The organism is Achromobacter sp. GW823-FHT04E03 (assembly GCF_058796095.1).
In genome coordinates this window covers 729,195-1,180,612 of sequence record NZ_JBXAIJ010000002.1, presented here as the reverse complement: position 1 = coordinate 1,180,612, position 451,418 = coordinate 729,195, and the positions used below count along the sequence as shown (strand labels likewise).

The following is a 451,418-nucleotide window of genomic DNA, read 5'->3' as shown; positions in this document are numbered from 1 at the left end:
ACCTGGTAGACCTCGACCGGCCCGAGATCGAAGCCGCCGTAACCCGCGGCGAGGTCGAGCTGGGCGTGGCGCTGCTGTCCAACGTGGAACGGCGCGAGCGCTTCGGCCACCAGGTGCTGGTGCGCTCGCGGCGGCAGCTATGGACCGCGTCCGGCCATCCGCTGGCGCAGGCATCGGCGCCGTCGCTGGCCGACATTGCCGGCTATCCCTACATCCTGTTGGAAATGGACGAAGGCGAACGCTCCGCGCTGGCCTACTGGCGCGCCCACGGCCTGCAGCCCGACATCGCCTTCCGCACGCGCTCGATGGAGGCGCTGCGCGGGCTGGTCGCGCATGGCTTTGGCGTCACCATGCTGTCGGACATGGTTTACCGGCCGTGGTCGCTGGAGGGCCGCAAGATCGAGGCCGTACCCATTACCGATGCCGTCCCGCCCATGGAGGCCGGGCTGCTGTGGCATCCGCAAGCGCGGCTGGCCAAGCCCGCCGAAGCCTTCCGCCAGTTCATGATCTACGCCTGCGGCGTCTAGCGCCGCAGCACGCCCGGCCCGTTACACCAGGATCGCGCCCTTGCGGCGTGTGAACTGGGCCAGGGAACGCAGGGCCAGCGCATGCATGGCCGCCACAGACGGCAGCAGCGTTTCTTCCTTGCGGGTCAGCACGCCGACGATGCGCTCGACCGTGGGTTCGGCCAGCGGCACGAAGGCCAGTCCGGTCGCGGCCGCCGGCCGCGCCAGCACCGGCAGCACCGTCACGCCCAGCCCGCTGACCACGCTGGCCAGGAGCGACGCGCGGTTCGACACCACCATGAACGGGTCCTCGATGGCGCTGCCCAGTTGCCGGTTCTTCAGCGTGTCGAAGGTGGCATTGCCTATCAGGCGCTCGCCCGCCAACGCCGACCAGGGCACGGGGCCGCGCCGCCGCGCCAGCGGATGGCTCTTGCGGCACACCAGGCCGAACGCGTCGCGCGCCACCGGCGCGAATGCCACCTCCGCGGTGCGCGGCACCTGCCCCGCCACCCCTACCTGCACCTCACCGCTCAGCACCAGCCGGTGCACATCCTGCGAGGACTCGTCGACGGCGCGGATGCGGATCGCGGGGTGGCTGCGCGCATAGCGCTCCAGCAAACGCGGCAGCCACTCGTCGGCCAGCGACGGCATCACCGCCAGCGATACCGGTCCCTGGCTGCCCAAGCCGAACTGACGCGCCGCGTCCAGCACCCGGTCGTGGGTGGACAGCAGTTCGCGGAACAGCGGAGCCACGGCGATACCCAGGGGCGTGAGCTGCGCGCGCTTGCCGGGTTCGAACAGCGGCGCGCCCAGCTGCTGCTCAAGATCCTGCATGGCCGCCGACACGGCCGCCTGCGAACGGAATGTGCCTTCGGCCGCCAGACGGAAACTGCCGTGGTCGGCCGCCAACAGAAACTGGCGCAGATGCTGGATCTTCAAGGGCGCGGACATGGTTTCGGGGTTGCGGAAAATTCGGATTTTCCGAAATTAACTTGAGTTAATTTGGATTGTCAAAACTCCGCCTTGCCTTCAACAATGGCCGCGTCTTTCATTCCTACAGGTACTGGAGCAGCGGTTATGTCTTTGCAAGTGCGCAAGGTAGTCAGCTATGTGGAAAAAACCCTGATCGAAGGCGGTCGCGCCGCCGAGCGCCCGCTGGTGATGGTCATCGCCGCGGCCGTGATCCGCAATCCCTGGGCCGGCCAGCCGTTCCAGGAAGACCTGCGACCCAAGATCCTGGAGGCCGCGCCGCCGCTGGGCGAGCTGCTGGTCGCGGAAATCCTGCGTCAGGCCGGCTCGGCCGACCAGGTTGAAGCCTATGGCAAGGCCGCGGTCGTGGGCACGGCCGGCGAAGTCGAACACGCCTCGGCGCTGATCCACACCCTGCGCTTCGGCAACGCCTATCGCGGCGCGGTTGGCGGCACCAGCTACCTGAGCTTTACCAATATGCGCGGCGGCCCCGGCTGCGTGATCACCGTGCCGCTGATGCACAAGCTCGACGAAGGCCTGCGCTCGCACTATCTGACCGTGCAGACAACCATCAACGACGCGCCCGCCCCCGACGAAATCGTGATCGCCCTGGGCGCGGCGACCTCGGGCCGTCCGCATCATCGGATCGGCAACCGCTATTCCGACCTGCAGGAACTGGAACGCGAGGCGCAGGCCAAATGAGCGCGCATTTTCGCCGTTCGGGCCGCGGCGTACCGCTAGTGCTGCTGCATGGCGTCGGCCTGGACCACACCTTGTGGGACGATCTGGCGCCGCTGCTGGAGCCGCATTTCGAGGTGCTGCGCTACGACATGCTGGGCCATGGCCGCGCCCCCGCCGTCGCCGATGGAGTGACGGTGCAGGACTACATCGCGCAGCTGGACGCGGAACTGGATCGCGCCGGCTGGCAAAGCGCCAATCTGCTGGGCTATTCCATGGGCGGCCTGATCGCGGGCGCCTATGCCGCCGCACGCCCGCAACGCGTCACGCGCCTGGCCTTGCTGAGCACGGTGTTCCGCCGCAGCGCGGACGAAACGCGCGCCGTGCTGGCGCGGCTGGAAGCAGCTGCCACGCAGGATCCCGCAGCCGCGGCCCAGGTCTCGCTGCAGCGCTGGTTCACGCCCGCGTTCCAGGCCCGGCGTCCCGAGCGCGTGGCCAGCATCGGCCAGCGCCTGCTGGACAACGACCGCGCCAGCTTCCTGGCCGCTTACCGCGTGTTCGCGCAGGGCGACCCGATCCTGGCGCAGGCCGCGCCAGACATCGCCTGTCCCGCGCTGGCGCTGACCGGCGAACTGGACGTCGGCTCGACCCCGCGCATGACACGGGAACTGGCCGAAGCGCTGCCCCATGCGCAGGCGCAGGTGGTGCCAGGCCAGCGACACATGCTGCCGGTGGAGGAACCGGCCATCGTGGCGGCGGCGCTGCATGGATTTTTTCTGCCGGCTGCCGGCGCGCCAAGCGCGGCCTAGCCCGCGTAGAGTGGATACGGAGACAAACAATATGAATCGCAGAACCATCCTGAAGAACATGGCGGCCCTGGCGCTCACGCCGCTGGGCGCCGCGCTCGGCGGCGCCGCCAGCGCGCGCGAAGCCCCTTTGCGCGTCATCGTGCCCTTCCCGCCCGGCGGCGGCACCGACGTGCTGGGCCGAGTGATCGCCGCCACGCTGGAAGGCGCGCTGGACCGCCCGGTGGTGGTTGAGAACAAACCCGGCGCCAGCGGCATGCTGGGCGCCGACTACACCGCCAACGGCGCCAAGGATGGCAGCGTGCTGCTGTTTGCCGGCCTGGTGCCGTCGGTGCGCTACTACGCCAAGCCGCCCGAGGACGTGCTCAAGCAACTGGCGCCGGTCTGCCCGATTGCGCGTTCGCCCTACATGGTGGCGGTCAATGCGGACCTGCCTGCCAAGACCCTGGGCGAACTCGTCGCCCAGGCCAAGCGCGAGCCCAAGGGGCTGACCTTCGGCTCCCCCGGCAACGCCACGCCGCAACACCTGGCCACCGAATTGCTGCAGGCCGCCTGCGGCATCGACATGCTGCACGTGCCCTACCGCGGCACGGGTCCGATGATGACGGACCTGCTGGGCGGACAGATCCAGGTGGTGGTCGCCACCGTCGCAGCGGTGGAACCGTATCTGCAAGGCGGACGCCTGCGCGTGCTGGCCGTGACCAGCCCGGAACGCCTGCCCAAGTACCCCGACATTCCCACGGTGGCGGAAGGCGGTTACCCCGGCTTCTCGGCGCAGATCCAGTTCGGCACCTATTGCGCGGCGGGCACTCCGGAAGCCACCATCGCGGCGCTGAACCAGGGCATCAACCGCGCGCTGCAGACCGAGACGGTGCGCGCCAAGCTGGGCGAACAGGGCTTCCAGCCCACCGGCGGCACGCCCGCGCAGCTGCAACAGGCGTTGCTGGCGGAAATCCGCGACGTGGCGGGGCTGGTGCAGGCCGGCAAGGTCAAGGTCGACCTGTAGCGTCCCCCATACGTCCCGATGCTGGATAACCAGCATTTACAGGCGTGTCGTCCTCTGTGCATGCTGGCCGTTGATCCGGCGCAGATCGGGCGCAACATGGAGACGACATGCCTAGTCAGGAATCCCTGCACTCCGCCCATATCCGCGAGATCGAACAAGTCGGCCAGGGCCGCCCCACCCAGCGCGACGCGCACGTGGTCAGCAGCTGGCTGCGCTGCCTGGACCAGTACCGGCTGGATCCCGCCCAGGCCTGCGAGGCCTATATCGTGCCGGATGGCCGGCTGCGCGAACACCGCCAGCAGTCCGAAGCGCTGATTTCCATTGCAAGGTCCGGCCTGGACCATCTGTTCCGCCAGGTCGCCGGCCAGAACTACGTGCTGCTGCTGGCCGATCGCCAGGGCGTCACCGTGGAATTCCTGGGCGACGCGCAGCAGACCGCCAGCCTGCGCAAGGCCGGACTGTATCTGGGGTCGGAATGGTCGGAGCGCCGCGCCGGCACCTGCGCCGTGGGCGCCTGCCTGGAAAGCGGCGAAGCCCTTACCATCCACCAGAGCGACCACTTCGACAACACCCATACGCCGCTGTCCTGCACCGCCGCGCCGATCTACAACGCCGACGGCGAACTCGCGGCCGTGCTGGACATCTCGCTGCTGAGCTCGCCCATCCTGAAAGCCAGCCAGAACCTGGCGCTGCACCTGGTCACCAGCACCACGCGGCGCATCGAGATGGCCAACCTGATGGCGCGCACCAGCAACGAATGGGTGCTGCGCTTCGCGCGCTCGCCGGAATTCCTGGACGTGGACCCGGAGGCCGCGATCTCGCTGGACGGCTCCGGCCGCATCCTGGGCATGACGCATACCGGCGCCAAGCTGCTGGCGCGCGCCGCCGGCCTAGACTGGCGCAATCCCGCCGGCCTGATCGGCCAGCCCGTCACCCGTTTCTTCGACGTGCAGCTCGATGACCTGCCGCGCTACACCCGCGCCCATGCGCCGCAGCAACGCCTGATCGCGGCCCGCGACGGCAACGCGCTGTTCGCGCACGCCATCGAACCCAACCGGCACGCGCGCGGAACCTCGGTCGCCGTGCGCGGCGCGCCGTCCGCGCTGCGCGGTCTGGATGGCGGCGATGCTCGCATGGCGGCCATGCTGACGCGCGCAGCCAAACTGGCCCGGCAGGGGCTGCCCCTCCTGCTGCAAGGCGAAACCGGAGTCGGCAAGGAATACCTGGCCCGCGCCATCCACGACAGCAGCCAGCGCGCCGGGCGCTTCGTCGCCGTGAATTGCGCGGCGATTCCCGAATCGCTGATCGAAAGCGAGCTGTTCGGCTACCTGCCCGGTGCCTACACCGGCGCGGCGGCCAAGGGCCGCAAGGGCCTGATCGAGGAATCCGACGGCGGCACCCTGTTCCTGGACGAGATCGGCGACATGCCGCTGGCGCTGCAAAGCCGCCTCTTGCGCGTGCTGGCCGAATCCGAGGTCACACCCATCGGCGCCAACGCCCCGCGCGCCGTGCGCCTGTGCCTGGTGTCGGCCTCGCACCGCGACCTGGCCGCCCTGGTGCGCGAGGGGCGCTTCCGCGAAGACCTCTATTACCGCATCAATGCCGCCACGCTGACCGTGCCGCCGCTGCGTGAACGTGCGGACCTGGAATGGCTCATCGCCCGCCTGCTGGCGCGCCACCAGGACGAGTCCGGCGCCCCCGTGCTGGCGCCCGCCGCGCTGATGGCGTTGAAGGCGCATGCCTGGCCCGGCAATATCCGTGAACTCGCCAACGCCATCGCGGTCGCCGCCGCGCTGTGCGAGAACGGCGTGATCGAACCCGCCGACCTGCCCGACGCACTGGCGCCCGCGGCGGCCGCCGCCAGCCCCGCAGAGGCGGCCTTGCGCGCCATGCTGGCCAGTTGCGGCGGCAACGTCTCCGAAGCGGCGCGGCGCCTGGGCGTGGACCGCTCCACCGTGCATCGCCAGATGCGGCGCCACGGCGTCTCCTCGCGCTCCTGAGGCCCACGGCCGGGCGCCACCCCAGGCGCCACACCCTTGCGCCACAGGTGTGGCGCGGCGCCACGGCATCCAGTCCAGCTCTCCTGCGCGCCAGGGCTGGCATGCCGATTGCTTGATCGTTATCGACGCCCACCGGCCGGCACAGGCCGGGGCCGCCAGCGGACCATGTCCCGGTCCGCCACGACAACGATCGCCCGCCACGGGCAAGGAGACTAGACATGCAGACCGATCAAGCCGGCGCCGCCCTGGACGCCGTGCTCACGCGCCTGAACACGGCGCTGGGCAACAAGGACATCGACGGCGTCGCGGCCCTGTTCCAGGATGACTGCTACTGGCGCGACCTGGTGCTGTTCACCTGGAACATCCGCACGCTCGAAGGCCATGGCCAGATCCGCGACATGCTGCAACACCAGCTGTCGCAGGTGGAGCCGGTGCGCTTCAGCCTGGATCCGAAGGAAACCGTGTCGCAGGAGGCCGGCCTGCTGCAAGGCTGGATCGAGATCGAGACCAACCGCGCGCGCGGCTACGGCCACATCCGCGTCCAGGACGGCAAGATCTGGACGCTGCTGACCACCATGTCCGAACTCAAGGGGCACGAGGAACCCAGCGGCCTGCGCCGTCCCAAGGGCGCCGAACACGGCAGCAGCCGCACGCGCCAGACCTGGCTGGAAAAACGCGAGCAGGAAGCCGCCGAGCTGGGCTACCAGACCCAGCCCTACGTGCTCATCATCGGCGGCGGCCAAGGCGGCATCGCGCTGGGCGCACGCCTGCGCCAACTGGACGTGCCGACCATCATCATCGAAAAGAACGAACGCGCCGGCGACAGCTGGAGAAAGCGCTACAAGTCCCTGTGCCTGCACGACCCGGTCTGGTACGACCATCTGCCCTACATCCCCTTTCCCGAGAACTGGCCCGTCTTCGCGCCCAAGGACAAGATCGGCGACTGGCTGGAGATGTACACCAAGATCATGGAGCTCAACTACTGGACCTCCAGCGTCTGCCAGTCGGCCCGTTACGACGAGCAGAAACAGGAATGGGAGGTCACGGTGTTGCGCGAGGGCAAGCCCGTGGTGCTGCGGCCCAAACAGCTGGTGCTGGCCACCGGCATGTCCGGCAAGCCCAATGTCCCCACCTTCGCCGGCCAGGATGAATTCCAGGGCGAACAGCAGCATTCTTCGCAACACCCCGGCCCGGACGCCTACCGCGGCAAGAACGTGGTCGTCATCGGCGCCAACAACTCCGCGCACGACATCTGCGCGGCGCTGTGGGAAGGCGGGGCCAACGTCACCATGGTGCAGCGCTCGTCCACCCACATCGTGCGTTCCGACACGCTGATGGACATCGGCCTGGGCGGCCTGTATTCGGAGCAGGCGCTGGCCAATGGCATGACCACCCGCAAGGCCGACCTGACTTTCGCGTCCCTGCCCTACAAGATCATGGCGCAGTTCCAGATCCCGCTCTACGACCAGATGCGCGAACGCGACGCCGGGTTCTACGCCAAGCTCGAAGAGGCCGGCTTCATGCTGGACTGGGGTGATGACGGTTCGGGCCTGTTCATGAAGTACCTGCGGCGCGGCTCCGGCTACTACATCGACGTCGGCGCCTGCGATCTGATCATCGACGGCAGCGTCAAGCTGCAGTCACGCACCGACGTCAGCCACCTGACACGCGACGCCGTGGTGCTGAAGTCCGGCGTCAGCCTGCCGGCTGACCTGGTGGTCTATGCCACCGGCTACGGCTCGATGAACGGCTGGGCCGCCGACCTGATCAACCGCGAGGTCGCGGACAAGGTCGGCAAGTGCTGGGGCCTGGGCTCGGACACCACCAAGGACCCCGGCCCCTGGGAGGGCGAGCAGCGCAACATGTGGAAGCCCACGCAGCAGGAAGCGCTCTGGTTCCATGGCGGCAACCTGCACCAGTCGCGGCACTACTCGCAGTACCTGTCCTTGCAGCTGAAGGCGCGGCAGGTGGGCGTGCCGGTGCAGGTCTATGGCTTGCAGGAAGTGCACCACAAGCGCTAGGCGCCCGCCCTGCGTCCCATTGGGGCGGGCTTGCGCCCGCCCCGCCGCCGAGGTAAATTGTTGACAATCTTGCGTCACACGGCGCTTTTTTCCGAATTTTTCTTCCCATAGCGGAAAGATTGTCAACACAATGAGCAAGGTGCTGACCCTGCCCGGCGCCGCCCCCGGCGACAACGAGACGCTTGCGGAACACATATTCCGCAAGATCCAGTCCGCCATCGTCAAGGGTGAAATCGCCCCCGGCAGCAAGATTTCCGAGCCCGAGCTGGCCCGCATCCATGGCGTCAGCCGCGGCCCGCTGCGCGAGGCCCTGCACCGCCTGGAAGGCCAGAAGCTGCTGGTGCGCGTGCCCCACGCCGGCGCCCGCGTGGTGTCGCTGTCGCAGCAGGAACTGTCCGAACTCTACGAAATCCGCGAATCGCTGGAAGGTATGGCCTGCCGCCTGGCCGCCGAACGCATGCCGCCCTCGGAAATCGCCGAGCTGCGCGCCGTGCTGGAAGCGCACGAACGCGACGAAGCCTTCCAGGCCGGGCTGGGCTATTACCAGCAGGAAGGCGACTACGATTTCCACTACCGCATCGTCAAGGGCAGCGGCAACCAGATGCTGTTCCGCATGCTGTGCGACGAGCTCTACCAGCTGGCGCGCATGTACCGCATCCAGTATTCGACCACCCCCAACCGCCCCCGGCAGGCCTACGCCGAACACCACCGCATTCTGGATGCCATCGCCGACGGCGATGGCGAGTTGGCTGAAATCCTGATGCGCCGCCACATCCGCGCATCCCGTATCAACATCGAACAGCAGATCGCGCAGGGCAACCTGCAGCGCACCGAGGCATGAACCAAAACTACCGCAAGCCCCTGCCCGGCACCCGCCTGGACTACTTCGACACCCGCGCCGCCGTCGAGGCGATCTCGCCCGGGGCCTACGACCGCCTGCCCTACACCTCGCGCGTGCTGGCGGAAAACCTGGTGCGCCGTTGCGATCCGGCCATGCTGACCGACGCGTTGAAGCAGCTGATCGAGCGCCGCCGCGATCTGGACTTCCCGTGGTTCCCGGCGCGCGTGGTCTGTCACGACATTCTCGGCCAGACCGCGCTGGTCGACCTGGCCGGCCTGCGCGACGCCATTGCCGACAAGGGCGGCGACCCCGCCAAGGTCAATCCGGTGGTGCCGGTGCAGCTGATCGTCGACCACTCGCTGGCCGTGGAATACGGCGGCGACGACCCCGACGCCTTCGCCAAGAACCGCGCCGTGGAAGACCGCCGCAACGAAGACCGCTTCCATTTCATCGACTGGACCAAGCAGGCCTTCCGCAACATCGAAGTCGTGCCGCCGGGCAATGGCATCATGCACCAGATCAACCTGGAACGCATGTCGCCCGTCATCTACACGCAGGACGGCGTGGCATTCCCCGACACGCTGGTCGGCACCGACAGCCACACGCCGCACGTGGACGCGCTGGGCGTGATCGCCATCGGCGTGGGCGGCCTGGAAGCCGAGAACGTCATGCTGGGCCGCGCCTCGTGGATGCGCCTGCCCGACATCATCGGCGTGGAACTCACCGGCCGCGCGCAGCCCGGCATCACCGCCACCGACATCGTGCTGACCCTGACCGAATTCCTGCGCAAGGAGAAGGTCGTGGGCGCCTACCTGGAGTTCTACGGCGCAGGCGCCGCCAGCCTCACGCTGGGCGACCGCGCCACCATCTCGAACATGGCGCCCGAGTACGGCGCCACCGCCGCGATGTTCTCGATTGACCAGCAGACCATCGACTACCTGCGCCTGACCGGCCGCGAGGACGAGCAGATCGCCTTGGTCGAGAACTACGCCAAGACCACGGGCCTGTGGTCCGACAGCCTGAAGCAGGCCGAATACGAGCGCGTGCTGCGCTTCGACCTGTCCAGCGTGGTGCGCACCCTGGCCGGTCCGTCCAATCCGCACCGCCGCCTGCCGGTCAGCGACCTGGCCGAGCGCGGCATCTCCGGCGTGGTGGAAAACAATCCCGGCCAGATGCCCGACGGCGCCGTGATCATCGCCGCCATCACCAGCTGCACCAACACCAGCAATCCGCGCAACGTCATCGCCGCCGGCCTGTTGGCGCGCAACGCCAACCGCGCGGGCCTGACCCGCAAGCCCTGGGTCAAGAGCTCGCTGGCGCCGGGATCCAAGGCCGTCTCGCTGTACCTGGACGAAGCCGGCCTGACGCCGGAACTGGAACAGCTGGGCTTCGGCGTCGTGGCCTTCGCCTGTACCACTTGCAACGGCATGTCGGGCGCGCTGGACCCGGTCATCCAGCAGGAAATCATCGATCGCGACCTCTACGCCACCGCCGTGCTGTCCGGTAACCGCAACTTCGACGGCCGCATCCATCCCTATGCCAAGCAGGCCTTCCTGGCCTCGCCGCCGCTGGTCGTGGCCTATGCCATTGCCGGCACCATCCGCTTCGACATCGAGCGCGACGTGCTCGGCACGGACGCCGCCGGCCGCGAGATCCGTCTCAAGGACATCTGGCCCAGCGACGAAGAGATCGACGCCGTGGTGAAGTCGGCGGTCAAGCCCGAGCAGTTCCGCAAGGTCTACGCCCCCATGTTCGGCATCCAGGACGACCGCAAGGCCGCCGTCAGCCCGTTGTACGACTGGCGTGCGCAGAGCACCTACATCCGCCGCCCGCCATACTGGGAAGGCGCGCTGGCAGGCGAGCGCACGCTGCGCGGCATGCTGCCGCTGGCCGTGCTGGGCGACAACATCACCACCGACCACCTGTCGCCGTCCAACGCCATCCTGATGGACAGCGCCGCGGGCGAATACCTGCACAAGATGGGCCTGCCCGAAGAGGACTTCAACTCCTACGCCACCCACCGCGGCGACCACCTCACCGCGCAACGCGCCACCTTTGCCAACCCCAAGCTCTTCAACGAAATGGTGAAGAACGCGGACGGTACGGTGAAGCAAGGCTCGCTGGCCCGCGTGGAACCTGAAGGCAAGGTCATGCGCATGTGGGAAGCCATCGAAACCTACATGGACCGCAAGCAGCCGCTGATCATCGTGGCCGGCGCCGACTACGGCCAGGGCTCGTCGCGCGACTGGGCCGCCAAGGGCGTGCGCCTGGCTGGCGTGGAAGCCATCGTCGCCGAAGGCTTCGAACGCATCCACCGCACCAACCTCATCGGCATGGGCGTACTGCCCCTGGAATTCAAGGCGGGCGTGAACCGCAAGACGCTGGCCCTGGACGGCACCGAAAGCTATGACGTCATCGGCGAGCGCAAGCCGCGCGCCGACCTGACGCTGGTGATCCACCGCCGCAACGGCGAAACCGTCGAAGTCCCCGTGACCTGCCGCCTGGACACGGCCGAAGAGGTCTCGATCTACGAAGCCGGCGGCGTGCTGCAGCGCTTTGCCCAGGACTTCCTGGAAGCTTCCGGCGCCGACAAGAAAGCCGGCTGATCCGCCATAGGCGGGACGGGCGCCGCGGCGCCCGCCCCAACACCCATCATCAGGACTGCCCCATGACCCATGCTCCCCAGACCAAGATAGCCGCCACCTACATGCGCGGCGGCACCAGCAAAGGCGTGTTCTTCAAGCTCGACGACCTGCCCGAGTCCGCGCGCGTGCCCGGCGCCGCGCGCGACGCGCTGCTCATGCGCGTGATCGGCAGCCCCGATCCCTACGGCAAGCAGATCGACGGCATGGGCGCGGCCACCTCCAGCACCAGCAAGACCGTCATCATCGGCAAAAGCACGCGCCCCGACCATGACGTGGACTACCTGTTCGGCCAGGTCTCCATCGACCAGCCCTTCGTGGACTGGAGCGGCAATTGCGGCAACCTGTCCGCCGCCGTCGGCCCGTTCGCCATCACCAACGGCCTGGTCGACCCCGCCCGCGTGCCGCAGGACGGCGTCGCCGTCGTGCGCATCTGGCAGGCCAACATCCAGAAAACCATCATCGCGCACGTCCCCATGACGGGCGGCGCGGTGCAGGAAACCGGCGACTTCGAACTGGACGGCGTAACCTTCCCGGCGGCTGAACTGCGCCTGGAATTCATGGACCCGGCCGAGGAAGGCGACGGCGGTTCCATGTTCCCCACCGGCAAGCTGGTGGACGACCTGGAAGTGCCTGGCATCGGCACCTTCAAGGCCACCATGATCAACTCCGGCATCCCCACGATCTTCCTGGACGCCGAAGCCTTGGGCTACCGCGGCACCGAACTGCAGGACGACATCAACGGCGACGCCGCCGCGCTGGCGCGCTTCGAGACCATCCGCGCCCACGGCGCGCTGCGCATGGGCCTGATCAAGACGCTGGAAGAGGCCGCCAGCCGCCAGCACACGCCCAAGGTCGCCTTCGTGGCGGCGCCCAAGGAATACGTGTCCTCCAGCGGCAAGAAGATCGGCGCGGGCGACATCGACGTGCTGGTGCGCGCGCTCTCCATGGGCAAGCTGCACCACGCCATGATGGGCACCGCGTCCGTCGCCATTGCCACCGCGGCGGCGGTGCCGGGCACGCTGGTCAACCTGGCCGCGGGCGGCGGCGAACGCGACAACGTCTGCTTCGGCCATCCGTCCGGCACCTTGCGCGTCGGCGCCGAAGCCCAGCTCGTGGACGGCGAATGGAAGGTCACCAAGGCCATCATGAGCCGCAGCGCCCGCGTGCTGATGGAAGGCCGCGTCCACGTGCCGCGCGAGGGGTTCTGATCCGGCTTGCCGTTTCCAGCATGAAGAACGGGGCTTGCAAGCCCCGTTTTTTTTTACGCAGCGCCAGCGCCTCAGCCCTTCGCTCCCGCCGCCTCCAGCAGGCGCACGACTTCGGTCTGTCCGCGCTCACGCGCATGACGCAGTGGCGTCACGCCCTTGCCGTCCGCCAGGTTGACGTCGGCGCCGGCTTCGATCAGCAGCTTGACGATCGCCTGGTGACGCGCGCCGCCATCGCCCAGGATCACGGCTTCCAGCAGGCCGGTCCAACCCAGGTTGTTCACATGATCCGCGTCCACGCCGGCGCGCAGCAGCATGTCCACCACTTCGACGTGGCCGCGCTCGCATGCGGGAATGAGGGCAGTGCCGCCATAGCGGTTGGTGCTTTTCAGGTCAGCGCCGTGCGCCAGCGTCAGCGCCAGGATCTCGCGATAGCCGCGGGCGCCGGCCAGCAGGTAGGCGCTGTCGCGGATCGAGTTCTGCGCATTGACGTTGGCGCCGGCCTCGATCAGGACGCGTGCCGCTTCGACATGATTGCCCTGCGTCGCGCGCAGCAGCGGCGTATTGCCGTCCGCGTCGCGCGTATCCACGGCAGCGCCCTGCCCCAGCAGCTGCTTGACGCGGGCCGCGTCGCCATTGCCCGCGGCGGCCAACAGCGCGGTGTCCGGGCCCGCGGCCGCGGCCACGCCCCCCATGCCCAACAGGAATGCCGCCAGCCAAAGACGGCCCGCACGAAAGATAGACATTGGTATTTCCTCCAGATCAACAGCTTGAGGCAAGCCGAATCGACTCGCGGCCTCGTGAGATTCCAAGTATGGCGGCCGGCCCAAGTATTATGAAATTAATTGGCTTGATAGATTCGAGTGGACATCCCAATGCTAGATCCCGTCCTGCTGCGCAGTTTTCTTACCGTCGTGGACACGGGCAACTTCACCCGCGCCAGCGAACACCTGCACCTGACGCAATCCACCGTCAGCCAGCACGTCATCCGGCTGGAAGAGAACCTGGGCTGCCGCCTGCTGGACCGCACGCAGCGCCATGTCCTGCCCACCGAGGAGGGCGAGCGCCTGCTGGGCTATGCGCGCAGCATCCTGCGGCTGGCTGAGGAGGCGCGCGAAAACGTGGCCGCCGCCCAGGCCAGCGCCGTGGTGCGCGTGGGCGCGCCCGAGGATTTCATGGGCGCCACGCTGATGCCTACCCTGGCCGCCGTGGAAGCGGCCTATCCGCGCCTGCGCGTGGAAGTCGAAGGCGGCCTCAGTCATCAGCTGCTGCAGCGCTACCGCGATGGCGAACTGGACCTGCTGCTGGTCAAGCAATGGGAAGTGGACGCCGATTGCGATGCGCACTGGCCCGAACCCCTGTGCTGGATCACCGCCCGCGATGCGCCGCCGCCCGCGCCCGACACCGCCGTGCCGCTGGTGGCCTTTCCGTCCGGCGCGCTGTACCGCCAGGAAATGACCGCCATGCTGGAAACCAGCGGCAAGCCCTGGCATGTGCGCTTTTCCAGCCCCAGCCTGCCCAGCCTGAGCGCTGCCGTCGCCGCGGGACTGGGGATCAGCCTGCTGCCTGCCGCCTGCGCCAGCGCCGAACACCGGCTGCTCACGCCCGAAGAAGGATTTCCGGCGCCGCGCGGCCTGCACTTGTCGCTGTATGCGCGCTCGCGGCTCAGCGATGCGGGTCACGCGCTGCGGCGCGCATTGCAGGACTTCTGCACGCAACGCGCCGCGCAGGTCACGCCGCCGGCGTGACGCCAGCGTATGTCCGAGCCGCCTCGCCCACGGGTTCGCCCTTGCGGAACAAAGCGCGCTGGCTCGGCACCGCGGCAACCGCGGCGGCGCCGTTGGGCACGGGCAGCACCACGAAGGTCGCCTCATTGCCCACCTGCAGGCCGTACCCGCCCAGGCCCAGCACCGCCGCGCCCGCATGCGACGCCATGTGCAAGGCCGTCAACAAATCGTCGTCCGTGTAGAAGCCCGAGCGGTAGCCGATCAGCATCGCACGCTGCAGCATGTCGCCATTGCCATAGGGCCACCAGCAATCCTGGATGTTGTCATTGCCCGTGAATACGCGCACGCCCGCCGCGCGCAGCGCCAATACCGGCGGAAAGGCCCGGTCGCCTGGCGCGTTCGTCATGATCGCCACGCCGGCGTCGGCCAGCTTGCGCGCCACGTCCTGCAGCGCCCCCTGGCCGACGTCGCCCAGTGCATAGGCGTGGCTGATGGCGACTCGACCCGCCAGGCCCAGCGCCTGCGCGCGCGCGGCAATGCGCGCAATCTGCGCAACGCCCTGCTCGCCCGGCTCATGCAGGTGGATATCGATCTTGGCGCCCAGCCGCTCAGCGATGCCGAACACGCAATCCAGCTGGCCTTCGGCATCGCCGTCCAGCGTGGAGGGATCGATGCCGCCCACTACCCCGGCGCCTTCGCGCACGGCCGCTTCCAGCCATTGCGGCGTGTCCGGACAGGACATCACGCCGGCCTGCGGGAACGCCACCAGTTCGATATCGACAATGCCGCGCCATTTCTCGCGCGCCGCCATGACGGCATGCAGATTCGCCAAGCCGGTCGTGGCGTCTACGTCCACGTGGCAGCGCATCGCCACCGTGCCGAACGCCGCGGCCTGCGCGATAAGGGCATCGGCGCGCCCCTCGATGGGCGGCGCGGCCGCAAGCTCTTCTTTCTCGATGGCCAGCCGTTCGCGCAGGCTGTCCGCGGGCCGGTGCGGCCGCCAGCGGTCGCCGACGAAACTCTTGTCCAGATGGATATGGCCGTCGACAAAGCCCGGCAGCACCAGGTGTCCGCGCAGGTCGGTCACCTGCGCCGCGCCCAGGACGGGCGGCTCGGCGCCCAGCGCCAGGATGCGGCCATCGCGCACGTGCATGTATAGGGGATTGCCGTCTGCTCCCACGGCATTGAGGTATACGCGGTCTGTCATGTGTCGTCTCGGTCTTGCGCGGCCATGTCATACGCATGGCCCGGGCTTGCGTACACCTTATCGGATGGCGCGCACGGCGGCCAATTAAGTGTCGCGATACTCGCCAATGCGATTCGCGATACCCGCGCATGCACGCCTGGCGGACGCAAGCTGGACTCGAGCGGGGTATGTCCCTATACTTGGCGCCTGTTGTAAGTTCATTACGCATGCAGCCAGACGATGCACATCGCTGGAAGCATCCATCACACGGCCGCGCACAGCGGCCCGGCGTGTAACGCCGAAACACCCAAACCCAGCCGTCAAGGCTGCGGAACAAAACTCCTGCTTACCAGGCAGGACCATCGCTCGCCGCATCGGGCAACGTAAATAGCAACCAGCGTTCTGCGCAATGCGGCAGCAAGACACCTATACGGTGTGCCTTATTGCTGTCCGTCCGCGGGCGTGTCCAGTCACGTCCGCGCCGGGCAGGCATGCGATCGCGCCTACGGCCGCTCGCCTGGTGTTTCGGCTGCGTCAAAGGGGTTTGCCGCCCATCGCATCCCGCGGAAACGGCCTTCATGCAGCCATGACTGTCCGTCATGAATACGCTGTCAAGGAGAAAGGACGAAGACGATGCAAGAGACAGAATTCTTTCAGCTATCCGCCACCACCGCCATCCTGCTGCTGGTCGGGTTCTATGGCGCGACGTTCCTCATGTCGCTGCTTATCGGCCAGAAGAACGAAAACGTCGATGGCTACATGGTGTCGAACAACGCGGTCGGCTTCGGCCTGTCCACCGCCAGCATGATCGCAACCTGGATCTGGGCCGCATCGTTCTACGCCAGCGCCACCTCGGGCTACAAGTACGGCCTGTCGGGCCCCTTGCACTACGGCTTCTGGGGCGCGCTGATGATTCTCTTCATCTATCCCTTCGGCAAGCGCTTCCGCAAGCTGGCGCCCAAGGCGCATACGCTGGCCGAAGTCATACACGCGCGCCACGGCACCTCCAGCCAGATGATCATGGCGGTGTCGAACATCGTGGGCAGCTGCATCAGCCTGATGGTGAACTTCACGGCGGCGGGCGCGCTGGTCTCGATCCTGAGCCCGCTCACCTTCATCCAGGGCGTGCTCATCGCCGGCCTGGGCGTGCTGTCGTACACGCTGTGGTCGGGATTCCGCACTTCCGTAATGACGGATTTTGCGCAGCTGGCCGCCATGATCATCGCCGCGGTCGTCATCATCCCGCTCATCTTCTTCAACGCGGGCGGACCCGACGTCCTGTCGGAAAACATGTGGCGCCTGAGCGCCGACCAGGCGGACTTCTATTCCACCCGCGCCATCCTGGAACAGGGCGCGCCCTATTTCGTGGCCGTGCTGGCCTACGCCATCGGCAACCAGACCATCGCCCAGCGCCTGTTCGCGGTGCGCGAAGACCTGATCAAGCCCACGTTCCTGACGGCCACGGCGGGATATGGCGCCGTCGTGATCGGACTGGGCATGCTGGGGCTGCTGGCGCTTTTCGTCGGCCTGGAGCCCGCCAACGGCGACATGAACAACATCATCCCGCAGATGGCCTCGACCTACCTGCCGCCCTTCGGCATTGCGCTGTTCTTCCTGCTGGTGGTGGGCTCGCTGTCTTCGACCGCCGACTCCGACCTGGCCGCGCTGTCTGCCATCGTCATGACTGATGTTTACGCCAAGAACCTGGCCGGCGGCCGCCCCGATCCGCGCCGCATGCTGTGGTGGGGCCGTATCACCATGATCGTCGCCACGATGATAGGCGTGATATTCGCCAGCCTGCGCCTGGATATCCTGGTCATGCTGGTGTTCGTCGGCGCGCTGTGGGGCGCCATCGTTTTCCCCGTCATCGCCAGCTTCTACTGGGACCGCGTCGACAACCGCGCCTTCGTCAGCGCCGTGCTCAGCGCGGTTATCCTGTTCACCGTCGTGCGCTTTGAATTGCTGCCCATCACCGGCGCGGTCGCCGTGTTCTTCGAGATCTGCTCGGCCATCGGCGGCGGCGTGGTGCTGGGCCTCATGACGTTCGGCTTCTTCGGCCGCACCGCGGCGCTCGCCGTGGGCGCCCTGGGCATGCTGGTCATGCTGCCCGTGTTCGTGGGCACCTTGCGCGAGTACATCGTCCTGATGGGCTCGCTGACCGCCTACGGCGTAAGCGCCACGGTCTGCGCCGGTCTCAGCCTGCGCAACCAGCAGCGCTTCGATTTCAGCCTGTTGGCGGACCGCGTGACTTCCTTCCAGGAAGCGCAGGACGCCCTTTCCGCGCCCGCCGTGCAACGCCCCGAAATCCAGCCGGCCCAAGGCTGAGCATCCATTCAGCAACAAGGAGACTGATATGTGGTTGACGTTCTACTTCCTGGTGTGGCCCGCCATTTCCGCCCTCATCCTGGCGCTGCTGTGCGTGACGCTGTGGCGGGACATCCGCGCTGCCAGGCGCAGCGGCCAAGCGATGGTCTGAGGCCGTACGCTTGGGGCCGTTGCGTTCACGCCAGCCGCAACGGACGCTGGGCCTGCGACTGCGCTTCAAGGTAGACCGCGTGCGTGTCCGCCACGAAGCGGGACAGGGCGAAGTCCCGCACTGCCTTTTCCCGCGCCGCGCGCCCCATGGGACCCAGTAGCTGCGGTTGCGCCAGGATCTCGCGCAGCACGCCTGCCACGGCCTCGGGCGTGCGCGCCGGGACCACCCAGCCGTCCAGCCCGGGATACACATTCTCGGCCAGCCCGCCGGCATTGCTGACGATGACCGGCACACCCATGGCCATCATCTCGCGGCACGCGAACGAGATGGTCTCCATCTCCGAGGACAGCACAAAGCCCACGTCCAGCGCGGCCACGAAGGACCGCACGTCGTCCAGCAGGCCCGAGAAGATCACCTGGTCTTCCATGCCCAGTTCACGCACCCGCCGGCGCTGAGGTTCGCCGGGAGGCTCGCCAGCGATCATGATGACGATACGCGCCCGCAGCTCGACAGGCAGCAAGGACAGGGCCTCGACCATGTCCGGCCAGCGCTTGTAGTCCGCGGTGCCTGCATTGCTGCCGACCACCAGCCGGCCCGCGTGCGCAGCCGGCAGCCAACGGCGGCGGGCTTCAGCCCTCGCCTGCGGCGCGGGGGGCATGAACCGCTCCACGTCCACGCCATTGCGCACGGTGCGCAGGCCGCAGCGCCCGAATGCGCTGCCCGCCAGCTTGCGGCGCGTGTGCTCGCACACACAGATGACGCGGTCCGTCGCCAGCCGGGCGCGCAGCGTCGCGCCCAGGCTGCTGGCGATCCGGTCGTTGTGCTGCGTATACACCACCGCAGGGCTGTCCGCCCCCAGCCCCAAGCCTGCCAGCATGCACACACGATGGTCGGCAGAACCGTTGACGTGCGCGATGTCGAAGCGTTCCTGCACCAGCAGTCGCCGCAGGCGCCGTGCATTGGGCAGCGCGGCCAGCAGGCCGCCGCGGAAATCCAGCGCTTCGACCCGCACGCCCGGCATCGCCAGGGCCGTCTTGAACAGCCGGCTGTCTGGCGGCGCCGCCACGACGATATCGTGCGCGCCGCGCAGCGCGCCGGCCAGCGACAGCACATACGTGGTATGCCCGCCGCCATCGCCGCGATGGAAATTGGTGTACAGGATCTTCATCGAGCAACGCCGGTTCAGGCCCTGGACGGACCGGTCCCCGCGGCCGCCATCCGCGCATATCCCCGTGCACGTTTCGGCGCGCAAGGTGCATAATGCGCCGCAACGGCAATTTCATCGTTGGCCGTTTCAAAGCTCTTCGAGACAGATTTTCGAGCACTCACGGATCGCTCCTTGTGTTTCAGCGCCGCCAAGCGGGAACTTGGCAGACACGCTGAACTCTACGCAGTCGGCAATTACAGAAGCCGGACCGACTCATTACATTTGTGCAAGGAATGCGAGGCGCCCCATGCGTATCCTCTTGATCGAAGATGAAAGAAAGCTCGCGGACTACGTCCGCAAAGGATTGACCGAGCACAACTACGTGGTCGACATCGCCCGCGACGGTATCGACGGACGGCACGCCGCCATCGAGGGCGACTACGACGTGGTGGTGCTGGACGTGATGCTGCCCGGCGTCGACGGTTTCGGCGTGCTGGCGGACCTGCGCAAGCACAAGGAAACGCCGGTCCTGATGCTGACCGCCCGCGACAAGGTGGAAGACCGCGTGCGCGGCCTGGAAGGCGGCGCGGACGATTACCTCGTCAAGCCTTTCGCCTTTTCCGAGCTGCTGGCGCGGATCCAGGCCCTGCTGCGCCGCGGCCGCGGGCAGGAGTCGACGCTGCTCAAGCTTGCCGACCTGGAGATGGACCTGGCGCGGCGCAAGGCGCAACGCGGCGGCATGCGCCTGGACCTGACCGCCAAGGAATTCACGCTGCTGACGCTGATGCTGCGCCGCCACGGCCAGGTGCTGTCCCGGACGGTGCTGGCCGAGCAAGTCTGGGACATGAACTTCGACAGCGACACCAACGTCATCGAAGTCGCCGTGCGGCGCCTGCGGGCCAAAATAGACGACCCGTTCGAAACCAAGCTGCTGCATACCGTGCGCGGCATGGGCTACGTGCTGGAGCTGCGCGAAAAATGAAGCTGCCGCACATCGCGTCGATGGAAATCCGCCTCACGCTGCTGCTCGGCATCATTGCGCTGGTGGTGTCCAGCATCGCCGGCTACACCTTGTTCTGGGCCTTGAAGCGCGAGGTGCAGCGCCAGGAGATCACCGAGGTGGCCGGCAAGCTGGAGCTCATCAACCACCTCATCGGCATGCAGACCACGCTGGCGCAGATGCAGGATCTGCGTGGCGCCCTGGACAACATCATGGTCGGTCACGGCAATCTCAAGACCTGGATCACGCTCGCCGACGGCAGCGTGTTCTACGGCGAGGCGCCGCCCGTGGACGTGCGGCCGCTGTCCGGCCGCGAAATCAGGCTGCACTCGCAGGACGGCTGGAACATGCGCGGGCTGCGCGTGCCGCTGGAAGGCACGCTGCTGCCGGGGGCCGAGCTCACCGTGGCCGTTAACCTGCGCCCTGGCACGCAGTTCCTGTATGCCTTCGCCACCGCGCTGGTCCTGATCTGCGCCACCTGGGTCGGCGCCACGCTGGTGCTGTCGGCATGGGCGGTGCGGCGCTCACTGTCGCCCATCCGCCGCCTGTCCCAGCAGGCCGCCCGGATCCAGCCGGACAATCTTGCCGTGCGCCTGCCGGAACAGGGCATAGACCGCGAGCTGCGCGAATTCACCCATACCTTCAACGGCATGCTGGGCCGGGTGCAAACGGCCTACCAGCAGATGGAAGGCTTCAACGCCGACGTGGCGCACGAACTGCGCACGCCCCTGGCCACGCTGATCAGCGGCGCCGAGGTCATCCTGTCGTCCCCCCGTTCCGAGCAGGAGCTGCGAGAGGTGCTGGAATCCAACCTGGAGGAGCTGGAAGGGCTGAAGGCGCTGGTCAACGACATGCTGTTCCTGGCCCGCGCCGACGGCGGCGAACCAGCGGGGGACCTGCAGGAAGTGGACGTGCGCCGCGAGGTCGCCCGCGTGGCCGAGTACTACGAAGCCGCGCTGGACGAAGCCGGCGTGTCCATGACCGCGCACGGCGCCGCCATCCTGATGGCCAACCCGCGGCTGTTGCGGCGCGCCATCGCCAACCTGCTCAGCAACGCCATCCGGGCCACGCCACGGGGACGCGGCATCGACCTCTATTGCATCACCCGGCAAGAGGAGATCGAGATCAGGGTCAGGAACCCCGGCGCGCCGATCGCAGCCGAGGCGCTGCCGCGCATCTTCGACCGCTTCTATCGCGGCGACGATGCCCGCAGCCGGCGCGCCGACGGGCACGGCCTGGGCCTGGCCATCGTCCGCGCCATTGCCCGCATGCACGGCGGCAACGCGTTCGCGCGCTGCGGCGGTCAGGGCACCGAGGTCGGCTTCACGCTGTCCCGGACGCCGAACATTACAGGAAAGTAATCCTCCCGACAGGTTGCGGTGTGGAGCGCGTCACTAAAGTGGCGCCTCCTACCCCCAATTCGAGTCTAGAGGATACGCATGAAGAAACTGGTGAAACTCGCACAAGGCGCCGTGGCCGCGGGCGTCTTTTTGCTTTCCTTCGGCGCCATGGCTGCCCCCGGCCACGGCGCGGGCCACGGCGGCGGCCATGACGCCGCCGCCCCCATCGGCAAGCCCGGCAACCCCGCCAAGGTCTCGCGCACTATCGTGGTCGACATGACGGATGCAATGCGCTTCACGCCGGACAAGATCGACGTCAAGGCGGGCGAGACCATCCGTTTCAAGGTCACCAACTCCGGCAAGATCCGCCACGAAATGGTGCTGGGCACCACGGCAGACCTGAACAGCCACTACCAGATGATGCTCAAGGACCCGGGCATGCGCCACGAGGAGCCGAACTCCGTGTCCCTGGAAGCGGGCAAGGCCGGCGACATCGTCTGGACCTTCGACAAGGCGGGAACCGTCGCCTTCGCCTGCCTGGAGCCCGGACACTATCCCGCCGGCATGAAGGGCGCGGTTTCCGTCAAGTAATCCACTGCCGGGATGCCGGTCCGGCTACCGGGGAGATAGAGCATGAGTAGAGCAGTTTCGAATCCGCGCCGCCGGTTTGTGCAGGGCCTGGCCACGGGCGGCGCGCTGGCCGGCATGGGTCTGTGGAGTCCGTCATCATGGGCGCAGTCCGGCGCCGCCCGGCAGAGCGTGCTGTCGGGCACCGAGTTCAACCTGGAGATCGGCGAGAGCCCCGCCAATTTCACTGGCGCTCCCCGCATCGCAACCACGGTCAACGGCATGCTGCCCGCGCCCACGCTGCGCTGGCGCGAAGGCGACCGCGTCACGCTGCGCGTGACCAACCGCCTGCGCGAAGACACCTCGATCCACTGGCACGGCATCATCCTGCCCACCGGCATGGACGGCGTGCCCGGCCTGAGCTTTCCCGGCATCGCGCCCGGCGAAACCTTCACGTACCAGTTCGACGTGGGGCAGAGCGGCACGTACTGGTATCACAGCCATTCCGGCTTCCAGGAACAAACGGGACTGTACGGCGCCATCGTCATCGATCCCAAGCGCCCGGACCCGGTGCGCGCGGACCGCGACTATGTGGTGCTGTTGTCCGACTGGACCGACGAGGATCCCATGAGCGTGTTCCGCAAGCTCAAGGTGATGCCCGACTACTACAACTACATCCAGCCCACCGTCGGCAGCCTGATCGACGACGCCGAAAAATCCGGCTGGAAGAGTGCGCTGAACGAGCGGCTCATGTGGCAGAAGATGCGCATGAACCAGACCGACCTGGCCGACGTCTCGGGCGCAACCTATACCTTCCTTACCAATGGCAAATCGCCGGCCGGCAACTGGACCGGCCTGTTCCGTCCGGGCGAACGGATCCGCCTGCGCTTCATCAACGGGTCGGCCATGACCTACTTCGACGTGCGCATCCCCGGACTGAAGATGACGGTGGTGGCCGCCGACGGCCTGGCCGTGCGGCCCGTGGAGGTGGAAGAGTTCCGCATCGCTGTGGCCGAGACCTATGACGTCATCGTCGAACCGCAGGACGAGCGCGCCTACACGATCTTTTCGCAGGCCATGGACCGCTCCGGCTATGCGCGCGGCACGCTGGCCCCGCGCGAGGGCATGCAGGCCGAGATCCCGGCGCTAGACCCGGTGCAGGTGCTGACCATGATGGACATGGGCATGGCGCACGACATGCCCGGCATGGACATGGGCGGCTCGCAAGCGGGGGGAATGGACCACGGCGCTCAGGGTGCGATGAACCATGGTGCTCAGGGCGGCATGAATCACGGCTCCATGCCCGGCATGGACCACGCCGGCATGGCAGGAATGGCAGGCATGAACCATGGCGCGGGCGGCAACGAAGGCGGCATGGTCGAGGTCAAGCATCCCTACCCCGCCGAGTACAGTCCCGCCAACTCCATGGTGCCTGACATCGTTTCGACCCGGCTGGACGATCCAGGCGTGGGCCTGCGCAACAACGGCCGCCGCGTGCTGACCTATGCGGACCTGCACTCCATGGTCGAACCCGCGGACAACCGCCCGCCGACTCGCGAGATCGAACTGCACCTGACCGGCAACATGGACCGCTACATGTGGTCGTTCAACGGGCTGAAGTTCACCGAGGCCAAGCCCATCGTGCTCAAGTATGGCGAGCGCGTGCGCTTCGTGCTGGTCAACGACACCATGATGACGCACCCCATCCACCTGCATGGCTTGTGGAGCGACCTCGAATCCGCCGACGGCAATTTCCAGGTGCGCAAGCACACGATCAGCCTGAACCCGGCGCAGCGCCTCACTTACCGCGTTAGCGCGGACGCGCGCGGCAACTGGGCCTATCACTGCCACTTGCTGTTCCACATGGAGGCCGGCATGTTCCGCGCGGTCGTCGTGGAATAGGGGGAATAATGAGAACAACGACATCCAGAATGCACTGGTCCGGGCTCGTCGCGGGCGCCGCCCTTCTTACGGCCGCATCCGGACTGGCCCAGGCGCAGGCGCCGGCCGGAACGATGGACGGCATGGACCATGGCTCGATGCAAGGCATGGACCACAGCTCGATGCCTGGCATGAACCATGGATCGACGCAGGGTCAGAATCCGACCTCGACGAAGAGCATGGCCCCCGGTTCAATGAAAGGCATGGACCACGGCTCGATGCAAGGCATGGATCACAGTTCGATGCCGGGCATGGATCACGGCGCCATGCCCGGCATGGACGAATCCCCGCCCAAAGGCCCGCCGGTGGGATCCCTGCCCTCCAGCGACGGCAGCACGGAGCAGCGCTACGCCGCCTACCGCATCCATCCGCACATGATGGACAACGTCGTCACCAGCCACCTGCTGTTCGACAAGCTCGGCGTCGCCTACGACCGCAACGAACAGACCAGCCTGCAATGGGACGGCCAGTTCTGGATCGGCCGCGATCTGAACAAGCTGTGGATCAAAAGCGAAGGCGATCGCCTGAACGGCAGCACGGACGCCAAGATCGAGGCCTTCTGGAGCCACACGATCTCGCCGTTCTGGGACCTGCAACTCGGTGCGCGGCGCGATTTCGGCACGGGACCGAAGCGCAACTGGGCGGCGTTCGGCGTGCAGGGCGTGGCGCCCTACGGCATCGAAACCGAAATCACCGGCTACGTCGGCGGATCCGGCAGAACCGCGCTGGCGCTGAAGGCGGAATACGACCTGCTGCTCACGCAGCGCCTGATCCTGACGCCTGAAATCGAAGCCAGCCTGAACGGCAAGAATGACGAGGAACGCGGCGTGGGTTCCGGGCTGTCGGACGCATCGTTCTCCTTGCGGCTGCGCTACGAGGTCACGCGCGAATTCGCCCCGTATGTCGGGGTGTCGTTCGGACGCAAGTTCGGCAAGACCGCCAGCTACGCCAGCGAAGCCGGAGAAAGCCGTTCCGAACGCGCGATCCTGGCCGGCGTGCGCATCTGGTTCTAAGTATCGCCGGCGCTGCAACTCGCGGCGTCGGCCAGAACTTTTTCAACTGCTACGGCCGCATCCGCGCGATCTGTGCTGAAACACGGCCGTTTCCGTCCGAACATTACAGGAATGTAAACCGCCAGCAATGTGACGGTCAGACGCGCCTCCCTATAGTGGCCCCTTTGTCCACACAGCGGCGGAGCGGCAATGCTTGAAGCGATGGATCTTGGTTGCATGCGCGCGGAGCGCCCGCTGTTCAAGCAACTGGCCTTGCAGGTGGCGCCCGGCGAATGCCTCTTCGTCCACGGACGCAACGGCAGCGGCAAGACCAGCCTGCTGCGCATTCTGGCGGGCTTGGCGCAGCCCGCTCGCGGCAAGGTGCTGTGGCAGGGACTCGGCATTTCGCAACTTGGCAGCAACTATCGCAGCCAGTTCTTCTATTTGGGGCATGCCGACGGCCTCAATGGTGAACTCAGCGCTATCCAGAATCTGCGGGCGCTACAGGCCGCAAGCGGACACGCGGAGCGTCCCGCGGCGATTGCCTCCGCGCTGCACGAGGCAGGACTCGACGACAAGCAGCATCTTCCTATCCGCGCCCTGTCGGCTGGCCAGAGGCGGCGGGCGGCCCTCGCCCGCCTGCTTGCCGAATTCCGCCCCCTCTGGATTCTCGACGAACCCGTGACCGCCCTGGACGCCACCGCTCACGCGTGGCTGGCGCGCGCCATGGATCGCCATCTGCGCGATGGCGGCGCGATCGTGGCGACGAGCCATCAGGCGATCGCGCTGGACCATGCGCACAAGCAGATCCGGCTTGGCTCCTAGCGCATGAGTTCCATGCCGAAATTGCTCGCAGCCATTGCGCTGCGCGACCTGCGCATCGCCCAACGGCGCGCCAGCGACACGCTGACGCCGCTGGCCTTCTTCCTGGTGGCTGCCAGCCTGTTTCCCCTGGCGGTCGGCCCCGAACGGGAAACGCTGCGCGTCATTGCGCCAGGCGTGCTCTGGGTGACGGCCTTGCTGTCCTGCCTGATGTCGCTGGGCCGCCTGTTCGAGGCAGACCATCGCGACGGTTCACTGGAGCAGTTGATACTGTCCGCCGCGCCCTTGCCGGTGATCGTGCTGGGCAAGGTAGCGGCCCACTGGCTGCTGTCCGGTTTGCCGCTGACCTTGCTTGCGCCCGTGCTGGGCCTGCAATTCGGCCTGGATGCCGCCGCCCTTCTGATCCTGACGCTGGGCCTGGCCATCGGCACGCCCGCGCTTGGCCTGATCGGCGCCATAGGCGCGGCGCTCACCCTGACCGCGCGCGGCGGCGGCGCGCTGCTGGCCCTGCTGGTGCTGCCCCTCTTCATTCCCATTCTGGTATTCGGCGCGGGCGCTGTGCAGGCAGCGCAAAGCGGCCTGGGCGCGAATGCGCACCTGTCGCTGTTGGGCGCCGTGCTGGCCTTGTCCCTGTTCCTCGCGCCGCTGGGCGCGGCCGCCGCCCTACGCATCTCGCTTGAATGAGGAACCCATGATCCGCTGGTTTCACTATGCCTCGCCCAAGGCCTTCTATCCCCTGGCCGGAAAAGCAATCCCCTGGTTCGCCACGGCCGCGGTCCTGCTGGCCGCGGCCGGCCTCTATATCGGCTTTATCGCCGCGCCCGCCGATTTTCAGCAGGGCCAGGGCTACCGCATCATCTTCGTCCATGTCCCGGTCTCCTGGATGTCGATGTTCGTTTATCTGGTGATGGCGTTCTGGGCGTTGGTCCACCTGGTTTTCAACAGCAGGCTGTCAGCCATGATGATCGCCGCGCTGGCACCCACCGGCGCGTTGTTCACGTTTCTTTCGCTGTGGACCGGCGCGCTATGGGGCAAGCCCATGTGGGGCGCCTGGTGGGTCTGGGATGCGCGGCTGACCTCGGAATTGATCCTGCTGTTCCTGTACGCGGGCTATATCGCGTTGAGGGCCGCCATCGACGATCCGCAGCGCGCCGACCGCGCCGGATCGGTGCTGGTGCTGGCCGGCGTGGTCAACATTCCCATCATCTATTTCTCGGTGCAATGGTGGAGCACCTTGCACCAGGGCGCTTCGGTCTCGCTGACCGCCGCACCAAGCATGGCCGGCATCATGCTCGCCGGCATGCTGCTGATGTCCCTGGCCGCGTGGATGTACAGCATCGCAACGGCGCTGGCGCGCCTGCGCTGCATCGTGCTCGAGCGCGAGCGGCACGCGGCCTGGATCCGCGAACAATGGAGTAGCGAATGATGCACTGGTCCAGTCTGGGCGAGTTCCTCGCCATGGGCGGTTATGCGCTTTACGTGTGGGGATCGCTGCTGATGACGGCGTTCCTGCTGGGCAGCGAACAGCTGCTGCTGGCGCGCCGCCGCCGCGCAATCCTGGCGGGGCCGCCCCCCGTTCAATGGCGGGAGGGCGGCGATGAGTAAGCGGACACGTCGCTTGTGGCTCGTCCTGGGCGGGCTGGCCTCGGTGGGCGTGGCCAGCGCGCTGGTGCTCAACGCCTTCCAGAGCAATCTGGTGTTCTTCTACACGCCCACCCAGGTCAGCAATAACGAAGCGCCGGCTGGACGCGCCTTCCGCGTGGGCGGCATGGTCGAAGGCGGCAGCGTGCAGCGCACGCCGGGCTCGCTCACCGTCCGTTTCGTCGTGACCGATACGGCCCACACCGTCCGCGTGGCCTATGAAGGCATCCTGCCGGACCTGTTCAGCGAAGGAAAGGGCGTCGTGGCGCAGGGCCGGCTGGACGGCGATGGCCTGTTCCGCGCCGACGAGGTGCTGGCCAAGCATGACGAGAACTACATGCCCCCCGAGGCGCAGCACGCGATCGATCAGGCCGTATCGCAGGCCGCACCGAAGACCGCCCCCCAGGAGGCCCGCTCCCGATGATTCCGGAACTCGCTCATTTCGCCCTGATCCTGACGCTGTTCGTGGCGCTGGTGCAAGGTGCGCTCGCGCTGCGCGGCGCGGCCCTGGACCGCGCGGACTGGATCGCCATTGCGCGGCCCGCCGCGCAGATCCAGTTCCTGCTGGTTTCGTTCAGCCTTGGGGCGCTGATCTGGTCTTTCGCGGCCAAGGACTATTCGGTGGCCTATGTGGCCTACAACTCGAACTCCCAATTGCCCTTGTTCTACCGCATCGCGGCGACCTGGGGCGGGCATGAAGGCTCGCTGCTGCTATGGATGTTCATGCAGACGGGCTGGGCCGGCGCGGTCAGCCTGTTTTCGCGGCAGTTGCCCGACGCCATGGTCGCGCGCGTGCTCGGCGTGCTGGGCCTGATCAGCGCGGGCTTCCTGCTGTTCGTGCTGCTGACGTCGAATCCGTTCGAACGCCTGGTCCCGGCCCCGGCTGACGGATTGGACCTGAACACGCTGCTGCAGGACATCGGCCTGATCTTCCACCCGCCGCTGCTGTACATGGGCTATGTCGGGTTCTCGGTGGCGTTTGCGTTCGCCATCGCCGCGCTGCTGTCGGGCAATCTGGACGCGGTCTGGGCCCGCTGGTCGCGCCCATGGACCACTGCGGCCTGGCTGTTCCTGACGCTGGGCATCGCGGTCGGCAGCTGGTGGGCCTACTACGAGCTGGGTTGGGGCGGCTGGTGGTTCTGGGACCCGGTGGAAAACGCCTCCTTCATCCCCTGGCTGGCCGGCACGGCGCTGATCCACTCGCTGGCCGTGACCGAAAAGCGCGGCAGCTTCAAGAGCTGGACCGTGCTGCTGGCGATCGGCACGTTTGCACTGGCCTTGCTGGGCGCGTTCCTGGTGCGTTCGGGCGTGCTGACCTCGGTGCATGCGTTCGCGACGGACCCGGCGCGCGGCGTATTCATCCTGGCGCTGTTCACCGCCACGGTCGGCAGCTCCCTGTTCCTGTATGCCCTGCGCGCGCCCCGGATCGGCCACGGCGGCCAGTTCACGTTCGTATCGCGCGAATCGCTATTGCTGGTCAACAACGTGCTGCTGGCGGTTGCCGCCGCGAGCGTGTTGCTGGGCACGCTATATCCGCTGCTCATCGACGCGCTGGGCCTGGGCAAGCTGTCGGTCGGACCACCCTACTTCAACGCGGTCTTCGTGCCGCTGATGGTGCCCGCGCTGCTGCTCATGGCGGTGGGGCCCATGGCCAACTGGAAATCGGCCGATGCTGGCAGCCTGCTCAAACGCCTGTCGATTCCCGCGGCGCTGGCCGTGCTGGCGGGCGTGGGCGTTCCCCTGCTCTTCGAGCGTTGGTCCGGGGGCACGGCGCTGGGGCTGGGACTGGCCGCGTGGTTGGCGACCGCCATCGCCGTGGACGTCGTCAAGCGCATCCGCGCGACCCGCGACCGCTGGTGGCGCCAGCCACGCAGCTGGCTGGGCATGCATCTGGCTCACCTGGGCGTGGCGGTGTTCGTCACGGGGGTTACGCTGGTGGGCAGCTACGAGACCGAACAGGATCTGCTGATGCAGCCCGGGCAAAGCGCGCCAGTGGCTTCGTATCGCGTCGAATTCAAGGGCGTGGCGCGCGTGCGCGGCCCGAACTACGAATCCGATATGGGAACCTTCGCGCTCTACCGCGGCGAAAAGCGCCTGCGCGACCTGCATCCAGAAAAGCGCACTTATGCGTCCTCGGCGCTGCCGATGACGGAGGCGGCCATCGCCGCCAACGGCCTGCGCCATGTCTACGTCGCCCTGGGCGAACCCATGGAGCAAGGCGCCTGGAGCGTGCGCCTGTACTACAAGCCGTTCGTCGACTGGATCTGGGGCGGCTGCATCCTCATGGCCCTGGGCGGGCTGCTGGCGATCAGCGATCCACGCTACCGCCTGAAGCGCCGCGAGAAAAAACAGCCGCAACGCGCAGTACCGCAGGCGCCGGCGGAGGCCCGGCCATGAGCCGCTACATCTGGCCCCTGGCGGGCTTCGTGGTGCTGGTGTTCTTTCTAGGAATAGGCCTGACCCTCAACCCGTCCGAAGTGCCGTCGCCGCTGATCGACAAGCCCGCGCCCGCGTTTGCCCTGCCCGAACTGCATGAGCCCCAGAAGACCTTCACGCCTGAGAGCATGAAAGGCCGGGTATGGGTGCTGAACGTCTGGGCGTCGTGGTGCTATGCCTGCCTAACGGAACACCCCTATATCCAGGAGTTGTCGTCGCAGCACGGCGTGCCTGTCATAGGCTTGAACTACAAGGACATACGGGACGAAGCCATCGCCTGGCTGGCGCGCAACGGCGATTCCTACGAGGCGTCCGTGTCCGACACCGACGGCAAGGTCGGCATCGACTACGGCGTCTACGGCGTGCCGGAGACCTTCGTCATCGACCAGGCCGGGACCATCCGCTACAAGCACATCGGCCCGGTGACGCGCGAATCCCTGCGCGACACCCTGCTTCCGCTGATCCGGGGGCTGCAATGAAGATACTCCTGCGCGTATTCGCGCTATCGCTGGCGTTGGGCTACGGCGCGGGCGCCCAAGGCTCGACTGACGACCGCCGCGTCACCGAGATCGCCTCGGAATTGCGCTGCCTGGTCTGCCAGAACGAATCCATTGCCGCCTCGCGCGCCGACCTCGCCGTCGATCTGCGCCGCGAGATCCGTCAGCAGCTGGACGCCGGCAAGTCCGAGGCCGACATCCTGGCCTATATGGAGGCCAGGTACGGCGACTTCATCCTCTACCGGCCGCGCCTGAAAGCCTCCACGCTGCTGCTCTGGTTCGGCCCGGCTGCGCTGCTGGCCGCCGGGCTGGCCGCGCTGGCCCTGACCTTGCGCCGTCGCAGGCTGCGCCAGCGCCCCCCCGCGCTGACGCCTGCCGAGCGCCGGGCTGCCGACGCCCTGCTGGGCGTCGACGCTGAAAAAGGATCTGGAACATGACTCAGCTCTTCTATCTGTCGGCCGCGTTGATGGCCGCCGTCGTCACCCTATGGCTGATCGCCGCCCTGCGGCGTGCGCCCGCCGCCAGCGCCGCCAACAAGCGCCGGGCGGCGAACGTGGCGGTGCTGCGCGACCAGCTGCGCGAGCTGGAGCGGGACCGCGCCAACGGCATCCTCTCGCAAGACGCCTTCGCCGAAGCGCGCACCGAGCTACAGCGGCTGGCGCTGGAAGAAGCCGGCGAAACGCAAGACCGTGCCACGGCGACGAACCCCGGCCGGCTGCTGCCTGCGAGCCTGGCCCTCGCGCTGCCTCTGGCCGCCATAATTGCCTATGTGGCGCTGGGCAACCCCGCCGCCATCGCCCCGCCTCAGGCGCCTGTCGCACAACCCAAGGTCACCGCCGCCGACATCCGGGCCATGGTGGCCAAACTTGAGACCCGCCTGGCGAGCAATCCCGACGACTATCAGGGGTGGCTGATGCTGGCCCGTTCCCACCGCTACTTCGGCCGGCACGCCGACGCGGTCCAGTCCTTTGCCCGGGCCGCGCCGGTGGTGGACAGCAACCCGGCAGCCCTGGCCGAGTACGCCGAATCGCTGGTGCTCAGCGCCAACCGGGGTTTCGGCGGACAGCCTGACCAGCTGTTGCGGCGCGCGTTGGACCTCAACCCCGAGGAGCCGCTGGCCCTGATGCTGGCGGGCGCAAGCCGCTTTGACCAGCGCGATTTCCCGGCGGCCATCGATTTCTGGCAACGCCTGCTGGCCAGGCTGCCTGCCGGCAGCGACATGGCGCGCACCGTCAATGAGGGCATCACGCTGGCCCGCCAGCGCCAGCGCGAAGGCGCTGCGCCATGATCGCGGCGGCCCGTCATGCTTGACCTGTCCCTCATCGGCTTGGCCACCGCTTTCATCGCGGGGACCGCATCGTTTCTGTCGCCTTGCGTGCTGCCGCTGGTGCCAGGCTATCTGTCTTACATCGCGGGCGGATCCGGCGCGTCCGCGGATGATGGCCGTGCGCTGCGCTGGCGCATGCTGGGGCTGGCGGCCTGCTTCGTCGCCGGCTTCTCTACTGTCTTTGTCATCTTCGGGGCCAGCGTCACGGCGCTGAGCCGCCTGCTGCTGTCCTACCGCTACGAACTGAACCTGGCCGCAGGCGCCATCATCGCGCTGGCGGGCTTGATGTTGCTGGGCGTCCTGCGCCTGCCCGCCTGGGCGCAGCGCTACTACCGGTTCGATCCGGCGGGCCAGGGCAGCCCCGGCAGCGCCGCGATCCTGGGCGCCGCGTTCGGATTCGGCTGGACGCCTTGCATCGGCCCGATCCTGGCCGGCATCCTGGCGCTGGGCGCGGCCTCGGCCAGTGTGGGCCAGGGCGTGGCCCTGCTGGGCGTCTACGCACTGGGACTGGGCGTCCCCTTTTTAGCGGCAGCCTGGTTCATGAGCCCCTTCCTGCGCCGCATGCAGGGCCTGCAACGCGCCGGCCGGATCCTGCGGATCCTGACCGGGCTGATCCTGATCGTGATGGGCTGGGCCATCGCCACCGGCCAATTGGCCCGTTTCGCCATCTGGATGCTGCTGACCTTCCCCGCCTTGGGCAGACTGGGCTGAGCCAGGTCAAAACTCGTCCGATCAAACGCTTGACCTTGACATCATTGGAATCTTTATAGTGACACCCATCAGCAGGAAATTCCAAGTTTTCAAGGAGCGGATATGAGTGCCATCCCAGCAGACAGCGTCGCGGTCAGCCTGCCTATCGAAGGCATGACCTGCGCCTCGTGCGTGGGCCGGGTCGAAAAGGCCTTGAAGGCCGTGCCGGGCGTCAACCAGGCCAGCGTCAACCTGGCGACCGAACGCGCCGACATCACGTTTGCAGGGGCGCCGGACGTCGCCGCCGCCGTGCAGGCGGTGCAGAAGGCGGGTTACGCCGTCGCCGAAACCACGATCGAACTGTCGGTCACCGGCATGACCTGCGCCTCCTGCGTGGGCCGCGTCGAAAAAGCCCTGAAGGCGGTGCCCGGCGTCAGCAGCGCCAGCGTCAACCTCGCTACCGAGCGCGCCAGCATCACCGCGGCCGGCGGCGTGCCCGCCAGCGCCCTGATCCAGGCGGTGGCCAAGGCCGGCTACGAAGCCAAGCCCCTGGCCGCCGAAGCCAGCGACACCGACGCCGTGGCCGAACGCCAGGCCGCCGAGCTGAAGTCACTGAAGCGCGCGCTGACCGTCGCCACGATCTTCGCGCTGCCGGTGTTCATCCTGGAAATGGGCGCGCACATCGTGCCGGCGTTCCACCACGTCATCGCCGAAACCATCGGCACGCAGAACAGCTGGTACCTGCAATTCGTGCTGGCCAGCATCGTGCTGTTCGGCCCCGGCCTGCGCTTCTTCAAGAAAGGTATCCCCGCGCTGCTGCGCGGCGCGCCCGACATGAACTCGCTGGTGGCGGTGGGCACGTCCGCCGCCTATGCCTATTCGGTGGTCGCCACCTTCGCGGCCGGACTGCTGCCCGCCGGCACCGTCAACGTCTATTACGAGGCCGCCGCGGTCATCGTGGCGCTGATCCTGCTGGGCCGCTACATGGAGGCACGCGCCAAGGGCAACACGTCCGAGGCCATCAAGCGCCTGCTCGGCCTGCAGGCCAAGACCGCGCGCGTCGTGCGCAACGGCGCGACGCTGGAACTCGCCATCGAGGAAGTGGTGGCGGGCGACCTGATCGAAGTCCGCCCCGGCGAACGCATCCCGGTGGATGGCGAGGTGGTGGAAGGCAACAGCTTCATCGACGAGTCCATGATCAGCGGCGAGCCCGTGCCCGTCGAAAAGCAGCCCGGCTCCGAAGTGGTCGGCGGCACCGTCAACCAGAACGGCGCGCTGACGTTCCGCGCCACCAAGGTCGGCGGCGACACGCTGCTGGCGCAGATCATCCGCATGGTCGAACAGGCGCAAGGCTCCAAGCTGCCGATCCAGGCCCTGGTGGACCGCATCACCATGTGGTTCGTGCCTGCCGTCATGGCGGCGGCCGTCGTGACCTTCATCATCTGGCTGACGTTCGGCCCCGAACCCGCCCTGACCTTCGCGCTGGTCAATGCCGTGGCCGTGCTGATCATCGCCTGCCCCTGCGCCATGGGCCTGGCCACGCCGACCTCCATCATGGTGGGCACGGGCCGCGCCGCGCAGATGGGCGTGCTGTTCCGCAAGGGCGAAGCGCTGCAATCGCTGAAGGACGCGCAGGTCGTGGCCGTGGACAAGACCGGCACGCTGACCAAGGGCCGTCCCGAGCTGACCGACCTGATCGTTGCACAGGGCTTCGAACGCGCTGCGGTGCTGGGCAAGGTTGCCACCGTCGAGGCCAAGTCGGAACACCCGATCGCCCAAGCCATCGTGGATGCGGCGCGCGCCGAGAACATTGCGCTGGGCACGATTTCGCAATTCGAATCGATCACCGGCTTTGGCGTCAGCGCCCGGGTCGACGGCGACCTGGTCGAGATCGGCGCCGACCGCTTCATGCGCGAACTGGGCCTGAGCGTCGAGTCCTTCGGTTCGGACGCCGCGCGCCTGGGCGACGAAGGCAAGACGCCGCTGTACGCCGCCATCAATGGCCAGCTGGCCGCCATGATCGCCGTGGCTGACCCCATCAAGGAAACCACGGCCGCCGCGATCCGCGCCCTGCATGACCTGGGTCTGAAGGTCGCGATGATCACCGGCGACAACCGCCGCACCGGCGAGGCCATCGCCCGCCAGCTCGGCATCGACGAAGTCGTCGCCGAAGTGCTGCCCGACGGCAAGGTCGCGGCGGTGCAGCGCCTGAAGCAGCAGTACGGTCCCATCGCCTACGTGGGCGACGGCATCAACGATGCGCCGGCCCTGGCCGAAGCGGACGTGGGCCTGGCCATCGGCACCGGCACGGACATCGCCATCGAAGCCGCCGACGTGGTGCTGATGTCGGGAGACCTGGGCGGCGTGCCCAACGCCATCGCGCTGTCCAAGGCCACCATCCGCAACATCAAGCAGAACCTGTTCTGGGCGTTTGCCTACAACGTGGCGCTGATCCCGGTAGCGGCAGGCTTGCTGTATCCGGTCAACGGCAGCCTGCTGTCTCCGGTGTTCGCGGCGGGCGCGATGGCCTTGTCCAGCGTGTTCGTGCTGAGCAACGCGTTGCGGCTGCGCCGCTTCGCCGCGCCCTTCCCGGCCCGCGGCTGAGCGGGGCTTCCCAGCAGCCGCCGGGAAGCGCTCTTCCCGCAGGTTCTACTGCTTCGGCGCGCTGGCCACCAGCGCGCCGAATTTCTTGTCCAGCTCCGCCAGCGCATCGTTGATGTGGGCGCGGCGCGCCTTGATCCAGGCGTCCTGCTCAGCCAGCTGCGCGCGCGCTTCCTTCAGCATGCGCTCCATTTCCGCCGGCTGCGGACCGCCCGAAGTGGCGCGGTTCTTGACGATGGCCACGGGATCCAGCGTGGAGCGGAACTCCGCCTCGCTCATCGGCAGTTCGTTGCCGTACTTCGAGTCCTTCATGGCGTCCGCATAGATACGGCGCGCCTGCTCATACGGGAAGTCCAGCGGCTTGATGTTGTTGGCCTTGGCGTAGCTGACGACCTCGGACGCAAAGTGGTGGCCGTCGCGGAACGGCAGCTTGTACTTGCGCATCAGCACGTCGGCCAGTTCCTGCGAGGCCGTCCAGTCGCTGTTCAGTTCTTCCAGCGCGCGGTCGGGGCTGAGGACCATGGCCTTCAACACCCGGTCCCAGCGCTTGAGCGCCGAAATCCCGGCATCCACCATGGCGGAATTCTGCTTCACGTCCTTCGGATCGCTCATGCCTGGCGTGATGTTGTGCGTCTGCACCACCGGCCCCATGGCCAGCGTCACGGCCGTGGAGGCATCGCTGCGGGTATCGTTGAGCAGGCCGGGATTGCGCTTCTGCGGCATGGCGCTGGACACGTAGGTGTTGCCGCCCCCCTCTTCCAGCAGGATCCAGGGACGCGGCTGGGCGTACTGGGTCATTACGTCCTCGACGAAATTGCCGGTGCGCAGCGCAATGCTGGTGACGATGGAGGCGACTTCCACCGGCTGATCCATGGACGAGATCTGCGAGGCGTCATAGGCGTTGTCCACCAGTGCGGCGAAGCCCAGGTACTGCGCCATGCGCTTGCGGTCCAGCGGCCAGCTGGTGCCGTTGAGCACCGTCGTGCCCATCGGCGAACGGTCGATGCGCACGTAGGCCTCACGGATGCGCTGGGCGTCGCGGGCCAGGCCGGCGGCCTGCCCCAGCAGATAGTGTCCATAGCTGTTAGGCTGCGCCGCCACGCCATTGGTGTAGTTCGGCACGATGGTAGCTGCATGCTTGCCCGCCAGTTCCACCAGCGTGGTGGAGGTGGCGTTCAGCTGGGCCGCCAGGTCCAGCAGCTTGTCGCGCAGGATGGCGCTGCGGTAGGTCGCGTGCATGTCCTGGCTGGAGCGCCCCGCGTGCAGCAGCGTCACATCCTCGCCCGCCGCCTTGATCAGCAGCGGCTCGAAGGTGATGACGCTGGCCGGGCGCTTGGCGCCCGGCTGGTTGCCGTCGTTGATCACCTTGGCCACGCCGGCCGCCAGTCGCGGCGCCATGGACTTGTCCAGCAGCCCCTCGTCCGTGTTGATGACGGCAGTGGCCTTGTTGATCTCGCCCAGCCAGAAGAACGGATCGCGCGGCACGGAGGCCGCGGGCTGGGCTTGCTGGGCCGATGCCTGCGCGCCGAGCGTCAAGGCAAGCGCGGCGCTCAGGGCGGGAAGTAGATGTCTCATGGCTGTCTCGTTAGGATGGCGAGCGGCCAGTGTATCGACGGGCCTGACGGGGGGAAATGGCGGATTTCACCGAGCCAGGCGGGATTTCCTGACGATTTCCTTTAACATACCGCGCAAAAACCACGACATTCGCCCATGCCCCGTCCGAATCTGACCAACGCCGAAACCCTGTGCCAGATCGCCAAGCTGGGCAGCTTCCGCGCTGCGGCCGAACGGCTGCACACTTCCCAACCCGCCGTCTCGGCGCGCATGAAAGAGCTGGAGCAGTCGCTGGGCTTTCCGCTGTTCGAAAAGCGCGGCCGCCGGCTGGAACTGACGGTGCCCGCACGCCGCTTCGTCGAACGCGTGGAACCGCTGCTGCTGGCGGTGGAAGACGCCTTCACCGACGCGGAGGCCGTCAACAACGCGGCCGGCACGGTGCGCATCGGCATGGGCGAGATTTCCATGACCTGGTTTTCACGCGTGGTGCCCGAGCTGCGCCGCGCCCTGCCGCGCGTTTCCTACGAGATAGAGCTGGACCTGGCGATCAAGCTGCAGGAGCACCTGACGTCCGGCGCGCTGGACATTGCCATCATGGCCAATCATCTGCGCGACGACCAGTTCATCTGCGAATCGCTGGGCACGACCCGCATGTCGTGGATGGTCTCGTCCCGGCTGCTTAGCGACGCGGAAGGCAAGCCCCGCAGCATGCAATCGCTACTGCAAACCGAGCCGCTGTGGTGCGTATCGCGTCCGTCGGGCTTCTTTGGCCCGGCGCAGGACGAGTTGCGCGACATGGGCGCCAACCTGGACAACATCTGCAGCTGCAATCGCCTGAACAGCCTGATCGAAGTCGTCGAGGCGGGCGGCGGCATCGCGCAGTTGCCGGAAATGATGGTGGCCGAACAAGTTCGCGCCGGCACCCTGGTGCTGGTGGACCCGGCGCTGACGCCGCTGACGCTGGAGTTCACCATCGCCATCCACCGCAACCAGGGCCAGTCCGTCGTCCATCAGGTCGCCGAAGCCCTTGCCCGGCTGGGCAAGGCGGCTACCGGCCACGCCTGAGAACTCGCGGCCGCGTTCAGGCGTCGAGCAGCGCGCGCTTCTGCACCTTGCCGCTGGCGTTGCGCGGCAGCTCAGCCATGAACTGCACGTGCTCGGGCACCTTGAAGTACGCCAGCCGCCCGGCGCAATAGGTCTTGATGGCATCCGCATCCGCCTGGTGCCCTGCGTGCAGCACGACGAAAGCCTTGACCGACTGGTCGCGCACCGGATCGGGTATGCCCACCACGGCCACGTCGCGCACGGCCGGATGCCCCATCAGGGCCTCTTCCACTTCCGCGGCCGAGATATTCTCGCCGGCCCGCTTGATCACCTCCTTCTTGCGGCCGAAGAAAAAGAAGTTGCCCTTGGCGTCCTGGTAGCCGAGATCCCCCGTGTGCAGCCAGCCGCCCTCGAACACGGCCTGCGTCGCAGCCGGGTCGCGGTAGTAGCCCAGGGTCAGCGTGCGCCCAGGACGTCCGCGCACCACGATCTCGCCCACTGCGCCTACGGCGACCGGCCGGTTGTCGTCGTCGACCACGAACACTTCGCGGTCGGGCGTGGCGCGCCCGATGGACGGATAGGCGGACGGCGATGCATGCGGCTGCAAGGTGATGTAGAGCATGGTCTCCGACTGCCCATAGCCATTGCGCAGCGGGATGCGGAAACGCTCGATGAACGCCGCGATCTCGGCTTCCGAAATATTGATGGCATAGCCCGCGTACCGCACCTGATGCGCCGTATCGAAAGGCGTGGGCGGCTGGTTCAACAAGGTTCGGCACAGCATGCCGGACAGGCTGCAGATCGTGATGCGGTGTTCGATGAGCTGGCGCAGGTAGCGCGTGGCGCTATAGCGTTCCCCGATCACCGCGGTGGCGCCCGCGGTCAGGCAGGACAGCACGGTTTCCTGGCAGTTGGCGTGGAACAGCGGCTTGTTGTTGAACACGCGGTCAGCGCGGCCAATGCCGCTGTTGGCTGCGCCCGCCTGGCCACACCAGAGCAGATTGGCGTGGGTGAGCATCACGCCCTTGGGCCGCGCCGACGTGCCCGAGGTGTACAGGATCTGGGCAAGGTCGTCGCTGCACAGCTCGGGAGCCCGGTAATCCGCGGATTCCGCAGCCAGCGCACCGCTCAATCCTTCCTGCCCCAGGCTGCCGCGCGCCACCGGCACGATATCCGGCGCCTGGTCCATCCCGGCGCACACTTCGCGAACCAGCGCTTCATGCGCAGGCTCGACCAGCGCCAGCGCGGGCTGGCAATGCTCAAGCTGATAGGCCACTTCCGGCGCAGTGAGATGGATGTTGCCCGCCACGATGACGGCGCCCGCCAGCATCAGGCCCATCCACAGCGGCACGTACTCCGCCGTGTTGCCCATGAATACGAATACGCGGTCGCCCGGCTTCACGCCGCGCGCCTGCAAGCCCGCGGCAAATGCGCGGGCCGCTTCGCGTAATTGGATGAAACTCAACTGGCTGATGTCGCCGTTGTGGTACTCATGCACGATCGCCAGCTTATGCCCGTGGCACAGCGCCTGTTCATCGAGCAAATCCGTGATCCCGCGGTTTCCTGCAGCGTCCATCCAGCCTCCGGCTATTCTGATTTTTCAAGGGCGCGCCGGCTCCTTGCCGCCGCGCCCATGGGTAGGAAAATCAGTATAGGTAGCGGAATTTCGCCGCACTAGCTAAACGTTTTTATGCATATCCATCAAGGTTTTTCATGCCTGCCGGCATGGCCGAATGATTGATGGAATTTATGCGTTTCCATCAAAACGTTTGCTTAGTCGACAGCGGCTGGAAAACCTATACTCCGTTTGAAAGAGGCCACGCAGCAGAGGCGCCGGCCAGACCAAGAAGAATGCAAAACCGGAGGAGCTGCCGTGCAAGAGGCACCGATCAAGGACCAGGTTTCGGCCGAGGAATGGGCAGTGCGTGTGGATCTCGCCGCGGCCTACAACCTGGCTGTCGAAATGCGCATGACCGACCACATCTATACGCATATCTCGGCCCGGGTTCCCGGCGCCCAGCCGCACTTCCTGATCAATGCCTACGGCCTGATGTTCAACGAGATCACCGCCTCCAACCTGGTCAAGGTGGACATCGACGGCGGCATCCTGCTGGACCAGACCGGCCTGGGCATCAACCCCGCCGGCTTCGTCATCCATAGCGCCATCCATCGCGTCCGCCACGACGCGGCCTGCGTCATGCATACGCATACCGCGGCCGGCATCGCGGTGTCCGCGCAAGAGGCTGGCCTGCTCATGATTTCGCAGCATGCCATGCGCTTTCACAACCGCATCGGCTATCACGACTACGAAGGCGTCGCGCTCGACATGGACGAGCAGCAGCGCCTGATCGCCGATCTCGGCTCCCACAGCGCGATGATCCTGCGCAATCACGGCCTGCTGGTCTGCGGCGCCAGCGTGCCAGACGCCTTCGACGCCATGTTCTATCTGGAGCGCGCCTGCCAGGCGCAGGTCGCGGCGCTGGCCGGCGGCCTGCCGCTGGTTGTGCCCGGAGCCGAAGTTGCCGAGAAGGTCGGCCGCCAGTTCGACCGTCTGGACCGCCCGTCCCGCCACAAGCACTGGCCCCCCCTGCTCCGGCTGCTGCAACGCATCCGGCCCGAATACCAGGAATAGCGGCAACCGCGCCGCCATCCCGGCGGCCCTTTTTTCGCAGAGTAGAAATGAAAGATGCTCATCAATGCCGCGTCGCGGTATATGGTGCGGGCGCGATCGGCTGTCTGCTCGCCGCGCGCCTGGCCCAGGCAGGCTGCGAGGTGACCATGATCGCCCGCGGAAAGACGCTGGCCGCCTTGCGCCAGCACGGCGTCGGCTTGACGGTCGACGGCGTCACGCGCCACTACCCGGTGCGCGCCACCGACGAACCGCGCCAGGTGCGCGACGCGGACTACCTGATTCTTGCGGTCAAGCAACAGGCGCTGGACGATATCTCCGCGCACCTGGCGCCGATGCTCGCGCCGCAGGGCGCCGTGGTGCCGGCCGTAAACGGCATCCCCTGGTGGTATCTGCCCACGCTGGGCAGTCCCCTGGGCGACACGCCGCTGCAATCGGTGGATGGCCGCGGCGCCCTCAGGCGAGCGCTGCCTTTGGAGCGGGTGCTGGGCGCCGTGGTGTACATCGCGGCAAACGCCACCGCGCCTGGCATCGCGGCCCAGAACGCCCGCAACAATCTCATCCTCGGCGAACCGGACGGCTCCATGTCTGCGCGGGCCAATCGGCTCGCCGGGCTGTTGCAAGCTTCAGGCCTGCAATGCGAGGTCAGCGGCGACATCCTCCAAGCCGTCTGGATCAAGGCGATGGGCAACGCCACCTTCAACCCCTTGAGCGTGCTGGCCCGCGCCACCATGGAAGCCATGGTCCAGGATCCATATCTCGGAAAACTGGCGCGCGCCATGCTCGGCGAGTACCTGGCTCTGGGCCAGGCGCTCGGGCTCGAGCTGCCGGTCACCGTGGAACAACGCATGCAGGCAGCCGCCAGCGCCGGCGCCGCCCAGACCTCGATGCTGCAGGACGCGCTGCAAGGCAAGCCGCTGGAAACCGACGCCCTGGTCGGCGCCATGATCGAGATCGCAGCAAAGTTGAACCTGGACATGCCCCACGCCAACACGGTCTGGGGCTTGATCCGGCACCGGAGCCTCAGCGCAGGCTCCATCTGAACGCCACACCTAGAAAACCACAGGAGACAAACTCATGAAATGGCTATCGCATTGCCTGGCCGCAACCCTGATCTGCACGGGCGCAGCCGCCCACGCCCAGGACTATCCCAACAAGCCCATCAACATCGTGGTGCCCTTCACGCCCGGCGGCGTCACGGACGTGATGACCCGACAGGTCGCGGCCAAGCTGCAGGCAGATCTGGGCCAGCCGGTGGTGGTGGTCAACAAGCCCGGCGCCGGCACCATGATCGCCTCGGCCTACGTGGCCAAGGCGCCGCCCGACGGCTACACGCTGTTGATGGCGGCATCGTCCCTGGGCATCGCTCCCAGCCTGTACAAGAACACCGCGAACTACGACCCGGTCAAGGACTTCCAGCCCGTTTCGCTCATCGCCAGCGTGCCGCACGTCCTGGTGACGGGCAAGCAGGTGCAGGCGTCCAGCGTCAAGGAACTGATCGCCGCGCTCAAGAAGGACGGCAAATCGGCGACCTTCGCCTCTTCCGGCAACGGCACGTCCAACCATCTGGAGGGCGAGCTGTTCGCCGCGCTGACCGGACTGAAGATGACCCACATCCCCTACAAGGGCAGCGTTCCAGCGTTGACCTCCCTGGCTGGCGGCGAAGTCGACATGCTGTTCGTGGACATCGCGGCCGCCCAGCCTTTCCTCGATAGCGGCAAGGTGCGGCCGCTCGCCGTCACCACCAAGACGCGGTCCTCGGTGCTGCCCGACCTGCCCACGGTCGAGGAGTCCGGCCTGCCCGGCTACGACGCCATGCCCTGGCTGGGCATAGTGGCCCCGGCCGGCACGCCGTCCGCGGTCGTCGAAAGGCTGCAGGCATCCCTGCAGAAGATGAAGACGGCGCCCGACGTGCAGGAGCAGTTCAAGAAAATGGGCCTGGACGCCCTGTTCACCAAGCCGGGCGATTTCGGCGCCTTCATCGTCAGCGACAGCGCCAAATGGGCCGAGCTGATCAAGAAGTCCGGCGCAACCGCCGAGTAGGCCGCAACCCGATCCCCCACGCCACTCCTGGAAGGACCCTTACATGCATCGCGATACCCCGGCTCCGGCAACACCGTTCGGCAACGACCTGTGGGAGGCCACGCTCAAGCGCGCGCTGGCCAGCGCCAACATCCCCACTTTGCTCATGGTGCTGGTGCACCTGACGGGCGACACGCAATGGCTGTCCGAGCGCTACCAGTGCTCGCGCATTCGCGGCCTGGAAGACAACGACCCTGGCGGGTTGCCGGACGCCGTGCAGGAAGAGATCCGCGAGGCCGCGTACTCGGCCATCCTGCTGACCCGCCGCGGCCAGCAGCCCAAGCTGCCGGCGCCTGCGCATGAACAGCTGGTCGCCATGCTGCGCACCAGCATCGGGGAAGATGTTCCCGACTCGTACGGCCCCATGATCGCCGCCTGGCTGGGCCTGGACCCGGACTTCGCGCTGGAGCAACACGATGCGTTCCAGGTGCCGCAAGGCTATCGGGTGCTGGTCATCGGCGCCGGCGTGGCAGGCCTGTGCGCCGCGATCCGCCTGCAAGGCGCGGGCATTCCGTATGTGGTGATCGAGAAGAACGCCGAAGTCGGCGGCACCTGGTACGAGAACCGCTACCCTGGCGCGGGCGTGGACACCCCCAACCACATCTACTCGTATTCGTTCGCCAAGCACGACTGGTCGCGCTACTTCGCCTTGCAAGGCGAGATCCAGGGCTATTTCGAAAGCGTCGCCGACCAGCATGGCGTGCGCCCCAACATCCGCTTCAACACGCGCGTGGAGTCCGCCCGCTACGACGAAGACGCGCTGTGCTGGAACATACGCACGGTCGGGCAGGACGGCCAGGTCCAGGACTATGTGGCGGACATCCTCATTAGCGCGGTGGGCCTGCTGAACGTGCCCAAGCTGCCCCCCATACCCGGCCTGGAGAGTTTCAAGGGCCCCTGCTTCCATACGGCCAACTGGCCGGAAGGCCTGGACCTGCGCGGCAAGAACGTGGGCATCATCGGCAACGGCGCCAGCTCCATGCAGGTCGTTCCCGCAATCGCCGACCAGGTCCGCTCCCTGACCGTGTTCCAGCGCTCCAAGCAATGGGCCGCGCCCTTCGAGAAATTCCAGAAACCGGTGCCGGAGGACGTCCGCTTCCTGCTGCGCGAGGTGCCGTACTACCAGGAGTGGTATCGCCAACGGCTAGCCTGGATCTTCAACGACCGCGTCCACGCCACGCTGCAGATCGATCCGCAATGGCCGCACCCCGAGCGCGCCATCAATCAGATCAACGACAGGCACCGCGAACACTTCACCAGCTACATCAAGGCGGAACTCGGCGACCGCCAGGACCTGCTGCCGGACGTTCTGCCCGACTACCCTCCCTTCGGCAAACGCATGCTGATGGACAACGGCTGGTTCCGAACCATGGCCCGGGACCACGTCGAACTGGTCACGGGCGGCATCGCCCGGGTCACGGAAAACGCGGTGGTGAGCGACAACGGCCGGGCGCACGAACTGGACGTGCTGGTGGTCGCCACCGGTTTCGACGCGATCAACCTGTTGTCCTCGTTCAAGCTCTATGGCCGCGGCGGGCGCTCGATCCGCGAAGCCTGGGACGAAAAAGGGGCCGAGGCCTTCATGGGCGTCGCGGCGCCGGGCTTCCCCAACCTGTTCATCCTGGCCGGCCCCAACACCGCCCTGGGCCACGGCGGCAGCGTCGTCGCCCTGCTGGAGACCCAGGTGCGCTATGTCATGGGCCTATTGCAGCAAGGTCTGGACAAGGCCGGCGGACGCTTCGAGATCGAAGTCCGCAGGGACAGGCACGACGCCTACAACGCCCGTGTCCAGGCCGCCCATGACCGCATGATCTGGACCCACAAGGGCATGAGCAACTGGTACCGCAACGCGCATGGCAAGGTAGTGGCGCCCACTCCCTTCCGCAACGACGACTACTGGCACATGCTGCGCAAGACGGACATGGACGACTACCACTACCGTCCGGCGTCCGGCGAGGGCGAAACCGAGCCGTCCGCCGCCACTCGCGTCGAGACAGCCTGAATGGCGCATCCGCAGAAGAAGCGCTGCCTGGTACTGGGCTGCGGCGGCGTGACCGGGCTGGCCTGGGAGATCGGCGTCCTGGCGGGCCTGGCGCGCCAGGGCGTCGACCTCACCGCGGCGGACCTGTTCATCGGTTGCTCCGCAGGCTCCGTCGCCGGCGCGCAGCTGGCGCTGGGCGTCCCGCCCATGCAGCTGCTGGCGACGCAACTGGGAGGGACGGGCGCCGAACAATATCGTCCGTACTCGCAACAAGCCGCCGACGAAAAGAACCGCGAGCTGTTCGCCAAAGTGGGCGCGGACCTGCAACAGGCGCGCCGGCGCATCGGCGCCTACGCGCAGCGTTCCGCTACGCCCACACTGGCCGAACGCCGCGCCATCATCGCCGCGCGCCTGGGTGCAAGCGACTGGCCCACCCGTCCATTGCTTGTGATCGCGGTCGACACGACCACCGGCGAAGGGCGCAGTTTCAGCGCCGCCGACCAGGTCGATTTCGTCGATGCCATCGCCGCCAGCTGCGCCGTGCCGGGCGCCTGGCCGGCCGTGCCCATCGGCGGCGCGACCTACATGGACGGCGGCATCCGCTCCATGACCAATGCCGATATGGCGGCCGGCTATCAGCAGGTCGTAGTGCTGGCGCCGCTGGGTTATCGGGAAGGGAATCCGGTCAGCGGCCATCTGCGGCGCGAACTGCAGGCCCTGCGCGAGGCCGGCAGCCAGGTCCATGCCGTGCTGCCGGACGCGACCAGCGAGCAGGCCATCGGCGACAACGTGCTGGACCCGGCGCGCCGCGCCGACGCCGCCGAGGCCGGGCTGCGCCAGGCATCGGCGCTTGCGCAAACCCTGCGGCAAGCGTGGCGCTGAGCCTGTCCCGCACTCCGCCCAGCGCTGTTCCCCTCAGGAAAGCGGTCTGCCCACTTTCATGAATGTGGCAGGTATCGACATACCGCCAGCACCCTAGACTCCCCGTTCAAGCCCGGCCGCCGCGCGGCCTGGCCCCACCACGAACGCGGAGTTGATCATGAACGCATCACCGGCTGGCCTCAGACCCGCCGACTTCTTTTCCCCCACCGTCGCCGCCCTGATCTCGGTGCTGGTGAACTACGGCGGCACCTTCGTGCTGGTGTTCCAGGCCGCGGAGCTGGCCAGGCTGACTCCTGCCCAGACCGCGTCCTGGGTATGGGCGGTTTCCATCGGCGTCGGCATCACCGGCACACTGTTGAGCTGGCGCTACAAGGCGCCCGTCATTACGGCCTGGTCCACACCCGGCGTGGCGTTTCTGGCGACCGTGATGCCCTTCACGCCCTACGGCGAGGTCATCGGCGCGTACGTCCTGTCGGCGCTGGGCTTCGTCGTGCTCGGCCTGTCCGGCGCGTTCGAGAAGCTGGTGCGCATGATTCCGGGCGGCATTGCCGCCGGCCTGCTGGCCGGCATCCTGCTGCAATTCGGCGTCAATGCCTTCGGCGGGGCCAGCGCCGATCCACTGCTGGTAATCGTGCTGGTCATCTCCTATGCGCTGCTCAAGCGCTATACCTCGCGCTTTGCGGTGGTCGGCATTCTGGTCATCGGCCTTGCGCTGCTCATCGCACAAGGCCGCATCGACTTCTCGGCAGTCCACCTCAGCCTCGCAGCGCCGGTCTTCGAAATGCCGCAGTTCTCGCTGCAGGCCTTGCTGGGCGTCGCCCTGCCGCTCTTCATCATCACGCTGACGGGGCAATACATGCCCGGCATGCTGGTGCTGCGCAACGACGGCTATCAGACCAGCGCGAACCCGATCCTCACCGTGACGGGCCTGGGTTCGCTCCTCATGGCGCCCTTCGGCGCGCACGCCTTCAACGTGGCGGCGATCACCGCCGCGATCTGCACCGGCCGGGATGCGCATCCGGATCCCGCCAAACGCTACCTCGCGGGCCTGGCCTGCGGCGTGTTCTACATCCTGGTGGGCACCTTCGGCGTCACGCTGGCGACCTTGTTCATGGTGCTGCCCAAGGCATTCATCACCACGCTGGCCGGCCTTGCCTTGCTGGGCGCGATCGGCGGCAGCCTGGCCAATGCGATGGCCGACGCCCGCACCCGGGAGACCGCGCTCATCACCTTTCTGGCCACCGCCGCCAACGTCACCCTGCTGGGCGTGGGCGGCGCGTTCTGGGGGCTGGTCGCCGGCCTGACCGCGCACCTGCTCATCCATGGCGGCCAGCGGGCGCTGGCCGCCAATTCCTGACCTCTTCATCTCCATACGTCCATCGAAACAGGAACCACCGTGACGAACCCCAACCTTCCCGACAGCCTCGCACTGCCTTGCGTCAGCGCCCTGCCCTTGGCGCAGGCCGACCCCGGCATCTGGGGCGCCATCGACGCCGAACGGCGCCGGCAGAGGCACTCGATAGAACTCATCGCTTCCGAAAACTTCGTCAGCCGCGCGGTGCTGGAAGTCCAGGGCTCCGTGCTGACGAACAAGTACGCAGAGGGCTACCCTGGCCGCCGCTACTATGGCGGCTGCGTCAACGTGGACGTGACCGAGGAGATCGCCATCGAGCGCGCCACGCGTCTGTTCGGCGCCCGCTACGCCAACGTACAGCCCCACTCGGGCAGCCAGGCCAACCAGGCGGTCTACCTGGCGCTGCTGGCCCCCGGCGACAAGATCCTGGGCCTGGACCTGAGGGCGGGCGGACACCTGACCCATGGCTCCAAGGTCAACATGTCGGGACGCTGGCTGCAGGCGCTGAGCTACAGCGTCGATCCGGCTACGCATCGGGTGGACATGGACGAGGTCGAGCGCATCGCGCGGCAGGAAAGACCCAAGCTCATCATCGCCGGCGGCTCGGCCTACTCGCGCACGTTGGACTTCGCGCGTTTTCGCGCCATTGCCGATGAGACGGGCGCGATCTTCATGGCGGACATGGCGCATTTCGCCGGCCTGGCCGCGGCCGGCGCGTATCCCTCGCCGGTGCCGCATGCGCACGTCACGACCACCACCACCCACAAGACCTTGCGCGGCCCGCGCGGGGGCATGATCCTGACCGATGACGCCGAACTCGCCCGCAAGATCGATTCGGCCGTATTCCCGGGCCTGCAGGGCGGTCCGCTGATGCACATCATCGCCGCCAAGGCCGTGGCCCTGGGCGAAGCGCTGCAGCCCGCCTTCCGCACCTACGCCCACGCCGTGGTCGAGAATGCGCGCGTCCTGTGCCGCCGGCTGGCCGAAGGCGGCCTGTCCATCGTGTCGGGCGGCACCGACTGCCATCTGGGCGTGGTCGATCTGCGACCCTGGGGACTGGCCGGTAATACGGCGGAGCAAGCGCTGGAACAGGTTGGCATCACCTTGAACAAGAACGCCGTCCCCAACGACCCCGCCAAGCCGGCCGTTACCTCCGGCATACGCGTGGGCAGCGCCGCCTGCACGTCGCGCGGCATGGGACCCGCCGAATTCCAGGAAATCGGCGACATGATCCTGGCCTTGCTGGGCGGCGTGCGCGCCGGGGCCGTCGACGCCCGCACGGAAAGCGCCATCCGCGAAGGCGTGGCCGGGCTGGCCAGGCGCTTTCCGCTGCCGTACTGAAGCGCCCTAGCGCTTCAACGCATTCGACAGCCGCAGCACCGCGGCGTCGATCTCGTAGGCCGTCAACGACGCATAGCCCAGCAGCCAGCCCTGCTGCTTGTGATCGCCCGCATAGAGCCGGCTCAGTCCAGGTAGCCGAAGGCCCGCGGCCTCGGCTTGGCGGATGGTCTGCTCCTCGGACCATCCGCGCTCCAGCAGGCATGGGATCTGCAACCCGCCGGGAGGCCTGTAGGCCTGCACGACGCCGTCCAACTGCTTGCCCAGCGACTCCAGCAACACCTGCCGCCGTCCCGCGTACAGCTTGCGCATGGATCGCACGTGCGAGTTGTAATGGCCGTCGTCCATGAAGCGCGCCAGCGTCAGCTGCAGGATCTGCGGCGTATGCCCGTCCATGATGCTGCGCGCACGGGCAAAGGCATCGACCAGGCCGGGCGGCAGCGCCATATATCCCATCCTGAGACCCGGATACAGCGTCTTGCTGAACGTACCCAGGTAGAGTGTGCGCTGGTGCATGTCCAGCCCCTGCACGCAGGCCGTAGGCAGGCCGTCGTAGTGGAATTCGCTGTCGTAGTCGTCCTCGATGATCCATTTGCCGTGCTCCGCCGCCCAGCCGATCAGATCCAGCCTGCGCTCAAGCGATAGCGTCACGCCGGTGGGGTATTGGTGCGACGGCGTCACGTACACGCAGTTGGCGCCGCTGCGGTCCGCGCGCAGCAGGTCCGTGCGTATGCCCTGCGCGTCGACGTCGATGGGCACGATCCGCGTTTCCGCGGATTCGAAGGCCTTGCGGGCGCCGAAGTAGCCGGGGTTTTCCATCAGAATAGGCTTGCCGGCGTCCGTCAGCAATTGCGCGCACAGAAACAAGGCCTGGCGGGTGCTGCTCAACACCAGCACCTGCTCGGGCAAGACCTTGGCCCCGCGCTCCAGGTTCAGGTAGGCGGCGATGGCGCGGCGCAAGGGCTCGGCGCCCTGCGGGTCGCCATGCAGCAGCACATGGCTGCGGTAGTCCTTCAAGACCTGGCGCTGCAGCCGTTCCCAGACGTCGGTGGGAAAGCTGCGGGTTTCCGGCAGGCCCGTGGCGAACGCCTTGATGACCTGCTGGTCCGCGACCCCGCCGCTGTCCAGGATCATGCGCCCGCGCCGGCTCAGGCCTGCCCCCGGCGGTAGTGCGCCCAGCTTGTTGTCCAGCTTCGCGCGCCTACGCGCGGCGCCGCGCAGTTCGGTGCTCACGGTCTGCGACACGTAGCTGCCCGAGCCCTCGCGCCGCACGATGTAGCCGTCGCGGTGCAAATGCACATAGGCATTCTCCACTGTATCGCGCGCCACCCCCAGCGACTTGGCCAGCCCGCGGGTGGCGGGCAGCCTGAGGCCAGGCCCCAGCGCACCGTCGAGGATCAGGGCGCGCAGCGCCCGCTGAATTCTCTGATGCAGCTCCAGGCGCTGGAGCTCCGCATCGTTCATGCGCATCCTCAGCGTATCCAGCTCGAAGGTCTTAGGCATGTGGTCTGCTCACAAGAAGAAAACTGGCCTGTCCGGGCCGGCCATTCTATCCGTAGACTCACCCGATCGCCACGGCAACCGCGGGCGTAACCATGCAGGAGCCCGCGCCAGGCGGGGCAGAATCGGAAAATATGGCAAGGTCATACAACTTCAGCGCTGGTCCGGCCGCGCTGCCGCTGGAAGTGCTGCAGGAGGCGCACGAAGAGTTCTTCGATTTCGCGGGCACCGGCATGTCGGTAATGGAAATCAGCCATCGCTCGCGCGTGTTCATCGATATCGCACGCCAGGCGGAATCGGACCTGCGGGCCATCCTGCAGATCCCCGACCGCTACAAGGTGCTGTTCCTGCAAGGTGGTGCTTCGTTGCAGTTCTCGCAGGTGCCGATGAACCTGCTGCGCGGCAAGGCGTCGGCGGATTACCTTCACACGGGGCTCTGGTCCGGCAAGGCCATCGATGCGGCCCGGCGCTACTGCAAGGTCCGCGTCGCGGCCAGCAGCGAGGCATCGGGCTTCGACCGCATCCCTGCGCCCGGCGAATGGCAGCTCGACGCCGATGCGGCCTATCTGCACTACACGGAGAACGAGACGGTGCATGGCGTGCAGTTCCCCGCCGCGCCGGACGCGCCCGTCCCGCTGGTGTGCGATGCCTGCTCCAGCCTGCTGTCCAAGCCCATCGACGTGTCCCGGCACGGTCTGATCTACGCCGCCGCGCAGAAAAACATGGGGCCCGCCGGCGTCACGGTCGTGGTGTTGGACGAAGCCCTGCTGGACGGCGCGCTGCCCATCACGCCCGACGTGCTGAACTATGCGCACGCGGCGCGGGCGGACTCGATGCTCAACACGCCCGCCACCTTCTCCTGGTATCTGACCGGACTGACGCTGCGTTGGATCCGCCGGACCGGCGGCGTGGAACGCATCCATCAGGCCAATCAGGCCAAGGCCGGGCTGCTGTACCGCGCCATCGACGCCAGCGACGGCTTCTACTTCAACAAGGTCCGGCCGGAATTCCGGTCCATCAACAACGTGCCGTTCTTCCTGGCCGATTCCGCCCTGGAGCCCCTGTTTCTGCGCCAGGCCGAGAGCGCCGGGCTCATGGGGTTGAAAGGACACGCGCACACCGGCGGCATCCGAGCCAGTCTGTACAACGCGGTGGAGCTGCCCGCTGCGGCCGCGCTGGCCGATTTCATGACAGACTTCCAGCGCACGCGGGGCTGAAGCCGGCGCGGCGGCCCTAAGAAAGCACAGGGAGACCAGCATGGATTTCAGGCAGCTCAGGCAGTTCGTGGTTCTGGCCACGGAATTGAACTATCGCAAGGCGGCCGCCCGGCTGCACATGACCCAGCCTCCGCTCAGCGTCGCAATCAAACGGCTCGAAACCGAGATTGGTGCAGACCTCTTCGAACGGGACCGCCTGGGCGTGCGCCTCACGGTCGCCGGCGGCGCCTTTCTGCGCGAAGCGAAGCGCCTGCTGGAAGGCGCCGATGCCGCGCTGCAGACTGCACGCGATGCGGCCGAAGGACGTATGGGCGCGCTGCGGGTATGCGCGGTGCCCAGCGCCGCGTTGAACCTGCTGCCGCGCATCCTGCCCGAGTTTACGCAGCGCTTTCCGCACATACGTGTGCGACTGACCAGCGGCAGCACCGTCGGCATCCTGGCAGGATTGCAGCGCGGCGAGCTGGACGCGGCATTCCTGGTGCCGCCCGCGTCCGGGGTGCCGGGCATCGCAATCACGGGCTTGCAGCGCGAACGGCTGGCGCTGGCCGTGCCTGCGGGCCATCGGGTGGCAGGCATGAAAAGCGCCAGGCTCTCGGACCTGTCGGATGAAACGCTGGTGACCCTGGCGCACTCCGACAGCCCCGGGTTCGCGGGAGAGATCGTCGCGGCCTGCCAGCGCGCGGGGTTTCATCCCCGGGTTCTGCAGGAATCGTCCCACGCCCTCATCAGCCTGCCGCTCATCGCCGCGGGCCTGGGGGTCGCCATCGTGCCGGCGGCGCTGCGCCGGATCGCCATCGACAACGTGGCATATGTGGACCTCATGGACGTGGAGGGCGCGCCCCTGACCTACGCCATGGCGTTGGCAGCGCCCGCCCAGTCCATGAATCCGGCAGTCCGCTGGTTCATCGACACGGCGCGCGAGGTGCTGGGCGCGCAAGCCGCCTGACGCCCCTGGGGCTTACGGCGCCGGACGCGAAAGAATGCCCGCCCATTTTTTCTGTTCGGCCACGACCCGCTGCTCGAACGCCGCTTGCGATCCATCCACGGGTTCGCTGCCACGCGCGTAGATCTTGTCCTGCACCGATGGGCTTTTTGCCACCGCGGCAATGGCCATGTTCAGGCGCTCAACCACATCGGCCGGCGTGCCTTTGGGAACGGCAATACCCGACAGCGACCCGCCTTCCACGTCCTTGCCCAGCACTTCCTTGACCGTGGGAATGTCAGGCAGATTGGCCAGGCGTCGCGACGACGTCACCGCGTAAGGACGAATCTGCTTGGCCTCGACGAAACCCACCGCGGTGACGGCGGAAACGGCCGTCAAATCCGTGTTGCGGCTCATCACGGCCGTCATGGACTCCGATCCGCTCTTGTAAGGCACGTGCAGCATCTTCACGCCGGTCGCCTGTTGCAGCAGCTCCAGAACTTGATAGTTGTCGGAGCCCTCGCCGGCCGTGGAGAACGCGATATTGTCAGCCTTGGCCGACGCGGCCTTGATGATTTCCGGCAACGATGCATATGGACTGTCCGCACCCACCGCCAGCACCGTCGGCGTATTGGCCAGCATCGCGACGTAGGTGAAGTCCTTGTTCGGATCATAGGGCAGCTTCTTGTAGATCAGCGGATTGACCGCGACCATGCCGTTGGTGATCACCAGCAGCGTATAGCCGTCGGCCGGCGACTTCGCCGCCGCGCCCGCCGCGATCGAGCCGCCCGCGCCGCCGCGGTTCTCCACCACCACCGGCTGGCCCAGCTCGCGCGTGAGGCCCTCGGCGAACACCCGCGCCGTGGTGTCGGTCACGCCGCCGGCGCCGAACGGCACGATCAGGCGTATGGGCTGGTCGGGATACGACCCCGCCCATGCCGCCGCAGCGGGAAGCACTACACCCAACAAAGCCGCCATGCAGCGGCGCAATCCCTTGTTCATCGCGCGATCTCCATTTTTTTGAGGATTTCAAGAAGCCGTTGTTCCAGGTCCGGGGCCAACGGCGCGAGAGGCGCGCGCAGATGGCCGCTGTCCAGGCCGCGCAAGCGCAAGCCCGCGGCCACGGTCCGCGGCAAGCCATGGTCCATGAGAAAGTTCAAGAGATCGATCTGGCGGCCGAACCATTCGTCCGCGCCGCGCGCGTCGCCGGCCATGGCGCAGCGATACAGGTTCAGGGCAAACGACGCGCTGACGTTGGCCGACGCCGTGCACCAACCCGCCGCCCCTTCCGCAAACCCGGTCCGCGCCATGCAATTCAGGCCGATGTACACCGCGGTCCGATCCGGGCAGGCCGCGCGCAGCCGCGCGATCTTCGTCGGGTCCGGACTGCTTTCCTTGATCATGGTGACGTTGGGCAGCTCGGCCAGCCGGGCCAGGAACTCGACGGGCAGGTCCATGCCCGTCGTGAACGGGTTGTTGTAGACCATCACCGGTGTGGAGACCGACTGGCAGACCTCGCGGTAGTAGGCGTGGATTTCGTCCTGGGTCAACTTCCAGTAGGTGCTAGGCAATAGCTGCAAGGCTGCGGCGCCCGCGCGTTCGGCGTAGCGCGCGTGATGCACCGTGCTGGCGGTACTCAGGCTGGACACGCCCGCGAGCACGGGCAGCCGCCCGCTTGCCGCGCGGATGACGGTGTCGATGACGGCCTCGCGCTCGCCGTCGTCCAGGTAAGGCAGGCAGCCGACGCTGCCCAGCGGCGCCAGCGCATGCACGCCCTCGCCGATCAGCCGCTCGACGTGCGCTTCCAAGAGCGCATGGTCCACCCGCCCGCGTTCATCGCAAGGCGTCAGCAGATAGCCGATGATTCCCTTCAAGTGCATCGCTCGTTCTCCATGTTGGCTTGCAGTCTAGGGACGCCGCCCAGGCCGGTCCAATACCTATTTCCAGGGCGCCTGATACCTCCCGCCCACCCTGCAGTACAGGCAAATCTTGTATCCAGTAATTCCCGCACAAGGCCGATAGACTTTCCCGGTCTATCACCAAGGAGCAAGCCATGAGCAGCAATGACGTTCTCGACCAGGCGCAGACCCATCACATGCCCGAGTACCGCAGGCCGGAGGACATGGAATGGGAAATGGGCCGGTTCAAGAACAAGACGAAGTTCCTTTTCCATACGCGGGCGGAACGCCTCACCGAGCCCAACGCAGGATTTCTCCGCTATGAACCCGGCGCGGGCTTCCGCCTGCACAAGCACGACTTCGCCCAGGTCTGGTACGTGATCGAAGGGGAATTCAACATGGGCGGAAAGATGTACGGCCCCGGCACCGTGGTGTTCCATCCGGACCCGCACATCGAGGAAGCGCTCAGCACCGAAACGGGCGGCACCTTGTTCTTCGTCCAGTACCAAGGCCCAACGACCGGCGGCCGGCCGGTTTACGAAGGCCGCATGAACATCAAGGGCGAGCCGCCCGCGATCACCGAGCAGGACCTCGAACACTGATTCCCCGCGGTTCCCCGGGCGGCAGCCATGATCGGCGGCCGTCCATGGCCGGCATGGACCGGCCGGCATACCAAGAAATAGAAAATTCCAAGGAGACAACCCTCGTGCACGCCCCTCTTCTGCGCGCCTGCCTCGTGTGCTTGACGCTGGCGCTTGGCGGCCTGGCCCAAGCCGCCACCGACTGGCCCGAACGCCCCATCACGCTGGTCGTGCCGTTCGGCGCCGGCGGCATCACCGACCTCACCGCCCGCACCGTGGCCAAACAGCTTCAAGCCGAGCTCGGCAAGCCGGTGGTCGTAGAGAACAAGCCGGGCGCCGGCGGCAATATCGCCGCCGACATCGTGGCCCGTGACGGCTACACGTTGATGGTGATCACCAACGGCATGGTCGCGGTCAATCCGCTCATCCACAAGCAGCTGAACTACGACGCGCTCAAGGATTTCGCCTACGTCTCCATGATCGCCAACACGCCGCTGGCCCTGGTCGTGCCGCAAGACTCGCCGATCCAGGACCTGCCGGCGCTGGTGACGCGGGCCCGCAGCAAGCCGGATGCCGTCTCCTTCGCCAGCTCCGGACAAGGCACCTCGATACACCAGGTATTCGCCCTGATGCAGCGACAGACCGGCGCCACGCTCATGCATGTGCCCTACAAGAGCGGCGCGGAAGCCGCCACCGCCCTGCTTTCGGGCGTGGTGGACGTGACGGCGGTAGAGACCGTGGTGGTCGGACCATTCATACAGTCCGGACGGATGCGGGCGCTGGGCGTAACCTCGGCACAGCGGGTGTCAAATTTGGCTGACGTTCCCGCGGCCCGCGAAGCCCTGGGCGGCGATTTCGATGTGGGCTCGATATCCGGACTCGTAGCGCCTGCCGCCACGCCCCGGAGCATCCTCGACAAGCTGGAACATGCGATGCAGGCGGTGGCGCAGAGCGAGGGCATGGCGCAGCTCCATGCGCAAGGCAGCCAGCCCATGCCCGCGGGGTCGCAGGTCTTTCTGGAGCGCATGCGCCAGGAACAGCAGAAGTGGCGACTGGTATTCTCCGCGGAGCCCGGAAAATAGCCCGCGGAGGATCGCCGCAGCCGTCAAGAACAGGGGAGTCAGGCCATGGATCGCATTTATCCCGCCGCGGAAGAGCTGGTGCAGCATCTGGTGGAGTCGATCTCCGCGAAGATCTTCAATGGCGCATATGCGCCCGGACAGAAGCTGCGGCAGGAGACCCTGGCCGAAGAATACGACGTCAGCCGCACGCCGGTGCGCGAAGCGTTCCGGCAGCTGGAGACCAAGGGCCTGATCGTGCAGCAGCCGCGCTACGGCGCCACGGTGGTGGCGCCGACCCTCAAGGACATAGGCGCGAACTACTGGCTGCGCGGCGAGCTGGAAGGCATGGCGGCGGAACTGGCGGCACGCTGGATCTCCGACGCCGATCTGCAACAGCTGCAAACCGTCCATGCCGAATGCGCCGAGGCCGTCGCCGCACTGTACACCGAGGTCAACGCTGGCGGCGCAGCCGCGCCGCGCCAGGCTGCCGCGCCCATGCGGCATTGGGTCGTCAAAAATCAGGAGTTCCACGCCCTGATCTTCCGCGCCGCCGGCAATCCGTCGTTGGAGCGCATCATCAAGGACCTGCACACGGACTACACCAAGAACATCCTCAACTTGACCGTGCTGGGCATGTACGAGGCCCGCATGAAGAAGAACATCGAACATCATGCGGCCATCGTCGAGGCGCTGACGGCGCGCGACACCGCGGCGTCGCGCGCCGCCATGCGCGCGCATATCCATGAGTCCGGGGAGTTCGTGGTGGACTGGCTGCAAAAGCGTCCCGAAGGCCGCAAGCCGCCACGGTAGTCCGTTGCTGGCTCAGATCCGATCCAGCCATTGCTCCATCGCTTGGCGCGCGCAGCGCTCAAGCTGTGGACCGTAGCGCCGCGCGTCCTCGCGGATCACTGCGGGATCAATCTGGCGCAGGCTCAGTTCGCAGGCATGGCCGATGAGCCAACGTTCGATCTGTGCGGAATCCGCCTCCAGATGGAACTGCAGGCCCAGTATCCTGGGTCCCAGCGCAAACGCCTGGTTCGGGAAGCCCGGCGTTTCGGCCAGGCGCGCCGCGCCTTCGGGGATCGCGAACTGGTCCCCATGCCAATGCAGCACCGGCACCGACCCGACCGCGCTCAGCACGGAATCCTGCCCTTGTTGCGTAAGGGTCAACGGCGCATAGCCGATCTCGGCGCGGCCGGTGGACACCACGTCCGCGCCCAACGCTGCCGCCATGAGTTGCGCGCCCAGACATATGCCCAGGGTCGGTTTGTCCTGGCGCAGGCGTTGCGCGATGGCGCGCAGCTCCGGCTCCAGGAAGGGATAGCGGCCGGTTTCATAGACGCCGATGGGGCCGCCCAGGATCACGACGAGGTCGGCGTTGGCCACGGTGGCGGCGTCGATGGCGTCGACGCCGGCCTCCAGGTATCGCACGCTGTAGCCGCGATCGGCCAAGACCGGCGCCAATATGCCCAGGTCTTCAAAGGGAACGTGGCGGATCGCCAAAGCGCTGAGGCTCATTCCAGGAACTCCTATTGCGGGCTCGGATGGCGGTCCAGCCCGCCCAGCAAGCCTTCGGGGGTTGAGACGAACAGGTTTTCCGATGCCAGCAACCGTATGCCTTGCGGCGTGCTTTCCAGCAGGCGCCGTTCGCCCTCGGCGACCTGCAGGCTGAGCTGATAGCCGTCCTTGGCCGGCAGGCGCGCCGCGATGTCGCGGCTGTCGTCCAGCGCGGACGCCGCAGTGGATTCGAAATGACCGATCAGGCGGCCGTCGCGCTTGATGATGAGTCGGTACACCGGCATGCGCGCTACTCCTGAGAGCCGGACGCGCGCGATTCCGCGCCGTTGTCGGTCGGCCAGTAGTAGGAATCCGGCGTGTTGCGCGCGCCGAAGATGGCTTGACCGACGCGGACCACGGTGGCCCCTTCCTCGATGGCGATCTCGTAGTCGCCCGACATGCCCATGGACAAATCATCCAGGCCGATGCCCGCGGGCGCGTCCTGGCGCAATTGGTCGCGCAGCGTGCGCAACAGCACGAAGCACTCGCGCACGCGCGCGGCTTCGGCCGAAAACAGCGCCAGGGTCATCAGACCGCGCACCCGCAGTCCCGAAAACGCGGGCAATTCGCGCAGAAAGGCCGCCGTCTCGTCCGGCTGCAGCCCATACTTGCTGGCTTCGCCCGAGGTGTTGACCTGCACGAAAACGTCCAGCTGGCGCCCTTCCGCTTGCAGCCGGCGGTCCAGCGCCTCAGCGACCCGCAGGCTGTCGAGCGCCTGGAACTCGGCCGCATAGCGGGCCACGAGCTTGGCCTTGTTGGTCTGCAGGTGGCCGATGACCGACCATCGCAGATCGGTCAGGTCGGCCATGGCTTCCCATTTCCTCGAAACTTCCTGCAGCTTGTTCTCGCCCAGGTAGCGGCAGCCAGCCTCGTAGGCCAGCCGGATGCGCGCTTCCTCCACCGTCTTGCTCACGGGCAGCAGGCGCACCGTGGCCGGATCGCGCCCGGCGCGGCGCGCGGCATCGGCGATGCGTCCGTTGACCGTGGCCAGGTTGTGGCGGAAGTCTTCGACCGACTGCGCCTGCGGCCAGCGGCCATGCTGGTCATGCTGTGTCTGGGTGCCCTTGTCTTGCCCTGGGTCTTGCTCGCTCATGCCTGAACCTCGCGGAGGAACAACGGCGGGCGCTTTCCATTACGCTTATGCCGTCTGAAGTTTTGTCATAGGTCAATATTATCACGCCGGCGCGCAGGCGGCCGATGCTACGCGTTGGCCGCCAGCCACTCGCGCGGCGAAACACCCATCCGCTGCCGGAACGCTTTGGACAAGGACGAGGCGCTGGCAAATCCCAGCTCCGCCGCCACCAGCTTGACCGCGCGGCCGGACCGCATCATGGACGCCGCCAGGCTCAAGCGCCAATCGGTCAGGTAGGCCGCGGGCGTGGCGCCGGTAGCATCCTTGAAGGCCGCTGCAAAGGCGCTGCGCGACATGCCCGCCATCGCCGCCATCCGCGCAAGCGACCAGTCTTCATAGGGCGAACGGTGCAGCGCCACCAACGCCCTGGCCAGACGCGGATCGGACAGGCCCATCACCAGACCGCTGGTCACACCCACTTCCTCCGGATGGTCGAGTATCCACCTGAGCAGCTGGATCAAGACCACCTCGAACAGGCGGTCGGCCAACAGGCGTGAACCGCAGCGCACCTGATCCGCCTCGGCGAACAGCAGGTCCAGCGCCGGCCGCAAGCCTTCGACCGCGTCCAGCGGGATCCGCACCACGGACGGCAGCGACTGGACGATGGGATTGCGTTCGCCGCCATCGAAATCCAACGCCGCGCAGGTGAAATCCGAGCCGTCCCGCGGCGGGTTCACGAATTCGTGATGCACGGCGCGCGGGTAGAACAGCAGGGTCGGCTCGGCCAGGCGCAGGCGCGGCGTGGCGGTCTCGCCCGGGCGATGCCGCACTTCCATTTCGCCCCGGCGCAACACGTGCAGGAAGCCGCGCCCAGGCACGGCTTCGAAAGCCTGGGTGCCGCATAGCGCCCCCGTGTGGAACAGCGTGGCGCGCACCCGGAAACGGTCCAGCAGCGCCGACAGCCGGTCAACCTGAATGGGAAGAGGATTGCTCATATATTGGACGAAATGACAATTTTCATGGATTAAACAACACCTTACGTCCAGACATTCTACGTACGATTCCTCCAGCCCGTTCGATATCGGCGGCCTTTTTTTCATTTCCAGGAGTTACCGACATGTCCCGAGTTCCTCTTATCGATGCCAGCAGCGCCAGCGCGGACCGCAAGGCGCTGCTCACGCAGATCCACGGCGCCTTTGGCGCAACACCGAACATGTTCAAGGCCGTGGCCAATTCGCCGGCTGCGCTGCAGAGCATGTGGGGCGCCTTCGGCGCGCTGGGCGGCGGGGTCATTCCCGCCAAGCTGGGCGAACAGATCGCGGTGGCGGTGGCCGACCGCAACGCTTGCGAGTACTGCCTTGCGGCCCACACGGCCCTGGGCCGCAAGGCAGGCGCCAGCGCCGAAGAAATGGCGGCCGCGCAAGGCGGCGACGCCGCTGATCCCAAGACAGCTGCGGCGCTGCGCTTTGCGCTCAAGCTGGTGGAAGCGCGCGGGCAAGTGAGCGAAGCCGACGTGCAGGCCGTACGCGCGGCTGGCTACAGCGACCAGGAGATCGTCGAGATCCTGGCGCACGTCGCGCTCAACCTGTTCACCAACTACGTCAACGTGGCGTTTGCCGTGCCGGTGGATTTCCCGGCCGTGAAGCTGCGCCGCGCCGCATAGCACGACCACAGCGGCCGGCGGGGCGTCATCGCCCCGCCGGCCGCATCAGAGGAGCATTCAGATGTCCCGATCAGACACCCTGGCCGACGCACTGCCCCCGCCCTTGCTGGCGGACGAATGGCTGAATGCGGACGGTCCCATCGAACTCGCCGCCCTGCGCGGCAAGGTCGTGCTGCTGCATGCGTTCCAGATGCTATGCCCCGGGTGCCTGTCGCATGGGTTGCCGCAGGCCGAACGCGTGCACAGACTGTTCCGCGGCCAGGAGGTCGCGGTCATCGGCCTGCACACCGTGTTCGAACACCACGACGCCATGGGGCCCGCCGCGCTGCGGGCCTTCAATCACGAGTACCGGTGGAGTTTTCCCATCGGCATAGACCGGCCAGCGGCGACGGGCGCCATCCCGATGACCATGCAAGCCTACGGTTTGCGCGGCACGCCCAGCCTGGTCTTGTTGGACCGCCAGGGACGCGTGCGCCTGCAGCACTTTGGCAGCATCGACGACCTGGCCCTGGGCGCAACCATTGGGAGGCTGCTGGCGGAGAACGATGTTCCTGCGGCACACGCGGCCGCATCCGATGATCCCGCCCGCGACGAGTGCGACGCGCTAAGCTGCCCCGCGCCGCGTCCGCGCTAGACGCCGCGGGCCCTCCCGTGCCGCTATGGCTGAACCAGGGCGCGCAGCGCGCGCACCAGGCAGGCCGCCTGCTCCTCGGTGCCCACGGAAATGCGCAGGTATTGCTCCACGCGTGGCCGCGCGAAATGGCGCACCAGTATTTTCGCGTCTCGCAGGCCGGCGGCGAGCAAGCGCGCGTCGAAGCGCGGATGACGGACAAACAGGAAGTTCGCCTGTGACGGTAAGACATCAAAGCCCATCAGGCGCAAATGCGCGCAGAGCAAGGTACGGGTGCCGATGATGGCCTGCCGCGTCTCGTCGAAATAGGCGCGGTCCTGAAAGGCCGCTGCAGCGCCTGCCTGGGCCAGTCGCCCGAGCGGATAGGAGTTGAAGCTGTTCTTCACCCGCTCCAGCGTGGCGATCAACGACGTCTGCCCGATTGCAAACCCCACGCGCAGGCCGGCCAACGCCCTGGACTTCGATAGCGTCTGGACCACCAGCAGGTTCGGATACTGCTCGACCAACGCAATGGCGGAGCGCCCGCCGAAGTCCACGTAGGCCTCGTCCACCAGCACCAGCCGGCGAGGCTGGATCTCCAGCAGCCGCTGCACGCGGTCCAGCGGCAGGCACTCTCCCGTGGGCGCGTTCGGGTTGGCGATCACGATGCCGGCTATGCCCGCATCCGCGGCGCCCAGCGCCGCGAATCCGTCCAGGTCCAGCCTCAAGCGCTCGTCCACGGAGATCTGCGCGCAGCGTATGCCGAACAGGCGGCAATACACCTCATAAAAGCCGTAGGTCACATCCGCCATCAGCAAGGGTTGGACGCCGTGCTGGAAGAACGCGCAGAACGCCAGCGCCAGCACTTCGTCGGAGCCGTTGCCAGCAAAGACCTGCGCTACCGGCACCCCGTGATACTGCGCGATGACCTCGCGCAAATGCCCGGCCTGCGGGTCCGGATAACGCTCCAGACCGTCAGCAGCCGCAGCGGCGATGGCTGCTATCGCGGCGGGGGACGGCGGATAGGGATTCTCGTTGGTGTTGAGCTTGATCCATCCATTGCCGGGAGCCTGCTCTCCAGGCACATAGGGCGACAAGGTTTCAACGCGCGGGCTATGTAGGGAAACCATGTTGTTGCGGCTGCGGCCTCTCGGTAATCGATCTACGGCATTCTTATCGTAAATTTTGTCCTATGCCATACTACACTATGATTCAGGACAATAACCGCCATCGAGCGAACGCGAGTGTCATGTCTACCTCTCTTTCCCTGTTTATCCACCGCATTACGCCCAGGCGCTGGTTGACACGTTGCGCCGGCTGGCTGGCCGCATGCCGCCAGCCATGGGTGGCCCAGCCGCTGATACGCGGCTATGCCAAGTGGTACGGCATCGATCTCGCCGAAGCCCTGCACGCCGACCCCAGGGCCTATGACAGTTTCAATGCCTTCTTTACGCGCGCCCTGCGCCCGGGCGCCCGCAAGCTGGCCGATGCGGACTGGACCAGTCCTGCCGACGGCATCGTCAGCCAGTCCGGCCGCATCAGCCTGGGGCAGATGATCCAGGCCAAGCAGCGTCGGTACAGCGGGGCCTCACTGCTGGCCGATGCGGACCTGGCGCACGCATTGGAAGGCGGCTGGTTCACCACGATCTATCTCAGTCCGCGCGATTACCATCGGGTGCACATGCCCTGCGAGGGACGCCTGCTGGGCATGCGCCATGTGCCGGGGACTCTGTATTCCGTCCGACCGGAGATCGTGCAGCACATGGATGGCCTGCTGGCGCGCAATGAGCGGCTGGTCTGCTGGTTCGAGCATCCTCTCCATGGCGTCTACGCCATGGTGCTGGTAGGCGCCGCCATCGTTGGCAGCATAGCCACGGCCTGGCATGGCCAGGTGGCGCCGCGGGGCCGGCGTATCCAGCAATGGGACTACGGCGGCCAGGCCCCCTTGCGCTTGCCGCAAGGCGCCGAAATGGGACATTTCCAGTTGGGGTCGACCGTGGTGTTGCTGATGCCGGGCAACGCCTGGCGATTCCATCCCGGCTGGAAGACAGGGCGCGCCGTCAGATTGGGACAAGCCATGGCCGACCGGCGTTGACGCCGGCCGTGGCTAGACCATGCTTTCCCGGATATCCCGCGCCAGCTTGCGGCACTGCCCGGGTTCGATCGCAGAGACGGTGATGCGCAGGCCCCTGACCGGCTCCTGGACCCCGAAGGCATCTCCATGGCGCACCAACCAGCCGCGATGGGCCAGGGCCAGCGCGACCGCCTGGTCGTCGGTATCCAGCGGCACCCACAGGTTCAGGCCGTCGCCGTCCGCGGCGTATGGCACGCCTTGCTCGGACAAGGCGCCTTCCAAGGCCTTGCGCCGCTGGGCGTAGTCCTTGCGGGCCTGGGCCATCTGCTTGGCCACCTCGGGCCGGCCCAGCGTGACCTCGACCATGTCCTGCAACAGATGGCTGACCCAGCTGGTGCCGGAAGCCAGCCGCAAACGAAGCTGGCGCGACGTCGCGGTATCGCTGGCCACCATGGCCAGGCGCACGTCGGGACCCAGCGTCTTGGAGAAAGACCGCACCAGCGCCCACCGCTGCGTGCCCGAAGGCAGCACCGAGTGGTATTCCTTGGCCGACAGCAAAGCGTAGTGGTCGTCCACGATGACCATGGCATGGGGATACTTGGCCAGCACCCGCGCCAACGCCTTCGCCCGTTTTTCGCTCAGGCTGCAGCCCGTGGGGTTGTGGGCGCGCGGCGTCAGGATCACGGCCTGCGCGCCCTTGGCCAGCGCCGCTTCCAGGGCTGCCGCCTGCATGCCTTCGGTGTCGACCGGTACGCCCAGCGCCTGCAGGCCGGCGATGCGCAGCATGTTGATGCTGCTCAGGAAGCAGGGATTCTCGACCGCCACCTTATCCCCAGCCACCAGGTGCGAGCTGAGCAGCCGTTCGATGGCGTCCACAGCCCCGTGGGTGAGGTTGATCTCGAAAGGCGCCGGGCAGTCCCGCGCGAACCAGGCGCGGGCATAGCTTTCCAGCCCCGCGTTGACCGTGGGTTCGCCGTAGAGCCGCGGCTGATAGGGCCGGATCGCGAGGGCCGCGCTCAGGTCCGGCAGCCAGGCCGGATTGGGATTACCGCTGGCCAGATCGGCCAATGGCGAGTCCGATAGCGCGCCTTCCTGTTCGCCCGGTCCGGACTGGTCGCGGATGATGGTGCCCAGGCGACCCTGGGTCAGCGCGATGCCGGCCGTCACCAAGCGCTTATAGGCGGCGGCGACCGTATTGCGGTTGATATCCAGTTCGACCGCCAGATCGCGCACCGGCGGCAACGCCTGGCCCGGCGGCAACTGGCCCGACTGAGCCAGCCCGCGCACGCAATCGAAGATCTCAGCGGCGGTCTTTCCTTGTATTTTCATAGCGTCCTAAGACAATTCCGTTCCTGGCATGGGCAGCGGCCGCGCCGACTCCCGGCGTAAGTTTGACATGGATTTCCAGTCCGCATAAAGCGGGCTTACCGCACGCAATCCACGTAGTAGCGCAGGTTTCCGTCCGCGTCGCGCAGCTCCACGAAGCCATGGATGTCCGTGCCGAACCCGGGACACTCGCGGTTCAGCTCGCGCGAGAACTTCAGGTAATCGACGATGGTCCGGTTGAACGCCTCGCCCGGGACCAGCAACGGTATGCCCGGGGGGTAGGGCGTGATCAGGCTGGTGGTGATGCGGCCTTCCAGATGGTCGATCTCCACCCTCTCGGTGCGGCGTTGGGCGATGCAGGCATAGGCATCGCAGGGCTTCATCGCGGGGGTGACGTCAGTCAGGTACATGTCCGTGGTCAGCCGGGCGATGTCATGCCTGGCATAGGTCGCATGGACATGCTGGCACAGGTCGCGCAAGCCCATGTTTTCGTAGCGAGGATGCTTGCGGCAGAACTCCGGCAGGATCCGCCACATGGGCTGGTTGCGTTCGTAGTCGTCCTTGAACTGCTGCAACGCGGTCAAGAGCGAACTCCAGCGGCCCTTGGTGATCCCTATCGTGAACATGATGAAGAAGCTGTACAGCCCGGTCTTCTCCACGATCACGCCATGCTCCGCCAGGAACTTGGTGACGATGGAGGCCGGAATGCCGCTGTCCGCGAAGTTGCCGTCCAGATCCAGCCCTGGCGTCACGATGGTGGACTTGATCGGATCCAGCATGTTGAAACCGTCCGCCAGCGCCCCGAATCCGTGCCAGGACGACTCGCCGTCGCCGCCGCGGATGATCCAGTCCTCGGGCGAGCCTATGCCCTCTGGCGCCAGCGTCTCCGGTCCCCAGACCTTGAACCACCAGTCGCCATCGGCGAAATGCGTGCCGACCTCCTTCATCGCGCGCCGGAAGTCCAGGGCCTCGGCGATGCTCTCCTCCACCAGCACCGTGCCGCCGGGCGGCTCCATCATGGCCGCGGCCACGTCGCAGCTGGCGATGATGGCGTACTGGGGACTGGTACTGGTGTGCATCAGATAGGCTTCGTTGAAGAGATGCCGGTCCAGCCGCCGCGTCATGGAGTCCTGCGCCAGCACGTGGCTGGCCTGGCTGATTCCGGCCAGCAGCTTGTGCGTCGATTGCGTGGAGAAAACCAGCGATTCCCTGGGCCGCGCGCGCTGCTTGCCCATGCAGTGGTAGGCGCCATAGAACGGGTGGAACACCGCGTGCGGCATCCAGGCCTCGTCAAAGTGCAAGGCGTCCACGTAGCCATCCAGCGCTGCCTTGATCTCCTCGGTCTGGTAGATGATGCCGTCGTAGGTCGACTGCGTCAGCGCCATCACCCGCGGGCGGACCGCGTCGGCGTCCAGGTGCTTGAGCAGCGGATGGGCGCGGATCTTCTCCCGGATGGTCTGGATATCGAACTCGCTGCGCGGAATCGGGCCGATGATGCCGAAATGGTTGCGTGTCGGGCGTAGAAAGACGGGTATCGCTCCCGTCATGACGATGCTGTGCAGGATGGACTTGTGGCAGTTGCGGTCCACCAGCACCACATCGCCCGGCGCCACCATGTGGTGCCACACGATCTTGTTGCTGGTGCTGGTGCCGTTCGTCACGAAATAGCAGTGGTCCGCATTGAAAATGCGCGCGGCGTTGCGCTCGCTCGCGCCGATGGCGCCGTTGTGATCCAGCAGTTGCCCCAGCTCCTCCACAGCGTTGCAGACGTCCGCGCGCAACATGTTCTCGCCGAAGAACTGATGGAACATCTGACCCACGGGACTCTTCAGGAACGCCACGCCGCCCGAATGGCCCGGGCAGTGCCAGGAATAGGATCCGTCCTCGGCGTAGTCCAGCAACGCCTTCAGGAACGGTGGCTTGACGCCCTCCAGATAGGCCCGGGCCTCGCGGATCAAGTGTCGCGCCACGAATTCGGGCGTGTCCTCGTACATATGGATAACACCCTGGAGTTCGCGCAGGATGTCGTTCGGAATGTGCCGCGCGGTCTTGGTTTCGCCGTTCACATAGATCGGCACGTCGGCATTGCGCCGCCGAACTTCACTGATGAATTCCCGCAATGCCAGCAGCGCGGGCGCGACGCCCTCGCCGTGCGCGAGTTCCTCGTCGTCGATGGACAGGATAAAGGCGCTGGCGCGGCTTTGCTGCTGCGCGAACAGGCTGAGATCGCCGTAGCTGGTCGTTCCCAGCACATCGAAGCCTTCGGCCTTGATGGCCTCGGCCAATACCCGGATGCTCAGGCCGGACGTGTTTTCCGAGCGGAAGTCCTCGTCGATGATGACGATGGGAAACTGGAACTGCATTGCTGTCCTCTGTCTATGGGTTGCCGCTTGCGTTTTAGTTTGTACTCGAACATAATTATATCTGTCCTAGGACAAAATAAACGGCGCGGTGGCAGAGTGGCTATGCAGCAGGATTGCAAATCCGCGAAGGTTGGTTCGATTCCAGCCCGCGCCTCCAGTTTTCCTGGCCGCGGGCGCGGTGCGCTAGGTTGCGTGGTCGCGCAGATGTTCGCGCAACGCGTCAGCGAATGAAAGCGCGATGACCGACGACGGCCAATGCTCTGGCCATACCAGGCTGAGATCAAACGAGGCGCCCGGCTCCAGCGGCCGCAGCTGATCCAGCCCGCCCGGGATGCGCGCGGCGGTCAGCCGGTCTACCAGCGCGATGCCCACGCCACGCATCACCAGTTCCATCGCCACCGAGGTCCAGAACACCTGCACGCGACGCCGCGCGTAGACCTTCTGCTGCTCCAGCAGCGCTTCCAGCCAGAAGCGGGTGTGGTCCAGGTTGTCGTAGATGATGAGGTCGCGGCCGGCCAGTTGTTCCACACGGATGGTGTCGAACTTTTCCAGCGGGTCGCCGGGAGGAATGGCGCAATATAGCTGCAGGCTCACCAGTGGCTCGGCCACCACGCCCGGGTGCTGCCCCCCGTAGAAGCACACCCCCATATCCACCTGGCGCGCTGCCACCCATTCGACGATGCGCGCCGAACTGCGCGTCTGCAAAGCCACGGAGATATTGGGCCGGTCCGCCATGAAACTGGCCAGCACGTCCGGCATGACGGTCAAGGACAGCAAGGGCAAGGACGCCACGGTCAGGTGGCCTTGCTTTTCGCTGCCCAGGTCCTTGATGAAGCTATCCAGTTGCGAAAGGCCGGAGAACAGCCGGTCGACCTGGCCATAAAGCGCCCTGCCTTCGGGCGTGGGCAGCAGACGCCCTCCCTTGCGCACGAATAGCGCCACGCCCACGCGGCGCTCCAGCTGGGCGATGTACTTGCTGGCGGCAGGCTGTGAAATCAGCAGCACCTGCGCCGCCCGGGATACCGAGCCTTCGCGCATCACCGCCCTGAAGATTTCTATCTCTCGCACGTTCATGCGCCGACTATAACTATTTAGCTATAGAGATGGCAATTATTGGTATTAGGCAGTTATGCAGATTGTTCCTAGGATGAACGCTCGACTTTCACCCAGGACCCATCGTGTCGGAAAACTACGCAACCATGGAATTGCCGTTCGGCCCGGAAACCTATGCCGCGAACCTCTCGCTGCTGGCACAGGACATCCAGGCTCAGGGCCTGTCAGCCGCCATCCTGTTCGACCCCGAGAATATCTACTGGCTGACCGGCTACCGTTCCATTGGCTACTTCACCTTCCAGTGCCTGGTGGTCTCGCCCGACGGCGGCATCGCCATGGTCTCGCGCCAGGTCAACCACGCCGTGGCGACCGGCAACCGCAACATCGCACGCTTTGTCGCCATCGATGACATCAGCGACCCGGTCGATGTATTGGCGAGCTACCTGAAGGACATCCTGCCCAGCGGCCTCATTGGCCTGGAAACGGCTTCTGGCTACCTCAGCGTGGCCGCCTACAAGCAGCTGCAAGCCCGCCTGGGCCCACGGCTGGCCGACTGGCAAGGCCCGATGGAAGAGGCGCGCAAGATCAAGACCCCGGCGCAGCTGGGCTTCATGCGCCAGGCCGCGCACGCGGCGGTCGCCGGCATCGACGCCGCAGTGCGCGCGATCGCAGTCGGCGCCACCGAAAACGATCTCGCCGCCGCCATGCTGCACGGCGCCACCAAGGCGGGCAGCGAATACACCCGCGTGCCGCTGGTGGCCGTGGGGCGCGCCAGCGGCGTCTGCTTCACCACCTGGCAGCGCCGGGAGCTCAAGCGGGGCGACCTGGTGTTCCTGGAGGCCGCGGCCAACATCAACCGCTATCACGCCATGATCTCGCGCAATTGCGTGGTCGGCCGCGCCACCGAGCGGCAGCGCTTCCTGGCCGGCACCGTCATCGCCGCGCTGGACGCCGCCATCGACGCCATCCGCCCCGGCGTCACTTCCGCCCAGGTGGACCAGGCCTGCCGCGCGGTCTTCGACCGGGCCGGGCTGGGGCATTACTTCGATCACCGCACGGCCTACGGCATAGGCATCGGCTTTCCGCCCAACTGGGCCGAGGGCCGCTTCCTCGCGCTGCGTCCGGACGACCCCACGGTGCTTGAACCCGGCATGACCTTTCACCTGGTGCCTTCCCTCTTCATGCCCGAAGGCGGCTTCATGGCCAGCGAAAGCGTGGCCGTCTCCGAGGACGGCTGCGAAGTGCTCACCCGCTATCCGCGCGAGCTGATCGAAATCGACGTCTGACAACAAGACCGGCTCCAACAACATACAAGGGGAATTGCCGTGTTGAAGAACTGGATGTATCCAACCATCGCGGTCATGGGAGTGCTGCTTCTGTGGCATTTCGCGATACCGCTGTTCGGCCTGCCAGCCTACCTGTTGCCGCCGCCGCTAAGCGTGCTCGAACGGCTGTGGACCGACTCGGCGTTCCTGGGACATCACTCCTGGGTCACGTCCGTCGAGACGCTGGGCGGCTTCCTGCTGAGCATCGCCGTCGGCATACCGCTGGGCATCCTGCTGGTGTGGTCGCGTCCGCTGGAGCGCGCCATCATGCCGCTGCTGGTGGTGTCGCAGGCGTTTCCCAAGGTAGCGGTCGCGCCGCTCATCATCATCTGGTTCGGCCTGGGCCTGTTTCCCAAGATCCTGATCGCATTCTCGGTGGCCTTCTTCCCCATCGTGGTCAGCACGGTGGCGGGCATGCGTTCCGTGGACGCGGACCTCAACGACCTGGCCCGCTCGATGCGGGCGGGCGCCCTGCGGACCTTTCTGCGCATCCGGCTGCCGTATGCGTTGCCGCAGATCTTCTCCGGCCTGAAGGTCGCCATTGCTTTCGCCACGGTCGGCGCGGTGGTGGGGGAATGGGTGGGCGCCGAAAGCGGCCTGGGCTACGTGCTGCTGTCCGCCAACGCCAACCTAGACACGACGTTGCTGTTCGCGGTGCTGGTCGCGCTCATGCTCATCGGCCTGGTCTTCTACTACCTGGTCGAGTTTTCCGAACGATTCCTGATTCCCTGGCACATCAGCGTGCGCAGCGACGCCCTGCCCTCTGTCTGACCCCGCCCTCCGGAGACTCCATCATGAAATTCACGACTCGACTTGGCTGGACCCTGGCTTGCCTGCTGGCCGCAGGCGCGGCCGGCGCGCAGGAGAAGCTGAGCCTGCGCCTGGACTACAGCATCTACGGCACGCACGCGCCGCTGTACTACGGCATAGACAAAGGCCTCTACAAGGCCGAAGGCATAGACCTGAGCATCGGCGAAGGCAGCGGCTCCAGCAACACCGCGAAACTGGTGGCGCAGGGCATCGATCCCATCGGCTTCATGGACTACGGCACCATGCTCAAGGGCGTCGCCGCAGGCATGCCGCTGAAGGCCGTCTTCGCCGTGCACCAACGCTCTCCCATGGTCATCATCAGCCACGCGGACGCTCCGGTGCGCGCGCCCAAGGACCTGGAAGGCAAGGTGCTGGGCATGAGCGCATCCGAGTCGACGGCTCAGATGTTCCCAGTGCTGGCCGCCCTGAACGGCGTGGACCAGAAGAAGATCAATGTCATCGCGCCCGCCGTGGGCACCAAGACCGCCCTGTTCCTGCAACGCCGCGCGGACGCCATCACGGGCGTCACCTACTTCCATATCCCGCCGCTGGAAGCGCAGGGCGCAAAGGTGCATTACTTTTTCTATGCCGACTTCGGCGTCAACGCGCTGGAAGGCGGGCTGGCGGCCAATACCAAATGGCTGGAGGCCAATCCCGAAACGGCTCGGCGCTTCCTGCGCGCCACGCGCAAGGCCTACGAGGCGGCCCTGGCCGACCCGGCCGCCTCGGTCGACGCCCTGGTGCGCCAACGTCCGGAACAGGCGCGCAATCGCGAGCAACTGGTGCGCCAGCTGCAGCTTTCGCTGCAGGCCGCCGGCACGCCCAACACCAAGGGATTGCCGTTCGGCGTCTCTGCGGAGAAGGACTGGCAGGCCATGGTCGACCAGTTCGTGCAATCGAATCAGATCGCCAGCCCGGTCCCGACCAGCACGCTCTACACCAACGACTACAACAGGGACTAGATATGGCACAGCACGCAGCCTTGACGCTCGCTCCCGCAGCGGGCGCGCCCGATACCGCGATCGACATCCGCGGCATGGTCCAGCGCTTTGGCTCCTATGTCGCGGTCGACGGCATCGACCTTGCCATACCCGAAGGCCAGTTCCTCTCCGTGCTCGGCCCCTCCGGCTGCGGCAAGAGCACCTTGATGCGGGCGGTCGCCGGCCTGACGCCGCCCACCGCCGGCGAGATCCGCGTGCTTGGCGAGCGCGTGACCGAGCCGGGCGCCAACGTGGGGATCGTGTTCCAGCGTGCGGCGCTCCTGCCATGGCGCGACGTCGTCGGGAACATCTCGCTGCAGCTGGAGATGCGCAAACTGCCCGCGGCGCGTCATGAGGCCCGGCTGCGAGAACTGATCAAGCTGAGCGGACTGGAAGGTTTTGAAAAATGCCTGCCGCACCAATTGTCCGGCGGCATGCAGCAACGCGTGGCGCTGTGCCGCGCGCTGATCCACGACCCCGACATCCTGCTGATGGACGAACCCTTCGGCGCCCTGGACGCGATGACGCGCGAAGCCATGAACCTGGAGCTGCAACGGGTATGGCTGGAAAGCAAGAAGACCGTCATGTTCATTACCCACAGCATCTCCGAAGCGGTGTTCCTGTCCGACCGCGTGGTGGTGATGAGCAAGCGGCCGGGCCGCGTGGCGCTGACCGTCGACATCGATCTGCCGCGTCCGCGCAACTACGCCATGGTCGGGCACCCCAACTTCGTCAAGGCGGCCACGGTCATACGCGAGTGCTTCGACGCCGCGGGGATGACGGAATGAATCCCGTCCGCTACGACGCCGGCCCCTACCCCCGGGCCCGCCTGGCTTTCCTGTGCGTGGCCAATGCCGGCCTGACCGAGGGCGAAATGCACGCCATGGCTCCCGACGGCGTGGGCCTGAGCTTTGCCCGCGTGCCCATGGCAACGGCCTGCACCGTGCAAAGCCTGGCCGGCATGGAGGGCGGACTGCTTCAGGCCCTGGACGGCCTGGCGCCAGGGCGTCGCGATATCGACGTGGTCTGCTACAACTGCACCGCGGGCAGCTTCGTGATCGGCAACGACAAGGTACGAGCGCTGCTCGCGCAGGCCCGCCCCGGCGCGGCCGTGGCCACGCTGCTGGACGGCGTCACGCAGGCGCTGGACGCGGTCGGCGCGCGCCGCCTGGCGGTTGCCACCGCCTATGACGATGCCGTCAACGAACTGGAGCGCGCTTACTTCGAAAGCATCGGCCACGAAGTCGTCTCGCTGCAGGGCCTGGCCCTGCCCGACGACGAAACCATGAACCGGGTCTCGCCCGACTATCTGTACGAATTCGCCTGTGCCGTGGACCGGCCCGATGCCGACGCCGTCTTCATCAGCTGCGGCGCGCTGCGCTCCACCGCCATCCTCGGACGTCTGGAAGACAGGCTGGGCAAGCCCGTGATCGGCAGCAATCAGGCCAGCATGTGGCATTGCCTGCGGCTGGCGGGGATCCACGACCGGATGGACGGCTATGGCCGGCTGTTCCGGGAACATTGAAATCCGGACCCGTCATGGATGAAATCGATACCCGACTGATCGGCATTCTGCGGCGCGACGCGCGCACGCCGCTTTCCGTTTTGGCCAGCAAGGCCGGCGTGTCGCGCGGCACGGTCTCCAACCGCCTGCGCAAGCTGGAGGAGGACGGGCTCATCGCCGGGTATACGCTCAAGCTGCGCCCTGACTCCGACCAGGACGGCCTGCGCGCCTGGATGGGCATTACCGTCGACGGCAACCAGACGCGCGCCGTGCTGGCCAGCCTGCTGGGCGAGCCGAGCGTCGAGCAGCTGCACGACACCAACGGCCGTTGGGACTTGCTGGCCGAAATACGCGCAGATTCCACTGCAGATCTGTCCAAGGTGCTGGAACGCGTGCGCCTGATCAAGGGCATCGCGGCCACCGAAACCAGCATCCTGCTCGCGACGTACCGCTGAAACCGGCGCGCTAGGCCGGCAGCGGCTCGCCCCGCAGCCTTATCTGCGCGACGGTTCTTTCCCCGCGCTGCTCCAGCACGAACTGATGCCTGTCCGGATACCTCAGCGTCAACCGCCTGCACAGATTCCCTAGTCCGCCCCCGCCGCTGGCCAGATCGAAGGGCGCGTGCAGCCGGCCGGGATTGTCCACTTCGATGAGCAGTTCATCGCCCTGCAAACGCGTGCGTATGCTGATCGGGAAATGCGCGTGTTCCGAACGCATGCCGTGCTTGATCGCGTTTTCCACCAGTCCCTGCAGCGTCATGCGCGGAACACTGATCCGTAGCGTGGCCGGATCGATCTGGCTGCGCAATTCAAGCCGCTTGTCAAAGCGCAGCGCCTGGATGCGCACATAGGCTTCGGCGGCCTCGATCTCCTCCTCCAGCCTGGACAAGCCTCGTCCGCGCCGGTCCAGCGAATAGCGCAGGTACTCGGCCAGGCTGCGCGTCATTTCCTCTGCGATGGCAGGCCGATCGGCGATCTCGGCCACGATGGTGTTCAGCGAGTTGAACAGGAAGTGCGGCTCGATCTGCAGCTGCAGATGCTCAAGCTCCAGCCTCAAGGAGCGCGTCTCCGCCTTCATCTTGGACAGGCGCTCGCTGCGTGCGTTCAGCTCGGCCGAGACGCCGAAATAGATCAGCGTCCAGATCGAGAGCATGCCCATGTAGTAGAGAAAGCCCAGCCGGTACTGGTTGCCCGGCAGCACGCGGATTGCGCCAGGCAGAAACAGGCTGTGGATGCCATAGGCGATCGACGCCAGCAAGGCCGAGGCGGTCAGGCAGAACAACACCGCGCAGACCAGCACCAGCAAGGGCGGATCGCCTTTGCCCGCACGGCGGCCATGCAGCACGGCCGCCCCGCTGGTCAGGACGAATGCCAGGGGTTCCAGCGCCACGGTAAGCCAGAAGGCTGCGGTGGCATTGCCGAACACCGCCAACCGGATGAAGAAGCCCACGATCGCGAGAAAGAGCCATCCCAGCGTCTGCGCCCGCCAGAAGCCAAGCGAGGACTCCCCTGGACTCAAACCCTGGCCGATCGATGCGAACTTCATGGATGCGCCCTCCGGACGGGCAAAGGGTTCTCTGGAAACTGCATAGGCCTTATATTTACCCGCGTGCCAGACCGGACGACTATACCCGCCACACCATGGCGCCAGGGAGTAAAATGCTGCGTGTGCTTGTCATCGACGATGAAGCCCCGGCGCGGCGCTACCTGCGCCGGCTGCTCGAAGCCTCGCCCGACGTCCATGTCGCGGGCGAAGCCGACAGCCTGGAATTGGCGCGAACGCTGATCCGCGAGCATCGTCCGGATGCCCTGTTCCTGGACATCGAACTCACTGCCGCCACGGGTTTCGACCTGCTGGACCAGCTGGAAGTCCCACCCGCCGTCGTCTTCGTCACCGCGCACAGCGACTACGCCGCCCGCGCCTTCGACGTACAGGCCGTCGACTACCTGCTCAAGCCCGTGCGTCCGGGCCGGCTTGAACAGGCGCTGGCGCGGCTGCGCCCGCGCGCTGGCGGCCACCTGACGCTGCGAACGCGCAACGGCACCAAGATCATCAAGATCCATGAACTGACCATGGCGCAGGCGCAAGGCGACTACGTGATGCTTTGCAGCGCCGCGCACGCCAACGAGCTGATGCACATCACCTTCAAGCGCCTGGCGGCCCAGCTGCCCAGTCCGCCCTTCTGCGCCTTGTCGCGGTCGGTCATCATGAATCTGGAACATGTCTCCCACCTGTCGCAGCTGCCCGGCGCGCAGACCGAGGTCGCGTTCAACAACGGCGTTGCGCCCGTGGTGCTGGGACGGGTCGCGTCGCAGCGCCTGCGGCGCGCGGTGGCGCAGCGCTGACGCGACGGGTCGGCCATTGTGGCCAGCGTCGGGATAGGACCGTTGCCGCATCGGTTCGGGCCGGAAATGTGCCGATTGTCATCGGCCGGCCACGAGACATCACGCAGTTTTCGACGAAACGGGGATTTTCCTCGACCAAACATGCCCCAGGAAGACGGCGTCAATAGCCTATGGGGTAGCCGTCCTTGCGATGATCCGACGCCGCCAGATAGCCTCCCTGCTCCAGCCGGTAGGCCATCTGCGCACTGCCGAACTCCAGATCAAAGCGCGGCGCCACATCGACCTTGTGGCCGCATGCGCGCAGATGCTCGACAGCATCCGGCGGGACGTTCCACTCCACCGCCACGCCCACGTTGTCATCCTTGATGCGCCAGCGTGGCGCGTCGCTCGCTGCCTGGGGATTCTGGCCGAAGTCGGCCAGCCGGCTCGTCACTTGAAGATGGCCCTGCGCCTGCATGGAGCCGCCCATGACGCCAAAGCTCATCAAAGGCTGCCCGCCCTTCATCAGGAAGCCTGGAATGATGGTGTGGAACGGCCGCTTGCCTGGCGCCACCACATTGGGATGCCCGGCCTTCGTTGAAAAGCCCCAGCCCCGGTTCTGCATGGCGATACCCGTTCCCGGCACCACCACGCCGGAACCAAATCCCTTGAAGTTGGATTGGATGAACGACACCATGGTGCCGTGCCGGTCTGCCGCGGTCAGATACACCGTCCCGCCGCTGTGCGGATTGCCGGCCCGGGGTTCGCCCGCGCGATCCGGATCGATGAGCTTTGCCCGTTCCGCCAGATAGGCGGGTTCCAGCAACTGCGCGCTCGACACCTGCATGTGGGCCGGATCGCCCACATGTTCGTACAGGTCCGCGAACGCCAGGCGCATGGCCTCGATCTGCAGATGCAGCGCGCGGCCGCTGTCGCGCCCGCAATCCGCCAGGTCGAAACGTTCCAGCATGCCCAAGGCCATCAATGCGCCGATGCCCTGGCCATTGGGACCAATCTCGTAGAGCTCCAGGTCGCGGTAGCGCATGCCTATCGGCTCCACCCAGTCAGCCGCATGGCCCGCCATGTCGGCCTCGGTGATATAGCCGCCCGTATTGCGCGCGTGGGCGGCTATCGCGGCGGCCAGCTCGCCGCGGTAGAAGCTCTCGCCCTTGCTGCGGGCGATACTCTCCAGCGTGGCGGCCTGGCCAGGGCTGGAGAAGCGCTCGCCGGGCAAGGGCGCGCGGCCCCCGGGCGCAAAGGACTCGGCAAAGCCCGGCTGCCCGCTCAGGCGCGGCACCTGCTTCTGCCACTGGCGATGCACCGTGGGCGAAACCAGATAGCCGTCCCGCGCATAGCGTATGGCGGGCTCGAACAAGTCCTCGAACGGCAGCGAACCGAATTTCTCCCAGATCGCGCGCCAACCCGACACGACACCGGGTACCGTCACGCTGCCCCAGCCTATCGGGTCCATGCCATCCAGATGCGCGAACCTGGCCGTTTCCCAGGCGGCCGGCGCGCGCCCCGACGCATTCAGCCCATGCAGGCGCCCGCCATGCCAGACGATGGCGAACATGTCGCCGCCGATCCCGTTCATGCATGGCTCCACGACGGTCAGCGCAATGGCAGTGGCGAGTGCCGCGTCGATCGCGTTGCCGCCCCGCGCGTACATCTGCAGGCCGGCAGCGCTGGCCAGTGGCTGCGACGTGCTGACCACGTTGTCCGCAAGCAGGGGCATGCGTTGCGATGCATAAGGAAGCTGCCAGAAGGGATCGTTCGGAATGGGCATGGGAGTCGGGTCGGAAATTAGGAGCTGGCCGCCCGCGGGCGGCCAGCAAGAAAGCCGGGACGGCCGCTATTTGCCCGCAGTAATGTTCAGGGCCTTGACCTTGTCGCGCCAGAACGCCTGCTGGTCCAGGATGAACTTGGGCAGGGTCTGAGCCGGAATCTCGCTGATCTGGAAGCCCTGCGCCTCGATGGCCTTGCGGAATCCCGCGTCGCCCTGCGCCTTGGCCAGCGCGCGGGCCACGATGTCCAGGCGGTCCTTGGGCGTTCCCTTGGGCGCCATCAACGCGAACAGGTTCTCCGCCTCCAGGCCCTGCACGCCCAGCTCCTTGAGCGTGGGTACGTCAGGCATGACCGGCAGACGCTTGGCCGAGGCCACGCCCAGCACGTCGATGCGGCCGCCCTGTTTATGCGGCAGCGAGCTGGTCACGCTGTCGAACATGAAGACCGACGCGCCCGAGATGACTTCGGGCAAGGCCTGGCTGCTGCCCTTGTACGGGATCTGCAATGCGTCCACGCCCGCCTGCTCCTTGAAGATCTCGCCCTCCAGGTTGGACAGGGTGCCCGCGCCCATCGACGCGTAGTTGTACTTGCCCGGCGCTGCCTTCAGATAGGCCACCAGGCTGGCATAGTCCTTGATGCCCAGCGTCGCGGGGGTGACCAGGATGTGCGGGGCGCTGGCGATCGCGCCCACCGCATCGAAGTCGCCGTCCAGCGACACCTGCTGCTTGCCATTGAGCGCTTCGTAAATGGAGTTGGACATCACCGACGAGATGTACAGCGTGTAGCCGTCGGCTTCGGAACGCGCCGCCGCCTGCATGCCGATCAAGCCGCCAGCGCCGGGGCGGTTCAACACCACCACCGACTGGCCCAGCGTGTCGCCCAGCTTCTGGCTGAGCTCGCGAGCGAGCACGTCCGTCGCTCCGCCCGGTGGAAACGACAGGATAAGCTGAAGCGAACGCTGCGGAAAATCAGCCGCCCCCGCGCCGGTAGCCGCCGACAACGCCAGCGCGGCAAAGGCGCGCTTCAGAATGCCGAGTCCCTGCGGGCGCGCGGCGGCGCGGCCCGATTTACATACAACACTAGCCATGCGATTCCCCTTGGTTGAAGCGCCGTAGGCGGGTCTGTTGCCCTTGTATCCTGGCGGCCCTGGTCGGCCCATTCTATGAATTGCTTTTGTGGCAATCAATATCAATAATTAGCATGCCAATTGCTATTTTGAGAATCACGACATGCTCAGCACCGCGCACCGCTATTTCCTCGAGGTCGTACGCGCAGGCAGCATCAAGGACGCGGCCACGAGCCTCCACGTAGCGCCCTCCGCCATCAGCCGGCAGGTCGCCAAACTGGAGGATGACTGCGGCGCGGCCCTGTTTGAACGGCGCCCGCATGGCATGGAGCTGACGCGGGCCGGCGAAATGCTGGCCGACTATGCGCGCCGCGTCGCCATGGATGCCGAACACGTGCTGCGCGATATCCGCAGCCTGCGTCATGCGGAGCTGACGACCATCCGCATAGGCTCCAACGAAGCCGTGGCGCGCAACGTGCTGCCGCCCATCCTGGGCGCGTACCGCGCCCTGCATCCCGATGTAGCGTTCCAGGTGCACATCGGCTCGCCCGGCGTCGTGACGCAGCGCCTGCGCGACAACAGCATCGACGTGGGCCTGGCCTTCAGCCTCAACGCGGGCAACGGCATCGCCGTGCGCTACGAAATCGTCTCGCCCGTTCGCGCCATCATGGTCCCGGGCCATCCTCTCGCCAAACGCGCCAGCGTGTCCTTGGACGACCTGCGCCGCTACCCGATCGCGCTGACCGACTCGGGCACCACCGTGCGCCTGTTGTTCGACAACTCGGCGGCGGGCGGCGGCGGGCCGCCTTTCGACATCGCCTATTCGAGCAACTCGTCATCGGTCATTCGCGCCATCGTCGAGGCCGGCCATGCCGTCACGCTGGCCGGCGAGATCACGCTCGCCGAACCGCTGCGCAGCGGCGCGCTGGTGGCCGTGTCCTTGCAGCAAGCCGTCTTCGCCGAACGCACGCTGCAAGTGCAGACCGCCAGCCACGCCCGGTTGCCCGAAGCGACGGCCGCTTTCATCGAGCACCTGATCGAAGCGCTATCCACAGGCGCCCGTTCACGCGATTCTTGACTTGGCGCAGGCTTGCCGCAAAACTGAAGTTCTACACGCGCGCAGGCTCGGCCAGGCGCGGAAGGCCCCGATTCAATGGTCAGAGTGAATGATTGAAGGAGCTCCGCATTGACCACTGCCGCGATGCCCAGACTGAAACTGCGCCGCCTTGTCACCGTGCTGGCGCTCGCGAGCGGAATCATCGCCTTCGTCAACACCCTGTACGCGGCCTACCTGGTGCAGCGCGAGCAGTTGATTGCCAACACCCTCGAGGCCAACCGGGCCTATGCGGTCAAGCTGGCGGAAGTCACCGACATCTACATCGAATCCATACAGCGGCAATTGCTCCTGTCAGCCGAGCGAGCGCCTGGCCTGCTGGGTTCGAAACCCGCCATGGAAGACGAACTCGCGCGCCTCGTCCATCAGAGCGACGGCGTCATGACGGCCGCCATCGCCGACAGTAGCGGCACCATCCTCGCCACCGCTCCCTCCGACGCGGGCTTCGAAGGCAGGACGCTGGTGCGCCAACAATTGGCGACGGGCGCCCAACATCTGAAGGGCCAGATATCGACCCCCTACGTGGGTATGGAGGGCCAGCTGATACTGGCGTTTTCCGAGCCTTTTCGTGATGCCAAGGGCAACTATGCCGGCACGATTCTCACGGCCATCCACCTTCGGCAAGGCAACGAGTTCGACAAACTGGTAGGCGAGCACTTCTACCGCGACGGATCCTACCTGTATGTCGTCGACGGCAACGGCACCATCATTTACCACAAGGACAAGGATCGCATCGGCACCAGCGAAAGAAGCAACGCCGTGGTCGAAGCCGTGCTGCGCGGCGAGACGGGTGCGATGCCCGTGGTCAACACCCGCGGCGCGCACCTCCTGGCCGGCTACGCCGCGCTCAAGAACGGCGGATGGGGCGTCGTGGCGCAACGCCCGCTGGACGAAACGCTGCGCCCGCTGCGGAGCCTGACCGACAGGATCGTGCTCTACGCTTTGCCGGTGGGGCTGATCATGTTCCTGGTCATCTATCTGTTGGGCCGCTGGATCTCGCGGCCGTTGGAGGAACTGGCGCAGATCATCGAACGGGACCAGCCCGGCGCATCCGCTGGAGATCTGGACAGGGTCAAGGGCTGGTACTACGAAGCTGCCCGCCTGCGGAACGCCGTGACGATGAGCCAGAGCTCCCAAACCCGGCGGCTCGACAAGCTGAACACGGACACCATCACCGATCCGATGACGGGCCTCTTCAACCGCAGGGGCCTGGCGCTGCAGATCGCCACCCTGCGCCAGACCCAGCAGCCTTTCGCGGCGCTCGCGCTGGACCTGGACCACTTCAAGCGCGTGAACGACACCTACGGGCACGCGGCCGGCGATCAGGTGCTGATCGCGCTGGCCGCCATCCTCAAGACCTGTGTGCGAGGGGAAGACGCGCCGTGCCGCGTCGGCGGCGAAGAGTTCCTGATCGTGATGCCCAACGCCTCGCGTGACACGGCGGAGATGGTCGCCGGACGCATCCGGGCTGCGACGGCAAGCCATGCCATGCCGCAAGCGGTGGGGCGTGTCACGGTGTCCATCGGCATCGCGCTGTGGCCGTCGGATGATGCCGACATCGACAAGGTCATGGCGAAGGCGGATGAGGCCTTGTACCGGGCGAAGAATGCGGGACGTGATCGGGTGGAGGTCTGGTCTGTCAGGGAAGCCGATAGCGCCAATGCCAAGATTTGAAATTCCATCTAGTTTTCACCCGATGACTAATCTTCATTAGACGGTTTTCACCACCCGCCTACAATCCTCGCCAGGGTCAACTCAAATAAAAAGACCGTGGAGACAAGATGAAGACAGCCGTTCCCGGCGGGACCTCCGTTCTCACCCGACTCAAGTACCTGGCATTGGCCGGCCTGTTCATGGCGGCCTCCGGCCACGCGCAGCAGCCGGCAAAGCTGGTCGTCGGCTTGCCGGCCGGCGGATCGTTCGATACCGTGGCCAGGATCGTGGCGGAGAAGCTTCCCAATCATCTGGAGCGGCCCGTGGTGGTGGAGAACCGCCCCGGCGCGCAGACGCGCATTGCCATTCAGGCGGTCAAGGGCGCCGCGCCCGACGGAAGCAGCTTGCTGGTGGCGCCGGGCGTGGCCATCTTCCTCTACCCGCACCTGTTCCGACAGCTCAATTACGATCCCTTCGCCGACCTTAAGCCGGTGACGCAGCTGGTGAGCTGGGACATCGTGCTCGCCGTCGCGGCCGATAGCCCCGTCACCTCGTTCAACGAGTTCCAGACCTGGGCCAGGCAGAATCCGGACAAGGCGTTCTACGGTACATCCGGCACCGGCAGCCTGCAGCATTTCCTGGGCGTTTCACTGGCCAGGCGCCTAGGTACGCCGCTGGAGCACATCGCGTTCAAGGGCGGCAAGGACGCCGTCACCGCGCTCCTGGGCGGACACATCAATGCCATCGTTATGGATGCGGGCGAAGTGGTCCCGCTGGCGCAGGCTGGCAAGTTGCGCGTTCTGGCGACCTTCAGCGCTCAACGCGAACCGGCGCTGCCGCAAACGCCGACCATGCGCGAACTCGGGCTGGGCGAACTCGAGACCTCGGGCTGGGCTGGGCTGTATGCACCGGCCGGCACCCCAGAGCCAGCCATCCGCAAGCTGAATTCGGCGGTAAACGACATCCTCGCCCTTCCCGACGTCGCCAAGCGTCTTTCCGAGCTGGGCATGCGGCCGGCCGGCGGCACACCGCAGGCGGTCGACGCGCTGGCGCGCCAGCAGCTCGAGCAGTGGCGCGATACCGTGGCCCAGTCCGGCTTCGTGATCGATTGAGCTACGCCGCCCGCCACCCATTTTCTGATCTCACTGGATCAAGTCCCATGTTCGCATTGACCACCCTCGACATCGCCTCTCGTCCCGTTGCCTGCCTGGAAATCGAAGGGCGGAATTATCCGCTGGCCACCTGTGCCCAGGTGTTGGACCAGCCCGCCCTGGATACCTCCGTCCGCGATCTCTTCGAAGACTGGCCGCGCTCGCTGGCGCTGCTTGAGCAGGCAGCCGCCCGCCGCTCCGCGCTCGACGGCCATGAGGTCTCCGGACCGGTGCGCCACATGGCTCCGCTGCAGTATCCGGGCAAGGTGCTTTGCGCCGGGGCCAACTACCATGACCACCTGGCGGAAATGAACGTCCCGAACGCCGAGGACAAGTCCGCACAGCGCCTGTTCTTTTTCTTCAAGCCGCCCCGCCAGGCCGTGGTCGGCGAGGGTGCCACGGTACACATGCCCATAGGCTGCCAGCGCCTGGACTGGGAGATCGAACTGGCGCTGGTGATAGGAAAGACGGCCAGGAATGTGCTGCCGGAAAATGCGCTGGACCACGTGGCGGCGTACACCGTCGCGGTCGACATGTCGGCGCGCGACCTCAACAAGGCGCCCGACACCTTCTACAAGCTGGACTGGGTGGCCGGCAAGGCGCATGACACCAGCTGCCCGCTCGGACCCAGGCTGGTACCGGCGGCGTTCATCCGCGACCCCATGGACCTGGGTCTGAAGCTCAGCATCAACGGCCAGATCAAGCAAAACGCCCGTACCAGCGGCATGGTCTTCGACATCCGTGAGCAGCTGGCAATCCTGAGTCGCATCATGACGCTGGAACCCGGAGATCTAGTACTGACGGGCACGCCCGCCGGCGTGGGCGCGCCACAAGGCACGTTCCTCAAGATCGGTGACGAAATCAGCGCAACGATCGAGGACATCGGCACGCTGGCGGTACAGATCCAGGCATCGCGCTGACATCCTGGCCGGCCCCGGCCGCACCTTTCCAATGAGGCAGTTCCATGCAGTCTCTTTTCTCTCCCCTGCCCGCTACAGCCGGCGACACCATCTTCGCGCTGGTTGAAGCCTTCCAGAACGACCCTGCGCCCCACAAAGTCAGTCTCAGCATCGGCACCTACTTTGCCGAAGACGGCAGCATCCCTGTGATGCGCGCCGTGCGCCAGGCCCGCGACATGCTTGTGCAGGCGGGAAAGCCGCATCCCTACTTGCCCATCCCCGGCTCGGCCTCATACCGCAACGCAGCCAGATCGCTGATCTTCGGAGCCAATGGCCCCGAGCCTGAGCGCGTGGTGACGACCCAAAGTGTCGGCGGCACCGGCGCCTTGAAGCTGGGCGCGGACTTGCTGCGCCATATCTGCCCCAAAGCGACGGTCTGGGTCAGCGATCCGACATGGGAGAACCATGCTCAGATCTTTCGCCAGGCGGGCTTCGCGGTGCATGAGTATCCCTACTACGACGCCCAAACTGCCACCGTGCGCTTTGCGCAGATGCATGACGCGTTGCAGGCTCTGCCGGCAGGGTCCATCGTCGTGCTGCACGCCAGCTGCCACAACCCAACTGGCGTGGACCTGTCTGCAGATCAGTGGGAGGCACTGACCGAACTGTTTGCGCGCCAGGGCCTGATTCCCTTTTTTGACCTGGCGTACCAGGGGTTCGGACTAGGTCTGGATGCGGACGCCGAACCAATCCGGGCAATGGCGCGGGCGGGCGTGGAATGCCTGGTCGCCAGTTCATTCTCGAAGAACTTCTCCCTGTACGGCGAACGCTGCGGCGCCCTGAATATCGTGTGCCGCGACGGAACCACCGCGGACCGCGCGCTGGGCCAGCTCAAGCTGCTGATACGTGGGAACTACTCCACGCCTCCCACGTTTGGCGCCGCCCTGGTTGCCGCCATTCTGAGCGATGACGCGTTGCGGCAAGTCTGGACCGATGAACTGGAGCAGATGCGGACACGGCTCGTCAGCCTGCGCGCCCGCTTGTCCAACGCGCTGACGCAATTGACCGGCGCGCGCGAAGCCTGGGACTATATCGAGCGACAGCAAGGACTGTTCTCCTACATGCGGTTGAGCCCCCAACAGGTCGAATCGCTGCGCCGCGAACATGCCGTGTATCTGCTGAAGTCCGGCAGACTCTGCGTTGCCGGCCTGACCGACGGCAACATCGATTATGTCGCACGCGCCATCGCCGCTTGCGCGCAGCGCTGAACATTTCTCCCTGCGCCCGCAAGTCCGAGGCGCCCCACTTATAGGAGCAAGGCAATGGCCCTACCCAACCGGCTTATGGCCGCGAGTTCCGGATTGATGCTGGCCCTGGGACTGACGCTGCCGATGGCCAAGGCCGCCTCCGATGCCGGCCTGCTGCAGGAGGCCCTGCAACGGGCGGACCAGACCGAGTCTGAAGTGATCGCATGGAGACGCCACATACACCAGCATCCTGAGCTGTCGTACCAGGAGACCGAAACCGCGAAGTACATCGCCGACGCCTTGCGCGCCATGCCCGGCATCACCGTCGAGACCGGGATAGCGCGCACAGGCGTCAAGGCCGTGCTCAAGGGCGGCAAGCCAGGACCGGTGGTGGCGTTGCGCGCCGACATGGACGCCCTGCCCGTCGAGGAACGCAATGACCTGCCATTCCGCTCGCAGGCCAAGGCCGTATGGCGCGGAGAGCAGGTATCGGTTTCCCACGCCTGCGGCCACGACACTCATGTCGCAATGCTGCTGGGCGCGGCCAAGGCCTTGTCGGCGATGCAGGACGAACTGCCCGGCACGATAGTCTTCCTATTCCAGCCCGCCGAAGAATGGGGACCCGACAAAGAGCCCAGCGGCGCCAGGGCCATGATCGCGCAGGGAGTGCTGGAGAATCCCAAAGTGGACGTGGTCTTCGGCCAGCACATCAGCGCCGGCGCCCCCTCCGGCACCATCGCCTATCGCGCCGGCCCTACCATGGCCAGCGGCGACCGCTTCGAGATCTCACTGCACGGCAAGGGCGGACACGGCGGACGCCCATGGACCGCGAATCCCGCGCTCGTACCCGCAGCAGAACTGACATTGGCGCTGCAGGGCATCACCAGCAGCAAGGTGGATCAATCCGACGGCGTCACCGTACTGTCCATCGGCATGTTGCAGAGCGGACGGCGCGCAAACATCCTGCCCGAAAGCGCCGAACTGGCGGGCACGGTACGCTCGCTTTCGTCGCACAACCAACGCATCGTCCACGAGGCCATCCGCGCACGCGCCGAGCATATTGCGCAGGCCTACGGCCTGAGCTCCAAGGTGAACATCTACACCGGCTACGAGGTCGTCGACAACGATAAATCCCTGACCGGCAGCTTGATACCTGCATGGCAGGAAGCAGCCGGCGCCGGCAAGACAGTTGAAATGCCCGCGCCATCCACCGGCAGCGAGGACTTCGGCGCATATGGCGTCAGCGGCAAGGTGCCCTCGGTCTTCTGGTTCATTAATGCCTCGCCATTGGGCGACAAAAGCGGCGCGCCCAACCATTCGCCGGAGTTCGCCATCGACGAAAACGCGCTGCGCGTGGGTGTACGCGCGCTGGTGGCTTCCGCGCTGACGTACATGGACAAGCAGTAGGCCGCCCCCCACATCCCGATCCCGCCCGGCGCCGCTACGCGCGCCGGGCGTTCCTTCCAATGCCCCCGATACGGGGGAGCTGATCGTGCCCTGTTCGTTCTGTTCCCGAACGGACCATGTCTTCCATCCCAGCCTTCCGACCGTCCCCAAGCACTCTCGTGCTCGCACGAGCGTGGCGCGGCAGGGTCTTTCCTTGCTCCCAACCCCCATAAAGATACCGATTGGTATTTTTCATTGCTCATAAAAAACAAAAATCTCAGCATTAAAAACCGGGATTTTTTATATGGGAAAACGCGATTGACATAAAAACATACCGAATGGTATGTTTGCCCAAAGAATGCAGCCCGCCGCTGAAGGAGACAATCGGCGGACGGTCTGCACGCAGGCTCACCAACCCATGGCAAGGATGTCTAAGAATATGGATACCCCACGTTGGAAGCAGCGCCCGGAAGGATCGAATTGGGGAGACTTCGGCCCTGACGATCAGATCGGGCGCATGAATCTGCTAACCCCGCAAACGCGCTTGCGCGCGTTCCGCGAGGTGCAGGAAGGCCGGGCGTTCTGCCTCAGCCTGCCGCTGGACTACCCAGGCGGGAACACTTTGTTCCAGCATCGCCGGGAACCGCAGTTCTCCTACGACAAGCGCGGCGACGGCCACAACTACAACTATCGGCTGTCGCAGGTCTGCCCCTGCTTCAACGACGTCGTTTCGGACGACGCCGTCCTCATGTTCCTGCAGTACTCGACCCAATGGGACGGACTGGGGCATGTTGGACAGATGTTCGATGCGAACGGCGACGGGCTGCCCGAAAAGGTCTACTACAACGGCTATCGCGGCGGCCTGGACGTGATCGGGCCCGATGACGCAAAGAGCGGCCTGGGCGCCAAGGCCATCGGTATCGAACGCATGGCCACCGCCGGCGTCCAGGGGCGTGGCGTGCTGGTCGACCTGGAACGCCTCTACGGGCGCGAACGCGCACTGATCGGCTATGACGAGCTGATGGCAGCCCTGGACGGCGTCGCGGTACTGCCCGGCGATTTTCTCTGCCTCTATACGGGCTTTGCCGACCTGATCCTGGAAATGAACAAGCAGCCGGACGGCGACGTCCTGGCGCGCTCGTGCGCCGTGCTGGACGGCCGCGACGAACGCCTGCTGCAATGGATCACCGACTCCGGCATCGTGGCAATCTGCGCCGACAACTTCGCGGTGGAAGCCTATCCGGCCACGCCAGGCAAGGGTGAGCACTATCCCGGCCTGCCCCTGCACGCGCATTGCCTCTTCAAGCTTGGGCTGCATCTCGGCGAACTCTGGTACTTCGCAGAGTTGGCGCAATGGCTGCGCGAGCATGGCCGCAGCACTTTCCTGCTGACGGCGCCGCCGCTGCGCCTGCCCGGCGCGGTAGGTTCGCCCGTCACTCCCGTCGCCACCGTCTGAAGCCGGCCGCGGGCGCTACGCCCGCAGCTCTCACCTCTTTGCCGGAGACCGCAATGCTGAATCGCATTCCGGCCTGGGCCGCCTTGGCCCTGGCCAGCCTCGCCCCACTTGCGCAGGCCGCCTCACCCAACTACCCAGACAAGCCCGTCACGCTTGTCATTCCCTTTCCCCCCGGCGGCACCAGCGATGTGGTGGGCCGGCAACTCGCCATGCAGTTGGGCGAGGAGCTGGGAGGGACCTTTGTCGTCAACAACAAGGCCGGCGCATCCAGCATGATAGGTGCCACCTTCGTGGCGCGCGCACCCAAGGACGGATACACCCTGCTGCTTTCCTCCGGCAGCACCTTCACCGTCACGCCTCATTTGATGACCCAGATGTCGTACACGCTGGACGACTTCGCGCCGGTTTCCGCTATCGCCACCGTGCCGTTCGCCTTTGTAGTGAAGAAGGACTTTCCCGCAAAAAACGTGGCCGAATACGCCGCCTATGCCAAAGCTCATCCCGGCAAGGTCAACAACGCCACCAACGGTCTCGGCAGCATGGTCCATTTGCTGGGCGAGCTGGCTGCAGCTGGCATGGGCGTGGACGTGACGCAGGTGCATTACAAGGGCGCGGCGCCCGCCACCGTGGACATGATAGGCGGCGTGGTCGACTCCAACGTGGAGGCGCTTACCAGCGCCGTTCCCAATGTGCGCGCCGGGCAGTACCGCGCGCTGGCCGTGCTGAGTCCGCAGCGTCAACCGCTGTTGCCCGACGTGCCCACATTCGCCGAGCTGGGCTATCCGGACGTGGTCGGCGAAACCTGGTACGCCGTGTTCGCTCCGGCCGGGACCCCGGCGCCAGTGGTCGACAAGCTCAACGCCGCACTGCGCAAGATCACGGCTTCGCCACAGTTCGTGCGCACCATGCAGCAGATCGGCAATGAACCGCGCAGCAGCAGTCCGGCGGAACTGCGCGATATCACGTTGCGGGAGAGTCAGCGCTGGGGCGCGCTGATCGAGAAGTTGAAGATCCCGCCCGTGCAATAGGCGGGATCGCGGGCGCCCGGCTCAGCGCGGCAAGTAGCCGAGCGCCTGCATCCTGTGCAGATTTTCCAGCACCGACAGCTCGCTGTCGATGCAATCGCCGAAGCCGGCCTGGCGCAGCTTGATGGTGGATACCAGCGGCGGGAACGGCAAGGGGTGTTGCGCCGACCAGGTCGCGTCCGCGTACTGCCATGACAGCCCGATCAGGTCCGACAGCTCGTTCACATGCAAGCCCTCCCGCCGCGCCATCTCGCGCCAGACCTGGGCTTCGGCGGGCATGGCCTGCCGCATACGGGTCTGCACCAACTCCCCTGCTGGCATGCCGAAGAATTCGGCCAGGCGCTCAAACAGATGGCGCCAGGCCATCACATCGCCATTGGCGATATTGAAGACCTCACCCCAGGCTTGCGGCGCATCCCAGGCCCACTCGACCGCGCGGGCGATCAGACGCGCATCCGTGCATTCCGTCAAAAGCTCCGGATGCCCGGGATAAGCCAGCGGCTGGCCCGATTCCCGCAACAGCGCGGCGTAGGCGCCCAGCGTCGCCACTGGGTTCATGGCGCTACCCAGGGCAACGCCAAGCACGATCTGCGGGCGGAATATGGTCCATCGGAACCCTTGCCGCCGCGCCTTTTGTTCCAGCATGTCTTGCTGGTCGAAATAGAAATTGGCATGGTCGCGCACGGCGTCCTGCTCGCGCGCGGGGATGCGCATGGCCCGTCCCGTATGCACGCCGTAGGCCTTGGCGCCTTGCATCAGGGTCACATGCGCCAGCGGCGCGCCGTCCAATGCCGCCAACGTATTGGCCAGCATCCGCGTATTGATGGCGACGTTCTCCGGATCCCGCCACCCCTTGAGCAAATCCGGCTGCTCGTTCAAGGCGGCATAGACCAGATGCGTCACATCGCCGTGCTCGGCCAAGGCCTGCCGCGTTGCCTGCGCATCGCGCAGGTCGGCCGCAATCCATATCGCATCCCTGGCAAAGTCGGCCGACCGTCGCGACAAGCCTGCGCACAGCACGTCCGGCCGGCCATGCAGGTGCTCCATCACCGCCCGCCCCACCACGCCCAACGCGCCCACCACCAGCACCTTTTTTGTTGTCATTGCGACTCTCCGAACTCGAATGCGCCGTTGTCGATGGCGATCTCGCCGCGCTCCACAACCACGGCGCGAAAGCGCGCCAGTCCCGGCTGCTCCCGCCAGACATCGACCCGCAGCCTCTCGCCCGGATAGACCGGCGCGCGAAAACGCCCGCTCATGGCGCGCACCCGCTCGGGCTCTCCCGGACAGCAAAGGCGCGCCAGGCCCAGACCGGCCACGCCAAAGCTGGCCATGCCATGCAGGATCGGCCGCTTGAAGCCCGCCAGCCGCGCGGCCGCGGGATCGATATGCAGCGGGTTCAGGTCTGCCGACAACCGGTAGACCAGGGCGGCCTGCGGCGAAGTAGGGCAATCGACAGCCGCATCGGGTTCGCGCGCCGGCATCGCCGGCGGCGCCGGCCGCGCCGACGCCCGCCCGCCGAAACCGCCATCGCCACGGCAGAACACGGTCTGCTGCAGGGTAGCCAGCAAGACGCCGTCCGCGGCATCGAACAGTTCACGCTCGACGTACAGCAAGGCGCCCTTGCCGGCGCCCTTGTCCGCCAGGTCGACGATGCGAGTCACGCCTCTTACCCGCCCCTTGGGGGCAAGGGGCCGGTGCAGGCGTATGGACTGTTCGCCATGCACCGTGCGGCGCCAATCCAGCCCCAGCGGCAGATCGCGCAGCCAGAAGCCCGGGTCCGCCAACACGTTGACCAGGGTCGGCTGGACCTTCAGCCGGGTTTCATCGACGTAGGACAGCTCCTCCTCGTCGACGGGATTCATGCCCGCGCCGAGCGCGAGGGCGTAGAGCGCGCAGTCGCGCCAGTCGTATTCCTGGATGCGCTCAGGGATGCGCGCAGCCAACAGGGTTGCCGGATCGATGGGCATGCGAACCTCACAAAACGTCGGCGGTGCCGAGTATGGCCGTGGCCTGGCTGGACAGCACGCCGCCATTGGCATGGGCGAGCGACACCTGCACGTCGGGCACCTGCCGCTCGCCCGCCTCGCCCCGCAACTGCTGCACCGACTCCAGCAAGGTGTACAGGCCGTACATGCCAGGATGGTTGCAGGAGAGCCCGCCGCCGTTGGTATTGACCGGCAGGGAGCCCCCAGGCGCGATGGCGCCGCTGGCGACGAAGGCGCCCCCTTCCCCCTTGGCGCAGAAGCCCAGGTCCTCCAGGAACAGGATCGTGTTGATGGTGAACGCGTCATAGACCATGAGATGGCCAATGTCGCGCGGCGACAGCCCGGCCATGGCGTAGGCGCGTTGCCCTGACTCGACCGCGCAGGTGGTAGCCAGATCCGGCATGCAGGATATCTGCCTGTGGCTCGTCGCCACGCCGGTGCCCAGCACATAGACCGGCGGCCTGCGCAGGTCGCGCGCGCGATCCGCGCTGACCAGCACCACGGCGGCGCCGCCGTCGGTCACCAGGCAGCAATCCGCCTTGCTGAGCGGGTCGCTGACCATGCGCGAGGCCAGCACATCCGCGCGCGTCAACTCGCCGCGCACATAGGCATCCGGATTGCGCTGCGCCCACAGGCGCGCCGCCACCGCCACGTCCGCCAGCTGCTCGCGCGTGGTCCCATACCGATGCATGTGCCGCGCCGCGGCCAACGCATAGCTCGAGATCGGATAACGCGGCGCGAACGGCGTCTCGTAGGGCTGCGGGTCAGGCATGGATGCCAGCTTGCCGCCTGCGGTCAACTGGTTCGACCCGTAGCAGATCAGCGCGACATCGCACAGCCCGGTTTCCAGCGCAGCCATCGCCGATTGCAGATGGAACAGGAACGACGCACCGCCGACCATCGTGCCATCGGCCTGGCGCGGCTGTATGCCCAGCCGTTCCGCCACGTTCAGCACCGGCAGGCCGGATGTGGACATGGCGCAATACAGACCATCTACATCCTTCATCCCCAGGCCGCAATCTTCCAGCGCAAGGATCGCCGCCTCCTGCAGCTGATCGAAGGGAGAACGGCCGGGCGCATTCCAGCGCCGCGTATTGCCTATGCCGGCAATGGCGCAACGGCCTCGCAAGCGGGCGCTCATGAGCGTTCTCCCGGGGCGTCGAATACAACGTAGGCCCCGTCGTCGCCCGCGACGATGCGCGCGCGCACTTTTGAACCGATGGCAGGCGCGTCCACGCCCTCGACGCGGGTCATCATCCGCGCCCCGCCTTCCACTTCGACCAGCGAGACGTTGTAGTCTCCGGCGCGGTCGCGCACCGTCGTGGTTGAATAGACCACGCCCGCGCCCGGCGACTCGCGCCAGGTCAGCCGTGGGCTACCGCAGGCCCGGCAGACCAGCGCCGGAGGAAAGCGCACGCTGGCGCAGTCGTCGCAGTGCTGCAACAGGATACGGCCCTCCCGCAAACCCGCCTGATGGCGGACGTCGGGTCCGGGCCCGTCAAAACGCGCATCGCCAGCCATACCTCACCTCCCCTGCCAGACGGGCGCGCGCTTCTCGGCAAACGCCGCGGAACCTTCGCGGGCATCGGCCGACGTGAAGACATGCTCGGTCAGTTCGGCCTGGCGGCTCCAGATCTCGTCGGCCGGCCAGCCTTGCGACTCGGCGATGACGCGTTTGCTGGCTGCCACGGCCAGGGGCCCGTTGGCGACGATGCGGCGCGCCAGCTCCCGCGCGCCCTGCAGGGCCTCTCCGGGCGCAGTCACCTGGTTGATCAGGCCGTAGCTCAAGGCACGCGTTGCGGGAAACATGTCGCCGGTCAACGCCAGCTCCATCGCCACCCGGCACGGCAACTGCCGCGGCAGGCGGACCAGGCCGCCGGCAGTGGCCGCGAGCCCGCGCTTGACCTCCGGAACGCCGAACTGCGCATTCTCGGCCGCCACCACCAGATCGCAAGCCAGCACCAGCTCGAAGCCGCCCGCCAGCGCATATCCCTCGACCGCCGCGATAAGCGGCTTTTTCGGCGGGCGCATGGTCAGCCCGCCGAATCCTCGCCCTTCTATGCTGGGCCGTTCGCCGCGTAGAAAGCCTTTCAGGTCCATGCCGGCGCAGAACGAACCGCCGGCGCCGGTCAGGATGCCTATGCGCAGGTCCTCGCGGTCATCCAGTTCATCCACGGCTGCGGCGATGGCCCGCGCCACGGCAAGGGTCACCGCATTGCGCGCTTGCGACCGGTTGATGGTGATCGTCAGGATTCCGTCGCTGCTCTCCAGCAATACCTCGTCGCTTTCCGTCTTGTTCTCGGTCATCGTTATCTCCTCTACACGTCAGCGTGGGGCCATGCGCAAGGCGCCATCCAGACGGATGGTTTCGCCGTTGAGCATGGGGTTGGCAATGATGTGTTCTGCCAGCAGGGCGTATTCCGCGGGCATGCCCAGGCGCGCCGGGTGCGGCACCGAGGCTGACAAGGTCTTGCGGGCATCGTCAGAAACGCGAGCCAGCATGGGCGTATCGAAAATTCCAGGCGCGATGGTGCAGACGCGTATCGCCTTGCTGGCCAGGTCGCGCGCGGCCACGATGGTCATGCCCACCACGCCGGCCTTGGAAGAGGCATAGCCGATCTGGCCGATCTGGCCTTCGTACGCCGCCACCGAAGCGGTCAGGATGCAGACGCCCCGTTCGCCCTCGTCGTCCACCGGGTTGCGCGCCATATGGGCCGCCGCCACGCGCAGGGTGTTGAAAGTGCCGATCAGATTGATGCGGACGATGTCCGTATAGGTTTCCAGCGAGCCGGGATTTCCTTCTTTGTCGATGAGACGTACCGGCCCGCCGCGGCCCGCGCAATGCACCAGCACCCGCAAGGGGCCGAGCGTGGCCGCCAGTTCGCACGCGGCCTGCACGTCGGCCTCCCGGGTGACATCCGTGGGAGCGAACAGCGCCCCGATATCGCGGGCGGCTGCCTCCCCCGCTGAACCAGGCAGATCCGCGATCACCACCTTCATGCCCTGCGCGACCAGGCGTTGCGCCGTCGCCAGGCCCAGCCCGGATGCGCCGCCTGTCACCAGCGCGCTGTTGCCTTCTGTCTTCATGCCAAAGCCCTCAGTGACGAAAAAGGAAATTTCATAGTACATACCAATGAGTATCTGATCAATAAAAACCAAAAAACTGATTTTTTACCTAGGGAAAATGCCTAGAATCAAACTTTATTTACGCCGTTGACCTATCAAAATACCGAATGGTATGTTTACTCCGACAGCCGATTCAGAGTGCCGGAGACCTACCGGCCCGCGGCCTCCGTCAACCGTTGCACCACGCAGTCCCCATTTATGCAGCACGGCGGCCATGGCCGCCGCAGCGCCGGCGCAGACCGGTGTCACAAAAATCAGGAGACAGGCATGAAGCGGATACAACAGTTGTTGCGCATGGCATCGCCCCTGGCGCTGGCGGCCTCGATGGCCTTGTGCGCACCCGTCGGGGCGGCCACCGCGCCCATCAAGGTAGGCGTCATCTTCCCGTTGTCGGGCGGCGCGGGTCCGCAAGGCCAGCACGTCACGCAAGCGATTCAGGCCATGGCGGCGGTGATCAATGAAGACGGCGGCGTGCTCGGCCGTCCGATCGAGATCGTGTCGCGCGACGACGAATCCACGCCGGCGGTCGGCGTGTCACGCGCCACCGAACTCATCAGCGCCGGCGTGTCGGTCATCATCGAAGGCTGGAACAGCCCGGTGACGTTGGCGATGCAGCCCGTGATCGCCCGCGCCGGCGTGCTGGACATCACCGCAATCTCCAAGGCAGACCCCATTCTTTCCGGCGAAGGCAATCCGCTGGCGATCCGGCTGAACAGCTCGAACGCACAGGACGGCACGGTCATCGCCGAATACATCGCCAAGACCGCCGGCGCCAAGCGCGTCGCCTTTCTTACCGAGAACGACGCCTACGGCAACGGTGCGCAGGAATCCATCGAGAAGGCGCTGAAGGCTCTCGGGCACACCTATGAAAAAGTGGCCGAGGAGAAATTCCCCTTCACCCAAGCCGACTTCCGCGTCGCCATGACCAACGTGCGCGCCGCCAAGCCAGACATCACCGTCGCCATTAACGCCAACGAAGGCCTGGGCATGCCCGCCATCATCCGCCAGGCCCGCCAATCACGCCTGCCGGGCCAACTGGTGAGCGCGGTCGGCACCGTGGCCCCCAGCGTCATCAACGTAGCGGGCGATGCCTCGGACGGCCTGATAGGCGCGGACATCTACTTCCCCGACGTCGAGCCCTTCGCCTCGAACAGCGCCAACAAGCGCTTCGTCGCCAAGACGCAGGAGATGTTCAAGTACACGCCGGACAAGTTCATGGCGCTGGGCGCGACCTCGCTGCAGGTTTGGGCCCAGGCGGTCAACGAGCTCAAAACGCTCGATCGCGAACCTGTGGCCAAGCGCATACGCGGCGGCAGTTTCAAGGGCACGCTCATGGGCGACGTCACGTTCGAGCCCAACGGCCAGCTGCAGTCGCACTATTACCTGTTCACGGTCAAAGACCGAAAGATCGCGGTCAAGCCATGACTGCCGCCTTGCGCGTGGACAGCCTGGCCGTGCGCTACGGCGCGCTGGTCGCCCTGGAAGACGTCAGCTGGGAAGTCAGCGCCGGCGAATTGCTGGGCATCATCGGCCCCAACGGCGCCGGCAAGAGCTCGTGCTACGACGCCGTGTCTGCGCTGGTCCCCCGCGGCGGCAGCGTGCATCTGCGCGGGCGCAACATCAGCGCCGTGCCGGCCCACGGGCTGGCGCGGCTGGGCATCAAACGCGCGTTCCAGCAAAACGCCTTCTTTGACCAGTTGAGCGTGCGCGACAACATGGTGGCGGCGTTGGGCGGCACGGCCGGCCTCGGCGCCTGCATTTTGCGCCCGCTGACGGCGGGCCGGCAGGCGCAGGCCCTGCGCGACCAGGCCGCCAAGCGCCTGGAGCGCTTCGGCCTGCCGCCCGATTGCCACGATCTGAAGCCGCATGAAATCTCGTACGGCATGCAGCGCATGCTGTCCATCGCGCTGGCCTACGGCTCGGGCGCCGACGTGCTGCTGCTGGACGAACCCGCCGCGGGGCTGGGCGGCGCCGACATGGCAGCCCTGACCTCGCTGTTGCGCTCGCTCAAGGCCGAGGGCGTGGCCGTGGTGGTGATCGAGCATCACATGGACCTCATCATGTCCGTCGCCGACCGCATCTGCGTCCTCAACCTCGGCAAGACTTTGGCCTGCGGCACGCCGGCAGAGATCCAGCGCGACCCGCGCGTGCTCCAGGCCTATCTCGGAGGCGATTCATGATGTCCACGCCACACGTACTCAGCGCGCGGCGTCTCGATGTCGCCTATGCCGGCAATCGCGTGCTCCAGCTTGACCAGCTGGACCTGCGGGCCGGAGAGATCGTCGGGGTGATAGGCGCCAATGGAGCAGGCAAGTCGACGCTGGTCAACGCCCTGCTGGGCTGGTCGCGCGGTCAGCCCGCGGTCAGCGGCGAGGTCCAGCTTTCGGGACGGCCCATCGACGGCCTGCCGACACATGAGCGCGTACGCGCGGGACTGTTGCTGGTGCCGGAGTCTCGCCTGGTCTTTTCACGCATGACGGTGGAAGAGAATCTCGCCCCCGCCATCACGCCCGCCGAGGACTCGTCGCGCCGCTATTACGAGCGCGACGATGTCTACGATCTATTCCCCCGTCTGCGCGAACGCCGCCTGCACCTGGGTGGTCAGCTCTCCGGCGGCGAGCGGCAGATGCTGGGCATCGGCCGCTCGCTCATGATGGGGCCGCGCGCCCTGCTGCTGGATGAACCTTCCATCGGGCTCGCGCCCATGCTGGTGACGCAAGTGCTGCAAAGCCTGCGCTCGCTCGCCAGCGCCGGCCTGGCCATCCTGCTGGTGGAACAGAACGTACGCGCCGCCTTGCAGGTGGTCGATCGTCTGCTACTGCTCGAGCGCGGCCGGCTGGTGCTGCAAGGCCCCGCAGCAGAGGTCGGCGCGGATCCACGCATCGCGCAAGCCTATCTGGGAGCACATACGACATGAGCCTGCTGCAACAGTTGATAAATGGCCTGGTGCTGGGCCATGCCTACGCGCTGATCGCCATCGGCTGGACCTTGTTGCTGGGCGTTGCCCGGCTGGTCAACTTCGGCCACGGCCAGATGTACATGCTGGGCGCCTTCGTCACCTGGTGGGCGACCACCACCGCCGGCCTGCCCTATCTGCTGGCCTTGCCGCTGGCCATGGCGGCCGGCGCGCTGATCGGCATCATCATGCAGCGCATCATGCTGCGCGCCACGTTCGAACAGAACCTGGTGTCGATCATGATCATGACGCTCGGCTTTGGCTATGTCATGCACGGCGCAGCGTCGTTGGCCTTCGGCTCGACAGGACAAATTCTGGATACCGCCTGGTCGCAACGCGATATCGAGATCGGCGACCTGTGGCTGACCTGGCAGGATGCCGCCATCGTCGCCGCCGCCATCCTGCTGTTCCTGCTGCTCAAGCGCGTGCTCGACGGCAGCCGCGCCGGAAGGCTGGTGCGCATGGTGGCCGAGGATCCCAAGCTGGCCCAACTGGCGGGTATCAATGTGCGGCAGGTCTACTACGGCGTGTTCGCCTTCGAAGGCGCGGCGGTCGCCCTGGCCGCCGGGCTGGTGGCCCCGCGCACGCCGATCCTGACCTCCATGGGTTTCGAAGAGGTCATCATCACTTTCGTCGTGGTCGTGCTGGGGGGCATCGGCAGCGTGACCGGCAGTTACGTCGCGGGCGTCGCACTGGGCGTCTTTACCGCGCTGTTCAGCGCCCTGGTGTCGCCCGCATACGCAACCGCCGCGGCCTTCGTCGTACTGATTGGCGTGCTGGTGCTGCGCCCTGGCGGCCTGACCGCCGGCTCGATGAAAGGAGTCCATTGATGGCCACGCTTTCCGCCTCGCGTCTCGCGCTGCTGCCGGGCGCCGTCATCGTATTCTTCCTGCCTTCCTGGCTGGGCGGCAGCCAGGCTCTCTACAGCGCCGCCGTGCTGATCGCCATCATGGCCATCATGGCCTACGGGCTGGATGTCATCGTCTCGGACCTGGGCGAGGTGAGCCTGGGACATACTGTCTTCTTCGCCGCGGGAGCTTATGTGACGGCGTTGCTGGCCACCCGCCCCGGCGCTAGCGCCTGGTTGACGCTGGCCGCGTCGATTGCGGTCGCCCTGGGATTGGCGGCAGTAATCGGATTGGCCACCCTGCGCTTGCGCGAGTTCGTCTTTTCGCTGGTGACGTACGCGGTCGCCGTGGTCGCCATGACCCTGGCAGCCAACTGGGCCTTCCTGGGCGGCTCGGATGGCATCCGCGGCCTGCCCACGCTGGACTTGTCCATCGGCGGCTGGACGCTCAGTGCCGGCAATGACCAGACGCTCTGGCCCTACGCGTTCACGCTGCTGGCGATCACGCTCTACCTGGTGGACCGCTTCCGCCACTCGCGCCTGGGCCAGGCGGCGCTGATGGTGCACCTGAATCCCCGCCTGGCCACCATGAACGGCATCGATCCGCTCAGGGTGCGCCTGCAGGTCTTCCTGTTCTCGGCGCCCATCACGGCCTGCGCGGGCTGGCTGTATGCCTATCAGCGCGCCTACGTCAGCGCCGACATCCTTGAAACCTACTTCCTCATCCTGATGCTGACCGCCGTCGTACTGGTCGGCCGCCGCCAGTTGCTCGGGCCGCTACTGGCCACCGCGTTGATCCTGATCCAGGAAAAGTTTTTCTCGTTCGGAGGCTATGTCGACAAAATCGTGCTCGGCAGCCTGCTGATCCTTGTTCTGGCTTTCTTTCCGCAAGGGCTGATGGGCCTGCTGGCGACACGTCGCAAGCGTCCCAAGGCCATGGCGACCACACTGGAGAACTCGAAGTGACTGTTATCTGGAATCCCACACTGGACGATACCGCCACCCGCTGGCAGGCCCTGGCCCATAAGCTGGGCTCCGAGCGCTTCGCGCCGCTCGCCCCCGAACTGGACCGTGAACAACGCTATCCCTGGGAGACCATCGCCGCCCTGGTGGAAAACAAGTTCACCGGCCTGTTCCTACCCACGCAATGGGGCGGCCAGGGCGCCAACCTGGTCGCCACCGTGGCGGCGGTCGAAGCCCTGGGCACGCACTGCGCTTCGACCGCCGCCATCATGTGCGCCTATCAGTTGGGCGCGTTCCCCCTGCTGCTGGCCGGCACGGACGAGCAGAAATCCTTCTATCTGCGCGAAATGGCCGAGGGCCGCGCCACCAGCTTTGCACTTTCCGAGCGCATCGCCGGTTCGGATGCCGCGGCCATCGAGGCCACGGCCGTGCGCGAAGGCGGCGGCTGGCGCCTGCGCGGGGAGAAATACTGGATCGGCAATGGCGGCGCGTCTCGTTACTACGTGGTCTTTGCCAAGACCGACCCGGCGGCAGGAGGACGCGGCATCAGCGCCTTCATGGTCGACAAGGAGCAGCCGGGCGCGGTCATTGACGAACTCTCCGACAAGATGGGCATCCGCGGCACCCAGACCTCGAACCTGAAACTCGACCTGGTCGTGCCCGAAAGCGCCCAGGTCGGTGAACTCAACCGCGCGCTGCGCCTGGCGTTGCAGACGTTGAATGTCGGCCGCATCATGGTCGCCGCCCAGTCCCTTGGCGTGGCGCTGGCTAGCTACCGCGAGGCCGCCGCCCGCGCCGTGGCGCGCCGGACTTTTGGCCAACCCATCGGGGACAACCAGGCCATCGGCTTTCGCCTTGCCGACATGGCCACGGAAATCTCGGCTGCCCGCATGATGCTGTACCAGGCTGCCCAAGCCTATGACCGCCAGGAAGACGTCTCCAACCTGGGCGCCATGACCAAGCTGTTCGCCTCGGAGGTTTCGCACCGGGTAGTGGACAATACCGTTCAGATCTGGGGCGGGCTGGGCTACTGCAAGCCTACGGTGGCCGAGCGGCTGTACCGCGACCAGCGCATACTCGAGATCTATGAGGGCTCTTCCGAAATCCAGCGGCTGGTCTTGTCGCGCGCGGTACGCAAGGAGGCGGAAGAGCTGGCTATTTGACCCGATTCCGAAAAGAGGTAGCAATGGTGAGTGCACAACAGAACCCGGCAGAAGTGGGCGGCGGCGAGTCGCGCGAGGAAATCCTGCAGGCGGCCGCGGAACTCTTCATGGAGTTCGGCTATGCGGCCACTTCCATCGACGCGGTCGCCCAACGCCTGGGCGCCACCAAGGGCCGCATCTACCACCACTACCGGAGCAAGGCCGACCTGTTCTTCGACGTGCAGGTGGCGGCAATGACCCGGCTGACGGACGAGATCGACCCCATCGCCCGCGGCGGCGGCAAGGCGGTCGAACGCCTGTCGGCCATGGCGCTGCGCCATACCCAGATCCTGCTCAAGGAATTGCCGATGCAGAAGGTGGCGGTGCAGGGGCTGGAGCGTCACCTGCTCGAGGCGTCCGCGGCCGCCAAGCGGCTGCGGTCCGTGGTGAAGATGCGCGATGACTACGAGCAGATGTTCGTCGAGGTGATCGATGACGGCATCCGCGAACGTGACTTCGTGGACCTTCCCGCCAGGATGTTGAGCAAACCCTTCTTTGGCGCGCTGAACTGGGCCACCGTGTGGTACAGCCAGCGGCGTCTGCAGAGCGACGCGGCGATAGACGATATCGCGCACACCCTCGCGGCCTATGCGCTGCGGGGGCTACTCAAGGACTCCAACAATGAAGCAGCAAGAGCAACTCCCCTATTCCAGTACCATCTGGGATGAGGTCGAAACCTGGTCGCGCGACCGCATCGAGACCTTCCAGCTCGAAGCCTTGCGCCGGCAGTTGCGGCGCGTCGCGGATACCAGCGAGCACTACCGCAAGGTGTTCGCGGACGCGGGCTTCGTTCCAGAAGACCTCAAGACCCTGGCAGACCTGAGACGCCTGCCTTTCACCCACAAGCGCGACTATCTCGAAGGCCTGCGCGCCGCACCGCCCTTCGGCACGCTGGCCGCGGTCCAGCCCGGCGAGGCCGTGCGGGTGCACTTTTCCTCCGGCACCACGGCGCAGCCCGCTCCCGTGCTCTGGACCCAGCATGACGTGGACCGCTGGGCCGAGCTGTACGCACGCTATCTCTACGGCCAGGGGCTGCGCCGCGGCGATGTCTTCCAATGCATGTTCAATTACGCCTGGTTCGTCGGCGGCCTGGGCGCCACCCTGGCCGCGCAGCGGGTCGGCGCGCTGGTGATTCCGGGCTCCTCCGGCGACACGCAACGCCAGGTGGAAACCATCTTCCAGTACGGCACGGACTGCGTCATCGGCACCCCGTCCTTCATGGCCCACATGGCCGAGACCGCCCAATCCATGGGACGCGACCTGCGCGAATCCCGCGTGCGCATGGTCTGCGTCGGCGGCGAGCCCGGCGCCAGCGTGGCCGGCACGCGCGAACGCATCGAGCGCCTGTGGGGCGCCAAGATGTTCGACTGCTACGGCGCCCTGGAATGCCAACCCATAGGCTGGGATACCGCCGCGCAGCTCGGCCCCACGCTGGCCGAGGATTTCATCTACGTCGAAATCCTGCACCCCGACACGCATGAGCCGGTGGCCGACGGCGAACGCGGCGTGCTGGTGCTCACCCATCTGGACAAGCAGGCCTGCCCGCTGGTGCGCTGGTGGACTGGAGACATCGTGGTGCGCGACAGCCGCCCGGGCCCCGATGGCCGCACCCATGCCCGCCTGCCTGGCGGCGTGCTCGGCCGCGCCGATGACATGCTGATCGTGCGCGGCGTGAATCTGTTCCCGTCCGCCATCGAAGACGTGGTCCGTGGCTTTGCCGGCGTCAGCAATGAATACGTGATCATCATCGACGACAGCGTCAAGGATCCGAGCACGGGCTTCCTGACCGGCGTGAAGCTGCGCGTCGAACGCGAACCCGGCGCCAGCGCCGACCTCGGCGAAAGGCTGTCGCAACTGCTGCGCGATCGCCTGCAGGTGCGCTTTCACGTGGAAGTGGTGGAAAACGGCACCCTGCCGCGCACCGTCCACAAAGCCAAGCGGGTGATCCATGCCTGAGGCCGACACTCCACGCCCCCTTGCCGGCAAGCGCGTCATCGAGCTGTCGCAGTTCATCGCAGGCCCTACCGCCGCGCAGTACCTGGCGGATTTCGGCGCCGACGTGGTCAAGGTGGAGCCGCCGCGCGGCGATGGCGTGCGTACCTTGCCGGGAAATAGCTTCGGCAGCTTCTACGCTCGCAGCTTCAACACGGGCAAGCGGAGCCAGGTGCTGGACCTGGCCGCGCCGGACGGACGAGAAGCACTGGAGACGCTGCTGGCGCAGGCCGACGCCTTCATCTGCAATCTGGCCCCGGGATCGCTCGCCCGTCTGGACCTGCAAGGCCCGGCGTTATGCGCACGCCATCCCCGCCTGACCGTCGTGCTCATCTCCGGCTATGGACAGCAGGACGACCGCATCTGCATGGACACCATCGCGCAATGCGAATCCGGCTTCGCCCTCTTGAACGGCGACGAGGACGGCTCGCCGCGCCTGACCACGAGCTGGCCCGTGGACATGTTCAGCGGCATGTACGCGGGACTGTCCTGCGCGATGGCAATGCTCGAAGGCCGCGGGCGCTTGATCGATCTCTCCATGATGGAGGTGGCGTCCGCAATGCTGCTGGGGCCGGCGGCGCTGGCGCTAAGCGAAGGCGAAACACTGGATCCGCCCATGGGCAACCGCGACCGCGCGTCGGCGCCTTCCAGCATATATCGCTGCGCAGACGGCCATGTCTACATCCTGGGCGGGCTGGACAGCTATTGGGCGCGCCTGCGCCCGCTGATCGGCGCGGACGATGCACCCATCAAGGAACGCATCCGCCGCGCGGCGCACTTCGACGCCCAGGTGGAAGCCTGGACCCTGCCGCAGACCCGCGAAGCCGTGCTCCGGCAGATGCGGGACATGCAGATCCCGGCCGGCAACGTCCGGGCGCCGGCCGAAGCGCTGACGCTCATCCGCGGCCTGCGGCCTGGGGCCGTATCGCAGGAACTCGCCAACGGCGAACACGTGCCGGCCTTTCCCGCCCTGTTCGACGGTCAACGCATCCCCCGCAGCCCCACGCCGGCCATCGGCGGCGGGCGGCGGCAGGTCTCTTGAATTCCTACTTCCAGGTGAACCTCATGAAATCTGAAACTTGCATGGAATCCACCCAGGTCATGCGGCCCGGCGTTCTGGTCGGCCGCAGCGCACTGGTCACTGGCGCCGGCTCTGGCATCGGTCGTGGCATCGCCCTGCGTTTGCTGGCGCTGGGCATGGACGTGTTCGGGGTGGGACGGCGCGAAGATCCCTTGGCGGAGACCGCCGGAATGGCAGAAAAACTGACCGGCGACTTCAGCTATGCCTGCGCCAACATCCGCGACACCGCCGCCATCGAGGCGCTGATCGCCGAAGTGGGCGAACGCCAGGGCATCGACCTGCTGGTGAATAATGCCGGCGGCCAATTCTTCGCGCCCGCCGCGCAGATCAGCCGCAAAGGTTGGGATGCGGTGATCGACACCAATCTGAACGCCGTGTTTGTCGTAACCAAGGCAGCTTATCCCTTCCTCAAGGCTCGCCAGGGCACGGTGGTGAACATCTCGCTCTCGGGCGTGGACCGCGGCTCCATGGGAATTGCCCATTCCATCGCCGCACGCGCCGGCGTGCTGGGCCTGACTCGGACCCTGGCCCTGGAATGGGCTGCTGACGACATCGCGCTCAATTGCATCGGCCCCGGAGCGGTGATCACGCCAGGACTGGCCGGCGAGGCAGCGCAGGCCATGCTGGACCGCCTGGTCGCCGCCACGCCCATGGGCCGGGCCACATCGATCGAAGAAGTCGCGGAGCTGGTTGCCTTCCTGGCCACGCCGGCTGGCCACCTCATGACGGGCCAGCTGCTCCAGATCGATGGCGCTGCGCATCTGGGCAGTGGCCTGCACATGATGGACGCGCACTGACGCCATCCGGCGCTGCCGATGCGCAAATGCATCGGCGGCGCCGCCCTTCAAAACTTCGGCGCGCGCTTCTCGATGAACGCGGTGACCGCCTCGCGGTGCTCAGCAGTCTTGTGGGCCAGCGCCTGATAACTGGCCGACAGCTCCAGCAAGGACGCCAGGCTGCTGTGCTGGCCTTCGCGCAGCAGGCGCTTGGTCATGCGCATGACGCCGCCGGGATTGGCGGCGATCTTTGCGGCCAGGGTCCTGGCGGTCGGCAGCAGGTCCGCCGCCGACACCACCCGGCTGACCAGCCCCCACGCCAGCGCGTCCTGCGCGCTGATGGCCTCGCCCGTGTAGGCCATTTCGCTGGCGCGGGCCATGCCCACGGCGCGCGGCAGCAGCCAGGCGCCGCCGTCGCCGGGCACGATGCCCACACGCACGAAGCTCTCGGCGAACGTGGCCGTGTCGGCCGCGATGCGGATGTCGCACATGCAGGCGATGTCCAGTCCCGCCCCGATGGCCGGACCGTTGACGGCGCAGATGACGGGCACGTCCAGGCCATGCAGTGCAAGTGGAATGCGCTGGATGCCCTGCCGGTACTCCTCGCAGATGTGCTCGGGGGTCAGCGCATCGTCGAAAAAGCGGCGCATGTCCTTGACGTTGCCGCCCGAGCTGAAAATGGGCCCGGCGGCGGTCAGGATCAGCACCTTCACGCTGGCGTCCTGGCGGATGTCCGCGCATAGCTGCACGATCTCTTCGACGGCGGTGTTGCCGGTCAGCGCATTGCGTGTCTCCGGCTGGTTCATGGTGGCGACGACGATGCCGTCCTCGCGTTCTATCTGCAGAAAAGCCATGCAAGTTTCTCCTGAGAGCCGGGCTTAGGCCGGGACGTCGGTAATCGTACGCACCAGGTCCAGCGTCGGCCCTGCATGCGCGAGCAGCGCCTCGCCCGCCACGTCATGCCAGTAGGCTTCGCTGCCTGCGGTCTGACGCCAGGCATGCAGGCGCCGCGTGTAGAGTTGCAAATCGTATTCTTCCGTAAAGCCGATCGCGCCATGCACGGCGTGCGCCAGCTCGGACACCACCAGCGCCGCCTCGCTGCAGCGCGCCTTGGCGACCGCCACCCGCAGCCGGTCCGGCGCCACGCCGTCGGCATGGCAGCCAAGCTGCGCCGCCATGCGTGCGGCGCAGACATGCTCGCTCATGACGGCCAGCTGATGCTGGATGGCCTGGAACTTGCCGATGGGCCGGCCGAACTGCTGGCGCTCATTGGCGTATTGCAGGGTGCGCTCCAGCACGCTGCCCAGCGCGCCCGCCATCTGCGGCGCGACCACGCAGGCCTGCATGGTGCGGACGTCGGTAGCCGCGTCCATCGGCGCCAACGGCGCAGCCGCGACCTGGGCCGGGGTCCAGCTCAGGGCGGCGTCCAATGCCAGCGCCTGCGGCTCCCTATGCGCCTGCGCGGCGTCCAGCAGGCGCCAGGCATCGCCCGTCTGCACAAGCACGCTGTCAGCCACCGCGCCGCCGCGCACCAGCGCGCAATGCCAGGCGCCATCCGCCTGTTGCACGCCGCGTGCCAATGCAATGCTGCCAGCAGGCCGCTGCGCCGCCGGCAGCAGCGCGCGCGCGATCATGGTCTCGCCCAGCAACAAGGGCAGCGCATGAGCGCCGCATTGCTCCAGCACGCCGAACACCTGCTCCAGGCTCAGCCCGGAACCGCCCTCTTCCTCGCCGACCAGCGCGTCGGCCAGGCCGGTGTCCTCCAGCTGTTGCCAGAGCCTGCCGGCGGCGTCGCCGCCCGCTTCGATATCGCGCACCGCCTGCGGCGTGCAATGGTCCGCCAGCACCTGGCGCGCGGCATCGGCGTAAAGATCGTTATCGCTCATGTCATGCTCCTTCAGCGCAGGCCCAGGCCGCGCGCGATCATGCCGCGCAGAATCTCGCGGGTGCCGCCCCGCAGGGAAAACGAGGGCGAGGCCTCCGTCACGTACTTCAAGGTCATCAGCAGTTCCACCGGAATGTCCTCGGCCTCGCGCGAGTACAGGTCTTCCGCAATCCAGGCCGGAATCATCTGTTCCAGCGTGGTGCCCAGCTCCTTGACCAGCGCCGCCTCCACGATGGGGCTGGCGCCGCGCGTCAGCTTCTCCTGCACCGACACCGACATGGCCCGCAACGGCGTCAGCTGGCCGAGCACCTTGCCGGCCAGTCGCCGGGACGAGGGCGTGCGATTGGCGGGCAGGCGCGCATAGTCCAGCCATTGATCGAACAGCACGATGCTGGAATACAGCCGTTCCGGGCCGCTGCGCTCGAACGCCAGTTCGGCCGTGACCTGCTCCCAGCCCTGCCCTTCGTCGCCCACCAGCGCATCGGCGTCCAACTGCACGTTATCGAAGAACACTTCGCAGAAGTGGCTGTCTCCCGACAGGTCCTCGATCGGCCGCACCGTCACGCCGGGCAGGGACAGGTCGACGATCACCTGCGACAGGCCCTTGTGGCGATCCTCCGGCCCGCCCGAGGTGCGCACCAGCGCAATCATGTACTGGCAGTGATGGGCGTTGGTGGTCCAGATCTTCTGGCCGTTGAGCAGCCAGCCGCGGTCGTTCGGCGCCGCGCGCGTGCGCACGCTGGCCAGGTCCGACCCCGAGTTGGGCTCGCTCATGCCTATGCAGAAGAAAGACTCGCCGCGGCAGATCCGGGGAACATGAAAGCGTTTCTGCGCTTCCGTGCCGTACTTGAGGATGAGCGGCGCACTCTGCCGGTCCGCGATCCAGTGCGACCCGACCGGCGCACCGGCATTGAGGAATTCCTCTACCAGCACATAGCGCGCAAAGGCGCTGCGCCCGCCGCCGCCATACTCGCGCGGCAGGGTCAGGCCGATCCAGCCGCGCTCGCCCACGCGCCGGCTGAACGCGGTGTCGTAGCCGCCCCAGGAACGCGCCCGGATATGCGCCGGCATGTCGCGCACCGCTTCTTGCAGGAAGGCGCGGACGGCGGGGCGCAGGGCCTCGTCTTCGGGAGGAATGCGCGTCAGCGGCAACGCCAGTGAATTCAGACTGCTCATCCCAGGACTCCATTGATTCGATGTGTATGCAGGGTCTCCGCACTCAAGCCCAGCAGGCGGGCCAGGACTGCGTCGGTATGCTGGCCTAGTTGCGGCGGCGCGTGGCGGTAGCTCACCGGCGTGTCCGACAGGCGGATGGGGCTGGCGACCAGCGGCACTTCGCCCGCCTTCGGGTGCTGCATGCTCATGCGCAGGCCGCGCGCCTGGACCTGCGGATCCTCGAATACGTCCGCGACGGTGTTGATGGGTCCGCAAGGCACGCCGTGCTGCTCCAGCAGCGCGACCCAGTCGCGCGTGCTGCGGGTGACGGTGATGGCGCGCAAGCCATCGATCAGTTCCTCACGATGGGCAATCCGCGCCGCATTGCGCGCAAAGCGCTCGTCCTCGGCCCATTGCGGCCGTTCTATGGCGACGCACAGCCGGGCGAATTGCCCATCGTTGCCGACGGCCAGGATCATATGCCCGTCGGCGGTCGGAAAATCCTGATACGGCAGCGTATTCGGATGCGCGTTGCCCATGCGGCGCGGCGCCTGCTGGCCGTACAGATAGTTCATCGCCTGATTGCCCAGGCAGGCGACGCCTACGTCAAGCAAGGCCAGATCAATATGCTGGCCGCGCCCGGTGTGCGCACGCGCCTGCAGCGCTGCCAGGATGGCGGTACTGGCATACAGTCCCGTCAGGATGTCGGTCAACGCCACGCCCACTTTCATGGGACCGCCGCCGGGCATGCCGTCGGGATGCCCCGTGATGCTCATCAAGCCGCCCATGCCCTGGATCAAAAAGTCGTAGCCGGCGCGATGCGCATACGGACCGTCCTGGCCGAAGCCGGTGACCGAGCAATACACCAGCCTGGGATTCAGCTCGCTCAGCGACGCATAGTCCAGCCCGTATTGCGCAAGGCCCCCGGTCTTGAAGTTCTCGATCAGCACATCGCATTGCCGCGCCAGCTGCCGCACCAGTTCCTGCCCCTCGGGCTTGGTGAAATCGATGCTGACCGACTGCTTGTTGCGGTTGGCGCACATGTAATAAGCGGACTCGCCCGTGGGCTGCCCCGCCGGATCGGTCACGTAGGGCGGCCCCCAGGCGCGCGTATCGTCGCCCGTGCCCGGCCGCTCCACCTTGATCACTTCAGCGCCCAGGTCGCCCAGCGTCTGGGCGGCCCAGGGGCCGGCCAGCACGCGCGACAGATCGAGCACCTTCACATTCTGCAGGGCTTGCGACGTCATGCTCGCCTCTTCCTTCATTGTTGGGGAACGTTCGCCTTCTTGACGATGCGCTGCCACAGCGCGATTTCCTTCTGCTGGAATTCGTGCATCTGCGCAGGACCGCCCGTCATCGGCGTGGCGCCCAGGCGTTCATAGAAGGCGCGGGTTTCGGGCATCTTGGAGATGCGCGTGAACAGCTCGGCCAGGCGCTCGGTCTGTTCGGCCGGCGTCTTGGCGCTGACCATCGCGCCCACCCAGGTATAGGCTTCGAATCCGGGCAGGCCGGCCTCGGTCGCCGTCGGCACATCGGGTGAAGTCCCGACACGCTGGTCCGACGCCACCGCCACCACCTTCACGCGGCCGTCCTTGGCCAGCTCCTGCACCGCTGTCACCTCGGCGAACGTGTAGTCCACCGTACCGCCGGCCACAGCCATGATGGCATCGCCGGCGCCCTTGAACGGCACATGTACCGTCTTCAGACCGGCGCTGTCGTTCAGCAACTCCCCCATCAATTGGTAGCCGGCAGAGCCCGCGCCGAAATTCACCTTGCCGGGATTGGCCTGGGCGTAGGCGATCAGATCCTTCAGGGTGCCGTACGGCGCCTGCGGACTGACTGCCAGCATGGCGGGTGAGCGCATCATCATGGTCAGCGGCGCGAAATCCTTGACGGGATCGTAGGGCAGCGCCTTGAACAGCGCCGCATTGACCGCCAGCGTCGAATTGCTGCCGATGAACACCGTGTAGCCATCCGCCGGCGCCGACAACACGTTCTTCACCGCGATGAAACCATTGGCGCCCGGCTTGTTCTCCACTACTACCGGCTGACCGGTAAGTTCCTGCAGCTGGCGGGCGAAATAGCGGGCCGAGGTATCGGTGCCGCTGCCTGGGCCGAACGGCACCACGAACTTGATCGGGCGGGAGGGGAAGGTCTCGGCGTGCGCGACGGCCTGATGGCCGGCGGCGCCAAGCAAGGCCACGGCCAACATGGCCGTCAGCATCTTTCTGCGGTGTTGCATGGAAGTCTCCTTTGCGTGGATGGCCGGCCGCTCTAGGCGGCGGTCCTGGCCATATGGTCCAGCGGATGACTTTAGGCGCGCTTGATGTGGCTGTCTAATATTAAGAATTTGAGATTTGATATCGAATGAATATCAGGAACCATCGATTTCCACCCGCCATCAAATAAGCCCGCTGATCAATGCGCCGCCACGCCCAGCTCCTTGATCAGCCCCGGCACGACCGAATACTCCTCCCGATACTCCTTCAGGAACTCCTCCGGCGTATTGCCCACGGCGTCGAAGCCGATGTTCTCCAGATACTTGCCGAACTCCGGATCCCGCACCACTTGCTGAGCCGCCGCCGCAAGCTTCTGCACCACGTCCGCAGGCATGCCGGCGGGGCCGCTCAAGCCGACCCAGGCCTTGTTCTTGAATATGAAGGCGTCGTATCCCGCTTCGGCGAAGGTCTGGACCCCAGGCAGCAGCGCCGAGCGCCTGTCGCCGATAACGGCGATGGCCTTGACCTTGCCGTCCGCGATCATGGGCGCCGCAATGCTGGTTGATGTGAAGGTAAATGCCAACTGCCCGCCCAGCAGGTCGGTCATCGCCGGCGGCGATCCCTTGTAGGGGACTTCGATGAACTTCACCGAAGACTGCGTGGCCAGGCTCTCCATGATCAGTTGCGGGTACGAGCCCGGACCGTACGACCCATAGGCCAGAGGAACCTGCGCCGCCCGGGCCTCCTTGACCGCCCCGGCCAGGTCGCCGGCCGGCATCGACTTGTTTGCGATGAGCACGGGACCTGACGCGGCTATCTTGCTGATCAACGTGAAGTCGCGCTGCGGGTCATAAGGCACCTTCATGGTCACGACCGAAGAGATGAGCGCGTCGCCCACGCTCAGCATCAAGGTATAGCCGTCGGGCTTGGCCCGCGCGACCTCGGTGGCGCCGATGGTGCTGCCGGCGCCGGGCTTGTTTTCTATCACGACGGGCGCGCCGAGCCGCGCGGACATGAGTTCGCCCAGCTTGCGTCCGATGGCGTCGATAGGCGCGCCCGCCGGCGAGGGAACGATCCAGCGGATGGGCCGGTTCGGATAATCGGTTTGCGCCATGGCGGCGACGCTGGCAAGCGCCATGACGCCAGCCAGCCCGAATGCCAGTGTTTTTTTGATGGCAGCCATGTTGTCTCCTTCTTGCAGGATCAGGAACTAGTTGTGCGCGTCCAGGAACTCAAGCACCACGCGGTTGAATTCGTCCGGCGTTTCGAAATAAGGAGAATGGCCCGAATCTTCAAAGGTGTATTTGCGGCTGCCCGGCAGCAGCTTCGCGACCAGATGGTGGCTTTCCGGGGTCAGGAAATCGTCGTGGCTGCCGCCGGTCATCAAGGTCGGCACGCGGTAGCCCTCGAACTCGGCGGGATGGATCTTGACGTCGTCGGCCTGCATGGTCAGCGCCAGGAAGCCCTTGGGATTGAGCGCTTTGATGCAGCCGTACAGGTGCAGCATCTCGGGCCGGGCTTCGACATTCTTGCGGTTCCAGCCGATACTCTTGCTACGCAGATCGTGGCGACCGTCATCGAAGGTCTTGCCGGCCTTGCGCAGAATTTCCCAGGTCTCGGGCGAATAGGCCGGCGTCGGCGAGCCGCTGATGAAGAGCGTCTGGACGCGCTCCGGATGCTTCACGGCCAGCGGCAATCCTGCCCATGCGCCCAGCGACTGGCACACGAGATTTACTTTTCCTATGCCTTCCTGTTCCAGTATGGCCAGCACATCGGCGGGGTAGTGGCGCGGATGGTTGCGTTCCGGCACGCAGGGAGATTTCTTGAAGCCCCTCAAGTCCATCACGATGACCTTGTACTTCCTGGCGAAGAAAGGCACCTGCTGATACCAGCATATGGTGTTGCCGCCGCCGCCATGGATGAACAGGACGGGCGCGCCGTCGCCATAGGTTTCGTAGTAGATGCGGGTGTCGTCGGACGCGGTTGCGTATGGCACGGATGGCTCCTTGGAGGGCGCGGTTGATCTAATATTTGCGTGTTGATTTTGTTCGATCCTCTGCGGAAAGACCGCGCTCCAAACAGACATCATGGGTGCCGCTCCAGACAACTACCCTCTGCATGTGGAACTGCTGCAGCCCGCCGGCAGGTTGAACGGCCCCATCCATGCCGCGATCGATACCTTCCGCACCGCCAACGGCATTGCCCGCAGCCGCAGCGGGCAAGCGAGCGGCCATGTGGTGACGTGGCGCTGCGTGGGCGCAGCCCTTTCGGCGGAAACGGACTCGGCGTCCGAACATCTGAGCTTCATGCCGCCGGGCGCGCCGGATTCGGCAATGGAGCGCGCCATCTTTGTGCCGCCCCTGGAAACGGTCTCGGTGCCGCAACTGCGCGCCAGCGTGGCAAACAACGACGCCGTGCTGCACGAAATCCGCAGCGCCGTGGCGGACAGGCGCTACGTCTGCGCGGTGGGCACCGGCGTCTGGCTGGTTGCGGCAGCAGGCGTACTGGACAAGATGCGGACGCCGGTGCAATGGGCGTACCAGTCGGGCTTCGCGCGGACCCATCCGGACCTGACCATCGCCAACGATCCGATTGTCTGGGCCAGCGAGCGCATCCTGCTTGCCGGGACGCCTTCATTGGCCTATGACTGCGTGCTCGATCTGATGGACCGCACGGGCATCGCTGGACTGGCCGGCGCATCGCGCGACAAGCTCGTCTTCGATCCCGCGCGGCAGATCATCGCGTCGACGCTGCCCATAGAGAAGGTCAGCGGTCTCACACGCGACAGCCCGCTGTACAGGGCCGTCCAGTGGTTGCTGGCACATGCCCAGGAAGCGATAACGATAGGCGACGCCGCACAGCATGCGGCCGTCAGCGAAAGAACCTTGGCACGCCTTTTCCGGACGCACTTGGCGATCACACCGCATGAATTCCTCACCGATATACGGATGAGAAAGAGCCAGATGTGGCTGGAAGTGACGCTGCGCTCCGTGGAGGACATAGCCAATGACTGCGGCTATCTGGACGTGGCGGCCTTCCGTCGCGCCTTCAAGCGGAAGTTCGGCGTAACGCCGGCGGATTACCGGCGCGAGTACACGCAGCGGGGGCCGCGGGCTCGGTGGAAAATGGAGCAGTATGGAAGAGAGGTTTAGAGACTGGCTGCCGAGAACGCCAGGAACATGCGTGGAATACTCAGGGAACTTCGAGCGCGATGGGAATTACTGCAATGGCTAGCCACAAGCTGCGTATGCTGTTCGGCGCAGCAGCTTCGATCATCTTTGCCTGGTATTGCTTCCACGGATTGTCGTGGCTTGCACGCGGTGTCGGAATCATTCCGATCGCGCACTACGATCCGCCGGTAGACCAGTGGATTCTAATCGGCGACCCGATACTTCAAAGCTGGCACAAGGTCCGCGTATCCGAAGACTTTACGCTTGCTGGCATCGCTCTCATTTTCCTGACCCTGGTGCTGTCCTATTACGTGGCACGCGCGGCCTATCACCTCAGTTTCACGAAGGTCTTTACCCGCCACGATTGTTGGTTTGTCGCGGGATGGTTGATCGGCGCGCCATTGATGGCCGCGCTGGGGCACATGTTTGTCCTCCTGGTATTCGAGCAAGCCTGGGCTGATCGATGGCCCACGCTTGCTGGCGCGGCCGTGCTGATCGCTTTTTCCGTGTCAGCAAAACTGTTCGCGGATTTCTGGCAGTGGCTCATGCGCAGGCGCAGGGTTCATCCGATCTGACACGGCCCCGGGCCTTGCAAGCGGCGCCCGTTCCCGGCCCGCCCTGCACTCATCCGCATTCCGTCCTAAAATGCGCGGTTTGCCGAAAGAACCGTCATGGCCATCGCCATGAAGGGCTTTCATCCTTTACGAATGAGTGTGGTGAAGATGAACAAGCCTTTCATTTCGCTGTGCCCGGAAATCACCCGGACGCACGCGCTGACGCTGATGGATTGGTTGGAAGATGAGCGCGTGACCTGCTATCTGAGCGATTCGCGCAATGTCTCCCGTTTCATCGAGCAAGCCATCGATCGGACCCAGCTGCCGATCCTGACCCATCTGTTCAACCAGGGCGGCCGGTTCTTCATGGCCTATGACAGGCATGACGCCCCGGTGGGCTTCGTGCGCCTCGTCAAGACCGGCCCGGATTGCGAGATCGTCCTGGTGATCGGAGACTGCGACAACTGGGGCCGGAACCTGGGCGCCAGCACGATCCGCGAAGGCATGAAGCTGGCCTTCCTCGACATGCGGGCCGAAAAGCTCATCGCCAAGATCCACCCGGACAACGCGCGTTCGCTGAAGACCTTTCTGCGCAGCGGCTTTCTGCTTGAAAACGAAACACCGACGCTGAAGTCGTTTTCCATGACTGCGGGGCGTTATCTACGACTGTTGCGCGAAGGCGCCGTTGTCGACTCCACCGATATCTACATCACTGAAATCGACAAGGCCCGGCTCAAGAGCCTGATAGAACTCGAGCAGGGTCCGACTATTGTCGAGCTCGAGCACGAGCTGGAGCGCGCCATCGTCGTCAAGCCGCAGCAAGTGGCGCGGGACGTGGTCACGATGAACTCCCGTGCCTTGCTGCAGCTGGACGACGAAGAGATGGAAGTGGCCCTGGTCTACCCTGAAGACGCCGACAGCAGCGCAGGAAAGCTCTCTGTCTGTTCCGATGTCGGGGCCGCCATCCTGGGCTACCAGGAGGGGGATTCCATCGATTGGCGGATTTCGGACCGGACCCGCCGGATCGGGATCAGGAAAGTGCTTTACCAGCCGGAAGCCGCGGGCGATTTCCATCTCTAGATCGGCGTTCGTCTGTTGGGCGCGAACAACCTCGACAGGGATGGCGAAACTTCGCGTGCCGTCAATGCTACCTTCGAAAACGCTCGATCGTGAGTCCCTCGAGGTCGATTTCAGGCTTGCGGCCGCAGACCAGATCCGCCACGATCCGGGACGTTCCGCAAGCCTGGGTCCAGCCGTTCGAGCCATGCCCGCTGTTGAGAAACAGCCCGCCCCAACCAGAGACTCCGAGAATCGGGGGGCCGTCTGGCGTCATGGGGCGCAGACCCGCCCAGAAGGTAGCGTTGGCGTAGTCGATACCATGTGGGAACAGGCTGCGCACCGTCCGGACCAGCACATCCTTGCGGGCCGCCTTCAATGACAAGTCGTGGCCGACCAGTTCGGCCATGCCCGCCGCGCGGATTCTATTGCCCCGCCGTGAAATCATGACCTTGTTGTGTTCATCCATGACCGACATATTGGGCGCTTGATCGGCATTGGTCACCCGCGCGGTAATCGAATAGCCCTTGAGCGGATATACGGGAAGCTTGATCCCCAGCGGCGCAAGCAGTGCCGGAGCCTGGTTGCCCAAGGCGACAACCGTGGCATCGCCCTTCAGTATGCCGCCAGAGGTCTCTGCGCCCACCACCCGACCGCCCTCATGCAGCAATCGCCGCACATCGGTGTCGAATCGAAACTTCACGCCCGCACGCTGAAGCCAGGCGGTCAATGCCTGGCAGAAAATGTGGCTATCGCCCGAGGCATCGGACGGCAAATGAAGGCCGCCCGCGATCCTGGCGGTGGCGTCTCGCAAGGCCGGCTCGACCGCCAGCGCATCGCGCCCGTTCAACACACTGTGGCGAATGCCGAATTCCCTCAGTGCGCTGGCGGCAATATCGCCATACCGGCACTCCGCTACGGTCTGGAACAGCTGCAACACGCCGCCCGCATGAAAATCGAACGCGAGCGGCGTCTCGGCCATGAGCTGCTTCAGGCAAGCGAGACTGTAGTGAGCCACGCGCTGCATGCGCAGTTTGTTGACGCGAAACCGCGGCGCATCGCATTCCATCAGCCATCGCCTGGTCCAACGGAGCCTTTCAAATTCGGGCCAAAGCGAAAAGCGCACCGGGGCATCGGCTTGCAACGCCATCTTCAATACCTTGACCGGCATTCCCGGCGCGGCCCATGGCGCCGCAAAGCTCGGGCAAAGACCGCCCGCATTGCCGAAACTGGTTTCCATTCCCGCCGCCGAGTGGCGTTCCACAACTTCGACGTCATGGCCTTCGCGGCAGAGATAGTAGGCCGTTGTGGCGCCGACTACGCCGGATCCGAGGATGAGAACTTTCATGGGCGTGGTTGTCTTGGTCGATCGTGATGTCTGCGGCGTAGCCGGAAGGCGCTGCCCGGCGATGCCAGGCCGGACCGGATTCAAGAATAAAGGGTGCCGGAGTGAAATTTATTTCATTGTTTTGACGCCAATCCGCGCGAATGGAAAGAAAATTCACCAGCTGTATTGCTAGCATTAATGGCGTGCTGAACATTCGCAATCGGTCCGCGCCTTTGATATGCGCGGCCTTGGGCCGGAACCTCGTCAAATCATGTCTGAACAGATTCGCCGCTTCCCCTCGCTCTCTCATTGGGGCGCATTCACCGCGGTCACGCAAGGCGGCCGGCTGATCGATTGCGAACCGTTCGCCCGCGACAGCGCTCCCTCGGGCATCCTGCAATCGATGCCTGCCATGGTCCACTCGCCGCTACGGGTGAACCGGCCAGCCATCCGGAAGGGATGGCTGCGCGACCGGCACTTGTGCGACGGGAGCGAGCGCGGACGTGACGACTACGTTGAGGTCAGTTGGGACGAGGCCCTTGCGGCGGTCCATTCGGAACTCCAGCGAGTGAGGACAGAGCATGGCAGCGAGGCCATCTTTGGCGGCTCATATGGCTGGTCATCGGCGGGCCGTTTGCACCATGCGCGCACCCAGACGCACCGTTTCCTGAACGCCGGCGGCGGCTTTACGAATCAAGCGGGCAACTATAGCTGGGGCACCGCGCAGTTCCTGCTGCCCCATGTGATCGGCACCTATACGCCGGTTACCGGCCGTGTGACGGACTGGAACAGTGTCACCAGTCATACGCGGCTGCTGATCGCATTCGGCGGCATGCCGTTGCGCAACACGCAGATCACATCGGGCGGCGCAGGGGACCATCCCGTGCCCGGGCAGCTCGAACGGGCGGTAGCCGCTGGCATGGAGCTTGTGGTCATCAGCCCGACCCGGGGAGATGTCCCTGCCGGCGTGCGTGCGCGCTGGATTCCCATTCGTCCCAACACGGACGCGGCCTTGATGCTGGCAATGATCCAGGCGCTGATCGTTGATGGCGTCCACGACGAAGCGTTCCTCCAGACCCACTGCGTTGGATTTCCGGCCTTGCGCGATTATCTCGAAGGCAGTACGGACGGAATCCCGAAGACGCCGGAATGGGCCCAGGCGATCTGCGATGTGCCGGCCGAGACTATCCGCGCACTCGCGCGTCAGGCACGCAACACTCGCACGATGCTGACTTGCGCGTGGTCGTTGCAACGGGCTCATCGCGGCGAACAGCCGTATTGGGCAAGCATTGCGCTAGCCGCTGCGTTGGGGCATATCGGGCTGCCTGGCGGGGGCTTTGCGTTTGGGCATGCGTCCATGAATGGCGCGGGAAACCCGCGCATGGAGATCGCGGGACCGGCCATGGAATCGGGACGCAACCCGACCGGCTCGGTGATTCCTGTTGCCCGGGTCACCGACATGCTGCTGCATCCTGGCCAGCACTATGAATTCAATGGGCGGGAAGGTACTTATCCAGACATCAAGATGGTGTACTGGGCCGGCGGCAACCCCTTCCATCACCAGCAGGACCTGAACCGCTTCAGCCGGGCGTGGAGCCGGCCGCAAACGATAGTCGCCCATGAGATCTGGTGGACACCCATGGCGCGGCGCTCGGACATTGTGCTGCCGGCCACCACCACGCTGGAAAGAAATGACATCGGCGGGTCGACGCGCGATCGTCACGTGTTCGCCATGCATCAGGCCCTGGCGCCGATCGGCTCCAGCCGCAATGACTTCGACATATACCGGGAACTGGCCGCGCTGGGCGGCTACGAGCATGGTTTTACCGAAGGCCGAGGCGAGATGAAGTGGGTACGGCATATCTACGAATCAATGGCCAAGGAATGGCGCGACTGCGGCCATATGGCCCCTGATTTCGATGCATTCTGGAGCCGCGGGTTCGTGGAAATTCCCGAGCCTGAAAAGCCATTCGTGCTGTTCGAAGAGTTCCGTCGCGATCCCGAGGAACATCCACTGCGTACACCGTCCGGACGCATCGAGCTGTATTCGGAAAAAATCGCCGGATTCGGTTACGCCGATTGCCCGCCCCACCCCAGCTGGCTGATGCCGGACGAATGGCTTGGATCACCCAAGGCTGCACGGTGGCCGCTGCATCTGCTCACACCGCAGCCCGCGGGCAAGCTCCATTCCCAAATGGATGGCGGCAAGGCATCGGTGGACCTCAAGGTCAATGGCCGGGAGGCCCTGCGCATTTCGCCGTTGGATGCGCAAGCGCGCCGCATCGGCCAGCATGATCTCGTCAAGATTTACAACGACCGTGGCGCGTGCCTTGCAACCGCGCTTATCGACGCCGACCTCAAGCCTGGCGTGGTGGCGCTGCCTACGGGAGCATGGTTTGACGCTGCCGACGAGGAGCTGGAGATACACGGCAACCCCAACGTATTGACGATCGACGTGGGCACTTCCCGCTTGACTCAGGGAAGCAGTGCCCAGTCCGCGCTGGTGGAGGTAATGCGCTGGGAAGAAGCCGCGCCTTCGGTCCGGGCCCTGGAGGTGCCGGCAATTGCCAAATTGGATCGTGCCACATAGCCGTCTGGCCCGGGTCCGGACACGGCTTTTCCCAAGCGCCCCGAGCGCCCCTCGATGGGGCGCTCTGGTTCTTGGGAAAGCGCCTTATTCCGCGGTGATATTGGCCTGCTTGATGATGGCGCTGTATTTGTCCGTCTCGGCCTGGATGTACTGCGCGAAGTCCGCGCTGTTCCGATAGGAGCTTTCAAAGCCGAGGTTGTCGAGTTGCTCCTTCATGCTGGCGGACGTCATGACTTTCTGCGTGGCGACTTCCAGCTTCCTGAGTATCGGCTCCGGCAACTTGGCTGGCGCCCACAAGCCATACCAGGAATAAAACTCGAAATTCTTCAGCCCGGCTTCGCGCATCGTGGGAACGTCCGGAAGCAAGGGGCTGCGCTTGTCGCCGGTTACCGCCAGCGCGCGTATCTTGCCTGACTTGACCATCGGCAGCGAGGAGAGCATTGGATCGGCCAGCGCGTGAACCTGTCCGCCGATCAGATCGGTCAAGGCGGGACCGCCGCCTTTGTAGAGGACGATCGGGATCTTCAGATCGGAAAGACCGCCTTCATATGCAAACTGCGCGATGGCGAGGTGCCCCGCCGAGCCAAAGCCCGTGGTTGCAAAATTGTATTTGTTGGGAGCTGCCTTCACCACACCGACGAACTCCTGCACGGTCTTCGCAGGGACATCGTTGTTCACGCTGAATATCAATGCGCCTTGCGCCAGACCGCTGATGGGGGTGAAATCCTTCACCGCATCGAAGGTCATCTTCTTCCCATAGAGCAGCGGGTTGATGTTGTGGATCGAGGCATTCAGGTACAACGTATAGCCATCTGCCGCCGAACGGGCGACCACGCCTGCGCCCACCATCCCGGACGCGCCTGCCCTGTTGTCGATGATGACCGATTGCTTCAGCTCCTCGCCCAGCTTCACGGCAAATATGCGGGCGAGGCCGTCGACGGAGCCGCCAGGAGGATGAGGCACCACGATGGTAACCGGGCGGCTGGGATAGGAGGCGTCCGCCTTCGACTGCGCCTGTACCGAACCCAGCACGGCCAATCCACCGACAACTGCCGCAATGCCTTTCATGCAAAGGCGGCGAGAACGAATAGGGGTATTACGCATGACGAACGATCTCATTGAAAATGGTTGGGCAACGAATACCGCCCCCCCTCTTCGGCCCCGCAATACATGAAAAAAGGCCGGCGTGGAAAGCGGGGATGATCGTAGGCGAATCAGTAGGTGCCTGGATAGGCTGCGCCGTCTATTAAGATATTCTGGCCGCATATATAGCCGGATTGGGCCGCGCAGACATATGCGCAAAGCGCGCCCAATTCCTCGGGCTCGCCGTAGCGGCCGGCAGGATTGTTGGATCCGCGCTCCGTCCACAGCTGTTCAAAACTCTTGCCGCCTGGCTCCAGCATTCCTTCTATGTGATGCCGCTGCGCATCGGTGGCGAAGACGCCCGGAAGCAGGTTGTTGATGGTGACGTTGTGCCGCACCGTCTGGCGGGCCAGGCCCGCAACAAAGCCCACCAGGCAGGAGCGCGCACCATTGGAAAGGCCGAGTTCAAGCTGCGGGGTTTTGACGCTGCGTGAAACGATGTTCACGATGCGGCCGAAGCGGCGTTCCATCATGCCGTCGACGACCCGCCGGATCATGTCGATCGGCCCGAGGGCCATGGCATCAAGGGCCGCATGCCAGTCGGACTGGGTCCACTGGCGGAAGTCGCCGGGCGGCGCGCCGTCTGCGTTATTGACCAGAATATCGGGCGCGGGACACGCCGCAAGCGCCGCCTCCCGCCCTTCATCCGTGGTGATATTGGCAACTGCGTATCGGACCCGGGTTCCCGTGGCCGCCGTGATTTCCTCAGCGGCCTGGGCCAGCGTGCTTTCCGTGCGCGCCGCGATGGTCACGTTGACGCCTTCGCTTGCCAACTGATGGGCGCAGGCGCGGCCCATTCCCTTGCTGCCGCCGAAAACCAGCGCGTGGCGGCCTCGAATTCCCAAATCCATAGCGTTTCCTATTGCAAAGGCGCAGCCCGATCCATGACATGAAATGGCCGGAAAGGAATTCAGTCAGCAGGAAGCCGCAAGGCGGACAATCTCCCAACGCGCGTTCTTTCCGGCCCCATCCTGCAAGGGATCAGGCGGCCTTCAGTTGCAGCGAATTCCAGCCGTACTTCTTGTCCAGCCCCAGCGCCTTGACCGCGCGCAGGCCCTTGAGCAGAGGCTCTCCTTCCAGTGCGCGCAGCGGCTTGCGCAGTTCGCCTGCCGGCAGGCCCACGGCCTTCATCAGCGATTTGATGGCCACGGGGTTGATGGCCGAGTACGAGTAGTGCAGCAATTGCAGATTGCGCAAATAGGATTCGCGGAAGCTGAAGCTGACCTCGGGCGAGGTCCAGGGCTGGGAAATTTCCGTCAACTCTGCCGGCGCGATATTGCCGGTCATGTTGGCCGTGCCATGGCCACCCAGGCTCATGGTCGGCACGACCAGGCCCAGATTGGGCGAATCGCAGCACATCACGGATACGTCGGGCGCGCCGTATAGCACCTGCGCCACCTGGCCCACGCGCGTGGTGGATTCCTTGTGGACCACGTAGTTCGGGTGCTTAAAGATGCGCAGCAGCTGATCCCAGTGCAAATCGCTCTTGACCCGCGGCGGATTGTTGTAGATGCCCAGCGGCAGATCGGTGGCGTCGGCTATCTCGAGGAAATAGCTTTCGATGTCCGCTTCCGAGGCGCAGATGTAGGCAGGCGCTGCCAGAATGGCGCCATCGGCGCCGTTGGCCCGCGCAAAGCGCAGGTAATCCATGGTGGCCTCGGTGTTGTTGCCGGTGCAGCCATAGAAGAGCTTCATCTTGCCGGTCTTCATCTTCGCGGTTTCCACGATGATGTCCTGGCGCTCTTTTTGCGACAGCATGGAAACCTCGCCCGTGGATCCCATGATGAGCACGGCGCTGGTGCCGTTGTCTTCCTGGAACTTCAGCAGTTCGCGGAAGGCTTCGTAATCGGGACTGCCATCCTTGTTGAAGGGCGTAATCAGGGCCACGAAGGACCCGGTGATCTTCATCTTGCTCATGTGTATCTCCAGTAATGGACGAGTCAAAAATGGTGGAAGCTCAAACCGAGCGGGCGACTTCTTTCTGAGTATCTTGCTGCTGCGCGTCCTGGCAGGCAACCATCGCAGCCAAACCTTGCTTCAAGTCGGCGATCAGGTCTTCCGGGTCTTCCAGTCCCACATGCATGCGTACTGCCTTGCCCTTGTGAGGCCAGCGATCACCATGGTGCTTTCCCGGAGTGAACGGTATGGCCAGGCTTTCATATCCGCCCCAGGACACGCCGATTCCGAAATGATGCAAGGCATCGACAAAGGCGGCGACTGATTCGTCGTCGCTGGCGCGCAGGACTACCGTGAACAGGCCGCTTGCCCCCTTGAAATCACGCTTCCAGATGGCATGGCCCGGATGCGACGGCAGCGCGGGATGCACCACGGCCTCGACCTCGGCTTGTTGTTCCAGCCACTGGGCCACGCGGATTCCCGACGCCATATGCTTCTGCAGCCGCACGTCCATGGTGCGCAGCCCGCGCAATGCCAGGAAGATATCGTCGGGACTGGCCGTCTGGCCCATTTCCTGCGTCGTCTCCCTGACCTTGGGCCAGGTGGCTTGGTTGCAGGTCACCACGCCCAGCATGGCATCCGAATGACCCACGATGTACTTGGTCGCGGCGTGAATGGACACATCGACGCCATGGTCGAAAGCCTTGAAGAACAATGGCGTGGCCCAGGTGTTGTCCATGACGACAAAGGCGCCGTGCGCGTGTGCGGCCGCCGCGATGGCGGGAATATCCTGGATTTCGAGCGTTTCGGAACCCGGCGATTCGACAAATACGACGCGCGTATTGGGCTGCATGAGCGATTCGATGCGCTTGCCGCAAGCAGGGTCGTAGACCTGTACCTCAACCCCGAAGCGGCTGAGCACGCGATCGAGGAAGGAGCGGGTCGGGGAATAGGCGCTATACGAAACCAGGATATGGTCGCCGGCCTTGAGCAAAGCGGTGAGCGTCGTGGCGATGGCCGCCAGGCCCGAGGGAAAGACCAGGGAGCGGTGTCCGCCTTCCAGGGTGGCCATGGCCTCCTCGAACGCGTGGGTGGTGGCGGTTCCATAGCGGCCATAGGTGGTGGCGCCCGGCTCTTGCGCGGCGCGGGCGCGCTTCATGCCTTCCCATTCCGCCATGCTGCCCGCGAGTATCGTCGATGCCCTGCAGATGGGGGTATTCACCAGGCCGCCAAAACGTTCCGGATGCCGGCCTGCGCTGACGAGTTGAGTGCTTTGCCTCATGAACTTCAATCTCCGTGGATGCACGGCCAGCGCTTCCAGGGGAAGTCGATGACCACTGATGACGTGATCAAGTCTATGAGGAGAGTGGGTGAAAACTCTTCGATTTTTTACCCCTTCCGGAGGCAAAAAGAGAAAAATAATCACCGCCGAATCCTGACAATCTGGCGAAGGCGGACTGGCTAAGCCGGGTCAGCTCAGACCCGGGGGAGGAAAGGCCTCAGCTTCGGGCAGCGGCGCGTGCGCGTCTCGGCCTGCTTGCGTCAAGGGAATTCCACCGGCCCGCGCGTTCCTCGATGGTGGAGGGAAAAATCTCCAGGCAAAGCTTGTGCAGCGAACGGACGAACGGATTCGATTTCAGGAACATGGCTTCCCCGAAATAGATGGGAATCCTCGGCGCGTTGGGAAGCGCGATGCAGCTCAGGCGCCGATCCGACTCGTCGATGCACCACGTGGGAAGCAAGGCGAAACCCAGGCCTTCATCGACGCAACGCTTGACGCTCATGCTGGTCGAAGTAGACACCGCGACCTTGGGCTGCTCGTTGCCGACCGACAAATAGTCCAGTGCGATATTGCGGAGCATCTGGCCGGGTTCATAGGTCACCAGCGGCCGCCCAAGCGCCCATTCCGGAACAGCCGTCTCATCGGCTGGCGCCGGCCAGCTCGACGGGAACGCCAGCGCCGGCTGGTAGTGGCAGATAACGCGCTGCGGAATCACGGTGTCGCCGAAATAGCGCTCGCTCAAACAGACATCCAGCGAGCCGTTGCGGATCAGCTCCGGCAGCGAGACGTCCTTTTCGTAGCCGACGATCTCGACGTTGGGATACATGCGCCGAAACTTCGTCAGCACCGGCGGCAGCAGGTAGTAGAAGATCGCGTGCGGCATCCCGATACGGATGACTGGCCGTTCCTTGTCGATCAGGTTGCCCAGGCGCGTCAGCATGACGTCGAATTCCGGCGCCAGCAGCCGGTAAAGGCTGGTGCCGCGCGGAGTGAGCTTGATCGACTTGGCGCCGCGCCCAGCCACCACCAACTTCTCGCCGACGCGCTGCTCGAGGCGCCGGATGTGATTGGCCACCGACTGGTAGGTGATGTTCAGCCGGCGCGCCGCGGCGGAATACGTGCCCTCCTGTGCGACAAGGAAAAAAGTCTGCGTGAGAGTAAGGTCCACCTCTTGCATCGCGCCTCCGGCTCGCCGGCTCAAATATAAAATTTCTTGTAGGTTTGGCTCGATGAATTGTATCGCCCCCGGGGGTAGCGGCCTATAACATCGACCTCAGGTTTGGCCTCCGAACCGCGCGGCGGCAACGGCATACAGGTATGTACGCTGCGCAAAAGGGAGGGTAAGTTGAGTGAGCCATGGACAAGAAAGATCGCTGCATCCTCGCGTTGCTTCAGACTGATGCGCGCCTCTCGAACAATGAAATCGCCGAACGGGTCCACCTGTCCCCGACCGCGTGCTGGAAGCGGATTCAGCATCTGCAGGCGTCCGGCCTTATTCGCCGCCAGGTTTGCCTGTTGGACAACAACAAAGCGGGGCTGGGCGTGACTGTGTTCGTGTCGATAAAGACGAACCGCCATGACCTGAATTGGCTCGAGAAATTCTCGCTCGGCGTCAAGGATATGCCGGAGGTCATGGAGTTCTATCGGATGACCGGCGACACCGACTACCTTCTCAAGGTGGTGGTGCCCGATATCGCCGGGTTCGATTTCGTCTACAAGAAGCTCATCCAGGTCGCCGAACTGTTTGACGTCAGTTCGAGTTTTGCGATGGAGGAACTCAAGTACACCACGGCGTTGCCGCTTGATCATCTTTGATGCGCAGGCGCGACAAGCCCCAGTCTGAGGGAATTGCATCCCAAACCGAGGAATTGGACGTGGCGCGTAATTGGAGCGGGTGATGGGAATCGAACCCACGCTTGAGGCTTGGGAAGCCGCCGTTCTACCATTGAACTACACCCGCTCGGGTGTCGTGCCCTCGGCGCAAAGCCGAAGCAGAGGCGGCGATTATAGCGCGCCTTTTTTCATCGCTGCTGGCCGCCGCCGCCCTGCTGCAACAGGCCCTCAGCCTCAAGGTTGTAAATATGTCCCCAATTTAGTGCATCTGGGCGACAGCGGCATGCCGGGCCTGCCACTACAATTCGGGCTATGAATACGAACACCCCCGAAAACAACCCCGCAGCCGCCTCGGCCCCGGCTGCCGCAAGCGCCCCCGCGACGCCTGGCGGCGAGCCCTCGGCTACCGCCGTTTCCCCGGAAACGCAGGCGGCGCTGGCCAGTACCGCCCACGCTCCCAACAGCCCGGGCGCGACCCATATCCGCAGTTTCGTGCACCGCCGCGGCCACATTACGCAGGGCCAGCTGGCCGCGCTCGAGCGCCTGATGGGCCAATGGTCCATTCCCTATGCGCCGCGCCGCCTGGATCCCGCCGCCGCCTTCGGCCGGCAGGCCCCGACGGTGCTGGAAATCGGCTTCGGCATGGGCGAGACCACCGAGAAGATCGCGCTGGCGCGCCCGGACGACAATTTCCTGGGCGTGGAGGTGTTCAACGCTGGCGTGGGCTCGCTGCTGCGCCGCATTGAAGACTCCAATATCCCGAACCTGCGCATCATCCAGCACGACGCGGTGGAAGTGGTGCGCGACATGATCGCCCCCGATTCGCTGGCCGGCGTGCATATCTATTTCCCCGATCCGTGGCCGAAGAAGCGCCATCACAAGCGCCGCCTGATCCAGCCCGCGTTCATCGCGCTCCTGGCCAGCCGCATCGCGCCGGGCGGCTACATCCATTGCGCCACCGATTGGGAAGACTACGCGGTGCAGATGCTGGAAGTGCTGGGCAATGAGCCGCAGCTTGCGAATACCGCGGACGGCTACGCTCCGCGCCCCGATTACCGCCCTCTGACCAAATTCGAGAACCGCGGCCTGCGACTGGGCCACGGCGTCTGGGACCTGATCTTCAAGCGAGTCGCCTGATGCTATACCCGCCCATCGAACCCTACCGCCAAGGCACGCTGGACACCGGCGACGGCCACCAGATCTACTGGGAACTCTGCGGCAATCCGCAGGGCAAGCCCGCCGTGTTCCTGCATGGCGGCCCCGGCAGCGGCTGCTCGCCCGTGCACCGGCAGCTGTTCGATCCGCAGCGCTACAACGTGCTGCTGTTCGATCAGCGCGGTTGCGGCCGTTCGCAGCCCCACGCCAGCCTGGAGAACAACACGACCTGGCATCTGGTGTCCGACATCGAACGTCTGCGCACCGAGGTCATGGGCGCGGAAAAGTGGCTGGTGTTCGGCGGGTCCTGGGGTTCGACGCTGGCGCTGGCCTATGCGGAAACGCACGTGTCCCACGTCAGCGAACTGGTGCTGCGCGGCATTTTCGGGCTGCGGCGCGCGGAGATCCATTGGTTCTACCAGGAAGGCGCGTCGTGGCTGTTCCCCGACCGCTGGGAAGAGTACCTTGCGCCGATTCCGGAAGATGAGCGCGGCGACCTGGTCGCGGCGTATCACAAGCGCCTGACGGGCGACGACCCGGCCGAGCAGTTGCGCGCCGCCAAGGCCTGGAGCAAATGGGAAGACAGCACCATCACGCTGCTGCCCAGCCCGCGCCACCAGCAAAGCCATGCCGCCGACCGCGCCGCGCTGGCGTTCGCGCGCATCGAGAACCACTACTTCGTGAACCGCGGCTTCATGGAAGAAGGCCAGCTGATACGCGATGCGCACAAGCTGCGCGGCATTCCGGGCACCATCGTGCAGGGGCGCTACGACGTCTGCACGCCCGCGCGCACCGCCTGGGACCTGCACCGCGCCTGGCCCGAAGCCGAATTCCACCTGGTCCCGGATGCGGGCCATGCGTTTGACGAACCCGGCACGTTGGCGCGGCTGATCGCCGCCACCGACGGCTATGCGCGATAACTGAGGAGACCTGCATGCACATCACCCTGAACGGAGACGCACGGGAGTTTCCCCTGGACACAACCGTGAACGAGCTGCTGGAAGCCCTGGGCTATGCCGGCAAGCGCGTGGCCGTGGAACGCAACGGCGAAATCGTGCCCAAGAGCCAGCACGCGCAGACCGCGCTGACGGACGGCGACCAGATCGAAATCGTGGTGGCCGTGGGCGGCGGCTGACACCGGCGCCGCGCTGAAAGACAGCCAAGACAAGGGCCGCTGCGATAGCGGCCCTTGTCGCATGTAGCCGCGCGCCCGATGCGGTTTAGACCGATCGCGGCGCATTCCCTGCAAACTGACCAGCATTCTTGCGTAGTCTGCCGACAGGCTAGCAACCTGTTACACGTTAACCCCTCGTCGCCCGGGGAATGTGCGAGTCATAATCGTTCCTGCTGGTTTCGTACGTTCGTCTTGCTGTTGTTCTAGCGTTGCACATCGCCCTCGCGGGGCAGAGGAGGCATCATGAACACCGCAGTCATCATCAACCTGATCATCCAGCTTGTCGCCGGCGCTGCCGCAGGCAATGGCTTGGGAAAGATGCTCCAGCAGTTCAATCTGGGCCCGTTGGGCAATACCATCGCAGGCGCCATCGGCGGCCTGGCAGGGGGTTCCTGGCTGGCTCCGATGATCACCGCCGGAGCGAACGCGGTTGCAGCAGGCAATACGGGACTGGATCTTTCCGCGATCGCCAGCAGCGTGGTCGGCGGCGGCGTCGGTGGCGCCGTGCTGACCTTGATCGCCGGCATCGTGCGCAAAATGTTCATGGGCCAAAAGCCCTGATGGCACTTGTTTCTCTCACCGCAACATAGATAAAGGAAACACTATGGGTCTGCTCAATTTCATCAAGGACGTTGGAGAAAAGCTCTTCGGCGCCAGCGAGGCCAAGGCCGCGACGGCGGACGAATTGAAGAAAGAGCTCGATAAGCACGGCCTGAATGCCGACGGCTTGCAGATCTCGGTCGATGGCGACAAGGTCACGGTGGCGGGCGAGGCCCTCAGCACTGAAGCGGCGGAGAAAATCACTCTGGCGCTGGGCAACACCGTGGGCGTGGCCCAGGTGGACAACCAACTGAAGGTGAAGCAGGCCACCCCGGAAGCCAAGATGTACACGGTGCAGAAGGGCGACAACCTGTGGAAGATTGCCGAAGCGCAATACGGCAAGGGCCAGGGCGCGAAGAACAACCTGATCTTCGAAGCTAACAAGCCCATGCTGACCAGCCCCGACAAGATCTACCCGGGCCAGGTGCTGCGCATCCCGCCCCTGTCCTGATCATTGCCGTAAATCGGACAGGCTGGAAGGCACCCATGCGCTTTCCGGCTTGCATCGCGGCAGGCGCCCCCTGCTAGCCGCGATTACTTGGCCAGACGCAATGTCTGGCCATTTTTTTTGCCCGTCTCTCCAATGAAAAATGCCCCAACAGGGGCATTCCGGTCCGGCGCAAGAAGGGTCTTTTCCGCAGGGCTGCCTAGGGAAAAAGCGCCCCCTTTTGGGGGGCACCGCCAGCGCACGCAGTGCGCGCGCCGTGGGGGCATCACTTCATTCCGAAGCGGCCCAAGCCCTTCATCCCGCCCATGGCGCGCATCATCTTGGCCATGCCGCCCTTCTTCATCTGCTTCATCATGCCCTGCATCTGGTCGAACTGCGCGAGCAGGCGGTTGACTTCCTGCACCGGCACGCCGGAGCCAGCCGCGATGCGACGCTTGCGCGAGGCCTTGATGAGTTCGGGCTTGGCGCGTTCGGCCGCCGTCATGGAGTTCAGGATGCCTTCGGTGCGGCGCAGTTGCTTTTCAGCCTGGCCGCCCTGCAATTGGCCGGCAGCCTGCTGAAACTGGGCGGGCAGCTTTTCCAGCAGCGAGCCCATGTCGCCCAGCTTCTTCACCTGGCCCAGCTGGTCGCGAAAGTCGTTCAGGTCGAACTTGTTGCCCGACTTGATCTTCGCGGCGAGCTTCTGGGCTTCGGCGATGTCGATGTTTTTCTGGGCCTGTTCGACCAGCGAGACGATGTCGCCCATGCCCAGCACGCGCTGCGCCATGCGCTCGGGATAGAACGGCTCCAGGCCATCGAGCTTTTCCGAGACGCCGACGAACTTCAGGGGCTTGCCGGTAACGTGGCGCACCGACAGGGCCGCGCCGCCGCGGGCGTCGCCGTCCAGCTTGGTCAGCACCACGCCGGTCAGGGGCAGCGCTTCGGCAAAGGCGCGCGCGGTGTTGACTGCGTCCTGGCCCTGCATGGCGTCGACCACGAACAGCGTTTCCACCGGCTTGACCAGGTCATGCAGCGCGCGGATTTCGCGCATCATGGCTTCGTCGATGCCCAAACGGCCGGCCGTGTCCAGGATCAGCACGTCATAGTGATGGCGGCGCGCGTGGTCCACCGCGTTACGGGCGATGTCCTCGGGCTTCTGGCTGGGGTCGGACGGCAGGAAGTCCACGCCCACCTGTGCTGCCACGCTCTTCAGCTGATCGATAGCGGCCGGGCGGTAGACGTCGGCGGACACCACCAGCACCTTCTTCTTGCCGGTCTTGCGGCCGTGCTGGGTGTGCTGGCCTTCGCTGAGCCAGCGCGCCAGCTTGCCGGTGGTGGTGGTCTTGCCGGCGCCCTGCAGGCCTGCCATCAGGATGACGGCGGGCGGCTGCACCGCCAACGACAGTTCGCCGGAGTCGGCGCCCAGGTCGCCGCCCATCAGGGCGGTCAGTTCCTTGTGGACCACGCCCACCAGGGCCTGGCCCGGGCTGAGGCTGCTGGCGACTTCTTCGCCCAGCGCCTTTTCCTTCACGCGCGCGACGAACTCGCGCACGACGGGCAGTGCCACGTCGGCTTCCAGCAGCGCCATGCGCACTTCGCGCAGCATCTCCTGGGTGTTGGCCTCGGTCAGGCGGGCTTCCCCGCGCAGCGTCTTGACGACGCGCGACAGGCGTTGAGTTAGGTTATCGAGCATGAGAGGCGTTTCCGCTTAAACTAGTTGATTGAACGGTGGCCGCAGGCGCGGATTCTGCGCTTTCGGGCGGCATGCGCCCCAAGGCCCCATCCAGACAACGGTTTCTATGTCACTAGGCATTGTATTTCACACGGCGGCTGCCTTGGCGTACGCGGTGCTGGGAGGGTCGCTTTGGATCCGCCTGGCCCGTGGCGGCGGCGTGGAACAGACCGGCAAAATCGCCCGCCTGTGCCTGCTGGGTGCCCTGGTTCTCCATGGAATCGGGCTGCAACAATCGATGCTGGGGGCCCAGCATCTGTTCATCGGGTGGGCGTTGGCCCTGTCCGCGGCCATCTGGCTGGGCATGGTGGTGTTCTGGCTGGAAAGCCTGCTGGTACGCATAGACGGCCTGCAATTGCTGCTGCTGCCGGCAGCCACCATCGCCAGCGGCCTGGCCGCAATCTTTCCCCAGGGCCAATTCGTGCCCCATGCCAACGACGCGTGGCTGCGCGTCCACCTGCTGATCGCCCTGGCGGCCTACGGCCTGATCACCATCGCCGCGCTGCACGCCATGATGATGGCGCTGCTGGACCGCCATCTGCATCGCCCGCTGGAAGCTCCCGCCGAACGCAGCATCGTCGGCCGCGTGCTGGACTCCCAGCCGCCGCTGCTGGTGCAGGAACAGCTGCTGTTCCGCATCATCTGGATCGGCTTCATCGTGCTGACGCTGGCCGTGGGCACGGGTTCGGTGGCGTCCATGAAGCTGACGGGCAAGATCCTGCCCTTCGACCACAAGACCGTGTTCACGCTGCTGTCATGGCTGACCTTCGGCGTGCTGCTGGCCGGCCGCCACGTCTGGGGCTGGCGCGGCCGCGTCGCCCTGCGCTGGACGCTGACGGGTTTCGGGTTCCTGATTCTGGCCTATACCGGCAGCCGGTTCGTGCTGGAAATGATTCTGCATCGAGGTTGAAGTGGGCAAGTTGCTGTTCTGGATTGTTCTGATCATCCTGGTGCTGTTCGTGGCCCGTCTGGCGGGCCGCATGGCCGCGGCGCGGCAAGCCGGCCAGCAGGGCGCGAAAAAGCCCAAGGCCGATGCGCGCGGCCCCAAGCCGCTGGAGTCCATGGTGCGCTGCGCCCACTGTGGCATCCATCTGCCCCGGTCCGAAGCCTTGCAGCAGAACGGCCAGACCTGGTGCAGCTCGGAACACGCGCGCCTGGGCCCGGCCCGGCACTGATCCGCCTGATTAGAGGCTTGCCGCCCTGCACGGCATAATGCGTGTTGGAAACCACATGCATGCTCTCTTCCCATGGCCTTGCTTCTGGATCGTCATGGCTGGCTGGCGCCAGCCCCGGGTGTTTCGCTCATGCCCTCCCCCAACTGCGACGCGCGCCCTGCCGGCGCGCAGGCGTCGCTGCTGGTGCTGCACAACATCAGCCTGCCGCCGGGGCGATTCGGCGGCCCTGAAGTCGCGGGGCTGTTCCTGAATACGCTGGACTACGGTTCGCATCCCTGGCTGGAACGGCTGCGCGGCCTGCGCGTGTCGGCGCATTTCTTCATCCGCCGCGACGGCAGCATCATCCAGTTCGTGTCCACCGACGAACGCGCCTGGCATGCGGGCGTGTCGCGTTTTGCCGGCCGCGAACGCTGCAATGACTTTTCCATCGGCATCGAGCTCGAGGGCACGGATACCCTGCCCTATGCCGAAGAGCAATACCTGGCGCTGCGCAAGCTGACGCCGGCTCTGCGCGCGCGCCATCCGCTGGCCGCCGCCTGGGGCCATGAACACATCGCCCCGGGCCGCAAGACCGATCCCGGACCCGCTTTCAACTGGACGCGCTTCTCGCGCGACAGCGGCTTTGCACGGCGGCAGCTGCCGCCCGTCTGACACTAAAGGAATGGTTATGTTGAAGATCTGGGGACGCCTGACTTCCGTCAACGTTCAGAAAGTCATGCTGGCGGTGCGCGAACTGGCCCTGCCGCACTCCTTCACGCAGGCTGGCGGTCCGTTCGGCGTGGTCGATACGCCCGAATTCGCCAAGCTGAATCCCAACCGTACGGTCCCCGTCATCGACGACGGCGGCTTCGTGCTGTGGGAATCGAACGCCATCGTGCGCTATCTGTCCGCGCGCTACGGCGTCGGCAGCCTGTGGCCGGAAGACGTATGCCTGCGCGCCGACGCCGACCGCTGGATGGACTGGCAGGCCACCGAATGGCAGGGCGTCATGGGTCCGGCGTTCCTGGGCCTGATCCGCACACCCGAGGAAAAGCGCGACCGCGCCGCCATCGAAAACTCGGTCAAGCGTTCGAATGCCCGTGCCCTGATCCTGGACCAGGCCCTGCAGGGCCGCGAGTTCATCGCCGGCCGCCAACTGACCATGGGTGATATCGCCCTGGTCTGCTCCGCCCACCGCTGGCTGGCCCTGCCGATCGAACGACCGGACACGCCGGCGCTGTCGGCCTGGTACCGCCGCGTCATGATGCGTCCGGCCCCGCAGGGCGTGCTGACGCTGCCGCTGGAATAAGACACAGGGCCGCGGCCTCAGCCGCGGTCCACCTTCCATCCCAGTTCCGCTGAAATCCCCGCTGCGGCGCCCTGCACCACGGCGACCATGTCGCGCATGCGATCCAGCGACATATAGGGCACCGTGCTGGACACACTGATGGCGGCGACGATGCCGCTGGACGCGTCGCGCACGGGCGCCGCCACGCAGCGGATCGACGGTTCGTTGTCTTCCAGGTCGAACGCGTAGCCGTGGGCGGCATAGTCGCGCATACGGTCGCGGAAGGCCTCCCAGGTCTGGCTGCCGCCTCCCGCGCGCGACGACACCGGCGCGCCGACACGGTATAGCGCTTTCCACTGCGGCTCTTCGGTATCCAGCAGCAAGGCCTTGCCCACGCCCGTGGCGGCCAGCGGCATGCGGTGCCCCACGCGCGAGCGCATCTCCAGCCCCTTCTTGCCGGGGATCTTTTCCAGGTACAGGACTTCGTCGTTGTCGCGCACGGCCAGGTGGATGGTGTCGCCCGTCTGTTCCGCCAGGCTGTCCAGATAAGGACGCGCCAGCGTCGCCATCGGAAAGGCTTCGCGCGCCTGGAAACCCAGTTCGATCAGCTTCGGCCCCAGCACATAGCCCACGCCGGGCAGGGACCGCAGATAGCGTTCCTGCACCAGGCAGCTGGCCAGCCGGTGCGTGGTGCTGCGCGCCACGCCGATGCGGGCGCAGATTTCCTTCAGGTCGCGCGCGCCGCCGGACACGGCCTGCACCACCGCCAGGCCGCGCATCAGCGTCTGCGTGCCGGCGGGCGCGGCGCCATCGGGGTCCAGGGTGGGCGTACGGTCGGGAGTCTGCGTAGAGGTCATGAAAGCGGGGCCGGGCGACAAAGAGAACGATTGCAAGCATAACCGCCACCATCGCAGCGAGATGCGGGGAAAAGGCGCGCTTTCCGGGCGATATGCCCGGAGGATGCTCCAGGCGCAGGGAGCGCGCCTCATCACCGTTTTTTCCCTGTATGCGGGATTTAATTCTATATTTTGAGATTTTTCAAGCGCTGATCTAGAATTTTTCCCATCGCCCGCCGCGTGCTCACAAACATCCGGCGGGCCTGAGACAACAAGGTCCGCAGAGCCCTGCCCCCGCGCCAGCCTCACCGCGCGTCCGCAGCCCGGTTTGCGGCCGGAAACGAGACAGCTTCTGATGACTACCGGATCTCCCGCCCGCGCGGCGCTTATCGCGCTGGATTGGGGCACCTCCTCGCTGCGCGCCTACCGTCTGGATGCCGCCGGCCGCACGCTGGATACGCGCCATCTGCCCTGGGGCATCATGCGCCTGCCGCAGCCGCTGCAGGACGGCGCCGCCACCACCGCCCTGTCGGGCTTCGAGCTGGCCTTCGAACAGGCTTGCGGCGATTGGCTGCGCGCCGAACCGGCCCTGCCTGTGATCGCCTGCGGCATGGTCGGCAGCGCCCAGGGCTGGAAGGAAGCCGCCTACCTGGACGTGCCGGTCGACCTGCAGCGCATCGGCACGCTGCTGACCAAGGTCGAACGCGAGGACGGCCCTGCCCTGCACATCGTGCCCGGCCTGATCCAGCGCCATGGCCTGCCCAACGTCATACGCGGCGAAGAAACCCAGGTCGTCGGCGTGATGGCGGACCAGGCGACCCGCAGCGCCGACAGCGTCCTGATAGGCCTGCCCGGCACGCATTCGAAGTGGGTCAGCGCCCGCCGCGGCCGCGTCACCCACTTCGACACCTTCATGACCGGCGAGGTCTACGCGGCGCTGCGCGGCCACACCATCCTGGGCCGGACCATGGCCGACGCCGCCAGCGCCGACATGGCCGCCTTCGAGCGCGGCCTGAAAGTTGCCGGAGCGCCCGCCGGCCGCGCGGGCGTGCTGTCCACCATCTTCAGCACGCGCGCGCTCGGCCTGACCGGCGAACTGGCGCCCGAATCGCAGGCTGACTATCTGTCGGGCCTGCTCATCGGCCATGAAATCGCGGCGCTTGCCGACATGCTGCAGCAGCAGGGCGAACTGCCCCGCATCGTGCTTTGCGGCGACCCCGCGCTGTGCCGGCGCTACATCCAGGCCATGCAGCACTACGGCCTGGGCACGCCCGAACAGGCGCAGAACGCCACCGAGCGCGGCCTGTGGCACCTGGCCATCTGCGCCGGGCTGATCGCCTCGCCCCCCACGGAATAGGAACCAAACATGAACCATCCCGGTCTGCAAACCGCCATGGCCCACTGCGGCCTGATCGCCATCCTGCGCGGCATCAAGCCCGCCGAGGCCGAAGCCATAGGGCAGGAACTCTATGCCGCGGGCTTTCGCCTGATCGAAGTGCCGCTGAATTCGCCCGATCCGCTGGACAGCATCCGCGCCATGCGCGCGGCGCTGCCCACCGACTGCCTGATCGGCGCGGGCACCGTGCTGGATCCCGAGGACTGCGCCCGCGTGCAGCAGGCCGGCGGCGAACTGATCGTCATGCCGCACAGCGACGCCGCAGTGATCCGCGCGGCCAAGGCGCTAGGCATGGCCTCCTGCCCCGGCGTGGCCACGCCCACCGAAGCCTACGCCGCACTGGCGGCCGGCGCCGACGTGCTGAAGATGTTTCCGGCCGAACAACTCGGCCCCGTCGTGCTGAAGGCCTGGCGCGCCGTGCTGCGCCCGCCGATCGCGCTGGCGCCCGTGGGCGGCATCACGCCCGACAACATCGCGATTTACGCCCAGGCGGGCGCCAGCGGCTTCGGCCTGGGCTCCGCCTTGTACAAACCCGGCCTGTCGGCCGCCCAAGTCGGCCAGAACGCGCGCGCATTCATCGCGGCCTGGCAACGCGCCTATCCCGCCCAGGAGACCCAAGCATGAAGATCACCAAGCTCACCACCTACATCGTGCCGCCGCGGTGGTGCTTCCTGAAGATTGAAACGGACGCCGGCATCGTAGGCTGGGGCGAACCGGTCGTCGAAGGCCGCGCCCATTCGGTCGCCGCCGCCGTCGAGGAACTATCCGACTACCTGATCGGCAAAGACCCCCGCAACATCGAAGACCACTGGACCGTGCTGTACCGCGGCGGCTTCTACCGCGGCGGCGCCGTCCACATGAGCGCGCTGGCCGGCATCGACCAGGCCCTGTGGGACATCAAGGGCAAGCACCTGGGCGTACCCGTGTCGCAGCTGCTGGGCGGCAACGTGCGCGACCGCATCCGCGTGTACTCGTGGATCGGCGGCGACCGCCCGGCCGACACCGCCGCGGCCGCCAAGAGCGCCGTGGAGCGTGGCTTCACCGCCGTGAAGATGAACGGCACCGAGGAACTGCAGTACATCGATTCCTTCGACAAGGTCGAGAAGTGCCTGGAGAACGTGGCCGCCGTGCGCGACGCGGTCGGCCCCAACGTAGGCATAGGCGTGGACTTCCATGGCCGCGTGCACAAGCCCATGGCCAAGGTGCTGATGAAGGAGCTGGACCCGTTCAAGCTCATGTTCATCGAAGAACCCGTGCTGAGCGAACACTACGAAGCATTGAAGGAACTGGCCCCGCTGACCTCCACCCCGATCGCGCTGGGCGAACGCCTGTTCTCGCGCTGGGACTTCAAGCGCGTGCTGTCCGAAGGCTATGTGGACATCATCCAGCCTGACCCGTCGCACGCCGGCGGCATCACCGAGACCCGCAAGATCGCGGCCATGGCCGAAGCCTATGACGTGGCGCTGGCGCTGCACTGCCCGCTGGGCCCGATCGCGCTGGCCACCTGCCTGCAGATCGACGCCGGTTGCTACAACGCCTTCATCCAGGAACAAAGCCTGGGCATCCACTACAACGCCGCCAACGACCTGCTGGACTACGTCAGCAACCGCGAAGTCTTCGCCTACGAAGACGGCATGGTCGCGATTCCGCAAGGCCCGGGCCTGGGCATCGAGGTCAACGAGGAATACGTGAAGGAACGCGCCGCCGTGGGCCACCGCTGGCGCAACCCGATCTGGCGCCACGCCGACGGCAGCTTCGCCGAATGGTAAGCCGATAAAAATCAGCCGATAGAGAGAAAGAGGAGACATCCCTTGTCCACTGCCACCCACGCCGGCCTGCAGGGCGCCCAGCGCCCCACGCGCAGCCGGTACCTCATCATGGTGATGCTGTTCATCACCGTCGTCATCAACTACCTGGACCGCAGCAACCTGTCGATCGCAGCACCCGCGCTCAAGGACGAGTTCGGCCTGGACACCGTGCATGAAGGCCTGATCCTGTCGGCCTTCGGCTGGACTTACGCCGCCATGCAGATCCCCGGCGGCTGGCTGGTGGACCGCGTGTCGCCGCGCGTGCTGTACGCGGCCGCGCTGATCCTGTGGTCGGCAGCCACGTTCTTCATGGGCTTTGCCGGCAGCTTCGTCATCCTGTTCGTGCTGCGCCTGGCCGTGGGCGCGCTGGAAGCCCCGGCCTATCCGATCAACAACCGCGTCGTCACCACCTGGTTCCCGGAACGCGAACGCGCCACCGCCATCGGCTTCTATACCTCGGGCCAGTTCGTCGGCCTGGCGTTCCTGACGCCGGTGCTGGCCTGGCTGCAGCACCACTACGGTTGGCATATGGTGTTCGTCAGCACCGGCCTGCTGGGCATCGTGTGGGGCGTGCTGTGGTTCATGATCTACCGCGAGCCGCGGCAGTTCAAGGGCGCGAACGCGGCAGAAATCGAGCTGATCCAGCAGGGCGGCGGCGTGGTCGACCTGGACCGCAGCGTCAAGGAAAAGAAGGCCCCGTTCAACTGGAACGACCTGGGCCTGGTCATGAGCAAGCGCAAGCTGTGGGGCGTGTACCTGGGCCAGTTCTGCCTGACGTCCACGCTGTGGTTCTTCCTGACCTGGTTCCCCACTTACCTGGTCAAGTACCGCGGCATGGACTTCATCAAGTCCGGCTTCCTGGCGTCGGTGCCCTTCCTGGCGGCCTTCATCGGCGTGCTGTGCTCGGGCGTGCTGTCCGACTTCCTGATCCGCCGCGGCGCCACCGTCGGCCTGGCGCGCAAGCTGCCCATCATCCTGGGCCTGCTGATATCCACGTCCATGATCGGCGCCAACTTCACCGACTCCACGCCTTGGGTGATCTTCTTCCTGGCCGTAGCCTTCTTCGGCAACGGCCTGGCGTCGATCACCTGGTCGCTGGTGTCCACGCTGGCGCCGGTGCGCCTCCTGGGCCTGACGGGCGGGGTGTTCAATTTCGTCGGCAACCTGTCGTCGATCTGCACGCCCATCGTGATCGGCTTCCTGGTGACGAAGGACAGCTTCGCGCCCGCCATCGTGTACGTGTCGTCGCTGGCCCTGCTGGGTGCGCTGTCGTACATCCTGCTGGTGGGGAAGGTGGAACGGATCGAGGCCTGAGCGACGCCGCGATTTCCCTGCATGAAGAAAGGGCGCCTGCATGCACAGGCGCCCTGTTTACTTGCTGCGCGTCGCGGCTTCAGCAGCCCTGCATCGCCAGCTTGCGTTGGCGCTGGTTGCTGGCGCGCTGCCACAGCACCAGGCCCAGACCCGCTGCGGCGATGATCGCGCCGGCGACCGGCACCGCGGCATAGCCCATGCCCGCCGAGATCACGCCCCCGCCCGCTGCGGCGCCTACCGCGTTACCCAGGTTGAAGGCGCCCACGTTCACTGACGACGCCAGCCCCGGCGCATCGGTGGCGGCGCGCATGACGCGCATCTGCAGCGGCGGCACCACCGCAAACGTGCCGAAACCGAAGATCAGCAGCGCAATCGCGGCGCCGGTCTGCGTCGTAGCGAGCCACGGGAATGCCAGCAAGTCGGCGATGATCAGCACCAGGAAGGCGATCAGGCTGCCATCCAGCGAACGGTCGGCAAAACGCCCGCCCACCGTATTGCCGATAGTGAAGCCGATGCCGATCAGCACCAGCATCGCCGTGACGAAGTTGGGCGATGCGCCCGTCAGTTCGGCCAGGGTCGGCGCCACGTAGGTGTAAAGCGTGAACATCGCGCCCGCGCCCAGCACCGTGGTGAGCAGGGCCACCAGCACCACCGGGCTCTTCAGCACGGCCAGCTCGCGGCGGATGTCGGGACGGCGTCCGGCCTCGCCGGCCGGCAGCGCGAACCACAGCGACAGCATCGCGATCAGGCCCAGCACCGAGGTCGCGGCGAATGACATGCGCCAGCCTATGACCTGGCCCAGCCACGTGGCTGCGGGCACCCCGCCGACGTTGGCGATGGTCAGCCCCAGGAACATGGTGGCCACGGCGCTGGCCTGCTTGTGGCGCGGCACCACGCTGGCCGCCACCAGCGAACCCAGGCCGAAGAAGGCGCCGTGGTTCAGGCTGGTGACCAGGCGCGCCAACAGCAGCGTCGTGTAGTTGGGCGACAGCGCGGACAGCACGTTGCCCACCGTGAAGATCGCCATCAGCACCAGCAAGGCGTTGCGGCGCGACCAGCGCGACAGCGCCAGCGTCATCAGCGGCGCGCCCACCATCACGCCGATGGCGTAGGCGCTGATCAGCATGCCGGCGCTGGGTATGGACACGTCCACCCCTTCGGCGATGACGGGCAACAGGCCCATGGGAGAAAACTCGGTCACGCCGATGCCGAAGGCACCGACGGCGAGCGCCAGCAATGGCAGGCCGGCCTTCACCGGCTGGGAGTCCTGGGGATTCATCTGGTTTCCTTGGGTTCGATTGCGCCGACCGGGAGAGCGGGCCGGCGCAAAGGGGCCGGAACGCGGGAAAACCCGGATCGGAAGACAGGCGTCCAGTATGCCGCCGTCATCCTTGCGAAAAAAGGCAGGAAACAGCGAAACACTTTTGACCTGGAGTCATGAATCCGGAAAAGGGGCCGATTCGTCTCAGGCCAGTCCCAGCAACCTTTCCGTCTCGCGCGCCAGGGCGACCAGGCGCGGGCCGATGTCGGCCGCGCGCTCGCGGTAAGGCCCGTCCTGCGCCGGCACGCCGCAATTGAAGACGTACAGCAACGACTGATAGGGCCTGCCCAGCGGCGCGGCAAAGCCATAGGCGTCCGGCCGCCACTCCAGGTTGTTGCCGCAATATCCCTTGCGCTCCAGATCGCGGCGCGCGGCCGCCAGGCTGGGGAAGTGGGCCTCGTAGTGCCGGGGATCCGCCACGCGCAGCTGGTTCAGGACGACCGCCCGCTCCTCATCCGAAACCCGCGCCAGCCAAGCCTTGCCGGCGGCGCTGGACAACAGCGGCAGCGCCGCGCCTATGTCGGGCCGCGTCTGCAAGGCTTCGTTGGAGCGGGCAGTCTCCACGTACACCATCTGGAGGCGGTCACGTACCACCAGCGACACGGCGCCGCGCGCGTGGTCGGCCAGCTGCTTCATCAGCGGCCGCGCCAATTGCCGGATCTGCATGCTGGCGAGCAAGGGATAGCTCAGCGCCAGCACCGAGGCGCCCAGCCGGTAGCGCGCCGGCTCGCCCTCGCGTTGCAGAAAACCCAATTCAACCAGCGTATGCGTCAAGCGCGCCACGGCGCTGCGCGACAGGCCGGTCTGCTGCGCGAAGTCCTTGTTGGCCAGCACCGGGCGGTCGGCGCGAAAGCACGCCAGGATGTCGATACCACGCGCCAGCGTGGTGGTGAATTCCCGGTCCTGGTCATGCGTCATTCTGGCGCTCCAGCATTTTTTCCACGCGCGCCACCAGCGTCAGCAGACGCGGCGCGATGCGGCCGCGCAGGTCGCCCGGCCGCAGCCGCGTCACGGGCACGCCGCAGTTGAACACCAGCGCCTGGCCGTCGACCCGCGTGCGCATGGGTACCGCCACCGCGTGCACGTCCGAGTGCCAGTCGCCCTGGCCCACGCAATAGCCATGCTCGGCGTAGTCGCGCTGAGCCTGCTCCCAGTCCGGCGCGTGACGCCGCCAGACGGCGGGATCCTGGCGCCGCAGCGCCGCCAGCAAGGGCTCAGCCTCGTCCGCCGGCGCCTGCGCGAGCCAGGCGCGCCCCATGGCCGAAGGCAGCAGCGGCAGCAAGGCGCCGATGTCCGGCCGGAACGACACGGCGTCATGGCCGCGACAGGTTTCCACGTACACCATGTTCAGGCCGTGATGCATGCCCAGCGAGGCCGAGCCGCCCGCCGCATCGGCCAGGCGCTTCATCAGCGGGCGCGCCAATTGGCGAACCTTGATGCTGGCCAGAAGCGGGTAGCTCAGCGACAACACCGCCGTGCCAAGCCGGTACCGCCGCAAGCCCCCGTCGTAGCGCAGCAAGCCGCGCTGCATCAGCGTGGTGGTCAAGCGTGAAATCGTGGCCTTGGACAGGCCGGTGCGGTCCGCCAGTTCGCGGTTGCTGAGCGCGGGTTCGCCATGCCGGAACGCCTGCAGCACTGACAAGCCGTGCGCCAGCGTGGTGGCGAAGGCGGGGTCGGCATGGCGCTCGCCGGGGCGGGTGGTCATGGTGGAGGTCCTGGGCGCGGCGCGCGCGGAATGCGCGGTCTGTCCCTGCCGATCATAGAGCAGCGACGGCCCGCCATGCGTTCAAGATATCAAAACACTTGTCTCAAATCCCGCGGCCTTTTGCTAGCCTGGATTCAACACGGCGCGGCACGCATCAGCGCCCATGATGAAACGGAGACTAGCCATGATCAGGGACCCTGACGGATTCCCGCAATTCCTCGAATCGCTGCGCCGCTACGTGCGAGAGCAACTGGCGCCGCGCGAAGCCGAGGTCGCCCGCCTGGACGAGGTGCCGCAGGACCTGGTCGCCAGCATGGCCGCGCAGGGACTGTTCGGCTATTCCATCCCGGAGCAATACGGCGGCGCCGGCATGACGACCGAGGAGCTGATCCTGGCGGCCATGGAACTGTCGCAATGCTCGGTGGCGTTTCGCGCCCGGGTCGGCACCAACACGGGCATCGGCTCCGAGGCGCTGGTGGCGGACGGCACCGACGCGCAGAAGGCCCGCTACCTGCCGCGGCTGGCCTCCGGGGAACTGACCGGCTGCTTCGCCCTGACCGAGCCGCAGGCGGGTTCCGACGCCACTGCGCTGCGCACCACCGCCGTGCGCGACGGCGACCACTACGTGCTGAACGGCGAGAAGTGCTTCATCACCAATGCCCCGCTGGCGGGCCTGTTCACCGTCATGGCGCGCACCGATCCCGATGCGCCTGGCGCCAAGGGCATCACCGCATTCATCGTGGAGCGCGGCACGCCGGGCCTGTCCACCGGCCAGCCCTACGACAAGATGGGCCAGGCCGGATCGCCGGTTTCCGCCGTGCATTTCGAGGACTGCCGCGTGCCGGCAGACTGCATCATCGGCGGCCAGGAAGGCGTGGGCTTCAAGACGGCCATGAAGGTGCTGAACAAGCAGCGCATCCATCTGGCCGCGCTGTGCATCGGCCCGGCGATCCGCATGCTGGACGACACGTTGCGCTTCGTGGCCGAGCGCCAGCAGTTCGGCAAGCCGCTGATGGACTTCCAGTTGATCCAGGCCATGCTGGCCGACTGCCAGACCGAGATCCAGGCCGCCCGCGCGCTGGTTCTGCAAACCGCCCGCGAGCGCGATGCGGGCGAGGACGTGACGCTGAACGCCTCGATCTGCAAGTACTTCGCGTCCGAGATGTGTGGCCGCGTGGCGGACCGATGTGTGCAGATGCATGGCGGGTACGGCTACATCGCCGATCACGGCATCGAACGCTTCTACCGCGACGTGCGCCTGTTCCGCCTGTACGAGGGCACCAGCCAGATCCATCAATTGAACATCGCCCGCCATACGCTGAGCCAGGCGGGCTACACGCCCGGCCGCTAGGGCAATACAGGGACCGCAGCCGCAAGAAGCCGGCGGCCCGCCAAACCAAAGGAGACTTCCATCATGCTGCACAAGCACCTGCCGAAGTGGATCGGCGCCATGGCCGCCGCCTTCGCCTGCGCGGCGCTGCCGCCGCAAGCCGCGGCCGCCTATCCCGACAAGCCCGTGAGGCTGATCGTGCCCTTCGCCCCGGGCGGCTCGACCGACATCCTGGGCCGCCTGCTGGCCGAGGCGCTGCATCCCATCCTGGGCCAGCCGGTCATTGTGGAGAACAAGCCCGGCGCTGGCGGCAACATCGGCGGCGACTTCGTGGCCCGCGCCGCGCCCGACGGCTACACGCTGCTGCTGGCCGCTGCCGGTCCCACCGTCATCAATCCCAGCCTGTACGCCAACATGCCGTTCAACCCGGCCAAGGACCTGGCGCCCATCACCTGCCTGGAACGCGAACACAACCTGATGGTGGTGACGAAGTCCATGCCGGTGAAGACGCTAGAGGAGTTCCTGCAGTACGCGCGCAACAACCCCGGCAAACTGTCGTTCGGCTCTCCCGGCAACGGTTCGCCCGCGCAACTGGCTGGCGAACTGCTCAAGCAGCAGACCGGCATCCAGGCCGAGCATGTGCCCTACAAAGGCACCGGCCCCGCCATCACCGACCTGGTGGCCGGCCACATCGATTTCATGATCGACAACATGCCGGCGCTGCTGCCGCAGGTCAAGGCGGGCGGCCTGCGCGCGCTGGCGGTCCCCAGCGACCAGCGCGCCACCGCCGCCCCTGACATTCCCACCTTCGATGAAGCGGGCCAGAAGGGCTTTGTGGTGATGGCCTGGAAGGGTTTGATGGCGCCCGCCGGCACCGATCCGGCGGTGATCGAACGGCTGCACGCGGCGGTGGTCAAGGCGCTGCAAGACCCGCAGCTGCGCACCCGCTTCCAGGAGCTGGGCGCGGAACCGCTGGCCAGCACGCCCGCCGAGTTCGCCAAGCAGATCGCCGACGAAACCGCCTGGTGGGGCAAGCTGGTGCAGTCCACCGGCACCCGCATCCAGTAAACCCGCCGGGAGACCGCCATGCAAGCCTTGATCCGAACGCTGCGCGCACTGTGCGCCGTGGCCCTGCTGGGCGCGGCCGGGGCGGCGCAGGCCGCCGCCTACCCCGACAAACCGGTGCGCCTGATCGTGCCCTACGCGGCCGGCGGCGGCACCGACACCGCGGCGCGCATGATCGCCCGCAAGCTGGCGCCCTTGCTGGGCCAGCCCGTGGTGGTCGAAAACAAGCCCGGCGGCGCCACGCAGATCGGCACCGCTTTTGTCGCCAGCGCCGCGCCCGACGGCTACACCTTGCTGATGGGCACCGCCAACCTGGCGACCAACAGCGTGCTGTACGCCAAGCTGCCCTATGACGTGAAGAAGAACCTGACGCCCGTGGTCTGGGCCACGGATGTGCCGGTCTACCTGCTGCTTCCCGCAGCCAGCCCGATACGCAGCCTGGAAGACTTGAAACGCGCCGCCGCGCAACAGCAGGGGCTGACCTTCGCCACCGCGGGAACGGGCAGCATCCCCCATCTGGCGGGCGAACAGTTCGCGCACCAGACCGGTATCGCGCTGCGGCACATCCCGTACAAGGGCAGCAGCGAAGCCGCCACCGCGCTGGTCGGCGGCCAGGTCCAGATGAGCTTCGACAACCTGCCTCCGGTGTATGCGCAGGTCAAGGCCGGGCGTCTGCGCGCCGTCGCCATCGCCTCGCAAACGCGCAATCCCGAACTGCCCGACGTGCCCACGCTGGCTGAACTGGGCGTGCCCTTGTCGGCCTCGTCCTGGTGGGGCGTGATGGCGCCCGCCGGTACGCCCAAGGACGTGGTCGCCCTGCTGAACCGGCAGATCAACGCCGTGCTGGCCGATCCGGAAGTGCGCAGCTACTTCAGCGGGCTGGGCATGCAAGCCACAGGCGGCACGGCCGAAGCGTTCGGCCGGCACATCGCCGACGAAACCGACAGATGGCGCGCCGTGGTCAAGCAGGCCGGCGTCAAGATCGAGGAATAAACCATGCAGTCCAAGCCAGAACGCAACGGCGGCGACGCCCTGCAAGACCTGTGCGCGCGCGTGCGCCGCTTCGTCGACGAGGTGGCGATACCGGCCGAGTCCCCCGCCATTGCCCGCGACGTGGCCGCGCTGGATCGCTGCGTCGCCCAATTGCGCGTACAGGCCCGCGAGGCCGGCCTGTATGCGCCCCAGTTGCCGCAGGAATGGGGCGGACTGGGCTTGGGCTGGCGCGCCCTGGCACAGGTGCTGGAAGAAGCGGGGCGCGGCTTCCTGGGCCCCGCCGCGCTGAACTGCGCCGCGCCCGACCAGCCCAACATGCTGACGTTGCTGCGCCTGGGCGACACCGCCCAGCAGGAGCGCTTCCTCGCGCCGCTGGTGCGCGGCGAACAGCGCGCCTGCTTCGCCATGACCGAGCCCGCCCCCGGCGCCGGCTCCGATCCGTCCATGCTGCGCACGCGCGCCGAAAGGCGCAACGGACGCTGGGTGCTCAACGGCCACAAGCAATTCATCAGCGGCGGCGTGGGTGCGGATTTCGCGCTGGTGCTGGCGCGCACCGATACCGGCGCCACGCTGTTCCTGGTGCCGGCGGACACGCCGGGCTACCAGGTGGTGCGCGACATCGGCATGGTGACGGGCTACCAGATCGGCGGCCACGCCGAAATCCTGCTGCAAGACTGCGAGGTCGGTGACGAGGCCGTGCTGGGCGAGCCCGGCCGCGGCCTGGAATATGCGCAGCTGCGGCTGGAACCTGCCCGGCTGTCCCATTGCATGCGCTACATCGGCCGCGCCCGGCGTGCGCTGGAGACGGCGCAGGCCTATGTGGTGCGGCGCGAATCCTTCGGCGCGCGCCTGGCGGACCTGCAGCAGATCCAGGCCATGGTCGCGGACTCCCACATCGACCTGCATGCCAGCCGCCTCATGACGCTGGACTGCGCAGCCCGCATGGACGAAGGCCTGTCGGTGAAACAGCACAGCGCCATGGCCAAGGTCTTTGTGTCCGAGGCCGTGAACCGCGTGGCCGACCGCGCCGTACAGATGATGGGCGCATCGGGCCTCTCGGACGACACGCCCGTATCCATGGTCTGGCAGGAGATGCGCCCCTTCCGCATTTATGACGGCGCCAACGAACTGCACCGCGCCACGCTGGCGCGCCGGCTGCTGGCCTGATCCCTTAAGGAGACGAACATGGAAAATCCCGAATTCCAGGCCTACCGCCTGCACGCAGGCGCGGCGGGCGAACCGCCGCAGGGCCGTTTCGACACCCTGACCGCGGACCAGTTGTCCGCGGGCGACACGCTCATCAAGGTGGCCTATGCCGGCCTGAACTACAAGGACGCGCTGGCCCAGGCCGGGCGCGGCGGCATCATCCGCGAGTATCCACGCATCGGCGGCATTGATCTTTCTGGCACCGTTGTGCATTCCGCCGACCCTGCGCTCGCGCCCGGCCAGGAGGTCGTGGTGCATGGCTTCGGCATCGGCGTGGACTGCGACGGCGGCTATGCCGAGTATGCGCGGGTGCGCCACGACTGGGCGCTGCCGCTGCCCGCCGGCATCGGACTGCGCGATGCGGCCGTGCTGGGCGCGGCGGGCTACACCGCGGCGCTCTCGCTGCACTGGATGGAGCATTGCGGACTGACGCCGGAACAAGGCGAGGTCCTGGTCACCGGCGCAACCGGCGGCGTTGCCGGCGTCGCCATCGACATCCTGAGCCAGCGCGGCTATCGCGTCTGCGCCATGTCCGGCAAGCCGGATGCGGCGGACTATCTGCGCTCGTTGGGCGCGCAGGAGGTGATTGCCCCGCCCGACCTGTCGGCCGGCATCAAACCGCTCATGAGCGCGCGCTGGGCGGGCGTGGTCGACTCCGTGGGCGGGCCGCTGCTGGCCCACGCGTTGGCCAGCCTGAAGCCGGACGGCGTGGCCGCCGCCTTCGGCAACGCCGGCGGCGCGGAACTGCCCACCACCGTCATCCCTTTCATCTTGCGCGGCGTCAAGCTGCTGGGCATCAACGCCAACAGCCCCATGCCGCTGCGGCGCCAGGTATGGAACAAGCTCGCCGCCGAATACCGCCCCGCGCACCTGGACCTGATCGCGCGCGTCATCGAACCCCGCCAGCTGCCGCAAGCGCTGGCCGCCATGCTCGAACGCGGCAGCACGGGCCGCAGCGTCGTGCGCTACTCCTGATTTTTTATCGCCACATCATGACTGACTCTTCCCTGTCCCGCCTCTTCAATCCGCAAGGCATCGCCATCGTCGGCGCCTCGGCCACGCCCGGCAAGATCGGCGCGATGCCGGTGAAGCTGCTGCTACAACACGGCTACGGCGGCCGCATCATCCCCGTCAACCCGCGCGCAGACGCCATCGCCGGCCTGCCGGCCGTACCCGGCCTGGACGCGCTGGACGCGGAGGTGGACCTGGCCATTCTGGCCGTGCCGGCCGCTCATGCCACGCAGGCGCTGGAACGCGCCCGGCCCGGCCAGGTAGGCGCCGCCGTGGTGTTCACCTCGGGTTTTTCCGAGACCGGCGCGCAAGGGGCCGCGCAACAGGAACGGCTCTGCGCCATCGCGCGCGAGCGCGGCATCCGCCTGCTGGGGCCGAATTGCCTGGGCTTCATGAACGTGCGGCGCAATGTCTACGCAACGTTCTCGCCCGCCCCCGCCAACGGCATCGTCGCCGCCGGCGGCATTGGCATGGTGTCGCAGAGCGGCGCATTCGGCGCCTACGCCTACAGCATGGCGCGCGAGCGCGGCCTGGGCCTGTCGCACTGGATCAGCACCGGCAACGAGGCCGACATCGACGTGGCCGACTGCATCGAATGGCTGGCTCGTGACGCCGATACGCGCGTCATCATGGCCTACATGGAAGGCTGCCGCGACGGCGCCAAGCTGCGCCTCGCCCTGGCCGCGGCGCGCGCGGCTGGCAAACCCGTCGTCGTCACGAAGATCGGCCGTACCCAGGCCGGCGCGCAAGCCGCAGCTTCGCATACCGCTGCGCTGGCCGGCGATGACGCCGTCTACGACGCGCTGTTCCGCCAATACGGCGCCCTGCGCGCGTGCACCATCGAGGAATTCTTCAACCTGGGCTATGCGCTGGACACCTGGAAACAGCCGCCGCAGGGCCGCCGGCTGGGGATCTTCACCATCTCTGGCGGCGTGGGCGCCTTGATGGCCGACGAGGCCGACGACACTGGCCTGGCGCTGCCCGAGCCCGCCGCCGAAGCGCAAGCCCGACTGCTGGAGCGCGTGCCCTTCGCCAGCGGCCGCAATCCCGTCGACGTCACCGGCCAGGCCGTGTCCGAACCCGGGCTGCTGCTGGCCACCGCCGACGACATGCTGGCCGATGGACGCTACGACGCGCTGGCCGTCTTCCTGGCCGCCGCTGGATCCTCCGAAGCCTTGTGGCCTACCTTCGAGGCTTTCGCAAGGCAGATGCAGGCCCGCCATCCGGACGTGCCGTTGGCCATCAGCGCGCTGTTCCCGCCCGCGCGCCGCCGGGAACTGGAGCAACTGGGCTGCCTGGTGTTCACTGATCCCAGCGCCGCCATCCGCACGATAGGCGCGGTGGCCGGGCTGGCTGCTCATACGGGTAGCGACGTGGTTGACGATGCTCCCACGATGCCCGCGGCGCACACACCGCCATTGCTGGACGCCTACAACGAAGTCCAGGCCATGGCGCTGCTGCGCCAGGCCGGCTTGCCGGCCTCGCCCTGCACGCTGGCCGCCGACGTGGACGCGGCGGTGCGCGCCGTCGCCGAGCTGGCTGCTACGGACGGCGACGCCGCTCCCGTCGTGCTCAAGGTGGTATCGCCCGACATCACGCACAAGAGCGACGTAGGCGGCGTGAAGCTCAACATCCGCGGCGAAGCCGCCGTGCGGCAGGCCTATGCCGACATCATGGCCGCCGTGCGCCAGCACCGGCCCGACGCCCGCATCGACGGCGTGCTCGTCGCGCCCATGGCGCCCAAGGGCGTGGAATGCATCGCCGGCGTGCATTGCGACCCGGTGTTCGGCCCGGTCGTCATGTTCGGGTTGGGCGGCGTCTTCGTCGAAGTGCTCAAGGATGTGAGCTTCCGCCTGGCCCCCTTCGGTCGCGAGGAAGCCCTGGCGATGATCCGCGAGATCAAGGGCTACGCGCTGCTGCAAGGCGCGCGCGGCGCGCCTCCTTGCGACGTCGATGCGCTGGCTGACGCGCTGGCGGCGCTATCCCGCTACGCCCACGCGCGGCGGGAGGACTTCAGTTCAATGGAGATCAATCCCTTGCTGGCGCTGCCCGAGGGACAAGGGGTGGTGGCACTGGATGCGGTGGTGATGCGGGGCTAGGCGCCACCCGGACGGTGGCGCCGATGCGGCCGCGGGCGGCTACGCGTCCATCCCCCACCGCCTGGCATGCTTGCGGGTGTTGGTCTTGATCCAACGCCCCAAGCGCTCGATCAACGTGCGCTCCGCGCCCCCCGGCGCCTGCGCCAGCAGTCCTGCCTGCACCTCATCCAAGGCGACGGGAAGCGCATCCACCAGCGACTCCCCTGCTGCCCTGACGTAGCGCAGGGCAAAACCCAACTCCTTAGCCATGGTCGCGATATGTTCCGCGCCGATGCTGCCCGGCTTCACTTCACCGCCGATCGCAAACGCGAAATTGCGAGCAAGCCCGGAGTACATGCCCGTGCACATCAGGTCATAAAAGGGCGCCAGCCGGTATCGGCCATCTTGCGTCTGCAGCACGGACAGGTTCTTGGCATGGCTATCGTTGTTGCCGACGCACAAGTTGAAGAATATCCATTGCAGGAATCGCTTCAAATCCGCCGCGCCGATGCCCATGCTTCCCAACAGCTCCCGACATTGCTGCAGCGACGGACCGCCATCGGACTCATACTTCACGTCGGACGGTTTGCCAGCCAGCTGGCAGAGATCCAACTGATGCAGCCGCAGCAAACCACCCTTGCCGTCAGGCTTGCGGTCATACCGGGTAATCAGGCATGCGCGCGTATCGGGCTGATAGCGGACTTCCGCCACGCCCAGGCCCATTCTGGCGGCCAACTGCATGACCAGCGTTTCGTTCAGGGCCGATGACCATACGCCATCGAGGCCGCGAATATCCGGCTTCAGAATATGCGTGGACGGTGCAGCCCCCTCGGGTATCGCTGGCGAACCATCGGGCATGACCGTCAATAGAAGCTTGTCCTGCGCCCCGGCCAGGGAAATGCGGGCGCCCTCGGCGTTCTCCGCCGCCAGCGCGGGCACGGCCACGTTTTGCAGGCGCTTTGTCACGTCCTGCCATGTAGCAACCCGGTGGCGCGCCGGCGCGGGCCGCTCCCCTTGCGGCAGTATCGTCAACCCGCTGGCGGTATCCCCGCCCACGCTGCGCAGCAGACCGAAGACCGTGGTGGCATGGCGGCTGACCTGCAGAAACTTGCGTACATGCCCTTCGGGCAACAGGTTTTCAAAAAAAGCATGCACGGCATCGCCCGCATGATCGCCGCTGCGCAGAGGCACCGACGGCGAAATTGCATGCGCGCCAGCCCAATTCAGCCAGGCATCTTCGTACACGAAGCGCAACGGCCGCTCGTCGAACAAGCGGCCGACCTTGCGGTCAGCGTGATAGAGGTCCAGCGCGTCAGCGACGGTCATGGCAGCCTCGGGCGTTTGGGCGCTACCTGCACTTCCAGGCCCAGCAGATCCAGCATGTCCAGCACCTTCTGCAATTGCAGCGTGGGCTTGCCGCGCTCCAGATCCACCACATAGCGGTTGCCGGTGCCAGACAGGCCAGCCAAGTCCGCTTGCAGCAAGCCCTGCGAGCGCCGCACGGCCTTCACCAATTCGCCCAATTCGGTCGATGTGCGGATCGTTACGCCGGCCCCGCCTGCGAGCTCGGCAGGAATATCTTGCGAGGGCATGGCCGCCTCCAAAATTACCGATCGGTAATTTTAGGATAAAAATTTGATTGGCGTAGGAAAAAAATTACCGAGCGGGAAAAATTTGCCGCAGCACATTTTTCTACGGCGAAAAAATTACCGAGCGGGAATAATTTTTTCTATCCAAGCGGATTTTTTGTACAAAATTACCGATCGGTAATTTTTTAATCACTGCTTGTGAAACGTCTCCCAAAAGAAAAAAGGCGCCAAGGGGCGCCTTTCTTCCTTCAAGCGGATGCGCCGCTTACTTCAGCAGCAACGCATTCAAGCGCTTCACGAACGCGGCCGGGTCGGCGATCTGCGCGCCTTCGGCCAGCAGCGCCTGATCCAGCAGCAGGCGCGCCCACTGGTCGAATTCGCCGTCTTCGGCAGCGCGGATGCGGGCCAGCAGCGGGTGCTCCGGGTTGATTTCCAGCACCGGCTTGACGTTGGGCGCTTCCTGGCCGGCGGCCTTGAGCATGCGCAGCAGGTGCGGGCTGAGTTCGTTCTGGCCCACCACCACGCACGCCGGCGAGTCCACCAGGCGCAGCGTCACGCGCACTTCCTTGACCTGGTCTTCCAGCGTCTTCTGCAGGCGCTCGACCAGCGGCTTGAAGTCCTCGGCCACTTCGGCCTGGTGCTTCTTTTCTTCCTCGTCGGCCAGCTCGGCCAGGTCCAGGCCGCCCTTGGCCACCGACACCAGCGACTTGCCGTCGAATTCACGCAGATAGGACAGCATCCATTCGTCCACGCGGTCCGACAGCAGCAGGACTTCGATGCCCTTCTTGCGGAAGATTTCCAGATGCGGGCTGTTGCTGGCCGCAGCGAAGGTATCCGCCGTGACGTAGTAGATCTTGTCCTGGCCTTCCTTCATGCGCGACACGTAGTCGGCGAACGACACGGTCTGGGCCTGGTCGCCCGTGTGGGTCGAGGCGAAACGCATGAGCTTGGCGATGCGTTCCAGGTTGGCCGAGTCCTCGCCCGCGCCTTCCTTCAGCACCTGGCCGAACTCCGACCAGAACGTGGCGTAGTCTTCCGGCTTGTTCTCCGCCATGTCTTCCAGCAGCGACAGGATGCGCTTGGCCGAGCCCTCGCGGATGGCGCGCACGTCGCGGCTTTCCTGCAGGATTTCACGCGACACGTTCAGCGGCAGGTCGGCCGAGTCGATCACGCCGCGCACGAAGCGCAGGTACGACGGCAGCAGCTGGTCGGCGTCGTCCATGATGAAGACGCGCTTCACGTACAGCTTCACGCCGTGGCGGCCGTCGCGGTCCCACATGTCCATGGGCGCATGCTTGGGCACGTACAGCAGCTGCGTGTATTCGCTGCGGCCTTCGACGCGGTTGTGGGTCCAGGCCAGCGGGTCGTCGTAGTCGTGCGACACCGTCTTGTAGAACTCGCGATACTGCTCTTCCGTGACGTCCGACTTGCTGCGGGCCCACAGCGCATTGGCCTGGTTCACCGTTTCCAGTTCTTCGGTCTTGACCTGCTCGCCCTTTTCCTGGTCCCACTCTTCCTTGGCCATGCGGATGGGCAGGGAGATGTGGTCCGAGTAGCGGCGCAGGATCTCGCGCAGCTTCCAGCCGTTGAGCAATTCGTCTTCGTCGGCGCGCAGGTGCAGCGTCACGTCCGTGCCGCGCGTGGCCTTCTCGGCAGCGGCGATGGTGAATTCGCCCTGGCCGTCGGATTCCCACTGGATCGCGTCCGTGGCGCCGGCGCGGCGGCTGACCACCGTGACCTTGTCGGCCACGATGAACGACGAATAGAAGCCCACGCCGAACTGGCCGATCAGCTGCGCATCCTTCTGCTTGTCGCCGGTCAGCTGCGAGAAGAATTCCCGCGTGCCGGAGCGCGCGATCGTGCCCAGGTTGGCCACGGCTTCTTCACGCGACAGGCCGATGCCGTTGTCGGAAATCGTGATGGTGCGGGCGGCCTTGTCGTAGCTGACCGTGATGGCCAGTTCGCCATTGCCTTCCAGCAGTTCGGGCTGGTCGATGGCCTCGAAGCGCAGCTTGTCGCAGGCATCCGATGCGTTCGACACCAGCTCGCGCAGGAAGATTTCCTTGTTGCTGTACAGCGAATGGATCATCAGGTGCAGCAGCTGCTTCACCTCTGCCTGGAACCCCAGGGTTTCGGACGTGGAAGGCGTGGCGGTTTGGCTCATAGTTCTACGTGGCTAGGTAAAAATTAGGGACGGTTATTGGCTGCCGGGACATCTGGCCCGCGCGGCCGCCGGGAAACCCTACTGATGTGGGGGCCAATGGCGCACTTTCAAGGGCGGGCAAAAAAACCCCCGCAGGTTCTAGCCTCCCCTTTTGGGGAGTGGCGGCAGCGCCTCAGAAAATCGAGAACACCTTGCGGTAACGTGTCTTGGCTTCCAGCACGGCTTCATACTGCGGCACCGCCAGCTTGCCGGCCCGGACCAGCTTGCGTATGTCGGCAGCCGTGATCTGCCGTGTTTCTTGCGAACTCAGCAGGAAATCCGCCGCGCCGCGGTCCATGATCTGATAGATCGAATGGGAAATCAGCTGCGAGGGTCCAAGCTCATCCAGGTAATAGAGCTTCTCTCCCTTCTGCCAGACCGTGCCGAAGTTGTGATAAACCACGCCGCGCTTGATCCATTCCCCAGCCGGCGCATCCGCCAGCTGGTTGACCAGCGTGGAACGGGACACCAGCCCGCCGCCCCCGCCCCGCGAGTTGCGGGCCCAAACTTCCTGCGCCTGCAGGAACAACGTCTGTTTGCCGTCCGTGTACACGTATGGCGACAGCTCGGTGAAGGATCCCGAGGCGAAGGGATCGTCGCCAGCCCGTTCCACCTGCCGCGTCTGCGTGTTGTAGAAAAAGATACCGTCCTTGCTGCGGAACAGCGCCTGGTACACATGCCGGCCGTGCTCGTTCAGCAGGCGGTACGGCGCATGCGCCGCGTCGAAGGGCTGCGCGCCCACATACACCATGCCGTCGCGGGGGTCTTGCAGATAGGGCTGGCGGTACAGGTCGCCCACCATGAAGGTGTACAGCGCGGGATCATCCGACAGCGGCAGCAACTGTTCGTGGAAATAGACGCGGCGGCCATCGGCGAAGAAATCGTCGCTGGAACGCACGTCGCCATCCCGGCCTGCAGGCAGGCGGCGCAGCGAAGCCGGCGCCGCCTGCGGCATTTCGCGGCCGCGGTAGTACACGCGTACATCGTCGGTGGCCAGCTCGCGGTCCAGCAACGGCCGGTAGGGCCGGGCGCTGGCCGGCAGGGCGACGAACGGATACAGGTAGGTCTGCGGCTTGGGGCCGGCGTCCGCCTGGTACTGGATCCTCTGCCAGAACTCGTCCAGCATGCCCAGCTCCTCGTTGCGCACGCTGTGCATCGAGCAGAAAACCGTAACCGCGCCGTCGCTGAAATAGCTGTTGCCCAGGTAGCGCGCCGACACCGGCTTCATGTCGGGCACGACCTGATTGCCGCAATACACGCGGCGCTGGTCCCTGGCCGCCTGCCTGCCGTCGAAGGCTCCGGTATCGAAGGCCGTGAAACTGGCTGGATCGGCCTCGTCCATGCGGTAGTAGCCGTTGCTGGGGACGGCGGCGTAAACGCCGCCCTGATAATTCTTATAGATACTGTTGCCGTAAGACTGCCCACGGTCGACGGCCGCGAAGTCGTCGCCGTCCATCAACCAGAACAGCAGGAACATCGGCAGCGCGGCGATGATCAGGACCAGCGTGATCACGGCCCATTTGGCGCGTTTTTGCATGGAGTGGCGGGGCTGACCTGCCGTTGATTGGCGACCAGGGATTCTAACCAGCGGCGGAGATCCCGGCCCGCGCCTGCGCCCCCCTCCCGGTCCGTCCCCGGACGGCACGGGGCCTTCCCCGCTAAAATCCCGCACTTTCCTCCCCTACCCATCCCTGGCCGGCCCATCCGCCATGCAACCCGCCTCCCTGACCCAACCCGCCCCCCACGGCTCATCCGACGCCGACCCCAGCCCTGACCTGGTCTACGGCCCCGACGACCGTCCCGCGCCTCCCGTGGCCTTTGTCGCCGCCCTGCAGCACCTGCTGGCCATCCTGGTTCCCATCGTCACCCCCGGCCTGCTGATCTGCCAGGCCCTGGGTGTGAGCACCCGCGACACCACCCTGATCGTGTCCATGTCGCTGGTCATCTCCGGCATCGCCACCTACGTCCAGTGCAAGCGCTTCGGCCCCCTGGGCGCCGGACTGCTGATCGTGCAGGGCACCAGTTTCAACTTCGTCGGCCCGCTGATCGCTGGCGGCTCGGTCATGGTCAAGCAAGGCACCCCGGTCGAAGCCGTCATGGCCGCCATCTTCGGCGTGGTCATCGCCGGCTCCTTCGTCGAAATGGGCATCAGCCGCATCCTGCCCTTCGTCAAGCGCCTGATCACCCCGCTGGTCACCGGCATCGTCGTGCTGCTGATCGGCCTGACGCTGATCAAGGTCGGCCTCATCAGCATGGGCGGCGGCTACAGCGCCATGGGCAACGGCACCTTCGCCAGCGCCGAGAACCTGACGCTGTCCGGCCTGGTCCTGGGCACCATCATCCTGCTGAACCGCGTGCCGGTCGTGTGGGTGCGCAGCACCGCCCTGGTGCTGGCGCTGGCCGTCGGCTACATCGCCGCCGCCTACATGGGCCGCCTAGACTTCACCGGCGCCCGCGAAGCCGCCCTGTTCCAGATCCCCACCCCGCTGCACTTCGGCCTGGGTTTCTCGTGGGCGCTGTTCGTGCCCATGCTGATCATCTACCTGGTCACGTCCCTGGAAGCCATCGGCGACGTCACCGCCACCAGCAAGGTCTCCAAGCAGCCCGTCGAAGGCCCGCTGTGGATGCAGCGCATCAAGGGCGGCGTCCTGGTCAACGGCGCGAATTCGCTCCTGGCCGGGGTCTTCAACACCTTCCCCAGCTCGGTCTTCGCGCAGAACAACGGCGTGATCCAGCTGACCGGCATCGCCAGCCGCCACGTCGGCGTATGGATCGCCGGCATGCTGATCCTGCTGGGCCTGTTCCCGGCCGTGGCCGGCATCCTGCAGGCCGTGCCCGAACCCGTCCTGGGCGGCGCCGCCATGGTCATGTTCGGCGCGGTCGCCGCGTCCGGCATCAACATCCTGGCCGGCATCCACCTGGACCGCCGCGCCCTGCTGATCATCGCCGTGTCCCTGGCCCTGGGCCTGGGCGTGTCGCAAGTGCCGGAAATCCTGTCGCACCTGCCCCATGCCGTGAAGAACGTGCTGGAGTCGGGCGTCGCCACCGGCGGCATCTGCGCGCTGGTGATGAACTGGTTTTTGCCTGAGAAGAAGTAAGGCTGCGAATTCCTCGGAAAGCCGGTCCCGGCCTGCGCCTGTGTGCGGAGGGACTGGCCCCCGTCAGATGGCAGGATCCAGGGCCGCCTGACAATTTTTCCCAGACCGCATATAATCGCCGTCTTCGCTTCTCCCGCGACCGTCATCTGGACGTGTCCGCGACCTCCTAGCCCGGGTGGTGAAATTGGTAGACGCAGGGGACTCAAAATCCCCCGCCGCAAGGCGTGCCGGTTCGATTCCGGCCCCGGGCACCAGAATTCAAAAAGCCGTCCCTGCAAATGCAGGGACGGCTTTTTGCTTTGAAAGACGGTGAGCGTCGCCGTTAGCGAAATATCCCAACTCAGGCTACGAATATCGGCAATCCCCGTGGACCCCTATCATGCACCTTGGCTCTACAGCGAACGGAAACGCACGCCTCAGAGCGCCTACTTTGAGGCCAGACCGAGGCATCGCTGAGCATTCTGGGCTTGTCCGGGCTATCGCCAATGCTGGCATTTGTGCGCAGCCGCCTCTGCCGGTATCTTGTCGGCACCGTCAGCCGCCAAAGCTCGGCTTTGGGCGCCCCTGACTGTCCGCACCGGCTCGAGCATTTTCATGAAAGTGCCATCTCTTCGACTGTGGCCTCCTTCGAGAACTGCGTTTTCGCGAGGTGCCGAAGTGCAGGAATCTCCTTGTCGAATGCATTCTCCATTCTTCTCACATGTTCGACGAGCCACTTAATCATGCTTGGCCAGCTCTCTCGGTTGTGTCCGTCGAAGGAAGCAGCGCATTCGATCAGTGACACCTTTTTGTCGTCCATGCGCCGCCAGGACAGCGGACCTTCGAAAGCCACCTCAAGCTCCTCCCGGCGTGCGTAGAGGTAGTCGAACAGCGCTTTGTTCGCCTCCTTCGATCGTGTGCCTAGGGCGAACTCTACCCGCGCCTCGTCTCTGTTGAAGATCATCGAATAGTAGATGCCGCTGGCGCCGGAGCCCGCATTGAGCCAATGGTCTCGGCTGGGACTGACGTTGGCGTAGAGTTCCACATTCGCTGTCCGAAGCGCCTCTAGGGCCGCATGCCAGAAATCCGTGCGCAACTGATACCGTGTCGCCTGGCCGCGCTCCGAGGACTGTTCCTCGTCTTCCTTTTCGGAAATGCCAATCATGAGTTCTTCGGCTTCTGGAAGCGGAATGACCTGTTCGACAGTGAGGAACAGATCGTCTCCGTCCTTGAACGGCGTCGCTCGAAAGCACTTCACGAACACCCGATGCTTCAATAGCCACAAAACAGTGGATGTCACTTCCTTTCGGAACTGCGCCGCCACCATGATGAGACGCTGATCGTTGCCGGGGTTCAGCACGACCTCCGCAAATTCTTCCTGTCCCAAAAAGTCGCAGATGAGCGCCTTCGCATCCTGGCCCGGTCCGGACTTGTCCAGATACTTCTGAAAGACCTCGGCGATCTGTGACTTCGACAAGGTTGAGCAGTAGGAGGCGTATTTGAGAGCTTGCCAAACGACGTCTTTTCCCGAGTCGTCAAGCTTGTTCTCGATGATGACTAAGTCACCGTTCTTATCGATGGCCAGCAGGTCGAGTCGCTCCCGGGTGTCGTCGAAGCCGTCGAATTCCTTTTGGATGATGAGAAGCTCTTCGCCCAGAGCATCTGGCTGATTAGCCAGCCATTCCTGAAGATGGTGCCGTTCGGTGAATCCCAGTTCCGAAAAACTCACCTCCTTCAGCTTGATGATGCGATTCGATGCATGGTCAATTCGGAACATGTATGGTCAATCCGGTTTCCGTTGTTGGGACGCATGTGGGCAATGCGGGCACGCCCGGTAGGAGCAGTGCTAGAGGCCACTATGTTACAAAATCATACTTCATCAAGCCTTGTGGTGCAGTCGCGGCCCCCGGGGGAGGTAGGCGGCTTTACAGACAGAGGATCTTCGATGGCCAAGTTATTTTTCTCTTATTCGCATGATGACGAGCAATATCGCGATCAGCTCGAAAAACACCTCGCGCCCTTGCAACACTAGGGACTCATCGAGTCTTGGCATGACCGCCGTATTGTCGCGGGCTGCCGCTTGGAAGCGGAGATTGATCAGCAGATCAACGCGGCGGATGTGATCCTTCTGCTTGTGAGTTCAAGCTTTTTGGCGTCCGACCACTCGGCACAGACTGTTGTAGACGGATGTTGACAGTCCTGTGCCCAGTTCCACGCAAGACGATCAATTAACCGTCACGCCCGCCTCGCGCACCACATCGCCCCACAAAGAAATCTCCTTCACGATCTGATCGCGAAAATCCTGCGGGCTACCCGGCGCGGCCTCTTCCCCTGTCGCCTTCAGACGATCAGCCATCTCAGGCATGACAACAGCCGCATTGATCGCGGCGTTCAGCTTGACCTGCACCTGCGGCGGCACGCCCTTGGGCGCGATGATGCCGTACCACACCGTCACGTCATACGGCACGCCAGCCTCACGCACCGTCGGGATGTCCGGCGCCGAGGACACGCGCTGCGGCAAGGTCACGGCCAGCACCTTCAGGCGCTTGTCCTCGCGGTAAGGCAGGGTCGAGCCGGCCGTGGTCAGCATCGCGTTGACCTGGCCTGAGACCGTGTCCGTCAGAGCCGGCGCGGACCCTTTGTACGGGATATGGACCATGGTGATACCGGCCGTCTTCAAGAAGGCCTCCATCGCCAGATGCGATATGCCGCCCGTACCCGACGAGGCATAGGTCAACCCGCCCGGCTTCTTCTTGGCCAACGCCACCAGGTCACCCAGGCTATCCGCCGGCACGCTGGGATTGACCGATACGAAGAACGGCGCACGCGCGATCATGCCGATCGGCGTCATGTCCTCGACCGGATCGAACGGCAGCTTGTACAGGCTGGGGTTGACGGAATAGCTGTTGGAAATCAAGGTCAGGGTGTAGCCATCGGGCGCTGCCTTCAGGCCCTGCTCCACACCCAGCTTGCCGCCCGCGCCGGGGCGGTTCTCCACCACCACGGGCTGCTTCAGGCCATCGGACAGCAACTGCCCCAGAAGACGCGCGATCCCGTCATTGCCGCCTCCGGCGGCAAAGGGCACGATCAGTTTGATCGGCTGCGAAGGGTAGTCATCCGTCTGCGCATTGGAAACCGATGCGGTAAACGCCACGGCAGCCAGCGTCATCCCCAGTACCGCCTTGCCCAGCTTGGCGCCGGATCGCGTTGTCATAGTTATCTCCTCCCTGATCGGCCGCGGCGCGGCCATGTTTATTGGCGAAAGGCGCAAGACTACAACTTAACGAGTGAAGTTGCAGGCTGGCCCAGCCTATCGATGGCGTTGAAAGGCTTCTCTATGTTGTATGCCTGGCCCGGACCGCAGGATCCCCGAGCCGCTCCACCAGCGTTGCCACCACCGACTTGTCCAACGATTGCACCGCATAGCAAAGTCCGATGCGCCGCGACATCTCCAGTCCTTCCAGCGGCCTGATCGCCACGCCGGCCTGGCTACGGGCGAGGGATTCCGGCGCCACGCACATGCCCGCGCCGGCGGCCGTCAACGCCAAGGCCAGGCGCAGCGATCCGGCGTGCGCGGCCGGCGTATTTGCACCGGCGCCATAGAAGGGCAGCAGGCGCTGATGCGTCGGGTGGCTCGGGCACACAATCCACGGCAATGCCGCGTCGGCGCCGCTGCCCGCGGGCAGGGCCAGCACATAGGGGTCGACGGACAGCGGCAAGAACAGCTCGTCCTCGCAACGCTCGTCTTCGGTCGCCAGTCGGGCATCGCCCTGGCATCCTTCAAGCAGATTCACGAAAAGCCCCGGCACGACTTCCTGTGCCGCGCGCATGAAGGCCGCGATGTCCGGCCCTGCGATATCCGCCTCCACGCCGATCTCGATGCGCGACGCAGACGAACCATGGCGGAACTGATGCGTCATCGAGTCCGTCTGCGACAGGATGCGACGCGCCTGTGGATACAGGATGCGGGCGTCCTCCGTCACGGCCACGCCCCGCGCCTGGCGTGCGAACAATTGCGTGCCCAGCAAGTCCTCCAGGCTCTTGATCGTGCCGGACAGAGCCGGCTGGCTCAGGTGCAGGCGACGGGCGGCGGCCGTGATGTTGCGCTCTTCGAAGACGGCGACAAAGGCCTTGAGTTGGCGGCTATCCATAAGATTTTCCGATTTCTTCCAAAGGAATAAACCATTTCTCAGGGAGAATCCCCGGGAATAGAATGATTTCCGATCACTCAAGCATACATAAAACCGATATCAGGAGCCCACCATGTCAACTATGAAGAAACCGCTGGTCATCATCACGGGCGCCAGTTCCGGCATCGGCCTGGCCACCGCCGGCCTGTTCTCGGCTCACGGCCACCCGCTACTGCTGCTGGCCCGCCGGCTGGAAAAAATGCAGGCGCTGAACCTGCCCGACACCCTGGCGCTGTCCGTGGACGTGACCGACCGCGCCGCGCTGGCCGCCGCCGTGCAGCAAGGCGAAGCGCGCTTCGGGCCGGCCGATGCGCTCATCAACAATGCGGGCGTCATGCTGTTGGGCGACATCACGCGCCAGGACCCGGACCAATGGGACCGGATGCTGGACGTGAATGTGAAAGGCGTGTTGAACGGCGTCCATGCGGTCGCGGCCGGCATGGTCCAACGCAAGCGCGGCAGCATCATCAACATCAGTTCGGTGGCCGGGCGCAAGACTTTCCCCAATCACGTGGCCTACGTGGGTACCAAGTTCGCCGTGCACGGCTTGTCGGAAAACCTGCGCGAGGAACTGTCGGCGCACAACGTGCGCGTGACCACCATCGCACCGGGCGCCGTGGAAACCGAGCTGCTGGGCCATACCACCGATGCGGACATCAAGACGGGCTACGAGGCCTGGAAGGCCGAGATGGGCGGCAAGGTGCTGGCCGCCGAGGACGTGGCCAACGCCATCCACTACGCCTATGCGCAGCCGGACGGGGTTTGCGTGCGGGAAATCGTGCTGGCGGCCACGCGCCAACAGGCCTAATGCATCCGTTGCCGTGGCCGCATGACGTTCAGCCCTGCGCCTCTGCGCGCAGCGCGGCCCGCACCGCAGGGCGCTCTCCGATGCGGGCCGCGTATGCCGCCAGGGATGGCCAGCGATCCAGGTCGATCGCAAAGAACCTGCACCATCCCAGCACGGTAAACAGATAGGCATCGGCCACGCTGAACTGCTGGCCCATCAAGTAGGTGCTTTCGGCCAGGATGCCGTCCAGGTAGTCGAAGCGCTTGAAGAGCCGTTCGCGGAAATGCGCCTTGGCGGCTTCGGGCAAGGCCGACTGGAACAAGGGCGCCGATCCTGCGTGGATCTCGCTGGTTAGGAAGTTCAGCCATTCCTGCAGCCGCGTGCGTTCGCGCGTGCCATTGGGTGGCGCCAGCTGCATGCCAGGACGCAGGTCGGCCAGGTACTGGACGATGGCCGGCCCTTCAGTGAGCACATCGCCATCTACCAGCTCCAGCGCGGCGACATAGCCTTTGGGATTGATGGTGCGGAAATCGCGGCCGTCCGCGGCCTGCTTGGTCTGGTTGTTCACTTTGACCAGTTCGAAGGGCAATTCAAGTTCGCGCAAGACGATGTGCGGCGACAGCGAGCAGGTATGCGGGGCGTAGTAGAGCTTCATGGCTTCTCCGGGAAACGACATGGGAGAAGTCTCGCGCGCTGCGAGGCACGGGTAAAATTAATGCTCTATTTTCCTATCATTAGCTCAGCTACTTAATATGTTGAACCTGGGACATTGGCGCCTGCTCGTCGCGACGGCCGACACAGGCAACATCTCCCGCGCCGCCGAGCGCGTGGGCATCACCCAGTCCGGCGCCAGCCAGGCCATTGCGCAGCTGGAAGCGTCGCTGGGGCTCCAGGTCTTCACCCGTTCCCGCAAGGAAGTGGCGGTAACGGCGCTGGGCGAACAGGTCATCGATCACGCCCGCGCGATGCTGTCTCACCTGGAGTCCATCCGCGCCCTGGCCGACGACAGCCAGGGACTGAGCCAGGGCCGCATTCGGCTGGGCAGCTTTCCCTCGGTCATCTCGACGCTGCTGCCGCCCCTGCTGCACGGCTTCCGGCTGCGCCACCCCGGCATCGAGGTGGTGGCCTTGGAGGGCACGGATGAAGAGGTCGAGGAATGGCTGTCGCGCGGCGCCATTGATCTGGGCGTGGTGATGAACCCCGCAACGCAAAGGCAAGCCCTGATCCTGGGCCGCGATCGCTGGATGGCGCTGCTGCCCGGCATGCATGCGCTCAGCCGCCGCGCGTCGTCGCGGGGCGTCGCACTGGCCGAGCTGGCCGATGAACCGTTCATTCTCGCGACCGGCGGCTGCGCCGTGAATGGCCTGAGCCTGGCGCGCAAGGCCGGACTGGAACTCAACGACATCCGCGTCACGGTCCGCGACTGGGCCAGCGCCTGCGCGCTGGTGCGCGAGGGCATGGGGGTCGCGGTGGTTCCCGAGTCCACGCTGCCCGCGGACATGCGCCAGTTGCGCGCCTTGCCGCTGAGCCCGGCGGCGCGCCGGGAGTTCGGGCTGGTGCGCTCTGCCGCTGGACGGCAATCCGCGGCAGTGGGCGCGCTGTGGCAGCATGCCGCCCATGCCCTCAGCTCAAAAGCTTCGGCCAAAGTACGTACCCACTGAGACGAATCGCACGCGTATCCCAACCGCCAGCCGAAACTCCGCGCTACGATTTGATCATCGTTCCACCCCGCTTTTTCCGGACACGATCGCCGAAGCGCTGCCCTAGGGAAACAACGCGCCATGACACCCCGCCTGTACGCGCTCACCCTGCTCTCCATGCTTGCCTTCGCCGGCAACTCGCTGCTGTGCCGCCTTGCGCTCAAGCAGACCGCGATCGATCCAGCCACCTTCGTGGCCATCCGCATCGCTTCCGGCGCATTGGTGCTGTGGCTGGTATTACGCATGCGCAAGCCGGCCAAACAGCTGGAAGGCAATTGGCATGGTGCGTTGGCGCTGCTGGCCTATGCCGTGGCCTTCGCCTATGCCTACACCCAGATCCCGGCTGGCACGGGCGCCTTGCTGCTGTTCGCGTCGATCCAGATCAGCATGATCCTGTATGGATTCTTCATCGGCGAGAGGCTGAGCATCACGCAGGGGCTGGGCATAGGCCTGGCGGTGGCCGGCCTGGTGATCCTGATGTTGCCCAGCGTCAGCGCCCCGCCGTTGTTCCACGCCTTGCTGATGATCGCGGCCGGCGTCGCGTGGGGCGCCTATTCGCTGCTGGGCCGCCGCGCCAGGGACGCGGCCTCGGCGACGGCGGGCAACTTCATCCGCGCCACCCCTGTCGCATTGTTGCTATTCCTGCTGCACGGGCTGAGCTCACGCGTGGGCTACGACGCTGCGGGCGTGGCATATGCTGTGGCTTCCGGCGCGGTGACCTCGGGCCTGGGCTATGTCGTCTGGTATGCGGCGCTCAAAGGCCTGAAAGTGACTCACGCCGCCACCGTGCAGCTCAGCGTGCCAGTGTTGACGGCATTTGGCGGGACCCTGTTCCTGGATGAGCCCGTGACCGGAATCCTGGTGACGGCGTCGGTGCTGATCCTGCTCGGCATCGCGTTGGTGGTGCTGGTCAAGCGGCCGGCTCGATAGCCCTTTTCAGTTCACGCGCTTGGGCAGCACCGCCCGCATCCAGCGCGACAAGCGCGGCCGGATGCGCTGGTTGTGCAGCAGCACGGCGCCCACGGCGCCGATGAACGCGCCGACCACCGTATCCAGGAAGCGGGCCTCGATGACGGCCGCGGGATAGCCCTGTCCCAGGTGCGGCGCCTCGGCCAGGAAGATCGTCAAGGGCGTGATCAGCACCACGGCGCTGGCGTAATGGCGCACCACCAGCGTTTCTATGCCGAACGACAGCGCCATCATCACCAGGCTCAAGGTCCATACGTTCAGCGGCAGGCTCAACAAGGCCCATGCCACGCACAAGCCCACGGCGGTGCCCAGGATGCGATGCAGCTGACGGTTCCAGGCCGCCATCAGGGTCGCGCCCTGAATGATCGCCAAACAGCTGACGGGCACCCAGTAAGGCCGCGGCAGTTGCAACAACTCGGCCACCAACAGCGACACACCCACGAACAGGCCAATGATTACAGAGTCGTAGACCACGAAATCGAACGTGGGCCTGGGCAACGCGGTTTCGGGCGGCGGCGGCGCGACCCGCGTCATGTGCAGGGAATACACAAACGCCACCAGGCACGCAACCAGGCTGCCCAAGGCCACCATGCCGACGCGTGTGGGGATTTCTTCCACGCTCCCCGGCGTGTAGGCCGCGATCGCAGTCGCCATGATGTAGAACAGGCTGCCCGGCGGCCCCAGCCGGTAGCAGCGGCAGACCATGTTCACCACCATGGCGATGAAGGTCAACGCCACCAGCATGACAGCAGGCCAGAACTGCGTCAGCGCGCCCACCGCATAGCAGGCCACCATGCCGAAGGACGCCGCCAACAGCATCATCATGCGGTGCTGTAGCGAGGAATTGGGCAGGCTCAGGAACACCATGCCGCCCAGGCTCGACATCAGGCCGTAGTCCATGCGGCCGAAATAGGCACCCACCAGCAAGGGCAGCCCGGAGGACAGGGCCGCGGCCAAAGGCATTTCCCAGGGCCGGTCGCTGGCGTTGACCCGGATCAGTTCGCGCCACACGCCCAGCAGGCGCGCTTTTGCAAAGGCGAATGAACGCCAGGAATCGGGACGGCCGCCGCCACCCTGCGGCTCATCGCTATTGTTCATGTACAGGCCCGATCGGAAATTCCATGCTTGCCATTGTCGCCGCCTGGCTGCAATGTGGATAGAGGCGGCAAGGACGCCCAACCGGCGGCATCACAGTAAAATCCGTGCTCAGTCCGTACGTTCAGCACGTCCAATGCGTGTGCCGTTGACAAAAATCATGATGCTCATTGCATTGCTTCGGATAGGCTTATGCGCAATATAAAAGGCAAGTCCTCGTCCAATACGGATGGCTATTTGTTTTCTGATCAAGTCGGTCACCTGCTGCGGCGCGTGTACCAGCGGCATACCGCCCTATTCCAGCAGTACATTCCCGATTCCCAACTCACCGCGGCGCAGTTCGTCGTGCTGTGTTCGGTGCGGGACAAGGGCGCGAGCTCGCTGGCCGATCTGGTCAAGGCCACGGTCATCGACCAGGCCACGGTGCGCGGCGTGGTCGACAGGCTCAAGCAGCGTGAACTGGTCCAGGTGGACCATGACCCCGTCGACCGCCGCAAAGTCGTCATCAACCTGACGCCCATCGGCCAGGAACTGGTGCAGCAGATGGAGCCGTTCGCCAAGCAGATCACGGAAAGCACGTACGGCAACCTGAATCCTGCCGAACGCCTGGCGCTGAACTATCTATTGACGAAAATGCTGAACGGCGACGAACAGGGTTGACTGTTCGCCGCCGTCCGTCAGGCAAAGGTCAGTCCAGCGCGCGGTTGCGCGATTCCACGTCGACCGACCAGATCGCGATGGCGCCTGCGACCAGCATGCTGGACAGCACGGCCAAGGACAGCGTGAAGTGGCTGGCCATGATGGGCGCGATGATGGCCGGCGCGAAAAGTCCGCCGAAACGCGCCACGGCTCCCGCCATGCCCATGCCGCTGGCACGCAGGTCGGTCGGATACACCTCCGGCGTGAACGCGTACAAGGCGCCCCACGTTCCCAGCAGCGAGAAACTCATCAGCAGGGTAGATCCGATCACCACGAACGGCGACGTGCCCAGGCTGTACAGCATGCATCCCACCGCGCTCAGCAACAGGAATCCGACCAGCGTGGGCTTGCGTCCCCAGCGCTCCACGCCGTAGGCGGACAGCGCGAAGCCGGGCAGTTGCACCAGCGCCAGCACCACCAGGAACTCCTGCCCGCGCATGAATGCGAAGCCTTCAGTGCTGAGCTTCACCGGCAGATAGACAAAAACGCCGTAGTACGCGATGGAGATCAGCGCCCATGCAAGGAACAGCCCGATACTGCGGCGCCGATAGTTGCCCGAGAACAGCGCGAACATGGACTTATGCACCGGCGTCTCGGGCTGCAAGTGGGGCATGTCCACATCGCGGCGGTTGACCCGCGCCACCCTTTCCAGCACCTTGCGCGCCCGGTCCGACTTGCCGTTGCGGTTCAAGTACATGGGAGATTCGGGGATATAGAAGCGCAAGGCCACCCCGACCAGCGCCGGCAGGCCGGTCACGAAGAAGATCACGCGCCATGCGTCGTCGCCCCACGACGTCGCCGCCAGCGCCAGCAGCGCGAGAAGAATGGTGCCCACGGCCCAGAACGATTCCAGCAGCACCAGCCAGCGGCCGCGGCGGTCGCTGGGCAGGAACTCGGCCATCATCGTGTAGTCCACCGGTAGCGTGCCGCCCACGCCGATGCCGGTCAGGAAGCGCAGGAACAGCAGCCAGGTGAATTCAGGCGCAAAGGCCGACGCCACGCCGGCGCAAGCGTCGATGATCACCGCAATCATCAGGACAGGGCGGCGGCCAATGCGGTCGGCCATGCGTCCGAACACGAACGCGCCAATCAGCATGCCGATGAAGAAGAACGTGCCGCTTTGCAGTGCCTGCGGCACCGTAATGCCAAAGGTCTTGGCGATCGACGGCGCGCTGAAGCCGATCGACAGCACCTGCATGGCATCGGCCATCCAGACCAGGCCAAAAATCACGAATAGCCGATACTGGAACTTGCCGACGCCGGCCACCAAAATGGCCTTGTCCACTGAAACCAATGAAGCTGACATAGATGAAACCCCTTGTTGTGATCAACACAAACTGCCGCACGCGTTGTGGCCGCGCTTCCTTTAGTTCAGCTCCGCGTGCTCGCGCAGCTTGCTAATCATGTTCGTCGTGTCTGGCCAGGCGTCTTTCCCTGGCGCGTGGCGTTCCCGCAAATAGCCGACCAGGTCCGCGATCTGTCTGTCGTCAAGGCTGTCCTTGAATCCCGGCATGTAGCCCAGCTCGTCATTGGCCGGATTCTGGATGCCGTTGAGAATCACCTGGATCAGGTTGTCGGGCGTAGCGGCTTGCAGATTGGTGTTCGCGTTCAATTGGGGTTTCACGCCAAACAGCGTCGGGCCGCTGCCTGCCTCGTGGCAGACCGCGCATGCGTTCTGGTAGACGCGTTCGCCGTTTGCCCGCCGGCCCTGTAGGGATTGGATCGTGGCTGCGGCCGGCGCGGGAGCCGGCGAGGCCTCAGCAGCTTTGGCCCCGGCAGAGCCCGCCGCTTGCGGCAGATCCAGCAAATACGTGGTGATGGCCCTTACGTCGCTGTCCGGCAGCTCGGCCAACCCCTGGATCACCGGCGCCATCGGACCCGCCGCCACACCGTGGCGGGGCGAGTACCCCGTGCGCAGATACTGGAACAGTTCCTCTCCCGTCCAGGCCCGCGAGCCCGCGGCCAATTGGTTCAGCGCGGGCGCGGTCCAGCCCTCGGCCTCGCCGCCAGCCAGGTAATGCACGCCCGTCTTTTCCGCCCCCAGGCGGTTGCGCGGCGAGTGGCATGCCGCGCAGTGTCCGGCCCCCTGCACCAGATAGGCTCCCCGCAGCCACTCCGCGCTGCGCGACGCATCGGGCGTGAACGGCGTGGCGTCGTGAAACAACGCATTCCAGCCTGCCAGCAAGGGACGGAAACTGAAGGGGAAGGCCAGCTGCGTCTTTGGCGGCTCGGCGCGCACGGCGGGCTGCGACATCAGGTAGCCGTACAGCGCCTGCATGTCGGCGTCGCTCAGCTTGGCGTAGGCCGTGTACGGAAAGGCCGGGTACAGCTGGCGCCCGTCCTGATGCACGCCTTGGCGCATGGCGCGCTCGAACGCCGTGTATGACCACCGGCCGATGCCTGTCTCGTTGTCAGGCGTGATGTTGGTGGTGTAGATCGTGCCGAATGGCGTGTCCAGCGCCAGGCCGCCGGCATTGGCCTTGCCGCCCGGCGCGGTGTGGCAGGCAATGCAATCGCCCGCGGCCGCCACCAGGCGACCGCGTTCGATCGCGCGTGACGAATACAGCGACACGTCGGGACCGGCCGTCAACGGCAGCGCCGGTTTGACAGGCCAGAGCGCGGCGGCCATGCCGGCGACGCCCGCCATGCCTGCCGCCAGCCAGACCCAGCCGCGCCTCAGCGGATTGCGCATGCGCTCGCGGCGACGGCTGGCGAGCGCCAGCCGCAACTGCTCGGAATCGAAAGGCGCCTGCCGCAGGCGCACGCCCGTTGCGTCCTGGATGGCGTTGGCAATGGCGGCTGCGGCGGGCAGCGTAACCACGCCATCCATGCCCAATTGTCCCTGGACCAACACGCCGTCCTCGGTTGCATCACGGCGCGACAGGCCATCGTGTCCTTCGTATAGGCTCAATGCGCCGTGCTGTTCGTCTTCGGCATCCAGCGCTGGACTGCGCCAGTCATCGAAGACTGGCGGCCCCGCCAGCAGGCGACGGGCATTGGCCAGCAGCCGGGGCGTCTGATGCTCGATTGCCGCACGTATCGGCGCGCCTTGGGCCTGCTGCAAGTGCTGGCTGTCATGCCCGGCGACCACCCGCGTCACATCGACCTGACCGGTAAGAGGCTGTACGGTGACCTCGGCCACCCAGGCGCTCCATACCGTCCGCGCGGCGCCCGTCTCGTCCTCGCACTGCACCTGCGCCGTGGCGAAGCCTGTGCCGCGCAACGCGCCGATGCGCGGCGCGTCGTTGTCGTCCCTGGACAGCTCCGCCCGCTCCACCACCTGGCGCGCGAGTTCGAGCCCCGGTCCTTCGGGCAAATGCCGCAGGCGCCACGCGAGCGGTTCCTCGCCGCGGGCCAAAGCCTGCTCATGCCACAGGCTTTCCTGGGCAAACACTTGCGCCGCATTCAACTCGTCCACGCTGGCGCGCAGGGGGAGCGCCGCCCGAGTACCGGCCTGCACGGCGAAATCGCTGCGCACCGTCGCTTGGGCGGACGCGCGCGCGTGCCCGGGCTGGCTCAACAAGCGCGCCAGGCTCGGGCGCATGGCCCAGGATGCGTCCGCCCAAAGGATCGCGGGCTGATCGCGAGTGCTCTCGACGCCAGGCGTCGTTGCATGCGGGTTCGAGGCAGGTTCCGGCGCTACCGCTGGTTGAGGGGCTTGCAACACCAGTTCGTCCGCAGCCTCTGCGCGGCAGGCCACGCACACAGGCCGGCCCACGGCCTGCGACAGCAAGGCAGCGTCCGCAGCCGCATCCATCAGATCCAGCGGATGCGGCATGTTCTGGTGGACTGCGGTCGCACCATTGGCGTCAACAATGTTCAGCCGTATCGCCGCCTCGGGCAGCTGTAGCAAGGCCGCGAGCTCACGCCGCAGAATATGCTGCACGCCAGGCGCACACGCCGGCAGCCATACGCCTGCATACCCATCGACGCTCCAAGCCGTGACGCGAACGCCGGCTTGCGGCTCGGCCGACGGCAGGCGCAAGCCGTAACGGATCTGCTCCGAGCCGGACGTGGACATGCGTGGTATCTCGCCCGCATCAGCCGATTGCCACACGGGGGCCAACTCTGCCGCGGCTTGCCGGGCATACAGCAGGGTCACCGCAACCACGCCGATGAACTGCGCACGCTGCGTCGTCGCCACCACGCCAGCCAGGGCTCCGGCCTCTGCCAGTCTCGCGCTCAGCAGCCGGCTGCCGCGGTAGCGCAGGCCGTCCCACGCCAGTTCAGGCGGCCGCAGCGCAATGCCATGCAATACGTCGGCGGGCAAAACCGTCGGCAGGCCGCCATTTGCCGGCGGGGCCCCGAAAACGTGCGCGCTCATGGGGCGGGATCGTTCGCGACGCCAGCCGTGCGCAATTGCACGGCGCGCACGGCCGCCTGCATGATCTCTACATGGGTGCCGCAGCGGCACAGGTTGTGGTGCAACTCGCTGCGCAATGCTGCTTCAGTGGGGCAGGGATTGCGCCGCAGCAGCGCCTCCACCGTCATGATCATCCCGTTCAGGCAGTAACCGCATTGCGCCGCCTGACACTCGATGAAGGCTTGCTGGGTTGGCCCGGGCCGTTGCCGCGTACCCAGGCCCTCCAGCGTGGTGATCGCACGCCCAAGCGCGGCCTTGACTGGAATCACGCAGGACCGCGCCGCCACGCCATCTATCAACACCGTGCAGGCCCCGCACTCGCCCAGGCCACAGCCGTACTTCGGGCCATTGAGTTCGAGATCATTGCGCAGCACGTGCAGCAGCGCCGTGCCGGGCGCAGCCGGCACATCGTACGCGCATCCATTCACCATCAGGCGGATCGGCTGCGGGGCGCTGCTTGGATAGACGATGGATCCCATGGGCGTGGCAGTGGCTGAGTTTGAAAGGTAGGAAGGTTGCCGCTACGCAGGCCGGGGATCAAGTCCATTTTTCCCCACGCAGCGCAAACCCTTACGCCACGGCTCGCGCCTTGGGTTCGACCAACGGTTCGTTGAACACGTCATAGCCGAAGCACCACGAAGGGTCTTCATTGGTGCGCAGCCAGGTGTTGTCGTGCGAAATGCGCTGCACCTTGCTGGCGCGTTCCGCGCGGTTCGCCTCATACAGTGCAAACGCCAGTTCATGCTTATCTACGCCTACTTCCCGGAAGCAGCGCGCCAGCATTGCGCCGTCCTCGATCGCCATGGCTGCGCCCTGCGCCATGTGCGGCTTCATCGGATGGCAGGCGTCGCCCAACAGCACCATGCGCCCGCGGCTCCACAGCGGCAGCGGATCGCGTTCCAGCAACGACCATTTGGTCACTTCGACGGTGGCGTCGATCAGCGCCTGCACCGTGGGATGCCAGCCGTTGAAAGCCTCGCGCATTTCATCCTTGCTGCTGGGCAGCCAGCGGTCGTTCAAGTCCCAGTGTTCTACCGGCACGCCGGTCACGTAATAGAGCTCGTCGGCCTTTCCTGTCACGAAATAGACCATCATGTGGCGGTCGTCGCTCCACCACTTGACGCAGGAATCGAAGGGCAGCATGCCGTTCTTGACCGGCGGCGTGGGGAACACCGCGCGGTGCGCCAGATAGCCCGCGTACTTAGGCAGTTCCGGCCCCAGCAACTCTTCGCGGATGCGGGAGTTCACGCCGTCGGCGCCGATCACGATATCGGCCTCTTCGGACGTACCGTCGGCAAAGTGCATCACCACCACATCGCCCCGGTCCTCGACTTTGGTCAGCGATTTGCCGTAGGCGACGGCGCTTTTCGGCAAGGCATCGATCAGCAGCGCGTGGAAGTCGCCCCGATGCACGGTGAGATAGGACGCGCCGTAGTTCTTGACGGCGTAGTCGCCCAGCGGGATCTGCGCCAGGATATCGCCCGTCTCCCAATGGCGGCTATACCAGTAGTCCGGGTGGGAGCCTTGCGCGTTCAGCGCATCTTCGACGCCGATCCGCCGCAGGATCTTCATGACGTTCGGCCCCACATGGATGCCAGCCCCTAGCCGCGAAAACCCCGACGCCTGCTCGTAGACACGGACGTTCAGTCCTTCCTTGAGCAGCAGCGCAGCGGTTGCGGCGCCGCCAAGACCGGCGCCAACAATGGCGATACGAGGGGATTTGGACACGGGGGCTACTCCTTGCTGAATGATGAATGACTGGACAAGTGATTGCGCGAACGCGTTGCCGGCCGGCTTACGAAGATGCTGCCGCCAGGCGCTGGAGTTGGAAATTTATGAAGTACACGCTTTATTTTTTGATATCAAGAATCTCAACTCGCTCGCAATTCCGAAAATCAAAATCAAAAATATCGTATGTTTTTCACCTTATTAGGTGAAAACCACTACTAAAACCAGGTTGGCTACCGGCCTCACTCTTTGCAAGAATAGAGCGTATACACTTTATTTTGAATTTATCGGAAACCCTAGGTCCGATTCTCAAGGCACCCCCATGACGACGAACTCCAGCACCTATCTCTACGGCGGCCAGGTCCATGCGAACGGCATCCGCCAGCACTACCTGCGCTATGGCGGCCCTGAGGGCGAACGCGCCGAACGCCTCGCGGTCATCATCATTCCCGGCATCACCAGCCCCGCCGTCACCTGGGGCTTCGTGGCCGAACGCCTGGGCCGCCAATTCGACACCTATGTGCTGGACGTGCGCGGACGCGGGCTGTCGGCGTCCGGGCCTGACCTGGACTATGGCCTGGACGCGCAAGCGGCCGACGTGACGGCGTTCGCGCAGGCGCTGGGACTGGAGCGCTATGCGCTGGTCGGCCATTCCATGGGCGGCCGCATCGCCGTGCGCGCCGCGGGCAAGAAGCCGCAGGGGCTGGCGCGCCTGGTCATCGTCGACCCGCCCGTCTCGGGCCCGGGCCGCCGCGCCTACCCCGCCAACCTGGCGTGGTACGTGGACTCTATCCGGCAGGCGACGCGCGGCATGACCGCCGAAGACATGCGGGCGTTCTGCCCGACCTGGACCGAACCGCAACGCCAGTTGCGCGCCCAGTGGCTGCACACCTGCCATGAACCCGCCATCGTCCAGAGCTTCGAGGATTTCGGCCGCGACGACATACACGCCGACCTGCCTGGCATCGCCTTGCCCCTGCTGCTGATGACCGCCGAACGGGGCGGCGTCGTGAGCGATGAGGACGTCGCCGAATGGCAAGGCCTGGCGCCGCAGACGCAGCACGTCCGGGTGTCGGGCGCCGGCCACATGATTCCGTGGGACAACGAAGCCGGCTTCTACGCCGCCTTCGGCGATTTCCTTGGCCACGCCGTGGACTGATACCGCGCACGGGACCTGCACGCCTCCCATTCAGCCGCTTCAAGGAACCCTCATGTCCGTCAGCGATACCGATCTGATCCATGCCTGGAAACAGGTGCTCACCCTCTCCCGGCTGGAAGCCGGCCAGATTGTCACCGTGCTTACCGGCGCCGACACGCATCCGCAGACCCTGCGTTGCGCCATCGCCGCAGCCACCGACATGGGCGCGCGCGTCACCCGGCTGGACCTGCCGCCCGTCAACGCCGACAAGTCCATCAGCCGCGACGCCCTGGCGTATCTGGGCGCTACGCCACTTACCGGCAATGCCGCGGCCATCGCGGCGCTGACCGCCAGCGACCTGGTGCTGGACCTGATGACACTGCTGTTCTCCCCCGAACAACACGAGATCCTGCAGACCGGCACCAAGATCCTGCTGGCGATCGAGCCGCCCGAAGTGCTGTGCCGGCTGGTGCCGAGCGAGGCGGACCGCGCCCGCGTGCAGGCCGCCGCCCGCCTGATCGAAGCATCGCGCCAAATGCACATCACGTCGGCGGCCGGCACCGATCTGCGCTGCCAGTTGGGCGACTTCCCCGCCATTTCCGAATATGGTTTCGTGGATCAGCCCGGCCGTTGGGATCATTGGCCCAGCGGCTTCGTGCTGACCTGGCCCAACGAGGGCCATAGCCAAGGCCGCGTAGTACTGGACCGCGGAGACATCCTGCTGCCTATGAAGGATTACGTGACCGATCCGATCGAGCTCGTGGTCGAAAATGGCTACGTCACCCGCATCAATGGCGGGCTGCAGGCCGACATTCTCAAGGAATACATGGCCGCGTATGAAGATCCCGAGGCCTATGCCGTATCCCACATAGGCTGGGGCCTGCAGCCGCGCGCCCAGTGGTCCATGCTGGCCCACTACAACAAGGAAGCCCATATCGGCATGGACGCCCGCGCCTTCGAAGGCAATTTCCTGTGGTCCATGGGCCCCAACAACGAAGCTGGCGGCAGCCGCACTACCGCCTGCCACATCGACATCCCGATGCGCCGCTGCAGCGTCGCCCTGGACGGCCAGCCAGTCGTAATTAACGGAGTCGTGCAGGATGCACCGGGACTGGCCCGCGCTGCGCGCCGAGGAGAGCTCAAATGAACGCGCCCCAGCAACCCGCCCGCATCGATGACACAGCCGGCGACATCTCCGCTTATGCGCGGCAGGGTTTCGGCACTCCGCTGCCGCTCAAAGCCCCCTATGGGCTGCTGATCATCGACTTCGTCAACGGCTTCGCCGACCCGGCCGTTCTGGGCGGCGGCAACATCCCCGAAGCCATCTCGCAGACGCGCCATCTGTTGGCCCACGCCCGCGCGCAAGGCTGGCCGGTAGCGCACAGCCGCATCGTGTTCTCGGACGACGATGCCGACAGCAATATCTTCTGCCTGAAGGTACCGGCCATGCTGGCGCTGAAAGAACACAGCCACAACAGCGCCATCGTGCCGGAACTGGCCCCCGCCGCCGGCGAGTATATGGTGCGCAAGAGCACCCCGTCCGCCTTCTTCGGCACCATGCTGGCGCCATGGCTGGCGCAGCGCGGCGTTCAGACCCTGCTGGTTGCGGGCTGCGTCACCAGCGGCTGCGTGCGGGCCAGCGTGGTGGACGCCATGCAGGCGGGGTTCCGGCCGCTGGTCGTGTCCGATTGCTGCGGCGACCGCGCGCTGGGGCCGCACGAGGCCAACCTGTTCGACATGGCGCAGAAGTACGCCGCCGTCATGCCCATGGACCAGGCGATAACCGACACGCGGCCATGAACGGCGGCCCAGCCCTTGGCGTCCGGTAATGCCGGCATAATCATCCACCGGCCCGGACTCTGTCAGCCCCATGAACCTGCCTCAACCTGAAGAAATGCCTGGCGCGCTGCTCGCCCATACCGACGCCTTGCTGGTCGTGCGCGAACCCACGGCCCCGCCGCGCCCCGCGCCCGGCCAGCCCGGTGTCGCGTCGGACTATGTCCAGGCTACGCCGGAGATCTTCATTGCGTTGCTGGGCGACAGCGGCCAGCCATCCCAGGACACCGCGTCCGCCGGCTGGCGCGTGCTCGCCTTCAACGGCCACGTGGACCTGGGCACCGGCATCCGCACTTCGTTGGCCCAGATCGTCGCGGAAGAACTCGAGGTTCCCTTGTCGCGCCTGGAGATGGTGCTGGGGCACACCAATGCCGCTCCGAACCAGGGGCCCACCATCGCCAGCGCCAGCATCCAGATATCGGCGGTACCGCTGCGACGCGCCGCGGCCCAGGCCCGCGAACATCTGCTGATGCTCGCGGCTCGGCAATGGGACATCCCGCGCGATGCCTTGCGGGTGCGCGAGGGCGTCATCCGGCCCGCCGACGCCAACGACCCGCGGCAGCTGCACTATGGACAGCTGCTGCGCGGCCAGCACATACGGCTGCTCCTGGCGCCCCCTGACCAGGAGGTCCGCCTCAAGCCCGCCCACGAATACAAGATCGTGGGACAGGGCGTCGCCCGCGTCGACATTCCCGCCAAGGCCACCGGCGAACTCAGCTTCGTGCACGACGTGCGCGTGCCCGGCATGCGCCATGGCCGCGTGATCCGCCCTCCCCATCCGGGGCGTGACGCCGGCAGCTTCATCGGCCGTTGCCTGGCCGATCTGGACCGCGACTCCGTCGCCCACCTGCCGGGCAACGTGCAGGTGGTGGCGCAGGGTGATTTCATCGGCGTGGTCGCGGATCGCGAGGAACAGGCGATCGCCGCCATGCGTGCGCTGAAAGTACGCTGGAAGCCTGTTCCGCCCGCGCCGCGCCTGGATGATCTCGAGCAAGCCATCCGCGCCAATCCATCGACCGCCCGGCCGCTGATCGAGGAAGGCGACATCGATACGGCCTGCGCCCGCGCCGCCACGCATCTGCGCCGCAGCTATGTCTGGCCCTATCAAATGCATGCCTCCATCGGCCCGTCTTGCGCTGTCGCCGACTTCAGCGGCGGCCGCCTGACGGTCTGGACCGGCACGCAGAATCCCCACATGCTGCGCGCCGACTTGAACCGCTTGCTCAAGCTGGGCGAGGATCGGATAGACCTGATCCGCCTGGAGGCCGCGGGCTGCTATGGCCGCAACTGCGCGGACGACGTCTGCGCCGACGCAGCGCTGCTGTCGATCGCCGTCGGCGCCCCGGTCCGCGTACAGCTCACGCGCGAACAGGAACATCAGTGGGAACCCAAGGGCACAGGCCAATTGATGGACGTGAGCGCCGCGATCGATGCCGACGGCGAACTGCTGGCCTATGACTTCGGCGTCCGCTACCCCTCCAACGACGCGCCATTGCTAGCCCTGCTGCTGACTGGCGCCATTCCCGCCGAACCTCGCACGCTCGAAATGGGCGACCGCACGGCCGCGCCGCCCTATCGTTATCCCAACCGGCGCATCGTCTGCCACGACATGGCGCCGCTGGTACGCGCATCGTGGTTGCGCGGGGTGTCGGCCCTGCCCAACTCCTTTGCCCATGAGTGCATGATCGACGAACTGGCGCACGCGGCCGGCGCTGATCCTGTCGAGTACCGACTGCGCCATCTGGAGGATCAGCGCGCCATCGCGTTGCTGCAAGCCACGGCCGCCCGCGCGCAGTGGCGCCCGATGACGCCAGGCAGCCGGGGCCGCCCCGGCGCCGATGGCCGCTTGCATGGCCGGGGCGTCGCCTATGCGCGCTACGTGCATAGCAAGTTCCCCGGTTTCGGCGCCGCCTGGGCCGCATGGGTCATCGACCTGAGCGTGGATCCGGCAAGCGGGCGCATCGACGTCGAGCGCATCGTCGTCGGCCAGGATACCGGCATGGTCGTCAATCCCGACGGCGTCCGCCACCAGATCCATGGCAACGTCAATCAGACGCTAAGCCGCAGCCTGTTGGAGAAGGTCGTTTTCGACGACGCCGGCGTGGCCTGCCGGGAATGGGGCGGATACCCCATCATCGGCTTCAAGAACCTGCCTGCCATCGACGTGCTGCTGATGCCGCGCCAGGACGAGCCGCCCATGGGCGCCGGCGAATCCGCGTCGGTTCCCGGCCCCGCGGCGATTGCCAATGCGCTATTCGACGCGACGGGGCTGCGCTTCTACGAAGCGCCTTTCACTCCTGAAGCCGTGCATGCCGCGCTATTCCCGGCGGCTCGCGACGCGTAAATTCCGCCTCATGGATTTAACGGGAATTCCCTGATACTCCCGCTCCGGCCCGCTGGCTACCATTCGCCGCACCTCAGCCTTCGGCTGATCGCTACAAATGCGCCGGATGGCGCGGAGACACCCATGAAAGCACTCAAACTGGCCGCGGCAGGCACCGCCTTACTCATTTCGTCCTTGACCGCCCACGCCGGCGCGACTTTCGAGGCGGTCAAGAACAAGGGCTTCGTCCAATGCGGCGTGTCCACCGGCGTCGCCGGCTTCTCGGTGAACGACAGCAAGGGCGGCTGGATCGGCCTGGACGTGGACCTGTGCCGCGCACTGGCCATCACCATGTTCGGCGACGCCTCCAAGGCCAAGATCATGGCGGTCAGCGCGCTGCAACGCTTCACCGCACTGCAGTCCGGCGAAGTCGACGTGCTGCCCCGCAACACCACGCTCTCGCTGACCCGCGACACCACGCTGGGCCTGATCGGCGTGGGCGTGAACTACTACGACAGCCAGGGCATCATGGTGAACAAGTCCCTGAACGTGAAAAGCGCCAAGGAGCTGGACGGCGCCACGGTCTGCGTGCAGCCCGGCACCACCACCGAACTGAACCTGGCCGACTGGTTCCGCTCGCAGAACATCGTCTTCAAGCCCGTGGTCGTCGAGCGCCTGGACGAGATCATCCGCGCTTTCGCAGTGGGCCGTTGCGACGCCTTCACCGGCGACAAGTCGCAGCTGGCCGCGGCGCGCAGCAACCTGGAGAACCCGGAAAAGTACGACATCCTGCCGGAGAACTTCTCCAAGGAGCCGCTGGGCCCCATGGTCCGCCAAGGCGACGAACAATGGTTCAACGTCGTGCGCTGGACCATGTTCGCCATGCTGGAAGCCGAGGAATACGGCATCACGTCCAAGAACGTCGACGAAATGCTCAAGAGCACCAACCCCAACGTGCAGCGCCTCCTGGGCGTGACGCCGGGCATGGGCAAGAACCTGGGCGTGGACGACAAGTGGGCCTACAACATCATCAAGAACATCGGCAACTACGGCGAGAGCTTCGAGAAGAACCTCGGCCCCAGCAGCCCGCTGAAGCTGCCGCGCGGCCTGAACGCTTCGTACCGCGATGGCGGGCTGATGTACGGCTGGCCGGTGCGTTAAAGTCACAGCAGGACCACGCCAGGCATCGCCCGCTACGGCTTCGCGCCGTGGAACAGCGGCGATGCCTGGATTCTTTCCAGCATGCCTCTAGCCGCGCTGGTCAACGGCCGATTCGCCCGCACGATCAAGCGCGTCTGCGCCGCCTCGAAGATGGGATTGGTGGTGCGCAGCGCCACCAACTCACCCCGAGCCACCTCCTTCACCACCGAGTTCGCCGACGTGAAGGTCAGCCCCAGGCGGCTTTCCACATAGCGCTTGAGCGTCACCACCGAGTTGGCGATGAAGCTGGGCGACAGCACGATGTTCTCCGATAGTTCCGCCATCTCGATCAGCTGGCGCAAGCCGAAGCCCGGCCCCATCAGCGCAATCGGATAGCGCGCCACGTCCTTCAGCGTCGGCCGCTTGCGCTGCCGCGCCAGCGGATGATCCGGCCACGCGATCACGCACAGCGGATGGTTGCGCGTGTGAACCACGCGTATGCCGGGGTCCGCCGGCGCGCCGAACACCACGCCAATATGGGCGTCGTCGTGCACCACGGCGCGCACCGCGTCGGAAGCGCCGGCCACTTTCAGCGAAACCCGCACGCCAGGATGCTGCCGGCAGAATTCATCCACCACGCCGCTCATCAGGATATCGACGAAGCCCTCGCTGGTGACGATCTGGATATCGCCGCGTTGCAAACCATTGACCTCGTCCAGCCGGGCCCGCAAGGCCTGCTCGCTAGCCTGCCGGTCGCGGCAGTGGTCCATCACAATCGAGGCCATGTCGGTGGGCACGATGCCCCGGCCCTTGCGCTCCAGCAGCGCCACGCCCAGCTCCGTCTCCAGCAACTGGATCTGACGGCTGACGATGGAAGGCTCCACCCCCAGGCGCTCGGCGGCGCCGCGCACCGATCCGGTCGTCACCGCCTCGAAGAAGTATTGCAGGCGCCGCGCGCTCAGTCCTCCGTCCATGCTTGTCCCCTTTTTCTACGATTTCTCTAAATCGTTGCCTTTTTGGCAACAAACTCCCTCGCAGCTTACATTGATTTACAGGCCTGCGATTGCGAATAATGCGCGTACTTTCAAATCCGCTCGGTTGCGAGCCGCAAGCTGGAAGCCAGCGGCGGCGGCAATGCGAGGTAACGCCCATTTCGAGCCTTTAAGCATGAAACTCTTCGCTTCGATCCTCGCTGCCGCAACCCTGAGCGTATTCAGTCAACAGGCAGCTTTCGCCTCGCCGGAAGCTGCCTACCCGAGCAAGCCCGTCAAGGTCGTGGTCGGCTACGCGCCGGGCGGCTCGTCCGACGCCGTGGCGCGGCTGATCGCCGGCCGCCTGTCGGACAAGCTGGGCCAGACCTTCGTGGTCGAGAACCGTCCCGGCGCCGCCAGCAACATCGCCGCCGCGACCGTGGCGCGCTCGCCCAACGACGGCTACACCATCCTGCTGGGCTCGAACGCCAGCACCATCAACGTGTCGCTGTACAAGGAACTGTCCTTCGACTTCCAGAAGGACTTCGCGCCGGTGGCGCTGCTGACGCGCTTTCCCAACATCATGGTGGTGAACAACACCGTGCCGGCCAAGACGGTGCAGGAGTTCATCACCTACGCCAAGGCCAACCCCAAGAACATTTTCTTCGCCTCGTCCGGCGCAGGCTCGTCGACCCGCCTGTCGGCTGAACTGTTCAAGATGATGACGGGCGTGGAAATGGAACACGTGCAGTACAAGGGCAGTGCGCCCGCCCTCACCGACCTGATGGCTGGCCGCATCCAGGTGATGTTCGACACCGCGCCTTCGGTCATGCAGCTCATCCAGGGCGGCAAGCTGCGCGCACTGGGCGTCACCAGCGCTACCGTCCAGCCCTTTGCGCCCGAGATCCCCACCATCGACGCCACCGTCAAGGGTTACGAGATGACGTCCTGGTACGCGCTGTTCACGCCTGCCGGCACCCCCGCCGACATCGTGGAAAAGCTGAACAAGGAAGTCAACGCGATCCTGGCAGAGAAGGAAATCCAGGAGAAGCTCGCCGGCATGGTCGCCACGCCCGGCGGCGGCACGACGGAAGAACTGCGCCAGCACGTCGCTTCCGAAATCGCCAAGTACGCCGACGTCGTCAAGGCCTCTGGCGCCACCGCGGACTAAGCACTCGTACCATGCGCGTTTTCACCGGTTCGCTGTCCACGGAAACCAATACGTTCGCTCCGCTGCCCACCTCGCTGGATGATTTTGCCGACCGGGGCTACTACCCCGCAGGCACCCATCCTCCCGAGATGACCATCTTCAGCGGACCTCTGTGGGCAGCGCGCCAGCGCGGCGCGCAACACGGCTGGACCGTGATCGAAGGCATGGCCGCCGGCGCCCAACCCGGCGGCATTACCACGCGCCATGCCTACGAGACTTTGCGCGATGAACTGCTGCGCGACCTGCGACAGGCCTTGCCCGTCGACATGGTGGTGCTGGGCCTGCATGGAGCCATGGTGGCCGACGGCTACGAAGACTGCGAAGGCGATCTGCTGGCGCGCGTCCGCGGCATCGTCGGCCCCGAGGTCGTCGTCGGCGCGGAGCTGGATCCGCATTGCCATCTGTCGGACGCCATGGTCGCCAACGCCGACATGCTGGTCGCCTACAAGGAATATCCCCACACCGACATCCGCGAACGCGCGCTGGAACTGGTGGACTTCTGCGCGGCAATCGTCGATCGGCGCATCGCCCCGGTTGCCGCCGTGGCCGACTGCGAGATGGTCGTCACCATCCGCACGCCACAGGAACCGGCGCGCAGCTATATCGACCGCATCAGCGCGCTGGAAGGCAGCGACGGCATACTCTCCATTTCCGTGGTGCACAGCTTCGCCTGGGGCGACGTACCCGACATGGGGACGAAGCTGCTGGTCTATGCCGACGGCAATGCCCAAGCCGCCCAGGAGCTTGCGCGGCGCCTGGCCGACGAGCTCATAGGCATGCGCGAAGTGTTGACGCCCATCTACCCCAAACCGGACGAAGCCATCGACCAGGCTCTGGCATATGGCGCAACGCCTGTCGTCATTGCCGATGCCGCTGACAATCCCGGCGGCGGGGGTGCGGGCGACTCCACCTTCCTGCTGCGCCGCCTGCTGCAACGGGGCGTGCGCAATGCGGCGATAGGCCCCATGTGGGATCCCATCGCCGTCCGCATCGCTTTCAGCGCTGGCGTCGGCGCGCGCTTGCCCTTGCGCATCGGGGGCAAGATCAGCCCCTTGTCCGGGGAACCGCTGGACTTGATGTGCACGGTCAAGGCGCTGACGCCGGACATGGTCATGACGGGCTTGTCCGGATCGCCGGCTGTCGTGGGGAATTCCGCCCTGGTCGAAGCAGATGGTATCGAGATCGTGCTGATCACGGTGCGGGCCCAGGCCATGGATATCGATGTGTTCACGCAGTTGGGGTGCCGGCTGGAGGAGAAGGCGCTGATCGTAGTGAAGTCGGCGCAGCACTTCCAGGCGTCGTTCTCGAAAGTAGCGCGGCATGTGATCTTTGCGGATGCGCCGGGGTCGGCGACGCTGGACCAGAGGAACCTGCCGTATAAGCATATTCATAGGCCAAAGTGGCCGATCGATATGTGACAAAATTTCCGGAACGCTGGCCCCCGGACGTCTTGTATTGAAGGGATACACAACAGTCGTCAGTGGTTCATCATCCGCGAGTTACCCTAGCCTAGCCAGCGCCAGTCCGCTGAATGCGTTACTCTCCCCCTCCCCAATTCAAGTCCGCAAGGAGCCCCAAATGGCACAAGCCTCCGCCCGCCACATCCTCGTCTCCACCGAAGCCAAGGCCAACGAACTGAAGACCGCCATCGAGAACGGCGCCGACTTCGCTCAGCTGGCCAAGGAAAACTCCAGCTGCCCGTCCTCGCGCGACGGCGGCAACCTGGGTACGTTCGGTCCGGGCCAGATGGTCAAGGAATTCGACACCGTGGTGTTCAGCGCCCCGGTCGGCGAGGTCCAGGGTCCGGTGAAGACCCAGTTCGGCTACCACCTGGTTGAAGTGACCAGCCGCAAGGACTAAGTCCAGCAGCAGTCTCAAAGAAAGCCGCCGCCAGGCAACTGGCGGCGGCTTTCTTTATGGCTCGCGCATCTGGGCCGCCGCTCTCAGGCAGTCCACGAACGCGGTCAATCCGGCGCTGTCACGGCGGCCACTGCGGGTGACGATGGCGTAGTCCAGCGCGACGCGGGGCGTAAGGGCCCGGAGCTGCACGCGCCAGCGCGTGCCGGTCAAGGCGGCAAACGAGGGTACGACGGCTTGGCCCAGCCCGGACTCGACCATGGCCAGGATAGTTTCCAGGTGGCTGTAGACGCGGCGCGGCGGGAGGTTCGCGACATCGGGCATGCGAGGAACGTGCCGGTCTATCAGTTGCTGGATGGGGTTGCTGGAAGGCAGCACGATGAGACTGGCGGGATCGAGCCGCTGCCAGGGCAAGGGAGCGCGGCGGGTCCGGGCGGCATGTTCGGCCGATTGCGCCAGCACCAGTTCGGCGGGGAACAACCCGCGGCGGCGCAGGCCAGCCGCCTTCTGGAAGAAGGCGCCGAAACCGGCGTCCAGGGTTCCGTCTTCGACACCCTGTTGGATCAGGCTGCGGTCCATGTCGGCCACTTCGACACGCCATTCCGGCTGTGCTGCCGAGCAGGCGCGCAGCACCTGCGGCAGGATGCTGCTGGCGATGAGCGGGGTGACGCCCACGCGCAGCACGCGCGCCTGCGGCGTACTGGCGGCGGCCAGTTGACGCAGCGTGCCGCCCAGTTCATCGACCATGCGCTGGGCGACGGGCAGGAGCGTTCGTCCCGCATCGGTGAGCAACACGGCGCGGGTGCTGCGTTCGAACAGGCGGCTGCCTATGCTCTGTTCGAATTCGCGCACCATGGCGCTCAGGCCGGCCTGCGTCAGGTGCAGTTGGGCCGCGGCCTTGGTGAAGCTGGCATGTTCGGCTACGGCAAGGAAGCCGCGCAGTTGGCGCAGGGAGAAATTCACGCGTGGACTACCAGATAATTAATAAAACTTCTTTGTTAATAGACAAGATAACGCAGTTTTACTTGTTTATCTGTTTGCGTTGCAATTGCGAAATGCGCTGCCTTCCGTCCGGATGGGCCCAGAACAAAAGCGCAAATGCGCCTACAGGAGACAAGCATGTTCCGATTCCCCCTGCGAATTGCCTCGGCATTCGCCATCGCGTGCGCGGCCCTTGCGCCGGCGCCCGCCGTCCAGGCTGCGGACTTCCCCGAGAAGCCGATCCGGCTAGTGGTGCCATTTCCGCCCGGTGGCCCGACCGACACGAGCGCGCGCCTCTTCAGCAAGACCATGGCCGAACAGCTGGGCCAACCGGTCATCGTGGAGAACCGTGCAGGCGCGGGCGGCTCGGTGGGCACCACGTCGGTAACGCGCGAACAGCCTGACGGCTACACGCTGCTATGGGGCGGCACCAGCAGCATGGTGGTGGCGCCTGCGCTCTATCCCAAGCTGGACTATGACCCCATCGCCTCCTTCACCCCTATCGGCATGGCGGTGCGCGGCCCGCTAATCCTGGTGAGCCGACCCGCCCTGCCCAGTGCTGACCTCAAGGCGCTGCTCGACCTTGCTCGGCGCCAGCCGCTGACGGTGGCCTCGGCCGGCACGGGTTCGGTCGGCCATCTCACGGCCGAACTGTTCGATCGCAGCGCGAACGTGGACATTCTGCACATTCCTTACCGCGGCGGGGCGCCGGCGCTCAGCGACGTGCTGGGCGGTCAAGTTGATCTGTTGTTCGACACGGTGACTCTGCTGTATCCGCAGATCGCGGCGCAGAAGCTGCGCGCCTATGCCGTTACCGGCGCGCAGCGCTACCCGCAACTGCCCAACGTTCCCACCGTGGCTGAAGTGCTGGGCAAACCTTTCGAAGCCTATTCCTGGTTCGGTCTCATGGCGCCCGCCCACACGCCGCAGCCCGTCATCGAGCGCCTGACCAAGGCGCTGGCCGCCGCAGCGCGCGATCCCGAGGTCAAGCGCCAGCTGGCCGACCTGGGCCTGGAGCCTGTGGGCGATACGCCGGAGCAATTCGCGCAATCAATCCGCACGGACCTGGACAAATGGACCCAGGTCGTCAAGCAAGCCGGCATCAAGCCTGACTAACCCACACCCCCGCAACATATGTCTCACAACGCCTCCCCCCTATATCTCATCGCCGGCGCGGGCCTGGGCGGCCTGACCGCCGCGCTGGCCCTGCAGCGGCGCGGCTTGCGCGTGCGCGTGCTGGAGCAGGCACAGGAGCTGCGCGAAGTCGGCGCGGGCATCCAACTTAGCGCCAACGCCAACCGCGTGCTGTATCAACTGGGTCTGGAACACGCCCTGACGGAGGTCGCACGCCCAACGGCCGGAAAGCGTATCCGCTTGTGGTCCAGCGGACGAACCTGGCCACTGTTCGACCTGGGTGCGGAATCGGTGGCCCGCTATGGTTATCCGTACCTGACGATCTATCGCGCCGACCTGCACCGGATTCTGGCGCAGGCGGTGCAGGCCAATGACCCGCGAGCCATCACGCTGGGCGCCAAGGTCACCAGGTTCACGCAGGACGACACAGGCGTCACCGCCGTACTGGAGTCGGGCGAAAAAATCGAAGGCGCGGCGCTCATCGGCGCCGACGGCGTGCACTCGCGCGTGCGCGCCGCGCTGTTCGGCGCGGACGCGGCGGCGTTTTCTGGTACCGTCGCCTGGCGCGGCGTGATCCCGGCCGAAAAGTTGCCCGCGCATCTGCGCGAGCCCTATGCCTGCAACTGGGTAGGCCCGGGCGCCCACGTCATCCACTATCCGCTGCGGCAGGGAAAACTGGTGAACTTCGTGGGCATCCTGGAACGCGACGATTGGCAGGTGGAGTCCTGGACCGAGCGCGGTAGCGTAGCGGAATGCGCTCGGGATTTCGCGGGCTGGCATGAGGATGTGCAGACACTGATCCAGGCGCTGGACGAACCCTACAAATGGGCGCTGATGCTGCGCGAACCGCTGCCTGAGTGGTCGCAGGGCCGCGTGACCCTGCTGGGAGACGCCTGCCATCCGACGCTGCCCATGCTGGCCTCGGGCGCGGCAATGGCGATCGAGGACGGCTATGTACTGGCGCGCGCATTGGAGGCGCAGCCGGACGATGTTCCCCAGGCATTCAAACGCTACGAAGCGGCGCGCGTGGAACGGGCATCTCGCGTGGTGCGCGGTTCGGCCGAGAACGCTCGGCGCTTCCACAATCCGGCACTGGCACACGCGCAAGGCGCCGCCGACTACGTGGACCGCGAGTGGAACGAAACGCGCGTGCGTGAACGCTATGAATGGCTGTTCAGCTATAACGCGGATGAAGCGCCGATCTGACTCTGCCGCCACATGAAAAAAAAGCCGCCGCCGGGTCTATCGCTGGCGGCGGCCTTTTTCATTCGCATGGCCGCTGGGGCCAAGCGCGGCCTTACTCTTTGCCCGTCATCACCATATGCGCCAACGCGTCCGCATCCAGCCCGGCCACGTCGCGCTCGATGACCTTGGTTCCGCTCTTCAGGATCGCCACCCTGTCCGCCAGCGCCACCACGTCGGCCATGTTGTGGCTGATGAGGATCACAGTGCGGCCCTCTTCGCGCAGCTTGCGCACCAGGTTCAGCACCAGCGCCGTTTCCTTGACGCCCAGCGCGGCGGTGGGTTCATCCATGATGACGACGCGGGCGTCCCAGCGCAGGGCGCGGGCGATGGCGACGGCCTGGCGCTGGCCGCCGGACATGCGCTCCACGGGCCGGTCCATGTCATCGATGGGCACGGACAGGCGTTGCAGGTAGCCGCGCGCATCCTCGGCCATGCGGCGTTTATCCAGGATGCTGAGCGGCCCCACGCGCCGCACCAGTTCGGCGCCCATGAAGATGTTTTCCCAGATCGACAAGCGCGGAGCCAGCGCCAGATCCTGGTAGATGGTGGCGATGCCTTGCACCAGGGCGTCGTGGGGCGATCCGAACGCGACCTGCTGCCCGTTCAGGCTCATCGCGCCGGCGCTGGGTTCCTGCGCGCCTGAGATGATGCGGATGAGCGTGGACTTGCCCGCGCCGTTGTCTCCGCAGATGGCCATGACCTTGCCCTGGGGCACGTCCAGGTCCACGCCCCTCAGGGCTTCGACGGCGCCATACGACTTCTTGATCTGGCGTAGCGACAACGCGGCGGTCATGGCTCTTGGCTCTTACTTGGCGGGTTGCAGGAATTTCTGGACATTGCTGGCGTCGACCAGGACGGAGTCCATGAAGAGGTAGGGCCCGGCGGCGATGCTTTCCCTGGGTTCCTTCTTTACGACGATCCGGTCGATGGCGTAGATGGCCTTGGTGCCCATCTGCTCGAAGGGAATCATCATGGTCGCTGTGATGAGACTGTTGGGATCGGCGATGCGGCGGTAGGTCTCCGGGCTGCCGTCGACGGACACGAGCGTGATGTCGCCCTTTTTCATGCCCTGGGCCTGCAGCAGATCGTCGATGACATAGGCCTGGCCGTCGAACGAGGCCCAGATACCCTTGAACTGGCCCTGATGGCGCAGCAGCAGCGCCTGCATGCCGTTGCGCACATCGTCGCGCCAGCTCTGGGTGCGGGCCATGCTGAACTTGGCCAGGTCCTTGACGGCGGTGTTCTCGGTCAGGACGGCGTCCAGCATCTTGCCGCGGATGCGGGTGCCGGAGTTGCCGTCGAAGCGGGCGGACAGAATGTTGCCCTGGTAGCCCATCTTGCCCAGCATATAGAGGACGGACTGGGCGCCAGTGGCGTATTCGTTGACCTCGACGTCGAACAGCATGTGGGGGCTGGCGCCGGACATCACGCCGACGACGGGTATGCCCTTCTCCTTGGCGGCCTGCAGCTGCGCGTCGGTTTCCACGGGCTTGCCCATGGCGATGACGATGGCGTCGACCTTCTTGTTGACCAGGGTGTCGAGCTGTTCGGCCAGCTTGGGCAGCGAGCCTTCGGCGTTCAGCTGGGTCACGGTCCAGCCCTTGGAGCGGGCGGCTTCGGCAGCGGCGTTGGCGACGCGCGCGTGGGTTTCCGAAGACATCTGGAACGCGACGATGCCCACGTCGAAGGCGTGCGCCGCCGCGCCCATGGCCAGGGCCGGCACCGAAAACGCGGCCAACAGCAGATTGCGCATCAAGGATTTACGCATGGTTCTCTTCCCCTTCCGATCAGAATTTGAAGGCCGCTTTCTTCAGCACGGCCGATGACACCGCGACGGACGCGATGATGATGAAGCCCAAAACGATGTCCTGCACGTAATACGGCGCACCCATGAGGACCAGGCCGTTGCCCAGCACCTTGAGGATCAGCGCGGCGACCAGCGTGCCGGGTATGTTGGCATGGCCGGGGTTGAACATGGTCATGCCCAGCAGCACCGCGGCGATGGCGTACAGGAAGTAGTCGCCGGCCATATTCGGCGCGGCCGAAGACAGGCTGGACGTGAGCAGCACGGCCGCCAGCCCCGCGCACAGGCCTGAAAGCGCCAGGCCTATGCTTTTCATGGCACGTATGTTGATGCCGGCCAGCCGCGCGGATTCGCCGGCCTCGCCGGTGGCGGTCATGCGGGCCCCGGTGCGGGTCCATTTCACCAGGAAGAACGCCAGCAGCACGGCGCCCAGCATCCACAGCACCAGGGCAGGAATGCCGAAGGGCTTGCCGCGCGCCAGGTCGGTGAAGGCGGCGGGCCAACGGCCCACATAGGACACGCCGTCGGTCAGCATGAAGGCGAAACCGCGCGCCATGGCTGCCATGCCCAGCGTCGCGATCAGCGAGGGCACGCGCAGCCGCGTGACGGCGATGCCGTTCACGAGGCCGCACAGCAGGCCTACGCCCAGGCCCGCGCCTATGGCCAGGAGCACCGGCTGGCCGGTATGCACCAGGGCGCCCGTGACGACCGCCGCGAGGCTGGCGACGTCGGCCACCGACAGGTCCAGTTCGGCCGTGACCAGCGCCAGCGTGAAGCCGATGGCAATGATGGCCAGGAAGCTGGTTTCCTTGGCGATGTTCAGAAGATTATTGGGCGCCGCGAAATTCGGGGCTGCCAACGCGAAGAAAACCACCAGGACCAATCCCGCGATTGCCGTGCCGTACTTTTCCAGGATGCCGCGCATCGACTCAACCCTTGCTGCGTTTTGCTTGTTATGTGGGCGCGTCGCTGCGCCCCGCTGATGGCGAGGTAGTTTATACCTGGGCCATCAGCCCATGTCGATGCCGGCCAGCGCGCGCGATACTGGCGCCAGCGCGGCTTCCGCGGCGCGGAACTGGCGGTACATGCGGCGATAGGCGTGCGCCCGCTCGGCCTGGGGTTCATAGCGTTGCGCCACGCGCACCAGCGCGTCCTGGGCGGCCGCGAAGCTGCCGTAGCGTCCCAGGCCCGTCCAGGCGGCGACCGCCGCGCCCAGCACGCCGGGCTGTTCGGCCTGGCCGACCACCAGAGCGCGTTCGCAGATATCGGCCTTGACCTGGCACCACTGGGCATTGGACGCCGCGCCGCCGCCGAAGCGGATTTCTTCCACGGGACTGCCCAGCGCGCTTTCGGCGCGCTCCAGCACGATGCGGTTGAGAAAGGCCACGCCTTCCAGCACGGCCCAGGCCAAGTCGCCGGGGCCGTGGCGACGGTTCAAGCCCAGGAAGGCGCCGCGCAGGTGCGGATCCCAATACGGCACCCGTTCGCCTTGCAGATAGGGCAGGAACAGCGCCGGTTGCGGATCGCGCGGCGCATCGAGCAAGGCGTCCATGGCCTCGCCCACCCCGGCCATGCCTTCGTCGCCCAGGCGGCCCAGCAGCGGCAAGAGCCACGCCACCGTATCCGCGCCATTCTGGCCTGGCCCGCCAATCTGATGATGTCCGCCGCCCCAGTCCACCGTCATCAGGCCTTGCGCCTGCACCGGCTCGGCGCCCACGGCGCCGAAAACTTCGGTGGTGCCGGAGATGTTGTAGGCGTAACCCGGCCGCAGTGCGCCCAGGCCGGCCACGGCCGCCCAGGTGTCGTTGGCGCAAGCCACGACAGGACGTCCCGACAGACGCGCCAACGCGCCCGATAGACCCTTTTGCACGACGCCTACGACCTCCAGCGGATCGAGCAGGCGCGGTACCCAGGCCGGATTGGCCCCCACCGCCGTCAGCAGGTCGGCACAGTCCGGTCCGGCCGTGGCGGCCGCCGCCAGGCGCGCCATCGACACGGTGTCGCTCACGGTGCGTCCGGTCAGGCGGAAATTCAGATAATCCTTGGGTTCCAGCACCAGCCGCACCCGCGCCGCGTGCTCTGGCTCTGCGTGCAACAGCCAGGCCACGCGCGCCCAGGGATGGAAGGCGTTGATCTGTCCATGCTCGGGATGGGAGGACGGCATGGACGCGAGCCACGCGCCCACGTCCGCCGCCGCGCGCGTATCGCGCCAGGTGATCGCCGGCCGGATGGCAGCGCCGTGCGCATCGATGAAGACCTGCGTGCGCGTGACGCCGCAGATCGCGATGGCCTCTACCGCACTGAAAGCGGCGTCCGCCTGCGCCGCCAGCGCATCGGTCAGGGCTTGCAGCCCGTTCCACCAGGCATCGGCGTCGATCTCGTCCCAGCCAGGATGAGCGGCGGGGCTGGCACGCGCCGGACTTTCGATGAAGCACGAATGCGCGATGCCGCCGCGATCGTCCACCAACGCGGCGCGAAAGCGCGTGCCACCCAGATCCACTGCCAGGACGTAGCTCATGCCGGCACCTGCATCAGGCGGATCTGGCCGCGCCCGGGCTGCATGGCCCGCAGCGGGCGGAGGGTCTGGATATCAAGCATGGGAGGCGGCTTCTGCGTGATCGGATGGCCGTCGGAACGGGCGTTCCGGCATAGGCAAATTGTAGTCCTGTCAGGGCTCGCGCGCAGCGCTGGCGTCCAGCGTCGCTGCACCGCAGCACCGGAAATCCTATCAATTGATTATTTCTGTTCAGGTGACACGGGCAGCGGGCGTGGGACAGAATGGCCCACACCCGGAGGAGACAACCGGGGCCATGAAAACCATCAAGAACGCATGCGCAAGCGCGCAGCCCGAGGCCCATGAAAAAGTCCAGGAACAAGGTCATCATTACCTGCGCCATCACCGGATCGGTCCATACGCCGTCAATGTCGCCCCATCTGCCCGTCACGCCCGATGAGATCGCGCAGTCCGCGTTGGATGCGGCCAAGGCCGGCGCCGCCATCGTGCATCTGCATGCGCGCCAGCCCGATACCGGGCAGCCTACCCAGGACCCCGCGCTGTATGCGCAGTTCCTGCCCCGCATCAAGAACGCTTCGGACGTGGTGATCAACATCACCACGGGCGGCTCGCCCGTGCTGCCGCTTGCCGACCGCATGGCGCCCGCGCTGCAATTCAAGCCCGAGGTGGCCTCGCTGAACATGGGTTCGATGAACTTCGGCATGTATGAACTGCTGGAGCGATTCAAGGAGTTCAAGCACGCCTGGGAACGTCCGTATCTCGAAGGCAGCAATGACCTGATCTTCAAGAACACCTTCAAGGACATCGAGCGCATCCTGACCTCGTGCGGCGACAACGGCACGCGCTTCGAGATCGAGTGCTACGACATCGGGCACCTGTATACGGCGGCGCATTTCGTCGACCGCAAGCTGCTCAAGCCGCCCTTCCTGATCCAGTCCGTGTTCGGCATACGCGGCGGCATCGGCACGCATCCCGAAGACGTAATGATGATGAAGCGCACCGCGGACCGCCTGTTCGGCGACGACTACATCTGGTCGGTGCTGGCCGCCGGACGCAAGCAGACGCCGCTGGCGACCATGGCGGCCACCCTGGGCGGCAACGTGCGCGTGGGCCTGGAGGACTCGCTTTGGGACGGGCCGGGAGAATTGGCGCACTCGAACGCGGACCAGGTGCGGCGCATCCGCCGCATCCTGGAAGACCTTTCGCTACAGGTTGCCACGCCCGACGAGGCGCGCGAAACGCTGCAATTGAAGGGCCGCGACAACGTCGCGTTCTGAACCAGATCCATCCAGTGGGGAGACAGACATGAAAAAGACATTGTGCGCAGCCGCGCTCGCGACGCTGTTGGGGACGGCCGGCATGGCGCAGGCCGACGACGGCGTGATCCGCATCGGCTTCATCACCGACATGTCCGGCCTGTCGGCGGATGCCGACGGCCCGGGCGGAGCCGAGGCGATCAAAATGGCGGTGGCGGACCTGGGCGGCGTGGTGGCGGGGAAAAAGGTCGAGGTGCTGGTGGCAGACCACCAGAACCGGGCCGACATCGCCTCGTCCAGGGCGCGCGAATGGCTGGACCAGAAGGGCGTGAACATGCTGATTGCGGGCGCCAATTCCGCGGCAGCGCTGGCGATGGCGAAAGTGGCCGAAGAAAAGAAGACGCCGTTCTTCGTGGTGAGCGCGGGCGCCTCCGAGCTGACGAATTCGCAATGCACGCCCTACACCGTGCACTATGTGTACGACACGGTTTCGCTGGCGCGCGGCACGGCCCGCGCGATGATGAAGGAAGGCAACAAGGACTGGTACTTCCTGACGGTGGACCACGCCTTCGGACACGCGCTGGAGCGCGATGCCTCAGCGGTGGTGCAGGCCGACGGCGGCAACGTCAAGGGGCGGGTCCGGCACCCGCTGAACGCGGCGGATTTCTCTTCCTTCATCCTGCAGGCGCAGGCATCCGGCGCATCGGTGCTGGGGCTGGCGAACTCGGCCAGCGACACCAGCAATGCCGTCAAGGCAGCCAATGAATTCGGCCTGACGCCCAAGATGAAGATCGCGGGCCTGCTGGTATTGATTACGGACGTGCACGCGCTGGGACTGCAAGCCGCGCAGAACATGTATCTGACCACGGCCTGGTACTGGGACCAGGACGACGCCTCGCGCAAGTGGGCCGCGCGCTTCGAAGCCGCCATGAAGAAAAAGCCGTCGATGCTGCAAGCCGGCGACTATTCCGCCGCCACGACCTATCTGAAGGCAGTGGAAGCCACCAAGAGCACCGATGGCGACACCATCATGAAATGGCTGAAGGCGAATCCGGTCAATGACTTCTTCGTGAAGGACGGAAAGATCCGCGCCGACGGCCTGATGGTGCACGACATGTTCCTGATGCAGGTGAAGAGCCCGTCGGAGTCGAAGGCGCCCTGGGACTACTACAAGCTGGTGGCCCGCGTGCCGGGCGATCAGGTCTATACCTCGCCGGCGGAATCGACCTGCCGTTTGATGAAGCCCTGAGCCGTAACGGCAAGGATCTGGCATGACTATGAAGAACGTTGTTCCGGGGGACATTTCCGCGTTGCCCGTGGATCTGTCCGGCAAGCGCGTCATCGTGACCGCGGGCGCCGCCGGTATCGGCGCGGCAATCGCCGCCGCATTCGCGGACCGCGGCGCCAAGGTGCACGTCTGCGATGTGGATGGGCAGGCGCTGGCGGCCTGCCCTCACCCCTGGTCGCGCGCCGACGTGAGCCGGCGCGAAGAGATCGATCGCTATATGCAGGAAGCGCTGGCGCAGCTGGGCGGCCTGGACGTGCTGGTCAACAACGCCGGCATCGCCGGCCCCACGGCAGGGATCGCGGACATCCAGCCGCAGGAACTGGACGCCACGCTGGACATCAACCTGGCATCGCAATTCCACACGGTGCGGCATGCGCTGCCGGCGCTGCGTACGTCGGGCGGCGGCAGCATCATCAACATCAGTTCGGTGGCGGGCCGCATGGGCATCCCCATGCGCACGCCCTACGCAGCGACCAAATGGGGCGTGGTGGGCTTGACGCGTTCGCTCGCGGTCGAACTGGGCGGCCATGGCATCCGCGTCAACGCGCTGCTGCCCGGACTGGTGGCGGGGCCGCGGATCGACCGCGTGATCGAGGCGCGTGCCCGGAACATGGGCCTGACCGTGGAAGAAGAGACCCGGCTGGAGTTGGCCGGCGTCAGCCTGCGGCAGTTCGTGCGGGCCGCCGACATCGCCAACATGGCTTTGTTCCTGGCCAGCCCGTTCGGAGCGATGATCAGCGGGCAGGCGATCAGCATAGACGGCGACCTGCAATCGCTGCCCTGGCAGCCGCCGGCGGAGTAAGGCCGCCGTCTACTCCAGCAACTGGACCGTATGCGCATAGACGCCCTGGCGGCGGTCCTGAGCCGTGGCGCGCAGGGCGTCCAGCAGCCGCTCGGCCAGGTCCTGGCCGCGCTCTTCCTTGCGGGTGATGAGGTAGAAATCGAACCACTGCCGCGACGCCAGGGGCCGGGCGACCAGATCGGGATAGGCCGCCACGATGTCCCAGGCGGAGAGCGCATTGACCAGGCTGATGCCCCGGACCGCCCGCACCGTGCCGGGCAGCAGCGACATGTGCGCCCGCATGCCGGAACTCAGCAACAGCGTGTCCGCGATGTCGCCCTGGGCCACTACATAGTCGGACCACAAGGGCTTCACATAGGTGTCTGGCGGTATATCGGCCGCCGCGATGGTGTCGCGCCCAGCCAAGGGGTGGTCGCGATGCGCGATGGCCATGACGTCGGCGCGCAGAAACGGCGTGAACGCCAGGCGGGCGCTGTCGCGCTCCACCGCGCCCAGGCCGAAGTCCGCGCGCATGGTTTCGACCGCGCTGATGGCCTGCACGGATGATTCGATGTCGATGGAAAAAGGCCGGGTGCCGTTGGCGTCCAGATAGCGCCGCACCGCGTCGGGCGCGTAGCCCAGCGCCAGCGCGGGCGAAGACGCGATGCGCAGGCCGCGCCCGCCGAATTGTTCGATGCTGTGCAGGGCCTCGTCGATGCGGACCAGCTCGTCCAGCACGAACTTGGCCTCGCTGTACAGGTACTGTCCGGCCTCGGTCGGACGCAAGGTCTTGTGGGACCGGTCAAACAGCTGCACGCCGGTCGCGCCTTCCAGGCGGGATATCGCGTGGCTGACCGCCGGCTGCGTCAGGTGCATGGACTGCGCGGCCTGCCGGGTCGATCCGGTCATGACCACCGCGTAGAAAATGCGCAGGTCGTGAATATTGAAATTGCGCTTCATGCGGCGCGAGCCTCCCTGGGTGGTCGGTTGCCCGACTGCGCCCGGCCGGACGTCGATGGCCGGCCTGCGCGAGGCCTTCTTGTAGCCCAGACCGCCGCTAGTGTCGAACCTGGAGCGGGGAAGGCGCGGACCGCGCCTGCGGCGCCTGTCTGGCCCGTTCAATCTGCGGCGAAGTCCACTTGCCTTCCAGCAGCGCGGGCTTGGGCCAGTAGTACCTCAACGTGACCATGAAGGGCCCCGCCGGCGCGGGCAGCCAGTTGGACTCCTTGCCCTTGCCGGGCGACTCCGACTGGATGTAGATCGTGATGCCGCCATCGCGATCGCGTTTGAGCGACGGCAGCATGGACGAATTGATCAGGTACCGCTTGAGCGGATTGGACGCCAGCAGCTGTTCGGGCAGGCGATACATGGTCATGGACCAGAATGCGTTGACGGGCGGCAGGCTGCGCGGGGCGAAGCGCAAGGTGTATTTGTTGCGGCCGTCCAGCGGCTGGCCTGTGCTGTCGTTTTCCAACACGGGATAGAGCGCTTCCTCGCGGCTGTTGCCGCCGATGCCGACCTGCGTGCCGGTGGCGCGTGCGAGGTAATCGTTCTTCAGCGTATTGCGGTCCCCGAAGAGTCGATCGGTCTTGCCATTCAAGGCCTCGCGGTTCTTGTCGATATCGTTCTGGCCGTCGTGCATGCCTTCCTGCAAGGCGCGGCGCAACGCGGGGTTCATGCTGTTGAAGTCGAACTCCCGGCCGGGTTCCAGGCCGATGCTGGCAAAGCGTTCGCGCAATGATTGTTCCGAAGAATGGGTCGGCGCGAACTGCAGCAGGAAGGCAAGCTGGTTGTAGAACTCCAGCGAACTGCGCATCTGCGCGGGCGGCTCGGGCGCTATCCAGTCCACCGCCGGCGCCGGTTCCGGCGCGCGCTGCTTGCGGTAGGCGGACAGCGTCTGGATCTTGTAGCGTGACTGGATGCGCTTGACGTTGGGCAGGTCGCCCGCATTAAAGAGCTGGGTGCGCCCGACCAGATTGACCAGATCGGTCTCCGACCGGATTACCTTGGTGATGCCTGCCGGCGCCTTGCCCTTCCAGCGCGGGCCGGCCACCAGGAACCGGCCGCCGCCATTGCCCGTGCTGCGGCTGCCGATGTAGGCGAAGTTGTAGGTGTACAGGTCCATCAGCTGCAGCACGAAGTAGCGGCGCGGCTCCATGGCGGGCACGGTGATGACCACGGGTTCGGCGCGCAGGTCCAGCACCGCGAAGGTGTACGGCGTGTCGGCGTTGGGCGTGACGAAGGCGGTGTCTTCGGGCGTGAAGACGCGCGCGACGTTGTTGACCGTATTGAACGGACCTTTGTACTGGGGGTTGTTCTTGTCGATGCTGAAGGCATGCATGGTCTGGTAGCTTGCGACCATGGGCGTGCCGTAGAGATAGGCTTCGCGGGCGATGGCGCGCGCCTGCTGCGCGGTGACGCCGTCGATGCCTACCGATTGCGAACCGCTCGAATCATGGGAGTTGAAGGCGCATCCCGCCAGTCCGCCCGCCAGCGCGGCCGCGACCATCAGGCGCGCCGCCATCAGCGCGGGACCGCTGCCGCGGACCTTGGAGGAAAATCCAGTGCTACTCTGGCTATCGCGCATCCGGTGCTCCAACACAACACTGCGTGAGGTTGGCGACGCCCATGCGGCCGGCATCGCATTCAAAGCGTAAAGTCCGGGGAATTCTGGCATATTTCCTGGCGATGTAGAAGAAACAGCGAGCCAGAACAGGAACAGCACCAACCCATGCATACGCAAGATCCGGCCGCGGAATACCCGCAGATGAACATACGCGCGTCCTCTTACTTCGTGCTGCAGGCGACGCATGCGTGCACGCGCTGCGGCGAAGAAACGCCGGTGCACGCCCTGGCGGTGCCGCCCGGCCATCAATGCACGGAAGCCGACATCGAGCTGGACGAAGCCGATGCCGACAGCCCCGGGCTGAGCCCCACGGATTTCAGCACGTGGCTGTTCAGCCCGCCGCAATGGCTGGATATTGCCGATCCCGCGCTGATTTCCCAGACCGGGCTGCTGTCGCCCGCGGTGGCGCAGGCCATGCAGGCACTGTCTCCCCACTACCGCCAGAACCCCGACAACCAAGGGCAATGGACCAACTTTTGCGCCCACTGCGGCAAGCCGATATGGGAGGGCGATCTATACCCGACACCGGGCCAGGCTTTCAGCCCCGCGGACGCCGAGGCGGCCGCGCGGATCCAGGTCCGCAAGGTGGAAGAGCCATTCGAGGCCTACTACGGCATGTGCTGGACAGCCAACTACCGCAACAAGTGGCCGCTGTTCGCCCGCCTGGGCTACGAATACAGCGAAGCGGATTGACGGCGAGGGCGGCTCCGCACTCTAGCGGGACGCCTTGCCCGCCACGAATTCCAGCCCCTGCCTGGCCACGTCGAACACGGGGTAGGCCAGCGACTGCATCTTGATCATGGTGTCCAGCACCGCCGTCAACACCGGCTGCCCGCCCGCGGCTTGCGTCCACGCCTGGTAGGTGGGATGCGAGGTCAGCGGCGTGCTGATGGCCGCGCGCGCCAGCAGGCAGACCAGCAGCACCGCGGCCAATAGCGCCCCCGCCTTGACCAGCGGACTCCTGAAGCGCCAGCCGCTCGCAAGCTGCGCCAGCAGCAGGCTGGTCTTGCCGATGTGGACCAGGGCGCCCAGCAGCGACAGCGTCAGGGCGAACACGGGCGCGATCATGGCTTCATAGGCCTTTTTTCCTTCGGCCTCGCGCTTGCCGCCGGCGCCGTAGTCGCGGGCCTGGCTGCGGTAGTCCTGCAGGCGGTCCATGGTGCGGCCGGCCAGCACCGGCTGGTAGTAGCGCTTGTTGAATTCGTCCGCCGAGATCACGGCCAGCGTCAGGCGCGCCACCTTGTCCGGATAGCCCAGGCTTATGCGCCATTTCTTCTGCACGACCGGATGCGCGGCAAACGCCTCCAGCCCCAGGTTGGGCGGCATGCCTTCCAGTTCGCGTTGCAGCGCCTCGTCCATCTGCTTGCGGTACTTCTGCTGCGCCAGGCGCACGAAGTAGGCTTTGTCGCCGGTGCGCCAGGAATCGGGCACGTCCAGCCCCATCTTGCGCACTTCGTCCCGCACGCGCGGCGCCACGAAGCCGGGTACCAGCTCGCCGCTGCGGTCGCGCAGGCGGGCGCGGCCCCACTTGCGGTTCTTGGCGTCCAGCCGGTCCAGGTAGTGTTCCCAATCGCGCTCGGCGCGCGCCGGGATTCGCGCCAGTTCTTTCTGGTGGTTCTGGATGCCGCGCTCGTAGAAGTATTTGTGGCGGCCGCGGATATCTTCCTGGCTGTCGACGAAACGCTGGTACTCCGCGTCCCGCCCGCCCACGTTCTGTTCGATCACGGCGCGCACCACCTCGGGCGCGATCGCCATGGTCTGCCGGCGCGCCGCGTCGGATTGCGCGGCCATGTAGGACACCACGCCCACGAAAGCCTTGCCGGCCACCGACTGTGCGTTCTCGTCGGCCCATAGCCCATCGAGCATGCTGGCGCTTACGGTGCCGGTGGCCAGCCCTTGACGCAGCAAGGCGCCAGTAACGGCGGCGGCGCGGCTTTCAGCGGTGGAGCTGTCCACCAGGGAGTCGATCAGCTTGCGCTCCCCCTGATACACCGCGGTGATGATGGCCAGCGACACAACGATCAACAACGGCACCGTGATCCGCCATCGGCGGGTGCGCGCGAAAATGACGGGCCAGACCAGCAGGGCCACGGCAAAGCCCGAAATCAGGCGTCCCCATGCCTCGGCCGTGTCCACGCGGTTGCTGGCGTTTTCAGACATCACGTCCAGCAGCCAGGCGCTGAAGCTGAATTCGATGTAGAGATACAGCAGCGTGACCACGGTCAGGACACGCAGGCCGCGGGCCTTGGGATCGCGAGTCAGGAAGCGCTGGCGCAGGCGCTGCCAGCGGGTGGGCGGCGGATTGGGTGTTTGGGTGGCCTGCTTTATCTTGGCTGCGAGATTTCGTCTCAGCGCCTCGATCGATACTTCACTCATGGGGGAATTCTTGGGTTGCTATGACCGGAGGCGGCAGTCTGCCATCCCGCCTGCCTGCCGGTAAGCGGGAATACGCCGCGACTAGCGGCGAAGATCAGCGTTTAGGCGGCCTGGGCCTGGGCTTCGAGCCGTTGGACCGGAATCGCGACAATGGCGCTTTCGCTGGCGGAAGCATCCGTGGTCAGGTGCTGGATCAGGTCCACTGTGGTGGAACGGCGGGTCAGCATCAGGCAGGTGACTTCCTCGTCCGTGACGCGCGTGGCGTGCCAGCAGCCGGGGCGCATGCAGACGCCCTGCCCCTGCGGCACGCGGAATGCCGCGAGCGTGGCCAGGTCCGGACTGCCGTCAGCCGCGCTGCGCGCCACGACCTGGATGATCTCGCCCGTCAGCGGCACGATGGCCTGCTGCGTCAGCAGATGCTTTTCCAGGCTGGAGATTTCAAAGGACTGGCTGCGGTAGTTGACCCACAGCAGCTCGGCGTCGCCGCCGGCGCCGGTGTTGAACAGATGCTCCTGCCAGAAGTCAGTATCCGGATTGGAGAACAGCGGCACGCCATTACCGTCCGGCATGGGCTTGCCCAGCATCCAACCGTAGGCCCTGAAGGCGTCCGGTGTCAGATCGTTGATGTCCAGCTGCTTGTCGCTCGTCATGCGGAACCCTGTGGTGGCTTGGTCGCGCCGCCGCGCTTGGGAAACTCGGCGTCGTAGTCGAATTCGCCGCGCGCGATGGCCTCGAGGATGGCGGCCCGCCTGTCGGCGGCGCGCTTGAGGTTGGCGGCGGTGGGCTTGGCCCGGATGCGTTCGACGCAATGCCGGCCTTCATAGAAGAAGCCGATCTCGATGGAAGACTCGGACGCGGGCCTGACCCCGTCGAATCCCTGGCGCATCGCCCTCTCCTGTTATAGCCGATGAAGATGCACATGATATCGCTTTACACTGGCCCGACACTCCTCACCCCAGGAAGCGCAACATGACTACCAATCTGTCGTCGCACTATCTCCTGCTGGACGCCTCAGGCGCCTGTAGTGCCGTCGAAGGCGGCAACGCCTTCTGGTCGCAGCCCGAAGAGGAACTGGAGCGGTTCGGCCGCGGCTGGCTGGTGTCCGAATACGCCTTCGAAAAGGACTGGCCGCAATGGGAAATGCACCCGCAGGCCGACGAGGTCTTGCGCCTGATCGAAGGCGCCGCGGAATTGCGGCTGGAATGGCCGACGGGCGAGCAGGCCGTGCGGATGCAGGCGGGCGACGCCTATGTGGTCCCCAAGGGCATCTGGCACACGCTCAAGGTGGCCGGTCCCTGCCGCATGCTGCACATCACCATGGGCGCGGGCACGCAGCACCGGCCGCTGTAGGCCACCCGCTATCCGGGCGCGCCCGCGGTGCGGACGCGGGGAATCTCGCGGTCGTCTATCGGCCAATGCAGCGCCGCCGACAGCACGCCCAGCGCCATCGCGCCCAGCCAGATCAGGTCGTAGGACCCCGTGGCCTCGAACACCACGCCGCCCAGCCACACGCCCAGGAAGGAACCGAGCTGGTGGCCGAAGAACACGAAGCCGAACAGGGTCGTGATGTAGCGCACGCCGAACACCTGGGATATCAGCCCGTTGGTGAGCGGCACCGTGCCCAGCCAGACAAAGCCCATGACCGCCGCGAACACATATACGGTCCACGACGACAGCGGCAGCAGCACGAACAGCGCGATGGCGGCCGTGCGCAGCAGGTAGATGCCGGCCAGCAGGTACTTGCGGCGGTGGCGTCCGCCCAGGACGCCGCAGACATAAGTGCCCATGACGTTGGTCAGCGCGATGATGGCCAACGCCGCCACCGCGTCGGACGCGCGCAGGCCTTTGTCCATCAGGTAGGCGGGCAAATGCGTCCCGATGAAGGCCAGCTGGAAACCGCAGGCCAGGAAACCCAGGTTCAGCAACCAGAAGCCGGGCTGGGCGAAGGCCTCGCGTATGGCCGCGGACATGGACAGCCCCGCCTCGCCCGCGGACGCGCCCTGCTCCCGGCCGGGAGACTCCCGCAGCGGCCAAGCCAGGGGCAGCAGCACGGCCAACGCCAGCGCGAACGACAGCAGGGCCGCGATCCAGCCCCAGCCGCTGATCAGCCATTGCGCGGCCGGCACCATGGTGAACTGGCCCAGGCCGCCGACGGCGCCCGCCACGCCCAGCGCCCAGCTGCGGCGCTCGGGCGCCACCAGCCGGCTGAGCGCGCCGTAGATCGCGGCAAACGCAGTGCCGGACAGCGCGATGCCTATGCATACCCCGGCGGTCCACAGGAACCCGGCGGGCGTAGTGGCATGCGCCATGCCTACCAACCCCAGCGCATAGAACACCAGCCCGCCCGCGATCACCTTGGCCGAGCCGTAGCGGTCGGCAATCATGCCGGTAAAGGGCTGGACCACGCCCCAGGTCAGGTTCTGCACCGCCAGCGCCATGGCGAAGGTCTCGCGGCTCCAGCCCCGGTCCATCGTGACGGGCAGGAGGAACAGGCCCTGCACGTGGCGCACGCCCAGCGCCAGGCCCATGATGACGCCGCCGGCCAGCACCAGCAGCAATAGCTGAGAAGCATCCAGTGAAGACTTGCGCAGGACGGGCATGGCGGACCTCGGCAGTGGAACGTCGCCTGCGTGCGAGCAGGCACCGGCGTCCATTACAGGGCCGCAGGACGCGCGCATCAACCGATTATTTTTTGTCCGCTGCATGCATGGCGGGAATGCCAGCGCTGCCCCTTTCCGGACAGCGGCGGCAGTGTTGTTAACGGTTTGTTTTCTACAGTTACATTTGCCGCGCAATTGCCCGCTGACGCTGGTTACAGTGCTGCCTTTCCCATCATTCTTGGCAGGCATACGACCATGTGGCACGCCCAGCCCGGCCTTTACGCTTGCGCGGTTGCAGCCCGCGCCGCTGCACAATGAAGACCCCGCTCGCCCTCAAACCCCTGGCGCTGGCCGTGGCGCTGGCCGCCCTGCCCGTCGTGCCCGGCGCGGCGCAGGCCAGGTCCAACTGGATCGACCAGTGCGCCCCTGGCTACAACGAATACAACGGCGCCAACCTGGAATGCCAGCAGGCCTTCCACGAAGGGCTGGCCGCCGTGCTGACCGGATCGGCCGATGACGACGCCGGCCGCTGGGGCTATCTCGACAAGCGAGGCCGCATGGCCATCGCGCCGTCCTTCCAGGAGGCCAAGTCCTTTCAGAACGGCCTGGCCGCCGTGAACCAGGATGGGCTATGGGGCTATATCGATACGCAAGGGCAATGGGCGATCAAGCCGCGCTTTTCCGAGGCAACGGGCTTTAACGCCGAGGGTTCCGCACTGGCCGAGGAAGACGGGCACGATGTGCTGATCGACCGCAAGGGCAACATCATCAAGACCTTCGAGCTGGGCACGCGCTCGTGGGGCTTCCAGCGGGGGCAGAAGCTGGCATCGATGGAGATGCCCATGCCGCCGCGCCTGTTCAATACCGCAACCGGCAAGGCGGCGACGCTGCCTGCCGGCGTCATGGCGCTGGCCGCGCCCAGCGGCGGCTACCTGCCCGCCCAGTTGCGCGATTCGCGCTACAGCGGCTGGTGGGGGCTGCTGGACGAGCAGGCCCGCTGGGCGATCGCGCCGGACGTGTTGCGCGCCCGCGAGCCCGCATTGCGCGACGGCGACGTGCTGGCGGTGAGCCGCGACGCAGGCTGGACGTTCGTGGATCCGCGCGGCAAGACCATCCACAAGCAGCGCTATGAGCACGTGCAACTGGCGGGGCCTGGGCTATGGCTGGTCAAGCAGAAAGGCGCGGGCAAGGCGCTGCTGTTGAACGCCAAGCTCGGCGTCCAGCATGCATTCAAGGGCAATTACATCGGCCTGGATGAACGCGAGGGCTGGCGCGTCATGATCGATGACGAAGCCGTGCTGCTGATCGATCCCGCCGGCAATTTCCGCAAGATAGACGCGCGCCATGGCCGCGTGCAGCTGAGCAACGGACTGGCCTGGGTGACGGCTTCCCTGCCACCGCGCGCCGTGGATATGGCGGTCGACGCGGCCGAGGCCGCGGCAGTGGCAGCCGATGCCGCAGCGGCCGGCGCCGCCGCGGTCCCTGACGACGGTCCCGGAGAGGCGGTGGAGGCCTCGGCCGACGCCGCAATTGCGGCGCAGGAGGCGGTCGCCGCGGCAGCCGCGGCCTCGGAAGCCGAGACCGTGGCCGTCGACGTCGCCACGCCTGCCGCAATGGACGTGGCCGCCGCCGCAGTGGACGCCGCCGCGCAAGCGACGAGCGCGGATGCCTCGCCCGACACCGGCGGCGGCCTGCTGCAGATCTATACGCGCGAAGGCAAGCCGCTGCTCGACGCCGACACCGTCGCACGCCTGCAGGACTACGACATCAGGGCCTTTTCCGCGCGCGAGTCCACACACGGCCGGGCCTTCGCGGACAGCTTGCCGCTGGCCCTGTTGCGGCCCCTGGACTATACGCAGCCTCTCGGCATACTGACGTCCAAGGGCAAGATCGTGACCAACCCGGACTGGGAGGACATGTCCAGCTACGACGTGACCATGCCCTTGCCGGTGCGCGCCGCCAACGGCAAGTATGGCGCCATCGACGCCGACGGCAACTGGGCTGTGCAGCCGCGCTACAGCGTCATCCATCCGTTCCGCGGCGGCTACGCGCAGGCGGGCGCGGGGCGCAACCGCAGCGACGGCGACCAGTTGATCGACGCCCGAGGCAAGGCCGTCGCGGTCCCTGCCGAGATACTGGACGGCGCCAGGTACTTCGATGGCGAACTGATCCAGTACCGCGCGCCGGACGAAAACCGCGAGAACCGCTGGGGCATCTGGAATGTCGCCAAGGGTGCGCCCGCCGTCAAGCCGGTGTACGAAAGCATGGAGAAGTTCGAAGACGATTGGACCAAGGTCCAGCACCAGGACCGCTGGGGCGTCATGAACCGCGAGGGCAAATGGGTGGTGCCCGCCACGCAGGACAGCTCGTACAAACTCGAATACCTGGGCAACGGCCTCATGCTGGTCGAGGACAACGCTCCCGGACAACGCTCCCGCAGCTCTTTCGACACCACCTACCGCCTGGTGAACCTGCGCACCGGCAAGCCCAGCGAGCCCGTGACCGGCAAACCTGAGCGCCTGAAGGACGGACGCTACCTGGCCGCGCTGGCGGGCGGCGGAACCATGTTGTTCGACGCCAAGGGCGGCGCCACGCGAGTCTCCGACGGCCGAGCCAAGCGCACGGAGCTCTACCAGCACTGGCTCTACATCGAACATGACGACCGCGAGGGCGCCATCGATGCCCGCGGCAACATGAAGGTTCCCGCCATCTACGGCGAGTTCAATCCCTTCTTCGCGCAGCCCGAGGGACTGGCGCGCGCCTACAACGGCTCCGACTACCGCGTGATCGACCAGGACGGCAAGACCGTGCTGGGCAAGCTGGGCGACGGCTCGCCGCTGGCAACCATGCAGCGCATCGTGTTCCACGACTCGGAAAATTCCGTCAGCATCATGACGGACCTGCAGGGCCGCGAGATCACGCGCATCGACGGCACCTACAGCGTGGAAGACCGCAGCGCCAACGAAGGCGTAGCCCCCTATCGCAGCCGCTCGGGCAACGGCAGGCACGGCTTCATCGATGCCAACGGCAAGCGCATCGTGGGACCGCACTTCGACACGCTGGGCCCGCTGAACAACGGCCTGGCGGTGGCGCGCCGCCTGCAGTATTCCGGCACGCTATATGGCTACATCGACCTGACGGGACGCTATGCGATTCCGCCCGTCTTTACCTGGGCCGGAAACTTCAGCGAAGAACGCGCGCTGGTCCGCAGCAACCATCAGGGCCGGAACACGCAGTACATCGATACCAAGGGCGTGCCCATCGCCACGTTCACCGAGGTATGCGACACGGTGACCATCCTGGACGACCAGGGCAGGATCACCTGGCCGCAGCAGAAAATGGATTGCCCCGTGGCCGACAAGTTCGAACTCGCCCCCGACAACGCCAAAGCGAAACAACCATGAAGTCACGCGCGATACGCACCACCCGCCTTGCCTGCGCGCTGGCCGCGCTGGGCGCGTCCCTGTCGGCGCATGCGCAATACTCGTACTGCATCGAGGAAAAGCCCTACAGCGTCGCAGCCGACGACGACATCAGTCCCTACGCCAACGGCTGCATCCGCACGCTGGCGGACCAACGCGCCGCAGTGCTGCTGCCCTCCGCGCTGGTGAACATCGACCGCGTGCCGCGCGATCATTCGCTGCGCCGCCATGCCTGGGGTTTCCTGGACCAGAACGGCCGGCTGGCGATTTCGCCCATCTTCGAAGCGGTGGGCGATTTCCGTCACGGCCTGGCCGCGGTGAAATGGAAAGGCAAGTGGGGCTTCATCGACACCAAAGGCCGGATGGCGGTGCCGCCGCGCTATGACGCCGTGCAGGACTACGCCGAGATCGGCCTGACCGTGGCCATACTGGACGGCCGCTATCTATTGATAGACCGCAAGGGCCAGCCGGTGGGCGCACCGTTGGACGAAGGCGTGCAGTCCTTGCACGTGGGCGCGGGCGTGCCGGCGCTGGCGACGGTGGAATACAAGCCGGAGTACCGCTCCAGCACCGGCGAACGCCGTTACAGCGATGCCGGCGTCAGCATCATCAAGTCCTATGGCAACGGCCTGTACATCGCCACCAACAAGGAAGGCCGGTACGGCCTGGTGGACCGGGACTGGAAGTGGGTGCTCGAGCCCGACTATCAGGACATCTCGGTGCCGGGCGAAGACGGCTCGATGGCCGTCGCCTATGCCGACGGCGGTGCGCTGCTGCTGGACCTCGATGGCAAGCCCGTGGGCGCTGACCAGGGCTATCGCAGCCTGATGCCCGTGACCAAGGCATTCTGGAGCGCCGAGCTCGGCCGCGGTTCCTATGTGGTGCTGGATAGCGGCGGCAAGCCCGTCGTTACGCTCAAGTCCGCCGAAGCGCAGGAATCGCAGCGCCACGGCGACGCCATCGTCTACCCCTCGGGCGGCAAGCAGATGGCGCTGGTTCCGGGGCGCGCGGAGCCGCTGACGCTGGGCGCGGGCCTGTTCGTGGCCGAGGACCAGAACGGCTACGTGCTGTTCTCGAACGAAGACCGCGTACCGGTTGGCCTGTTGACGCCGATGGGCAACTGGCTGCACGGCGAAACGGCGCCCGCCTGGCTCAAGGACACCGGCAGGATGGTGGTCAGCCAGGGCAAGCTGTGGCTCTTCAAGCAGGAAGGCGAACTGCTCAACGTGCTGGACGATGAAGGCCGCCTGCTGCTCAAGCCCGAAACGGTGGAAGCCGCCAAGAGCCGCTCGCTCAAGGAGCTGCCGCTGGACATACCCGGCAGCGCACTGGGCCTGCTGGCCCAGGACCACTGCCAATGCACCGAGGACGGCGCCGGCCTGCTGCTGGCCGACGGCGGCATTGCCTCCGACCCGGCCTGGCGCAGCATCATCCCGCTGGACGGATCCGACGAGGATTACGGCGTGCAGGCGGATGCGGAAGCCGCCGGACTCAAGGCGGAGCAGCTGCGCTACGCAGCCCAGACCGCCGCAGGCCTGCTGCTGCTCGATGCCGTGGGCAAGCCCATGGATCTGCCCGCGCAGCAGCACATCGGGCCGTTCCGCCATGGTTACGCACCGGCCTACGCCGATGGCGTGAGCCGCATGCTGGACCGCAGTGGCAAGACCTACGACCTGCCCCGCGACTTCTTCGAAGCGCAGATCGTCGCCCCCGGCGTGGTCCGTTTCCTCAAGACCGCAGCCGAGGGCTCGCCCTGGGGCCTGTACGACTTCGTCGCCGGCAAGGAAATCGCCGCGCCCGCGTTCCAGGACATCGGCCTCTTCCAGGACGGCCAGGCGGTCGCCTCGCTGGGCCAGGATCGCGTCGGGATCATCGACCTTAAGGGCAAGTGGATCGTGCCGCCCAGCCACCACAGCGCGGAACGCATCACCGCCAAGATCTGGAAGCTGCGCCAGGCCGGCCCGCTGCAGGAAGAGTACGAACGTCCCACCGCCGTCTTCAACGCCGAGGGCCGCGCGCTGACCGCCTTCCGGCCCAAGCTCTCGGTCGGCGTGGACAGCGAAGGCTCAATCGCAGCCAGCGACGACAAGCACCGCTGGACCATTGCGCCTGACGGCTCGCAAGCGGTGGACATGGAAGACGCGGACTACGTGCGCATGGGCGACTGGACGGTGCTGCGCCGCCAGCCGCGCCAAGGCTATCTGGACAGCCAGGGGCAATGGCAGATCGCGCCGTCCTCGGCCGTCGCCGGCGCCTTCCGCGGCGCCCCCGCCCGCGCCCTGCTGACAGGCGAAGACGGTCCGCGCCTGATCGACGACCAGGGCAAGACCGTGACCGCGTTGCCCGCCGGCGAATGGCGCTGGCCGTTGGGCTCCGACATGCTGCTGCGGCATTACTACGCGGGCAACCGGGAGATGACCGACTACACCGGCCTGGACGGCAAGAAGCGGCTTTCCGTCGAAGGCCTTGCGTCAGCCTATTCCGAAGGGCGCGCGGTAACGCGCGTGTCCAACCGCGGCATGCGCGCGCTGGACGGCAAGGGCGCGCTGTCCGGCCCGGCATTCGACGCGCTGGGCCCGCTGCGCGAAGGCCTGGCGCCGGTCGGCATCGATAGCGGCTACGGCTACGTGGATGCGCAGGGCAAGCTCGCGATCGCCGCGGATTACCGGGTGGTCGCGCCATTCAGCAAGGGCCGCGCGGTGGTATCCACGCTGGAGCAATCGATGATCATCGATCCCTCCGGCAAACAGGTGGCGCGCGTGGAAATGGAATGCGGCATGCGCACGCTGTACGGCTCGCACAACCAGCGGCTGTGGCCGCTGAGCCTGCCGAGCCGCTGCCCCCGCTAGCGTCGCGCGCTTACTGCGTGTCCAGCGCCAGGTAGCGGCGCGTCTGCACGATCTCCTCCCGCTCCTTGAAGCTGGTGAGCTGATCGGCCAGCGCGCTGCTGTCGCCTGTCTGCTTGATGGCCGCAAGCGTGGCCTGCATGGCGTGGATGGCGGCGCGCTGCAAGTCCGACGGAATGATCGCCAGGCGGTAGCCCATGGCCGCCAGGTCGGCCAGCGGCGTGAGCGGCGTCTTGCCGCCGTAGAACATGTTGATCAGCTTCAGGCCCGGCAGGCGTTCGGCGATGGCGCGGATCTGCTCCAGCGTCTCGGGCGCTTCCACGAAGATCATGTCCGCGCCCGCCTTCAGATAGCGCTCGGCGCGCGAAAGCGCGGCCTCGAAACCTTCGACCGCAATGGCGTCGGTGCGCGCGATCACCAGCGCATCGGGGTCGCTCAGCGTCTGGCGCGCGATATGCACCTTGCGGCACATTTCCTCGGCGTCCACCAGGCTCTTGTCGTCCAGGTGGCCGCAGCGCTTGGGGAAGGACTGGTCTTCGATATGGAAGGCCGCCACGCCGGCGCGTTCCATGATGCGCACGGTGCGCTCCACGTTGGCCGAACCGCCAAAGCCGGTGTCGGCATCGGCCACCACCGGCAGGCCGCTGGCGTCCACGATCTTTTCCACGCGGTCCATGACCTCGGTGAAGCTGAGCAGGCCGATGTCCGGATAGCCGGCTGCGCGCGCGATGGCGCCGCCGCTGGCGTAGACGGCGGAAAAGCCGGCCGCGGCCACCAGCCGGGCCGACATGCCGTCATAGGCGCCGGGCGCCACGACGATGTCGCGGGCCAGGCGCTGGCGCAACAGGGTGCTGGGTTTGATGGGGGCAGTCATGCGGATTCCTTTGCGGGTGTCGTCGATGTATGCATGATCGGCCCGTCGCAATAGAATGTCCAATATATGGAAAATTCATAATCAATACTTTCAAAGTACCAATATGGAACTGCGCCACCTGCGTTACTTCGTCGCCACCGCCGAGGCCCAGCACTTCACACGCGCGGCCGAGCAGCTGGGCATGGCGCAGCCGCCGCTGTCGCAGCAGATCCGCCAACTGGAGCAGGAAGTCGGCACGCCGCTGTTCGATCGCACCGGGCGTGGCGTTGCGCTGAACGATGCAGGACGCGCCTTCCTGGTCTGCGCGCAAGACATCCTGCAGCGGGCAGACGCCGCTGTGCGCACGGCGCAGCGGGCCGCGCGCGGCGAAGTCGGCGAACTGACATTGGGATTCACGGAATCCGCGTCCTTCAGCGGCGTGGTGACGGAACTGATACGGCAGTACCGGCAGCGCTATCCGGACGTGGAGATGACGCTGTCGCAGGGCGATAGCGAAACGCTGGTGGCGCAACTACGCAGCGGCGCGATCGACGCGGCCTTCGTGCGGCCGCCCTTCGCGCTGGATGGCGGCCTGGCGTTCACGCAACTGGCGCAGGAACCGCTGGTGGTGGCGCTGCCGCTGGGGCACGCGTTGGCTCGCCGAAAAAGGCTGGCGCCCGCCGATCTGGAGCAGGAGCGCTTCATCCTGTACTCGCGCAAATCCGGCTATGGACTCAGCGCCGACATCATGGCGGCCTGCCGCCAGCATGGGCTGAATCCGCAGATCGGCCAACGCGCGCCGCAACTGTCATCAGCGGTGAATCTGGTGGCGGCGGGCATGGGCGTGGCCATCGTGCCGGAATCGCTGCGCCATCTGCGTCCCGACGGCGTGGTGTACCGCCCTTTCGCGCTGGACTGGCCGCGCGCGGTGCTGGGCCTCGCAGTGCGCGAGCAAGGCGCGGGCGGACGCGTGCGCAATCTGCTGGCGTTGGCCGGCGGCTGAAGGTCTCTACCCCGCCGCCAGCCGGCGCATCGATTCAGCCTTCGTGCGATTCGTGCACGGCCACGGCGCCGCGTTTCCAGTAGCTGGCGGCGCGGATGCGGCTCTTGTCGACGCCATGCTGCGCCACCATGATTTCCCGCACGGCCTTGGCCGCGGCCGATTCCGCGGCCACCCAGGCATAGCCTTCGCCCGGCGGCAGCGTCAGCTCGCGCGCGGCTTCCAGCAACAGGGTGCTGTAGCCCGCCGCGGTGCCGTTGCGGTGCAGCCAGCGCACCGAAGCCTGCGCTGCGGTAGCCAGCGGGATTTCGTTGGAGGCGTCCGGCACTTCGATCAGCACCAGCGCCTGCGCGCTGGCCGGCAGCTCTTCCAGGCGGCGGGCGATGGCGGGCAAGGCGGTTTCATCGCCGATCAGCACATGCCAGTCAAAGCCCGTGGGCACGACGAAGGAGCCGCGCGGCCCGCCTATGCCCAGCAACTGGCCCGGCTTGGCCTGTTCGGCCCAGGTGGACGCGGGGCCGTCGCCGTGCAGCACGAAGTCGATGACGAGCTCCTTGCGCGCCGCGTCGAAAAAGCGCGGCGTGTAGTCGCGGGCGGCGGGCTTGGGCGCGCCTTCGGGGAACTTGATGCCGTCCGGGGTCACCGCCGGCAGCGCTGGCGGCAGGGAAGGATCGGCGGGAAAGAACAGTTTCACGTGGTCGTCGAACGAGGCGGACACGAAGTCCTGCAGTTCGTCGCCGGTGAAGGTGACGCGGGCCATCAGGCCTGCGACGCGTTCGACGCTGGCCACGGTCAGCGTGCGCATCTTCAGGTTGTGGCGGACGCGTTCGACATTCAGGTCGTTGCGGGTCATGGATACTCCAGGAATGAGGTCTTCAGGAACAGCTCTGTTCCGTGATGTCGGCAGTGGCGCGGGCCAGGATGGCCGCGATGCGCCGCTGCTCGGCGGGCGAGGCGTCGGTGCGGTCCAGCAGCGCGCGCTTGAGCGCCTGGCGCGCGGCCACGAACTCCGGCAGCCAGCCGGTGGCGGTGTCTTCGCCTTCGGGGCCGACGTTGCGCGGCTGGCCGCTCCAGGCCTGGCGCATCCAGTCCATCTTGCGCGCCACGTGCTTGAGCTTGTTGAACATCAGCGCCAGGCGTTCGCGATTGCCGTCCAGGTGCGCACGGCCCGGTTCCGCCAGGTGATAGCGCTTCTTCGCGCCCTCTTGCTCGACGGTGGCGTAGCCCAGCTCTTCCAGGTAGGTCAGCGCGGGATACACCATGCCGGGGCTGGGCGTGTAGAAACCGTTGCTGAGCGCACCCAGCGCCTTGATCAGCTCGTAGCCATGGCTGGGATTCTTTTCCAGCAGGCCCAGCAGCATCAGCTGCAGGTCGTCGGCGCTGACTTTGCGGCTGCGGGTCCAGCCGCGGCCGTCGTCGCCGAAACCGCCGCCGAAGCCGCCGCCTTCGCCGCGCTCGTCGGCCGGACCGGAGAACCAGTCCCCGCCCGCGGCGGCGTTGCGCTGGTGGTGGCCATGGCCTTCGCCGTGGTGGCGATGGTGCGCATGGGGATGATGGGAATGGGAATGACCGTGGCGGCCCTGCGGCTTCTGGCGGGCTCGGCGCACGAATGCGGTAAGGAATTGGGCGTCACGCATGGTTTACCTCCGGTGTCTATCGTACGAGTTATATCTTACGACATATATCTTACGATATACCTGCGATAGTCCGGCCGTCAAGCGCGACGTTCGATCACCCCTGCCGCGATCCCTCCCACGATGAGCGCCATGCCCGCCAGCAGCGAAACGCTGACCGGCTCGTGCAGGAACAGGACCGAGCACAGCAAGCCGAACACGGGTACCCCCAACAATCCGATGGAAGTCACGCCCGCGGGCAAGGCACGATTTACATTCACGGCAGCCCAGTGCGCCACCGCGATGCCGAAGACACCGGCATAGCCCAGCAGCCATGCCAAGTCGGCGCTCCACGCCACTTGCGGCGGACCTTCGGTTGCGTACGCCACGGCCGACAATACGGCCGAAGCCAACAGGGCCTGCCACAGCGCGAGTTCGAAGGGCGGCGTAACCCAGCGGTGTGCGCGCACGTAGACGATATTGGCCGCCCAGCACAGCGCCGCCAGCAGGATCAGGCCATTGCCCAACAGGGCATCGCGATCGGTCCAGTCGAAGGCCAGCGGATTGAAGATGACGACCAGCCCCAGGAGGCCCAGCGCCAGCCCGGCCCGCCGGGCTGGCCCCACTGACTCCCTCAGGAACAGCCAGGCGCCCGGTATCACCCACAAGGGCGTGGTGTAGGCCAGCACGGCCGAGCGGCCCGCCGGCACGTACAGCATGCCCAGGCTGACCAGCGCGGCAAACGCCCCCATGTGCAGCAGCCCCACGCTGAAAATCACCGGAAGGTCGGCCTTGACCGGCCGGGCCACGCGGCGCAGCGCGAGACCCAGCAACAGCAATGCGGCGGTGCCCGCGATGCTGCGCGCGGCCGCTGCCCAGATAGGCGTCATGTACTGCAACAGCAGCTTGTTGACGATCCAGGTGAAGCCCCAGGCCAGCACCACCACGCCCAGCAGCAGCAAGGCGTGGCGGCGGGAAAGCGCAGTGGTGGACATGGCCGGCGGAAGCATCCGCGAGGACGCGGCGGTATGAAGATGCCCCGACTATAGGAGCCGCCCGCCACGGCTCCGTAGACCCACGGCGCGCCTATTCCCTGGTGCCACGTGCGGGCTTGGATCGGGCCGCTACGCGCCCCGCGAGCCAACGCTCGAACGCCGCCGCCTTGGGTTCGTCGGGCGCGGGCGCGTAAACCACCAGCCGCAGGTGCCGGCTCTCGTCCACCGACAAGGTGGAATGCTCGAACGCCAGCGCGCCCAGGGCCGGCAGGCACAGGCTGCGCAGGCCCATGCAGGACCCGTGCACATCGTGCTCGCTCCACCAGCTCTTGAAGTCCGGCGATACGCGCTCCAGTTCATCCACCAGCTCTCCGACGTCCGGCGCCTGGCCCGCGCTGGCGAAGTCGCGCCGGAATGTGGACAGCATGGCGGGCGCTTGCGCTGGCCAGTCCACGAACAGTTCGCGCATCGCCGGATCCGCGAACAGCATCCACAACAGGTTCCTGCGGCCCGGCGCCTGCGTTGAAAAATTGAACACGCGGTCCGCGGCCGCATTCCACGCCACTACGTCCCAGCGCAGATTGAGGATGTAGGCCGGGCGCGCGGGCAGGTCGTCCATCAGGCGGCGCACCTGTGCGGGCACCGTGCACCAGGTGCGCCCCGGTTCCGATGGCGGACGCTGGTGCGCCAGCAGGTAGAGATGACGGCGTTCGGCCGCGTCCAGCTTCAGCACGCGCGCCAGGTTTTCCAGGAAGCCTGCCGACACGCTGATGTTGCGCCCTTGTTCGAACCAGGTGTACCAGGCCAGGCCCACGCCGGCCAACGCGGCCACTTCCTCGCGCCGCAATCCCGGCGTGCGCCGGCGCCCCCCCGCGGGCAGCCCCAGCTCGGCAGGACTGAGCCGTTCGCGGCGCAGCCGCAGAAATTCCGACAGATCGGCGCGGGTGCGCTCCAGGCGCTTGGGGGCTGCGGTTGCGGTCATGAGTCTATTGCACCTGGTAATAGCATAAACAGCTAAATTGTATAAGGCTAAAAGCCTCTCCAGAATAGCGCCCATCCTGACTCCGATGGCGCTTTCCATGTCTTCTTCCACACTCCCCTGCCCTGGAGCGCACGCCGCGCCGCAGCCCGCCCTGGGCCGCCTGGGCCTGGCCGTGCTGCTGTCTGGCGGCTTCATCACGATCTTCGATCTGTTCGTGGTGAACGTCGCCATTCCCAGCATGCAGTCCACCTTGTCCGCCAGCTTCGTGCAGATCAGCTTCATCATCGCCGCCTACGAGCTGGCCTATGGCGTGCTGCTGATCGCGGGCAGCCGGCTGGGCGACCGCCATGGCCGGCGGCGCCTCTTCATGCTGGGCATGGCGGGGTTTGCGCTGGCCTCGGCGCTTTGCGGCCTGGCGCCCACGGCCGACACGCTGATCGCCGCGCGCATCCTGCAAGGCATGGCCGCGGCCATGCTGTTTCCACAGGTGTATGCGTTGATCCGCGTCAGCTATCAGGGCCACGAACGGCGGCGCGCCTTCGGCTTGCTGGGCATGACGCTGGGACTGGCGGCCATCGCCGGACAGGTGCTGGGCGGCTGGATCGTGCATGCCGACCTGTTCGGGCTGGCATGGCGCAGCATCTTCCTGCTCAACGTGCCGCTGGGCCTGCTGGCGTGGCGGCTGGCCCGCCATATCCCGGAATCGCGCGAGCCCTCGGCCGCCGACATGGACTGGCCCGGTTCGGCGCTGGTGGGCGCAGGACTGGCCCTGCTGCTGCTGGCGCTGATAGAAGGTCCCGCGCGCCGCTGGCCCGTGTGGACGGTGGCCTGCGGCGTGGCGGCGCTGATCGCGCTGGCGCTGTTCGTGCGCATGCAGCGGCGTGTCGCGGCCCGCGGCGGCGCGCCGCTAGTTGACATGGCCTTGCTGGCGCAGCCGCGCTTCGCGGCGGGTTGTCTGCTGGTCATGCTGGTGTTCTCCACTGCCAGCGCCATGTTCCTCTGCTATGCGCTGCTGGTGCAGACTGGCTTCGGCCTGGACGCGCTGACGGCCGGCCTGATCTTCGCCCCCGCCAGCGTGGGCTTCGTGGCCGGGTCGATGGCGGCGCCGCGGCTGGTGGCGCGCTTCGGCACGCGTGCCATCGCGCTGGCCGCCCTGCTGTATGGCGGCGCCACGGCAACCTTGATGCTGCAGGTGGAGGCGGCCGGCGCGAGCCTGGCGCCGTGGTCGCTGTTGCCGGCGCTGGTGTGGCTGGGCGCGGCCCAGGGCGCCGTCAACACGCCGCTGGTGAATCTGGCGCTGGGCTTCGTCGACGACCGCCACGCTGGCATGGCGGCCGGCGTGGTGTCGACCTTGCAGCAGGTGGGCGCGGCGCTGGGCGTGTCGGCGGCGGGCATGCTGTACGCCGGCGCACTGGAGGCCCATGCCGCGGTTGGTGCGGCCGAACGTCACGCCCGCGCCTTCGCCAGCGCCATGCAGTTCAACGTCGCGGCGATTCTGGCGGCGGCGGCGCTACTGTGGTGGCTGGGGCGCCGCTTGCGGGCGGCGCGCGCCGCTACTGGTAGCTCATCGTAAACGTGGCGCGGCCATTGGCAGATCCCGCGGTAACAACCGGATCTGTCTGCACATAGCGCGCCGACAACGGAATTGAGAACGTGCCGGTACCCGTGGACACAGAACCCGCGTGCCATTGGTTGACGTTTCCAGCCACTTTGGAATCCGGGCCATAGCCAAGCACCGTGGTTCCCTTCAGAATCTCGATGCCAATACCTCTGGCTTGGGAGTCCGGCGACAACGTCAAAACATTGGAGCGATTGTCGGTATTGGTGGCATCCGTCAGCGTGACATACGCCTCTGCAGACATCCCGGGATCCCCGCCCGAACATTTCAAATCGATGCTGAAGGGCCGCTCGGGCGAGGTGGAGCCCACACCCTTGAAACTAGTTGCAGGGACGCTCCCCAACGACCTCTTGATAGGTCCAGCCGACGAAACCGAACAGGTGGGTGGCTGCTTCACTTTTACAGTGAGGTCGCCCCATATAAAGACATACGCGTACCTGTTACTGCCGGTAGCCGGGTGCTGGTAGTCGTCGGTCATCGTGAATAGGGTCGGACTTGAAATAGTCTTGGAGGTAATCGGTCCCGTCTTGATCAGTTCGTAGATGAAATCGACCCTGGGCAATTCGGCCCCGGAGAATCTACCCGTGCAACTAAAAGGAACGTAGCCCGTGCCGCACGTGCCCCCCGTCACCTTCGTGCGGATACCGACTCCCGGAATGCCAGTCGCGAAAACATTGGGTGCAACCTGCGTACCTGAACCATTGAAGGACATTCTGACGGTGGCGGTAAGACAGGTGCCGGCGCCACTGTGGTAGCCGTTCGCCCAAAAAGCAACAGTTTTCAACACCTGGCCGACCGGCGCATCGGGATCGACAGTAATCTCTTGGTTTCCCGAGAACGGCGCAGGAATTTGACCGTTGGAACAAAGCGCAGCATAGGCATTGGGAGACAGCGCCAGCAGCAATAGCAGCGCGCCAAATGAATACAGGTTTCGAAGCATTTTCATCTCGCAACTCCGATCGGTAGCGAATAGACAGTTATCTGATTGGTTAATTGCAGCGGATTTCGATCTGCTGATAGGTATCGGCACGCGTGCCTTTCTCCATCGCCGCAAGCTCGTATGCCATGCGGCAAGCATCGCCGGGGTGCTCGCCCCACTTGGCGGTCAACTGGCCGCTATCTTGCAAACCCCGCGCCAGTACACGGCTTGCCTGCCCGACCAGACCGACTTCCACACCATGCTCATCCACCACGCTGGCGCCGAACGGCAGCGGCTTGCCATCGGCTTTCAGCACCTGCAGCATGGCCGACCGCCCCGAGACCGTGGCGTACCGCAGCATCGCGACCGCACCGGCGCGCGGCGCCACCTGCTGGCTGGTGACCTGCAGTTCCACATCGGTGGACAGCCCCTTGGGATCGATTTCCACCGTGTTCATGCGATACGGCGTCAGATGCGGCACGACGGCATATCCACGGCTGTTGACGCGCACGCCCGAGGCATTGAGCAGACGTGCGCCTTCGGCGTCGGGCGCTTCAACGATGCCAAAGGTTTCCGAAAGCGGCTGCGACAGCGTAAGGCCGCCCGGATGCGCGACGAGCGCCCCGCGCACGCCTACCGAGCTTTGCGAATAGCCCGTACCCACGCCTGCGCTGCCCGTGAATTCGGCGACCGGCGCGCGGTAGAGCATGCTGGCGCTGCCGCCGTTCATGCTGTCGCCCGAACCGCCGGAAGCATGGTCGGCGCTAAGGCTGTAGGACAGATCATTGTCCTCGCCCGTGGAGCCGGACAACGTGCTTTGCACCCGCAAGCGGCCGTCGGAGTCGCGCCCGGCATTGGTCGACAGGCTGAGGGGATTGCTCTTGCCCAGCGGAATGCTGATGGTCGCGTAGACCGCGGTGCCCATCTGCTGCCGGCTGTCGCGCTGACGCTGGACGCTGATGTTGTAGCCCACGGTCTTGTACCGGTTCGCATAGGCGATGCTGTAGTTCACGTCGCGGCCGTCGCGGTTCCAATGGTCCACGCCCGAGGCGGTCAGGTTGATGCTGCCGCGCTGCCCGCCCAACTGCTGGCTCAGCATGATCGAGGCGCGGTTGCGCTCGCGCACCATGCTGCCGGTATAACGGTACTGGCCATAGCCGTAGAGCGAATTCATGGCTTCGTTCAGGCCGTAGAAGCCGCTGGTGGAATAGCGGTACGCCGCGATGGAGACGTTGGTGCCAGTGTTGGGCAGGTTCTTTGCATAGCTGGCGCGCATGCTGGTGCCGGTATGCGTAGCGTCTGCCTGCGACAGGCGCGACTGGGTCGCGTCCAGGCCGAACGCTCCGGCCGACGTATTCAGGGCCCCGCCCAACAAGACCGAGGTGTAGTTTTGCGCCACCGTGGCGCCGGCATAACCCGTGACCAGATTGGACAGGCCGCGTTGGTAGGTAGCCTGCAGGAAATGCGGGCTTTTCGACAATTGCTTGTTGCGCACGGCGCCGCCGACCACGCTATAGCGGCTCACGCCCGGGCGCAGCGACATCGGCACGGCGGCGTAGGGCACCGAAAACCTGCGCACGCTGCCGTCGGCTTCCTGCACCGACACATCCAGGTCTCCGCCGTAGCCGGTGGCGTACAGGTCGGTGATTTCAAAGGCCCCCGGCGCCACCGTGGTTTCGTAAATAACGACCGAGTTCTGCCGGATGGTGACCCGCGCGTTGCTGTTGGCCATGCCGCGCACCACGGGCGCGTAGCCGCGCATCGAGTCGGGCAGCATGCGATCGTCGCTGGCCAGGCGTACGCCCTTGAAGGGCGTGGACTCGAACAGTTCGCCGCTGGTATAGGCTTCGCCCAAGGTGAGTTGGGACGACAGCGCAACGATCTCGCGCTGCGCGTAAGTCGAGATGTTCTGGTACTGGCGCTGGCCCTGGGAATCGAAAGAATAGGAGCCGTTGTGGCGCAGACGCCAATCACCCAGGTTGACGCCCGCGCGCAAGCCCAGATAGCCCTGCCGCTGCGTGCCGCCAAACGCCTTGTTGCGGTAGTTGTACAGGTTGAAGTCGTAATCGACCATGGCCGCGTTGACGCCTGAGTCCCATAGTTCCGGACTGACGTAACCGCGGGCGTGGCGGCTCATGGCGGCCTGGGGAATGCTGAGGTCCAGGCGCTGGTCGCCGAAGTCGAAATCGCTGCCGGCGTCGGTGGCGATTTCGTTCAGGCGCAGGCTGGCGTCTTGCGCCAACTTCGCGGTCGCTTCAGCAGGCAGCTTGCCCAGGTCGACGCCGATGCGCTGCAACAGCTGACGGTCGAACACGGGCTGCGCCGCCGCCTCGCCGGCAACCGCCGCGAACGGCACATCGACGCGGCCGACATAGCCCTGGTTGATGAACAAGTCCACCGAATAGCTGCCGGGCGCGGCCATGTTTCCCTTGGCGAAGCGCGACAGGTCGGTGCGCGGGCCCGAGCCGCCCATCAGGAAGGCATCCTCGAATTCCACCGAAGCCACCATCGTTCCGGATGCGTCGGCCTCGGCGGCCTGCGCCACCCGCTCATGCGCAACCAGGGCCACCAGCAGTGCCGCGCAAAGAGGGGTCAGACGCAGGCTGACGCTATCTCGCGTATGCAGGAGCTTTGAAAGGGTTTTCTTCATAACGGCGGAGCTGAAAGAGTGGATTCGATGAAAACGCTGGACAACACTCTCCCCGGGGATACCGTTACCGGCATCCCTCACAAGAGGAGTTTGGTGAGATGAGGGCCGCGCGCGTGCGCGGCTTAGCGGCCTAGCGCAGGGACGAGGCGGATCCCGACATCAGCGGCAGGGAGCCTTCGACGTTCGCGCCCCAATCGTTGATGCTGTTGAACTTGACTTGAGCGCCGCCAGCCGGCGCCGACGTCATTCCCGCGAGGGGAAACAGCGTGGACTCGCCCGGCTTGACGTAGCCGGCTCCGGCATCGAAGGACTGGCCGCCAGACTGCAGGCTGATCTTGCCCAGGTTCACGACATAGGGCGTGGGATTGCTGGCTTTCAGCGCATAGCCTTTGCCGGCCGCGGCGGGAGCGACCTCCCAACGCAGCTGCGCCGGCGCCTCGTCTGCCTGGCCCGGCAGGCCTTGCGGGCGATACATCACCTTGATGCGAGTGCGAAAGGCAAGCTGCAGGCGATTGGAGTCTTCGCCGGCCTGAGCCTTGGGCGGGACTTCCAGCACGTTAAGCCAGTACATGCTTTCCTTATCCTGCGGCATCGATTCCTTGGTGTGGATCAGACGCAGGGTCTGCCCCTTGCCGGGATCCACGCGGAAGATGGCGGGCGTCAGCACGAAAGGAACCTTCAGCGTTTCCGGCGCGTCGGTGATGCTGCCGTCGTCCAGCCACGACTGAACCAGGGCAGGCGTACGGCCGTCATTGCTCAGCTTGATGGTGACTTCGCGTTCTTGCGCCGGATAGATCACGCGCGTGCTGGAAATAACGACGCTGGCCTGCGCCTGGAGTGCAAAACAGCCCGCGGCAAGCGTTGCGGCGGCCATCAGGGTGCGGCGTAGAGTTTTCATGATGTAGCCCTTGGTGGTGGATGCTGCGTCTATGGTCGGCTTCCTTCCAAGCCGTCTCGGGGAGCGGGGTGAGACGGCTTGCAGGGAAACATCTGACTCGGCGGCCCCGGGGAGGCAGCCGCCGAGTCGGCGCATTACTCGTAGGAGATCGAGTACTGCACGCGCGAGTTGGCGGCGCCGGCGGTGGCGTTGCCCAGCGAGTGGTACTCGACGAAGTAGTCCAGGTCAGCCTTGCCGCCGGACAGCGTCACGGTCTGCGAGTTCTGCTGGCCGATGGCCGCGCCGGCCATGATTTCGCCGAACGAGTTGTTCAGCAGGCCCAGTTCGACTTTCTCGGCGCCGCCGGCGTCAACAATCAGACGGCCGGTGGTTTGCGAAACGGTGGGGCCGCCTTCGAAGTGGACCGAAACCGGCTGGTCGGTGGTGCAGCTGCTCAGCGCGATCTTGAACGGCGTACGGCCGGCGGTGGCGCCCGCGGTTTCCAGCGTCTTGGCCGACACGGTGGGCAGGGCCACGGTGAAGTTCTCGCCGCCGTTGCCGCCGTTGATGAGGCAGGTGTTGGCGGTGATGTTGCCGGTGAATTCGATGGTGCCGTCGGCGGCGTGGGCGCTGGCGAAAGAGGCGAGGCCGGCGATGGCCAGAGCAGCGGTCAGGAGGGTCTTTTTCATGATGAGTCTTTTAAGTTGGGGGTTTTGAGGTGAGGGAAATCGCCTTTGCGGGCGGATCTTTGCTGCGTGCGCTAGTGCATGAGGGACCGTTGGGGACAGGTCTTTTCAGTTCGCGTACTCAACAACTGCATCGTAGATTTCGCGGCGCAGGCCGCCCATCGGGCTAGTCCTCTCCGATCCGGGCAAGACATAGGACTAGGCCCATTTTTTGGCGCAGGCCCTTTCAGCACCGGAAAAAGCGCCCGCAGCCGAGCCCGCCAGCGAGCGGGCGCAGTGGTCGACAATCAAGGGAAAAGATCCCGTCAGGACACGAACCCGGACCGGGAAAGTCGGCGCATGCGGGGCCGCGCCCGGAAAGATTTCAGGCGGACAGCACGGGCCGCAGTGGCGGCTGATCGAGAAAGGAACAGCGCCGCAGAATGCGGCGCTGACTCAGAGCATCAGGCGGCCGGGACCGTCAGCGGCACGCCCGGCTGGCTGGCCGAGCGCGTACCCGGCAGCGGATGACAGGACTGTGGATGGTAGGTATGCACCAGCGACAGCTTCACGCGGTCGCTGGCGTTGCCCTGGGCGGCATGCAGGGTGCGGCAATGGAAGAACACCACGTCGCCCGCCTGCAGTTCGGGGCAGACCGCGCGGGCGATCCACTCGGCGTTCTGGGGCGCGTCGTCGCGGAAGAACTTCTGCTGGTCGAACTGTTCCGGCGCGAAGGCGGCCACGTGCGAACCCGGGATGAAGGACAGGCCGCCGTTGGCGCGCGTTTCCGGCCCCAGCGCCAGCCAGGTGGACACCAGATCGGTGTCGGAAAACGACCAATAGCGGATGTCCTGGTGCCAGCCGGTCAGGCTGCCATAGGCCGGATGCTTGGTCATCACGCAGTTGTGATGCACGGTGGACAGCACCGGCGTTTCGCCGAAGTAGCGTCCCAGCCACTGGCCGATGCGGGAATCGGCGGCCCATTGCGCGAACAAGGGGTCGCGGCCATAGGCGCCGAGCAGGCGCCGCACGGTCAGCCCGCCTTCGGCCGCGCGCGACTCGGGCGCGCCGGGATAGCGCAGGTCGGCTTCGTATTCGATGGGCGCGACGTGGTCGCGCAAATGGCGTTCGGCAACGGCGCGCAGCGCCGCCACCTGTTCCGGGCTGGCGAACTGGCGCGCCACCACGAAGCCCTGCTCGCGCAGGACGGCTATCTGGTCATCAGGCAACAACATGGCATTCAAGCAGCAGGGGGTTGGGCGGGAGGATTGATGCGGGCGGCATCGCGTTCCTGCACCTCATGGTGCACCCATTCGCGCCACACCGCCACCAGCAGGGCCATCAGCACGGGGCCGACGAACAGCCCGACGATGCCCATCGTCTTCACGCCCCCCACCAACCCGAAGAAGGTCGGCAGGAAAGGCAGCTTGACCGGCCCGCCCACCAGCCGCGGACGCAGGGTCTTGTCGACGATGAAGAGTTCCACGCTGCCCCACACCATCAGCGCGATGCCCGCCACCAGATGGCCCGAGCCGACCAGATAGAGCGACACCAGCGTGAACGACAGCGGCGCGCCGCCGGGTATCAGCGCCATGAAGCCGGTGACCACGCCCAGCAGCACGGGCGACGGCACGCCCGCCACCCAGTAGGCGATGCCCAGCACCACGCCCTCGCCCAGCGCGATCAGGCCCATGCCGGTGACGGTGGAGTTGATGGTGGCCGGCACCACGCGCGAAAAGCGCTGCCAGCGGGCAGGCAGGATGCGTTCGCCCAGCACGTCCAGCTGGGCCACCATGCGGATGCCGTCCTTGTAGACGAAGAACAGCGTGATCAGCATGAACAGCACGGTCAGCAGCAACTGGAACACATTGCCCGTGGCCGCGAGGACCATGCGGTAGATATTGCCCAGATGCTCGCCGCTGACGGCCTCGACCAGGGCGCCCAGCGCATGCGGCTGGCCGATATAGGATTCCCAGTACTGGCTCAGGCGCTCGCCCACCACGGGCATGGAGGTGATCCAGTTGGGCACGGCCACGCCATGGCGGTTGGCGGCGATGGCCCAGGCGAAGAAGGTACTGGCTTCCTTGATGGCGTAGGACAGCGCGAACGACATCGGCACGATCAGCACGACGATCACCACCAGCAGCGCCAGCGAGGCTGCCAGCGCGTTGCGGCCGCCGCAGCGCGCGACCAGCCGCTGGTACAAGGGCCAGCTGGCCAGGCCGATGATGAGTGCGGCGAGCGCGGGGACCAGGAAACCGCTGAGGAAGTACACCCCCGCCAACAGCACGAGCAACAAAAGCCAACGGGCGATCAGGTAAGCGGGTAGTACAGGCTGCATGGAGCGGATCGACAGTAAGGACGTTGTAGGCTTTGACTGTCGGACTATACAGACGTTTCATGCAATTCGAGGGACGCAAGGTCTGTATTTACTACGGGGTTTCCCGTGATTCCCCAGGTGGAGGGCGGATCCGCCCCCCACGCCATGCGCTTACAACGCGTACTCCGCGGCCTCTTCGCGCGCGGTACGGCGGCGCGGCGGCAGGTATTCCTCCAGCGCAGGCCTGGGCGCGGCGGACGGCGCGGCGTTCGCCTGGCCGGCCCCGCGGGCGTAGACGCTGCAGCTGGCCGCGGCCGGATCGGTCTCGTCGCGGCCGCTCAGTAGCGGGCAGCTGGCGAACAATTCAGCGGCCCAGTCGGTGAAGGCGCGCACCTTGGGCGACAGCTGGCGGCTTTGCGGATACAGCACCGAAATCGCGGTGGGGCTGGGCTTCCATTGCGGCAGCACCTCGATGAGTTCGCCCGATTGCAGGTGCGGCAGCGCCATGTAACGCGGGGTCTGGATCAAGCCGAAGCCCTTGAGCCCGCAATCCAGGTAGGCGCCGGATTCGTTCACCGACACCACGCCCTTCATTTCGACTTCCTGGTGCTTGCCGTCGACCCGGAAATCCCAGGCGCAATTGCGGCCGGTACGGCTGGAGAAATAGTGCACGGCGTGATGGTCGCGCAGTTCGTCGATGCTCTGCGGCAAGCCATGGCGCGCCACATAGGTGGGCGAGGCGCAGGTCACGCTCTGCAGCGTGCCGATACGGCGCGCGACCAGGCTGGAATCCTCCAGGTCGCCGGCGCGGATCACGCAATCCACGGCCTCCTGCACCATGTCGACCGGGCGGTCGCCCAGGCCCAGCACCAGCTCCACGTCGGGGTATTTGTCGTGGAAATCACACAATGAGGGGATCAGGATCAGCCGCCCGATGCAGGTTGGGGCATCGATGCGCAGCCTGCCCTTCAGGCGCAGGGCCGCTTCCTGGAAGCAGGCCTCGGTTTCCTCGACGTCGGCCAGAATGCGCACGCAGTGCTGGTAATAGCCCGCGCCGTCGGGCGTCAGGCCGATACGGCGCGTGGTGCGGTTGAGCAGGCGCACGCCCAAGAGGCGTTCGAGGTTCTGGATGATGGTGGTGACGGTGGTGCGCGGAAGCGAGAGGCTGTCGGCCGCCCGGGTGAAGCTATTGGCGTCCACGACGCGCACAAACACCTGCATAGCCTGAAAACGGTCCATGGCGACGGTGTCCTTTAGGGGAAATAGTCGGTGTGGACGGAGCATAACCCGATTTCGGCGTTGATTAGTCGATCCTTACGACTAGTGTTGCCGAAACATCAGGGTTTATCCGACCCCCTAAACCGCTCAGAATGCAAACCATCTTGAAGTGCCCTTGCCGCCAGGCGCCATCAAAGGGCAAGCCTATCCTCAGATTCCGGCACCCGCAAAGACCCGCCCCGGTCAGGCGCCTTTGCCTGGGATGCGCAGCAGCATTGCATGTTGCATTGCAGCATTTTCGCCGGATCCCGAGGACAGGCCTGCCCCAGGCCGCCGCAGCCGCCTCCGCCCCCAGGCTCATCCAGGCAAGCGCGCTTTCGCCCCATCATCTCTCAAGGAAACACCATGGTTTCGCGCAATCGTATTGCTGTGCTCGCCGTCTTTGCCGCCATCGTCGCCGCTGGCGGCGGTTATGCCCTCTTCCGCGCTCCCGCTGGCGCCAATGCGGCGCAGGCGCAGACTGCCCCCACGGCGCCGCCAGTCGAAGTGGCCGAGGTCCTGAACAAGACCATCGTGGACTGGCAGCGCTACTCCGGCCGCCTGGAAGCCATCGACCGCGTCGACATCCGTCCCCTGGTGTCGGGCACCCTGACCGCCGTGCACTTCCAGGACGGCAGCATCGTCAAGAAGGGCGACGTGCTCTTCACCATCGACCCGCGTCCCTACGCGGCCGAGGTGGACCGCGCCGCCGCCGCCCTGACCGCCGCGAAGGCCCGCGCCTCGTATACCGCCAGCGAACTGGCCCGCGGCCAGCGCCTGCTGACAGACAACGCCATCGCCCGCCGCGATTTCGAGGAAAAGCAGAACGCCGCACGCGAAGCCGCCGCCAACCTGCAAGGCGCCCAGGCCGCGCTGGACTATGCCAAGCTGAACCTCGGCTACACCCGCATCGAAGCCCCGGTGGACGGCCGCGTGTCGCGCGCCGAGGTCACGGTGGGCAACGTGGTGGCGGCTGGCGCCGGCTCCGTGCCGCTGACCCGCCTGGTGTCGGTGTCCAAGATGTACGCATCGTTCGACGTGGATGAACAAACCTTCCTGCGCTATGTGAACCCTGCGCGCGGCGGCCGCGCCGGCGCCGTGCCGGTGGAGCTGGGCCTGGCCAACGAGGAAGGCTATTCGCGCACCGGCGTCGTGCAGTCCGTGGACAACCGCCTGGACACCACCTCCGGCACGATCCGCGTGCGCGCCGAGTTCGACAACGCCGACGGCCAGCTGCTGCCCGGCCTGTACGCCCGCGTCCGCCTGGGCGGCAGCGAACCGCGCCAGGCCGTGCTGATCGACGAAAAGGCCATCGGCACCGACCAGGACAAGCGCTACGTGCTGGTGCTGGACGACAAGAACCATGCCGTCTACCGCCAGGTCAAGCTGGGCGCCAACCAGGAAGGCCTGCGCGTGGTCGATTCGGGCCTGGCCGCCGGCGAACGCATCGTCGTCAACGGCCTGCAGCGCATCCGTCCCGGCGATGCCGTGACCCCCACCGTCGTCCCCATGGTTGCGGCCCAACGCAACCCGGTCAAGACCGCCTCGGCCACCCTGAACTGAGCCGGCGCGTCTAACGAGAACGTCCATGAATATCTCGAAATTCTTCATCGACCGGCCGATCTTCGCCGGCGTGCTGTCGGTCCTGGTGCTGCTGGCGGGCCTGCTGGCCATGTTCCAGCTGCCCATCTCCGAGTATCCGGAAGTGGTGCCGCCGTCCGTGGTCGTGCGCGCGCAGTATCCAGGCGCCAACCCCAAGGTCATCGCCGAAACCGTGGCCTCGCCGCTGGAGGAATCCATCAACGGCGTCGAGGACATGCTGTACATGCAGTCGCAGGCCAACAGCGACGGCAACCTGACCCTGACGGTCAACTTCAAGCTGGGCGTGGACCCGGACAAGGCGCAGCAGCTGGTGCAGAACCGCGTGTCGCAAGCGCTGCCGCGCCTGCCGCCGGACGTGCAGCGCCTGGGCGTGACCACGGCCAAGAGCTCGCCCACGCTGACGCTGGTGGTGCACCTGATCTCGCCCAATGACCGCTACGACATCACCTACCTGCGCAACTACGCGATCCTGAACGTCAAGGACCGCCTCGCCCGCATCACCGGCGTGGGCGAAGTGACGGTGTGGGGCTCGGGCAACTATTCCATGCGCGTCTGGCTGGACCCGCAGAAAGTCGCCCAGCGCGGCATGACCGCGAGCGAAGTTGTCGCCGCCATCCGCGAACAGAACGTGCAGGTCGCCGCCGGCGTCATCGGCGCGTCCCCCACGCTGGGTGACGTGCCGCTGCAGCTGAACGTGAATGCCCGCGGCCGCCTGCAGACCGAAGAGGAATTCCGCGACATCATCCTGAAGACCTCGCCCGATGGCGCCGTGACCTACCTGTCGGACGTGGCCCGCGTGGAACTGGACGCGCAGGAATACGGCTTGCGGTCGCTGCTGGACAACAAGCAGGCGGTGGGCATGGGCATCATGCAGTCGCCCGGCGCCAACGCGCTGGACGTGTCCAGCCAGGTGCGCGCCGCCATGGCCGAGCTGTCGCAGGACTTCCCGCCGGGCGTGGAATACCGCATCGAATACGACCCCACCCAATTCGTGCGCGCCAGCATCAAAGCCGTGGTGACCACGCTGCTGGAAGCGATCGCCCTGGTGGTGCTGGTGGTGATCCTGTTCCTGCAGACCTGGCGCGCGTCCATCATCCCGCTGCTGGCGGTGCCCGTGTCCATCGTGGGGACCTTCGCCCTGCTGCTGATGTTCGGCTATTCCATCAACGCGCTGTCGCTGTTCGGCATGGTGCTGGCCATCGGCATCGTGGTGGACGACGCCATCGTGGTGGTGGAAAACGTGGAGCGCAACATCGCTGCGGGCCTGAGTCCGCGCGACGCGACCTATCGCGCCATGCGTGAGGTCAGCGGCCCCATCATCGCCATTGCGCTGACGCTGTGCGCGGTGTTCGTGCCGCTGGCCTTCATGACGGGCCTGACCGGCCAGTTCTACAAGCAGTTCGCCATGACCATCGCCATCTCGACGGTGATCTCGGCCTTCAACTCGCTGACCCTGTCGCCCGCGCTGTCGGCCATCCTGCTCAAGAGCCACCACGACAAGCCCGACTGGCTGACCCGTGGCATGAACCGCGTCTTCGGCCGCTTCTTCAACTGGTTCAACAATATGTTCGGCCGCGCGTCCGAGTCGTACGGCACGGGCGTCACCAAAGTGATCCGCCGCAAGGCCAGCGCCATGGGCGTGTACGCCGTGCTGGTGGCCGCCACCGTCGGCGTCTCCTATCTGGTGCCCGGCGGCTTCGTGCCCGCGCAGGACAAGCAGTACCTGATCGCCTTCACGCAGCTGCCCAACGGCGCCTCGCTGGACCGCACGGACGCGGTGATCCGCCGCATGAGCGACATCGCCCTGAAGGAACCCGGCGTACAGAGCACCATCGCCTTCCCCGGCCTGTCGATCAACGGCTTCACCAATAGTTCGAGCGCCGGCATCGTGTTCGTCATGCTCAAGCCCTTCGAAGAGCGCAAGAACGCCGCGCTGTCGGGCGACGCCATCGCGGGCTCGCTCAACCAGAAGTTCGCGGCCATCCAGGACTCCTTCATCGCCGTGTTCCCGCCTCCGCCCGTGATGGGCCTGGGCACGCTGGGCGGTTTCAAGTTCCAGATCGAAGACCGCAGCGCCGCCGGCTACGCCGCACTGGACAAGGCCAAGCAAGCCTTCCTGGAAAAGGCGCGCCAGACGCCGGAACTGGGCCCCGCCTTCTCCAGCTACGAGATCAACGTGCCGCAGCTGGACGTGGACCTGGACCGCGTCAAGGCCAAGCAACTGGGCGTGCCGGTGACGGAAGTCTTCGACACCATGCAGATCTACCTGGGCTCGATGTATGTCAACGACTTCAACCGTTTCGGCCGCGTCTTCCAGGTGCGGGCGCAAGCCGACGCGCAATTCCGCGCGCACGCCGACGACATCCTGCAACTGAAGACCCGCAACGTCGCCGGCGAAATGGTGCCGCTGTCCTCGCTCGTCACCGTCAACCAGACCTTCGGCCCGGAAATGGTGGTGCGCTACAACGGCTACACCGCCGCCGACATCAACGGCGGTCCGGCGCCCGGCTACTCGTCCGACCAGGCCCAGGCCGCGGCCGAGCGCATCGCCGCCGAGACCCTGCCGCGCGGCATGAAGATGGAGTGGACCGACCTGACCTACCAGCAGATCCTGGCGGGCAACGCGGGCCTGTGGGTGTTCCCGATCAGCGTGCTGCTGGTGTTCCTGGTGCTGGCCGCGTTGTACGAAAGCCTGACCCTGCCGCTGGCCGTGATCCTGATCGTGCCGATGAGCATCCTGGCCGCGCTGACGGGCGTCTACCTGACCGGCAACGACAACAACATCTTCACGCAGATCGGCCTGATGGTGCTGGTGGGCCTGTCGGCGAAGAACGCGATCCTGATCGTGGAGTTCGCCCGCGAACTGGAAATGAACGGCCGCAGTCCGCTGGACGCCGCCATCGAGGCCAGCCGCCTGCGCCTGCGCCCCATCCTGATGACGTCCATCGCGTTCATCATGGGCGTGGTGCCGCTGGTGCTGTCCTCGGGCGCGGGTTCTGAAATGCGCCAGGCCATGGGCATCGCGGTGTTCTTCGGCATGCTGGGCGTGACCCTGTTCGGCCTGTTCCTGACCCCCGTGTTCTACGTACTGCTGCGCACGCTGGGCGGCAAGACGCTGCACTCCGCCGCGCCGCACGAGGCTCCCGTGTGCGTCCCGCACGTGGCCCCGAACGCGCAACCCGCCCAGCAACATCACGCCTGAGCCGGCTCACCACAGTAGCTAGACAGCGCCTTCCGCCCCCTAGGCGGAAGGCGCCCACAAGAGAATAGTCATCATGATCAAAAGACTGACCCGCGGTTCCGCCCTGCTTGCCGTCCTGCTCGTGCTGGCCGGCTGCGCGGTGGGCCCCACCTACGAACGCCCCTCGGCCGCGGTGCCCGCGGCCTTCAAGGAAGCCGCCCTGCCCGCTTCCGAGGCCGGCACCTGGAAGACCGCCGAACCGTCGGAAGACGCGCTGCGCGGCGCCTGGTGGAAAGTGTTCGGCGACGAAGGGCTGAACCAGCTGCAGGAAGAAGCCCAAAAGGCCAACCAGAACCTGCAGGCCGCCGCCGCCCGCCTGACCCAATCGCGCGCGCTGCAACGCGAAGCCCGCGCCGGCTTCTTCCCCAACCTGGACGCCGCCTTCGGCCCCAACCGCCAGCGCCCCTCGGCCGTGTCGCAGGGCCTGCCCGACGGCACCTCGACCAGCCCGGTCACGACTTGGCGCGCCCAAGGCGCCGTTTCCTACGAAGCCGACCTGTTCGGCCGCGTCGCCTCCACCTACGACGCCGCCAGCGCCGACGCCCAGCAAAGCGAGGCCCTGTACCGTTCCGTGCTGCTGGCCCTGCAGGCCGACGTCGCCACCACCTACTTCCTGGTGCGCGAACAGGACGCCGAATCGCAGCTCTACCGCCAGACGGTCAAGCTGCGCACCGACACCCTGCAACTGATCCAGCGCCGCTACGACGCCGGCGACATCAGCGAACTGGACCTGGCCCGCGCCAAGGCCGAACTTGCCAGCGCGCAATCCGAAGCCCTGGGCATCGACCGCCGCCGCGCCGCCTCCGAGCACGCGCTGGCCGTGCTGCTGGGGCGCGCCCCGTCAGACTTCGCCATGCCCGAGCAGCCCATCCAGAAGGTCGCGCTGTCGATCCCCGCCGGCCTGCCATCCACGCTGCTGGAACGCCGCCCCGACATCGCCGCCGCCGAACGCGCCATGGCCGCCGCCAACGCCCGCATCGGCGCGGCCAAGTCCGCGTTCTTCCCGCGCCTGGACATCACCGGCGCCTTCGGCTACGAGTCCTCGGACCTGGGCAACCTGTTCCAGTGGTCCAGCCGCACCTTCCTGCTGGGCCCGCTGGTCGGCGCCGCGCTGTCCATGCCCATCTTCGACGGCGGCCGCCGCCAGGCCGGCCTGGACCGCGCCCGCGCCGTCTACGAGGAAGACGTCGCCGTCTACCGCCAGACCGTGCTGAACGCGTTCCGCGAAGTGGAAGACAACCTGGCCAACCTGCGCATCCTGGCCGACCAGACCAAGGCGCAAGACGCAGCCGTCGACGCAGCCGCCCGCGCCGCCAAGCTCTCGCACACGCAGTACCGCGAAGGCTCCATCAGCTACCTGGACGTCATCGAAGCCGATCGCAGCGTCCTGCTGCAGCAACGCGTCGCCGTGCAGCTCAGCGGCGAACAAGCGCGCTCGGCCGTAGGCCTGATCCGCGCAATTGGCGGCGGCTGGGAGAACCCGGTGCCGCCGGAAACGGTGGCATCGAAGTAAGAGGCAGGCGCGCCACGGGCAAGACACGGCAGCCCGTTGGCACCAGTTCGGAGCGCCCACGGCAGCAACCGCAATCGCTGTCGGTGTCACGGGCGCAGTAGCAGTAGCAATAGCAAGACCAAGCGTAAGCCCCAGATCGGCCGCCCGCGCGGCCGATCTGGGGCGGGCCCCGCAAGATCTTCCGCCAACCGCTACCGGCGCCAAGAACGCCAAGCAAACCACCCGCCCCAGCGCCCGTAAAGATCCAACCAGCCGAGCCAGTCGCGTCGGGGGCCGGCGGGGCGCGGGGCGTCGATAAGCCCGACGGAATCCGAAGGAACCGCCGCAGGCGGTGACGAGGATGAGGATGGGGAAGTCCGGAGCGAACGCTCCGGACCGCAATCGTTGCCCCGCGTCCCGCCGGCCCCCGACGCGACTGGCGTCTTAAGAACCAACAGAAGCCACAGAAGCAGCAGCAGCAGCAGCAGCAGCAGCAGCAAAAGCAACCAGAAAACCTACGGCCGCCCCCGCAGCCACTCCTCAAGATCAGCAGCCGGCAACGGCGGCGAAAACAAGAACCCCTGCCCCGCCGCACACCCCTGCTCGATCAAGAATCGCCGCTGCTCTTCGTTCTCGACGCCTTCAGCCACCACAGGCAGGCTCAGGCTCTCGCCGATACGAATCACAGCGCTGGTCAACGCCCGAGCCGCGTCATCGCTCTCCAGCCCCTGCACGAAACTGCGATCCAGCTTCAGTTCATCCACGATCAGTCGCCGCAAATGCCCCAGGCTGGAATAGCCAGTCCCGAAATCGTCCATCGACAACCGCACCCCCAAGCGATGCAGCTCGGCGATCGTCCGCAACGTACCCGCCGTCGCATCCAGCACCACGCCTTCCGTGATCTCCAGCATCAGATCCGCCGCCGCCAGCCCGAACTCGGCCAGCGTCGCCTCGATCAACCGCGGCAGATTCAGATTGTGGAAATTCGTCGCAGACAGGTTCACCGACACCGACGGCACCCGCAGGCCCTTCGCCCGCCAGACCGCCAACTGCGAACAAGCCTCGTGCACCGCCCAGTCGCCCAGGTCGCCGATCAACCCGCATTCCTCGGCCAGCGGCACAAAGCGCGCCGGCGAGATATCGCCCAGCGTCGGATGACGCCAGCGCGCCAGCGCCTCGACCCCGTACAGCTGCCCGTTCTTCAGCCCCACCTGCGGTTGATAGTGCAGCCGCAAAGCCTTCGCCTCCAGCGCATCGCGCAAGGCGGCCTCCAGCGCCAGGCGCTCCTGCGCCTGCCGGTTCATCTCGGCGCTGAAGAAAGAGATGCGGTTGCGCCCCGCCGTCTTGGCCTGGTACATCGCCATGTCGGCATGGCGCAGCAGCGTATCCATGTCGCGCCCGTTCTCCGGGAACACGCTGATGCCGATGCTGACCGAGGGATTGAGCGTGATGCCGCCCACCGAGAACGGCTGAGCCAAGGCGACCAGCACATGCTCCGCCGCCGTCGTCAGTCGACCGTGCTCAAAGTCCGGCATCAGCATCACGAACTCGTCGCCCGACAAGCGGCCCACGATGTCGGTCGCGCGCGCCAGGCGGCGCAAGCGCTGCGCCACGTCGCGCAGCAACGCATCGCCTATGGGATGGCCCAGCGTATCGTTGACCTGCTTGAAGCGATCCAGGTCCAGGAACAGAATGGCGACACGCTTGCGCTCGGGTTCAGCGCGCGCGATGGCCTGCTCGGCCTGCGCCAGCAGCAGGTTGCGGTTGGGCAAGCCGGTCAGTTCGTCATAGAACGCCAACTGGCGGATACGCGCGCGGGCCTCCTCGCGCTCCAGCGCCAGCGCGCACAAGTACACGCACACGTCCACCAGCCGGTGATGGAAATCGTCGGGCAGACGCCGCTCGCGGAAATAAAAACCGAAGGTGCCTATGACCCGGCCATCGCTGGACTTGATCGGCGACGACCAGCAGGCCTTCACGTCGTCCGGCAGCGGCAGGTGTCGATAGTCGTCCCACAGCGGATCGGTGGAGATGTCCGGCACGATCACCGGCCGGCCCAGGAAGGCAGAGGTGCCGCAAGCGCCCGCCTGCGGCCCGATGGCCACGCCGTCCAAGGCGTCGGTGTAGGCTTGCGGCAGGCTGGGCGCGGCCAGCGGCCGCAGCAGCCCGGCATCGTCCACCCGCAGGACGCTGGCCGCGACTTCGGGCGCCAGACGTTCGACCTCGCGGCACACCATGTTCATGACCTCGACCACCGAGGCCTCATTGACCATGGCTTGCAGCACGCGGCGCTGCAAGACTTCGTGCACCTTGGTGGGCGTGATGTCCGTCAGCACGTCCACGATATTGACCAGGGCGCCGCGTTCGTCGAACACGGAGTTGGCCATCACCGACACCCACAGCGGGCGGCCGGCGCGATCGTAGACCAGCACGTCCTTGTGGTAGCCCTCGCGGCAGGCGATGCGGCGGCCCAGCTCTTCGCGCGTGCCGCCGTCCGGCCTGCCTCCGGCCAGCAGTTCGCCCAGCTCCTGGTTGACGGCGTCGCCGCGGGAAAAGCCCAGCATGCGCTGGAAGCCGTCGTTCACGTAGAGGATGCGGCCGTCCTTGCCCGACACCGCGACGGCATTGCCGGTTTCGTTGATGCCCAGCAACAGGAGCCGGATCTCTTCCTGGCGGTCGGCATCCGCGATGGATTTGCGGGAGATGACGGAAATGCGTACGACATCGCCGGCTTCGCCGGCGATGGGCATGTAGGTGGCTTCGATCCAGACGAAGCCGCCGTCCTTCTTGCGATAGCGGCAGGTGCCGGTGAAGTGCTTGCCGCCCAGCAGCCTGGCCCAGACCTGCTCGCCGCCGACGATGCCCTTGCCTTCGTCCATGCTGTCGCAAAGCATGTCATGGCGCAGCTCCAGGGCCTCTTCGCGGGCATGGCCGACCAGGGCGAGAAAATTCGCGTTGGCGTTCAACAAGGAGCCAGCCGGATCAAAATCGAACAGCAGCAGCGCCCGATCCATGGACGCCAGATAGGTGGCGGAGTGCCACGCGGCGCCTTGAGGGCGCTCGTCGGTAACGCCTGGATAAGAATCAAGCATATGGGGCTCCATGCCGGATAACAGCTGATCCGGTTTCATCTGCGCTTCGGAAACCCGAGTTCGACGCGGTCGCGTCCGTCCTGCTTGGCCAGGTACAAGGCCTGGTCCGCACGGCTGAGCGTTTCAGAGAAGGTTTCTCCCAACTGGTGATATGCCATGCCTATGCTGACCGTCAATCTCAACACGCCATCTCCCACCGTGATTGCCAAGGCGCGCACCGCGCCCACCAGCCGGTCCATGACGCGCTGGGCGTCCTCGGGCTGGGTGCTGGGCAGCAGCACCAGGAATTCCTCGCCGCCCCAGCGGCCGCATAGATCGTATTCGCGCAAGTTGTCGCCCAACGCGCCGGCCAGCTCGACCAGCGCGCGGTCGCCTGTTTCATGGCCATAGCGGTCGTTGACCGACTTGAAATGATCCACGTCCAGCATCGCCACCACGAAGGTCGATCCGCCGCGAGACACGCGCAAGACCTCCTGCTTGATCATTTCCATCAAGGCGCGCCGGTTCAAGAGGCCGGTCAAGGGATCGCGATTGGAGGTTTCCTGCAATGCGGAGTTCAGGTCCCGCATCATGTTCTGGTAGTGGTCCGAGATGCGCGCGATGCGGGTCAGCCGGCGCAGTTGCCGGTCGAAACGGTCGCATAGGCCCAGCTCGCGTTCGTGCGCCATGCTCTGGTAGGCGTCCGACAGTTGAGTCACGCGCTCGATGCGCGCCATCTGTTCGGCCGTATGCCGCCAGAGCGCGTCCAGCGCTTCATGCAACGGATGGCCCTGATAGACCGGATCCGCCAGCAATTCGGCGATGCGCTTGTCCAGCTGGGCGGCGTCGGATTTCATTGGCGGCCGACAACGGAAAAGGGAAACGTGCAGTCTTCCTTGAATTCCTCGGCCAGTTCGCCGACGCGCTCATTGCGCATGTCGTAGAACCATGTGACGCTGACCTCGCGGCCCTTGTTGTGGGCAGCCTCCAGCAGATCGAAGATGTCCATGACGGACTTGATGCTGCTGGTGTTCAGGTAGAGCAGTTCCAGCTCCAGCTTCAGGGGCGCGGCGCTGCTCAGCAGATAGGCTTCGACCCATTCGATGACGGGACCGAACAGCTCGAAGGAATTCTCGGGATAGGAGTCGCCGCGCATCGCCAGCACGCCGGCAGCGGTGTCGGCGGTGATGGCGGGCGTGGACTGGGTCCCGGGAATGTTCAAATCGTTCATTAGTTGCTCCAAATATATTCTTGGCCCGGCACGCCTTCAGATCACGACGCTCAGGCTGAAGAAGGCCTGCCCGGGCGCTGCGGCGGGCGTCAGGCTGGCCTCCAGCGGCGCGCCAGCGCGGCGGGCGATATCGATCAGCCCCAGGCCGGCGCCCGAGGCGACGCCCTGGGCGCGCGGCTTGTGCAGCTGCGCCTTGTACTCGGCCTTCAGCGCCGCCTTGTCCAGCGCGGCCAGTTCCTGGATGCGGGCGACCAGCGCCTCGCCGTCCTCCGCCTTAACCAGGTTGCCCGCCGACACCACGTAGCGGCTTTCATCGCGGCGGCCGATCACCACGGTGGCCGAGGCGTCCAGGTCGTCATGCAGCGCGGCGTACTGGCGGATGTTCTGGATCATCTCGATGTAGACGGAGAAAACGTCCATGGCCTCGGCCGGTCGCGCGTGCTCCGCGTTCAGATAGTTCTTGAGCGCATTGCCGATTTCCTCGATCAGGCTGCGGGAAGTCGGTCCGTTGAAGCACAACAGAGTGCGATTCTGGTTGAACCGTTCGCCCAATGCGTAAAGATCGGAGGCATTCATGGGGGTAACCGCCCTGATAACGTTTATTCGAAACGGAACGACAGCAAGGTGATGTCATCACGCTGCGGCCGCCCGCCTTGGTACTCTGCCAGCGCCTGGGTAAAGGCGGCCGCCTGTTCGGTTAACGGCCGGCGCGCGTGCGTCTTGAGCATTTCCGCGAACCGGGTATTGCCAAAGCCAAAGCCGTGTTCGCCTCCCGCCTGGTCCAGGAACCCGTCCGTGACCAGGTAGTAGGTCCAGCCGGACTCCATCCGCAGTTCGATGTTTTCGTAGGTCTCGGTGCGCTTGTCGCCCAGCGCCCGCTTGCCGCCGGGCACCTCGCGCAGTTCCTCGCCGTTGCTCGCGTACAGGCTGATCTTGGCGCCCGCATAGCGCAACCGGCCGCCCTGGCGGTCAATATAAACCAGGGCCGCATCCGTGTTCGTGGCCAGCGCACGGGGCAATTGCGCGTCGGCAAGCATGGCGCGGATGGCGTTGTCGGTGCGGGTCAGGATGGCGGCGGGGTCGGCCGGGCCGGCCTCGGTGATCGCCAGATCTATGGCGGCGCGGGCCAGCATGGTCATCAATGCGCCGGGCACGCCGTGGCCGGCGCAATCCATGATGCCCAGCAGGCAGTTGGCGCCGTCGGAGCGGAATACGTAGAAGTCGCCGCCCACCACGTCGCGCGGCTTCCACAGCACGAAATGATGCGCGCCCAGGGACTGGGTAAGCTGGCGATCCGGCAGAATGGCGCGCTGGATCAGGCTGGCGTAATCGATGGAGTCGTCGATTTTCTTGTGCGCGGCGGCCATGGCGCGATTGGCGTCCTCGAGTTCGGAGGTGCGCTCGCGCACCTTGGTTTCGAGTTCAGCCGTGTGCTGGCGCACCTTGTCCGCCATCACGCCGAAGGCGCGGCTGAGGTCGCCGATTTCGTCCTGGCCGCCCGGAGGCAGGCGCACGTCGTAGCTGCCGTCGGCGATGGCGCGCGCCGACTGCTGCAGGCGGCGCAAGGGGCGCAGCATCAGGCGCTCGATGGCGTAGCCGAAGCACAGCAACATGGCCGCGAACAGCACCACCAGGCCGATCGCCGCGGGCCAGAGCCAATCCGTGTCCAGTACCCGGGCCGCGCCCAGGTCCACCACCGTCAGCACGTGCCAATGCAGTTCCGGCATGTAGGCTACGGACACCAGCTGCCGGATGCCGTCCATCTTGACCCAGGCGGATTGCACCGACTGCGGGTCGGTCCGCGCCGCCTTCATGGCCGCGGCCAGCTCGGCGCGGCCCTCGCCGCCGTCCAGCAGGTTGAACACCGTGCCACGGGCAGCGCCGCCCGCGCCCGAGTTGTAGGCAATGAGCGAGGCGTCCATGTGGGCCTGGATCGCGCCTTCCTCGTCGACGATGATCGGCGTGACCCCGGGCTGGCCGCTGTTGACGAATTCACGCAGGAATCCGCCTACGTCCAGACCGGAACCGGTCAGGCCGATGACCCGGTCGCCGTCGCGCACCTGGACGTTGATCCAGACCTTGGTGGTCTTGAGCTTCAGGTCCGGGTTGACGTTGATGTTGTATTTGGCGGGAGACGCCAGCGTCAGGTAGAACCAGGCGTCGTCGGCCGCGCTTTTGCTCAGCGTGTAGCGCGGCGTCTCGGACAGGGGCTGGTCGTCGTTGAAGTAATAATTGCCCGAGGCGGCGCTGGCGATGAAGTAGGCGCGTCCCAGCAGATCGCGGCGGTAGCCGTCGGCTTCGCGAAAGAACAGCTCGCGCGCGGCCGGATCGCTTTCGTGCCGCAGCCAGCGGCGAGTGACCTCGCTATCCGCCAACCGCTGCGACAGGGCCAGTTCACGGGACACCGGCGCCAGGATGCGCTGGCGGTTCAATTGCGTGAAGTTGTCGGAGAAAGCCCGTCCGAAGTGCTCCCTGACCCCGTCCAGCACCTGCCAGCCGATCAGGGCCGCCGGCGCCAGGGCAACCAGGCACGCCAGCAACAGCGCCATCAACGATTTTCTGCGCAAACCCCATTTCGCCATGCAAAGTCTTCCTTACTGCCTGATAAGACGTAACGTGCGTGAAGGGGACGCATGGGCAGACTTTCGTTGTGTAACGATGTTTCGCCGCGCGCTTGCCCCGCTTGTCCAGCCATGAGCCTGTTGCAGGCGTACCCTCGAGGCACGTCCGGCGCGACAAGTGTAGAGAACAGTGGATCCAATTGAAACAGGAGCAAACGCTTGTAAGACGCTCGGGCGTCCTAAGTTGCACTACTGCAATGTAAATATCGATTTATTGCTTTTTATTTCACGACCAGCAGCGTTTGCCTGTTTACATTGCAGCTTTCTTGCTACACGCCCAGATAGCGTTCCCAGAGGCCGCGATCGGCGTCCAGGGCCTGGGAGTCCCCCGTCCAGACGACCTTGCCGCGCTCCAGGATCACGTGGCGGTCCGCCAGGCTCAGCAGCCGTTCGACGTATTTGTCGATGACCAGGATGGTCTGCCCGGCCTGGCGCAGGCGCGCCAGGCAATTCCAGATTTCCTCGCGGATCTTGGGCGCCAGGCCTTCGGTGGCCTCGTCCAGGATCAGCAGCCGCGGATTGGTGACCAGCGCCCGGCCGATGGCCAGCATCTGCTGCTCGCCGCCCGAGAGCTGATTGCCCATGTTTCGGGCGCGTTCGTGCAGGCGCGGAAACAATTCAAAGACGCGCTCGGGCGTCCAGGGTTCGCCGATGTCCGGGTTGCGGGAGGCGACGAAGGCTGTCAGGTGTTCGCGCACCGTCAGATTCGGGAAGCACTGCCGCCCTTCCGGCACGATGGCCATGCCGACCCGCGCGATGCGGTCCGGACTCCAGCCGCTGATGTCCTGGCCCGCGAACTGGATCTTGCCCCCGCGCAGGGGCAACTGGCCGAACAAGGTGCGCAGCAGCGTGGTCTTGCCCATGCCATTGCGGCCCAGCAAGGTCACGACCTGGCCCGCGCCGATTTGCAGGTCCACGCCGAACAGCACCTGGCTGGCGCCGTAACCGCTCTTGGCGGATTCGATGGTCAGCATCATGCGGTCTCCTCGTCGCCCAGGTAGGCTTGCCGCACTTCCGGGTTGGCGCGGATTTCGTCGGGGGTGCCGGTCGCGATGACGCGGCCGTAGACCAGCACCGACAGGCGGTCGGCCAGGCGGAACACCGCCTGCATATCGTGTTCGACCAGCAGCATGGCGGCTCGGCCCCGCATGGATTCGATCAATTCGGTCAGGCGCACGGTTTCGTCGGGCCCCATGCCCGCCATGGGTTCGTCCAGCAGCAGGACGGCAGGCCGTGCGGCCAGGGCCAGCGCGAATTCGACCTTGCGCTGTTCGCCGTGCGGCAGGGTACCGGCCGGGCGTTCCAGCAGGCTGGCGTCGATGGCGCATTCCCGGGCCAGCTCGCGCGCCTGCTCGTACAGGGCCGATTCGGCGGCGCGCGGCTTCCAGAAGCGGAAGCTGCTGCCGGCATGCGCCTGCACCGCCAGCACCAGGTTGTCCAGCACGGAGGATTGCTTGAAGATGTTGGTGATCTGGTACGACCGCGACAGCCCGGCAGCCACTCGCTGATGGGCGTTCATGCTGGTGACGTCGCGTCCGCCTACCGTCAGCTTGCCCGAGTCAGCCGTCAACGTGCCGGACAGCAGATGGATCAGCGTCGACTTGCCCGCGCCATTGGGGCCGATGAGGGCATGGATCTCGCCCGGGTTCAGGGACAGCGACACATTGTCGGTGGCGACCAGCGCGCCGAAGCGGCGCACCAGTCCCGTGGCCTGCAGGGCCGGCGTTACAGCTGCGTTCATGATCCCGCCTTGCCGGATTGGGTGGCAGCGGCGCGGCCGCTGAACAAGGGGCCGAACAGCCCGACCAGACCGCGCGGCGCGCCGAACACCACGCACAGCAGCAGCACGCCCAGGGGCAGGTGCCAATATTCGGTCCACAGGCGCAGCACTTCCTCCAGGGTCAGCATGACCACGGCGCCCGCCACGCCGCCATAGCGCAGGCCGATGCCGCCCACCAGCACCATGATCAGCAGGTTGGCCGACTGGGTCCAGTGCATCAGGCTGGGCGAGATGAAGAGATTATGGTTGGCCAGCAACGCGCCGGCCAGGCCGGCCACCGCGCCGCTCAGCGTGAAGGCCATCAGCTTGATGCGATAGACCGGATAACCCATGGATTCCATGCGCGATTCGTTTTCGCGTATGCCTTGCAGGGCGGTGCCAAAGCGCGAGGTCACCACGCGGCCGAACACCCACATGATCAGCGCGAACACCGCCAGCACCAGGTAATAGAAGCTGACGTCATTGGCCAGGTCGATGCCCGGCAGGCTGGAGTAGCCCGGCAGGTTCAGCCCGTCCTCGCCGCCGTACTGCCGCAGCGAGATGAAGATGTAGAACAGCATCTGCGCGAAGGCCAGCGTGATCATGATGAAGTACACGCCGCGGGTGCGCAGCGAAATCGCCCCCGTGATGCAGGCCAGCACCGCCGCCAGCAGCATGGCCACGGGCCAGACGATCAGGGCGGACGTCACGCCCGACATGGCCAGGATGCCGACCGCGTACGCGCCCGCGCCGAAGAACGCCGCGTGTCCCAGCGCCACCATGCCGCCATAGCCCAGGATCAGGTTCAGGCTGGTCGCGGCCAGCGCATAGATCAGCACGCGCCGCACGAAGGAAATGTAAAAGTCCAGGCCCAACGCCGGCGCGACCAGGGGGAATACGGCCAGCGCGGCCAGCAGGACCACGGTCCAGATCATGGATTTCATGCTCAACCCCGCGCCGGAAACAAGCCGGAGGGCCGGAACACCAGCACTGCCGCCATCAATACATAAATGGCAATGGCGGCCAGCGTCGGTCCGACGCTGGAGGCCACGGCCGGGGAAAAGACCTGGCGCAGCAGCATGGGCAGGAAGGCCCGCCCCGCCGTATCCACCATGCCCACCAACAGCGCGCCGACAAAGGCGCCGCGAATCGATCCGATGCCGCCGATCACGATGCATACCAGCACCAGGATCAGGATTTCCTCGCCCATGCCCACCTGTACCGACGTGATCGGGCCGAGCAAGGCGCCGGCCACGGCGGCCAGCATGGCGCCCAGCACGAACACGCCCAGGAACAGCAGCGGCACGCGCACGCCCATCAGGGTGGCCATCTGGCGGTTGGACGCCCCTGCCCGCACCAGCACGCCCGCACGGGTGCGCGTCACGAACCAGTACAGGCCCGCGGCGGCGGCCACACCGAACACGATGATCATCAGGCGGTAGGCGGGATAGAGCAGATCGGGCAGCAGCCGGACCGGGCCGGACAGCGCGGCCGGCATGTTCAGCATGACGGGGGCCGGCCCCCAGATCATCTTGACCAGATCGTTGGCGATGAGGATGACGGCATAGGTGCCCAGCACCTGGGCCAGGTGGTCGCGCAGCGCCAGGCGGCGGATCAGCGTGAGTTCCAGCACCACGCCGACGATGCCGGTGGCGACTGCCGCCACCAGGACGGCAGCGGTGAATGAACCTGTGCGCTGCATGGTTTCGGCGGCGACATAGGCGCCGGCCATGTAGAGCGAGCCGTGAGCCAGATTCATGATGTCCATGATGCCGAACACCAGGGTCAGCCCGGCCGCGATCAGAAACAACATCAACCCAAACTGCAGACCGTTCAGCAATTGCTCGACGATCAGCGTAAACGTCATGAAGACTTCCCCCTGCCGCGAAGTGCCGATGGCCTGGTTCGCGGCCTAATCAATAGAGCCATCTGATTGCGCATCGCGTCCGCGCACCAGGCACGGCGCATGCAGCGGTGTCACCCGACCCGGATGCCGCGGAGCCGGCTTCGCCGGTCCGCAGGCATGCCCCCTTGAGGGGGAAGCGCGCAGCGCTTCGGGGGTGGGTCTTTCCCTCTACAGCTTACATTCGCCGACGTAGACGTCCTGGTACTTGTCGAACACCTTGCCCACCAGCTTGTTGGTAATGCGGCCGCTGCCGTCCTTGTCGACGACACGCAGGTAATAAGACTGGATGGGATAGTGGTTCTTGCCGTAAGTGAAGCTGCCGCGCACCGAGGGGTAGTCGGCTTTTTCAAGCGCGCGCACGATGGCTTCGCGGTCGGAGGCCTTGCCGCCGGCCTGCTTGACGGCAGCGTCCATGGCCATGATCACGTCGTAGGCCTGGGCAGCGTACACCGAGGGGTAGCGGCCGTTGTATTCCTTGCGGAAGGCTTCGACGAAGGCCTTGTTCTGCGGCACGTCCAGGTCATGCGCCCACTGCGCCGTGTTGTACATGCCCAGCATGGGTTCGCCCACGGCCTGGATCACGTCCTCGTCGGCCGAGAAGCCCGGGCCGATCAGCTTGACGCTTTGCGACAGGCCGGTCGAGACGAACTGCTTGACGAAGTTGATGCCCATGCCGCCCGGCAGGAAGATATAGACGGCGTCCGGCTTGGCGGCGCGGATCTGCGCCAACTCTGCGGCGTAGTCGATCTGGCCGAGCTTGGTGTAGACCTCGTCGCCCGGGGCGGTCTTGTAGCCGCGCTTGAAGCCGTTGAGCGCATCCTTGCCGGCCGGATAGTCCGGGGCCATGATGAACATCTTCTTGAAGCCGCGATCCGCCGCAACCTTGCCGGCCGCTTCGTGGAAGGCGTCGTTCTGGTAGGACGTGCCGAACCAGTACGCATTGCACTGCGCGCCGGCGAACTGGCTGGGGCCGGGGTTGTTCGACAGGTACGGCACCTTGGCCGCGAACAGCGCGGGGCCCACGGCCAGCGCCACGTTCGAGCCGATGGGGCCGGTGAAGAAATCGACCTTGTCGCGCTGGATGTAGCGCGTCACCAGTTGGCGGGCCTGGTCGGGGTTGCCGCCCATGTCGGTCTGCACGAATTCGGCGGGCTGCCCGCCCAGCTTGCTGCCCAGTTGCTTGATGGCCAGGTTGAAGCCGTCGCGGGCTTCGGCGCCCAGGGCGGAGAACGGACCGGAGATGTCGTTGGCGATGCCGACCTTGATGGTGTCGGCGCCGGCCAGTGCCGGCACCAGGGCGGCGGCGGCCAGAAGGGAAGTGATCAAACGCATGGTGGTGTGCTCCGTGCGCGAGCCCGCGCAGAGGGTGTTCTTTTTTGAAATCGCGATTCGAAAAACTTCGTGCAGCACAGCCAAGGCTGGCGTGCTTCATAGTTTAGGTTTAAAGTATTCGGCAAAACAAGTCTAGGGTTTTTACCAAAGGGTTTTTACTAATAAGCTACCGCCATGGTTACCCTCCACCCAAACTATGAACGCGCCGTGCCGGATACCCGGCGCGACGTTCGCGCGACAGTACCCGACATCCCGCCGATACTCAAGAAGCGCGCCGCCGGCAACGCCGCGGCCCGCCTGACGATCCTCGATCGACAGCATCTGGCGCCCGCCCCTCATTCCCGGTAATTTCCATAGCCATGACCGACACCCCCGACCTGGAATCCCGCGCAGCGCCCGACGATCACCATGCGCTGCGCCTGTGGCTGCGCATGCTGACCTGCGCCAATCTCGTCGAGAGCGAGATCCGCAGCCGCCTGCGCAATGAGTTCGACACGACCTTGCCGCGCTTTGACCTGATGGCGCAATTGCAGCGCGCGCCCAAGGGCATGAAGATGGGCGAACTGTCGCGCCACATGATGGTCACCAACGGCAATATCACCGGCATCACCGACCAGCTCGAAAAAGAAGGCCTGGTGGTGCGCACCAAGGTCGAATCCGACCGCCGCAGCTCGCTCATCAAACTTACGCCGCTGGGCAAGAAGAGCTTCTCCCGCATGGCCCGCGCCCACGAATCCTGGGTCAAGTCCATGTTCGGCGACCTGCCCGAAAGCACCCGCAACGCGCTGTTCCAGGCCCTGGGCGAACTCAAGCTGCAAGTGGTGGCGACCCGCTCCGAATCCGCCAAGAACTGAACGCCCGCAGGCGCCCATGTCCGCCTGCGGATTGGCGCATAATTGCCGCCATGATTCCGGTTTCTCTTCCTGGCGGTAATTTCTACGTGCTGATGGCAGCTTCGCTGGCCTGCCTGGCCACGCTGCTGACCTGGCTGGCCGTGCTGGCCACCACCTCCAGCGCCCGGGAATGGCTTGGCGGCCACCGGCGCGGCGGCGCCGTCCTGATGGCCCTGCTCGCCATCGTCGGCGCCATCTTTCCCTATCAGCAGTTCAGCCTGTGGTTCTCGGCCCGGCAAAGCGCCCAGGCCGACGCCGACCGCAAGACCGTGCTGGCCCAGTCCACCCAATTGGCGGGAGTGGAGATGCCGGCCGGCACCGTGCTCAGCCTGGCCAAGCCAGGCGATCTGGCATCGTTCGATCTCGCCGTCTTCCCCGAAAGCCACCCCGCCTCCATCCAGGGCGTCGCGGCCACGCGCATGTTCCGCTACCCGGCCAGCAGCAAGCAGGCCGAGACCCTGTCGGTGGAGATCGCGCGCGACCAGGCGCAGGACGGCTGGCTGTGCGCGCATGGGCACCGCCTTGAATTCGTGCTGCACGATGGCCGCCCGCGCTTTGCCAGTTGCCATCTGGCCATCGGCAATACCCTGAACCAGCAGCCCGTGCCGCCCGGCGCCTGGCTGAAGGTCATCAATGGCGGCAGCGCCGCCGACGCGCCGCGCTGGCTGCTGCGCACCGAAGGCAGCGAGGCGCTGGAGGTGGGGCGCATGCCCATGCTGAAGGTGGACATGCAGCTGGACAGCCAGCGCCGCATGCTGGATTTCGAAGGCCTGCTGGCGCGCGAGACCGTACTGGGCGACATGACCTACCAGCCCGGCACCCGGGTGCTGGCCGCCAACCCCCGCCTGCCCGGCGCCCAGCCCGGCGACCTGCTGTTCTCGCCGTCGCGCGGACGTTCGGCGCGGCGCGCGGGCGGCGAGGACGTGCCGGCGGGCAAGTCGGTGCTGCAGTCCCCGGACGGCGCCGTGCGCAGCGTGCTGGGCAACCGCGAGGCCGGCGTGCTGGACGTCGCGGCCATGCGGATCGGCCCCTGACCGGACGCTGTCCCAATCCGGTGGGATAATACGAAGCTTTCCCCCGCGCGCCGCCTCGCCTGGCGGCGATTCCGTCCTGCTCATACATGAGACGAAGTCATGGCCGTTAATCTGCAGATCCCCTCCGAGTCCGAAATTTTTCCTGTTGCCGGCGTTGAAATCGGCGTTACCGAGGCCGGCATCCGCAAAGCCAACCGACGCGACCTGACCGTGTTCCGCTTCGCGCAGGGCACCAGCGTGGCCGGCGTGTTCACGCGCAACCGCTTCTGCGCCGCGCCGGTGCAGGTCTGCCAGGCCCACCTGGCCGCCGGCGGCCCGATCAGCGCGCTGGTCATCAACACCGGCAACGCCAACGCCGGCACCGGCGAAGAAGGCCTGCAAAAAGCCAAGGACACCTGCGCCGCGCTCGGCAAGCTGCTGGGCGTGCCCGCGGCCGAAGTCCTGCCCTTCTCCACCGGCGTCATCCTGGAGCCGCTGCCGCTGGACCGCCTGGTGGCCGGCCTGCCCGCCGCCATCGCCGACCTGGGCGCCGACCACTGGTTCAGCGCCGCCCACGGCATCATGACGACCGACACCCTGCCGAAGATCTCGTCCGCCAAGGTGCAGATCGACGGCAAGACCGTCACCTTCACCGGTATCAGCAAGGGCGCCGGCATGATCCGGCCCAACATGGCCACCATGCTGAGCTTCCTGGCGACCGACGCCGGCATCGCCCAGCCGCTGCTGTCCAAGCTGGCCGGCGAAATCGCCGACGCCTCGTTCAACCGCATCACGGTCGACGGCGACACCTCCACCAACGACTCCTTCATCATCGCCGCCACCGGCAAGTCGGGCGTCGAAGTGAACGCCGAATCCGATCCGGCCTACGCCGCCGTGCGCGCAGCCCTGACGGCCGCCGCGCTGGAACTGGCGACCAAGATCGTGCGCGACGCCGAAGGCGCCACCAAGTTCATGACCATCCGCGTCGAAGAGGCCGGCACCACCGAGGAAGCGCTGAAGGTGGCGTACGCCGTCGCCCACTCGCCGCTGGTCAAGACCGCCTTCTTCGCCTCGGACCCCAACCTGGGCCGCATCCTGGCCGCAGTGGGCTACGCCGGGATCGACGACCTGGACGTGTCCAACATCCGCCTGTGGCTGGACGATGTGCTGGTGGCCAAGGACGGCGGCCGTAACCCCGCCTACCAGGAAGCCGACGGCCAGCGCGTGATGAAGCAGGCCGAGATCCAGGTGCGCATCGCCCTGGGCCGCGGCCAGGTCAGCGACACGGTCTACACCTGCGACTTCTCGCACGAATACGTGTCGATCAACGCCGACTACCGCTCCTGATCCGAAACTTCCGGGACTTCAGACGTGACCGCAACCGAGTTCTCCACCCTTATCCAGCGCGCCGAGCGCGTGCTCGCGCAGCTGGAAGCCTGGCTTCCGCCCGCAACGCCCGAAATCGACTGGACCGCCCACGCCTACCGCTGGCGCAAGCGCGGCGCGCGCGGTTGGCTGGACGCCGTACGCCACGTCGCGCGCATCGACATGGCGGACCTGCAGCACATCGAGCGCCAGAAGGGCATCATCGATCGCAACACCCTGCAGTTCCTGGAAAAGAAGCCGGCCAACAACGTGCTCATGACCGGCGCCCGCGGCACTGGCAAGAGTTCGCTGGTCAAGGCCATGCTGGCCGCCTATGGCGACCGCGGGCTGCGCCTGATCGAAGTGGACAAGTCCGACCTCGGCGACCTGGCCGACATCGTCGAGCTGGTCGCCTCCCGTCCCGAACGCTTTATTGTGTTCTGCGACGACCTCTCTTTCGAGGAAGGCGAGGCCGGCTACAAGGCGCTGAAGTCGGTGCTGGACGGGTCGGTGTCGGCCTCGGGCGACAACGTGCTGATCTATGCAACGTCCAACCGGCGCCACCTGATGCCGGAATACATGAGCGAGAACCTGGCGGCCAAGCACCAGCCCGACGGCGAGATCCACCCCGGCGAAACCGTCGAGGAAAAGATCTCGCTGTCCGAACGCTTCGGCCTGTGGCTGTCGTTCTACCCCTTCAAGCAGGACGACTACCTGGACATCGTCTACCACTGGCTGCGCGAGCTGGGCTGCCCGGAAGCGCAGATCGAACCCTCGCGCACCGAGGCGCTGCAATGGACGATCGAGCGCGGCTCGCGTTCTGGCCGCGTGGCGTACCAGTTCGCGCGCGACTGGGCAGCCCGTCATGTCTGAAAAGATCGTCGACGTCGCCGCCGGCCTGATCCTGCGTCCGGACGGCATGCTGCTGCTGGGACAGCGCCCCGAAGGCAAGCCCTGGGCGGGCTGGTGGGAGCTGCCCGGCGGCAAGCTCGAACCCGGCGAAACCGTGCTGGAAGCCCTGGCGCGCGAACTGCAGGAAGAAATCGGCATCCGCGTCACGCAGTCGCGCCCCTGGGTCACCTACGTGCACGCCTACCCCCACACCACGGTGCGCCTGGCGTTCTGCCACGTCACCGGCTGGGAGGGCGAACCGCGCAGCCTGGAAAACCAGCGCCTGGAATGGGTCGCCCCTGCGCAGGCCGCATCGGTGGGAGATCTGTTGCCCGCCACCCTGCCCCCGCTGCGCTGGCTGCAGTTGCCCACGTCCTACGGCATCAGCTCCGTGGGTTCCCGTGCCGGCGTGGCCGCGTTCCTGGGCCGTCTGGAAGCGGCTCTGGCGCGCGGCGTCAAGCTGGTGCAGTTGCGCGAACCGCAATGGCCGGACGGCGTGGCCTCTCCTTCGCTGCATGAAGTGCTGCAACAGGTGCAGAAGCGCTGCCGCGCCGCGGGCGCCCGGCTGCTGGTCAACAGCGTCCATCCCGCCGCCTGGTGGCGCGAGGCCGATGGCGTGCATCTGCGCGCGGCCGATGCCGCCAAGCTCACGGCGCGCCCTGAACTCCCCGCGGGCGCGCTGGTCGGCGTGTCGGCCCACGACAACGCCCAGGTCGTCCACGCACGCGAACTCGGCGCCGACTTCGCGGTACTGGGTCCCGTGCTGGACACGCCCAGCCACCCCGGCGCGGCGACGCTGGGTTGGGAAGGCTTCGTCGCGGGCAATCGCGACGCCGGCATCCCGGTGTTCGCGCTGGGCGGCCAGTCCACCCAGACCGTATCGCAGGCGCTGCGCCACGGCGCACACGGCATTGCAGGGATACGCGGCCTGATCTGAGCCGCGCGGCGGCTTTGCTGAAAGCCGCCGCCTGCCAGCTCCACGGGGGCATCCAACGGATCCCTCTGGGGCAGCCTCCGGCCCTCACGGGATTGACGCTACTCCGCGATTCCTTGCGGAACGCCGGCATGCGCCCTGCGCCGCGACACGCTCTCCCACGCCGCCACCAGAATCATGATCAAGGTGGTCAAACCGCCCACCATGAGGTTGTCGGTCACAAAGGCCACGGGCGCCAGCACGGCCAGCAGCACCAGCCCCACTACGTGCGACAGCGGGAAGCGGCCGTAGACCACTGTCTTGTAAATACCGTTGCCCGCCAGGTATAGCGCCGGGCCACCGATCAGCGCGGCGGCCGCCGGCATGGCGATGCGCCCGTCCGGATGCAATATGACGAGCTCGTTGGCCACGGCGGACACGATCACGCCGGCGATCAGGATGACGTGCACATAGTGGAACCAGGCGCCGATGCGGCCTGGATCGTCGCTATGCACGATGGCCTCGCTGCCGTCACGGCTGCTGGTGTCGAAGTACACCCACCACATGGCGGCCGTGCCCAGGAACGCCGCCAGCAACGCGATCAGCGCGGGCGCGTTCCAGCGCTCCAGGCCTGCCAGCGTGGCGCCGGTGATGAGCAGGGTTTCGCCCAGCGCCACGATGACGAACAGCTGGCAGCGCTCGGCCAGGTGGCCGCCCTCGATCGTCCACTCGCTGGTCGCGGAACGCCCCAGGCCGGGAAACCGAAAGCCGATCATGGGCGACAGATACTCGCAGGCCACCGCCAGCGCCCACAGCGCCAGCCGCGTGCCGTCCTGGGACAGTCCGCCTGCAATCCACAAGACCGCCGACACGCACAGCCACGCCAGCATGCGGCGGAAGTTGGGCGCCAGCGGATGCGCAGGCCCCAGGTGCAGCACGATGAATAGCGTGCGTCCCACCTGGATCAGCGCGTAGCTGACGGCGAACACCAGCCCCGTGGCGCCGAACGCGCCCGGCAGGGCGGCGCCAAAGACCAGGCCGGCCAGCATCACGGCGAACAGCATGATGCGCATGGGCACGGCGTCGGGATCGAACCAATTCGTGACCCAGCAGGTGTATTGCCAACCCAGCCAGACGGCGAACCACAGCACCAGGGAGTGGAGCGCGCCCAACAAGGTCAGATCATGCAGCAGACCGTGGGAGATCTGGGTGACCGCGAAGACGTACACCAGATCGAAGAACAGCTCGACGAAAGTGACGCGGGCTTCGTGCCCGTCGCGGCGGCGCAGCAGGTTGGCGCTTGCGAGAAAGGTCATGGCATGGGCCTCGCCTTGGGGATGATGGCGCAGCCAGATTAGCGCAAGGCGGGTCGTGCCGGATCGTCAAAAAATGCAAAGCCCGGCGGGCGTGGCGGCGATGCCACGGGCCGGATCTGCGCGGCCTTGCCGCCACCCGCAACAGCACGGAACCCAGCCGAAGCCGCACTAGGCTCGCAGCGACCTGCGGTAAGCCGTCATAGGCGGGAGACATGCGGCGCGCTATAAAAGGCGGGCGCCATACATCAGTCGAGGAGAGCGCCATGAAATCAGAATCCATCTATAAAACTTCCCATGGCCGCCCAGCAGGCCGGCGCAAAACCGCCGCCCGGCCAGCCAGTCCGGCACTGGGGTACATCGTCGCCATCAACCAACGGCAAACGCCGGCGCCGGCGCCCGCACCCGCCGACACGTCCTGGGACTCCTGGTTCGCAGGCGAGTCCGTCACTGCCGACTTTCTCAACGACCGCGATCAACCCGTGGACAGGGCAGGAGGCCGCTCATGCCGCTGAAGTTCGTGCTGGACACGAATACCTGCATCTTTGCCATCAAGAACAAGCCCGACGCAGTGCAGCAGGCGTTCAACCGACGGCAGGGCCAGTTATGTATCAGCGCGATCACCGCCATGGAGCTCGCTTATGGCGCGGAAAAGTCCGCCGCCCCCACCCGCAATCACGCCGTGGTCGACGGCTTCCTGAAGCGCCTGGAAGTGCTCGACTATGACCATGACGCGGCAGCAGATTCCGGTCAGCTTCGCGCGGAACTGGCGCGCGCCGGAACGCCCATCGGCCCCTACGACGCCATGATCGCCGGCCACACCCGCTCGCGCGGCCTGGTACTTGTTACGAACAACACGCGTGAATTTTCCCGCGTGCCCGGGTTGCGGCTGGACGATTGGACGCTGAAACACTGAGCCTGGGTGTCCGCCGCCCCGCTGTCGTGCCCCTGTCGTATCGCTGCGCCGTCCTATCGGCTACCTTGGTGACTCCGAACCAATGGAAAAAGCGCCAGGTCGAAAAGCGGCTGGGGCGACCGCTCTGACCCGCAGTCAATCAATCTTGTAATCCATCCAGGACGCAACCATCTCGCGCAACCCGCCGCCGTCGTCGAAGGCTTCGCGCCCGCCCTCGGCCTTGTTGCGGCCCAGTTCCAGGATGTACATATAGTCGGACACCTCGGCGCAGCGGCGCACGTTCTGGTCCACCAGCACCACCGTCATGCCCTCGTCGGCAAAGCCGCGGATTAGCGTGTAGATCTCCTTGGAGATCTTGGGCGCCAGCATGGCGGTGGGCTCGTCCAGCAGGATGACGGACGGCTCGATCAACAAGGCCCGCCCGAACTCCACGAAACGCTGCTGTCCGCCGCTCATGCTGGAGACGGGGTCGTCGCGCTTCTGCGCCAGGATCGGGAAGCGGTCATAGACGGAGTCGATGCGCTGGCGCACGCGAGCCTTGTCCTTGCGGAACGGCCAGCAGCCCAGCAGCAGGTTGTCGTGCACCGACAATTCGCCAAACAGGCTGCGGTGCTGCGGCACGAAGGCCACGCCGTTGCTGGCGCGCTCGTGCGAGGGCTGGGCGCTGATGTCCGCGCCGCGCAGCGTGATGCGGCCGGTGCGCGGCGGCAGGAAGCCGAACATGGTCTTCAACACCGTGGACTTGCCGGCGCCATTGGGGCCGATGACGCCCGTCACCTTGCCCGCGCGCGCCTGGATGTTGACGTGGTTCAGGATGGTGATGTCGCCGTGGTAGGCCACGGTCACGTCTTCCAGCGCGAGTATCGACGTGCTCATGTCAGGCTCCCAGATAGGCTTCGACCACGCGGGGGTCGGCGCGCACTTGCTCGGCGTTGCCCTGGCTCAGGATGGCGCCTTCGTTCATGACGATGATGTGGTGGGACAGCTGGTAGATCGAGGTCAGGTCGTGCGACACCAGCACCACCGAGCAGTCGTGCTCGCCCGGCAGTTCGCGGATGACCGAGATCAGCAGTTGCGCCAGCGCCGGATTGACGCCCGCGAAAGGCTCGTCCAGCAACACCACCTTGGGTCGCGCCACCATGATGCGCGCCAGTTCCACCAGCTTCTGCTGTCCGCCGGACAGCTCCTCGGCGTAGTTGTGGCGCAGCCGGTGCAGCTCTACCTTGTGCAGCCAGTATTCGGATTGGGCGTAACGCTCGTCGGCGCTGCGGCCGGTCTGCTGCTGCGCGACCTCCAGATTGTCCAGCAGGGTCAGCTGCCGGAAGATGCGCGGCACCTGGAAGGTGCGGCCCACGCCCAGCCGCGCGACTTCGTGGATCTGCTTGCCGGCGATGTTCTGGCCGTCGAGCTCGATACGGCCCTCGTCCGGCGTGTAGATGCCGTTGATGCAGTTGAGCATGGTGGTCTTGCCTGACCCGTTCATGCCGATGACGCCCAGGATGGAGCCGCGCGGCACGTCCAGGTCCACGCCCTGCAAGGCGACCAGCCCGCCGAAGCGCTTCTTGAGATTGCTGACTTTCAACATGTGTCCGGCTCCTGTTAGCGCAGCGCCTGGCGGCCGAAGAGTCCGCTGGGCCGGATGAAGATGGTGGCGACCATGAGCGCAAAGCCGCAGATGGTGGCAATGGAAGGATTGAAGAACACCACCGAGACTTGCTCCGTGACGCCGAACAGCAGCGCGCCGACCAGGGCGCCCACCGGATGGCCCAGCCCGCCCAGCACGATGACGATGAAGCCGATCAGCGTGTAGTCGTTGCCCATGAACGGCGAGAACGCTGGAAACACCATCGCCACCAGCACGCCGCTGGCGGCGGCCAGGCCGATGCCCAGGCCGAAGGCCACGGCCGACAGGCGTTCGGCGTTGATGCCCACGATGCGCACCGCGTCGCGGTTCATGATGATGGCGCGCAGCGCCTTGCCCAGCTGGCTGCGGTACAGGAACACCGTCAGCGCGCCGATGATGGCCAGGGCGATCACCAGCGCCAGGAGGCGCACGGTCGGGATCAGCACCGGCCCGAATTTCAGGAACACGGGCTCGATCTCATAGGGCAATGAACGCGCGTCGGCGTCGAACACCAGCAGCATGATGGCGCCCAGCATGATGGACACGCCGAACATCAGCAGCAGCGAGCTGATCTCGGGATCGTCCGCCTTGGACAAGCGCGGAATCAGCACGAAGTACAGCAAGTAGCCCGCCAGGAAGAATGCGGCGAAGGCCAGCGGCAGCGCCACCAGCGGATTGATGCCGGCGTACTCCATCAGATAGAAGGCGAAGTACGCGCCCAGCACCAGGAATTCGCCGTGCGCGAAGTTGACCACGCGCAGCACGCCGAAGATCACGTTCAGCCCCACGCCGATCAGGCCGTAGATGGCGCCCAGGATCAGGCCGTTGATCAGCCCTTGGATAATCAGTCCGGTCATGGCGGTTCCTCAGGCGATGTAGCGGCGCAGTTGCGGCTTGCGTTTGATCAGGCTGCCGACGATGCCGCGCGGCAGGAACAGCATCAGCAGCACGATGATCAGGCCCAGCAGCAGCAGGTTCACCACCGGGAATTTCTGCCAGATCATGTGGTCGATGCCCAGTAGCGCCAGCGTGCCGACGACTGGTCCGAGGATGGTGCCGAAGCCGCCCGCCATCGCGTAGATGATGCTCTTGGCGGTGATCAGCACGTGGAAGGCGTACTCCGGATCCACCACGTTCGTGTACCAGGCCTCGATGCCGCCAGCCAGCGCCGGGAACAGCGCGGCCAGCAGCCAGGCCTTGAGGCGGGTGTTGGGCACGTGGATGCCGACGCAGGCGGCCGCGCCGTCGTCGTCGCGAATGGCCTTGAGCGCGCGGCCCAGGCTGGACACCGACAGCCAGGTGACGGTGGCAAGGGTGGCGCCCATCACCGCCAGCATGGCGTAGTAGCTATGCGTGGGGTTGTTGGCATTGGACAGGATGATGCCCATGCTGCCGCCGGTGAAGGACTGCGGCAGGTTGGAGATGATCAGCTTGACGATGGTGGCCAGCGCCAGGCTCACGATGCCGAAGTACACCCCGCGCAAGCGCAGCGTGGGCGCCAGCAGCAGCGCGATCGCCACGCCCACGCCGCCCGCCGCCAGCAGCGACGGCAGGATAGGCCAGCCCAGGATCTTGTAGCAAATGCCGGTGGCGTACGAACCCACGCCGTAGAACACCACGTAGCCGAACGGCAGATAGCCGGTGAAGCCGACGCAGATGTTCATGGCGCTGGCCATGGTGATCCACAACATCAGGTAGAACGCGAACGAGATGTTCGACGTGGCCATCGGAATCAGAGCCAGGCCCGCGGCCAGGCCGGCAAAGACGATGATGGCGATGCGGGTGCGCAACCGCACTGCGCGCTGATCCTGCGCGCGATGCGAGGCGGCGCCCGCCGCCAGGACGGGACTGCTGCTCATATGTCTTCCTCCGGGCCGTTTCCGGGTTGGACGGCCGCTTTATTTGGAGGCGATTATGAACAGTTCAAACCATAACTGCAAGTTAAGGACTAACCCTTATTTTCGGCAGGAAAGGCCTCGACAAGCACCCCGCGCAGCTCCTTGATGAACTCCAGGGCGATGGCCGAGGGCTCGCGGTTGCTTGCATAGACGGCCGAGATATTCAGGGGAATGCGCTCGGCCAGCGGCACGATGACCACGTCCGGCATGGTGTTCTGCATGACCGTGAACTCATCCACGATGGCAATGCCCACCCCGGCATTCACCAGGGCGCAGGCCAGCTGGCTCCATGGCACGTCGGCGCACATGCGGCACGGCAGGCCCGCCTGCTCGAAGGCGCCCAGCACCAGCATGCCGAAGGGCATGCGCGTCCCCACCACGATGTGCGGATGCGGCGACAGATCGGCCAGGCTCACCTCGGCACGAGCTGCCAGCGAATGCGCCTTGGGTATGGCGGCCACCATCTTCCCCACATGCAACGGCTGGGACGTCAGGAAAGGGTGGTCTGCCTGCATCACCACCAAGCCCAGCTCGGCCTCGCCCTGCAACACGTCGGTGATCAGCGTGGGCAGCGCCGTCGTGTTCAGGCGCAACAGCAGCTCGGGATGGCGCTGCTGGAAACGCGCCACGGCGCGCGGCACCAGGAACTGAGCCAGGCTGGGAATGGAGGCCAACCGCAGCACCCCCGTGCCGTGCTCCGCCAGCGCGTCGGCCAGATCGTTGACGCGCTGCATCATGCGCTGCGTTTTCTCGATTTCCTCAAACAGGCTCTGCACTTGCGAGGTCGGCCTGAGCTTGCCGCGAACCCGCTCGAAGAGCGTCACCCCCATGGCTTTTTCCGTATGCGCCAGCATCCGGCTGACCGCCGGCTGGGAAATATTCAGCAGCCGCGCGGCGCCGCTGATGGACCCGGCCATGACGATGGCCCACAACATTTCGGTCTGTCGGTAATTCAATTTATTCAAGGCGTGCGCTCCATGCCTATTTGTTATACGCTATCTCGCATGTTGAGCAAACATTGCTCAACATATGGCCTGTGTCCGATGGTCCGCCACGGAACGCGGGGCCGCATACCAAAAACGATAGGAGACCTCCCATGCACGCTAGACCCTGGCTGTCCCGCATACCGGCGCTGGCCCTCGCCGTCGCCGCCCTGACCCCTGCCCTGGGCGCCGCCCAGACCTCGGACAAGATCCGCGTCGGCATGACCGTATCGTCGACCGGCAGTTTCGCGCTCGCCTCGCAGTCGGGCGTGCGCGGCGTCGAACTGTGGGTCGACGACGTCAACCGCCGCGGCGGCATCGAAGTCAAAGGCAAGAAATACCCCGTCGAGCTGGTCAAGCTGGACGACCGCAGCGACAAGCAGATGGTGACCCGCGTTTACGAACGCCTGATTGTCGATGAAAAAGTGGATCTGGTGTTCGCGCCCTTCGGCTCCACCCTGACCGCCGCGGCCGCCACGGTGACCGAACGCCTGGGCAAGTACATGATGGTCTGGTCCGCCGCCAGCGACGACCTGTACAAGCAAGGCTTCAAGAACATGGTGTCGGGTACGCAGATGCCGGTGTCGGCGATGCTGCGCGCGAACATGGAACTGGCCGCCAAGCAGGGCGTGAAGAAGGTCGCGCTGCTGTATTCGGACGAACCGTTCCCGGCGGGCCTGGCCGAAGGCGGCAAGGAGCAGGCCGCCAAGAACGGCATGGAAGTGGTGCTGTTCGAGAAGTACCCCAAGGGCCAGAAGGACTTCAGCACGATCCTGCAGAAGGCCCGTGCGGCCGGAGCCGAGGCGCTGGTGCCGACCTCCTACGAGGGCGATCTGATCAGCATGACGCGCCAGATGAAGCAGCTGGATATCAACTTCCCGTATGTCTTCATGGTGTATGCGTCGACCCCGCAATTCCAGGCCATCGGCGCGGACTCCAACTACATCTACAGCCACACCAACTACCACCCCGCGATCAACTGGAAGGTCAACGCCGGCCTGACGCGCGAGCAGTTCGCCGCCGCCTATGACCAGCGCTTCCCCAAGGCCGAGTTCCCGCCCGATTTCCAGACTGCTCTGGCCTATGGCGCGGGCGCGCTGACCGAGGAGATCGTCAAGCAAGCCGGCAGCACCGACGCCGCCGCGCTGAAGAAGGCATCGCTGGACCTGTCGGGCAAGCTCACCGTCATGGCCGGCCCCTACGCCATCGACGAGACGGGCAAGCAGCTCTTGATGCCCTTCCCCGTGGTGCAGCTGCTGCCGGGCAAGGGCATGGTCCCGGTCTGGCCGGCCGACGTGGCCACGCAAAAACCCGTCTACCCCGCCCCCGACTGGAACAAGCGCTGATCGCGCAAGCAGGAAGGCGGCGCGCGGCAGCCCGCGCGCCGCGCTGACATCACCCGAGGAAAACATGTCTGACATTGCATTTGCCACGCTCGGCGAACTTGCGCAGGGCCTGGCCGAAGGCCGCTACAGTTCGGTGGAGCTGGCGCGGCATTACCTGGACCGCATCGACCGCGCCAACCCGGCGCTGGGCGCCTACGTCAGCGTCGACCGCGAGGGCGCGCTGCGCCTGGCCGAAGCCGCCGACGCGCGCCGCCGCGCCGGCTATGGCCTGCTCGGTCCGCTGGACGGCCTGCCCGTCGCGGTCAAGGATCTGTGCGACATCGAAGGCCAGGTCACCACCGCCGGCTCGCAAGCCTGGCGCGAGCGCCGCAGCGCCACCACCGCCACCGCCGTGACCCGCCTGATCGACGCCGGCATGGTGGTGCTGGGCAAGACCCACATGGTCGAATTCGCCTTCGGCGGCTGGGGCACCAACCCCGTCATGGGCACGCCGCGCAACCCCTGGGACCTGGTGCGCGCCCGCATTCCCGGCGGTTCGTCCAGCGGCTCGGGCGTGGCGGTGGCCGCGGGCCTGGCGCCCGCCGCGCTGGGTTCGGACACAGGCGGCTCGGTACGCATTCCCGCCGCGCTCAACGGCATCACCGGCCTGAAAACCACGCGCGGCCTCATCAGCCTGTACGGCGCGGTGGCGCTGTCCCACACACTGGATTCCATCGGCCCGCTGACCCGCGACACCCGCGACGCGCTACTGCTGACCGCAGCCATGTCCGGACCCGACCCGCGCGATCCCGTGACGCGAGGCATACCCGCCTACCGCTACCGCGATCTGCGCGCGGGCGCCAAGCCGCTGGCCGGCACGCGCATCGCCGTCATGCCGCAGGCGCAGTACCCGATCGCCATCGACGCGGCGGTGCAAGGCGCGCTGGACGACACGCGGCGCGCGCTGACCGACCTGGGCGCGGAATGCGTGGAAGCCCCCTTCCCCTTCGATTTCCACGACATGATGCTGCGCAACGGCCTGATCATCGCCGCTGAAGCCTACGCCCAGCACCGCGACTACATCGAGGACGACAGCCTGCCGCTGGGCCGCTACGTGCGCGCCCGCGTGCTGGGCGGCAAGCAGACCAGCGCCGCCGACTACGTGCTGGCGCTGCAAGCCCACGCCCGCGCCTGCCAGGCCTGGCTGGACTGGATGCGCGACTACGACGCGGTCCTCGCGCCCTGCCTGCCGTTTGCCGCCTGCCCGCTGGAAGACGTGGACGAGGCCGCCACGCCGCTGGCCGCCTTCACCCGTCCCGGCAATTACGTCAACGCCTCGGGCCTGGCGCTACCCGCCGGCTTTGCCGCGGACGGCATGCCCATCGGCGTGCAGCTGCTGGGCAAGCCCAATGGCGAAGACGCGCTGGGCCGCATCGGCATGGCATTCCAGGCGGCCACCGACTGGCACCTGCGGCGTCCGGATCTGTCTGCGATCCAGTTGTAGACCGACGGTTGTAGATCCCAGGCCACCAAGGCCGGCCCCTCAGCAAGACGGGCCGGCCTTTTTTTGCGTTCAACCCAGTCCGCAAGCCGGCCGCAGCAGCGCCTCCAGCCAGTCCGCGAACACCTGCACCCGCCGCGATGGAGATCGCCGCTGCGGATAAAGGAGCGTCATCGGCATGGGCCCGGGGCGGTGGTCGGGCATGACTTCGACCAGCTCGCCCGCGGCGATCTGCGGCTGCACGTCGTAGGCCGGAATCTGGATCAGACCCAGACCCGCGACGCAGCTGGCGATATAGGCTTCGGCGCTATTGACCGTGACCCGCCCACGCAGAGGCGCGGTCCGGGACACGCCGCCATCCAGCCATTCCCAGGGCGCAAGCCGGCCGGTGGATGGCGAAGCGTAGTTCACGCAAGCATGCCCCGTCGCCAGATCGTCCGGCGTCAACGGCACGCCATGGCGCGCCAGGTAGGCCGGGCTGGCGACGTTGATCAAGCCCAGCATGCCTATCGGCCGCGCCACCAGGCCCGAATCCGGCAACACGCCGACTCGCAACACGCAATCCACGCCCTCTTCGATCAGGTTCACGGCACGGTCCGTCACGCCCAGCGTGACGTCGATCTGCGGATAGGCCTCCAGAAAAGACGGCAACGCTGGCGCCACGATGAGGCGGCCCACGCGTCCGGGCACGTCCACGCGCAGCATGCCGCTGGGACCCACCGAACTGTGGCGAAAGAGGTTCTCGGCCTCTTCCATGTCGGCCACCAGGCGCAGACAGCGCTCATAGAAGGCCGCGCCTTCCTGCGTGGGCGCCACCTGCCGCGTGGTGCGGTTCAGCAGCCGCGCGCCCAGCCGGCCCTCCAATTCCTGCACGGCGGCAGACACGGTGGAGCGCGGCAGGCCCAGCGTGTCCGCCGCGCGCGAGAAGTTCGCGCATTCGACGACGCGGGCGTAAACCCGGAACAGATCTATGCGGTCCATGGGGCGGATGGCTCCTGCGAGGCCTGGCCTCACTGTTCGTGATTTCTGGATAGAGATACCAGAAATATCAGTTTTGTGCGGATTTTTTGGAATATATCATCGTCGGCACGAGGGCTCGCATTCGGCAGCCCGATAGCGGAGAGGACCATGGCAGACCACAGAATCAAAGGCAAAACCGTCATCATCGCGGGCGGCGCGAAGAACCTGGGCGGCTTGATCGCGCGGGACCTGGCGCAGCAAGGCGCGCGCGCGGTGGCGGTGCATTACAACAGCGCGGCCACCAAGGCCGACGCCGACGCGACGGTCGCCGCCGTCAAGGCCGCCGGCGCGCAGGCCGTCGCCTTGCAGGCCGACCTGAGTTCGGCCGGCGCAATGGAAAAGTTGTTCGCCGACGCGGTGGCCGCGGTAGGCCGGCCGGACATTGCGATCAATACCGTCGGCAAAGTGCTGAAGAAGCCCTTCACCGAAATCACGGAAGCGGAATACGACGAGATGGCTGCGGTGAACTCGAAGTCCGCCTTCTTCTTCCTGAAGGAGGCCGGCCGCCACGTCAATGACAACGGCAAGATCTGCACGCTGGTGACCTCGCTGCTGGGCGCCTACACGCCCTTTTACGCGGCCTACGCCGGCACCAAGGCGCCGGTGGAGCACTATACCCGCGCCGCATCCAAGGAGTACGGCGCACGCGGCATTTCCGTGACGGCGGTAGGCCCCGGTCCCATGGACACGCCGTTCTTCTATCCGGCCGAAGGCGCCGACGCGGTGGCGTACCATAAGACCGCGGCCGCCTTGTCGCCGTTCTCGAAAACCGGGCTGACCGATATCGAAGACGTGGTGCCCTTCATCCGCTTCCTGGTGTCGGACGGCTGGTGGATCACCGGCCAGACGGTGCTGGTCAACGGCGGCTACACCACCAAATAGGAGCGGCGCCATGCACGTACTGTTGACCATCGTCGGAGGCCTGCTGCTGCTGGCCGTGTTCGCGCTGTTCGGCAAGCAATGGGGCGGCGACGCCGCAGGCTCGATCGCCGCGGCCAAACTGTTCCTGCCCGCGTGGCTGCTGATGGCTATCGTCAACATGTGGGTCGGCGTCACGCGCGCCGGCTACACGGTGCGCGAAGAACTGCCCATCCTGCTGCTGGTGTTCGCGGTACCCGCCGCGGCGGCCTGGCTGGTCATCGCCTTCCTGCCGCGCGGGTGAAACGCTGGCATTGACCGCGCCAGCGCTCCATTCCGCATCCGCGCGGCCCGACCTCAGGGCTGCGCGGGAGCCGCCGCAGGCGCGACGGGATTGTCCACGCGCGCTTGCGCCCCCGCGGCAGGCAGTCCTTCCCATCCGCCGCCCAGCGCCACGATCAGATTGACGCTGGCCGCGAAGCGATTGCCCAGCAGGCTCAGCGCATTGCGTTCGCTGTTGAGCGCGGTGGCGTCCACCACCGCCACGCTCAGGTAATCGACCAGACCCGCCTTGTACTGGTTCTGCGTCAGGCGCAGCGATTCACGCGCCGCTTCGAGCGCGCGGCGCTGCACCACCTGTTCGTTCTCCATGACGCGCAACTGGATCAGGTAGTCCTCGACCTCGCGCAATCCGGTCAGCGCCGTCTGACGGTAGGCGGCCGCTTGCGCGTCATAGGACGCGCGCGCCTGTTCCACCTGCGCCTCGCGCGCGCCGCCATCGAATATCGTCAGCGCCAGCGCCGGTCCCAGCGACCAGAAACGCGCCGGCGCCGTCAACAGTTCCGCGAACTGGCCGTTGCGAAAACCGCCATCGGCCGACAGCGTCAGGCTGGGGAACCACGCGGCCTGCGCCACGCCGATCTGCGCATTGGCGGCGGCGGCGCGGCGTTCGGCCGCCGCCACGTCAGGACGGCGTTCCAGCAGCTCGGAAGGCAGGCCCACCGGGATCTGCGGCAGTTGCAGCGCGAACACCGTGGGCGGCAGGCTGAATTGCGACGGCGCCTGGCCCATCAGTACGGCGATGGCGTGTTCGAGCTGGCCGCGCTGCCAATCCAGGTCGATGGATTGCGCGCGCGTGCTTTCCACCTGCGTGCGCGCCACGGCCACGTCGGCCTGCCCCGCCACGCCCACGGCGTAGCGGTTCTGCGTCAGCTGCAGGGATTTTTCATAGGCCGCCACGGTGGCGTCCAGCAGGCGTTTCTGTTCATCCAGCACGCGCAATTGCAGGTAGGCCTGCACCAGCGCGGCCTGCGCGCTCAGGCGCGTGGCGCCCAGGTCGGCCAGGCTGGCCGCGGCGCTGGCCTCCGAGGATTCCACGCTGCGCCGCACGCGGCCCCACAGGTCCACTTCCCAGCTGACGCTGCCGGTCAGTGAATACTGGTTCGAAACATTGCTGCCGGACGAAGTCGAAGAACCATTCTGCCCGCCGCCGCTGCCCGAGCGCGTCATGCCCGCGCCCGCGCCTACCGTGGGGAAGAAGCCGGCGCGCGCGCCGCGCACCAGGCCCAGCGCCTGCCGGTAGTTGGCCTCGGCCTGGGCCACGGTCTGGTTGGACGCGTTCAGGCGCTCCACCAGGCCGTTCAAGGTCGCATCGTCGTAGACCTGCCACCATGCGCCGCGCTCGGCCTGGTCCAGCGGCCGGGCGGGCTTCCAGCCTTCGACCTGGTCCTGCCCTTCCTTGTAGGCCGTGCCCACGTCCAGCGCCGGGCGCTGGTAATCGGGGCCGACCGCGCAAGCGCCCAGCAGCGCGCACAGCGCGGCCGCGGCGATGCTGCGGGGAAAGAACAGGTTGGGAACAGACTTGGCGTTGCGCATCATGTGGGTTCTATGGAAGCGGAGGACCCGTTCCTGGAAGCGCGCTTGCGCGCGGCCCAGAGACGGAAGCGGTCCAGGTAAAGATAGACCACGGGCGTGGTGTACAGCGTGAGGATCTGGCTCAGGACCAGGCCGCCGACGATGGTAATGCCCAGCGGCTGGCGCATTTCCACCCCGGCGCCAGTGGCGAGCACCAGCGGCAGCGCGCCGAAGATGGCGGCCATGGTTGTCATCATGATGGGGCGAAAGCGCGTCAGGCACGCCTGGAAAATGGCCTCGCGCGGATTCATCCCCTGGGTGCGCTCGGCGTCCAGGGCGAAGTCCACCATCATGATGGCGTTCTTCTTGACGATGCCGATCAGCAGGAACACCCCGATCAGCGCAATCAGCGTGAAGTCATAGCGCACCAGCAGCAGAGCCAGCAGCGCGCCCAAACCGGCCGACGGCAGGGTCGACAGGATGGTCAGGGGATGCACGAAGCTTTCATACAGGATGCCCAGCACGATGTACATGGTGACCAGCGCCGCCAGGATCAGCCAGGGCTGCTGCGCCAGCGTCTGCTGCAGGGCCGCGGCGGTGCCCTGGAAGCCGGCCTGGATCTGGTCCGACGGCAGGCCGATGCGCGCCACCGCCGCATCGATGGCGCTGGTGGCCTGGCCCAGCGACACGCCGGGCGCCAGGCTGAACGAGATGGTATCGGCCACGAACAGCCCCTGGTGCTGCACGCTGAGCGGCGCGTTGGCGTTTTCCAGGCGGGTGAAGGCCGACAGCGGCACCCGCGCGCCGGCCGTGGTGATGACTTCGACCTGCCTGAGCGATTCGATGTCCTGCGCGAACTTCGGGTCCACGCCCAGCACCACGTGGTACTGGTTCAACGGCCCGTACATCACCGACACCTGGCGCTGGCTGAAGGAGTTGTTCAGCACCGTGGAAATGGTGGACATGCTGACGCCCAGGCGGGTCGCGGCCTCGCGGTCGATCACCAGGTTGATCTGGCGGCCCTTGTCCTCGACGTCGGTGTCCACATCGGTGATCTCGGGAATCTGCGCCATGGCCTGCTGCACCTTGGGCATCCAGGTGCGCAGCAATTGCAGGTCGCCGGCCATCAACGTGTAGTCGTAAGAGCCCTGGCTCTGGCGCCCGCCGATGCGTATGTCCTGCTGCGACACCAGGAACATGCGCGCGCCTGGCATGTTCTGCAGCTTGCCGCGCAGCCGGTTGATGACCACGTCCGCCGAAACTTTGCGCTCTTCCAGGGGCTTTAACTGGATCTGCATGAAGCTGCTGTTGCTGCCGCCGCGTCCGCCCGCGTAACCCGTCATGCTCTGCACGGCCGGATCCGCCAGCACCACCTTGCGCAGCGCTTCCAGCTTGGGCAGCGTGGCCTGGAACGAGGTGCCCTGGTCGACCCGGAAAAAGCCCAGCAGCTGGCCCGTGTCCTGCTGTGGGAAGAAACCCTTGGGCACCACGGTGTACAGATAGACGTTCAGGCCCACGGCCACCGCCAGGATCAGCATCATCAGGCGGCTGTGCGTCAGCGCCCAGCGCAGGCTGCGGCGGTAGCCGTCCAGCATGGCGTCGAAGCCACGCTCCGACCAGCGCGCGAGCCGGCCAGGCGGCTTCTCTTCCGGGGCTTCCTGACGCAACAGGCGCGCGCACATCATCGGCGTCAAGGTCAGCGACACCACCAGCGACACCATGATGGCGGCCGACAGCGTCACCGCGAACTCGCGGAACAGCCGCCCGACCACGCCGCCCATCAGCAGGATGGGGATGAACACCGCCACCAGCGACAGGCTCATTGACAGCACCGTGAAGCCCACTTCGCGCGAACCGCGCAGCGCCGCACGCATGGGCGACATGCCCCGTTCCACGTGGCGCATGATGTTCTCCAGCACCACGATGGCGTCATCCACCACGAAGCCGGTCGCCACGATCAGCGCCATCAGCGAAATGGTGTTCAGCGTGAAGCCGCTGAGGTACATGATGCAGAAGGTGCCGATCAGCGACACCGGCACCGCCACGCTGGGAATGATGGCCGCGCGCCAGCGCCGCAGGAACAGCAGCACCACCAGCACCACCAGGCCCACCGCGATGATCAGGGTCAGCTCGGCCTCGTGCAGCGAGGCGCGGATGCTGGGCGTGCGGTCCTGCGCCACCGTCATGTGCGCGTCCGCCGGCATCAGGGCCTGCAGGATGGGCAACTGGGCGCGCACCGCGTCCACGGTTTCGATGATGTTGGCGTCGGCCTGGCGCCGCACGATCATCAGGATGGCCTTGCGTTCATTGAAGAAACCGGTCTGGTACAGGTCTTCGACCGAGTCTTCCACGCGGGCCACGTCGGACACGCGCACCGGCGCGCCGTCCTTCCAGGCGACGATCAGCGGCCGGTATTGCTCGGCGCGGCTGAGCTGGTCGCTAGCCATGATCTGCCAGTGGTAGCGGTCATTCTCCAGCACGCCCTTGGGACGGTTGGCGTTGGCATTGGCCAGCGTGGTGCGCAGCTGGTCCAGCGACACGCCGCGGTTGGCCAGCGCGCCCGGCAGCACGGTGACTCGCACCGCCGGCAGCGAACTGCCGCCCACCGTCACCTCGCCGACGCCGTCCACCTGCGACAGCTTCTGCGCCACGATGGTCGAGGCGATGTCGTAGAGCTGGCCCTGGCTGAGCGTGTCGGACGTCAACGCCAGGGTCATGATGGGCGCGTCGGACGGATTGGACTTATGGTACGTGGGATTGCTGCGCAAGCCGGTCGGCAAGAGCGAGCGCGCCGCGTTGATGGCGGCCTGCACGTCGCGGGCCGCGCCATTGATGTCGCGCGACAGATCGAATTGCAGCGTGATGCGGGTCGAGCCCTGCGAGCTGCTGGAGGTCATCTCGGTTACGCCGGCGATGCTGCCCAGCGAACGCTCCAGCGGCGTGGCCACGCTGGACGCCATGGTTTCCGGACTGGCGCCCGGCAGGCTGGCCGACACCGAAATGGTGGGGATATCCACCTGCGGCAACGGCGCCACGGGCAAGAGGAAGAACGACAGCAGACCCGCCAGCACAACCGCCAGGCTCAGCAGCGTGGTCGCCACCGGCCGGACGATGAAGGGTGCCGACAGGATCATGACGCATCCTCCGCCCGCGCCTGGTCCACGCCGCGCCAGCGGCGCGACATGCGGTCGAACATCAGGTAGATGACCGGCGTGGTGAACAGCGTCAGCACCTGCGACAGCAGCAGCCCGCCCACCATCACCAGGCCCAGCGGCTGGCGCAGCTCCGCGCCCGTGCCGGTGGACAGCATCAGCGGCAGCGCGCCGAACAGGGCGGCCAGCGTGGTCATCAGGATGGGCCGAAAGCGCAGCAGCGCCGCCTCATGGATGGCCGCGCGCGGACTCAGCCCGCGCTTGCGCTCCGCGTCCAGCGCGAAGTCGATCATCATGATGGCGTTCTTCTTGACGATGCCGATCAAGAGGATGATGCCGATGATCCCTATCATGTCCAGCTCGGTGCCGCTGATCAGCAAGGCCAGCAGCGCCCCCACGCCGGCCGAGGGCAGCGTCGACAGGATGGTGATGGGATGGATGTAGCTTTCGTACAGCACGCCCAGCACGATGTACATCGTCACGATGGCGGCCAGGATCAGCCACAAGGTGCTGGACAGCGAATTCTGGAACGCCAGCGCCGCGCCCTGGAAGCGCGTCTCGACGCCGGTGGGCAAACCGATGTCGGCCTCGGCCGCGATGATGTCCTCCACCGCGCCGGACAAGGACGCGCCCGGCGCCAGGTTGAAGGACACCGTCACCATCGGGAACTGGTCCAGCCGGTTCACCGCCAGCACCGTCTTGCCTTCGCTGATATGCGCCACTGACGACAGCGGCACCTGCGCCCCGGTCGAGGTAGGCACGTGGATCTGGCCCAGCGAGGCCGGCGTCACCTGGAACTGCGGCTCGACCTCCAGCACCACGCGGTACTGGTTGGATTGCGTGAAGATGGTGGAAATCAGCCGCTGGCCGAAGGCGTTGTAGAGCGCCTCGTCAATTACCGCCGCCGTGATGCCCAGCCGCGACGCGGCGTCGCGGTCGATCTCGACCCAGGTCTGCAGGCCGTCGTCCTGCAGGTCGTCGGTCACGTCCTTCAGGCCCGGAACCTGGCGCAGGCGGTTCACCAGCTTGGGCGTCCATTCGCTCAGCACCTTCAGGTCGGGATTGGACAGCGTCATCTGGTACTGCGTGCGGCTCACGCGGTCCTCGATGGTCAGGTCCTGCACCGGCTGCATGTAGACGGTCAGGCCATCCTGCTTGGCCAGCGCCTGCTCCAGGCGTCCCATCACCGTGCGCAGGTCGCCGTTGCGCTCGGCTTGCGGCTTGAGCGCGATCTGCATGCGTCCAGCGCTGAGCGTGGCGTTGCTGCCGTCCACGCCGATGAAGGACGATACGGCCTGCACGTCGGGATCTTCCAGCACCAGGCGCGCGGCCTCGCGCTGGCGCTCCGCCATGGCGGGGAAGGAAATCGATTGCGGCGCCTGGGTGATGGCCTGGATCAGCCCGGTGTCCTGCTGCGGGAAGAAGCCCTTGGGGATCACCAGGTACAGCAACACGGTCAGCGCGAAGGTTGCCAGCGCCACCAGCAGCGTCAGCGGCTGATGCCGCAGCACGACCTGCAGCCAGCGGTCGTAGCCGGCGATCACGCGGTCGATGAAGGCGCCCGTAACCTGATGGAAGCGGCCGTGCTTCTGCTCGGATTCGGCGCGCAAGAGGCGCGCGCACATCATGGGCGTCAGCGTCAGCGACACCACCAGCGATATCAGGATGGAAACGGCCAGCGTGATGGCGAACTCGCGGAACAGCCGCCCCACCACTTCGGTCATGAAGAGCAGCGGGATCAGCACGGCGATCAGCGAAAAGGTCAGCGAGATCAGCGTGAAGCCGATCTGCGAGGCGCCCTTGAGCGCGGCTTGCAGCGGCGTCTCGCCTTCCTCGATGTGGCGGGCGATGTTCTCGATCATGACGATGGCGTCGTCCACCACGAAGCCGGTGGCGATGGTCAGCGCCATCAAGGTCAGGTTGTTGATGGAGAAGCCGGCCAGGTACATGATGCCGAAGGTGCCCACCAGAGACAGCGGCACCACCACGCTGGGGATCAGCGTCGCCGTCAGGCTGCGCAGGAACACGAAGGTCACCATGACCACCAGGGCCACGGCCAGCATCATCTCGAACTGCACGTCGGCCACCGAATCGCGGATGGTCTGGGTGCGGTCGGACACCACGCTCACGTCCAGGGTCGCGGGCAAGGCGGCGCGCAGCTGGGGCAGCAGCGCCTGGATCCGGTTGACCACGTCGATCACGTTGGCGCCCGGCTGGCGCTGGATGTTCAGGAGGATGGCGGGCTTGTCGCCGGCCCAGGCCGCCTGGCGCGTGTCCTCGGCGCCTTCGACGGCGCGCGCCACGTCGGACAGGCGCAGCGGCGCATTGTTCTTGTAGGCGATGATCAGGTCGTTGTAGTCGGTGGGCGTCTTGAGCTGATCGTTGGCGTTGATGGTGGTGGACCGCTGCGGTCCGTCCAGATTGCCCTTCGGCTGGTTGACGTTGGCGCCAACGATGGCCGTGCGCAGGTCCGACAGCGACAGGCCGTTGGCAGCCAGCGCCTGCGGATTGACCTGCACCCGCACCGCCGGACGCTGGCCGCCCGCCACGCTGACCAGGCCCACGCCGGGAATCTGCGACAGCTTCTGCGCCACCCGCGTATCCACCAGGTCGCGCACCTGCGGCAAGGGCATGGTGGGGGACGTGATCGCCAGCGTCAGCACCGCGGCGTCCGCCGGGTTCACCTTGTTGTAGGTCGGCGGCACCGGCAGGTCGCTGGGCAGCAGGTTCGAAGCGGCGTTGATCGCCGCCTGCACCTGCTGTTCAGCCACGTCCAGGGGCAGCGTCAAATTGAACTGCAGCGTGATGACCGAGGCCCCGCCCGAACTGGTGGACGACATCTGGTTCAGGCCCGGCATCTGTCCGAACTGCCGTTCCAGTGGCGACGTCACCAGCGAAGTCATCACATCGGGACTGGCGCCGGGGTACAGCGTCACCACCTGGATCGTCGGATAGTCCACTTCCGGCAGGGCCGAAACGGGCAGCAGCCGGTAGGCGATGAAACCGGCGATCAGGATCGCCACCATCGACAGCGTGGTGGCTACCGGACGCAGGATGAACAGGCGCGACGGGCTCACGATGTTTCCCGGCTTACTTCGACGGCGGCGTGGTGCCGGCCGGCGCACCCGCGCCCAGGGTCTTGTCGCGGGTGGCGGGGATCACGTCCGAGCCGCCCACCACTTCCACCTTGGCGCCCGCGCGCAGACGGTCGGTGCCTTCGACGACCACCCGGTCGCCGGGCTGCAGGCCTTCGTTGACGGCCACCATGCCGTTGTTGACGGCGCCCAGCTTCAGCTGGCGCACCTGCACGGTGTTGTCCTGCTGCACCAGGAACACGAAGGCGCCGGCCGAGCCTTGCTGGATGGCGGCGGTGGGGATCGCGGTCACGTCCTTGCGCGTGAGCACGTGCAGGCGCACGTTGACGAACTGGTTGGGAAAGAGCGCGTCGTCGGCGTTTTCAAAACGCGCCTTCAGCTTCAGGGTGCCGGTGGTGACGTCGATCTGGTTGTCCATCGTTTCCAGCTGGCCCGTGGCGATGCGCCGGGTGTCGGCGCGGTCATAGGCATCCACCGCCAGCGTCTTGCCGGCGGCGATCTCGGCGCGCACTTCGGGCAGCTGGGTCTCGGGCAGCGTGAACACCACGGAAATCGGCTGGGTCTGGGTGATCACCACCAGTCCGTTGGTGTCCGAGCTGGACACCAGATTGCCGCGGTCCACCTGGCGCAAGCCCAAACGGCCGCTGATGGGCGCGGTGATACGCGCGTATTCCAGTTGCAGGCGGGCGTTGTCCACGTTGGCCTGGTCGCTCTTGACGGTGCCTTCGTACTGCCGCACCAGGGCGGCCTGCGTGTCGACCTGCTGCTTGGCGATCGAGTCCTGCTTGTACAGCGCCTGATAACGCTGCAGGTCGCGCCGGGCGTTCTCCAGCTGGGCCAGGTTCTGCATCTGCGTGCCACGCGCCTGGTCCAGGGCCACCTGGAACGCCCGCGGGTCCACCTGCGCCAACAGGTCGCCGGCCTTCACTTGCTGGCCCTCCTGGAAGGCCACTTCCACCAGTTCGCCGCTGACCCGGCTGCGCACGGTAACGGTGTTGTAGGCGGTGACCGTGCCCAGCGACTTCAGGAAGATATCGATGTCCTGCTTGGCGGCCGTGGCGATGCGCACCGGCACCGCGGGGGTCATCATGGCGCCCGCTGGCGGCCGGCCGCCGGGACGCCCCCCCGGGGCGCCCGCCCCGCCCGGCTTGGCCGCGGGCCGCAGCACCAGCCAGACTATGCCCGCCACAACGAGCAATACCAGCGCCAGCCCAAGCAGGCGGCGGCGGGTCCAACGGGTGGGCGGAGATACGGGACGGCTATCAGGCATGGAACAGTTCCGGCACGGGCGGAGGAAAGCCGTATTGTGTACCAGACCGTCCCGGTTTCCAGCGCCGCGATCCCTGGTTGAAACTGGGAGCAACAGGAATCTGGGCGGAAGGCAAAGTGGGCCGCCTGGCCCCGCAGGCTTGGTCCGCCTTGCCCCATTCAAGCGCTGCTTGGTGGGTTACGCGCGTCGGACAACGGGCGGAGTTGCGCGAGGATGCTCGCGCTCCACCCATCCTATGAGGTGCAGAGCGTCATCTGGAAGGGGACGTCGCGGGCGACTTGCTGGGGCTTGAATTCGCCGTCCTGGGTGGAAAAACGTATCCAGATCATGTACTTATTGGCACTGATCTCGGGAAACACGCCCTGGGCGGGGTCCAGCCAGACCCGCAGCAGCTGGAACTGCTTGCCGCCCAGCATCTGCTGGTAGGCGCCCTGCTCGCCCACGATGTCCGACTTGCGGCCCGATTCGCGCAGCAGGCGCAGGGCCAGGGTCAGGCCGTCATACAAAGGAATGAAGGGTGCCACCCAGGCCTGCAGGTCGGCGCAGCGGGCGGCCTCGGATTTGTTCTGCCAGGCGAAATACGAGGGCATGTCGACCTGCGTGGCGCTGCCCGGCACCGACAGGCGTCCGCGCAGGCTGGTCAGCCATTCGTTTTCGCGCAGGGACTGGCCGGTCTTGCCAGGCGCGGCCAGCGCCGTGGTCACCTTTTCCATTTCGCGCAGCATGGCTTCAAGCGCATCCTGTGCAACGCCGGGATGATCGCGCAGCCCGACCAGCGCCATGCGCTGGCGTTCCAGATCTTGCAGGACCGCGCCTTTTACATCGGTGCGTTCGCAGGCGTCGAGCAAGTCGAACAGGGAGGTGACGGCGACCTGATGCAGGCGCGAGTCCCCCTCGCGGGCAAAGAAGAACAGCCTGTCGAACAGGTATTCCAGCCGCAGATAAGCGCGGATGCGCTCATTGAAGGGGTATTCGTAAACGATCACGCTTCTTTACAGGCCCATCTGTGTTTGGCCGGCTGGGCCAATGTTATTCAGGGGTGCCGGCCTAGCGCGGAGCTTGCCGGCCCGTCGTGCTCGCCAGCGCCAGCCAGCGGTCATGCAGGGTCTTCGCCTGCGCGCGCAGTTGTTCCGGCGTAGTGCCTGCGTCATTGACGATGACGTCGTCGGCGACTTCCAGACGGCTTGCCCGCGCAGCCTGTGCCGCCATGATACGCCGTATGGCAGGCTCCGTCAGCCCGCTGCGTTGGCGCACCCGCGCCACCTGCGTCTCCGGGTCGCAATCCACCACGCAGATGCGGTCCAGGCGCGAGCGCCAACGCGGCAACGATTCAACCAGCAGCGGCACCACGAAGACCAGATACGCACCGGTCGCAGCCGCGGCCTGGCGCTCGGTCTCCTGCCCGATGGCGGGATGCAGCACGGCCTCCAGCCGCAAGCGCACCTGCGGATCCGAGAACGCCTGATCCCGCATCCACGCGCGGTCCAGCGCCCCGTCCGGCGTCAATGCCCGCGGGCCGAACTCGCGTTCTATCGCAGGCATGGCCGCACCGCCCGCGGCGGTCAGCTCACGCGCGATCTCGTCGGTATCGACCAGCGTCGCACCCCACTCTGCGAGCATGTCCGCCACCCGGGTCTTGCCCGATCCGATGCCGCCCGTCAGACCTATCTTCAACATACCGCCCATCCCATGGAGGACATGAACCGCCCTATTGCAAAAACTGCCCCAAGCCGTGCTCGCCGCCCACCAGCAGCGTCACGACGCCCGCCAGCGCAAGATAGGGACCAAAGGGCAATGGCTGCCCGCGACTGGCGCGGCCGCTCAAGGTCAGCGCGCCGCCGATCAGCACGCCCAGCAACGATGCGCTCAGCAGCAGCGTCGGCAGGGCTTCCACGCCAAACCATGCGCCCAGCGCGGCGAGCAGTTTGAAATCACCATAGCCCATGCCCTCGCGCCCCGTCAGCAGGCGGAACACATGAAAGATAACCCACAGGAAGACGTAGCCCGCCACCGCCCCCACCACCGCCATCTGCAGGCTGGCATAGGCATCGAACAGATTGACCAGCAGCCCGGCCCAGAGCAGCGGCTGGGTCAATGCGTCGGGCAGCAGTGTGGACTCGAAGTCGATCCAGGCCAGCGCCACCAGCATGGCCGACAAGCCCATGGCGGACAGCGCCAGCGGCGTGGCGCCGAACCGCCAGGCGCATGCAGCGAACAGCGCGCAGGTCAGCAGTTCGATGGCCGGGTAGCGCCACCCGATGGCCACGCCGCAAGCGCCGCAGCGCCCCCGCAACAGCAGCCAACCCAGCAGCGGCAGCCGCCGCCAGCCCGCCACGGGGGTGTCGCAGGCGGGGCAGTGCGATGCCGGCGACCACAGGCCATAGCGCCCCGCCGCAAGCGGCTTGCCCGAGGCTTCCTGGCAGTGCGCCTGCCATTCCTGCTCCATCATGCGCGGCAGCCGGTGGGTCAGCACCGTCAGCCAGTTGCCGACGAACAAACCCGCCAGCGCCGCCAGGCCGATGAACAGGCCCAGAGGCAGATCGAAGACATGCCGCATCGCCGTCATCCACACGCGCGGCACTGGGCCGCAACGGCGCCACGCCAGGAGCTGGCGATAGTGCGCGGGGCAGGCTGGCGGCGGCCGTGTCGTAAATAGTGCATAAAGTGTTGAGGATGCCCAAGTGCGGCTAAGGGGAACGTATCGAATCTTCGCATAAGTGCGTAAAATCGGAGACAGACTCACCACACGGATAAGCTGCCATGACCGCGCGCGTAGAAATCGGTACCCGCTCCCGCAAACTCAGCGTCATGGGGCTGCTGCTCGCAGGCACCGCATTGGGCGCAGCTGGCTGTGCCCAACAGAAAACCGAAGGCTACTACGACCCTCCCGCCGAAAGCACCGTGACCGACGCCCAGTACCAGGGGTCGGGCGCGGGATATCGCAGCGTCATCCGTGCGCCGTCGCAAGTGCAGATCGCGCTCAAGCCGGATGCCCCCCGCAAGAACCAGAATCAGGCCGCCCAGGCCGCCGCCGGCGGTCAGACCACGGAAGACGGCCAGGCAGTCCCGGCAGACACCGAACACACCACCTCGGCATCCGCCGCAAGCGCGCCGGCCGCCGCCAGCCCGGCAAATCCCAGCGCGCCCAATCCGGCCGTGCAGAGCCTGGTGCCGCAGCCGCAGACCTACATGGGCACCCTGCCGTGCTTCTCGCCCGCCATGCAGTGCACCGCACAGCGCGTGACGCTTACGCTGGCGCCCAATGGCCGTTGGCGCGGCCGCGTGGCCTACCTGGAAAACGATCCCAAGAAAGGCCCGCCGGTTACCGAGCAAGGCTGCTGGGATGCCACCGACGAGCGCCCGCCGCGCGTCATCCTGATGGACAGCAAGGGCAATGGCCGCGCGGAATTCGTAGTGGCTGCCAACAACGTGCTGCGCGTGCGCTCCATTGACGGCCAGACGCCCAACCTGAACTACAACCTGACCCGCCAGCCTGATCTGGACCCGATCGACGAATTGGCCAAGGCGGCCGCGCCCCAGTGTCCTTGAGGCCCGCCGGCGGCCGTTGAGTACGCCGCCTGCGCAGCTTCCTACCCGGGCCCGACGAACATCACGTTCGCCGGGCCCGGTGCTTTTGGACTACCCGGCCTGGCTGTCTGGGTCGGCGCCAAGATCGGAACGGCGTGCAGCGGGACTTGCCAGGCATGGGCTGTACGCTGGCGTCGGCGGCTCATGCAGCACATAGGTCGGACTGACGCTGCCGGGCGGGGGCATGGAAACCAGCGCATGCCGGCGGTCCGGCCCAGCCGCCCCAGGCACGGGCGAGGCGCCGGAACGGCCGTGCTCGCACAGCCGGCACGCCAGTTGCATGGCGTTGCGCACTTGCAGCTTGGTGAAGATGCGGGAGCGGTGGGCCTCGACCGTGCGCAGCGAAATGCCCAGGTCTATGGCGATGACTTTATTGGGGCGGCCGGCGGCCACATAGGTGACGATTTGCCGTTCGCGGGGAGTGAGGGAAGAAAGAACGGCTTCCAGATCGGGACGGGGAGCTTGCATGGGGCGGCTCGCTTGCAATGTAGGATTGCACCGAGTCTGACCCGCCTCCCGCCACCACGTAAGCTGGTAGTTCTTTCAGGGGTGGACATGGACGCCACCCCCGCGGCCTTGCCGTCTCAGGCCGTGTAGGCCAGTTCCAGATTGTCGATCAGGCGGGTCGTGCCCAGCTTGGCGGCCGCCAGCGCCACCAATGGTTCGCCGGCCTGCAGGTCGGCGGCTTCGGGACGCTTGAGATCGCGTTGGCGGCGCAGAGCCACGTAGTCCACCTGCCAGCCGCGCCGGGTCAGGGTCTCGACGGCTTCGCGCTCCAGGGCGGCGGCATCCCGTTCGCCCTGGGCCAGGCGCTCGTTGGCGTGCCGCAACGCGGCATACAACGCAGGCGCCTCGGCGCGGTCGGCGTCGCTGAGGTAACGGTTGCGCGAGGACAAGGCCAGGCCATCTTCGGCGCGCACGGTCTCGTGCGCCAACACTTCGACGGGCAATTGGAATTGGCGGCACATGTTGCGCACCACCATCAGCTGCTGGTAGTCCTTCTTGCCGAACACCGCCACGCGCGGCTGCACGCAGGAGAACAGCTTCAGCACCACGGTGCTGACGCCTTCGAAGAAGCCGGGGCGGAACTCGCCTTCCAGGATATCGCCCAGGTCGTCCGGGGGCTGCACACGGAAGTTCTGCGGCTCCGGATACATCTCGCGCTCGTTCGGCGCGAACAGCACGTAGACGTCGCGCTCGCGCTCGAGCTTCTCGATGTCGGCGGCGAGCGTGCGGGGATACTGGTCGAAGTCTTCGTTGGGACCGAACTGCAGGCGGTTCACGAAGATGCTGGCCACCACCGGATCGCCATGCTGGCGCGCCAGCTTCATCAGGGACAGGTGGCCTTCGTGCAGGTTGCCCATCGTGGGCACGAAGGACACGCGATTCTGGCCGCGCAGGTGATCGCGCAATTCCTGGATGGTGTGTACGACTTTCAAGGAGTTTCTCCGGGGTTGGGAGCAGCCCGGTGAGGATCAGGCCGCGACCGCCGACACGCTGGTGTAGGCCAGGCGCACGTAGATGGGAGCATAGGGCTCGGCCTGCGTAATTTCCAGCAGGGACTCGCGCGCCAGCTCCAGCATGGCGATGAAATGCACGACGACCACCGCCGCGGGCGCGCCTTCGCGGACGCGCTCCATGAACAGGTCGCCGAATTCCATGAAGCGCACGTCGTTCAGGCGCCGCAGGATATGCGTCATGTGATCGCGCACGGACAACTGTTCGCGCGTGATGTGGTGATGCTGGTTCAGCTTGGCCCGCTTCATGATGTCGGCCCACGCCGCGCGCAAGTCGTCCACGCTGACCTCGGGCAGCATGCGCTCGACGCTCAGGTCGGCCACCGCCTGGCTGCTGACGAAGTCGCGGCCCAGCTGCGGCATCGCGTCCAGCTTCTGGGCGGCCAGCTTCATCTGCTCGTATTCGAGCAGGCGGCGCACGAGTTCGGCGCGTGGATCTTCCGGCTCTTCGCCGGTGTCGGTCTTCTTGACCGGCAGCAGCATGCGCGACTTGATCTCGATGAGCATCGCCGCCATCAGCAGGTACTCTGCGGCCAGCTCCAGGTTGTGGATGCGGATCTGCTCCACATACGACAGATACTGCCGCGTGACATCCGCCATGGGGATGTCCAGCACATTGAAGTTCTGCTTGCGGATCAGGTAGAGCAGCAGGTCGAGCGGCCCTTCAAACGCTTCCAGAAACACTTCCAGCGCATCCGGCGGGATGTACAGGTCCGTGGGCATCTGGAACAGCGGCTCGCCATACAGGCGCGCGAACGCCACGCTGTCGATCGTGTCAGGGGTGCTGTCGACGGGCGGTTCCACTAGCGCGGCCAGGGCGTCGCCCGGGACGGAAGCGTTTTGGGCCATGATTGCCGCAATGGGCTCAGTCGGCCTGGTAGACGTACGGCTTTTGCGGCACGCGGGCCGCGCGGAAGCCTTCCAGCAGCTCCGAGTCCTGCGGTTTGTCCCAAAGGCGGGCGCGGCCCTCGCGCTGGCGCTCTTCGGTGCCAGGATGCGATTTCTTGTAGTCCTTCAGGAAAAGGGTGATCTCGGATTCGTAGTTGGTCGCCATGGCACCAATTTCAATGGGTTTCGGATGTAGGGAGTTTACTTCACGGCGGCCCACCCCCCGGCGTTACAATCTCGCGGCACCCATCGCCCCCGCCCGCCATGTCCGCAGAAACCGCAGCAGCAGCCCGCCCCGCTCCTCTTTCCAGTGAGCAAGCCGCGCGCGCGGCGCGCATGATTCCCTTCATCGTGGGCTGTGCGCTGTTCATGCAGATGCTGGACGCCACCGTGGTGGCCACTGCCCTGCCAGCCATGGCCCACGCCCTGGGTTCGACCCCGGTACGGCTGAACGTGGCCATTACTTCCTACCTGCTGTCGGTGGCGGTATTCGTACCCGTCAGCGGCTGGGCGGCCGACCGCTACGGCGCGCGGCGGGTGTTCGTGGCGGCGATCGGCCTGTTCACGCTCAGCTCGGTGGCCTGTGCGCTGTCCCAGGATCTGCCGCAACTGGTCCTGGCCCGCATCGTCCAGGGGATGGCGGGCGCAATGATGGTGCCGGTGGGGCGCATCATCCTGCTGCGCACCGTGCCCAAGCAGGACTTGCTGAAGGCCATGTCCTTCCTTTCCATTCCGGCCCTGCTGGGCCCCGTGATCGGACCGCCGTTGGGCGGCTTCATGGTCACCTACATGTCCTGGCACTGGATCTTCCTGATCAATATCCCTATCGGTATCCTGGGAATTTTCCTGGTGCTGCGCTACGTCGCGGAAATCCGCGAGGAAGCCGCCCCGCGCCTGGACTGGCCGGGCTTCCTGCTCAGCGCGATCTGCCTGGCGACCCTGGTCAGCGGTTTCGAGGCCATCGGCCGCGACGTCATGCCGCCGTCCGTGCTGCTGGGGCTGATCGCGGTCGGCACGATCTGCGGCCTGCTCTATGGCTGGCATGCCAAGCGCACCGAACACCCCATCATCGACCTGTCGCTGATGCGGATCCCCACCTTTGCCATCTCCACGCTGGGCGGCAACCTGTGCCGTTTCGCCGTGGGCGCCACGCCCTTCCTGCTGGCCATGCTGCTGCAGGTGGGTTTTGGCCTCACGCCGTTCGCGGCGGGCCTGATCACCTTCGCCAGCGCCGCGGGCGCGCTGCTGATGAAGTTCGTGGCCACCCCCATCGTCAAGCACTTCGGCTTTCGCCGGGTCCTGACCGTGAACGCCGTGCTGGCGGGCGCGTTCATCGTGGTCTGCGGCGCCTTCACGCCCACCACGCCGGTGTGGCTGATGATCGCGATCCTGCTGGTCGGCGGCTTTTTCCGTTCGCTGCAGTTCACCGGGGTAAATACGCTAACCTATGCCGACATCCCCCCGTCCAAGATGAGCCGCGCCAGCAGTTTCGCCGCGATGGCGCAGCAGCTGGGCATCAGCCTGGGCGTGGGCGTGGCCGCGGTGACGCTGAACATCAGCATGTCCCTGCGCGGCGCGGAAACGCTGGCGATCCGCGATGTCGTCGCGGGCTTCATCGTCGTCGGCGTGCTGTGCATGGCTTCGACCTTCTCCTTTAGACGCCTCGACCCTCTGGCCGGGGCACACCTGAACGGCGCCAAACAAAGTGACGACGAATGAATTTGTCCTAGCCCTGGACCAGGGCACGACCAGCTCCCGCGCAATCGTGTTCGACCGTGAGGGCGTGGTGCGCGGCGTGGGCCAGCGCGAATTCCGCCAGCACTATCCGCGGCCGGGCTGGGTCGAGCACGACGCCAGCGAGATCTGGCATAGCCAGCTGGACGTGGCGCGCGAAGCCCTGCGCAATGCCGGCGCCACCGCCGCCGACATCGCCGCCATCGGCATCACCAATCAGCGCGAAACCACCCTGATCTGGGAACGCGCCACCGGCCGCCCGCTGGCGCGCGCCATCGTCTGGCAGGACCGCCGCACGGCGCCCATGTGCGACCAGCTGCGCCAGGACGGCCACGCCGATTTCCTGCAATCGCGCACCGGCCTGGTGCTGGACGCCTATTTTTCCGGCACCAAGCTCGCCTGGCTGCTGGATCACGTGCCGGGCGCACGCCAGATGGCCGATCGCGGCGAACTGGCCTTTGGCACGGTGGACACCTGGCTGATCTGGCAACTGACGGGCGGCGCGGTGCACAGCACCGACCCGAGCAACGCCTCGCGCACCATGCTGTTCGACCTGCACACGCAGGACTGGAACGACGAGATCCTGGCGCTGCTGAAGATCCCGCGCAGCGTGCTGCCCACCATCGCGCCCAGCAGCGCGGTGGTGGGTGAAGCCCTGCCCGAATGGTTGGGCGGTTCGATCCCGATTGCCGGCAACGCCGGCGACCAGCAGGCGGCCACCTTCGGCCAGGCCTGCTTCACGCCGGGCATGGCAAAGAACACCTACGGCACCGGCTGCTTCATGCTGATGAACGTGGGCGAAAAGCCTGTGCAGTCCCACAACAACCTGCTGTCCACGGTAGGCTGGGGCCTGCCGCAGGCCGGCAACAGCGGCTGGCGCCCGACCTACATGCTGGAAGGCGGCGTGTTCGTGGCCGGCGCGGCGGTGCAGTGGCTGCGCGACGGCCTGGGCATCATCCAGCGTTCGGAAGAAATCGAATCCCTGGCCGCCAGCGTGGCCGACACCGACGACGTCTTCATGGTCCCGGCCTTCGCCGGCCTGGGCGCGCCGCACTGGGATCCGTATGCGCGCGGCACGCTGGTGGGCCTGACCCGCGGCACCACCCGCGCCCACATCGCCCGCGCCACGCTGGAATCCATCGCTCTGCAAAGCGCCGAACTGCTGACCTGCATGAACGGCGACAGCGGCATCGCGCTGACCGAGCTGCGCGTGGACGGCGGCGCCGCCCGCAACGACCTGCTGATGCAGATGCAGGCGGATTTGCTGGGCGTCCCGGTGGTCCGCCCGCGCGTATCGGAATCGACGGCGCTGGGGGCCGCGGGGTTGGCGGGGCTGGCGGTCGGGTTCTGGTCGGGGCTGGAGGAGTTTGCCTCGAAGTGGCAGGCTGAGCGGACGTTCGAACCGACTTGGCCGGAGTCCGTGCGGGCTGCGCGGATGAAGCGGTGGCGGCAGGCTGTGGAGTTGTCCAAGGGTTGGTCGGATAGTGCTGGGAAGTAGGCGGGCTTTGTCGCTTCTGGCGATGTTGCTTCGTGGTATTAAGCTCGGCCGAGGCTGCGTTTGCATGGTTTCGAGGCGCCGTTCCAGTGCTTCGTAGGCCGCCCATCGGCGCGGGCGCCTGAGTGGCGGGCGCCCACGATTGCGGTCCGGAGCCTTCGCTCCGGACTGCCCCGTCGTCATCTTCGTCCAGGCCTTCGGCCTTCCCTTCAGATTCCCTCGGGCGCATCGAGGTTGCCCGCCACTCAGGCGCCCTTGCCGATGGGCTACTTGAATCTTGGACTGATGCGCTGCTAGAGCTGTGGTCAGGGACGATTCTTGGGCTGCCCGTCATTCTCGGCCGCGCGGGCGGCCGAGAATGACATACGTGATTTCTTGAATCTCGATTGTGTTCGCTTGCGCGAATGCGGCGAGTGGTTTGCTAATGGTCGCCAGCTCATGGGGGATGGGCGGTGATGGATGGCGCGCGGTGGCGAACTGGTTGCGCATGCTGACCGTCACGCGCGCCACCCATCCGGCACCCGCGTTAGGTCGACGACGGCCCGCGCGCAGCGTCATCATGCGACGCAAGACACCGAGTAAGCCCCAAAAGGCCGCCCGCGACGACGGACGACCTACGAAGCGCCTATGCGCTACAGCACACTCGAAATCGCATCCCGCGCCTGATGAGACAACTCCAGCCGCGTAGGCAAACTCCCGTCCGGATGCCGCGCCGCCAACGGCGGCAGGAACACCACTTCGACGGCCAGTCCCGTCACCCCCAGCACCCGCCAGAGATTCGCGACCAAGGACTCTTCCCCCACGAACGCCGCGTAACCGCTGCGCTTGCCATGCTGCAGGAAGCGCAAGGCCACGGGCTGGATCTCGACGGCGGCCGAACGCGCCGGCTCGAACAGGCTGGCGTGGAAGGGCAGCAGTTCGAAACCCTCGCTCGTCGTGCCTTCGGGGAACAGCCCCACCGCGTCGCCCTGCTTGAAGCGGGCTTGCATGGATTCACCCATGGCGTGCACCGCGTGGCGCTGGCCGCGTTCGATGAAGAGCGTACCGGCGCCGGCCACCAGCCAGCCGATGATCGGCCAACTGCGGATTTCGCTTTTGGCGACGAAGGACGTGGCGCGCGCCGAGTTCAGCACGAAGATGTCGATCCAGGACACGTGGTTGGCCACCAGCAGCACCGGACCGGTCAGGCGCGGCTCGCCCTTGAGGACGACCCGCAGGCCACAGAAAGCCATCAGGCAGCGCGACCAGCGGCGGTTCAGCCAGGCACGTGATTTGGGGCCGATCAGGGGATATACCAGGCCTACACACAAGAGGCCGAAGAGAATCCAGGGCACCACGAGGAACAGCCTAAGGACAAAGCGCAGCAGCTTCAAACCGGAGTCTCCCAGGCCAGGCTGCCACCTACCACGGTGGCGCGTACGCGGCCGGGCAGCATCATACCCGCGAACGGGGTATGGCCGCTGCGGCTTTGCAGCGCGCCGGGCATCACCAGCCATTCGGCTTCCAGATCGGCCAGGCACAGGTCCGCTGACGCTCCCACGCCCAGATGGCCGGCGGATGCGGCCAGCGGAGAAACGCTGGCCAGCACCGCGGCGGGGCCGCAAGTGACCCGCGCCAGTGCTTCGGGCAGAGGTCGGCGGTGGTCGCGCGCCCACTTCAGGGCCAGGGACAGCAGCAGCTCCAGTCCGGTAGCGCCGGGCTCGGCCAACGGGAACGGCACGGCTTTGGCGGCGTCGTCGATCGGATTGTGATCGGAGCACAGCGCATCGACAGTACCGTCGGCCAACGCGGCCTGGATCGCGTCGCGATCGCGCTGGCCGCGCAGCGGCGGGTTCAGGCGGAAGTCCGTGTTGAAGAAGCCGATGTCCACGTCAGTCAGGTGCAGACTGTGGACGGACACGTCGGCCGTGACCGGCAGGCCCTCGCGCCGGGCGGCGCGCAGCAGTTCCAGGCCAGCGGCCGAGGACAGCCGCGTCAGGTGCACGCGCGCGCCGGTGGCGCGCTGCAGTTCAAAAATGGTGTGCAGGGCCACGGTTTCCGCCTGCGGCGGCAGCCCTTCGAGGCCCAGGCGCTCGGCGTAGGCGCCGCTTGCGGCGACCGCGCCGCGCGCAAGCCACGGATCCTGTGGTCGCAGCCACAGCGCCAGGCCCATGCCGCTGGCGTAGCGCATCGCGCCCCAGAGCACGCGCGTATCGGCGATGCCTTGTTCGCCGTGCGTATAGGCGAGGCAGCCCGCCTGCGCCAGCAGGCCCATCTCGGCCAGCGTTTCGCCGGCCAGTCCCACCGTCATCGCGCCCAAGGGATGGACCCGGCATTGCCCGGCCTCGGCGTGGCGCATCAAGGCCTCGGCCTTGCCGGGTTCATCCAGCGGCGCGCCAGGGTCCGGTGGCAGCACCAGCCGGGTGACGCCACCGGCAAGCGCCGCGCGCAGTTCGGCAGCGGCGAAGGCCGCCGCGCCCGGTTGCGTGACGCGCGCGGACAAATCGATCAGGCCCGGCAACACCGCCAGCCCGCTGGCGTCCAGCGAGCGATCCGCTTGAAAACCGTCGGGCGCGCGGCCCACGGCGACGACGTGGCCGTCGGCGATGTAGAGGTCGTGCTGTCCTTCCACCGCGTTGGCGGGATCGATCAGCCGGCCATTGGCGATATGCAGCCTCACGACGCGTCTCCGGTCAGCAATTCCAAGGCGGCCAGACGCAGATGCGGCTCGATGTCCTCCAGCCGCGCCTCGATGGGCGCCAGGCTGGCCGACACATCGCCGTCGACCTCGATGCCGGGCGTCAACACGCCCGCCGGCAGCAGCAGGGCATCGGAGCGGGCCGCGGCCAGGGCATCCGGCGTCAGGCCGTAGGCCTGCGCGTATTCGCGTGCGGAAGGCAGTTGCGCGCCGCTGATGCCTTCCACTTGCAAGGGCAGCGCGATGACGACATCTGCATCCTGCAAGCCCTCGCGCAGCGAGGCGCAGGCGCGCACGCCGAGCTGCGGCAGTCCGTCGGGCAACAGGGTGCGCGGCGCGGCGGCGCGGACTTCGGGCACGCCCAGCGTGGTCATGGCATGGATGACGGAACGCGCCACGCGCGAGTGGCGGATGTCGCCCACCAGCGTCACGGCCAGGTTGGTCAGGTCCTGCCGCGCGTCGAGCATGGCTTGCACCAGCGCCAGCGCGGGCAAGGGATCGGCGTGGCAGCCGTCGCCTGCGTTGAGGATGCGCAGGCCCGGCGCCGCGTGCGCGGCCGCGCAATGCGCCGCGCCGCTGGCGCCATGGCGCAGCACCAGCAGGCCCGGGGCCAGGCGCGAGACGGTTGCGGCCAGCGCGTCGCCGGCCTGCGGATCCAGCATGACCGCAGACAGCGACACGCGCTGCGCGGCGGCGGCAAAGGCATCGCGGTCTTGCGTGGACTCATCGGGCAGGCACAGGAATACCGGCATCGCGGACGACGGGCCGGCTGGCGCCTCCCCCGTTGTATCGCCGCGCGCCGCCCACGCGCGCGCCGCGTCCAGCAGCCGTTCGACGTGCCTGCGGGGCAGCCCTTCGGTGGTCAACAGGTGTATCAGTTCGCCGCGGCGATCGAGTTGCGGATTGAGCATAGGCAGTCCGGACCGCGTGCATCAAGCCGCAGGCAGGGTGTCCAGGTATCGTTGCAGGATAACAGCCGCCGCCATCGCGTCGTCCGCCGCATGGGTGCCCAGCAGGCGCTGCGCCTCCATGCTGGAACCGCGTTCGTCGACCAGTTCGACGGCGAGGCCGAAGCGGCCGTGCAATTGATTGGCAAAGCGGCGGCAGCGCGCGGTGGCGGGTTGCTCGCCGCCGTCGGCATCCAGGGCCAGGCCCACCACGACACGGTGGGGCTGCCACTCCTGCAAGAGCGCCGCGATGCGGCCGAAGCGCGCCTCGCGGACTTCGCTGAAGATGATTTCCAGCGGACGCGCCTGGCGCGTCAGCGTATTGCCGATGGCGATGCCGATTTTCTTCTCGCCGAAATCGAAGGCAAGCAGGGTCTCTTCAGGCATGTCCGGCATCGCCCGCCAGCATCACCGGATCGATGCCCAGCAGCTTCAGCGCGGCCGGATAGCGTTCCTCGGGGGGCACGTCGAAAATGATGTCGTCGTCAGCGCCCACGCTGAGCCAGGCGTTCTGCGCCATCTCGCTCTCGAGCTGGCCCGCGCCCCAACCGGCATAACCCAGCGTGACCAGCATGCGGGCCGGCCCCTTGCCGTCGGCCACGGCCTGCAGCACGTCGCGCGAGGTGGTCAGCGCCATGTCGCCCAGCTTGATGCTGGAGCTGTAGTCGCCGGCCGGCGCGTGCAGCACGAAACCGCGGTCGGTCTGCACCGGACCGCCAAAGAAGACCAGGGTGTCCTTCACGGGACCGATCTCGAGCGTCAGGTCGATGCGCTCGAACAAGGTGCCCAGCGTCAGGTCGGTGGGCCGGTTGATGACCAGGCCCAGCGCGCCACGTTCGGTGTGTTCGCAGACATAGATGACCGAACCCGCCAGGCTGCCTTCCACCATGCCGGGCATGGCGATCAGGAACTGGTTGGCAAAATTGGCTGCCTGCGTCGCGGCGTCTTCGTGATGTTTTTCCGTCATGGCAACCCCTACATGGGTAATCTGAAAGAACCGTGGGGAGGCCGCGCGTATCCAGCAAGCATCATGCCTGGCGGCAGTCGGGTCCACGGTTGCGAGGGATGGGGCCTAGCCCCATCTTACGAGCCTTGGCGGAATATGTCGGCGCTATGGCCTCAGATTTCCATCAATTCGAAGTCCTCTTTGCGGGCGCCGCATTCAGGACAGACCCAGTTCGGGGGCACGTCTTCCCAGCGGGTGCCGGGCGCAATGCCTTCGTCGGGCAGGCCGGCCTCTTCGTCATAGACCCAGCCGCAAATCAAACACATCCAAGTACGCATAGTTCTCTCTTACATCAATCCAGGCCCTTGCCCGGCATCAGGGCAAAGGTGAGGGGCTTCCATTAGAATGGGGACAATCTTACCGAAACCCAATAGGGGTTCCCCTGATTCACCGCAAATGAGTCCGGGCGCCCCCCCACTCTAACGCTGTCCAAGTGGCCCCCGTTACTCCCCCTCTCGTTTTGGTCTTCGGTCCGCTCGATCCCTCGGGTTCCGACGGCTTGCCGGCAGATGCCGTCACTTGTGCCGGCCTGGGTTGCCATGGCCTCGCGGCCGTGACCGCGCTGACCGTGCGGGATACCGCCGGCATCGAAGAAATCCATCCCGTTACACCCGACCTGCTGGACGATCAGGCGCGCTGCCTGCTCGAAGACATGTCCGTGCAGGCCATCAAGGTGGGCGGACTATACACCGCGGAAACCGCCAGCGTCGCAGCGCAGATCGCCGCCGATTACAGCCAGGTGCCGCTGGTCCTGCATCTGGGCCAGCGCGCCCAGCCGCCGGCCGACGCCGCCGACGAGGACGATGCCGACGACCTGCTGGCCGCCACCCTGGAGCTGGTGCTGCCGCAGACGGACCTGCTGATCATCGAGCACCTGCGCCTGGCGCAGTGGCACGCCGACGGCGACATTGATATCGGGGACGCACCGACACCCATGCACGCCCTGCTGGCGGCGGGCGCGGAATGGGTCCTGGTTCTGGGCAGCCCGCAGCGGCCCGGCCACTACGCCAACATGCTGCTAGGCCCCAACGGTCAGACCGCCACCCTGCCCTGGCAGGCGCCCCCGGACCGCAACGGCGACGCCGGCGGCGTGGCCGCCACTGCCATCGCGGCCATGCTGGCTCGCGGCCTGGAAATGCCGGAAGCCGTGCGCCAGGGGCTGGCGCACGCCGACGCGGCAGTCGCCGCCAGCTTCCTGCCGGGCATGGGCCGGCGCATTCCCAACCGGATTCCCTCCCAATGAAAGCGCTGCGCTTCCCCACTGGCCTGTATGGCGTCACCCCCGAATGGGACGACACCGATCGCCTGCTGCTGGCGGTGCGCCAGGCCGCCGCGGGCGGCATGCGCTCGCTGCAGCTGCGCCGCAAGAACGTGCCTGACGCCGTGCGCGCCGCCCAGGCCCGCGCGCTGGCGCCGCTGTGCCGCGAGCTGGGCGTAGTCTTCCTGATCAACGACGACTGGCGCCTGGCGCTGGAAGTGGGCGCCGACGGCGCGCACGTCGGCCGCGAGGACGAAAGCCTGGCGCGAATCCGCGCCGAGGCCGGTCCCGACCTGATCCTGGGCGGCTCCAGCTACGACGACCTGGGCCGCGCGCAGGAACTGCTGGCCGCGGGCGCCGATTACATCGCCTTCGGCGCCATGTATGCCTCCACCGTCAAGCCCGACACCGTGCGCGCGCCGCTGTCGGTGCTGACCGAAGCCCGCCGCCTGACGGACACCTGCGACGCCCCCCGGCCCGCGGTCGTCGCCATCGGCGGCATCACGCCCGACAACGCGCCGTTGGTGGCCCAAGCGGGCGCCGACGCCATTGCCGTCATCACCGCGCTATTCGAAGCGCCCAGCATCCGCGCCGCCGCGGCCGCATGCTCCGCGCCCTATTCCGCAAACCCCAACCGCAAGCCTTGAACGCCATGTCCAGTAACGCTCAGCTTTTCGAACGCGCCTGCCGCAGCATCCCCGGCGGCGTCAACTCGCCCGTGCGCGCCTTCCGCTCCGTGGGCGGCACGCCGCGCTTCATCAAGCGCGCGCAGGGCCCGTACGTGTGGGACGCGGAAGACAAGCAGTACATCGACTACGTCGGTTCCTGGGGCCCGGCCATCCTCGGCCATTCGCATCCTGAAGTGGTGCGCGCCGTGCAGGACGCGGCGGTCAACGGCCTGTCCTTCGGCGCTCCCACCGAAGCGGAAATCGAGCTGGCCGAAGTGCTGATCTCGCGCCTGCCCTCGCTGGAGCAGGTGCGCCTGGTCAGCTCGGGCACCGAAGCGACCATGACGGCCATCCGCCTGGCCCGCGGCGCCACCGGCCGCGCCAAGATCGTGAAGTTCGAAGGCTGCTACCACGGCCATTCGGACAGCCTGCTGGTGAAGGCGGGCTCGGGCCTGCTGACCTTCGGCAACCCCAGCTCGGCCGGCGTGCCGCCGGAATTCGTTTCGCACACGCTGACCCTGGAATACAACAACCTGGACGCCGTGCGCGAGGCTTTCGCCCAGCATGGCGCCGACATCGCCTGCATCATCGTCGAGCCGGTCGCCGGCAACATGAACCTGATCAAGCCGGCCCCTGGCTTCCTGGAAGGCCTGCGCGAGGTCTGCACGCAGCACGGCGCGCTGCTGATCTTCGACGAAGTCATGACCGGTTTCCGCGTCGGCCCGCAAGGCGTGCAAGGCCTGACCGGCGTCAAGCCCGACATCACCACGCTGGCCAAGGTGATCGGCGGCGGCATGCCGGTGGGCGCCTTCGGCGGCAGCGCCGAGATCATGAAGCACATCGCCCCGCTGGGCGGCGTCTATCAGGCCGGCACGCTGTCGGGCAACCCGGTGGCCGTGGCCGCGGGCCTGGCCACGATGCGCCTGATTGCCGCGCCGGGTTTCTACGACAAGCTGTCGGCCCAGACCGCCAAGCTGGCCCAGGGCCTGCAGGAACGCGCCCGCGCCGCGGGCCTGGCCTTCTCGGCCGACTCGGTGGGCGGCATGTTCGGCATCTACTTCAGCGATAAGGTCCCGACCTCGTTCGCCGAAGTCTCGGCCTGCGACACGGCGGCGTTCAATCGCTTCTTCCATGCCATGCTGGACCACGGCGTGCACTTCGCGCCGTCCGCCTTCGAAGCGGGCTTTGTCTCGGCCACGCACGACGACGCGGTGATCAAGTCCACCCTGGACATCGCCGAAAAGGTCTTCGCGTCCATGTAACGACGCCGGGGAGCCGGCCCGCGGCCGCTCCCCTTCAAGGCGCCTTGTAGTGCTCGTACAAGGCGGTCACATCCCGCACGTACGCCTGGGTCTCCGCATAGGGCGGCACGGCGTCATATTTGCGCACCGCCCCTTCCCCCGCGTTATAGGCCGCCAGCGCCAGATCCAGCCGGCCCGGATACTGGTCGATCAGCCGGCGCAGATGGCGCGAGCCCGCGTTCACATTGGTCGCCGGATCCACCAGCGCCGTCTCCACGTCAGCCACTGAAAGCAGCGGCGCCGCGGTGGCCGGCATCAGTTGCATCAGGCCCAACGCCCCCTTGGGCGAACGCGCATCGCTGCGAAAGCCCGATTCGATTGCGATCACGGCCCTGAGCAAGGCCTGGTCCACGCCCGACTCCCGGGCCGCCCGGGCAATCAGCCCGTCATGCGCCTGCGGCACCTTCAGGTCTTCCCAACGCTGCGCGCGCGAGGCAGAGGCCAGCGTCACCAGGCGCGCGCCATCGCCGGACTTGGGCTCGCAGTCCAGACAGACCTTCATGCTGCTGCCGCGCCAGGCGGTCCTGGCCTGCGCCCGCTTGTAATACTTGGCGTAACCCGTGGGCACCTTCATCGACCGCCACACGCCATACGGATCCTTGTAGCGATAGATGTCGGCCGCCTGGGCGGAACCGGCGGGCGCCAGGGCCAGAACGCCGCTCACCAGGGCCGCCAGCGCCGCCATGCCCGCGGCGCGCGCCGCGAAGGCGCGCAGGGCCGGCAGGACGGGACAGGGATGGCGGTGCATGGGCGGCTCCGGCGGCGTCCGAAGACGCGGAATCGAGCTCCTATGCTGCTGCGGCAACGCCCTTTTGTCGCTAGTACCGACGCCCTAGTCCTGCCCGGACGGTCGCCATCCCAGGGGCAAACAGGGGCAGAACTAGGGCATGCGGCGGAATTTGCCCCACCTACTTTCCAGTAGCCTATAACGCTTGGGATAGAATATGACTTAATATTTCCTATGATTACCAAATAATTTCACCTGGCAGAAACACCAGGCTGGAGAGAGGCAAGATGGACGCAGAAAACACGCTCCGGCTGACGCTGGACGCCACGACCAACGTCCTGACGGCGGTCTACACGCCGCCCGCGCGTCCCGACTCGGCGGATTCCGCCCTGGCGCCCGCCTCGCCAGCCGAGACAGACGGCGCAACCGCCCTGGACACCGAGGTCAGCGTCGCGGTCGACGACGACGAACCGCGTCCCAACGTCAATGCCGACCTGCCCAGCTGGGACACCCTGGCAGCGGCGGCCGTCGCTCAGGGCTGGGGTGCCGAGGCGCTGGACAGCCAGGCCGTCCTGACCTTCATCGACCTGTGCCGCCACGCCAACGAAACCGTGAAGGCCCCGGTCGGCCAGGTCATCGACGGCTCACTAGAGCTGGAACTGGACGCCGAGCGCATGTCCGCCCTGCTGACCCTGCTCCCGCCCAAGGGCGGCAAGCCCGTCACGCTGGAAGCCGTGCGCCAGGTGCTGGCCGAACGCGGCATTGTCCACGGCATCCTGGAACAGGAGCTGATCGACGCCGTCACGCAGGGCCGCCGCGAAACCACGCAGATCGCCCGCGGCACGCCGCCCACCCGCGGCACCCCGACGCGCTTCGAAAGCCTGCTGGACCGCCTCAAGCCCCGCGGCCAGGATATCGACGAACTGGCCCAGGTCGACTACCGCGACCTCGGCAGCCTGCTCCTGGTCACGCCCGGCATGCCGCTGATGCGGCGCACGCCGCCCCTGCCCGGCGTGGACGGCAGCACCGTGCTGGGCGAACCGATCCTGCCCAACGAACTGCCTGACACGCCGTTCGCCAGCGACCTGTCCGGCGCCGCCGTCGACCCGGAAGATCCGCTGCTGCTGCGCGCCACCATCGCCGGTACGCCCACCCTGGTCAGCCACGGCGTGCAGGTCAATCCGCTGGTCGAAGTCGACGCCGTCAACCTCAGCACCGGCAACATCCATTTCGAAGGCTCGCTGCTGGTGCGCGGCGACATCGCCGCCACCATGGAAGTCCACGTGACGGGCGACGTGATGGTCAACGGCACCATGGAAGCTGCGCTGGTCGAGGCCGGCGGCAACGTCACGGTCAAGGGTGGCATCATCGGCCTGGCCGAAGCCCTGCAAGACGCCACCGCCGCCGCGCGCACCGCGCGCGTCGTCTGTGGCGGCGCACTGCGCGCCAAGTTCATCGAAAACGCCGTCATCAGTGCAGGCAAGGACGTAGACGTGGAGCGCGAAATCCGCCAGAGCAGCATCGCGGCCGGCGGCAGCGTCAACGTCGGCCCGCCCAACACCCAGCAAAGCGCCATCACCGGCGGCCAGACCCGCGCCATGCAGGCCGTACGCGCCGGCACCATTGGTTCGCCCTCGGGCATCCCGACGCTGGTGCAGGCCGGCCTGGATCCGCATGCCGACATCAAGCGTTCGGCATTGGCGCGCAAGCGCCAGAAGATGCACGAGGAAAAATCCAAGCTGGAGCAACTGCTGATGTTCCTGAAGGCCAATCCTCAACGCGCCCCGGGCGACGTAGCCGACCGCGCCCGCAACACCCACGTCAAGCTCAGCCAGGACCTGCTGGCGCTGGACGCGGAGGAAGCCCAGCTGGTGCTGGACCTGCAGCCCCTGGCCAGCGCCACCATCCAGGCCGCGCGCCGCTTCTGCGGCGGCGCGACGATTCAGGTGGGCAACAAGGTGCAGGAATTCCTGGAAGACCAGATCGGCGGCAAGGCCGCCGTCGAAGAAGGACAGATCGTCATCCGCTGACCCTGCCCGCTGGCGCCCTCAGGGCGCCAGCTCCTTGAACCAGGCGCGCGGCGAAATGCCGCGGTCCGGCCCCAGGATGGAAAAGCCGCCGTCCACGGGTATGTCCACACCCGTCATCCACGAAGCCGCGTCGGAGCAGGCGAAGCACACCGCCGCGGCGATCTCCTCGCCCGACCCTACCCGCCCCAGCGGATGGAAATGCGCGCCCACCGCGTCCGCCGCCGGACGCGAACCGCCCGACAACTGTTCCACCGACGGCGACCAGGTCCAGGCCGGCGACACCGCCAGCACGCGCACGCCGGCCGGCGCCAGCTCCACCGCGAAGTTCTTGGTGATCTGCAGCAGCGCCGCCTTGGACGCCGGATAAAGCGCACGCCCGGCCGCGCCGAACTTGCCGCCGGTGCTGCCCATGTTCACCACCACGCCGCCGCGCGGCAGCAGCGGCGCAGCCAGTTGCGTGAAGATGGCCGCCGACACCAGGTTGGTGTCCAGCGTGTTGTGCCATTCCTCGCGCGACGAGGCCAGGCCCCGGTCCGCGTACTGGCAAGCGTTGTTGACCAGGATATCCAGCCGTCCGAAACGCGCCACGGCAGCGTCGATGCAGCGCTGTATCTGCGCGTCCTGCCCGATGTCGGTTTCGCAGTACAGCGCACGGCCGTCCAGCTCGTCTTCGAGCTTGCGGCCGGCCTCGGCGTTACGCCCGACCAGCACCACGTTGACGCCAGCCGCGGCCAGGCCGCGCGCGATGTCCGCGCCCAGTCCCTGGGTGCTGCCAGTGACGATGGCGGTCTTGCCGGCCAGCCCGGGAAAGCCTGTGAAATCCATGATGAATCCTTGATCAATGAGGCGCGGCGGCCCAGCGCACAGCTTCCGCCACCGGCCCGGTTTGCGCAATCAGGCGCATGCTGGCCAGCGACGCGTCGTGCACCGCCGGGTCGGCGGACGCGCAGGCGTCCTGCGCCACCATGACCTCGAAGCCGATGTCGGCCGCATGGCGCACCGTGCCCTCCACCACCGAATGCGTGGCGACGCCTGCCACCACCAGCCGACGCGCGCCCAAGTGCCGCAGGGTCTCTTCCAGCGGCGTGCCGTAGAAGGCGCTGATGCGGGTGTGCTTCACCACGAACTCGCGCGCGCTGCCGGCCAGCGGCTGCAGCCCCTCGTAAAACGCGCTGCCCCACTGCCCCTCCGGCACCGCGCCGATGGCGGCCACGTTGCGGAAGATGGGGCAATTGGCCATCAGGTCGGCGTAATCCGGCCGGAATGCGATGCGCACGTGCACGATGGGCAGATCATGCGCCCGCGCCCCCGCCAGCAGGGCCGCCGCGTTGTCCAGCAGGCGCTGGCGCGCCCCGCTGTCCGCATCCAGGCCGACACGGATCTTGCCCTCGGGGTGCAGCACGTCGTTCTGGAAGTGCAGCGCCAGCACCGCGGCGTCGGTCGCAGTCACACGAACACCTCGAACACGTCGTGCACGTCGTCGCAATTGACCAGATCCACCCGCTTCATGCGGATACGCCAGCTGTCGCCCTCGGCGGCCAGCTTGTGGGTATAGCGGCCCGCCAATTGGCGCGGCTGGCGCTTGCGCCATTCGGTCATCTGGAAGGTGGAATGCACCACCAGATTACCGCCGGCGTCCACGCCCTCGATCTCCACCGCACCCACCAGCCGCGCGCTGCGCGTGGGCGGCTGCTGCGACCAGTTGCGCGGATGCTCCAGCCGGCGGATGCGCACGTCGCGCAGCATGCGGTCTTCCCAGAACAGCGAGATGTGGTCGTAGGGGCTCTGCTGGCCCGGCGTGCGCGGCATCCAGTACATGCCGTCGGCGGTCCACAGCGCCTGCCAGTCGTCGTAGCGGCGTTCGTCCAGCAGGCGGGCCTCGCGGTACAGGAACTGCGCGATGCGGTGATAGGCGTCGGCCGGGACCTCTGCCGGCGACAGGCCTTCCGTGCTCACGTCGAAATCAAGGTCTAGCAGCATGAGCGGTCTCCGGTGGCGGCTTCGGCGGCGGCGGGGCCGGCTTCCATATAGGTCTTCCAGGCGTCGAACTGGTTGCGCATGGGCAGCTCGCTGGTGCCGTTGACCGACACCAGGCCTTCGCTATCGCTGCGGTCGCTGCCGTGGTAGCGGTGCATGCTGACCCATTCGCCGCCTCTCGTGGCGTTGCCTTCCTGGCAGCGGTTGTAGAGTTCGATGTCGTCCGGCATGACGTTGGACGAAGGCGAGTTGATGACGTTGGCGTACAGCATGGCGCGCTTGAAAACGCCGTCCGGCGCGCCCTTGCAGCGGAAGGTCTGGATCTCGATCATGGTGCGGTCGACGGCGATGGGTCGGATAACGCGGAACTGCTGGAACACCGTGTGGGGCGAGCCGCTGCCGTAGATCACCGTGTTGTGGCGGTTCATGCCCAGGATCTCGCGGGCGCGCGTCTCGCCATAGGCGGCGGTCAGGGTTTCGAAATGCGCGCGCGACACCGGGTCGCGCTCGGCCGCGCCCGGATTGAAGATGCCTTCCATGTAGCCGTGGCCGTTGGGATAGGCGCGCAGCTCCAGCTTTTCCCAGAATTCGTAGGGTTCGCCGTTGCCGTCCATGATGTGCAGCTCCAGCGGCATCTCGCCCATTTCCTTGGCTTCGTCGCGGGCCGCGGCATACGACGATTCATGCGTGACGCGGGCATGCATGGTGTCGTGCAGGTTCTCGTAGAACACCTTCCAGTTGGAACGCTGCATGACGCGGAAGATGCCACCGGCCACTTCCACCTCGCCCACCGGCGAACGGTCGCAGAGATTGTCGATCGACGAGCGCACGCCGCCCAGGAAGTCTTCCAGCGCCGGGCCGTCCTTGGCCTGGCTGGCGAACACGAAGCCGCGATAGCTTTCCACGCGCGCCACCCGGCGCATCGAAAAGGACGGATCGGCGGGATCGTAGGCCGTACCCTCCAGCCCCTGCTTCAACGGCACGCCCAGATGGCTGCCATCCAGCTTGAAGGTCCAGGCGTGGTAGGGGCAGCGGAAGAACTTGCCGACGCAGCCCTCGCCGTCGGCCACTACCTTGGCGCCCTTGTGCGGGCAGCGGTTGTACAGCACATGCACGCGGCCGTCGGTGGCGCGCACCATCAGCACGTCCTGGTCGCCCAGGCGCGTGGTGTGGTAGTCGCCCGTCTTGGGCACCTGGCTTTCGTGCCCCACGTAGATCCAGGCGCGGCCATAGATCCGCTGCATCTCCAGGTCGAAGATGGCGGGGTCGGTGTAGACGCCGCGGTGCACGCTGTCGCCGCGCACCATCGCGGCCAATTGCTCTTCGGTGTATGACATGTCCGGCTCCTACTTGTTCTCGCTTTCTTTCCAGCGCGCCATCAACGTGTTCGACGGCAGGGTCTCGTCCAGCAGCTTGGCAGCGGTCTCGCGACCGGCCACGGGCAGGCCCTTGGGGTCCAGCAGGCCCACCTGCACCAGCACGCTGGCCTGGTCCCAATAGATGTGCTCGTGATAGAGCTTGTCGCCGCGGAACTTGACGATGGCGATCAGCGGAATCTCCACGTACTTGCCCGTGGGCTTCACGCCCGGCAGCAGCCAGTCGATCTCGGTGGTGTGCGTGAAGCAGAACAGCAGCTCGTCCACGATCTGCGTGGCGCCCACCGTGCGCGACAGCGGCACCAGGCGCGTATCCGGCGGATTGCTGTTGACGAAGTGATGCTGGTAGAAGCGGCTCAGCTCTTTGTGGCCCACGCCCCCGGTCATGGTGGGGATGTGGTTAACGTAGGGTTCGGCGACCATGGTCGCCATGGTCGCCGCCACATCGCGCGTGCCGAATTCGTACTCGCAGTGCTTGTCCCACAAGTACGAATAGTCGAACTCCGGCCCGATGGCGCGCTGCAAGGCCGCCATGCTGCGCTGATGCGCCATCAGCGCCGAAGGCTTGTCGTAATGGTCCCCGCCCGTGCGCGCGAACGCATGGTCCATGCCCGGGTAGACGTAGATCTGCACCCCGGGCTTGTTGCCCAGCGCTTCCAGGATGCGCTGACGCGCCTCGGGCGGACAGAAGCCGTCCTGCTCGGCGATGTGCAGCACCAGCCGGCCGCGCAGTTGCGCCGCTTCGTCCAGGCTGTTCTCGATGCCTACGCCGTAGTAGCCGATGGCCACGTCCACGTCGGTGCGGCAGGCGGCCAGGTAGGCCAGCTTGCCGCCCAGGCAGTAGCCCAGCACGCCCACCCCGCCCTGCTGCTCAGGCAGCCCGCGCAGCGCGGCGATGGTGGACGCGATGTCCTTCAGGCCCAGCTCTACGTCGAATTTCTGGTAAAGCTCGAAGGCGCGCGGCATGTCGGCCGGGCCATCGGTCAGCTGGATGCCCGGCTGCTGGCGCCAGAACAGGTCCGGCACCAGCACCACATAACCTTCCTCGGCCAGCAGCTGCGCCGCGCGGCGCATGAAATCGTTCACGCCGAAGATCTCCTGGCACAGCACCAGGCCCGGGCCATGCCCGGACGCCGGCACGGCCAGATAGGCGCCGAAGGACTTGCCGTCATGCGAGGCCACCGTCACTTCGCGCGTCGTAATGTTCTGGGTCATACGTATCTCCTTGTTGCGGATGTCCGCCCTACTTCATCTGGCAGGCTGCAGCGAAAGGGTCCTGATACTGGGTCAGCACCGTGCCCGACAGCTTATTGGACAACTTGCCCCCCGCCCCGGCCTCGACGATGCGCAGGTAATAGTTCTGCACCGGATATTGGTTGCGGTTGAACTTGAAATCGCCGCGCACCGACTTGAAGTCCGCGCGCCGCAGCGCCGGACGCAGCGCGTCCGCCTCCAGCTTGCCGCCGGTCTGGCGCACCGCGCTGTCCAGCAACATGGCCGCGTCATAGCCCTGCGAGGCATACAGCGTGGGGCTGCGGTTGTAGGTCTTCCGGAAGTCCTCGACGAACTTGCGGTTGGCGGGGTTGTCCAGGTCCGAGGCCCACTGCGAGGTATTGCGCATGCCCTCGATGGGCGCGCCCACCGCCGCGATGGTGTCCTCGTCGCCCGAGAAGCCCGGCGCCAGCAGCGCGATCTCCTTGGACAGGCCGGCGCCGTTGAACTGCTTGATGAAATTCACGCCCATGCCGCCGGGCAGGAAGAAGAACACCGCGTCCGGCTTGCTGGCGCGCAGGCGCGTGATCTCCACGCCATAATCCAACTGCCCCAGCTGGGTGTAGATCTCTTCGGACAGCCCGCCCTTGTACAGGCGCTTGAAACCGTTGAGCGATTCGCGTCCGCCCGGATAATCCGGCGCGATCAGCGCCACGCTCTTGTAGCCCTGGTCTGTGGCGTACTTGCCCATCGCGGCCGGGATGTCCTCGTTCTGCCATGCCACCGCGAAGAAATTCGGATTACAGCCTGCGCCCGCATAGTTCTCCGGGCCAGTATTGGTGCTCAGGTAGATGGTGCCCGACTGCAGGATGGCCGGCATCACCGGCAGCAGCACATTCGAGAACACGATGCCCGTCATGACGTTCACGCGGTCGCGCTTCAACAGCCGCTCCACCGCCTGGCGGCCCGTGTCCGCCTTCTGCTGGTCGTCCGCCACCACGACTTCCGCCGGCAAGCCGCCGAGCTTGCCGCCCGTATGTTGCAGCGCCAGGTTGAAGCCGTCGCGGATCTCGTTGCCCAGCGCCGCGCCCGGCCCCGACAGCGTGGTCAGCAAGCCGACCTTGACCTTGTCCGCCGCCGTCGCGCCCGCCGCCGCCGTCATGCACACCAGCGCAGCCAGCGCGCGCCGGCTCCATAGATTCCGATTCATGAGCCACCCCGTTATCCCCGCCTGGCCATGCCGGCGGAAAGCTGACAGAACCCGTCTGCCGTCGGTTAACGCATGCTGCCGAACAACGCCGCCAGCTTACGCGCCGCGGCGGCGCCCTCCAACCTGCACGCGAAGGGCCTGCCGGCTAGATTAGGCCGCGCCAGGGGGCCGCTCTATCCGGATTCCGTCAGCCTTATCCGGGAATCACTTAATTCCAAGTCCTTGACGTTTAAATTACCCTCGGCAGTGACACGGGAGCGTTCCCGTCCCGGAGGCATCCATGCACGGCTGGTCCCGACTTACGCTTGCGCCGCTGTTCAAGCGGCGCGTCTTCAGCTCCACCCAGCAGGACGAGACGCGCACCCTCGTATCTGAAGCCCTGAAGGAACACCGTCTCACCTGGAAGGGTGGCCGCGTCGATGCCGAACTGAACCGGGGCCGCTTCGGGTCGCTGACGGTCTGTACGCTGCGCTACGGCGCCGAAGTCCACATCGAACCCGACCGCCTGCAGGATTTCATGCTGGTCCAGGTCCCCCTGAGCGGCCGCGCCTGTATCGAATGCGGCAACGACCGCGTCGACGCCGACCCCGACTGCGCCGCGGTCATCGCCCCCAACCGCCCGCTCAAGCTGCACTGGGAAGCCGGCTGCGAACAACTGCTGCTCAAGATCCCCCGCGGCAAGCTCGAAGCCATCGGGCAGCGGGCATTCGGCGAAGCCGCCACCAGGCCGCTGGATTTCAGCCCCGCCCTGCGCCTGGATAATCCCGTGGGCGCCGTCTGGCGCAGCATGGTCGAAAGCCTGATCCACCTGTTGCCCACCCTGGACGACGGCGCCCCCCGTCCGCCCGCGGCCTGGCTGGAGCACCTGGAAGACACGCTGGTGCTGCACCTGCTCTACAACCAGCCCAACAGCTGGCAGGCGCACGCCGGCATCGCCCCCGCCGTCCCGCGCCGCCTGAGCGCCGCCGAAGCCTATATGCGCGACCGCCTCGCTGCTCCGCTCACCCTGGCCGACATCGCCCGTCACGCCGGCGCCAGCGCCAGCGCGCTGACGCGCCTGTTCCAGGAACACCGCAACACCACGCCCATGAATGCGCTGCGGGCGCTGCGGCTGGACGAAGCCAGAAACCGGTTGCGCACGCAGACAGGCGCCAGCGTCACCGAAGTGGCGCTGGGCGTAGGGTTCGGACATCTGGGGAGGTTCTCGGAGTATTACCGGGAACGTTTCGGGGAACTGCCGCGCGAGACGCGGCGGGTCATGGAGTGACGGGTCATGGAGTAACTCAAGCCACCCGCGCTCCTCCGATGGAAACCACCGTCGCGCTGAAGTCCTTCAGCAACGTCTCCCTGCGCGCCGCCACGCTCTCCATCGCGGCCTCCTTCACATGCCCGTACCCCCGGATGTCCTCGGGCAAGCTCGCCAGCGCCACTGCACGATCCAGATTCCCGCGATTCAATTTCGACAGGATCGCCGTGATCGTCTCCCGGTACTCGCGGATCAGTTCGCGTTCGGCGCGGCGCTCGGCCGTGTAGCCGAACGGGTCCAGTTTCGTGCCGCGCAATCTCCGCATCCGCGCCAGCACCCGGAACACGCGCAACATCCCCGGGCCATAGCTGCGCTTGATCAGGCGGCCTTCCTGGTCGCGCCGCGCGAACAGCGGCGGCGCCAGGTGGAAACGCAGCTTCCAGTCGCCTTCGAACTGCGCTTGCACCCGTTTGAGGAACTCTCCGTCCGAATACAGCCGCGCGACTTCGTACTCGTCCTTGTAGGCCATCAGCTTGAAGTAGTAGCGTGCCACCGCCAGCGCCAGCCGGTTGGTGCCCGTGGCTTCGCGCTCGGCGCGCGCCACCTTGTCCACCAGTTCGGTGTATTGCAGGGCGTAAGCCTGGTTCTGGTAGTCGGTCAGGAAAGCCTTGCGCACCGCCACCACCCGCTCCAGTTCGCCGGTCGGCTTCTTCAGTTCCATCACCGGACTGGCGGCGCGCGGGCGCTTGAGTTCGATGATGCCTTCCGGCCGCGACGGCGCGCCGCCGTTGGCGATCAGGCGCTTCACGTCCGCCAGGTCGTGCGCGGCGCGGCGGCCCCAGGCAAAGGCTGCCAGGTTGTTCGGCACCTGCTGGCCGTTCAGTTCGATGGCGCGCAAGAGCGCCTGCTGCGACAGCGGGATCCAGCCCTTCTGGTAGGCGTAGCCCATCATCAGCGGATTCGAGTAGATCGCGTCGCCCAGCAAGCCCAGGGCCAATGCGGCGGCATCGACGGTGGCCAGGTGCTCCTTGCCGCAGGCGGACGCCAGGTCTGCGGTCAGGTTGGCGCCCGGCAGCGTCCAGTCCGGATTGCCGACGAAGGCCGCGGTCGGCGCGGTGTCGCTGTTGAGCAGCACGCGGGTGCGCTCCGGATTCACCCGCGCCATGGATTCGGCGCTGGTGGCCACGACCAGATCGCCTGCCAGCAGCAGGTCGGCCTCGCCCATGGCGACCCGCGTATTCAGCAGGCGGTCCGGCGTCTGCGCCAGCACCACGTGCGAGTACACCGCGCCGCCCTTTTGCGCCAGGCCCGCCATGTCCAGCACCGAACAGCCCTTGCCTTCCAGGTGCGCGGCCATGCCCAGCAACTGGCCTATGGTGACCACGCCCGTGCCGCCCACGCCGGCGATGAAGACGCCGTAGGGCTGATGCAGTTCGCGCGCCGCCGGATGCGGCACGTCGTCGTCGATGGCGCCGTCCTGCGCCAGGGCGTCCGGCTTCTTGAGCTTGCCGCCTTCCACCGTCACGAAGCTGGGGCAAAAGCCCTTCAGACAGGAGAAATCCTTGTTGCAGCTGGACTGGTTGATCGTGCGCTTGCGGCCGAACTCGGTGTCCAGCGGTTCCACCGACAGGCAGTGCGATTTCTGTGAACAATCGCCGCAGCCTTCGCACACGCGCTCGTTGATGAGCACGCGGCGGGCCGGATCCGGGTAGGCATTGCGCTTGCGGCGGCGGCGCTTCTCGGTGGCGCAGGTCTGGTCATAGATCAGCACCGATACCGCGGGATGCTCGCGCAGTTCGCGCATGACCGCGTCGAGTTCGTCGCGATGCCGCACCGGCACGCCTGGGGCCAGTCCCTCGACATGCTTGTACTTGTCGGGATCGTCGGTGACGACGATGATTTTCTCGATGCCCTCGGCCGCCACCTGGCTGCTGATCATGGGCACGCTCAAGGGGCCGTCCACCGGCTGCCCGCCCGTCATCGCCACCGCGTCGTTGAACAGGATCTTGTAGGTAATGGGCACCTTGGCCGCCACTGCCGCGCGTATGGCCAGCAAGCCCGAATGGAAATAGGTACCGTCGCCCAGGTTGGCGAACACGTGCTTTTCCTCGGTGAACGGAGCCTGTCCCACCCAGGGCACGCCCTCGCCGCCCATCTGTGTAAAGACATCGGTGCTGCGGTCCATCCAGCGGACCATGTAGTGGCAGCCTATGCCTGCCATCCCGCGCGAACCTTCCGGCAGGCGGGTCGAGGTGTTGTGCGGACAGCCCGAACAGAACCAGGGCTTGCGCTCTTCGACCACGCGCGGACGCGCCAGCGCCTGTTCGCGGCCGCTGATGAAGGCCAGGCGCGCCTCGATGCCGGCGCGCACGTCCTCGGGCAGTTCGAAGCGCAGCAGGCGCGCGGCGATGGCGCGCGCGACCATCGCGGGCGAGAACTCGTAGTGCGCCGGCAGCAGCCAGTTGCCCTGCGGCACCGACCATTCGCCGCCGTCCTTGTCGTCGAACTTGCCGACCACGCGCGGAATCTTCTTGCCGCTGCCGATCCAGCTGAACAGTTCTTCCTTCAGCTGGTACTCCAGCACCTGGCGCTTTTCCTCGACCACCAGGATCTCGTCCAGGCCTTCGGCGAAATGCTGCATGCCGGTGGATTCCAGCGGCCAGACCATGCCGACCTTGAACAACCGCAGGCCGATGCGCTGGCATACGGACTCGGACAGCCCCAGGTCGGACAGCGCCTGGCGCGTGTCCAGATAAGCCTTGCCCGAGGTCATGATGCCGAAGCGCGCATCGCGCTGCGGCACGTGCCAGAGTTCGCGGTTGAGCTTGTTGGCGCGGGCATAGGCCAGCGCGGCATAGAGCTTGTAGTCCAGCAGGCGGGCTTCCTGCTGTAGCGGCGTGTCGGGCAGCCGGATGTTCAGGCCGTCGGCCGGCAGCAAAAAGTCCTGCGGCAGCAGGATCTCCACGCGATGGGGATCCACGTCCACGGAAGCCGAGACTTCGACGATGTCGGTGATGCACTTCATGCCCACCCAGACGCCCGCGTAGCGGCTCATCGCCCATCCATGCAGGCCGTAGTCCAGCACTTCCTGCACGCTGGACGGAAACAGCGCGGGAATCATGCAGGCCTTGAGGATGTGGTCGCTCTGGTGCGGCAGGGTCGAAGACTTTGCGGGGTGGTCATCGCCCGCCACCACCAGCACGCCGCCGTGGCGCGAGGTGCCGGCCGCGTTCGCGTGCTTGAAGACGTCGCCGCAGCGGTCCACGCCAGGCCCCTTGCCGTACCACATGCCAAACACGCCGTCGTACTTGGCACCGGGGAACAGGTTGACCTGCTGCGAACCCCACACCGCGGTGGCGGCCAGGTCTTCGTTGATGCCCGGCTGGAACTCGACGTGATGCGCCTTCAGGTACTTGGCCGCCTTCCACATGTTCTGGTCCACGCCGCCCAGCGGAGAGCCGCGATAACCCGACACGAAGCCCGCCGTGTTCAGGCCGGCGCGCGCATCGCGCACGCGTTGCATCATGGGCAGGCGGACCAGGGCATGGATGCCGCTCATCCAGGCGCGCCCGGATTCCAGGGTGTACTTGTCGTCCAGCTGGACGGATTCAAGCGCGGCACGCAAGGCGGGCGAAACAGGAGCGTTCATGTCGACTCCAAGGGATCCAGGAACCCCGGCCGGCTACGCGCGACACCCTCTTGAAGCGCACGCGGGCGAGCAAGGGACGTGAATTGCGGGCGCTGGCGCGCTTCTGTTTCCATTGTTTGTAACCGCTAGCCCCAACCCGGGCAATAGGGCGATGCGATAATTGCCGCCATGGACTTCGCCCCTCGTATCGTCGACTGGCAGCGCCGCCACGGCCGCCACGATCTCCCCTGGCAAAACACCCGGGATCCTTACCGCATCTGGCTCTCCGAGATCATGCTGCAGCAGACGCAGGTGGCGACGGTCATTCCCTACTACGAACGCTTCCTGCAGCGCTTTCCGGACGTCGCCGCGCTGGCGGCGGCCGCGCAGGAAGACGTGATGCCCTACTGGGCCGGACTGGGCTACTACGCCCGCGCCCGCAACCTGCACCGCTGCGCGCAAGAAATCGCGCGCGACTGGGGCGGAAGTTTCCCGCCCACGGCCGAAGCCATCGCCACGCTGCCCGGCATCGGCCGCTCCACCGCCGCCGCCATCGCCGCGTTCGCCTACGGCGAGCGCTCGCCCATCCTGGACGGCAACGTCAAACGCGTATTCACGCGGCACTTCGGGATCGCCGGCGATCCCGCCAAGCGTGAAGTCGAACAGAAGCTATGGGCGCTGGCCGATGCGCAGGTCGAGGCCGCGCCCGGCCTGGACATGGCCGCCTACACGCAGGGGCTGATGGACCTGGGCGCCACGCTATGCACGCGCGGCAAGCCCGCGTGCGAGGCCTGCCCCGTGGCGGACAGCTGCGTGGCCAAGCGCGAAGGCCGCCAGGCCGAACTGCCCACGCCCAAGGCGCGCAAGGCGATCCCCGAACGCGAGACCTGTATGCTGGTCCTGCGGCACCAAGGCGCCTTCCTGCTGCAGCAGCGGCCCGAACCCGGCATCTGGGGCGGACTGTGGAGCCTGCCCGAATTCGACGTGTCGCAAGACCCCGACAGCGCTTCCCGCGCGCTGGGCCTGGAGCCTGAACAGCGCTTCGAGCTGGCGGCCTTCGCCCACACCTTCACGCACTACCGCCTGCACATCCGGCCCTGGCTGGTGCCGGTGCGCGCAGCCGGGCTGCGCGAGTCCGCAAGGCCGGAGCGCTGGGTGCCGGCGGATGAACTGCCGTCGATGGCGCTGCCGGCGCCGGTGAAAAAACTGCTGCAAGGACTGGTCGAAGCCGGGATGCAGGACAGCCTGTTCAAGGGCTGATCTTTCAGGGCTGCGCGCCCCCGCCCAACAAGATCACCAGCTTCAGGTCCGGATGCGTCGCCAGCCGGAACGTGATCTGCTGGTAAGCCAGCTTGCCGCGGCCCGGATGCAGGAACTCACGCAGGCCGCCTTCGCGCTCGACCACCGCGTGGCGCGTCCACCAGTGGGCGAACACCGGGCTTTGCCGGTTCAGGTTGTCCAAGAGCGCCAGCACGGCCGGCTCGTCCAGATGCGCGCCGGCGTCGGCGCGGAATTCCGCCACCACGCGGCGAGCGCGCTGGTCCCAATCCACCACCAGCTCGCGGGCGGCGGGGTCCAGGAAGATATAGCGCAGCAGGTTGGGCTCGGCATCGCGCGCCGGCCAGTTGTCGAACAGGTCGCGCAGGGGCTCGTTGTAGGCCAGCACATTCCAGGCGCGGTCCAGCACGTAGGCCGGGGCGTTGATCGCGTTCACGCATTCCTGCAAGGGACCCGGCGCGCCGGCGTCGTCGCGGGCATGCTGAGGGTCGGCGCAGTCGGCCAGGTCGAACAGATACGCGCGTTCGGCGCGGGCCAGTTGCAGCACGCCCGCGATGCGCGACCAGACCGAGGGCGATACCGACACTTCCCGCCCCTGTTCGATCCAGGTGTACCAGGTGACGCTGATGCCGCAAAGCTGGGCGACTTCCTCGCGCCGCAGTCCGGGGGTGCGGCGGCGCATGCCTTCGGGCAGGCCGGCCATCTGGGGCGTGATGCGGGAGCGGGCGCTGCGCACGAATTCGCCCAGCGCCTGGCGGCGCAGGGGGGAGCCTTCGTGACCGGCGGCGCCGGCTTGGGGGGAAGTAGTCATACCAGGATGAGCAATGGACTTGTACGTGTATGGGCGGCCGCCTATCTTAGCGCCTGGGCCGCCGCTTCCAAATGCTTTCCGCCCCTGTACCGGCCCCAGCCACCCAAGGATTCCCATGACCGCCAGTACCCATGACGCCGCCGTCGATCGCCAATTCAGCCCGCGCGCGACCGCCTATCTGACCAGCGCCGTACACGCGCAGGGCGAAGACCTGCTGCAGATGGCCGACATCGCCGCGCAGCATCCCGAAGCCCGGCTGCTGGACCTGGGCTGTGGCGGCGGCCACGTGAGCTTTCACGTGGCGCCGCAGGTCCAACACGTCACCGCCTATGACCTGTCGCAGCAGATGCTGGACGTGGTCGCCGGCGAGGCCGCCAAGCGCGGGCTGGCCAATCTGGCCACCCGCCAGGGCAAGGCGGAGTACCTGCCCTTCGGCGACGGCGAGTTCGACCTGGTGATGTCGCGCTACTCCACCCACCACTGGCAGGACGCCGGGCGCGGCCTGCGGGAAGCCTTCCGCGTGCTGAAGCCAGGCGGCATCGCCGTGTTCGCAGACGTGGTGTCGCCGGGCGAGCCGCTCCTGGACACCTGGCTGCAGACCATCGAGGTGCTGCGCGACACCTCGCACGTGCGCGACTACTCGGTCGCCGAGTGGACCCGCATGCTGACCGAGGCCGGCTTCACCCTGCAGGGCCTGGCGCCGCGCCGCCTGCCGCTGGAGTTCCAGTCCTGGGTTGTGCGCATGCGCACCCCGGAGACGCTGGTGGCGGCGCTGCGCCACATGTTCTGCATCGCGCCGGACGTGGTGCGCGCGCACTTCGAGGTGCAGGGCGACGCATCCTTCACCAGCGACACGGCGACCATCGTGGTGAGAAAGCCGGGCTGATTCCTGCAGCGGCGGCGGGACCTGCTCGACAGCGCCCGCTTCCCCCTGTATAGGTACGGATTCGACAGAATCCCGCACAGGTAAGGAAGCGTCATGTCCGATACGTCCAAACAGTCATTGCCCGCCGCGTCCCCTGCGGACCTGACCGTCACCGAGGCCGCGGCCCTGATCCGGCAGGGCCGCCTCACCAGCGTTGCGCTGACCCAGGCCTGCCTGGACCGCATCGAGGCGCGCGCCGATCTCAACGCCTTCATCACCGTGGACCGCGCAGGCGCGCTGGCCCAGGCCCGCGCCCAGGATGCCGCCCGCGGCCAGGCGGACCAGGCCGCGCTGCCGCTGGCGGGCGTGCCCATCGCCATCAAGGACAACATCCACGTTGCCGGCCTGCCCAACACGGCCGGCACGCCCGCTTTGAAGAATTTCCGTCCGGCCGAGGACGCGCCGGTGGTGCGCCGCCTGCGCGAGGCGGGCGCCGTCATCGTGGGCAAGACCAACATGCACGAACTGGCCTTCGGCGTGTCGGGGTACAACACCGCCTTTCCCGGCGCGCACGGCGAAGGCACGCGCAATGCCTATGACGCGCGCCTGATCGCTGGCGGCTCGTCCTCGGGCAGCGGCGCGGCGGTGGGCGCGCGCCTGACGCCGGCCGCGCTGGGTACGGACACGGGCGCCTCGGTGCGCCTGCCTGCGGCGGTGAACGGCGCGGTGGGCTTTCGCCCGTCGGTGGGACGCTACGACGGCGCCGGCATCACGCCGATCTCGCACACCCGCGATACGCCGGGGCCCATCGCCAACAGCATGGACGACATCGTGCTGCTGGACGCGGTGCTGACGGGCGACCGTCAGCCCTTGTCCGCCCTGCCGCCTGCCGGCATGCGCCTGGGCCTGTGCGACTACTTCTGGAAGGACCTGGATCCGCAGGTGCAGGCCGTCACGGATGCCGCGCTGGCCAAGCTGCGCGCGGCCGGCGTGCAACTGGTCGAACTGGAAATGCCGGGCCTGGAAGCCAGCAACGCCGCGGTCGGCATGCCGGTCTGCCTGTACGAACAGAAGGGCGACCTGACCGACTATCTCAGCCGCTACGGCACGGGCCTCAGCTTCGAGCAGGTGGTGGCGCAAATCTCCAGCCCGGACGTCAAAGGAATTTTCGACGGCCTCATCGTGCCTGGCGTGCTGCCCCTGCCCTCCGGCGAGGCGCTGCCGCTGCAGCCGCTTTATGAACGCGCCATGGCGACGCACCGCGACGAGCTCATCGGCGTGTACCGCCGCGCGTTCCAGGAGCATGCGCTGGACGGCCTGCTGTTTCCCACCGTGCCGATCCCGCCGATGGCCGCCACGCCCGAGGCCAGCAGCTTCGAGAGCTTCGGCCGCCTGGCGCGCAACGTCGATCCGGGCAGCAACGCCGGCCTGCCGGGGCTGAGCGTGCCTGCGGGCTTGGCAGCGGACGGACTGCCGGTGGGATTGGAAGTCGACGGGCTGCCGGGCGAGGACCGCAAGGTGCTGGCGGTCGGGTTGGCGCTGGAAAGCGTGCTGGGGCGCTTGCAGGGGCCGGGACGTTCCGGCGGCTGAGAGGCGCCTCATGCAAAAAAAATCGCCAGCCGGTTCACGGGCTGGCGATTTTCTTCGCGAGATGACGCGTGGCGTCGGAATCAGCCTTTCAGGCAGGTGCTCATGAAGGTCTTGCGCTTGTCGCCGGTCAGTTGCTGCGAGGTGGCCTTGGCGTTGCAGTCCTTCATCTTCTGCTGCTGCGGCGTAAGCTCCTTGGCGGGCGCGGCGGTTTCGCCCTTCAGGCAGCTGCTCATGTAGGCCTTGCGGTCGTCGCCCTTCTTGCCTTCAGCGGACTTGTTGCAGTCGGCCATGCGCTGCTGTTGCGGCGTAGGCGTCTTGGCGGTGGCGGGAGCTGCGGGGGTCTGGGCAAGGGCTGCGCCAGCAAAACAAGCGGTCAACAGAAAGGCCGAGGCCAACTGGCTGGTACGGGAAAGCATGGGTTCCTCCCTTGGCGCCCGCGCGCCTGGACTCAGTCGCAAAGGCGGGCCGCACGATCCGCCGGCCCAATCGCCGGCCCGGTCATGATCGAACAAACCCGAACCCTGCGCAAGAGTGCGGAAAGTCAAGAATCGCCAAGGCCTTACACGCCCCTGAAACCACCGGCCGCTTCCCTCGTGGACAGGCCATCCACGCAGGCGAATTTGCGACCAATCCAAGCACCCTGTTACCCATTCATCCCTTTGCCCCGTTGTGTACACGGCAGGAAAGGTGTGAGATAAGCATGCCCCCAAGGTAGAGGAGGCATTGACCGCCCTGCGGACCCGAACGGCATCCGACTGCGCGGCTGCACAGGAGACCATGATGAAACTTGCCCTTGCTTCGTTCGCGCTGCTTGCCGGCCTGTCCGGCGCCGCCGGCGCGCAGAGCCTGGTCTACGGCGTCACGCTGGGCAATGTCCAGGCCGTGCGCGACGTCAACCAGAACGTGTCGGCCATCACCGGCCTGCTGTCCAACCAGTCGGCGCGGCACATCAACAGCGCCATGCTGACCTTCGTGCTGTACGACTCGCAGGGCCGCGAGATCGGCCGCGTTCGCGACGACGTCATCGGCCCGCTGGCGCCCGGCCAGATCAAGCAGATCCGGGCCGTCACGCCGCTGCAATTCACCCGCGTCACCGCGCTGGACGTCGACGCCCGCTAGGCGCCCGTTATGGCCCGCCTGCCGGAAAAAACCCTGATTACTTCAGGGTTTAGACAGCGTGGCGCAAGGTCAAATATGGGAAAATTCCGTTCGTCGACTCAATAAAAGGGGCTTCCACACGAAGCCCCTTGTTGCGTGCGCCGACGCGCCAGCACGCCTGGCTCCAGCTACGAGGAAGAAAAGATCATGTTTCCAAAAAGACTTACCGAAGGCTATCAATCTTTCCTGGGGGGCCGTTTCCCTTCGGAAAGCAGCCGATACCAGAAGCTGGCCGAATCGGGGCAAAACCCGGAAATCCTGATCATCGGGTGCTGCGACTCCCGCGTGTCGCCTGAAGTCATCTTCGACGCCGGCCCCGGCGAAATGTTTGTCGTGCGCAACGTCGCAAACCTGGTCCCGCCCTGTGACCCTGACTCGGAATCCTCGTACCACGGCACCAGCGCCGCGATCGAATTCGCGGTCAACGGCCTGAACGTCAAGCACATCGTGGTGCTGGGCCATGCTTCCTGCGGCGGCATCCGCTCGTTCTTCGACGACGCCAAGCCCCTGACCAAAGGCGATTTCATCGGCAAGTGGATGTCGCAGATCGAACCCGTGGCCGAACGCCTGGGGCCCGGCACCGGCGACCGCCAGGCCAACCTGAAGCGCCTGGAACTGGCCGTGGTCGAGCACAGCCTGAACAACCTGATGACCTTCCCCTCCATCCGCCGCCGCGTCGAAAAGGGCGAACTGGAACTGCACGGCACCTACTTCGGCGTGGCCACCGGCCTGCTGTACCTGCGCGACCCCGCCACCGGCGAATTCAATCCCTGCCTCGAGGCGCCTGCGGCCGCAGCCTGAGGTTGGACCGCGGGCGGGCCTTACACCCGGTACGCCTGCGCCAGCCTCTCGTAGTTGTTCTTCAGGATGATGCCCGCGTAGTACACGTGTTCGCGCATCAGGTCCTCGGCCCGCGCGCCGTCGCGGGCGATGATCGCATTGACGATGCGGTGATGGTCGTCATGCGATCGCAGGATGATCCCGTGGTCTTCCCACAGGATGATCCGGTCCGAGGCGTAGGGGATAGCCTGCGCCTGCGTCGCGAAGCGCCGCACCCAGGGGTTGCCCGCCGCTTCCAGGATGCCGTTGTGCAAGGTGATGTTCACCTGCTGATACGGCAGATGGTCCTCGGCCAGCAAGACCCCCTTGCCCAGGATCCGGTCCCCTTCGTCCAGGCAATTCTTCAGCACCGCCACGGCGTCGTTCGATAGCCCGCGCAAGGCCGCCTGCCGGCAGGCCAGCCCTTCCAGCGCCGCGCGCACCTCGTAGGCCGCCACGATTTCGCCGATGTCGTAGGCGCGCACCGTGTAGCCGCGCTTGGGCAGATGCTCCAGCAAACCTTCATTGCCCAGCGTCGCCAGCGCCGCGCGCACCGGCGTGCGCGACACCCCCAGTTTTTCCGCCAGCGGGATTTCTTCCAGGCGGGCGCCAGGGCTGAACTTGCCGTGCAGCACCCAGTCCCGCAGCGTGTCGGTAACGTGTTGAGATAGCGTGTCCATAGCCGCATTGTATACATGAAGAATACATAGGGCGTCATACGCCTTATTAGTTTTCGGAACATCTCCGTAAAACACGATGTAAATCAAGCAACACTCCGGGTAAGCCCCTATACCTGCGAACCATCCATGTATACATAATCGCAAAAAATTCAAACCAGCGGCCAAGTCCCACCCTAGGCGGACAGCACGCTACCAGGAGACAGCATGTCCAATGTATCCACGCCGGCCGGCAAGGGCCCGGCTCCCCGTCTTGCGCTCGTCACGGGCGGCGGCGGCGGCATAGGCGCCCGCATCTGCCAGGAACTGGCCAGCGCCGGCTTGCGCGTCGTCGTCTCGGACGTGGACGCCGGGCGCGCCCGCCGCGTGGCCGACGAGCTGGGCGCGCCGCACGCGTCGCTCGCCTTCGACGTCAGCGATGAGTCCTCGGTCGAAAACGCGTTCGAACAGATCGAAGCGCAGCACGGCCCCATCGCCGTGCTCGTCAGCGCCGCCGGCCTGCTGCTGTTCCAGGAAAACGGCGAACGCCCGCTCATCAAGGACACCTCGCTGGACATCTGGGAACGCAGCTTCGCCGTCAACGCCCGCGGCGTGTTCCTGTGCGGCCGCGCCTACCTGCGCCGGCGCGAGGCCGCGCCGCTGGCGCACGGCCGCATCGTCACGTTCACCTCGGTTGCGGCGCAGCTGGGCGGCTACCGCTCCAGCGCGTCTTACATCGCGGCCAAGTCCGCGGTGCTGGGCCTGACCAAGGCCATGGCGCGCGAATCCGCGCACCTGGGCGTGACGGTCAACGGCATTGCCCCCGGCCTCATCGACACCGACATGCTGCGCAGCACCGTCACAAGCAGCGGCGCGCTGGCCGCCGCGGCGCAGGCCATTCCGCTGGGCCGCATCGGCACCGTGGACGATGTCGCGGCCGCCGTGCGCTTCCTGGCGTCCGAAGAAGCCGGCTACATCACCGGCAGCGTCATCGACGTCAACGGCGGCTACCGCATGCAGTAAGGCATTCCGGCGGCCAGGCCGGCAACGCAGCAAAGCGCCACACCCAAACAAAGGCGCGCAACAAAAAAGAACGGGAGACAAAGATGAAGAAAAGCAGTCGCTACGCAGCCGCCGCCGCGCTATGCGCATGGGCGCTGAGCACGGGCGCGCAAGCGCAGCAGGAACCGGGCATCACCGACAAGACCATCAAGATCGGTCTGTTCGCGCCCTTGTCCGGCAGCGGCATGGCCTACGGCTTTGACGTGCTGAACGCCGCCAAGATGTGGTACGCCAAGGTCAACAAGGAAGGCGGCGTGCACGGCCGCCAGATCGAACTGGTGATCGAGGACGACCGCTGCAACGCCAACGACCTGGTCGCCGCGGTGAAGAAGCTGAACGAACAGGACAAGGTGTTCCTGCTGAACGGCGGTTCCTGCTCGGCCGCGGTGGTGGCCTCGCGCGAATACGTGGAACGCGAAAAGGTGCCGCTGGTCATGCTCAACGCCTCGGGCGACGGCGCGCTGTATCCGCCGTCCAAGTACATCTACGGCGCCTTCTCCATCTCCCAGCACGCCGTGGGCGGCTCGATGGTGCAGTTCGCCGCCGAGCACCTTAAGGCCAAGAAGATCGGCTACATCAACCATGACGACGCCTACGGCGGCTGGAACCTGGAGGCCGCGCAGGCCCAGGTCAAGCAGCTGGGCGACGCATCGCTGCAAGTCCAGTCGGTGAACCCGAACATCACCGACGTGACCGCGCCCATGCTGAAGATCCGCGCCGCCAACGCCGACGTGCTTCTGCTGACGACATACGCCCGCCCCGCCGCGCTCATCATCAAGAAGGCACAGGAACTGGGCTGGAACAAGCCTATCGTCCTGGCGGTGAACGGCACGGCCGACCTGAAGCAACTGGTGGAAAACGTGGGCAACAAGGACGCCTTCAAGAACGTCTACATCCAGGAAGTGCTGTCCGACGTGCCGGGCGGCGCCAAGCTGACCTGGGTGTACGACATGTACAAGCAGGCCTACCCCGACCTGGCCGCCAAGCCGGGCCATCCGCAGACCTACATGCCTTACGGCCTGCCGCCCGCGATGGCGGTGGTCAACGCGCTCAAGGCCGCCGGCCCGCAGCCCACCCGCGAAAAAGTGCTGCAGGCGCTGGAAACCATGAAATTCGACTCCGGCGTCATGGCCGGTCCGATCGAGTTCGGCCCGAACGACCGCGCGGCGCAGGAATCCGCCATCTACATCAAGTTCGACGGCACCAACATGTCGCTCGTGCCCGGCGCCTTCAAGAGCGTCTGGCAGTACCAGAAGTAAATCAGCGGCCCGCCTGGGGCCTGGCCCGCGCGCTGGCGCAGCAGCGCGCGGGCTGCCGGAGAACATCATGAGCTTTGCCGATATCTGGCTGTTCCTGCAGCAGGGGGTGCTGTCGGGACTGGTGACGGGCAGCGTGTACGCGCTGCTGGCGGTCGCCGTAGTGATCATTTTCAAGACCACCGACGTGCCCAATTTCGCCCAGGGCGAGATCTTCATGGTCGGCGGCTACATCGCCCTGTTCCTCACCCTGGTAATGGGCTGGCCTTATCTCGTCGTCATTCCCATCACGCTCGCCGCCGTGGCCATCCTGTCCGGCCTGTTCCAGCGCGTCGTGATGGAGCGCGTCATCGCCTCCAAGGGCGTGGGCGTGCAGATGGTGATCGCCACGCTGGGCCTGGCCTATGCGCTCAAGGGCCTGGTGCGCCAGACCGGCCTGGGCGACACGCCGCGCTCGTTGCCGCCGCTGGCATCAACCGACGCCATCATCATCGGCGACGCGGTGCTGACCCAGCTGGACCTGGTGATCTTCGCGGTCGCCGTGACGGTGATGCTGCTGCTTTTCGGCATGTTCACCTATACCCGGGTCGGCCGCGCCATGCGCGCCGTGGGTATGAATCCCAAGGCCGCCCGGCTGGTGGGCGTGAACCTGACCCGCATCCGCATGCTGGTGTGGGCGCTGGCCGGCCTGATATCGGCGGTCGCGGCGCTGCTCATCACGCCCAAGATCCTGATCACTCCCGACATCGGCCACATCGCCATCCTGGCCTACGCCGCGGCCATCGTGGGCGGCATCACCAGCCTGCCTGGCGCGGTGGTCGGCGGCTTCGTGATCGGTGTGGCCGAGAACCTGGTGGGGCTGTTCATTTCGACCAATGCCATCGTGGTTGCGCCTTTCGTGGCCATCATGGTCGTGCTGCTGCTGCGTCCGCAAGGGCTCTTGGGCGGCAAACTGCAGGTGAAGAAAGTATGAGCAAGAAAATAGACCATGCGCTGCTGGCGCTGATGGCCATCGTGCTGGCGATCCTGCCCTTCGCGGCCAGCGGCTATGTCATCTACGTGGTGAACCTGCTGATGGTGTTCGTGGTGTTGGCGCTGGGCCTGCATCTGGTCATCGGCGAAACCGGACAGTTCGCGCTATCGCACGCCGCCTTCTACGGCGTGGGCATCTATACCGCGGGCCTCATCAACAATCTGTGGCATCCGCCCTTCTTCATTTCGATCATCGCGGGCGGGCTGCTGGCCGCCGTGCTCGGCTATGTGATCGGCGCGCTGGCGCTGCGCATGCGCGACATCTACCTGGCGCTGTCCACCTTCGCCTTCGGCGAAGCGATGCAGTGGGTGTTCCTGAACTGGCAATCGGTCACCAACGGCTCGAACGGCTTCCGGATCTCGCCGGCCACGCTGTTCGGCTACGAACTGGTGTCGGACGCCAAGGCCTATCCCTTCGTGGTGCTGATCGCCGCGCTGTTGCTGTGGGCCACCATTGCGCTGTCGCGCTCGCAACTGGGCTCGGCCTTTCGCGCCGTGCGCGAGAGCGACGTGGCGGCCCAGGCCATGGGCGTGAACGTCAACGCCATCAAGCGCACGGCCTTCACGTTGTCCGCGGCCTATGCCGGCATCGCCGGCGGCATGTACACGACCTTCGCCTCGTTCATCCACCCGGAGAGCCTGGGCTTTCAGACCACCATCCTGATCCTGACGATGGTGGTGGTTGGCGGCATCGGGTCGGTGCGCGGCGCCATCGCGGGCGCGTTGGCCTTCGGCCTGATCTCCGAGCTGCTGCGCCAGGCACTGTCGTTCCAGGAAATCATCTACGGCGTCATTCTGATGGGCTTCATGATGTTCGCGCCCAAGGGCTTGTTCGCCAGCCGAGGTGCGCGCGGACGGGCACCGGCGCCGGCTGCGCCCTTGCCTTCCGCCACGCGCCCGGCCGCGGCCAAACCGACCCAAAGGAGCGCCGCATGAGCAGCCATCCCTATCTGGACGTGCAAGGCCTGACCGTCAAGTTCGGCGGCCTCACCGCCATCAACGGCCTGTCCATGCAGGTCGAGCGCGGCCGCATCCACGCGCTGATCGGCCCCAACGGCGCGGGCAAGTCCACCACCTTCAATTGCATCTCGCGCTATTACCGTCCCAGCAGCGGCAGCATCCGGTTCGACGGCGCGGACATCACCCGCAAGAAGCCGCATGAAATGGCGGCGCTGGGCGTGGCCCGCACCTTCCAGAACCTGGAGCTTTTCGGCGCGCTGAGCGTGCACGAAAACGCCCTGCTGGGCACCTATGCGCATGGCGCCGACAGCGCAGGCAAGCTGCTGCGCCCCGCTGCCGCGCAGACGCGCGAGCGCGTCGAGCACCTGCTGGAGCGCGTCGGACTGGCCGACTTCCTGGACACGCCGGCGTGCAGCCTGGACTTCGGCCGCCAGAAGATGCTGGAGCTGGCGCGCGCCCTGGCCATATCGCCCAAGCTGCTGTTGCTGGACGAACCGGCGGCCGGCCTGCGCAACCGCGAAATCGAAACGCTGGACCGCCTGCTGACCGAACTGTGCGAACGCGACGGCATCACGGTGCTGCTGGTGGAGCACGTCATGCAGCTGGTGATGTCGATCTCGCATCGCATCACCGTCATGTCCTTTGGCGAGAAGATCGCCGAAGGCACGCCTGCCGAGGTGCGCAGCAACCCGCGGGTCATTGAAGCCTATCTGGGCAAGGGAGCGGCCGGTGGCTGATTATTTGCTTGAAGTCGATGCGGTATCGGCCGCCTACGGCAATATCCGCGCGCTGCAGGACGTATCACTGAAAGTGCCGCAGGGCGCCATCGTGGCGCTGCTGGGCGCCAACGGCGCGGGCAAGTCCACCACGCTGAACGTGATCTCGCGCCTGGTTGCGCCCACCGCGGGTAGCGTGCGCTTTGCGGGCGAACCCATACACCGCCTGGCGGCGGACGCCATCGTCGGACGCGGCATCGTGCAGGTACCGGAAGGCCGCGAGATCTTCCGCGAAATGAGCGTGCGCGAGAACCTGGAGATGGGCGCCTACCTGCGCACCGACCGGGCCGCGGTGCGGCAGGACCTGGACATGGTGTGCGACACCTTCCCGCGCCTGCGCGAACGCTACGAACAGAAAGCCGCGACGCTGTCCGGCGGCGAACAGCAGATGCTGGCCACGGGCCGAGCCATGATGGCGCGCCCGCGCATGATCCTGCTGGACGAACCCTCGATGGGTCTGTCGCCGCTGGTGGTCGAACAGATCTTCGACATCGTGCTGCGGCTGAACCGCGAGCAAGGCATCACCATCCTGCTGGTGGAGCAGAACGTGAAGCTGGCGCTGTCGGTGTCCAGCTATGCGTACATCCTCGAAAACGGCGAGATCGCGCTGGAAGGCGAGTCCGCCGCGCTCGCCAGCGACGAAGGCGTGCAGCGCGCCTATCTGGGCGCCTGACGCGCCGAAAGGACCGACCATGATATCGATGCAAGACAAGCGGGTGCTCGTGACGGGCGCGGGCCGCGGCCTGGGCGCGGCAATCGCGCTGGGCTTCGCCAGGCAAGGCGCTGCCGTCATCGTCGCAGATGTGGATGCGGCGCTGGCCGCAGCCACGGTGCAAGCCATCCGCGCCGCGGGCGGCAAGGCCGCTGACGCGGTGCTGGACGTGACGGATGCCGCCGCCGTGCGCGACTTTGCGCAACGGTCCGCCACCGAACACGGCAATCTGGACATCCTGATCAACAACGCCGGGATTTCGGCGCGCGCCCCGTTCGACGATCCCAAGACGCCCGAGATCTGGGACCGTCTGATGAGCGTGAACCTGCAAGGCACGTTCAACGTCACCCACGCCTTCGTCGAACAGCTGAAAGCCACGCGCGGCGCCATCGTCAATCTGTGCTCCATCGTGGCCTACGGCTGCAGCATCTCGACCGCCGGCTATGTGGTGTCCAAGGGCGGCGTGCGCTCGTTCACCGAGGTACTGGCGCGCGACCTCGCGCCGCATGGCGTGCGCGTGAACGCCGTGGCTCCCGGCCTGATGGAAACCGAGATGACGGCGGGCCAGCGCGCGCAGGCGCAGGGCACGGACTGGTACATGCAGCGCGCGCCCATGGCCCGCGCGGGGCGGGCCGACGAGATCGTGGGTCCGGTCCTTTTCCTGGCCTCGGACATGGCCAGCTACGTGAACGGCGTGGTGCTGCCCGTGGACGGCGGCTACCTGGCCGTGTGAGGAAACATCATGAATCTGGGCACGGCATTGGTTACGGGCGGCGCTAGCGGCATGGGTCTTGCCATCGTGGAGCGGCTGGCGCGCGATGGCTTTCGCGTCGTGATGGCCGACCGCAACGCGGAACTGGCCGAAAAGGAGGCCGACGCGCTGCGGGCGCAAGGGCTGGACGTGGAACACCGCGTGGTGGACCTGACGGACGAAGCCGCCACGCGCGCGCTGGCGCGTTCGCTTGCGCCGCTGGCCGCGCTGGTCAACAACGCGGGGCTCTTCGACGAGCGCAAGTTCTTTGAGGTGGACAGCGCCGACTACCGCCGCGCCTTTGACGTCAACCTGCTGGCGGTCGCGACCTTGACGCAGGAGGCCGCGCGCGACATGGCGCCGGGCGCCAAGATCGTCAACATCGCCTCGCGCGCCTACCTGGGCGCAAAGAACCACCCGCACTACGTGGCCTCGAAAGCGGCCTTGGTCGGCTACACGCGCGCTTCGGCCATGGAACTGGCCCCGCGCGGCATCCTGGTCAACGCCATCGCCCCCGGCCTCATCGACACCCCGCTCTTGCGCAACCTCACGCCCGAACGCCTTGCGGCGCAACTGGCCCTGCAGCCCACCGGCCGCGCGGGCCAGCCGCAAGACATCGCCTATGCCGTGTCCTTCCTGGCCGCGCCGCACATGGACTTCATCACCGGCCAGGTCATCTTCGTGGACGGCGGAAAATCGCTGGGCGGCTCGGGAGCATAGGCAGCATGGAAGGCATTACTTGGGACAAGGAAGTCGACGCGCTGGTCGTCGGCTCGGGCGCGGGCGGCATGGCCGCGGCGCTGACGGCGCGCGAGGAAGGACTGGACGTGCTGCTGGTGGAAAAGACCGGCCGCATCGGCGGTTCCACCGCGATCTCAGGCGGCGCGCTGTGGATACCGCTGAACGCGCAGACAGACGCCGCCGGCCATCCGGACAGTTTTGAAAAGGTCTGGACCTATCTGGAACAGACCGTGGGCGCGGCGGCCCCCGATGACATGAAGCGCGCCTATCTCGAAGCCGGCCCGCGCATGATGGATTACCTGGTGTCGCGCGGCATCCTGGATCTGGCGGCGCGCACGGCCTCGCCCGATTACTACCCCGACCTGCCCGGCGCCGCGATGGGCGGCCGTTCGCTCGACCCGCTGGAGTTCGACGGCCGCAAGCTCGGCGGCGATTTCCGTTTCCTGCGGGATCCTCTGAAGGAATTCACGGTGCTGGGCGGCATGATGGTCAACATCACCGACGTGCGCCATCTGCTGCGCGCCACGCGTTCGTTCGCGGCCTGGCGCCACAGCATGAAGCTGGTGCTGCGCTATGCCGCCGATCGCGCGCGCGGCTATCGCCGCGGCACCCGGCTGCTGCTGGGCAATGCGCTGGCCGCGCAGCTGTTCCACGGCATGCTGGCTCGCAAGATCGAATACTGGCTGGACACGCCGGCGCTGGCGCTGCACCGCGATGCAGCGGGCCGCGTGCTGGGCGCCGCGGTCCGGCGCAATGGCAAGTCGTTGAACATCCGCGCGCGCCGCGGCGTGGTGATGGCCACGGGCGGCTTTCCCTGGGATCCGGCGCGCCGCGCGCAGAGCTATCCTCAGCCCACGGGTCTGTGGTCCATGTCGCCGCGAGACAACGCCGGCGACGGCATCCGCCTGTCGGAAGCCGCCGGCGCCGCGCTCGGCTCGGGCCACGCCAGCCCCGCGTTCTGGGCGCCGGTCTCGCTGCTGGAATCCGCGGACGGCAAGCCCCTGCATTACCCGCACCTGGTGTGGGACCGGGCCAAGCCGGGCCTCATCGCGGTCAATGGCGCGGGCCGGCGTTTCGTGAACGAATCCGCCTCGTACCATGAGTTCGTGCAGGCCATGTACCGCAGCCATGGCACGACGCCCAGCATTCCCGCTTTCCTGATCTGCGACCAGCGCTTCATCGACACCTGGGGCCTGGGCCTGGCGCTGCCAGGGGGCCGGCCGCGCCAGCATCTGATCGACGCCGGCTACCTGCTGCAAGCCGACACGCTGGCGGCCCTGGCGGCCCGGCTGGGCGTGCCCGCCGATGCGCTGCAGGCCACGGTGGAACGCTACAACACCCACGCCGCCCAGGGCCAGGACCCGGACTTCGGCAAGGGATCGACCGCCTACAACCGCTACCTGGGCGATCCGGAACACGCTCCCAATCCCTGCCTCGCGCCGCTGGCGGCGGGCCCCTACTACGCCGTCAAGGTCTATCCCGGCGACATCGGCACCGCTTGCGGCATCGCCGCCAATCCGCATGCCCAGGCCCTGGACGCCACGGGCGCGCCCATTGCTGGCCTCTACGTGGCCGGCAACGACATGCAGTCGGTGATGGGCGGCGCCTATCCCGGCCCCGGCATCACGCTTGGTCCCGCCCTGACCTTCGGCTGGATCGCTGGACAACATCTGGCCCATGCACAACACTGACGCCTCTCCACCGACAAGGATCCCCATGAAAATCTTCTACTCGCCCGCCTCGCCCTTCGTGCGCAAATGCATGGTCATCGCCCATGAGCTCGGCCTGGCCGACCGCATCGAGAAGCTTCCGAGCGCAGCCGGCCCCGTGGCCCGCGACCAGACCATCATCCCCACCAATCCGCTGGGCCAGGTGCCCACCTTCATCACGGATGACGGCCAGGCGCTGTACGACAGCCGCGTGGTCTGCGAATACCTGAACGACCTGGGCGGCGGTTCTCTGTTCCCGTCGGGCAAGACCCGCTGGCAGGTGCTGACGGAACAGTCCATGGCCGACGGCATGCTGGGCGCGGCACTGCTGGCCCGCTACGAAACCGTGCTGCGTCCGGAAGCGCTGCGCTGGGACGGCTGGGTCGAGGGCCAGCTGGGCAAGGTCCGCGACGGCCTCGCGCTGGTGGAAAAGAACGCCGCCGCGCTGGCAGGCCGCCTGGACATCGGCACCATCACCATCGGCTGCGCGCTGGGCTATCTGGACTTCCGGTTCCCCGACCTGGACTGGCGCGCCGAACATCCGGCCACCGCCGCCTGGTACGAGACCTTCAGCCAGCGTCCGTCCATGCAGGCCACCAAGCCCTGATCCGGTTTGGGCAGGCGCAGGGCCGGGAGAACCCGCCGGGCTCCCTGGCCATCACCTGCCCTGGTACGGCGCGGCCCCGAGCCGCGTCGCTAGGCCCCTGACGCGTGCAGGGGCCTTTTTTTCGCCCGGATCGCCCCCAGCTGTTACAGTGAAGTCGGCAGGCGGGCCGATCCGCCGGCCATCACCAGAAGGGGCCCAGCATGAACGTCGCTGCGATCTCCGCCATCCACCGGGCTGATGCGCCCTATCCCGCGCGCTCGGCCGCGCTGGACGCCACCCGCGCATTTCCCGAAACCCAACGCGTGGCCCACGTCCACGCGGCCCGGGCAACGGCTGCCGCCCACGCGCTGCGCGTCGAACGCGACCGCGACAGTCTGCCATTGGCGCTGGCCGTCTTTGACGCCTCGAATGCGGACGCGCTACGCGACCTGCACGCGGCATCGCGCATGCGCCGCGCCGTTGAGGATTTTGCCGCGCAGCCCGACCCCGCGGCCCAGCGCGCCGGCTCCGCCAACGACCTGGGCACCATCGAAGGCCTGATGCCGCTGCAGGCCTACCGCGTCGCGATGGGCAATCCGCAAGTGCAGGAACTGCAGACCGCAGTCGCCATGAAGGCGGCGGGCCTGGGCGTTCCCAAGGTCGCCAACATCGGCGCGACCGAGAATGTCACTGACAACGCGCGCTACCGACCGGGTTTCGCGCCCTGACCAAAAAAAAACCGCCTGACGCATCAGGCGGTTCTTGATTCGGGAGCGAACGGCGATCAGTGGAAGAATTCCGCGATCATGGTCGCGCCCAGGAAGGTGCCGGCGTTGGCGGCCAGGGACACCACCACGATCTTCCAGCCCAGCTTGCGGAACGCCGGCAGGTCCTTGAGGATCGACAGGCCGGCCATGGCCAGGATCACGGTCGTGAACGGCAGGAAGTTCACCTTGCCTACCATGGCGATGATCTGGTCCGAGTACGGCAGCACGCCGGGGCAGCCCGCGGTCATGGCGATCAGCGACAGCACGAACACGGCGGGCAACTTGGGCACCACGCGCAGCACCAGGTCGGTGATGACGACCAGCAGGATGATGATGCCCATGCCCGGCAAGGCGTCGGCAAACGGCACGTTGTAGCCCAGGCGGTTGCCCACCAGCGCGAACAGGCCGCAGATGACATAGGCGGTCAGGCGATCGCCGAAGCCCATCTTGACGCCGTGCGCGGGCGCGTCCTGCGTGACCTCGTCATCAGCGGCGACGGTCTCGGCCTTGCCGCGCGAGAAGCGGCCCAGCACCGGTTCCAGCTTGCCGTACAGGAAGATGGTGGTCGGCAGCGAAATGAACAGCGTGAAGTACACGCCCACCACCGTGGTCAGCAGATTGGCGGCGGCGGCCAGCGCGGCCACCTGGTGCGCGACTTCGGGCGTCTGCTGGGACGCGATCGCGCCCACGCCGGCGGCCATCATGCTGCCCGAGCCCACCCCGGCGCCCATGGCGAGCGAGCGCGGATCGAAGATGTTCAGGCTGGTGATGAAGCCGGCCATCAACGCCACGAACAGCGCGCCGATCACGGTGCCGGTGATGTACTCGGCCATCACGCCGCGGCCTTCGGGCGAGTTCATGCCGTAGCGTTCGCCGATGATGGCCAGGCTGGGCTCGCGGCCCACCGAGAAAGTGGCGCCGATGGCCTCGCGCTTGATGCCCAGCAGCAGCGCCAGCGGCAGGCCGACGGCCATGGTGCCGAAGAAGTGGCCGAATTCCTGGAACACCAGGGCCCAGCCGGCTTCGCGCACCTGCGGCAAGGCGCCGCCCACCATCAGGCCCAGCTTGGCCAGGAAGGGCAGCAGCGCGTATTGCAGATAGCCGCTGATGCGGGTCTGCATGGCGGTGTCGATGTTCAGGCCCGCCGGCAGGCGCTGGCCCAAGGCGGCCACGATGGCGCCGATGAAGATGGCCCACAGCATCGGCTGCAGGATGATCTTGCCCGGGCCTACGTTGAAGGTGGCGCTGCCGATCGCCTCCGAAACGACAACCACCAGCAAGATGGCGGCGAGCATGCGGATGCGCCCGGATAGCGGCATGGAAGGCGCGGCCAGGCTGGCGCTGGCGTGTGACATCGGATTCCCCTGAGTACGTGAATAGTCGTCGTGGCTGCCCGCCGCGATCCCGGCCGGCCGGCGCCCGCAATGGGCGTCGCAGCGCGGCGGCGGCGACGGCGCGCGCAGCAGGGCCGATTTTCGCCGGGGGCCCGGCGCGCAACCATGACAGGGCTGGCGCATAAACGTTGCGTAAAATGCAACGGACAGGCTTTTCCAGGGAAAATTTTGCATGATCTCGATTCATGCAAGGGTAAACCCTAGATTGTATCTGTGGATCTGCCGCCGCACTCCCCGCCACGGAGCCCCGCCATGGACGAAAAACTCGACGCCCGCCGCACCCACTATTTCATGCAGGTCATGAGCCGCGGCTCGGTGCGCGGCGCCGCCGAAGTGCTGGACATGGACCCGTCCGCCGTCAGCCGCGCCATAGCCGCCCTGGAACGCGACTGCGGCATCGCCCTGTTCGAACGCCGCGGACGGGGCGTGGTGCCGACCGACGCGGGCCACATCCTGGCGCGCTACATCAAGCGCCAGCAGGACATCCAGGAGAGCTTCTTCTCCGAGATCGACAGCTTGCGCAAGGCCGAACGGGGACACATAGACCTGGTGCTGGGCGAGGGCTTCGTGGAGCTGATGTTCGAGCGCGTGCTGCCGGGCTACTGGCGCAGCCACCCGGAGGTCACGCTGGACATCGACGTCGCGCGCACCTCGGAGATCGTGCAGCGCATCGTCGATGACCGCGCCTATATCGGACTGGTGTTCCAGCCGCCCAACGACGCGCGCCTGCGCACCCATTATTCGCGGCCCGAACCCATCCGCGCCATCGTGCGCGAGGACCACCCGCTGACCCTGCTGAGCCGTCCCCTGCTGCTGACCGACCTGGCCGAGTATCCCGGCGCGTCCATGCAGGAGGGGTTCGGCGTGCGCCAGCACATCCAGGCCGCCGAAATCAGCGAACAGGTCAGGCTGCGCAACGTGCTCACCACTTCGTCCTTCAAGGCACTGTGGCAATTCGCCGCCGCCGGCATCGGCTATGCGCTGACGCCGCCCATCGCGGTCACGGCCGACCTGCGCGCCCAGCGCCTGGCCAGCCTGCCGCTGGCCAATCCCATCCTCAATCAAGGCAGCCTGCACGTACTGAGCCGCGCCGGCCGCCATGTGTCCCCCGCCGCGCGCGAACTGCTGGACCACATCGTGCGCGGCATCGGCGCCCCGGCCGGTTCGGCGTCTGATACGGTCAGGTAAGGCGGATCTGCATCTGTTTCCCCGACGTCCGGCAGCCTACATTGGCGCTATCCGCCACGACGCCAGGAGAGACAACATGCGTTTCTTGCGCACGGTCAAATCCGTGCTGTGGGGATTCTTCGGCGTGCGCCGCGGGCGCGGCTACGATGCCGACATCGCCAACAACAAGCCGGCGCCATTGATATTGACCGGGCTGCTGATGGCGGCTTGTCTGGTGGTCATTCTGGTGCTGGTCGCGCGCTGGGCGGTGAACGCCGCGTTGTAAATCCACCGTCCCGCAAGAATGGCCGTCCCGCCGCCGGGCCGCCCCAAGGCGGGACAGCCCCCTCGGGGGGCAGCAAGCGCGCGCAAGCGCGCGCAGCGTGGGGGCCCCATTATCTTATTACCAGAATGACTTAGACGGTCGCTACAGCTGCCTGTTACGGTTATGAACCCCTTTCTCCTGCCGCATTGCGCCGGGCGACCGCCGGGATCCAGACCGAGAAGACTTCAAGGGCAGTAGACATGTACGTGTATGACCCCGTCGACCAGCAGCTAGTCGAGCAACGCGTGGCGCAATTCTCCGACCAGACGCGCCGCTTCCTCGATGGCCAACTAACGGAAGATGAATTCCGCGTTTTGCGCCTGCAGAACGGCCTGTACATCCAGCGCCACGCGCCCATGCTGCGCGTCGCCATTCCCTACGGCATCCTGGCGTCGCGCCAATTGCGCACGCTGGCGCACATCGCCCGCAAATGGGACCGCGGCTACGGCCATTTCAGCACCCGCCAGAACATCCAGTTCAACTGGCCCAAGCTGGAAGACGTGCCGGCCATCCTGGCCGAACTTGCCACGGTGCAGATGCATGCCATCCAGACCAGCGGCAACTGCATCCGCAACACCACCACCGACCACTTCGCCGGCGTCGCGCCGGACGAGCTGGTGGATCCGCTGGTTTGGTGCGAGATCATCCGCCAGTGGTCCACGCTGCACCCGGAGTTCGCCTTCCTGCCGCGCAAGTTCAAGATCGCGGTCAGCGGCGCCGTGCAGGACCGCGCGGCCGTGGGCGTGCACGACATCGGCCTGCAAGCCGTCGAACGCGACGGCAAGCTGGGCTTTCGCGTCTGGGTGGGCGGCGGGCTGGGCCGCACGCCCATCGTCGGCAAGCTGATCAATCCCTTCGTCGAATGGCAGGACCTGCTGACCTATCTGCAGGCCGCGCTGCGGGTCTACAACCTGCACGGCCGCCGCGACAACAAGTACAAGGCGCGCATCAAGATCCTGGTCAAGGACCTGACACCGGAAGTCTATGCGCAGCAGGTGGATGAACAGTGGCAGCTCATCAAGGGCGGCCCGGACACCATCACCCAGGAATTCGTCGACAGCATCAAGGCCCGTTTCGTCTGGCCGCAATACGATGCCGCTGCCGCGCAGGACGTGGACAACACCGCCGCGCTGGCCGCCGCCGATCCGCGCTTTGCGCGCTGGCTGCGCACCAACGTGCATCCGCACAAGGTGGCCGGCTATGCCGCCGTCACCGTGTCGCTCAAGCCCACCGGCGTGCCCCCGGGCGACATCACCGCCGACCAGATGGACGCGGTAGCCGACCTGGCCGATGACTATGGCTTCGGCGAACTGCGCGTCTCGCACGAGCAGAACCTGATCCTGGCCGACGTGCGCCGCGCGCGCCTGCACGAGCTCTGGACCACGTTGCAGGCGCTGAACCTGGCCACGCCCAACATCGGCCTGCTGACCAACATCATCGCCTGTCCGGGCGGGGATTTCTGCGCGCTGGCCAATGCCGTCTCCATCCCCGTGGCCGAAGCCATCCAGCGCCAGTTCGACAATCTCGACTATCTCTTCGAGATCGGCGAGCTGGACCTGAACATCTCGGGCTGCATCAACTCCTGCGGCCACCATCACGTGGGCCACATCGGCATCCTCGGGGTCGATAAGGCCGGCGAAGAGTGGTATCAGGTCACCATCGGCGGACGCCAGAACGGCGCCGCCAAGCCGCTGCCCGATATCGAATCCACGCGCGGCGGCGGCGCCGCCATCGGCCGCATCATCGGCCCGTCGTTCGCGCGCGAGCAGGTCGCTGGCGTGGTGGACCGCCTGATCCGCACTTACCTGGGCCTGCGCGACAGCGAAGAGGAACGCTTCATCGACGTGGTGGACCGGGTCGGCATCGACCCCTTCAAGCAGGACGTCTACTCCGATCCCGCCTTCGCCAAACCCGCGCAGCAAGCCGAGGCCGCCCATGTCTGAAATCTATCCGCACGACGCCCCCGGCCCGCACCTGATCCGCAACGGCCGCCTGGAAGCCGACGCCTCGCGCGTCTTCACGCCTGAACCCGAGGTCCCCGCCGAAGGCCAGGTGCCTGGCGACGCGCCGGGCTGGATCGTGCCGCTTTCCGTCTGGAAGACCTCGCGCGCCACCTTGCGCCGCCACCAGCATCCGGTCGCGGTACTGCTTGACCCCGACGCCGACCTGCGCGACCTGGCAGAAGCCGACGGCACGCTGGACCCCGCCGGCATCGCCTTCATCGCCGTCGACTTCCCGGTCTACACCGATGGCCGCGGCTATTCGCTGGCGCAGCTGCTGCGCACGCGCTACCAATGGCAAGGCGAACTGCGCGCGGTCGGCGACGTGATGATCGATACCATCCACTACCAGGCGCGCGTCGGCTTCGACAGCTTCCTGGTCAAGCCTGGCCACGATCCGCACAAGGCCCTGGACGCGTTCAAGACCTTCACGGTGCATTACCAGAAGACCTACCGCGTGCCGACGCCGGCAGCCGCCTAAGCCGCGGGAAACCCCGGCAGCGCCCAGCGCTGCGTCCTGACCTCATCCTGCGCCAACTGGGCGCGGATCAGGTCGGCGATATTGCGCTGGCGCGCCGCCTGCATGCGGCCGATCAGGCTGGACACGCTGACGGCCAGGCGCGGATATCCGCCCGCGTCGCACAAGGCCACGCCCACCCCCAACACGCCCGGCACCGCCGCGTTGCCCACCACCGACCAGCCGCGCCCGCGCGTGTTCTCCACCAGGCGCCGCATCTGCGCCACCGTCATGCCGCCGTAGGCGCGTAGCGCCTGCTCGTTCTGCGCAATTACCTCTTCCGACTCGTCCGGCGGCAGCGCGGCCAATAGCGCCAACCCGGCCGCCCCCACGCCCAGCGGCTGGCGGTGACCCACCGTGACCGCCAGCACCTGCACGGGATAGTTGCCCACTTCACGGTGCAGGCAAAGCGAATCGTTGCCCGCGCGGCAGATGAGAAAAGCGGAATCGCCGCTGACATCGCTGATCTGGCGCAGCACCGGCCGCAGGTCGCGCACAGCCTGCGCATGCGGATCGCCCGCCATCATCACGCCCAGCTCGGCCACGCGCCAACGCGGCGCCTCGGACTCGCGCAAGGCGTAGCCCTCCTGCACCAGAACGTCGAGATAGCGATAGGCCGTGGTCCGCTGCATGCCCGCAGCGCGCGCGATGTCGACCACGTGCATGCCCGCCGCCCCCGCCTGCCGCAGCACGCCCAGCACGCGCAGCCCGCGGCGCAATACGCGCGGCCCCGAGCCTTCGGATTCTGGTTTGTTCATTTTTTGGACAGCTTGCGTTGATGAGGCCCCTATCAAAGCCCAATATGGATCCGGGCAGACGCAGAGCTGTCTAAATATTAGACAAACAGGACGGAGACAACAATGAAGATGCAAAGCAAGCGGTGGGCCGCCGCGGCGGCCGCCCTGGGTGCGCTGCTCGCGGCCCCGGCCCTGGCGGCCAAGCCCTATCCCGAGCGTCCCGTGACGCTGGTCGTCGGCTACGCGGCGGGCGGCGCCACCGACATCGTGGCGCGCCTGATGGCGAAGTCCCTCTCGGAAGAATTGGGCCAGACCATCGTGGTGGAGAACAAGACCGGCGCCAACAGCAACATAGGCGCGGAAATCGTCTCGCGCGCCGCGCCAGACGGCTACACGCTGTATGTGGGTTCCATCGCCAACACCATCAACCGCACGCTGTACAGCCAGCTCAACTATGACTTCGTGAAGGGCTTCGAGCCCGTGGGCCTGCTGGCGACCATTCCGAACATCCTGGTCGTCAACCCCAAGCTGCCGATCAAGACCGTGCAGGAATACGTGGCCTACGCGAAGAAGAATCCGGGCAAGCTGACCTGCGCCTCTTCCGGCAGCGGCTCGTCCATCCACCTGTCGTGCGAGCTGTTCAAGATGCAGACCGGCACCGACATCCTGCACGTGCCGTACCGCGGCAGCGGCCCGGCCGTGGCCGACTTGCTGGGCGGCCAGGTGGATTCCATGTTCGACAACCTGCCCTCGTCGCTGCCGCACGTGCAGGCCGGCAAGCTGCGCGCCATCGGCGTGACCTCGCCGCAGCGCCTGCCCTCCGCGCCCGACACGCCCACGCTGGCCGAATCCGGCCTGCCCGGCTTCGAGGTGGAATCCTGGTTCGGCGTGATGGCGCCGGCCGGCACCCCCAAGCCCGTCGTCGAGCGCTTGAACCAGGCCATCAACAAGGCGCTGGCCAGCCCGGCGCTGCAGGCGTCCTACCAGCAATCCGGCTTCTACGCGCCACAGCAGCCCAACACCCCCGAGACCTACGCCCAGAAGATCGCCAGCGAGATCGACAAATGGGGCAAGGTCGTCAAGAGCGCCAACCTCAAAGCCAACTAGGAACACCAGGATGTACCCGATAGATTTCTTCTTCCGCGCCGCCGAGCAGTATCCGGAGCGCATCGCGCTGGACGGTCCCGAAGGCCAGGTCACTTACTCGCAATTGGCCGCCGATACGCGGGCGCTGGCCGCGGCCTTGCAAGAACTGGATCCCGCGCCGCAGACGCGGGTGGCGATCTGCGCCGGCAACTCCGCGCGGCACATCCTGGCGCTGCTGGCCGTGCTGGCCAGCGGCAAGGTGTGGGTGCCGCTCAACTACCGCAGCACGGAGCGCGAGATCGGGCGCATCCTGGACGCCACCGAGCCGTCCATCGTGATCGTGGACGGCGTGGGCGCGCCGCTGGCGCCTCCGGCCCAGGCGCCGCAAGGCCGCCGCCACATCCATCTGGACGACGCATCGGCGCCGCTGGCGCTGGATAAGCTGCTGGCCCGCTGCGCCGGACGCGAGCCGCAGCGCCACGCGCTACCGCGCGACGCCACCCAGGCCATCAAGTTCACAGGCGGCACCACCGGCCTGCCCAAGGGCGTGATGCAGCCCTACCACGCGTGGAACGCGGGCATCATCAACCAGATCATGAGCTGGGGCCTGACCCACGAAGACCGCTATGTCGTGGCCGCCCCCATCACGCACGGCACCGGCACATACCTCTTGCCGGTGCTGGCGCGCGGCGGCGCCCATCTGCTGTTGGATGGCGTCACGCCGGCCAGCATCACCGCCGCCTTCCGCGAGCGCGGCGGCACGCTGAGCTTCATGCCGCCTACCCTGATCTACATGATCATGGCGCAGCCCGGCGTATCGCGCGCCGACTTCCCGCGGCTGCGCAACCTGATCTACGGCGGCGCGCCCATGCCCGTGGAAAAGATCGATCGGGCGCGCGAATTCTTCGGCCCTGTGCTGGGCACCACCTACGGCCAGACCGAGGCGCCGCAGATCATGACGGTGCTGCGCCCCGCCGACCTGGAAGCGCCGGAGAACCGCGCCTCGGTCGGACGCGTCACCTGGCTCAGCGACGTGGCCATCATGTCGCCCGACGGCGCGCTGCTGCCGCGCGGCGAGATCGGCGAGGTCGTGGTGCAGGGCGACCTGGTCATGTCGGGCTACTGGCGCCTGCCCGAAAAAACCGCCGAAACGGTGGTGGACGGCTGGCTGCATACCGGCGACACCGGCCTGATCGATGCGCGCGGCTATCTGTTCCTGAAGGACCGGCTGCGCGACGTGATCATCACCGGCGGCTTCAACATCTACCCGGTGGACGTGGAGAATGCGCTGTCCGCGCATCCCGCCGTCTACGAGTGCTCGGTGTTCGGACTGCCCGACGACAAGTGGGGCGAAGCGGTCCACGCCGCCGTGCAGTTCCATCCCGGCTCGCAGGCCAGCGCGGACGAGTTGAAGGCGCACGTGCGCGCCCTGCTCGGCCCCGTGGCCACGCCCAAGCAATTCCACATCCATGACAGCCTGCCGCGCTCCAGCGTGGGCAAGGTACTGAAAAACGCCGTGCGCGACGCGGCCCTGAAGGAGACCTCATGAAAACGCCCGAAACCCGCCTCTGCGCGCATCACCTTACCGGCATGTCCTACCGCGACGTGGATCTGGTCGAAGACCTGATCGGCAAGAAGACCTTCACCGAAGTCATGATCATGCAGATCCTGGGCCGCGAGGCGCGCCCGGTGGACCTGCGCATCGTCGACGCGGTGCTGGTCACGCTGATGGAGCATGGCCTGACGCCCAGCGCCATCGCCACCCGGCTGATCTACATGAGCGCGCCGGAAAACCTGCAGGGCGCGGTGGCGTCCGGCCTCATGGCGGTAGGCAGCCAGTTCGTCGGCACCATGGAAAACTGCTCGCGCCTGCTGGACCGCATCCGCCAGGCCGACGACGGCCGCGCAGAAGCCCTGGCGATCGCCCGCGAGTTCCGTGAATCGCGCAGCGCGTTACCCGGCTTCGGCCACCATCTGCACAAGCCCGACGACCCACGCTCGATCAAGCTGCTGGCGCTGGCCGAGGCCGAACCGGAACTCAAGGGCGACTCGCTCAAGGCGCTGCGCCTGCTCTCGGCCGCGATCGACGAGACCTACGGCAAGCACATCACCATCAACGCCACCGGCGCGGTGGCCGCGCTGCTCAGCGAGATCGGCGTGCCGACCGAACTGATGCGCGGCTTCGCCGTCATTTCGCGCGCGGCCGGCCTGGTGTCGCACGTGGCCGAGGAACAGCAAAGTCCATCGGGACGCTACATCTGGGAAACCATAGACCAGGCCATTCCCTATGTGGGCAAAGGCAAGACGCATCAAGACGGAGAGCAGGCGTAACGGCGCAGCCGCATGGACGGGGGAATGGCCAGCGAGTACGCCTGACCGCTCCCCCGCAGCGCTCAACCCAGGTTCGGCGCCAGGGTACGCTTCAGGTCTTCGATGCTGCGGCCACTGCGGGCGGCGTAGTCCTGCAACTGGTCTTCGCCGATCACGCCCACGTTGAAGTACTGCGACTGCGGGTGGCTGAAGTAGAAGCCGGACACGCTGGAGGCCGGGTACATGGCATAGCTGTCGGTCAGCATCATGCCGATATCGGCGCCGTCCAGCACGCGGAACATGTCGGTCTTGATGACGTGTTCGGGGCAGGCCGGGTAGCCGGGCGCGGGGCGGATGCCCACGTACTTCTCGGCGATCATGTCGTCGTTGGACAGGGCTTCGTCTGGCGCATAGCCCCACAGATCCTGGCGCACGCGGGCATGCAGGCATTCGGCGAAGCCTTCGGCCAGGCGGTCGGCCAGCGACTTCAGCATGATGCTGGAGTAGTCGTCCAGGGCCTTTTCGAATTCCGCTTCCTTCTTTTCGATGCCCAGGCCCGCCGTGACGGCGAACATGCCGATGTAGTCCAGCTTGCCGCTGGACTTGGGCGCGATGAAATCGGACAGGCACTTGTTGCTGACGCCTTCGCGCTTGGCGCCCTGCTGGCGCAGATTGCGGTAAGTGAACAGCACTTCGCTGCGGGTCTCGTCCTTGTAGACCTCGATGTCTTCGTCGTTGATGCTGTTGGCCGGATAGAAGCCCACCACGCCGTTGGCGGTGAGCCAGCGGCCTTCGATGATGCGCTTCATCATGGCCAGGCCGTCGGCGTAGACCTTGCGCGCCTGCTCGCCCACGACCTTGTCGTCCAGGATGGCGGGGAACGGGCCGAACAGGCTCCAGGTCTGGAAGAACGGGCCCCAGTCCACGTACTTGGCGATTTCGGCCAGGTCGTAGCTCTTGAATGTGCGGCGGCCGATGAACTTCGGGCGCGGCGGCGTGTAGTTGTCCCAGTCGATCGCGGGACGCGAGGCGCGCGCTTCCGCCAGCGGCAGGATGGGCGTGGCCTTGCGGTTGGCGTGGCGGCGGCGCACCTCTTCGTATTCCTCGGCCAACTCCGCCAGATACGTTGCGGACTGGTCCGACATCAGGTTCGTCGCCACGCCCACGGAACGGCTGGCGTCCGGCACGTAGATCACCGGGCCTTCGTAGTTGGGCGCGATCTTGACGGCGGTGTGCACGCGGCTGGTGGTGGCGCCGCCTATCATCAGCGGCAGCTTGCGGCTGCGGAAGTACTCGTCGCGCTGCATTTCGCTGGCCACGTAGGCCATTTCTTCCAGGCTGGGCGTGATCAGGCCGGACAGGCCGACGATGTCGGCGTTCTCTTCCTTGGCCTTTTCCAGGATCTGGGCGCAGGGCACCATCACGCCCATGTTCACGACTTCGAAGTTATTGCACTGCAGGACCACCGATACGATGTTCTTGCCGATGTCGTGCACGTCGCCCTTGACGGTGGCGATGACGATCTTGCCCTTGGCGCGCACGTCGCCGCCCGCGGCCGCGATCTGGCGCTTTTCTTCCTCGATGAAGGGAATCAGGTGGGCCACGGCCTGCTTCATGACCCGGGCCGACTTCACCACCTGCGGCAGGAACATCTTGCCTTCGCCAAACAGGTCGCCCACCACGTTCATGCCGTCCATCAGCGGGCCTTCGATCACTTCGATCGGACGGCCGCCGCGCGCGGCGATCTTCTGGCGCGCTTCCTCGGTGTCCTCGACGATGAAGGCGGTGATGCCGTGCACCAGCGCATGCGACAGGCGCGCCTCGACCTCGGCATTACGCCAGGTCAGGTCCTCTTCCTTCTTGGCGCCAGAGCCCTTCACGCTGTCGGCGAACTGCACCAGGCGCTCGGTCGGGGTGCGCTCGTCGTCGGCTTCCGTCTTGCCCACGGGCTCGGCGCGGTCCAGCACCACGTCCTCGACCAGGTCGCGCAGCTTGGGATCCAGGTCGGCGTACACGCCCAGCTGGCCGGCGTTGACGATGCCCATCGTCATGCCTTCCTTGACGGCGTAATAGAGGAACACCGTGTGGATGGCCTCGCGCATGGGCTCATTGCCGCGGAACGAAAAGCTGACGTTGGACACGCCTCCCGAGATGCGGGCGTAGGGCAGGTTCTCGCGGATCCAGCGCGTGCCTTCGATGAAGTCCACGGCGTAGTGGTTGTGTTCGTCGATGCCGGTGGCGACCGCGAAGACGTTGGGATCGAAGATGATGTCTTCCGGCGGGAAGCCTTCTTCCTCGACCAGGATCTTGTAGGCGCGGCCGCAGATTTCCTTGCGGCGCTCCAGCGTGTCGGCCTGGCCCTGTTCGTCGAACGCCATCACCACCACGGCCGCGCCGTAGCGGCGGCACAGGCGCGCATGGTGGCGGAAGGGCTCCAGCCCTTCCTTCATGGAGATCGAGTTCACCACGGGCTTGCCCTGCACGCACTTCAGGCCTTCTTCGATGACTTCCCACTTGGAGCTGTCGATCATGATCGGCACGCGCGCGATGTCGGGCTCGGAGGCGATCAGGTTGAGGAAGCGCCGCATGCAGGCCACCGAATCCAGCATGGCCTCGTCCATGTTGATGTCGATGATCTGCGCGCCATTCTCGACCTGCTGGCGGGCCACGGCCAGCGCCTCGTCGTATTTCTCTTCGCGGATCAGGCGGGCGAACATCTTGCTGCCCGTCACGTTGGTACGTTCACCGACGTTGACGTACAGCGTGTCTTCGTCGATGTTCAGCGGCTCCAGGCCCGACAGGCGGGTCTTGACCGGAATGTCCGGCACGGCGCGCGGAGTCAGCGACATGACCTTGGCCGCGATCTCGCGGATGTGGTCCGGGGTGGTGCCGCAACAGCCGCCCGACATGTTGACCAGCCCGGCCCGGGCGAATTCCTCCAACAGCGCCGAGGTATCGGCCGGGGTTTCGTCAAAGCCGGTCTCGGCCATGGGATTGGGCAGGCCGGCGTTCGGATAGACGCAGACGTAGGTGTCGCAGATGCGGGCCAGCTCGGCCACGTAGGGCCGCATCAGCGCCGCGCCCAGCGCGCAGTTCAGGCCGATGGTGATGGGGCGCGCGTGGCGCACCGAGTTCCAGAAGGCTTCCACGGTCTGGCCGGACAGGATGCGCCCGGACGCGTCGGTCACCGTGCCCGAGATCATCACGGGCAGGCGCACGCCGCGCGCCTCGAACACTTCCTCGGTGGCGAAGATGGCCGCCTTGGCGTTCAGGGTGTCGAAGATGGTTTCGATCAGGACGATGTCGATGCCGCCGTCCAACAGGCCGTTGAGCTGCTCCACATAGGCGACGCGCAATTCCTCGAAGGTGACGTTGCGCGCGCCCGGATCGTTCACGTCCGGCGAGATCGACGCGGTCTTGGGCTGCGGTCCCAGCGCGCCGGCCACGAAGCGCGGCCGCTCGGGCGTGCTGTAGGCGTCACAGGCCTCGCGCGCCAGGCGCGCGGACACCAGGTTCAGTTCGTAGGCCAGTTCTGGCAGTTCATAGTCGCCCTGCGCGATGGTGGTGGCGCCGAAGGTGTTGGTCTCGATGACGTCGGCGCCGGCTTCCAGGTACTGGCGATGGATCTCGGAGATCACGTCCGGACGCACCAGCGACAGCAGCTCGTTGTTGCCCTTGACGTCCTTGCCGTGGTCGGCGAAGCGCTCGCCGCGGAAATCCGCCTCGCCCAGCTTGTAGCGCTGGATCATGGTGCCCATGGCGCCATCCAGGATCAGGATGCGCTTGCCCAGCAGGCGGGCGAATTCGCTGCCGTGGGTATAGGCTTCGGGCGGGTAAGGCAGGCGGGGATACGACACGGGCAGGTCCGGATGGAGTTGGCGATGGCGGCGCTATGTGGCGAAAAAGCGAAAAACGCCGCAAAAACAAGCCCTGATCGTAACAAAATGGGCCTATCCGCGCCTCCCGGTGATACAGTTTCGGCCCCGAACCGGTGCTTTCGGCGCACTGGGCAGGCAAGAACGCAACACTTGCCAGCCGCGCGCGAAAGGTAAACGGGAAACAGGAAGAACCTCCCAGGACTGCCGCCCCACAAGGCGCCGGCAAACCCTGGCTCCAGCCTGTGCTGCCCCCGCAACGGTCCCCATGCGCGCAATGCGCCCATGGCAGCCCGATACCGGCCTGTTCGATCGCCAGGAAGTCCATGCAATGCCGCCAGGCCCTCACCGGCCCGCCGCGGCTTGGGCATCCTCCCCATCGTGAATGGCCTGCGGGGTCGCGGGTCGCATCGAGGTTACGTAGATGAAAACCCGCTCCATCCGGCGCTACGCCGGCGCCCTGCTCTGCTCCGCCCCGGCCGTCGCCGCCGCCCAGCAAGCCGCCCCCGACACTCCCCAGTTCGACGCCATCACGGTCACCGCCCAGCGCGTGCCGACCGACGGCCGCACGCTGCCGGTGTCGATCTCGATCATCACCGCCGAGGACATCGCCGCGTCCAGCGCCCGCACCATGCAGGACGTGCTGTCGACCCAGGCCGGCATCCATCTGATCAACACCAGCAGCTCCAGCGACAACTCCATCGTCGACCTGCGCGGCTTCGGCATCACCGGCGCCAGCAACACGCTGATCCTGATCGACGGCGTGAAGCAGAACACCAACGACCTGTCGGCCCCCAGCCTGGGCGTGGTGCCGCTGGACCAGGTCGAGCGCATTGAAATCGTGCGCGGCAGCGGTTCGGTGCAATATGGCGGCGGCACCACCGGCGGCGTGATCAACATCATCACGCGCCCTGATTTCGCCAAGGAACCGGTAAGCGCCCGCGCCACCGCCACCTTCGGCAGCTACGGCCTGCGCCAGTATGACGCCGCCGTGGCCATGAACAATGAAAAGGTCGGCATCGACGCCTACATGCAGTCGCTGCACAGCGACGGCTACCGCGATCACAGCGGCGAGCGGCGCGAGGGCGGCGGCGGCGGCATCACCTTCCGCCATGACGACGGCTCGATCCGCCTGTACGGCCGCACCACCACCCAGAAGCTGGAACTGCCCGGCCCGCGCACGATCAACCCCAAGACCGGCCTGAACGAATACCAGGACGATCCGCGCGGCTCGAAGAACGACGTCGATTACGTCAAGACCACCACCACCACCTTCGGCCTGCAGCTCGAGCAGGCCATCGGCGCCGGCACCTTGTACGCCGACCTGTCGACCCGCGAAAAGAAGCTCGACGGCCTGACCTACGACGGCTTCGGCGACATCCTGCGCGACCAGAAGCTGGAAGAGAACATCGCCAGCGTGCGCTACCGCCTGCCGATCAACGGCGGCCACAGCATCGTCTTCGGCGCCGACGGCCAGGAAGCCAAGACCACCGCCAACCAGAACGCCTACTACGACTTCCAGCCCTCGAAGTGGCAGTCGCGCCAGCACCAGTACGGCCTGTTCGCCGAAGGCCAGGTACGCGCCACCGATACCACCTACGTGACGGCCGGCGTCCGCCGCCAGTACGCCTCCGACGACCTGGACGTGATTTCCGGCTCGGGCACGGCGTCGGACCGCAGCAACCACCTGACCGCCTGGCAGCTGGGCGTGCGCCAGGACCTGCCCGCCGGCTTCGGCGTGTATGGCAAGGTCGGCCGCAGCTTCCGCCTGCCCAACGCCGATGAACTGCTGTCGGTGCAGACCCCGCTGGCGCCGCAGACCTCCACCGACAAGGAAATCGGCGTGACCTGGCAATCGGCCAGCAGCAGCGCCCGCCTGTCGTACTTCCGCTATGACCTGACCAACGAGATCCAGTACAACCCGCTGGCCGACGGCATCTGGGGCCCGGGCACGGGCGCCAACACCAACCTGGATCCGACCCGCCGCCAAGGCATCGAACTGGAAGGCCACACCGCCATTTCCAGCAGCGTGTCGCTGGACGCCAACCTGACCTGGATGGAAGCGCAATTCCGCTCCGGCACCTACGCCGGCGTGGACCTGGCTGGCAAGACCGTGCCGCTGGCGCCCAAGTGGCTGGCCAACGCCGGCGTGACCTGGCGTCCCACCGATGCGTTCCTGTGGAACGTGACGGCGCAATACGTGGGCAAGTCGCGCATGGACAACGACCAGGCCAACCAGTTCGCCAAGGAACTGGACGCCTACGTACTGTTCAACACCAAGGTGGCGTACAAGTTCACGCGCAACATCGAAGGCGCCATCGGCGTGAACAACATCTTCGACCGCCAGTACGCCACGTACGGCATCCGCGGCGGCAATGCTTCGTTCGAGATGCTGGGCCCGGTCGCCAACTACAGCCTGTACCCCGCGCCTGGCCGCAACTTCTACGCGTCACTCACGCTGCGCTACTGATCGCGGCATTCCGATATAGTCGGCGTTCCCCGCTGGCTATATCGGTCTCCTGCATGACCCGCGCACGCACCCTCCCTCGCATCGCTCCGGGGCTGTTCCTGGCCCTGGGCGCGCTGCTGTCTGCGGGACCCGCCGCGGCAAGTTCCCTGGCAGGTCCGGCAACCCGTGCCGCGGCCGGCGCGGCCATCCAGGTCCGCGACGACCAGGGACGCCAGGTCTCGCTGGCCGCCCCCGCGCAACGCGCCGTCACCCTGGCCCCGCACGCCACCGAACTCGTCTTTGCCGCGGGCGCGGGCGACCGGCTCATCGCCACCATCCGCGGCAGCGACTATCCGCCCGCCGCTCGCCAGCTGCCCGTCATCGGCGACGGCACCCAGCCCGATCCCGAACGCGTGGCGGCCGTGCGCCCGGACCTGCTGATCGCCTGGCAGCCCGCCGCCGCCGCGCCGCTGGCGCGGGTGATGGACAAACTGGGCGTGCCGGTGTTCTACAGCGATCCGCAGACCCTGGCCGCCATCCCCGATGCAGTCGAACGCATGGGTGCCCTGTTCGGCACCGAAGCGCAGGCGCGGCCCGCGGCCCAGGCCCTGCGCGCGCGGCTGGACGCCCTGGCCGCCCGCTATGCCGGCCGCCGCCCCGTGCGCGTCTTCGTGCAGGCGGGGCTGGATCCCATCTACACCCTGAACGACAGCAGCATCGTCAGTGACGCCCTGCGCGTCTGCGGCGGCGTCAATGTCTTCGGCCAGGCCCCCGTGGTGGCGCCCCAGGTCACGCTGGAAAGCGTGCTGGCGGCGCGGCCCGAGGCCGTGCTGGCCGGCACGTCCCGACCCGAGGACGGCGCCCGCAACCTGGCAGCCTGGCAGGCGCTGGGGCTGCCCGCCGCGCGGCTGGGGCGCGTGTACGGCGTGGACGCCGACGCCCTGTACCGCCCGGGTCCGCGCCTGATCGACGCCGCCGAGGCGATCTGCGCCGATCTGGACCGCCTGCGCTGAACCGCGTCCGCGCCGCGATCTGCAAATATTGGAACGCTACATTTCACCGGACGGGTCTGCCGCGCGGCGCCGTGCTTTATCATTCGTCCAACGAATCGCCAGTCCCCGCGGGTCTCGCATCGTGCGCACCCGCCCTTTGAACCTCCGCCATGACCACTCAAGACACCCTCACCATCGCCGGCCGCGCCTACTCGTCGCGCCTGCTCGTCGGCACCGGCAAGTACAAGGACTTCGAACAGACCCGCGCGGCGTTGGACGCCAGCGGCACCGAGATCGTCACCGTCGCCATCCGCCGCACCAATATCGGCCAGAACGCCGGTGAACCGAATCTGCTGGACTACGTCCCGCCGTCCAAATTCACGCTGCTGCCCAACACCGCCGGCTGCTACAGCGCCGACGAGGCCGTGCGCACGCTGCGCCTGGCGCGCGAACTGCTGGACGGCCACGACCTCGTGAAGCTGGAAGTGCTGGGCGACCCGCAGACCCTGTTCCCCAACATGCCGGAGACGCTCAAGGCCACCAAGACCCTGGTGGACGAAGGCTTCAAGGTCATGGTGTATTGCACCGACGATCCCATCCAGTGCCGCATGCTGGAAGACCTGGGCGCGGTCGCCGTGATGCCGCTGGCCTCGCTGATCGGCTCGGGCATGGGTATCCTGAATCCCTGGAACCTGCGCCTGATCATCGAACAGGCCCGCGTGCCCATCGTGGTGGACGCCGGCGTGGGTACCGCGTCGGACGCCGCCATCGCCATGGAACTGGGCTGCGACGCCGTCCTGATGAACACCGCCATCGCCGGCGCGCGCGATCCCATCCTGATGGCCAGCGCCATGAAGAAAGGCGTTGAAGCCGGCCGCGAGGCCTTCCTGGCCGGCCGCATGCCCAAGAAGCTGTACAGCGGCGCTCCCAGCTCGCCCAACGAAGGCCTGATCACGGCAGGCGCCCCCAAATGAACGGTCGCCAGCAGGCCGCCAGCGGCCGCCCCATCCCCAACGCGTTGACCATCGCCGGCGTCGACCCGTCCGGCGGCGCCGGCATCCTGGCCGACGTGAAGGCCATGAGCGCGCTGGGCGCCTACGGCTGCGCGGTGATCGCCGCGCTGACGGCGCAGAACACCCAGGGCGTCACCGGCATCTCTGCGGTGCCGCCCGCTTTCGTTGGCCAGCAGATCGACACGCTGTTCGCGGACGTGCGCATCGACGCGGTCAAGATCGGCATGCTGGGCCAGCAGCCGGTGATCCAGGTGGTGGCCGAGAAGCTCGCCAAGTGGACCCCCGCCCACGTGGTGCTGGACCCGGTCATGGTGGCCAAGAGCGGCGACCTGCTCCTGGAGCGCGACGCCGTGGGCGCCATGCGCGAAGCCCTGCTGCCGCAGTCCACCCTGCTGACGCCCAACCTGCCCGAAGCCGGCGTGCTGCTGGAAGAGCGCCCGGTCGAGACGGTCAAGGAAATGCGGCGCGTGGCCGAACGCCTGCGCAACAAGCTGGCCCATTCGGGCGAGCGCTGGGTGCTGGTCAAGGGCGGCCACCTGCCCGGCAACGAGACCATCGACCTGCTGCACGACGGCGACCGCATGATCGAGCTGCCCGGCCACCGCATCGAAACCGCTAATACCCACGGCACCGGCTGCACGCTGTCGGCGGCGCTGGCCGCCCTGCTGCCGCAAACCGGGGACGTGCCCGAGGCGGCGCGTCGCGCCAAGGCCTACCTCACGGAGGCCATCCGCCACGCCGAGCGCCTGTCGGTGGGGTCGGGCCACGGCCCGGTGCACCACTTCCACGCCTGGTGGTAGATCCGGGCGTCTGAAACATCTGTCGGCGGGGCCGGGCGTCACAGTACGCTACGAATCGGTACAATGGTCTGTTGATTCCTCTGTTTTTTCTGACCGTCATGAACGCTTCGACCCTGCCCGACGTAGAACAAGCCCGCTTCAACATGGTGGAACAGCAGATCCGCCCGTGGGACGTTCTGGACGCCAACGTGCTGCAAGCGCTGTTCGATGTGCGCCGCGAACAATTCGTTCCGCCGGCCCTGCGCGCGCTGGCGTTTTCCGACCTGGAACTGCCGCTTGAGATCAACGCGGTCAACACCCGCCAGAACATGCTGGCGCCCAAGGTGGAAGCCCGCCTGGCGCAAGAGCTGCAGCTGACCAAGTCCGACTGCGTGCTGGAGATCGGCACCGGCTCCGGCTACCAGGCCGCGCTGCTGGGCTACCTGGCGCAGCAGGTCACCTCGGTCGAAATCGATAGCCGCCTGGTGACGTTCGCGCAGCAGAACCTGCAGATGAACAACGTCACCAACGTCAAGGTCGAAACCGGCGACGCCCGCAACGGCTGGGGCTCCACCGAATACGACGCCATCCTCGTCACGGGTTCCGTGCCGACCGTCCCCGACGCGCTGAAGTACCAGCTGCGCGTGGGTGGCCGCCTGGTCGTGATCGTGGGCCAGGCGCCCGTCATGACGGCCTGTCGCATCACCCGCACCACCGCGGCCAGCTTCGAAACGGTGAACCTGTTCGAAACCGTCATCAAGCCGCTGCGCGGCGTCACGGTCTCCCAGTTCAAGTTCTGATCCCCAACCCTGCCGCCCGGCGCCTGCCTCCTTGACGGGGCCGCCGCGCCCCGGGCGGCCCGGCGTATCGTTGACCACCATGCGTTTCCGATTGCTAACGGCTTTACTGGTTTTTACCTGCGCCGCAAGCGTCGGCCCGACGCTTGCCCGCGCGCAGAACCTGATCCAGATCTGGCAATCGGCGCTGGGCAATGACCCGATCTACGCCGCAGCGCGCGCCAACTATCGCGCCGGCCTGGAAAAAGAACCCCAGGCCCGTTCGCTGCTCCTGCCCTTGATTTCCGCCGAAGCCGGCGGCGCCTACCAGGAAACCCGCAGCACTCGCGGCATGGGCATCGCCTATAGCGGCGGCCGCGGCGTCTGGGATTTGTCCCTGACCCAGCCGCTGTTCGACTGGGGCCGCTGGCAGAACTTCGAACAGTCCAAGCTGATCGTCGCCGACGTCGAAGTGCAGCTGCAACAGGCTTACCAGGACTTGCTGCTGCGCGTGGCCGACGCCTATTTCAACGTGCTCTACGCCCAGGACACGCTGACCGCCACCGAGGCCGAGAAGGCCGCCGTGGCCGGGCAGCTGGAATCCGCCAAGCGCAACTTCGAACTCGGCAACGCCACCATCACCGACACCTACGAAGCGCAGGCGCGCTACGACTTGGTGGTGGCGCAGGAACTGCGCCTGCAGAACGACCTGGAAGTCCGCCGCGATGAACTGGCCAAGATCATCGGCACGCCGCCCGGCGCCTTGTCCGAACTGCCCTATGGCGTGCAACTGCCCGCGCCGCAGCCCGCCCGCGTGGCCGACTGGAGCAACCAGGCCGAGTCCTCCAGCCTGGACGTGCTGCGCGCGCAGCTTCTGACGCGCATCGCCGGCCGCGAGATCCAGATCGCCAAAAGCGGCCACTATCCCACCCTGAACCTGCGCGCCAGCAGCGGCAGCGCCAGCGACGCCGTGATGCGCAATGCCGCGCCCGGAAAGCCCATCGACAGCACCATCGGCGTGGTGCTGTCGATCCCGCTGTACTCGGGCGGCGGGGTGTCGTCGCAAGTGACCGAAAAGGTCCAGCTGGAACAGAAGGCGCGCCATGACTATGAGGCAGCGCGCCGCCAGGCCGTGCAGGCCGCGCGCCAGTACTACACCGGCGTCACCAGCGGCCTGGCCCGCATCCAGGCGCTGGAGGCAGGCGAAAAATCCAGCCGCGCCGCGGTCGAGGCCAACCGCACCGGCTACGAGGTCGGCGTGCGCATCAACCTGGACGTGCTCAACGCCCAGCAGCAGCTCTATGCCACCCAGCGCGACCTGGCGCTGGCGCGCTACAGCACGGTGCTCGCCAGCCTGCGCCTGAAGGCCACCAGCGGCATCCTGGCCGAAGCGGACCTGGAAGCAATCAACCGCCTGCTGCGGGAACCGCGCTGAGCCGCTACGGGGCCCGGTTTACTTGTTCTGGATTTTCTTCACGAGCGCCGTGGTCGAGCGCTCGAACTCGAATGGAATCGCCACCGCGCGGCCGCCCCAGCTCTTGACCAGGGCGGTCTCGGGCAGCTTTTCCATGTCGTAGTCGCCGCCCTTGACGATCAGGTCAGGCTTGAGCTGGCCGATCAGGGCTTCGGGCGTGTCTTCATGGAAGGACGTGACCACGGTCACGAAGCCCAGCGCCGCCAGCAAGGCGGCGCGGTCTTCCATGCGATTCAGCGGACGCTCGGCGCCCTTGCCCAGGCGCCGCACCGACTCGTCGGTGTTCACCGCCACCACCAGGGTCGCGCCCAGTTGGGCGGCCTGGTCGAGGTAGGTCGCGTGGCCCCGGTGCAGGATGTCGAAGACGCCGTTGGTGAACACCACCGGCCGCGGATAGCGGCCGTCGGCGACGGCAGCGACGCATTCGTCGCGGGACAGGACCTTGGATTCGAAACGGGCGGCAGGCATGCGGCGATTGTATCGCCCCGGCTCAGGCGCCGCCCAGGATGATCTGCTTTTCCTTGGGCACGATCAGGGCCGTCATTTCCTTGCGGTAGCGGTTCAGGTCCTTCACCGTTTCGAAGCTGCGGTCCATCAGCTTGGACAGGATGTGCAGGATACGGGTGGCGACCTTCTGCTCCCACACGCCGTCAAAGCGGATCTGCGTGTCCAGCCAGTGCTCCAGCCAGCCGGGTTCCGGCAGGCGCGACTGCACCGTGTCGTTGGGGAACAGGTCCTTGTTCACGTGCAGGTTGGTCGGATGCAGGGCCTGCTGCGTGCGGCCGGCCGACGCCATCAGCACGCCGATCTTGGAGAACGCCAGGCGCGCCTGCTCGCTCGTGTCCTGGCCGCGGTCGTGCAGCGCGCGGCGCATGTACTGCAGGTAGGCGCCGGCGTGGCGGGCCTCGTCCTGGGCCACGGTCTTGTAGATGGCCTTGATGACCGGTTCCGTGTGCCATTCGGCGGCGCGGCGGTACCAGTGGTTCAAACGGACTTCGCCGCAGAAATGCAGCATCAGGGTTTCGAGTTCGGGCGCGGCGTCGAACTCGAAGCGCACGTTGTGCAGCTCTTCCTCGGTGGGCATCAGGTCCGGACGGAAGCGGCGCAGGTATTCGATCAGCACCAGCGAATGCTTCTGCTCTTCAAAGAACCACACCGACATGAACGCGCAGAAATCGCTGTCGCCGCGGTTGTCGCGCAGGAACATTTCGGTGGCCGGCAAGGCGGCCCATTCCGTGATGGCGTTCATCTTGATCGTGTGTGCCTGCTCGTCCGAGAGCTTGCTGCGATCGAAGTCGCCCCAGGGAATGTCATGCGCCATGTTCCAGCGCACGGCTTCCATGGTCTTGAAGAGTTCAGGATAAAGCATGGTCTGCCCTTGTATTCGTCCCGCTAGTGGGGCTATAGATATAGAGATTAAGAATGGCGCGCGCGCTGCCGGCGAGGGCGCTGCATTCATCCACCGCAGCGCTATTTTTCGCCGTGTACCGCGAAGCTATGATGACCGTTTCATGAATGAAACATGACAGATACCGTCTAGATCATCGCGCCGCCTATCGGGTCAAGGCCCATATCGCGACCCCGATGGCAACCGCGGCCACCCCAACCAGCGCTGCAACCAGCCGGTTGTTCTGTTCCTGGGCCCGCCGCAACTGGATCATCTCGGCCAGCAAGGCGGGCGAGACGTTGGGACGGCTCAGGTGGTCATGGACCAGCCTGGGCAAAGCAGGCAGCATTTGCGACCACTGCGCGGCTTCTTTTTCCAGGCTCTGCCGCAGCCCCTTGAATCCGACGCGCTGACGCATCCAGCGTTCCAGATAGGGCTTGGCGGTCTTCCAGAGATCCAGGTTGGGATCGAGCTGGCGGCCCAATCCTTCAACGTTCAGCAGGGTCTTCTGCAACAGGACCAGCTGCGGCTGGATCTCCACATTGAACCGGCGCGAGGTCTGGAACAGCCGCAAGAGCACCTGCCCCAGCGAGATCTCCGACAATGGCCGGTCAAAGTACGGTTCGCAGACGGCGCGCACGGCGCCTTCCAGTTCTTCTTCGCGCGTATCGGGCGGCACCCAGCCCGATTCAATGTGCAGTTGCGCCACGCGGCGGTAATCGCGGTGGAAGAAGGCCAGGAAATTCTGCGCCAGGTAATTCTTGTCGAACTCGGACAGCGAGCCCACGATGCCGAAGTCCAGGGCGATGTAGCTGCCCAGCGTTTCCGGACGGTCGGACACGTAGATGTTGCCCGGGTGCATGTCGGCGTGGAAGAAGCCGTCGGTGAAGACCTGGGTGAAGAAGATCTCCACGCCGGTGCGCGCCAGCGTCGGGATGTCGATGCCGGCCTCGCGCATGCGCTCCACCTGGCCCACCGGCATGCCGTACATGCGCTGCATGGTGAAGACCGTGGATGCCGTGTATTCCCAGATCACCTCGGGCACGATCAGCATGTCGCCGCGGCCGGACTCGGGGCCGAAGTTGCGGCGCAACTGGCTGCAATTGGACGCTTCTCGCACCAGGTCCAGCTCGTCGTGCAGGTACTTGTCGAACTCGGCCACCACTTCGCGCGGCTTCAGGCGGCGGCCGTCGGCGCCCAGGCGTTCGATGATGCGCGCCACCACTTTCAGCAGCGACAGGTCTTTCTCGATGATGCTGAGCATGCCCGGGCGCAGCACCTTGACCGCGACCTCGCGGCCGTCGTGCAGCACGGCAAAGTGCACCTGCGCGATCGAGGCCGAGGCCACCGGATCCACTTCGAACTGCGCGAACAGCTTCTCGGGCGGCGCGCCCAGCGCCGCCTCGATGCAGGCCGCGGCCTGCGCCGAGGGGAACGGCGGCACGCGGTCCTGCAAGAGCGCCAGTTCGTCGGCGATATCGGCGGGGATCAGGTCGCGGCGGGTGGACAGCACCTGTCCGAACTTCACGAAGATGGGGCCCAGCGACTCCAGCGCCAGGCGCAGCCTCAAGCCGCGCGGCTTGCGCGGACGCGTGCCCAGGCGGATGACGCGCAGCAGGCAGGTGGCCAGCGGATGGTTCAGGCTGGAGAGCACCAGCTCATCCAGGCCGTAGCGCAGCGAAACCAGAATGATGCGGAAAAGGCGCAGCAGGGGAAACATGTATCAGGCGCCCCGCTTTGCGCTGGCGGATGCCAGGCGGGTTTGCAGCGCGGCGGCCGAGCGGGCCAGCGCCTCGGCGCGGGCGTTCAGCTCGGCCAGGTCCAGCCGCCACTGTTCCAGCGCCGGTCGGCTGGCCAGCATGCCGCTTTCCTCGGACAGGTACTCGGACACGTTCTCGGCCAGTCTCAGGCTGGCCGTGCGCGCGCCGCCGGCGGCCGCGCGCGCCCCACCCACCAGACGCAGCGCGGCGATGTCGCCCACCACCCGGGCCAGCGCGTCCTCCGGATCCCAGCGCAGCTGCTTGGACAGGTCCGACACCACCTGCGCCAGCGCCGCGTCGCCCGAGATATGGGTGGCCTCGGCGAAATCGGGGCGCTCGCGGTCCGCGCCCAGGCGCGGTAGCGGCAGTTTTTCAGGCGCGACCGTCAGGGTCACGTCGGGCACCACGGCCGCATCGGCCTGGGCCGCCAGGCCTTCGCTATCGATGGTGAGGCCCAGGCTGAAGCCGCCCAGCGCGAAACGCACCGTCTTGCCCGCATGCCGGACCAGGCGCGCGCGCGCCCAGTCCTCGCGCCGCAACAGGGCGTTGAGCGCGCTTACAGCCAGTCGCGAGGGGGTGGGCAGGAACGGAAGAGGCAGCATGGCGGTCTGCAACGGCCCCGATTGCGGGGGTTGCGGAAGTTAATGGGTAAATCGGGAGTGTAACGGGTTAGATGGCTGGGTGTTTTGCGCAAGCACATGGAAAAACCGGCCCTGTAAGGGCCGGTTCAAACAGATGCCTTGCGGCATCCGCAACGGAGGTGGGGATCGGCCCCGGCCGGCCAGGCTTAGCTGGCGAGATCCACCGGGATCTGCTGGATGCCTGCCAGCAGCCAGCCGCCATTGGCGGGCTTGAACAGGTTCCAGACTTCCTCGAAGCGGAAGGCCTCGGCGCCCGGCGCTTCGCGCAGCATGCCGGAGAAGCGCACGCTGGCCAGGTGGCCGTCGGACACGGTTTCGATGCCCAGCATTTCAGCGTTCAGCAGGACCACTTCGGTCTTGTTGGGCGCCGCGCCGCGCTCGGCCAGCTGCGGCTTGAGCTCGGTGATCAGGTCGTCGGTCAGGAACTCGCGCAGGCCATCGGTGCTGCCGCTGTCCCAGACGGCCTGGATGCGCACGAACTGCTCCTTGGCCTGCTTCAGGAAGTTGGGCGTATCGAAGTCACCCGGCACGAACCAGTTGTTGTCGTCGCCCATCTTGGGCATCGCGGCCGGCGCCGCGGCGGCGGCAACCGGAGCCGCTGCAGCAGGAGCCGCCGGCTTCAGCGTTTCACGCCACATCGGCTGCTGTTGCTGCTGGCCCGGCGCGTTGTTGGCGCCACCGAACGCGCCCTGCGTGGCAGTGCGCGGACCGGAGCCGCGCAGGCGGCGGATGATGAACATGACGGCGAACACGACCGCGGCGATCAGCAGCGCGGAGCCGAGGAACTCGGCGAAAGCGCCCGACAGGCCCATGCTGGAGAGCAGCGCGGCGATACCCAGGCCAGCGGCGATGCCGGCGATGGGGCCGAGCCAGCGCGAAGCGCCGCTCTTGGCGGCGGCGCCCGCAGTGGCAGCGCCGGCCGTGGCCGCGCCGGCGGCTGCCGGAGCGGCGGTAGCGCCCGCCGTGTTGCTGGCGGCGGTCGGCGGCGTGGTCGCCTGGCGCTGCTGGGTCACGTTGGAGGATTGTCGGCCGACGCTGCTGCCGCCGCCCGCACGGCGGGCTTCGGCGTCAAACGACGCCGTCACCAGTGCCGCGCCGGAAACGGCGATCAGCGCCGCGGCGACAAACCGCGAAAGACAGAATTTGGACATAGGTTTGCTCCCTCGTACTCGCGCTCCTGCCGCCCCGAGCAGCAGGAAGTCCCACGGACCGCGGGACCTTCGTCGCGACTTTTCTTACATTAATCTGAATACCGTAAGAATAACGGACAAGACGCCGCCCCACAAGTTCCCGCAGGGCGGCGAAAAATCCGGATGGCCGGGGCGGATCAGCCCAGCTTCACGCCTTCGTGCAGAGCGGCGATGCCGGCGGTCAGGTTGAAGTACTGCACCCGTTCCAGCCCGGCCGTGCGCAGCATGTCCGCCAGGGTTTCCTGGTCGGGGTGCATGCGGATGGATTCGGCCAGATAGCGGTAGCTGGCTTCGTCCTTGGCGACCTTCTTGCCCAGCCAGGGCAGCACATTGAAGGAATACCAGTCGTAGGCGGGGGCCAGCGGCTTGGCCACGCGCGAAAATTCCAGCACCAGCAGCTTGCCGCCCGGCTTCAGCACCCGGGTCATTTCAGCCAGGGCGCGGTCCTTGTGGGTCATGTTGCGCAGACCGAAAGCCACGCTGACGCGGTCGAAATGGCCGGTGGGGAACGGCAGGCGCTCGGCGTCGCACACGGCGGTGGGGACCAGCAGGCCGGCATCGGTCAGGCGGTCGCGGCCCACGCGCAGCATGGAGTCGTTGATGTCCGTGAGCCAGACCTCGCCCGTGGGGCCGGCGCGCTTGGCGAAGGCCTTTGCCAGATCGCCCGTGCCGCCGGCAATGTCCAGCACCTTCATGCCGGGGCGGATGGCGGCGCGGCCAATGGTGAACGCCTTCCAGACGCGGTGCAGCCCGGCCGACATGAAATCGTTCATGACGTCGTAGCGCTGGGCGACCGAATGGAATACTTCGGCGACTTTGCGGGCCTTTTCGCCTTCCGGCACCGTCTGGAAGCCGAAATGGGTCGATTGCGAGGCGGAATCCGCGGAATGTTGCGATTCGGAGGGGTTTTGCATGGTGAATTCCCGATATATCGTTCAATGGTAGCCTATCGGGCTCCCGCGGGCGGCCGGCGGACGCGGACAATGACGCCCGGCGGTCACATACCTGAAATATTGCGGCCATACTATCGCAATGTTCGCGCCGCGCCGGCGCTCAGAAGTGTGCCCAATCCGCCATGTCCAGCACCATCCTCGTCGTCGAAGACGAACCCGCCATCCAGGAACTGATCGCCGTCAACCTGTCCTTCGCCGGACACAAGGTGCTGCGCGCCTTCGACGCCGACCAGGCCCAGACCCTGATCCGCGCCGAACTTCCCGACCTGATCCTGCTGGACTGGATGCTGCCCGGCACCTCCGGCCTGGCCATGGCGCGCAAACTGCGCAACGACGAGCGCACCCGCGCCGTGCCGGTGATCATGCTGACCGCCAAGGGTTCCGAGCAGGACAAAGTCGACGGCCTGGAAGCCGGCGCCGACGACTACATTACCAAGCCCTTCTCGCCCAAGGAGCTGATGGCACGCATCAAGGCCGTGCTGCGCCGCCGCGCCCCCCAGCTGACCGACGACGTGATCGACGTGGGCGGCCTGAAGCTGGATCCGGTGACGCATCGCCTGTCGGGCAACAGCCAGTCGCTGCAGATCGGCCCCACCGAATTCCGCCTGCTGCACTTTTTCATGACGCACCCCGAACGCGTGTTCTCGCGTTCCCAGCTGCTGGATCAGGTCTGGGGCGACCACGTCTTCGTGGAAGAGCGCACGGTCGACGTACACATCCGCCGCCTGCGCAAGGCGCTGGAACCCAGCGGCCACGACGCGCACGTGGAAACGGTCCGCGGCAGCGGCTACCGGTTTACTGCCCAGCTCCCGACGCGGTAAAAACTCCCGCACGATGATCTGGCTGCGCACTCTTTTCCTGGTCGCCCTGTGGGCGGTTGCCGCATTACTGGCCCAATGGCTCATAGGAGACCCGGCGGGCTGGATACTGTTTTCCTTCGCGCTGGCCGCCATGCTGCTCTGGCGCAGCTGGCGCCTGCACCTGGTGTCCCACTGGGCCAACCACCCCGATACCTCGCCGCCCGCTTCGGTCGGCCCCTGGGACGACATCCTCGCGCCGCTGTACCGCTACACCCGCGCCCGGGCCCGCGAACTGAACGAAACCCAGAACACCATGCAGGGCATGCTGGCCGCGGCGCAAGCGCTGCCGGACGGCGCGGTGACGCTGAACGAGGATTTCCAGATCGACTGGTGCAACCGCATGGCGCGCCAGCACCTGGGCCTGCGCCTGCCGGCCGACCGCGGCCATAACCTGCTGAACCTGCTGCGCGCGCCCGAATTCGTCGAATATGCGCACCGTCCGTCCTGGCCCGAGCCCATACTGGTGCGCCTGGGCCAGCAAGGCCAGGAGCGGCTGATGATGATGCAACTGACGGCCTACGCCAGCAACCAGCGCCTGCTGATCACGCGCGACGTCACCCAGATCGAACGCCTGGAAACCACGCGCCGCGACTTCGTGGCCAATGTCTCGCACGAATTGCGCACGCCTCTGACGGTACTGGCGGGTTTTCTGGAAACCCTGCGCGACATGCCCGCCGACGCCCTGCCCGCCGAACAACGCGAGCAGTACATCGACATGATGCACGAGCAGGCCCAGCGCATGCAGGCCATCGTCGAAGACTTGCTGACCCTGTCCACGCTGGAATCCTCGCCGGGCAGCGACCCGCGCGCGGTCAACATGGGCGCGCTGCTGCAGAAGGCGCGCCAGCAGATCGAGGCCCTGTCGGGCGGCCGCCACGTGCTGGAGTGGCACATCGATGAATCCCTGGACGTGCTGGGCGCCGAAACCGAACTGACCTCGGCCCTGTCCAACCTGCTGACCAACGCGGTGCGCTACACGCCGGACGGCGGCACCATCACCGTACGCTGGGAGCGCGAGGAAGACGGCGGCGCGCGCTACAGCGTGCAGGACACCGGCATCGGCATCCCCGCGCGCCACCTGCCCCGCCTGACCGAGCGTTTCTACCGCGTGGACCGCGGCCGTTCGCGCGCGGTGGGCGGCACCGGCCTGGGGCTGGCGATCACCAAGCACATCGCCATGCGCCACGACGCCGAACTGCTGATCACCAGCGAACCCGGCAAGGGCAGCGTGTTCGCCCTGCGCTTTCCGCCCGACCGCATCGCCATCGACAGCCCGGCCTGAGCCGTCCGCCGGACCTGACGCAGCGCGGATGGTAAATTTCCTGCCATGCGCATCCTGGTCATCGAAGACGAACCCAAACTGGCCGACTACCTCAAGAAGGGCCTGTCGGAGCAAAGCCACGTCGTGGACCTGGCTCGCGACGGCGTGGACGGCCTGCATCTGGCGCTGGAAGGCGTCTACGACCTGATCGTGCTGGACGTGATGCTGCCGGGCGTGGATGGCTTCGGCGTGCTGGCCGCGGTGCGCGAACAGAAGGACACGCCCATCCTGATGCTGACCGCGCGCGACGCCGTCGAGGACCGCGTGCGCGGATTGGAAGGCGGCGCCGACGACTACCTGGTCAAGCCTTTCGCCTTTTCGGAACTGCTCGCGCGGGTGCAGGCGCTGCTACGCCGCGGACGCTCTCAGGAACCCACCCTGCTGCGCCTGGCCGACCTGGAACTGGACCTGGCCCGCCGGCGCGCCCAACGCGGCGGCCGCCGCCTGGACCTGACCGCCAAGGAATTCAATCTGCTGGCCCTGCTGCTGCGCCGCCAGGGCCAGGTGCTGTCGCGCACCACCCTGGCCGAGCAGGTCTGGGACATGAACTTCGACAGCGACACCAACGTCATCGACGTGGCGGTGCGGCGGCTGCGCAGCAAGCTGGACGACCCCTACGACACCAAGTTGCTGCATACAGTGCGCGGCATGGGCTACGTGCTGGAATCGCGCCCCGCGGATAGCCGCCCGGCATGAAGCCGCTGCGCATGCGTTCCATGCAGGCGCGGCTGACGCTGCTGCTGGGCGCCATCGCCCTGCTTGTGTCCAGCCTGGCGGGAGCCACGCTGTTCTGGGCGCTCAAGCGCGAAGTGGAACGGCAGGAAATCACCGAAGTCAGCGGCAAGCTGGAATTGATCGATCACCTGATCGACATGCAGAACAACGCCCGCGGCCTGAAAGACCTGGCCGCCACCTTCGACGAGATGCGCGCGGGCGAAGGCCAGCTGGGCATCTGGATCGTGGATGCGCACGGCCACTCCGTGTACGGCGGCCCCGCTCCCGAAACGCTGGCGACCGGCGACGGCAGGCAGGTCGTGCTGCAGACCGCCGACGGCGGCCGCATGCGCGGCCTGCGGGTCGCCATGAACGACCGCATCCTGCCCGGCGCGCAACTGACCGTGGCGGTCAGCACGCGCACCAGTTCGCAGTTCCTGTATGCCTATGGCACCGCGCTGGTGCTGATCTGCGCGCTGTGGGTCGGCGCGACCGTGGTGTTGGCGGCCTGGGCCGTCAGGCGCAGCATGGCGCCGGCGCGCAGGCTGTCCGAGCAGGCGGCCAGCATCCAGCCCGACAATCTGGCGCGGCGCCTGCCGCTGGAAGACACCGACCGCGAATTGCACGAGCTGGTCCGTTCCTTCAACCGCACGCTGGAACGCCTGCAGGCCGCCTACCAGCAGATGGAAGGCTTCAATGCCGACGTGGCGCACGAGCTGCGCACGCCGCTGGCCACGCTGATCAACGGCACGCAGGTCATGCTGTCGTCGCCGCGCGACGCGGCAGAACTGCGCGATGCGCTGGAATCCAACCTTGAAGAGCTGGAAGACCTGAAGACCCTGGTCAACGACATGCTGTTCCTGGCGCGCGCCGACCGCGGCGAACGGGCCGCGGACCTGGCGCAGGTATCGCTGGCCGCCGAAGCGCGACGCGTGGCCGAATACTACGAAGCCACGCTGGAAGAAAGCGGCGTGCATCTGCGCTGCGCAGGCGACGCCACCGTGGCCGCCAACGCCGGGTTGGTGCGGCGCGCGCTGGCGAACCTGATTTCCAACGCCATCAAGGCCACGCCCCGGGGCGGCGAAATCGTGCTGACCTGCTCGGCTTCGCCCGCGGGCGCGCGGGTGGAAGTGCGCAACCCAGGCCCGCCCATCCCGCCGACGGACCTGCCCCGCATCTTCGACCGCTTCTTCCGCTCCAGCCCGGCGCGCGCGCCGCGCAGCGAAGGCCACGGCCTGGGCCTGGCCATCGTGCGCGCCATCGCGCGCATGCATGGCGGCGAGGTCGACGCGGCCTCGGGCGCGCATGGCACCGTGGTCGGCATCACGCTGCGCGCGCCGGAGGGCCATGCCACCGCGGACAACATTACAAAATCGTAATGTGCGGGACAGAATGGGGTCACCCCCGTTCCTCTACAGTACGCTTGCAATCACATCGTCCCGCAACGGAGCATCATGAACCTTTCCCGTCTTACGCGCCGCCTGGCCCTTGCCGCGGCCCTGTGCGCGCCCGTTTTCGCCACCGCCCAGACGCCCGTCAAGGTCGAGGTCTGGAAGACCCCGACCTGCGGCTGCTGTGAAGACTGGGTCAAGCACATGCGCGACAACGGCTTCGCCGTCACCACCCACGACGTCCAGGACACTGGCCCCATCCGCCGCAACGCCGGCATGGCCAACTACGGTTCGTGCCACACCGCGGCCGTCGAAGGCTACGCGATCGAAGGCCACGTCCCGGCCAGCGACGTGCGCCGCCTGCTGCTCGAAAAGCCCGACGCAGCCGGCCTGGCCGCGCCAGGCATGCCGCTGGGCTCCCCCGGCATGGACGGCCCCGAATACGGCGGCCGCAAGACGCCGCATGACGTGGTCCTGGTGGACAAGCAGGGCGGCGCCAAGGTGTTCCAGGCCTACCGTTAACGCGCGAACCTTCAGGTTCTGTCCGGGCATCGCTCTTTGTGGCGATGCCCGTATCGTTTGTGCGCCTGAAACAATTCATCCATGCCGCCCCAATGGCTACTCCTTGCACTGCAGCAAAAATGGGCCACAATCAATAAAACGGATTCCTCACCCACCCCTCAGGCTGTCATGGCACAAATCGTCCTGTTCGAGAACATCCACCCGAGCGCCCGCGCTGTTTTTGAAGCCGCCGGCTACTCCGACATCGTCACGCATGCGGCCGCCTTGCCGGCGTCGCAATTGAGCGACGCCCTGCGCGGCGCTCAGGTGGCGGGGATCCGTTCTCGCACGCACCTGGATGCCGCCCTGCTGTCCGGCAACCCCGACCTGCGCGTCGTGGGCTGCTTCTGCATCGGCACCAACCAGGTCGACCTGGACGCGGCCATGCAGCGCGGCATCCCGGTGTTCAACGCACCGTTCTCGAACACCCGCTCGGTGGCCGAACTGGTGCTGGGCGAAGCCATCCTGCTGCTGCGCCGCATTCCCGAAAAGAACGCCCGCGTGCACCTGGGCCACTGGGACAAGAGCGCCGCGGGCGCATTCGAGACCCGCGGCAAGACGCTGGGCATCGTGGGCTACGGCAACATCGGCTCGCAGATCAGCACGCTGGCCGAAGGCCTGGGCATGCGCGTCGTCTATCACGACGTCGAAGCCAAGCTGCCGCTGGGCAATGCCCGGCCCGCCGCCACGCTCAACGAGCTGCTGGAGCAGGCCGACGTGGTGACCCTGCACGTGCCGGGCGGCAAGACCACCGAAAAGATCATGAACGCGGAAACCATCGGCCGCATGCGCCGTGGCGCCATCCTGATCAACGCCTCGCGCGGCACGGTGGTGGATATCGACGCGCTGCATGCGGCGCTGAAATCCGGCCATCTGGCCGGCGCCGCGCTGGACGTGTTCCCGACCGAGCCCAAGGGCGCGGACGAGCCGCTGGCCAGCCCGCTGATCGGCCTGCCCAACGTGATCCTGACCCCGCACATCGGCGGCAGCACGCAGGAATCGCAAGAGAACATCGGCCGGGAAGTGGCCGAGAAGCTGGTGCGCTTCCTGCAGGCCGGCACCACCAAGGGCGCGGTCAACTTCCCCGAGCTGCCGTATCTGGAGCCCGCCGGCGGCACGCGCATCCTGCACGTGCACCGCAACGCCCCGGGCGCGCTGGGCACGCTGGACAACCTGATGGCGCAGCACGGCCTGAACATCGTCAGCCAGACCCTGCAGACCCGCGGCCAGATCGGCTATGTGATCACCGACGTGGAAGGCGAAGTCAACGACGTCGTGATGTCCACGCTGCGCAGCCACCCCATCACGGTCCGCTGCGACCGGCTGTAAGCCACCGCCGCCGTGGCGGGCAGCGCGTCATGCGCCGCCCGCCAAACGGCTCAAGACTCTGCCGCGGCGGCCGCCAGGCATTCCGCCATCTTCTCCTGCACGCTGCCGGCATCGAACGGCAGCCGGCCTATCAGGCCGATCTCGCGGTAGAACGCCGCCTCCCCCAGCGGCAACAGCCGCAAGCCGGTCATGTCCAGCCGCCGCAGCTGCGGCAACAGCGCCACGCCCAGCCCCAACCGCACCATGTTGGCGATGGCGTCGATCTCGTCCAGCTCCACAGCCTCGCGCACCGGGATGCGCTGCTTCTTCAGGAACAGGTCCACCACGCGCCCGCCGAATGACGCGCGGTCGTAGCGGATGAAGGGCTGGCTTGCCAGCAGTTCGCGCCAGGGCGCGATGGGCATGGAAGCGGGCATGGCCAACATCACCGGTTCACGCAGCAGGGGCTGCCAGCCGAGTTCGGGCGGCAGAGCGAAGGGCGGCTTGATCAGCATGGCCATGTCCACCTCGCCCGCATCCACCTGCCCCAGGAGCGACAGCGACACACCTGGCACGATGCGCACCCGCACATCCGGATAGACCGCGCGAAATCCGCCCAGCGCGCGCGCCAGCAGGTCCTGCTGCACCGACGCGATGGCGCCGATGCGCAGCAAGCCGCTGACATGGCCCGCCCCGCCAGCTGTAATCATCCGCTCGGCCATGGCGACCAGTTCTTCCGCCTGCGGCAGCACTTCGCGGCCGTGCGCATTCAGCACCGCGGCGCGCGCGCTACGGTCGAACAGCGGCCCGCCCAGGTAATCCTCCAGGCGCTTGATCTGGGCGCTGACGGCAGACTGGGTCAGGCCCAGCCGGGCGCCGGCGCCGGTAAAGGTGCCGTCCCGCGCCACGGCGATGAAGGTCTTGAACTCTTTGATCACGATCAATTATTTCGATGCTAAGTAGCAAAAAATATCGTTTTTCAATCAAAAAAACAATACCTAAACTACCCATCGATGCTAGGCCGTCCAAGCTTGCGATGGCTCGCAATCCGACTGATCATTTTTTCTTTGCCTGACCCGGAGCCTTCCATGACCGCTCAAACCAACCTGCCGCCGTTCCACCTCGCCTTCCCGGTCCGCGACCTGGCCGAAGCCCGCGCCTTCTATGGCGAAAAACTGGGCTGTCCGGAGGGCCGCAGCTCGCCCGAATGGATCGACTTCAACTTCTACGGCCACCAGATCGTCGCCCACCTGGCTCCCGGCGAATGCGGCCACAAGGCCACCAGCGCCGTGGACTCGCACAATGTGCCGGTGCGCCATTTCGGCGCGGTGCTTTCCATGGAACAATGGGAAGCGATGGCGAAGCGTCTGACCGACGCCGGCACCGAATTCGTCATCGAGCCCTACATCCGCTTCAAGGGTGAAGTGGGCGAACAAGCCACCATGTTCTTCCTGGATCCGTCGGGCAACGCGCTGGAATTCAAGGCGTTCAAGAACCTGGATTCCCTGTTCGCCAAGTAATCCGTCTCTACAGGTTTCGTGTCGTTGAACGCAAATTCAGAACCTCCTTCTCCGGCCGAAACCTCCTGGCGCATCCTGCCCCAGGGTGACCGCTGCCTGATCGTTTCCTTTGGCGACCAGATCGACGCCGATGTCGGCAGGACCTGTCTGGCCGCGGCCGGCAAGCTGCGCGACGCGCGGCTTGCCGGCGTGACCGATGTGGTGCCTTCCTTCGTCGCGGTGGCGGTGCATTACCGCCCCGGCGCCAGCGGCGGCCCCACCTACCCGCAACTGGCCGAGCGCATCGGACAACTATTGTCCGAAGGCATCGCCGCGGACGCCCTGGGCGGACGCGAGATCGACATCCCGGTCTGCTACGGCGGCGAACATGGCCCCGACCTCGCCGAAGTGGCCGACGCCGCCGGCCTCACTCCCGAAGGCGTCATCCAGCTGCACAGCCAGCCGCGCAGCATGGTCTTCATGCTGGGCTTCGCGCCCGGCCACGCCTATCTGGGCGTGCACGACGAAAAACTGAATATCCCGCGCCGCGCCTCGCCGCGCACCGCGGTGCCGCCCGGCGCCGTGGCGGTCGCCAACCGGCAGACCGTGATCTACCCGAACCGCCTGCCCGGCGGCTGGAACATCATCGGCGCCACGCCGCTCACCATGTTCGACCCGGCCCGCGAACCCGCCGCCCTGCTGCAACCCGGCGACTCGGTCCGCTTCGTGCCCATCAGCCCCGAGGAATTCAACCGCATCCGGGGAGCCCGGCCATGAGCGTGACCGTGATCAAGCCCGGCATGCTGTCCAGCTTCCAGGACCGCGGCCGCGAGGGCTACCAGCATCAGGGCATCCCCGCCGCGGGCGCCATGGACGAGCGCGCGCACCGGCTGGCCAACGCGCTGGCCGGCAATCAAGACGAACACGCCACGCTGGAAATGACCCTGACGGGTCCTACCCTGCGCTTTGACGCCGCGGCCTGCTTCGCGCTGGCTGGCGCCGACCTTGGCGCCACGCTCAACGGCCAGGACATTCCCGTCCACCGCCCGCTGGTGGCGCGGACGGGCGACACCTTGGCCTTCGGCGCCAGGCCGGCCGTGGGCGTGCGCGGCTATCTCGCGGTGCACGGCGGCTTTGCGCTGCCGCGCGTCATGGGCAGCGAAAGCACCTACCTGCGCAGCGGCTTCGGCGGCTTCCAGGGACGCGCGCTGGCCAAGGGCGACCAGGTGCCGCTGCATGCGCCGCTGGCCGCTGGCCGCGACCTCGACGCCTTGCAGGAAGCGCTGTGGAACCAGCGCGTCTACCTGCCGGCGGCGCTGGGCGCCAAGCGCCGCGAGTTCATCCGTTTCCTGCCCGGCATGCACTGGGAGGAATTCTCCGAGGCCACCCGCCAGGCCTTTGGCGGCGGCGCGGAGTTCCGCATCAGCCCGCAGTCCGACCGCATGGGCTACCGCCTGCTGGGCCCCGCGCTGGCCATGAGCCAGCCGCGTCAGATGCTGTCGGAAGCCGCGTGTTTCGGCACCGTGCAGGTGCCTTCGGGCGGCGAGGCCATCATCCTCATGGCCGACCGGCAGACCACCGGCGGCTACCCCAAGATCGCGCAGATCGCCACGGTGGACCTGCCCGTCCTGGCGCAGTGCGCACCGGGCCAGACGCTGCGCTTCCAGCTGATCGAACTGGAAGAAGCGCAGCGCCTGGACGGCGAACGCGAGCGCGCCTTCACGCAATTGCAGGACGCGCTGGCGCCGTTGCGCGCGCTCCTCGCCTAGAAAGGAATTTGCCATGACCACCCGCATCGACATGAACTGCGACATGGGCGAAAGCTATGGCGCCTGGACCATGGGCAACGACGCCGCGGTGCTGCAGTTCGTCAGCTCCGCCAATATCGCCTGTGGCTTCCATGGCGGCGACCCGGCCACCATGCGCAAGACCGTGGCGGCCGCGCTGGCGCGCGGCGTGGCGCTGGGCGCGCACCCCAGCCTGCAGGATCTGGCCGGATTCGGACGCCGCGTCATCCAGATCAGCCCCGACGAAGCCTACGACATCGTGGTCTACCAGATCGGCGCCTTGGCCGGCGTGGCCGCCTCGCAAGGCGCGCGGCTGCACCATGTGAAAGCGCACGGCGCGCTTTACAACATGGCCGCCAAGGACGAAGGGCTGGCGCGCGCGATCTGCCAGGCCGTCAAGGACGTGGACGCCTCGCTGATCCTGTACGGACTGGCCGGCAGCAAACTGATCGACGCGGCCCGTTCCATCGGCCTGGCCGCCGCCAACGAGGTCTTCGCCGACCGCTCCTACCAGGACGACGGCTCGCTCACGCCGCGCAGCCGCGCCGGCGCGATGATCGAAGACCTGGATCAGGCGGTGGCGCAGGTGGTGCGCATGGTGCGCGAAGGCAAGGTGCGTTCGGTGGACGGCAAGGACGTGGCGGTGCAGGCCGACACGCTGTGCATCCATGGCGACCAGCCGAACGCGCTGATCTTCGCCGACGGCATCCGCAAGGCGCTGGAACAGGCCGGCATAGAAGTCCGCACCCCACCGAGGGAATAGGCGCGGCCGGCTAGGCGCGGCTGGCGAGGCGCGGCTGGCTAGGCGCGGCTGGCTAGGCGCGGCCGGCGAGGCGCGGCCGGCTCAGGCGCGTGCGTAGCGCGGCTGCGGTTCTTCCGCGTCCTGCAGCGCGGCCTGGCGATACGCCTGCGCCACGCTGGGCAGCACGTCCGCCAGATAGCTGCGCGTCAGATTGGCAGCACGCTCGACGTCGCGGCCGGCCAATGCTTCGATGACGCCGCTGGTGCAGGCCTGGATGCCGGTGAACGGCAGCGCCTGCCTGGCCAACAGGTAGCGCAACGGTTCGATCTGCTCGTAAAGCTTGCTGAGCATGCCCGCAAGCGGGGTATTGCCCGTGCTGCGGGCCGCAGCCAGATAGAACGCGCAGGCCGAGGCAATGGCGGCGCGCCCATCGCCCGACGCCAATGCCGCCCCGATGGCGGCGTCATGAAGGCGCAGCTCAGCCAGCAGCGGCGCCTGGTCGGCCGCTTCCGCCGCCTGGCGGATGCAATAGGCCTCGAGTTCGGCGCGCAGTTGGTACAGATGACGGATCTGCGCCTCGGTGTACAGGGTGACCCTGAAACCCTTGCGCTGGATATGGGTGACCAGGCCGCTCAGCTCCAGCAGGCGCAGCGCTTCGCGGATCGGGCTGCGGCTGGTGCCGAAACGCTGCTCCAGCTCCTGTTCGCGCAGCGGCTGGCCGGGACGGATGGTGCCGTCCACGATCAATTCACGAATCTGTTCCTGCAGGAAATACGGAATCGTGGCGGGCGCTTTGACGTCCAATCGGCTCCCCTTGTACTGCGCAATGCATGGTATGAGACTTCGTGAAGATACTAGAAATCTCTTGAAACATAAATAAGAAAATTGTTGCAGAGCGCCCTGCCGCCCTGCTTCAGTCCCAGTCGTCCCGATACACGAACTTCGGCATCTGCCAATTGAAGCGCAGGGCCAGCAGGCGCACCGCCAGGCCCGCGGCCAGCGCGATCGGCACCGCGGCGTTGGCGGACAGGCCCAAGGCCTGCGAGCCCAGGTACAGCCCGCCGGTCACGAAGGACACGCTGGCATAGAGCTCCTTGCGGAACAGCAGCGGCACCTCGTTGCACAGCACATCGCGCAGCACCCCGCCGGCGCAGCCGGTGATCATGCCGCTGATCAGCACCACCGTGATCGGCAGCTGCATCAGCTGCGCCACCTGGCAGCCGATGACCGTGAACGCCACCAGGCCCAGCGCATCGGCCAGCAGGAACAGGCTGCGCAGGCGCCGCATGACGGGCGCGATCAGGGCCGTAAAGATCGCCGCGCCCGCCGTCATCCACAGGTATTCGGGATGGACCACCCAGGTCAGCGGGTAATGACCCAGCAGCACGTCGCGCAGGGAACCGCCGCCCAGGGCCGTCACGCAGGCAATGATGCAGACGCCCATCCAGTCCATGTCGCGCCTGCCGGCCGAAAGCGCCGCGGTCATCGCTTCCGCCACGATGGCGACAAGATACAGCGTGTGCAGCAAGGCGGGAGACAGATCCGGAAACATGGGCAGGCAGGGAGTTGAACTGGCCCCATTGTATTAAGGCGGCGGGGTAGCGGACGGCCATTGCCTGCGCGCCCGCCATCCCTTACCCTCGACTTTGCGTTGATATCTATCAAGTCCCCTTCCGCGCAGCCGCGCGAGAATGGGGATAAGGCCCGCGAGGGCGGAACGGCTGGAGCGACGCACGCGGGAGTCGGCGGTCCAACCACAACCGGGAGAGAACGTATGACACAGCAAACTGGCCCCATCCTGTTGGCGACCGACCTGAGCGCGCGCGGCGACCGCGCCCTGGACCGCGCGCTGCAGCTGGCCAAGGAACTCAACACCAAGCTCATCGTCCTGCATGTCATGGAATCCCATGCCACGCCGGCTCGCCTGACCACGCCCGTGTGGCGGCGCCTGTCGACGGACCACAAGGCGCTGGCCGAGCGCGAGCTGGCCGAGGACCTGGCCGCCGCCGACGTGGCGACCGAAGTGGTGGTGGTCAGCGGCGATCCGCTGGTCCGCATCATGGAAACCGCCGACAGCTACGGCTGCTCGCTGATCGTCACCGGCACCGCGCGCGATGAAACCCTGGGCCGCCTGCTGCTGGGCACCACGGTCGAAAAGCTGGCCCGCCAGGCACGCCAGCCCGTACTGGTGGTCAAGACCCGTCCGCGCCGGCCCTACCGCGACGTGCTGGTCGCCACGGACTTCTCCGCCGGCTCGCGCCAGGCGCTGCGCGCCGCGCTGCACCTGGTGCCGAACGCGGACCTGACCTTGTTCCACTCCTACGACGTCCCCTTCCAGGGCAAGAACACGCCGGATGACGCCATCACGCGCAGCTTCTACAAGGCGGCCGAGCAGAGCGCCCAGGACTTCATCGCCGAAACGCCCGAACTCGCCCAGGTCGCCGCACCCAAGGTGGTGCTGGAATGCGGCCAGCCGGAAACCGTGCTGTCGGAATACTCCTTCAACCACCGTTCCGATCTGGTCGTGACGGGCACCCATGGCCGCACCGGCATCCTGCGCACCGCCATCGGCAGCGTGGCCGAACGGCTGCTGGAGTCGCTGCCCAGCGACGTGCTGATCGTCAGGTTGCTCGGCGAGGAATAAACCCCGGTCCGGCCATGAAAAAACGGCGCCTCGGCGCCGTTTTTTTCGGACCCGCCGGCTTCAAGCCGGGGCCTGATCGCCCTGCTTCTCCATGGTTTCTATCGTGCCGCGCAGCAGATGCAGCAGCACCAGGCCCGGCAACGCGATGGCCACGGTCAGCAGGAAGAAACCCGGCCAGCCCATGGCTTCCACCAGCGGCGGCGTGAGAGGGCCGGCCAGGTAGGTCCGGCCCACCGCCGACAGCGCCGACAGCAGCGCGAACTGGGTCGCCGAAAACTGCTGGCGGCACAACGCCATAAGCAGGCCAACGAAGGACGCCGTGCCCAGGCCGCCGCACAGGTTCTCGATTCCCACGCCCGCGGCCATCAGCCAGAGGTTCTTGGGACTGACGGCGATCAGCCAGTACGCCAGATTCGACACCGCCTGCAGCAGCCCGAACGCCATCAGCGACCGGTACAGGCCCCAGCGCGACATGAGCGACCCGCCCGCCAGTGCGCCGATGATGGTGGCGGCCAGCCCCAGCACCTTGTTCACCGTACCCACTTCCGTCGGCGTGAAGCCCGCGCCGCGGATCAGGAAGGTGGTGGACAAAGCCCCCGCGAACGCGTCGCCCAGCTTGTACAGCACGATCAGCAGCAACACCGCCAGCGCGCCGCGCCGCGTGAAGAATTCCCGCAAAGGCTCGCCCACGGCCTCGCGCAGCGTACGCGGCGGTCGGGCGACGTGCTCGGGTTCGGGCGCCCAGAAGGTCGCCAACGCGCACAACAGCATCAGCCCGCCCATCAGCACATAGGTGTTGCCCCAGCCTATCCACTGGTCCGCCAGGATCAGCGCCAGCCCGCCCGACACGATCATCGCCAGCCGGTAGCCCATGACCTTGATGGCCGCGCCGGCGCCGCGCTCATCCTTGCGCAGCACGTCCGTGCAATAGGCGTCGAAAGCAATGTCCTGCGTGGCCGACAGAAACGCCACCAGCACGGCCAGCAGAGCCAGCGTCTGCAAGGCGGACGAAGGCGACAAGGCGCCCATCGCCATGATGGCCACGGCCAGCAGCAACTGCGTCAGCAACATCCAGCCGCGCCGCCGCCCCAGCAAGGGCGGCGCATAGCGGTCCACCAAGGGAGCCCACAGGAACTTGAGGGTATAGGCGCTGCCCACCAGGGTCAGGAAACCGATCTGCTGCAGCGGCACGTTTTCCACCGTGGCCCAGGCCTGCAAGGTGCCGCTGGTCAGGGCCAGAGGCAATCCGCTGGCGAATCCCAGGACCAGCAAGGGGGCCACGCGGGGGCTGGTATAGACGTTGGATGCAGCGGTAATGACGGTCTCCTAAAACAACGCGCCAGCGCACCGCTGGCGGCCGCAGGCTTGCGGCATTTTAGGGCCTATGCGCCCGCGCCGCAGGCAGCAGGCGTGTCGGAATGTCAGGGCGACGCGAAGCGGTACACCGCCAGGGTGCTGCGCCAGCTGGGCAGCAGCTTGACCTCGCGTCCTTCGTTGAAGGTGGCGCGTTCCAGGATGGACAGGCGCAATTCGCCGGCCAGCTGCTCGAAGTCGCGCAGCGTGCACAAGTGAATGTTCGGCGTGTTGTACCACTGGTAGGGCATCTGGCCCGTCACCGGCATGCGGCCGCGCAGGATGGCCCAGCCGTGCGGCCAGTAACCGAAGTTGGGAAACGACACCACGCCGTAGCGCGCCACCCGCGCCATTTCGCGCAGGATGTGCTCGGTGCGGTGCATCGATTGCAGGGTCTGCGACAGCACCACGGTATCGAACTGCTTGTCGTCGAACAGCGCCAGCCCGTCTTCCAGGTTCTGCTGGATCACTTCAACGCCGCGCCGCACGCAGGCGATGACGCAGTTGTCGTCCAGTTCCACGCCCGCGCCCCGCACCTGCCGGTGGTCGCGCAGATGCGCCAGCAGCGCGCCGTCGCCGCAGCCCAGGTCCAGGACGCGGCTGCCGGGCTCGATCCAGCTGGCGATGCGCGCCAGGTCGGGCCGCAAGACGCTGTGCGCGGGTCGGGGAGTCACGGGAGTCATGCGGAACGTCCTTCGGTCTGGGCGGCAACGCCGAGCCCGAGCTCGCGCGCGATGCGTTCGTAATAGCCGCGAACCACGGCATGGTAGCGCGCGTCTTCCAGCAGGAAGGCGTCGTGGCCGTGCGGCGCGTCGATCTCGGCGTAGGTCACGGGGCTGGCGTTCTTCAGCAGCGCCCGCACGATTTCGCGCGAACGCTCCGGCGGGAAGCGCCAGTCGGTCGAGAACGACACCAGCAGGAAATCGGCCTTGGCCGGAGCCAGCGCGCGGGCCAAATCGCCGCCGGTGGTGCGCGCCGGGTCGAAGTAGTCCAGCGCGCGCGTAATCAGCAGATAGGTGTTGGCGTCGAAATAACGGGTGAATTTCTCGCCCTGATAGCGCAGGTACGACTCCACCTCGAACTCGACGTCGTAGCCGTAGTGGTACGCGCCGTTCTCGGCCGGCGCGCGCTGGGCGCGGCCGAACTTCTCCGCCATGTCGTCGTCGGACAGGTAGGTGATGTGGCCAAGCATGCGCGCCACCGACAGGCCGCGGCGCGGCACGGTATCCTGCGCGTAGTAGTCGCCGCCGTGGAAATCCGGATCGGTGATGATGGCGCGGCGCGCCACCTCGTTAAAGCCGATGTTCTGCGCCGACAGGCGCGGCGTGCTGGCGATGACCACGCAATTGGCCACGCGGTCGGGCAACGTAATGGCCCAGCTGAGCGCCTGCATGCCGCCCAGCGATCCGCCCATCACGGCGGCGAAACGTTCGATGCCGAAGTGGTCCGCGACCCTGGCCTGCGCCCTTACCCAGTCCTCGACGGTCAGCACCGGAAAAGCGGCGCCCCAGGGCTTGCCGGTTTCCGGATTGATACTGGCCGGGCCGGTCGAGCCGAAGCAGGAGCCCAGGTTGTTGACGCCGATGACGAAGAAGACGTTGGTGTCCACCGCTTTGCCGGGCCCCACCATGTTGTCCCACCACCCCACGTCGCTGGGATTGTCGGCCGCCTGCCCCGCCACGTGGTGCGAAGCGTTCAGCGCGTGGCAGATCAGCACCGCGTTGCTGCGCTGGGCATTGAGCGTGCCGTAGGTTTCGACCGCCAGTTCGTAGGCAGCCAACGACTGGCCGCTCTGCAAGGACAGGGGCTCATCGAAACGGATGAAGGTGGGGGCAACGAGACCGACCGAACCGGGATCAGCGGAAGCGGAAGTCGTGACGGTTGCGGGTACGAACCCGCTGGCCGAATCACCGGCCAAATTTTGGGCAGGAGTGGTCATACGGACCTCTTTAGCTGGATTTATTGGAAGGCGCCCGCAAGCGGATCAGGCAAATCGGCGCCGAAAAATTTTGTACTGCGGCAGGAATTCTAGCACTGCTGACGCGCGCCGCAACGGCGGGCGGCCCATCCGGCCCGCCTGGCGCGCGCGGCGGCCATTCAGGCGCCAGCCTCCCAGGGCTCCTGGCCCAGGTACTCGTAGCGTTCGGTGTTGACGCGCGAGATGCGCCATTCCACCGCCTGCCGCTTGTAGGAAAACGCCACGCGGCGGATCTCCAGCAAGGGGCTGCCTTCGGCCACGCCCAGCGCCCGCGCCTGCGTGCGTTCGGCCACGCAGGTGCGCAGCCGCTCGTCGGTGGCGATCACATTGACGCCGAATACGTCCTGGTACAGCGCATACAGCGTGCTGGCGCGGTCGCGCAGGTGCGCTTCGGTCATGCCCGGAAAGCATGCTTCCGGCAGGCAGATCTCATCCATCATCACCACGTCGCCGTTGAGCGACAACAGGTTGAGGAACTCGAACACCATGGCGCCAGCGGGCAGGTTCAGCTTCTCGCGCGCGATGGCCGAGGCCCGCACGCGGCGAAATCGCAGCAGCTCGGTCGCGGGATAGGACTTGTCGCCGTCCTGCCGCACGATGCGGAAGAACTTGAAGAAATGGTGGTTGCGCGTGTGCACGGCCACAAAGGTGCCGCGGCCCTGATGCCGCACCAGGATGTTCTCCGCAGCCAGTTCGTCGATGGCCTTGCGCAAGGTGCCGATGGAGACACCGAAGCGTTCCGCCAGCAGCTTCTCGGGCGGGATCGCCTCGCCCTGCTTCCATTCGCCCTGCGCCAGCGCGGCCAGCACGGCCTGCTTGACCTGCGCGTACAGAGGACTGCCCAAAGGCACGGTCGAGGACAGGCTGGTGTTCATGGGTGCATCGCAAAAATCAGGAGCCCACAGTGTAGCGGCGGGGACGGAACCTGCTCAAGTCATACAATTCATATATATGATTTAGTTGACACGCATGAAGCGCGGTCCTAAGATTTCCTGGCCGTAGCGATCCGCGCCCTGCCGCCGCACCAGCCGGGCGCCCCCAAGCCCAAGAGAGGAAGACAAATGATTCACGCCGTATTGCACGATGCCAAGGACACGGTGGCGGTCGCCGTCGTGGAAGGAGTCACCGCCGGAACGGAACTGAACGCCTGGATCATGGATGAAGACAAGATCATCCACGTGCGCGCATCGCAGGACATCCCCATCGGACACAAGGTGGCGATGAAGGACATGGCCGTGGGCGACACCGTCTTCAAGTACGGCGTCGACATCGGCCGCGTGGTGGAGCCCATCAAGGCCGGCCAGCACGCCCATGTGCACAACATCAAGACCAAGCGCTGGTAAGCCCCCCACCCCGCACAGGAATCCGCCATGTCCATCATCACCGCCTCGACCACCTTCCAGGGCTACCGCCGCGACAACGGCCGCGTCGGCGTCCGCAACCACGTCATCGTCCTGCCCGTGGACGATATTTCGAATGCCGCAGCCGAAGCCGTGGCCAACAACATCAAGGGCACGATGGCCCTGCCTCATCCCTATGGCCGACTGCAATTCGGCGAGGACCTGGAGCTGCACTTCCGCACCCTGATCGGCACCGGCTGCAATCCCAACGTCGCCGCAGTGGTGGTAATCGGTATCGAGGAAGGCTGGACCAAGCGCGTGGTGGACGGCATCGCCGCCACCGGCAAGCCGGTCATGGGCTTCAGCATCGAACTGCACGGCGACCACGACACCATCATGCGCGCCTCGCGCTGCGCCAAGGAATTCGTGCACTACGCCACGGCCCTGACGCGCAGCGAATGCCCCATCGCCGACCTGTGGGTGTCGACCAAATGCGGCGAATCCGACACCACCTCCGGCTGTGGCGCCAACCCCACCGTGGGCAACGCTTTCGACAAGCTGTACGCGCTGGGCTCCACGCTGGTCTTCGGTGAAACCTCGGAACTCACCGGCGGCGAACACATCGTGGCCGAGCGCTGCGCCAACGACGCGGTGCGCGAGCGCTTCATGTTCATGTTCAACCGCTACCAGGCCATGATCGACCGCTGGAAGACCAGCGACCTGTCCGAATCCCAGCCCACCAAGGGCAACATCGCGGGCGGACTGACCACCATCGAGGAAAAGGCGCTGGGCAACATCCAGAAGATCGGCAAGCAATGCCGCGTGGACGGCGTGATCGACAAGGCCGAGATCCCGGACGGCCCGGGCCTGTGGTTCATGGACTCGTCCTCCGCCGCGGCCGAAATGGTGACCTTGTGCGCGGCCTCGGGCTACGCCGTGCACTTCTTCCCCACCGGCCAGGGCAACGTCATCGGCAACCCGATACTGCCGGTCATCAAGATCTGCGCCAATCCGCGCACGGTGCGCACCATGTCCGAACACATCGACGTGGACACCAGCGGCCTGCTGCAGCGTGAAATCGACCTGAACCAGGCCGGCGACAAGCTGCTGGAATGCATGCTGGCCACCGCCAACGGCCGCTGGACCGCGGCCGAAGCGCTGGGCCACCGCGAATTCGTTCTGACCCGCATCTTCGAAAGCGCTTAATCGCGCCTGTCGTCCCTGGCAACGGCGCGTCCGCAAGCAGGATTGCGGACGCGCCGTCCTGCCGCCAGCATTTCCCCGCAGCATCGTCTCAGAACCACACCAGCAGACCCGGGCGACATCCGCCACGGCAGCACAGGCGGTTGCATTCCTACCCGGGCGTCCCCCAAGGAGGAAGACAGATGAACAGCGAACACGATCACCATCCCGACGCCGCGCAACGCCGGCGCCTGCTTGCCACCCTGGGCGCCGCCGGCCTCTGTGCCCTGGCGCCCTGGCAGCGCGCGCTGGCGCAGAAAGCCTGGCCCGAACGTCCGATCAATTACGTGGTGCCCTTTCCGCCCGGCGGCCTGACCGACGTGGCCGCGCGCCAGGTCGGCAAAGCGCTAAGCGACGCCGAGCGCTGGAACGTGGTAGTGGAAAACAAGCCCGGCGGCAGCGCCAACATCGGCGCCGCCCACGTTTCCCATGCCGCTCCGGACGGCTACACCTGGCTGGCGATCACGCTGTCGCACGCCGCCAACGCGACGCTCTTTGCCGGCAAGGCGGGCTACGACCTGACGCGCGACCTCACGCCGCTGGCCGGCCTGGCGTCCTCGCCCATCATGGTGGTGGTCAACGCCAAGAGCGACATCAAGAGCATGGCCGATCTGGCCAAGGCCGCCCGCTCGAAATCGCTGTCGGCCGGCTCCAGCGGCAACGGCACGCCGCCGCACCTCACCCTGGCGCTGTACCAGAAGCTCACCGGCGTACCGATGATGCACATTCCCTACAAGGGCGGCGCGCCGTCCCTCACCGACCTGATAGGCGGCCACCTGGACGTGGTGTTCTCCAACTATCCGGAATCGCTCTCGCACGTGAAGAACGGCTCGTTGCGGGCGCTGGCCATCACCACCCGCGAACGCAGCGCGGACCTGCCCGACGTGCCCACCGTGAAGGAAGCCGGCCTGCCGGACCTGATCGTCGAGAACTTCACCGGCGTGCTGGCACCCGCGGGCACGCCGCCGGAGCTGGTGCAGCGCATCGGCGACGCCATCGTGCGCCAGGTCTCGCAGCCCGCCATGAAGCAGGCGCTGCTGCAGCTGGGCTTCGTGCCGCAGCCGCGCGGCCCCGCGGAGTTCGGCGCCTACCTGAAGTCCGAGGTCGACCGCTGGGCCAAGATCATCCGCGACGCCAACATCCAGATCGCCTGAGCACCGTGGAGTCCCAACCGATGCATATCCTCATTTCCGAGTTCATGGACGCGCCCGCGGTCGACGCGCTGCGCCAGCGGTTCAAGGTGCGGTACGAGCCCGAACTGGTGGAGCAGCGCGATGCCTTGCTGGCCGCGGCGGCCGACGCCGACGCCCTCATCGTGCGCAACCGCAGCAAGGTCGACGCCGCCCTGCTGCAGGCGGCCCCGCGGCTGCGGGCCGTGGGCCGCCTGGGCGTAGGGCTGGACAACATCGACCTGGACGGTTGCGCCGCGCGCAACATCGCGGTGATACCGGCCACCGGCGCCAACGCGCGCGCTGTCGCCGAGTACGTCGTGGGCGCCATGCTGATGCTGCTGCGCGGCGCCTACGGGTCGACGGCCGAGGTCGCGGCGGGCGCATGGCCGCGCAACGCGCTCTCGCAGGGGTTGGAGGCGCACAACCGCATGCTGGGCATCGTGGGCTTCGGCGGCATAGGCCGGCTGACCGCAAGCCTGGCGCAAGGACTGGGCATGCGCGTGGCCGGCTGCGACGCCGCGCTGCCGCCAGACCATCCCGCGTGGCGGGAGACCGGCGTCACCGCCCTGCCGCTGGACGAGCTGCTGGCCCAGGCCGATGCCATCACCCTGCACCTGCCGCTCACGCCCGGCACGCGGCGGCTGATGGACGCCGGCCGCATCGCGCGCATGCGGCCCGGCGCCGTGTTGATCAACACCTCGCGGGGCGGCATCGTGGACGAGGCCGCGCTGGCGGATGCCCTGCGCACGGGCCATCTGCGCGGCGCGGCGCTGGACGTGTTCGAACAGGAACCCCTGCCCGCCGGCAGCCCGCTGGCGGGCGCGCCCAACCTGATCCTGACGCCGCATATCGCCGGGCTGACGCAGGAAGCCAACACCCGGGTTTCCGACATGGTGGCCGCCGGGGTGACAATGGCGCTTACCGGCGGCGACCGATGAAGCCACACGGCCCGGCGCGCGCCCTTGAAGAGAAGGATATGGCTCACATCTATCTGGACGAACTGCAACTCCTGGCCGCGGCCGGCCTGGCCGCCGCCGGCGCCAACCCGGCCATGGCCGACAGCACGGCGCGTGCGCTGGTCTTCGCCGAAAGCCAGGGACTCAGCTCCCACGGCCTGTCGCGCGTGCCTTTCTATGCCGGACACCTGCGCGCCGGCCGCGCCATCGGTACGGCGGTGCCGCGCATCGTGCATGAGCGCGGCGGCGCCGCGCTGATCGATGCCGGGTCCGGCCTGGCCTTTCCCGCCTGCGCCATGGCGATCGAACAGGCCGGCCTGCGCGCCCGCGAGCATGGCGTAGCCTTCATCGGCGTGGCCAACAGCCACCACTTCGGCGAAGCCGGCTACCACCTGGAAGCCCTGGCCGACCTCGGGCTGGTGGGACTGGCGCTGAGCAACTCGCCCGCCGCCATGCCCGCCTGGGGCGGCAAGCGTCCGTTATTCGGCACCAACCCCATCGCCGCGGTCTTTCCGCGACGCGGCGGCGCGCGCCTGGTGATCGATCTGTCGCTGTCTCAGGTCGCGCGCGGCAAGCTCATGATCGCGGCCCGCGACAACCAGCCCATCCCCCTGGGCTGGGCGCTGGACGCCGACGGCCAGCCGACCACCGATCCCAAGGCCGGCCTGGCGGGCAGCATGCTGCCCGCGGGCGGCGTCAAGGGCGCGATGCTGGCGCTGATCATCGAACTGCTGGCTTGCGCGCTGACCGGCTCGCACTTCGGTTTCGAGACCGAGTCCTTCTTTGTCGACGAAGGCGGCCCGGCGCGGCTGGGCCAGGCCTTCATGGCGATCGACCCCGGCGCCCTGGCGGGCAACAACGCCTATCTGGATCGCGTCGAGGTCCTGGTCGACGCCATGCTGGAAGATGAAGGCGTGCGCCTGCCGGGTGATCGCCGCCGCAAGCTGCGCGACGAAGCGCTCAAGCATGGCGTGGAGATTCCCGATGCGTTGATGGCGCAATTGCGCGCGATGTCGGGCGCGGGGTAGGTCAAACCCCGCGGCTGAACCAAAGTATCACCGGGGCCAGCAACAGGAACGCCACGGTCGACACCAGCACCGCGCCAGCCGCGGTATCGCCCTGCGTCGTGTAGCGCTTGACGTACATGTAGCTCACCACGGCGCAGGGCATGGCCATCTGCAGGCTCAGCGCCCCGGCCAGCACCGGTTCCAGATCCAGCGCCCACACCACCGCCAGCCCCGCGCCCAGGCCCACGGCCAGGCGGATGGCGGCGACCTTGGCGCCGTCGCGCAAGCCGTTGGACGGAATCAAGGCCAGCGCGTGACCCAGGCTCAGCAGCATCAGCGGCACGGTTACCGCGCCCAGCATGCGCGAGGTCTCGATCAGCCATGCGGGCACCGGCACGTGCATGAGACGCAGGGCCACGGCGACCAGCGAAGCCAGCAAAATCGGACTCTTCCAGCTGCCCTTGGTGTTGACGCCCGGCAACAGGCGCACCGCGATGGTGTGCATGACAAAGGAACTGACCGCGAAGAACGCGACCGCCACCGACAGGCCCGCGTCGCCAAAGGCCATCTGCGAAATCGGCAGCCCAAGGTTTCCGGCGTTGGGCAGGAAGGCCGTGGGCAGCAGCGTACGCACGGGCAGCTTCCATGCCTTCAGCAACAACGCGCACACCAGGGCGCACAGCAGCAGCGCCAGCAGGGTCGCCACCGCCACGTCGGCCAGCGCGCGGTCGTCCAGGTGGGTGGTGACGAAAGTGTGGAACACCAGGGCCGGCGTGGTCACCGACGTCACCAGCATGGTGATGAAGGAACCGCCGAACGGCAGGTCCCGCTTGCCCCAATACACCCCTATGCCCGCGCAAAAGAGCAAAGGCAGCATCAGCACGATCGATGAAAAATAGAACTGCACGACGGCAGACATGCGCTTATTCCGTTAGAGATAAGAGGTTTGATGCATGAAGGCATCATCGCTTGCCGGGCAACGCGCCCGGGCGGCAGCATGGAGCAACTCGTCAATCGCCGGGCTTCTGCCCCCAACCGCCATGTCAGCCACCGCACATTCCGCCACGCCCCCGCATCTGGCCACACACGTGGCCACAAACCCGGCCGCGAATCCCACCTTGAACGCCGCGTCTGGTCCGGCCCGGCCCATCAAACCCCTGTCGGAACGCCAGGCCAGCTGCCTGCACTGGGCCGCCATGGGCAAGACCAGCTGGGAAACCGCCCGCATTCTGGGCGTCAGCGAAAGCACGGTGAATTTCCATCTGTGCAACGCGTGCGAAAAGCTCGGCGTGCGCGGCCGCCGCGCCGCAGTGGTCGCGGCATTGAGACTGGGCCTGATCGCGCCCGTCACGGCTTGATGACAACGGAACGCAGGAACTCATGCGCCCGCTCGGCCGGCAGGCTTTCCACGGTGCCGGCTGCCACGGCCTCGATCAACATGGTGTCGGTCACCCAGACCCTGGCGCGCAGCCAGCCCGGCTTGCCCATGGCCTTGCCCTGGACCTCGATGTCCTGCCCGTAGGCAGGCCATTCATTGGGCGGCGGCGATTGCATGTTGGCGTAGAGCGAATGCATCAGCGCCATGCCCAGCGCCTGCCTGGCGGCCGGATCCTTCGCGATGTCGGGCGGCAGCGGCGCCGATCCCACGGCGAAGACCGCCTCGCCCACGGTGGCGCTGGCCAGGGTAAAACGCAAGGTATGGGTATCCAGCTTCAGGTCGCGGGTGTCGGTCGTGACCCGGTCCGGAAACGCGGCGCGCGCGTGGCCGTCGGCCACGTCGACTTCGCGCCAGTTGTAACTGGGCGAGCAGGCCGTGATCAGCAGGGCCAGCGCGACAATTGCGCCGGCTTTCTTGAACATGAAACGAAACAGCGATGAAATCGTCATTACCCGAGGACCTGGACTGTCTATTCATTTCGAGGAAGCCAGAAATTGTCGCCGATTTCGATGACCCCCGCGCCCGACGGCACGCCACTGGCCAACTATGTGTGGCCAGCCGCGCCCAACGTGCCCCCGCCGATCGCCGGCCTGGGCACCCCCAGTATCTACCTGCTGCACGGACTTAGCGAGCATGCCGGGCGCTATGACCGCCTGGCGCGCTGGCTGACCGCACGCGGCTGGACGGTGGGCGCCCATGACCACCGCGGCCATGGCCGCTCCGGCGGGCGGCCCGCCACCCTGAACCATGAGGACGATCTGGTCGTCGATGCGGTCGACCGCCTGCGGGCCTGGACCGCGGCCCATGGACGCCCGCCCATCCTGCTGGGCCACAGCCTGGGCGCGCTGGTCGCGGTGCGGATCGCCCTGCGCCGCCTGGCCGAGATCGACGGCCTGGTGCTCAGTTCGCCGCCGTTCGTGGTGCACGTGCCGCCGTGGGTGCGGCGCACCCTGACCTGGATGTCGCTGCATGCGCCCGACCTGCGCGTGCCCCACGGCCTGGCGCCCGCCCGCATTTCCCACGACCCGGCCGTGGTCAAGGCCTACCGCAGCGATCCGCTGGTGCGGCGCCAAATGACGGGACGCCTGGCGCGCTTCGTAGACGAAGGCGGCCGCGAGTCCCTGCGTGAAGCCCCGCTGCTGGCCTGCCGCACCCTGCTGATGGTGGCGGGCGACGATTCCATCGTCGCTGCCGAAGGCAGCCGCCAGTTCGCCCAGCGCGCACCCGCCGAACTGCTGACGCTGCGCTGGTACGACACCGCCTGGCACGAGATTTTCAATGAAACCGCCCCCATCGCCGACCCGGTCTACACAGACCTGGACGAGTGGCTGGCGCGCACCGCTCAGGCATTGTCCCTGTCCCCAGTATTGACTCCCTCGGCACAGGAGGCCGGCACCCCGTAAAATCCGGCGACAGACCCAAACGAGAAGAACCCGTGACTGATACTGCCGCCAACCGCCTCTCCCGCCTGGAGGCCAACCGATCGCTGCTGACCCAGACCCTGCGGGGCATCGAAAAGGAAGGCCTGCGCGTGGACGAACAGGGTGTCCTGTCCCGCAAGCCGCACCCCGCCGGCCTGGGATCGGCGCTGACCAACGAACACGTCACCACCGACTACTCCGAATCCCTGCTTGAACTCATCACAGGCACGCACAAGGACGTCGACGCGCTGCTGGCCGAACTGACCAACACCCATCGCCACGTCTACAGCGTGCTGGACCATGAACTGATCTGGAATCAGTCCATGCCCGCCACGCTGCCGCCCGAAGCCGACATCCCCATCGCCTGGTACGGCAAGTCCAACACCGGCATGCTCAAGCACGTGTACCGCCGCGGCCTGGCCGTGCGCTACGGCAAGACCATGCAATGCATCGCCGGCGTGCACTACAACTTCTCGCTGGCCGAAGACCTGTGGTCCGTGCTGGACACGCAGCCGGGTAGCCCCCAGGACCGCCGTTCGCGCGGCTACATCGGCCTGATCCGCAATTTCACGCGCTATTCCTGGCTGCTGATGTACCTGTTCGGCGCCGCCCCGGCCTTGTCCAGCGACTTCCTGCGCGGGCGCGAACATCCGCTGAAAAAGCTGGATGACAGCACGCTGTACCTGCCCTACGCCACCAGCCTGCGCATGAGCGACCTGGGTTACCAGAACAAGGCGCAGTCGCAGCTCAAGCTCTGCTACAACGACCTGGACACGTTCCTGGGCCGCTTGTACGACGCCGTCAGCCAGCCCTGGCCCGACTACCAGAAGATCGGCACGCACCGCGACGGCGAATGGATCCAGCTCAACACCAACGTGCTGCAGATCGAAAACGAGTACTACTCGAGCATCCGCCCCAAGCGCGCCACCGGCCGCTGCGAACGCCCGATCACGGCGCTGGCAGAACGCGGCGTGCAGTACGTTGAAGTGCGCTGCCTGGATATCGACCCGAACTCGCCGGTCGGCATCGACGCCAGCACCAGCCGCTTCGTCGACGCCTTCCTGCTGTTCTGCACCGCGTCCGACAGCCCCTTCTTCCCCGCCAACGGCTACTGTCAGCGCAGCGCCGACAACTTCTCGACCGTGGTCAAGGAAGGTCGCAAGCCCGGCCTCATGCTGGATCGCGAAGGCCAGCCCATCGGGCTGGCGCAATGGGGCCACGAACTGCTGGACCAGATCGCGCCCTACGCCGCGCTGTTCGACTCGGCCATGGGCGGCAGCGCCTATGCCGAGGCCCTGGCGGCCCAGCGCGCCAAGCTCGATCAGCCCGACTCCACGCCGTCGGCGCGCCTGCTGGCTTCGCTGACCGACAGCGGCCTGTCGTTCCATGACTATTCGCTGGACCTCAGCCGCAAGCATGCCGACGCGCTGCGCGCCCAAGCCTTGCCCGCCGAGCTGGCGGCAGCCTATGAACAGGCCGCCGCGCAGTCCACGGCGGAACAGCTGCGCCTGGAGCAATCGGACACCGAGGATTTCGATACCTATGTGGCCCGCTACCACGCCGCGCTGAAGGCCCCGCGCAAATAAGGCGTATCGTTAGGGTTTTGATCCGCGCCGCCGGCCCTCCGGCCGGCGCGGACCGCTCTGTCACATCAGGAGGTTTCCCCCATGCGCCGCACCGCAACATTCCTGTTGGCCTTGGCCACCAGCGTGGCGGGGATAGTCCATGCCGCGCCGCCGCCCATGCAAACCGTGGAATCGGTGGACCTGAAGCGTTACGCCGGCATGTGGTACGAAATCGCGAATTTCCCCATGTTCTTCCAACGCGACTGCGTGGGAGACACTACCGCCGAATACACCGCACATGCCGACGGCACGGTCGGCGTGAACAACCGCTGCCGCACCAAGGATGGCGACATCGATTCGGCCTCGGGCACCGCCACCGTGGTGGAAGGCAGCAACAACGCCAAGCTCGAAGTTTCGTTCTTCAAGCCGTTCAAGGGCGATTACTGGGTGATCGGCCTGGACCCCGAATACCGCTGGTCGGTGGTCGGCACCCCGGACCGGAAATACCTGTGGATCCTGTCGCGCTCGCCGCAGTTGCCCAAGGAAGAACTGGACAAGGCCCTGGATGCGGCCAAGGCCCAAGGCTATCAGCTGGATGAATTGCGGTTCACGCCGCAGAAATAAGACGCGCCGCAGCGCTTAACCGGCGTAGTCCCGCGCCAGCCGCACCACCGTCACGCCCGGCTTCAGCTGGCGCAAGGACGGCATGACCAGCGTGCACTGATCGTACGGCGTCACGATGGGTTGGCCGTCGGCCCAGCCTATCGTCGATCCGGCGTGCTCGAACGTTTCCAACCCGGTCCAGGGCTGCGAGAAGCGCAAGTCCATGGATGGCGCGACCACCGCGTCCGTCACTTCCAGCACGCGCTGGTTTTCGGCATCCGGCAACAGCCAGCCCGCCGGCACGTCCGCCGCATCCGCCACGCCCGACTCCAGCAGCATGCGCGCCACCATGTCGCGCGCCACGTCGCGCGCAGCCAGCTCGCCATGGAAACCGCATTCGATCAGCAAGGCGCAGGCGTCTTCTCGGGCGGGATCGCCGAACTGGCCGAAGTCGCGCATGCGCACGCCGTCCTTATGCCCCGCGTCCACGATCACGTGCTGCGGCGCCTTCAAGCGGCGCGCCAGCGCAATGTTGCGCGGCAGGACGCCGGTCAGCAGCAAGGGCGCGCCCGGCTCATGCATGGAATGCAGATCCAGCAGCCAGTCCGCGCGCTCCACCCAGGGACGCAGCTCGGCGCCGCGCCGGCGGTCCGGCGTCGTGGGATTGTCCAGGCGTTCGGCACTCCAGACGCGGTTCATGTCTTCGGCGACGAAGCGCGAGGCGTCGTGGTTGGCGTGGTCGAAGCGGTCGAACGCATCCAGATTGCAGAATGCCAGCGTCAGGCTGCCGCGGCGCGGCCGCACGCCCGCCGCCAGCAGGTCCTTCAAGGCCCAGGCGCCGCACAGCTCGTTGCCGTGCACCAGCGCGGACACCATCAACGCGCGCCCCGGAAGGCCTGAATCGAAATGCCACACGCCAGGGGTGCCGGTATTGCCGGCGCGCTCGGCGCTCAGGTCGGGTACGGGAAGCTTGAATTCCATGGATGTCGTCCGCTGCGGTACTAGGGTGTTGCGATGATCCGGTTTCGGATCACTGGGCTTCGATCTTGGCGGCCTTGACCAGCGCGCCGTATTTCCTGGTTTCCTCGGCCTGATAGGCCGCCGGGTCCAGGCCCGGTTGCGACAGCACGCCGCCGGCTTCCTGCATCTTGGCGCGGAACTGCTCCGACTTCAGCGTTTCGGCCAGCGCGCTGCGCAGCTTGGCGGCCACCGGCTCCGGCAAGCCGGCCGGGCCATAGAGCGCGAACCAGACGCTGATGTCTACGGACTCGAACCCCGGGGTTTCGGCCAGGGCCGGCAGATCCGGCGCCACCGGCGAACGCTTCTTCTCGGTCACGCCCAGCGCCACGATCTTGTCGGCGCGCACTTGCGGCAGGCCCGAGGACAGCACCAGCATGCCGTAATCCAGTTGACCGCTCATCAAGTCCGTCACCAGCGGCGCCACGCCGCGGTACGGCACGTGCTCGGCGCGCGTGCCGGTCGACTGGTTGATCATCTCGCCGGCCAGGTGCAGGGTCGTGCCCACGCCGGAAGAACCGTAGTTGAAGCTGTCGGGCGCGGAGGCGCGCAGCTTCTGCAGGTATTCGGCGGCGGTCTTCACGCCGGAATTCTTGCTGGCGGCCAGCAGCATGGGCTGCGAGGCGATCACGCCCAGCGGCGAAAAGTCCTTCACGCTGTCGTACTTGACCGCGTTGTTGATCATGCTGGCGATGACCATCTCATTGGTCGAGCCCAGCAGCAGCGTGTAGCCGTCGGGCGCGGCGCGCGCCACGCGCTGCGCGCCGATGGTGCCGCCGGCGCCGCCCACGTTCTCGACCACCACGCTCTGGCCCAGGCGCTTGGCCAGTTCTTCGCCAAACAGGCGCGCGGTCAGGTCCACGCTGCCGCCCGCCGGGTAGCCGACCACCAGAGAAATGGCGCGTTCGGGATACTCGGCGTGGGCGGAAGGCGCCGCGGCCAGCGCCGAGACGGCACAGATAGCGGCTAGCGCGCCGCGCAATGGATGCAGGACGGATTTCATGTTTTCTCCCTGGGGTGCTGAGGCGGACGGCGGCGCCGTCTCATTTAATGTTTCGGGAGCTATTCTCGGGCGTACACCATGGATATTTCGTGCTGAATCGACACATGGCCGTGCGGATTCGGCACACGCCGGACGCGCGGCTGACGGATTTCACGCCTTGCGACTGGCGGTCGCTTCCCAGGCCGCTTCGGCCAGGTCCGCCAGGCGCGCCCGCGAACGGTACAGCCGCACCTCGAACGAGATTTCCTCGCTACGGCCGCCCAGGGCTGCCAGCGCGCCGCGGCGGCAGTCCGCCGCCACCATGGACCACGGCAGCCAAGCCACGCCCAGCCCCTTGGCGACCGCGCCATGCGCCGCGTCCAGCGAGTCGCTGCGCAAGAATGGCGCCAGGGCGTACGGCGTGGCCTCCAGGCGGTCGCCCACAATGCGTTCCATCGCGAGGCCGCCCGCATAGGTGATCAAGGGCACGGACGGACCGCCTTCCTGCAGCACGTAACGGGGCCGGCCGCGGGAATCCGCCTGGCTGACGGGCACGAGCTTGTCTGTGCCCAGGGTCATGTAACGGTAGCGCCCCGGGCTCAGCTGCACCGACAGGGCCGGATGCTCGTAGCAGCACAGCAGGTCCACCCGGCCCTGCTCCAGCCGCGCCGCCATGTCCTGCATCATGCCGGTGGACAATTCGACCTGCGTGCCCTCGGTCAACACCTTGGGCGTGCGGTGGCGCAGGCGCGCGATCCAGTCGGCCACCAACGTGCGGGCCAGGCTGCGGCCGGTGGCGATGCGGAGCACCGCCTCCCCGCCTGCGCCGAAACTGCGGATGCGATGGCGCACCTGCCCCATCTGCTCCACCACCTGCGTCGCGGTCTTGAGCAAGGCCTCGCCTTCGGCGGTCAGGACCACCGGCAGGCGCTGGCGTTCGATCAACGGCGCGCCGGCCCAGGCCTCCAGCGCGCGGATGCGTCGGCCGAACGCCGGATGAGTGACGTGGCGCAGCTCGGCCGCGCGCACGAAGCTGCCGGTCTGCGCCAGGGCAATCAGGTCTTCAAGGAGTTTCAGGTCGGCCATGGACGTCAAGCTTACGCCATCGGCCGGCCGTTCACTTGGCGCCCAGCCCCATCATCGCCAGGGTGGCGCGGGTCAGATCGCTGTCCGGATTTTCCAGTTCATTGACCAGGTCAAAATGATTGCAGTGCGGCGTCGGAATACGGGTGGAGGCCAGCCCCGCAGCATTCCACGCCGCTTCGTACGCCGCCGTCTGGTTCTTGAAACCCTGCGTCTCCAACCCGCCCACGGCCAGCAGCATCGGGCCAGCACGTTCCGGCAGATGGAAGATCGGGCTTTGGTGCGCGGCCTGCTCTGGCGTCAGCTGCAGCCAGGTGTTGGGCAGGATATCGCACAGCGGCCGCAGATCGAACAGCCCGCTCAATGCCAGCGTGCCCTTGATCACGTCGTCCGGCACGCCGTAGCGTGCCTGCCATTCGGGCGCGACCAGCATGCCGGCCAGATGGCCGCCCGCCGAACTGCCGCTGACGTAGATCCGTTCAGGGTCCACGCCATAGGCCGCCACGTTGCGGTACAGCCAGGCCACGGCGGAGCGCACTTCGCGCACCACTTCGCCCAGGGTCGCCTCGGGCACCAGCGTGTATTCCAGGGTAGCCACGGCGGCGCCCGCGGCGTTGAAGGCCTCTGCCATCACGGGCGCGTCTTCCTTGCGCTGCGCGCGCCAATAGCCGCCATGGATGAACACGAACAGCGGCGCCCGCGCCTGCGAGGCGGCGGGCAGGAACAGGTCCAGCCTTTCATCCTGGCCCATGCCGTAGCGCAGGTCCAGCACGCCCGGGCGGCGCGTGCGCACCCGCGCCGAGGACTCGGCATAGCGGCGCACGCAGGCGTCGAAATCCGGCACCGATTCGCGCGCGTTGTATTGCACCTCGCGCTCGGCGATGGTGGGAAAGAAGAGATCGATGTCGCTGTTATGCATGCCTGGCCTGCGATGTTGGCTGCGATTGGGGCTGGGAGATGATGCGTTCGATGAACTGCGCGGTCTTGCGGTAGTGCGCGGCGAGCATGGCGACCGAGCCTTCCACGTCGCGCGAGATGGCGGCGTCCAACAGCTGGCGGTGCTCGTCGTCGACGTTGCGCTCAGGCCCGTAGGCGGTCGCGCCGGCGCGCGCCGGACGGCGGTAGCGCTCGGTCTGCGCGTAGAGCTGGGTGGACAGGTCCAACAGCCAGTTGGAACGGCACGCGCCGATCAGCGCGTGGTGGAACTCCAGGTGGCGCGCCTCCAGCAGCTCGTCCAATTCTTCCGACGGCTCGGCGGCCTGGTCGGCCCGCTGCGCGGCCAGCGTCAGCGCATGGTACGCGCCGACCAGGCGCGTTTCCCAGGCGTCGTCGGCGTTGGCCAGCGAGCGGCGCAGCGCGTCGCAGTCGATCAGGATGCGGGTTTCACAGGCGTCCCACATTTCTTCGACCGACAAGGGCGCGATGCTGAAGCCGCGCGACGTGGTGCTGATGACCATGCGCTCGCTGCGCAGGCGGTTGAGGGCTTCGCGGATGGGAGAGAAGCTGCTGCCGTAGCGCTGCTTCAGCAATTCCAGCCGCAAGGACTGGCCCGGCGCGAAGGCGCCGCGCATGATGTCGCGCCGAAGCAGGCGGTAAACCTGCTCGGACAGCGTGATTTCCTCAATGCCGGCGCTCCCGTCCGATCCGGGATCGTCCTGGCGGGAAGCTTTTATTCTAGGCTTCAAGATGGTCTCCAGATGTCAGCGGCCGGGGCGCGTATCCGCGCACAGGCGGCTCATTCTACCCGCGCGGCCTGTTCATATGCCCAGGTAGCGCTGCGCCAGCTCGGGCTGGGCGGACAGCTCGGCGGGCTGCCCCGACCAGGCCACCCGGCCCTTGTCCACGATGTAGTGGCGGTCCACCAGCGTCGCCATTTCGGGCAGGTTCTTGTCGATCACCAGGATGGTCTGGCCTTCGGCCTTCAGCGCCCGCAGGCAACGCCAGATCTCCTGGCGGATGAGCGGCGCCAGGCCCTCGGTGGCTTCGTCCAGGATCAGGAGCTTGGGGTTGGTCATGAGGGCGCGCCCCACCACCAGCATCTGCTGTTCGCCGCCCGACAGCGTGCGCGACGACTGCCCGCGGCGCTCTTTCAAACGCGGGAACAGCGTGTAGACCCGCTCCAGATCCCATCCGCCCGGCGCGGCGCGCGAGGTCGCCACCAGGTTTTCCTGCACCGTCAGCGAACCGAACACGCGCCGGCCCTCCGGCACCAGCCCCACGCCCAGCCGCGCCACGCTGCTGGGCGCGGAGCGGCCCAGCGTGCGGCCGCGAAACTGCACCGCGCCGCCGGTGGCGGGCAGCATGCCCATCAGGGTCTTGATCGTGGTCGTCTTGCCCATGCCGTTGCGCCCGATCAGCGAGATCACCTCGCCTTCACTGGCCTCGAACGACATGCCGAACAGGACCTTGCTGGACCCGTAGCCGCCAGTCAGCCCTTCAACCTTCAACATGTTCTTCTCCCAGATACGCCGCGCGCACCTCCGGATGGCGGCGGACCTCCTCTGGCGAACCACTGAACACCACGCGGCCGTAGACCAGCACGCTGATGCGGTCGGCCAGCGCGAAGACCGCGTCCATGTCGTGTTCCACCAGCAGGATGCCGTAGTCGCCCTTCATGCCTTGCAAGAGCCGGGTCATGCGCGCCGATTCCTCCGGCCCCATGCCGGCCATGGGCTCGTCCAGCAGCAACAGCCGCGGCGAACGCGCCAGCGCCACCGCCAGCTCCAGCTGCCGTTTCTCGCCGTGCGCCAGGTCCGCCGAACGCACGTGGCGGCGGTCCTCCAGCCCCACGTGCGTCAGCCACTGCATGGCCTCGGTCTTCAACGCCGCGTCATGACGCGGATTGGACCAGGCCTGGAAGGCGCGGCCGCTCTTGAGCATGCGCGACAGGATCACGTTCTCCAGCGCGGTGTACTCCTGGCACAGCTCGGTGATCTGGAACGAGCGGCCCAGCCCCAAGCGGGCGCGCTCGAAGACGCGCAGCGCGGTCACGTCCTGCCCATCCAAATGGATGGTCCCGGAGTCCGGCCGGATCTCGCCGCAGATCTGCGCGATCAGGGTGGACTTGCCCGCGCCGTTGGGGCCGATGATGGCGTGGATCTCGCCGGCGCGCACGTCCAGGTCCACGCCGTTGGTGGCCACCACCGCGTCGAAAGCCTTGCGCAGCTGCGTCAGGCGCAACAGGCTGGTGCTTGCGTCAGTCGGCATGGCGCGTCTCCAGCAGCTTTCCGAACAGGCCCTTCTGGCCCCACAGCACCACCAGCACCAGGATGGGCCCCATGTACAGCAGCCAGTGCTCGGTCAGGGACGACAGCATCTGCTCCAGCCCCAGGAATACCGCCGCGCCCGCGATCGGCCCGAGCAAGGTGCCCACGCCGCCCAGGATGACGATGGCCATGAGTTCGCCGGACTTGGTCCAGGCCGCCATGTCGGGCGTCACCAGCCCGGCATAGTTGGCCCACAGCACGCCGGCCAGCCCCGTGCCCACCGCCGACAGCACGAAGGCGCTGAGCCGGTACGGCGTGGGCGCCACGCCCAGGTTGATGGCGCGCCGCTCGCTCTGGCGCAGCGCCTGCAGCACCATGCCGAAGCGCGAGTTGGTCACGCGGATGCACAGCAGCGTCCAAAGGGTCAGCAGCGCCAGGCACAGGTAGTAGAAAACCATGGGGCTTTCCAGATTGATGCCCGGCAGCTCATTGCGCTGCGGAATCATCAGGCCATCGTCCCCGCCGTAGAACTGCAGCGACACCAGCACGAAGTACACCATCTGGCCGAACGCCAGCGTGATCATGATGAACTGCACGCCGCGCGTGCGCAGCGCCAGATAGCCGAACAGCCAGCCGGCCAACGCGCACACGATGAGCGCTATCGGCCACACCACAAGCGCCGCGTTGCTGCCAGCCCAGCCGAAGATCGGACCGGCTTCCGAAGTATGGAAGGCGATGATGCCGACCGCATAGCCGCCCAGCCCGAAGAACATGGCATGGCCGAAACTGACCATGGCGCCGTAGCCGATCACCAGGTCCAGGCTGACCGCGGCCAGGCCGTAGATCAGAAAGCGCGTCACCACGCCGATCAGGAACGGCGAACCCGAGGCCAGCGCCGCGGCCGGCAGCAGGATCAGCACCGCCAGGCCGCCCAGCCCCCAGCGGGCGCGGTTCGTAAGTGTGTATGCCATCTTCATCCTCGCGCCGGGAACAGCCCGCCCGGCTTGGCGATCAGCACGATCGCCATCAGTACATAGATGCTTGCCGAAGCCATGCCTGCGGCCAGCGGGTCCGCGGTGGCGGGCGAGAACATCGTCGACAGCAGCTGCGGCAGGAACGCGCGCCCCAGGCTGTCCACCATGCCCACCAGCAAGGCGCCTGCCAGGGCGCCGCGCACCGAACCGACCCCGCCGATCACGATGACCACGAAGGTGGTGATCAGGATGCGTTCGCCCATGCCGATTTCCACCGCCAGCAAGGGCGCGGCCATCACGCCGGCCAGCCCGCACAGCAAGGCGCCCAGGCCAAACACCAGCGTGTAGAGCTTGCGGATGTCTATGCCCAACGCGTCGACCATCTCGCGGTCGTCGGCGCCCGCGCGGATCAGCATGCCGATGCGCGTGCGGTTGACCAGCCACCACAGGCCCACCGCCACCAGCGCGCCAATGGCGATGAACGACAGGCGGATCAGCGGATACTGGAATCCCGGCGCCAACGTCACCGCGCCTTCCAGGAAGCTTGGGATGCCCACCAGCGGCGGACGCCGGCCGAAGATCAGGCTGACCGCTTCGTTCGAGAACAGCAGCAGGCCGAAGGTGGCCAGGACCTGGTACAGGTGATCCCGCTTGTACAGCTTGCGTATCACCACCACTTCGACCGAAATGCCGTACAGGCCCGCCCCCAGCAGCGCCGCCAGCACGCCCGCGAGGAACGAGCCGGTGGTGCCGATGGCGTAGGCCGCGCAGTAGGCGCCCACCATGTAGAACGAGCCATGCGTCAGGTTGACCACGCCCATGATGCCGAAGATCAGCGTCAGTCCGGCCGCCAGCATGAACAGCATGGCGCCGAACTGCAGCCCGTTGAGCAGCTGTTCAAACAGGAGCGTCATGACGGCATCTTGCAGAGTTGCGCGTAGGCGTCCTTGTCATCGGACACCAGCTTGCGGACCAGCTTCGGCGACAGGCTGCCGTCGCTGCCTTTCTCGATGCGCATCAGGTACAGATCCTGGATCGGATGCTGGTTGGTGTTCATGCTGAACTTGCCGCGCAGCGACGTGAACTCAGGCTTGCGCAGCGCGGCGCGGAACTCAGCCGCCTTGGACAGGTCGCCGCCGGTAGCCTTCAGGCCCGCGCCAATCAGCTGCGCGGTGTCGTAGGCCTGCATGGCGTAGTCCGTCGGCACACGGCCGTAGGCGTCCTTGAACGCTTGCACGAAGGCCTTGGATTGCGCGTTGTCGAAGTCCTGCGACCAGATGCCGGTGATGTAGGCGCCGGCCGACGCGTCACCCGTGGCCTGGATCATGCGCGCATCCATCGAGAAGCTGGGCATCAGCATCGGGATGCTCTTGTTCAGCCCGGCCGCCGCGTACTGCTTGACGAAGTTGATGCCCGTGCCGCCCGGATGGAACTGATAGATGGCGTCGGGCGCCAGCGAACGCAGGCGCGCCAGCTCGACCGAGAAGTCCGACTGGTCGAGCTTGGTGTAGATTTCGGCGACCACTTCGCCCTTGTAGGTGCGCTTGAAGCCTTCGATGGCGTCGCGGCCCGCCTGATAGTTGGGCGCCAGCAGCACGACCTTCTTGTATCCCAGTTCGTTGGCCGCCACGCCGCCGGCCGTATGGAAGGCGTCGTTCTGGTAGGACGCCACGAAGTAATTGGGATCGCACTTTTCGCCCGCGAAGTTCGACGGGCCGGGATTCAGGCTGACATAGAAGGCGCCGGACTTCACCACGCTGGGCACGACCGCTGCCAGCACGTTGGAGAAGTTCACGCCGGTATAGAGCTTGACGCCCGATTGCAGCAGGCGGTCGGCCGCCTGCTTGGCGTTGGCGGGCTTCAGGCCGTCGTCCTCGATCACCAGCTGCACGGGCACGCCGCCCAGCTTGCCGCCGCCCTGCTTGATGGCCAGGTTGAACGCATCGCGCTCGTCCTCGCCGATGTAGCCCGCTGGCGTGGACAAGGTGGCGATGAAGCCGATCTTGACCGGTTCCGCGGCATGGGCCGCTCCCATGGACGCCGCGGCGCCCAGCGCGACGGACAACGCGCCGCCCAGTATCTGTTTCTTGATCATGTTTTTCCCCTTGGAGACTGCGTTGCCCGCCGCGGCGCGGCCAGGCGTTTTCTAGACCGCCACCACCGGATGGCGCAGCGTGCCGATGCCTTCGACGCAGGCCACCACCACGTCGCCCGGCCACAGCCATTCCTGCGGCTTGCGGCCCGCGCCCACGCCTTCAGGCGTGCCGGTGGCGATGATGTCGCCCGGCTCCAGCGTGATGCCCGCGCTGATGTCCGAGATCAGGAACGGCACCTTGAACAGCATGTGGCGCGTGTTCGAGCCCTGCTTCTTCTCGCCATTGACCGTCAGCCACAGATCCAGCACCTGCGGATCCGGGATCTCGTCGGCGGTCACGATGCACGGGCCGAAGGGCGCATAGGTGTCCTGGCCCTTGGAATAGATCCACTGGCCGGCGCGGCGGCAATCGCGCGCGCTCATGTCCAGCATCACGCTGTAGCCGAACACATAGGACAGCGCATCGGCTTCGGCCACGCGCGAGGCGCGGCGGCCCATGATCACGGCCAGCTCCACTTCCCAGTCCAGCTGCTGCGTGATCTTGGCGTTGTGCTCGATGGCGTCGCCCGGGCCGATGACGGTGGTGGGCGGCTTGGAGAAGATCACCGGCTGCTTGGGCAGGTCGGCCGAGGTATCCAGCGTACGGCTGGATTCCGCCACGTGCTCCACGTAATTCAGCCCGATGCCGAAGATGTTCTTGCGCGGACGCGGAATCGGCGCCAGCAGCTTGACGTTTTCCTGCGGCAGCGCGCTGCCCACGGGCCAGTTGCCGCGATAAGCCTCCATCAGCTTGCTGGCCTGCGCCACCGCCACGGGGCCCAGGTCGATGAAAGCCAGCATGTCGTCGGGCAGGTCCACGCCGCCTGCGCGGCCCAGCAGGGCCAGGTCAATCACATAGCCTTCGGCCAGCGCGCCCAGGCGGGCAGCGGCGGTGGGATGGGCGCGAAAAGTTACCAAGCGCATAAGAACTCCATAAATTCAGGACGAGTTGAGTCAGGCGCGCGGGCCCGGCCCGCGCGGCGGATGAAAAATTCAAAAGGGATCGGGCAGCGCTAGATCAGCACTTGATGGCCGTCGTTTTCCTTGACCGCTTCTTCGCGGTAAAGCGCCAGCGCGCGCATCACGGGCAGGTCGTTGAAGCTGAACAGGCAGGCGTCGTCGTTCGATGAAAGATTGACGTGTTCATGGATGGCCCACGAGGGCACGCAGAAGATGTCGCGTTCGGTCCAGTCGTAGCGCTTGCCGTCGATGATGGAATAGCCGCTGCCCTTGGCCACCTGGTAGATGAAGCTGCCGGTATGGCGGTGGGCCTTGGTGTGCTCGCCGGGCCGCAGCAGCTGCATGCTGGCGCCGATGGTGGGCATGACCGGGCCGCCCGTGGCCGGGTTGACGTATTCGAGCAGGATGCCGTCGTAGGGGCTGCCGGCGGTAGTGCGCGCATAGCGGCGCAGCGCCTCGTAGGTGGGCTCCCATTCGTACTTGAAGAGCGGCGAATACGGCTTGGTCCAACCGGACACCTGAGGCCGTAGCGCCGGGTTGGCCCAGGCGGCGGTAGTGTCGTCCACCGGATAGGTCACAGTCTGGTTCAGGTCCGGATGCACGGCATAGAAACCGGCCTCCATGGCGTTGACCAGCGGAATGTCCAGGCCGTCCTGCCAGATGCAGGTAGTGCCGTCTTCGGCCACGCCGTGCTCGTGCCAGGTGCCATTGGGCGTCAGCACGAAATCGTTCGCGCCCAGTGTCATCTTGTGGCCGTCGACCACGGTGAAGGCCCCCCGCCCTTCCATGATGAAGCGCAGCGCCGAATGCGAATGCTTGTGGGCGGAAGCCAGTTCGCCCGGCTTCATGACCTGCAGGCCCGAGTACAGCCAGCCCACGGCGGCGGCCACGTCGCGCCGGCCCGGGTTGTTCAGGTAGATCACGCGCCGGCCTGCCTCTTCGGGCGAAACCAGCTCGGAAGAACGCAGCACGTGGCCGCGCAGGTCCTGGTAGCGCCACACCACCGGCACCGAGGCCGACCGCGGCGCCCACGGTTCGATCTTGTTCGCCACCGTCCACAGGGCGCCGGTCTCCAGGCGGGCCAGCTCCTGGTAGTAGGCGATGAGCTCGGGCGAGTCGGCCACATTGGCGCGGCCTATGGTGTCCTCGCGGTACGCGTCATAGCGGTTCGCTTCCATCCCTTGCCTCTTTTTATAAAAATTTAAATATTTTCGAAAATAATAGAGGTCGGCGGAAAATCGGGCAATGAATGCGCGCTAGGGGTTTTCCCAGGCTGATTGAAAATTGTTGGCGCGGTGTCAAACAATACTGTACAAAAACACAGTACAACGTGATACATTTCGCTCGCCCAAAAACTGTCGTCCAGGAGAACCCTGTGTCAGAAGCTGCCCATCTCGTTCAGTACATCGTCGTTCCCTACCGCGCCGCCGCCGATGGCGTCGCGCCTGGTGAAATCCGCGCCGCCAGCAGCGAGTTCGGCGCCATCCGCATCGCCAACTCCATGGCCTCCAAGTTCGCCGGCGTTGCCGCCTACGAAGTGCTGGTGGACAAGGAAACCGGCGACATGGAATCGCCGCGCATCCTCGCCCAGATCGGGACCGTACCGGCGTTGGACGATTGAACGCGTATCCACCGTGCCGGGCCCAATTCGGCCCGGCGACGACGCCTGGTCGTCAACGAGCCAGGTTATGAATTTTCTTTGATTTGAATAAGTATTTTCTAGCTTCATTAACGCAAGGATGTCCGGCAGCATGCGGGGTTGCGCGCAATTCGCCCACCCACTCTTGCCACCAAGAAGCAGCATGATCCGCCGACTCCCCTTGCACGGTTCCGCCATTGCCGGGCTTCTGTTCCTTGCTTGCGCGCTGACGCCCGCTGCGCACGCGGCCGAATCCCCCGACTGGCCAAGCAGACCCGTGACGCTGGTGGTGCCTTTCCCCCCCGGCGGCGGTAATGATGCAGTGGCCCGGCAGATCGCCGGCCCGGTGGGCCAGGCACTGGGCCAGCCGCTGGTCATCGAAAACCGGCCGGGCGCGGGAGGCACTATAGGCTCGGCGGCCGTCGCCCGGGCACGCCCCGATGGATATACCCTGCTGCTCTGCTCCACCAGCAGCCTGGTCATGGCGACAGCGCTTTATCCCGGCTTGCCGTACCGCGTCGAGGATCTGGCTCCCGTCGTCCACATCGCCGATACGCCGACGATCTGGGTGGCCGATCCGGCCGTATCTGCCAACAATCTCCAGGAATTCATCGCGGCGGCCAAACAGGCGCCCGGCAAATACGGCTACGCCTCGGGCGGCAAGAACACCATGCCCCACCTTGCGGGCCAGACAGTCAGCGCGCGCAATGGCCTGGACATGCTGCATGTGCCCTACCGCGGATCCACGCCGGCTTATGCGGATCTCGCCACGGGGCGCGTGAACGTGATGATGGACAGCATCATTTCAGCGTTGCCCTTTATCGAGTCTGGCCGTGTCAAGGGTTTGGCCGTCAGCACGGATCAACGCCTGCCGCAGATGCCGTCCGTACCGACCTTGGCCGAACAGGGCCTGGACGATTTGGGCTTCGAAGGCTGGGTCGGCATTTGCGCGCCGCGCGACACCCCGCCCGAGATCAGCGCCAAGGTCGCCCGCAGCGCGCAACTGGCCTTGGCCCAACTCGCGTTGCGGGAAACATTCGCCAGGCAGATTGCGGAACCGGTAGGAGACGGCCCCGAAGCGTTTGCGCAGACGATACAGCGCGATGCCATCGCGTGGCGGCAGATCATCGCGGCGTCCCCCAACGAACCGGACTGAGGGGCAGACAGCGCAGACCGAAGCGCGGCTGCGCTCAGGCGGCAAAAGTTGTCTCGTCCGCCACGCCATCCGAGACCAGCCGCGCTACCTCGCAAATGCAGTCGGCCATGGCTGCGCGCAACGGAATCGCAGGCTGGTCGACATAGGCGGCGAAGTAGGTCTGCTTCGGAAAGGGCCTGGGAAATGGCAGCCGCACCAGCTTTTCCGAATCGAGTTCGCCGCGGATGAGTTCGAGCGGCAGTACCGCGTAGCCCGCACCCGCAACGGCCAGCCGCAGCATGACCGTCAGCGACCTCACGACGATCAACTTGAAGCCTTGCATCTGCGGAGATGAGAAATAGCTGGCAATCGAGGAGTACAGCAGCGAATCCACCGGATAGGACAGCAGAGGCAGCCGCTTCAACTGATTCATCGACGGCTCGACCTCGCCGCGCATCAGGCTCGGGCTGCAGACCCAGACGTAATCCAGCCCCAGCAATTGCCGGTTGACCACCGTCGGCTCTTCGATGCTGCCCAGCAACAGTCCGATGTCGAGCGCCCCCCCAAGCAATTGCTGTCGTATATCCGTACTGGTCAACGATTGCAGGTGCACGGTGACGTTCGGCCATTGTCTGCTCAAGGCGGCGGCCATAGGCTCGAGTATGGCTTCCGCGACGGTTCCGCTCAGGCCGATGCTGATCTGGGTAAGCCGTACGTCCGTGGTCGCGAACCGGCTGGTGAAGGCTCTTGCATGAGCCAGCAGTTCTTCCGCGGGTCCAAGCATTTCAGCGCCGACTGGCGTCAAGCTCAGTTGCTTGCCCTTCTCCCGCACAAAGACCCTCACCCCCAGTTCTTCCTCGAAGGCTGCGATGCGGGCAGAGATGGCCGCCTGGGACGCGTGCAGTTCTTCCGCGGCCAAGGTCATTTTCTTGAGCCTGGCGGCTCGGACAAACGTTTCCAGAAACCGGAGATTCATGCGTGGATATCCTAAGCCTGAGACGCAACCCAAGCCCCCGGCCGGCATCAGGACAATCCGCCAGGAATGGGATAGGCCATCAGAATCAGAATCTGCAGGGAGCTGGGCTTCGTTGTTGCGATGCTGCAATGCATCAAAATGCTGACTGGATTAGCCAGCAAACGCTGATTCCAGAAAAAAATACGGCCGGTCAACCCATTTTTTTCGTGGACCGCAGACGCGGGTGGCGACCTGCGGATCTGAACACAAAGCGGGAGACAAGGCTCCCGCTCATAATCCCAAGCAATTGATTTTAACGAATTTTCCGAGATTTCCACATAAATGGACCCTATCAGAACTTCGTGTTTTTTTGTGTGCTTCAACCTTGTAAGAGTTTGCCAATCGACGCGGGATCAGGATGCTGGATAATCGAAATATTCCGCGTGTTTCACTGCAACAAAATTAATCCACATTGCCGTCGCCCAGACGGGCGCATACCTGGTCAGATCCAGTACCTGCGGGTAGACAGCCGCGTATGGCGCTGGAACGTCTGCACAGGATCGGTTGTTCAAATCATGAAGAATCGGCAATAAACAATCGTTGCCTGAATTTGAAATCCGCCACGCGCAGAGGCAATCAAACGTTTCCGATCCAGCGCCTGCCATCGTCCGCCCGCGTTCTGCCAGGCAGTGATGATCCAGTTAAGTCAGCGCGATGCCGCCGTCGACGCGCAGATTGACCCCGGTAATGAACCCGCCGTCGTCCGAAGCGAGAAACAATGCGGCGCGCGCCAATTCCGCAGATTGCGCCAGCCGCCCAAGCGGAATCAATGAGGCCATGCCCTGTTCGAATGCGGGCCGATGCGCCGCGCCCACGCCCAGCTTTTCCAGAATGGGCGTATCCGTAGGACCGGGGCTCAATACGTTGAAACGAATCTTGCGCGACTTGAATTCCAGCGCCCAGGCGCGCGCAAACGCCTCGATGGCGGCTTTGGAGCCGGCATAGACCGCATGGTTTTCCAGCACTTTGGCGCTGGCGATGGAGCCAGTGATGATGATGGAACCACCGTCACGCACCAGCGGCAGGACCTTGGTGACGCCGAAGAACACGGCGCGCGTGTTGGTGTCGAACTGGACGTCATAGCTGTCCACGCTTACCGCGGTCGAAGGCTCGATGTTATTCATGCCGGCGTTGGCCATGTAGATGTCGACGGCGCCGAACCGTTCACGGACTTCTGCCGCCACGCGGTCATGCGTGGCCAGGTCGGCAACGTCCCCAACCATGCCGAAGGCGGACGCTCCAAGTTGCGCCACCGCCGCGTCGACGGCATCTTTCCTGCGCCCGAGGATGGCCACGCGCGCGCCTTCGGCAATGAAGGCCTCGGCCGCGGCATAGCCTATGCCGCTGTTGCCGCCGGTGACGACGGCAGTCTTGCCCAACAGTTTTTTCATGATGATGTTCCTTCGTACAGGTAAGACGCCGGCCGACGCGACAGGCCTCGTCGGCCGGCATCGGCGCGCTTAAAAGTCCCAGATGACCGGCACCCAGCGGAACGCGTCGCCGTCGACCGCCACACGGCCCAGGGACGGGAACGGCAGATGGGCGGCGACCAACAGCCCGCGGTTCTGCGCCAGCTCCTGGAACAGACCGAGGCGGACGCGGGCCGATTCCTCGGGGTCGTGCTCGAAACCGTTTTGCCATTCGGGATGGTCGAACGCGACCGGGAACATGGCGTCGCCAGCAAACGTCAGCCTTTCGCCGCCCGAGATCAGGTCGACCACGCTGTGCCCGGGAGTATGGCCGCCGGTCATGCGCACGATGACGCCCGGCGCCACCTCATGCCGATCGTCGAAGAGGCGCAGCCGGTCGCGGTACTCGTTGTAGAAGCTGGTAGCCGTCGACTTCAATACCGCAGGCACAGGCTTGGGCATGACGGTGTGCGAGAAATCCGGCGACGTCCAGAACGCCACTTCGGTCGCGGACACGTGGATGCGCACGTCGGGACGCAAGCGCTCCTTGACGTCCGGCACGAGCAGCCCGCCCACGTGGTCCATGTGCATGTGCGTGATGATCACGTCGGTCACGGATTCCAGCGCGATGCCGGCGGACTCCAATCTCTGCGGGAACATCCCGGCGCGCGGAAAGCCCGCGAACTGCCCGCCCAGCCCCGCATCGATGAGGATGGTCTGGTCGCCGCTGCGCGCCACCATCACGTTCAGCGGCCAGTCGAACGCGTCCGGAGGCATGAACATGTGTTCCAGCCAGGCTGCGAGATCGGCAGGATCGGCATTGGTGGCCATGGTCGAAGTCGGCAGGGGCAGCACGCCGTCGCTCACGACCAGGGCGTCGATGTCACCGATCTGCAGCGCGTAGCGCGACGGGACCAGGTCGAGGGATTCGGTGTTTTCAATGGCAAACATGGCGGTAACTCCAGGTAGGTGCGCCGTTCAGGCGGTGGCGCGGATGAAGGCGAGCAGGTCGTCGTTGATGCGGTCCTGCATGGTGGCGGTCAGGCCATGCGGCGCGCCGGGGTAATAGATTTCCCTGGCGTTCTTGACCAGGCGCGCGGCCTTCTTCGCCGAGTCGTGCACCGGCACGATCTGATCGTCTTCGCCGTGCATGAACAGGGTCGGGACGTCGATCTTCTTCAGGTCCTCGGTGAAGTCGGTCTCGGAAAACGCCTTGACGCATTCGTAGGCGTTCTTCTGGCCGCTTTGCATGCTCCACAACCAGAACTGGTCCAGCATGCCTTGCGAGACCTTGGCATCGGGGCGGTTGGCGCCGTAGAACGGAACCGCCAGCTCCTTGTAGAACTGTGAGCGGTCTCCCGCCACGCCCGCGCGGATGCCGTCGAAGACCTCGACAGGCAGGCCTTCGGGATTGGCAGCGGACTTCAACATCACCGGCGGCACCGCGCCGATAAGCACCGCGCGGGCCACGCGCTTGCTGCCGTGGCGGCCGATATAGCGCGCCACTTCGCCGCCGCCGGTGGAATGGCCAACCATGGTGATGTTCTTCAGATCGAGCGCCTCGATCAACTGCGCCAGGTCATCGGCATAGCCGTTCATGTCGTTGCCGGCAGACGGCTGCGAAGAACGGCCATGGCCGCGCCGATCATGCGCGATGACGCGAAAGCCATTGCGCGCCAGGTAGTGCATCTGCCCGTCCCAGGCATCCGCGTTCAGCGGCCAGCCATGCGAAAAGGTGACCACGGGGCCCTGGCCCCAATCCTTGAAGTAGATCTGCGTACCGTCGTTGGTGGTGAAGGTATTGCGGGTCATGGTCGTGCTCCGGTTGGATTGCGCGTTGCTCTGCGCGGCTGCTTCGGCGCGGATGGCGAATGCCCCCGTCGCCAGGATGGCGCTGCCGGCAAGAAGACTGCGGCGGGCCGGGTTGTGCGAGTCGTTCATGGGAACTCCTGTTTCGGCAAAGTGAGTGAGGGCATGGTAGGTATGCGGTCTGGTCCGCGGTAGGCACGCGGCGGGAAGCACGCTGTTGCGCGACGGGCACCAATGCGCCGCGGCATGGACATGACGCGCGCCACGCAGGCCCACGTCACGCGGGCCGCACTTATTCGGAAGGAGAAACGATGATTGGTGTCGCGCCGGCAACACCATGCGTCCTTGCATGGCCCTACCGCGTCACGCGCGACGCTCTTAGGATGAGCGCACCCATACACACCAGACGCGCCGCTGCGCGCCGACCGGGGGGCCGACATCATGCATCTGGGAAAATCCTATCGCCTGGGCGAGTTCATCATCTGGACCCGCAGGAAGATCTACGTCCTGCTGGCGCTGGGCTTCGCGCCAGTGCTGCTCCATCAGCTGGCTGGCCTGAAATGGCTGACCTTGCCCTTGTCGGTGGTTTCGCTACTGGGCACCGCCACCACCTTTGTCGTCGGCTTCAAGAACGTGCAGACCTATGCGCGCACGGTCGAAGCGCAGAAGGTCTGGATGAGCATCGTCAGCGCCAGCCGCTACTGGGGCGTGATCAGCCGCAACTACGTCGGCGACGCCGAACGCGGCACGGCCTTGGTGCAGCGGCATCTGGCCTGGTTGACGGCGTTGCGCTACCAGCTGCGCGAGGCCCGCGTATGGGAGACCGTCGGCAACCGTCCCAATGCCGAATACCGCAGGCAGTACGTGATCCCGGAACGCGCCGAGCCCCTGGAGTCCGCGCTTTCCCGCTACCTGCCGGCACAGGACATTGCCGGTTTGATGCAGACGGATGACAAGGCCGCGCAAATGCTGGCAATGCAAGGCCGGGCGGTCCGCGGACTGCTGGATGCAGGCGCCATCACCGCGGCGGAATACGCCGAGCTCAACAGCCGCATCCGGGAACTGCTGGATCTGCAGGGACAGGCCGAGCGCATCAAGAATTTTCCGTATCCACGCCAGTACGCCATCATCAACACCTTGTTCGTGCGCTCTTTCTGCGTGGCGCTGCCGTTCGGACTGACGGGCCAATTCGCCCAGCTGGGCCAGGATATCGGCGGCTACATGCAAGGCCAGATGGCGTGGCTGGCGGTGCCGTTCAGCGTAATCATCTCGTGGATCTACACCTCGCTCGAGCAGGTGGGCGAAAGCACGGAGAATCCCTTCGAGGGCAGCGCCAACGACGTACCCATCAGCCGCCTGAGCGTCATGATCGAAAGGGATCTGAAGCAGATGGCAGGCAGCGCCAACCTGCCCGCGCTGCCTGCCTCGGTGATCGCGCTGTAGCGCGCGGCACGCGGCGCGCCCCTCCGCCCGGGACTGGCTGGCAGAGGCTTGCGCGGCTTGTCCTGCCCGGGCCGCTGCGGCAAAATACCCTGCCCTCCCGCCCCCCCCCCCATTTCCGCTAGGCATTGGCCCATACCATGACCGGCTCCGTGACCCTGTTCGACCGCCATCGCCCGCGCCTCTACGCGATCGCCTATCGCATGCTGGGCTCGGTGGCCGAGGCGGAAGACGTGGTGCAGGATGCGTGGCTGCGCTGGCATGGCGCCGACCGCTCCACGCTGGAGAACCCCGAGGCCTGGCTCGTCACCGTCACCACCCGTCTGGCGATCGACCGCCTGCGCGCTGCCCGCACGGAACGGGAAAACTACGTGGGCGTCTGGCTGCCGGAACCGATGCTGATGGCCGCGCCTTCCACGCCCGAACAGATCCATGAACTGGCCGACGATGTGTCAGTGGCATTTCTGTTCATGCTGGAGCGCCTGTCGCCGGACGCCCGCGCGGCCTTCCTGATGCGCGAAGTGTTCGACGCCGACTACGAGGACATCGCGCAGACCCTGGACAAGACCCAGGCCGCGGTCCGCCAGCTGGTGCGGCGCGCCAAGCAGCAATTGCGCCAAGGCACCCCGCGCGAGGCCGTGCCGCGCGCGACGCTGCACCGGCTGCTGCTGACCTTTGCCGATGCGATGGACCGCAGCGACTTCCACGGCCTGCATGCGCTGCTGAGCGACGATGCCGAACTTATCGGCGACGGCGGCGACAAGGTCACCGCCTTTGCCAGCCTGGTGGGCGGCAAGCGGCTGGCGCAGCTGTTCTACGCCGGCAAGCGCCGCTACCGCGACGCGTTGCGCACCGAGGTGGTCCAGGTGAACGGCCAGTGGACCTTGCTGCGCTTCATCGATGGCGATCTCGAATCGGTGCAGTCCTACGAAACGGACGGCAAGCGCCTGACCCGGGTGCTGGTGCAGCGCAATCCGGACAAGCTGGCCCGCATCGCGGCCGCCCTGGCGCAACGCTGAGACCGCCCGCACCGGCGTTGGTGCATCGCGGGCAACATGGTGGTCCCTTGCGCGGACCTACCGCCGCGCCGCCCTCGCTTCTACGATGGACCTGTCACCACTCCACTCAGGACAGGCCATGCCGAAACTCACCAAACTCGCGTTGTCTTTCATCGCCGCCGGCGCGCTGCTGGGCCAGCCCGCCCATGCTGCATCGCACCACGGCGCGCCCGCCGGCAAGCCGGCCGATCCCATCGTCACGGAAGTAATGAGCAAGGACCTGCCCGACATTCCCGGCCGGGATGCCGTCATGCTCGTCGTCGACTACCCGCCCGGGGCCGCCGACCCCTTGCACCGCCATGACGCCTCGGCCTTCGTCTATGTGCTGGAGGGCAGCATCGTCATGCAGGTCAAAGGCGGCAAGGAAGTGACGCTGACCCCTGGCCAGACCTTCTACGAAGGGCCGGACGACATCCACACCGTGGGCCGCAACGCCAGCCAGACCAAGCCGGCCAAGTTCGTGGTCGTGCTGATCAAGAAAAAGGGCGCTCCCGCCCTGATCCCCGTTCAATAAGGGACGGATATTTATCCCTTCCAGGCCATCCCCGGGTGTCTCCCCGCCCGGGGATGGCCATTTTTTTCAAGGAGGCGTCACAAAACCGTCCAGCGCAACGTCTTAGCAGGTAGGATCAACCAACTTGCGGCGCTGCCACCATGCCTACCCCTATCCCAGCCTCCCCGGTCACCCCTCCCGCGAACGGCCCGGACTCCCTGGCCGACAGCTTTGCCACCAGCTATGCCGGCGTCATGGCCTTCCTGGCGGTCGCCGCCGAGGGCAACTTCGCCAAGGCCGGCGACCGGCTGGGCATAGGGCGTTCGGCAGTCAGCCGCAGCGTGCAGAAACTCGAAGACCAGCTGGGCGTGCGGCTCTTCGTGCGCACCACGCGCAGCACCTCGCTGACCGCGGAGGGGCAGCGCTTCTACGAGCAATGCCATCCCGGCGTGGAACGGATCATCCAGGCACTGGACAACATGCGCGACCTGCGCGAGGGCCCGCCTTCCGGCCTGGTGCGCGTCTGCTCCACCGTGGGTTTCGGCCGCAAGGTCGTGGCGCCCCTGCTGAAGGCGTTCCGCGAAGCGCATCCGAACATCTCGGTGGAGCTGTTGCTGGATGACGGCCCGACCGACTTCACCACGGACCGCGTCGACGTGTCGTTTCGCAATGGCCGCATGGAAGACAGCCAGGTGATCGCCAAGAAAGTCATTCCCATGCAGATGATCCTGTGCGCCTCGCCCGACTATGCCGCCAGGCACGGGCTGCCGCTAAGCGTCGACGAGCTGTCCGGCCATAGCTGCGTGAACTTCCTGCTGGCGTCCGGCCGCGTATTCGAATGGGAATTCAAGGTCGGCGGCCATCTGCGCAAGTTCGCGCCGCCCGCCATGCTGACCTTCAACGATGCCGACCTGGTCCTGCAGGCCGTGCTGGACGGCCATGGCATCGCGCAGATGGCGGCGTACCAGGTCTGCGAGCATCTGCGCGCAGGCACGCTGGTCGCCTGCATGCCGCAGTACTCGCCCGACGACCGCGGGCACTACCTGTGCTTTCTCAGCCGCCAGCACCTGCCCGCCCGCATGCGGGTCTTCATCGATTTCATGACCGAGAGCATCCGCGCGCAGGACCTGCTGATCATCGACAGCCTGCTGCCGAAACAGGCCTGATCGCTATTGGGTCAGGGCCACGACGCTCTGGATCCCGCCCTGGGCCATCTTGGCGTAAGGACACAGGCGTTCCGTATTGCGCACCAGCTCTTCCGCGATGGGCGTGGGCACGCCCGGAAGGTGGATATTGACGTCCGCCGTCAGCGCGAAAAAGCCGTCGACGGGGTCCCGGCCGAACGAGATGGTGGCCGTCACGGAAGCGTCCGAGATGGCCAGGCCGGCGCGTTCGGCCAGCATGCTGAGCGCGCCGTGGAAGCACGCCGCATAGCCGGCGGCGAATAGCTGTTCGGGGTTGGTGCCCCCGCCCGTGCCGCCCAGCTCCACCGGCAGGCGCAGTTCCACGATCAGCTCGCCATCGTCCGAAATGGCCATGCCGGAGGCGCGTCCATGCGCGGCCTCCCCGCCGCGCACCGTCACGCTGGTGGTGTACAGGGGATGGAAATCCTTCCCCCGGTACTTGTCCAGGAGACTCTGGGGAGGAGGCCGCAGTTTGCTCATGAGGGTCCTTGCGCCTGCCGCTACTTTCTTGCGCCCGAACGGCTGAACCAGGTTTCGAAGCCGATCTGGCCCAGGCGCGGGCCGGCTCCCGGAACCAGCGTGTCGTCATCGAGCAGCGCGCCGAAATAGCGCGCGCCGGTGTCCGCCCGCACGGGGCGCGCGTCACCGATCTTGGCCATGTAGCGCTGCACCAGCTCGGCCAGGCGTACCCGCTCGGGGCCGGCGATTTCGACGATGCCGTTCACCGGCGGCGCCAGCGTGGCGTCGGCCATGGCCAGGGCGACGTCGTCCGACGCAATGGGCTGGACGTAGGCGGGCGACAGCCGCACTTCCGCCCCTTCGGTCCCCGACTGCACGATACCGCCCAGGAATTCGAAGAACTGGGTGCTATGCACGATGGTGTACGGGATTCCAGCAGCCACGATCAGCGCTTCCTGCGCGATCTTGCCGCGGAAGTAGCCGCTTTCGGCCAGGCGCTGCGTGCCGACCACCGACAGCGCGACGTGGTGGCGCACGCCGGCGCGGGCCTCCGCCGCCAACAGGTTGCGCCCCGAGGTCTGGAAGAACTCCAGCACGGCGCGGTCTTCGAACGACGGCGAGTTGGCGACGTCGACCACCGTGTCGACGCCGGCGAGCGCGGCGTCCAGGCCCTCGCCAGTCATGGTGTTGACGCCCGTGGCGGGCGATGCGGCAATCGCCTCATGGCCGCGCTCAGTCAGCAGTTTGACGAGTTTGGAGCCGATCAGGCCCGTGCCGCCGATAACCAGGATTTTCATGGTGGTTCCTTAGTTGAACTTGGCCTTATCCAGGCCATATGCCTTGTCGGCAGAACCCGGCACGGTGCGGAAGCCCACGTTCAGGCGGTTCCAGCCATTGATCGCCATGACGGCGAAGCTGAGGTCCGAGATTTCCTTTTCGGACAGTTGCGTGCGGACGCGTTCATAGATCTCGTCGGGCACGCCCTGCGCGGCCAGCGTGGTCAGCGCTTCGGTCCAGGCCAGGCAGGCGCGTTCACGCGGCGAAAACTCGGTCGATTCGCGCCAGATCGCCACGTGATGCAGGCGCAGTTCGCCTTCGCCGTGGATCTTGGCATCCTTCACATGCATGTCCAGGCAGAAGCCGCAGCCGTTGATCTGCGAAGCGCGGATTTCGACCAGGCGCAGGATCGATTGCTCGATCGCGCCGGACTTCAGGAGCATGCCGAACTCGACGAATTTCTTGAACAGTTCGGGCGATTGCGCAAAGGCATTCAGACGTTGACTCATGGTGACTTCCTCGATGGGTTGAACGACGCCCAAATCGTAGGTCTGCCGGCAAAACGGCAGTAGGCCCGCGGAGGGGACCATGATGTTGCCGCGGCGGCAACAATCGTCAGCGCGCGCTGACGGCCATGTTCAGGTTCAGGATTTCGGTTCGATCCCGAGTTGTTTCATGGCCCGGCCGATGGCCTGGGGCGCGTAATCGTCCCAAGGCTCGTTGCCCGCATCCAGGCGGGTGTGGATGTTGGCGATGGTCCATTGCGCCGAGCCTTTCAGCCCGTCCAGTTCGTCCCAGCGGACCGGTACGGACACGCCCAGGCCGGGCCGGGCCCGGGCCGACCAGGCCGCCACGGTCGTGGCGCCGAAGCCGTTGCGCAGGTAATCGGCGAATATCTTGCCCACGCGGTTCTTGGGCCCGCTTTTGGCGACGAACAGCTTCGGCAGCGTTTGCGCCAGATGGCGCACCATAGCTTCGGAAAAGTCCTTCACGGCGTCCCAGCCGTATTGCTTGCGGATCGGCACGACCACATGCAGGCCCTTGCCGCCGCTGGTCTTCAGCCAGCCGCGCAGGCCTAGCTCCTGAAGCAGCACGCGCACCAGCTCCGCGCCCTGCTGCACGGCGGGCCAATCCACCCCTTCTCCAGGGTCCAGGTCGAACAGCATCCGGTCCGGCTTGGCGATCGAGGTCTTGATCGCATTCCAGGTATGGAACTCCACCACGTTCAGTTGGGCGGCAGCGAGTATCGCTGCTTCGTTCGAGATTTCCATGAGCGGCGGATGCTCTAGGTACAGGCGTTCAGGCAGCGCCAGCACCCCCGCGATGGGGGATTCCGAGTGCCGCTGGAAGAAGTGCTGACCCTGGATCCCCGCGGGCGCCCTGACGAAGGAAACCGGGCGGCCGCGCAGGTGCGGCATCATCAGTGGCGCCACCAACCCGTAATAGCGCGCCAGATCGAGCTTGGTCGCTCCCGAAGAGGGATCTATGACGCGGTCGGGATTGGACAGTTTCATTCCCTTCGGCGGCGTTGCCGCGCCCTCTTTCAAGGCCTTGGCGGGGCGTTCGCGGGTGGATATCTTTTCAGCCGGCATGGCAACCTCGCGCGTGATCTTCTTGGGGGGTTTGTCGGTCCGCAGCCCGCGGAAGGTCGAATGGCGCACATGGCCGTCGCCAGTCCATTCGCCGAACGAAACCTCTCCCACCAGCGTAGGATGGACCCAATGGACCTGCTTGAGGGCGCGCGGCTTGCCCTGGGTCAACGCGCTGGTTTCTTGTTCAATGCCGGCCAGCTTGCGATGCAGGTCCAGCAGCGTCCTGTCGTCGAAACCCGTGCCCACATTGCCGGCGTAGCGCAGCCCGCCATCCGGCTCGTGCACCGCCAGCAGCAGCGCGCCAAAGCCCTGGCGGCTGCCCTTGGGCTCGGTGTAGCCCACGATGACGAATTCCTGGCGCTTGGTGCACTTGAGCTTGATCCAGTCGTCCGTGCGGCGCGACAAATAGGGCGCGGACAGACGCTTGCCGATGATCCCCTCCAGGCCCAGCTTGCAGGCCGAAGCGACCAGGTCTGCCGGCGGCTTATCGAAGGCCTCGCTGAACTTCACGTGCTGGCCCTTGCACCTGGCGATGACCTGCCGCAGCAGGTCCCGCCGCAGCCTGAGAGGCTCGTCGCGCAGGTCGCGTCCCGCGACGTAGGGCAGGTCGAAGGCGTAGAAGACGATATCCGCCGTGCTCGCGGCATCGAAGGCGTTCTGCAAGGCCTGGAAGCTGGGCACGCCTTCGCGCGTCAGCACGACGATCTCGCCGTCGATCCAGGCATTGGCGATCTCCAGTGCCGCCAGCTCCTGGGCCAGCCGCGGAATCCTGGCTGTCCAATCGTGGCCGTTGCGCGTGTACAGCTTCGCGCTGCCGCCATCCAGCCTGGCCAGGATCCGGTAGCCGTCGAACTTCATTTCATAGGACCAGTCGTCCGCGCCCCGCGGCACGCCGTCGACCAGGGTGGCCAGCTGAGGCTTGAGCGACGCGGGCAGGGGAGCGGCCTTGCCCGGCAAGGCCGCGGCGGATTCTGTTGCATTCACAGCGCGGGCTTGCGGTTTGCTGCGCACAGCCGCCTTCTTCTTCGTGCGCAGCGGCACCACGCTGTCCGGCATCTCATCCACGACGCTGAAATCCCGGTCTGGCCGCGCGTACTCGTCGTTTTCCTTGATCAGCAGCCAGGGCGGCTGGCGATCGCTCTCTTTCCCCTTCATGCGGATCAGCGCCCAGCGCCCGCGCAGCTTCACGCCGTCGAGCGTGAACTTCAGATGGCCTGTCTTGTATCCCTTGCGCGGATCGCCTATAGGCGTCCAGCGCCCCTCGTCCCAGATGATCACCTTGCCGGCCCCGTACTGCCCCTCGGGGATGGTGCCTTCGAACTGGTTGTACGCGATGGGATGGTCTTCGACCTGCACCGCCATGCGCTTGACGGAGGGATCGAACGACGGCCCTTTCGGCACCGCCCAGCTTTTCATCGCGCCATCGAGCTCCAGGCGGAAGTCATAGTGCAGGCGGCTGGCCCAGTGCTTTTGTATGACGAACACCAGGTCTGCGCCGCCTGATTCACCGCCTTCCGCCGGTTCCGGCGTGACGGCGAAATTGCGCTTCTCGCGGTATTTCTTCAGGCTGTCCGCCATTTTCAGGCCGCCTTTCTCGCCTGCCTGGCGCTCTTGGCGGCCTTCTTCGCAGGCGCCTTTTTCACAGCGGAACTACGCGGCGCGGCTTTCTTGGCGGGCTTGGCCTCGGCCTTGGCGCGCCCCTTGGACGCGCCGCCGCGCAAGCTGCGCTGCAACAGGTCCGTCAGATCGATCACGTTATCCGCATACGCAGGCGCTTCCTCCTGCGGCGCGATCACGGTTTCGGTCTTGCCCGCCTGGGCCTTCTGTTCCACCAGTCCCATGATGGCCGCCTTGAATTCGTCCTGGTATTCGGCCGGATCCCACTCTGCCGACATTTCGTCCACCAGCATCTTGGCCATCTTCAATTCGGACGCGCTGGGCGACATGCTCTTGGCGCCGGCCTTGGGCAGATCCAGTCCCTCCACGGACTTCACCTCGTCGCCCCAACGCATCAGATTCAGGACCAGCGCGTCTCCCATGGGAATCAATGCCGCCAGATGTTGCTTGGTCTGGATCACGACCTTGGCGATGCCTATCTTGCCGCTTTTCACCAGCGTGTCGCGCAGCAGCGCGTACACCTTCTGCCCCTTGTTGATCGGGGCGATGTAATACGGCCGCTCCAGGTAGACGAACGAGACTTCGGCCGATTCGACAAATTGCTGGATTTCGATGGTTTGCGTCGTGCGCGGATAGGCCTCCGCGATCTCCTCGGGGGAGATGATGACGTACTGGCCATCCTCGTATTCGACCCCTTTGACGATGTCCTTGGATTCGATCTCCTTGCCCGTGCGCTTGTTGATGCGCTTGTAGCCGACGGGGTCCATCGACCGGCGGTCCAGCCAATCGAAATCCACGCCCGATTCCGTCGTGGCGGTATGCAAGCCCACGGGGATGTGGACCAGGCCGAAGGTGATCGCGCCCTTCCAGATGGTTCGCGTGGCCATGAGAATTTCTCCTAGGTGATGTGCACGCGCTCTCGCCGCGGCTTCGGATGCCACCACAACGGCAGCCATCGCCACGGCGGAAAACGCAGAGCAGCAACTTCCATGCCCGACGCCCGGCCCGCGCCTGACTGCGCCGCCGCCGGCTCCCCGGACCGCGATTCCTGCACAGGCACGCCGCTTGCTGAGTTGCCTGCCATGACATCCCTACCCGATTCCCGCTCGGAAGGCATCGTGGCGGCTTTTCCCCGGCGCGCGCGGGCCTCCGAACACGAGGTGGCATCACTCGATGCCCAAGCCGCCCGACTGGCGGCGTTGCTGGGCGGACGCTACGTGCCCGATTACCGACCCAGCCGCCACGGCGGCGGGGTGGTTCCCTATTATGTGCCTGATCGCACCATCATAGGCGCCAGGCGCGCCGCCGTGCTGGGCATCGTCAGCGAGACAGACCTTTACGGCGGCGTGGCGCCGCATGCGTTCGTGGCCACCAAATCCATCAGCCACGGACTGGTGGGGCCGCAGGCCTCCCGCCCTGCCAGCTGGTCCATGACACTGGCGGACATGCTGGGCGACGCCGTGCTGGAAGGCTATACCGCCTTTTGCCCCGAAGACGCCCTGGCCGCAGGACGACGCTTGCTCGCACGCGGCACGGTACGCGTGAAGCCCGCGGACGCCACGGCGGGTCGCGGACAGGTCGTGGTCAGGAGCCTGGATGCGCTGCGGGCTGCCCTGGCCGAGCAATCCCCGCGCTTGATGCAGCGCCTGGGTCTGGTGCTGGAAGAAGACCTGGAGGAAATCGAAACGTATAGCGTGGGCTGGTCGAAAGTGGGCCAGATGGAGATCGCCTACGTGGGCACCCAATCGCTGACCGACGACAATCAGGGCTGCCAGGTGTACGGCGGGTCCGAGCTGCGCGTGGCGCGCGGCGGTTTTGACGCCCTGCGCGCGCTGGATCTTCGCGCGGATGAGCGACGCGCCATCGAGCTGGCGTGCCGTTATGACACGGCAGCCTGGGCCGCCTATCCGCAATTGATCGCATCGCGGCGCAACTACGACGTGGCGATCGGGCGCGCGGCGGACGGCGGCGCGCGCGCCGGCGTGCTGGAGCAATCCTGGCGCGCTGGCGGCGCCAGTCTGGCCGAACTGGCCGCCATGCAGGCCTTCGCGCTGTCACCGGCGCTGATGGAAGTGCGCGCCGAGACCCGCGAACGCTACGGCGCCGGCGAACCCGTGCCAATCGCGCAACGGCTGGTGTTCCACGGGGTCGACAGCGCCATCGGCCAGATCAGCAAATCGGGAGGCATCCTGGAGGCGCAAGATGGCGGCGCATAGCACCCCTACCGCTCTGGAAGTCGACGACGTGTCGCTCGAGGCGACCTTTCTCACTCCGCAGGACAAGGTCCCTGGCGTGCTGTTTATCCACGGCTGGGGCGGCAGCCAGGAATTTGACCTGTCCCGGGCCAAGGGGATCGCCGCGCTGGGCTGTGTCTGCCTGACCTTCGACCTGCGCGGTCATGCGGGCACCCGGGCCCAGCAACTACAGGTGACCCGCGAGGACAATCTGCGCGACGTGGTGGCGGCCTACGACAGGCTGTCGCTCCACCCCGCGCTGGACTCCGGTTCCATCGCCGTAGTGGGCAGCAGCTACGGCGGCTATCTGGCCGCCCTGCTCTGCACGCTGCGCCGGGTGCGCTGGCTTGCGTTGCATGTCCCCGCCTTGTATCGCGACGACGAATGGCTGGTGCCCAAGAACCAGCTCAACCGCGACACGCTGCGCGCCTACCGCAGCGCCTACGTGCCGCCGGAAGAAAACCGCGCGCTGAAGGCTTGCACGGAATTCTCCGGCGACGTGCTGCTGGTGGAAGCGGAGCACGACATCTATATCCCGCACTCCACCATCATGAGCTACCGATCGGCCTTCCGCCGTTCGCACTCATTGACCCACCGCATCATCGACGGCGCCGATCACGCGCTGACGGAAAAGCCGGCGCAACGCGCGTATACCTCGATCCTGGTCAACTGGGTGACGGAGATGGTGACGGGCGCGCGCATGGGCGAGGGCCGGGCGAGCTTCTGAGCGCAAGCGCAATCTCCCTGCCGGCCAAAGACCGATGCGCACGCACCGCGCGCGTGATCGTGGCGCATCGCCCCGACACGATTGCGACGGCCGGACGCGAGATCTCGCTGGTAGCCGGCAAGGTGGCCAGCGACAGCGGGCTGCCGCCTATGCCGGCTTCCCGAACACGCCGCCGCGCCGCGCCACTAGCGTCGCCTGCGTACGATTGAGCACGCCCAGGGTGCCCAGAATGGCCGACACATGCGTCTTGACGGTCTTTTCGGTCATGTTCAGCCGTTCCGAGATTTCCTTGTTGCGCAGTCCGTCGCACATCAGGCATAGCACCTCGACCTGGCGAGGCGTCAGCGCGCGCAGCAAGGCTGCTTCGTCCTGGTCGCCTGCGGACAGCGCGCGGCGCTGCGGCGGCGCCGCCTCGTTGACCGCTTCCAGCGCGGCGGCCAGCTCCTGGCAGCTGGCGGACTTGTTCAGGAAGCCCTGCGCGCCGGCCTCCAGCGCGCGGCGCATGTCCTCGGGATCTTGCGAGGCCGACAGCACCAGGATGCGCAACTTCGACCGGCGCTGACGCAAGCGTTTGAGCAAGTCGGCGCCAGCCATGTCGGGCAGGTAGAAATCCATGATGACGTGCTGGATCGCCGTATGCCGATCCAGTATCTCCAGCGCTTCCTGGCCGCTGGCCGCGGGATGGATCTCCAGGCCGGCCACGCCCTGGCCCAGCGCCATCACCAGCGCTTCGCGGAACATGGCGTGGTCGTCGACCAATAACACTGCCGTCATTCGGCATCTCCGGGAAGGGGCGCTGCTTCCCTGGCATGCAGCAGGCCCGTCACGTGCTCGCGCAAAGCCTGGACTTGCACGGGCTTGTGCAAGAGCGGCACGCCGCGCGCGGCAGCCTCGGTCAGGCGCGCCGGATCGGTATCGCCGCTGACCAGCAAGGCAGGCAGATCGGGATCGTTGTATTCCTCGCGCAGCCTTTCGATTACGTGAATGCCGGTCTCGTGTTCGCGCAGCCGGTAATCCGTGACGATCAGGGCCGGCGTTTCAGCCAGCGGCAGCACGCGCTCGAACAGTGCATTGCCGCTGGTCGCGGCGATGACGCGGCAGCCCCAGCTTTCGAACAGCATCGACAGGCCCGCCAGGTTCTGCGCGTCGTCGTCCACCAGCAGCGCCAGCTTGCCGCGCAGGCTGTCTTCACTTGCAGGCGCCCGGGGCAGTCCCACATTGGCATCCGTGATCGAAAGGCCTGCCGCGGCCGGATCCGACAGCGGCGCCGTGACCGCGAACACCGTGCTGCGGCCTTCTTCCGAGCGCAGCGCCAGTTCGTGGGCCAGCAGCCTGGCGGTGCGGCGCACGATGGCCAGGCCCAAGCCCAGGCCCTTGCTGCGGTCGCGCTCGGGATTGGCCAGTTGATGGAACTCCCAGAAGACGCGCTCCTGCTCGGCCTTGGGAATCCCCGGGCCGTTGTCCCAGACCTCGATGCGCAATCGGCTTCCGCGCCTGCGGCAGCCCACCAGGACGCGGCCGCCGTCGGAGTGCACGATGGCATTGCTGATCAGATTGCGCAGCATGCGCTCCAGCAGCACGGGATCCGACCGCACGCTGGCCGCGCACGCGCGCACCCGCAGCCGTATCCCCTTCTCGCTGGCCTGCGGCGCGTATTCGGCCTTGAGCTGGTCCAGCAGCGGCTGCATCCTGAACGTCTCGAAACGAGGCTCGATGACGCCGGCGTCCAGCCGCGACAGATTCAACAGCGCGTCGAACAGATGGCCCATCGCCGACAGCGCGCTGGTGATGTTGTCGACCAGATAGCGCCCGTGCCGGGACAGGGGTTCGTTCGCCAGCAAGCCCAGGAACAAGTTCACCGCATGCACGGGCTGGCGCAGGTCGTGGCTGGCCGCAGCAAGAAAGCGGGACTTCTCCAGATCGCTGCGTTCGGCCGCTATCTTCTCCTGGCGCACCTGTTCCAGCAGCGCCAGGTTTTCATAACCCAGCCGCAACGCGTCCAGGTGGGTGCGGTTCATGCGATGGATGAACGCCAGGGTCGCGACCAGATATGCCAGGCCGCCCGTCACCAGCGCCAGATGGATGGCGGAAGGCTGCGCCGCCAGCGCGATGAACATCGGCGCGAAAGCCGGCACTTCGAACGCGTACATCACCGGCAGCATCATGTAGTTCGAATAGATGGCGCCCGTACCCAGTCCGAACAGGATGACGATGAAGAACAGCTGGTACTCCAGCGGGACGAAAAACGTCCAGTAGGCCAGGGGTAGCCCCCACAGAATGCCGGAGCACAGATTCCCGGCCAGCATGCGGCGCACCCAGCGCTGCGCCGCTGACGGGTCGGCGCGATGGCGGTCGTACGCCACCACGGCGGCCCAGCGCAGCACGCCCACGGCCAACGTGGCGCCCAGCCACAGCAGGATCTCGTGGTGGGGCAGCACGCCGACCAAGGCGAATGCGGAAAAACAGGCGCTGATCAGCGACCCGGCCAGGGCGAACGGAAAGCTTCGGCGCAATGCGTCGACCTGCACCTGATGGATGCGGGCGGTATAGGACGAACTTGGCGGCGTGGAAGCGGAAGTCTGACCGATGGTTGGCTGCAATGGCGTGGGGATGTTACGTGCGAGGGACCTGCCGCTTGCGCAGGGGCGGATCGAAACGTGTGCGGATTTTAGACCCATCGTGCGGATTTCCGCAGGCGCTGCGCGATTTTCGTTCGGCATTGACATTCCAACGGTGGAAAACCCCAGGATTTCCGCCTTGGCCCCGGGCGTATGCGCTCCCTGCCCGCTTTCCTGCGGCCGGCACCACGCCCGAGGCGCGCCAACCCGTCAGACTCAATCCGACGGCCCGATCCGCGACGACTTGGTGGAAAGATCCGATGAAACTACCCGCATCCAGGCAAGAGCTGCTGTGTAACCTCCGCGACCGGCACAGGCAATTCCGCGTCGAGGCGGCCACCATACGCGCGAGCCTCTACCGAAGGACGGCCGAGGTGAGACATGCTCATCGCATGCCTATCGATGCCGCCACCGTGTTGGTCGACCTCATTCTTTGGAACACGATGATCCTGCAGTTCGCCGCCGCAGGGGCAGGAGATGCCGGCTCCCCCTTCTACAGCAGGGAAGCGATGCTGGACAGATTCTGCCGCCTGACCCACGGCTTCCGACGCGACTTCAACGGCAGCAGCCTGCACAGGCTGCATGAACTGACCCGTCTGGGGCAGGAACGCGTGGTCAGCAGCGTAGCGCGGCATACGGACGCCGCCCTCTTCGCGCCCTCGGGCGCAGGAACTGGGACCTTGGGCGGCCAACTCCAGATTCTGACTTGCATGGCTTATGCCAATGGGCTGTCGAAATTGCGCGCCTGGAAGCAGGCCGTGTAGCAGCATCGCTGCCCGGTCGCCGCGGACAAGGCTTGGGCCGCCGCTTTGACGCGGCGGCCCAAGCCCGGGGACTGGCTATGTCCTCCAGGGCCTGGCGACATTTGGCGGACCCTATGCCCCGGCGGGCATGCGCGCCGAATGCTCGGACCAACCTCCACCCAACGCCTTGTAGAGGTCGATCAGGTTGTTCAGGCGCGTCAGGCGCGTGCGCACCAGGATCTGTTGCGCGCCGTATAGCGAGCGATAGGCCTCAAGCAAGGTGAGATAGTCGTCCACGCCCTCCTGAAACCGCAGTTCCGCCAGCTCATAAGCGCTGCGGCTTGCCGTCACCGCCAACTGCTCCGAACGGATTTGGTCGTCAAGCGTGCGCTTGCCCGCCAAGCCATCGGCCACCTCGCGGAATGCCACCTGAATGGCCTGCTCGTAGTTGGCGATTTCCACCCGCTTCTTTACATGCGCCACGTCCAGGTTGGCCAACAAGGCGCCTCCCCGAAAAATGGGCAGCGTGATGTGCGGCAGGAATGCCCAGGCCCGCGACCCGGAGTCGAACAAGCCGTCCAGAGAGGCGCTGGCGGTTCCCGCCGAGCCCGTCAGGCTGATCGCCGGCAGGAAAGCGGCGCGCGCCGCGCCGATATTGGCATTGGCGCCGCGCAGCATCTGCTCCGCCGCGCGTATGTCGGGCCGTCGGACCAACAACTCGGAGGGTAGTCCGGTCGGCAAATCCGATGGAACGATACCGTCTGGCAGCGTCGTTGCCGCGTCCAGCTGGCTGGACAACTCGGGCGTCAGCGGCTGTCCCAGGAGCAGCACCAGCGCGTTGCGGTCCCTGGCTACTTGTCGCGTGTAGGCGGACCGGCTGGCCTCCGCATTACGCAACGCAATCTCGGCCAGACGCAGGTCGAGCTGCGTCGAGTTGCCGGCCGCAGCCAGATCGGCCGTCAGATCATACGAACGCTTTTGCGTGGCCAGCGTGTCTTCCGTCAGCCGCAACAGTTCCTGGTCGGCGCGCAGCGTGAGGTAGGCATTGGCCACTTCGGCAACCAGACTCAGCTGCGTGGCGATCCGGTTCTCCTCCAGTGCCAGATATGTGGCCAAGGCCTGATCGCTGAGGCTGCGGATACGGCCCCAAAGGTCCAGTTCCCAGGCGGTCGTCACGCCGGCCACGTCATAGCGCTTCGAGACCTGGCCGTCCTGCGTGGCGCCAAGGTCGCCCGGAATGCGCTCGGATGCGCCACTGGCCGAGACGCTCAGGTTCGGCAGCATCGCGGCGCGCTGGATTCGGTACAGCGCCTGCGCCGCTTCGACGTTGAGCGCGGCGCGGCGCATGTCCCGATTGTTGTGCAGCGAGATTTCTATCAATTGCTGCAAGAGCGGATCTCGGAAAAAGTCGCGCCATCCTATGTCGGCCGCGGCCATCGCATCGGGCTCGTGCCGCGCATCCTCGGCATCCGAAGAATAGGTCGCGTCGACTGGCGCAGCGGGGCGTTCGTACTTCGGCGCCAGGGAGCAGCCGGCCAACGCGGCCGCAAGCGTCAGCGGCGCGAGCTTCAGGCAGCGCCGGGAGCGGGTGTAAAGATGCTTCATGTCGTTATTCCTCCTGGCCATCATGCGTGTTGCTTGGCCGAGCGGGTCGCGGCCCGGCGGGCTTCCCGTCGCAGCGCCAATTTGCGCACCACGACGTAAAACACGGGCGTGAGCAACAGGCCGAACAGGGTCACGCCAACCATTCCCGCAAACACTGCGATACCCATGGCATGGCGCATCTCCGCCCCGGCGCCTGTGGCCAGCACCAACGGCACCACGCCGGCGATGAAAGCGAATGAGGTCATCAGGATGGGGCGCAGGCGCAACCGGGCAGCCTCCAGCACTGCCGCCAGCGGATCGGCGCCTTCGTCCTCCTTGGTGCGGGCGAATTCCACGATCAGGATGGCATTCTTGGCGGCCAAGCCGACCAGCACCACAAAGCCGATCTGCGTGAAGATGTTGTTATCGCCGTTGGACAGCCAGACCCCGCCTATCGCCGAAAGCAATGCCATGGGCGCGATGAGCAGCACGGCGAACGGCAGCGACCAGCTGTTGTACTGGGCGGCAAGAATGAGGAAGGCCAACAGCACCGCCAATGGGAAGATGTACAACGCTGAATTCCCAGCCTGCTTCTCCTGGTAGACGAGGTCCGTCCACTCGTAGACCATGCCTTCGGGCAAGGTCTCGCGGACGATGCGTTCTATCGCGTCCGTCGCCTGCCCCGAGGAATATCCCGGCGCGGGACCGCCGCTGATATCCGCCGACGGAAAGCCGTTGTAGCGGATGACCCTGTCCGGCCCGGACCCGCGCGTCAGCGTCACAAAGGCGCTCAGGGGAATCATTTCGCCACTGTCGTTACGCACCTTGAGCATCCCGATGTCGTCGGCCTGCATGCGGAACGGCGCGTCGGCCTGCGCCATGACCCGGTAGGTGCGCCCGAAGCGGTTGAAGTCATTGACGTAGAGCGATCCCAGATTGATTTGCAGAGTCTCGAACACGTCCGTCAGCGATACCCCCAGGGACTTGGCCTTGACGCGGTCGATGTCCACCTGCAACTGCGGCGCGTTGGTCTGGAAGCTGGCCAGCATGTTCGCCAGCTCGGGAGCCTGCATGGCCTTCGCCATGATCTGACCCTGCGCCTGCGCCAGCGCCTCGAACCCCAATCCGGCGCGGTCCTCTATCTGCAGCTTGAAGCCGCCCATGGCCCCCAGGCCCGGCACGGGAGGCGGCGGGAAGATACCGAGGAACCCGTCCGGAATCTGACTGAACTTGCCCATCAGCTTTCCGGCGATGGCGTTGGAGGAAAGCGAAGGATCCTGGCGTTCATCGAAGGGTTTGAGCATGGCGAACATCAGCGCCGAGTTCGGCACGTTCACCGGACCGTTGACCGAAAGCCCGGGGAAGGCAACCACGCTCTCCACGCCCGGTTCGGCCAGCGCGATCTCGGACATCTGCTTCACCGCCGCCTCCGTCCTGTCGAGCGAAGCGCCGCTGGGCAACTGTGCGATACCCACCAGGAAGTACTTGTCCTGGGCCGGCACAAATCCGTTCGGCACCTGGTGAAAGCCCAGCCAGGTCAGGCCGACGAAGCCGGCGTACAGCAGCAGCACGATGGCACTGCCGCGCACCGCCCGGCGCACCGTTCCGACGTAGGCATTCGAGGCGCTGTCGAAGAAGACATTGAAGCGCCGGAAGAAGCCGCCCAGCGCCCGGCCCATGATGCGCGTAAGCCAGTCGGCCTTGGCCGCGTCGTGATGCGGCTTGAGCAGGATGGCCGCAAGCGCGGGCGACAGGGTGAGCGAGTTGATGGCGGAGAGTATGGTCGAAATCGCGATGGTCAGCGCGAACTGGCGATAGAACTCGCCCTGCAGCCCGGACAGGAAGGCCGACGGAATGAAGACTGCCGCCAGCACCGAGGTGATCGCAATAATCGGCCCCGTCACCTCGTCCATGGCCTTGATCGCGGCCTGCCTTGGGGATTCGCCCAGGGCCATGTGCCGCTCCACGTTTTCAACCACCACGATGGCGTCGTCCACCACGATGCCGATCGACAGGACCAGGCCGAACAGCGACAGCGTGTTGAGCGAAAAGCCGAACATGTGCATCAGCGCAAAGGTCCCCACCAGCGACACGGGCACGGCCACCAGGGGAATGATGGACGCGCGCCAGGTCTGCAGGAACAGCACCACCACGATGACGACGAGAAGGATGGCCTCCAGCAGCGTGACCGCCACCGATTGCAGCGAGGCGCGCACGAACACGGTGGGGTCGTAGGCGATCCGGTATTCCACATCCTGCGGGAAGCTCTGTTGCAGCTCCTGCATCTTGCCGCGCACCGCATTGGAGACGTCGATGGCGTTGGCGCCGGGACTCTGGATGATCTGCAGAGCGGGCGCCGATTCGCCATCGATCAGGCTGCGCAAGGTGTAGGCATCCGCCCCCAGCGAAACGCGGGCAACGTCGCGCAGCCGGGTAACCTGGCCATCCGCGCCCGTCTTCACCACGATGTCGCCGAACTGCTCCGCGCTGGTCAGACGCCCCAGCGTGTTGACCGTCACCTGGTAGGCCGCCGTGGTATCCGGCTGCTGGCCCACCGACCCCGCGGCGACCTGCACGTTCTGCTCCCGCAGGGCCGCAACCACGTCGCTGGCGGTCAGGCCGCGCGCGGCGACGCTGGTGGGGTCCAGCCAGACGCGCATGGAGTACTCGCCGGCGCCCCAGACCAGCACGTCGCCCACGCCGGGCAGGCGCGCGAGTTCGTCGCGCACCTGCCGGATGGCGAAGTTCGATAGATAGAGCGAGTCGTAGCGTTTTTCCGGCGAAACCAGATGCACCACCATCAACACGTCGGGTGAGGTCTTCTGCGTTACCACCCCGATGCGCTGCACTTCCTGCGGCAAGCGCGGCAAGGCGCGCGAGACCCGGTTCTGCACCTGGATCTGCGCCATGTCCGGGTCCGTTCCCTGCTTGAAGGCAATGGTGAGCACCATCTGGCCGTCGACGGCCATCTGGGAACTCATATACAGCATGCCTTCCACGCCGTTGATCACCTGTTCCAGCGGGGCCGCCACGGTATCGGCGATCACTTCCGGATTGGCGCCGGGATAGCTTGCCGTCACCTGTACCGTGGGCGGGGTGACGGCGGGATACTCGCTCAGCGGCAACTGCCAGAACGCGATGCCGCCCGCCAACAGCATCAGCAACGACAGGACGATGGCGAAGATTGGCCGCGCAATGAAGAAATGAGGGAACTTCATGGGCGGGCCTCCGCAGCGGCTACCTGCTGCATGGGCACCATACGCGGCGTGACGCTCATGCCGGGGCGTACCAGCCCCTTGATGATGATCCTCTCACCAGCCTGCAAGCCGGAACTGATCATGCGCAGCCCATCGACCATCTGGCCCAGCTGCACCGCGCGGTACTGGGCCTGATTGTCGGCTCCCACGACCAGGACGTAGTTTTTCCCTTGGTCCGTGCCCACCGCCAGATCATCGACCAAAATGGCTGCGCGCTCGGCGCCGGTCGTCAGCCTGGCACGCGCGAACAGCCCCGGGGCCAACAGGCCATCGGGATTCGGCACGACGGCGCGGGCGCGGATGGTGCCTGTGCCGCGGTCGATCTGGTTGCCCACGAAATCCAGCGTGCCCTTGTGGGGAAAGCCCTGGTCCGTCGCGAGCGCCACGGCGACCGGCAGCGACGCCTTCCCGCCCTGGGAGTCTGGCCGGGCCAGCCTCACGGCGTTGAGGTAGGTCGCTTCGTCTATGTCGAAGTACACGTGCACCGGGTCGATCGAAACGATCGTGGTCAGCAGGTTGGCCGCGCCCCCCGCCCCGCCGTTGACCAGATTGCCTTCGGTCACCATGATCCGGTCGACGCGACCTGATATCGGGGCCGTGATGCGCGCGTAGGACAGATCGAGCCGCGCCGCCGCCACGGCTGCCTTGGCCACCAGGATCTCCGCCTGGCGGGCGTTGCGCGCGGACACGGCGTCGTCATAGGTCTTGCGCGACACCGCGCCGGTCGCCACCAGCCGCTGGGCGCGGTCGAAGTCAGCCTGGGCCTGGCTGGCCAGCGCCTCGGCCTGGCGCAACTGCGCCGCGGCTGTGTCGAGCGCCACCTGGAATGGCCGCGGATCGATCTGGAACAGCTGCTGTCCTTTGCGCACCAGGCTGCCCTCGGGAACGCTGACGGCATCTACCGCGCCGCTGACCCGCGAGCGTAATTCGACGGATTCTGGAGCCGCCAGATATCCGGTGAAGTCGGTCGATGGCGCGATGACACGCTGGATCACTTCGGCGACCGGAACCTGAGGCGCCATCGGCGCGCCCGCGGAAGGCGGCGGCTTGCTTTCATCTCCGGACGCATCACCGGCCGCCCACGCAATGGTTCCGGCCGCCGCGATGGCTCCAGCCACTACAACGATTCTGAATTTTCGACGCATCGACATGCCCCTTCTGTACGGCAGGGCTTCGGCCCTTCCGAAGCGCTCTGCAGAAATTCGGCAAGGCTAGGGATTCCAACGACAGGAAGGTCAAGCATGCGCTGGCGGATGCGGCGGGCTATTGACCTTGCAACTGTTGGAAGCAATAGATTGGGACCGCCGTCTGAACGGCAGAGGGCATCTCGATGCCGTTCCATACCAACCCGAAGTATCTGGAGCAACCCAATGAGCAGTAGAACGGTGGACATCCGGCAGGCGCGAGCCAGGCTGCCGGTTCCGGACGGCCAGACCATACTCGAAGCAGCACTGCAGAATGGCGTTGCCTATCCGCACGGCTGCCGATCGGGCCGCTGCGGCAGCTGCAAATCGCGCCTGATCGAAGGCGCGGTGGAAATGCTGCCGCACTCGCGCTACGCGTTGACGGAAGAAGAAACGCGCTGCGGCTTCATCCTGGCGTGCCGCGCGGTTCCGAAGAGCGATGTGGCGGTGGCATGGCTGGGCAACGACGAAGCCGCCGCGGCGCCAATCCAGAATGTGGAAGGGACCGTCGTTGCCATGGACGAACTGACGCACGACATCATGCGCGTAAGGATCCGACCTGAAGCAACGAATACCTTGCCGTTCGCCGCCGGGCAGTATGCCGACATCAGGTTCGGGCCGTCGCCGGCGCGCAGCTACTCGATGGCCAACAGGCCAGGCGATCGCGAACTGGAATTCCACATCCGCCGTGTTCCGGGCGGGGTCGCGTCGGGCTATGTCCACGCCACGCTGCAACCTGGTGAACGCGTGGCGCTGCGCGCGCCGCTCGGCTCCTCGCATCTGCGCGATGAACATTCCGGACCGATGCTCTGCATCGCGGGAGGTTCGGGATTGGCCCCCATCAACTCAATTGTCGAAACCGCGCTCGCGCACGGCATGAGCCAGCCGATTCATGTCTACTTCGGCGCGCGCACGGAACGGGATCTTTACTTCGTCCAGCATTTCGAGGCGTTGGCACGCCGCCACGCCAACCTGAGCTTTGTGCCCGTGTTGTCCGAGGCGCATGCCACGCCATACCGGACCGGCTTCGTCACGCAAGCCGCCGGCGCAGACCTCGCGGACTTGAAAGGCTGGAAAGCCTATGTCGCCGGCCCCCCGGCGATGGTGGAAGCGGCGATGGCGCTGGCGTTCGAGCGCGGACTGAACGTCCAGGACATGCACGCCGATGTTTTTTTTACGCCACAGTAACCAGCCGGACCGGCCCCTCCCCGGCCGGCGGCATGCTTGACCTTCCCATGTTGGAAAGCTCTAGTCTTCTCTCATGCCTCTACCCATTCCTTTGAGCGAGGAGACTCCCATGAACATCGGCGAAGCGTCCAAGACCTCCAAGGTATCGGCAAAAATGATCCGCTATTACGAGCAGATCGGCCTGATACCCGTGGCGCAGCGGAACTCGTCCGGCTACCGCGCCTACAGCCGGATCGATGTTCACCGGCTGCACTTCATCCGCCGTGCCCGCAACCTAGGCTTTTCAGTCGCCGAGACCAAGGATCTGCTGAGCCTCTGGCACGACCAGTCGCGCCAGAGCGCGGACGTCAAGCACGTAGCCCAGGAACACCTGGCTGAACTGGACCGGCGCATCGAAAGCATGCGGCAGATGGCCGACACGCTCGAGGCGCTGATCCGCTGTTGCGCGGGCGACGATCGGCCGAATTGCCCCATCCTGCACACCCTTGAGCAGCCGGACGAAAAAGAACAGGAGCCCGCCGCGCGCGGCGGCGCCGTGCTGCGGAGCGCTCGCAAGGAATCGCCGGCAAAACCCGCATCAGCTTGCTGAGCGCCTGGAATCCGATATGCCAAAAATCACCGTACTCCCGCATGCCGAGCTGGCGCCCGAAGGCGCCGAGCTGGAGGTGCGGGCTGGCACCACAATTTGCGAGGCCCTGCTGGCCAACGGCATTGAAATAGAACATGCATGCGACATGAGCGCCGCCTGCACCACCTGCCACTGCATCGTGCGCAAGGGTTTCGAATCCTTGAACGAAGCGAACGAGTCCGAGGACGACCTGCTCGACCGCGCCTGGGGGCTGGAAGCCCAATCCCGCCTGAGCTGCCAGGCGATCGTCGCGGAAGAGGACCTTACCGTCGCCATCCCCAAATACACGATCAACCATGCGAAGGAAGAGCATTAGGATCTGGCTGAGGTGTCAGGAACTTCGGCCGATGAGCCTTGCATCCTGTCGGCCGCCTGCCTCGTAGATGTCCCATGCCTGTCCGGCGCTGGCGTCATCATGGATCATGGCCATCAGCGCCCGCACCACCGATGACGGATCGGCGTGTTGGTAGACATTGCGGCCATACACCAGCCCCACCGCCCCTTCATCGAGCAACTCGCGCGACCGCTCGAAGACCTGCCGCAGGTCCTCCCGGCCGCCGCCACGCACCAGCACCGGGCAGCGCGCCGCCTGCACCACGCGGTGGAAATCGCGCGTGGCGGTCGTGGGGTCGGCCTTGACGATGTCGGCGCCCATTTCGCGCGCCAGCCTGACCAGCGTGACGATCTTCTCCGCATCGCCATCGACCATATAGCCGCCGCGCGCGGAATGCGGCGCCATGACCAGGGGTTCGATCATCAGCGGCATGCCATAGCGGTCGCAGTCCGCGCGTACCCGCGCGATGTTGGCGACGCACTGGCGGAACAGGTCGGGCTCGTCCGGCAGCATGAACAGGTTGACCACCACGCAGGCCGCGTCCATCTGGACCGCAGGCAGCACCGGGTCCTGCTCGTTCTGCAGCACGGCCCACATGACGCGGTGGGTCGTGGCGTTGTAGGGATTGCCCATGTCCAGCCGCATGACCAGCGCGGGCTTGTCGCGGCCGGGGCGTTGCTGGAGCAGGTCGGCCTGGCCATAGTTCAGCTGGATGGCGTCGGGGCGCGCGGCGGCCAGTTGTTCCATCACGGCCGGCATGTCCTCCAGTCCGGACAGGAAGCTGGGTTCATTGCAGACGCCGTGGTCGACGGCGATGTCCAGGCAGCGGCCGCCGTTCAGCAGGCGGTTCAGGCGCGCTTCTTTTCTGTGCAGCATGGGGATTCCTTGTTCAATCCAGTGTTTGCAGATGACGCCCGGCTGCCAGGTCGATGGCGGCAATGTCTTCAGGCGTAAGTTCCAGCGCGGCAGCGCCGGCGTTCTGCCTGGCCTGCTGCGGCGTGCGGGCGCCGCATAGCGCCACGGTGACCCCGCCTGGGCGCGTGGTCCAGGCGATCATCAGTTGCGAAGCCGAGCAGTCCAGCCGCTGGCGCAGCGGTTCCAGTTCCGCGAAGAAGCCTTGCAGCCGGCTGCGATTGGCGACGCTGAAACGGGGGTTGTCGGCGCGCTGGTCGTCGCCGGTAAAGCGGCGCTCCGGATCGATGGGTCCGGCCAGCAGGCCGAGCGCCAACGAGGAATACCCGAGGATGCCGACGTTGTGGCGGCGGCATAGCGGCATCAGCGTGGCTTCGATCTCGCGGTCGATCAGGCTGTAGCGTTCCTGAATGGCGTCCACCGGGCCATGGCGCAGGTATTCGGCCAAAGTGCCGGGATCCACGTTGCTGACGCCGATGGCGCGGATCTTGCCTTGCCGCTTCAGATCCAGCAGGGCGTCCATGGTCTCGGCGACGGGCGTGCCGGCGTCCTGCCAATGCGTGATGTAGAGGTCGATGTAGTCCGTCTGCAGCCGCGCCAGGCTTTGCTCTACTTCGTGGAAGATGGAAGCGCGGCCCAGGTGGCGGTGCACGGCCTGGCCTTCCTCGTCGAAGAAATGCTCGCCTTGGCGTGTATGCCAGACCAGCCCGCACTTGGTGGCGATGACGGCCTGCTGGCGGCGCCCCTTGAGCGCCTGGCCGACCAGGCTTTCGGCGTGCCCCAGGCCATAGGCAGGCGCGGTATCGATAAGCCGCACGCCCGCGTCCAGGGACGCCTGGATGGCGGCAACGGCAGCCGCATCGTCCCCGCCGCCCCACATCCAGCCGCCCATGGCCCAGGTGCCCAGGCCGACGGATTCGCAGGCGATGCCGGACGCGCCCAGTGTTGTAGTCTTCATCGTGAAACCTTTTTGACGTTCATGAGATGGTCGACGGTGACCGCGGCCAGCAGGATCAGCCCCTTGACGACGTCTTGCCAGTAGGGCGACACGTCCAGCAGGATGAGCGAGCTGGTGACGACCGACAGCAAGGCCAAGCCCAGCACCGCGCCCAGCACGGTGCCCGAGCCGCCCTTGAGACTGGCGCCCCCGATCACCACCGCCGCGATGACGTTGAGCTCCATGCCCACGCCGAAGTTGGGCGTGGCAGCGCCGAAGCGGGCCGTGTAGACCACCCCTGCGACGCCGGCCAAGGTCGAGCACAGCACAGTGACCCAGAACTTCACGCGGCCGGTGCGGATGCCGGCATAGAGCGCCGCCTTTTCATTGCTGCCGGTGTAGAACACCTTGCGCAACAGGGCGGCGCGGCGCAACGCGAAATCGCTGATGACGACGATGGCGGCGAAGATCAGGATGACGGCGGGAATGCCCGCGATGGATCCCTGCCCGATGAACTTGAACTGCGGCGGCAGCGAGAACAGCGATTGCGGCGTGCCCTGGGTGATGGCCAGGCACAGGCCGCGCACGATCACCATGAACGCCAGCGACGCGATGAAATGGCTGAGGCCGATGCGGGTGACGCAGCCGCCGATGAGCGCGCCCACCATCGTGCAGACGGCGATCGCGGCCAGGCTGGCGGTCCATGGGTCCAGTCCCATCAGGAAGAGCTTGCCGGTGATGACCATGGCCAGGCAGACCACCGAGCCCACCGACAAGTCGATGCCGCCGACGATGACCAGTATGGTCATGCCAACCACCACGATGCCTTCGATGGAAAACGACAGCAGCATGGCGCGCACGTTTTCCCAGGTCAGGAAATGCGGCGACGCGAAGCTCATGACGACGCACAGCGCAGCAATGATCAGCAGCAGCCCCGCTTCGCGGAAGCTGCCCAGCCGGCGTCCCGGGCGGGCCCCCGTCGGCAGGCCGGCGGCCGGAGGCATCAGGACCGCTTGCGCCGCCGGTTGGGTTTTCAGGTCGCTCGTCATGTCGCCTCCTCGGCGGACAGGCCGGAGGCCAGCCGCAGCAATTTTTCTTCCGTCATTTCGCTGGCCGCAAGCTCTCCGGCGAGCCTGCCATTGCGTATCACCAAGGCCCGGTCGCACAGGCCGATGATTTCCGGCAGCTCGGACGAGATCACCACCACGCCCACCCCCTGGTTGGCCAGGTCGCGCAGCAGGTGATGGATCTCGGATTTGGCGCCGACGTCCACGCCGCGCGTCGGTTCGTCCATCAGCAGCACCGAAGGGCGGGTCGCCAGCAGTTTGGCGATGGCCACCTTTTGCTGGTTGCCGCCCGACAGGCAGCTGGCGTCGATCGCCACGCCGTCCGACTTGAGCCTGAGCCGGGCGCCCAGCTCGACGGCCAGGCTGCGTTCCGCCGTGCGTTTGAGCAGGCCGAAGCGCGAGCTGATGCGGCGCAGCGCCATCGAAGACACGTTCTGTTCGATAGGCATGTCCAGGAACAGGCCGGCGGCCTTGCGGTCTTCGCTCAGGTAGGCGATGCCGTGGCGCAGGGCGTCGGCATAGCGGCGCAGCCGCAGGGGCTGGCCGCGCAGCCGCACGGCGCCTCGCCGCGCGCGCCGCAGGCCGCACACGGTTTCGGCCAGTTCGCTGCGGCCCGCGCCCATCAGGCCGGAGATGCCCAGGATCTCGCCTCGGCGCAGCGTGAACGAAATGCCGTGGACTGCGGCGCCGTCGGCAAGGTCCTCGACTTCCAGCAGGGTCTCGACCGGCGTATCGCCAGCCGCCTGCCGGGGCGGGTAGTAATTGCCCAGGTCGCGCCCCACCATGCAGCGTACCAGCGCATCCGGAGAAAGCGCCGCAATCTCGGCGCTGTGCACGTCGCGGCCGTCACGCAACACCGTGACGCGGTCGCAGTGCTCGAAGATCTCTGCCATGCGGTGGCTGATGTAGACGATGCCGATGCCCTGGGCCTTGAGGTCATGCAGGACGCGGAACAGCGCCACGGACTCCACTTCCGTCAACGCGGCGGTGGGTTCGTCCAGGATCAGCACCTTGCAGTCCAGCGTCAAGGCGCGGGCGATCTCGACCAGCTGCTGGCTCGATATGCCCAGCGCATCCACCCGCAGGCCCGGGTCGATGTCCTGGCCCAGCCGCCGCAGCACGGCCGCAGCGCGCTCTTGCAGGCCGGCATAGTCCATCCAGGCCTGTGCACCCGCGCTGATCATGGGCATGAAAATGTTCTCGGCCACGGTCGCATCGCCGCATAGCGAGATTTCCTGGTGCACCAGGCCGATGCCCAGGCGCATCGCATGGGCCGGCCCGTTGATGACCACGCGCTCGCCTTCCAGGTAGATGTCGCCGCTGTCGGGCTGGTGGATGCCGTCGATGATCTTCATCAGCGTCGACTTGCCAGCGCCGTTCTCGCCGCACAAGGCATGGATTTCGCCCCGGCGCAGCGTGAAGCGCACGTCGGCCAGGGCTTTGGACGCGCCGAACTGCTTGCTGATGCCTTGCAGTTCCAGCAGCGCTGCGGGCGCCTTCATTCGTTGATGCCCTTGGTGCCGCGACGCGCCAGGTACTTGTCCCAATAGAAGTCGTCGGCGTTCGCCTTGCTGACGATGGACAGGCCGTTGTCCAGGAACGGCACGGCCATGGGGTTGGTGCCGTTGCGCTTGGCGTCATTCATCGGGTCGATCAGTTGCTGGTTGCGCGCCAGGAACAGCAACATCATGCCCATATAGCCCTGCACTCCCTGGTTCGGGTTGACGGAGCCGAAGACCTCGCCCGACTTGATCATGTCCAGGATCTTGGCGTTCACGTCGCAGCACAGGACCTTGATGTTCTTCTTGGTCTCGATGGAGGCCTGCGCCGCGCCCAGCGCCGAGTTGGCTTCGGGCATGAACAGGGCGCCCAGGCCGGGGTTGGCCTGCGCCAGGCTCAGCGTGGCCTGGTAGGCCTTGTTCGGATCCTGGTTGCTGGCCGCGCGGCCCACCAGCTTCATGCCGGGATGCTGGGTCTTCATGCGGTTGATGAAGGCGGCAACGCGGCGGTCATGGTTGTCCTGGCCGGGGTTTTCCAGCACCGCGTATTCGCCCTTGCCATTGAGCGAGGCCGCGATGGCGTCGGCGGCCTGCGCGCCTTCGCGGTCGTTGTCGGACGTGACAAAGGACACGCGCTTGGAATTGGGCGAGTCGGCCGCAAAGGTCACCACCGGGATGCCCATGGCCGCGGCGCGGTTGATGGGTTCGATGAACGGGTCGGGGTTCATGGGATGCAGCAGGATGCCGGCCGGCTTGCGCGCCAGTTCCTGCTCGAACGAGGCCAGTTGCTTGTTGACGTCGTACTCGGGCGTGCCCGAATAGCGGGTGCGCACGCCGAGCGAATGGCCCAGCTGCTTCATCATTTCGTAGACAGGGAACCAGTACTCCACCCCGGACACCATCACGTTCATCACGTAGACGTCGTTGGCGTTGCCGCGCAGCCCGGGGGCTTGCGGGGTGTTCTGCGCAAAGGCGTTGACGCTCGCCAGGCCGGCGCCCGCCGCCGCTACGGTCTTCAAGAAATCTCGTCTCATGTTCCGCTCCTTTTTTCGCATCGTTCCAAGAACCCTGCAGCCCTCGGTGCCTGTTGTTCAACCTTGTTCTGGTCGAATCGTTGTTATGACATCGACGAACTATATTGCAGCCGGATTTTTTAGATTACTAGGGGAAACACTGCTATTCTGCGGGAAATATCTGTAGACAATGTTATGACATGAAAACAAACATCTACCTGGGCATAGACATGGGCTCCACGGGCTTGAAGGCGGTTGCCTTCGAGGCCGGGAGCGGGACCACACTGGCCGCATCGGGCGGCGCGCTGCCCTATCGGCAACTGGCGCAAGGCGGTTGCGAACTGCCCGCGGACGCCATCCAGACGGCGCTGGCGCGGGCCTTGCAAGGCGTGGCAACCCAGTTGGGTCCGCGCGTGGCCCACCTGCGCGCGCTGTGCTGCACCGGCCATGGCGCCGGCCTGTATGCGCTGGATGCAAGCGGCCAATTGCTGGAAGGCCGCGCGGTGGCATCGACCGACCAGCGCGCCGCCGCGCGCGCCCGGGCGCTGGGCCGCAACATGGGGGACGCACTGTATGACGAAGTCGGCTGCCGGCCGTGGTCAGGACAGTCGTCGCTGATCGCTGCCGAACTCTACGGCGCGGACGCCGCTCAACTCCGCCGCATCCGCCACCTGCTGTTCGCCAAGGACTATCTGGGATTCCTGTTGACCGGCGAAATCGCCACGGACGCCAGCGACGCCAGCACGGCCGGCCTGCTGTCGCTCAACACGGGGACTTGGTCCACGATGGCTTTCGAGGCCGCCGGCCTGTCCGGCCTGTCCGCCACGGCGCTGGCGCCCATCGCGCCCAGCGGCGCCGTGATCGGCCGGCTGCGGCCGGCCCAGGCGGCCGCTTTCGGTTTGCCCGCCGGCCTGCCCGTGGCGCTCGGCGCAATCGATCTGCTCGCCTCGCTGAAGGCGGTGAACGCGGAGCGCCAGGGGCACGCCGTGGCCGTGCTCGGCACCTGGTGCGTGAATGCAGTGGTGGCGCCGGCCCGCGAACCGAAGCCGGAGGTGGGCGCCATCGTCAGCTTCGGCGATCCGGACCGCAGGCTTTATCTGGAAAACAGCCCCTCATCGATGGCGAACGTGGCCTGGCTGGCGCGCACCTTGCAGTTCCAGGATGCGGCCGCGGCGGTGGATTGCGCGATGGGCGTGCCCCTGGGCGCCGACGGTCTGCGTTTTCTGCCCTTCATCAATGGCGGCAGCTGGCCGGCGGGAGCCTGCGCGGGTTACGTCGGCCTGCAAGGCCATCACACCCGCGCGCACATGGCGCGTGCCGTGGTGGACGCCGTGGTAGCGCTGCACGCGCGGCACCTGAAGCGCCTGGCGGCGCTTGGACTGGGCGTGCCAGACAAGGTCGCCGCGCTGGGCGGCGGCGCCCGGGACTTGCGTTTGGCGCGCCTGCTGGCGGGCTTTCTGGGCCACGCCGTGGAACGCTGCGGCGACGACGAAACCGGTGCGCGCGGCGCTGCGCTGTATGCCGCGCTGTCGCAGAACCCTGGCGGCGCCGACTTGCTGCCCGCCCCATGCGAACGGGTCGAACCCCTGGCCACCGAAGCGCAGGCGCACGCAGATTTCTACGCCAGCTTCCATGGCCTGGTGGACAGCATGGCCCCGGCTTTCGGCCATCTTGCGGGATCCGCGCGATGACTCCTCGCACATCCGCTTTCATGCGCCCGGCTTCGTTGGCGGGACGCCATTTTTCGACGGTGATCGTAGGCGCGGGCATCAACGGGGCTGGCGTGTTCCGCGACCTGTCGCTGCAGGGCGTGGATTGCCTGATCGTGGACAAGGACGATGTGGCCGCCGGCGCCAGCAGCGCGCCATCGCGCATGATCCACGGCGGCTTGCGCTACCTGGAAAGCGGATCATTTTCCCTGGTGGCGGAGGCCACGCGCGAACGCAATCTGCTGCTGCGCAATGCGGCGCATCTGGTGCAGCCGCTGGAAACCGTGGTGCCGCTATCCAGCCGCTTCGGCGGACTGTGGGGCAGCATGCTGCGCTTTGCCGGCCTGAACGCCTCGCCTGGCGCGCGGGGACTGTGCGTGGTGGGACTGGGCTTGCGCCTCTATGACAAGCTGGGCCGCAACCAGCGCGTCATGCCGGAACATCGCATCGAGCGCCTGCCGGCGGCGGACAGCGCGCTGTTCGGCGCGGCGGTGCGCTGGACGGCCACGTATTACGACGCCTGGATACGGCATCCGGAATGGCTGGTGCTGGAGCTGATCGACGATGCGCATCGCGGCCACCCGGCCTCGGTCGCGTCGAACTATTGCAGCGTGACGGCTTGCCAGGGCCGCGCCATTACCCTGCGCGATGCGCTGACCGGCGAATCCGTGCAAGTGACTGCCGACACGGTGGTCAACGCAACGGGCGCCTGGCTGGACCGCGCGGCTGGCGCCCTGGAAGGCGACGGCTCGCGCGTCATGGGCACCAAAGGATCACACCTGATCCTGGATCACCCCGCACTGCGCACCGCGCTCCAGGGACGCATGGCGTACTTCGAGGCGTCCGACGGCCGGGTGTGCATCGTCTACCCGTTCCTGGACCGAGTGCTGGTGGGATCCACCGACATTCCGGTGGATGATCCCGACCTCGCCGCGACCGAACCGGCGGAGATCGACTACCTGCTCGATGTACTGCATGAGGTGTTTCCCCGCCTGGACTTCAGCCGGAAGGACGTGGTCTACACTTACGTGGGCGTCAGGCCGCTGGCCCAGTCGGATGCCGACAAACCCGGGCAGATATCGCGCGACCACGCGGTGGTGATCGACCCGCCCAACTCGCGCCGCGAGGTGCCGATGGTGTGCCTGGTCGGCGGAAAATGGACGACGTTCCGTTCGCTGGCGCAACTGGCGGCCGACGCGGTGCTGCAGCAACTGGGCCGCGCGCGGCGGCAGTCGACCGAGCAGGTGGCGATCGGTGGAGGCGCGGGCATGCCCGCCGATGCGGCGGGACGGCAACGCTTTCTGGACAGCATTCAGGCCGCCACCGCGCTGGACCGCGGGCGCGTCGCCGAACTGTTCATGCGCTATGGTGCGCGGGCGGGCGCCGTGGCGGCGGATTTCGCCGCGGCGGGCGATAAGCCCTTGCGCCACGCGCCAGATCATTCAACGGCCGAGATCCGCTATCTGTGCCGCGAAACGTCTGTGCAGCACCTGGCCGACCTGGCGATCCGGCGCACCTTGCTGGCCATTCGCGGCCATGTCACGCCGGCACTGCTTGCGGAACTGGCGGATATCGCCGCAGCCGAGCTGGGCTGGAGCCCGGCGCGCCGGCAAGACGAGTTACGAGCCTGCACCGCGACGCTGCGGGACCGGCACTGTGTTCAACTTCCTCCAGACGAGGCGCCCTGGGCAGAGCCCGCCGATTCCGCCTTGGCTACAGGTTCGATTTCAAACTCTTTGACGACATGAGCAGCCCCATCTCCACCGAAGCCATATTGGACCGCAGCGCCGGCGCCCCGCTCTGGACACAGTTCCGCGACGTGGTGCGCGGCAAGATCCTGCAAGGCGAACTGGCCGTGGGCGACAAGCTGCCCACCGAGGCCGAGTTCGGCGAGCAATATGGCATTTCGCGCATCGTCGTGCGCGAAGCGCTGGCGGACCTGGTCCGCAACGGCCTGATCTACAAGATCCGCGGCCAGGGCGCCTTCGTGTCGGCGCGCGAGCGCGACGAAGACTTCGTGTCCACCGTGCTGGGCTTTTCGGACGAAATGGAGCGCAAGGGCCGCACGGTGCGCACCCAGGTGCTGCTGCAGGAACTGCGCGCCCCCACGGCGCACGAAGCCAGTTCACTGGGGCTGACCGAAGACAGCCAGGTGGTGGCGCTCAAGCGGTTGCGCAGCGTCGACGGCGAACTGCAATTGCTGGTGGAAACCGCCGTGCCCGCGGATCTGGTGCCGGGCCTGCACCGCACCCGCCTGGAAAACCGTTCGCTCTACGACGTGCTGCGCAGACAGTACGGCCTGCGCATCGTGCGCGCGGAACGTTGGATAGACGCGGTGCAACCGGACGCCCAGACCTGCGAATTGCTGGGCATGAAAGATCCCGAACCCTTGCTGCGCATCGAGTCCATCGCCTATGGCGCCAACGGGCGGGCGCTGGAGCACTACCGCGCCTTGCACCGCTGCAAGTCCAGCCGGCTGCATGTGCAGACTACTACCTGAGACGGCAGGAGGCTGGCCTGTTTGGCGATCAAATTGACAGGATCACTGCGCGGCTGCTGTCGAAGTCAACGACCTAACGGGCGGCTGCTCATGCTGTAGCGCCTGCCACAGATCATAGTTAGCCTGCATTGCGACCCAAGCCTGGGCAGTACTGGCCCCGGCATGCTCCAGACGGACGGCAAGATCCGGGCTGATCCCCGCCTTGCCGTTGAGAACTCGTGAAAGCGCCACGCGCGACATGGCCAGCCTGTCGGCAGCCTCGGTCACCGATAGCCCCAAGGGAACAATTACATCGTCCCGGAGAATTTCACCCGGATGCGGAGGGTTCTGCATCATGATTGGCCTTGAACGGCTGCTGGACATGCAATATGTCAGCCAAAACCTTCTGCGACAAGCCTCGTGTCTACCGCAGTTCTTGAAGTGGCATATCCTGAAGCATCCGTCCACGCAGATGGGCGCAAGACGTCAAGATGCTCTTCGAGCGCTACTCGAAGTGGATCGACAAGATCGCAAATCAGCCAGGGGAGAGACACGATGCGGCGGCTTGCTGCGCGGCATCTTCGGGCGAGGCAATCAGGCCTTCTGAACCGGAATCGGAACAGCCACATTCAGGCCCGGTGCGGACCCAAGCCATTCCTTAGTCTTGGATTTGGTGGCGCGCCCGACAGGAATCGAACCTGTATCAAGAGCTTCGGAAACTCTCATTCTATCCATTGAACTACGGGCGCAGCGCAAGGAGGCGGTATTGTACCCAGTTTTCGCTGAACTGCATGAACGGGATCAAATCTTCCGGCAAACTCAGCGAAAACCCCGTCGGTTGCATTGGACTCGTGTCTATGACACCGTTATATAATCCAGCGTTTGCTTGCAAGGCGGGCTCTTCATGCCGCCGACTTGTGCAGTACTGATTTTCTGTTGCCGCCGCCAGGCGCCCCCGGTACCCGTTAGCAGGATTTGGTCATGAGCAACGAGCAGGAACACATAGAAGAGCACTCCTCCCCCATCAAGACCCCGAAGCAACTGATCGTCACGATCGTCCTGTCTTTCGTGATCCCGATCGCCATCATCATCCTTTTGGTGAACATGGTGGTCTCGGGCAACAAAACAGGAGCGGGTTCGGACACGCTGTCCCAAGAAGCTGTCGCCAAGCGCATTGCCCCGGTCGCGGGTTTCCAGCTGGTCGATGCAAATGCCCCCAAGGTCTTCAAGACCGGCGAACAGGTCTTCGCCGCCGTCTGTACGGCCTGTCATACCGCCGGCGTGGCTGGCGCACCCAAGGTGGGCGATAACGCCGCCTGGGCGCCCTTCATCACCGCGGGCTACGACGCCATGATGAACGTGGCCCTGCACGGCAAGGGCGGCATGCCCGCCAAGGGTGGCAACCCCACGCTGTCCGACTACGAAGTCGCGCGCGCCGTGGTGTACATGGCCAACAAGTCGGGCGCTTCGCTGCCCGAACCCGCCGCTCCGGCCGCGGAAGGCGACAAGAAGGAAGCCGCTGCCGCTCCCGCCGCAGCGCCTGCAGCGCCCGCCGCTGCGGCAGCCCCGGCACCGGCCGCCGCCGCGCCTGCTCCCGCTCCGGCAGCCCAAGCCGCCGCGCCGCAAGCAGCGGCAGTCAATCCGGCTGGCGAAAAGCTGTACAAGAGCGTCTGTTTCGCCTGCCATGCCACCGGCGTGGCCAACGCCCCCAAGTTCGGCGACAAGGCCGCCTGGGAGCCCTACATCAAGACCGGCATGGACGCCATGGTGAAGGTCGCCATGCAAGGCAAGCCGCCGATGCCCCCGAAGGGCGGCGCGGCCAACGCCTCGGAAGACGACATCCGCGCAGCGGTGCAGTACATGGTGGATGCGGCCAAGTGAAGTAAGGCTCGCGGCCCATGATGAATAAAGCCCCTTGATCTGATCAAGGGGCTTTTTCTTTGCGCCAGACCGCGGGCGCGACTCGATTGCGAAGTCTTGTGCTGGCGCTCAGGCGCGCGCCACCCAGGCGCCTTCCACCTCGGCCAACTGGCTGCTGATCTGGCCGGCGGCCTCGATGACCGCCGCGCGGAACGGCTCGAGACGGCAATGCTCGGCGCGCACGATCAGGCTCAGCCCGGCCACCACGCGTTGCTCCAGAAAAATCGGCGCTGCAATGCCTATGGTCCCCGGCGTGATCTCGGAATCGCTGACGGCGACGCCCGCCTCGCGGATGGCATCAAGTTCCAGGCACAGGTCCTTCAGGCTCTTCCAGTGCGAAATGGCGCGCACTTCCTCTTCGTGGGCCAGGTACATGCGCTCCAGGGCGCGGCGGCTCTGGTGCGCCAGGATGACTTTGGAGGTCGCGCCGCGGAACATCGGCATGGTGGCGCCGCGTTCGTAGCGGCCCACGCGCGCGGCCGGGTCGCCGATTTCCTGGTGGATGCACATGACCTTGTCCTGGTAGCTGCGCGTGAGCACCGAGGCCGACGAGGGCGTGGTGGCCTCCACCAGCCGCCGCATCAGCGGCTCCGCCACCTTGAGCAAGGGGTCGCCATGGCGCATCAGCAGGTCGAAATGGGCAAACGTGGGCCCCAGCACGTAGCGCGCGCCCATCACCGGGGTCAGGAAATCCGCGCGCACCAGTTCCTGCACGTCGCGATAGGCCGAGCTGACGGACACATCCATTTCAACGGCGATTTCCTCCACCGACCATGCGGCGCTCCTGTCATAGAGCTGCAGGATGTGCAGTATCCGGTTGCGCGTCCTGATTTCACCCGCCACGTCGCCCTCTCTTTGTTGTTGCGCCTTTACGGCCCGCAATTTCGCATCCATTGCGAAATTTAATTTCTCCGCGATTCTAGCAGCGTCATCCCTCCCTCTGCCCCGAGGCTGTGGCGCGAAATCGCGGGGGGCTTGCCAAAGCGTCAACTCGATGCAAAAATTCATTTAATCGCAATGGTTGCGAATTTAATGTTTTTTGCAAAGGCGCATCATGGCAATCGATGGAACCTCCGAAACACGCATCCCGGTCACCTTGCTGACGGGATTCCTGGGCAGCGGCAAGACCACTCTGCTGAATCACTGGCTGCGCGATCCGGCGCTGGCCGATGCCGCGGTCATCGTCAACGAGTTTGGCGAGATCGGTATCGATCACGCGCTGATCGCCAGCAGTAACGACAACACCATCGAACTGAGCACGGGATGCCTGTGCTGCACCGTGCAGGGCGATCTGGTCGAGACGCTGCGCGATTTGCGCGCCAAGCGCAGCGCTGGCCAGATTCCGGCCTTCGACCGCGTCCTGATCGAGACCACGGGCATGGCCGACGTGGTGCCGGTCATCCAGGCCTTGATGACGTTTCCGGTGGCGCGCTCGTTTCGCCTGAACCGCGTGCTGACCGTGGTGGATGCCGTCAACGGGCCAGGCACCCTGGCGGCACACCCGGAAGCCATCAAGCAGGTGGCTGTGGCCGATGCCTTGATCGTCACCAAGACCGACCTGCCGGACGCGCGCGCCGCGGCGCTTGTGGACACGCTTGCGCAAGTCAACCCCGGCGCCAGGCGCCTGGTCTGCGACCCCGCCGCCCGGCCGGACGCCACCGTGCTGGACGGACCCGACGTCTATGACGTGGATGTGCTTCCGGAGCAGGCGCGGCAATGGCTCAATGCCGCGCCCTACGCGGACGGGCATGGGCATGGGCATGGGCGCCACCATGAACACACGCATGCGCATGACCATGCGCGCATCGACAGCTTCTGCCTGGACTTCGCCGCCCCCCTGCACTGGTCCCAGGTCAGCGCCTGGCTGGATGCGCTGGTCATGGCGCATCCCGACGAGCTGCTGCGCGTCAAAGGCATTCTGCACATCGCCGGCCACGAACGGCCCATCGTGCTGCAAGCGGTGCAGCGCCTGTTCCATCCGCCTGTCGAGTTGCCGCAATGGCCGGACGCGGACCGGCAATCCCGCATGGTTTTCATTACCAAAGGCCTGAGCAAGGACTACGTCATGCAGGTCTGGGACACGGTGCGCGAGCGCGCCCTCCCGCCTGCCGCCCGCGCGGCCTGATCGTTTCGGCATTCCCCATCACAAGGAAAACAGCATGGACACTTTGATCAAGAACGGCCTGGTGGTCACTCCCCAGGGACAGGTGCGCGCCTCTATCGGCATCCGCGACGGCAAGATCGCCGGCTTGTACGAGGCAGGCAGCGAACCCGAGGCGCGCAACGTCATCGACGCCAGCGGCCTGGCCGTATTGCCGGGCGCGATCGACATGCACTCGCACCACCGCCAGGGCTCGCAGAAGGGGTTCGAGTACAAGGACACCATCCTCACCGCCACGCAGCAATGCGCCGCTGGCGGCGTTACCACCAGCGTGGGCATGCCCAACGTCAATCCGCCGCCCAACTCGCTGGACCTGCTGGAAAAGCAGTTCGGCATCTACCGCAGCGATGCCGTGGTCGACTGGAACTTCAACCCGGCGCCGACGATAGAGTCGGAAATGGAAGCCATGACCGCCACGGGTATCGCCGCGTTCAAGATCTTCATGGTGGTGGACACGGGCCGAGACTACCCGCACATGCCCGGCATCGGCGTGCATGATCACGGCAAGCTGCTGCGCATCATGCAGCGCTGCGCCGAACTGGACGTGCCCTTGATGGTGCATCCCCACGACCAGGCCCTGATGGACGTGATCGAACAGACCTACTGGGACCGGGGCGAACGCGACGCTCTCGCCTATGCGCGCGCCTACGCCGCCCATGACGGCGTGATCTGGGAAACCGCCATTGCCACGCTGCTGCGCCTGCAGAAGGCGGCCGGCTGCCACCTGCACATCCTGCACACCCAGACCGCCGGCAGCGTGCAGCTCATCCGCGAGGCCAAGGCGGCAGGCCAGAAGGTCACCTGCGAAATCAATCCCTGGGCCCTGTTCCTGGGTTGCGAATGGTCGGCCATCCAGCGCCTGGGCTCGTATGCGCTGTCGTACTGGGTGCCGGAGAAGAACGTGCCCGGCTTGTGGGAAGGCCTGAACGACGGAACGATCGACATCATCGCCACCGACCATGCGCCGCACACGCGCGAAGAAAAGGAAGTGGGCTGGACCGATGGCTGGAAAGCCCATACCGGCACGCCATCGACGCAGTTCTACCTGAGCATGTTCCTGACGGCGGCCCAGGAAGGCAAGATCAGCCTGGAGCGCGTGGCCGAGGCATGTTCGGCCAAGCCCGCGGAATTGTTCCGACTGCGCAGCAAGGGTGAAATCCGCGCGGGCCTGGACGCCGATCTGGTGCTGGTCGATCTGGAGACGGAATACGAGGTGCGTGACGAGGACGTGCTCAGCCTGGTGGGCTGGAGCCCCTATGCCGGCCGCCGCCTCAAGGGCAAGCCGGTGCATACCATGGTGCGCGGCGCCACGGTATATGCGGACGGTAAAGTGGTCGGCGCCAAGGGCGGCGGCCAGATGGCTGCCGCGGTACGCTGAAGCCCAGGCCGCGCATCACTACGACACAAGGGGAAAACATCATGAATCGTCGTCAGTTCTCGCGGCTGTTGGCTTCTGCGCCATTGCTGCTGCCCACGTTGGTCCGCGCCCAGGATGGGACCGCCATCACGTTGATCGTGCCGTATCCGCCTGGCGGCAATACCGACTACGTGGCGCGCATTACCTCCGATTCGCTACGCCGCACCCTGGGTTCATCGGTCGTCGTGAAGAACCAGGCCGGCGCAGGCGGCACCATTGCCACCGATGCGTTGATACGTTCGCGCAACGACGGCAACACGCTGATGGTGGGCTCCATCGGCCAGGTTTCGCTGGTGCGGTTTTTGTTCAATGTGCGTTACGACCCGTTGAACGATCTGGTGCCGGTCGCCAACATCGCCAGCAATCCGCTGGTGCTCACGGTGCCGTCCAGTTCGCGTTTCCAGAGCCTGGCGCAACTGATCGAGTATGGCCGGGCCAAGCCGGGCGCGCTGACCGTCGCGCACGGCGGCGAAGGGTCGATGTCGCACATGTCGGTGCTGGTGTTTCTCAAGCGCGCGGGTGTCGAGGCGACACTGATCGGCTACCGGGGCGGCGCCCCCGCCCTGCTCGACACCATGGGCGGCACGACCGATCTGTACTCGGCCAACATCTCCGAAATCCTGCCGTACAAGGACAGCGGCCGCATTCGTTTCCTGGGCGTGTCCAGCCGCCAGCCCGTGCCTCAGTTGCCCGGCGTGCCGGCCATCGCCGACACCATCTCCGGACACGAAATCGAAACCTGGAACGGCCTGTTCGCGCCCCCTGGCACGCCCGCCGAAGTGGTGGACAGGCTGGCCGACGCCGTGCAGGTCATGCTGCGCGACCCGGAGGTGCTCAGCAAATTCGACGCGTCCGGCAGCCAGCCGCGGGCAGGCGAAGTAAAGGAGAAGTTCGCCCGGCGCATCCGCGACGACATCGCGCTATGGACGCCGCTGGTGTCCCTGATCGGGGTCAAGCCGGCGAACTGAGGCGGCCGGCGTCGCGAAAAAAAGCCCGCAAGACACGATGTCTTGCGGGCTTTTTCGCATGCCAGGACAACACCAGCCATGCACGCGGGATTACTGCTCGCCGGCCGCCTGGGTCAGCGACATGCCCAGCTGCACGCGGCGCTGCAGCCACAGGCTGGGGCGATAACGCGGATCGCCGGTCACGCGCTGCATGCTCTTCAGGATTTCCAGGATGCGGTCCGCGCCGAGCTTGTCGCCCAGGGCCAGCGGACCCACCGGATAGCCCAGGCCCAGCGTCACCGCCAGGTCGATGTCCTTGGGCGTGGCGATCTGCTGCTGCGCGATGTCGCTGGCGATGTTGACGATGGTGGCGACGATGCGCTGGGCGATGAAGCCAGGCGAATCCTCGATCACCGTGACGGGCACGCCGTCCGCAGCCAGCAGCGCGTGCGCGGCGTCGCGCCACTTGGCTTCGGTGGCGGGCGACACCATGATGGTGCGGCGCTTGGCGCTGTCGAAAGCGTAGAGCGTGTCCAGGCCGACCGTGCGGGCCGCGTTCAGGCCTTGCGCGGAAACGGTGGTGGAGACGTCTTCGCCGTAGGGCGTGACCAGGATGAGCGCGTCGGCGTCGGGCGTGGAACCGGTCACCAGCGTGGCGCCCAGCTTTTCGACCAGCGCAGCGGCGCGGGCGTAGCCTTCACCGTGCTTGGGGCTGACCCAGACCTTCAGGTTCTCGGGCAGCGCGGGCACGGGCGGCTCGGCCGGCACCTGCTTCTGGCCGTCGGCGTAGACGTAGAAGCCTTCGCCGGCCTTGCGGCCGATCAGGCCGCCGGCCAGGCGCACGGTGGTGATGGGCGACGGACGGAAGCGCGGTTCGTCGAAGAACTGGCGATAGATGGATTCCATGACGGGGTGGGACACGTCCAGCGCCGTCAGGTCCAGCAGTTCGAAGGGGCCCATGCGGAAGCCGGCCTGCTCGCGCATGACGGCGTCGACCTGGGCGAAGGTTGCCACGGCTTCCTGCGCCACGCGCAGGCCTTCGGTATTCATGCCGCGGCCAGCGTGGTTGACGATGAAGCCCGGCATGTCCTTGGCGCGCACGGGCGTGTGGCCCATGCGGCGCGCCAGCTCGGCCAGGGCGTCGCCGACTTCGGGCGCGCTGCGCAGGCCGTCGATGACTTCGACCACCTTCATCAGCGCGACCGGGTTGAAGAAGTGGTAGCCGGCCACGCGCTGCGGCCGCTTGCAGGCGGCGGCGATGGCGGTGATCGACAGCGACGAGGTGTTCGACGCCAGGATGCAGTCTTCGGCCACCACGCCTTCCAGCGCGGCAAACAGGTCACGCTTGACGTCCAGGCGTTCGACGATGGCTTCCACCACCAGCTGGCAGTTCGACATGTCGGTCAGCGCGGTGGCGGATTCCACGCGTTCCAGCGCGGCCTGCGCGTCGGCCGCGCTCAGCTTGCCCTTCTGGGCCAGCTTGTCCCAGGTCTGGCGCAACGATTCGCGCGCAGCCGCCACGGCATCGGCGCTGGTGTCGTACAGGCGCACGCGCAGCCCGGCCTGCGCCGCGATCTGCGCGATGCCGCGCCCCATGGCCCCGGCGCCGACGACGCCGATGGTTTGAATCTCCTTCATCAACACTCTCCTGCTTTTATTGGATGGGGTTCAGGCCCGGCTTTGCGCCAGCGCCAGGATTTCTTCGGCCGACAGGCCCAGCTTCTCGGACAGCACCTGTTCGGTGTGCTCGCCCAGCATGGGCGGCGGACGACGGTACTCGACCGGGCTGTCGGAAAACTTCAGCGGGCTGGAGGCAATGGGCACTGTGCCCGCGGTCGGATGCGGCATTTCGCGCTTCATGCCGCGCGCCAGGACCTGCGGGTCTTCGTAGACCTGGTCCAGCGTGTTGATGGGGCCGGCGGGAACGCCCACGCCTTCCAGCGCGGCCAGCCAGTGGTCGCGCGCGCCGGTGGCCATGCGTTCGGCCAGGAGCGGCACCAGTTCGGCGCGGTTCTTCACGCGCTGCGGATTGGTGGCAAAGCGCGGATCGGCCGACAGCTCGGGCAGGCCGATCGCGCCGCAGTAGTTGCGGAACTGGCTGTCGTTGCCGACCGCCACGATCAGGTGGCCGTCGCTGGCCGCGAAGACCTGGTAAGGCACCAGGTTCTGGTGCGCATTGCCGGCGCGCTTGGGCGCCACGCCCGAGGTCATGTAATTGAGGTTCTGGTTGGCCAGCATGCTGACCTGGCAGTCCAGCAGCGCCATGTCGATGTGCTGGCCCAGGCCGCTGCGCGAGCGCTCGTGCAGCGCGGCCAGGATGCCCACCGTGGAGTACATGCCGGTCATCAGGTCGGTCACCGCCACGCCCGCTTTCTGCGGCCCGCCGCCGGGCAGGTCATCGCGTTCGCCGGTGATGCTCATCAGCCCGCCCATGCCCTGGATCATGAAGTCATAGCCGGGGCGGCTGGCGTAAGGGCCGGTCTGGCCGAAGCCGGTGATGGAGCAGTAGATCAGGCGCGGGTTGAGCTCCTTCAGGCTTTCGTAGTCCAGGCCGTACTTGGACAGGCCGCCCACCTTGAAGTTTTCAACCAGGATGTCGCTTTGCAGCGCCAGTTCGCGCACCAGCTCGGCGCCGCGCGGCGAGGCGATGTCCAGCGCCACCGACAGCTTGTTGCGGTTGGCGGACAGGTAATACGCAGCTTCGGTGGTGTCGTTGCCCGCCTCGTCCTTCAGGTACGGAGGCCCCCAGGCCCGCGTGTCGTCGCCCGCGCCGGGGCGTTCGATCTTGATGACCTCGGCGCCGAGGTCGGCGAGGTTCTGGGTGCACCAGGGACCCGCCAGGACGCGGGTGAGATCCAGCACGCGTATGCCGGTAAGGGGAGCGGGACGTTGCGACATTAGTCTTTTCGCTAGAAGAGAAATGAAAACGTCCGGCTTGCGGCGGCGCGCAAGCCAGACTGGAATTCCGTCATGCCGGCGGCGCGCGGCCGCTGGCGCGTCATATGCCGGCGCGGCCATGGGCCGTGCGCCGGATCACCGTCAGTCATGCAGGATATTAGCCTCTTGCGCCGGGTCCGCGCTCAGGAATGCGCCTTGATGGTTTCGCGGGCGATCACCAGCTGCTGGATCTGCGAAGTGCCTTCGAAGATGCGGAACAGACGCACGTCGCGGTAGAAGCGCTCGACCGCGTACTCCGACATGTAGCCGGCGCCGCCGTGGATCTGCACCGCACGGTCAGCCACGCGGCCCACCATTTCGGTGGCGTACAGCTTGCAGCAAGCGGCCTGCATGGTGGTGTTCTCGCCGCGGTCGCGCATGCGGGCGGCGTCCAGCACCATGCAGCGCGCGGCGTAGAGTTCGGCCTGGCTGTCGGCGATCATGGCCTGGATCAGCTGGAATTCGGCGATGGGTTGGCCGAATTGCTTACGCTCAATGGCGTACTTCACGGCATCGCTCAGCAGGCGGTCGGCGATGCCCACGCACAGCGCCGAGATATGCAGGCGGCCCTTGTCCAGCACCCGCATCGAGGTGCGGAAACCGTTGCCCTCTTCGCCGCCCAGCAGCGCGCTGGCCGGGACGCGGCAGTTGTCGAACACCACGTCGCTGGTCAAGGCGCCGGCCTGGCCCATCTTCTTGTCGGGCTTGCCGATGGTCAGGCCGGGCGTGCCTGCTTCGACCAGGAAGCACGAAATGGAATTGGCGCGACGTTCCGGCGCGGTGCGGGCCATGACAGAGAACAGGCCGGCGATGGGCGCGTTGGTGATGTAGCGCTTGGTACCGTTGAGCACATAGCTGTCGCCGTCGCGCACCGCGGACAGGCGCAGCGCCATTGCGTCGGAACCTGCGTCGGGTTCGGTCAGCGCGAACGAGCCGATCAATTCGCCGCTGGCCAGCTTGGGCAGGTAGCGGGCGCGCTGCTCGTCGGTGCCGGCCAGCACGATGGCCTGCGAGCCGATGCCGATGTTGGTGCCGGCCAGCGAACGGAACGCGGGCGAGGTCTGCCCCAGTTCGAAGACCACTCGCACTTCCTCTTCCATGGTGAGGCCCAGGCCGCCATGGTCGGGCGAGATGGACAGGCCGAACAGGCCCAGGTCGCGCATCTCGTTGACGATGTCGGGCGGCACCTGGCCGCTTTCGGCGAGTTCGTCTTCGGCGGGGATCAGGCGTTCGTGCACGAAGCGGCGCACGGCGTCCAGCAACAGGTTCAGGGTTTCGGTATCAAGGGCCATGGTGGGAGTCTCAAGAAGATACGGGGCAAGCCGGGGACAGCCGCGCCTCAGGCGCGCATGCCTCCGACCAATAGATCGAAATAGCCGGCGGCGATGGCTTCGGCGCTGTCGCCCTGGCCGGGCTTGTACCAGCGCACCATCCAGTTCAGCATGGACAGCACGGCGCGGCCCGCGGCGGCCACGTCCAGCGCGCGGAACTCGCCGGCGGCGACGCCTTGCGCGATCAGTTCGCGCAGGCGCTTCTCGTAGCCGTCGCGCAGCCGGGCGGCGTCTTCGCGTTCGGTCAGGGCCATGCCGGAATAGCCGATCAGCATGGTGACGAATTCGGCGTGGTGCTGCTCGAAGTAGCGCGCGTGGCCCACCATGAAGGCGCGCAGCCGGGCCGTGGCGCCCTCCGCCCGCGCCACATCCTGGGCGACGGCCTGCGTCAGGCCGCTGAGCACGGCCAGGATGATGGCGTCGTAGATGTCCTGCTTGGTGGTGTAGTAGTGGTAGATGGCCGCCTTGGACACGCCGAGCGCGCCGGCCAGGTCGGATACCGAACTGCCGTCGTAGCCGCTTTGGGCAAAGAGCTTGGCGGCTTCTTCCAGGATGCGTTCGCGCGGGGCCGCCACGGTGGGCGGCCGGCCGGCGCGGGCGCGTTTCTGGGCGGGAGGGGCGGAGGTCGCCATGGCAGCCTTTGCAAGGGCCGCGCCGCAGCTGCCGGAGGGACTCGCGTACCTCCATTGACAGCGCTTCAGCGCATGCCGTTTAATAAGGATTAATTAATTACCGGACGGTCGGTAGGTAATTATAGGCACACCCGCCAACGGTGTTCAAGTCCCGATGTTCAAGTTCTCCCGTGACCTTTTTCCGCGACGAAGCCATGCCCCACTCTCTCGTGACTGATTTGTACGGCCAGATGTCCCTGCCGGTCATCTGCGCCCCGATGTTCATCGTGTCCAATCCCAAGCTGGTGGTGGCGCAGTGCACCAGCGGCATCGTGGGGTCGTTCCCCGCGCTGAACGCGCGTCCGCAGAGCCTGCTGACCGACTGGCTGGACGAAGTCCAGGCCGGCCTGGCGTCGCACCGCGAGGCCAACCCCGGCGCGACGGTGGCGCCGTTTGCGGTCAACCAGATCATCCATCAGTCCAACGACCGGCTGGAGCAGGACCTGGCCGTGTGCGCCAGCCACCGCGTGCCGCTCATCATCACCAGCCTGCGCGCCCCCGGCGACCTGGTCAAAGGCATCCATGACTGGGGCGGCAAGGTGTTCCATGACGTGACCACCATCCGCCACGCCGAAAAGGCGCTGGAAGCCGGCGTGGACGGCCTGATCCTGGTGTGCGCCGGCGCTGGCGGCCATGCGGGCACGCTCAGCCCCTTCGCGCTGGTGTCCGAAGTGCGCCGCTTCTATGACGGCCCGCTGATCCTGTCGGGCGCGATCACCTCGGGTGCGCACATCCTGGCCGCGCAGGCCATGGGCGCGGACTTCGCCTATATGGGTACGCGCTTCATCGCCAGCGAGGAAGCCAACGCCAGCGAAGGCTACAAGTCCGCCATCGTGGACGCCAGCGCCTCGGACATCCTGTATACCCCGTTCTTCACCGGCATTCCCGGCAACTACCTGAAGGCCAGCATCGCCGCCGCCGGCCTGGACCCGGCCAACCTGCCGCAGCCAGACAGCGGCGCGTCCAATTTCGGCTCCACCCGGGTCAAGCCCTGGAAGGACATCTGGGGCGCGGGCCAGGGCGTAGGCGGCATCGCCAGCGTGCTGCCGACCCGCCAGATCGTGGACACGCTGCGCAGCGAATACGCGGACGCCAAGTCCCGCCTGGCCGACGGTTTCGGCGCATGAGCGCCGGCCTGCAGGTCAGCCGCGACGGCGCGGTGCTGACGCTGACCATCAATCGCCCGGACCGCCGCAACGCGCTGGATACGGCCACTTATGCCGCCCTGACCGAGCAGATCACTCTGGCATGCGCCGACACGGCGCTGGCGGCAGTGGTCCTGACCGGCGCGGGCGAGCATTTCACGGCGGGCAATGATTTGCGCGACTTCCAGGCGGAACGCGGCGCTGGCGACAGCGCCGCCTTGACCTTCCTGCGGGCGCTGGTCATGGCGGACGTGCCGGTCATCGCCGCAGTCGAAGGCTATGCCATCGGCATCGGCGTGACCCTGTTGCAGCACTGCGATTTCGTCCACATCGGCGAAGGCGCCACTCTGCGCATGCCGTTCGTGGCGCTGGGGCTGTGCCCGGAAGGCGCTTCCAGCCTGCTGATGCCGCGCCTGGCCGGCGCCCGCCGCGCCGCTGAATGGCTGTTGCAGGGCAAGGCCTTCACGGCGCAGGACGCCTGCGACGCCGGGCTGGCCACTTCGGTCACGCCCAAGGGCCAGGCGCTGGCGGCGGCGCAAGCCACCGCCGCCGACCTGGCGCGCCAGCCGCCGGCCGCGCTGCGCCTGACCAAGGCCATGCTGCGCCGCCCGGACCGCCAGGCGATCCAGGACACGCTGGACTATGAAGCCCAGCAATTCCGCATCCGCCTGCAATCCGAGGAAGCGCAGGCGGCGTTCGCGAAGTTCTTCAAGAAGTAGGAAAGCCGGATTGCGCGCCCTAGCCTGGCGCGCGTAATCCGTCGCCTCAGAACGGCGAATCCGGCCGGAAGTTCGGGGCGCGGCGTTCGCGCAGGGACTGGATCCCTTCGCGAACGTCCGGACCGCCAAAGCCCATGAATTCCAGCGCCAGCGACGTATCGAAGCTGGGTCCGGCCATGCGCAACCAGTTGTTCAGCGAGTACTTGGTCCAGCGGATGGCGGTCTGGGAACCGGCGGCCAGCTTGTTGGCGACCGCGAAGGCGCGGCCGATGAGTTCGGCCTCGTCCACGCACAGCGACACCAGGCCGATGCGCTCGGCTTCCTCGCCGGTCACGGTTTCGCACAGCATCAGGTAGTACTTGGCGCGCGCCATGCCGCAAAGCAGCGGCCAGACGATGGCGGCGTGGTCGCCAGCCGTCACGCCCAGGCGGGTATGGCCGTCGATGATGCGCGCGTCGCGCGCCGCGATTGAGATGTCGGCCAGCAGGCCGGCCACCAGGCCCGCGCCCACGGCCGCGCCATGCATGGCGGACACGATGGGCTTGTTGCAGTTGATGATGTTGTAGACCAGGTCGCGAGCCTCGCGCCAGACGCGGGTGCGCACGTCGAAGTCGTCCGCCATCTGCTGCACCAGGTCCAGGTCGCCCCCGCCCGAAAAGCCCTTGCCCTCGCCGCGGATCACCACCACCCGGGTGTCCGGGTCGGTGTCGATATCGCGCCAGATGTCGGCCAATTCGCGGTGCATGCGGTCATCGGCGGTGGACAGCTTGCCCGGCATGCCGCCCTTGGCGCCCATGATCACCTCCAGCACCCCGCCGGGGTGCCGGCGCAGTTTCAGGGACTCATAGGCGGAATAGTGTTCCAGCGTGATGTCGCTCATGTTCGTCTCCACGTAATCTTGTCTTGAGGCCGGGCCGGATGCCGGCCGGTTTGGGCGCACTATAGTAGATACGCGCTTTCGCGCCACGCCGCCATCCCCAGGAGCCTCAGCCCATGAACACTACCGCCCCGTCCGCCGGCGGCGCCATCGACCGCGCCGCCCTGCCCGCCCTGTTCGCGCCGCGCGGCCAGGACACCCACAAGGGCAGTTTCGGCACAGTGGGCGTGGTGGGCGGCGGCCCGGGCATGACGGGCGCGGCGCTGCTGGCCGCGCGCGCCGCCCTGAAGACCGGCGCCGGCAAGGTGCTGGTCGGCTTCGCCCAGGACGCCGCGCCGCTGGCCTGCGATCCACTGCAGCCCGAACTGATGCTGCGCGACGCCCGCTCGCTGCTGGAACAAGACTGGGGCGTCACCGCCTGGGTGGCGGGCTGCGGCATCGGCACGGACGCCCTGGCGGCCAACGCCTTGTCCGAACTGTTCGTGCTGCGCCGCGGCTCGCCCCTGGTGCTGGACGCGGACGGCCTGAATCTGCTGGCCCGCGGCGACATCCAGCCCAACTGGGGCGAGGGCGCCGTGGTGCTGACGCCTCACCCGGCCGAGGCCGGGCGGCTGCTCTGCATGGACACGGCCGAGGTGCAGGCCGACCGGCCGGCCGCCGCCAGGAAACTGGCCCAGCGCTACCGCGCCTGGATCGTACTGAAGGGCGCGGGCACCGTGGTCTGCTCCCCGGATGGCGATCTGCGGGTCAATACCAGCGGCAATCCGGGGCTCGCCACCGCCGGAACCGGGGACGCATTAGCGGGCATGCTGGGCTCGTTGATCGCCCAGAAGCTGCCGCTGGAGCAGGCGGTCGCCGGGGCAGTCTGGCTGCACGGCGCGGCCGCCGACGCGCTGGTCGCCCAGGGTGTCGGCCCCATCGGACTGACCGCCGGAGAGCTGGCGGATGCCGCCCGCGCCCTGCGCAATGGCGGCTAAGTCCCTGCGGCATAAACATTTTTACAACATATAGGGGTTTACCCTAGAAATGGCATTGCTTTTGTTCTAGGGTTATCCCTATAATGGTTTACCCCAAGACGAAACGGACTGGAGCAAACCATGAGCGAACTGACCCTGAACCACACTGCCCGCCTGACCGACGCGCTGGAGCGTGACCTGCTCCGCGGCGCCCTCGAGAACCAACCGAATTCCCATCCGCTGACCAGCCTGAAGAAGGCCGGCCAAGCCGTAGTGGCAGCTGTTGCCGCCGTGTTTTCCTTCATCGACGAAGTGAACGAGTCGATGAACAAGGCCCGCGCCGCCAGCTCGCGCTTCTCCGGTTCGCAGTGGTAAGCCCTGCCGCGCCGGCCTGAGTCGCGATCGATCTCCCGCGATTCAGCCTGGCGCGACCCCGCCGCAACGCCCGCCGGTTTCCCGGCGCCCCTTGCGGCGGTTCTTCGGCGCCCAGCCCCTCACCCGGGCGCCATCGCGCCGCGCAGGCCTCCAGACGAGGCAGCGCGGCGCCCTCTTTCCCCCTCCCTCTCCGCGTTTTCCCTAGCGCCGCGCTTGCCATTGCGCATTGACAGTGCGCGAAGCCCCTACCGATAATCGGCCCCTTGCCGTCGTGCCCGGCGCCAAAACCCCCTGAGCCCCTTCCAGGCGAGGCCGCCCGCGCGGCTGGCGCAGGCCGGTTTACACGCAGGCGCGATCCGGTTCGTTCCCCATCCGGAGTTGTCACCATGAAGTTGCGTACCACCCTGGCCCTTGCGGCCGCCGCCATTCCCCTGGCCGCCGCCCAAGCCCAGACGCTGAAGATCGGCCTGTCGGCCGAGCCCACCTCGGCGGATCCCCACTACCACAAGATGACGCAGAACGACGCCTTCTCTGCGCACGTCTACAGTTCCCTGGTGGGCCGCAGCGCCGACATGAAGCTGGTTCCGGCCCTGGCCACCTCCTGGAAAACGCTGGACGACCAGACCTGGGAATTCAAGCTGCGCGACGACGTCAAGTTCTCCAACGGCAAGCCGTTCACGTCCGAAGACGTGCTGTTCACCATCTGCCGCACGCTGAACAACGAAACCAACGTGTCGCAGTCCTATATGGACATGACCAAGCGCATCACCGACGTGCAGACGCCGGACGCGCACACCGTCATCATCAAGACCGGCGAACCCTTCCCGCTGATGCCCGCCGAACTGGCGCGTTCGCTGCCCATCGTCTGGAACGGCATCGTCGAACACGGCAAGCTCACGTTCGACCCCAAGAAGGGTTGCGGCGTGACCGGCCCCTGGCCCACCGTGGCCGACTTCAACAACGGCAAGGACGCCATCGGCACCGGCCCGTACACCCTGAAGTCCTACGTCAAGGGCACCGGCATCGAGCTGGTCCGCAATGAAAACTACTGGGGTCCCAAGCCGTACTGGAAGGAAGTGAAGTTCGTGCCGGTGCCGTCGGCCGGCCCGCGCCTGACCGGCCTCTTGTCCGGCGACTTCGACATGATCGAAAACCCCGCCGCCCGCGACCTGCCGCGCCTGAAGGACAACCCCAAGTTCGGTTTCGTCGCCACCCCGTCGACCCGCCTGGTGTTCTTCCAGCCTGACGTGGGCCGCAACCCGAGCCCCTTCGTCAAGAGCGCCGACGGCAAGAACCCGCTGCAGGACCTGCGCGTGCGCAAGGCGATTTCGATGGCCATCGACCGCAAGACCATCACCGCCCGCATCATGGACGGCATGGCCACGCCCGCCTTCCAGTACATGCCCGACGGCATGTTCGGCGCGCTGCCCCAGGCGCCGGAAATCAAGTTCGACCCGGAAGGCGCCAAGAAGCTGCTGGCCGAAGCCGGCTACCCGAACGGCTTTGAACTGACCCTGTCGTCGACCAACGACCGCTACGTCAACGACGGCCAGGTGGCGCAAGCCGTGGCCCAGTACCTGGCCCGCGTCGGCATCAAGACCAATGTGGACGCCATGACGGCCTCCATCTATTTCCCCAAGCGCGCCAAGCGCGAGTTCAGCTTCTCGATGGGCGGCTGGCCGGCGGAAACGGGTGAAGCCTCGGCCCTGTTCCAGCTGTGGGTGGCATCCCTGGATTCCCCCAACAGCCTGGGCACCAGCAACTACGGCGGTTTCAGCAATGCCGACTTCGACAAGGTCTACAAGGAAGCCATCGTGACGGTGGACGCGCCCAAGCGCGAGAAGCTGCTGCAGCAATCCACCCAGATCGCGCTGGACAACGTGCCGCTGATCCCGCTGCACTTCGAAAGCAGCATCTGGGCCTTCCGCAAGGGCATCACCTACGAAGGCCGCCGCGACCAGTACACGCTGGCCACTTCGGTCACGCCCGAAAAGAAGTAATCAGGTCCGCCTGAACGAAGAACGGCTGCCCCAGGGCAGCCGTTTTTTTGCCTGGGCGGAGGACTTCTGCGTCCTTGGCGGACTATGCGGCCGCCCTGCCTTGCAGCGCGTCGTCCAGCTCCCGCGCCAGCAATTCGACAAAGGCCTCGGCCGCTGGCGGCAACACCCGGCCCGGCATGACCTGGATCTGCAGGGTGCGCGATTGCAGCTCGGCATTGGAAATCGGCACGGCGATCAGCTCGTCGCGCCGCAGGCTCCAGGCCACCGAGATATAGCCGCTGAGCATGATGGCGTCCGACCCGAAGACGAAGCCGTGCAGGGGCGAGGAATCGTTGCAGGTCAGCGCTGGCTCCAGCTGCACCGACTCCAGCGCGCAGCCCATCTCGAACAGCTGGCGCGTGGTGGTGCCCGGCCCGGTCAGCGCCAGCGGATACTGGCTGAGATCCTGCAGGCTGACGCTGGCGCGCCCCGCCAGCGGATGGTCGGCCGCCATCACCGCATGCACCGGCGCGCGGCGCGAATAGCGCGGACTGACCCCGCCGATGCGTTCGGCAATGAAGACCATGCCCAGTTCCACGCTGCCTTCGGCCACCCGGCGGCTGACTTCGGCCGGCGACCCCACGTGCAGGTCGAAGCGGATGTTGGGCCAGTCGCGACGAAAACGCGCCATCACCGAGGGCAGGAAGATCCGCGCCACGCCCTCGACAGAGGCCACCCGGATCTCGTTGCGCGCGGCGCCCTTGATGGCGGCGATTTCCTGCAGGACGGAATCGGCTTCCAGCATGGTGCGGCGGGCATGCGCCAGCAGCAGCTGGCCCGCTTCGCTCAGGACCATGCCGCGCGCGGCGCGCTCGAACAGCGGCGCGCCCGCCTCTTCCTCCAGCTTGGCGATCTGCCGGCTGATGGCCGACACCGCCACATGCAGGCGCTCGGACGCGCCGCTCAGGCTGCCCGCCTGGGCGACCTCCAGAAAATACTTCAAGGCGATGCCGTGCACGTCAGCCCTCGCGGTTCTCAGAGAATGGGAATGGGGAACAAGCTTTGCCTTTTCTGCAAAGCTCGAGATAAATATTCTAATTGTAGAGAAAGCAGCCAAGCTCCTAGAATTCGCCCAATACTCAAAGGCGGCGCGCGCCTGACGCGCCCTATATATAAGGGAAAACCCGTGCTAGCAGCCTGTTTCAGCGCCCGTCGCGCCGCGGCGCCCGCTCATGCCGGCCGCTAGCCGCCCCCCCAGCGCCATCGCCTATACAATCCCGTCGCTTCATCGGAGTTCCCATGCCCACGTCCGCCCCCGCGTCCACACCGCGTCCATTTCTACTTGCCTGTCCGAACTTGTCGGCAGAGCGGGTGGGCAACACGGATACCCCGGGGGTCTGGCATTTCGATTCGGGCGTGCCGGGCAAACGCGTCATGCTGAGCGCGCTGATCCACGGCAATGAACTCTGCGGCGCCTGGGCGCTGAAGGACGCGCTGGCGGCGGGCCTGCGCCCGCGCCGCGGTTCGCTGACGCTGGCGTTCTGCAACCTGGCGGCGTTCGATCGCTTCGACCCTGCGAATTACGCGCCCGCGCGCTTCGTCGACGAAGACATGAACCGCGTCTGGAGCGACGACAAGCTGAGCGTGCCGACCAGCCAGGAACGCCGCCGCGCCGCCGAGATCCAGCCCTGGGTCGAGCAGGCCGACTGGCTGCTGGATTTCCATTCGATGAGCAATTCCGACGTGCCGCTGCAGCTGACCGGCATGGAGCAACGCAATATCGACCTGGCGCTGGCCCTGGGCAACCCCGCCACCATCATCGCCGACGCCGGCCACGCCGCGGGCGTGCGCATGCGCGACTACGGCCGCTTCGGCGAAGCCGGCGACAACGGCACCCGTTCCCTGCTGATCGAATGCGGCTTCCATGGCGCGCCCGAAGCGCGCGGCGTGGCTGTCGACCAGCTGGCGCGCTTCCTGGTGGAAGCGGGCACGGTGGACCGCGGCGACCTGCCCGCGGATTGGTTCGCCCCCGCCGCGTCCACGCAGCGCGCACTGCGCGTGACGCATGCGATCGCCGCCAAGAGCGCCGATTTCCGCTTCGCCCAGCCCTGGAAGGGCCTGGAAACGCTGGCCCGCGCCGGCGACCTGATCGGCTGGTCCGAGGGCGAGCCCGTCGTCACGCCTTATGACGATTGCGTGCTGATCATGCCTTCCACCGCCAATCTGCGGCCCGGCGTGACCGTCGTCCGGCTGGCGCAGCCCATCGCCTGAAGACCCGCGGCGGCCCGCCAGGAACGCCGCCCCGCAACACCATAACCAATACAACAAAGGGACAAAATCCATGTCTGCCCAGACGCTCTACCGCAGCATGCTCACGGCCTTCGCCATGGCCGCCTGTACCACCGCGGCCATCGCCCAGGATGCCGCCGGCGTTCTGCGGATCGGCCTGTCGTCCGAGCCGACGTCGATGGATCCGCACTACCACCAGGCCACGCCGAACGATGCGATGACCTCGCACATGTTCGAGACGCTGGTGGGGCAGGATGCCAAGATGAACCTGATCCCGCGCCTGGCCACGGCCTGGAAGCCGGTGGACGACACGACCTGGGAATTCACGCTGCGCGATGGCGTCAAGTTTTCCAACGGCCAGCCCTTCACGGCGCAGGACGTGCTGTTCACTTTCTGTCGCGTGGTCAACAACGAGCAGTCCATCAGCAGCTCGTACCCCTCCATCGTGCAGAAGTTCGCCGACGTGCAGGTGCGCGACGGGAACACGCTGGTGATCAAGACGCGCCAGCCCTATCCGCTGCTGCCCAACGACCTGACCCGCATGGGCATGCTGTGGAACGGCATCGCAGAACATGGCCCGATCAGCTTCGACCTGAAGAACAAGTGCGGCGTCACCGGCTCCTGGCCTACCGTGGCCGACTTCAACACCGGCCGCTCCGTGATCGGCACCGGGCCCTACACGCTCAAGAGCTACGTCAAGGGCACCGCCATCGAACTGACGCGCAACGACGCCTACTGGGGCGCGAAGCCGGCATGGAAGGACGTAAAGCTGGTGCCGGTGCCTGCCGCTGGCCCGCGCCTGACCGGCCTCTTGGCGGGCGACTTCGACCTGATCGAAAATCCCGCCGCGCGCGACGTGAAGCGCATTTCGGAAACGCCGGGTTTCGGCCACGTCATCACCCCGTCGGTGCGCGTGGTGTATTTCCAGCCCGACGTGGCGCGCAATCCCAGCCCTGGCGTGAAAGCCGCGGACGGCAAGAACCCGCTGCAGGACGTGCGCGTGCGCCGCGCCATTTCCATGGCCATCGACCGCAAGACCATCGCCGACCGCATCATGGACGGCGCCGCCACGCCGGCCAACCAGTTCCTGCCTGACGGCATGTTCGGCACCCTGCCCAACCCGCCCGCGCTGAAGTACGACCCGGCCGCCGCCAAGAAGCTGCTGGCCGAAGCCGGCTACCCGAACGGCTTCGAGCTGACCGTCTCATCGACCAACGACCGCTACATAAACGATGCGCAGGTCACGCAGGCAGTGGCGCAATACCTGTCGCGCGTGGGCATCAAGACCACCGTCGACACCATGACGCGCTCGGTCTACTTCCCCAAGCGCGCCAAGCGCGAGTTCAGCTTCGCCATGGGCGGCTGGTCGTCGGAAACCGGCGAGGCCTCGTCCTTCCTGCAATACTGGGTCAGCGCGTTCGACAAGGAACACGGCCTGGGCACCAGCAACTACGGCGGCTATGACAACCCCGAGTTCGACCGCGTGTTCAAGCGCGCCCTCGTCACCGTGGACCCGGCCGCGCGCGAAAAGCTGCTGCAGGAATCGCTGACGCTGGCGTTGGCCGACCTGCCCAGCATTCCCCTGCATTTCGAAAGCAGCATCTGGGCGTTCCGCAAGGGACTGACCTATGAAGGCCGCGCCGACCAGTACACCCTGGCCATGTCGGCCAAGCCCGCCAAGTAAGACCCTACGCGGCGCCCGCAAACCCTGAGCCCACCAAGGAAATAATCTCGTGGCCTTGTTCATCCTACGCAGACTGATACAGAGTCTGTTCGTGCTGCTGGCCGTTTCGGTCGTGGTCTTCTTCGCGGTCTATGCCGTGGGCGATCCGATCGAACTGCTGGTCAGCCCCGAAGCCAGCCAGGCCGCACGCGAGGCGATGATCGCCCGCCTGGGCCTGGACCTGCCGGTATGGCAGCAATACACAGGATTCCTGTGGCGCGCGCTGCACGGCGACCTGGGCACATCCTTCGTGCACGGCATCCCCGCCATCGAGCTGATCGTGCAGCGCATCCCCGCCACGTTCGAGCTGGTGGTGGTCGCCATCATGCTGACCTGTGTGTTCGGCATTCCGCTGGGGCTGATCGCGGGCCTGTACCGCGACCAGCCGCTGGGCCGCGGCATCATGGCCACTTCGGTGCTGGGCTTTTCGCTGCCGAACTTCTGGCAAGGCATGATGCTGATCCTGCTGTTCGCGGTATGGCTGGGCTGGCTGCCCGCCACCGGCCGCGGCGACACGGTCACCGTGCTGGGCGTGCCGCTGTCCATCCTGACTGCCGATGGCTGGTCGCACCTGATCATGCCGGCCATCAACCTGGCGCTGGCCAACATCGCCCTGGTGCTGCGCCTGACCGCGTCCGGCGTGGTCGAGGCCCGCAGCCAGGACTACGTGAAGTTCGCGCGCGCCAAGGGCGTCAAGCCCGGCCGCATCGTGCGCCGCCACATCCTGCGCAACATCCTGATCCCCGTGGTCACCGTGATCGGCATGGAGTTCGGCACCCTCATCGCCTACTCCACCATCACCGAAACCGTGTTCGCCTGGCCGGGCATGGGCAAGCTGCTGATCGACAGCGTCTACCAGCTGGACCGCCCGGTCGTGGTGGCCTACGTGATGCTGGTCACCCTGATCTTCGTGATCATCAACCTGGTTGTGGACATCCTGTACGCCACGCTCGATCCGCGCGTGCAGCTCGTGACTCCCGCTCAATAATCCGCCATGGCTCAAACTCCGAATCCCGGCCGCACCCGCACCGTCCAGCCCCTGGCTGAGACGCCCCAGCGCGCCTCCATCCTGAAGAAACTGCACGCGCGCCCGACGGTGCGCGGCTCCGTCATCGCGCTGACCATCCTGATCGTCCTGGTGGTCTTCGCGCCTTTCTTCGCGCCGCAGAATCCCTACGACCTCGCCAACCTTTCGCTGATGGACGGCCGCCTGGCGCCGCGCCAGGCGCTGATGGACGGCAGCATCGCCTGGCTCGGCACCGACGACCAGGGCCGCGACATGCTCAGCGCCATCCTGTATGGCCTGCGCATCAGCCTGATGGTGGGCCTGTCCGCCGTGGTCCTGGCCACCGCCGTGGGCGGCGCCATCGGCCTGGTAGCCGCTTATGTCGGCGGCGTGGTCGATACCGTGCTCATGCGCATCGTCGACTTCATCCTGGGCTTTCCGACCATCCTGGTGGCGCTGGTGCTGCTGGTGGTGCTGGGGCGAGGGGTCGACAAGGTGATCCTGGCGTTGGTGCTGGTGCAGTGGGGGCACTACGCCCGCATCATGCGCAGCCGCGCCCTGCAGGAACGTCGCAAGGAATACGTGGAAGCCGCCGCCAACCTGGGCTTCCCCGCCTGGCGCATCATGCTGTTCCACCTGCTGCCCAACTGCCTGGGCCCCGTCATGGTGTTCGCCACCATCCAGATCGCGACCGCGATCGCGCTGGAAGCCACGCTGTCGTTCCTGGGCGTGGGCGTGCCCATCACCGAGCCGTCGCTGGGCCTGCTGATTTCCAACGGTTTCCAGTACCTGCTGTCGGGCGACTACTGGATCAGCCTGTTCCCGGGCATCGCCCTGCTGGTGCTGATCCTCTCCATTAATATCGTAGGCGACCGCCTGCGCGAAAGCCTGGACCCGCGACGAGCATGAGCGAAATCCTTCTAGACGTGCGCGGCCTGCGCACCGCATTCCATACCGAAGCCGGCGCGTGGCTGGCGGTCGACGGCGTCGACCTGACCGTGCGCCGCGGCGAGATCGTCGGCCTGGTCGGCGAATCGGGTTCCGGCAAATCCGTCACCGGCTTTTCGCTCCTGGGCCTGATCGACCCGCCCGGGGAAGTGGTGGACGGCGAAGTGAAGTTCAAGGGCACGGACCTGCGCAAGCTGAGCGAAGAGCAGATGCGCCAGTTGCGCGGCAACCGCATCGCCATGATCTTCCAGGATCCCCTGATGACGCTCAATCCGGTGCTGCGCATCGGCGAGCAGATGATGGAAGCCATCCTGACCCACGAAGACGTGCCGCGCGCCGAAGCCGAGGAACGCTGCCGCGAGGCGCTGGCCATGGTCGGCATTCCTTCGCCCGAAAAGCGCCTGAAGAGCTATCCGCACGAATTCTCGGGCGGCATGCGCCAGCGCGTGGCGATCGCGATCGCCATGCTGAACAAGCCCGACCTGATCATCTGCGACGAGCCGACCACGGCGCTGGACGTCACCATCCAGGGCCAGATCCTCTACCGCATGCAGGAGATCTGCCGCGAACACAACACCGCGCTGATCTGGATCACCCACGACCTGGGCGTGGTGGCTGAACTGGCCGACCGCGTGGCCGTGATGTACGCAGGCCGCATCGTCGAAAGCGGCCCGGTCGAAGAAGTGCTGGACGCGCCGCGCCACCCCTACACCAAGGGCCTGCTGGATTCGATGCCCGGCGCCACCCAGCCCGGCGCGCGCCTGCACCAGATCAACGGCATGGCGCCCAGCCTCGCCGGCCGCCCCTCGGGCTGTCCGTTCCGCCCGCGCTGCACCAGCGCGGTCACGCGTTGCACCGAACAAGCCCCCACTGTCACCACCGAAGGCGCGCGCAACTACCGCTGCTACGTGCCGATTACCCGCGAGGCCCAGCCGGTATGAGCCAAGCCGATACCCCCGTCATCGAGCTCAAGAACGTCCACAAGCGCTTCGAGCAGCGGCCCGACCTGGCCCAGCGCATCCTGGCCCTGACCGGCCGTCCCATCGACCGCCGCACCGTGTATGCGGTCAATGGCGTGGACCTGTCCATCAAGCGCGGCGAAGTCGTGGGCCTGGTCGGCGAATCCGGCTGCGGCAAGTCCACGCTGGGCCGCGTCGTTGCCGGCCTGCATGGCCAGACTGAAGGCCAGCTGCTGTACCAGGGCCAGGAAGCCCGCCGCCTGCGCGGCGCCGACAAGCTGGCCTACACGCTGGGCGTGCAGATGATCTTCCAGGATCCGCAGGCCTCGCTGAATCCGCGCCAGCGCCTGCGCCAGATCCTGGGCGAATCGCTCAAGGTCCACAAACTGGCGCCCGCCGCCCAGATTCCCGCGCGCATCGACCAGGCGCTGAAGGAAGTGGGCCTGGACCCCGAGTACCGCGACCGCTTCCCTCACCAGATCTCGGGCGGCCAGCGCCAGCGCATCGGCATCGCGCGTGCGCTGATGGTGGCGCCGAAGTTCCTGGTCTGCGACGAGCCCGTGGCCGCGCTGGACGTGTCGATCCAGGCGCAGGTGATCAACCTGTTCATGGACCTGCGCGAACAGCACGGCTTCACCTACCTGTTCATCAGCCATGACCTGGGCGTGGTCAAGCACATCTCCGACCGCGTGGCGATCATGTACCTGGGCAAGATCGTGGAAATCTCCACGTCGGCCGAGATCTTCGCGCGCGCCAACCATCCCTACACCCAGGCCCTGATGGCCGAGGTGCCGGACGTGGGCCGCCGCGGCCGCAAGTTCACGCCGATCAAGGGCGAGATCCCGTCGCCGCTGAATCCGCCGCCGGGCTGTACCTTCAATCCCCGCTGCCCCCACGCCATGCCGCGCTGCCGCGAGCAGGCGCCGGTCCTGAAAGAAATCTCGGCAGGCCATTGGTCGGCCTGCCACCTGAATGAGGCGAACGCCTGATGAAACCCTCCGAGATGTCCAACGTCGACCGCATCGCCATCGAACTGGGCCATGCCGGCCGCAACGCCATCCTGTATGTGGACGAGGACCGCAACTCCGACCGCCCCTTCAAGCTGCAGACCTACCGCCCCTACGGCTACACGCCCGACATGCCGGTGGTCATCGTGCAGCACGGCGTGCTGCGCAACGGCGACGAGTACCGCGATTTCTGGGTGGAAGCCGCCGACAAGCACAAGCTGCTGATCGTGGCGCTGACCTTCTCCAACGAGATCTGGCCCGGCGTGGAAAGCTACAACAACGGCCGCGTGTTCTCGGCCGGCGGCAATCCGCGCCACATCGACGGCTGGACCTACGCGTTGGTGGGCAATGTCATCAAGGACCTGATCGCCGGCGAAATCACCGACGGCCAGAACGTCTACCTGTTCGGCCACTCCGCCGGCGGCCAGTTCGTACACCGCCTGATGAGCAGCCAGTCGCACGCGCCGTTCAAGGCCGTGGCTGCCGGCAACCCGGGCTGGTACACGCTGCCCACGTTCGACTATCCCTTCCCTGAAGGCATGGACGGCGTAGGCATGACGGAAGACCACCTGGTGAAGCTGCTGGCCTATCCGATGACCATCCTGGCGGGCGACCAGGACATCGCCACCGACGACCCCAACCTGCCGTCCGAACCCGCCGCCATGCGCCAGGGCCCGCACCGTTTCGCACGCGCGCAGAACTACTTCGAGTTCGGCCGCAAGGAAGCCGAGCGCCGCGGCGTGCCGTTCGGCTGGAAGCTGCAGGTCGTACCGGGCATCGGCCACGACGGCCGCGCCATGTCCGCCGTCTGCGCCAGCCTCTGGTTCGACGGCAAGATGCCCGACGCCGCCGAACTGGCCCGCCTGGCCGGCCAGCAGGTCGCCTGACCGCCCCCACTTTCTTCGTTGCAGATATCCGATACCGTCATGTCCAACACCCAGAGCACTGAACAGATCGTCGCCGGCATCAAGAGCTGGCTGCAATGCGAATCGCCCTCGAACTTCCCCGAGGGCATCGCCGCCATGGCGCGCATCATCGCCGACTACGCCGCGGCCGCCGGCCTGACGGTGGAGCTATCGTCCCTGGGCCCGACCACGGGTCCGCTGCTGTACGCGACCAACCGCGCCCCCGGCGACACGCGCCCCGGCATCCTGATCCTGGCGCACATGGACACGGTGCATCCGGTGGGCACGCTGCTGGAGAACCCGGTGCGCATCGAAGGCGACCGCCTCTATGGGCCGGGCGGCTACGACATGAAGGCCGGCATCTACCTGGCGCTGACGGCGCTGTCCGGCCTGGCGCGCCCCGGCGCGACCCAGCTGCCGGTGGACTTTCTGGTGGTGCCCGACGAAGAAACCGGCAGCCACGCGTCGCGCGCGCACATCGAGCGCTTTGCCGCCAACGCCAAGTACGCGCTGGTCTGCGAACCCGCCCGCCCCAACGGCGGCAAGTGCGTCACGGCGCGCAAGGGCACCGGCATGCTGAACCTGAACGTCAAGGGCCGTCCGGCCCACGCCGGCATGCAGCACGAGAAAGGCCGCAGCGCCATCCGCGAAATGGCCCACCAGGTGCTGGCGCTGGAAGCCATGACCGACTATGACCGCGGCATTACCGTCAGCGTCGGCACCATCGCCGGCGGCACCGTGACCAACACCGTGCCAGCGCTGTGCCGCTGCGTGGTCGACTTCCGCGTGCCCGACATGGGCGCCGCCGAAGACGTGCTGCGCCGCATGCGCGAGCTGTGCGCCGTGGGTCCGGACGTGGAACTGGACATCGACGTGGAACTGAACCGCCCGCCCATGGTGAAGACCGAAGCCGCCGCCGATCTGCTGGCGCTGGTGCAGGGCTATGCCGAACGCGCCGGCTTCCTGCTGGAAGACGCGCCCATGACGGGCGGCGGCAGCGACGCCAACTTCACGTCCGCCATGGGCATCCCGACGCTGGACGGCCTGGGCGCCGACGGCGACGGCGCGCACACCTTGAACGAGTACATCCTGGTTTCGACGCTGGAACAACGCATGAAATTCTGGGAACTGCTGCTGAAAGAACTGGCGTAAACAGTCCTTGCCGCCACCGATAGCCGTGCGCCGGCGGCTGCTGGCGCGGGCGTTCGCCATGCAGGTCCTGTTCGCGGCTGGCGCAGTGCACGCGCACGCCGGACAGGCCGAACCGGACCGCAGCCTGCTGGCCGACCGTCCGGCCCGTCCCGCGCCGGCCCAGCCGGGCTGGCTCGTCGTCGTCGACAATTGGCAGACGCTGGAAGGCGGCGCCAACACGGCCCGCATCAAGCAACGCACCACCGGCCTGTATGGCGGCGGCGAATTCGACGCGGGCGCCGGCTGGCGGCTGGGCGGCGCGCTGGGCGCTACCCGCAGCCGCGTCCGCATCGACGCGGCCAATGCGCGGGTGGACGTATACAGCTATACCGCGGGGCTCTACGGCAAGAAGTCGTTCGACGCCGGCCCCGGCAAGCTGAACCTGCTGACGGCCGCCTCCTACACCTGGCACGACATCGACACCCGGCGGCATTTCGAGATGCCCGGCATCGCCCGGCAGACCTTGACCGCCGACTTCAGCGCCTACACCGCGCAGGCCTTTTCGGAACTGGGCTACGAGCTGGCGCTATCGGAAAGCGCGACCATCGAACCATTCGCGGGCCTGGCGGTGCGCAACGTGCGCACGCGCAGCTTCAGCGAATCGGGCGGATTCACCGCGCTCTCGGCCGACGCGGGACGGATCCGGCAGACCACCACCACGCTGGGCCTGCGCGGCCAGACCGGCTTCGCGCTCGGCCCCACCTTCGGCAGACTGCACGCGACACTGGGCTGGCGCCGCGCCTTTGGCGACGTACAACCTGAAACCACCCTGGTGCTGGACGGCGGCAGCGTGCTGACGGTCGCCGGCGCGCCCATCGCCCGGTCCGCCGCGCTGGCGGGCGCCGGCCTGGAAATCGCCGTGTCGCGCTCGGCCGTCATCGGCCTGGCCTACGGCGGCCAGTATGGCGGCGGCAACCGCGAACACACCGGGTCGCTGAGCCTGCGCTGGGCCTTCGGCAGCCTCTGAAAACCGCGGCCCTTTCGCCTTAGAATTACGCACCCAGACTGCGCACTTCCTCTTTCATCATGGCCGATTCCCCCAAGCCCCTCAGCGCCATCGCCTATGGCGTCGCCACGCTGGCCGCCGACGGCGCCATCCTGGACACCTGGTATCCGCGTCCCTCGCTGGCCGACAACTCGCCAGCCACCGGCACCCGCCACCTGTCGCCCGAGGAAGCCCGCGCCGCGCTGGGCGAACATGTGCCCACCGCCCTGGTCCGCGACACCCGCCGCAAGGTCGACATCGTCGCCGTGCGTACCGCGATCTCGTCGCTGGACGAACCGCCGGTCGATGCGCACGACGCCTATCTGCGCCTGCACCTGCTCAGCCACCGGCTGATCCGTCCGCACGACGCCAACCTGGACGGCCTGTTCAACGTGCTGGCCAACGTCGCCTGGACGTCGGCCGGGCCCTGCGCGGTGGATCAGGTGGATGCGCTGCGCTGGCATCTGCGCGCCTCCGGACAGATCCTGGAAATCCGCGGCGTGGACAAGATTCCCCGCATGACCGACTACGTCATGCCCAGCGGCGTGCGCATCGCCGACACCGCGCGCGTGCGCCTGGGCGCGCATCTGTCGCCCGGCACCACGGTGCTGCATGAAGGTTTCTGCAATTTCAACGCCGGCACGCTGGGCGCGTCCATGGTCGAAGGCCGCATCAGCGCCGGCGTCATCGTCGACGACGGCAGCGACATCGGCGGCGGCGCATCCATCATGGGCACCATGTCCGGCGGCGGCAAGCAGGTGGTATCCATCGGCAAGCGCTGCCTGCTGGGCGCCAACTCGGGCATAGGAATTTCGCTGGGCGACGACTGCGTGGTGGAAGCCGGCTGCTACGTCACCGCCGGCACGCGCGTGCTGACGCCGGAAGGCGCGGTGGTGAAGGCCACCTCGCTGGCGGGTCAGCAAGGCCTGCTGTTCCGCCGCAATTCTCAGACCGGCGCCGTGGAGTGCCTGGTGCGCACCGCCGCCTGGGGCACGCTGAATCCGGCCCTGCATACGGGCCACTGAAGCCCGGCCCGGCTCAGGCGCCCGGCGGCACCGGCACGAACGGATAGTGCGCCACCGTGCCGCCGCCCGCGATGATGGCGGTAGCTTCGGGCACTTCCTCCCAGGCGCCGGGCATCTCGGTCAAGGGCTCCGACAGCAGCAGGAATGCGTCATCATCCAGCGCCGCGATCTGCGGATTGTCGGGATATAGCTGGCGCAGATGGCGCACGCAGGTGTTGTGGAACAGCGTGCGTGAATCGGCCTCGCTGGAATAGCGCACGGCGATCAGCCGCTGGCCGTCCAGCGCGCACACCGTCATGTTGATGGGCTGCGCCACGCCATGCCGCCTGCCCGTCTCTTCCACCGCGCCCACCATGCGGGCCAGCGCCGCCAGCGGGTCTTCCTCCAGGCCGAAGCTCAAAGCCAGCAGGAACATCACCTCGGAATCCGTCGACCCTTCCAGCGAGCCGAAATAGGCCGGCGCGATCATCAGCATCAGGTCGCGCCTGAGCAACGGATAGTCGCGGATGACGCCGTTGTGCACGAACAGCCACTGGCCGTGGCGAAACGGATGGCAGTTGGTTTCCTGCGCGGGCGTGTCGGTGGCGGCGCGGATGTGCGCCACGAACAGCGGCGCGTGGATCGCGCGCGCCGCTTCCCGCAGATTGCGGTCGTTCCAGGCCGGATGCACGCTGCGGTAGCGGAACGGCGGCTCCGGCGGCCGGCCTTCGTGTTGACGGCCATACCAGCCCAGCCCGAAGCCGTCGCCATTGGTGGTGGTAGCGCCCAGCCGCGAGTGCAGGCTCTGGTCGATCAGGGAGTGCTTGGCCTTGAACAGCACGCTCTCCATCTGTATGGGACTACCGGTATAAGCCAGCCAGCGACACATGGCGCGCTCCTTCGATCCACGGAATTGCCGCGCCCTGGACGGCGGGGCGGGCGCAGTCCAGTGTAGGAGCAGGCCGCGGCTTTCCACAAGCCGCCGCCCCGCCCCTATTTCTTCAGCAACGCCTTGAGCATGGCCATGCGCTCCTTGGGATTCATTGCAGCGGTGGCCGCGTCTTCCTGCATGCGCACATCGCCCAGGCCCATTTCCTCGATGAAGCGCGAAGGCTCGCGCACCAGGTCTTCGCGCGCGCGGCGGCGGCGCTTGCACCAGCTCAGGTTCAGGCTGCGCTGCGCGCGCGTGATGCCCACGTACATGAGCCGGCGCTCTTCCTGGATGCGCGAAGCCAGGTTCTCGGCCGCGCGCGCCGGATCGCCGACCTCGTCATCCTTGCCCAGGTGCGGCAGCAAGCCTTCCTCGACGCCCGCGAGGTACACGTGCGGATACTCCAGCCCCTTGGAAGCATGCAGGGTGGACATCTTCACCGCATCGGGCTCTTCTTCCTCGCCGCGCTCCAGCATGGTGACCAGCGCCACATGCTGCACCAGGTCGAAGAGCGTCATGTTGTCTTCTTCGGCCTTGCGCTTGAGCCATCCGGTCAGCTCCAGCACGTTCTGCCAGCGCGTCTGCGCGGGCCGCTCTTCGAACAGCTCGTACAGATGGCGTTCGTACTGGATGGCTTCCAGCAGATCGTCCAGCAGCACGCCCGCGGGCTCGGACGCCGCGGCGTCCTTCGCATCGGCCGCGCCACGGCCCGCGCGCCATTGCATGCGGCGGATGAACTCGGTGAAGGTGCGCAGCGGCTCCAGCTGCCGTGGCGCCAGCAGGCTTTCCAGGCCAGTCTCGGCCACGGCCGCCAGCAGCGACAGCTCGCGGCTTGCGGCGTACTGCCCCAGCGTCTGCAAGGTGGCCTGGCCGATGCCGCGCTTGGGCGTGGTGGCCGCGCGGATGAAGGCCGGATCGTCGTCGTCGTTGGCCAGGATGCGCAGATAGGCCAGCACGTCGCGCACTTCGGTCTTGTCGAAGAAACTCTGCCCGCCCGAGATCGTGTACGGGATCTTCAGGTTGCGCAGCGCCTGTTCCAGGATGCGCGATTGATGATTGCTGCGGTACAGGATGGCAAAATCCTTCCACTGCGCCTGGCGCTCGAAGCGCGAAGCCGACACCTTCATGGCGATGGATTCGGCCTCCTGCTCCTCGCCGTCCATGGCCGATACCAGGATGGGTTCGCCCACGCCCAGATCGGACCACAGCTTCTTGTCGAACAGCTTGGGGTTCTTTTCAATCACCTGGTTTGCGGCCGCCAGGATGCGCTGCACCGACCGGTAGTTCTGCTCCAGCTTGATGAGCTTGATGTTGGGGTAGTCGGTGGTCAGCTTGGCCAGGTTCTCGATGGTTGCGCCACGCCAGGCGTAGATCGCCTGGTCGTCATCGCCCACCGCCGTGAACATGGCGCGCGAACCCGTCAGGAGCTGCACCAGGCGGTACTGGCACACGTTGGTGTCCTGGTATTCGTCCACCAGCAGATAACGCACGCGGTTCTGCCAGCGGGTGCGCACTTCTTCGTTGTTGGCCAGCAGCAGCGCGGGGATGCGGATCAGGTCGTCGAAGTCCACCGCCTGGTAGGCGGCCAGCGTGGCGGCGTAGCTGCGGTAGACGTTGGCCGCCTCCACGTCGGCCGGCGTGATGGCTTCGCGCGCGGCATCGTCCGGTTCCATCAAGCCGTTCTTCCACAGCGAGATGATGCCCTGCACGTGGCGCAGGCGGGCCTTGTCGGTCGTGTTCAAGAGTTCCTGGATGATGGCCATGGCATCGTCGGCGTCCAGGATCGAAAACGTCGGCTTCAGGCCCGCGTTGCGCGCTTCCTCGCGCAGCATCTTCACGCCCAGCGAATGGAAGGTGCTGATGATCAGGCCCTTGGACAGCTTGCGATCCACCAGGGTCTTCACGCGTTCGTCCATCTCGCGCGCGGCCTTGTTGGTGAAGGTCAGCGCCACCACGTTGCGCCCCATATAGCCGCACTCGCGCAGCAGGTAGGCGATCTTCTGCGTGATCACGCGCGTCTTGCCGCTGCCGGCGCCGGCCAGCACCAGGCAGGGGCCGTCCAGGTACAGCACCGCTTCGCGTTGAGCGGGGTTCATGCCTTGGGCTATAGGTTCGCTGGCGGACATTCGAGTCAGGTGATCATGCATCGCGGCGGCCGCATTGAAGCTGCGGCCAGCAAGCACGGAGCTTGCGGCCGCCCGTCAGCGGGCCGGTAACACGCGAGAAAAAGGGGACGGGCGCAGCCGCCACGGCGGGCCTGCCGCGCCGGCGCGATAGAGGAGAAAGATCATAGAACAATCGGATCGACGGCGCATTGGCCCCGGCCGCAGCCGATCAGATTTCCAACGGATCGACTTCCAGTTGCCAGCGCACGCGGGCCTCGTTGGCCAGGTACGGCAGGTGGTGCGACCAGGACGCCAGGAAGGCCTGCAAAGCCGGCCGGCTGCTGCTTTCCGCCAGCAACTGGGCGCGCTCGATATTGGCCACGCGCACCACGCGCAGCGGCACCGGGTCGTACAGCATGATGGCGTCCAGGCCTGGAAAATCGGCCGCCCATTCACCCTCGGGCAAGGCCCGCGCCCGCTCCAGGAATTCCAGCGCCACCTTCAGCTCGCGCGCCTCCGCGGTCAGCAGGGCCTGGTAAACGAAAGGCGGCAGGCCGGTGCTTTCCCGCTCGTGCAGGGCATGGCGGGCAAAGCCCGCGTAGTCATGCCGCAGCAGCGCCTGATAGACCGGCTGCTCGGGGTAGTTGGTCTGTATCAGCACCTCGCCGTTGCCTTGATGGCGGCCGGCGCGGCCCGCCACCTGCATCAACTGCGCGAACAGGCGCTCGGGCGCGCGGAAGTCATGCGCGAACAACATGGAATCCGCATTCAGCACGCCCACCAATCCCAGGCGCGCGAAGTCGTGGCCCTTGGCCACCATCTGCGTGCCCACCAGGATGTCCACCTCGCCGGCATGCACCGAGGCGAACAGCGCTTCGGCGCTGCCCTTCTTGCGCGTGCTGTCGGCGTCGATGCGCAGGATGCGCGCCTCGGGAAACAATTCCGCCAGATGTTCTTCCACCCGCTGCGTGCCGCGCCCCATGGGCGCCAGGTCCTGGTCGCCGCATTCGGGACAAGCGCGCGGCACCGGGGCCTGGTAGCCGCAGTGATGGCACTGCAGGCGATGGCCGCGGCCGTCGGTACGGTGCAGGACGGTAAATGCAGTGCAGCGCGGGCAATTGCTGACCCACGCGCAGGACTGGCAATGCAGCACCGGCGAATAGCCGCGGCGGTTCAGGAAGATGAGGGACTGTTCCTTGCGTTCCAGGCGCTGTCCGATGGCATCCAGCAGTTGCGGCGACATGCCCTGCTTCAGTTGCAGGCGCCGCGTGTCGATCAGGCGCATGGACGGCAGGCTGCTGGCGCGCGCCCGGCCCGGCAGGGTCAGGCGCAGGTAGCGCCCGCGCTCGGCATGCTGCCAGGTCTCCAGGGACGGCGTGGCCGACCCCAGCACTACTGGAATATTCAGGTCATGGGCGCGCCACACCGCCAGGTCGCGCGCCGAATAGCGCAAGCCGTCCTGCTGCTTGTAGGACGCGTCGTGCTCCTCGTCCACCACGATCAGGCCCAGCTGGCTCAAGGGCGCGAACACCGACATGCGCGTGCCCAGCAGCATGCGGGCCTCGCCGCGCTGGGCGCGGGTCCAGGCCTGCAAGCGTTCGCCATCGGACAGGCCGCTATGCATGACGGCCAGACCGTCCGGTCCAACGAGTGCCTCCAGGCGCGCGCGCAGCGCGCCTTCGAGCTGCGGCGTCAGGTTGATTTCGGGCACCATCAGCAACACTTGGCGTCCCGCCGCCAGCACCCTTTCGGCCGCGCGCAGGTACACCTCGGTCTTGCCGCTGCCCGTCACCCCGTGCAGCAACACGGGCTTGAACCCGTCCAGCGCGCCTATGGCGTCCACCGCCTCGCGCTGGGCGTCGTTGAGCTCCGGCGGCTGGTCGGCCTGGGCCGGCGCGCGCGCCGTCTTGCGCTTGCGCCCGTCCAGGCGCGCCACGGGTCCGCCCGCCGAGCGCTTGCCCTGGTAGGCCGTGGGCTTGCGCAGCGGCGGCGGCAGCGTGGGCAGCATCACCTCGCCCAGCGGCCGCTGGTAGTAGTCAGCGGCAAAGCGGGCCAGGCGCAGCCAGTCCTCGTCGAAGGGCGGCAGGTCATCCAGCACCTCTTCGATCGGCCGGATCTGCTTGGGGTCGAAGGACGGCTCCGCCGGGTTGTCCACCACAACGCCGATCAGCTTGCGGCGGCCGAACGGCACGATGACCCGCAGGCCCACCATCACCGGCGCGTCGCTGCGGTAGTCGAACGGACCCGGCAGGGGCACGTCCAGCGCCACCCGCACCCAGCAGACCGCGGGGGTCGTGTTCGACAGCGTTTCAGACATGGGTGCTAGGACGGAGCATGTAGAAGGATGATCCCGGATGATGCCGGCGCGCTCCATTTTCCGCCTGTGGATAACTTTGGGGAAAAGGCAGGAGCAACATCGGAAATTGGAATTTGACAAGATTGCGCAAACTTGCGAAATCTTGTTGAAAACTCTCATTTCACCATTTAAAACAATGACTTATGAGAGCTTCCGAGATTGTAAACTAGCATCTAAAGGGTTTTCCCCGAGGGCAATCTTGCTGTGCACAAGTGTCATCAGGGACCCTCCTGCTCCGGCCCTGTAGACCGAAGCGTCCACTCACTTACCCTCGCAGCGAACGGCTGTGCTGGTGGACTTCATCAACCAATTCGGCTACGGCTTCTGGCGGAGTAAAGCGGGATATGCCGTGGCCCAGGTTGAACACATGGCCGCCCTTGCCGACCGGTCCGAACGCGTCCAGCACGCGCCGCGCCTCGGCACGGATGGCGGGTCCGCCACCGAACAAGGCCATGGGGTCGAGGTTGCCCTGGAACGCGACCGAGTCCCCGGTGCGGCGCCGCGCGGCGGCCAGATCCACCGTCCAGTCCAGGCCCACGGCATCGGCGCCGCAAGCGGCGATCTGTTCCAGCCACTGGCCGCCGCCCTTGGTGAAGACGATGGCCGGCACGCGGCGGCCTTCGTGTTCGCGGGTCAGCCCGGCCACGACCTTGCGGGTGTAGGCCAGCGAAAACTGCTGGAACAGCCCGTCGGCCAGCACGCCGCCCCAGCTGTCGAACAGCATCACGGCTTGGGCGCCGGCGGCGATCTGCGCGTTCAAGTACTGCAGCGTGGCTTCGGCGTTGATTTCGAGGATGCGGTGCAGCAGGTCGGGACGCGCATACAGCATCGTCTTGATCAGGCGATAGTCGTCGCTGCCCTGGCCTTCCACCATGTAGCAGGCGATGGTCCAGGGACTGCCGGCAAAGCCGATCAGCGGCACCTTGCCGTCCAGGTCGCGCCGGATCGTGCGCACGGCATCGAATACATAGCGCAGCTTGTCCATGTCCGGCACTTCCAGGCGCGCCACGTCTTCTTCGGTACGCACCGGACGGGCGAAGCGCGGGCCCTCGCCTTCGGCGAAGTCCAGGCCCAGGCCCATGGCGTGCGGCACCGTCAGGATGTCCGAGAACAGAATGGCCGCATCCAGGTCGAAACGCTCCAGCGGCTGCAGCGTGACTTCCGAGGCGTAGTCCGGGTTCTGAGCGAGGCCCATGAAGGAACCTGCGCGGGCCCGCGTCTGGCGGTATTCAGGCAGGTAGCGGCCGGCCTGGCGCATCAGCCAGATCGGGGTATAGGGCACGGGCTCGCGCAGCAGCGAGCGCAAGAACACATCGTTCTTCAGTACGGAAGCAGACACGACTATCCTCGATGATCGGAAGCCGTGATTTTACTTCCCCTGGCTGACAAGTCGCAGCCAGGCTCTGCGCCGGACTTGCCCGCGCGCAAGCGGGGCGCTTTCAGGGGCAAGGCGGCGCGCGCGGCGCCCCGCCCGCTGGCCGTGCGTCGACCGACCGCCGGCAGGTCCGTCGCTTCAGGCCCCCCGCTCCTGCGCGGCCTGCCGGTACGGCGCCGCCTCGATGCCGTGCTTGCGCATCAGCGCCCAGAACGCCCGCCGGTGCTTGCAGCAAGCCCGCGCCGCCTGCGCCACGTTGCCGCCATGGCGCGACAGCGCAAGCCGGATATAGTCGCGCTCGAAGCCGTCCACCACCCGCGCCTTCGCGATGCGGAAGGATTCATGCGCAGGCCGCGGATGCGGTTTGCGCATGCCCGACAAGGTTTGCTCTACCAGATCCTGTGGCACCCGGGCGTGCAACGCAGCGAGCCTCGGCGCCCCGTCCGCGCCCAGTTCCATCCGCGCCTCGCGATAAGCCGTCGTGGGCTCGCGGATATCCGCCCGCGCCGCGCCACGCCCGTGCGCCGCGCCGGCCAGG

The 451,418-nt window shown here is 66.5% G+C and carries 410 protein-coding genes, 4 tRNA genes and 1 riboswitch (2 of these 415 cut by a window edge); of the genes, 223 read left to right on the top strand and 191 right to left on the bottom strand.

Features of this window, described 5'->3' with window-relative positions; translation table 11 throughout:
* Positions 1–527: the 3' portion of a LysR substrate-binding domain-containing protein gene (locus AC1RHV_RS16810; RefSeq protein WP_054452074.1), read on the top strand. It extends 379 nt beyond the left edge of the window; the window shows 527 of its 906 coding nt (coding positions 380–906); its start codon lies off the left edge, out of view; it ends in the stop codon at positions 525–527.
* A 21-nt stretch (positions 528–548) separates the two neighbouring features.
* On the opposite strand, the gene AC1RHV_RS16805 is transcribed toward AC1RHV_RS16810, so the two are convergent.
* On the bottom strand, positions 549–1,457 hold the full coding sequence (locus AC1RHV_RS16805; protein ID WP_175159912.1) for a LysR family transcriptional regulator: 909 nt from the start codon (positions 1,455–1,457) through the stop codon (positions 549–551).
* 126 nt (positions 1,458–1,583) lie between these two features.
* Between AC1RHV_RS16805 and AC1RHV_RS16800 the strand changes: the two genes are divergently transcribed.
* The 8 genes from AC1RHV_RS16800 to prpF all read left to right on the top strand — a co-directional run bounded on the left by AC1RHV_RS16800 (position 1,584) and on the right by prpF (position 12,680).
* The gene (locus tag AC1RHV_RS16800; RefSeq protein ID WP_054452076.1) at positions 1,584–2,177 is read left to right on the top strand and encodes an amino acid synthesis family protein; all 594 of its coding nucleotides are present in this window, start codon (positions 1,584–1,586) and stop codon (positions 2,175–2,177) included.
* A complete protein-coding gene (locus AC1RHV_RS16795; RefSeq protein ID WP_054452077.1) occupies positions 2,174–2,962 on the top strand; it encodes an alpha/beta fold hydrolase in 789 nt (262 codons plus the stop codon). Before AC1RHV_RS16800 ends, AC1RHV_RS16795 begins: the two co-directional genes overlap by 4 nt.
* A 31-nt stretch (positions 2,963–2,993) precedes the next feature.
* Positions 2,994–3,965: a Bug family tripartite tricarboxylate transporter substrate binding protein gene (locus AC1RHV_RS16790; protein WP_175180557.1), complete on the top strand. Its 972-nt coding sequence runs from the start codon at positions 2,994–2,996 to the stop codon at positions 3,963–3,965.
* 107 nt (positions 3,966–4,072) lie between these two features.
* On the top strand, positions 4,073–5,965 hold the full coding sequence (locus AC1RHV_RS16785; protein WP_492301412.1) for a sigma-54-dependent Fis family transcriptional regulator: 1,893 nt from the start codon (positions 4,073–4,075) through the stop codon (positions 5,963–5,965).
* Positions 5,966–6,183: 218 nt separating this feature from the next.
* Positions 6,184–7,986, top strand: a complete 1,803-nt coding sequence (locus tag AC1RHV_RS16780; RefSeq protein ID WP_492301411.1) for an NAD(P)/FAD-dependent oxidoreductase — start codon at positions 6,184–6,186, stop codon at positions 7,984–7,986.
* Positions 7,987–8,116: 130 nt separating this feature from the next.
* Positions 8,117–8,827, top strand: a complete 711-nt coding sequence (locus AC1RHV_RS16775) for a GntR family transcriptional regulator (RefSeq protein WP_054452081.1) — start codon at positions 8,117–8,119, stop codon at positions 8,825–8,827.
* Positions 8,824–11,433 carry a Fe/S-dependent 2-methylisocitrate dehydratase AcnD gene (gene acnD, locus AC1RHV_RS16770; RefSeq protein ID WP_054452082.1) on the top strand — a complete coding sequence of 870 codons (2,610 nt, stop codon included), beginning with the start codon at positions 8,824–8,826 and terminating at the stop codon, positions 11,431–11,433. The genes AC1RHV_RS16775 and acnD overlap by 4 nt, the downstream gene beginning before the upstream one ends.
* A gap of 62 nt (positions 11,434–11,495) precedes the next feature.
* A complete protein-coding gene (prpF, locus tag AC1RHV_RS16765) occupies positions 11,496–12,680 on the top strand; it encodes a 2-methylaconitate cis-trans isomerase PrpF (protein WP_192492342.1) in 1,185 nt (394 codons plus the stop codon).
* Between the two features lie 71 nt (positions 12,681–12,751).
* Here the strand turns inward: prpF and AC1RHV_RS16760 are convergent, their stop codons facing one another.
* Positions 12,752–13,423 (bottom strand): ankyrin repeat domain-containing protein, encoded by a 672-nt coding sequence (locus tag AC1RHV_RS16760; protein ID WP_306653258.1) that lies wholly within the window; start codon positions 13,421–13,423, stop codon positions 12,752–12,754.
* A gap of 129 nt (positions 13,424–13,552) precedes the next feature.
* On the opposite strand from AC1RHV_RS16760, the gene AC1RHV_RS16755 reads away from it, so the two are divergent.
* On the top strand, positions 13,553–14,425 hold the full coding sequence (locus tag AC1RHV_RS16755; RefSeq protein ID WP_492301409.1) for a LysR family transcriptional regulator: 873 nt from the start codon (positions 13,553–13,555) through the stop codon (positions 14,423–14,425).
* On the opposite strand, the gene AC1RHV_RS16750 is transcribed toward AC1RHV_RS16755, so the two are convergent.
* Positions 14,409–15,611, bottom strand: a complete 1,203-nt coding sequence (locus AC1RHV_RS16750) for an amidohydrolase family protein (RefSeq protein WP_492301408.1) — start codon at positions 15,609–15,611, stop codon at positions 14,409–14,411. The genes AC1RHV_RS16755 and AC1RHV_RS16750 overlap by 17 nt on opposite strands.
* 612 nt (positions 15,612–16,223) lie before the next feature.
* On the opposite strand from AC1RHV_RS16750, the gene AC1RHV_RS16745 reads away from it, so the two are divergent.
* Positions 16,224–17,915: a sodium:solute symporter family protein gene (locus AC1RHV_RS16745; protein ID WP_054452087.1), complete on the top strand. Its 1,692-nt coding sequence runs from the start codon at positions 16,224–16,226 to the stop codon at positions 17,913–17,915.
* Between the two features lie 28 nt (positions 17,916–17,943).
* Entirely contained in the window at positions 17,944–18,066 is a 123-nt protein-coding gene (locus tag AC1RHV_RS16740; protein WP_208949752.1) for a putative transporter small subunit, read from the top strand.
* A 25-nt stretch (positions 18,067–18,091) separates the two neighbouring features.
* Here AC1RHV_RS16740 and AC1RHV_RS16735 read toward each other — a convergent pair whose 3' ends face one another.
* Positions 18,092–19,234, bottom strand: a complete 1,143-nt coding sequence (locus AC1RHV_RS16735) for a glycosyltransferase (protein WP_054452088.1) — start codon at positions 19,232–19,234, stop codon at positions 18,092–18,094.
* 286 nt (positions 19,235–19,520) lie between these two features.
* Between AC1RHV_RS16735 and AC1RHV_RS16730 the strand changes: the two genes are divergently transcribed.
* From AC1RHV_RS16730 to AC1RHV_RS16655, 16 genes are all read left to right on the top strand, one after another.
* On the top strand, positions 19,521–20,195 hold the full coding sequence (locus tag AC1RHV_RS16730; protein WP_119450383.1) for a heavy metal response regulator transcription factor: 675 nt from the start codon (positions 19,521–19,523) through the stop codon (positions 20,193–20,195).
* A complete protein-coding gene (locus tag AC1RHV_RS16725; protein ID WP_492301405.1) occupies positions 20,192–21,574 on the top strand; it encodes a heavy metal sensor histidine kinase in 1,383 nt (460 codons plus the stop codon). Before AC1RHV_RS16730 ends, AC1RHV_RS16725 begins: the two co-directional genes overlap by 4 nt.
* A gap of 78 nt (positions 21,575–21,652) precedes the next feature.
* Positions 21,653–22,144 (top strand): cupredoxin domain-containing protein, encoded by a 492-nt coding sequence (locus AC1RHV_RS16720; RefSeq protein ID WP_042795260.1) that lies wholly within the window; start codon positions 21,653–21,655, stop codon positions 22,142–22,144.
* A 42-nt stretch (positions 22,145–22,186) separates the two neighbouring features.
* Entirely contained in the window at positions 22,187–24,022 is a 1,836-nt protein-coding gene (locus tag AC1RHV_RS16715) for a copper resistance system multicopper oxidase (protein ID WP_306653263.1), read from the top strand.
* Positions 24,023–24,255: 233 nt separating this feature from the next.
* A complete protein-coding gene (locus AC1RHV_RS16710) occupies positions 24,256–25,074 on the top strand; it encodes a copper resistance protein B (RefSeq protein WP_492301770.1) in 819 nt (272 codons plus the stop codon).
* Between the two features lie 189 nt (positions 25,075–25,263).
* Positions 25,264–25,878 (top strand): cytochrome c biogenesis heme-transporting ATPase CcmA, encoded by a 615-nt coding sequence (gene ccmA / locus AC1RHV_RS16705; protein ID WP_125472239.1) that lies wholly within the window; start codon positions 25,264–25,266, stop codon positions 25,876–25,878.
* Positions 25,879–25,890: 12 nt separating this feature from the next.
* A complete protein-coding gene (gene ccmB, locus AC1RHV_RS16700) occupies positions 25,891–26,559 on the top strand; it encodes a heme exporter protein CcmB (RefSeq protein WP_054452339.1) in 669 nt (222 codons plus the stop codon).
* 7 nt (positions 26,560–26,566) lie between these two features.
* Positions 26,567–27,301, top strand: coding sequence for a heme ABC transporter permease CcmC (gene ccmC, locus AC1RHV_RS16695; protein ID WP_042795263.1), 735 nt, complete (start codon positions 26,567–26,569; stop codon positions 27,299–27,301).
* Positions 27,298–27,480, top strand: coding sequence for a heme exporter protein CcmD (ccmD, locus tag AC1RHV_RS16690; protein WP_370126740.1), 183 nt, complete (start codon positions 27,298–27,300; stop codon positions 27,478–27,480). The genes ccmC and ccmD overlap by 4 nt, the downstream gene beginning before the upstream one ends.
* Positions 27,473–27,940: a cytochrome c maturation protein CcmE gene (ccmE, locus tag AC1RHV_RS16685; RefSeq protein ID WP_175212657.1), complete on the top strand. Its 468-nt coding sequence runs from the start codon at positions 27,473–27,475 to the stop codon at positions 27,938–27,940. The genes ccmD and ccmE overlap by 8 nt, the downstream gene beginning before the upstream one ends.
* Positions 27,937–29,913: a heme lyase CcmF/NrfE family subunit gene (locus AC1RHV_RS16680; RefSeq protein ID WP_492301401.1), complete on the top strand. Its 1,977-nt coding sequence runs from the start codon at positions 27,937–27,939 to the stop codon at positions 29,911–29,913. Before ccmE ends, AC1RHV_RS16680 begins: the two co-directional genes overlap by 4 nt.
* Positions 29,910–30,431, top strand: coding sequence for a DsbE family thiol:disulfide interchange protein (locus tag AC1RHV_RS16675; RefSeq protein ID WP_054452096.1), 522 nt, complete (start codon positions 29,910–29,912; stop codon positions 30,429–30,431). The genes AC1RHV_RS16680 and AC1RHV_RS16675 overlap by 4 nt, the downstream gene beginning before the upstream one ends.
* Positions 30,428–30,886 (top strand): cytochrome c-type biogenesis protein, encoded by a 459-nt coding sequence (locus tag AC1RHV_RS16670; protein WP_492301398.1) that lies wholly within the window; start codon positions 30,428–30,430, stop codon positions 30,884–30,886. Before AC1RHV_RS16675 ends, AC1RHV_RS16670 begins: the two co-directional genes overlap by 4 nt.
* Positions 30,883–31,737: a c-type cytochrome biogenesis protein CcmI gene (gene ccmI, locus AC1RHV_RS16665; protein WP_492301396.1), complete on the top strand. Its 855-nt coding sequence runs from the start codon at positions 30,883–30,885 to the stop codon at positions 31,735–31,737. The genes AC1RHV_RS16670 and ccmI overlap by 4 nt, the downstream gene beginning before the upstream one ends.
* Positions 31,738–31,752: 15 nt before the next feature.
* On the top strand, positions 31,753–32,487 hold the full coding sequence (locus AC1RHV_RS16660) for a cytochrome c biogenesis CcdA family protein (RefSeq protein WP_054452098.1): 735 nt from the start codon (positions 31,753–31,755) through the stop codon (positions 32,485–32,487).
* Positions 32,488–32,589: 102 nt separating this feature from the next.
* A complete protein-coding gene (locus AC1RHV_RS16655) occupies positions 32,590–35,070 on the top strand; it encodes a heavy metal translocating P-type ATPase (protein ID WP_192329427.1) in 2,481 nt (826 codons plus the stop codon).
* 45 nt (positions 35,071–35,115) lie between these two features.
* On the opposite strand, the gene AC1RHV_RS16650 is transcribed toward AC1RHV_RS16655, so the two are convergent.
* The gene (locus AC1RHV_RS16650; RefSeq protein WP_054452100.1) at positions 35,116–36,642 is read right to left on the bottom strand and encodes an argininosuccinate lyase; all 1,527 of its coding nucleotides are present in this window, start codon (positions 36,640–36,642) and stop codon (positions 35,116–35,118) included.
* A 135-nt stretch (positions 36,643–36,777) separates the two neighbouring features.
* Here AC1RHV_RS16650 and AC1RHV_RS16645 point away from each other — a divergent pair, with 135 nt between their 5' ends.
* Positions 36,778–37,686, top strand: a complete 909-nt coding sequence (locus AC1RHV_RS16645) for a LysR family transcriptional regulator (protein ID WP_054452101.1) — start codon at positions 36,778–36,780, stop codon at positions 37,684–37,686.
* A gap of 16 nt (positions 37,687–37,702) precedes the next feature.
* Here the strand turns inward: AC1RHV_RS16645 and AC1RHV_RS16640 are convergent, their stop codons facing one another.
* On the bottom strand, positions 37,703–39,241 hold the full coding sequence (locus AC1RHV_RS16640; RefSeq protein ID WP_192492333.1) for a class I adenylate-forming enzyme family protein: 1,539 nt from the start codon (positions 39,239–39,241) through the stop codon (positions 37,703–37,705).
* 297 nt (positions 39,242–39,538) lie between these two features.
* Here AC1RHV_RS16640 and AC1RHV_RS16635 point away from each other — a divergent pair, with 297 nt between their 5' ends.
* The 7 genes from AC1RHV_RS16635 to AC1RHV_RS16605 all read left to right on the top strand — a co-directional run bounded on the left by AC1RHV_RS16635 (position 39,539) and on the right by AC1RHV_RS16605 (position 47,934).
* On the top strand, positions 39,539–40,297 hold the full coding sequence (locus AC1RHV_RS16635) for a class II aldolase/adducin family protein (protein ID WP_175212662.1): 759 nt from the start codon (positions 39,539–39,541) through the stop codon (positions 40,295–40,297).
* A 47-nt stretch (positions 40,298–40,344) separates the two neighbouring features.
* Positions 40,345–41,337 (top strand): ketopantoate reductase family protein, encoded by a 993-nt coding sequence (locus tag AC1RHV_RS16630; protein ID WP_306651547.1) that lies wholly within the window; start codon positions 40,345–40,347, stop codon positions 41,335–41,337.
* Positions 41,338–41,371: 34 nt separating this feature from the next.
* Entirely contained in the window at positions 41,372–42,337 is a 966-nt protein-coding gene (locus AC1RHV_RS16625; RefSeq protein ID WP_306651549.1) for a Bug family tripartite tricarboxylate transporter substrate binding protein, read from the top strand.
* Between the two features lie 43 nt (positions 42,338–42,380).
* Positions 42,381–44,378, top strand: a complete 1,998-nt coding sequence (locus AC1RHV_RS16620; RefSeq protein WP_492301393.1) for a flavin-containing monooxygenase — start codon at positions 42,381–42,383, stop codon at positions 44,376–44,378.
* Complete coding sequence (locus AC1RHV_RS16615) at positions 44,379–45,239, top strand: patatin-like phospholipase family protein (protein WP_054452107.1); 861 nt, start codon at positions 44,379–44,381, stop codon at positions 45,237–45,239.
* A 157-nt stretch (positions 45,240–45,396) separates the two neighbouring features.
* Positions 45,397–46,596 carry a benzoate/H(+) symporter BenE family transporter gene (locus AC1RHV_RS16610; RefSeq protein ID WP_054452108.1) on the top strand — a complete coding sequence of 400 codons (1,200 nt, stop codon included), beginning with the start codon at positions 45,397–45,399 and terminating at the stop codon, positions 46,594–46,596.
* A 39-nt stretch (positions 46,597–46,635) separates the two neighbouring features.
* Positions 46,636–47,934 (top strand): serine hydroxymethyltransferase, encoded by a 1,299-nt coding sequence (locus tag AC1RHV_RS16605; RefSeq protein WP_175159872.1) that lies wholly within the window; start codon positions 46,636–46,638, stop codon positions 47,932–47,934.
* A gap of 6 nt (positions 47,935–47,940) precedes the next feature.
* On the opposite strand, the gene pdxR is transcribed toward AC1RHV_RS16605, so the two are convergent.
* Positions 47,941–49,434 carry a MocR-like pyridoxine biosynthesis transcription factor PdxR gene (gene pdxR / locus AC1RHV_RS16600; RefSeq protein ID WP_492301390.1) on the bottom strand — a complete coding sequence of 498 codons (1,494 nt, stop codon included), beginning with the start codon at positions 49,432–49,434 and terminating at the stop codon, positions 47,941–47,943.
* Between the two features lie 131 nt (positions 49,435–49,565).
* Between pdxR and serC the strand changes: the two genes are divergently transcribed.
* A complete protein-coding gene (gene serC, locus AC1RHV_RS16595) occupies positions 49,566–50,648 on the top strand; it encodes a 3-phosphoserine/phosphohydroxythreonine transaminase (RefSeq protein ID WP_119450396.1) in 1,083 nt (360 codons plus the stop codon).
* 40 nt (positions 50,649–50,688) lie between these two features.
* Entirely contained in the window at positions 50,689–51,594 is a 906-nt protein-coding gene (locus AC1RHV_RS16590; protein WP_492301388.1) for a LysR family transcriptional regulator, read from the top strand.
* A 12-nt stretch (positions 51,595–51,606) separates the two neighbouring features.
* Here the strand turns inward: AC1RHV_RS16590 and AC1RHV_RS16585 are convergent, their stop codons facing one another.
* Together AC1RHV_RS16585 and AC1RHV_RS16580 are read right to left on the bottom strand one after the other, a co-directional pair.
* Positions 51,607–52,572: a Bug family tripartite tricarboxylate transporter substrate binding protein gene (locus tag AC1RHV_RS16585; RefSeq protein ID WP_175159866.1), complete on the bottom strand. Its 966-nt coding sequence runs from the start codon at positions 52,570–52,572 to the stop codon at positions 51,607–51,609.
* Positions 52,569–53,450 (bottom strand): dihydrodipicolinate synthase family protein, encoded by an 882-nt coding sequence (locus AC1RHV_RS16580; RefSeq protein ID WP_175159864.1) that lies wholly within the window; start codon positions 53,448–53,450, stop codon positions 52,569–52,571. The genes AC1RHV_RS16585 and AC1RHV_RS16580 overlap by 4 nt, the downstream gene beginning before the upstream one ends.
* Before the next feature lie 173 nt (positions 53,451–53,623).
* On the opposite strand from AC1RHV_RS16580, the gene AC1RHV_RS16575 reads away from it, so the two are divergent.
* The 3 genes from AC1RHV_RS16575 (at position 53,624) to AC1RHV_RS16565 (ending at position 55,920) form a co-directional block, all read left to right on the top strand.
* Complete coding sequence (locus AC1RHV_RS16575; protein ID WP_054452115.1) at positions 53,624–54,070, top strand: cupin domain-containing protein; 447 nt, start codon at positions 53,624–53,626, stop codon at positions 54,068–54,070.
* Positions 54,071–54,174: 104 nt separating this feature from the next.
* Complete coding sequence (locus AC1RHV_RS16570) at positions 54,175–55,131, top strand: Bug family tripartite tricarboxylate transporter substrate binding protein (RefSeq protein ID WP_492301386.1); 957 nt, start codon at positions 54,175–54,177, stop codon at positions 55,129–55,131.
* 45 nt (positions 55,132–55,176) lie between these two features.
* On the top strand, positions 55,177–55,920 hold the full coding sequence (locus AC1RHV_RS16565) for a GntR family transcriptional regulator (RefSeq protein WP_492301384.1): 744 nt from the start codon (positions 55,177–55,179) through the stop codon (positions 55,918–55,920).
* Positions 55,921–55,932: 12 nt separating this feature from the next.
* Here AC1RHV_RS16565 and AC1RHV_RS16560 read toward each other — a convergent pair whose 3' ends face one another.
* From AC1RHV_RS16560 to AC1RHV_RS16545, 4 genes are all read right to left on the bottom strand, one after another.
* Positions 55,933–56,628: a glutamine amidotransferase gene (locus AC1RHV_RS16560; protein WP_492301382.1), complete on the bottom strand. Its 696-nt coding sequence runs from the start codon at positions 56,626–56,628 to the stop codon at positions 55,933–55,935.
* Between the two features lie 11 nt (positions 56,629–56,639).
* Entirely contained in the window at positions 56,640–56,912 is a 273-nt protein-coding gene (locus AC1RHV_RS16555; RefSeq protein WP_054452121.1) for a hypothetical protein, read from the bottom strand.
* A 5-nt stretch (positions 56,913–56,917) separates the two neighbouring features.
* Positions 56,918–57,760, bottom strand: a complete 843-nt coding sequence (locus AC1RHV_RS16550; protein WP_054452122.1) for a YggS family pyridoxal phosphate-dependent enzyme — start codon at positions 57,758–57,760, stop codon at positions 56,918–56,920.
* A gap of 107 nt (positions 57,761–57,867) precedes the next feature.
* Positions 57,868–58,734, bottom strand: a complete 867-nt coding sequence (locus AC1RHV_RS16545; protein ID WP_054452123.1) for an AraC family transcriptional regulator — start codon at positions 58,732–58,734, stop codon at positions 57,868–57,870.
* 122 nt (positions 58,735–58,856) lie between these two features.
* Between AC1RHV_RS16545 and AC1RHV_RS16540 the strand changes: the two genes are divergently transcribed.
* Positions 58,857–59,402 (top strand): carboxymuconolactone decarboxylase family protein, encoded by a 546-nt coding sequence (locus AC1RHV_RS16540; protein ID WP_175159855.1) that lies wholly within the window; start codon positions 58,857–58,859, stop codon positions 59,400–59,402.
* Positions 59,403–59,463: 61 nt separating this feature from the next.
* Positions 59,464–60,036, top strand: a complete 573-nt coding sequence (locus AC1RHV_RS16535; protein ID WP_492301380.1) for a redoxin domain-containing protein — start codon at positions 59,464–59,466, stop codon at positions 60,034–60,036.
* A gap of 23 nt (positions 60,037–60,059) precedes the next feature.
* Here the strand turns inward: AC1RHV_RS16535 and hisC are convergent, their stop codons facing one another.
* Positions 60,060–61,142, bottom strand: a complete 1,083-nt coding sequence (gene hisC, locus AC1RHV_RS16530; protein WP_492301379.1) for a histidinol-phosphate transaminase — start codon at positions 61,140–61,142, stop codon at positions 60,060–60,062.
* Positions 61,143–61,261: 119 nt separating this feature from the next.
* Here hisC and asd point away from each other — a divergent pair, with 119 nt between their 5' ends.
* Positions 61,262–62,107, top strand: coding sequence for an archaetidylserine decarboxylase (gene asd, locus AC1RHV_RS16525; protein ID WP_492301377.1), 846 nt, complete (start codon positions 61,262–61,264; stop codon positions 62,105–62,107).
* A 12-nt stretch (positions 62,108–62,119) separates the two neighbouring features.
* Here asd and ptsJ read toward each other — a convergent pair whose 3' ends face one another.
* Together ptsJ and AC1RHV_RS16515 are read right to left on the bottom strand one after the other, a co-directional pair.
* Positions 62,120–63,415, bottom strand: coding sequence for a MocR-like B6 salvage transcription factor PtsJ (gene ptsJ / locus AC1RHV_RS16520; RefSeq protein ID WP_492301375.1), 1,296 nt, complete (start codon positions 63,413–63,415; stop codon positions 62,120–62,122).
* Between the two features lie 95 nt (positions 63,416–63,510).
* Positions 63,511–65,775 (bottom strand): Orn/Lys/Arg family decarboxylase, encoded by a 2,265-nt coding sequence (locus AC1RHV_RS16515; protein ID WP_492301373.1) that lies wholly within the window; start codon positions 65,773–65,775, stop codon positions 63,511–63,513.
* Between the two features lie 82 nt (positions 65,776–65,857).
* Between AC1RHV_RS16515 and AC1RHV_RS16510 the strand changes: the two genes are divergently transcribed.
* Positions 65,858–65,932, top strand: a tRNA-Cys gene (locus AC1RHV_RS16510).
* 26 nt (positions 65,933–65,958) lie between these two features.
* Here AC1RHV_RS16510 and AC1RHV_RS16505 read toward each other — a convergent pair.
* A complete protein-coding gene (locus tag AC1RHV_RS16505; RefSeq protein WP_158598560.1) occupies positions 65,959–66,843 on the bottom strand; it encodes a LysR family transcriptional regulator in 885 nt (294 codons plus the stop codon).
* A gap of 110 nt (positions 66,844–66,953) precedes the next feature.
* Here AC1RHV_RS16505 and AC1RHV_RS16500 point away from each other — a divergent pair, with 110 nt between their 5' ends.
* Genes AC1RHV_RS16500 through AC1RHV_RS16475 form a run of 6 tightly spaced genes read left to right on the top strand, consistent with a single transcriptional unit; the run spans position 66,954 to position 71,902 of the window.
* On the top strand, positions 66,954–68,114 hold the full coding sequence (locus AC1RHV_RS16500; protein ID WP_306651571.1) for a M24 family metallopeptidase: 1,161 nt from the start codon (positions 66,954–66,956) through the stop codon (positions 68,112–68,114).
* Between the two features lie 39 nt (positions 68,115–68,153).
* Positions 68,154–68,924 (top strand): ABC transporter permease, encoded by a 771-nt coding sequence (locus AC1RHV_RS16495; protein ID WP_082400822.1) that lies wholly within the window; start codon positions 68,154–68,156, stop codon positions 68,922–68,924.
* Positions 68,925–68,947: 23 nt separating this feature from the next.
* Entirely contained in the window at positions 68,948–69,925 is a 978-nt protein-coding gene (locus AC1RHV_RS16490; protein WP_054452133.1) for an ABC transporter substrate-binding protein, read from the top strand.
* Positions 69,926–69,927: 2 nt separating this feature from the next.
* On the top strand, positions 69,928–70,731 hold the full coding sequence (locus AC1RHV_RS16485; RefSeq protein ID WP_119450411.1) for an ABC transporter ATP-binding protein: 804 nt from the start codon (positions 69,928–69,930) through the stop codon (positions 70,729–70,731).
* Positions 70,728–71,468, top strand: coding sequence for a maleate cis-trans isomerase family protein (locus AC1RHV_RS16480; protein WP_119450412.1), 741 nt, complete (start codon positions 70,728–70,730; stop codon positions 71,466–71,468). Before AC1RHV_RS16485 ends, AC1RHV_RS16480 begins: the two co-directional genes overlap by 4 nt.
* Before the next feature lie 14 nt (positions 71,469–71,482).
* The gene (locus AC1RHV_RS16475; protein WP_054452136.1) at positions 71,483–71,902 is read left to right on the top strand and encodes an Lrp/AsnC family transcriptional regulator; all 420 of its coding nucleotides are present in this window, start codon (positions 71,483–71,485) and stop codon (positions 71,900–71,902) included.
* A gap of 10 nt (positions 71,903–71,912) precedes the next feature.
* Here AC1RHV_RS16475 and AC1RHV_RS16470 read toward each other — a convergent pair whose 3' ends face one another.
* A complete protein-coding gene (locus AC1RHV_RS16470) occupies positions 71,913–72,992 on the bottom strand; it encodes a sensor histidine kinase (RefSeq protein WP_054452137.1) in 1,080 nt (359 codons plus the stop codon).
* Positions 72,993–73,105: 113 nt separating this feature from the next.
* On the opposite strand from AC1RHV_RS16470, the gene AC1RHV_RS16465 reads away from it, so the two are divergent.
* Positions 73,106–73,792, top strand: coding sequence for a LytR/AlgR family response regulator transcription factor (locus AC1RHV_RS16465; RefSeq protein WP_119450413.1), 687 nt, complete (start codon positions 73,106–73,108; stop codon positions 73,790–73,792).
* A gap of 160 nt (positions 73,793–73,952) precedes the next feature.
* Here AC1RHV_RS16465 and AC1RHV_RS16460 read toward each other — a convergent pair whose 3' ends face one another.
* Both AC1RHV_RS16460 and AC1RHV_RS16455 read right to left on the bottom strand, forming a co-directional pair.
* Complete coding sequence (locus tag AC1RHV_RS16460) at positions 73,953–75,557, bottom strand: gamma-glutamyltransferase family protein (protein ID WP_119450414.1); 1,605 nt, start codon at positions 75,555–75,557, stop codon at positions 73,953–73,955.
* Between the two features lie 66 nt (positions 75,558–75,623).
* Positions 75,624–76,643: a Bug family tripartite tricarboxylate transporter substrate binding protein gene (locus AC1RHV_RS16455; RefSeq protein ID WP_082400824.1), complete on the bottom strand. Its 1,020-nt coding sequence runs from the start codon at positions 76,641–76,643 to the stop codon at positions 75,624–75,626.
* A 142-nt stretch (positions 76,644–76,785) separates the two neighbouring features.
* Here AC1RHV_RS16455 and AC1RHV_RS16450 point away from each other — a divergent pair, with 142 nt between their 5' ends.
* The 8 genes from AC1RHV_RS16450 (at position 76,786) to AC1RHV_RS16415 (ending at position 86,556) form a co-directional block, all read left to right on the top strand.
* The gene (locus AC1RHV_RS16450; protein ID WP_492301368.1) at positions 76,786–77,700 is read left to right on the top strand and encodes a LysR family transcriptional regulator; all 915 of its coding nucleotides are present in this window, start codon (positions 76,786–76,788) and stop codon (positions 77,698–77,700) included.
* A gap of 108 nt (positions 77,701–77,808) precedes the next feature.
* Complete coding sequence (locus tag AC1RHV_RS16445; RefSeq protein WP_492301366.1) at positions 77,809–79,410, top strand: sensor domain-containing diguanylate cyclase; 1,602 nt, start codon at positions 77,809–77,811, stop codon at positions 79,408–79,410.
* Positions 79,411–79,517: 107 nt separating this feature from the next.
* Positions 79,518–80,501, top strand: a complete 984-nt coding sequence (locus tag AC1RHV_RS16440; RefSeq protein ID WP_313387426.1) for a Bug family tripartite tricarboxylate transporter substrate binding protein — start codon at positions 79,518–79,520, stop codon at positions 80,499–80,501.
* 47 nt (positions 80,502–80,548) lie between these two features.
* A complete protein-coding gene (locus AC1RHV_RS16435) occupies positions 80,549–81,460 on the top strand; it encodes a fumarylacetoacetate hydrolase family protein (protein ID WP_492301364.1) in 912 nt (303 codons plus the stop codon).
* 44 nt (positions 81,461–81,504) lie between these two features.
* Positions 81,505–82,707, top strand: a complete 1,203-nt coding sequence (locus AC1RHV_RS16430) for an amino acid aminotransferase (protein ID WP_492301363.1) — start codon at positions 81,505–81,507, stop codon at positions 82,705–82,707.
* Between the two features lie 54 nt (positions 82,708–82,761).
* Positions 82,762–84,093: a M20 metallopeptidase family protein gene (locus AC1RHV_RS16425; RefSeq protein ID WP_492301361.1), complete on the top strand. Its 1,332-nt coding sequence runs from the start codon at positions 82,762–82,764 to the stop codon at positions 84,091–84,093.
* 418 nt (positions 84,094–84,511) lie between these two features.
* Entirely contained in the window at positions 84,512–85,528 is a 1,017-nt protein-coding gene (locus AC1RHV_RS16420; RefSeq protein ID WP_492301359.1) for a cyclase family protein, read from the top strand.
* Positions 85,529–85,581: 53 nt separating this feature from the next.
* Positions 85,582–86,556 (top strand): Bug family tripartite tricarboxylate transporter substrate binding protein, encoded by a 975-nt coding sequence (locus AC1RHV_RS16415; protein WP_192352836.1) that lies wholly within the window; start codon positions 85,582–85,584, stop codon positions 86,554–86,556.
* 21 nt (positions 86,557–86,577) lie between these two features.
* Here AC1RHV_RS16415 and AC1RHV_RS16410 read toward each other — a convergent pair whose 3' ends face one another.
* Genes AC1RHV_RS16410 through AC1RHV_RS16385 form a run of 6 tightly spaced genes read right to left on the bottom strand, consistent with a single transcriptional unit; the run spans position 86,578 to position 91,628 of the window.
* A complete protein-coding gene (locus tag AC1RHV_RS16410; RefSeq protein ID WP_492301356.1) occupies positions 86,578–87,657 on the bottom strand; it encodes an NAD-dependent epimerase/dehydratase family protein in 1,080 nt (359 codons plus the stop codon).
* The gene (locus AC1RHV_RS16405; RefSeq protein ID WP_492301355.1) at positions 87,654–88,523 is read right to left on the bottom strand and encodes a MaoC/PaaZ C-terminal domain-containing protein; all 870 of its coding nucleotides are present in this window, start codon (positions 88,521–88,523) and stop codon (positions 87,654–87,656) included. The genes AC1RHV_RS16410 and AC1RHV_RS16405 overlap by 4 nt, the downstream gene beginning before the upstream one ends.
* A 7-nt stretch (positions 88,524–88,530) precedes the next feature.
* Positions 88,531–89,682, bottom strand: coding sequence for a thiolase family protein (locus AC1RHV_RS16400; protein WP_054452158.1), 1,152 nt, complete (start codon positions 89,680–89,682; stop codon positions 88,531–88,533).
* The gene (locus AC1RHV_RS16395; protein ID WP_233564553.1) at positions 89,679–90,005 is read right to left on the bottom strand and encodes a Zn-ribbon domain-containing OB-fold protein; all 327 of its coding nucleotides are present in this window, start codon (positions 90,003–90,005) and stop codon (positions 89,679–89,681) included. The genes AC1RHV_RS16400 and AC1RHV_RS16395 overlap by 4 nt, the downstream gene beginning before the upstream one ends.
* A 60-nt stretch (positions 90,006–90,065) precedes the next feature.
* Positions 90,066–90,848, bottom strand: a complete 783-nt coding sequence (locus AC1RHV_RS16390) for a crotonase/enoyl-CoA hydratase family protein (RefSeq protein WP_492301353.1) — start codon at positions 90,846–90,848, stop codon at positions 90,066–90,068.
* Positions 90,849–90,866: 18 nt separating this feature from the next.
* Positions 90,867–91,628 carry an SDR family NAD(P)-dependent oxidoreductase gene (locus AC1RHV_RS16385; RefSeq protein ID WP_175180519.1) on the bottom strand — a complete coding sequence of 254 codons (762 nt, stop codon included), beginning with the start codon at positions 91,626–91,628 and terminating at the stop codon, positions 90,867–90,869.
* A gap of 306 nt (positions 91,629–91,934) precedes the next feature.
* On the opposite strand from AC1RHV_RS16385, the gene AC1RHV_RS16380 reads away from it, so the two are divergent.
* The 10 genes from AC1RHV_RS16380 to AC1RHV_RS16335 are packed head-to-tail and all read left to right on the top strand — an operon-like array spanning position 91,935 to position 101,505.
* Positions 91,935–93,092, top strand: coding sequence for an ABC transporter substrate-binding protein (locus tag AC1RHV_RS16380; protein ID WP_492301350.1), 1,158 nt, complete (start codon positions 91,935–91,937; stop codon positions 93,090–93,092).
* Positions 93,089–93,847, top strand: coding sequence for an ABC transporter ATP-binding protein (locus AC1RHV_RS16375; protein ID WP_054452162.1), 759 nt, complete (start codon positions 93,089–93,091; stop codon positions 93,845–93,847). The genes AC1RHV_RS16380 and AC1RHV_RS16375 overlap by 4 nt, the downstream gene beginning before the upstream one ends.
* A complete protein-coding gene (locus AC1RHV_RS16370; RefSeq protein WP_225588873.1) occupies positions 93,844–94,584 on the top strand; it encodes an ABC transporter ATP-binding protein in 741 nt (246 codons plus the stop codon). Before AC1RHV_RS16375 ends, AC1RHV_RS16370 begins: the two co-directional genes overlap by 4 nt.
* Entirely contained in the window at positions 94,581–95,453 is an 873-nt protein-coding gene (locus AC1RHV_RS16365; RefSeq protein ID WP_054452164.1) for a branched-chain amino acid ABC transporter permease, read from the top strand. Before AC1RHV_RS16370 ends, AC1RHV_RS16365 begins: the two co-directional genes overlap by 4 nt.
* On the top strand, positions 95,453–96,436 hold the full coding sequence (locus tag AC1RHV_RS16360; RefSeq protein WP_492301349.1) for a branched-chain amino acid ABC transporter permease: 984 nt from the start codon (positions 95,453–95,455) through the stop codon (positions 96,434–96,436). Before AC1RHV_RS16365 ends, AC1RHV_RS16360 begins: the two co-directional genes overlap by 1 nt.
* Complete coding sequence (locus AC1RHV_RS16355) at positions 96,433–97,596, top strand: acyl-CoA dehydrogenase family protein (protein WP_054452166.1); 1,164 nt, start codon at positions 96,433–96,435, stop codon at positions 97,594–97,596. Before AC1RHV_RS16360 ends, AC1RHV_RS16355 begins: the two co-directional genes overlap by 4 nt.
* 23 nt (positions 97,597–97,619) lie before the next feature.
* Complete coding sequence (locus AC1RHV_RS16350; protein WP_054452167.1) at positions 97,620–98,303, top strand: TetR/AcrR family transcriptional regulator; 684 nt, start codon at positions 97,620–97,622, stop codon at positions 98,301–98,303.
* The gene (locus AC1RHV_RS16345; RefSeq protein ID WP_054452168.1) at positions 98,257–99,591 is read left to right on the top strand and encodes a phenylacetate--CoA ligase family protein; all 1,335 of its coding nucleotides are present in this window, start codon (positions 98,257–98,259) and stop codon (positions 99,589–99,591) included. Before AC1RHV_RS16350 ends, AC1RHV_RS16345 begins: the two co-directional genes overlap by 47 nt.
* Positions 99,584–100,669, top strand: a complete 1,086-nt coding sequence (locus AC1RHV_RS16340; protein WP_119450433.1) for a CoA transferase — start codon at positions 99,584–99,586, stop codon at positions 100,667–100,669. Before AC1RHV_RS16345 ends, AC1RHV_RS16340 begins: the two co-directional genes overlap by 8 nt.
* A gap of 23 nt (positions 100,670–100,692) precedes the next feature.
* Entirely contained in the window at positions 100,693–101,505 is an 813-nt protein-coding gene (locus AC1RHV_RS16335) for an SDR family NAD(P)-dependent oxidoreductase (RefSeq protein WP_082400839.1), read from the top strand.
* Positions 101,506–101,552: 47 nt separating this feature from the next.
* On the opposite strand, the gene AC1RHV_RS16330 is transcribed toward AC1RHV_RS16335, so the two are convergent.
* From AC1RHV_RS16330 to AC1RHV_RS16300, 7 genes are all read right to left on the bottom strand, one after another.
* Positions 101,553–102,338 carry a crotonase/enoyl-CoA hydratase family protein gene (locus tag AC1RHV_RS16330; protein ID WP_175212686.1) on the bottom strand — a complete coding sequence of 262 codons (786 nt, stop codon included), beginning with the start codon at positions 102,336–102,338 and terminating at the stop codon, positions 101,553–101,555.
* Positions 102,339–102,362: 24 nt separating this feature from the next.
* Positions 102,363–103,370, bottom strand: a complete 1,008-nt coding sequence (locus tag AC1RHV_RS16325) for an acyl-CoA dehydrogenase family protein (protein WP_119450435.1) — start codon at positions 103,368–103,370, stop codon at positions 102,363–102,365.
* A gap of 11 nt (positions 103,371–103,381) precedes the next feature.
* Entirely contained in the window at positions 103,382–104,545 is a 1,164-nt protein-coding gene (locus AC1RHV_RS16320) for an acyl-CoA dehydrogenase family protein (RefSeq protein ID WP_175212688.1), read from the bottom strand.
* Positions 104,542–105,789 (bottom strand): CaiB/BaiF CoA transferase family protein, encoded by a 1,248-nt coding sequence (locus AC1RHV_RS16315; RefSeq protein WP_492301348.1) that lies wholly within the window; start codon positions 105,787–105,789, stop codon positions 104,542–104,544. The genes AC1RHV_RS16320 and AC1RHV_RS16315 overlap by 4 nt, the downstream gene beginning before the upstream one ends.
* Complete coding sequence (locus AC1RHV_RS16310; RefSeq protein WP_054452179.1) at positions 105,786–106,766, bottom strand: Bug family tripartite tricarboxylate transporter substrate binding protein; 981 nt, start codon at positions 106,764–106,766, stop codon at positions 105,786–105,788. Before AC1RHV_RS16310 ends, AC1RHV_RS16315 begins: the two co-directional genes overlap by 4 nt.
* Before the next feature lie 176 nt (positions 106,767–106,942).
* The gene (locus tag AC1RHV_RS16305; RefSeq protein WP_125471271.1) at positions 106,943–107,926 is read right to left on the bottom strand and encodes a Bug family tripartite tricarboxylate transporter substrate binding protein; all 984 of its coding nucleotides are present in this window, start codon (positions 107,924–107,926) and stop codon (positions 106,943–106,945) included.
* Positions 107,927–107,953: 27 nt separating this feature from the next.
* Positions 107,954–108,739, bottom strand: a complete 786-nt coding sequence (locus AC1RHV_RS16300) for an alpha/beta fold hydrolase (RefSeq protein ID WP_492301347.1) — start codon at positions 108,737–108,739, stop codon at positions 107,954–107,956.
* 91 nt (positions 108,740–108,830) lie between these two features.
* Here AC1RHV_RS16300 and AC1RHV_RS16295 point away from each other — a divergent pair, with 91 nt between their 5' ends.
* The 3 genes from AC1RHV_RS16295 to AC1RHV_RS16285 all read left to right on the top strand — a co-directional run bounded on the left by AC1RHV_RS16295 (position 108,831) and on the right by AC1RHV_RS16285 (position 111,547).
* Positions 108,831–109,895: a GlxA family transcriptional regulator gene (locus tag AC1RHV_RS16295; protein WP_492301346.1), complete on the top strand. Its 1,065-nt coding sequence runs from the start codon at positions 108,831–108,833 to the stop codon at positions 109,893–109,895.
* Positions 109,896–109,969: 74 nt separating this feature from the next.
* Positions 109,970–110,488: a hypothetical protein gene (locus AC1RHV_RS16290; RefSeq protein WP_125471274.1), complete on the top strand. Its 519-nt coding sequence runs from the start codon at positions 109,970–109,972 to the stop codon at positions 110,486–110,488.
* 96 nt (positions 110,489–110,584) lie between these two features.
* A complete protein-coding gene (locus tag AC1RHV_RS16285) occupies positions 110,585–111,547 on the top strand; it encodes a bifunctional GNAT family N-acetyltransferase/nucleoside diphosphate kinase regulator (protein WP_054452190.1) in 963 nt (320 codons plus the stop codon).
* Between the two features lie 67 nt (positions 111,548–111,614).
* On the opposite strand, the gene AC1RHV_RS16280 is transcribed toward AC1RHV_RS16285, so the two are convergent.
* A complete protein-coding gene (locus tag AC1RHV_RS16280) occupies positions 111,615–112,871 on the bottom strand; it encodes a D-amino acid dehydrogenase (RefSeq protein ID WP_492301344.1) in 1,257 nt (418 codons plus the stop codon).
* A gap of 250 nt (positions 112,872–113,121) precedes the next feature.
* Here AC1RHV_RS16280 and AC1RHV_RS16275 point away from each other — a divergent pair, with 250 nt between their 5' ends.
* A complete protein-coding gene (locus tag AC1RHV_RS16275; RefSeq protein ID WP_492301343.1) occupies positions 113,122–115,440 on the top strand; it encodes a molybdopterin-dependent oxidoreductase in 2,319 nt (772 codons plus the stop codon).
* An 84-nt stretch (positions 115,441–115,524) separates the two neighbouring features.
* On the opposite strand, the gene AC1RHV_RS16270 is transcribed toward AC1RHV_RS16275, so the two are convergent.
* The 5 genes from AC1RHV_RS16270 to AC1RHV_RS16250 all read right to left on the bottom strand — a co-directional run bounded on the left by AC1RHV_RS16270 (position 115,525) and on the right by AC1RHV_RS16250 (position 120,938).
* Complete coding sequence (locus tag AC1RHV_RS16270) at positions 115,525–116,544, bottom strand: Bug family tripartite tricarboxylate transporter substrate binding protein (RefSeq protein WP_492301342.1); 1,020 nt, start codon at positions 116,542–116,544, stop codon at positions 115,525–115,527.
* 110 nt (positions 116,545–116,654) lie between these two features.
* Positions 116,655–117,434: an SDR family NAD(P)-dependent oxidoreductase gene (locus AC1RHV_RS16265; RefSeq protein WP_054452198.1), complete on the bottom strand. Its 780-nt coding sequence runs from the start codon at positions 117,432–117,434 to the stop codon at positions 116,655–116,657.
* A gap of 130 nt (positions 117,435–117,564) precedes the next feature.
* Positions 117,565–118,500, bottom strand: coding sequence for a 4-hydroxy-tetrahydrodipicolinate synthase family protein (locus tag AC1RHV_RS16260; protein WP_119450446.1), 936 nt, complete (start codon positions 118,498–118,500; stop codon positions 117,565–117,567).
* Positions 118,501–118,540: 40 nt separating this feature from the next.
* Positions 118,541–119,761 (bottom strand): cystathionine beta-lyase, encoded by a 1,221-nt coding sequence (metC, locus tag AC1RHV_RS16255; protein WP_119450447.1) that lies wholly within the window; start codon positions 119,759–119,761, stop codon positions 118,541–118,543.
* Between the two features lie 217 nt (positions 119,762–119,978).
* Positions 119,979–120,938, bottom strand: a complete 960-nt coding sequence (locus AC1RHV_RS16250; RefSeq protein WP_054459354.1) for a LysR family transcriptional regulator — start codon at positions 120,936–120,938, stop codon at positions 119,979–119,981.
* A 179-nt stretch (positions 120,939–121,117) separates the two neighbouring features.
* On the opposite strand from AC1RHV_RS16250, the gene AC1RHV_RS16245 reads away from it, so the two are divergent.
* The gene (locus tag AC1RHV_RS16245; RefSeq protein WP_054459352.1) at positions 121,118–121,576 is read left to right on the top strand and encodes an Lrp/AsnC family transcriptional regulator; all 459 of its coding nucleotides are present in this window, start codon (positions 121,118–121,120) and stop codon (positions 121,574–121,576) included.
* Between the two features lie 71 nt (positions 121,577–121,647).
* Here the strand turns inward: AC1RHV_RS16245 and AC1RHV_RS16240 are convergent.
* A tRNA-Gly gene (locus AC1RHV_RS16240) sits at positions 121,648–121,721 on the bottom strand.
* A gap of 185 nt (positions 121,722–121,906) precedes the next feature.
* Here AC1RHV_RS16240 and trmB point away from each other — a divergent pair.
* From trmB to lysM, 5 genes are all read left to right on the top strand, one after another.
* Positions 121,907–122,731, top strand: coding sequence for a tRNA (guanosine(46)-N7)-methyltransferase TrmB (gene trmB, locus AC1RHV_RS16235; RefSeq protein ID WP_166738257.1), 825 nt, complete (start codon positions 121,907–121,909; stop codon positions 122,729–122,731).
* The gene (gene pip, locus AC1RHV_RS16230; RefSeq protein WP_054459347.1) at positions 122,731–123,669 is read left to right on the top strand and encodes a prolyl aminopeptidase; all 939 of its coding nucleotides are present in this window, start codon (positions 122,731–122,733) and stop codon (positions 123,667–123,669) included. Before trmB ends, pip begins: the two co-directional genes overlap by 1 nt.
* A gap of 14 nt (positions 123,670–123,683) precedes the next feature.
* A complete protein-coding gene (thiS, locus tag AC1RHV_RS16225) occupies positions 123,684–123,884 on the top strand; it encodes a sulfur carrier protein ThiS (RefSeq protein ID WP_054459345.1) in 201 nt (66 codons plus the stop codon).
* 282 nt (positions 123,885–124,166) lie between these two features.
* Entirely contained in the window at positions 124,167–124,484 is a 318-nt protein-coding gene (locus AC1RHV_RS16220; protein WP_054459343.1) for a hypothetical protein, read from the top strand.
* A 43-nt stretch (positions 124,485–124,527) separates the two neighbouring features.
* Positions 124,528–124,974, top strand: coding sequence for a peptidoglycan-binding protein LysM (lysM, locus tag AC1RHV_RS16215; protein ID WP_054459342.1), 447 nt, complete (start codon positions 124,528–124,530; stop codon positions 124,972–124,974).
* A gap of 262 nt (positions 124,975–125,236) precedes the next feature.
* On the opposite strand, the gene ffh is transcribed toward lysM, so the two are convergent.
* Entirely contained in the window at positions 125,237–126,643 is a 1,407-nt protein-coding gene (ffh, locus tag AC1RHV_RS16210; protein ID WP_054459340.1) for a signal recognition particle protein, read from the bottom strand.
* 106 nt (positions 126,644–126,749) lie between these two features.
* On the opposite strand from ffh, the gene AC1RHV_RS16205 reads away from it, so the two are divergent.
* The 4 genes from AC1RHV_RS16205 to AC1RHV_RS16190 all read left to right on the top strand — a co-directional run bounded on the left by AC1RHV_RS16205 (position 126,750) and on the right by AC1RHV_RS16190 (position 129,145).
* The gene (locus tag AC1RHV_RS16205; protein WP_054459338.1) at positions 126,750–127,592 is read left to right on the top strand and encodes a cytochrome C assembly family protein; all 843 of its coding nucleotides are present in this window, start codon (positions 126,750–126,752) and stop codon (positions 127,590–127,592) included.
* Position 127,593: 1 nt separating this feature from the next.
* Complete coding sequence (locus AC1RHV_RS16200) at positions 127,594–127,857, top strand: PP0621 family protein (RefSeq protein ID WP_158598561.1); 264 nt, start codon at positions 127,594–127,596, stop codon at positions 127,855–127,857.
* A gap of 72 nt (positions 127,858–127,929) precedes the next feature.
* Positions 127,930–128,508 carry a 1,6-anhydro-N-acetylmuramyl-L-alanine amidase AmpD gene (gene ampD / locus AC1RHV_RS16195; protein WP_119450465.1) on the top strand — a complete coding sequence of 193 codons (579 nt, stop codon included), beginning with the start codon at positions 127,930–127,932 and terminating at the stop codon, positions 128,506–128,508.
* 16 nt (positions 128,509–128,524) lie between these two features.
* On the top strand, positions 128,525–129,145 hold the full coding sequence (locus AC1RHV_RS16190; protein ID WP_054459332.1) for a glutathione S-transferase family protein: 621 nt from the start codon (positions 128,525–128,527) through the stop codon (positions 129,143–129,145).
* Positions 129,146–129,162: 17 nt separating this feature from the next.
* Here AC1RHV_RS16190 and AC1RHV_RS16185 read toward each other — a convergent pair whose 3' ends face one another.
* Positions 129,163–129,981 carry an IclR family transcriptional regulator gene (locus AC1RHV_RS16185; RefSeq protein WP_054459330.1) on the bottom strand — a complete coding sequence of 273 codons (819 nt, stop codon included), beginning with the start codon at positions 129,979–129,981 and terminating at the stop codon, positions 129,163–129,165.
* Positions 129,982–130,315: 334 nt separating this feature from the next.
* Between AC1RHV_RS16185 and AC1RHV_RS16180 the strand changes: the two genes are divergently transcribed.
* The 4 genes from AC1RHV_RS16180 to AC1RHV_RS16165 are packed head-to-tail and all read left to right on the top strand — an operon-like array spanning position 130,316 to position 134,478.
* On the top strand, positions 130,316–131,317 hold the full coding sequence (locus tag AC1RHV_RS16180) for a 2-dehydro-3-deoxygalactonokinase (protein WP_054459328.1): 1,002 nt from the start codon (positions 130,316–130,318) through the stop codon (positions 131,315–131,317).
* 9 nt (positions 131,318–131,326) lie between these two features.
* Positions 131,327–131,980 carry a 2-dehydro-3-deoxy-6-phosphogalactonate aldolase gene (locus tag AC1RHV_RS16175; RefSeq protein WP_054459326.1) on the top strand — a complete coding sequence of 218 codons (654 nt, stop codon included), beginning with the start codon at positions 131,327–131,329 and terminating at the stop codon, positions 131,978–131,980.
* Positions 131,977–133,125, top strand: coding sequence for a galactonate dehydratase (gene dgoD / locus AC1RHV_RS16170; protein WP_492301338.1), 1,149 nt, complete (start codon positions 131,977–131,979; stop codon positions 133,123–133,125). Before AC1RHV_RS16175 ends, dgoD begins: the two co-directional genes overlap by 4 nt.
* Before the next feature lie 42 nt (positions 133,126–133,167).
* Positions 133,168–134,478, top strand: coding sequence for an MFS transporter (locus AC1RHV_RS16165; protein ID WP_119450466.1), 1,311 nt, complete (start codon positions 133,168–133,170; stop codon positions 134,476–134,478).
* Positions 134,479–134,557: 79 nt separating this feature from the next.
* On the opposite strand, the gene AC1RHV_RS16160 is transcribed toward AC1RHV_RS16165, so the two are convergent.
* From AC1RHV_RS16160 to AC1RHV_RS16150, 3 genes are all read right to left on the bottom strand, one after another.
* On the bottom strand, positions 134,558–135,757 hold the full coding sequence (locus tag AC1RHV_RS16160; RefSeq protein WP_054459320.1) for an MFS transporter: 1,200 nt from the start codon (positions 135,755–135,757) through the stop codon (positions 134,558–134,560).
* Between the two features lie 186 nt (positions 135,758–135,943).
* A complete protein-coding gene (locus AC1RHV_RS16155) occupies positions 135,944–136,717 on the bottom strand; it encodes an IclR family transcriptional regulator (RefSeq protein ID WP_175180503.1) in 774 nt (257 codons plus the stop codon).
* Positions 136,707–137,504, bottom strand: coding sequence for an IclR family transcriptional regulator (locus AC1RHV_RS16150; RefSeq protein WP_119450470.1), 798 nt, complete (start codon positions 137,502–137,504; stop codon positions 136,707–136,709). The genes AC1RHV_RS16155 and AC1RHV_RS16150 overlap by 11 nt, the downstream gene beginning before the upstream one ends.
* Before the next feature lie 184 nt (positions 137,505–137,688).
* Between AC1RHV_RS16150 and AC1RHV_RS16145 the strand changes: the two genes are divergently transcribed.
* From AC1RHV_RS16145 to AC1RHV_RS16120, 6 genes are all read left to right on the top strand, one after another.
* Positions 137,689–138,855, top strand: a complete 1,167-nt coding sequence (locus AC1RHV_RS16145; RefSeq protein ID WP_119450471.1) for an acyl-CoA dehydrogenase family protein — start codon at positions 137,689–137,691, stop codon at positions 138,853–138,855.
* A gap of 63 nt (positions 138,856–138,918) precedes the next feature.
* Positions 138,919–139,902, top strand: a complete 984-nt coding sequence (locus AC1RHV_RS16140; RefSeq protein WP_119450472.1) for a Bug family tripartite tricarboxylate transporter substrate binding protein — start codon at positions 138,919–138,921, stop codon at positions 139,900–139,902.
* Positions 139,903–139,920: 18 nt separating this feature from the next.
* Entirely contained in the window at positions 139,921–140,892 is a 972-nt protein-coding gene (locus tag AC1RHV_RS16135; protein ID WP_492301335.1) for a tripartite tricarboxylate transporter substrate binding protein, read from the top strand.
* A gap of 3 nt (positions 140,893–140,895) precedes the next feature.
* Positions 140,896–142,059, top strand: coding sequence for an acyl-CoA dehydrogenase family protein (locus AC1RHV_RS16130; RefSeq protein ID WP_192352851.1), 1,164 nt, complete (start codon positions 140,896–140,898; stop codon positions 142,057–142,059).
* An 18-nt stretch (positions 142,060–142,077) separates the two neighbouring features.
* Positions 142,078–143,073: an acrylyl-CoA reductase family protein gene (locus tag AC1RHV_RS16125; protein ID WP_492301334.1), complete on the top strand. Its 996-nt coding sequence runs from the start codon at positions 142,078–142,080 to the stop codon at positions 143,071–143,073.
* 17 nt (positions 143,074–143,090) lie between these two features.
* Positions 143,091–145,208 carry an acetate--CoA ligase family protein gene (locus AC1RHV_RS16120; RefSeq protein ID WP_492301332.1) on the top strand — a complete coding sequence of 706 codons (2,118 nt, stop codon included), beginning with the start codon at positions 143,091–143,093 and terminating at the stop codon, positions 145,206–145,208.
* Between the two features lie 39 nt (positions 145,209–145,247).
* Here the strand turns inward: AC1RHV_RS16120 and AC1RHV_RS16115 are convergent, their stop codons facing one another.
* The 4 genes from AC1RHV_RS16115 to AC1RHV_RS16100 form a co-directional block, all read right to left on the bottom strand.
* Entirely contained in the window at positions 145,248–146,513 is a 1,266-nt protein-coding gene (locus AC1RHV_RS16115) for a type II toxin-antitoxin system HipA family toxin (protein ID WP_492301330.1), read from the bottom strand.
* The gene (locus AC1RHV_RS16110) at positions 146,510–146,779 is read right to left on the bottom strand and encodes a helix-turn-helix domain-containing protein (RefSeq protein ID WP_119450477.1); all 270 of its coding nucleotides are present in this window, start codon (positions 146,777–146,779) and stop codon (positions 146,510–146,512) included. The genes AC1RHV_RS16115 and AC1RHV_RS16110 overlap by 4 nt, the downstream gene beginning before the upstream one ends.
* Positions 146,780–147,041: 262 nt before the next feature.
* The gene (gene htpG, locus AC1RHV_RS16105; RefSeq protein ID WP_125470201.1) at positions 147,042–148,940 is read right to left on the bottom strand and encodes a molecular chaperone HtpG; all 1,899 of its coding nucleotides are present in this window, start codon (positions 148,938–148,940) and stop codon (positions 147,042–147,044) included.
* 172 nt (positions 148,941–149,112) lie between these two features.
* Positions 149,113–150,516, bottom strand: coding sequence for a DKNYY domain-containing protein (locus AC1RHV_RS16100; RefSeq protein ID WP_492301328.1), 1,404 nt, complete (start codon positions 150,514–150,516; stop codon positions 149,113–149,115).
* Positions 150,517–150,688: 172 nt separating this feature from the next.
* Between AC1RHV_RS16100 and AC1RHV_RS16095 the strand changes: the two genes are divergently transcribed.
* Complete coding sequence (locus AC1RHV_RS16095) at positions 150,689–152,077, top strand: uracil-xanthine permease family protein (RefSeq protein WP_054459298.1); 1,389 nt, start codon at positions 150,689–150,691, stop codon at positions 152,075–152,077.
* 169 nt (positions 152,078–152,246) lie between these two features.
* Positions 152,247–152,331, top strand: a tRNA-Leu gene (locus AC1RHV_RS16090).
* Between the two features lie 338 nt (positions 152,332–152,669).
* Here AC1RHV_RS16090 and AC1RHV_RS16085 read toward each other — a convergent pair.
* The 3 genes from AC1RHV_RS16085 to AC1RHV_RS16075 form a co-directional block, all read right to left on the bottom strand.
* Entirely contained in the window at positions 152,670–153,833 is a 1,164-nt protein-coding gene (locus tag AC1RHV_RS16085; protein WP_192353813.1) for a DUF4268 domain-containing protein, read from the bottom strand.
* Positions 153,834–154,280: 447 nt separating this feature from the next.
* Positions 154,281–155,270, bottom strand: coding sequence for a tripartite tricarboxylate transporter substrate binding protein (locus tag AC1RHV_RS16080; protein ID WP_492301326.1), 990 nt, complete (start codon positions 155,268–155,270; stop codon positions 154,281–154,283).
* A 121-nt stretch (positions 155,271–155,391) separates the two neighbouring features.
* Positions 155,392–156,207: a LysR family transcriptional regulator gene (locus tag AC1RHV_RS16075; protein WP_054458897.1), complete on the bottom strand. Its 816-nt coding sequence runs from the start codon at positions 156,205–156,207 to the stop codon at positions 155,392–155,394.
* A gap of 112 nt (positions 156,208–156,319) precedes the next feature.
* On the opposite strand from AC1RHV_RS16075, the gene AC1RHV_RS16070 reads away from it, so the two are divergent.
* A complete protein-coding gene (locus tag AC1RHV_RS16070; protein ID WP_199728337.1) occupies positions 156,320–157,054 on the top strand; it encodes an SDR family oxidoreductase in 735 nt (244 codons plus the stop codon).
* Between the two features lie 28 nt (positions 157,055–157,082).
* On the opposite strand, the gene gstA is transcribed toward AC1RHV_RS16070, so the two are convergent.
* Complete coding sequence (gstA, locus tag AC1RHV_RS16065) at positions 157,083–157,688, bottom strand: glutathione transferase GstA (RefSeq protein WP_492301324.1); 606 nt, start codon at positions 157,686–157,688, stop codon at positions 157,083–157,085.
* A 97-nt stretch (positions 157,689–157,785) separates the two neighbouring features.
* On the opposite strand from gstA, the gene AC1RHV_RS16060 reads away from it, so the two are divergent.
* Entirely contained in the window at positions 157,786–158,694 is a 909-nt protein-coding gene (locus AC1RHV_RS16060; protein WP_054458891.1) for a LysR family transcriptional regulator, read from the top strand.
* Positions 158,695–158,814: 120 nt separating this feature from the next.
* Positions 158,815–159,663: a DMT family transporter gene (locus AC1RHV_RS16055; RefSeq protein ID WP_492301321.1), complete on the top strand. Its 849-nt coding sequence runs from the start codon at positions 158,815–158,817 to the stop codon at positions 159,661–159,663.
* A gap of 6 nt (positions 159,664–159,669) precedes the next feature.
* On the opposite strand, the gene AC1RHV_RS16050 is transcribed toward AC1RHV_RS16055, so the two are convergent.
* Entirely contained in the window at positions 159,670–160,800 is a 1,131-nt protein-coding gene (locus AC1RHV_RS16050) for an FUSC family protein (protein WP_054458887.1), read from the bottom strand.
* A gap of 189 nt (positions 160,801–160,989) precedes the next feature.
* Between AC1RHV_RS16050 and AC1RHV_RS16045 the strand changes: the two genes are divergently transcribed.
* A complete protein-coding gene (locus AC1RHV_RS16045) occupies positions 160,990–161,457 on the top strand; it encodes a MarR family winged helix-turn-helix transcriptional regulator (protein ID WP_054458885.1) in 468 nt (155 codons plus the stop codon).
* A 28-nt stretch (positions 161,458–161,485) separates the two neighbouring features.
* Here the strand turns inward: AC1RHV_RS16045 and AC1RHV_RS16040 are convergent, their stop codons facing one another.
* The 4 genes from AC1RHV_RS16040 to AC1RHV_RS16025 all read right to left on the bottom strand — a co-directional run bounded on the left by AC1RHV_RS16040 (position 161,486) and on the right by AC1RHV_RS16025 (position 167,587).
* Positions 161,486–162,802 (bottom strand): MFS transporter, encoded by a 1,317-nt coding sequence (locus AC1RHV_RS16040; RefSeq protein ID WP_119451707.1) that lies wholly within the window; start codon positions 162,800–162,802, stop codon positions 161,486–161,488.
* 60 nt (positions 162,803–162,862) lie between these two features.
* Positions 162,863–165,820: a c-type cytochrome gene (locus AC1RHV_RS16035; protein ID WP_492301319.1), complete on the bottom strand. Its 2,958-nt coding sequence runs from the start codon at positions 165,818–165,820 to the stop codon at positions 162,863–162,865.
* Positions 165,817–166,338: a (2Fe-2S)-binding protein gene (locus AC1RHV_RS16030; protein WP_492301317.1), complete on the bottom strand. Its 522-nt coding sequence runs from the start codon at positions 166,336–166,338 to the stop codon at positions 165,817–165,819. Before AC1RHV_RS16030 ends, AC1RHV_RS16035 begins: the two co-directional genes overlap by 4 nt.
* Positions 166,339–166,429: 91 nt before the next feature.
* Positions 166,430–167,587 carry an FAD-dependent monooxygenase gene (locus AC1RHV_RS16025; protein WP_054458878.1) on the bottom strand — a complete coding sequence of 386 codons (1,158 nt, stop codon included), beginning with the start codon at positions 167,585–167,587 and terminating at the stop codon, positions 166,430–166,432.
* Between the two features lie 322 nt (positions 167,588–167,909).
* Here AC1RHV_RS16025 and AC1RHV_RS16020 point away from each other — a divergent pair, with 322 nt between their 5' ends.
* From AC1RHV_RS16020 to AC1RHV_RS16000, 5 genes are all read left to right on the top strand, one after another.
* Positions 167,910–168,746: an alpha/beta fold hydrolase gene (locus AC1RHV_RS16020; RefSeq protein ID WP_054458877.1), complete on the top strand. Its 837-nt coding sequence runs from the start codon at positions 167,910–167,912 to the stop codon at positions 168,744–168,746.
* Positions 168,747–168,798: 52 nt separating this feature from the next.
* A complete protein-coding gene (locus AC1RHV_RS16015; RefSeq protein WP_119451703.1) occupies positions 168,799–169,872 on the top strand; it encodes a 2,5-dihydroxypyridine 5,6-dioxygenase NicX family protein in 1,074 nt (357 codons plus the stop codon).
* Positions 169,869–170,525 (top strand): isochorismatase family protein, encoded by a 657-nt coding sequence (locus tag AC1RHV_RS16010; RefSeq protein WP_492301314.1) that lies wholly within the window; start codon positions 169,869–169,871, stop codon positions 170,523–170,525. Before AC1RHV_RS16015 ends, AC1RHV_RS16010 begins: the two co-directional genes overlap by 4 nt.
* A gap of 70 nt (positions 170,526–170,595) precedes the next feature.
* Positions 170,596–172,905, top strand: a complete 2,310-nt coding sequence (locus AC1RHV_RS16005; protein WP_492301312.1) for a xanthine dehydrogenase family protein molybdopterin-binding subunit — start codon at positions 170,596–170,598, stop codon at positions 172,903–172,905.
* A gap of 123 nt (positions 172,906–173,028) precedes the next feature.
* Positions 173,029–174,045, top strand: a complete 1,017-nt coding sequence (locus AC1RHV_RS16000) for an amino acid ABC transporter substrate-binding protein (RefSeq protein WP_054458869.1) — start codon at positions 173,029–173,031, stop codon at positions 174,043–174,045.
* A gap of 32 nt (positions 174,046–174,077) precedes the next feature.
* Here the strand turns inward: AC1RHV_RS16000 and AC1RHV_RS15995 are convergent, their stop codons facing one another.
* The gene (locus AC1RHV_RS15995) at positions 174,078–174,998 is read right to left on the bottom strand and encodes a LysR family transcriptional regulator (protein WP_119451701.1); all 921 of its coding nucleotides are present in this window, start codon (positions 174,996–174,998) and stop codon (positions 174,078–174,080) included.
* Positions 174,999–175,191: 193 nt separating this feature from the next.
* Between AC1RHV_RS15995 and AC1RHV_RS15990 the strand changes: the two genes are divergently transcribed.
* The 3 genes from AC1RHV_RS15990 (at position 175,192) to AC1RHV_RS15980 (ending at position 178,065) form a co-directional block, all read left to right on the top strand.
* The gene (locus AC1RHV_RS15990; protein WP_175212720.1) at positions 175,192–176,166 is read left to right on the top strand and encodes a tripartite tricarboxylate transporter substrate binding protein; all 975 of its coding nucleotides are present in this window, start codon (positions 175,192–175,194) and stop codon (positions 176,164–176,166) included.
* Between the two features lie 11 nt (positions 176,167–176,177).
* Entirely contained in the window at positions 176,178–177,623 is a 1,446-nt protein-coding gene (locus AC1RHV_RS15985; protein ID WP_492301310.1) for a M81 family metallopeptidase, read from the top strand.
* Positions 177,624–177,783: 160 nt separating this feature from the next.
* Entirely contained in the window at positions 177,784–178,065 is a 282-nt protein-coding gene (locus AC1RHV_RS15980) for a peptidylprolyl isomerase (RefSeq protein ID WP_006385706.1), read from the top strand.
* Between the two features lie 54 nt (positions 178,066–178,119).
* Here the strand turns inward: AC1RHV_RS15980 and AC1RHV_RS15975 are convergent, their stop codons facing one another.
* Positions 178,120–179,025, bottom strand: a complete 906-nt coding sequence (locus AC1RHV_RS15975; RefSeq protein ID WP_310535338.1) for a LysR family transcriptional regulator — start codon at positions 179,023–179,025, stop codon at positions 178,120–178,122.
* Positions 179,026–179,181: 156 nt separating this feature from the next.
* Here AC1RHV_RS15975 and AC1RHV_RS15970 point away from each other — a divergent pair, with 156 nt between their 5' ends.
* Complete coding sequence (locus AC1RHV_RS15970; protein WP_054458858.1) at positions 179,182–180,159, top strand: Bug family tripartite tricarboxylate transporter substrate binding protein; 978 nt, start codon at positions 179,182–179,184, stop codon at positions 180,157–180,159.
* Between the two features lie 18 nt (positions 180,160–180,177).
* Positions 180,178–181,383 carry an FAD-dependent monooxygenase gene (locus tag AC1RHV_RS15965; protein ID WP_306651663.1) on the top strand — a complete coding sequence of 402 codons (1,206 nt, stop codon included), beginning with the start codon at positions 180,178–180,180 and terminating at the stop codon, positions 181,381–181,383.
* 91 nt (positions 181,384–181,474) lie between these two features.
* On the opposite strand, the gene AC1RHV_RS15960 is transcribed toward AC1RHV_RS15965, so the two are convergent.
* The 4 genes from AC1RHV_RS15960 to AC1RHV_RS15945 all read right to left on the bottom strand — a co-directional run bounded on the left by AC1RHV_RS15960 (position 181,475) and on the right by AC1RHV_RS15945 (position 185,744).
* On the bottom strand, positions 181,475–182,215 hold the full coding sequence (locus tag AC1RHV_RS15960) for an ATP-binding cassette domain-containing protein (RefSeq protein WP_119451697.1): 741 nt from the start codon (positions 182,213–182,215) through the stop codon (positions 181,475–181,477).
* A gap of 12 nt (positions 182,216–182,227) precedes the next feature.
* The gene (locus tag AC1RHV_RS15955; RefSeq protein WP_175212723.1) at positions 182,228–183,190 is read right to left on the bottom strand and encodes a sugar ABC transporter substrate-binding protein; all 963 of its coding nucleotides are present in this window, start codon (positions 183,188–183,190) and stop codon (positions 182,228–182,230) included.
* A gap of 19 nt (positions 183,191–183,209) precedes the next feature.
* Entirely contained in the window at positions 183,210–184,151 is a 942-nt protein-coding gene (locus tag AC1RHV_RS15950; protein ID WP_054458851.1) for an ABC transporter permease, read from the bottom strand.
* Positions 184,152–184,235: 84 nt separating this feature from the next.
* Positions 184,236–185,744, bottom strand: a complete 1,509-nt coding sequence (locus tag AC1RHV_RS15945) for a xylulokinase (protein WP_175212724.1) — start codon at positions 185,742–185,744, stop codon at positions 184,236–184,238.
* 338 nt (positions 185,745–186,082) lie between these two features.
* On the opposite strand from AC1RHV_RS15945, the gene kce reads away from it, so the two are divergent.
* From kce to AC1RHV_RS15930, 3 genes are read left to right on the top strand one after another with little or no spacing between them, the layout of a single operon-like run.
* On the top strand, positions 186,083–187,018 hold the full coding sequence (gene kce / locus AC1RHV_RS15940; RefSeq protein WP_492301305.1) for a 3,5-dioxohexanoate:acetyl-CoA acetone transferase: 936 nt from the start codon (positions 186,083–186,085) through the stop codon (positions 187,016–187,018).
* Between the two features lie 28 nt (positions 187,019–187,046).
* Entirely contained in the window at positions 187,047–188,246 is a 1,200-nt protein-coding gene (locus AC1RHV_RS15935) for an ABC transporter substrate-binding protein (RefSeq protein WP_125470299.1), read from the top strand.
* 22 nt (positions 188,247–188,268) lie between these two features.
* Positions 188,269–189,087 carry an SDR family oxidoreductase gene (locus tag AC1RHV_RS15930; protein WP_119451694.1) on the top strand — a complete coding sequence of 273 codons (819 nt, stop codon included), beginning with the start codon at positions 188,269–188,271 and terminating at the stop codon, positions 189,085–189,087.
* Positions 189,088–189,096: 9 nt separating this feature from the next.
* Here the strand turns inward: AC1RHV_RS15930 and AC1RHV_RS15925 are convergent, their stop codons facing one another.
* Positions 189,097–190,026: a LysR family transcriptional regulator gene (locus AC1RHV_RS15925; protein WP_054458840.1), complete on the bottom strand. Its 930-nt coding sequence runs from the start codon at positions 190,024–190,026 to the stop codon at positions 189,097–189,099.
* Positions 190,027–190,123: 97 nt separating this feature from the next.
* Positions 190,124–191,653 (bottom strand): DUF1254 domain-containing protein, encoded by a 1,530-nt coding sequence (locus AC1RHV_RS15920; protein WP_054458837.1) that lies wholly within the window; start codon positions 191,651–191,653, stop codon positions 190,124–190,126.
* A 144-nt stretch (positions 191,654–191,797) separates the two neighbouring features.
* On the opposite strand from AC1RHV_RS15920, the gene AC1RHV_RS15915 reads away from it, so the two are divergent.
* A complete protein-coding gene (locus AC1RHV_RS15915) occupies positions 191,798–192,385 on the top strand; it encodes a hypothetical protein (RefSeq protein WP_192329575.1) in 588 nt (195 codons plus the stop codon).
* 21 nt (positions 192,386–192,406) lie between these two features.
* On the opposite strand, the gene AC1RHV_RS15910 is transcribed toward AC1RHV_RS15915, so the two are convergent.
* The 3 genes from AC1RHV_RS15910 to AC1RHV_RS15900 form a co-directional block, all read right to left on the bottom strand.
* On the bottom strand, positions 192,407–194,068 hold the full coding sequence (locus tag AC1RHV_RS15910; protein WP_192329577.1) for a hypothetical protein: 1,662 nt from the start codon (positions 194,066–194,068) through the stop codon (positions 192,407–192,409).
* Between the two features lie 101 nt (positions 194,069–194,169).
* Complete coding sequence (locus AC1RHV_RS15905; RefSeq protein ID WP_054458830.1) at positions 194,170–194,718, bottom strand: ureidoglycolate lyase; 549 nt, start codon at positions 194,716–194,718, stop codon at positions 194,170–194,172.
* Positions 194,715–194,954, bottom strand: a complete 240-nt coding sequence (locus tag AC1RHV_RS15900) for an Arm DNA-binding domain-containing protein (protein ID WP_054458828.1) — start codon at positions 194,952–194,954, stop codon at positions 194,715–194,717. Before AC1RHV_RS15900 ends, AC1RHV_RS15905 begins: the two co-directional genes overlap by 4 nt.
* Positions 194,955–195,037: 83 nt before the next feature.
* Here AC1RHV_RS15900 and AC1RHV_RS15895 point away from each other — a divergent pair, with 83 nt between their 5' ends.
* Positions 195,038–195,418, top strand: a complete 381-nt coding sequence (locus AC1RHV_RS15895; RefSeq protein ID WP_054458825.1) for a cupin domain-containing protein — start codon at positions 195,038–195,040, stop codon at positions 195,416–195,418.
* A gap of 8 nt (positions 195,419–195,426) precedes the next feature.
* On the opposite strand, the gene AC1RHV_RS15890 is transcribed toward AC1RHV_RS15895, so the two are convergent.
* Positions 195,427–196,668 (bottom strand): MFS transporter, encoded by a 1,242-nt coding sequence (locus AC1RHV_RS15890; protein ID WP_192329579.1) that lies wholly within the window; start codon positions 196,666–196,668, stop codon positions 195,427–195,429.
* Between the two features lie 314 nt (positions 196,669–196,982).
* Here AC1RHV_RS15890 and AC1RHV_RS15885 point away from each other — a divergent pair, with 314 nt between their 5' ends.
* Complete coding sequence (locus AC1RHV_RS15885) at positions 196,983–200,072, top strand: WG repeat-containing protein (RefSeq protein ID WP_492301299.1); 3,090 nt, start codon at positions 196,983–196,985, stop codon at positions 200,070–200,072.
* A complete protein-coding gene (locus tag AC1RHV_RS15880) occupies positions 200,069–202,939 on the top strand; it encodes a WG repeat-containing protein (RefSeq protein ID WP_492301297.1) in 2,871 nt (956 codons plus the stop codon). Before AC1RHV_RS15885 ends, AC1RHV_RS15880 begins: the two co-directional genes overlap by 4 nt.
* A 10-nt stretch (positions 202,940–202,949) precedes the next feature.
* Here AC1RHV_RS15880 and AC1RHV_RS15875 read toward each other — a convergent pair whose 3' ends face one another.
* Positions 202,950–203,810: an isocitrate lyase/PEP mutase family protein gene (locus AC1RHV_RS15875; RefSeq protein WP_192329585.1), complete on the bottom strand. Its 861-nt coding sequence runs from the start codon at positions 203,808–203,810 to the stop codon at positions 202,950–202,952.
* A gap of 103 nt (positions 203,811–203,913) precedes the next feature.
* Here AC1RHV_RS15875 and AC1RHV_RS15870 point away from each other — a divergent pair, with 103 nt between their 5' ends.
* Positions 203,914–204,792, top strand: a complete 879-nt coding sequence (locus AC1RHV_RS15870; RefSeq protein WP_175180468.1) for a LysR family transcriptional regulator — start codon at positions 203,914–203,916, stop codon at positions 204,790–204,792.
* Positions 204,793–204,826: 34 nt separating this feature from the next.
* Here AC1RHV_RS15870 and AC1RHV_RS15865 read toward each other — a convergent pair whose 3' ends face one another.
* From AC1RHV_RS15865 to AC1RHV_RS15850, 4 genes are all read right to left on the bottom strand, one after another.
* On the bottom strand, positions 204,827–205,642 hold the full coding sequence (locus AC1RHV_RS15865) for a siderophore-interacting protein (RefSeq protein WP_492301294.1): 816 nt from the start codon (positions 205,640–205,642) through the stop codon (positions 204,827–204,829).
* Between the two features lie 22 nt (positions 205,643–205,664).
* Complete coding sequence (locus AC1RHV_RS15860; protein WP_492301292.1) at positions 205,665–206,426, bottom strand: PadR family transcriptional regulator; 762 nt, start codon at positions 206,424–206,426, stop codon at positions 205,665–205,667.
* A 77-nt stretch (positions 206,427–206,503) separates the two neighbouring features.
* Positions 206,504–207,397, bottom strand: a complete 894-nt coding sequence (locus tag AC1RHV_RS15855) for a DMT family transporter (protein WP_492301291.1) — start codon at positions 207,395–207,397, stop codon at positions 206,504–206,506.
* Positions 207,398–207,488: 91 nt separating this feature from the next.
* Positions 207,489–208,379, bottom strand: a complete 891-nt coding sequence (locus tag AC1RHV_RS15850) for a helix-turn-helix transcriptional regulator (RefSeq protein WP_492301290.1) — start codon at positions 208,377–208,379, stop codon at positions 207,489–207,491.
* Between the two features lie 97 nt (positions 208,380–208,476).
* Between AC1RHV_RS15850 and AC1RHV_RS15845 the strand changes: the two genes are divergently transcribed.
* Entirely contained in the window at positions 208,477–209,952 is a 1,476-nt protein-coding gene (locus AC1RHV_RS15845) for an MFS transporter (RefSeq protein ID WP_492301288.1), read from the top strand.
* On the opposite strand, the gene AC1RHV_RS15840 is transcribed toward AC1RHV_RS15845, so the two are convergent.
* The 7 genes from AC1RHV_RS15840 to AC1RHV_RS15810 form a co-directional block, all read right to left on the bottom strand.
* Positions 209,933–210,943, bottom strand: a complete 1,011-nt coding sequence (locus AC1RHV_RS15840) for a fimbrial protein (protein WP_460360620.1) — start codon at positions 210,941–210,943, stop codon at positions 209,933–209,935. The genes AC1RHV_RS15845 and AC1RHV_RS15840 overlap by 20 nt on opposite strands.
* Before the next feature lie 43 nt (positions 210,944–210,986).
* The gene (locus tag AC1RHV_RS15835) at positions 210,987–213,566 is read right to left on the bottom strand and encodes a fimbria/pilus outer membrane usher protein (protein ID WP_492301287.1); all 2,580 of its coding nucleotides are present in this window, start codon (positions 213,564–213,566) and stop codon (positions 210,987–210,989) included.
* 130 nt (positions 213,567–213,696) lie between these two features.
* Complete coding sequence (locus AC1RHV_RS15830; RefSeq protein ID WP_492301285.1) at positions 213,697–214,464, bottom strand: fimbrial biogenesis chaperone; 768 nt, start codon at positions 214,462–214,464, stop codon at positions 213,697–213,699.
* Between the two features lie 134 nt (positions 214,465–214,598).
* Positions 214,599–215,132 (bottom strand): fimbrial protein, encoded by a 534-nt coding sequence (locus tag AC1RHV_RS15825; RefSeq protein ID WP_492301283.1) that lies wholly within the window; start codon positions 215,130–215,132, stop codon positions 214,599–214,601.
* A gap of 440 nt (positions 215,133–215,572) precedes the next feature.
* Entirely contained in the window at positions 215,573–216,343 is a 771-nt protein-coding gene (locus AC1RHV_RS15820; RefSeq protein ID WP_492301281.1) for a phytanoyl-CoA dioxygenase family protein, read from the bottom strand.
* 5 nt (positions 216,344–216,348) lie between these two features.
* Positions 216,349–217,449, bottom strand: a complete 1,101-nt coding sequence (locus AC1RHV_RS15815) for an AI-2E family transporter (protein ID WP_054458797.1) — start codon at positions 217,447–217,449, stop codon at positions 216,349–216,351.
* Between the two features lie 150 nt (positions 217,450–217,599).
* Positions 217,600–218,667 (bottom strand): LysR family transcriptional regulator, encoded by a 1,068-nt coding sequence (locus AC1RHV_RS15810; protein ID WP_054458795.1) that lies wholly within the window; start codon positions 218,665–218,667, stop codon positions 217,600–217,602.
* 384 nt (positions 218,668–219,051) lie between these two features.
* On the opposite strand from AC1RHV_RS15810, the gene AC1RHV_RS15805 reads away from it, so the two are divergent.
* The 3 genes from AC1RHV_RS15805 to AC1RHV_RS15795 all read left to right on the top strand — a co-directional run bounded on the left by AC1RHV_RS15805 (position 219,052) and on the right by AC1RHV_RS15795 (position 225,041).
* Positions 219,052–220,248, top strand: coding sequence for an efflux RND transporter periplasmic adaptor subunit (locus AC1RHV_RS15805; RefSeq protein WP_054458793.1), 1,197 nt, complete (start codon positions 219,052–219,054; stop codon positions 220,246–220,248).
* Between the two features lie 25 nt (positions 220,249–220,273).
* The gene (locus tag AC1RHV_RS15800; protein ID WP_054458791.1) at positions 220,274–223,489 is read left to right on the top strand and encodes an efflux RND transporter permease subunit; all 3,216 of its coding nucleotides are present in this window, start codon (positions 220,274–220,276) and stop codon (positions 223,487–223,489) included.
* Positions 223,490–223,562: 73 nt separating this feature from the next.
* Positions 223,563–225,041 carry an efflux transporter outer membrane subunit gene (locus AC1RHV_RS15795; RefSeq protein WP_054458788.1) on the top strand — a complete coding sequence of 493 codons (1,479 nt, stop codon included), beginning with the start codon at positions 223,563–223,565 and terminating at the stop codon, positions 225,039–225,041.
* A 494-nt stretch (positions 225,042–225,535) separates the two neighbouring features.
* Here the strand turns inward: AC1RHV_RS15795 and AC1RHV_RS15790 are convergent, their stop codons facing one another.
* From AC1RHV_RS15790 to AC1RHV_RS15745, 10 genes are all read right to left on the bottom strand, one after another.
* Positions 225,536–228,112 (bottom strand): sensor domain-containing protein, encoded by a 2,577-nt coding sequence (locus tag AC1RHV_RS15790; RefSeq protein ID WP_054459221.1) that lies wholly within the window; start codon positions 228,110–228,112, stop codon positions 225,536–225,538.
* Between the two features lie 35 nt (positions 228,113–228,147).
* Positions 228,148–228,948, bottom strand: a complete 801-nt coding sequence (siaD, locus tag AC1RHV_RS15785; protein WP_054459223.1) for a biofilm regulation diguanylate cyclase SiaD — start codon at positions 228,946–228,948, stop codon at positions 228,148–228,150.
* Complete coding sequence (gene siaC, locus AC1RHV_RS15780; RefSeq protein ID WP_054459225.1) at positions 228,945–229,322, bottom strand: biofilm regulation phosphoprotein SiaC; 378 nt, start codon at positions 229,320–229,322, stop codon at positions 228,945–228,947. The genes siaD and siaC overlap by 4 nt, the downstream gene beginning before the upstream one ends.
* A 36-nt stretch (positions 229,323–229,358) precedes the next feature.
* Entirely contained in the window at positions 229,359–229,898 is a 540-nt protein-coding gene (gene siaB / locus AC1RHV_RS15775; protein ID WP_054459227.1) for a biofilm regulation protein kinase SiaB, read from the bottom strand.
* Positions 229,899–229,921: 23 nt separating this feature from the next.
* Positions 229,922–231,904, bottom strand: coding sequence for a biofilm regulation protein phosphatase SiaA (siaA, locus tag AC1RHV_RS15770; RefSeq protein WP_199728345.1), 1,983 nt, complete (start codon positions 231,902–231,904; stop codon positions 229,922–229,924).
* 308 nt (positions 231,905–232,212) lie between these two features.
* Positions 232,213–232,917, bottom strand: coding sequence for an ABC transporter ATP-binding protein (locus AC1RHV_RS15765; RefSeq protein WP_175159935.1), 705 nt, complete (start codon positions 232,915–232,917; stop codon positions 232,213–232,215).
* Positions 232,917–233,684, bottom strand: coding sequence for an ABC transporter ATP-binding protein (locus AC1RHV_RS15760; protein WP_054459230.1), 768 nt, complete (start codon positions 233,682–233,684; stop codon positions 232,917–232,919). The genes AC1RHV_RS15765 and AC1RHV_RS15760 overlap by 1 nt, the downstream gene beginning before the upstream one ends.
* Positions 233,681–234,646 (bottom strand): branched-chain amino acid ABC transporter permease, encoded by a 966-nt coding sequence (locus AC1RHV_RS15755; protein WP_192353002.1) that lies wholly within the window; start codon positions 234,644–234,646, stop codon positions 233,681–233,683. The genes AC1RHV_RS15760 and AC1RHV_RS15755 overlap by 4 nt, the downstream gene beginning before the upstream one ends.
* 2 nt (positions 234,647–234,648) lie before the next feature.
* Positions 234,649–235,569 (bottom strand): branched-chain amino acid ABC transporter permease, encoded by a 921-nt coding sequence (locus tag AC1RHV_RS15750; protein WP_013391329.1) that lies wholly within the window; start codon positions 235,567–235,569, stop codon positions 234,649–234,651.
* A gap of 207 nt (positions 235,570–235,776) precedes the next feature.
* A complete protein-coding gene (locus tag AC1RHV_RS15745) occupies positions 235,777–236,940 on the bottom strand; it encodes an ABC transporter substrate-binding protein (protein WP_054459234.1) in 1,164 nt (387 codons plus the stop codon).
* Positions 236,941–237,299: 359 nt separating this feature from the next.
* Between AC1RHV_RS15745 and AC1RHV_RS15740 the strand changes: the two genes are divergently transcribed.
* The 5 genes from AC1RHV_RS15740 (at position 237,300) to AC1RHV_RS15720 (ending at position 242,039) form a co-directional block, all read left to right on the top strand.
* Positions 237,300–237,794, top strand: a complete 495-nt coding sequence (locus tag AC1RHV_RS15740; protein WP_054459239.1) for a MarR family winged helix-turn-helix transcriptional regulator — start codon at positions 237,300–237,302, stop codon at positions 237,792–237,794.
* A 50-nt stretch (positions 237,795–237,844) separates the two neighbouring features.
* Positions 237,845–238,867: a hypothetical protein gene (locus AC1RHV_RS15735; protein WP_054459241.1), complete on the top strand. Its 1,023-nt coding sequence runs from the start codon at positions 237,845–237,847 to the stop codon at positions 238,865–238,867.
* A gap of 99 nt (positions 238,868–238,966) precedes the next feature.
* Positions 238,967–240,193: a bifunctional glutamate N-acetyltransferase/amino-acid acetyltransferase ArgJ gene (argJ, locus tag AC1RHV_RS15730; RefSeq protein ID WP_054459243.1), complete on the top strand. Its 1,227-nt coding sequence runs from the start codon at positions 238,967–238,969 to the stop codon at positions 240,191–240,193.
* 24 nt (positions 240,194–240,217) lie between these two features.
* Positions 240,218–241,084, top strand: a complete 867-nt coding sequence (locus AC1RHV_RS15725) for an ATP-binding protein (RefSeq protein WP_054459246.1) — start codon at positions 240,218–240,220, stop codon at positions 241,082–241,084.
* A complete protein-coding gene (locus tag AC1RHV_RS15720; RefSeq protein WP_175159722.1) occupies positions 241,077–242,039 on the top strand; it encodes a Nudix family hydrolase in 963 nt (320 codons plus the stop codon). The genes AC1RHV_RS15725 and AC1RHV_RS15720 overlap by 8 nt, the downstream gene beginning before the upstream one ends.
* Positions 242,040–242,137: 98 nt before the next feature.
* Here the strand turns inward: AC1RHV_RS15720 and AC1RHV_RS15715 are convergent, their stop codons facing one another.
* Positions 242,138–243,331 carry a low temperature requirement protein A gene (locus AC1RHV_RS15715; protein WP_054459250.1) on the bottom strand — a complete coding sequence of 398 codons (1,194 nt, stop codon included), beginning with the start codon at positions 243,329–243,331 and terminating at the stop codon, positions 242,138–242,140.
* A gap of 502 nt (positions 243,332–243,833) precedes the next feature.
* On the opposite strand from AC1RHV_RS15715, the gene vapC reads away from it, so the two are divergent.
* Positions 243,834–244,244, top strand: coding sequence for a type II toxin-antitoxin system tRNA(fMet)-specific endonuclease VapC (vapC, locus tag AC1RHV_RS15710; RefSeq protein ID WP_119451847.1), 411 nt, complete (start codon positions 243,834–243,836; stop codon positions 244,242–244,244).
* A 135-nt stretch (positions 244,245–244,379) separates the two neighbouring features.
* Here the strand turns inward: vapC and AC1RHV_RS15705 are convergent, their stop codons facing one another.
* The 5 genes from AC1RHV_RS15705 to AC1RHV_RS15685 form a co-directional block, all read right to left on the bottom strand.
* Positions 244,380–245,120 carry a branched-chain amino acid ABC transporter ATP-binding protein gene (locus AC1RHV_RS15705; RefSeq protein WP_054459254.1) on the bottom strand — a complete coding sequence of 247 codons (741 nt, stop codon included), beginning with the start codon at positions 245,118–245,120 and terminating at the stop codon, positions 244,380–244,382.
* A gap of 1 nt (position 245,121) precedes the next feature.
* Complete coding sequence (locus AC1RHV_RS15700; protein WP_054459256.1) at positions 245,122–245,829, bottom strand: ABC transporter ATP-binding protein; 708 nt, start codon at positions 245,827–245,829, stop codon at positions 245,122–245,124.
* Positions 245,830–245,843: 14 nt separating this feature from the next.
* The gene (locus AC1RHV_RS15695) at positions 245,844–246,725 is read right to left on the bottom strand and encodes a branched-chain amino acid ABC transporter permease (protein WP_054459258.1); all 882 of its coding nucleotides are present in this window, start codon (positions 246,723–246,725) and stop codon (positions 245,844–245,846) included.
* Between the two features lie 9 nt (positions 246,726–246,734).
* Positions 246,735–247,727 carry a branched-chain amino acid ABC transporter permease gene (locus tag AC1RHV_RS15690; protein WP_175180458.1) on the bottom strand — a complete coding sequence of 331 codons (993 nt, stop codon included), beginning with the start codon at positions 247,725–247,727 and terminating at the stop codon, positions 246,735–246,737.
* Positions 247,728–247,816: 89 nt separating this feature from the next.
* Positions 247,817–248,701: a LysR family transcriptional regulator gene (locus tag AC1RHV_RS15685; RefSeq protein ID WP_492301768.1), complete on the bottom strand. Its 885-nt coding sequence runs from the start codon at positions 248,699–248,701 to the stop codon at positions 247,817–247,819.
* A gap of 161 nt (positions 248,702–248,862) precedes the next feature.
* Between AC1RHV_RS15685 and AC1RHV_RS15680 the strand changes: the two genes are divergently transcribed.
* Both AC1RHV_RS15680 and AC1RHV_RS15675 read left to right on the top strand, forming a co-directional pair.
* Positions 248,863–250,095, top strand: coding sequence for an amino acid ABC transporter substrate-binding protein (locus AC1RHV_RS15680; RefSeq protein ID WP_054459264.1), 1,233 nt, complete (start codon positions 248,863–248,865; stop codon positions 250,093–250,095).
* Positions 250,096–250,159: 64 nt separating this feature from the next.
* Positions 250,160–251,578 (top strand): amidase, encoded by a 1,419-nt coding sequence (locus AC1RHV_RS15675; RefSeq protein ID WP_192353789.1) that lies wholly within the window; start codon positions 250,160–250,162, stop codon positions 251,576–251,578.
* Between the two features lie 69 nt (positions 251,579–251,647).
* On the opposite strand, the gene AC1RHV_RS15670 is transcribed toward AC1RHV_RS15675, so the two are convergent.
* The gene (locus tag AC1RHV_RS15670) at positions 251,648–252,556 is read right to left on the bottom strand and encodes a LysR family transcriptional regulator (protein ID WP_492301271.1); all 909 of its coding nucleotides are present in this window, start codon (positions 252,554–252,556) and stop codon (positions 251,648–251,650) included.
* A 147-nt stretch (positions 252,557–252,703) separates the two neighbouring features.
* Here AC1RHV_RS15670 and AC1RHV_RS15665 point away from each other — a divergent pair, with 147 nt between their 5' ends.
* Together AC1RHV_RS15665 and AC1RHV_RS15660 are read left to right on the top strand one after the other, a co-directional pair.
* On the top strand, positions 252,704–253,477 hold the full coding sequence (locus tag AC1RHV_RS15665; protein ID WP_492301269.1) for an SDR family oxidoreductase: 774 nt from the start codon (positions 252,704–252,706) through the stop codon (positions 253,475–253,477).
* A gap of 10 nt (positions 253,478–253,487) precedes the next feature.
* Positions 253,488–253,757, top strand: a complete 270-nt coding sequence (locus tag AC1RHV_RS15660; RefSeq protein ID WP_054459270.1) for a hypothetical protein — start codon at positions 253,488–253,490, stop codon at positions 253,755–253,757.
* 53 nt (positions 253,758–253,810) lie between these two features.
* On the opposite strand, the gene AC1RHV_RS15655 is transcribed toward AC1RHV_RS15660, so the two are convergent.
* From AC1RHV_RS15655 to AC1RHV_RS15625, 7 genes are all read right to left on the bottom strand, one after another.
* The gene (locus tag AC1RHV_RS15655) at positions 253,811–255,331 is read right to left on the bottom strand and encodes an efflux transporter outer membrane subunit (RefSeq protein ID WP_054459273.1); all 1,521 of its coding nucleotides are present in this window, start codon (positions 255,329–255,331) and stop codon (positions 253,811–253,813) included.
* On the bottom strand, positions 255,328–258,441 hold the full coding sequence (locus AC1RHV_RS15650) for a multidrug efflux RND transporter permease subunit (RefSeq protein WP_054459275.1): 3,114 nt from the start codon (positions 258,439–258,441) through the stop codon (positions 255,328–255,330). Before AC1RHV_RS15650 ends, AC1RHV_RS15655 begins: the two co-directional genes overlap by 4 nt.
* Positions 258,438–261,536 carry an MdtB/MuxB family multidrug efflux RND transporter permease subunit gene (locus AC1RHV_RS15645; protein ID WP_175212740.1) on the bottom strand — a complete coding sequence of 1,033 codons (3,099 nt, stop codon included), beginning with the start codon at positions 261,534–261,536 and terminating at the stop codon, positions 258,438–258,440. Before AC1RHV_RS15645 ends, AC1RHV_RS15650 begins: the two co-directional genes overlap by 4 nt.
* Positions 261,537–261,549: 13 nt before the next feature.
* Positions 261,550–262,824: an MdtA/MuxA family multidrug efflux RND transporter periplasmic adaptor subunit gene (locus tag AC1RHV_RS15640; RefSeq protein ID WP_492301266.1), complete on the bottom strand. Its 1,275-nt coding sequence runs from the start codon at positions 262,822–262,824 to the stop codon at positions 261,550–261,552.
* Positions 262,825–263,057: 233 nt separating this feature from the next.
* Entirely contained in the window at positions 263,058–263,810 is a 753-nt protein-coding gene (gene zapD, locus AC1RHV_RS15635; RefSeq protein ID WP_054459281.1) for a cell division protein ZapD, read from the bottom strand.
* A 61-nt stretch (positions 263,811–263,871) separates the two neighbouring features.
* The gene (gene coaE, locus AC1RHV_RS15630) at positions 263,872–264,501 is read right to left on the bottom strand and encodes a dephospho-CoA kinase (protein ID WP_125472749.1); all 630 of its coding nucleotides are present in this window, start codon (positions 264,499–264,501) and stop codon (positions 263,872–263,874) included.
* Between the two features lie 31 nt (positions 264,502–264,532).
* Positions 264,533–265,381 carry a prepilin peptidase gene (locus tag AC1RHV_RS15625; protein ID WP_054459296.1) on the bottom strand — a complete coding sequence of 283 codons (849 nt, stop codon included), beginning with the start codon at positions 265,379–265,381 and terminating at the stop codon, positions 264,533–264,535.
* A 203-nt stretch (positions 265,382–265,584) separates the two neighbouring features.
* On the opposite strand from AC1RHV_RS15625, the gene AC1RHV_RS15620 reads away from it, so the two are divergent.
* Positions 265,585–266,373, top strand: a complete 789-nt coding sequence (locus AC1RHV_RS15620; protein WP_119451858.1) for a copper resistance protein NlpE N-terminal domain-containing protein — start codon at positions 265,585–265,587, stop codon at positions 266,371–266,373.
* A gap of 90 nt (positions 266,374–266,463) precedes the next feature.
* Here AC1RHV_RS15620 and AC1RHV_RS15615 read toward each other — a convergent pair whose 3' ends face one another.
* From AC1RHV_RS15615 to AC1RHV_RS15600, 4 genes are all read right to left on the bottom strand, one after another.
* Positions 266,464–266,880 (bottom strand): response regulator transcription factor, encoded by a 417-nt coding sequence (locus tag AC1RHV_RS15615; RefSeq protein WP_192353786.1) that lies wholly within the window; start codon positions 266,878–266,880, stop codon positions 266,464–266,466.
* Positions 266,881–266,996: 116 nt separating this feature from the next.
* Positions 266,997–267,851 carry a pantoate--beta-alanine ligase gene (gene panC / locus AC1RHV_RS15610; protein ID WP_054459288.1) on the bottom strand — a complete coding sequence of 285 codons (855 nt, stop codon included), beginning with the start codon at positions 267,849–267,851 and terminating at the stop codon, positions 266,997–266,999.
* Positions 267,852–267,887: 36 nt separating this feature from the next.
* Positions 267,888–268,778 (bottom strand): segregation and condensation protein A, encoded by an 891-nt coding sequence (locus AC1RHV_RS15605; protein WP_054459290.1) that lies wholly within the window; start codon positions 268,776–268,778, stop codon positions 267,888–267,890.
* 16 nt (positions 268,779–268,794) lie between these two features.
* Positions 268,795–268,983 (bottom strand): DUF3460 family protein, encoded by a 189-nt coding sequence (locus AC1RHV_RS15600; protein WP_042796240.1) that lies wholly within the window; start codon positions 268,981–268,983, stop codon positions 268,795–268,797.
* 98 nt (positions 268,984–269,081) lie between these two features.
* On the opposite strand from AC1RHV_RS15600, the gene AC1RHV_RS15595 reads away from it, so the two are divergent.
* A complete protein-coding gene (locus AC1RHV_RS15595; RefSeq protein WP_119451859.1) occupies positions 269,082–270,536 on the top strand; it encodes a DHA2 family efflux MFS transporter permease subunit in 1,455 nt (484 codons plus the stop codon).
* Positions 270,523–272,049, top strand: a complete 1,527-nt coding sequence (gene glpK, locus AC1RHV_RS15590; RefSeq protein ID WP_119451860.1) for a glycerol kinase GlpK — start codon at positions 270,523–270,525, stop codon at positions 272,047–272,049. The genes AC1RHV_RS15595 and glpK overlap by 14 nt, the downstream gene beginning before the upstream one ends.
* Positions 272,050–272,376: 327 nt before the next feature.
* On the opposite strand, the gene AC1RHV_RS15585 is transcribed toward glpK, so the two are convergent.
* The 7 genes from AC1RHV_RS15585 to AC1RHV_RS15555 all read right to left on the bottom strand — a co-directional run bounded on the left by AC1RHV_RS15585 (position 272,377) and on the right by AC1RHV_RS15555 (position 276,954).
* On the bottom strand, positions 272,377–272,607 hold the full coding sequence (locus tag AC1RHV_RS15585) for a hypothetical protein (RefSeq protein WP_306651723.1): 231 nt from the start codon (positions 272,605–272,607) through the stop codon (positions 272,377–272,379).
* A gap of 71 nt (positions 272,608–272,678) precedes the next feature.
* Positions 272,679–273,419 carry a lysophospholipid acyltransferase family protein gene (locus AC1RHV_RS15580; protein WP_054459385.1) on the bottom strand — a complete coding sequence of 247 codons (741 nt, stop codon included), beginning with the start codon at positions 273,417–273,419 and terminating at the stop codon, positions 272,679–272,681.
* A complete protein-coding gene (locus AC1RHV_RS15575; RefSeq protein ID WP_492301260.1) occupies positions 273,416–274,705 on the bottom strand; it encodes a dihydroorotase in 1,290 nt (429 codons plus the stop codon). Before AC1RHV_RS15575 ends, AC1RHV_RS15580 begins: the two co-directional genes overlap by 4 nt.
* The gene (locus tag AC1RHV_RS15570) at positions 274,702–275,634 is read right to left on the bottom strand and encodes an aspartate carbamoyltransferase (RefSeq protein WP_492301258.1); all 933 of its coding nucleotides are present in this window, start codon (positions 275,632–275,634) and stop codon (positions 274,702–274,704) included. The genes AC1RHV_RS15575 and AC1RHV_RS15570 overlap by 4 nt, the downstream gene beginning before the upstream one ends.
* Positions 275,635–275,655: 21 nt before the next feature.
* Positions 275,656–276,057, bottom strand: coding sequence for a Holliday junction resolvase RuvX (gene ruvX, locus AC1RHV_RS15565; protein WP_054459420.1), 402 nt, complete (start codon positions 276,055–276,057; stop codon positions 275,656–275,658).
* Complete coding sequence (locus tag AC1RHV_RS15560; protein WP_054459390.1) at positions 276,050–276,637, bottom strand: YqgE/AlgH family protein; 588 nt, start codon at positions 276,635–276,637, stop codon at positions 276,050–276,052. The genes ruvX and AC1RHV_RS15560 overlap by 8 nt, the downstream gene beginning before the upstream one ends.
* Before the next feature lie 152 nt (positions 276,638–276,789).
* Positions 276,790–276,954 (bottom strand): rubredoxin, encoded by a 165-nt coding sequence (locus tag AC1RHV_RS15555; protein ID WP_003814980.1) that lies wholly within the window; start codon positions 276,952–276,954, stop codon positions 276,790–276,792.
* 155 nt (positions 276,955–277,109) lie between these two features.
* Here AC1RHV_RS15555 and AC1RHV_RS15550 point away from each other — a divergent pair, with 155 nt between their 5' ends.
* The 3 genes from AC1RHV_RS15550 to hemL are packed head-to-tail and all read left to right on the top strand — an operon-like array spanning position 277,110 to position 279,864.
* Entirely contained in the window at positions 277,110–277,919 is an 810-nt protein-coding gene (locus AC1RHV_RS15550; protein WP_119452196.1) for a bifunctional hydroxymethylpyrimidine kinase/phosphomethylpyrimidine kinase, read from the top strand.
* On the top strand, positions 277,916–278,581 hold the full coding sequence (gene thiE / locus AC1RHV_RS15545) for a thiamine phosphate synthase (protein ID WP_054459393.1): 666 nt from the start codon (positions 277,916–277,918) through the stop codon (positions 278,579–278,581). Before AC1RHV_RS15550 ends, thiE begins: the two co-directional genes overlap by 4 nt.
* Positions 278,582–278,586: 5 nt before the next feature.
* Entirely contained in the window at positions 278,587–279,864 is a 1,278-nt protein-coding gene (gene hemL, locus AC1RHV_RS15540) for a glutamate-1-semialdehyde 2,1-aminomutase (protein ID WP_054459395.1), read from the top strand.
* 34 nt (positions 279,865–279,898) lie between these two features.
* On the opposite strand, the gene AC1RHV_RS15535 is transcribed toward hemL, so the two are convergent.
* Positions 279,899–280,651, bottom strand: coding sequence for a lytic transglycosylase domain-containing protein (locus AC1RHV_RS15535; RefSeq protein WP_054459396.1), 753 nt, complete (start codon positions 280,649–280,651; stop codon positions 279,899–279,901).
* A 266-nt stretch (positions 280,652–280,917) separates the two neighbouring features.
* On the opposite strand from AC1RHV_RS15535, the gene AC1RHV_RS15530 reads away from it, so the two are divergent.
* Complete coding sequence (locus tag AC1RHV_RS15530) at positions 280,918–282,660, top strand: flagellar assembly protein A (RefSeq protein ID WP_119452195.1); 1,743 nt, start codon at positions 280,918–280,920, stop codon at positions 282,658–282,660.
* A gap of 18 nt (positions 282,661–282,678) precedes the next feature.
* On the opposite strand, the gene AC1RHV_RS15525 is transcribed toward AC1RHV_RS15530, so the two are convergent.
* From AC1RHV_RS15525 to AC1RHV_RS15500, 6 genes are read right to left on the bottom strand one after another with little or no spacing between them, the layout of a single operon-like run.
* Positions 282,679–283,485: an SDR family oxidoreductase gene (locus AC1RHV_RS15525; protein ID WP_054459400.1), complete on the bottom strand. Its 807-nt coding sequence runs from the start codon at positions 283,483–283,485 to the stop codon at positions 282,679–282,681.
* A 13-nt stretch (positions 283,486–283,498) separates the two neighbouring features.
* A complete protein-coding gene (locus AC1RHV_RS15520; RefSeq protein ID WP_492301257.1) occupies positions 283,499–284,110 on the bottom strand; it encodes a cysteine hydrolase family protein in 612 nt (203 codons plus the stop codon).
* Complete coding sequence (locus AC1RHV_RS15515; RefSeq protein WP_054459404.1) at positions 284,107–284,640, bottom strand: aromatic-ring-hydroxylating dioxygenase subunit beta; 534 nt, start codon at positions 284,638–284,640, stop codon at positions 284,107–284,109. Before AC1RHV_RS15515 ends, AC1RHV_RS15520 begins: the two co-directional genes overlap by 4 nt.
* The gene (locus AC1RHV_RS15510) at positions 284,631–285,974 is read right to left on the bottom strand and encodes an aromatic ring-hydroxylating dioxygenase subunit alpha (protein ID WP_054459406.1); all 1,344 of its coding nucleotides are present in this window, start codon (positions 285,972–285,974) and stop codon (positions 284,631–284,633) included. The genes AC1RHV_RS15515 and AC1RHV_RS15510 overlap by 10 nt, the downstream gene beginning before the upstream one ends.
* Before the next feature lie 9 nt (positions 285,975–285,983).
* Entirely contained in the window at positions 285,984–287,228 is a 1,245-nt protein-coding gene (locus AC1RHV_RS15505) for a dienelactone hydrolase family protein (RefSeq protein WP_054459407.1), read from the bottom strand.
* 28 nt (positions 287,229–287,256) lie between these two features.
* Complete coding sequence (locus AC1RHV_RS15500) at positions 287,257–288,435, bottom strand: ABC transporter substrate-binding protein (protein ID WP_054459409.1); 1,179 nt, start codon at positions 288,433–288,435, stop codon at positions 287,257–287,259.
* 280 nt (positions 288,436–288,715) lie between these two features.
* On the opposite strand from AC1RHV_RS15500, the gene AC1RHV_RS15495 reads away from it, so the two are divergent.
* Positions 288,716–289,702, top strand: coding sequence for an AraC family transcriptional regulator (locus tag AC1RHV_RS15495; protein ID WP_119452194.1), 987 nt, complete (start codon positions 288,716–288,718; stop codon positions 289,700–289,702).
* A gap of 16 nt (positions 289,703–289,718) precedes the next feature.
* On the opposite strand, the gene AC1RHV_RS15490 is transcribed toward AC1RHV_RS15495, so the two are convergent.
* Positions 289,719–293,330 carry an indolepyruvate ferredoxin oxidoreductase family protein gene (locus tag AC1RHV_RS15490; protein ID WP_192352991.1) on the bottom strand — a complete coding sequence of 1,204 codons (3,612 nt, stop codon included), beginning with the start codon at positions 293,328–293,330 and terminating at the stop codon, positions 289,719–289,721.
* A gap of 168 nt (positions 293,331–293,498) precedes the next feature.
* Between AC1RHV_RS15490 and mutY the strand changes: the two genes are divergently transcribed.
* On the top strand, positions 293,499–294,569 hold the full coding sequence (mutY, locus tag AC1RHV_RS15485) for an A/G-specific adenine glycosylase (protein WP_199728357.1): 1,071 nt from the start codon (positions 293,499–293,501) through the stop codon (positions 294,567–294,569).
* A gap of 4 nt (positions 294,570–294,573) precedes the next feature.
* On the opposite strand, the gene AC1RHV_RS15480 is transcribed toward mutY, so the two are convergent.
* The gene (locus AC1RHV_RS15480) at positions 294,574–295,398 is read right to left on the bottom strand and encodes a helix-turn-helix transcriptional regulator (RefSeq protein WP_192353780.1); all 825 of its coding nucleotides are present in this window, start codon (positions 295,396–295,398) and stop codon (positions 294,574–294,576) included.
* A 115-nt stretch (positions 295,399–295,513) separates the two neighbouring features.
* Here AC1RHV_RS15480 and AC1RHV_RS15475 point away from each other — a divergent pair, with 115 nt between their 5' ends.
* Together AC1RHV_RS15475 and iaaH are read left to right on the top strand one after the other, a co-directional pair.
* Positions 295,514–296,284, top strand: a complete 771-nt coding sequence (locus tag AC1RHV_RS15475; protein ID WP_492301253.1) for a class I SAM-dependent methyltransferase — start codon at positions 295,514–295,516, stop codon at positions 296,282–296,284.
* 93 nt (positions 296,285–296,377) lie between these two features.
* Positions 296,378–297,853 carry an indoleacetamide hydrolase gene (gene iaaH / locus AC1RHV_RS15470; protein WP_492301251.1) on the top strand — a complete coding sequence of 492 codons (1,476 nt, stop codon included), beginning with the start codon at positions 296,378–296,380 and terminating at the stop codon, positions 297,851–297,853.
* Positions 297,854–297,933: 80 nt separating this feature from the next.
* Here iaaH and AC1RHV_RS15465 read toward each other — a convergent pair whose 3' ends face one another.
* The gene (locus tag AC1RHV_RS15465) at positions 297,934–298,269 is read right to left on the bottom strand and encodes a PsiF family protein (protein WP_059377545.1); all 336 of its coding nucleotides are present in this window, start codon (positions 298,267–298,269) and stop codon (positions 297,934–297,936) included.
* Positions 298,270–298,633: 364 nt separating this feature from the next.
* On the opposite strand from AC1RHV_RS15465, the gene AC1RHV_RS15460 reads away from it, so the two are divergent.
* Positions 298,634–298,972, top strand: a complete 339-nt coding sequence (locus tag AC1RHV_RS15460) for an FxLYD domain-containing protein (protein ID WP_054454928.1) — start codon at positions 298,634–298,636, stop codon at positions 298,970–298,972.
* A gap of 186 nt (positions 298,973–299,158) precedes the next feature.
* Complete coding sequence (locus AC1RHV_RS15455) at positions 299,159–299,812, top strand: carbonic anhydrase (RefSeq protein WP_054455866.1); 654 nt, start codon at positions 299,159–299,161, stop codon at positions 299,810–299,812.
* A gap of 20 nt (positions 299,813–299,832) precedes the next feature.
* On the opposite strand, the gene AC1RHV_RS15450 is transcribed toward AC1RHV_RS15455, so the two are convergent.
* Entirely contained in the window at positions 299,833–300,510 is a 678-nt protein-coding gene (locus AC1RHV_RS15450) for a GntR family transcriptional regulator (protein WP_013391284.1), read from the bottom strand.
* A gap of 204 nt (positions 300,511–300,714) precedes the next feature.
* Here AC1RHV_RS15450 and AC1RHV_RS15445 point away from each other — a divergent pair, with 204 nt between their 5' ends.
* From AC1RHV_RS15445 to AC1RHV_RS15395, 11 genes are all read left to right on the top strand, one after another.
* The gene (locus AC1RHV_RS15445; protein WP_054454930.1) at positions 300,715–301,509 is read left to right on the top strand and encodes an SDR family NAD(P)-dependent oxidoreductase; all 795 of its coding nucleotides are present in this window, start codon (positions 300,715–300,717) and stop codon (positions 301,507–301,509) included.
* A gap of 83 nt (positions 301,510–301,592) precedes the next feature.
* The gene (locus AC1RHV_RS15440; RefSeq protein WP_054454932.1) at positions 301,593–302,807 is read left to right on the top strand and encodes an ABC transporter substrate-binding protein; all 1,215 of its coding nucleotides are present in this window, start codon (positions 301,593–301,595) and stop codon (positions 302,805–302,807) included.
* Between the two features lie 67 nt (positions 302,808–302,874).
* Positions 302,875–303,777: a branched-chain amino acid ABC transporter permease gene (locus AC1RHV_RS15435; protein WP_054454934.1), complete on the top strand. Its 903-nt coding sequence runs from the start codon at positions 302,875–302,877 to the stop codon at positions 303,775–303,777.
* Positions 303,774–304,772: a branched-chain amino acid ABC transporter permease gene (locus AC1RHV_RS15430; protein WP_492301248.1), complete on the top strand. Its 999-nt coding sequence runs from the start codon at positions 303,774–303,776 to the stop codon at positions 304,770–304,772. The genes AC1RHV_RS15435 and AC1RHV_RS15430 overlap by 4 nt, the downstream gene beginning before the upstream one ends.
* On the top strand, positions 304,769–305,533 hold the full coding sequence (locus AC1RHV_RS15425; RefSeq protein WP_492301246.1) for an ABC transporter ATP-binding protein: 765 nt from the start codon (positions 304,769–304,771) through the stop codon (positions 305,531–305,533). The genes AC1RHV_RS15430 and AC1RHV_RS15425 overlap by 4 nt, the downstream gene beginning before the upstream one ends.
* A complete protein-coding gene (locus tag AC1RHV_RS15420) occupies positions 305,526–306,245 on the top strand; it encodes an ABC transporter ATP-binding protein (RefSeq protein WP_119452187.1) in 720 nt (239 codons plus the stop codon). Before AC1RHV_RS15425 ends, AC1RHV_RS15420 begins: the two co-directional genes overlap by 8 nt.
* 19 nt (positions 306,246–306,264) lie before the next feature.
* Positions 306,265–307,017 (top strand): SDR family NAD(P)-dependent oxidoreductase, encoded by a 753-nt coding sequence (locus AC1RHV_RS15415; protein WP_054454943.1) that lies wholly within the window; start codon positions 306,265–306,267, stop codon positions 307,015–307,017.
* 9 nt (positions 307,018–307,026) lie between these two features.
* Positions 307,027–307,755: an SDR family NAD(P)-dependent oxidoreductase gene (locus AC1RHV_RS15410; RefSeq protein WP_054454945.1), complete on the top strand. Its 729-nt coding sequence runs from the start codon at positions 307,027–307,029 to the stop codon at positions 307,753–307,755.
* 5 nt (positions 307,756–307,760) lie between these two features.
* Positions 307,761–309,467, top strand: coding sequence for an FAD-binding protein (locus AC1RHV_RS15405; RefSeq protein WP_492301245.1), 1,707 nt, complete (start codon positions 307,761–307,763; stop codon positions 309,465–309,467).
* Positions 309,468–309,492: 25 nt separating this feature from the next.
* Positions 309,493–310,092 (top strand): glutathione S-transferase, encoded by a 600-nt coding sequence (locus AC1RHV_RS15400; RefSeq protein WP_054454949.1) that lies wholly within the window; start codon positions 309,493–309,495, stop codon positions 310,090–310,092.
* A gap of 200 nt (positions 310,093–310,292) precedes the next feature.
* Positions 310,293–310,799 carry a hypothetical protein gene (locus AC1RHV_RS15395; protein ID WP_054454952.1) on the top strand — a complete coding sequence of 169 codons (507 nt, stop codon included), beginning with the start codon at positions 310,293–310,295 and terminating at the stop codon, positions 310,797–310,799.
* A gap of 56 nt (positions 310,800–310,855) precedes the next feature.
* Here the strand turns inward: AC1RHV_RS15395 and AC1RHV_RS15390 are convergent, their stop codons facing one another.
* Positions 310,856–312,193, bottom strand: a complete 1,338-nt coding sequence (locus AC1RHV_RS15390) for a DUF3100 domain-containing protein (RefSeq protein ID WP_054454954.1) — start codon at positions 312,191–312,193, stop codon at positions 310,856–310,858.
* 291 nt (positions 312,194–312,484) lie between these two features.
* Between AC1RHV_RS15390 and AC1RHV_RS15385 the strand changes: the two genes are divergently transcribed.
* From AC1RHV_RS15385 to AC1RHV_RS15370, 4 genes are all read left to right on the top strand, one after another.
* The gene (locus AC1RHV_RS15385; protein WP_119452184.1) at positions 312,485–313,420 is read left to right on the top strand and encodes a LysR family transcriptional regulator; all 936 of its coding nucleotides are present in this window, start codon (positions 312,485–312,487) and stop codon (positions 313,418–313,420) included.
* A gap of 76 nt (positions 313,421–313,496) precedes the next feature.
* Positions 313,497–313,685, top strand: coding sequence for a DUF2970 domain-containing protein (locus AC1RHV_RS15380; RefSeq protein ID WP_492301243.1), 189 nt, complete (start codon positions 313,497–313,499; stop codon positions 313,683–313,685).
* A gap of 239 nt (positions 313,686–313,924) precedes the next feature.
* Positions 313,925–315,667 carry a nitrite/sulfite reductase gene (locus AC1RHV_RS15375; RefSeq protein WP_054454958.1) on the top strand — a complete coding sequence of 581 codons (1,743 nt, stop codon included), beginning with the start codon at positions 313,925–313,927 and terminating at the stop codon, positions 315,665–315,667.
* Positions 315,660–316,205 carry a DUF934 domain-containing protein gene (locus tag AC1RHV_RS15370; RefSeq protein WP_054454960.1) on the top strand — a complete coding sequence of 182 codons (546 nt, stop codon included), beginning with the start codon at positions 315,660–315,662 and terminating at the stop codon, positions 316,203–316,205. The genes AC1RHV_RS15375 and AC1RHV_RS15370 overlap by 8 nt, the downstream gene beginning before the upstream one ends.
* On the opposite strand, the gene AC1RHV_RS15365 is transcribed toward AC1RHV_RS15370, so the two are convergent.
* Positions 316,202–316,999, bottom strand: coding sequence for an IclR family transcriptional regulator (locus AC1RHV_RS15365; protein ID WP_054454964.1), 798 nt, complete (start codon positions 316,997–316,999; stop codon positions 316,202–316,204). The two genes, AC1RHV_RS15370 and AC1RHV_RS15365, sit on opposite strands and share 4 nt — an antisense overlap.
* Positions 317,000–317,101: 102 nt before the next feature.
* On the opposite strand from AC1RHV_RS15365, the gene AC1RHV_RS15360 reads away from it, so the two are divergent.
* Genes AC1RHV_RS15360 through AC1RHV_RS15350 form a run of 3 tightly spaced genes read left to right on the top strand, consistent with a single transcriptional unit; the run spans position 317,102 to position 320,395 of the window.
* Positions 317,102–318,085: a Bug family tripartite tricarboxylate transporter substrate binding protein gene (locus tag AC1RHV_RS15360; RefSeq protein WP_119452181.1), complete on the top strand. Its 984-nt coding sequence runs from the start codon at positions 317,102–317,104 to the stop codon at positions 318,083–318,085.
* Between the two features lie 10 nt (positions 318,086–318,095).
* Positions 318,096–319,613 carry a class I adenylate-forming enzyme family protein gene (locus AC1RHV_RS15355; protein ID WP_492301240.1) on the top strand — a complete coding sequence of 506 codons (1,518 nt, stop codon included), beginning with the start codon at positions 318,096–318,098 and terminating at the stop codon, positions 319,611–319,613.
* Positions 319,610–320,395, top strand: coding sequence for a citryl-CoA lyase (locus AC1RHV_RS15350; RefSeq protein WP_054454971.1), 786 nt, complete (start codon positions 319,610–319,612; stop codon positions 320,393–320,395). Before AC1RHV_RS15355 ends, AC1RHV_RS15350 begins: the two co-directional genes overlap by 4 nt.
* A gap of 62 nt (positions 320,396–320,457) precedes the next feature.
* Here the strand turns inward: AC1RHV_RS15350 and metH are convergent, their stop codons facing one another.
* Complete coding sequence (gene metH, locus AC1RHV_RS15345) at positions 320,458–324,231, bottom strand: methionine synthase (RefSeq protein ID WP_492301239.1); 3,774 nt, start codon at positions 324,229–324,231, stop codon at positions 320,458–320,460.
* A gap of 442 nt (positions 324,232–324,673) precedes the next feature.
* On the opposite strand from metH, the gene AC1RHV_RS15340 reads away from it, so the two are divergent.
* The 6 genes from AC1RHV_RS15340 (at position 324,674) to AC1RHV_RS15315 (ending at position 331,693) form a co-directional block, all read left to right on the top strand.
* Positions 324,674–326,719 (top strand): TonB-dependent receptor, encoded by a 2,046-nt coding sequence (locus AC1RHV_RS15340; RefSeq protein WP_054454975.1) that lies wholly within the window; start codon positions 324,674–324,676, stop codon positions 326,717–326,719.
* 53 nt (positions 326,720–326,772) lie between these two features.
* Positions 326,773–327,711: a cobalamin-binding protein gene (locus AC1RHV_RS15335; protein ID WP_192330445.1), complete on the top strand. Its 939-nt coding sequence runs from the start codon at positions 326,773–326,775 to the stop codon at positions 327,709–327,711.
* Positions 327,712–327,860: 149 nt separating this feature from the next.
* Entirely contained in the window at positions 327,861–328,664 is an 804-nt protein-coding gene (locus tag AC1RHV_RS15330) for a thiazole synthase (RefSeq protein ID WP_054454980.1), read from the top strand.
* Positions 328,661–329,503, top strand: a complete 843-nt coding sequence (gene thiD, locus AC1RHV_RS15325) for a bifunctional hydroxymethylpyrimidine kinase/phosphomethylpyrimidine kinase (protein ID WP_054454982.1) — start codon at positions 328,661–328,663, stop codon at positions 329,501–329,503. The genes AC1RHV_RS15330 and thiD overlap by 4 nt, the downstream gene beginning before the upstream one ends.
* A 98-nt stretch (positions 329,504–329,601) precedes the next feature.
* A complete protein-coding gene (locus AC1RHV_RS15320) occupies positions 329,602–330,282 on the top strand; it encodes a protein-L-isoaspartate O-methyltransferase family protein (RefSeq protein WP_054454984.1) in 681 nt (226 codons plus the stop codon).
* Positions 330,283–330,361: 79 nt separating this feature from the next.
* On the top strand, positions 330,362–331,693 hold the full coding sequence (locus tag AC1RHV_RS15315) for a TolC family outer membrane protein (protein WP_175180440.1): 1,332 nt from the start codon (positions 330,362–330,364) through the stop codon (positions 331,691–331,693).
* Positions 331,694–331,711: 18 nt separating this feature from the next.
* On the opposite strand, the gene rfaE2 is transcribed toward AC1RHV_RS15315, so the two are convergent.
* The 6 genes from rfaE2 to ubiE all read right to left on the bottom strand — a co-directional run bounded on the left by rfaE2 (position 331,712) and on the right by ubiE (position 337,624).
* Complete coding sequence (gene rfaE2, locus AC1RHV_RS15310; protein WP_460360606.1) at positions 331,712–332,200, bottom strand: D-glycero-beta-D-manno-heptose 1-phosphate adenylyltransferase; 489 nt, start codon at positions 332,198–332,200, stop codon at positions 331,712–331,714.
* A 22-nt stretch (positions 332,201–332,222) separates the two neighbouring features.
* Complete coding sequence (locus tag AC1RHV_RS15305; protein ID WP_492301236.1) at positions 332,223–333,101, bottom strand: ferritin family protein; 879 nt, start codon at positions 333,099–333,101, stop codon at positions 332,223–332,225.
* A gap of 184 nt (positions 333,102–333,285) precedes the next feature.
* Positions 333,286–334,839: a ubiquinone biosynthesis regulatory protein kinase UbiB gene (gene ubiB, locus AC1RHV_RS15300; RefSeq protein WP_054454990.1), complete on the bottom strand. Its 1,554-nt coding sequence runs from the start codon at positions 334,837–334,839 to the stop codon at positions 333,286–333,288.
* Between the two features lie 3 nt (positions 334,840–334,842).
* Positions 334,843–335,481 carry a ubiquinone biosynthesis accessory factor UbiJ gene (locus AC1RHV_RS15295; protein ID WP_054454992.1) on the bottom strand — a complete coding sequence of 213 codons (639 nt, stop codon included), beginning with the start codon at positions 335,479–335,481 and terminating at the stop codon, positions 334,843–334,845.
* 185 nt (positions 335,482–335,666) lie between these two features.
* Positions 335,667–336,671, bottom strand: a complete 1,005-nt coding sequence (locus AC1RHV_RS15290) for a Tim44 domain-containing protein (protein WP_054454993.1) — start codon at positions 336,669–336,671, stop codon at positions 335,667–335,669.
* A gap of 176 nt (positions 336,672–336,847) precedes the next feature.
* A complete protein-coding gene (ubiE, locus tag AC1RHV_RS15285; RefSeq protein WP_054454995.1) occupies positions 336,848–337,624 on the bottom strand; it encodes a bifunctional demethylmenaquinone methyltransferase/2-methoxy-6-polyprenyl-1,4-benzoquinol methylase UbiE in 777 nt (258 codons plus the stop codon).
* Between the two features lie 161 nt (positions 337,625–337,785).
* Here ubiE and phoB point away from each other — a divergent pair, with 161 nt between their 5' ends.
* The 6 genes from phoB to serA all read left to right on the top strand — a co-directional run bounded on the left by phoB (position 337,786) and on the right by serA (position 343,839).
* Entirely contained in the window at positions 337,786–338,484 is a 699-nt protein-coding gene (gene phoB / locus AC1RHV_RS15280; RefSeq protein WP_006227196.1) for a phosphate regulon transcriptional regulator PhoB, read from the top strand.
* A gap of 13 nt (positions 338,485–338,497) precedes the next feature.
* Positions 338,498–339,805 carry a phosphate regulon sensor histidine kinase PhoR gene (phoR, locus tag AC1RHV_RS15275; RefSeq protein ID WP_054454997.1) on the top strand — a complete coding sequence of 436 codons (1,308 nt, stop codon included), beginning with the start codon at positions 338,498–338,500 and terminating at the stop codon, positions 339,803–339,805.
* A gap of 45 nt (positions 339,806–339,850) precedes the next feature.
* Positions 339,851–340,540, top strand: coding sequence for a heavy metal response regulator transcription factor (locus AC1RHV_RS15270; RefSeq protein ID WP_054454998.1), 690 nt, complete (start codon positions 339,851–339,853; stop codon positions 340,538–340,540).
* Complete coding sequence (locus AC1RHV_RS15265) at positions 340,537–341,937, top strand: heavy metal sensor histidine kinase (protein ID WP_492301231.1); 1,401 nt, start codon at positions 340,537–340,539, stop codon at positions 341,935–341,937. The genes AC1RHV_RS15270 and AC1RHV_RS15265 overlap by 4 nt, the downstream gene beginning before the upstream one ends.
* 75 nt (positions 341,938–342,012) lie before the next feature.
* Positions 342,013–342,471, top strand: coding sequence for a DUF411 domain-containing protein (locus AC1RHV_RS15260; protein ID WP_054455004.1), 459 nt, complete (start codon positions 342,013–342,015; stop codon positions 342,469–342,471).
* Positions 342,472–342,639: 168 nt separating this feature from the next.
* On the top strand, positions 342,640–343,839 hold the full coding sequence (gene serA / locus AC1RHV_RS15255; RefSeq protein WP_054455006.1) for a phosphoglycerate dehydrogenase: 1,200 nt from the start codon (positions 342,640–342,642) through the stop codon (positions 343,837–343,839).
* A gap of 50 nt (positions 343,840–343,889) precedes the next feature.
* On the opposite strand, the gene AC1RHV_RS15250 is transcribed toward serA, so the two are convergent.
* The gene (locus AC1RHV_RS15250; protein WP_492301767.1) at positions 343,890–344,756 is read right to left on the bottom strand and encodes a LysR family transcriptional regulator; all 867 of its coding nucleotides are present in this window, start codon (positions 344,754–344,756) and stop codon (positions 343,890–343,892) included.
* Positions 344,757–344,906: 150 nt separating this feature from the next.
* On the opposite strand from AC1RHV_RS15250, the gene AC1RHV_RS15245 reads away from it, so the two are divergent.
* Genes AC1RHV_RS15245 through AC1RHV_RS15230 form a run of 4 tightly spaced genes read left to right on the top strand, consistent with a single transcriptional unit; the run spans position 344,907 to position 347,867 of the window.
* Positions 344,907–345,338 (top strand): VOC family protein, encoded by a 432-nt coding sequence (locus AC1RHV_RS15245; protein ID WP_054455008.1) that lies wholly within the window; start codon positions 344,907–344,909, stop codon positions 345,336–345,338.
* Between the two features lie 24 nt (positions 345,339–345,362).
* Positions 345,363–346,094, top strand: a complete 732-nt coding sequence (gene pxpB, locus AC1RHV_RS15240; protein WP_054455010.1) for a 5-oxoprolinase subunit PxpB — start codon at positions 345,363–345,365, stop codon at positions 346,092–346,094.
* Positions 346,091–347,086 carry a 5-oxoprolinase subunit C family protein gene (locus AC1RHV_RS15235; RefSeq protein ID WP_460360604.1) on the top strand — a complete coding sequence of 332 codons (996 nt, stop codon included), beginning with the start codon at positions 346,091–346,093 and terminating at the stop codon, positions 347,084–347,086. Before pxpB ends, AC1RHV_RS15235 begins: the two co-directional genes overlap by 4 nt.
* Before the next feature lie 13 nt (positions 347,087–347,099).
* The gene (locus AC1RHV_RS15230; RefSeq protein ID WP_054455014.1) at positions 347,100–347,867 is read left to right on the top strand and encodes a LamB/YcsF family protein; all 768 of its coding nucleotides are present in this window, start codon (positions 347,100–347,102) and stop codon (positions 347,865–347,867) included.
* Positions 347,868–347,948: 81 nt separating this feature from the next.
* Here AC1RHV_RS15230 and AC1RHV_RS15225 read toward each other — a convergent pair whose 3' ends face one another.
* Positions 347,949–348,650, bottom strand: a complete 702-nt coding sequence (locus AC1RHV_RS15225) for a GntR family transcriptional regulator (protein WP_054455016.1) — start codon at positions 348,648–348,650, stop codon at positions 347,949–347,951.
* Between the two features lie 109 nt (positions 348,651–348,759).
* Complete coding sequence (locus AC1RHV_RS15220; protein WP_054455018.1) at positions 348,760–349,398, bottom strand: trimeric intracellular cation channel family protein; 639 nt, start codon at positions 349,396–349,398, stop codon at positions 348,760–348,762.
* Between the two features lie 222 nt (positions 349,399–349,620).
* Here AC1RHV_RS15220 and AC1RHV_RS15215 point away from each other — a divergent pair, with 222 nt between their 5' ends.
* Positions 349,621–350,490: a universal stress protein gene (locus AC1RHV_RS15215; protein ID WP_054455020.1), complete on the top strand. Its 870-nt coding sequence runs from the start codon at positions 349,621–349,623 to the stop codon at positions 350,488–350,490.
* 60 nt (positions 350,491–350,550) lie between these two features.
* On the opposite strand, the gene AC1RHV_RS15210 is transcribed toward AC1RHV_RS15215, so the two are convergent.
* The 4 genes from AC1RHV_RS15210 to AC1RHV_RS15195 form a co-directional block, all read right to left on the bottom strand.
* Positions 350,551–351,807: a muropeptide transporter gene (locus AC1RHV_RS15210; protein WP_119452172.1), complete on the bottom strand. Its 1,257-nt coding sequence runs from the start codon at positions 351,805–351,807 to the stop codon at positions 350,551–350,553.
* Between the two features lie 104 nt (positions 351,808–351,911).
* Positions 351,912–352,526 carry a methionine biosynthesis protein MetW gene (metW, locus tag AC1RHV_RS15205; RefSeq protein WP_054455023.1) on the bottom strand — a complete coding sequence of 205 codons (615 nt, stop codon included), beginning with the start codon at positions 352,524–352,526 and terminating at the stop codon, positions 351,912–351,914.
* Positions 352,523–353,782 (bottom strand): homoserine O-succinyltransferase MetX, encoded by a 1,260-nt coding sequence (gene metX, locus AC1RHV_RS15200; RefSeq protein WP_181953334.1) that lies wholly within the window; start codon positions 353,780–353,782, stop codon positions 352,523–352,525. The genes metW and metX overlap by 4 nt, the downstream gene beginning before the upstream one ends.
* Positions 353,772–353,853: riboswitch (SAM riboswitch) on the bottom strand. It overlaps the preceding gene by 11 nt.
* A gap of 87 nt (positions 353,854–353,940) precedes the next feature.
* Positions 353,941–354,696: a GntR family transcriptional regulator gene (locus AC1RHV_RS15195; protein WP_054455025.1), complete on the bottom strand. Its 756-nt coding sequence runs from the start codon at positions 354,694–354,696 to the stop codon at positions 353,941–353,943.
* 186 nt (positions 354,697–354,882) lie between these two features.
* Here AC1RHV_RS15195 and AC1RHV_RS15190 point away from each other — a divergent pair, with 186 nt between their 5' ends.
* From AC1RHV_RS15190 to AC1RHV_RS15170, 5 genes are all read left to right on the top strand, one after another.
* Entirely contained in the window at positions 354,883–355,164 is a 282-nt protein-coding gene (locus AC1RHV_RS15190) for a UxaA family hydrolase (RefSeq protein ID WP_042795507.1), read from the top strand.
* Between the two features lie 27 nt (positions 355,165–355,191).
* Entirely contained in the window at positions 355,192–356,367 is a 1,176-nt protein-coding gene (locus AC1RHV_RS15185) for a UxaA family hydrolase (RefSeq protein WP_054455027.1), read from the top strand.
* Between the two features lie 179 nt (positions 356,368–356,546).
* Positions 356,547–357,557 carry a Bug family tripartite tricarboxylate transporter substrate binding protein gene (locus AC1RHV_RS15180; RefSeq protein WP_175161148.1) on the top strand — a complete coding sequence of 337 codons (1,011 nt, stop codon included), beginning with the start codon at positions 356,547–356,549 and terminating at the stop codon, positions 357,555–357,557.
* 20 nt (positions 357,558–357,577) lie between these two features.
* A complete protein-coding gene (locus AC1RHV_RS15175; protein WP_054455031.1) occupies positions 357,578–358,513 on the top strand; it encodes a hydroxyacid dehydrogenase in 936 nt (311 codons plus the stop codon).
* 38 nt (positions 358,514–358,551) lie between these two features.
* Positions 358,552–359,559, top strand: a complete 1,008-nt coding sequence (locus tag AC1RHV_RS15170; protein ID WP_054455033.1) for an Ldh family oxidoreductase — start codon at positions 358,552–358,554, stop codon at positions 359,557–359,559.
* 1 nt (position 359,560) lies between these two features.
* Here AC1RHV_RS15170 and AC1RHV_RS15165 read toward each other — a convergent pair whose 3' ends face one another.
* Complete coding sequence (locus tag AC1RHV_RS15165) at positions 359,561–360,457, bottom strand: AEC family transporter (RefSeq protein ID WP_054455035.1); 897 nt, start codon at positions 360,455–360,457, stop codon at positions 359,561–359,563.
* 199 nt (positions 360,458–360,656) lie between these two features.
* Between AC1RHV_RS15165 and AC1RHV_RS15160 the strand changes: the two genes are divergently transcribed.
* On the top strand, positions 360,657–360,896 hold the full coding sequence (locus tag AC1RHV_RS15160; protein ID WP_082401106.1) for a helix-turn-helix domain-containing protein: 240 nt from the start codon (positions 360,657–360,659) through the stop codon (positions 360,894–360,896).
* On the opposite strand, the gene AC1RHV_RS15155 is transcribed toward AC1RHV_RS15160, so the two are convergent.
* The gene (locus AC1RHV_RS15155; protein ID WP_059377439.1) at positions 360,886–361,425 is read right to left on the bottom strand and encodes a hypothetical protein; all 540 of its coding nucleotides are present in this window, start codon (positions 361,423–361,425) and stop codon (positions 360,886–360,888) included. The genes AC1RHV_RS15160 and AC1RHV_RS15155 overlap by 11 nt on opposite strands.
* A gap of 60 nt (positions 361,426–361,485) precedes the next feature.
* Between AC1RHV_RS15155 and AC1RHV_RS15150 the strand changes: the two genes are divergently transcribed.
* From AC1RHV_RS15150 to AC1RHV_RS15140, 3 genes are all read left to right on the top strand, one after another.
* Positions 361,486–362,379, top strand: coding sequence for an alpha/beta hydrolase (locus AC1RHV_RS15150; protein WP_492301226.1), 894 nt, complete (start codon positions 361,486–361,488; stop codon positions 362,377–362,379).
* A gap of 32 nt (positions 362,380–362,411) precedes the next feature.
* Positions 362,412–363,983: a glutamate--cysteine ligase gene (gene gshA / locus AC1RHV_RS15145; RefSeq protein WP_492301224.1), complete on the top strand. Its 1,572-nt coding sequence runs from the start codon at positions 362,412–362,414 to the stop codon at positions 363,981–363,983.
* Between the two features lie 81 nt (positions 363,984–364,064).
* The gene (locus AC1RHV_RS15140) at positions 364,065–364,586 is read left to right on the top strand and encodes a lipocalin family protein (protein ID WP_054455046.1); all 522 of its coding nucleotides are present in this window, start codon (positions 364,065–364,067) and stop codon (positions 364,584–364,586) included.
* 15 nt (positions 364,587–364,601) lie between these two features.
* Here the strand turns inward: AC1RHV_RS15140 and AC1RHV_RS15135 are convergent, their stop codons facing one another.
* From AC1RHV_RS15135 to AC1RHV_RS15080, 12 genes are all read right to left on the bottom strand, one after another.
* Positions 364,602–365,546: a M14 family metallopeptidase gene (locus AC1RHV_RS15135; RefSeq protein ID WP_119452168.1), complete on the bottom strand. Its 945-nt coding sequence runs from the start codon at positions 365,544–365,546 to the stop codon at positions 364,602–364,604.
* A gap of 49 nt (positions 365,547–365,595) precedes the next feature.
* Complete coding sequence (locus tag AC1RHV_RS15130) at positions 365,596–366,585, bottom strand: Bug family tripartite tricarboxylate transporter substrate binding protein (protein WP_492301222.1); 990 nt, start codon at positions 366,583–366,585, stop codon at positions 365,596–365,598.
* 150 nt (positions 366,586–366,735) lie between these two features.
* Positions 366,736–367,650 carry a LysR family transcriptional regulator gene (locus AC1RHV_RS15125; RefSeq protein WP_013391216.1) on the bottom strand — a complete coding sequence of 305 codons (915 nt, stop codon included), beginning with the start codon at positions 367,648–367,650 and terminating at the stop codon, positions 366,736–366,738.
* Positions 367,651–367,681: 31 nt separating this feature from the next.
* Positions 367,682–368,566: an alpha/beta hydrolase gene (locus AC1RHV_RS15120; RefSeq protein WP_054455052.1), complete on the bottom strand. Its 885-nt coding sequence runs from the start codon at positions 368,564–368,566 to the stop codon at positions 367,682–367,684.
* Complete coding sequence (locus AC1RHV_RS15115; RefSeq protein WP_119452167.1) at positions 368,559–369,332, bottom strand: GntR family transcriptional regulator; 774 nt, start codon at positions 369,330–369,332, stop codon at positions 368,559–368,561. The genes AC1RHV_RS15120 and AC1RHV_RS15115 overlap by 8 nt, the downstream gene beginning before the upstream one ends.
* A 72-nt stretch (positions 369,333–369,404) precedes the next feature.
* A complete protein-coding gene (locus AC1RHV_RS15110; protein ID WP_054455055.1) occupies positions 369,405–370,097 on the bottom strand; it encodes an ABC transporter ATP-binding protein in 693 nt (230 codons plus the stop codon).
* Positions 370,084–370,854: an ABC transporter ATP-binding protein gene (locus AC1RHV_RS15105; protein ID WP_492301219.1), complete on the bottom strand. Its 771-nt coding sequence runs from the start codon at positions 370,852–370,854 to the stop codon at positions 370,084–370,086. Before AC1RHV_RS15105 ends, AC1RHV_RS15110 begins: the two co-directional genes overlap by 14 nt.
* A complete protein-coding gene (locus tag AC1RHV_RS15100) occupies positions 370,844–371,830 on the bottom strand; it encodes a branched-chain amino acid ABC transporter permease (protein WP_054455058.1) in 987 nt (328 codons plus the stop codon). Before AC1RHV_RS15100 ends, AC1RHV_RS15105 begins: the two co-directional genes overlap by 11 nt.
* Positions 371,827–372,741, bottom strand: a complete 915-nt coding sequence (locus AC1RHV_RS15095; protein ID WP_054455060.1) for a branched-chain amino acid ABC transporter permease — start codon at positions 372,739–372,741, stop codon at positions 371,827–371,829. Before AC1RHV_RS15095 ends, AC1RHV_RS15100 begins: the two co-directional genes overlap by 4 nt.
* Complete coding sequence (locus AC1RHV_RS15090; RefSeq protein ID WP_054455062.1) at positions 372,738–373,922, bottom strand: ABC transporter substrate-binding protein; 1,185 nt, start codon at positions 373,920–373,922, stop codon at positions 372,738–372,740. The genes AC1RHV_RS15095 and AC1RHV_RS15090 overlap by 4 nt, the downstream gene beginning before the upstream one ends.
* 51 nt (positions 373,923–373,973) lie before the next feature.
* On the bottom strand, positions 373,974–374,885 hold the full coding sequence (locus AC1RHV_RS15085; protein WP_013391208.1) for a fumarylacetoacetate hydrolase family protein: 912 nt from the start codon (positions 374,883–374,885) through the stop codon (positions 373,974–373,976).
* 89 nt (positions 374,886–374,974) lie between these two features.
* Positions 374,975–376,099, bottom strand: coding sequence for a cupin domain-containing protein (locus AC1RHV_RS15080; RefSeq protein ID WP_054455064.1), 1,125 nt, complete (start codon positions 376,097–376,099; stop codon positions 374,975–374,977).
* 197 nt (positions 376,100–376,296) lie between these two features.
* Between AC1RHV_RS15080 and AC1RHV_RS15075 the strand changes: the two genes are divergently transcribed.
* Together AC1RHV_RS15075 and AC1RHV_RS15070 are read left to right on the top strand one after the other, a co-directional pair.
* On the top strand, positions 376,297–376,542 hold the full coding sequence (locus AC1RHV_RS15075) for a hypothetical protein (RefSeq protein ID WP_054455066.1): 246 nt from the start codon (positions 376,297–376,299) through the stop codon (positions 376,540–376,542).
* 181 nt (positions 376,543–376,723) lie between these two features.
* The gene (locus tag AC1RHV_RS15070; RefSeq protein WP_225591286.1) at positions 376,724–377,716 is read left to right on the top strand and encodes a Bug family tripartite tricarboxylate transporter substrate binding protein; all 993 of its coding nucleotides are present in this window, start codon (positions 376,724–376,726) and stop codon (positions 377,714–377,716) included.
* A gap of 34 nt (positions 377,717–377,750) precedes the next feature.
* On the opposite strand, the gene AC1RHV_RS15065 is transcribed toward AC1RHV_RS15070, so the two are convergent.
* From AC1RHV_RS15065 to AC1RHV_RS15050, 4 genes are all read right to left on the bottom strand, one after another.
* The gene (locus tag AC1RHV_RS15065; protein ID WP_192353761.1) at positions 377,751–378,671 is read right to left on the bottom strand and encodes a LysR family transcriptional regulator; all 921 of its coding nucleotides are present in this window, start codon (positions 378,669–378,671) and stop codon (positions 377,751–377,753) included.
* A gap of 680 nt (positions 378,672–379,351) precedes the next feature.
* Positions 379,352–380,101 (bottom strand): SDR family NAD(P)-dependent oxidoreductase, encoded by a 750-nt coding sequence (locus tag AC1RHV_RS15060; RefSeq protein WP_054455070.1) that lies wholly within the window; start codon positions 380,099–380,101, stop codon positions 379,352–379,354.
* Positions 380,102–380,170: 69 nt separating this feature from the next.
* Positions 380,171–381,070 (bottom strand): MBL fold metallo-hydrolase, encoded by a 900-nt coding sequence (locus tag AC1RHV_RS15055; RefSeq protein WP_175161156.1) that lies wholly within the window; start codon positions 381,068–381,070, stop codon positions 380,171–380,173.
* A gap of 27 nt (positions 381,071–381,097) precedes the next feature.
* Positions 381,098–381,931 (bottom strand): alpha/beta fold hydrolase, encoded by an 834-nt coding sequence (locus AC1RHV_RS15050; protein WP_217481772.1) that lies wholly within the window; start codon positions 381,929–381,931, stop codon positions 381,098–381,100.
* Positions 381,932–382,369: 438 nt separating this feature from the next.
* On the opposite strand from AC1RHV_RS15050, the gene AC1RHV_RS15045 reads away from it, so the two are divergent.
* The 4 genes from AC1RHV_RS15045 to AC1RHV_RS15030 all read left to right on the top strand — a co-directional run bounded on the left by AC1RHV_RS15045 (position 382,370) and on the right by AC1RHV_RS15030 (position 386,085).
* The gene (locus AC1RHV_RS15045; protein ID WP_175161160.1) at positions 382,370–383,371 is read left to right on the top strand and encodes a bestrophin family protein; all 1,002 of its coding nucleotides are present in this window, start codon (positions 382,370–382,372) and stop codon (positions 383,369–383,371) included.
* A gap of 137 nt (positions 383,372–383,508) precedes the next feature.
* The gene (locus tag AC1RHV_RS15040; RefSeq protein WP_054455078.1) at positions 383,509–384,387 is read left to right on the top strand and encodes an RNA polymerase sigma-70 factor; all 879 of its coding nucleotides are present in this window, start codon (positions 383,509–383,511) and stop codon (positions 384,385–384,387) included.
* 118 nt (positions 384,388–384,505) lie between these two features.
* Positions 384,506–384,940 carry a cupin domain-containing protein gene (locus AC1RHV_RS15035; protein ID WP_054455081.1) on the top strand — a complete coding sequence of 145 codons (435 nt, stop codon included), beginning with the start codon at positions 384,506–384,508 and terminating at the stop codon, positions 384,938–384,940.
* 140 nt (positions 384,941–385,080) lie between these two features.
* Positions 385,081–386,085, top strand: a complete 1,005-nt coding sequence (locus tag AC1RHV_RS15030) for a LysR family transcriptional regulator (RefSeq protein WP_054455083.1) — start codon at positions 385,081–385,083, stop codon at positions 386,083–386,085.
* 3 nt (positions 386,086–386,088) lie between these two features.
* On the opposite strand, the gene AC1RHV_RS15025 is transcribed toward AC1RHV_RS15030, so the two are convergent.
* From AC1RHV_RS15025 to ku, 5 genes are all read right to left on the bottom strand, one after another.
* Positions 386,089–386,583 (bottom strand): Ohr family peroxiredoxin, encoded by a 495-nt coding sequence (locus tag AC1RHV_RS15025; protein WP_492301214.1) that lies wholly within the window; start codon positions 386,581–386,583, stop codon positions 386,089–386,091.
* A 20-nt stretch (positions 386,584–386,603) separates the two neighbouring features.
* Positions 386,604–387,359: an SDR family oxidoreductase gene (locus tag AC1RHV_RS15020; RefSeq protein ID WP_054455087.1), complete on the bottom strand. Its 756-nt coding sequence runs from the start codon at positions 387,357–387,359 to the stop codon at positions 386,604–386,606.
* Between the two features lie 9 nt (positions 387,360–387,368).
* A complete protein-coding gene (locus AC1RHV_RS15015) occupies positions 387,369–387,848 on the bottom strand; it encodes a carboxymuconolactone decarboxylase family protein (protein WP_054455873.1) in 480 nt (159 codons plus the stop codon).
* Between the two features lie 135 nt (positions 387,849–387,983).
* Positions 387,984–390,509 (bottom strand): DNA ligase D, encoded by a 2,526-nt coding sequence (gene ligD, locus AC1RHV_RS15010; protein WP_492301212.1) that lies wholly within the window; start codon positions 390,507–390,509, stop codon positions 387,984–387,986.
* A gap of 2 nt (positions 390,510–390,511) precedes the next feature.
* Entirely contained in the window at positions 390,512–391,435 is a 924-nt protein-coding gene (gene ku / locus AC1RHV_RS15005; protein ID WP_492301211.1) for a non-homologous end joining protein Ku, read from the bottom strand.
* A gap of 195 nt (positions 391,436–391,630) precedes the next feature.
* Between ku and AC1RHV_RS15000 the strand changes: the two genes are divergently transcribed.
* Both AC1RHV_RS15000 and AC1RHV_RS14995 read left to right on the top strand, forming a co-directional pair.
* The gene (locus tag AC1RHV_RS15000) at positions 391,631–392,764 is read left to right on the top strand and encodes a DUF3182 family protein (protein WP_492301209.1); all 1,134 of its coding nucleotides are present in this window, start codon (positions 391,631–391,633) and stop codon (positions 392,762–392,764) included.
* Positions 392,751–393,509 carry an alpha/beta hydrolase family protein gene (locus tag AC1RHV_RS14995; RefSeq protein ID WP_054455097.1) on the top strand — a complete coding sequence of 253 codons (759 nt, stop codon included), beginning with the start codon at positions 392,751–392,753 and terminating at the stop codon, positions 393,507–393,509. The genes AC1RHV_RS15000 and AC1RHV_RS14995 overlap by 14 nt, the downstream gene beginning before the upstream one ends.
* Positions 393,510–393,656: 147 nt before the next feature.
* Here AC1RHV_RS14995 and AC1RHV_RS14990 read toward each other — a convergent pair whose 3' ends face one another.
* A complete protein-coding gene (locus AC1RHV_RS14990) occupies positions 393,657–394,283 on the bottom strand; it encodes a response regulator transcription factor (RefSeq protein ID WP_054455098.1) in 627 nt (208 codons plus the stop codon).
* Positions 394,280–396,109 carry an ATP-binding response regulator gene (locus AC1RHV_RS14985; protein ID WP_492301207.1) on the bottom strand — a complete coding sequence of 610 codons (1,830 nt, stop codon included), beginning with the start codon at positions 396,107–396,109 and terminating at the stop codon, positions 394,280–394,282. Before AC1RHV_RS14985 ends, AC1RHV_RS14990 begins: the two co-directional genes overlap by 4 nt.
* Before the next feature lie 278 nt (positions 396,110–396,387).
* Here AC1RHV_RS14985 and AC1RHV_RS14980 point away from each other — a divergent pair, with 278 nt between their 5' ends.
* Positions 396,388–396,891: a ClbS/DfsB family four-helix bundle protein gene (locus AC1RHV_RS14980; protein WP_306651775.1), complete on the top strand. Its 504-nt coding sequence runs from the start codon at positions 396,388–396,390 to the stop codon at positions 396,889–396,891.
* A gap of 111 nt (positions 396,892–397,002) precedes the next feature.
* Here the strand turns inward: AC1RHV_RS14980 and AC1RHV_RS14975 are convergent, their stop codons facing one another.
* From AC1RHV_RS14975 to AC1RHV_RS14965, 3 genes are read right to left on the bottom strand one after another with little or no spacing between them, the layout of a single operon-like run.
* Positions 397,003–398,475 (bottom strand): efflux transporter outer membrane subunit, encoded by a 1,473-nt coding sequence (locus AC1RHV_RS14975; protein ID WP_492301205.1) that lies wholly within the window; start codon positions 398,473–398,475, stop codon positions 397,003–397,005.
* A gap of 20 nt (positions 398,476–398,495) precedes the next feature.
* Positions 398,496–401,672: an efflux RND transporter permease subunit gene (locus AC1RHV_RS14970; protein ID WP_492301203.1), complete on the bottom strand. Its 3,177-nt coding sequence runs from the start codon at positions 401,670–401,672 to the stop codon at positions 398,496–398,498.
* On the bottom strand, positions 401,669–402,733 hold the full coding sequence (locus AC1RHV_RS14965; protein WP_280528335.1) for an efflux RND transporter periplasmic adaptor subunit: 1,065 nt from the start codon (positions 402,731–402,733) through the stop codon (positions 401,669–401,671). Before AC1RHV_RS14965 ends, AC1RHV_RS14970 begins: the two co-directional genes overlap by 4 nt.
* 348 nt (positions 402,734–403,081) lie before the next feature.
* On the opposite strand from AC1RHV_RS14965, the gene AC1RHV_RS14960 reads away from it, so the two are divergent.
* The 3 genes from AC1RHV_RS14960 to fdx all read left to right on the top strand — a co-directional run bounded on the left by AC1RHV_RS14960 (position 403,082) and on the right by fdx (position 405,027).
* A complete protein-coding gene (locus AC1RHV_RS14960) occupies positions 403,082–404,083 on the top strand; it encodes a 2Fe-2S iron-sulfur cluster-binding protein (protein ID WP_492301201.1) in 1,002 nt (333 codons plus the stop codon).
* Between the two features lie 109 nt (positions 404,084–404,192).
* Complete coding sequence (cueR, locus tag AC1RHV_RS14955) at positions 404,193–404,672, top strand: Cu(I)-responsive transcriptional regulator (RefSeq protein WP_054455110.1); 480 nt, start codon at positions 404,193–404,195, stop codon at positions 404,670–404,672.
* A gap of 16 nt (positions 404,673–404,688) precedes the next feature.
* A complete protein-coding gene (gene fdx / locus AC1RHV_RS14950; RefSeq protein WP_054455112.1) occupies positions 404,689–405,027 on the top strand; it encodes an ISC system 2Fe-2S type ferredoxin in 339 nt (112 codons plus the stop codon).
* A gap of 15 nt (positions 405,028–405,042) precedes the next feature.
* On the opposite strand, the gene AC1RHV_RS14945 is transcribed toward fdx, so the two are convergent.
* Genes AC1RHV_RS14945 through AC1RHV_RS14925 form a run of 5 tightly spaced genes read right to left on the bottom strand, consistent with a single transcriptional unit; the run spans position 405,043 to position 410,494 of the window.
* Positions 405,043–405,921, bottom strand: a complete 879-nt coding sequence (locus AC1RHV_RS14945) for a class I fructose-bisphosphate aldolase (protein ID WP_054455113.1) — start codon at positions 405,919–405,921, stop codon at positions 405,043–405,045.
* A gap of 13 nt (positions 405,922–405,934) precedes the next feature.
* Complete coding sequence (locus tag AC1RHV_RS14940; protein ID WP_125471756.1) at positions 405,935–406,915, bottom strand: aldo/keto reductase; 981 nt, start codon at positions 406,913–406,915, stop codon at positions 405,935–405,937.
* Positions 406,912–407,898 carry an ABC transporter permease gene (locus tag AC1RHV_RS14935; RefSeq protein ID WP_192330731.1) on the bottom strand — a complete coding sequence of 329 codons (987 nt, stop codon included), beginning with the start codon at positions 407,896–407,898 and terminating at the stop codon, positions 406,912–406,914. Before AC1RHV_RS14935 ends, AC1RHV_RS14940 begins: the two co-directional genes overlap by 4 nt.
* A 41-nt stretch (positions 407,899–407,939) precedes the next feature.
* Positions 407,940–409,463 carry a sugar ABC transporter ATP-binding protein gene (locus AC1RHV_RS14930; RefSeq protein WP_492301198.1) on the bottom strand — a complete coding sequence of 508 codons (1,524 nt, stop codon included), beginning with the start codon at positions 409,461–409,463 and terminating at the stop codon, positions 407,940–407,942.
* Positions 409,460–410,494, bottom strand: coding sequence for a substrate-binding domain-containing protein (locus tag AC1RHV_RS14925; RefSeq protein ID WP_054455120.1), 1,035 nt, complete (start codon positions 410,492–410,494; stop codon positions 409,460–409,462). Before AC1RHV_RS14925 ends, AC1RHV_RS14930 begins: the two co-directional genes overlap by 4 nt.
* A 179-nt stretch (positions 410,495–410,673) precedes the next feature.
* On the opposite strand from AC1RHV_RS14925, the gene AC1RHV_RS14920 reads away from it, so the two are divergent.
* Genes AC1RHV_RS14920 through AC1RHV_RS14910 form a run of 3 tightly spaced genes read left to right on the top strand, consistent with a single transcriptional unit; the run spans position 410,674 to position 414,682 of the window.
* Entirely contained in the window at positions 410,674–412,164 is a 1,491-nt protein-coding gene (locus AC1RHV_RS14920) for an FGGY family carbohydrate kinase (protein WP_492301196.1), read from the top strand.
* On the top strand, positions 412,161–413,930 hold the full coding sequence (locus tag AC1RHV_RS14915; RefSeq protein ID WP_054455124.1) for a glycerol-3-phosphate dehydrogenase/oxidase: 1,770 nt from the start codon (positions 412,161–412,163) through the stop codon (positions 413,928–413,930). The genes AC1RHV_RS14920 and AC1RHV_RS14915 overlap by 4 nt, the downstream gene beginning before the upstream one ends.
* A complete protein-coding gene (locus AC1RHV_RS14910) occupies positions 413,927–414,682 on the top strand; it encodes a GntR family transcriptional regulator (RefSeq protein ID WP_119452142.1) in 756 nt (251 codons plus the stop codon). Before AC1RHV_RS14915 ends, AC1RHV_RS14910 begins: the two co-directional genes overlap by 4 nt.
* 42 nt (positions 414,683–414,724) lie before the next feature.
* Here AC1RHV_RS14910 and AC1RHV_RS14905 read toward each other — a convergent pair whose 3' ends face one another.
* Positions 414,725–415,045, bottom strand: coding sequence for a HigA family addiction module antitoxin (locus tag AC1RHV_RS14905; protein WP_492301194.1), 321 nt, complete (start codon positions 415,043–415,045; stop codon positions 414,725–414,727).
* A 290-nt stretch (positions 415,046–415,335) separates the two neighbouring features.
* Positions 415,336–415,410 (bottom strand) — tRNA-Arg (locus tag AC1RHV_RS14900).
* A 232-nt stretch (positions 415,411–415,642) separates the two neighbouring features.
* Between AC1RHV_RS14900 and AC1RHV_RS14895 the strand changes: the two genes are divergently transcribed.
* Positions 415,643–416,542 (top strand): c-type cytochrome, encoded by a 900-nt coding sequence (locus AC1RHV_RS14895; RefSeq protein WP_492301192.1) that lies wholly within the window; start codon positions 415,643–415,645, stop codon positions 416,540–416,542.
* Between the two features lie 108 nt (positions 416,543–416,650).
* On the opposite strand, the gene AC1RHV_RS14890 is transcribed toward AC1RHV_RS14895, so the two are convergent.
* On the bottom strand, positions 416,651–417,475 hold the full coding sequence (locus AC1RHV_RS14890) for an IclR family transcriptional regulator (protein ID WP_054455132.1): 825 nt from the start codon (positions 417,473–417,475) through the stop codon (positions 416,651–416,653).
* A 160-nt stretch (positions 417,476–417,635) separates the two neighbouring features.
* On the opposite strand from AC1RHV_RS14890, the gene AC1RHV_RS14885 reads away from it, so the two are divergent.
* The 3 genes from AC1RHV_RS14885 to AC1RHV_RS14875 are packed head-to-tail and all read left to right on the top strand — an operon-like array spanning position 417,636 to position 421,127.
* A complete protein-coding gene (locus tag AC1RHV_RS14885; RefSeq protein ID WP_492301190.1) occupies positions 417,636–418,706 on the top strand; it encodes a CobW family GTP-binding protein in 1,071 nt (356 codons plus the stop codon).
* A complete protein-coding gene (locus AC1RHV_RS14880; protein ID WP_492301764.1) occupies positions 418,687–420,120 on the top strand; it encodes a dihydroorotase in 1,434 nt (477 codons plus the stop codon). The genes AC1RHV_RS14885 and AC1RHV_RS14880 overlap by 20 nt, the downstream gene beginning before the upstream one ends.
* Positions 420,121–420,161: 41 nt before the next feature.
* A complete protein-coding gene (locus tag AC1RHV_RS14875) occupies positions 420,162–421,127 on the top strand; it encodes a Bug family tripartite tricarboxylate transporter substrate binding protein (RefSeq protein ID WP_119452137.1) in 966 nt (321 codons plus the stop codon).
* A 90-nt stretch (positions 421,128–421,217) separates the two neighbouring features.
* On the opposite strand, the gene AC1RHV_RS14870 is transcribed toward AC1RHV_RS14875, so the two are convergent.
* The 4 genes from AC1RHV_RS14870 to AC1RHV_RS14855 all read right to left on the bottom strand — a co-directional run bounded on the left by AC1RHV_RS14870 (position 421,218) and on the right by AC1RHV_RS14855 (position 426,006).
* On the bottom strand, positions 421,218–422,744 hold the full coding sequence (locus AC1RHV_RS14870) for a 3-hydroxyacyl-CoA dehydrogenase (protein ID WP_492301188.1): 1,527 nt from the start codon (positions 422,742–422,744) through the stop codon (positions 421,218–421,220).
* Positions 422,745–422,774: 30 nt separating this feature from the next.
* Positions 422,775–424,004, bottom strand: coding sequence for a CaiB/BaiF CoA transferase family protein (locus AC1RHV_RS14865; protein ID WP_054455142.1), 1,230 nt, complete (start codon positions 424,002–424,004; stop codon positions 422,775–422,777).
* 182 nt (positions 424,005–424,186) lie between these two features.
* Positions 424,187–425,335 carry an acyl-CoA dehydrogenase family protein gene (locus tag AC1RHV_RS14860; protein ID WP_054455144.1) on the bottom strand — a complete coding sequence of 383 codons (1,149 nt, stop codon included), beginning with the start codon at positions 425,333–425,335 and terminating at the stop codon, positions 424,187–424,189.
* A gap of 47 nt (positions 425,336–425,382) precedes the next feature.
* Entirely contained in the window at positions 425,383–426,006 is a 624-nt protein-coding gene (locus tag AC1RHV_RS14855) for a TetR/AcrR family transcriptional regulator (protein WP_054455146.1), read from the bottom strand.
* Between the two features lie 194 nt (positions 426,007–426,200).
* Between AC1RHV_RS14855 and AC1RHV_RS14850 the strand changes: the two genes are divergently transcribed.
* On the top strand, positions 426,201–427,172 hold the full coding sequence (locus AC1RHV_RS14850; protein ID WP_054455881.1) for an NAD(P)H-dependent flavin oxidoreductase: 972 nt from the start codon (positions 426,201–426,203) through the stop codon (positions 427,170–427,172).
* Positions 427,169–427,909, top strand: a complete 741-nt coding sequence (locus tag AC1RHV_RS14845) for an enoyl-CoA hydratase-related protein (RefSeq protein ID WP_054455148.1) — start codon at positions 427,169–427,171, stop codon at positions 427,907–427,909. The genes AC1RHV_RS14850 and AC1RHV_RS14845 overlap by 4 nt, the downstream gene beginning before the upstream one ends.
* Positions 427,910–427,955: 46 nt before the next feature.
* Here AC1RHV_RS14845 and AC1RHV_RS14840 read toward each other — a convergent pair whose 3' ends face one another.
* Positions 427,956–428,789: an enoyl-CoA hydratase/isomerase family protein gene (locus tag AC1RHV_RS14840; protein ID WP_492301185.1), complete on the bottom strand. Its 834-nt coding sequence runs from the start codon at positions 428,787–428,789 to the stop codon at positions 427,956–427,958.
* A gap of 113 nt (positions 428,790–428,902) precedes the next feature.
* On the opposite strand from AC1RHV_RS14840, the gene AC1RHV_RS14835 reads away from it, so the two are divergent.
* The 3 genes from AC1RHV_RS14835 to AC1RHV_RS14825 all read left to right on the top strand — a co-directional run bounded on the left by AC1RHV_RS14835 (position 428,903) and on the right by AC1RHV_RS14825 (position 432,117).
* Positions 428,903–429,763: an NAD(P)H-hydrate dehydratase gene (locus tag AC1RHV_RS14835; RefSeq protein WP_492301184.1), complete on the top strand. Its 861-nt coding sequence runs from the start codon at positions 428,903–428,905 to the stop codon at positions 429,761–429,763.
* 120 nt (positions 429,764–429,883) lie between these two features.
* Positions 429,884–430,117, top strand: coding sequence for a hypothetical protein (locus AC1RHV_RS14830; RefSeq protein WP_054455155.1), 234 nt, complete (start codon positions 429,884–429,886; stop codon positions 430,115–430,117).
* A gap of 386 nt (positions 430,118–430,503) precedes the next feature.
* A complete protein-coding gene (locus tag AC1RHV_RS14825; protein WP_054455157.1) occupies positions 430,504–432,117 on the top strand; it encodes an ABC transporter substrate-binding protein in 1,614 nt (537 codons plus the stop codon).
* An 82-nt stretch (positions 432,118–432,199) separates the two neighbouring features.
* On the opposite strand, the gene AC1RHV_RS14820 is transcribed toward AC1RHV_RS14825, so the two are convergent.
* On the bottom strand, positions 432,200–433,114 hold the full coding sequence (locus AC1RHV_RS14820; protein ID WP_054455159.1) for a LysR family transcriptional regulator: 915 nt from the start codon (positions 433,112–433,114) through the stop codon (positions 432,200–432,202).
* Positions 433,115–433,395: 281 nt separating this feature from the next.
* On the opposite strand from AC1RHV_RS14820, the gene AC1RHV_RS14815 reads away from it, so the two are divergent.
* The 10 genes from AC1RHV_RS14815 (at position 433,396) to dapD (ending at position 444,134) form a co-directional block, all read left to right on the top strand.
* Positions 433,396–434,367, top strand: coding sequence for a M14 family metallopeptidase (locus AC1RHV_RS14815; RefSeq protein ID WP_192352965.1), 972 nt, complete (start codon positions 433,396–433,398; stop codon positions 434,365–434,367).
* 70 nt (positions 434,368–434,437) lie between these two features.
* Complete coding sequence (locus AC1RHV_RS14810; protein ID WP_119452134.1) at positions 434,438–436,069, top strand: ABC transporter substrate-binding protein; 1,632 nt, start codon at positions 434,438–434,440, stop codon at positions 436,067–436,069.
* A 49-nt stretch (positions 436,070–436,118) separates the two neighbouring features.
* Positions 436,119–437,096, top strand: a complete 978-nt coding sequence (locus tag AC1RHV_RS14805) for an ABC transporter permease (RefSeq protein WP_054455165.1) — start codon at positions 436,119–436,121, stop codon at positions 437,094–437,096.
* A 6-nt stretch (positions 437,097–437,102) separates the two neighbouring features.
* The gene (locus AC1RHV_RS14800; protein ID WP_054455166.1) at positions 437,103–438,023 is read left to right on the top strand and encodes an ABC transporter permease; all 921 of its coding nucleotides are present in this window, start codon (positions 437,103–437,105) and stop codon (positions 438,021–438,023) included.
* Positions 438,020–439,003: an ABC transporter ATP-binding protein gene (locus tag AC1RHV_RS14795; protein ID WP_054455169.1), complete on the top strand. Its 984-nt coding sequence runs from the start codon at positions 438,020–438,022 to the stop codon at positions 439,001–439,003. The genes AC1RHV_RS14800 and AC1RHV_RS14795 overlap by 4 nt, the downstream gene beginning before the upstream one ends.
* Complete coding sequence (locus tag AC1RHV_RS14790; RefSeq protein ID WP_013391145.1) at positions 439,000–440,010, top strand: ABC transporter ATP-binding protein; 1,011 nt, start codon at positions 439,000–439,002, stop codon at positions 440,008–440,010. Before AC1RHV_RS14795 ends, AC1RHV_RS14790 begins: the two co-directional genes overlap by 4 nt.
* Positions 440,010–440,915: a prolyl oligopeptidase family serine peptidase gene (locus AC1RHV_RS14785; protein ID WP_054455171.1), complete on the top strand. Its 906-nt coding sequence runs from the start codon at positions 440,010–440,012 to the stop codon at positions 440,913–440,915. The genes AC1RHV_RS14790 and AC1RHV_RS14785 overlap by 1 nt, the downstream gene beginning before the upstream one ends.
* A 39-nt stretch (positions 440,916–440,954) precedes the next feature.
* Positions 440,955–442,085, top strand: coding sequence for a M20 family metallopeptidase (locus AC1RHV_RS14780; protein WP_054455173.1), 1,131 nt, complete (start codon positions 440,955–440,957; stop codon positions 442,083–442,085).
* Positions 442,086–442,092: 7 nt separating this feature from the next.
* Entirely contained in the window at positions 442,093–443,091 is a 999-nt protein-coding gene (locus AC1RHV_RS14775) for an autotransporter outer membrane beta-barrel domain-containing protein (RefSeq protein WP_492301180.1), read from the top strand.
* Between the two features lie 59 nt (positions 443,092–443,150).
* Complete coding sequence (dapD, locus tag AC1RHV_RS14770) at positions 443,151–444,134, top strand: 2,3,4,5-tetrahydropyridine-2,6-dicarboxylate N-succinyltransferase (protein WP_054455175.1); 984 nt, start codon at positions 443,151–443,153, stop codon at positions 444,132–444,134.
* A gap of 13 nt (positions 444,135–444,147) precedes the next feature.
* On the opposite strand, the gene AC1RHV_RS14765 is transcribed toward dapD, so the two are convergent.
* The 5 genes from AC1RHV_RS14765 to AC1RHV_RS14745 all read right to left on the bottom strand — a co-directional run.
* Complete coding sequence (locus AC1RHV_RS14765) at positions 444,148–445,002, bottom strand: class II glutamine amidotransferase (RefSeq protein WP_054455178.1); 855 nt, start codon at positions 445,000–445,002, stop codon at positions 444,148–444,150.
* A gap of 104 nt (positions 445,003–445,106) precedes the next feature.
* Complete coding sequence (locus tag AC1RHV_RS14760) at positions 445,107–447,170, bottom strand: UvrD-helicase domain-containing protein (protein ID WP_175212785.1); 2,064 nt, start codon at positions 447,168–447,170, stop codon at positions 445,107–445,109.
* A 208-nt stretch (positions 447,171–447,378) separates the two neighbouring features.
* Complete coding sequence (locus AC1RHV_RS14755) at positions 447,379–449,466, bottom strand: primosomal protein N' (protein ID WP_492301178.1); 2,088 nt, start codon at positions 449,464–449,466, stop codon at positions 447,379–447,381.
* 304 nt (positions 449,467–449,770) lie between these two features.
* Positions 449,771–450,844, bottom strand: coding sequence for a uroporphyrinogen decarboxylase (gene hemE, locus AC1RHV_RS14750; RefSeq protein WP_054455182.1), 1,074 nt, complete (start codon positions 450,842–450,844; stop codon positions 449,771–449,773).
* 174 nt (positions 450,845–451,018) lie between these two features.
* Positions 451,019–451,418: the 3' end of a helix-turn-helix domain-containing protein gene (locus AC1RHV_RS14745; protein WP_492301763.1), read on the bottom strand. Its footprint extends 413 nt past the window's final position; the window shows 400 of its 813 coding nt (coding positions 414–813); its start codon lies off the right edge, out of view; it ends in the stop codon at positions 451,019–451,021.

Excerpts from the sequence above, each read along its gene's own strand:
- AC1RHV_RS16805 (WP_175159912.1), bottom strand. The coding sequence starts at position 1,457 with ATGTCCGCGCCCTTGAAGATCCAGCATCTGCGCCAGTTTCTGTTGGCG.
- AC1RHV_RS16800 (WP_054452076.1), top strand. The coding sequence starts at position 1,584 with ATGTCTTTGCAAGTGCGCAAGGTAGTCAGCTATGTGGAAAAAACCCTG.
- AC1RHV_RS16795 (WP_054452077.1), top strand. The coding sequence starts at position 2,174 with ATGAGCGCGCATTTTCGCCGTTCGGGCCGCGGCGTACCGCTAGTGCTG.
- AC1RHV_RS16790 (WP_175180557.1), top strand. The coding sequence starts at position 2,994 with ATGAATCGCAGAACCATCCTGAAGAACATGGCGGCCCTGGCGCTCACG.
- AC1RHV_RS16785 (WP_492301412.1), top strand. The coding sequence starts at position 4,073 with ATGCCTAGTCAGGAATCCCTGCACTCCGCCCATATCCGCGAGATCGAA.
- AC1RHV_RS16780 (WP_492301411.1), top strand. The coding sequence starts at position 6,184 with ATGCAGACCGATCAAGCCGGCGCCGCCCTGGACGCCGTGCTCACGCGC.
- AC1RHV_RS16775 (WP_054452081.1), top strand. The coding sequence starts at position 8,117 with ATGAGCAAGGTGCTGACCCTGCCCGGCGCCGCCCCCGGCGACAACGAG.
- acnD (WP_054452082.1), top strand. The coding sequence starts at position 8,824 with ATGAACCAAAACTACCGCAAGCCCCTGCCCGGCACCCGCCTGGACTAC.
- prpF (WP_192492342.1), top strand. The coding sequence starts at position 11,496 with ATGACCCATGCTCCCCAGACCAAGATAGCCGCCACCTACATGCGCGGC.
- AC1RHV_RS16760 (WP_306653258.1), bottom strand. The coding sequence starts at position 13,423 with ATGTCTATCTTTCGTGCGGGCCGTCTTTGGCTGGCGGCATTCCTGTTG.
- AC1RHV_RS16755 (WP_492301409.1), top strand. The coding sequence starts at position 13,553 with ATGCTAGATCCCGTCCTGCTGCGCAGTTTTCTTACCGTCGTGGACACG.
- AC1RHV_RS16750 (WP_492301408.1), bottom strand. The coding sequence starts at position 15,611 with ATGACAGACCGCGTATACCTCAATGCCGTGGGAGCAGACGGCAATCCC.
- AC1RHV_RS16745 (WP_054452087.1), top strand. The coding sequence starts at position 16,224 with ATGCAAGAGACAGAATTCTTTCAGCTATCCGCCACCACCGCCATCCTG.
- AC1RHV_RS16740 (WP_208949752.1), top strand. The coding sequence starts at position 17,944 with ATGTGGTTGACGTTCTACTTCCTGGTGTGGCCCGCCATTTCCGCCCTC.
- AC1RHV_RS16735 (WP_054452088.1), bottom strand. The coding sequence starts at position 19,234 with ATGAAGATCCTGTACACCAATTTCCATCGCGGCGATGGCGGCGGGCAT.
- AC1RHV_RS16730 (WP_119450383.1), top strand. The coding sequence starts at position 19,521 with ATGCGTATCCTCTTGATCGAAGATGAAAGAAAGCTCGCGGACTACGTC.
- AC1RHV_RS16725 (WP_492301405.1), top strand. The coding sequence starts at position 20,192 with ATGAAGCTGCCGCACATCGCGTCGATGGAAATCCGCCTCACGCTGCTG.
- AC1RHV_RS16720 (WP_042795260.1), top strand. The coding sequence starts at position 21,653 with ATGAAGAAACTGGTGAAACTCGCACAAGGCGCCGTGGCCGCGGGCGTC.
- AC1RHV_RS16715 (WP_306653263.1), top strand. The coding sequence starts at position 22,187 with ATGAGTAGAGCAGTTTCGAATCCGCGCCGCCGGTTTGTGCAGGGCCTG.
- AC1RHV_RS16710 (WP_492301770.1), top strand. The coding sequence starts at position 24,256 with ATGAAAGGCATGGACCACGGCTCGATGCAAGGCATGGATCACAGTTCG.
- ccmA (WP_125472239.1), top strand. The coding sequence starts at position 25,264 with ATGCTTGAAGCGATGGATCTTGGTTGCATGCGCGCGGAGCGCCCGCTG.
- ccmB (WP_054452339.1), top strand. The coding sequence starts at position 25,891 with ATGCCGAAATTGCTCGCAGCCATTGCGCTGCGCGACCTGCGCATCGCC.
- ccmC (WP_042795263.1), top strand. The coding sequence starts at position 26,567 with ATGATCCGCTGGTTTCACTATGCCTCGCCCAAGGCCTTCTATCCCCTG.
- ccmD (WP_370126740.1), top strand. The coding sequence starts at position 27,298 with ATGATGCACTGGTCCAGTCTGGGCGAGTTCCTCGCCATGGGCGGTTAT.
- ccmE (WP_175212657.1), top strand. The coding sequence starts at position 27,473 with ATGAGTAAGCGGACACGTCGCTTGTGGCTCGTCCTGGGCGGGCTGGCC.
- AC1RHV_RS16680 (WP_492301401.1), top strand. The coding sequence starts at position 27,937 with ATGATTCCGGAACTCGCTCATTTCGCCCTGATCCTGACGCTGTTCGTG.
- AC1RHV_RS16675 (WP_054452096.1), top strand. The coding sequence starts at position 29,910 with ATGAGCCGCTACATCTGGCCCCTGGCGGGCTTCGTGGTGCTGGTGTTC.
- AC1RHV_RS16670 (WP_492301398.1), top strand. The coding sequence starts at position 30,428 with ATGAAGATACTCCTGCGCGTATTCGCGCTATCGCTGGCGTTGGGCTAC.
- ccmI (WP_492301396.1), top strand. The coding sequence starts at position 30,883 with ATGACTCAGCTCTTCTATCTGTCGGCCGCGTTGATGGCCGCCGTCGTC.
- AC1RHV_RS16660 (WP_054452098.1), top strand. The coding sequence starts at position 31,753 with ATGCTTGACCTGTCCCTCATCGGCTTGGCCACCGCTTTCATCGCGGGG.
- AC1RHV_RS16655 (WP_192329427.1), top strand. The coding sequence starts at position 32,590 with ATGAGTGCCATCCCAGCAGACAGCGTCGCGGTCAGCCTGCCTATCGAA.
- AC1RHV_RS16650 (WP_054452100.1), bottom strand. The coding sequence starts at position 36,642 with ATGAGACATCTACTTCCCGCCCTGAGCGCCGCGCTTGCCTTGACGCTC.
- AC1RHV_RS16645 (WP_054452101.1), top strand. The coding sequence starts at position 36,778 with ATGCCCCGTCCGAATCTGACCAACGCCGAAACCCTGTGCCAGATCGCC.
- AC1RHV_RS16640 (WP_192492333.1), bottom strand. The coding sequence starts at position 39,241 with ATGGACGCTGCAGGAAACCGCGGGATCACGGATTTGCTCGATGAACAG.
- AC1RHV_RS16630 (WP_306651547.1), top strand. The coding sequence starts at position 40,345 with ATGAAAGATGCTCATCAATGCCGCGTCGCGGTATATGGTGCGGGCGCG.
- AC1RHV_RS16625 (WP_306651549.1), top strand. The coding sequence starts at position 41,372 with ATGAAATGGCTATCGCATTGCCTGGCCGCAACCCTGATCTGCACGGGC.
- AC1RHV_RS16620 (WP_492301393.1), top strand. The coding sequence starts at position 42,381 with ATGCATCGCGATACCCCGGCTCCGGCAACACCGTTCGGCAACGACCTG.
- AC1RHV_RS16615 (WP_054452107.1), top strand. The coding sequence starts at position 44,379 with ATGGCGCATCCGCAGAAGAAGCGCTGCCTGGTACTGGGCTGCGGCGGC.
- AC1RHV_RS16610 (WP_054452108.1), top strand. The coding sequence starts at position 45,397 with ATGAACGCATCACCGGCTGGCCTCAGACCCGCCGACTTCTTTTCCCCC.
- pdxR (WP_492301390.1), bottom strand. The coding sequence starts at position 49,434 with ATGCCTAAGACCTTCGAGCTGGATACGCTGAGGATGCGCATGAACGAT.
- serC (WP_119450396.1), top strand. The coding sequence starts at position 49,566 with ATGGCAAGGTCATACAACTTCAGCGCTGGTCCGGCCGCGCTGCCGCTG.
- AC1RHV_RS16590 (WP_492301388.1), top strand. The coding sequence starts at position 50,689 with ATGGATTTCAGGCAGCTCAGGCAGTTCGTGGTTCTGGCCACGGAATTG.
- AC1RHV_RS16585 (WP_175159866.1), bottom strand. The coding sequence starts at position 52,572 with ATGAACAAGGGATTGCGCCGCTGCATGGCGGCTTTGTTGGGTGTAGTG.
- AC1RHV_RS16580 (WP_175159864.1), bottom strand. The coding sequence starts at position 53,450 with ATGCACTTGAAGGGAATCATCGGCTATCTGCTGACGCCTTGCGATGAA.
- AC1RHV_RS16575 (WP_054452115.1), top strand. The coding sequence starts at position 53,624 with ATGAGCAGCAATGACGTTCTCGACCAGGCGCAGACCCATCACATGCCC.
- AC1RHV_RS16565 (WP_492301384.1), top strand. The coding sequence starts at position 55,177 with ATGGATCGCATTTATCCCGCCGCGGAAGAGCTGGTGCAGCATCTGGTG.
- AC1RHV_RS16560 (WP_492301382.1), bottom strand. The coding sequence starts at position 56,628 with ATGAGCCTCAGCGCTTTGGCGATCCGCCACGTTCCCTTTGAAGACCTG.
- AC1RHV_RS16555 (WP_054452121.1), bottom strand. The coding sequence starts at position 56,912 with ATGCCGGTGTACCGACTCATCATCAAGCGCGACGGCCGCCTGATCGGT.
- AC1RHV_RS16550 (WP_054452122.1), bottom strand. The coding sequence starts at position 57,760 with ATGAGCGAGCAAGACCCAGGGCAAGACAAGGGCACCCAGACACAGCAT.
- AC1RHV_RS16545 (WP_054452123.1), bottom strand. The coding sequence starts at position 58,734 with ATGAGCAATCCTCTTCCCATTCAGGTTGACCGGCTGTCGGCGCTGCTG.
- AC1RHV_RS16540 (WP_175159855.1), top strand. The coding sequence starts at position 58,857 with ATGTCCCGAGTTCCTCTTATCGATGCCAGCAGCGCCAGCGCGGACCGC.
- AC1RHV_RS16535 (WP_492301380.1), top strand. The coding sequence starts at position 59,464 with ATGTCCCGATCAGACACCCTGGCCGACGCACTGCCCCCGCCCTTGCTG.
- hisC (WP_492301379.1), bottom strand. The coding sequence starts at position 61,142 with ATGGTTTCCCTACATAGCCCGCGCGTTGAAACCTTGTCGCCCTATGTG.
- asd (WP_492301377.1), top strand. The coding sequence starts at position 61,262 with ATGTCTACCTCTCTTTCCCTGTTTATCCACCGCATTACGCCCAGGCGC.
- ptsJ (WP_492301375.1), bottom strand. The coding sequence starts at position 63,415 with ATGAAAATACAAGGAAAGACCGCCGCTGAGATCTTCGATTGCGTGCGC.
- AC1RHV_RS16515 (WP_492301373.1), bottom strand. The coding sequence starts at position 65,775 with ATGCAGTTCCAGTTTCCCATCGTCATCATCGACGAGGACTTCCGCTCG.
- AC1RHV_RS16490 (WP_054452133.1), top strand. The coding sequence starts at position 68,948 with ATGAAATTCACGACTCGACTTGGCTGGACCCTGGCTTGCCTGCTGGCC.
- AC1RHV_RS16485 (WP_119450411.1), top strand. The coding sequence starts at position 69,928 with ATGGCACAGCACGCAGCCTTGACGCTCGCTCCCGCAGCGGGCGCGCCC.
- AC1RHV_RS16480 (WP_119450412.1), top strand. The coding sequence starts at position 70,728 with ATGAATCCCGTCCGCTACGACGCCGGCCCCTACCCCCGGGCCCGCCTG.
- AC1RHV_RS16475 (WP_054452136.1), top strand. The coding sequence starts at position 71,483 with ATGGATGAAATCGATACCCGACTGATCGGCATTCTGCGGCGCGACGCG.
- AC1RHV_RS16470 (WP_054452137.1), bottom strand. The coding sequence starts at position 72,992 with ATGAAGTTCGCATCGATCGGCCAGGGTTTGAGTCCAGGGGAGTCCTCG.
- AC1RHV_RS16465 (WP_119450413.1), top strand. The coding sequence starts at position 73,106 with ATGCTGCGTGTGCTTGTCATCGACGATGAAGCCCCGGCGCGGCGCTAC.
- AC1RHV_RS16460 (WP_119450414.1), bottom strand. The coding sequence starts at position 75,557 with ATGCCCATTCCGAACGATCCCTTCTGGCAGCTTCCTTATGCATCGCAA.
- AC1RHV_RS16455 (WP_082400824.1), bottom strand. The coding sequence starts at position 76,643 with ATGGCTAGTGTTGTATGTAAATCGGGCCGCGCCGCCGCGCGCCCGCAG.
- AC1RHV_RS16450 (WP_492301368.1), top strand. The coding sequence starts at position 76,786 with ATGCTCAGCACCGCGCACCGCTATTTCCTCGAGGTCGTACGCGCAGGC.
- AC1RHV_RS16440 (WP_313387426.1), top strand. The coding sequence starts at position 79,518 with ATGAAGACAGCCGTTCCCGGCGGGACCTCCGTTCTCACCCGACTCAAG.
- AC1RHV_RS16435 (WP_492301364.1), top strand. The coding sequence starts at position 80,549 with ATGTTCGCATTGACCACCCTCGACATCGCCTCTCGTCCCGTTGCCTGC.
- AC1RHV_RS16430 (WP_492301363.1), top strand. The coding sequence starts at position 81,505 with ATGCAGTCTCTTTTCTCTCCCCTGCCCGCTACAGCCGGCGACACCATC.
- AC1RHV_RS16425 (WP_492301361.1), top strand. The coding sequence starts at position 82,762 with ATGGCCCTACCCAACCGGCTTATGGCCGCGAGTTCCGGATTGATGCTG.
- AC1RHV_RS16420 (WP_492301359.1), top strand. The coding sequence starts at position 84,512 with ATGGATACCCCACGTTGGAAGCAGCGCCCGGAAGGATCGAATTGGGGA.
- AC1RHV_RS16415 (WP_192352836.1), top strand. The coding sequence starts at position 85,582 with ATGCTGAATCGCATTCCGGCCTGGGCCGCCTTGGCCCTGGCCAGCCTC.
- AC1RHV_RS16410 (WP_492301356.1), bottom strand. The coding sequence starts at position 87,657 with ATGACAACAAAAAAGGTGCTGGTGGTGGGCGCGTTGGGCGTGGTGGGG.
- AC1RHV_RS16405 (WP_492301355.1), bottom strand. The coding sequence starts at position 88,523 with ATGCCCATCGATCCGGCAACCCTGTTGGCTGCGCGCATCCCTGAGCGC.
- AC1RHV_RS16400 (WP_054452158.1), bottom strand. The coding sequence starts at position 89,682 with ATGAGCGCCCGCTTGCGAGGCCGTTGCGCCATTGCCGGCATAGGCAAT.
- AC1RHV_RS16390 (WP_492301353.1), bottom strand. The coding sequence starts at position 90,848 with ATGACCGAGAACAAGACGGAAAGCGACGAGGTATTGCTGGAGAGCAGC.
- AC1RHV_RS16385 (WP_175180519.1), bottom strand. The coding sequence starts at position 91,628 with ATGAAGACAGAAGGCAACAGCGCGCTGGTGACAGGCGGCGCATCCGGG.
- AC1RHV_RS16380 (WP_492301350.1), top strand. The coding sequence starts at position 91,935 with ATGAAGCGGATACAACAGTTGTTGCGCATGGCATCGCCCCTGGCGCTG.
- AC1RHV_RS16375 (WP_054452162.1), top strand. The coding sequence starts at position 93,089 with ATGACTGCCGCCTTGCGCGTGGACAGCCTGGCCGTGCGCTACGGCGCG.
- AC1RHV_RS16370 (WP_225588873.1), top strand. The coding sequence starts at position 93,844 with ATGATGTCCACGCCACACGTACTCAGCGCGCGGCGTCTCGATGTCGCC.
- AC1RHV_RS16365 (WP_054452164.1), top strand. The coding sequence starts at position 94,581 with ATGAGCCTGCTGCAACAGTTGATAAATGGCCTGGTGCTGGGCCATGCC.
- AC1RHV_RS16360 (WP_492301349.1), top strand. The coding sequence starts at position 95,453 with ATGGCCACGCTTTCCGCCTCGCGTCTCGCGCTGCTGCCGGGCGCCGTC.
- AC1RHV_RS16350 (WP_054452167.1), top strand. The coding sequence starts at position 97,620 with ATGGTGAGTGCACAACAGAACCCGGCAGAAGTGGGCGGCGGCGAGTCG.
- AC1RHV_RS16345 (WP_054452168.1), top strand. The coding sequence starts at position 98,257 with ATGAAGCAGCAAGAGCAACTCCCCTATTCCAGTACCATCTGGGATGAG.
- AC1RHV_RS16340 (WP_119450433.1), top strand. The coding sequence starts at position 99,584 with ATGCCTGAGGCCGACACTCCACGCCCCCTTGCCGGCAAGCGCGTCATC.
- AC1RHV_RS16335 (WP_082400839.1), top strand. The coding sequence starts at position 100,693 with ATGAAATCTGAAACTTGCATGGAATCCACCCAGGTCATGCGGCCCGGC.
- AC1RHV_RS16330 (WP_175212686.1), bottom strand. The coding sequence starts at position 102,338 with ATGGCTTTTCTGCAGATAGAACGCGAGGACGGCATCGTCGTCGCCACC.
- AC1RHV_RS16325 (WP_119450435.1), bottom strand. The coding sequence starts at position 103,370 with ATGAGCGATAACGATCTTTACGCCGATGCCGCGCGCCAGGTGCTGGCG.
- AC1RHV_RS16320 (WP_175212688.1), bottom strand. The coding sequence starts at position 104,545 with ATGAGCAGTCTGAATTCACTGGCGTTGCCGCTGACGCGCATTCCTCCC.
- AC1RHV_RS16315 (WP_492301348.1), bottom strand. The coding sequence starts at position 105,789 with ATGAAGGAAGAGGCGAGCATGACGTCGCAAGCCCTGCAGAATGTGAAG.
- AC1RHV_RS16310 (WP_054452179.1), bottom strand. The coding sequence starts at position 106,766 with ATGCAACACCGCAGAAAGATGCTGACGGCCATGTTGGCCGTGGCCTTG.
- AC1RHV_RS16305 (WP_125471271.1), bottom strand. The coding sequence starts at position 107,926 with ATGGCTGCCATCAAAAAAACACTGGCATTCGGGCTGGCTGGCGTCATG.
- AC1RHV_RS16295 (WP_492301346.1), top strand. The coding sequence starts at position 108,831 with ATGGGTGCCGCTCCAGACAACTACCCTCTGCATGTGGAACTGCTGCAG.
- AC1RHV_RS16290 (WP_125471274.1), top strand. The coding sequence starts at position 109,970 with ATGGCTAGCCACAAGCTGCGTATGCTGTTCGGCGCAGCAGCTTCGATC.
- AC1RHV_RS16285 (WP_054452190.1), top strand. The coding sequence starts at position 110,585 with ATGGCCATCGCCATGAAGGGCTTTCATCCTTTACGAATGAGTGTGGTG.
- AC1RHV_RS16280 (WP_492301344.1), bottom strand. The coding sequence starts at position 112,871 with ATGAAAGTTCTCATCCTCGGATCCGGCGTAGTCGGCGCCACAACGGCC.
- AC1RHV_RS16275 (WP_492301343.1), top strand. The coding sequence starts at position 113,122 with ATGTCTGAACAGATTCGCCGCTTCCCCTCGCTCTCTCATTGGGGCGCA.
- AC1RHV_RS16270 (WP_492301342.1), bottom strand. The coding sequence starts at position 116,544 with ATGCGTAATACCCCTATTCGTTCTCGCCGCCTTTGCATGAAAGGCATT.
- AC1RHV_RS16265 (WP_054452198.1), bottom strand. The coding sequence starts at position 117,434 with ATGGATTTGGGAATTCGAGGCCGCCACGCGCTGGTTTTCGGCGGCAGC.
- AC1RHV_RS16260 (WP_119450446.1), bottom strand. The coding sequence starts at position 118,500 with ATGAGCAAGATGAAGATCACCGGGTCCTTCGTGGCCCTGATTACGCCC.
- metC (WP_119450447.1), bottom strand. The coding sequence starts at position 119,761 with ATGAGGCAAAGCACTCAACTCGTCAGCGCAGGCCGGCATCCGGAACGT.
- AC1RHV_RS16250 (WP_054459354.1), bottom strand. The coding sequence starts at position 120,938 with ATGCAAGAGGTGGACCTTACTCTCACGCAGACTTTTTTCCTTGTCGCA.
- AC1RHV_RS16245 (WP_054459352.1), top strand. The coding sequence starts at position 121,118 with ATGGACAAGAAAGATCGCTGCATCCTCGCGTTGCTTCAGACTGATGCG.
- trmB (WP_166738257.1), top strand. The coding sequence starts at position 121,907 with ATGAATACGAACACCCCCGAAAACAACCCCGCAGCCGCCTCGGCCCCG.
- pip (WP_054459347.1), top strand. The coding sequence starts at position 122,731 with ATGCTATACCCGCCCATCGAACCCTACCGCCAAGGCACGCTGGACACC.
- thiS (WP_054459345.1), top strand. The coding sequence starts at position 123,684 with ATGCACATCACCCTGAACGGAGACGCACGGGAGTTTCCCCTGGACACA.
- AC1RHV_RS16220 (WP_054459343.1), top strand. The coding sequence starts at position 124,167 with ATGAACACCGCAGTCATCATCAACCTGATCATCCAGCTTGTCGCCGGC.
- lysM (WP_054459342.1), top strand. The coding sequence starts at position 124,528 with ATGGGTCTGCTCAATTTCATCAAGGACGTTGGAGAAAAGCTCTTCGGC.
- ffh (WP_054459340.1), bottom strand. The coding sequence starts at position 126,643 with ATGCTCGATAACCTAACTCAACGCCTGTCGCGCGTCGTCAAGACGCTG.
- AC1RHV_RS16205 (WP_054459338.1), top strand. The coding sequence starts at position 126,750 with ATGTCACTAGGCATTGTATTTCACACGGCGGCTGCCTTGGCGTACGCG.
- ampD (WP_119450465.1), top strand. The coding sequence starts at position 127,930 with ATGGCCTTGCTTCTGGATCGTCATGGCTGGCTGGCGCCAGCCCCGGGT.
- AC1RHV_RS16190 (WP_054459332.1), top strand. The coding sequence starts at position 128,525 with ATGTTGAAGATCTGGGGACGCCTGACTTCCGTCAACGTTCAGAAAGTC.
- AC1RHV_RS16185 (WP_054459330.1), bottom strand. The coding sequence starts at position 129,981 with ATGACCTCTACGCAGACTCCCGACCGTACGCCCACCCTGGACCCCGAT.
- AC1RHV_RS16180 (WP_054459328.1), top strand. The coding sequence starts at position 130,316 with ATGACTACCGGATCTCCCGCCCGCGCGGCGCTTATCGCGCTGGATTGG.
- AC1RHV_RS16175 (WP_054459326.1), top strand. The coding sequence starts at position 131,327 with ATGAACCATCCCGGTCTGCAAACCGCCATGGCCCACTGCGGCCTGATC.
- dgoD (WP_492301338.1), top strand. The coding sequence starts at position 131,977 with ATGAAGATCACCAAGCTCACCACCTACATCGTGCCGCCGCGGTGGTGC.
- AC1RHV_RS16160 (WP_054459320.1), bottom strand. The coding sequence starts at position 135,757 with ATGAATCCCCAGGACTCCCAGCCGGTGAAGGCCGGCCTGCCATTGCTG.
- AC1RHV_RS16155 (WP_175180503.1), bottom strand. The coding sequence starts at position 136,717 with ATGACGCATGACCAGGACCGGGAATTCACCACCACGCTGGCGCGTGGT.
- AC1RHV_RS16150 (WP_119450470.1), bottom strand. The coding sequence starts at position 137,504 with ATGACCACCCGCCCCGGCGAGCGCCATGCCGACCCCGCCTTCGCCACC.
- AC1RHV_RS16145 (WP_119450471.1), top strand. The coding sequence starts at position 137,689 with ATGATCAGGGACCCTGACGGATTCCCGCAATTCCTCGAATCGCTGCGC.
- AC1RHV_RS16140 (WP_119450472.1), top strand. The coding sequence starts at position 138,919 with ATGCTGCACAAGCACCTGCCGAAGTGGATCGGCGCCATGGCCGCCGCC.
- AC1RHV_RS16135 (WP_492301335.1), top strand. The coding sequence starts at position 139,921 with ATGCAAGCCTTGATCCGAACGCTGCGCGCACTGTGCGCCGTGGCCCTG.
- AC1RHV_RS16130 (WP_192352851.1), top strand. The coding sequence starts at position 140,896 with ATGCAGTCCAAGCCAGAACGCAACGGCGGCGACGCCCTGCAAGACCTG.
- AC1RHV_RS16125 (WP_492301334.1), top strand. The coding sequence starts at position 142,078 with ATGGAAAATCCCGAATTCCAGGCCTACCGCCTGCACGCAGGCGCGGCG.
- AC1RHV_RS16120 (WP_492301332.1), top strand. The coding sequence starts at position 143,091 with ATGACTGACTCTTCCCTGTCCCGCCTCTTCAATCCGCAAGGCATCGCC.
- AC1RHV_RS16115 (WP_492301330.1), bottom strand. The coding sequence starts at position 146,513 with ATGACCGTCGCTGACGCGCTGGACCTCTATCACGCTGACCGCAAGGTC.
- AC1RHV_RS16110 (WP_119450477.1), bottom strand. The coding sequence starts at position 146,779 with ATGCCCTCGCAAGATATTCCTGCCGAGCTCGCAGGCGGGGCCGGCGTA.
- htpG (WP_125470201.1), bottom strand. The coding sequence starts at position 148,940 with ATGAGCCAAACCGCCACGCCTTCCACGTCCGAAACCCTGGGGTTCCAG.
- AC1RHV_RS16100 (WP_492301328.1), bottom strand. The coding sequence starts at position 150,516 with ATGCAAAAACGCGCCAAATGGGCCGTGATCACGCTGGTCCTGATCATC.
- AC1RHV_RS16095 (WP_054459298.1), top strand. The coding sequence starts at position 150,689 with ATGCAACCCGCCTCCCTGACCCAACCCGCCCCCCACGGCTCATCCGAC.
- AC1RHV_RS16085 (WP_192353813.1), bottom strand. The coding sequence starts at position 153,833 with ATGTTCCGAATTGACCATGCATCGAATCGCATCATCAAGCTGAAGGAG.
- AC1RHV_RS16080 (WP_492301326.1), bottom strand. The coding sequence starts at position 155,270 with ATGACAACGCGATCCGGCGCCAAGCTGGGCAAGGCGGTACTGGGGATG.
- AC1RHV_RS16075 (WP_054458897.1), bottom strand. The coding sequence starts at position 156,207 with ATGGATAGCCGCCAACTCAAGGCCTTTGTCGCCGTCTTCGAAGAGCGC.
- AC1RHV_RS16070 (WP_199728337.1), top strand. The coding sequence starts at position 156,320 with ATGTCAACTATGAAGAAACCGCTGGTCATCATCACGGGCGCCAGTTCC.
- gstA (WP_492301324.1), bottom strand. The coding sequence starts at position 157,688 with ATGAAGCTCTACTACGCCCCGCATACCTGCTCGCTGTCGCCGCACATC.
- AC1RHV_RS16060 (WP_054458891.1), top strand. The coding sequence starts at position 157,786 with ATGTTGAACCTGGGACATTGGCGCCTGCTCGTCGCGACGGCCGACACA.
- AC1RHV_RS16055 (WP_492301321.1), top strand. The coding sequence starts at position 158,815 with ATGACACCCCGCCTGTACGCGCTCACCCTGCTCTCCATGCTTGCCTTC.
- AC1RHV_RS16050 (WP_054458887.1), bottom strand. The coding sequence starts at position 160,800 with ATGAACAATAGCGATGAGCCGCAGGGTGGCGGCGGCCGTCCCGATTCC.
- AC1RHV_RS16045 (WP_054458885.1), top strand. The coding sequence starts at position 160,990 with ATGCGCAATATAAAAGGCAAGTCCTCGTCCAATACGGATGGCTATTTG.
- AC1RHV_RS16040 (WP_119451707.1), bottom strand. The coding sequence starts at position 162,802 with ATGTCAGCTTCATTGGTTTCAGTGGACAAGGCCATTTTGGTGGCCGGC.
- AC1RHV_RS16035 (WP_492301319.1), bottom strand. The coding sequence starts at position 165,820 with ATGAGCGCGCACGTTTTCGGGGCCCCGCCGGCAAATGGCGGCCTGCCG.
- AC1RHV_RS16030 (WP_492301317.1), bottom strand. The coding sequence starts at position 166,338 with ATGGGATCCATCGTCTATCCAAGCAGCGCCCCGCAGCCGATCCGCCTG.
- AC1RHV_RS16020 (WP_054458877.1), top strand. The coding sequence starts at position 167,910 with ATGACGACGAACTCCAGCACCTATCTCTACGGCGGCCAGGTCCATGCG.
- AC1RHV_RS16015 (WP_119451703.1), top strand. The coding sequence starts at position 168,799 with ATGTCCGTCAGCGATACCGATCTGATCCATGCCTGGAAACAGGTGCTC.
- AC1RHV_RS16010 (WP_492301314.1), top strand. The coding sequence starts at position 169,869 with ATGAACGCGCCCCAGCAACCCGCCCGCATCGATGACACAGCCGGCGAC.
- AC1RHV_RS16005 (WP_492301312.1), top strand. The coding sequence starts at position 170,596 with ATGAACCTGCCTCAACCTGAAGAAATGCCTGGCGCGCTGCTCGCCCAT.
- AC1RHV_RS16000 (WP_054458869.1), top strand. The coding sequence starts at position 173,029 with ATGAAAGCACTCAAACTGGCCGCGGCAGGCACCGCCTTACTCATTTCG.
- AC1RHV_RS15995 (WP_119451701.1), bottom strand. The coding sequence starts at position 174,998 with ATGGACGGAGGACTGAGCGCGCGGCGCCTGCAATACTTCTTCGAGGCG.
- AC1RHV_RS15990 (WP_175212720.1), top strand. The coding sequence starts at position 175,192 with ATGAAACTCTTCGCTTCGATCCTCGCTGCCGCAACCCTGAGCGTATTC.
- AC1RHV_RS15985 (WP_492301310.1), top strand. The coding sequence starts at position 176,178 with ATGCGCGTTTTCACCGGTTCGCTGTCCACGGAAACCAATACGTTCGCT.
- AC1RHV_RS15980 (WP_006385706.1), top strand. The coding sequence starts at position 177,784 with ATGGCACAAGCCTCCGCCCGCCACATCCTCGTCTCCACCGAAGCCAAG.
- AC1RHV_RS15970 (WP_054458858.1), top strand. The coding sequence starts at position 179,182 with ATGTTCCGATTCCCCCTGCGAATTGCCTCGGCATTCGCCATCGCGTGC.
- AC1RHV_RS15965 (WP_306651663.1), top strand. The coding sequence starts at position 180,178 with ATGTCTCACAACGCCTCCCCCCTATATCTCATCGCCGGCGCGGGCCTG.
- AC1RHV_RS15960 (WP_119451697.1), bottom strand. The coding sequence starts at position 182,215 with ATGACCGCCGCGTTGTCGCTACGCCAGATCAAGAAGTCGTATGGCGCC.
- AC1RHV_RS15955 (WP_175212723.1), bottom strand. The coding sequence starts at position 183,190 with ATGCGTAAATCCTTGATGCGCAATCTGCTGTTGGCCGCGTTTTCGGTG.
- AC1RHV_RS15950 (WP_054458851.1), bottom strand. The coding sequence starts at position 184,151 with ATGCGCGGCATCCTGGAAAAGTACGGCACGGCAATCGCGGGATTGGTC.
- AC1RHV_RS15945 (WP_175212724.1), bottom strand. The coding sequence starts at position 185,744 with ATGAGCTACGTCCTGGCAGTGGATCTGGGTGGCACGCGCTTTCGCGCC.
- kce (WP_492301305.1), top strand. The coding sequence starts at position 186,083 with ATGAAAAAGTCCAGGAACAAGGTCATCATTACCTGCGCCATCACCGGA.
- AC1RHV_RS15935 (WP_125470299.1), top strand. The coding sequence starts at position 187,047 with ATGAAAAAGACATTGTGCGCAGCCGCGCTCGCGACGCTGTTGGGGACG.
- AC1RHV_RS15930 (WP_119451694.1), top strand. The coding sequence starts at position 188,269 with ATGACTATGAAGAACGTTGTTCCGGGGGACATTTCCGCGTTGCCCGTG.
- AC1RHV_RS15925 (WP_054458840.1), bottom strand. The coding sequence starts at position 190,026 with ATGAAGCGCAATTTCAATATTCACGACCTGCGCATTTTCTACGCGGTG.
- AC1RHV_RS15920 (WP_054458837.1), bottom strand. The coding sequence starts at position 191,653 with ATGCGCGATAGCCAGAGTAGCACTGGATTTTCCTCCAAGGTCCGCGGC.
- AC1RHV_RS15915 (WP_192329575.1), top strand. The coding sequence starts at position 191,798 with ATGCATACGCAAGATCCGGCCGCGGAATACCCGCAGATGAACATACGC.
- AC1RHV_RS15910 (WP_192329577.1), bottom strand. The coding sequence starts at position 194,068 with ATGAGTGAAGTATCGATCGAGGCGCTGAGACGAAATCTCGCAGCCAAG.
- AC1RHV_RS15905 (WP_054458830.1), bottom strand. The coding sequence starts at position 194,718 with ATGACGAGCGACAAGCAGCTGGACATCAACGATCTGACACCGGACGCC.
- AC1RHV_RS15900 (WP_054458828.1), bottom strand. The coding sequence starts at position 194,954 with ATGCGCCAGGGATTCGACGGGGTCAGGCCCGCGTCCGAGTCTTCCATC.
- AC1RHV_RS15895 (WP_054458825.1), top strand. The coding sequence starts at position 195,038 with ATGACTACCAATCTGTCGTCGCACTATCTCCTGCTGGACGCCTCAGGC.
- AC1RHV_RS15890 (WP_192329579.1), bottom strand. The coding sequence starts at position 196,668 with ATGCCCGTCCTGCGCAAGTCTTCACTGGATGCTTCTCAGCTATTGCTG.
- AC1RHV_RS15885 (WP_492301299.1), top strand. The coding sequence starts at position 196,983 with ATGAAGACCCCGCTCGCCCTCAAACCCCTGGCGCTGGCCGTGGCGCTG.
- AC1RHV_RS15880 (WP_492301297.1), top strand. The coding sequence starts at position 200,069 with ATGAAGTCACGCGCGATACGCACCACCCGCCTTGCCTGCGCGCTGGCC.
- AC1RHV_RS15875 (WP_192329585.1), bottom strand. The coding sequence starts at position 203,810 with ATGACTGCCCCCATCAAACCCAGCACCCTGTTGCGCCAGCGCCTGGCC.
- AC1RHV_RS15870 (WP_175180468.1), top strand. The coding sequence starts at position 203,914 with ATGGAACTGCGCCACCTGCGTTACTTCGTCGCCACCGCCGAGGCCCAG.
- AC1RHV_RS15865 (WP_492301294.1), bottom strand. The coding sequence starts at position 205,642 with ATGACCCGCAACGACCTGAATGTCGAACGCGTCCGCCACAACCTGAAG.
- AC1RHV_RS15860 (WP_492301292.1), bottom strand. The coding sequence starts at position 206,426 with ATGCGTGACGCCCAATTCCTTACCGCATTCGTGCGCCGAGCCCGCCAG.
- AC1RHV_RS15855 (WP_492301291.1), bottom strand. The coding sequence starts at position 207,397 with ATGTCCACCACTGCGCTTTCCCGCCGCCACGCCTTGCTGCTGCTGGGC.
- AC1RHV_RS15850 (WP_492301290.1), bottom strand. The coding sequence starts at position 208,379 with ATGACCGCAACCGCAGCCCCCAAGCGCCTGGAGCGCACCCGCGCCGAT.
- AC1RHV_RS15845 (WP_492301288.1), top strand. The coding sequence starts at position 208,477 with ATGTCTTCTTCCACACTCCCCTGCCCTGGAGCGCACGCCGCGCCGCAG.
- AC1RHV_RS15840 (WP_460360620.1), bottom strand. The coding sequence starts at position 210,943 with ATGAAAATGCTTCGAAACCTGTATTCATTTGGCGCGCTGCTATTGCTG.
- AC1RHV_RS15835 (WP_492301287.1), bottom strand. The coding sequence starts at position 213,566 with ATGAAGAAAACCCTTTCAAAGCTCCTGCATACGCGAGATAGCGTCAGC.
- AC1RHV_RS15830 (WP_492301285.1), bottom strand. The coding sequence starts at position 214,464 with ATGAAAACTCTACGCCGCACCCTGATGGCCGCCGCAACGCTTGCCGCG.
- AC1RHV_RS15825 (WP_492301283.1), bottom strand. The coding sequence starts at position 215,132 with ATGAAAAAGACCCTCCTGACCGCTGCTCTGGCCATCGCCGGCCTCGCC.
- AC1RHV_RS15820 (WP_492301281.1), bottom strand. The coding sequence starts at position 216,343 with ATGTTGTTGCCTGATGACCAGATAGCCGTCCTGCGCGAGCAGGGCTTC.
- AC1RHV_RS15815 (WP_054458797.1), bottom strand. The coding sequence starts at position 217,449 with ATGCAGCCTGTACTACCCGCTTACCTGATCGCCCGTTGGCTTTTGTTG.
- AC1RHV_RS15810 (WP_054458795.1), bottom strand. The coding sequence starts at position 218,667 with ATGGACCGTTTTCAGGCTATGCAGGTGTTTGTGCGCGTCGTGGACGCC.
- AC1RHV_RS15805 (WP_054458793.1), top strand. The coding sequence starts at position 219,052 with ATGGTTTCGCGCAATCGTATTGCTGTGCTCGCCGTCTTTGCCGCCATC.
- AC1RHV_RS15800 (WP_054458791.1), top strand. The coding sequence starts at position 220,274 with ATGAATATCTCGAAATTCTTCATCGACCGGCCGATCTTCGCCGGCGTG.
- AC1RHV_RS15795 (WP_054458788.1), top strand. The coding sequence starts at position 223,563 with ATGATCAAAAGACTGACCCGCGGTTCCGCCCTGCTTGCCGTCCTGCTC.
- AC1RHV_RS15790 (WP_054459221.1), bottom strand. The coding sequence starts at position 228,112 with ATGCTTGATTCTTATCCAGGCGTTACCGACGAGCGCCCTCAAGGCGCC.
- siaD (WP_054459223.1), bottom strand. The coding sequence starts at position 228,948 with ATGAAATCCGACGCCGCCCAGCTGGACAAGCGCATCGCCGAATTGCTG.
- siaC (WP_054459225.1), bottom strand. The coding sequence starts at position 229,322 with ATGAACGATTTGAACATTCCCGGGACCCAGTCCACGCCCGCCATCACC.
- siaB (WP_054459227.1), bottom strand. The coding sequence starts at position 229,898 with ATGAATGCCTCCGATCTTTACGCATTGGGCGAACGGTTCAACCAGAAT.
- siaA (WP_199728345.1), bottom strand. The coding sequence starts at position 231,904 with ATGGCGAAATGGGGTTTGCGCAGAAAATCGTTGATGGCGCTGTTGCTG.
- AC1RHV_RS15765 (WP_175159935.1), bottom strand. The coding sequence starts at position 232,917 with ATGCTGACCATCGAATCCGCCAAGAGCGGTTACGGCGCCAGCCAGGTG.
- AC1RHV_RS15760 (WP_054459230.1), bottom strand. The coding sequence starts at position 233,684 with ATGAACGCAGCTGTAACGCCGGCCCTGCAGGCCACGGGACTGGTGCGC.
- AC1RHV_RS15755 (WP_192353002.1), bottom strand. The coding sequence starts at position 234,646 with ATGAAATCCATGATCTGGACCGTGGTCCTGCTGGCCGCGCTGGCCGTA.
- AC1RHV_RS15750 (WP_013391329.1), bottom strand. The coding sequence starts at position 235,569 with ATGACGTTTACGCTGATCGTCGAGCAATTGCTGAACGGTCTGCAGTTT.
- AC1RHV_RS15745 (WP_054459234.1), bottom strand. The coding sequence starts at position 236,940 with ATGCGTTTGATCACTTCCCTTCTGGCCGCCGCCGCCCTGGTGCCGGCA.
- AC1RHV_RS15740 (WP_054459239.1), top strand. The coding sequence starts at position 237,300 with ATGACCGACACCCCCGACCTGGAATCCCGCGCAGCGCCCGACGATCAC.
- AC1RHV_RS15735 (WP_054459241.1), top strand. The coding sequence starts at position 237,845 with ATGATTCCGGTTTCTCTTCCTGGCGGTAATTTCTACGTGCTGATGGCA.
- argJ (WP_054459243.1), top strand. The coding sequence starts at position 238,967 with ATGGCCGTTAATCTGCAGATCCCCTCCGAGTCCGAAATTTTTCCTGTT.
- AC1RHV_RS15720 (WP_175159722.1), top strand. The coding sequence starts at position 241,077 with ATGTCTGAAAAGATCGTCGACGTCGCCGCCGGCCTGATCCTGCGTCCG.
- AC1RHV_RS15715 (WP_054459250.1), bottom strand. The coding sequence starts at position 243,331 with ATGACCTTTCTCGCAAGCGCCAACCTGCTGCGCCGCCGCGACGGGCAC.
- vapC (WP_119451847.1), top strand. The coding sequence starts at position 243,834 with ATGCCGCTGAAGTTCGTGCTGGACACGAATACCTGCATCTTTGCCATC.
- AC1RHV_RS15705 (WP_054459254.1), bottom strand. The coding sequence starts at position 245,120 with ATGAGCACGTCGATACTCGCGCTGGAAGACGTGACCGTGGCCTACCAC.
- AC1RHV_RS15700 (WP_054459256.1), bottom strand. The coding sequence starts at position 245,829 with ATGTTGAAAGTCAGCAATCTCAAGAAGCGCTTCGGCGGGCTGGTCGCC.
- AC1RHV_RS15695 (WP_054459258.1), bottom strand. The coding sequence starts at position 246,725 with ATGACCGGACTGATTATCCAAGGGCTGATCAACGGCCTGATCCTGGGC.
- AC1RHV_RS15690 (WP_175180458.1), bottom strand. The coding sequence starts at position 247,727 with ATGAGCAGCAGTCCCGTCCTGGCGGCGGGCGCCGCCTCGCATCGCGCG.
- AC1RHV_RS15685 (WP_492301768.1), bottom strand. The coding sequence starts at position 248,701 with ATGTTGTGGGCCATCGTCATGGCCGGGTCCATCAGCGGCGCCGCGCGG.
- AC1RHV_RS15680 (WP_054459264.1), top strand. The coding sequence starts at position 248,863 with ATGCACGCTAGACCCTGGCTGTCCCGCATACCGGCGCTGGCCCTCGCC.
- AC1RHV_RS15675 (WP_192353789.1), top strand. The coding sequence starts at position 250,160 with ATGTCTGACATTGCATTTGCCACGCTCGGCGAACTTGCGCAGGGCCTG.
- AC1RHV_RS15670 (WP_492301271.1), bottom strand. The coding sequence starts at position 252,556 with ATGGACCGCATAGATCTGTTCCGGGTTTACGCCCGCGTCGTCGAATGC.
- AC1RHV_RS15665 (WP_492301269.1), top strand. The coding sequence starts at position 252,704 with ATGGCAGACCACAGAATCAAAGGCAAAACCGTCATCATCGCGGGCGGC.
- AC1RHV_RS15660 (WP_054459270.1), top strand. The coding sequence starts at position 253,488 with ATGCACGTACTGTTGACCATCGTCGGAGGCCTGCTGCTGCTGGCCGTG.
- AC1RHV_RS15655 (WP_054459273.1), bottom strand. The coding sequence starts at position 255,331 with ATGATGCGCAACGCCAAGTCTGTTCCCAACCTGTTCTTTCCCCGCAGC.
- AC1RHV_RS15650 (WP_054459275.1), bottom strand. The coding sequence starts at position 258,441 with ATGATCCTGTCGGCACCCTTCATCGTCCGGCCGGTGGCGACCACGCTG.
- AC1RHV_RS15640 (WP_492301266.1), bottom strand. The coding sequence starts at position 262,824 with ATGCCTGATAGCCGTCCCGTATCTCCGCCCACCCGTTGGACCCGCCGC.
- coaE (WP_125472749.1), bottom strand. The coding sequence starts at position 264,501 with ATGTTGAAGATAGGTCTGACGGGCGGCATCGGATCGGGCAAGACCCGG.
- AC1RHV_RS15625 (WP_054459296.1), bottom strand. The coding sequence starts at position 265,381 with ATGCGGCATGTCTTCGATCTGCCTCTGGGCCTGTTCATCGGCCTGGCG.
- AC1RHV_RS15620 (WP_119451858.1), top strand. The coding sequence starts at position 265,585 with ATGACCGCGCGCGTAGAAATCGGTACCCGCTCCCGCAAACTCAGCGTC.
- AC1RHV_RS15615 (WP_192353786.1), bottom strand. The coding sequence starts at position 266,880 with ATGCAAGCTCCCCGTCCCGATCTGGAAGCCGTTCTTTCTTCCCTCACT.
- AC1RHV_RS15605 (WP_054459290.1), bottom strand. The coding sequence starts at position 268,778 with ATGGCCCAAAACGCTTCCGTCCCGGGCGACGCCCTGGCCGCGCTAGTG.
- AC1RHV_RS15600 (WP_042796240.1), bottom strand. The coding sequence starts at position 268,983 with ATGGCGACCAACTACGAATCCGAGATCACCCTTTTCCTGAAGGACTAC.
- AC1RHV_RS15595 (WP_119451859.1), top strand. The coding sequence starts at position 269,082 with ATGTCCGCAGAAACCGCAGCAGCAGCCCGCCCCGCTCCTCTTTCCAGT.
- AC1RHV_RS15585 (WP_306651723.1), bottom strand. The coding sequence starts at position 272,607 with ATGATGACGCTGCGCGCGGGCCGTCGTCGACCTAACGCGGGTGCCGGA.
- AC1RHV_RS15570 (WP_492301258.1), bottom strand. The coding sequence starts at position 275,634 with ATGCTCAATCCGCAACTCGATCGCCGCGGCGAACTGATACACCTGTTG.
- ruvX (WP_054459420.1), bottom strand. The coding sequence starts at position 276,057 with ATGCCTGAAGAGACCCTGCTTGCCTTCGATTTCGGCGAGAAGAAAATC.
- AC1RHV_RS15560 (WP_054459390.1), bottom strand. The coding sequence starts at position 276,637 with ATGACGGAAAAACATCACGAAGACGCCGCGACGCAGGCAGCCAATTTT.
- AC1RHV_RS15555 (WP_003814980.1), bottom strand. The coding sequence starts at position 276,954 with ATGCGTACTTGGATGTGTTTGATTTGCGGCTGGGTCTATGACGAAGAG.
- thiE (WP_054459393.1), top strand. The coding sequence starts at position 277,916 with ATGAAAGCGCTGCGCTTCCCCACTGGCCTGTATGGCGTCACCCCCGAA.
- hemL (WP_054459395.1), top strand. The coding sequence starts at position 278,587 with ATGTCCAGTAACGCTCAGCTTTTCGAACGCGCCTGCCGCAGCATCCCC.
- AC1RHV_RS15535 (WP_054459396.1), bottom strand. The coding sequence starts at position 280,651 with ATGCACCGCCATCCCTGTCCCGTCCTGCCGGCCCTGCGCGCCTTCGCG.
- AC1RHV_RS15530 (WP_119452195.1), top strand. The coding sequence starts at position 280,918 with ATGGACGCAGAAAACACGCTCCGGCTGACGCTGGACGCCACGACCAAC.
- AC1RHV_RS15525 (WP_054459400.1), bottom strand. The coding sequence starts at position 283,485 with ATGGATTTCACAGGCTTTCCCGGGCTGGCCGGCAAGACCGCCATCGTC.
- AC1RHV_RS15515 (WP_054459404.1), bottom strand. The coding sequence starts at position 284,640 with ATGCTGCTAGACCTTGATTTCGACGTGAGCACGGAAGGCCTGTCGCCG.
- AC1RHV_RS15510 (WP_054459406.1), bottom strand. The coding sequence starts at position 285,974 with ATGTCATACACCGAAGAGCAATTGGCCGCGATGGTGCGCGGCGACAGC.
- AC1RHV_RS15505 (WP_054459407.1), bottom strand. The coding sequence starts at position 287,228 with ATGACCCAGAACATTACGACGCGCGAAGTGACGGTGGCCTCGCATGAC.
- AC1RHV_RS15500 (WP_054459409.1), bottom strand. The coding sequence starts at position 288,435 with ATGAATCGGAATCTATGGAGCCGGCGCGCGCTGGCTGCGCTGGTGTGC.
- AC1RHV_RS15495 (WP_119452194.1), top strand. The coding sequence starts at position 288,716 with ATGCACGGCTGGTCCCGACTTACGCTTGCGCCGCTGTTCAAGCGGCGC.
- AC1RHV_RS15490 (WP_192352991.1), bottom strand. The coding sequence starts at position 293,330 with ATGAACGCTCCTGTTTCGCCCGCCTTGCGTGCCGCGCTTGAATCCGTC.
- mutY (WP_199728357.1), top strand. The coding sequence starts at position 293,499 with ATGGACTTCGCCCCTCGTATCGTCGACTGGCAGCGCCGCCACGGCCGC.
- AC1RHV_RS15480 (WP_192353780.1), bottom strand. The coding sequence starts at position 295,398 with ATGACTACTTCCCCCCAAGCCGGCGCCGCCGGTCACGAAGGCTCCCCC.
- AC1RHV_RS15475 (WP_492301253.1), top strand. The coding sequence starts at position 295,514 with ATGACCGCCAGTACCCATGACGCCGCCGTCGATCGCCAATTCAGCCCG.
- iaaH (WP_492301251.1), top strand. The coding sequence starts at position 296,378 with ATGTCCGATACGTCCAAACAGTCATTGCCCGCCGCGTCCCCTGCGGAC.
- AC1RHV_RS15465 (WP_059377545.1), bottom strand. The coding sequence starts at position 298,269 with ATGCTTTCCCGTACCAGCCAGTTGGCCTCGGCCTTTCTGTTGACCGCT.
- AC1RHV_RS15460 (WP_054454928.1), top strand. The coding sequence starts at position 298,634 with ATGAAACTTGCCCTTGCTTCGTTCGCGCTGCTTGCCGGCCTGTCCGGC.
- AC1RHV_RS15455 (WP_054455866.1), top strand. The coding sequence starts at position 299,159 with ATGTTTCCAAAAAGACTTACCGAAGGCTATCAATCTTTCCTGGGGGGC.
- AC1RHV_RS15450 (WP_013391284.1), bottom strand. The coding sequence starts at position 300,510 with ATGGACACGCTATCTCAACACGTTACCGACACGCTGCGGGACTGGGTG.
- AC1RHV_RS15445 (WP_054454930.1), top strand. The coding sequence starts at position 300,715 with ATGTCCAATGTATCCACGCCGGCCGGCAAGGGCCCGGCTCCCCGTCTT.
- AC1RHV_RS15440 (WP_054454932.1), top strand. The coding sequence starts at position 301,593 with ATGAAGAAAAGCAGTCGCTACGCAGCCGCCGCCGCGCTATGCGCATGG.
- AC1RHV_RS15435 (WP_054454934.1), top strand. The coding sequence starts at position 302,875 with ATGAGCTTTGCCGATATCTGGCTGTTCCTGCAGCAGGGGGTGCTGTCG.
- AC1RHV_RS15430 (WP_492301248.1), top strand. The coding sequence starts at position 303,774 with ATGAGCAAGAAAATAGACCATGCGCTGCTGGCGCTGATGGCCATCGTG.
- AC1RHV_RS15425 (WP_492301246.1), top strand. The coding sequence starts at position 304,769 with ATGAGCAGCCATCCCTATCTGGACGTGCAAGGCCTGACCGTCAAGTTC.
- AC1RHV_RS15415 (WP_054454943.1), top strand. The coding sequence starts at position 306,265 with ATGATATCGATGCAAGACAAGCGGGTGCTCGTGACGGGCGCGGGCCGC.
- AC1RHV_RS15410 (WP_054454945.1), top strand. The coding sequence starts at position 307,027 with ATGAATCTGGGCACGGCATTGGTTACGGGCGGCGCTAGCGGCATGGGT.
- AC1RHV_RS15405 (WP_492301245.1), top strand. The coding sequence starts at position 307,761 with ATGGAAGGCATTACTTGGGACAAGGAAGTCGACGCGCTGGTCGTCGGC.
- AC1RHV_RS15400 (WP_054454949.1), top strand. The coding sequence starts at position 309,493 with ATGAAAATCTTCTACTCGCCCGCCTCGCCCTTCGTGCGCAAATGCATG.
- AC1RHV_RS15395 (WP_054454952.1), top strand. The coding sequence starts at position 310,293 with ATGAACGTCGCTGCGATCTCCGCCATCCACCGGGCTGATGCGCCCTAT.
- AC1RHV_RS15390 (WP_054454954.1), bottom strand. The coding sequence starts at position 312,193 with ATGTCACACGCCAGCGCCAGCCTGGCCGCGCCTTCCATGCCGCTATCC.
- AC1RHV_RS15385 (WP_119452184.1), top strand. The coding sequence starts at position 312,485 with ATGGACGAAAAACTCGACGCCCGCCGCACCCACTATTTCATGCAGGTC.
- AC1RHV_RS15380 (WP_492301243.1), top strand. The coding sequence starts at position 313,497 with ATGCGTTTCTTGCGCACGGTCAAATCCGTGCTGTGGGGATTCTTCGGC.
- AC1RHV_RS15375 (WP_054454958.1), top strand. The coding sequence starts at position 313,925 with ATGTACGTGTATGACCCCGTCGACCAGCAGCTAGTCGAGCAACGCGTG.
- AC1RHV_RS15370 (WP_054454960.1), top strand. The coding sequence starts at position 315,660 with ATGTCTGAAATCTATCCGCACGACGCCCCCGGCCCGCACCTGATCCGC.
- AC1RHV_RS15365 (WP_054454964.1), bottom strand. The coding sequence starts at position 316,999 with ATGAACAAACCAGAATCCGAAGGCTCGGGGCCGCGCGTATTGCGCCGC.
- AC1RHV_RS15360 (WP_119452181.1), top strand. The coding sequence starts at position 317,102 with ATGAAGATGCAAAGCAAGCGGTGGGCCGCCGCGGCGGCCGCCCTGGGT.
- AC1RHV_RS15355 (WP_492301240.1), top strand. The coding sequence starts at position 318,096 with ATGTACCCGATAGATTTCTTCTTCCGCGCCGCCGAGCAGTATCCGGAG.
- AC1RHV_RS15350 (WP_054454971.1), top strand. The coding sequence starts at position 319,610 with ATGAAAACGCCCGAAACCCGCCTCTGCGCGCATCACCTTACCGGCATG.
- AC1RHV_RS15340 (WP_054454975.1), top strand. The coding sequence starts at position 324,674 with ATGAAAACCCGCTCCATCCGGCGCTACGCCGGCGCCCTGCTCTGCTCC.
- AC1RHV_RS15335 (WP_192330445.1), top strand. The coding sequence starts at position 326,773 with ATGACCCGCGCACGCACCCTCCCTCGCATCGCTCCGGGGCTGTTCCTG.
- AC1RHV_RS15330 (WP_054454980.1), top strand. The coding sequence starts at position 327,861 with ATGACCACTCAAGACACCCTCACCATCGCCGGCCGCGCCTACTCGTCG.
- thiD (WP_054454982.1), top strand. The coding sequence starts at position 328,661 with ATGAACGGTCGCCAGCAGGCCGCCAGCGGCCGCCCCATCCCCAACGCG.
- AC1RHV_RS15320 (WP_054454984.1), top strand. The coding sequence starts at position 329,602 with ATGAACGCTTCGACCCTGCCCGACGTAGAACAAGCCCGCTTCAACATG.
- AC1RHV_RS15315 (WP_175180440.1), top strand. The coding sequence starts at position 330,362 with ATGCGTTTCCGATTGCTAACGGCTTTACTGGTTTTTACCTGCGCCGCA.
- rfaE2 (WP_460360606.1), bottom strand. The coding sequence starts at position 332,200 with ATGCCTGCCGCCCGTTTCGAATCCAAGGTCCTGTCCCGCGACGAATGC.
- AC1RHV_RS15305 (WP_492301236.1), bottom strand. The coding sequence starts at position 333,101 with ATGCTTTATCCTGAACTCTTCAAGACCATGGAAGCCGTGCGCTGGAAC.
- ubiB (WP_054454990.1), bottom strand. The coding sequence starts at position 334,839 with ATGTTTCCCCTGCTGCGCCTTTTCCGCATCATTCTGGTTTCGCTGCGC.
- AC1RHV_RS15295 (WP_054454992.1), bottom strand. The coding sequence starts at position 335,481 with ATGCTGCCTCTTCCGTTCCTGCCCACCCCCTCGCGACTGGCTGTAAGC.
- AC1RHV_RS15290 (WP_054454993.1), bottom strand. The coding sequence starts at position 336,671 with ATGTCCAAATTCTGTCTTTCGCGGTTTGTCGCCGCGGCGCTGATCGCC.
- ubiE (WP_054454995.1), bottom strand. The coding sequence starts at position 337,624 with ATGCAAAACCCCTCCGAATCGCAACATTCCGCGGATTCCGCCTCGCAA.
- phoB (WP_006227196.1), top strand. The coding sequence starts at position 337,786 with ATGTCCAGCACCATCCTCGTCGTCGAAGACGAACCCGCCATCCAGGAA.
- phoR (WP_054454997.1), top strand. The coding sequence starts at position 338,498 with ATGATCTGGCTGCGCACTCTTTTCCTGGTCGCCCTGTGGGCGGTTGCC.
- AC1RHV_RS15270 (WP_054454998.1), top strand. The coding sequence starts at position 339,851 with ATGCGCATCCTGGTCATCGAAGACGAACCCAAACTGGCCGACTACCTC.
- AC1RHV_RS15265 (WP_492301231.1), top strand. The coding sequence starts at position 340,537 with ATGAAGCCGCTGCGCATGCGTTCCATGCAGGCGCGGCTGACGCTGCTG.
- AC1RHV_RS15260 (WP_054455004.1), top strand. The coding sequence starts at position 342,013 with ATGAACCTTTCCCGTCTTACGCGCCGCCTGGCCCTTGCCGCGGCCCTG.
- serA (WP_054455006.1), top strand. The coding sequence starts at position 342,640 with ATGGCACAAATCGTCCTGTTCGAGAACATCCACCCGAGCGCCCGCGCT.
- AC1RHV_RS15245 (WP_054455008.1), top strand. The coding sequence starts at position 344,907 with ATGACCGCTCAAACCAACCTGCCGCCGTTCCACCTCGCCTTCCCGGTC.
- AC1RHV_RS15235 (WP_460360604.1), top strand. The coding sequence starts at position 346,091 with ATGAGCGTGACCGTGATCAAGCCCGGCATGCTGTCCAGCTTCCAGGAC.
- AC1RHV_RS15230 (WP_054455014.1), top strand. The coding sequence starts at position 347,100 with ATGACCACCCGCATCGACATGAACTGCGACATGGGCGAAAGCTATGGC.
- AC1RHV_RS15220 (WP_054455018.1), bottom strand. The coding sequence starts at position 349,398 with ATGTTTCCGGATCTGTCTCCCGCCTTGCTGCACACGCTGTATCTTGTC.
- AC1RHV_RS15215 (WP_054455020.1), top strand. The coding sequence starts at position 349,621 with ATGACACAGCAAACTGGCCCCATCCTGTTGGCGACCGACCTGAGCGCG.
- metW (WP_054455023.1), bottom strand. The coding sequence starts at position 352,526 with ATGACTCCCGTGACTCCCCGACCCGCGCACAGCGTCTTGCGGCCCGAC.
- metX (WP_181953334.1), bottom strand. The coding sequence starts at position 353,782 with ATGACCACTCCTGCCCAAAATTTGGCCGGTGATTCGGCCAGCGGGTTC.
- AC1RHV_RS15195 (WP_054455025.1), bottom strand. The coding sequence starts at position 354,696 with ATGAACACCAGCCTGTCCTCGACCGTGCCTTTGGGCAGTCCTCTGTAC.
- AC1RHV_RS15190 (WP_042795507.1), top strand. The coding sequence starts at position 354,883 with ATGATTCACGCCGTATTGCACGATGCCAAGGACACGGTGGCGGTCGCC.
- AC1RHV_RS15185 (WP_054455027.1), top strand. The coding sequence starts at position 355,192 with ATGTCCATCATCACCGCCTCGACCACCTTCCAGGGCTACCGCCGCGAC.
- AC1RHV_RS15180 (WP_175161148.1), top strand. The coding sequence starts at position 356,547 with ATGAACAGCGAACACGATCACCATCCCGACGCCGCGCAACGCCGGCGC.
- AC1RHV_RS15175 (WP_054455031.1), top strand. The coding sequence starts at position 357,578 with ATGCATATCCTCATTTCCGAGTTCATGGACGCGCCCGCGGTCGACGCG.
- AC1RHV_RS15170 (WP_054455033.1), top strand. The coding sequence starts at position 358,552 with ATGGCTCACATCTATCTGGACGAACTGCAACTCCTGGCCGCGGCCGGC.
- AC1RHV_RS15165 (WP_054455035.1), bottom strand. The coding sequence starts at position 360,457 with ATGTCTGCCGTCGTGCAGTTCTATTTTTCATCGATCGTGCTGATGCTG.
- AC1RHV_RS15155 (WP_059377439.1), bottom strand. The coding sequence starts at position 361,425 with ATGACGATTTCATCGCTGTTTCGTTTCATGTTCAAGAAAGCCGGCGCA.
- AC1RHV_RS15150 (WP_492301226.1), top strand. The coding sequence starts at position 361,486 with ATGACCCCCGCGCCCGACGGCACGCCACTGGCCAACTATGTGTGGCCA.
- AC1RHV_RS15140 (WP_054455046.1), top strand. The coding sequence starts at position 364,065 with ATGCGCCGCACCGCAACATTCCTGTTGGCCTTGGCCACCAGCGTGGCG.
- AC1RHV_RS15135 (WP_119452168.1), bottom strand. The coding sequence starts at position 365,546 with ATGGAATTCAAGCTTCCCGTACCCGACCTGAGCGCCGAGCGCGCCGGC.
- AC1RHV_RS15130 (WP_492301222.1), bottom strand. The coding sequence starts at position 366,585 with ATGAAATCCGTCCTGCATCCATTGCGCGGCGCGCTAGCCGCTATCTGT.
- AC1RHV_RS15125 (WP_013391216.1), bottom strand. The coding sequence starts at position 367,650 with ATGGCCGACCTGAAACTCCTTGAAGACCTGATTGCCCTGGCGCAGACC.
- AC1RHV_RS15120 (WP_054455052.1), bottom strand. The coding sequence starts at position 368,566 with ATGCATAACAGCGACATCGATCTCTTCTTTCCCACCATCGCCGAGCGC.
- AC1RHV_RS15110 (WP_054455055.1), bottom strand. The coding sequence starts at position 370,097 with ATGTTGAAGGTTGAAGGGCTGACTGGCGGCTACGGGTCCAGCAAGGTC.
- AC1RHV_RS15105 (WP_492301219.1), bottom strand. The coding sequence starts at position 370,854 with ATGCCGACTGACGCAAGCACCAGCCTGTTGCGCCTGACGCAGCTGCGC.
- AC1RHV_RS15100 (WP_054455058.1), bottom strand. The coding sequence starts at position 371,830 with ATGAAGATGGCATACACACTTACGAACCGCGCCCGCTGGGGGCTGGGC.
- AC1RHV_RS15095 (WP_054455060.1), bottom strand. The coding sequence starts at position 372,741 with ATGACGCTCCTGTTTGAACAGCTGCTCAACGGGCTGCAGTTCGGCGCC.
- AC1RHV_RS15090 (WP_054455062.1), bottom strand. The coding sequence starts at position 373,922 with ATGATCAAGAAACAGATACTGGGCGGCGCGTTGTCCGTCGCGCTGGGC.
- AC1RHV_RS15085 (WP_013391208.1), bottom strand. The coding sequence starts at position 374,885 with ATGCGCTTGGTAACTTTTCGCGCCCATCCCACCGCCGCTGCCCGCCTG.
- AC1RHV_RS15080 (WP_054455064.1), bottom strand. The coding sequence starts at position 376,099 with ATGGAAGCGAACCGCTATGACGCGTACCGCGAGGACACCATAGGCCGC.
- AC1RHV_RS15070 (WP_225591286.1), top strand. The coding sequence starts at position 376,724 with ATGATCCGCCGACTCCCCTTGCACGGTTCCGCCATTGCCGGGCTTCTG.
- AC1RHV_RS15065 (WP_192353761.1), bottom strand. The coding sequence starts at position 378,671 with ATGAATCTCCGGTTTCTGGAAACGTTTGTCCGAGCCGCCAGGCTCAAG.
- AC1RHV_RS15060 (WP_054455070.1), bottom strand. The coding sequence starts at position 380,101 with ATGAAAAAACTGTTGGGCAAGACTGCCGTCGTCACCGGCGGCAACAGC.
- AC1RHV_RS15055 (WP_175161156.1), bottom strand. The coding sequence starts at position 381,070 with ATGTTTGCCATTGAAAACACCGAATCCCTCGACCTGGTCCCGTCGCGC.
- AC1RHV_RS15050 (WP_217481772.1), bottom strand. The coding sequence starts at position 381,931 with ATGACCCGCAATACCTTCACCACCAACGACGGTACGCAGATCTACTTC.
- AC1RHV_RS15045 (WP_175161160.1), top strand. The coding sequence starts at position 382,370 with ATGCATCTGGGAAAATCCTATCGCCTGGGCGAGTTCATCATCTGGACC.
- AC1RHV_RS15040 (WP_054455078.1), top strand. The coding sequence starts at position 383,509 with ATGACCGGCTCCGTGACCCTGTTCGACCGCCATCGCCCGCGCCTCTAC.
- AC1RHV_RS15035 (WP_054455081.1), top strand. The coding sequence starts at position 384,506 with ATGCCGAAACTCACCAAACTCGCGTTGTCTTTCATCGCCGCCGGCGCG.
- AC1RHV_RS15030 (WP_054455083.1), top strand. The coding sequence starts at position 385,081 with ATGCCTACCCCTATCCCAGCCTCCCCGGTCACCCCTCCCGCGAACGGC.
- AC1RHV_RS15025 (WP_492301214.1), bottom strand. The coding sequence starts at position 386,583 with ATGAGCAAACTGCGGCCTCCTCCCCAGAGTCTCCTGGACAAGTACCGG.
- AC1RHV_RS15020 (WP_054455087.1), bottom strand. The coding sequence starts at position 387,359 with ATGAAAATCCTGGTTATCGGCGGCACGGGCCTGATCGGCTCCAAACTC.
- AC1RHV_RS15015 (WP_054455873.1), bottom strand. The coding sequence starts at position 387,848 with ATGAGTCAACGTCTGAATGCCTTTGCGCAATCGCCCGAACTGTTCAAG.
- ligD (WP_492301212.1), bottom strand. The coding sequence starts at position 390,509 with ATGGCGGACAGCCTGAAGAAATACCGCGAGAAGCGCAATTTCGCCGTC.
- ku (WP_492301211.1), bottom strand. The coding sequence starts at position 391,435 with ATGGCCACGCGAACCATCTGGAAGGGCGCGATCACCTTCGGCCTGGTC.
- AC1RHV_RS15000 (WP_492301209.1), top strand. The coding sequence starts at position 391,631 with ATGACATCCCTACCCGATTCCCGCTCGGAAGGCATCGTGGCGGCTTTT.
- AC1RHV_RS14995 (WP_054455097.1), top strand. The coding sequence starts at position 392,751 with ATGGCGGCGCATAGCACCCCTACCGCTCTGGAAGTCGACGACGTGTCG.
- AC1RHV_RS14990 (WP_054455098.1), bottom strand. The coding sequence starts at position 394,283 with ATGACGGCAGTGTTATTGGTCGACGACCACGCCATGTTCCGCGAAGCG.
- AC1RHV_RS14980 (WP_306651775.1), top strand. The coding sequence starts at position 396,388 with ATGAAACTACCCGCATCCAGGCAAGAGCTGCTGTGTAACCTCCGCGAC.
- AC1RHV_RS14975 (WP_492301205.1), bottom strand. The coding sequence starts at position 398,475 with ATGAAGCATCTTTACACCCGCTCCCGGCGCTGCCTGAAGCTCGCGCCG.
- AC1RHV_RS14970 (WP_492301203.1), bottom strand. The coding sequence starts at position 401,672 with ATGAAGTTCCCTCATTTCTTCATTGCGCGGCCAATCTTCGCCATCGTC.
- AC1RHV_RS14965 (WP_280528335.1), bottom strand. The coding sequence starts at position 402,733 with ATGGCGCCTCAGGTTCCGGTCGCCGAAGTGATCCAGCGTGTCATCGCG.
- AC1RHV_RS14960 (WP_492301201.1), top strand. The coding sequence starts at position 403,082 with ATGAGCAGTAGAACGGTGGACATCCGGCAGGCGCGAGCCAGGCTGCCG.
- cueR (WP_054455110.1), top strand. The coding sequence starts at position 404,193 with ATGAACATCGGCGAAGCGTCCAAGACCTCCAAGGTATCGGCAAAAATG.
- fdx (WP_054455112.1), top strand. The coding sequence starts at position 404,689 with ATGCCAAAAATCACCGTACTCCCGCATGCCGAGCTGGCGCCCGAAGGC.
- AC1RHV_RS14945 (WP_054455113.1), bottom strand. The coding sequence starts at position 405,921 with ATGCTGCACAGAAAAGAAGCGCGCCTGAACCGCCTGCTGAACGGCGGC.
- AC1RHV_RS14940 (WP_125471756.1), bottom strand. The coding sequence starts at position 406,915 with ATGAAGACTACAACACTGGGCGCGTCCGGCATCGCCTGCGAATCCGTC.
- AC1RHV_RS14935 (WP_192330731.1), bottom strand. The coding sequence starts at position 407,898 with ATGCCTCCGGCCGCCGGCCTGCCGACGGGGGCCCGCCCGGGACGCCGG.
- AC1RHV_RS14930 (WP_492301198.1), bottom strand. The coding sequence starts at position 409,463 with ATGAAGGCGCCCGCAGCGCTGCTGGAACTGCAAGGCATCAGCAAGCAG.
- AC1RHV_RS14925 (WP_054455120.1), bottom strand. The coding sequence starts at position 410,494 with ATGAGACGAGATTTCTTGAAGACCGTAGCGGCGGCGGGCGCCGGCCTG.
- AC1RHV_RS14920 (WP_492301196.1), top strand. The coding sequence starts at position 410,674 with ATGAAAACAAACATCTACCTGGGCATAGACATGGGCTCCACGGGCTTG.
- AC1RHV_RS14915 (WP_054455124.1), top strand. The coding sequence starts at position 412,161 with ATGACTCCTCGCACATCCGCTTTCATGCGCCCGGCTTCGTTGGCGGGA.
- AC1RHV_RS14910 (WP_119452142.1), top strand. The coding sequence starts at position 413,927 with ATGAGCAGCCCCATCTCCACCGAAGCCATATTGGACCGCAGCGCCGGC.
- AC1RHV_RS14905 (WP_492301194.1), bottom strand. The coding sequence starts at position 415,045 with ATGTCCAGCAGCCGTTCAAGGCCAATCATGATGCAGAACCCTCCGCAT.
- AC1RHV_RS14895 (WP_492301192.1), top strand. The coding sequence starts at position 415,643 with ATGAGCAACGAGCAGGAACACATAGAAGAGCACTCCTCCCCCATCAAG.
- AC1RHV_RS14890 (WP_054455132.1), bottom strand. The coding sequence starts at position 417,475 with ATGGATGCGAAATTGCGGGCCGTAAAGGCGCAACAACAAAGAGAGGGC.
- AC1RHV_RS14885 (WP_492301190.1), top strand. The coding sequence starts at position 417,636 with ATGGCAATCGATGGAACCTCCGAAACACGCATCCCGGTCACCTTGCTG.
- AC1RHV_RS14875 (WP_119452137.1), top strand. The coding sequence starts at position 420,162 with ATGAATCGTCGTCAGTTCTCGCGGCTGTTGGCTTCTGCGCCATTGCTG.
- AC1RHV_RS14870 (WP_492301188.1), bottom strand. The coding sequence starts at position 422,744 with ATGAAGGAGATTCAAACCATCGGCGTCGTCGGCGCCGGGGCCATGGGG.
- AC1RHV_RS14865 (WP_054455142.1), bottom strand. The coding sequence starts at position 424,004 with ATGTCGCAACGTCCCGCTCCCCTTACCGGCATACGCGTGCTGGATCTC.
- AC1RHV_RS14860 (WP_054455144.1), bottom strand. The coding sequence starts at position 425,335 with ATGGCCCTTGATACCGAAACCCTGAACCTGTTGCTGGACGCCGTGCGC.
- AC1RHV_RS14855 (WP_054455146.1), bottom strand. The coding sequence starts at position 426,006 with ATGGCGACCTCCGCCCCTCCCGCCCAGAAACGCGCCCGCGCCGGCCGG.
- AC1RHV_RS14850 (WP_054455881.1), top strand. The coding sequence starts at position 426,201 with ATGCCCCACTCTCTCGTGACTGATTTGTACGGCCAGATGTCCCTGCCG.
- AC1RHV_RS14845 (WP_054455148.1), top strand. The coding sequence starts at position 427,169 with ATGAGCGCCGGCCTGCAGGTCAGCCGCGACGGCGCGGTGCTGACGCTG.
- AC1RHV_RS14840 (WP_492301185.1), bottom strand. The coding sequence starts at position 428,789 with ATGAGCGACATCACGCTGGAACACTATTCCGCCTATGAGTCCCTGAAA.
- AC1RHV_RS14835 (WP_492301184.1), top strand. The coding sequence starts at position 428,903 with ATGAACACTACCGCCCCGTCCGCCGGCGGCGCCATCGACCGCGCCGCC.
- AC1RHV_RS14830 (WP_054455155.1), top strand. The coding sequence starts at position 429,884 with ATGAGCGAACTGACCCTGAACCACACTGCCCGCCTGACCGACGCGCTG.
- AC1RHV_RS14825 (WP_054455157.1), top strand. The coding sequence starts at position 430,504 with ATGAAGTTGCGTACCACCCTGGCCCTTGCGGCCGCCGCCATTCCCCTG.
- AC1RHV_RS14815 (WP_192352965.1), top strand. The coding sequence starts at position 433,396 with ATGCCCACGTCCGCCCCCGCGTCCACACCGCGTCCATTTCTACTTGCC.
- AC1RHV_RS14810 (WP_119452134.1), top strand. The coding sequence starts at position 434,438 with ATGTCTGCCCAGACGCTCTACCGCAGCATGCTCACGGCCTTCGCCATG.
- AC1RHV_RS14800 (WP_054455166.1), top strand. The coding sequence starts at position 437,103 with ATGGCTCAAACTCCGAATCCCGGCCGCACCCGCACCGTCCAGCCCCTG.
- AC1RHV_RS14795 (WP_054455169.1), top strand. The coding sequence starts at position 438,020 with ATGAGCGAAATCCTTCTAGACGTGCGCGGCCTGCGCACCGCATTCCAT.
- AC1RHV_RS14790 (WP_013391145.1), top strand. The coding sequence starts at position 439,000 with ATGAGCCAAGCCGATACCCCCGTCATCGAGCTCAAGAACGTCCACAAG.
- AC1RHV_RS14785 (WP_054455171.1), top strand. The coding sequence starts at position 440,010 with ATGAAACCCTCCGAGATGTCCAACGTCGACCGCATCGCCATCGAACTG.
- AC1RHV_RS14780 (WP_054455173.1), top strand. The coding sequence starts at position 440,955 with ATGTCCAACACCCAGAGCACTGAACAGATCGTCGCCGGCATCAAGAGC.
- dapD (WP_054455175.1), top strand. The coding sequence starts at position 443,151 with ATGGCCGATTCCCCCAAGCCCCTCAGCGCCATCGCCTATGGCGTCGCC.
- AC1RHV_RS14765 (WP_054455178.1), bottom strand. The coding sequence starts at position 445,002 with ATGTGTCGCTGGCTGGCTTATACCGGTAGTCCCATACAGATGGAGAGC.
- AC1RHV_RS14760 (WP_175212785.1), bottom strand. The coding sequence starts at position 447,170 with ATGTCCGCCAGCGAACCTATAGCCCAAGGCATGAACCCCGCTCAACGC.
- AC1RHV_RS14755 (WP_492301178.1), bottom strand. The coding sequence starts at position 449,466 with ATGTCTGAAACGCTGTCGAACACGACCCCCGCGGTCTGCTGGGTGCGG.